At 67.9% G+C, this 439806-nt stretch carries 459 protein-coding genes, 4 pseudogenes and 1 riboswitch; of the genes and pseudogenes, 197 read left to right on the top strand and 266 right to left on the bottom strand.

Annotated elements, in window-relative coordinates:
• The first annotated feature begins 153 nt into the window (after positions 1–153).
• The 8 genes from ACSQ89_RS02315 to ACSQ89_RS02280 all read left to right on the top strand — a co-directional run bounded on the left by ACSQ89_RS02315 (position 154) and on the right by ACSQ89_RS02280 (position 9416).
• Positions 154–642 (top strand): type IV pilin protein, encoded by a 489-nt coding sequence (locus ACSQ89_RS02315; protein WP_436295033.1) that lies wholly within the window; start codon positions 154–156, stop codon positions 640–642.
• On the top strand, positions 633–1115 hold the full coding sequence (locus ACSQ89_RS02310) for a GspH/FimT family pseudopilin (RefSeq protein WP_436295032.1): 483 nt from the start codon (positions 633–635) through the stop codon (positions 1113–1115). The genes ACSQ89_RS02315 and ACSQ89_RS02310 overlap by 10 nt, the downstream gene beginning before the upstream one ends.
• Entirely contained in the window at positions 1116–1724 is a 609-nt protein-coding gene (gene pilV / locus ACSQ89_RS02305) for a type IV pilus modification protein PilV (protein ID WP_436295031.1), read from the top strand.
• A gap of 8 nt (positions 1725–1732) precedes the next feature.
• Positions 1733–2794, top strand: a complete 1062-nt coding sequence (locus ACSQ89_RS02300) for a PilW family protein (RefSeq protein WP_436295030.1) — start codon at positions 1733–1735, stop codon at positions 2792–2794.
• Positions 2791–3348 (top strand): pilus assembly PilX family protein, encoded by a 558-nt coding sequence (locus ACSQ89_RS02295; RefSeq protein WP_436295029.1) that lies wholly within the window; start codon positions 2791–2793, stop codon positions 3346–3348. Before ACSQ89_RS02300 ends, ACSQ89_RS02295 begins: the two co-directional genes overlap by 4 nt.
• Before the next feature lie 19 nt (positions 3349–3367).
• Positions 3368–6667 (top strand): pilus assembly protein, encoded by a 3300-nt coding sequence (locus tag ACSQ89_RS02290; RefSeq protein WP_436295028.1) that lies wholly within the window; start codon positions 3368–3370, stop codon positions 6665–6667.
• A 123-nt stretch (positions 6668–6790) separates the two neighbouring features.
• A complete protein-coding gene (locus ACSQ89_RS02285; RefSeq protein WP_436295074.1) occupies positions 6791–8317 on the top strand; it encodes an AMP-binding protein in 1527 nt (508 codons plus the stop codon).
• Positions 8295–9416 carry an SLC13 family permease gene (locus ACSQ89_RS02280; protein ID WP_436295027.1) on the top strand — a complete coding sequence of 374 codons (1122 nt, stop codon included), beginning with the start codon at positions 8295–8297 and terminating at the stop codon, positions 9414–9416. Before ACSQ89_RS02285 ends, ACSQ89_RS02280 begins: the two co-directional genes overlap by 23 nt.
• On the opposite strand, the gene ACSQ89_RS02275 is transcribed toward ACSQ89_RS02280, so the two are convergent.
• From ACSQ89_RS02275 to pcaB, 3 genes are read right to left on the bottom strand one after another with little or no spacing between them, the layout of a single operon-like run.
• The gene (locus ACSQ89_RS02275) at positions 9403–10818 is read right to left on the bottom strand and encodes a class II fumarate hydratase (RefSeq protein WP_436295026.1); all 1416 of its coding nucleotides are present in this window, start codon (positions 10816–10818) and stop codon (positions 9403–9405) included. The genes ACSQ89_RS02280 and ACSQ89_RS02275 overlap by 14 nt on opposite strands.
• 5 nt (positions 10819–10823) lie before the next feature.
• Entirely contained in the window at positions 10824–11801 is a 978-nt protein-coding gene (locus ACSQ89_RS02270) for a tripartite tricarboxylate transporter substrate binding protein BugD (protein WP_436295025.1), read from the bottom strand.
• 44 nt (positions 11802–11845) lie between these two features.
• Complete coding sequence (pcaB, locus tag ACSQ89_RS02265) at positions 11846–13222, bottom strand: 3-carboxy-cis,cis-muconate cycloisomerase (protein ID WP_093104828.1); 1377 nt, start codon at positions 13220–13222, stop codon at positions 11846–11848.
• Positions 13223–13316: 94 nt separating this feature from the next.
• Here pcaB and ACSQ89_RS02260 point away from each other — a divergent pair, with 94 nt between their 5' ends.
• From ACSQ89_RS02260 to ACSQ89_RS02250, 3 genes are all read left to right on the top strand, one after another.
• On the top strand, positions 13317–14048 hold the full coding sequence (locus tag ACSQ89_RS02260) for a GntR family transcriptional regulator (protein ID WP_093104825.1): 732 nt from the start codon (positions 13317–13319) through the stop codon (positions 14046–14048).
• A gap of 26 nt (positions 14049–14074) precedes the next feature.
• A complete protein-coding gene (locus ACSQ89_RS02255) occupies positions 14075–14773 on the top strand; it encodes a helix-turn-helix domain-containing protein (protein ID WP_436295024.1) in 699 nt (232 codons plus the stop codon).
• Between the two features lie 64 nt (positions 14774–14837).
• Positions 14838–15683, top strand: a complete 846-nt coding sequence (locus ACSQ89_RS02250; RefSeq protein WP_436295023.1) for a DMT family transporter — start codon at positions 14838–14840, stop codon at positions 15681–15683.
• Between the two features lie 88 nt (positions 15684–15771).
• Here ACSQ89_RS02250 and ACSQ89_RS02245 read toward each other — a convergent pair whose 3' ends face one another.
• Positions 15772–16815: an NADP-dependent oxidoreductase gene (locus ACSQ89_RS02245; RefSeq protein ID WP_436295022.1), complete on the bottom strand. Its 1044-nt coding sequence runs from the start codon at positions 16813–16815 to the stop codon at positions 15772–15774.
• A gap of 88 nt (positions 16816–16903) precedes the next feature.
• Positions 16904–17065 (bottom strand): annotated as a pseudogene (locus ACSQ89_RS02240) (aldehyde dehydrogenase family protein); the annotation flags it as partial.
• On the opposite strand from ACSQ89_RS02240, the gene ACSQ89_RS02235 reads away from it, so the two are divergent.
• Entirely contained in the window at positions 17060–17362 is a 303-nt protein-coding gene (locus ACSQ89_RS02235; RefSeq protein WP_436295021.1) for a helix-turn-helix transcriptional regulator, read from the top strand. The pseudogene ACSQ89_RS02240 and the gene ACSQ89_RS02235 overlap by 6 nt on opposite strands.
• Here the strand turns inward: ACSQ89_RS02235 and ACSQ89_RS02230 are convergent.
• The 10 genes from ACSQ89_RS02230 to ACSQ89_RS02185 form a co-directional block, all read right to left on the bottom strand.
• Positions 17337–18632, bottom strand: coding sequence for a HAMP domain-containing sensor histidine kinase (locus tag ACSQ89_RS02230; RefSeq protein ID WP_244503815.1), 1296 nt, complete (start codon positions 18630–18632; stop codon positions 17337–17339). The two genes, ACSQ89_RS02235 and ACSQ89_RS02230, sit on opposite strands and share 26 nt — an antisense overlap.
• A complete protein-coding gene (locus ACSQ89_RS02225; protein ID WP_093105423.1) occupies positions 18629–19315 on the bottom strand; it encodes a response regulator transcription factor in 687 nt (228 codons plus the stop codon). The genes ACSQ89_RS02230 and ACSQ89_RS02225 overlap by 4 nt, the downstream gene beginning before the upstream one ends.
• Positions 19316–19382: 67 nt before the next feature.
• Positions 19383–19853, bottom strand: a complete 471-nt coding sequence (locus ACSQ89_RS02220) for a DUF4260 domain-containing protein (RefSeq protein ID WP_436295020.1) — start codon at positions 19851–19853, stop codon at positions 19383–19385.
• The gene (locus tag ACSQ89_RS02215; RefSeq protein WP_093104796.1) at positions 19846–20307 is read right to left on the bottom strand and encodes a Spy/CpxP family protein refolding chaperone; all 462 of its coding nucleotides are present in this window, start codon (positions 20305–20307) and stop codon (positions 19846–19848) included. The genes ACSQ89_RS02220 and ACSQ89_RS02215 overlap by 8 nt, the downstream gene beginning before the upstream one ends.
• Positions 20308–20409: 102 nt before the next feature.
• Positions 20410–22218, bottom strand: coding sequence for a phosphoenolpyruvate--protein phosphotransferase (gene ptsP, locus ACSQ89_RS02210; protein ID WP_093104793.1), 1809 nt, complete (start codon positions 22216–22218; stop codon positions 20410–20412).
• On the bottom strand, positions 22215–22484 hold the full coding sequence (locus ACSQ89_RS02205) for an HPr family phosphocarrier protein (protein ID WP_093104790.1): 270 nt from the start codon (positions 22482–22484) through the stop codon (positions 22215–22217). The genes ptsP and ACSQ89_RS02205 overlap by 4 nt, the downstream gene beginning before the upstream one ends.
• Positions 22453–22908: a PTS sugar transporter subunit IIA gene (locus ACSQ89_RS02200; protein ID WP_093104787.1), complete on the bottom strand. Its 456-nt coding sequence runs from the start codon at positions 22906–22908 to the stop codon at positions 22453–22455. Before ACSQ89_RS02200 ends, ACSQ89_RS02205 begins: the two co-directional genes overlap by 32 nt.
• On the bottom strand, positions 22905–24164 hold the full coding sequence (locus ACSQ89_RS02195) for an MFS transporter (RefSeq protein ID WP_436295019.1): 1260 nt from the start codon (positions 24162–24164) through the stop codon (positions 22905–22907). The genes ACSQ89_RS02200 and ACSQ89_RS02195 overlap by 4 nt, the downstream gene beginning before the upstream one ends.
• Positions 24161–24691 (bottom strand): hypothetical protein, encoded by a 531-nt coding sequence (locus ACSQ89_RS02190; protein WP_436295018.1) that lies wholly within the window; start codon positions 24689–24691, stop codon positions 24161–24163. Before ACSQ89_RS02190 ends, ACSQ89_RS02195 begins: the two co-directional genes overlap by 4 nt.
• The gene (locus ACSQ89_RS02185; RefSeq protein WP_436295017.1) at positions 24691–25395 is read right to left on the bottom strand and encodes a DUF4197 domain-containing protein; all 705 of its coding nucleotides are present in this window, start codon (positions 25393–25395) and stop codon (positions 24691–24693) included. Before ACSQ89_RS02185 ends, ACSQ89_RS02190 begins: the two co-directional genes overlap by 1 nt.
• 13 nt (positions 25396–25408) lie before the next feature.
• Here ACSQ89_RS02185 and ACSQ89_RS02180 point away from each other — a divergent pair, with 13 nt between their 5' ends.
• Positions 25409–25906 carry a TlpA disulfide reductase family protein gene (locus ACSQ89_RS02180; RefSeq protein ID WP_093104779.1) on the top strand — a complete coding sequence of 166 codons (498 nt, stop codon included), beginning with the start codon at positions 25409–25411 and terminating at the stop codon, positions 25904–25906.
• Positions 25907–25933: 27 nt separating this feature from the next.
• Here the strand turns inward: ACSQ89_RS02180 and ACSQ89_RS02175 are convergent, their stop codons facing one another.
• Positions 25934–26374, bottom strand: coding sequence for a c-type cytochrome (locus tag ACSQ89_RS02175; RefSeq protein ID WP_093104777.1), 441 nt, complete (start codon positions 26372–26374; stop codon positions 25934–25936).
• A 152-nt stretch (positions 26375–26526) separates the two neighbouring features.
• On the opposite strand from ACSQ89_RS02175, the gene ACSQ89_RS02170 reads away from it, so the two are divergent.
• Positions 26527–27240, top strand: a complete 714-nt coding sequence (locus ACSQ89_RS02170; RefSeq protein WP_436295016.1) for a cytochrome b/b6 domain-containing protein — start codon at positions 26527–26529, stop codon at positions 27238–27240.
• The gene (locus ACSQ89_RS02165) at positions 27237–27818 is read left to right on the top strand and encodes a GNAT family N-acetyltransferase (RefSeq protein WP_093104771.1); all 582 of its coding nucleotides are present in this window, start codon (positions 27237–27239) and stop codon (positions 27816–27818) included. Before ACSQ89_RS02170 ends, ACSQ89_RS02165 begins: the two co-directional genes overlap by 4 nt.
• A 12-nt stretch (positions 27819–27830) precedes the next feature.
• Here ACSQ89_RS02165 and ACSQ89_RS02160 read toward each other — a convergent pair whose 3' ends face one another.
• The 23 genes from ACSQ89_RS02160 to ACSQ89_RS02050 form a co-directional block, all read right to left on the bottom strand.
• Positions 27831–28337, bottom strand: coding sequence for a peroxiredoxin (locus ACSQ89_RS02160; RefSeq protein WP_093104760.1), 507 nt, complete (start codon positions 28335–28337; stop codon positions 27831–27833).
• A 72-nt stretch (positions 28338–28409) separates the two neighbouring features.
• Entirely contained in the window at positions 28410–28679 is a 270-nt protein-coding gene (gene rpsQ, locus ACSQ89_RS02155; RefSeq protein WP_093104757.1) for a 30S ribosomal protein S17, read from the bottom strand.
• A 9-nt stretch (positions 28680–28688) separates the two neighbouring features.
• Complete coding sequence (gene rpmC / locus ACSQ89_RS02150) at positions 28689–28946, bottom strand: 50S ribosomal protein L29 (protein WP_436295015.1); 258 nt, start codon at positions 28944–28946, stop codon at positions 28689–28691.
• 15 nt (positions 28947–28961) lie between these two features.
• Entirely contained in the window at positions 28962–29378 is a 417-nt protein-coding gene (gene rplP, locus ACSQ89_RS02145) for a 50S ribosomal protein L16 (protein ID WP_028250943.1), read from the bottom strand.
• A gap of 28 nt (positions 29379–29406) precedes the next feature.
• Positions 29407–30333, bottom strand: coding sequence for a 30S ribosomal protein S3 (gene rpsC / locus ACSQ89_RS02140; protein ID WP_093104748.1), 927 nt, complete (start codon positions 30331–30333; stop codon positions 29407–29409).
• Positions 30334–30348: 15 nt separating this feature from the next.
• Positions 30349–30681 (bottom strand): 50S ribosomal protein L22, encoded by a 333-nt coding sequence (rplV, locus tag ACSQ89_RS02135; RefSeq protein WP_019657678.1) that lies wholly within the window; start codon positions 30679–30681, stop codon positions 30349–30351.
• Between the two features lie 9 nt (positions 30682–30690).
• On the bottom strand, positions 30691–30969 hold the full coding sequence (rpsS, locus tag ACSQ89_RS02130) for a 30S ribosomal protein S19 (protein ID WP_007838132.1): 279 nt from the start codon (positions 30967–30969) through the stop codon (positions 30691–30693).
• Between the two features lie 11 nt (positions 30970–30980).
• Positions 30981–31805 (bottom strand): 50S ribosomal protein L2, encoded by an 825-nt coding sequence (gene rplB, locus ACSQ89_RS02125; protein ID WP_093104747.1) that lies wholly within the window; start codon positions 31803–31805, stop codon positions 30981–30983.
• Positions 31806–31807: 2 nt separating this feature from the next.
• A complete protein-coding gene (gene rplW, locus ACSQ89_RS02120) occupies positions 31808–32134 on the bottom strand; it encodes a 50S ribosomal protein L23 (protein ID WP_170855568.1) in 327 nt (108 codons plus the stop codon).
• Between the two features lie 5 nt (positions 32135–32139).
• On the bottom strand, positions 32140–32760 hold the full coding sequence (gene rplD / locus ACSQ89_RS02115) for a 50S ribosomal protein L4 (RefSeq protein ID WP_436296070.1): 621 nt from the start codon (positions 32758–32760) through the stop codon (positions 32140–32142).
• Complete coding sequence (gene rplC / locus ACSQ89_RS02110) at positions 32761–33441, bottom strand: 50S ribosomal protein L3 (protein ID WP_436295014.1); 681 nt, start codon at positions 33439–33441, stop codon at positions 32761–32763.
• Positions 33442–33713: 272 nt separating this feature from the next.
• Positions 33714–34223, bottom strand: a complete 510-nt coding sequence (locus ACSQ89_RS02105) for a hypothetical protein (RefSeq protein ID WP_436295013.1) — start codon at positions 34221–34223, stop codon at positions 33714–33716.
• Between the two features lie 11 nt (positions 34224–34234).
• On the bottom strand, positions 34235–35812 hold the full coding sequence (locus ACSQ89_RS02100; protein WP_436295012.1) for a carboxypeptidase-like regulatory domain-containing protein: 1578 nt from the start codon (positions 35810–35812) through the stop codon (positions 34235–34237).
• Positions 35813–35962: 150 nt separating this feature from the next.
• Positions 35963–36277: a 30S ribosomal protein S10 gene (rpsJ, locus tag ACSQ89_RS02095; RefSeq protein WP_028250951.1), complete on the bottom strand. Its 315-nt coding sequence runs from the start codon at positions 36275–36277 to the stop codon at positions 35963–35965.
• A gap of 23 nt (positions 36278–36300) precedes the next feature.
• A complete protein-coding gene (tuf, locus tag ACSQ89_RS02090; RefSeq protein WP_436296069.1) occupies positions 36301–37494 on the bottom strand; it encodes an elongation factor Tu in 1194 nt (397 codons plus the stop codon).
• A 107-nt stretch (positions 37495–37601) separates the two neighbouring features.
• Entirely contained in the window at positions 37602–39701 is a 2100-nt protein-coding gene (gene fusA, locus ACSQ89_RS02085; protein ID WP_093104187.1) for an elongation factor G, read from the bottom strand.
• An 84-nt stretch (positions 39702–39785) separates the two neighbouring features.
• A complete protein-coding gene (gene rpsG / locus ACSQ89_RS02080; protein ID WP_093104188.1) occupies positions 39786–40259 on the bottom strand; it encodes a 30S ribosomal protein S7 in 474 nt (157 codons plus the stop codon).
• A gap of 144 nt (positions 40260–40403) precedes the next feature.
• Complete coding sequence (gene rpsL / locus ACSQ89_RS02075; protein WP_028249584.1) at positions 40404–40781, bottom strand: 30S ribosomal protein S12; 378 nt, start codon at positions 40779–40781, stop codon at positions 40404–40406.
• 175 nt (positions 40782–40956) lie between these two features.
• Complete coding sequence (locus ACSQ89_RS02070; RefSeq protein ID WP_093104190.1) at positions 40957–42126, bottom strand: D-alanyl-D-alanine carboxypeptidase family protein; 1170 nt, start codon at positions 42124–42126, stop codon at positions 40957–40959.
• Between the two features lie 22 nt (positions 42127–42148).
• Positions 42149–42781 (bottom strand): alpha/beta hydrolase, encoded by a 633-nt coding sequence (locus ACSQ89_RS02065; protein WP_093104192.1) that lies wholly within the window; start codon positions 42779–42781, stop codon positions 42149–42151.
• Entirely contained in the window at positions 42781–43134 is a 354-nt protein-coding gene (locus ACSQ89_RS02060; RefSeq protein ID WP_093104193.1) for a (2Fe-2S) ferredoxin domain-containing protein, read from the bottom strand. Before ACSQ89_RS02060 ends, ACSQ89_RS02065 begins: the two co-directional genes overlap by 1 nt.
• Before the next feature lie 51 nt (positions 43135–43185).
• Positions 43186–44298 (bottom strand): VanZ family protein, encoded by a 1113-nt coding sequence (locus ACSQ89_RS02055; RefSeq protein WP_436296068.1) that lies wholly within the window; start codon positions 44296–44298, stop codon positions 43186–43188.
• A gap of 5 nt (positions 44299–44303) precedes the next feature.
• The gene (locus ACSQ89_RS02050) at positions 44304–44732 is read right to left on the bottom strand and encodes a CopD family protein (RefSeq protein ID WP_093104196.1); all 429 of its coding nucleotides are present in this window, start codon (positions 44730–44732) and stop codon (positions 44304–44306) included.
• Between the two features lie 320 nt (positions 44733–45052).
• Between ACSQ89_RS02050 and hemB the strand changes: the two genes are divergently transcribed.
• Positions 45053–46057, top strand: a complete 1005-nt coding sequence (gene hemB, locus ACSQ89_RS02045; RefSeq protein WP_093104198.1) for a porphobilinogen synthase — start codon at positions 45053–45055, stop codon at positions 46055–46057.
• Positions 46058–46074: 17 nt separating this feature from the next.
• On the top strand, positions 46075–47211 hold the full coding sequence (locus ACSQ89_RS02040) for a magnesium transporter CorA family protein (protein ID WP_436292404.1): 1137 nt from the start codon (positions 46075–46077) through the stop codon (positions 47209–47211).
• 56 nt (positions 47212–47267) lie between these two features.
• Here the strand turns inward: ACSQ89_RS02040 and ACSQ89_RS02035 are convergent, their stop codons facing one another.
• The gene (locus tag ACSQ89_RS02035; protein WP_093104201.1) at positions 47268–47636 is read right to left on the bottom strand and encodes a DUF4148 domain-containing protein; all 369 of its coding nucleotides are present in this window, start codon (positions 47634–47636) and stop codon (positions 47268–47270) included.
• A gap of 199 nt (positions 47637–47835) precedes the next feature.
• A complete protein-coding gene (locus ACSQ89_RS02030) occupies positions 47836–48189 on the bottom strand; it encodes an alpha/beta hydrolase (RefSeq protein WP_436292403.1) in 354 nt (117 codons plus the stop codon).
• Between the two features lie 107 nt (positions 48190–48296).
• On the opposite strand from ACSQ89_RS02030, the gene ACSQ89_RS02025 reads away from it, so the two are divergent.
• Positions 48297–49256 carry a LysR family transcriptional regulator gene (locus ACSQ89_RS02025; protein WP_436292402.1) on the top strand — a complete coding sequence of 320 codons (960 nt, stop codon included), beginning with the start codon at positions 48297–48299 and terminating at the stop codon, positions 49254–49256.
• 9 nt (positions 49257–49265) lie between these two features.
• Here the strand turns inward: ACSQ89_RS02025 and ACSQ89_RS02020 are convergent, their stop codons facing one another.
• The 3 genes from ACSQ89_RS02020 to ACSQ89_RS02010 are packed head-to-tail and all read right to left on the bottom strand — an operon-like array spanning position 49266 to position 51470.
• Entirely contained in the window at positions 49266–50135 is an 870-nt protein-coding gene (locus ACSQ89_RS02020) for an amidohydrolase family protein (RefSeq protein ID WP_436292411.1), read from the bottom strand.
• Positions 50136–50163: 28 nt separating this feature from the next.
• Positions 50164–50847 (bottom strand): dienelactone hydrolase family protein, encoded by a 684-nt coding sequence (locus ACSQ89_RS02015; RefSeq protein ID WP_436292401.1) that lies wholly within the window; start codon positions 50845–50847, stop codon positions 50164–50166.
• A 2-nt stretch (positions 50848–50849) separates the two neighbouring features.
• On the bottom strand, positions 50850–51470 hold the full coding sequence (locus tag ACSQ89_RS02010; protein ID WP_436292400.1) for a 2-hydroxychromene-2-carboxylate isomerase: 621 nt from the start codon (positions 51468–51470) through the stop codon (positions 50850–50852).
• 71 nt (positions 51471–51541) lie between these two features.
• On the opposite strand from ACSQ89_RS02010, the gene ACSQ89_RS02005 reads away from it, so the two are divergent.
• Positions 51542–52288: an SDR family oxidoreductase gene (locus ACSQ89_RS02005; protein ID WP_093104211.1), complete on the top strand. Its 747-nt coding sequence runs from the start codon at positions 51542–51544 to the stop codon at positions 52286–52288.
• Positions 52288–52944, top strand: coding sequence for a MarC family protein (locus tag ACSQ89_RS02000; protein ID WP_093104212.1), 657 nt, complete (start codon positions 52288–52290; stop codon positions 52942–52944). The genes ACSQ89_RS02005 and ACSQ89_RS02000 overlap by 1 nt, the downstream gene beginning before the upstream one ends.
• Here ACSQ89_RS02000 and ACSQ89_RS01995 read toward each other — a convergent pair.
• From ACSQ89_RS01995 to ACSQ89_RS01975, 5 genes are read right to left on the bottom strand one after another with little or no spacing between them, the layout of a single operon-like run.
• A complete protein-coding gene (locus ACSQ89_RS01995) occupies positions 52941–53405 on the bottom strand; it encodes a metallophosphoesterase family protein (RefSeq protein ID WP_093104214.1) in 465 nt (154 codons plus the stop codon). The two genes, ACSQ89_RS02000 and ACSQ89_RS01995, sit on opposite strands and share 4 nt — an antisense overlap.
• A gap of 15 nt (positions 53406–53420) precedes the next feature.
• Positions 53421–54101, bottom strand: coding sequence for an ABC-type transport auxiliary lipoprotein family protein (locus ACSQ89_RS01990; RefSeq protein WP_244503790.1), 681 nt, complete (start codon positions 54099–54101; stop codon positions 53421–53423).
• A gap of 11 nt (positions 54102–54112) precedes the next feature.
• Positions 54113–55099 carry an MlaD family protein gene (locus ACSQ89_RS01985; protein WP_436292399.1) on the bottom strand — a complete coding sequence of 329 codons (987 nt, stop codon included), beginning with the start codon at positions 55097–55099 and terminating at the stop codon, positions 54113–54115.
• Positions 55100–55111: 12 nt separating this feature from the next.
• The gene (locus ACSQ89_RS01980) at positions 55112–55951 is read right to left on the bottom strand and encodes an ABC transporter ATP-binding protein (protein WP_436292398.1); all 840 of its coding nucleotides are present in this window, start codon (positions 55949–55951) and stop codon (positions 55112–55114) included.
• A 55-nt stretch (positions 55952–56006) separates the two neighbouring features.
• Positions 56007–57176, bottom strand: a complete 1170-nt coding sequence (locus ACSQ89_RS01975) for an MlaE family ABC transporter permease (protein ID WP_436292397.1) — start codon at positions 57174–57176, stop codon at positions 56007–56009.
• A 197-nt stretch (positions 57177–57373) separates the two neighbouring features.
• On the opposite strand from ACSQ89_RS01975, the gene ACSQ89_RS01970 reads away from it, so the two are divergent.
• The gene (locus tag ACSQ89_RS01970; RefSeq protein WP_436296067.1) at positions 57374–58999 is read left to right on the top strand and encodes a GMC family oxidoreductase; all 1626 of its coding nucleotides are present in this window, start codon (positions 57374–57376) and stop codon (positions 58997–58999) included.
• A gap of 128 nt (positions 59000–59127) precedes the next feature.
• On the opposite strand, the gene ACSQ89_RS01965 is transcribed toward ACSQ89_RS01970, so the two are convergent.
• From ACSQ89_RS01965 to ACSQ89_RS01935, 7 genes are read right to left on the bottom strand one after another with little or no spacing between them, the layout of a single operon-like run.
• Positions 59128–60195: an ABC transporter substrate-binding protein gene (locus tag ACSQ89_RS01965; protein WP_436296066.1), complete on the bottom strand. Its 1068-nt coding sequence runs from the start codon at positions 60193–60195 to the stop codon at positions 59128–59130.
• A 34-nt stretch (positions 60196–60229) separates the two neighbouring features.
• Positions 60230–61372, bottom strand: coding sequence for an NAD(P)/FAD-dependent oxidoreductase (locus ACSQ89_RS01960; RefSeq protein WP_436292395.1), 1143 nt, complete (start codon positions 61370–61372; stop codon positions 60230–60232).
• Positions 61369–62766, bottom strand: coding sequence for an FAD-dependent oxidoreductase (locus tag ACSQ89_RS01955; protein ID WP_436292394.1), 1398 nt, complete (start codon positions 62764–62766; stop codon positions 61369–61371). The genes ACSQ89_RS01960 and ACSQ89_RS01955 overlap by 4 nt, the downstream gene beginning before the upstream one ends.
• Positions 62763–63065 (bottom strand): (2Fe-2S)-binding protein, encoded by a 303-nt coding sequence (locus ACSQ89_RS01950; protein ID WP_093104224.1) that lies wholly within the window; start codon positions 63063–63065, stop codon positions 62763–62765. The genes ACSQ89_RS01955 and ACSQ89_RS01950 overlap by 4 nt, the downstream gene beginning before the upstream one ends.
• Positions 63062–63856, bottom strand: coding sequence for an ABC transporter permease (locus ACSQ89_RS01945; protein ID WP_093104226.1), 795 nt, complete (start codon positions 63854–63856; stop codon positions 63062–63064). The genes ACSQ89_RS01950 and ACSQ89_RS01945 overlap by 4 nt, the downstream gene beginning before the upstream one ends.
• 4 nt (positions 63857–63860) lie before the next feature.
• Positions 63861–64709: an ABC transporter permease gene (locus tag ACSQ89_RS01940; RefSeq protein ID WP_093104227.1), complete on the bottom strand. Its 849-nt coding sequence runs from the start codon at positions 64707–64709 to the stop codon at positions 63861–63863.
• On the bottom strand, positions 64706–65788 hold the full coding sequence (locus ACSQ89_RS01935) for an ABC transporter ATP-binding protein (RefSeq protein WP_436292393.1): 1083 nt from the start codon (positions 65786–65788) through the stop codon (positions 64706–64708). Before ACSQ89_RS01935 ends, ACSQ89_RS01940 begins: the two co-directional genes overlap by 4 nt.
• Before the next feature lie 193 nt (positions 65789–65981).
• Here ACSQ89_RS01935 and ACSQ89_RS01930 point away from each other — a divergent pair, with 193 nt between their 5' ends.
• Together ACSQ89_RS01930 and amaB are read left to right on the top strand one after the other, a co-directional pair.
• A complete protein-coding gene (locus tag ACSQ89_RS01930) occupies positions 65982–66830 on the top strand; it encodes an IclR family transcriptional regulator (protein ID WP_093104229.1) in 849 nt (282 codons plus the stop codon).
• A 135-nt stretch (positions 66831–66965) separates the two neighbouring features.
• Positions 66966–68504, top strand: coding sequence for an L-piperidine-6-carboxylate dehydrogenase (gene amaB / locus ACSQ89_RS01925; protein ID WP_436292392.1), 1539 nt, complete (start codon positions 66966–66968; stop codon positions 68502–68504).
• Between the two features lie 250 nt (positions 68505–68754).
• Here the strand turns inward: amaB and ACSQ89_RS01920 are convergent, their stop codons facing one another.
• From ACSQ89_RS01920 to ACSQ89_RS01900, 5 genes are all read right to left on the bottom strand, one after another.
• Positions 68755–69906: an ABC transporter substrate-binding protein gene (locus ACSQ89_RS01920; protein WP_436296065.1), complete on the bottom strand. Its 1152-nt coding sequence runs from the start codon at positions 69904–69906 to the stop codon at positions 68755–68757.
• Between the two features lie 123 nt (positions 69907–70029).
• Positions 70030–72003, bottom strand: a complete 1974-nt coding sequence (gene mrdA, locus ACSQ89_RS01915) for a penicillin-binding protein 2 (RefSeq protein ID WP_436292390.1) — start codon at positions 72001–72003, stop codon at positions 70030–70032.
• A gap of 56 nt (positions 72004–72059) precedes the next feature.
• On the bottom strand, positions 72060–72581 hold the full coding sequence (gene mreD, locus ACSQ89_RS01910; RefSeq protein ID WP_093104235.1) for a rod shape-determining protein MreD: 522 nt from the start codon (positions 72579–72581) through the stop codon (positions 72060–72062).
• The gene (gene mreC / locus ACSQ89_RS01905) at positions 72578–73540 is read right to left on the bottom strand and encodes a rod shape-determining protein MreC (protein WP_436292389.1); all 963 of its coding nucleotides are present in this window, start codon (positions 73538–73540) and stop codon (positions 72578–72580) included. Before mreC ends, mreD begins: the two co-directional genes overlap by 4 nt.
• Before the next feature lie 74 nt (positions 73541–73614).
• Positions 73615–74658, bottom strand: coding sequence for a rod shape-determining protein (locus tag ACSQ89_RS01900; RefSeq protein WP_028249609.1), 1044 nt, complete (start codon positions 74656–74658; stop codon positions 73615–73617).
• A gap of 204 nt (positions 74659–74862) precedes the next feature.
• On the opposite strand from ACSQ89_RS01900, the gene gatC reads away from it, so the two are divergent.
• From gatC to gatB, 3 genes are read left to right on the top strand one after another with little or no spacing between them, the layout of a single operon-like run.
• Complete coding sequence (gene gatC / locus ACSQ89_RS01895; RefSeq protein WP_093104238.1) at positions 74863–75162, top strand: Asp-tRNA(Asn)/Glu-tRNA(Gln) amidotransferase subunit GatC; 300 nt, start codon at positions 74863–74865, stop codon at positions 75160–75162.
• Positions 75159–76649 carry an Asp-tRNA(Asn)/Glu-tRNA(Gln) amidotransferase subunit GatA gene (gatA, locus tag ACSQ89_RS01890; RefSeq protein WP_436292388.1) on the top strand — a complete coding sequence of 497 codons (1491 nt, stop codon included), beginning with the start codon at positions 75159–75161 and terminating at the stop codon, positions 76647–76649. The genes gatC and gatA overlap by 4 nt, the downstream gene beginning before the upstream one ends.
• Before the next feature lies 1 nt (position 76650).
• Complete coding sequence (gatB, locus tag ACSQ89_RS01885; protein WP_436292387.1) at positions 76651–78129, top strand: Asp-tRNA(Asn)/Glu-tRNA(Gln) amidotransferase subunit GatB; 1479 nt, start codon at positions 76651–76653, stop codon at positions 78127–78129.
• Positions 78130–78176: 47 nt separating this feature from the next.
• Here the strand turns inward: gatB and ACSQ89_RS01880 are convergent, their stop codons facing one another.
• The 4 genes from ACSQ89_RS01880 to pyrE all read right to left on the bottom strand — a co-directional run bounded on the left by ACSQ89_RS01880 (position 78177) and on the right by pyrE (position 80414).
• Positions 78177–78377, bottom strand: a complete 201-nt coding sequence (locus ACSQ89_RS01880) for a hypothetical protein (RefSeq protein WP_093104243.1) — start codon at positions 78375–78377, stop codon at positions 78177–78179.
• The gene (locus ACSQ89_RS01875; RefSeq protein ID WP_436292386.1) at positions 78353–78973 is read right to left on the bottom strand and encodes a shikimate kinase; all 621 of its coding nucleotides are present in this window, start codon (positions 78971–78973) and stop codon (positions 78353–78355) included. The genes ACSQ89_RS01880 and ACSQ89_RS01875 overlap by 25 nt, the downstream gene beginning before the upstream one ends.
• Before the next feature lie 62 nt (positions 78974–79035).
• Positions 79036–79698: a DUF4124 domain-containing protein gene (locus ACSQ89_RS01870; RefSeq protein WP_436292385.1), complete on the bottom strand. Its 663-nt coding sequence runs from the start codon at positions 79696–79698 to the stop codon at positions 79036–79038.
• A gap of 23 nt (positions 79699–79721) precedes the next feature.
• Positions 79722–80414 (bottom strand): orotate phosphoribosyltransferase, encoded by a 693-nt coding sequence (pyrE, locus tag ACSQ89_RS01865; protein WP_093104248.1) that lies wholly within the window; start codon positions 80412–80414, stop codon positions 79722–79724.
• A gap of 13 nt (positions 80415–80427) precedes the next feature.
• On the opposite strand from pyrE, the gene ACSQ89_RS01860 reads away from it, so the two are divergent.
• Positions 80428–81231 (top strand): exodeoxyribonuclease III, encoded by an 804-nt coding sequence (locus ACSQ89_RS01860; protein WP_093104249.1) that lies wholly within the window; start codon positions 80428–80430, stop codon positions 81229–81231.
• A gap of 89 nt (positions 81232–81320) precedes the next feature.
• Here ACSQ89_RS01860 and ACSQ89_RS01855 read toward each other — a convergent pair whose 3' ends face one another.
• The 18 genes from ACSQ89_RS01855 to ACSQ89_RS01770 form a co-directional block, all read right to left on the bottom strand.
• Positions 81321–82055, bottom strand: a complete 735-nt coding sequence (locus ACSQ89_RS01855) for a GntR family transcriptional regulator (protein WP_093104251.1) — start codon at positions 82053–82055, stop codon at positions 81321–81323.
• Between the two features lie 9 nt (positions 82056–82064).
• Positions 82065–82730, bottom strand: a complete 666-nt coding sequence (locus ACSQ89_RS01850; protein ID WP_436292384.1) for a cysteine hydrolase family protein — start codon at positions 82728–82730, stop codon at positions 82065–82067.
• 345 nt (positions 82731–83075) lie between these two features.
• Positions 83076–84674 (bottom strand): ABC transporter ATP-binding protein, encoded by a 1599-nt coding sequence (locus ACSQ89_RS01845; RefSeq protein WP_436292383.1) that lies wholly within the window; start codon positions 84672–84674, stop codon positions 83076–83078.
• An 8-nt stretch (positions 84675–84682) separates the two neighbouring features.
• Positions 84683–85381, bottom strand: coding sequence for a biuret amidohydrolase (gene biuH / locus ACSQ89_RS01840; RefSeq protein WP_436292382.1), 699 nt, complete (start codon positions 85379–85381; stop codon positions 84683–84685).
• On the bottom strand, positions 85378–86382 hold the full coding sequence (locus ACSQ89_RS01835; RefSeq protein ID WP_436292381.1) for a formamidase: 1005 nt from the start codon (positions 86380–86382) through the stop codon (positions 85378–85380). Before ACSQ89_RS01835 ends, biuH begins: the two co-directional genes overlap by 4 nt.
• 15 nt (positions 86383–86397) lie before the next feature.
• A complete protein-coding gene (locus ACSQ89_RS01830) occupies positions 86398–87318 on the bottom strand; it encodes an ABC transporter permease (protein ID WP_436292380.1) in 921 nt (306 codons plus the stop codon).
• On the bottom strand, positions 87315–88394 hold the full coding sequence (locus ACSQ89_RS01825) for an ABC transporter permease (protein WP_436292379.1): 1080 nt from the start codon (positions 88392–88394) through the stop codon (positions 87315–87317). Before ACSQ89_RS01825 ends, ACSQ89_RS01830 begins: the two co-directional genes overlap by 4 nt.
• 25 nt (positions 88395–88419) lie before the next feature.
• Positions 88420–89535: a BMP family ABC transporter substrate-binding protein gene (locus tag ACSQ89_RS01820; protein ID WP_436292378.1), complete on the bottom strand. Its 1116-nt coding sequence runs from the start codon at positions 89533–89535 to the stop codon at positions 88420–88422.
• A 39-nt stretch (positions 89536–89574) separates the two neighbouring features.
• Positions 89575–89955: an oxalurate catabolism protein HpxZ gene (gene hpxZ / locus ACSQ89_RS01815; protein WP_093104659.1), complete on the bottom strand. Its 381-nt coding sequence runs from the start codon at positions 89953–89955 to the stop codon at positions 89575–89577.
• An 11-nt stretch (positions 89956–89966) separates the two neighbouring features.
• Positions 89967–91394: an AtzE family amidohydrolase gene (locus ACSQ89_RS01810; protein WP_436292377.1), complete on the bottom strand. Its 1428-nt coding sequence runs from the start codon at positions 91392–91394 to the stop codon at positions 89967–89969.
• A complete protein-coding gene (locus tag ACSQ89_RS01805) occupies positions 91391–91597 on the bottom strand; it encodes an AtzG-like protein (protein WP_436292376.1) in 207 nt (68 codons plus the stop codon). The genes ACSQ89_RS01810 and ACSQ89_RS01805 overlap by 4 nt, the downstream gene beginning before the upstream one ends.
• On the bottom strand, positions 91594–92427 hold the full coding sequence (locus tag ACSQ89_RS01800) for an ABC transporter ATP-binding protein (protein ID WP_093104266.1): 834 nt from the start codon (positions 92425–92427) through the stop codon (positions 91594–91596). The genes ACSQ89_RS01805 and ACSQ89_RS01800 overlap by 4 nt, the downstream gene beginning before the upstream one ends.
• On the bottom strand, positions 92424–93254 hold the full coding sequence (locus ACSQ89_RS01795) for an ABC transporter permease (RefSeq protein ID WP_093104268.1): 831 nt from the start codon (positions 93252–93254) through the stop codon (positions 92424–92426). Before ACSQ89_RS01795 ends, ACSQ89_RS01800 begins: the two co-directional genes overlap by 4 nt.
• A gap of 2 nt (positions 93255–93256) precedes the next feature.
• Complete coding sequence (locus ACSQ89_RS01790; protein WP_093104269.1) at positions 93257–94258, bottom strand: ABC transporter substrate-binding protein; 1002 nt, start codon at positions 94256–94258, stop codon at positions 93257–93259.
• Positions 94255–95988, bottom strand: a complete 1734-nt coding sequence (gene atzF, locus ACSQ89_RS01785) for an allophanate hydrolase (RefSeq protein WP_436292375.1) — start codon at positions 95986–95988, stop codon at positions 94255–94257. Before atzF ends, ACSQ89_RS01790 begins: the two co-directional genes overlap by 4 nt.
• Before the next feature lie 81 nt (positions 95989–96069).
• Positions 96070–96441, bottom strand: a complete 372-nt coding sequence (locus ACSQ89_RS01780) for an Atu4866 domain-containing protein (RefSeq protein ID WP_436292374.1) — start codon at positions 96439–96441, stop codon at positions 96070–96072.
• A gap of 14 nt (positions 96442–96455) precedes the next feature.
• On the bottom strand, positions 96456–97046 hold the full coding sequence (locus ACSQ89_RS01775; protein WP_436292373.1) for an SDR family oxidoreductase: 591 nt from the start codon (positions 97044–97046) through the stop codon (positions 96456–96458).
• Between the two features lie 107 nt (positions 97047–97153).
• The gene (locus tag ACSQ89_RS01770) at positions 97154–97597 is read right to left on the bottom strand and encodes a nuclear transport factor 2 family protein (protein ID WP_436292372.1); all 444 of its coding nucleotides are present in this window, start codon (positions 97595–97597) and stop codon (positions 97154–97156) included.
• 113 nt (positions 97598–97710) lie between these two features.
• On the opposite strand from ACSQ89_RS01770, the gene ACSQ89_RS01765 reads away from it, so the two are divergent.
• Positions 97711–98694: an NAD-dependent epimerase/dehydratase family protein gene (locus tag ACSQ89_RS01765; RefSeq protein ID WP_436292371.1), complete on the top strand. Its 984-nt coding sequence runs from the start codon at positions 97711–97713 to the stop codon at positions 98692–98694.
• Positions 98695–98706: 12 nt separating this feature from the next.
• Here the strand turns inward: ACSQ89_RS01765 and ACSQ89_RS01760 are convergent, their stop codons facing one another.
• The gene (locus ACSQ89_RS01760; protein WP_093104275.1) at positions 98707–99540 is read right to left on the bottom strand and encodes a M48 family metallopeptidase; all 834 of its coding nucleotides are present in this window, start codon (positions 99538–99540) and stop codon (positions 98707–98709) included.
• A 35-nt stretch (positions 99541–99575) separates the two neighbouring features.
• Here ACSQ89_RS01760 and ACSQ89_RS01755 point away from each other — a divergent pair, with 35 nt between their 5' ends.
• The 9 genes from ACSQ89_RS01755 (at position 99576) to ACSQ89_RS01715 (ending at position 108760) form a co-directional block, all read left to right on the top strand.
• Complete coding sequence (locus ACSQ89_RS01755; RefSeq protein WP_436292370.1) at positions 99576–100907, top strand: AmpG family muropeptide MFS transporter; 1332 nt, start codon at positions 99576–99578, stop codon at positions 100905–100907.
• 23 nt (positions 100908–100930) lie between these two features.
• On the top strand, positions 100931–101203 hold the full coding sequence (locus tag ACSQ89_RS01750; RefSeq protein WP_436292369.1) for a FitA-like ribbon-helix-helix domain-containing protein: 273 nt from the start codon (positions 100931–100933) through the stop codon (positions 101201–101203).
• A complete protein-coding gene (locus ACSQ89_RS01745; protein WP_436292368.1) occupies positions 101200–101643 on the top strand; it encodes a type II toxin-antitoxin system VapC family toxin in 444 nt (147 codons plus the stop codon). Before ACSQ89_RS01750 ends, ACSQ89_RS01745 begins: the two co-directional genes overlap by 4 nt.
• Positions 101644–101725: 82 nt before the next feature.
• Positions 101726–102919, top strand: a complete 1194-nt coding sequence (locus tag ACSQ89_RS01740) for a beta-ketoacyl-[acyl-carrier-protein] synthase family protein (protein WP_436292367.1) — start codon at positions 101726–101728, stop codon at positions 102917–102919.
• Complete coding sequence (locus tag ACSQ89_RS01735) at positions 102916–103719, top strand: beta-ketoacyl synthase chain length factor (RefSeq protein WP_093104281.1); 804 nt, start codon at positions 102916–102918, stop codon at positions 103717–103719. Before ACSQ89_RS01740 ends, ACSQ89_RS01735 begins: the two co-directional genes overlap by 4 nt.
• A 10-nt stretch (positions 103720–103729) precedes the next feature.
• A complete protein-coding gene (locus ACSQ89_RS01730) occupies positions 103730–105358 on the top strand; it encodes an NAD(P)/FAD-dependent oxidoreductase (protein WP_436292366.1) in 1629 nt (542 codons plus the stop codon).
• An 81-nt stretch (positions 105359–105439) separates the two neighbouring features.
• Positions 105440–106153: a response regulator gene (locus tag ACSQ89_RS01725; protein ID WP_093104284.1), complete on the top strand. Its 714-nt coding sequence runs from the start codon at positions 105440–105442 to the stop codon at positions 106151–106153.
• Between the two features lie 11 nt (positions 106154–106164).
• Positions 106165–107349, top strand: coding sequence for an ATP-binding protein (locus ACSQ89_RS01720; protein ID WP_436292365.1), 1185 nt, complete (start codon positions 106165–106167; stop codon positions 107347–107349).
• Between the two features lie 151 nt (positions 107350–107500).
• Positions 107501–108760, top strand: coding sequence for an O-antigen ligase family protein (locus ACSQ89_RS01715; RefSeq protein WP_436292364.1), 1260 nt, complete (start codon positions 107501–107503; stop codon positions 108758–108760).
• Here ACSQ89_RS01715 and ACSQ89_RS01710 read toward each other — a convergent pair.
• Complete coding sequence (locus ACSQ89_RS01710) at positions 108726–108932, bottom strand: zinc-finger domain-containing protein (RefSeq protein WP_093104289.1); 207 nt, start codon at positions 108930–108932, stop codon at positions 108726–108728. The genes ACSQ89_RS01715 and ACSQ89_RS01710 overlap by 35 nt on opposite strands.
• Before the next feature lie 5 nt (positions 108933–108937).
• Positions 108938–109873, bottom strand: a complete 936-nt coding sequence (locus tag ACSQ89_RS01705) for a branched-chain amino acid transaminase (RefSeq protein WP_436292363.1) — start codon at positions 109871–109873, stop codon at positions 108938–108940.
• Positions 109874–109996: 123 nt separating this feature from the next.
• On the opposite strand from ACSQ89_RS01705, the gene ACSQ89_RS01700 reads away from it, so the two are divergent.
• Positions 109997–110977, top strand: a complete 981-nt coding sequence (locus ACSQ89_RS01700) for a recombination-associated protein RdgC (protein WP_436292362.1) — start codon at positions 109997–109999, stop codon at positions 110975–110977.
• A gap of 16 nt (positions 110978–110993) precedes the next feature.
• Here ACSQ89_RS01700 and ACSQ89_RS01695 read toward each other — a convergent pair whose 3' ends face one another.
• Both ACSQ89_RS01695 and radA read right to left on the bottom strand, forming a co-directional pair.
• Positions 110994–111473: a glycerate kinase gene (locus ACSQ89_RS01695; RefSeq protein ID WP_093104293.1), complete on the bottom strand. Its 480-nt coding sequence runs from the start codon at positions 111471–111473 to the stop codon at positions 110994–110996.
• Between the two features lie 23 nt (positions 111474–111496).
• Complete coding sequence (radA, locus tag ACSQ89_RS01690) at positions 111497–112888, bottom strand: DNA repair protein RadA (RefSeq protein WP_436292361.1); 1392 nt, start codon at positions 112886–112888, stop codon at positions 111497–111499.
• Between the two features lie 106 nt (positions 112889–112994).
• Between radA and hpaR the strand changes: the two genes are divergently transcribed.
• The 12 genes from hpaR (at position 112995) to ACSQ89_RS01630 (ending at position 123084) form a co-directional block, all read left to right on the top strand.
• Entirely contained in the window at positions 112995–113426 is a 432-nt protein-coding gene (gene hpaR, locus ACSQ89_RS01685) for a homoprotocatechuate degradation operon regulator HpaR (RefSeq protein WP_093104296.1), read from the top strand.
• A complete protein-coding gene (locus tag ACSQ89_RS01680) occupies positions 113423–114046 on the top strand; it encodes a fumarylacetoacetate hydrolase family protein (RefSeq protein ID WP_436292360.1) in 624 nt (207 codons plus the stop codon). Before hpaR ends, ACSQ89_RS01680 begins: the two co-directional genes overlap by 4 nt.
• Positions 114043–114795 carry a fumarylacetoacetate hydrolase family protein gene (locus tag ACSQ89_RS01675; protein ID WP_436292359.1) on the top strand — a complete coding sequence of 251 codons (753 nt, stop codon included), beginning with the start codon at positions 114043–114045 and terminating at the stop codon, positions 114793–114795. The genes ACSQ89_RS01680 and ACSQ89_RS01675 overlap by 4 nt, the downstream gene beginning before the upstream one ends.
• A gap of 37 nt (positions 114796–114832) precedes the next feature.
• Positions 114833–115810: a Bug family tripartite tricarboxylate transporter substrate binding protein gene (locus ACSQ89_RS01670; RefSeq protein ID WP_436292358.1), complete on the top strand. Its 978-nt coding sequence runs from the start codon at positions 114833–114835 to the stop codon at positions 115808–115810.
• Between the two features lie 7 nt (positions 115811–115817).
• Positions 115818–117275, top strand: coding sequence for a 5-carboxymethyl-2-hydroxymuconate semialdehyde dehydrogenase (gene hpaE, locus ACSQ89_RS01665; RefSeq protein ID WP_436292357.1), 1458 nt, complete (start codon positions 115818–115820; stop codon positions 117273–117275).
• A 2-nt stretch (positions 117276–117277) separates the two neighbouring features.
• Positions 117278–118153, top strand: a complete 876-nt coding sequence (gene hpaD / locus ACSQ89_RS01660; RefSeq protein ID WP_170855536.1) for a 3,4-dihydroxyphenylacetate 2,3-dioxygenase — start codon at positions 117278–117280, stop codon at positions 118151–118153.
• 11 nt (positions 118154–118164) lie between these two features.
• Positions 118165–118569, top strand: coding sequence for a 5-carboxymethyl-2-hydroxymuconate Delta-isomerase (locus ACSQ89_RS01655; protein WP_093104304.1), 405 nt, complete (start codon positions 118165–118167; stop codon positions 118567–118569).
• 9 nt (positions 118570–118578) lie between these two features.
• Positions 118579–119382: a 2-oxo-hept-4-ene-1,7-dioate hydratase gene (gene hpaH / locus ACSQ89_RS01650; RefSeq protein WP_093104305.1), complete on the top strand. Its 804-nt coding sequence runs from the start codon at positions 118579–118581 to the stop codon at positions 119380–119382.
• Positions 119383–119391: 9 nt separating this feature from the next.
• Positions 119392–120201 (top strand): aldolase/citrate lyase family protein, encoded by an 810-nt coding sequence (locus tag ACSQ89_RS01645; RefSeq protein WP_436292356.1) that lies wholly within the window; start codon positions 119392–119394, stop codon positions 120199–120201.
• 104 nt (positions 120202–120305) lie between these two features.
• Positions 120306–121295: a Bug family tripartite tricarboxylate transporter substrate binding protein gene (locus tag ACSQ89_RS01640; protein WP_093104309.1), complete on the top strand. Its 990-nt coding sequence runs from the start codon at positions 120306–120308 to the stop codon at positions 121293–121295.
• Positions 121296–121314: 19 nt separating this feature from the next.
• The gene (locus ACSQ89_RS01635; RefSeq protein WP_436292355.1) at positions 121315–122103 is read left to right on the top strand and encodes a class II aldolase/adducin family protein; all 789 of its coding nucleotides are present in this window, start codon (positions 121315–121317) and stop codon (positions 122101–122103) included.
• Positions 122104–122106: 3 nt separating this feature from the next.
• Positions 122107–123084, top strand: coding sequence for a 2-dehydropantoate 2-reductase (locus ACSQ89_RS01630; RefSeq protein WP_436292354.1), 978 nt, complete (start codon positions 122107–122109; stop codon positions 123082–123084).
• A gap of 14 nt (positions 123085–123098) precedes the next feature.
• Here ACSQ89_RS01630 and ACSQ89_RS01625 read toward each other — a convergent pair whose 3' ends face one another.
• Both ACSQ89_RS01625 and alr read right to left on the bottom strand, forming a co-directional pair.
• On the bottom strand, positions 123099–123818 hold the full coding sequence (locus tag ACSQ89_RS01625) for a hypothetical protein (protein ID WP_436292353.1): 720 nt from the start codon (positions 123816–123818) through the stop codon (positions 123099–123101).
• A complete protein-coding gene (gene alr, locus ACSQ89_RS01620) occupies positions 123815–124903 on the bottom strand; it encodes an alanine racemase (RefSeq protein ID WP_093104666.1) in 1089 nt (362 codons plus the stop codon). Before alr ends, ACSQ89_RS01625 begins: the two co-directional genes overlap by 4 nt.
• A gap of 169 nt (positions 124904–125072) precedes the next feature.
• Here alr and lplT point away from each other — a divergent pair, with 169 nt between their 5' ends.
• From lplT to ACSQ89_RS01605, 3 genes are read left to right on the top strand one after another with little or no spacing between them, the layout of a single operon-like run.
• Entirely contained in the window at positions 125073–126377 is a 1305-nt protein-coding gene (lplT, locus tag ACSQ89_RS01615; protein ID WP_093104315.1) for a lysophospholipid transporter LplT, read from the top strand.
• A gap of 20 nt (positions 126378–126397) precedes the next feature.
• Positions 126398–127306 carry a DMT family transporter gene (locus tag ACSQ89_RS01610; protein WP_436292352.1) on the top strand — a complete coding sequence of 303 codons (909 nt, stop codon included), beginning with the start codon at positions 126398–126400 and terminating at the stop codon, positions 127304–127306.
• Entirely contained in the window at positions 127303–127788 is a 486-nt protein-coding gene (locus ACSQ89_RS01605; RefSeq protein WP_093104318.1) for a glutathione peroxidase, read from the top strand. The genes ACSQ89_RS01610 and ACSQ89_RS01605 overlap by 4 nt, the downstream gene beginning before the upstream one ends.
• A gap of 13 nt (positions 127789–127801) precedes the next feature.
• Here ACSQ89_RS01605 and ACSQ89_RS01600 read toward each other — a convergent pair whose 3' ends face one another.
• The 7 genes from ACSQ89_RS01600 to ACSQ89_RS01570 form a co-directional block, all read right to left on the bottom strand.
• Positions 127802–128230, bottom strand: a complete 429-nt coding sequence (locus ACSQ89_RS01600) for a carboxypeptidase regulatory-like domain-containing protein (protein WP_436292351.1) — start codon at positions 128228–128230, stop codon at positions 127802–127804.
• An 86-nt stretch (positions 128231–128316) separates the two neighbouring features.
• On the bottom strand, positions 128317–129546 hold the full coding sequence (glcF, locus tag ACSQ89_RS01595) for a glycolate oxidase subunit GlcF (RefSeq protein ID WP_093104321.1): 1230 nt from the start codon (positions 129544–129546) through the stop codon (positions 128317–128319).
• 11 nt (positions 129547–129557) lie between these two features.
• Positions 129558–130655 (bottom strand): glycolate oxidase subunit GlcE, encoded by a 1098-nt coding sequence (gene glcE / locus ACSQ89_RS01590; RefSeq protein ID WP_436292350.1) that lies wholly within the window; start codon positions 130653–130655, stop codon positions 129558–129560.
• 29 nt (positions 130656–130684) lie between these two features.
• Entirely contained in the window at positions 130685–131605 is a 921-nt protein-coding gene (locus tag ACSQ89_RS01585) for an SMP-30/gluconolactonase/LRE family protein (RefSeq protein ID WP_436292349.1), read from the bottom strand.
• A gap of 98 nt (positions 131606–131703) precedes the next feature.
• Complete coding sequence (locus ACSQ89_RS01580) at positions 131704–133242, bottom strand: ammonium transporter (RefSeq protein WP_170855537.1); 1539 nt, start codon at positions 133240–133242, stop codon at positions 131704–131706.
• A gap of 25 nt (positions 133243–133267) precedes the next feature.
• The gene (glnK, locus tag ACSQ89_RS01575; protein ID WP_093104326.1) at positions 133268–133606 is read right to left on the bottom strand and encodes a P-II family nitrogen regulator; all 339 of its coding nucleotides are present in this window, start codon (positions 133604–133606) and stop codon (positions 133268–133270) included.
• 44 nt (positions 133607–133650) lie between these two features.
• A complete protein-coding gene (locus ACSQ89_RS01570) occupies positions 133651–134457 on the bottom strand; it encodes a TorF family putative porin (protein ID WP_093104668.1) in 807 nt (268 codons plus the stop codon).
• Positions 134458–134821: 364 nt separating this feature from the next.
• Here ACSQ89_RS01570 and ACSQ89_RS01565 point away from each other — a divergent pair, with 364 nt between their 5' ends.
• Positions 134822–135445 carry a hypothetical protein gene (locus tag ACSQ89_RS01565; protein ID WP_093104327.1) on the top strand — a complete coding sequence of 208 codons (624 nt, stop codon included), beginning with the start codon at positions 134822–134824 and terminating at the stop codon, positions 135443–135445.
• Positions 135446–135518: 73 nt separating this feature from the next.
• On the top strand, positions 135519–136097 hold the full coding sequence (locus tag ACSQ89_RS01560; RefSeq protein WP_436292348.1) for an RES family NAD+ phosphorylase: 579 nt from the start codon (positions 135519–135521) through the stop codon (positions 136095–136097).
• A 314-nt stretch (positions 136098–136411) separates the two neighbouring features.
• Here the strand turns inward: ACSQ89_RS01560 and ACSQ89_RS01555 are convergent, their stop codons facing one another.
• The 13 genes from ACSQ89_RS01555 to ACSQ89_RS01495 all read right to left on the bottom strand — a co-directional run bounded on the left by ACSQ89_RS01555 (position 136412) and on the right by ACSQ89_RS01495 (position 152393).
• Entirely contained in the window at positions 136412–137596 is a 1185-nt protein-coding gene (locus tag ACSQ89_RS01555) for a fumarylacetoacetate hydrolase family protein (RefSeq protein ID WP_436292347.1), read from the bottom strand.
• A gap of 63 nt (positions 137597–137659) precedes the next feature.
• Positions 137660–141367: a molybdopterin cofactor-binding domain-containing protein gene (locus tag ACSQ89_RS01550; protein ID WP_093104670.1), complete on the bottom strand. Its 3708-nt coding sequence runs from the start codon at positions 141365–141367 to the stop codon at positions 137660–137662.
• Positions 141368–141441: 74 nt separating this feature from the next.
• Positions 141442–141942 (bottom strand): (2Fe-2S)-binding protein, encoded by a 501-nt coding sequence (locus tag ACSQ89_RS01545; protein WP_093104332.1) that lies wholly within the window; start codon positions 141940–141942, stop codon positions 141442–141444.
• Positions 141920–143074 (bottom strand): ABC transporter substrate-binding protein, encoded by a 1155-nt coding sequence (locus ACSQ89_RS01540; RefSeq protein WP_093104334.1) that lies wholly within the window; start codon positions 143072–143074, stop codon positions 141920–141922. The genes ACSQ89_RS01545 and ACSQ89_RS01540 overlap by 23 nt, the downstream gene beginning before the upstream one ends.
• A gap of 3 nt (positions 143075–143077) precedes the next feature.
• On the bottom strand, positions 143078–143803 hold the full coding sequence (gene pncA, locus ACSQ89_RS01535; RefSeq protein WP_093104336.1) for a bifunctional nicotinamidase/pyrazinamidase: 726 nt from the start codon (positions 143801–143803) through the stop codon (positions 143078–143080).
• Between the two features lie 34 nt (positions 143804–143837).
• A complete protein-coding gene (locus tag ACSQ89_RS01530; protein ID WP_436292346.1) occupies positions 143838–144572 on the bottom strand; it encodes an ABC transporter ATP-binding protein in 735 nt (244 codons plus the stop codon).
• A complete protein-coding gene (locus ACSQ89_RS01525) occupies positions 144569–145372 on the bottom strand; it encodes an ABC transporter ATP-binding protein (protein WP_436292345.1) in 804 nt (267 codons plus the stop codon). The genes ACSQ89_RS01530 and ACSQ89_RS01525 overlap by 4 nt, the downstream gene beginning before the upstream one ends.
• Positions 145369–147282 (bottom strand): ABC transporter permease, encoded by a 1914-nt coding sequence (locus ACSQ89_RS01520; RefSeq protein WP_436292344.1) that lies wholly within the window; start codon positions 147280–147282, stop codon positions 145369–145371. The genes ACSQ89_RS01525 and ACSQ89_RS01520 overlap by 4 nt, the downstream gene beginning before the upstream one ends.
• Before the next feature lie 15 nt (positions 147283–147297).
• Positions 147298–148503 (bottom strand): ABC transporter substrate-binding protein, encoded by a 1206-nt coding sequence (locus tag ACSQ89_RS01515; RefSeq protein WP_436292343.1) that lies wholly within the window; start codon positions 148501–148503, stop codon positions 147298–147300.
• A 55-nt stretch (positions 148504–148558) separates the two neighbouring features.
• A complete protein-coding gene (locus tag ACSQ89_RS01510) occupies positions 148559–149143 on the bottom strand; it encodes an amino acid synthesis family protein (RefSeq protein ID WP_093104344.1) in 585 nt (194 codons plus the stop codon).
• Positions 149144–149186: 43 nt separating this feature from the next.
• Positions 149187–149828: an amino acid synthesis family protein gene (locus tag ACSQ89_RS01505; protein ID WP_436292342.1), complete on the bottom strand. Its 642-nt coding sequence runs from the start codon at positions 149826–149828 to the stop codon at positions 149187–149189.
• Between the two features lie 21 nt (positions 149829–149849).
• Positions 149850–150770, bottom strand: a complete 921-nt coding sequence (locus ACSQ89_RS01500; RefSeq protein ID WP_436292341.1) for a UPF0280 family protein — start codon at positions 150768–150770, stop codon at positions 149850–149852.
• Between the two features lie 15 nt (positions 150771–150785).
• A complete protein-coding gene (locus ACSQ89_RS01495) occupies positions 150786–152393 on the bottom strand; it encodes a 6-hydroxynicotinate reductase (protein ID WP_093104349.1) in 1608 nt (535 codons plus the stop codon).
• A gap of 224 nt (positions 152394–152617) precedes the next feature.
• Here ACSQ89_RS01495 and ACSQ89_RS01490 point away from each other — a divergent pair, with 224 nt between their 5' ends.
• The 4 genes from ACSQ89_RS01490 (at position 152618) to ACSQ89_RS01475 (ending at position 155716) form a co-directional block, all read left to right on the top strand.
• On the top strand, positions 152618–153391 hold the full coding sequence (locus tag ACSQ89_RS01490) for a ferredoxin--NADP reductase (RefSeq protein ID WP_093104350.1): 774 nt from the start codon (positions 152618–152620) through the stop codon (positions 153389–153391).
• A complete protein-coding gene (locus ACSQ89_RS01485; protein WP_436292340.1) occupies positions 153392–154162 on the top strand; it encodes a TetR family transcriptional regulator in 771 nt (256 codons plus the stop codon).
• On the top strand, positions 154108–155307 hold the full coding sequence (locus ACSQ89_RS01480) for an amidohydrolase family protein (protein ID WP_436292339.1): 1200 nt from the start codon (positions 154108–154110) through the stop codon (positions 155305–155307). Before ACSQ89_RS01485 ends, ACSQ89_RS01480 begins: the two co-directional genes overlap by 55 nt.
• Positions 155308–155425: 118 nt before the next feature.
• Positions 155426–155716, top strand: a complete 291-nt coding sequence (locus ACSQ89_RS01475; protein ID WP_436292338.1) for a hypothetical protein — start codon at positions 155426–155428, stop codon at positions 155714–155716.
• Between the two features lie 169 nt (positions 155717–155885).
• On the opposite strand, the gene ACSQ89_RS01470 is transcribed toward ACSQ89_RS01475, so the two are convergent.
• From ACSQ89_RS01470 to ACSQ89_RS01445, 6 genes are all read right to left on the bottom strand, one after another.
• Positions 155886–156920: a L,D-transpeptidase family protein gene (locus ACSQ89_RS01470; RefSeq protein ID WP_436292337.1), complete on the bottom strand. Its 1035-nt coding sequence runs from the start codon at positions 156918–156920 to the stop codon at positions 155886–155888.
• Between the two features lie 233 nt (positions 156921–157153).
• Complete coding sequence (locus tag ACSQ89_RS01465; RefSeq protein WP_093104356.1) at positions 157154–157552, bottom strand: GtrA family protein; 399 nt, start codon at positions 157550–157552, stop codon at positions 157154–157156.
• Entirely contained in the window at positions 157549–158562 is a 1014-nt protein-coding gene (locus ACSQ89_RS01460) for a glycosyltransferase family 2 protein (RefSeq protein ID WP_436296064.1), read from the bottom strand. Before ACSQ89_RS01460 ends, ACSQ89_RS01465 begins: the two co-directional genes overlap by 4 nt.
• A complete protein-coding gene (locus ACSQ89_RS01455) occupies positions 158546–160333 on the bottom strand; it encodes an ArnT family glycosyltransferase (RefSeq protein WP_436292335.1) in 1788 nt (595 codons plus the stop codon). The genes ACSQ89_RS01460 and ACSQ89_RS01455 overlap by 17 nt, the downstream gene beginning before the upstream one ends.
• Entirely contained in the window at positions 160333–163092 is a 2760-nt protein-coding gene (metH, locus tag ACSQ89_RS01450; protein ID WP_093104359.1) for a methionine synthase, read from the bottom strand. Before metH ends, ACSQ89_RS01455 begins: the two co-directional genes overlap by 1 nt.
• Before the next feature lie 21 nt (positions 163093–163113).
• Positions 163114–163193, bottom strand: a riboswitch (S-adenosyl-L-homocysteine riboswitch).
• A 10-nt stretch (positions 163194–163203) separates the two neighbouring features.
• The gene (locus tag ACSQ89_RS01445; RefSeq protein WP_093104361.1) at positions 163204–163641 is read right to left on the bottom strand and encodes a PACE efflux transporter; all 438 of its coding nucleotides are present in this window, start codon (positions 163639–163641) and stop codon (positions 163204–163206) included.
• Between the two features lie 100 nt (positions 163642–163741).
• On the opposite strand from ACSQ89_RS01445, the gene ACSQ89_RS01440 reads away from it, so the two are divergent.
• Complete coding sequence (locus tag ACSQ89_RS01440; RefSeq protein ID WP_093104362.1) at positions 163742–164632, top strand: LysR family transcriptional regulator; 891 nt, start codon at positions 163742–163744, stop codon at positions 164630–164632.
• 4 nt (positions 164633–164636) lie between these two features.
• Here the strand turns inward: ACSQ89_RS01440 and ACSQ89_RS01435 are convergent, their stop codons facing one another.
• The 17 genes from ACSQ89_RS01435 to ACSQ89_RS01355 form a co-directional block, all read right to left on the bottom strand.
• Positions 164637–165506 (bottom strand): SH3 domain-containing protein, encoded by an 870-nt coding sequence (locus ACSQ89_RS01435; protein ID WP_436296063.1) that lies wholly within the window; start codon positions 165504–165506, stop codon positions 164637–164639.
• A gap of 116 nt (positions 165507–165622) precedes the next feature.
• On the bottom strand, positions 165623–166669 hold the full coding sequence (locus tag ACSQ89_RS01430) for a homocysteine S-methyltransferase family protein (protein WP_436292333.1): 1047 nt from the start codon (positions 166667–166669) through the stop codon (positions 165623–165625).
• A 53-nt stretch (positions 166670–166722) separates the two neighbouring features.
• Entirely contained in the window at positions 166723–167532 is an 810-nt protein-coding gene (hutG, locus tag ACSQ89_RS01425; RefSeq protein ID WP_436292332.1) for an N-formylglutamate deformylase, read from the bottom strand.
• On the bottom strand, positions 167529–168914 hold the full coding sequence (locus ACSQ89_RS01420) for a formimidoylglutamate deiminase (RefSeq protein WP_436292331.1): 1386 nt from the start codon (positions 168912–168914) through the stop codon (positions 167529–167531). The genes hutG and ACSQ89_RS01420 overlap by 4 nt, the downstream gene beginning before the upstream one ends.
• A gap of 12 nt (positions 168915–168926) precedes the next feature.
• Positions 168927–170156 carry an imidazolonepropionase gene (hutI, locus tag ACSQ89_RS01415; protein ID WP_436292330.1) on the bottom strand — a complete coding sequence of 410 codons (1230 nt, stop codon included), beginning with the start codon at positions 170154–170156 and terminating at the stop codon, positions 168927–168929.
• 3 nt (positions 170157–170159) lie between these two features.
• Complete coding sequence (locus ACSQ89_RS01410) at positions 170160–170774, bottom strand: HutD/Ves family protein (protein ID WP_093104371.1); 615 nt, start codon at positions 170772–170774, stop codon at positions 170160–170162.
• Complete coding sequence (locus tag ACSQ89_RS01405) at positions 170771–171439, bottom strand: amino acid ABC transporter permease (RefSeq protein ID WP_436292329.1); 669 nt, start codon at positions 171437–171439, stop codon at positions 170771–170773. The genes ACSQ89_RS01410 and ACSQ89_RS01405 overlap by 4 nt, the downstream gene beginning before the upstream one ends.
• A 12-nt stretch (positions 171440–171451) precedes the next feature.
• On the bottom strand, positions 171452–172204 hold the full coding sequence (locus ACSQ89_RS01400) for a transporter substrate-binding domain-containing protein (RefSeq protein ID WP_436292328.1): 753 nt from the start codon (positions 172202–172204) through the stop codon (positions 171452–171454).
• Between the two features lie 51 nt (positions 172205–172255).
• Positions 172256–173224 (bottom strand): tripartite tricarboxylate transporter substrate binding protein, encoded by a 969-nt coding sequence (locus ACSQ89_RS01395; RefSeq protein WP_436292327.1) that lies wholly within the window; start codon positions 173222–173224, stop codon positions 172256–172258.
• On the bottom strand, positions 173224–174030 hold the full coding sequence (locus ACSQ89_RS01390) for a phosphate/phosphite/phosphonate ABC transporter substrate-binding protein (RefSeq protein ID WP_093104377.1): 807 nt from the start codon (positions 174028–174030) through the stop codon (positions 173224–173226). The genes ACSQ89_RS01395 and ACSQ89_RS01390 overlap by 1 nt, the downstream gene beginning before the upstream one ends.
• Positions 174031–174035: 5 nt before the next feature.
• A complete protein-coding gene (locus ACSQ89_RS01385) occupies positions 174036–175040 on the bottom strand; it encodes an ornithine cyclodeaminase family protein (protein WP_436292326.1) in 1005 nt (334 codons plus the stop codon).
• Between the two features lie 4 nt (positions 175041–175044).
• Entirely contained in the window at positions 175045–176769 is a 1725-nt protein-coding gene (hutU, locus tag ACSQ89_RS01380; protein ID WP_093104380.1) for a urocanate hydratase, read from the bottom strand.
• Positions 176770–176805: 36 nt separating this feature from the next.
• Complete coding sequence (gene hutH, locus ACSQ89_RS01375) at positions 176806–178356, bottom strand: histidine ammonia-lyase (protein WP_436292325.1); 1551 nt, start codon at positions 178354–178356, stop codon at positions 176806–176808.
• A 55-nt stretch (positions 178357–178411) separates the two neighbouring features.
• Positions 178412–179164 (bottom strand): histidine utilization repressor, encoded by a 753-nt coding sequence (gene hutC / locus ACSQ89_RS01370; RefSeq protein WP_093104383.1) that lies wholly within the window; start codon positions 179162–179164, stop codon positions 178412–178414.
• A 1-nt stretch (position 179165) separates the two neighbouring features.
• On the bottom strand, positions 179166–179945 hold the full coding sequence (locus tag ACSQ89_RS01365) for an ABC transporter ATP-binding protein (RefSeq protein WP_093104676.1): 780 nt from the start codon (positions 179943–179945) through the stop codon (positions 179166–179168).
• Positions 179945–180808 carry an ABC transporter permease gene (locus tag ACSQ89_RS01360; protein ID WP_093104385.1) on the bottom strand — a complete coding sequence of 288 codons (864 nt, stop codon included), beginning with the start codon at positions 180806–180808 and terminating at the stop codon, positions 179945–179947. The genes ACSQ89_RS01365 and ACSQ89_RS01360 overlap by 1 nt, the downstream gene beginning before the upstream one ends.
• 15 nt (positions 180809–180823) lie before the next feature.
• Entirely contained in the window at positions 180824–181789 is a 966-nt protein-coding gene (locus tag ACSQ89_RS01355) for an ABC transporter substrate-binding protein (protein WP_093104386.1), read from the bottom strand.
• A gap of 378 nt (positions 181790–182167) precedes the next feature.
• Between ACSQ89_RS01355 and ACSQ89_RS01350 the strand changes: the two genes are divergently transcribed.
• Positions 182168–184135: a RecQ family ATP-dependent DNA helicase gene (locus tag ACSQ89_RS01350; RefSeq protein ID WP_436292324.1), complete on the top strand. Its 1968-nt coding sequence runs from the start codon at positions 182168–182170 to the stop codon at positions 184133–184135.
• Here the strand turns inward: ACSQ89_RS01350 and ACSQ89_RS01345 are convergent.
• Entirely contained in the window at positions 184132–185679 is a 1548-nt protein-coding gene (locus tag ACSQ89_RS01345; protein ID WP_436292323.1) for a S41 family peptidase, read from the bottom strand. The genes ACSQ89_RS01350 and ACSQ89_RS01345 overlap by 4 nt on opposite strands.
• Before the next feature lie 52 nt (positions 185680–185731).
• Complete coding sequence (locus tag ACSQ89_RS01340; protein WP_093104391.1) at positions 185732–188053, bottom strand: ATP-binding protein; 2322 nt, start codon at positions 188051–188053, stop codon at positions 185732–185734.
• A gap of 121 nt (positions 188054–188174) precedes the next feature.
• Between ACSQ89_RS01340 and ACSQ89_RS01335 the strand changes: the two genes are divergently transcribed.
• From ACSQ89_RS01335 to ACSQ89_RS01325, 3 genes are all read left to right on the top strand, one after another.
• Entirely contained in the window at positions 188175–189374 is a 1200-nt protein-coding gene (locus ACSQ89_RS01335; protein WP_170855539.1) for a threonine ammonia-lyase, read from the top strand.
• 80 nt (positions 189375–189454) lie between these two features.
• The gene (locus ACSQ89_RS01330; protein WP_170855540.1) at positions 189455–189607 is read left to right on the top strand and encodes a hypothetical protein; all 153 of its coding nucleotides are present in this window, start codon (positions 189455–189457) and stop codon (positions 189605–189607) included.
• Between the two features lie 181 nt (positions 189608–189788).
• Positions 189789–191639 (top strand): phosphoenolpyruvate carboxykinase (GTP), encoded by a 1851-nt coding sequence (locus ACSQ89_RS01325; RefSeq protein WP_436292322.1) that lies wholly within the window; start codon positions 189789–189791, stop codon positions 191637–191639.
• A gap of 62 nt (positions 191640–191701) precedes the next feature.
• Here ACSQ89_RS01325 and ACSQ89_RS01320 read toward each other — a convergent pair whose 3' ends face one another.
• On the bottom strand, positions 191702–192220 hold the full coding sequence (locus tag ACSQ89_RS01320; protein ID WP_093104395.1) for a hypothetical protein: 519 nt from the start codon (positions 192218–192220) through the stop codon (positions 191702–191704).
• A gap of 109 nt (positions 192221–192329) precedes the next feature.
• Here ACSQ89_RS01320 and ACSQ89_RS01315 point away from each other — a divergent pair, with 109 nt between their 5' ends.
• Positions 192330–193298, top strand: a complete 969-nt coding sequence (locus ACSQ89_RS01315; RefSeq protein ID WP_093104397.1) for a LysR family transcriptional regulator — start codon at positions 192330–192332, stop codon at positions 193296–193298.
• On the opposite strand, the gene ACSQ89_RS01310 is transcribed toward ACSQ89_RS01315, so the two are convergent.
• Positions 193281–193454, bottom strand: a complete 174-nt coding sequence (locus ACSQ89_RS01310; RefSeq protein WP_170855541.1) for a hypothetical protein — start codon at positions 193452–193454, stop codon at positions 193281–193283. The genes ACSQ89_RS01315 and ACSQ89_RS01310 overlap by 18 nt on opposite strands.
• Before the next feature lie 124 nt (positions 193455–193578).
• Between ACSQ89_RS01310 and ACSQ89_RS01305 the strand changes: the two genes are divergently transcribed.
• A complete protein-coding gene (locus ACSQ89_RS01305) occupies positions 193579–194391 on the top strand; it encodes a metallophosphoesterase (protein WP_436292409.1) in 813 nt (270 codons plus the stop codon).
• 6 nt (positions 194392–194397) lie between these two features.
• On the opposite strand, the gene ACSQ89_RS01300 is transcribed toward ACSQ89_RS01305, so the two are convergent.
• Positions 194398–195945, bottom strand: a complete 1548-nt coding sequence (locus ACSQ89_RS01300; protein WP_436292321.1) for an alkaline phosphatase D family protein — start codon at positions 195943–195945, stop codon at positions 194398–194400.
• 8 nt (positions 195946–195953) lie between these two features.
• Entirely contained in the window at positions 195954–197528 is a 1575-nt protein-coding gene (locus ACSQ89_RS01295) for a phospholipase D family protein (RefSeq protein ID WP_436292320.1), read from the bottom strand.
• A 61-nt stretch (positions 197529–197589) separates the two neighbouring features.
• Here ACSQ89_RS01295 and ACSQ89_RS01290 point away from each other — a divergent pair, with 61 nt between their 5' ends.
• On the top strand, positions 197590–198819 hold the full coding sequence (locus ACSQ89_RS01290) for a nucleoside recognition domain-containing protein (RefSeq protein WP_093104403.1): 1230 nt from the start codon (positions 197590–197592) through the stop codon (positions 198817–198819).
• Positions 198820–198948: 129 nt separating this feature from the next.
• Entirely contained in the window at positions 198949–199392 is a 444-nt protein-coding gene (locus ACSQ89_RS01285; RefSeq protein ID WP_436292408.1) for a flavin reductase family protein, read from the top strand.
• 12 nt (positions 199393–199404) lie between these two features.
• On the opposite strand, the gene ACSQ89_RS01280 is transcribed toward ACSQ89_RS01285, so the two are convergent.
• The gene (locus ACSQ89_RS01280) at positions 199405–200124 is read right to left on the bottom strand and encodes a GntR family transcriptional regulator (protein WP_093104406.1); all 720 of its coding nucleotides are present in this window, start codon (positions 200122–200124) and stop codon (positions 199405–199407) included.
• Between the two features lie 125 nt (positions 200125–200249).
• Here ACSQ89_RS01280 and ACSQ89_RS01275 point away from each other — a divergent pair, with 125 nt between their 5' ends.
• The 8 genes from ACSQ89_RS01275 to ACSQ89_RS01240 are packed head-to-tail and all read left to right on the top strand — an operon-like array spanning position 200250 to position 207530.
• Positions 200250–201233, top strand: coding sequence for a Bug family tripartite tricarboxylate transporter substrate binding protein (locus tag ACSQ89_RS01275; RefSeq protein ID WP_436292319.1), 984 nt, complete (start codon positions 200250–200252; stop codon positions 201231–201233).
• Positions 201234–201246: 13 nt separating this feature from the next.
• Complete coding sequence (locus ACSQ89_RS01270; protein ID WP_244503795.1) at positions 201247–201999, top strand: sulfite exporter TauE/SafE family protein; 753 nt, start codon at positions 201247–201249, stop codon at positions 201997–201999.
• Positions 202000–202018: 19 nt separating this feature from the next.
• On the top strand, positions 202019–203425 hold the full coding sequence (locus ACSQ89_RS01265) for an amidohydrolase family protein (protein ID WP_436292318.1): 1407 nt from the start codon (positions 202019–202021) through the stop codon (positions 203423–203425).
• Positions 203426–203456: 31 nt separating this feature from the next.
• Positions 203457–203984, top strand: coding sequence for a BON domain-containing protein (locus tag ACSQ89_RS01260; protein WP_436292317.1), 528 nt, complete (start codon positions 203457–203459; stop codon positions 203982–203984).
• Entirely contained in the window at positions 203981–204910 is a 930-nt protein-coding gene (locus tag ACSQ89_RS01255) for a DMT family transporter (RefSeq protein ID WP_436292316.1), read from the top strand. The genes ACSQ89_RS01260 and ACSQ89_RS01255 overlap by 4 nt, the downstream gene beginning before the upstream one ends.
• A gap of 42 nt (positions 204911–204952) precedes the next feature.
• Positions 204953–206113, top strand: a complete 1161-nt coding sequence (locus ACSQ89_RS01250) for an ATP-binding protein (protein WP_436292315.1) — start codon at positions 204953–204955, stop codon at positions 206111–206113.
• A gap of 19 nt (positions 206114–206132) precedes the next feature.
• Positions 206133–207047 (top strand): glutaminase, encoded by a 915-nt coding sequence (locus ACSQ89_RS01245; protein WP_436292314.1) that lies wholly within the window; start codon positions 206133–206135, stop codon positions 207045–207047.
• Positions 207048–207056: 9 nt separating this feature from the next.
• Entirely contained in the window at positions 207057–207530 is a 474-nt protein-coding gene (locus ACSQ89_RS01240; RefSeq protein ID WP_093104418.1) for a hypothetical protein, read from the top strand.
• Here the strand turns inward: ACSQ89_RS01240 and ACSQ89_RS01235 are convergent.
• Genes ACSQ89_RS01235 through ACSQ89_RS01220 form a run of 4 tightly spaced genes read right to left on the bottom strand, consistent with a single transcriptional unit; the run spans position 207515 to position 211322 of the window.
• Positions 207515–208861 carry an MFS transporter gene (locus ACSQ89_RS01235; protein ID WP_436292313.1) on the bottom strand — a complete coding sequence of 449 codons (1347 nt, stop codon included), beginning with the start codon at positions 208859–208861 and terminating at the stop codon, positions 207515–207517. The two genes, ACSQ89_RS01240 and ACSQ89_RS01235, sit on opposite strands and share 16 nt — an antisense overlap.
• A gap of 38 nt (positions 208862–208899) precedes the next feature.
• Positions 208900–209973 carry a hypothetical protein gene (locus ACSQ89_RS01230; RefSeq protein ID WP_436292312.1) on the bottom strand — a complete coding sequence of 358 codons (1074 nt, stop codon included), beginning with the start codon at positions 209971–209973 and terminating at the stop codon, positions 208900–208902.
• A 34-nt stretch (positions 209974–210007) separates the two neighbouring features.
• Complete coding sequence (locus ACSQ89_RS01225) at positions 210008–210808, bottom strand: SDR family NAD(P)-dependent oxidoreductase (protein WP_436292311.1); 801 nt, start codon at positions 210806–210808, stop codon at positions 210008–210010.
• A 7-nt stretch (positions 210809–210815) separates the two neighbouring features.
• Positions 210816–211322 (bottom strand): ester cyclase, encoded by a 507-nt coding sequence (locus tag ACSQ89_RS01220; RefSeq protein WP_436292310.1) that lies wholly within the window; start codon positions 211320–211322, stop codon positions 210816–210818.
• A gap of 73 nt (positions 211323–211395) precedes the next feature.
• On the opposite strand from ACSQ89_RS01220, the gene ACSQ89_RS01215 reads away from it, so the two are divergent.
• Positions 211396–212064 (top strand): Crp/Fnr family transcriptional regulator, encoded by a 669-nt coding sequence (locus ACSQ89_RS01215; protein ID WP_093104425.1) that lies wholly within the window; start codon positions 211396–211398, stop codon positions 212062–212064.
• Here ACSQ89_RS01215 and ACSQ89_RS01210 read toward each other — a convergent pair.
• Positions 212061–212951: a LysR family transcriptional regulator gene (locus tag ACSQ89_RS01210; protein WP_093104427.1), complete on the bottom strand. Its 891-nt coding sequence runs from the start codon at positions 212949–212951 to the stop codon at positions 212061–212063. The genes ACSQ89_RS01215 and ACSQ89_RS01210 overlap by 4 nt on opposite strands.
• A gap of 88 nt (positions 212952–213039) precedes the next feature.
• On the opposite strand from ACSQ89_RS01210, the gene ACSQ89_RS01205 reads away from it, so the two are divergent.
• A complete protein-coding gene (locus tag ACSQ89_RS01205; RefSeq protein ID WP_436292309.1) occupies positions 213040–213249 on the top strand; it encodes a DUF1127 domain-containing protein in 210 nt (69 codons plus the stop codon).
• Here the strand turns inward: ACSQ89_RS01205 and ACSQ89_RS01200 are convergent.
• The 8 genes from ACSQ89_RS01200 to ACSQ89_RS01165 all read right to left on the bottom strand — a co-directional run bounded on the left by ACSQ89_RS01200 (position 213246) and on the right by ACSQ89_RS01165 (position 223716).
• Positions 213246–216890, bottom strand: coding sequence for a hydantoinase B/oxoprolinase family protein (locus ACSQ89_RS01200; RefSeq protein WP_436292308.1), 3645 nt, complete (start codon positions 216888–216890; stop codon positions 213246–213248). The genes ACSQ89_RS01205 and ACSQ89_RS01200 overlap by 4 nt on opposite strands.
• The gene (locus ACSQ89_RS01195; protein ID WP_436292307.1) at positions 216887–217858 is read right to left on the bottom strand and encodes a TRAP transporter substrate-binding protein; all 972 of its coding nucleotides are present in this window, start codon (positions 217856–217858) and stop codon (positions 216887–216889) included. The genes ACSQ89_RS01200 and ACSQ89_RS01195 overlap by 4 nt, the downstream gene beginning before the upstream one ends.
• Positions 217855–219165, bottom strand: a complete 1311-nt coding sequence (locus ACSQ89_RS01190) for a TRAP transporter large permease (protein ID WP_436292306.1) — start codon at positions 219163–219165, stop codon at positions 217855–217857. Before ACSQ89_RS01190 ends, ACSQ89_RS01195 begins: the two co-directional genes overlap by 4 nt.
• Before the next feature lie 15 nt (positions 219166–219180).
• Positions 219181–219714, bottom strand: coding sequence for a TRAP transporter small permease (locus tag ACSQ89_RS01185; RefSeq protein ID WP_436292407.1), 534 nt, complete (start codon positions 219712–219714; stop codon positions 219181–219183).
• Positions 219715–219825: 111 nt separating this feature from the next.
• Positions 219826–220791, bottom strand: coding sequence for a TRAP transporter substrate-binding protein (locus ACSQ89_RS01180; protein ID WP_093104433.1), 966 nt, complete (start codon positions 220789–220791; stop codon positions 219826–219828).
• A gap of 23 nt (positions 220792–220814) precedes the next feature.
• The gene (locus ACSQ89_RS01175; RefSeq protein ID WP_436292305.1) at positions 220815–221642 is read right to left on the bottom strand and encodes a putative hydro-lyase; all 828 of its coding nucleotides are present in this window, start codon (positions 221640–221642) and stop codon (positions 220815–220817) included.
• A gap of 96 nt (positions 221643–221738) precedes the next feature.
• Positions 221739–222644: a LysR family transcriptional regulator gene (locus tag ACSQ89_RS01170; protein ID WP_093104436.1), complete on the bottom strand. Its 906-nt coding sequence runs from the start codon at positions 222642–222644 to the stop codon at positions 221739–221741.
• Between the two features lie 43 nt (positions 222645–222687).
• Entirely contained in the window at positions 222688–223716 is a 1029-nt protein-coding gene (locus ACSQ89_RS01165) for a LacI family DNA-binding transcriptional regulator (RefSeq protein ID WP_093104437.1), read from the bottom strand.
• A 136-nt stretch (positions 223717–223852) separates the two neighbouring features.
• On the opposite strand from ACSQ89_RS01165, the gene ACSQ89_RS01160 reads away from it, so the two are divergent.
• Genes ACSQ89_RS01160 through ACSQ89_RS01130 form a run of 7 tightly spaced genes read left to right on the top strand, consistent with a single transcriptional unit; the run spans position 223853 to position 230791 of the window.
• Positions 223853–224719, top strand: a complete 867-nt coding sequence (locus ACSQ89_RS01160) for a dioxygenase (RefSeq protein WP_436292304.1) — start codon at positions 223853–223855, stop codon at positions 224717–224719.
• A gap of 21 nt (positions 224720–224740) precedes the next feature.
• Positions 224741–225505: an SDR family NAD(P)-dependent oxidoreductase gene (locus ACSQ89_RS01155; RefSeq protein WP_093104439.1), complete on the top strand. Its 765-nt coding sequence runs from the start codon at positions 224741–224743 to the stop codon at positions 225503–225505.
• Complete coding sequence (locus ACSQ89_RS01150; protein WP_093104440.1) at positions 225502–226386, top strand: 3-keto-5-aminohexanoate cleavage protein; 885 nt, start codon at positions 225502–225504, stop codon at positions 226384–226386. The genes ACSQ89_RS01155 and ACSQ89_RS01150 overlap by 4 nt, the downstream gene beginning before the upstream one ends.
• A 3-nt stretch (positions 226387–226389) precedes the next feature.
• Positions 226390–227388 carry a quinone oxidoreductase family protein gene (locus ACSQ89_RS01145; RefSeq protein ID WP_436292303.1) on the top strand — a complete coding sequence of 333 codons (999 nt, stop codon included), beginning with the start codon at positions 226390–226392 and terminating at the stop codon, positions 227386–227388.
• A 12-nt stretch (positions 227389–227400) separates the two neighbouring features.
• Positions 227401–227760, top strand: a complete 360-nt coding sequence (locus tag ACSQ89_RS01140; RefSeq protein WP_093104443.1) for a cupin domain-containing protein — start codon at positions 227401–227403, stop codon at positions 227758–227760.
• A 44-nt stretch (positions 227761–227804) separates the two neighbouring features.
• Complete coding sequence (locus ACSQ89_RS01135) at positions 227805–228785, top strand: tripartite tricarboxylate transporter substrate binding protein (RefSeq protein ID WP_436292302.1); 981 nt, start codon at positions 227805–227807, stop codon at positions 228783–228785.
• 5 nt (positions 228786–228790) lie between these two features.
• Positions 228791–230791: an amidohydrolase gene (locus ACSQ89_RS01130; RefSeq protein WP_436292301.1), complete on the top strand. Its 2001-nt coding sequence runs from the start codon at positions 228791–228793 to the stop codon at positions 230789–230791.
• A 10-nt stretch (positions 230792–230801) separates the two neighbouring features.
• Here ACSQ89_RS01130 and ACSQ89_RS01125 read toward each other — a convergent pair whose 3' ends face one another.
• Both ACSQ89_RS01125 and ACSQ89_RS01120 read right to left on the bottom strand, forming a co-directional pair.
• On the bottom strand, positions 230802–231317 hold the full coding sequence (locus ACSQ89_RS01125) for a cupin domain-containing protein (RefSeq protein ID WP_436292300.1): 516 nt from the start codon (positions 231315–231317) through the stop codon (positions 230802–230804).
• Positions 231314–232063, bottom strand: coding sequence for an NAD-dependent epimerase/dehydratase family protein (locus tag ACSQ89_RS01120; RefSeq protein WP_093104448.1), 750 nt, complete (start codon positions 232061–232063; stop codon positions 231314–231316). Before ACSQ89_RS01120 ends, ACSQ89_RS01125 begins: the two co-directional genes overlap by 4 nt.
• A gap of 88 nt (positions 232064–232151) precedes the next feature.
• Between ACSQ89_RS01120 and ACSQ89_RS01115 the strand changes: the two genes are divergently transcribed.
• On the top strand, positions 232152–233579 hold the full coding sequence (locus tag ACSQ89_RS01115; protein WP_244503798.1) for a PLP-dependent aminotransferase family protein: 1428 nt from the start codon (positions 232152–232154) through the stop codon (positions 233577–233579).
• A gap of 20 nt (positions 233580–233599) precedes the next feature.
• Positions 233600–234064, top strand: a complete 465-nt coding sequence (locus ACSQ89_RS01110; protein WP_436292298.1) for a CopD family protein — start codon at positions 233600–233602, stop codon at positions 234062–234064.
• 8 nt (positions 234065–234072) lie between these two features.
• Here ACSQ89_RS01110 and ACSQ89_RS01105 read toward each other — a convergent pair.
• The 4 genes and pseudogenes from ACSQ89_RS01105 to ACSQ89_RS01090 all read right to left on the bottom strand — a co-directional run bounded on the left by ACSQ89_RS01105 (position 234073) and on the right by ACSQ89_RS01090 (position 239010).
• Positions 234073–235196: pseudogene (locus ACSQ89_RS01105) on the bottom strand (Fic family protein).
• A 111-nt stretch (positions 235197–235307) separates the two neighbouring features.
• Positions 235308–236564 carry an MgtC/SapB family protein gene (locus ACSQ89_RS01100; RefSeq protein WP_093104450.1) on the bottom strand — a complete coding sequence of 419 codons (1257 nt, stop codon included), beginning with the start codon at positions 236562–236564 and terminating at the stop codon, positions 235308–235310.
• Positions 236565–236579: 15 nt separating this feature from the next.
• Positions 236580–237812: a CaiB/BaiF CoA transferase family protein gene (locus ACSQ89_RS01095; RefSeq protein WP_093104451.1), complete on the bottom strand. Its 1233-nt coding sequence runs from the start codon at positions 237810–237812 to the stop codon at positions 236580–236582.
• 1 nt (position 237813) lies between these two features.
• Complete coding sequence (locus ACSQ89_RS01090) at positions 237814–239010, bottom strand: acyl-CoA dehydrogenase (protein WP_436292296.1); 1197 nt, start codon at positions 239008–239010, stop codon at positions 237814–237816.
• Between the two features lie 174 nt (positions 239011–239184).
• On the opposite strand from ACSQ89_RS01090, the gene ACSQ89_RS01085 reads away from it, so the two are divergent.
• A complete protein-coding gene (locus ACSQ89_RS01085; protein WP_436292295.1) occupies positions 239185–240156 on the top strand; it encodes a LysR family transcriptional regulator in 972 nt (323 codons plus the stop codon).
• On the opposite strand, the gene ACSQ89_RS01080 is transcribed toward ACSQ89_RS01085, so the two are convergent.
• Positions 240087–241670: an IclR family transcriptional regulator domain-containing protein gene (locus tag ACSQ89_RS01080; RefSeq protein ID WP_436292294.1), complete on the bottom strand. Its 1584-nt coding sequence runs from the start codon at positions 241668–241670 to the stop codon at positions 240087–240089. The genes ACSQ89_RS01085 and ACSQ89_RS01080 overlap by 70 nt on opposite strands.
• Before the next feature lie 148 nt (positions 241671–241818).
• Here ACSQ89_RS01080 and ACSQ89_RS01075 point away from each other — a divergent pair, with 148 nt between their 5' ends.
• The 5 genes from ACSQ89_RS01075 (at position 241819) to ACSQ89_RS01055 (ending at position 245103) form a co-directional block, all read left to right on the top strand.
• Positions 241819–242622 (top strand): ribonuclease activity regulator RraA, encoded by an 804-nt coding sequence (locus tag ACSQ89_RS01075; RefSeq protein WP_436292293.1) that lies wholly within the window; start codon positions 241819–241821, stop codon positions 242620–242622.
• Positions 242619–243068 (top strand): nuclear transport factor 2 family protein, encoded by a 450-nt coding sequence (locus ACSQ89_RS01070; RefSeq protein ID WP_436292292.1) that lies wholly within the window; start codon positions 242619–242621, stop codon positions 243066–243068. The genes ACSQ89_RS01075 and ACSQ89_RS01070 overlap by 4 nt, the downstream gene beginning before the upstream one ends.
• 62 nt (positions 243069–243130) lie before the next feature.
• Positions 243131–243295 (top strand): FmdB family zinc ribbon protein, encoded by a 165-nt coding sequence (locus ACSQ89_RS01065; protein WP_436292291.1) that lies wholly within the window; start codon positions 243131–243133, stop codon positions 243293–243295.
• Positions 243296–243388: 93 nt separating this feature from the next.
• On the top strand, positions 243389–244048 hold the full coding sequence (locus tag ACSQ89_RS01060; protein ID WP_093104462.1) for a peroxiredoxin: 660 nt from the start codon (positions 243389–243391) through the stop codon (positions 244046–244048).
• Positions 244049–244062: 14 nt separating this feature from the next.
• Entirely contained in the window at positions 244063–245103 is a 1041-nt protein-coding gene (locus ACSQ89_RS01055; RefSeq protein ID WP_436292290.1) for an MBL fold metallo-hydrolase, read from the top strand.
• A 14-nt stretch (positions 245104–245117) separates the two neighbouring features.
• Here ACSQ89_RS01055 and ACSQ89_RS01050 read toward each other — a convergent pair whose 3' ends face one another.
• Complete coding sequence (locus ACSQ89_RS01050; protein WP_436292406.1) at positions 245118–246644, bottom strand: phospholipase D family protein; 1527 nt, start codon at positions 246642–246644, stop codon at positions 245118–245120.
• On the opposite strand from ACSQ89_RS01050, the pseudogene ACSQ89_RS01045 reads away from it, so the two are divergent.
• Positions 246525–246851 (top strand): annotated as a pseudogene (locus tag ACSQ89_RS01045) (phytanoyl-CoA dioxygenase family protein); the annotation flags it as partial. The gene ACSQ89_RS01050 and the pseudogene ACSQ89_RS01045 sit on opposite strands and share 120 nt — an antisense overlap.
• A gap of 122 nt (positions 246852–246973) precedes the next feature.
• Here the strand turns inward: ACSQ89_RS01045 and ACSQ89_RS01040 are convergent.
• The gene (locus ACSQ89_RS01040; RefSeq protein WP_436292289.1) at positions 246974–247381 is read right to left on the bottom strand and encodes a sel1 repeat family protein; all 408 of its coding nucleotides are present in this window, start codon (positions 247379–247381) and stop codon (positions 246974–246976) included.
• Between the two features lie 119 nt (positions 247382–247500).
• Between ACSQ89_RS01040 and ACSQ89_RS01035 the strand changes: the two genes are divergently transcribed.
• Complete coding sequence (locus ACSQ89_RS01035) at positions 247501–248388, top strand: LysR family transcriptional regulator (protein ID WP_436292288.1); 888 nt, start codon at positions 247501–247503, stop codon at positions 248386–248388.
• Entirely contained in the window at positions 248385–248690 is a 306-nt protein-coding gene (locus ACSQ89_RS01030; protein ID WP_436292287.1) for a hypothetical protein, read from the top strand. The genes ACSQ89_RS01035 and ACSQ89_RS01030 overlap by 4 nt, the downstream gene beginning before the upstream one ends.
• Positions 248691–248696: 6 nt before the next feature.
• On the opposite strand, the gene ACSQ89_RS01025 is transcribed toward ACSQ89_RS01030, so the two are convergent.
• Positions 248697–249503 carry a hypothetical protein gene (locus ACSQ89_RS01025; RefSeq protein WP_436292286.1) on the bottom strand — a complete coding sequence of 269 codons (807 nt, stop codon included), beginning with the start codon at positions 249501–249503 and terminating at the stop codon, positions 248697–248699.
• Positions 249504–249840: 337 nt separating this feature from the next.
• Here ACSQ89_RS01025 and ACSQ89_RS01020 point away from each other — a divergent pair, with 337 nt between their 5' ends.
• A complete protein-coding gene (locus tag ACSQ89_RS01020; protein WP_093104471.1) occupies positions 249841–250428 on the top strand; it encodes a hypothetical protein in 588 nt (195 codons plus the stop codon).
• Between the two features lie 21 nt (positions 250429–250449).
• Here ACSQ89_RS01020 and ACSQ89_RS01015 read toward each other — a convergent pair whose 3' ends face one another.
• Positions 250450–251565: an L-talarate/galactarate dehydratase gene (locus tag ACSQ89_RS01015; protein WP_436292405.1), complete on the bottom strand. Its 1116-nt coding sequence runs from the start codon at positions 251563–251565 to the stop codon at positions 250450–250452.
• 115 nt (positions 251566–251680) lie between these two features.
• Positions 251681–252559 (bottom strand): Bug family tripartite tricarboxylate transporter substrate binding protein, encoded by an 879-nt coding sequence (locus ACSQ89_RS01010; RefSeq protein ID WP_436292285.1) that lies wholly within the window; start codon positions 252557–252559, stop codon positions 251681–251683.
• A gap of 255 nt (positions 252560–252814) precedes the next feature.
• On the opposite strand from ACSQ89_RS01010, the gene ACSQ89_RS01005 reads away from it, so the two are divergent.
• Entirely contained in the window at positions 252815–253216 is a 402-nt protein-coding gene (locus tag ACSQ89_RS01005) for a phage holin family protein (protein WP_093104696.1), read from the top strand.
• Between the two features lie 14 nt (positions 253217–253230).
• Here the strand turns inward: ACSQ89_RS01005 and ACSQ89_RS01000 are convergent, their stop codons facing one another.
• A complete protein-coding gene (locus tag ACSQ89_RS01000) occupies positions 253231–253656 on the bottom strand; it encodes a winged helix-turn-helix transcriptional regulator (protein WP_093104475.1) in 426 nt (141 codons plus the stop codon).
• 92 nt (positions 253657–253748) lie between these two features.
• On the opposite strand from ACSQ89_RS01000, the gene ACSQ89_RS00995 reads away from it, so the two are divergent.
• Positions 253749–254339: a dihydrofolate reductase family protein gene (locus tag ACSQ89_RS00995; RefSeq protein WP_436296062.1), complete on the top strand. Its 591-nt coding sequence runs from the start codon at positions 253749–253751 to the stop codon at positions 254337–254339.
• On the opposite strand, the gene ACSQ89_RS00990 is transcribed toward ACSQ89_RS00995, so the two are convergent.
• The 3 genes from ACSQ89_RS00990 to ACSQ89_RS00980 form a co-directional block, all read right to left on the bottom strand.
• Positions 254327–255487, bottom strand: a complete 1161-nt coding sequence (locus tag ACSQ89_RS00990) for a mannonate dehydratase (RefSeq protein WP_436292283.1) — start codon at positions 255485–255487, stop codon at positions 254327–254329. The genes ACSQ89_RS00995 and ACSQ89_RS00990 overlap by 13 nt on opposite strands.
• A gap of 109 nt (positions 255488–255596) precedes the next feature.
• Positions 255597–256811, bottom strand: coding sequence for an MFS transporter (locus ACSQ89_RS00985; RefSeq protein WP_093104479.1), 1215 nt, complete (start codon positions 256809–256811; stop codon positions 255597–255599).
• Between the two features lie 81 nt (positions 256812–256892).
• Entirely contained in the window at positions 256893–258917 is a 2025-nt protein-coding gene (locus tag ACSQ89_RS00980) for an acetoacetate--CoA ligase (protein WP_436292282.1), read from the bottom strand.
• A 99-nt stretch (positions 258918–259016) separates the two neighbouring features.
• On the opposite strand from ACSQ89_RS00980, the gene ACSQ89_RS00975 reads away from it, so the two are divergent.
• The 7 genes from ACSQ89_RS00975 to fahA are packed head-to-tail and all read left to right on the top strand — an operon-like array spanning position 259017 to position 265120.
• Entirely contained in the window at positions 259017–259709 is a 693-nt protein-coding gene (locus tag ACSQ89_RS00975; RefSeq protein WP_244503802.1) for a TetR/AcrR family transcriptional regulator, read from the top strand.
• A complete protein-coding gene (locus ACSQ89_RS00970; RefSeq protein ID WP_093104482.1) occupies positions 259706–260650 on the top strand; it encodes an ABC transporter substrate-binding protein in 945 nt (314 codons plus the stop codon). The genes ACSQ89_RS00975 and ACSQ89_RS00970 overlap by 4 nt, the downstream gene beginning before the upstream one ends.
• Positions 260647–261423: an ABC transporter ATP-binding protein gene (locus tag ACSQ89_RS00965; protein WP_093104483.1), complete on the top strand. Its 777-nt coding sequence runs from the start codon at positions 260647–260649 to the stop codon at positions 261421–261423. Before ACSQ89_RS00970 ends, ACSQ89_RS00965 begins: the two co-directional genes overlap by 4 nt.
• Positions 261416–262186, top strand: a complete 771-nt coding sequence (locus tag ACSQ89_RS00960; RefSeq protein WP_093104485.1) for an ABC transporter permease — start codon at positions 261416–261418, stop codon at positions 262184–262186. Before ACSQ89_RS00965 ends, ACSQ89_RS00960 begins: the two co-directional genes overlap by 8 nt.
• Positions 262183–262962, top strand: coding sequence for an ABC transporter permease (locus ACSQ89_RS00955; RefSeq protein WP_436292281.1), 780 nt, complete (start codon positions 262183–262185; stop codon positions 262960–262962). The genes ACSQ89_RS00960 and ACSQ89_RS00955 overlap by 4 nt, the downstream gene beginning before the upstream one ends.
• Before the next feature lie 17 nt (positions 262963–262979).
• A complete protein-coding gene (locus ACSQ89_RS00950; protein WP_093104488.1) occupies positions 262980–263789 on the top strand; it encodes a cyclase family protein in 810 nt (269 codons plus the stop codon).
• Between the two features lie 5 nt (positions 263790–263794).
• Entirely contained in the window at positions 263795–265120 is a 1326-nt protein-coding gene (gene fahA / locus ACSQ89_RS00945; protein ID WP_436292280.1) for a fumarylacetoacetase, read from the top strand.
• 5 nt (positions 265121–265125) lie between these two features.
• Here the strand turns inward: fahA and ACSQ89_RS00940 are convergent, their stop codons facing one another.
• Positions 265126–265584: a VOC family protein gene (locus ACSQ89_RS00940; RefSeq protein WP_093104490.1), complete on the bottom strand. Its 459-nt coding sequence runs from the start codon at positions 265582–265584 to the stop codon at positions 265126–265128.
• A gap of 129 nt (positions 265585–265713) precedes the next feature.
• On the opposite strand from ACSQ89_RS00940, the gene ACSQ89_RS00935 reads away from it, so the two are divergent.
• The 3 genes from ACSQ89_RS00935 to ACSQ89_RS00925 are packed head-to-tail and all read left to right on the top strand — an operon-like array spanning position 265714 to position 267896.
• Positions 265714–266418, top strand: coding sequence for a phosphatase PAP2 family protein (locus ACSQ89_RS00935; protein WP_093104491.1), 705 nt, complete (start codon positions 265714–265716; stop codon positions 266416–266418).
• A gap of 33 nt (positions 266419–266451) precedes the next feature.
• Entirely contained in the window at positions 266452–266694 is a 243-nt protein-coding gene (locus tag ACSQ89_RS00930) for an acyl carrier protein (protein WP_093104493.1), read from the top strand.
• A complete protein-coding gene (locus tag ACSQ89_RS00925; RefSeq protein ID WP_436292279.1) occupies positions 266691–267896 on the top strand; it encodes a beta-ketoacyl-[acyl-carrier-protein] synthase family protein in 1206 nt (401 codons plus the stop codon). The genes ACSQ89_RS00930 and ACSQ89_RS00925 overlap by 4 nt, the downstream gene beginning before the upstream one ends.
• A gap of 7 nt (positions 267897–267903) precedes the next feature.
• Here the strand turns inward: ACSQ89_RS00925 and ACSQ89_RS00920 are convergent, their stop codons facing one another.
• On the bottom strand, positions 267904–268242 hold the full coding sequence (locus tag ACSQ89_RS00920; protein ID WP_436292278.1) for a hypothetical protein: 339 nt from the start codon (positions 268240–268242) through the stop codon (positions 267904–267906).
• Between the two features lie 49 nt (positions 268243–268291).
• Positions 268292–269206 (bottom strand): LysR family transcriptional regulator, encoded by a 915-nt coding sequence (locus ACSQ89_RS00915; protein WP_436296061.1) that lies wholly within the window; start codon positions 269204–269206, stop codon positions 268292–268294.
• 146 nt (positions 269207–269352) lie between these two features.
• On the opposite strand from ACSQ89_RS00915, the gene ACSQ89_RS00910 reads away from it, so the two are divergent.
• Positions 269353–270588 carry an MFS transporter gene (locus ACSQ89_RS00910; RefSeq protein WP_093104499.1) on the top strand — a complete coding sequence of 412 codons (1236 nt, stop codon included), beginning with the start codon at positions 269353–269355 and terminating at the stop codon, positions 270586–270588.
• Here ACSQ89_RS00910 and ACSQ89_RS00905 read toward each other — a convergent pair.
• Complete coding sequence (locus ACSQ89_RS00905) at positions 270585–271418, bottom strand: phosphate/phosphite/phosphonate ABC transporter substrate-binding protein (RefSeq protein ID WP_436292277.1); 834 nt, start codon at positions 271416–271418, stop codon at positions 270585–270587. The two genes, ACSQ89_RS00910 and ACSQ89_RS00905, sit on opposite strands and share 4 nt — an antisense overlap.
• 215 nt (positions 271419–271633) lie before the next feature.
• Here ACSQ89_RS00905 and ACSQ89_RS00900 point away from each other — a divergent pair, with 215 nt between their 5' ends.
• Entirely contained in the window at positions 271634–271768 is a 135-nt protein-coding gene (locus ACSQ89_RS00900; RefSeq protein WP_280142623.1) for a hypothetical protein, read from the top strand.
• Here the strand turns inward: ACSQ89_RS00900 and ACSQ89_RS00895 are convergent.
• Together ACSQ89_RS00895 and ACSQ89_RS00890 are read right to left on the bottom strand one after the other, a co-directional pair.
• On the bottom strand, positions 271735–272097 hold the full coding sequence (locus ACSQ89_RS00895) for a nuclear transport factor 2 family protein (RefSeq protein WP_170855544.1): 363 nt from the start codon (positions 272095–272097) through the stop codon (positions 271735–271737). The two genes, ACSQ89_RS00900 and ACSQ89_RS00895, sit on opposite strands and share 34 nt — an antisense overlap.
• A gap of 82 nt (positions 272098–272179) precedes the next feature.
• A complete protein-coding gene (locus ACSQ89_RS00890; protein WP_093104502.1) occupies positions 272180–273058 on the bottom strand; it encodes a LysR family transcriptional regulator in 879 nt (292 codons plus the stop codon).
• Between the two features lie 71 nt (positions 273059–273129).
• Between ACSQ89_RS00890 and ACSQ89_RS00885 the strand changes: the two genes are divergently transcribed.
• Complete coding sequence (locus tag ACSQ89_RS00885; RefSeq protein ID WP_436292276.1) at positions 273130–274152, top strand: DMT family transporter; 1023 nt, start codon at positions 273130–273132, stop codon at positions 274150–274152.
• A 19-nt stretch (positions 274153–274171) separates the two neighbouring features.
• Here ACSQ89_RS00885 and ACSQ89_RS00880 read toward each other — a convergent pair whose 3' ends face one another.
• Together ACSQ89_RS00880 and ACSQ89_RS00875 are read right to left on the bottom strand one after the other, a co-directional pair.
• A complete protein-coding gene (locus ACSQ89_RS00880) occupies positions 274172–275317 on the bottom strand; it encodes a tetratricopeptide repeat protein (RefSeq protein WP_436292275.1) in 1146 nt (381 codons plus the stop codon).
• Positions 275318–275376: 59 nt separating this feature from the next.
• Positions 275377–277401, bottom strand: a complete 2025-nt coding sequence (locus ACSQ89_RS00875) for a bifunctional metallophosphatase/5'-nucleotidase (RefSeq protein WP_436292274.1) — start codon at positions 277399–277401, stop codon at positions 275377–275379.
• Between the two features lie 284 nt (positions 277402–277685).
• On the opposite strand from ACSQ89_RS00875, the gene ACSQ89_RS00870 reads away from it, so the two are divergent.
• On the top strand, positions 277686–278264 hold the full coding sequence (locus tag ACSQ89_RS00870; RefSeq protein WP_093104506.1) for a hypothetical protein: 579 nt from the start codon (positions 277686–277688) through the stop codon (positions 278262–278264).
• A 13-nt stretch (positions 278265–278277) separates the two neighbouring features.
• Here the strand turns inward: ACSQ89_RS00870 and ACSQ89_RS00865 are convergent, their stop codons facing one another.
• Positions 278278–278982 (bottom strand): hypothetical protein, encoded by a 705-nt coding sequence (locus ACSQ89_RS00865; RefSeq protein WP_436292273.1) that lies wholly within the window; start codon positions 278980–278982, stop codon positions 278278–278280.
• A 45-nt stretch (positions 278983–279027) separates the two neighbouring features.
• On the opposite strand from ACSQ89_RS00865, the gene ACSQ89_RS00860 reads away from it, so the two are divergent.
• A complete protein-coding gene (locus ACSQ89_RS00860; protein ID WP_436292272.1) occupies positions 279028–280410 on the top strand; it encodes a hypothetical protein in 1383 nt (460 codons plus the stop codon).
• Here the strand turns inward: ACSQ89_RS00860 and ACSQ89_RS00855 are convergent.
• A complete protein-coding gene (locus ACSQ89_RS00855; protein WP_436292271.1) occupies positions 280407–281894 on the bottom strand; it encodes an aromatic ring-hydroxylating oxygenase subunit alpha in 1488 nt (495 codons plus the stop codon). The genes ACSQ89_RS00860 and ACSQ89_RS00855 overlap by 4 nt on opposite strands.
• On the opposite strand from ACSQ89_RS00855, the gene ACSQ89_RS00850 reads away from it, so the two are divergent.
• The 5 genes from ACSQ89_RS00850 to ACSQ89_RS00830 all read left to right on the top strand — a co-directional run bounded on the left by ACSQ89_RS00850 (position 281878) and on the right by ACSQ89_RS00830 (position 284767).
• Entirely contained in the window at positions 281878–282471 is a 594-nt protein-coding gene (locus tag ACSQ89_RS00850) for a TetR/AcrR family transcriptional regulator (RefSeq protein WP_436292270.1), read from the top strand. The two genes, ACSQ89_RS00855 and ACSQ89_RS00850, sit on opposite strands and share 17 nt — an antisense overlap.
• A gap of 177 nt (positions 282472–282648) precedes the next feature.
• The gene (locus ACSQ89_RS00845) at positions 282649–282948 is read left to right on the top strand and encodes an MAPEG family protein (protein WP_436296060.1); all 300 of its coding nucleotides are present in this window, start codon (positions 282649–282651) and stop codon (positions 282946–282948) included.
• Positions 282949–283232: 284 nt separating this feature from the next.
• Positions 283233–283451 (top strand): hypothetical protein, encoded by a 219-nt coding sequence (locus ACSQ89_RS00840; RefSeq protein ID WP_436292268.1) that lies wholly within the window; start codon positions 283233–283235, stop codon positions 283449–283451.
• Between the two features lie 652 nt (positions 283452–284103).
• Complete coding sequence (locus tag ACSQ89_RS00835) at positions 284104–284295, top strand: hypothetical protein (protein WP_436292267.1); 192 nt, start codon at positions 284104–284106, stop codon at positions 284293–284295.
• A gap of 211 nt (positions 284296–284506) precedes the next feature.
• Positions 284507–284767 (top strand): hypothetical protein, encoded by a 261-nt coding sequence (locus ACSQ89_RS00830; RefSeq protein ID WP_436292266.1) that lies wholly within the window; start codon positions 284507–284509, stop codon positions 284765–284767.
• A gap of 306 nt (positions 284768–285073) precedes the next feature.
• Here the strand turns inward: ACSQ89_RS00830 and ACSQ89_RS00825 are convergent, their stop codons facing one another.
• From ACSQ89_RS00825 to ACSQ89_RS00790, 8 genes are all read right to left on the bottom strand, one after another.
• Positions 285074–285439, bottom strand: coding sequence for a hypothetical protein (locus ACSQ89_RS00825; RefSeq protein ID WP_436292265.1), 366 nt, complete (start codon positions 285437–285439; stop codon positions 285074–285076).
• 211 nt (positions 285440–285650) lie between these two features.
• On the bottom strand, positions 285651–286331 hold the full coding sequence (locus ACSQ89_RS00820; protein ID WP_436292264.1) for a hypothetical protein: 681 nt from the start codon (positions 286329–286331) through the stop codon (positions 285651–285653).
• A gap of 147 nt (positions 286332–286478) precedes the next feature.
• Positions 286479–286910 (bottom strand): universal stress protein, encoded by a 432-nt coding sequence (locus tag ACSQ89_RS00815; protein ID WP_093104525.1) that lies wholly within the window; start codon positions 286908–286910, stop codon positions 286479–286481.
• Positions 286911–286920: 10 nt separating this feature from the next.
• The gene (locus tag ACSQ89_RS00810; protein ID WP_093104527.1) at positions 286921–287637 is read right to left on the bottom strand and encodes a TerC family protein; all 717 of its coding nucleotides are present in this window, start codon (positions 287635–287637) and stop codon (positions 286921–286923) included.
• 144 nt (positions 287638–287781) lie between these two features.
• Complete coding sequence (locus ACSQ89_RS00805; protein ID WP_436292263.1) at positions 287782–289173, bottom strand: sensor histidine kinase; 1392 nt, start codon at positions 289171–289173, stop codon at positions 287782–287784.
• On the bottom strand, positions 289160–289834 hold the full coding sequence (locus ACSQ89_RS00800) for a response regulator transcription factor (RefSeq protein ID WP_093104530.1): 675 nt from the start codon (positions 289832–289834) through the stop codon (positions 289160–289162). Before ACSQ89_RS00800 ends, ACSQ89_RS00805 begins: the two co-directional genes overlap by 14 nt.
• 70 nt (positions 289835–289904) lie before the next feature.
• Entirely contained in the window at positions 289905–290288 is a 384-nt protein-coding gene (locus ACSQ89_RS00795) for a hypothetical protein (RefSeq protein ID WP_436292262.1), read from the bottom strand.
• 33 nt (positions 290289–290321) lie between these two features.
• Positions 290322–290489 (bottom strand): hypothetical protein, encoded by a 168-nt coding sequence (locus ACSQ89_RS00790; protein ID WP_436292261.1) that lies wholly within the window; start codon positions 290487–290489, stop codon positions 290322–290324.
• Positions 290490–290762: 273 nt separating this feature from the next.
• Here ACSQ89_RS00790 and ACSQ89_RS00785 point away from each other — a divergent pair, with 273 nt between their 5' ends.
• Complete coding sequence (locus ACSQ89_RS00785; RefSeq protein ID WP_093104533.1) at positions 290763–291251, top strand: adhesin; 489 nt, start codon at positions 290763–290765, stop codon at positions 291249–291251.
• A gap of 75 nt (positions 291252–291326) precedes the next feature.
• Positions 291327–291782 carry a GNAT family N-acetyltransferase gene (locus tag ACSQ89_RS00780; RefSeq protein WP_436292260.1) on the top strand — a complete coding sequence of 152 codons (456 nt, stop codon included), beginning with the start codon at positions 291327–291329 and terminating at the stop codon, positions 291780–291782.
• Here the strand turns inward: ACSQ89_RS00780 and ACSQ89_RS00775 are convergent.
• Positions 291763–293028: a nucleotide disphospho-sugar-binding domain-containing protein gene (locus ACSQ89_RS00775; RefSeq protein WP_436296059.1), complete on the bottom strand. Its 1266-nt coding sequence runs from the start codon at positions 293026–293028 to the stop codon at positions 291763–291765. The two genes, ACSQ89_RS00780 and ACSQ89_RS00775, sit on opposite strands and share 20 nt — an antisense overlap.
• Here ACSQ89_RS00775 and ACSQ89_RS00770 point away from each other — a divergent pair.
• On the top strand, positions 292969–293631 hold the full coding sequence (locus ACSQ89_RS00770) for a MarR family winged helix-turn-helix transcriptional regulator (RefSeq protein WP_436296058.1): 663 nt from the start codon (positions 292969–292971) through the stop codon (positions 293629–293631). The genes ACSQ89_RS00775 and ACSQ89_RS00770 overlap by 60 nt on opposite strands.
• A 27-nt stretch (positions 293632–293658) precedes the next feature.
• Here the strand turns inward: ACSQ89_RS00770 and ACSQ89_RS00765 are convergent, their stop codons facing one another.
• Both ACSQ89_RS00765 and ACSQ89_RS00760 read right to left on the bottom strand, forming a co-directional pair.
• Complete coding sequence (locus ACSQ89_RS00765; RefSeq protein WP_436292257.1) at positions 293659–294948, bottom strand: phospholipase D-like domain-containing protein; 1290 nt, start codon at positions 294946–294948, stop codon at positions 293659–293661.
• A gap of 70 nt (positions 294949–295018) precedes the next feature.
• Positions 295019–295951: a hypothetical protein gene (locus tag ACSQ89_RS00760; RefSeq protein WP_436292256.1), complete on the bottom strand. Its 933-nt coding sequence runs from the start codon at positions 295949–295951 to the stop codon at positions 295019–295021.
• Positions 295952–296121: 170 nt separating this feature from the next.
• On the opposite strand from ACSQ89_RS00760, the gene ACSQ89_RS00755 reads away from it, so the two are divergent.
• Both ACSQ89_RS00755 and ACSQ89_RS00750 read left to right on the top strand, forming a co-directional pair.
• Positions 296122–297252: a PepSY-associated TM helix domain-containing protein gene (locus tag ACSQ89_RS00755; RefSeq protein ID WP_436292255.1), complete on the top strand. Its 1131-nt coding sequence runs from the start codon at positions 296122–296124 to the stop codon at positions 297250–297252.
• Between the two features lie 45 nt (positions 297253–297297).
• On the top strand, positions 297298–299454 hold the full coding sequence (locus ACSQ89_RS00750) for a TonB-dependent receptor family protein (RefSeq protein ID WP_436296057.1): 2157 nt from the start codon (positions 297298–297300) through the stop codon (positions 299452–299454).
• A gap of 2 nt (positions 299455–299456) precedes the next feature.
• Here ACSQ89_RS00750 and ACSQ89_RS00745 read toward each other — a convergent pair whose 3' ends face one another.
• Positions 299457–300362 carry a DMT family transporter gene (locus ACSQ89_RS00745; protein WP_093104542.1) on the bottom strand — a complete coding sequence of 302 codons (906 nt, stop codon included), beginning with the start codon at positions 300360–300362 and terminating at the stop codon, positions 299457–299459.
• A 134-nt stretch (positions 300363–300496) separates the two neighbouring features.
• Between ACSQ89_RS00745 and ACSQ89_RS00740 the strand changes: the two genes are divergently transcribed.
• Complete coding sequence (locus ACSQ89_RS00740) at positions 300497–301522, top strand: alpha/beta hydrolase family protein (protein ID WP_093104543.1); 1026 nt, start codon at positions 300497–300499, stop codon at positions 301520–301522.
• Positions 301523–301580: 58 nt separating this feature from the next.
• The gene (locus ACSQ89_RS00735; protein ID WP_093104545.1) at positions 301581–301958 is read left to right on the top strand and encodes a hypothetical protein; all 378 of its coding nucleotides are present in this window, start codon (positions 301581–301583) and stop codon (positions 301956–301958) included.
• A gap of 18 nt (positions 301959–301976) precedes the next feature.
• On the opposite strand, the gene ACSQ89_RS00730 is transcribed toward ACSQ89_RS00735, so the two are convergent.
• From ACSQ89_RS00730 to ACSQ89_RS00715, 4 genes are read right to left on the bottom strand one after another with little or no spacing between them, the layout of a single operon-like run.
• Positions 301977–303143, bottom strand: a complete 1167-nt coding sequence (locus ACSQ89_RS00730; RefSeq protein ID WP_436292252.1) for a mandelate racemase/muconate lactonizing enzyme family protein — start codon at positions 303141–303143, stop codon at positions 301977–301979.
• An 18-nt stretch (positions 303144–303161) separates the two neighbouring features.
• Positions 303162–303857, bottom strand: coding sequence for an SDR family NAD(P)-dependent oxidoreductase (locus tag ACSQ89_RS00725; protein ID WP_436292251.1), 696 nt, complete (start codon positions 303855–303857; stop codon positions 303162–303164).
• A complete protein-coding gene (locus ACSQ89_RS00720) occupies positions 303847–304815 on the bottom strand; it encodes a Bug family tripartite tricarboxylate transporter substrate binding protein (protein WP_436292250.1) in 969 nt (322 codons plus the stop codon). The genes ACSQ89_RS00725 and ACSQ89_RS00720 overlap by 11 nt, the downstream gene beginning before the upstream one ends.
• A 29-nt stretch (positions 304816–304844) precedes the next feature.
• Complete coding sequence (locus ACSQ89_RS00715; protein WP_436292249.1) at positions 304845–305777, bottom strand: dihydrodipicolinate synthase family protein; 933 nt, start codon at positions 305775–305777, stop codon at positions 304845–304847.
• A 128-nt stretch (positions 305778–305905) separates the two neighbouring features.
• On the opposite strand from ACSQ89_RS00715, the gene ACSQ89_RS00710 reads away from it, so the two are divergent.
• The 5 genes from ACSQ89_RS00710 (at position 305906) to ACSQ89_RS00690 (ending at position 309585) form a co-directional block, all read left to right on the top strand.
• Entirely contained in the window at positions 305906–306817 is a 912-nt protein-coding gene (locus tag ACSQ89_RS00710; protein WP_436292248.1) for a LysR family transcriptional regulator, read from the top strand.
• Positions 306818–306911: 94 nt separating this feature from the next.
• Positions 306912–307448 (top strand): GrpB family protein, encoded by a 537-nt coding sequence (locus ACSQ89_RS00705; RefSeq protein WP_170855550.1) that lies wholly within the window; start codon positions 306912–306914, stop codon positions 307446–307448.
• Between the two features lie 106 nt (positions 307449–307554).
• Positions 307555–307890 carry a DUF1090 family protein gene (locus tag ACSQ89_RS00700; RefSeq protein WP_436292247.1) on the top strand — a complete coding sequence of 112 codons (336 nt, stop codon included), beginning with the start codon at positions 307555–307557 and terminating at the stop codon, positions 307888–307890.
• 123 nt (positions 307891–308013) lie between these two features.
• Positions 308014–308214 (top strand): hypothetical protein, encoded by a 201-nt coding sequence (locus tag ACSQ89_RS00695; RefSeq protein WP_436292246.1) that lies wholly within the window; start codon positions 308014–308016, stop codon positions 308212–308214.
• A gap of 81 nt (positions 308215–308295) precedes the next feature.
• On the top strand, positions 308296–309585 hold the full coding sequence (locus ACSQ89_RS00690; protein WP_436292245.1) for a cation:proton antiporter: 1290 nt from the start codon (positions 308296–308298) through the stop codon (positions 309583–309585).
• A gap of 72 nt (positions 309586–309657) precedes the next feature.
• Here the strand turns inward: ACSQ89_RS00690 and ACSQ89_RS00685 are convergent, their stop codons facing one another.
• Complete coding sequence (locus ACSQ89_RS00685) at positions 309658–310416, bottom strand: carbonic anhydrase (RefSeq protein ID WP_093104557.1); 759 nt, start codon at positions 310414–310416, stop codon at positions 309658–309660.
• 238 nt (positions 310417–310654) lie between these two features.
• On the opposite strand from ACSQ89_RS00685, the gene ACSQ89_RS00680 reads away from it, so the two are divergent.
• The 5 genes from ACSQ89_RS00680 to ACSQ89_RS00660 all read left to right on the top strand — a co-directional run bounded on the left by ACSQ89_RS00680 (position 310655) and on the right by ACSQ89_RS00660 (position 313285).
• On the top strand, positions 310655–311140 hold the full coding sequence (locus ACSQ89_RS00680) for a GNAT family N-acetyltransferase (RefSeq protein WP_093104558.1): 486 nt from the start codon (positions 310655–310657) through the stop codon (positions 311138–311140).
• 37 nt (positions 311141–311177) lie between these two features.
• A complete protein-coding gene (locus tag ACSQ89_RS00675; RefSeq protein ID WP_436292244.1) occupies positions 311178–311735 on the top strand; it encodes a class IV adenylate cyclase in 558 nt (185 codons plus the stop codon).
• Positions 311732–312154, top strand: coding sequence for a hypothetical protein (locus ACSQ89_RS00670; protein WP_436292243.1), 423 nt, complete (start codon positions 311732–311734; stop codon positions 312152–312154). The genes ACSQ89_RS00675 and ACSQ89_RS00670 overlap by 4 nt, the downstream gene beginning before the upstream one ends.
• Positions 312155–312211: 57 nt before the next feature.
• Entirely contained in the window at positions 312212–312544 is a 333-nt protein-coding gene (locus tag ACSQ89_RS00665; RefSeq protein ID WP_436292242.1) for a 1-deoxy-D-xylulose-5-phosphate synthase, read from the top strand.
• 90 nt (positions 312545–312634) lie between these two features.
• Entirely contained in the window at positions 312635–313285 is a 651-nt protein-coding gene (locus ACSQ89_RS00660) for an FMN-binding negative transcriptional regulator (protein ID WP_436292241.1), read from the top strand.
• A 286-nt stretch (positions 313286–313571) separates the two neighbouring features.
• Here the strand turns inward: ACSQ89_RS00660 and ACSQ89_RS00655 are convergent, their stop codons facing one another.
• A complete protein-coding gene (locus ACSQ89_RS00655) occupies positions 313572–314144 on the bottom strand; it encodes a hypothetical protein (protein WP_436296056.1) in 573 nt (190 codons plus the stop codon).
• A gap of 213 nt (positions 314145–314357) precedes the next feature.
• Here ACSQ89_RS00655 and ACSQ89_RS00650 point away from each other — a divergent pair, with 213 nt between their 5' ends.
• Positions 314358–314897 (top strand): cysteine hydrolase family protein, encoded by a 540-nt coding sequence (locus tag ACSQ89_RS00650; RefSeq protein ID WP_093104566.1) that lies wholly within the window; start codon positions 314358–314360, stop codon positions 314895–314897.
• 13 nt (positions 314898–314910) lie between these two features.
• On the opposite strand, the gene ACSQ89_RS00645 is transcribed toward ACSQ89_RS00650, so the two are convergent.
• The 4 genes from ACSQ89_RS00645 to ACSQ89_RS00630 form a co-directional block, all read right to left on the bottom strand.
• The gene (locus ACSQ89_RS00645) at positions 314911–315378 is read right to left on the bottom strand and encodes an ASCH domain-containing protein (protein WP_436292239.1); all 468 of its coding nucleotides are present in this window, start codon (positions 315376–315378) and stop codon (positions 314911–314913) included.
• Positions 315379–315654: 276 nt separating this feature from the next.
• The gene (locus tag ACSQ89_RS00640) at positions 315655–316887 is read right to left on the bottom strand and encodes a DUF4382 domain-containing protein (RefSeq protein ID WP_436292238.1); all 1233 of its coding nucleotides are present in this window, start codon (positions 316885–316887) and stop codon (positions 315655–315657) included.
• Positions 316888–317068: 181 nt separating this feature from the next.
• Positions 317069–317875, bottom strand: a complete 807-nt coding sequence (locus tag ACSQ89_RS00635; protein WP_436292237.1) for an alpha/beta fold hydrolase — start codon at positions 317873–317875, stop codon at positions 317069–317071.
• A gap of 84 nt (positions 317876–317959) precedes the next feature.
• A complete protein-coding gene (locus ACSQ89_RS00630) occupies positions 317960–318520 on the bottom strand; it encodes a GAF domain-containing protein (RefSeq protein WP_436292236.1) in 561 nt (186 codons plus the stop codon).
• A 185-nt stretch (positions 318521–318705) separates the two neighbouring features.
• Here ACSQ89_RS00630 and ACSQ89_RS00625 point away from each other — a divergent pair, with 185 nt between their 5' ends.
• Genes ACSQ89_RS00625 through ACSQ89_RS00615 form a run of 3 tightly spaced genes read left to right on the top strand, consistent with a single transcriptional unit; the run spans position 318706 to position 321000 of the window.
• A complete protein-coding gene (locus ACSQ89_RS00625) occupies positions 318706–319308 on the top strand; it encodes a DUF1326 domain-containing protein (protein WP_093104578.1) in 603 nt (200 codons plus the stop codon).
• Positions 319305–320135 (top strand): DUF2182 domain-containing protein, encoded by an 831-nt coding sequence (locus tag ACSQ89_RS00620; protein WP_436292235.1) that lies wholly within the window; start codon positions 319305–319307, stop codon positions 320133–320135. Before ACSQ89_RS00625 ends, ACSQ89_RS00620 begins: the two co-directional genes overlap by 4 nt.
• Entirely contained in the window at positions 320128–321000 is an 873-nt protein-coding gene (locus ACSQ89_RS00615; protein WP_436292234.1) for a DMT family transporter, read from the top strand. Before ACSQ89_RS00620 ends, ACSQ89_RS00615 begins: the two co-directional genes overlap by 8 nt.
• Here the strand turns inward: ACSQ89_RS00615 and ACSQ89_RS00610 are convergent.
• From ACSQ89_RS00610 to ACSQ89_RS00590, 5 genes are all read right to left on the bottom strand, one after another.
• Entirely contained in the window at positions 320984–321421 is a 438-nt protein-coding gene (locus ACSQ89_RS00610; protein ID WP_436292233.1) for a MaoC family dehydratase, read from the bottom strand. The genes ACSQ89_RS00615 and ACSQ89_RS00610 overlap by 17 nt on opposite strands.
• A gap of 9 nt (positions 321422–321430) precedes the next feature.
• Positions 321431–322711, bottom strand: a complete 1281-nt coding sequence (gene boxA / locus ACSQ89_RS00605) for a benzoyl-CoA 2,3-epoxidase subunit BoxA (protein WP_436292232.1) — start codon at positions 322709–322711, stop codon at positions 321431–321433.
• Positions 322712–322833: 122 nt separating this feature from the next.
• Positions 322834–324261, bottom strand: coding sequence for a benzoyl-CoA 2,3-epoxidase subunit BoxB (gene boxB / locus ACSQ89_RS00600; RefSeq protein WP_093104585.1), 1428 nt, complete (start codon positions 324259–324261; stop codon positions 322834–322836).
• A 103-nt stretch (positions 324262–324364) separates the two neighbouring features.
• Positions 324365–326035, bottom strand: a complete 1671-nt coding sequence (gene boxC, locus ACSQ89_RS00595; protein ID WP_436292231.1) for a 2,3-epoxybenzoyl-CoA dihydrolase — start codon at positions 326033–326035, stop codon at positions 324365–324367.
• A 137-nt stretch (positions 326036–326172) separates the two neighbouring features.
• A complete protein-coding gene (locus ACSQ89_RS00590; protein ID WP_093104591.1) occupies positions 326173–327102 on the bottom strand; it encodes a helix-turn-helix transcriptional regulator in 930 nt (309 codons plus the stop codon).
• Between the two features lie 159 nt (positions 327103–327261).
• Here ACSQ89_RS00590 and ACSQ89_RS00585 point away from each other — a divergent pair, with 159 nt between their 5' ends.
• The 9 genes from ACSQ89_RS00585 to ACSQ89_RS00545 all read left to right on the top strand — a co-directional run bounded on the left by ACSQ89_RS00585 (position 327262) and on the right by ACSQ89_RS00545 (position 336298).
• Positions 327262–327729 (top strand): 4-hydroxylaminobenzoate lyase, encoded by a 468-nt coding sequence (locus ACSQ89_RS00585; protein WP_093104736.1) that lies wholly within the window; start codon positions 327262–327264, stop codon positions 327727–327729.
• Between the two features lie 8 nt (positions 327730–327737).
• Positions 327738–329297, top strand: coding sequence for a 3,4-dehydroadipyl-CoA semialdehyde dehydrogenase (locus ACSQ89_RS00580; RefSeq protein ID WP_436292230.1), 1560 nt, complete (start codon positions 327738–327740; stop codon positions 329295–329297).
• Between the two features lie 39 nt (positions 329298–329336).
• Positions 329337–330887 carry a benzoate-CoA ligase family protein gene (locus ACSQ89_RS00575; RefSeq protein WP_436292229.1) on the top strand — a complete coding sequence of 517 codons (1551 nt, stop codon included), beginning with the start codon at positions 329337–329339 and terminating at the stop codon, positions 330885–330887.
• The gene (locus ACSQ89_RS00570; protein ID WP_436292228.1) at positions 330884–331702 is read left to right on the top strand and encodes an alpha/beta fold hydrolase; all 819 of its coding nucleotides are present in this window, start codon (positions 330884–330886) and stop codon (positions 331700–331702) included. Before ACSQ89_RS00575 ends, ACSQ89_RS00570 begins: the two co-directional genes overlap by 4 nt.
• A gap of 135 nt (positions 331703–331837) precedes the next feature.
• Positions 331838–333004, top strand: a complete 1167-nt coding sequence (locus tag ACSQ89_RS00565) for an ABC transporter substrate-binding protein (RefSeq protein ID WP_093104598.1) — start codon at positions 331838–331840, stop codon at positions 333002–333004.
• A 20-nt stretch (positions 333005–333024) separates the two neighbouring features.
• Positions 333025–333897, top strand: a complete 873-nt coding sequence (locus ACSQ89_RS00560) for a branched-chain amino acid ABC transporter permease (RefSeq protein WP_093104600.1) — start codon at positions 333025–333027, stop codon at positions 333895–333897.
• A gap of 1 nt (position 333898) precedes the next feature.
• On the top strand, positions 333899–334852 hold the full coding sequence (locus tag ACSQ89_RS00555) for a branched-chain amino acid ABC transporter permease (protein ID WP_436292227.1): 954 nt from the start codon (positions 333899–333901) through the stop codon (positions 334850–334852).
• Complete coding sequence (locus ACSQ89_RS00550) at positions 334849–335595, top strand: ABC transporter ATP-binding protein (RefSeq protein WP_093104603.1); 747 nt, start codon at positions 334849–334851, stop codon at positions 335593–335595. Before ACSQ89_RS00555 ends, ACSQ89_RS00550 begins: the two co-directional genes overlap by 4 nt.
• A 1-nt stretch (position 335596) precedes the next feature.
• Positions 335597–336298, top strand: coding sequence for an ABC transporter ATP-binding protein (locus tag ACSQ89_RS00545; protein WP_093104604.1), 702 nt, complete (start codon positions 335597–335599; stop codon positions 336296–336298).
• 111 nt (positions 336299–336409) lie between these two features.
• Here ACSQ89_RS00545 and ACSQ89_RS00540 read toward each other — a convergent pair whose 3' ends face one another.
• From ACSQ89_RS00540 to ACSQ89_RS00525, 4 genes are all read right to left on the bottom strand, one after another.
• The gene (locus ACSQ89_RS00540) at positions 336410–337318 is read right to left on the bottom strand and encodes a Fic family protein (protein WP_436296055.1); all 909 of its coding nucleotides are present in this window, start codon (positions 337316–337318) and stop codon (positions 336410–336412) included.
• Between the two features lie 187 nt (positions 337319–337505).
• Positions 337506–338339, bottom strand: a complete 834-nt coding sequence (locus ACSQ89_RS00535; RefSeq protein WP_093104738.1) for an alpha/beta hydrolase — start codon at positions 338337–338339, stop codon at positions 337506–337508.
• Between the two features lie 76 nt (positions 338340–338415).
• Positions 338416–338976 carry a hypothetical protein gene (locus tag ACSQ89_RS00530; RefSeq protein ID WP_436292223.1) on the bottom strand — a complete coding sequence of 187 codons (561 nt, stop codon included), beginning with the start codon at positions 338974–338976 and terminating at the stop codon, positions 338416–338418.
• Positions 338977–338997: 21 nt separating this feature from the next.
• On the bottom strand, positions 338998–340317 hold the full coding sequence (locus tag ACSQ89_RS00525; protein WP_436292222.1) for a tetratricopeptide repeat protein: 1320 nt from the start codon (positions 340315–340317) through the stop codon (positions 338998–339000).
• A gap of 168 nt (positions 340318–340485) precedes the next feature.
• Here ACSQ89_RS00525 and ACSQ89_RS00520 point away from each other — a divergent pair, with 168 nt between their 5' ends.
• Both ACSQ89_RS00520 and ACSQ89_RS00515 read left to right on the top strand, forming a co-directional pair.
• Entirely contained in the window at positions 340486–341523 is a 1038-nt protein-coding gene (locus ACSQ89_RS00520; protein WP_436292221.1) for a GlxA family transcriptional regulator, read from the top strand.
• 34 nt (positions 341524–341557) lie between these two features.
• Positions 341558–342871 (top strand): ArgE/DapE family deacylase, encoded by a 1314-nt coding sequence (locus ACSQ89_RS00515; protein ID WP_436292220.1) that lies wholly within the window; start codon positions 341558–341560, stop codon positions 342869–342871.
• Here the strand turns inward: ACSQ89_RS00515 and ACSQ89_RS00510 are convergent.
• The 13 genes from ACSQ89_RS00510 to ACSQ89_RS00450 form a co-directional block, all read right to left on the bottom strand.
• The gene (locus ACSQ89_RS00510; protein ID WP_436292219.1) at positions 342868–344142 is read right to left on the bottom strand and encodes an aspartate aminotransferase family protein; all 1275 of its coding nucleotides are present in this window, start codon (positions 344140–344142) and stop codon (positions 342868–342870) included. The two genes, ACSQ89_RS00515 and ACSQ89_RS00510, sit on opposite strands and share 4 nt — an antisense overlap.
• A 1-nt stretch (position 344143) precedes the next feature.
• Positions 344144–345196: a phosphotransferase gene (locus ACSQ89_RS00505; protein ID WP_436292218.1), complete on the bottom strand. Its 1053-nt coding sequence runs from the start codon at positions 345194–345196 to the stop codon at positions 344144–344146.
• On the bottom strand, positions 345193–346221 hold the full coding sequence (locus tag ACSQ89_RS00500) for a histone deacetylase family protein (protein ID WP_436292217.1): 1029 nt from the start codon (positions 346219–346221) through the stop codon (positions 345193–345195). The genes ACSQ89_RS00505 and ACSQ89_RS00500 overlap by 4 nt, the downstream gene beginning before the upstream one ends.
• 17 nt (positions 346222–346238) lie before the next feature.
• Positions 346239–346940, bottom strand: coding sequence for a GntR family transcriptional regulator (locus tag ACSQ89_RS00495; protein WP_093104628.1), 702 nt, complete (start codon positions 346938–346940; stop codon positions 346239–346241).
• 32 nt (positions 346941–346972) lie between these two features.
• A complete protein-coding gene (locus tag ACSQ89_RS00490) occupies positions 346973–347857 on the bottom strand; it encodes a DMT family transporter (RefSeq protein ID WP_436292216.1) in 885 nt (294 codons plus the stop codon).
• Complete coding sequence (locus ACSQ89_RS00485; protein WP_436296054.1) at positions 347854–348912, bottom strand: histone deacetylase family protein; 1059 nt, start codon at positions 348910–348912, stop codon at positions 347854–347856. Before ACSQ89_RS00485 ends, ACSQ89_RS00490 begins: the two co-directional genes overlap by 4 nt.
• Positions 348909–350279: an aspartate aminotransferase family protein gene (locus ACSQ89_RS00480; RefSeq protein WP_436292214.1), complete on the bottom strand. Its 1371-nt coding sequence runs from the start codon at positions 350277–350279 to the stop codon at positions 348909–348911. The genes ACSQ89_RS00485 and ACSQ89_RS00480 overlap by 4 nt, the downstream gene beginning before the upstream one ends.
• 1 nt (position 350280) lies before the next feature.
• On the bottom strand, positions 350281–351243 hold the full coding sequence (locus ACSQ89_RS00475) for a 2-hydroxyacid dehydrogenase (protein WP_093104642.1): 963 nt from the start codon (positions 351241–351243) through the stop codon (positions 350281–350283).
• A complete protein-coding gene (locus ACSQ89_RS00470; RefSeq protein WP_093104643.1) occupies positions 351243–352898 on the bottom strand; it encodes an ABC transporter ATP-binding protein in 1656 nt (551 codons plus the stop codon). The genes ACSQ89_RS00475 and ACSQ89_RS00470 overlap by 1 nt, the downstream gene beginning before the upstream one ends.
• A complete protein-coding gene (locus tag ACSQ89_RS00465) occupies positions 352895–353740 on the bottom strand; it encodes an ABC transporter permease (protein WP_093104645.1) in 846 nt (281 codons plus the stop codon). Before ACSQ89_RS00465 ends, ACSQ89_RS00470 begins: the two co-directional genes overlap by 4 nt.
• Positions 353737–354711: an ABC transporter permease gene (locus ACSQ89_RS00460; protein ID WP_093104646.1), complete on the bottom strand. Its 975-nt coding sequence runs from the start codon at positions 354709–354711 to the stop codon at positions 353737–353739. The genes ACSQ89_RS00465 and ACSQ89_RS00460 overlap by 4 nt, the downstream gene beginning before the upstream one ends.
• Before the next feature lie 7 nt (positions 354712–354718).
• Complete coding sequence (locus ACSQ89_RS00455) at positions 354719–356287, bottom strand: ABC transporter substrate-binding protein (RefSeq protein ID WP_436292213.1); 1569 nt, start codon at positions 356285–356287, stop codon at positions 354719–354721.
• Positions 356288–356362: 75 nt separating this feature from the next.
• Positions 356363–357154 (bottom strand): class II aldolase/adducin family protein, encoded by a 792-nt coding sequence (locus tag ACSQ89_RS00450; RefSeq protein ID WP_436292212.1) that lies wholly within the window; start codon positions 357152–357154, stop codon positions 356363–356365.
• Positions 357155–357368: 214 nt separating this feature from the next.
• On the opposite strand from ACSQ89_RS00450, the gene ACSQ89_RS00445 reads away from it, so the two are divergent.
• Positions 357369–357710, top strand: coding sequence for a hypothetical protein (locus ACSQ89_RS00445; protein ID WP_436292211.1), 342 nt, complete (start codon positions 357369–357371; stop codon positions 357708–357710).
• A gap of 125 nt (positions 357711–357835) precedes the next feature.
• Positions 357836–358060, top strand: coding sequence for an addiction module protein (locus tag ACSQ89_RS00440; RefSeq protein ID WP_436292210.1), 225 nt, complete (start codon positions 357836–357838; stop codon positions 358058–358060).
• A 328-nt stretch (positions 358061–358388) separates the two neighbouring features.
• On the opposite strand, the gene ACSQ89_RS00435 is transcribed toward ACSQ89_RS00440, so the two are convergent.
• Positions 358389–359099 (bottom strand): Crp/Fnr family transcriptional regulator, encoded by a 711-nt coding sequence (locus ACSQ89_RS00435; protein WP_093104652.1) that lies wholly within the window; start codon positions 359097–359099, stop codon positions 358389–358391.
• Between the two features lie 111 nt (positions 359100–359210).
• Here ACSQ89_RS00435 and ACSQ89_RS00430 point away from each other — a divergent pair, with 111 nt between their 5' ends.
• The 4 genes from ACSQ89_RS00430 to ACSQ89_RS00415 are packed head-to-tail and all read left to right on the top strand — an operon-like array spanning position 359211 to position 363948.
• Positions 359211–360128 (top strand): 3-keto-5-aminohexanoate cleavage protein, encoded by a 918-nt coding sequence (locus ACSQ89_RS00430; protein ID WP_436292209.1) that lies wholly within the window; start codon positions 359211–359213, stop codon positions 360126–360128.
• Between the two features lie 35 nt (positions 360129–360163).
• On the top strand, positions 360164–361156 hold the full coding sequence (locus tag ACSQ89_RS00425) for a Bug family tripartite tricarboxylate transporter substrate binding protein (protein ID WP_436296053.1): 993 nt from the start codon (positions 360164–360166) through the stop codon (positions 361154–361156).
• An 11-nt stretch (positions 361157–361167) separates the two neighbouring features.
• A complete protein-coding gene (locus ACSQ89_RS00420; protein WP_436296610.1) occupies positions 361168–362109 on the top strand; it encodes a 3-hydroxyacyl-CoA dehydrogenase NAD-binding domain-containing protein in 942 nt (313 codons plus the stop codon).
• A gap of 24 nt (positions 362110–362133) precedes the next feature.
• Entirely contained in the window at positions 362134–363948 is a 1815-nt protein-coding gene (locus ACSQ89_RS00415) for a feruloyl-CoA synthase (protein WP_436294774.1), read from the top strand.
• A 13-nt stretch (positions 363949–363961) separates the two neighbouring features.
• Here the strand turns inward: ACSQ89_RS00415 and ACSQ89_RS00410 are convergent, their stop codons facing one another.
• Complete coding sequence (locus ACSQ89_RS00410) at positions 363962–364102, bottom strand: hypothetical protein (RefSeq protein ID WP_436294775.1); 141 nt, start codon at positions 364100–364102, stop codon at positions 363962–363964.
• A 158-nt stretch (positions 364103–364260) separates the two neighbouring features.
• Between ACSQ89_RS00410 and ACSQ89_RS00405 the strand changes: the two genes are divergently transcribed.
• Entirely contained in the window at positions 364261–364653 is a 393-nt protein-coding gene (locus ACSQ89_RS00405) for a DUF1801 domain-containing protein (protein ID WP_436294776.1), read from the top strand.
• Between the two features lie 15 nt (positions 364654–364668).
• Here ACSQ89_RS00405 and ACSQ89_RS00400 read toward each other — a convergent pair whose 3' ends face one another.
• The 5 genes from ACSQ89_RS00400 to ACSQ89_RS00380 all read right to left on the bottom strand — a co-directional run bounded on the left by ACSQ89_RS00400 (position 364669) and on the right by ACSQ89_RS00380 (position 367974).
• The gene (locus tag ACSQ89_RS00400) at positions 364669–365271 is read right to left on the bottom strand and encodes a hypothetical protein (protein ID WP_436296052.1); all 603 of its coding nucleotides are present in this window, start codon (positions 365269–365271) and stop codon (positions 364669–364671) included.
• A 322-nt stretch (positions 365272–365593) separates the two neighbouring features.
• A complete protein-coding gene (locus tag ACSQ89_RS00395; protein ID WP_170855591.1) occupies positions 365594–366058 on the bottom strand; it encodes a DUF4259 domain-containing protein in 465 nt (154 codons plus the stop codon).
• Between the two features lie 44 nt (positions 366059–366102).
• Positions 366103–366855: a hypothetical protein gene (locus ACSQ89_RS00390; protein WP_436294780.1), complete on the bottom strand. Its 753-nt coding sequence runs from the start codon at positions 366853–366855 to the stop codon at positions 366103–366105.
• A gap of 124 nt (positions 366856–366979) precedes the next feature.
• A complete protein-coding gene (locus tag ACSQ89_RS00385; RefSeq protein WP_436294781.1) occupies positions 366980–367453 on the bottom strand; it encodes an RES family NAD+ phosphorylase in 474 nt (157 codons plus the stop codon).
• Positions 367450–367974 (bottom strand): antitoxin Xre/MbcA/ParS toxin-binding domain-containing protein, encoded by a 525-nt coding sequence (locus tag ACSQ89_RS00380; RefSeq protein WP_093106887.1) that lies wholly within the window; start codon positions 367972–367974, stop codon positions 367450–367452. The genes ACSQ89_RS00385 and ACSQ89_RS00380 overlap by 4 nt, the downstream gene beginning before the upstream one ends.
• Before the next feature lie 21 nt (positions 367975–367995).
• Here ACSQ89_RS00380 and ACSQ89_RS00375 point away from each other — a divergent pair, with 21 nt between their 5' ends.
• Genes ACSQ89_RS00375 through ACSQ89_RS00365 form a run of 3 tightly spaced genes read left to right on the top strand, consistent with a single transcriptional unit; the run spans position 367996 to position 371443 of the window.
• Complete coding sequence (locus tag ACSQ89_RS00375; RefSeq protein ID WP_436294782.1) at positions 367996–368598, top strand: helix-turn-helix transcriptional regulator; 603 nt, start codon at positions 367996–367998, stop codon at positions 368596–368598.
• 5 nt (positions 368599–368603) lie between these two features.
• Positions 368604–369014 carry a VOC family protein gene (locus ACSQ89_RS00370; RefSeq protein ID WP_436294783.1) on the top strand — a complete coding sequence of 137 codons (411 nt, stop codon included), beginning with the start codon at positions 368604–368606 and terminating at the stop codon, positions 369012–369014.
• A 41-nt stretch (positions 369015–369055) separates the two neighbouring features.
• A complete protein-coding gene (locus tag ACSQ89_RS00365) occupies positions 369056–371443 on the top strand; it encodes an ATP-binding cassette domain-containing protein (RefSeq protein ID WP_436294784.1) in 2388 nt (795 codons plus the stop codon).
• Between the two features lie 43 nt (positions 371444–371486).
• On the opposite strand, the gene ACSQ89_RS00360 is transcribed toward ACSQ89_RS00365, so the two are convergent.
• The gene (locus tag ACSQ89_RS00360; protein ID WP_436294785.1) at positions 371487–372062 is read right to left on the bottom strand and encodes a carboxymuconolactone decarboxylase family protein; all 576 of its coding nucleotides are present in this window, start codon (positions 372060–372062) and stop codon (positions 371487–371489) included.
• A 102-nt stretch (positions 372063–372164) separates the two neighbouring features.
• Here ACSQ89_RS00360 and ACSQ89_RS00355 point away from each other — a divergent pair, with 102 nt between their 5' ends.
• On the top strand, positions 372165–372485 hold the full coding sequence (locus ACSQ89_RS00355) for a winged helix-turn-helix transcriptional regulator (protein ID WP_093106897.1): 321 nt from the start codon (positions 372165–372167) through the stop codon (positions 372483–372485).
• A gap of 44 nt (positions 372486–372529) precedes the next feature.
• On the top strand, positions 372530–373501 hold the full coding sequence (locus ACSQ89_RS00350) for a threo-3-hydroxy-L-aspartate ammonia-lyase (protein WP_436294786.1): 972 nt from the start codon (positions 372530–372532) through the stop codon (positions 373499–373501).
• A 3-nt stretch (positions 373502–373504) separates the two neighbouring features.
• Here ACSQ89_RS00350 and ACSQ89_RS00345 read toward each other — a convergent pair whose 3' ends face one another.
• The 3 genes from ACSQ89_RS00345 to ACSQ89_RS00335 are packed head-to-tail and all read right to left on the bottom strand — an operon-like array spanning position 373505 to position 378198.
• Entirely contained in the window at positions 373505–375796 is a 2292-nt protein-coding gene (locus ACSQ89_RS00345) for a N,N-dimethylformamidase beta subunit family domain-containing protein (protein WP_436294787.1), read from the bottom strand.
• Positions 375793–376770, bottom strand: coding sequence for a Bug family tripartite tricarboxylate transporter substrate binding protein (locus tag ACSQ89_RS00340; protein WP_436294788.1), 978 nt, complete (start codon positions 376768–376770; stop codon positions 375793–375795). Before ACSQ89_RS00340 ends, ACSQ89_RS00345 begins: the two co-directional genes overlap by 4 nt.
• 27 nt (positions 376771–376797) lie before the next feature.
• Positions 376798–378198, bottom strand: coding sequence for an aminotransferase family protein (locus tag ACSQ89_RS00335; RefSeq protein ID WP_436294789.1), 1401 nt, complete (start codon positions 378196–378198; stop codon positions 376798–376800).
• Between the two features lie 131 nt (positions 378199–378329).
• Between ACSQ89_RS00335 and ACSQ89_RS00330 the strand changes: the two genes are divergently transcribed.
• Complete coding sequence (locus tag ACSQ89_RS00330) at positions 378330–379247, top strand: LysR substrate-binding domain-containing protein (RefSeq protein WP_436294790.1); 918 nt, start codon at positions 378330–378332, stop codon at positions 379245–379247.
• Between the two features lie 3 nt (positions 379248–379250).
• On the opposite strand, the gene ACSQ89_RS00325 is transcribed toward ACSQ89_RS00330, so the two are convergent.
• Positions 379251–380570 carry a hypothetical protein gene (locus tag ACSQ89_RS00325; RefSeq protein ID WP_436294791.1) on the bottom strand — a complete coding sequence of 440 codons (1320 nt, stop codon included), beginning with the start codon at positions 380568–380570 and terminating at the stop codon, positions 379251–379253.
• Positions 380571–380675: 105 nt separating this feature from the next.
• Between ACSQ89_RS00325 and ACSQ89_RS00320 the strand changes: the two genes are divergently transcribed.
• On the top strand, positions 380676–381098 hold the full coding sequence (locus tag ACSQ89_RS00320) for a hotdog fold thioesterase (protein ID WP_093106916.1): 423 nt from the start codon (positions 380676–380678) through the stop codon (positions 381096–381098).
• 49 nt (positions 381099–381147) lie between these two features.
• Positions 381148–382506 carry a solute carrier family 23 protein gene (locus ACSQ89_RS00315; RefSeq protein ID WP_436294792.1) on the top strand — a complete coding sequence of 453 codons (1359 nt, stop codon included), beginning with the start codon at positions 381148–381150 and terminating at the stop codon, positions 382504–382506.
• Here the strand turns inward: ACSQ89_RS00315 and ACSQ89_RS00310 are convergent.
• The gene (locus ACSQ89_RS00310; protein ID WP_093106920.1) at positions 382473–382805 is read right to left on the bottom strand and encodes a hypothetical protein; all 333 of its coding nucleotides are present in this window, start codon (positions 382803–382805) and stop codon (positions 382473–382475) included. The genes ACSQ89_RS00315 and ACSQ89_RS00310 overlap by 34 nt on opposite strands.
• 201 nt (positions 382806–383006) lie before the next feature.
• Between ACSQ89_RS00310 and minC the strand changes: the two genes are divergently transcribed.
• Genes minC through minE form a run of 3 tightly spaced genes read left to right on the top strand, consistent with a single transcriptional unit; the run spans position 383007 to position 384914 of the window.
• Complete coding sequence (gene minC, locus ACSQ89_RS00305) at positions 383007–383762, top strand: septum site-determining protein MinC (protein WP_436294793.1); 756 nt, start codon at positions 383007–383009, stop codon at positions 383760–383762.
• Between the two features lie 48 nt (positions 383763–383810).
• A complete protein-coding gene (gene minD, locus ACSQ89_RS00300; RefSeq protein WP_093106925.1) occupies positions 383811–384626 on the top strand; it encodes a septum site-determining protein MinD in 816 nt (271 codons plus the stop codon).
• Positions 384627–384629: 3 nt separating this feature from the next.
• The gene (gene minE / locus ACSQ89_RS00295; RefSeq protein WP_093106928.1) at positions 384630–384914 is read left to right on the top strand and encodes a cell division topological specificity factor MinE; all 285 of its coding nucleotides are present in this window, start codon (positions 384630–384632) and stop codon (positions 384912–384914) included.
• A 15-nt stretch (positions 384915–384929) separates the two neighbouring features.
• On the opposite strand, the gene ACSQ89_RS00290 is transcribed toward minE, so the two are convergent.
• Complete coding sequence (locus ACSQ89_RS00290) at positions 384930–385835, bottom strand: alpha/beta hydrolase (RefSeq protein WP_436294794.1); 906 nt, start codon at positions 385833–385835, stop codon at positions 384930–384932.
• Between the two features lie 189 nt (positions 385836–386024).
• Positions 386025–386627, bottom strand: coding sequence for a TetR/AcrR family transcriptional regulator (locus ACSQ89_RS00285; protein ID WP_436294795.1), 603 nt, complete (start codon positions 386625–386627; stop codon positions 386025–386027).
• 100 nt (positions 386628–386727) lie between these two features.
• On the opposite strand from ACSQ89_RS00285, the gene phaP reads away from it, so the two are divergent.
• Together phaP and ACSQ89_RS00275 are read left to right on the top strand one after the other, a co-directional pair.
• A complete protein-coding gene (gene phaP, locus ACSQ89_RS00280; RefSeq protein ID WP_093106936.1) occupies positions 386728–387219 on the top strand; it encodes a TIGR01841 family phasin in 492 nt (163 codons plus the stop codon).
• Between the two features lie 106 nt (positions 387220–387325).
• Complete coding sequence (locus ACSQ89_RS00275; RefSeq protein WP_093106939.1) at positions 387326–387574, top strand: hypothetical protein; 249 nt, start codon at positions 387326–387328, stop codon at positions 387572–387574.
• Positions 387575–387578: 4 nt separating this feature from the next.
• Here ACSQ89_RS00275 and ACSQ89_RS00270 read toward each other — a convergent pair whose 3' ends face one another.
• The 3 genes from ACSQ89_RS00270 to ACSQ89_RS00260 all read right to left on the bottom strand — a co-directional run bounded on the left by ACSQ89_RS00270 (position 387579) and on the right by ACSQ89_RS00260 (position 389031).
• Positions 387579–387983, bottom strand: coding sequence for an RcnB family protein (locus tag ACSQ89_RS00270; RefSeq protein WP_436294796.1), 405 nt, complete (start codon positions 387981–387983; stop codon positions 387579–387581).
• Positions 387984–388079: 96 nt separating this feature from the next.
• A complete protein-coding gene (locus ACSQ89_RS00265) occupies positions 388080–388433 on the bottom strand; it encodes a hypothetical protein (RefSeq protein ID WP_093106944.1) in 354 nt (117 codons plus the stop codon).
• Between the two features lie 25 nt (positions 388434–388458).
• Positions 388459–389031, bottom strand: a complete 573-nt coding sequence (locus tag ACSQ89_RS00260; RefSeq protein WP_436294797.1) for a cob(I)yrinic acid a,c-diamide adenosyltransferase — start codon at positions 389029–389031, stop codon at positions 388459–388461.
• A 58-nt stretch (positions 389032–389089) separates the two neighbouring features.
• On the opposite strand from ACSQ89_RS00260, the gene ACSQ89_RS00255 reads away from it, so the two are divergent.
• On the top strand, positions 389090–390514 hold the full coding sequence (locus ACSQ89_RS00255; RefSeq protein WP_436294798.1) for an FAD-binding oxidoreductase: 1425 nt from the start codon (positions 389090–389092) through the stop codon (positions 390512–390514).
• Positions 390515–390579: 65 nt separating this feature from the next.
• Here ACSQ89_RS00255 and ACSQ89_RS00250 read toward each other — a convergent pair whose 3' ends face one another.
• From ACSQ89_RS00250 to ACSQ89_RS00210, 9 genes are all read right to left on the bottom strand, one after another.
• Positions 390580–391476, bottom strand: a complete 897-nt coding sequence (locus tag ACSQ89_RS00250; RefSeq protein WP_093106952.1) for a CsgG/HfaB family protein — start codon at positions 391474–391476, stop codon at positions 390580–390582.
• A gap of 117 nt (positions 391477–391593) precedes the next feature.
• Positions 391594–392535, bottom strand: a complete 942-nt coding sequence (locus ACSQ89_RS00245; protein ID WP_093107344.1) for a ParB/RepB/Spo0J family partition protein — start codon at positions 392533–392535, stop codon at positions 391594–391596.
• Between the two features lie 5 nt (positions 392536–392540).
• Positions 392541–393083 (bottom strand): RBBP9/YdeN family alpha/beta hydrolase, encoded by a 543-nt coding sequence (locus ACSQ89_RS00240; RefSeq protein ID WP_436294799.1) that lies wholly within the window; start codon positions 393081–393083, stop codon positions 392541–392543.
• A 42-nt stretch (positions 393084–393125) separates the two neighbouring features.
• A complete protein-coding gene (locus ACSQ89_RS00235) occupies positions 393126–393980 on the bottom strand; it encodes a ParA family protein (protein WP_436294800.1) in 855 nt (284 codons plus the stop codon).
• 1 nt (position 393981) lies between these two features.
• On the bottom strand, positions 393982–394596 hold the full coding sequence (locus ACSQ89_RS00230) for a LysE family transporter (protein WP_436294801.1): 615 nt from the start codon (positions 394594–394596) through the stop codon (positions 393982–393984).
• 59 nt (positions 394597–394655) lie between these two features.
• A complete protein-coding gene (gene rsmG / locus ACSQ89_RS00225) occupies positions 394656–395294 on the bottom strand; it encodes a 16S rRNA (guanine(527)-N(7))-methyltransferase RsmG (RefSeq protein WP_093106964.1) in 639 nt (212 codons plus the stop codon).
• Entirely contained in the window at positions 395291–397240 is a 1950-nt protein-coding gene (mnmG, locus tag ACSQ89_RS00220; protein ID WP_093106967.1) for a tRNA uridine-5-carboxymethylaminomethyl(34) synthesis enzyme MnmG, read from the bottom strand. The genes rsmG and mnmG overlap by 4 nt, the downstream gene beginning before the upstream one ends.
• A gap of 99 nt (positions 397241–397339) precedes the next feature.
• Complete coding sequence (locus ACSQ89_RS00215) at positions 397340–398263, bottom strand: transglutaminase-like domain-containing protein (RefSeq protein ID WP_436294802.1); 924 nt, start codon at positions 398261–398263, stop codon at positions 397340–397342.
• Entirely contained in the window at positions 398260–398445 is a 186-nt protein-coding gene (locus tag ACSQ89_RS00210; protein ID WP_093106971.1) for a DUF1328 family protein, read from the bottom strand. The genes ACSQ89_RS00215 and ACSQ89_RS00210 overlap by 4 nt, the downstream gene beginning before the upstream one ends.
• Positions 398446–398631: 186 nt before the next feature.
• On the opposite strand from ACSQ89_RS00210, the gene gstA reads away from it, so the two are divergent.
• Positions 398632–399240, top strand: coding sequence for a glutathione transferase GstA (gene gstA, locus ACSQ89_RS00205; RefSeq protein ID WP_436294803.1), 609 nt, complete (start codon positions 398632–398634; stop codon positions 399238–399240).
• Here the strand turns inward: gstA and ACSQ89_RS00200 are convergent.
• Positions 399233–400454 (bottom strand): annotated as a pseudogene (locus ACSQ89_RS00200) (YbfB/YjiJ family MFS transporter). The gene gstA and the pseudogene ACSQ89_RS00200 sit on opposite strands and share 8 nt — an antisense overlap.
• 115 nt (positions 400455–400569) lie before the next feature.
• Here ACSQ89_RS00200 and ACSQ89_RS00195 point away from each other — a divergent pair.
• Complete coding sequence (locus tag ACSQ89_RS00195; protein ID WP_436294804.1) at positions 400570–401673, top strand: alkene reductase; 1104 nt, start codon at positions 400570–400572, stop codon at positions 401671–401673.
• Here ACSQ89_RS00195 and ACSQ89_RS00190 read toward each other — a convergent pair.
• Both ACSQ89_RS00190 and ACSQ89_RS00185 read right to left on the bottom strand, forming a co-directional pair.
• Entirely contained in the window at positions 401655–403058 is a 1404-nt protein-coding gene (locus tag ACSQ89_RS00190) for a sensor histidine kinase (protein WP_436294805.1), read from the bottom strand. The two genes, ACSQ89_RS00195 and ACSQ89_RS00190, sit on opposite strands and share 19 nt — an antisense overlap.
• Positions 403055–403744, bottom strand: coding sequence for a response regulator transcription factor (locus ACSQ89_RS00185; protein ID WP_436294806.1), 690 nt, complete (start codon positions 403742–403744; stop codon positions 403055–403057). The genes ACSQ89_RS00190 and ACSQ89_RS00185 overlap by 4 nt, the downstream gene beginning before the upstream one ends.
• Before the next feature lie 141 nt (positions 403745–403885).
• Here ACSQ89_RS00185 and ACSQ89_RS00180 point away from each other — a divergent pair, with 141 nt between their 5' ends.
• Entirely contained in the window at positions 403886–404080 is a 195-nt protein-coding gene (locus tag ACSQ89_RS00180) for a heavy-metal-associated domain-containing protein (protein ID WP_093106988.1), read from the top strand.
• Between the two features lie 115 nt (positions 404081–404195).
• Positions 404196–404963, top strand: coding sequence for a TIGR04325 family methyltransferase (locus tag ACSQ89_RS00175; RefSeq protein WP_093106990.1), 768 nt, complete (start codon positions 404196–404198; stop codon positions 404961–404963).
• 81 nt (positions 404964–405044) lie between these two features.
• Here the strand turns inward: ACSQ89_RS00175 and ACSQ89_RS00170 are convergent, their stop codons facing one another.
• The gene (locus ACSQ89_RS00170) at positions 405045–405980 is read right to left on the bottom strand and encodes a YcjF family protein (protein WP_436294807.1); all 936 of its coding nucleotides are present in this window, start codon (positions 405978–405980) and stop codon (positions 405045–405047) included.
• A gap of 77 nt (positions 405981–406057) precedes the next feature.
• On the opposite strand from ACSQ89_RS00170, the gene creB reads away from it, so the two are divergent.
• Positions 406058–406810, top strand: a complete 753-nt coding sequence (gene creB / locus ACSQ89_RS00165) for a two-component system response regulator CreB (protein ID WP_436294808.1) — start codon at positions 406058–406060, stop codon at positions 406808–406810.
• Between the two features lie 91 nt (positions 406811–406901).
• Positions 406902–408338 (top strand): two-component system sensor histidine kinase CreC, encoded by a 1437-nt coding sequence (gene creC, locus ACSQ89_RS00160; protein ID WP_436294809.1) that lies wholly within the window; start codon positions 406902–406904, stop codon positions 408336–408338.
• Positions 408339–408342: 4 nt separating this feature from the next.
• Here the strand turns inward: creC and ACSQ89_RS00155 are convergent, their stop codons facing one another.
• Both ACSQ89_RS00155 and creD read right to left on the bottom strand, forming a co-directional pair.
• Positions 408343–410685: a penicillin-binding protein 1A gene (locus ACSQ89_RS00155; protein ID WP_436294810.1), complete on the bottom strand. Its 2343-nt coding sequence runs from the start codon at positions 410683–410685 to the stop codon at positions 408343–408345.
• On the bottom strand, positions 410682–412085 hold the full coding sequence (gene creD / locus ACSQ89_RS00150) for a cell envelope integrity protein CreD (RefSeq protein ID WP_436294811.1): 1404 nt from the start codon (positions 412083–412085) through the stop codon (positions 410682–410684). The genes ACSQ89_RS00155 and creD overlap by 4 nt, the downstream gene beginning before the upstream one ends.
• A 195-nt stretch (positions 412086–412280) precedes the next feature.
• On the opposite strand from creD, the gene ACSQ89_RS00145 reads away from it, so the two are divergent.
• The 4 genes from ACSQ89_RS00145 to ACSQ89_RS00130 are packed head-to-tail and all read left to right on the top strand — an operon-like array spanning position 412281 to position 417146.
• Positions 412281–414365 carry a VIT and vWA domain-containing protein gene (locus ACSQ89_RS00145; protein WP_436294812.1) on the top strand — a complete coding sequence of 695 codons (2085 nt, stop codon included), beginning with the start codon at positions 412281–412283 and terminating at the stop codon, positions 414363–414365.
• A gap of 10 nt (positions 414366–414375) precedes the next feature.
• A complete protein-coding gene (gene xrtQ / locus ACSQ89_RS00140) occupies positions 414376–415311 on the top strand; it encodes an exosortase Q (protein WP_093107003.1) in 936 nt (311 codons plus the stop codon).
• Positions 415289–415864, top strand: coding sequence for a hypothetical protein (locus ACSQ89_RS00135; RefSeq protein WP_436294813.1), 576 nt, complete (start codon positions 415289–415291; stop codon positions 415862–415864). The genes xrtQ and ACSQ89_RS00135 overlap by 23 nt, the downstream gene beginning before the upstream one ends.
• 10 nt (positions 415865–415874) lie before the next feature.
• Positions 415875–417146 carry a biosynthetic peptidoglycan transglycosylase gene (locus ACSQ89_RS00130; RefSeq protein WP_436294814.1) on the top strand — a complete coding sequence of 424 codons (1272 nt, stop codon included), beginning with the start codon at positions 415875–415877 and terminating at the stop codon, positions 417144–417146.
• Positions 417147–417164: 18 nt separating this feature from the next.
• On the opposite strand, the gene ACSQ89_RS00125 is transcribed toward ACSQ89_RS00130, so the two are convergent.
• Both ACSQ89_RS00125 and ACSQ89_RS00120 read right to left on the bottom strand, forming a co-directional pair.
• Entirely contained in the window at positions 417165–417749 is a 585-nt protein-coding gene (locus tag ACSQ89_RS00125; protein ID WP_436294815.1) for a mobile mystery protein B, read from the bottom strand.
• A complete protein-coding gene (locus ACSQ89_RS00120; protein WP_436294816.1) occupies positions 417746–418078 on the bottom strand; it encodes a helix-turn-helix domain-containing protein in 333 nt (110 codons plus the stop codon). The genes ACSQ89_RS00125 and ACSQ89_RS00120 overlap by 4 nt, the downstream gene beginning before the upstream one ends.
• A 163-nt stretch (positions 418079–418241) precedes the next feature.
• On the opposite strand from ACSQ89_RS00120, the gene ACSQ89_RS00115 reads away from it, so the two are divergent.
• The 8 genes from ACSQ89_RS00115 (at position 418242) to ACSQ89_RS00080 (ending at position 426096) form a co-directional block, all read left to right on the top strand.
• Positions 418242–419351, top strand: a complete 1110-nt coding sequence (locus ACSQ89_RS00115) for an ABC transporter ATP-binding protein (RefSeq protein WP_436294817.1) — start codon at positions 418242–418244, stop codon at positions 419349–419351.
• A gap of 52 nt (positions 419352–419403) precedes the next feature.
• Entirely contained in the window at positions 419404–420678 is a 1275-nt protein-coding gene (locus tag ACSQ89_RS00110) for an ABC transporter substrate-binding protein (protein WP_093107017.1), read from the top strand.
• A gap of 106 nt (positions 420679–420784) precedes the next feature.
• Entirely contained in the window at positions 420785–421687 is a 903-nt protein-coding gene (locus tag ACSQ89_RS00105; protein WP_436294818.1) for an ABC transporter permease, read from the top strand.
• Between the two features lies 1 nt (position 421688).
• A complete protein-coding gene (locus tag ACSQ89_RS00100) occupies positions 421689–422579 on the top strand; it encodes an ABC transporter permease (RefSeq protein WP_436294819.1) in 891 nt (296 codons plus the stop codon).
• Positions 422579–423325: an aspartate/glutamate racemase family protein gene (locus tag ACSQ89_RS00095; protein ID WP_436294820.1), complete on the top strand. Its 747-nt coding sequence runs from the start codon at positions 422579–422581 to the stop codon at positions 423323–423325. The genes ACSQ89_RS00100 and ACSQ89_RS00095 overlap by 1 nt, the downstream gene beginning before the upstream one ends.
• A 32-nt stretch (positions 423326–423357) precedes the next feature.
• A complete protein-coding gene (locus tag ACSQ89_RS00090; protein WP_093107027.1) occupies positions 423358–424257 on the top strand; it encodes a pirin family protein in 900 nt (299 codons plus the stop codon).
• A 77-nt stretch (positions 424258–424334) separates the two neighbouring features.
• A complete protein-coding gene (locus ACSQ89_RS00085) occupies positions 424335–425405 on the top strand; it encodes a flavodoxin family protein (protein ID WP_436294821.1) in 1071 nt (356 codons plus the stop codon).
• 142 nt (positions 425406–425547) lie between these two features.
• On the top strand, positions 425548–426096 hold the full coding sequence (locus ACSQ89_RS00080; protein WP_436294822.1) for a Spy/CpxP family protein refolding chaperone: 549 nt from the start codon (positions 425548–425550) through the stop codon (positions 426094–426096).
• 63 nt (positions 426097–426159) lie between these two features.
• On the opposite strand, the gene ACSQ89_RS00075 is transcribed toward ACSQ89_RS00080, so the two are convergent.
• Entirely contained in the window at positions 426160–426516 is a 357-nt protein-coding gene (locus tag ACSQ89_RS00075; protein WP_436294823.1) for a serine/threonine protein kinase, read from the bottom strand.
• Between the two features lie 251 nt (positions 426517–426767).
• Between ACSQ89_RS00075 and ACSQ89_RS00070 the strand changes: the two genes are divergently transcribed.
• The 7 genes from ACSQ89_RS00070 (at position 426768) to ACSQ89_RS00040 (ending at position 431503) form a co-directional block, all read left to right on the top strand.
• On the top strand, positions 426768–427496 hold the full coding sequence (locus tag ACSQ89_RS00070) for an endonuclease/exonuclease/phosphatase family protein (protein WP_093107034.1): 729 nt from the start codon (positions 426768–426770) through the stop codon (positions 427494–427496).
• Between the two features lie 2 nt (positions 427497–427498).
• Entirely contained in the window at positions 427499–428728 is a 1230-nt protein-coding gene (gene clsB, locus ACSQ89_RS00065) for a cardiolipin synthase ClsB (RefSeq protein WP_436294824.1), read from the top strand.
• Positions 428725–429687 (top strand): lysylphosphatidylglycerol synthase domain-containing protein, encoded by a 963-nt coding sequence (locus ACSQ89_RS00060; RefSeq protein WP_436294825.1) that lies wholly within the window; start codon positions 428725–428727, stop codon positions 429685–429687. Before clsB ends, ACSQ89_RS00060 begins: the two co-directional genes overlap by 4 nt.
• Complete coding sequence (locus tag ACSQ89_RS00055) at positions 429684–429842, top strand: hypothetical protein (protein ID WP_436294826.1); 159 nt, start codon at positions 429684–429686, stop codon at positions 429840–429842. Before ACSQ89_RS00060 ends, ACSQ89_RS00055 begins: the two co-directional genes overlap by 4 nt.
• A gap of 247 nt (positions 429843–430089) precedes the next feature.
• A complete protein-coding gene (locus ACSQ89_RS00050) occupies positions 430090–430578 on the top strand; it encodes a polyhydroxyalkanoate granule-associated phasin (RefSeq protein WP_093107041.1) in 489 nt (162 codons plus the stop codon).
• A gap of 56 nt (positions 430579–430634) precedes the next feature.
• Positions 430635–431060 carry a MerR family transcriptional regulator gene (locus ACSQ89_RS00045; protein ID WP_436294827.1) on the top strand — a complete coding sequence of 142 codons (426 nt, stop codon included), beginning with the start codon at positions 430635–430637 and terminating at the stop codon, positions 431058–431060.
• Positions 431057–431503, top strand: a complete 447-nt coding sequence (locus tag ACSQ89_RS00040; RefSeq protein WP_436294828.1) for a PaaI family thioesterase — start codon at positions 431057–431059, stop codon at positions 431501–431503. The genes ACSQ89_RS00045 and ACSQ89_RS00040 overlap by 4 nt, the downstream gene beginning before the upstream one ends.
• On the opposite strand, the gene ACSQ89_RS00035 is transcribed toward ACSQ89_RS00040, so the two are convergent.
• The 7 genes from ACSQ89_RS00035 to dnaA form a co-directional block, all read right to left on the bottom strand.
• Positions 431472–432659, bottom strand: coding sequence for a metallophosphoesterase (locus ACSQ89_RS00035; RefSeq protein WP_436294855.1), 1188 nt, complete (start codon positions 432657–432659; stop codon positions 431472–431474). The two genes, ACSQ89_RS00040 and ACSQ89_RS00035, sit on opposite strands and share 32 nt — an antisense overlap.
• A 92-nt stretch (positions 432660–432751) precedes the next feature.
• Positions 432752–433063 (bottom strand): hypothetical protein, encoded by a 312-nt coding sequence (locus ACSQ89_RS00030; RefSeq protein ID WP_244503867.1) that lies wholly within the window; start codon positions 433061–433063, stop codon positions 432752–432754.
• Positions 433060–433524, bottom strand: coding sequence for a hypothetical protein (locus tag ACSQ89_RS00025; RefSeq protein ID WP_436294829.1), 465 nt, complete (start codon positions 433522–433524; stop codon positions 433060–433062). The genes ACSQ89_RS00030 and ACSQ89_RS00025 overlap by 4 nt, the downstream gene beginning before the upstream one ends.
• 108 nt (positions 433525–433632) lie before the next feature.
• Complete coding sequence (locus ACSQ89_RS00020; RefSeq protein WP_436294830.1) at positions 433633–434034, bottom strand: hypothetical protein; 402 nt, start codon at positions 434032–434034, stop codon at positions 433633–433635.
• A 258-nt stretch (positions 434035–434292) separates the two neighbouring features.
• Positions 434293–436917 (bottom strand): DNA topoisomerase (ATP-hydrolyzing) subunit B, encoded by a 2625-nt coding sequence (gyrB, locus tag ACSQ89_RS00015; protein WP_436294856.1) that lies wholly within the window; start codon positions 436915–436917, stop codon positions 434293–434295.
• Between the two features lie 133 nt (positions 436918–437050).
• Positions 437051–438157, bottom strand: coding sequence for a DNA polymerase III subunit beta (dnaN, locus tag ACSQ89_RS00010; protein WP_093107051.1), 1107 nt, complete (start codon positions 438155–438157; stop codon positions 437051–437053).
• 269 nt (positions 438158–438426) lie between these two features.
• A partial coding sequence (gene dnaA, locus ACSQ89_RS00005) for a chromosomal replication initiator protein DnaA (protein ID WP_093107053.1) occupies positions 438427–439806 on the bottom strand: 1380 nt, incomplete at its 5' end.

Raw genomic sequence — 439806 nt, 5'->3', positions numbered from 1 at the left:
CCGAAGGCTGCGCCTTCATCTGGCCCTGCCCAGGCGTGAACTTGTGCGCGAAAAGCCTTCTCACGCATGAGCGATCGTTGAATGTGAATTTTTCACATTGTTACCATATAGTCACGTTTTGAAATTTCTGGGCGCTCGAAGGGATTGGCCTCCATGCATCAGTTTCTGGAACTGCCGTCGACTGCATTCACGCTGCCAAGCCGGCGTGCCCGCTGCAATGGGCGACGGCAATCGCGTGGCTTCACCCTGATCGAGTTGATGGTGACGGTGGCGATCGTCGCCATCCTGGCAGCGATCGCCTATCCCTCGTACACCAACTACATCGTTCGTTCTAATCGATCGGCCGCCCAGGGCTACATGCTCGAGCTCAGCAACTTGGAGCAGCGCTACCTCTTGGACGCGCGGAGCTACGCCCCGAATCTGGATGCGTTGAACTATCCAATTCCGTCGAATGTGTCGCCCAACTACACCGTCACGGCGGTCCCCAAGGCCGGCACGACACCGCCGGGATTCACCATCACCGCCACGCCGAAGATCGGCAGTAGTCAGGCCGCGAGCGACACCGCCTGCGCAACGCTGAAGATCGACGAAGCGGGAAAGAAGGAAGCATTAGGCACAAGCGGGGCTGCGGGATGCTGGTAAGCCGTCGCCGCACGCGCCGCCACGTCCGCGGCTTCACCCTGATCGAACTGGTCACCGTGATCACGGTAATGGGCGTCCTCGCTGCGCTTGCGCTGCCCTCGTTCAGCACCTTCGTTGCGAACCAGCGCATCCGCAACGTTTCGTTCGACTTGATGGCGGAGCTCACGCTCGCTCGCAGCGAAGCCGTGACCCGCAATCGCAACGTCAATCTGGCGAAGACAGGCAGCGCCTGGGACGAAGGCTGGGAAGTGAAGGACAGCTCTAACGTCCTCCACAGCCAGGAAGCGTACAAGAACATCGCCATCAGCGACTCGAGCGACCTTGACGTCATCACCTATGGCAAGGACGGCCGCACCGTGACCACCAGCACCAAGTTCACCATCGCGCCGTCGGCCACCATGGCAGGCGTCAATTCGCGCTGCATCTCCATCGGGCTGAATGGCCTGCCGAGCAGCAGCATGGGGGCTTGCTAGATGGCACCGCGCATTCCGGCTCGCCCGCGCCGCACGGCCGCCCCCCAGCATGGCGTCGCACTGATCGAAGTCCTGATCACGCTCGTGATCCTGCTCTTCGGGCTGCTCGGCCTGGCAGGCGTGAGCAGCCGCGCCAACGTTGCCGAGATGGAGGCCTACCAGCGGATCAAAGCCCTGCAGCTCGTGCAGGACATGGCCGATCGTCTCAATGCGAACCGGAAGGTCGCGAGCTGCTATTCGAATGGTGCCACCGGCTTGCAGTTGAGCGCGGCCAGCGCCACCGTGCCGGCCTGCACCGCCGGCAACGTGCAGCAGCAAACCCAGGTTGCTGCCGATCTCATGGCCTGGAAAGACTTGATCAGTGGCCAAGCCGAAACCCAGTCGGGCGCCAAGCTCGGCGCCATGATCGGAGCCATCGGCTGCGTGACCGTCGACGACGCCGCCAACAACATCTATCTGATCGCCGTGTCGTGGCAAGGCCTGGCCAAGACGGCCGCGCCGACCCTGGCCGATGGCAGCACGGCATTTCCCTGCGGCAACGGAGCCTACGGCGACGAAAAATTGCACCGGGTTGTCACGACCAAGGTGCGGATCGGGGCGTTGTCGTGAGAGCGCGCATGCATTCCGGCTACCGGCGGCACAACCGCGGCTTCACGCTGGTCGAGCTGATGGTGGCCATCACGCTCGGCCTGTTCCTGATGATCGGCCTGATCAGCTTGCTGGTCTCGACCGTGGGCTCGCGCTCCGAGCTCGACAAGACCGGGCGCCAGATCGAAAACGGCCGCTACGCGCTCCAGGTGCTCAGTGAAGACATCCAGATGGCCGGTTTCGTCGGCGCTTCTTCGAGCACCGCTTTCGCGACCGTGGCGCCGGTGGCCTGCCCCACGAATGTCGCAGCCCTCGGCTACTTTGCAATGACGAGCCCGGGCACCTCCACAGTTCCGTTGCCGATCTACGGACTGAGCAGCACGCCGAGCTGCATCAGCAATGTCATGGCGGACACCACCATGTTGATCGTCACGCGCGTCAGCACCAAGGACCCCGAGAGTCTCGCATCGGCAGTCGCGGCCGAGGCCTACCTGCAGGTTTCCACCTGCTCGAACGACACGCTGCCCTTTGCGGCTGCAGCCGGCGCCTCTGCGGCCAGCTTCCCGCTGATGCAGAAGGACTGCCTGCCGAGCAACCTTGCGCCACTGCGCAAGATCGTGCAGCACGTGTACTTCGTGAGCACCTGCAATGTGTGCGGCACCGACACCATTCCCACGCTCAAGATGGCCGAGTACCTGAACGGCGAGATGAAGATCACCCCGCTGGTCGAAGGCATCGAGAACCTGCAGCTCGACTACGGAATCGACATGGACGCCAACGGCTCTCCAGACTGCTACACCAGCAATCCGGCCAGCCCGCCTGCGGCGGAAATTGCCGTCGCCGTATGCCCGCAAACCACGCCGGCCTACGACTGGACCGTGGCAATGGCCAACTGGGCCAACGTAATGGCCATTCGCATTCACGTGCTGGCGCGCAACACCGAGCCCAGCGGCGGCTGGACGGACGCCAGAACCTACAACATGGGCCTGGCCGTGCCGGTCGCGGGCCCCTTCAACGACCGCATCAAGCGCCACGTCTACAGCACGGTCGCGCGTCTGTACAACAGCTCGGGCCAGAGGGAAACACCATGAACCGCTCCAGGCGCAGCGCCTCGCCGCGCATGCAGGCAGGCGCCACCTTGCTGATCTCGATGATCTTTCTGATGGTGATCACGCTGATCGTCGTCTCGTCCATCAAGGCCGTGAACGTCAACACCAAGCTGGTCGGCAACATGCAGATCCAAAAGGAGGCCGCCGCGGCCGCGCAGCATGCGATCGAAAACACGATCAGCGCCGACTTCACTTCGCTGCCGGTGGAGAGGGTGTGGCGGATAGACATCAACAACAGCGGCCAGGCCCCCTACACCGTCAAAGTGGAGAAGCCGCTTTGTACCGCTGTCAAGCCGATCAAGCTGAGCGAGCTGGACGCCACCAACACGGACGACCAGCCCTGCTATGCCAGCGGCGCTTCGCAGAACACGGGCATCGTCGGCTCGGGCGCGAGCGGCAATTCGCTGTGCTCGAACTCGAACTGGGAAGTCAATGCCAACGCCAAGCCGCCGGGGCGCACGGAGGAGGAGGAGGAGTCGACTCCGACCGTGCACCAGGGCATCGCCGTGCGCGTGGCCGTTGGCGCCGCGTGCTGATCAATCAGGAGTAGGACCGATGCGCCCCTCACAATTTCCACAACTGGGCGCCTTGGCCCTGCTGACGCTGGCCAGCGCCGCGGTACAGGCCGAAGACATCGACATCTACCAGGGCACGTCCGGCGGCGGCATCCCGAACATGTTGATCATTCTCGACAACGCGGCGGCGGCCAGCGCGAGTTCGAGCTTCACATGCCCATCCCTGACGGTCAACGATCCAAACAAGAACCTCGGCTTCGAACAATGCGGCCTGCACGGCGCGGTCTCCAAGATCGGGAGCAACGCGGCACTCAACGGCAACATCAATCTGGGCTTGATGTACTTCCCGGGGGGCCCCACCGACGGGGGCACCTTCGTCATGCCCGCTCCTTCGCCGGCGCCCGGCTCGCTGCTTCTCATGGAGGGCACCAGCTCCGACAACAGCAAGAACGTCGGCAAGATGCTCCGGCGCATCGAGGCGCTGAGTCTCAACGATGACAAGGGCAACAACAACCAGATCGCACAGGCGATGCAGGAAGCCTGGGCCTTCTACCAGGGCAAGACCGGCCTCTCGGGCACCACCTACCCGGGCCTGGCGAACCAGCAAGCCTGCGGCAAGAACTTCGTTCTCTACATCACGCTCGCCACCAACAACCAGAAGCCGCAGGACGCCGGCACCCGGGGCGGCACGGCCTTGCAGGCCGCAGCAGGCTTGAGCGCACTTCCTGCGCAATTGGATCTGCCGGCCTGGACGTCGGCCTCCGGCAAGTACCGCAGCGACTATGCGGACGAATGGGCGAACTTCATGTACACGGGCAGCTCGCCCAATCTTGCGACGACCTACCCGGGGATCAGGACCTACACCATCATCCTCAGCGATGGCAGCAATCCTGACTACGAACAGCTCATGGTCAGCATGTCCTCCGAACATGGCGGCGGAAAGCATTTCCTGGTCGAGCTCGGAGATGTCCAGGGCCTGATCGATGCCATCGTCCAGATTTTCAACGAGGTGCAGGCCGTCAACAGCGTGTTCGCGGCGCCGGTGCTGCCGGTGAGCGCCAACACGCAAGGCACCTACCTCAACCAGATCTACATGGGCATGTTCCGCCCCGACGGCGACGTCAATCCGCGCTGGCAGGGCAACCTCAAGCAATACCAGTTCGGCGTCGACATCACCGACCCGACGGCGCCGCAGTTGTTCCTCGCCGACGCCTCCTGGGGCACGTACTCGATCGGCACCAACGCCAACCGGGCACTGAGCGCAGCGGGCACGGGCTTCATTTCGCCCTCGGCAGTGAGCTTCTGGACCTCCAAGGCCATCGCTTCCCTGCCCGACTCCAAGGGCGGCTTTTGGCTCAACGCCTTCAAGGAGCAGGGCGCCAAGGACGGGTACGACTGGGAGGATGGGCAGGTCGTCGAGAAGGGTGGCGTCGGGCAACAGATTCGGCTCAAGTACCTGACAGACACCTATTCGGCGACCGCGGCCGTCACGACGCCCACTACCGCGCGCAACGTATTTACCTGCATCGGCACCGGTTGCAACGCCAATGCGGCTTTGAGCACGATGCCCTTCAAGGCCGACAACACGAATCTCAGCTCGACGGCCCTGGGTATCACGGACAGCAAGGTGACCGCGGCCAACCTGATCAACTGGGCACGCGGCGAAGACACCAATGCGGCCGGCGACGCCGCAGCGGGCGGGGAGTCGAGCAGCCCGCCCGACGCCAGCATCAAGATCCGCGGCTCCGTCCACGGCGACGTCCTGCATTCCCGCCCCGCGGTGATCAACTACGGCGGCACGACCGGCGTGGTGGTGTTCTACGGCGCCAACGACGGCATGTTCCGCGCCATCAACGGCAACCAGCCGAACAACCCCACCGACAGCAGCAAGCCAAAGGGCAACTGCACGGTGTCGTCGACCTGCGCCCTCACCATGAAGGACGCGACCGGCGCCACTACCAGCATCCCGCCGGGCGGCGAGTTGTGGAGCTTCGTGCCCTCGGAGTTCTACCCGGGCCTGCAGCGGCTCTACGAAAACAGTCCGACCCTGAAGCTGGGCACCTTGACCACCGGCACCCCGAAGAATTACTTCTTCGACGGCGCACCCAGCGTCTACCAGAACAGCGCCACCGGGAAGGCCTACATCTTCCTGTCGGCGCGCCGCGGCGGCCGCCTGCTCTATGCGCTCGACGTGAGCGATCCCACGAACCCCAAGTTCATGTGGAAGCGCAGCAATGCCGACACAGACTTCGCGGAACTCGGGCAGACATGGTCGCAGCCGAAGGTGGCCATGATCAAGGGCCATGCCAACCCGGTGCTGATCTTCGGTGCGGGTTACGACATCAACGAAGATGTCGAGCCGCCGAACGCCGACACCATGGGCCGTGGGATCTTCATCGTCGACGCGGTGAACGGCAACGTGCTGTGGCGGGCGGGCCCGGGCGGCGCAGGCAGCAGCTGCACGGGTAACCCTTGCAAGCTGGCCGAGATGACTTACTCGATCCCCGCCGACGTCACGCTGGTGGATCGCGACTTCGATGGCCTCATCGACCGGCTCTATGCGGCCGATACCGGCGGCAACATCTGGCGCGTGGACCTGCAGCCCACCGGCAGCGGCGACATGAGCACCTGGCAGGCCACCCACTTCGCCGCTCTGGGCGGAAGCGCCGCCAGCGCCACCAAGCGCAAGTTCTTCTTCCCCCCGGACGTGGTGCTGACGAAGAACTACGACGTGGTGCTCGACATCACCGGTGACCGGGAGCACCCGCTGCAAACCCATAAGGCCACCGGCATCGTGAACCGCTTCTACATGATCAAGGACACCAAGGTCGGCATGAGCGCGAGCGGCTGGACGCCGGTGCGCGACGCCACCAGCAGCATCCTCGACGACGCGCCGGCGACGCTGTTCAAGGCCACCAACACGATTCCGTACGACGGCTCGCTGAACGGCTTCTACATCACCCTGGCCGGGGCTGGAGAAAAGGGCGTGAACGCGCCGACGACCGTCGGCGGCCTGGTCTACTTCGGCACCAACCAACCCATCGTTCCCAGCAGCACCACTTGCCAGGCCAATCTCGGCACGGCACGCAGCTATTCGGTGAACTTCCTCACCGGCGCTTCGAGCTTCAGTGTGCTCGACGGCGGCGGGCTGGCGCCGTCGCCCGTGTTCGGCATCGTCACGGTCAACGTCGGCGGCACGGACCGCCAGCTGCCCTTCCTGATCGGCGGCGGCGGTGGCTCTGGCGCCGACGGCAAGTCCGGCCTGGGGGCGCAAAAGCCGGTCATCCCGATCAAGAACATACGGAAACGGACCTACTGGTATCGAGAGACGGACCGCTGAGGCGGCGGATGCCGAAGCCGGCGTCCGATCACCTCCTGCCGTTGGCATCCTTGGCAGCCAGGACTTCGGTATCCTGTGCGTGCCACATCCTTCTCACCACGTATGACCGACTTCCAGGCGGCGATGAACCGCGACTTCGGCGTGATCGCCGAGCTGATCCGGATTCATGCGCATGAATCGCCCGAACGGGCCGCGCTGATCGACGGCACGCGCACGCTCAACTACGGCGCGCTCGACGCGCTGATGGACCGCGTTGCCGCCAGCCTTCAACGCGACGGCCTGCGCGCAGGCGATGCGATCGCGGTCTGTGCCGCGTCGAGCGTGAACTACGCGGCGGTGTTCCTGGGCGCCCTGCGCGCCGGCATCGCGGTCGCGCCGCTGGCGCCGGGCTCCACCCCCGCCAGCCTGGCGCGGATGATCGAGGACGCCGAGGCGCGCATCCTGTTCGTCGATGCGGCCGCTGCCGAGGTGATCGGCGATGCGGCAGCAGCAGGCGGCCCGCGCATCGCGCTCGACGGCTGCGCGGCCGGGTGCGCGCTCGAAGCCTGGCTCGCGCCGTCCGGTAAGCGGCCCGCGGCCGTCGAGCCGGAGCCCGCCTGGCCCTTCAACATCATCTATTCGTCGGGCACCACCGGCGAGCCCAAGGGCATCGTGCAGGGGCATGGCATGCGCTGGGCCCATGTGCGGCGCGGCGCGAAGTACGAATACGGGCGCGGCACGGTGACGCTGCTGTCGACGCCGCTCTACTCCAACACCACGCTGGTGGTGTTCTTTCCGACCATCGCGTACGGCGGCTGCGTGATCCTGATGCCGAAGTTCGACGCGGCCGGCTATCTGAAACTGGCCGAGCAGCATCGCGTGACGCACACGATGCTGGTGCCGGTGCAGTACCAGCGCCTCATGGCGCATCCGGCCTTCGATGCGCACGATCTCTCGAGCTTCCGCTTCAAGTTCAGCACCAGCGCGCCTTTCAACGCGGCGCTGAAGGCCGACGTGCTGAAGCGCTGGCCCGGCGGCCTGATCGAGTTCTACGGCATGACCGAGGGCGGCGGCACCTGCATCCTCGAGGCGCACCTGCACCCGGACAAGCTGCACACGGTCGGCCAGCCGGCCGAGGGCAGCGACATCCGGTTGATCGACGAAAGCGGCCGTGAAGTCGCACCCGGCGAGGCCGGCGAAGTGGTGGGCCATTCGGCCGGCATGATGGTCGGCTACCACCGCCAGCCGGAGAAGACGCGCGAAGCCGAATGGTTCGACCCCGCGGGCAAGCGATTCATCCGCACCGGCGATGTCGGGCGCTTCGACGACGAAGGCTTTCTCACGCTCTTCGATCGCAAGAAGGACATGATCATCAGCGGCGGCTTCAACATCTATCCGAGCGATCTCGAGGCGGTGTTGCGCGGCCATGCGGCGGTGGCCGATGTCGCGGTGATCGGCGTGCCCTCCGAGCAATGGGGTGAGACGCCGGTGGCCTTCGTGGTGCGGCGCGCGGGCGACGACACCGGCGCCGATGCGCTGCTGCAATGGGCCAATGCCCAGCTCGGCAAGACCCAGCGCCTCGCGCGCCTGCAGCTCATCGACGAGCTTCCGCGCAGCGCGATCGGCAAGGTGCTCAAGCGCGAGCTGCGTGAGCGCGACGCCGCGCGCTGAAGCCGCGCCCGTGCACGGCGGCAGCAACACGCTGCTGTGGGTGCTGGCGCTGGTCGCCTTCGGGTTCGCGATCGCACGGCCGCGTGCGCCGGCGGACTACCTGCTGCTGATCGACTGGCAGACCATCGGCGCACTGGCCGGCCTGCTGGTCATCACCCAGGGCGTGGAGAAGAGCGGAATGCTGCAGGCCGCCGCCGCGCGGCTGCTGTCGCGCACCGCCGAGCTGCGAAGCCTGGTCTTTCTGCTCACCGCGAGCGCGGCGCTGCTCTCGGCGCTGGTCACCAACGACGTGAGCCTGTTCCTGCTGGTGCCGCTCACGCGCGTGCTGGCGGCGCAGGCGCATCTGCCGCTGGCGCGGCTGGTGGTGCTGGAAGCGCTGGCCGTCAACGCGGGCTCCGCGCTCACGCCGATCGGCAATCCGCAGAACCTCTTTCTCTGGCATCGCTCGGGCGAGAGCTTCGTCGGCTTCATGGGCATGATGGCGCCGACCGTGGCGCTGATGCTGTTCTGGCTCTTCCTCGCCATCCGCTTCCTGGTGCCGCGCGCGCCGATCCTACTTAAGCCGGCCGGCGACGCGGCGCCCATGCAGCCGCGGCTGCTTGTGTTGTCTGCCCTGCTCTTCATCGGCTTCGTGATCGCGCTCGATCGCCATTGGCTCACGGCCGGGCTGGCTGTGGTGTTCGGTGCCTTCCTGCTGCTGCGCCCGCGCGTGCTGCTCGGCGTCGACTGGGCGCTGCTCGCGATCATCGCGCTGATGTTCGTCGACCTGCGCCAGCTGGCCGAGCTGCCCGCCGTCGCATCGCTGCTCGGCCAATGGACTATCGCCGAGGGCTGGCGTGCCTACCTCGCCGCGATCCTCGCCTCGCAGTTCATCAGCAACGTGCCGGCGGCCATCCTGCTGGAGCACTACGTGCACGACCTGCCGGCGCTGGCGGCCGGCGTCAGCGTCGGCGGCTTCGGCTGCGTGCTGGGGTCGCTGGCCAACCTGATCGCCTTGCGCCTGGCCAAGGTGCCGCACGGACTGCGCGAGTTCCATCGCATCAGCATCCCCTTCCTGCTGGTGTGCGCCGCTTCGGCACTGCTGCTCAGGCTCGGCTAGCCACCGGCTTGCCTGGAAGCCCGGCCATCGCCGACGGATCAACCAGCCGGTCGTAGTCCGCGGCGCTCAGGAAGCCCAGCGCGACGGCCGCATCCCGCGGGCTGATGTTCCGTTCGAGCGCGGTCTTCGTGATCTGCGCGACCCGGTCGTAACCCAGCACGGGATTGAGCGCGGTGACCAGCAGCAGCGCATGGTCGACATGGGCGGCAAGGCGCGGCCTGTCCACCTCGATGTCCTTCACCATACGCTCGGAGAACACGCGGGCGCTGTCGGCCAGCACGCGGATCGACTGCAGCAGGTTGTGGATCAGCACCGGCTTGGCAACGTTGAGCTCGAAGTTCCCCGACGCGCCAGCCATCGTGATGGTGACGTGGTTGCCCATCACCTGCAGGCTCGCTTGCACCACCACTTCAGCGATCGTCGGATTGCGCTTGCCCGGCATGATCGAACTGGTCAGCCCGTCGTCCGGAATCACGAGTTCGCCCAGCCCGCAGCGCGGCCCCGAGCCGAGCAGGCGGATGTCGTTGGCGATCTTGACCAGCGAAGCCGCGACGACGTTGAGCGCGCCCGAGACCTCGACCAGCGTGTCGTGCGCCGCCATGCCTTCGAACTTGCTGGGATTGGGCGCAAAGGCCATGCCGGTCAACGCGTTCAGCTCCTCGCAGAAGGCGGCATCGAAGCCCAGCGGTGCATTGAGCCCGGTGCCGGCCGCGGTGCCGCCCTGCGCCAGCAGGCACAGGCGCGGCAGCGTGGCGTCGATGCGGTCGATTCCGTGGCCGATCTGGCGGGCGAAGGCATCGAAGGCCTGCCCCATGGTCATCGGCACGGCATCCATCAGGTGCGTGCGCGCGATCTTCAGCACGTCGGCGAAGGCCGCTGCGCGCTCGTCCAGCCGTTGACGCAACAGCATCAACGCGGGCCCCAACCGATGCATGAGTTCCAGCAGCGCCACCAGGTGCATCACGGTCGGGAAGCTGTCGTTGGACGATTGCGATGCGTTGACGTGGTCGTTGGGATGCACCGGCGCGCGTGTGCCCAGCGGCTGGCCCAGCAACTCGTTGGCGCGGTTCGCGATCACCTCGTTCGCGTTCATGTTGGTTTGCGTGCCCGACCCTGTTTGCCAGACGGTGAGCGGGAAGTGATCGTCGAAGCGGCCGACGCGCAGCTCTTCGGCGGCGGCGACGATCTTCTGCGCCAACGCCGCGTCGAGCGCGCCGCAGCGCAGGTTGGCGCGCGCGGCGGCCATCTTCTGCAAGCCGAAGGCATGGATCAGGCAGGCGGGGAAGCGCTCCTCGCCGATCTCGAAGACGCCCAGTGCGCGCTGCGTTTGCGCGCCCCAGTAGCGGTCGGCCGGAATCTCGACCGGACCGAAGGCATCGTGCTCCACCCGCAGGGCCGACATGGGGTTCAGTCCAGCGAGATGTTGGTCTTGGCCGCGACCGCTTTCCAGCGCGCCACCTCCGCCTCGGTGTGCTTGCCCAGCGCGGCGCCGGTGTACTGCTCGGTCGGCAGCATCTGGATCGCCTGCGCGCTCATCTTGTCGGTGAAGGCCTTGTCCGTCATGACCTTCAGATAGGCCTGCTGGACCTTGTCGAGCGCGGCCTTGGGCGTTCCCTTGGGCGCGTAGATGCCGTACCAGGTCGACGCCTCGAAGCCGGGCAGCACGGTCTCGGCCAGCGTGGGCACGTCCTTCAACTGCGGCAGGCGCACCTTCGAGGTGACGGCGAGCGCACGCACCTTGGACTCGGTGATCTGCGGCAGCGCCGTGTTGGTCTGGTCGAAGATGCCGTCGACCTGGCCGCCGATCACATCCACCAATGCCGGGCCCGCGCCCTTGTATGGCACCAGCGTGACCTTGACGCCGGCCGCGCTCGCGACCAGCGCCGCGATCAGGTGCGAGCTGGAACCCACGCCGGCATTGCTGATGAAGAGCTTGTCAGGATTCTTCCTGCCAAAGTCGATCAGCCCCTTGATGTTCCTGGCCGGATGCTCCTTGCGCACCATCAGCACCAGCGGCGTATCGGGAAAGCGGAACACGGGCTCGAAGTCCTTCACCGGGTCGTAGTTCAACTTCTTGTAGAGCGCCGGCGCGGCGCCCATGTAGCCCATGTGGCCGACCAGCATGGTGTAGCCGTCGGGCGCGGCGCGCGCGGCCTTGGCTGCACCGATGGTGCCGCCTGCGCCGGGCGCGTTGTCGATCACGATCGGCTGGCCGACCTCGCGCGCCACGCGCTCGGCGATGCTGCGCGCCAGCGCGTCGGTCGGGCCGCCCGCGGCAAAGGGCACGATCCACGTGATCGGCTTGGCGGGGTAGGCCTGGGCGTGCGCGGCACCCACGGCGGCGGCGGCCGCGAGCGCGCACAGAAGAGTCTTGATGAAACGCATGCTCATGTCTCCTGGAATGGAATGAAGGGTGGGGTCGGGAGAATTCAGTGCTGCGCCTTCGCAGACAGCGCAAGCGCGCGGTCCACCATCTGCGGCGCGAGGCCGAGGTAGTTGGCGGGGTCGGTCAGGCGGTCGATCGCGGCGCGGTCGAGGTGCTTCGTGACTTCGGGCAGCGCGGCCAGCGCCTCGGCCAGCGTGCCGCCCTTCTCGTTCACCGTGCGGCAGGCGTCGTAGACGAGGTCATGCGCGTGCTGGCGGCCGGTGTGGGGCGCCAGGCCCATCATCACCGCCTCGGCCACGATCAGGCCGCGGCTGATGCCGAGGTTGTGCTTCATGCGTTCGGCATCGACGACCAGGCCGCCGAGCGCGAACTTGGCCTGGTGCAGCGCACCCGCCGTGAGGATGAAGCTCTCGGGAATCGCGATCCACTCGGCATGCCATGGGCCGGTGGCGCGCTCGAAGTCCTGCACCATCGCATCGACCATCAGCCCGGCGTGCTGCCGCACCGCTTTCGATGCGGCCAGCATCAGTTCGCTGGAGATCGGGTTGCGCTTCTGCGGCATCGTGCTGCTGGCGCCGCGTCCCTTGACGAAGGGCTCGTAGACCTCGGCGAACTCGGTCGAGGCCATGATCATGATGTCGAGCGCGATCTTGCCGAGCGAGCCGGTCACGAGCGCCAGCAGGTTCACCGCCTCGGCGAAGCCGTCGCGTGCCACATGCCAGGTGGTGGCCGGCACGCCCAGGCCGAGCTCTTCGGCCATCGCCTGCTGGACTTCGAAACCCTTGTCACCGAGCGAGGCCAGCGTGCCCGCGGCGCCGGCGAACTCGACCAGCGCGACGCGCGGGCGCAACTCGGCCAGGCGCTGCTGGTGGCGATCGAACATCGCGAGCCAGATCGCGACCTTGTAGCCGAAGGTCACAGGCAGGGCCTGCTGCAGGTGGGTGCGGCCGGCCATCGGCGTGTCGCGGTGCTTCTTCGCGAGCCCGGCCAGGATGGCGCGCAATTCGCGAATGTCGGCGTCGATGCTGTCGAGCGCATCGCGCACCTGCAGCGCCACCGCGGTGTCCATGATGTCCTGCGTGGTCGCGCCCCAGTGCACATAGCGGCCGGCCTCGCCGCACATTGCCACCAGTTGATGCACCAGCGGCAGGATCGGGTAGCCGACGATGTCGGTCTCCTCGCGCATGTGGTCGAAGTCGATGCGCTCGATGGTGGATTCGCGCGCGATCGTTTCGGCCGCCTCCTGCGGGATCACGCCGACGCGTGCCTCGGCCTTCGCGAGCGCGACCTCGGCATCGATGTAGCGCTGGATCAATGCGCGGTCGGAGAAGAGCGAGCGCATCTTCGCGGTGCCGAAGGCGTCGCGGAACAGGATCGAATCGACGACGGTGCTGGCCATCGGCATGGATGAAGAGGACATGTGGACCTTCATATGTTCGGACATATTTAACTTTAATATGTCCGAACATAATCACAACTCGGTGTTAACCCTGAGCCTCAGAATCACGCCCACGATGAACAAGCCCCGCTTCTCCGATATCGCGCGACACCTCAAGGAAGGCATCACTTCGGGCCACTACCCCGTAGGCACGCTGCTGCCGACCGAACTGGAGCTGCGCGACCACTACAAGACCAGCCGGCACACGGTGCGCGCCGCGTTGCAGGAACTGCAGCAACTGGGCCTGGTGTCGCGCCGCAAGAACGTCGGCACGCGCGTGGAGTCGGCAACGCCGCAGGTCGGCTTCCAGCAGTCGCTGGCCTCGGTCGAGGACGTGGTGCAGTTCGGAGCGACGCACGTGCGGGTGGTACGCGAGGTCGAGACGGTCGAGGCCAAGGGCGCCTTGGCGCGCCTGCTCGGCTGCGCGGAAGGAACGGCGTGGCTGCGCATCTCCAGCCTGCGGATGGACGAAGAGCAGCCCGAGCTGCCGATCTGCTGGACCGACCTGTACATGGACCCGGCCTACACCGACCTGGTGGAGCGGGTTCGCGATTCGCCGGAGACGCTGGTCAGCACCTTGATCGAGCAGCAGTACGGCCGGCGCGTGGTCGAGATCGTGCAGCAGCTGCAGGCGCTGGAAGTGCCCGCGGCGATGGCGCGGCAGTTGGGCGTGGAAACCGGCTCGGCGGCCCTGCAGATCGTGCGCCGCTACCTCGATGCCGGCGGCGAAACGATCGACGTCACGGTCACCGTCCACCCCGCGGATCGCTTCTCGCTCACCATGCGGCTGCAGCGCTCGGCCGGCTGAACGGGAGGACAATCGGCGCCCCGTCCATGCAGTTCAACAGCACGTCCTCGTCGCCTCCGCACGGTCTTTCGCTGCGGCGCTACGGCGCCTCGCGCGGCAGCCATGCGCACGAGCACTTCCAGGTGCTGGTGGGACTCGATGGCGTGCTGGACCTGGAGGTGGAGGGACGCGGCCGACGCATCGGCGCGGGCGAAGGCTGGGTGGTGACGCCGGGCGATCGCCACGACTTCGAGTCGCGCACGGGCAGCCGATGTCTCGTGCTCGACACCACGCAGGACCTGTGGGCGCAGTGCGCGGGACGCTCGCCGATGACACCGCAGCTGCTCTCCCTGGCGCGCTACCTGGCGCTGTGCGTGACGCAGGCTTCGCCGCCCGCGGCCGCGCTGCACCATGCGCCGGCGCTGCTGCTGGAGGCCTGGGGGCCCGTGGTGCCGAACGGCCGCAGGCGCGCCATCGACTGGCCGGCATTGGCCGCATGGGCGCAGGCGCGCTGGCATCGGCCTCTGAGCGTCGCCGATCTCGCGGCGGTCGCGTGCCTGAGCCCCAGCCAGTTCGCCCAGCGCTGCCGCGATGAGCAGGGCATGGCTGCGATGCAATGGCTGCGAAGCCAGCGACTGCTGCAGGCGCGGCAACTGCGCAGCGGCGGCATGAGCGTCGCGGAGACCGCGCGGCGCACGGGCTACCGCTCGCCTTCGGCGCTTACCGCCGCCCTGCGGAGGAACTGAAGACCGTTGTCCCTCGACGACGGACCGTCGTTGCGCGACGAGCCTGCCGCTTAAGCTCGGGCGCATGTCCGCCACGCTGTACGCACTCGCCGCCATCGCCCTCTGGGGCACGCTCGCCTCGCTGGGCACTTCGCTCTCGCACCTGCCGCCCTTCCTCCTGACCGGGCTCGCGCTGATGATCGGCAGCGTGATGAGCTGGCCCGCCGTGCTGCGCGACCGCCGGGCCTGGACAGTCCCGCCGCGCACGCTGGCGCTGGGCGTCTACGGGCTGTTCGGCTTCCACTTCCTGCTCTTCATCGCGCTGCGCTATGCGCCGCCGGTCGAGGCCAACCTGGTCAACTACCTGTGGCCGCTCTTCATGGTCGTGCTGGCGCCGGCGCTGCTGCCGGGCGTGTGGCTGCGGCCGCTGCATGTGGTCGCGGCCCTGCTGGGCTTCGCGGGCGCTGCCATCGCGATCCTCGGCACGCGCGGCGCTGGCGCGGCCTCGGCCAGCAGCGCCTACTGGGGCTTTGCGCCGGCCCTGGGCTCGGCCTTCATCTGGGCCAGCTATTCGCTGTGGACCCGGCGCGTGCCCACGTTCCCGACCGCGGCCATCGGGCTCTTCGGCCTGGTGTCGGGCGCGCTTTCGCTCTTGTGTCACGCCCTGCTGGAGCCGGCCGCGGCGCTCACTTCGCGCGACTGGCTGCTGGTCGCGCTGTGCGGCCTCGGCCCGCTGGGCGCAGCCTTCTTCCTCTGGGACATGGCGCTCAAGCGCGGCGACGTGCGCCAGATCGGCATCCTGAGCTACATCACGCCGCTGGCATCGACGGCGCTCCTGCTGATGGTCACGGCGCGGCCACTGAGCTGGACCATCGCGCTCGCGGCGGCCTTGATCATCTCCGCGGCGGTGATGGGGTCGCGCGCCCGCTGAGCTCAGCCCGGCGCCGGGCCGACCCAAGGCGGGCTGCGGCCCCCTCGGGGGGCAGCGAGTACACGCAGTGACAGAGCGTGGGGGCCATTTACTCTGCGACCTTGAGCACCAGCTTGCCGAAGTTCTGTCCGGTGAACAGGCGCGTCAGCGCCTCGGGGAAGGTGTCGATGCCTTCGACCACGTCCTCGCGGCTCTTCATGCGCCCGTCCTTCAGGTAGACCGCCATTTCGGCCACGGCCAGGTGGTAGCGGTCGGCATAGTCGAACACCACCATGCCCTGCATGCGCGCCCGGTTCACCAGCAGGCTCAGGTAGTTCTTCGGGCCCTGCGCGGGTGCGCTGTTGGCGTTGTTGTACTGGCTGATCGCGCCGCAGATGATGATGCGCGCGCCGCGCGCGAGCCGCGCCAGCGCGGCGTCGAGGATCTCGCCGCCGACGTTGTCGAAGTAGATATCGATGCCCTTGGGGCAATGGGCCTTCAGGCCGTCGCGCACGGCCGAGGGGCCGGCCTTGTAGTCGATGCAGGCATCGAAGCCGAGCTCCTTCACCACCCAGTCGCACTTCTCCTGGCCACCGGCGATGCCGACCGCGCGGCAGCCCTTGATCTTCGCGAGCTGGCCCACCGTCTGGCCGACCGCGCCAGCGGCGCCCGAGACGACGACCGTCTCGCCGGGCTTCGGTTGGCCGATGTCCATCAGGCCGAAGTAACCGGTCATGCCCGGCATGCCGAGCACGTTGAGCCACTGGGTGATCGAACCCGCACGCAGGTCGATCTTGGTGAGCCCGTTGCGCTTGATGTCCTCCTGCGGAATCAGGATGTATTCCTGCACGCCGAGCGTGCCGTAGACCGTATCGCCGACCGCGAAGGCCGGGTTGCGCGAGGCCGTCACGCGGCCGATGCCGCCGGCGCGCATGACGGCGCCGATCTCGACCGGCGGGATGTAGCTCTTGCCCTCGTTCATCCAGCCGCGCATGGCCGGGTCGAGCGAGAGCGACAGGGTCTTGACGAGGACGCCGCCTTCGGCCGGCTCGCCGACCGGCTCGGTCGTGAACTGCCAGTTGTCGCGCGTGGCCTGGCCTTCGGGGCGCTTGGCGAGGCGGACCTGGTGGTTGGTGAGGGTGCTGCTGCTCATGGGCGTGTCTCCTGCTGCTTGTCTGCGGGAGCGCATCGTAGCCCCGCCCCCCGCGCAAGCCGGTAGCGCAAGCGACACGACGCGTAGCCTAGAACGGGTAATGCCGCGGCGTGGTCTGCACCGTGAGCCAGCGCAGCTCGGTGAAAGCCTCCACGCCGGCCTTGCCGCCGAAGCGCCCGTAGCCCGAGGCCTTGACGCCGCCGAAGGGCATCTGCGCCTCGTCGTGCACCGTGGGGCCGTTTACATGGCGCAGCATCTGCGCGATCCTTCTTTGTCCATCGACGGCATTGCGCAGGCGCTGCGCTGCAGCAAGCGCCATCTGCACAACGCCTTTGCCGGCGACGAGGACACGCTGGCCGGCTACATCCTCCACCAGCGCCTGGCCTGCTGCATCCGCGACCTGGTGGATCCGGCGAATGCGGCACGGCCGATCACCGACATCGCACTGGCCTCGGGCTTTTCCAACCTCTCGCATTTCAGCCGCGTGTTCCGCGAACACACTGGCGGCAGCCCGAGCGAGTTCAGGCGCCAGGCAGCACGACGCTGACCGCGAGGCCCGGCTGCGCGTTGCGCACGCGGAGCGTGCCGCCATGCGCTTCGGCCACCAGCCGGCACAGGTACATGCCGAGGCCGACGCCGCCGGTCGCGCGCTGGCGTGCGCTGTCGGTGCGGTAGAAGGGCTCGGTCAGGCGCTCGAGCTGCGCGGGCTCGACGCCGGGCCCGAAATCGCGCACTTCCAGTTCGATGCCGCCCTGCCCCGCCGCGCGCAGCGCGATGTGCGGCGGCTCGGCGGCTTCGGCGCCGTAGCGCAGCGCGTTGTCGAGCAGGTTGCGCACCAGCAGACGGATGCGCAGGCGGTCCAGCGCCAGTGTCGGCAGCTTGGAGGCCAGGTCGAGCACGACGCGCTCGCCTTCCGGGTGTTCGCCCGCCACCTCGCGCACCAGCGCCGCCAAGTCCACCGGCTCGCGCTGCAGCGCCGCATGCGGGCTGGCCAGGCGCTCGCTTTCGAGCAGGTCGCTGATCAGGTCGCGCATCTCGGCCAGGTCGCGCAAGAGCGCGGCGCGTTCGGTCTCGCCTTCGGGCGTGGCCGGCAGCAGCTCGGCGTTGAGCCGGGCGCGCGTCAGCGGCGAGCGCAGCTCGTGGCTCAGCGCCAGCAGCAGCGCGCGCTTGGCATCGAGCATGGCCTGGATGTCGTGCGCCATGGTGTTGATGCGCTGCGCCAGGTCGCCCAGCTCGTCGCGCCGGCGCAGCGGGATCGGCTGGTCGAAGGCGCCGCGGCCGAAGCGCTCGGCGCCGGCGCGGATGTCGTCGAGCGGCCGCAGCAGCCGGCGCACATAGACGTAGGCGAGCACGATCAGGCCCAGCAGCAGCGCCAGCGTGATCCAGCCGATGCCGTGCGGCTCGCGCTGCCACGGCAGGGTGCCGAGGCCGAAGCTCACGCGGTGGCCGTCGGCGGTGCTGCGCGTGAGCCAGTCGCCGCTGCGCGGGCCGAAGCCGCGCCAGCGGCGCTGGGGATGCGAATCCCAGTTGACCTTGGGGCCTTCGATGCGGATCGAGATCGGCAGCCGCACGACCATCGCCTCGGCGCGCGCGACATCGGGCGGCGTGCCGAGCTCGGCCACCAGCCGGTCCATGTAGTCGGCGACCAGCGGCTGGGCCGCCTCGCGCCAGCCGCTGGAGAACGCACGCTGCATGCCGCTCAGGAACACGGCCGCCATCGCCATCGCGAGCAGCACGAACACCGTGATCAGCCGCAGCCGCAGCGAATGGCGCCACCGATGGCCCCACTGGCGCGGCGTGCCGTGCTTGCGCCTCACGGCGGGCCCTTGCCGACAGCGAGCGTGTAGCCCGCGTTGCGCAGGGTCTTGATGCAGTCCAGCGGCTCCAGCTTCTTGCGCAACCGGCTCACGACGATGTCGACCGCGCGCGTGTAGAGCTCGGCCTCGTGGCCGCGCAGGCGGTTGAGGATGTCGTCGCGGCTCCAGACCTTGCCGGGCTGGTCGGCCAGCAGCGCCAGCAGTTCGAACTCGGTGCCCGTCAGTTCCACGCGCTCGCCCTGGCGCAGCACCTCGCGCTTGTCGAGGTCGATGGACAAACCCTCGAACACGCGACGCTGCGTGGCCGCGGCCGGCGCCGGCGCGCGCTGGCGGCGCAGGATGGTCTGCACGCGCGCCACCAGCTCGCGCGGCTCGAAGGGCTTGGGCAGATAGTCGTCGGCGCCGAGCTCGAGGCCCACCACGCGGTCCATCACGTCGCCGCGCGCGGTCAGCATCACGATAGGGATGTCGCTCTCCTTGCGGATCTCGCGGCACAGCGCGAAGCCGTCCATCTCGGGCAGCATCACGTCGAGGATGGCGGCGTCGTAGTGGCCGGCGCGCAGCTTCGCGAGGCCTTCGCTCGGGCGCGTGACGCTCTCGAGCGCGCAGTCGAAGCGCGCGAAGTAACTGGCCAGCGGCGCGGCGAGGTGCTCGTCGTCGTCGATCAGCAGGATGCGGGGCATTCCGCGATTGTGCATACCGGCGAACACATAGCTCGGGATCAGGCCCGCCGGCATCGGATCGCCGTGCTCACCATGGGTCGGCGCGCCCGATGCGGCCAAGGTGCGTGGCACCGAACTCGTTGCCGTACTTGAGCCCATAACCGAGCGCATGGTCGAGGCCGATGTGTGCGCACCAGATCAGCCCGAGGGCCAGTGCGGCAGGCACGTCGCCGACGAAGCCCAGCACCAGCAGCGCGACCGGCCCGATGTACGAGTGCGCAGCGTTGTAGGCGATGGCGCCCACGCGCGGACCGCCGAGGTAGCCGAGGAAGGACAGATCGGGCAGCAGGAACAGCATCGCGAAGGCGCCCCAGCCCGCGCCCAGGTGCATGTAGGCGGCCACGGCTGCCGCGAGCACAACGAGGCCTTCGAGGCGCAGCACGATGCGCACGCCGCCCAGCGTGGCGCCGGACGACGAGCCTTCGATCGGGGCTTGCCGGGCCCAGGGCGCGCCCGACGCCCGCGGTGCGACGAAACGCGGCGCAGATGCTTCAGCCATGGCGCCCCCAGCGACCGCGGCGCTCCATGAACTCGCGCACCTTCTGCTGCTGTGCCGGGTTCAGGTTGTCGAAGAAGTCGGCCGCGGCCGCGATCACCTCGGGGCTGCCGACCTGGATGGCGGCGGTCTTGTCTTCCACCAGCTTCTTCGCTCGCTCCTGGTCGAGCTTGGCACCGGCGAACAGGGCGCGGAACTCGGCGCGCGGATCGCCGCCGCCGCGCAGCGCGGCACGCTGGGCCTGCAGCTTCTCGGTCAGCACCGTGAGCTTCTGCTTCTGCGCGGCATCGAGATCGAGCTTGCTGCCCACGCGCTCGACCATCCTGGCGCGGAACTCGGCGCGGTCCTGCTCGGAAGCGCCGCTCCAGCCATGGCGATGACCGCAGCCGACCAGGCTGCCCGCGACGAGTGCCGCACCGGCGAAACCGAAAAGTGAACGTTTGAACCAGGGTTTCATGAGAGTCTTCCTTGAGAACTGATCGGACGTCGATCAGGAAGACTCGATGGTGCGATTCAGGCGCCGCGAAGTCCTTTCGCGGCGGTTTCGCCGTGTTTCGTTTTATTGCGGCGCAGCGGCCGGCGTGAGCGCGGCGGCCGGCTCTTCGGCCTCGAGCACCTGCTGCGCCCAGGCTTCGAGCTTGCTCGTGTCGGCGCGCAGCACCTCCTGCTTGACGGCCAGGATCTGCGAGGGGTGCATCGAGAAGCTGCGCAACCCCATGCCCAGCAGGAGCCGCGTGAACATGACGTCGCCCGCCATTTCGCCGCACACGCTCACGCCCTTGCCCTGGCGCCGGCACTCGGCGATGGTCTCGGCCACCAGGCGCAGCACCGCGGGATGGGCCGGGTCGTAGAGGTGCGCCACCGACTCGTCGGCGCGGTCGATGGCCAGCGTGTACTGGATCAGGTCGTTGGTGCCGATCGACAGGAAGTCGAAGTACTTCAGGAAGGTCTTGAGCGTGAGCGCCGCGGCCGGGATCTCGATCATCGCGCCGAGCTTCACGTTGCCGTGCACCACGCCGCGGTTGTCCAACTCGGCACGCGCGAAGTCGATCAGCGAGAGCGTCTGGCGAATCTCGCTCGCATGCGCGAGCATGGGGATCAGCAGATGGATCTCGCCGTGGGCGGCGGCGCGCAGGATGGCGCGCAGCTGCGTGAGGAACATGGCCGGATCGGCCAGGCTCCAGCGGATCGCGCGCAGGCCCAGTGCCGGGTTCAGATGCCCGTCGTCGCGCACCGACTTGCCGTCGAGCGGCTTGTCGGCGCCGACGTCGATGGTGCGGATCGTGACCGGCATGCCTTGCATGCCCTCGACCGCGCGCTTGTAGGCCTGGTACTGCTCTTCCTCGTCGGGCAGGCGCGTGAGGCGTTGCGCTTCGCGGCCCATGAACAGGAACTCGCTGCGGAACAGGCCGACGCCGACCGCACCGGCCTTGACCGCGCCGATGGTGTCCTCGGGCATCTCGATGTTGGCCAGCAGGTCGACGCGCTGGCCGTCCAGCGTGACGGCCGGCTTGTGGCGCAGGCGCGAAAGCCGCCCGCGCTCGAGGTCGTTCTGGCGCTGCTTGAAGCCGTACTCGGCCAGGATGATCGGTGAGGGGTCGACGATCACCACGCCGCCGTCGCCATCGATGATGACCCAGTCGTCCTGCCGAACCAGCTGGCTCGCGCTGCGCGCGCCGACCACGGCCGGGATGTCCATGCTGCGCGCGACGATCGCGGTGTGCGAGGTGCGGCCGCCGACATCGGTTACGAAGCCGGCGAACACGCTCTTCTTGAACTGCAGCATGTCGGCCGGCGAGAGGTCGTGCGCGATCAGCACCAGCGGCGCGTCGATGGCGTCGTTGGCGGTCGGATCGGCGTCGTCGTCCTCGGCCCTGCGCTTGCGCCGCGGCGGGGTCGGGGCCAGCACGGCGGCCGTGCCTTTCATGCGGTGCAGCAGGCGTTCGACCACCTGCTCGAGGTCGGCCTTGCGCTCGCGCAGGTACTCGTCCTCCATTTCGTCGAACTGGCGCGCGATCACCTCGAGCTGCGTGGTGAGCGCCCATTCGGCGTTGTAGAGGCGCTCGACGATCCAGTGCTTGACGCCGCCGGTCAGCACCTCGTCCTGCAGCAGCATCTGGTGCACTTCGAGCAGCGCCGCGAGTTCGTGCGGCGCGTCGTTCGGCCCCATCAGCGCGACGCTGGCTTGCAGCTTCTGCAGTTCCTCGGCCACCGCGTTGCGCGCCGTGCGCACGCGGTCGATCTCGGTGTCGATCTGCTCGGGCTTGATGAAGTAGTGAGCCACATCGATGCGGCTCGAGACCACGAGCACGGCACGTCCGATCGCAATGCCACGGGCGACCGGCAGCCCATGGACGGCAAAGGTCATTCGCCTTCTCCGAATTTGTCGTTCATAAGGGCAACGATGGCGTCCAGCGCCTCCTGTTCCCGTTCCCCGTTGGTTTCGATATCGACCGTCACGCCGATGCCCGCGGCCAGCATCATCACGCCCATGATGCTCTTGGCATTGACGCGGCGGTCGCCGCGCGAGAGCCAGACCTCGCACGGATAGCTGCCGGCGAGCTTGGTGAGTTTGGCCGAGGCGCGCGCATGCAGCCCCAGCTTATTGCTGATGGTCACGGATGTCTTCGTCACTGTGCTTTCTTCTTGCCTGATTCTGGGGTGCCGCCACCGCCACCTGCATCACGCCCGCGGTGCCGCCGGTGAGCGCGCGCTGCACCAGGGTTTCGAGCGGCTCGTTGCGGTAGCTCACCGCGCGCAGCAGCATCGGCAGGTTGACGCCAGCCACGAGGCGCGAGCGTACGCCGTCGACCAGCTTCTGCGCCACGTTGCAGGGCGTGGCGCCGAACACGTCGGCCAGCACCAGCACCTGCGAGCGCGGCGTGCGCTGCAGCTGGGCCAGCGTGATGCGCGCCGCCGCCAGGGTTTCGTCCGGCGACACATTGGGCAGCACGTCGAGCGCGACGACCGAGGCCTCGCTGTCGGGGAACACATGCAGCGCGCACTGCCGCAGCGCCTGGGCGAGCGGCGAGTGGGCGATGATGAAGATGCTGTTCATGCGGGTCGGAGGGCAGTCCGTCGATTATGCGGGGGCGCCCACAGGAAGTAGAAATAAGACAACAGACAGCATCCCAGAAACAGGCCCAGCGCGCCACGGAAGGCGCCCACGGTGTCGAGGCCGGCGCGACCGAACAGGTCGACCAAGAGGCCGACGCCCCACTGAACCACGAAAACGCCGAGAAACACCACCAGGTTGTACGCCGAGAGGGCGCGCCCCGCCAGCGAGGCGGGCAGTGCCATCGCGACCGCGGGCTGGGCCAGCGCCACGACGGTCGAGCTGCAGAGGAAGATCGCCCAGGCCACGGTGCCCGCCGCGGGGCCGAGCACCAGAATGGCGGCCAGGGCCGCCATGGCGAGCGGCAGGCCCCAGCCGATCAGCCGGGCAGCGGCGATGCCGCGGCGCACCAGCCACGGGTTGGCGGCACCCCAGAGCCAGTAGGTGACGAGCATCGCGATGCTGATCCAGAACAGTGCATCCGCGGCCTGGGCCGACGCATAGCCGGCGACACGCGTGAGCCACGGGACGACCCAGAGCGTCAGCATGGCGACGAAGCCGCCGTAATTGAAGAAACCGATCGGCATGAGCTTGCGGAAAAAGGGATCGCGCCACACGGCGGCGTAGCCGGCGTCCTGGCGAGGCGTCGCAACTTCCTGAACGTTCGCGGCGTGGGCGGCGTTGTCCCAGGTCGGCGCCGCCCAGGCGATCACCAGCATCGAAACCAGCACGCCGGCCGCGAGCAGCCAGAAAAGCGGCCGCCAGCCCACCAGCGGCATCAGCCATTGCACCGGCAGCGTGGCGGCGACCAGGCCGAGCGAGCCGATCATGAGCATCCAGGAGTTGCTGCGCAGCTGCAGCGCCGGGTCGAACCAGCGGCGGTAGCCGGTCAACGGCGCCATGAGGCAGGCGCTGACGCCTACGCCGGTGAGCACGCGCGCCGCCAGCAGCAGCCAGAACTGCGTCGCCACCGAAAACAGCAGGCAGCCAGCGACCGCCACCGCCAGGAAGCAGAGGATCACGCGCTTGGGGCCGTGGCGATCGAGCCAGTTGCCCATCGGCAGTTGCGTGAACGCGAAGCCGAGGAAATAGCCCCCCGCGAGCAAGCCGAGGTCGCGCGAATGGAGCTCGAAGTCCGCCGTCAGCGTGGGCGACAGCGTGGCGGTGATGGCACGCACCAGCGCCGAGAGAAAGTAGGCGAAAGCAAAGGCCAGGAAGACCGCGGCGATCCGGCCGCGGCCTGCAAGAACGCCGCTCACGGAAGACGCAATCCCTCGAAAAAGATGGCGCGCGCCTCGGGCGAAGAAGGCTTGCCGAGCACGGTCGCCTGGTAGAGCGCCATCTTTCCGGCGCGCTGCTGGGCGAACCAGAGCACGTGGGTCGGCGCGCTGGCGCCGGCCTGGGTTTCGAGCCGCATGGGCCCGGGCGAGTCGGTGGCCCGGGGCAGCACGGCCGGCGCCTCGGCCATCGGGGCACCGGCCAGCTGCGTGCGCGTTGCCGCACGCCAGGCGTGCATCCAGGACTCGGCCTGCGCCGCATCGCTGGCCGCGGCATGCGCGACGGCGAATGTGGCGCCGCCGGCCTCGCAACCGGTCACGTCGACGCTGATCAGCTCGGCGCCGAGCGGCAGCATGCGCGTCGCGCGGTCGGCCTTGCAAGGCAGGAGCGCGATCAAGCCGTCGTCCCCGATCGGGACTTCGCGCCAATTGAAGACCGGGCTGCAGGCGCCGAGGGCGGCAGCGGCCAGGGCGAGCGCCGCGAATCGGGGACGGAACGAAAAGAGCATCAACGCAATGCGCCGAACACCTTCTGGAGAATGGCGCTGCCGCTGCCGACCGGGTCCTGGCGGATCTTGCGTTCTTCCTCGCCGATCATGAGGTAGAGCCCGTCGAGCGATTTGCCGGTCACGTAGCGCTGGATGTTGGCGTCTTCCTTTTTCACCAGGCCGTAGCCGGCCGCCTTGCCGGCGATGTGGTTGTATTTCTCGGCCAACTTGACCTTGACCGTGGCGTAGGTCACGACGGGCAGAAATTTCTCCGTGAGCGGCGCGCGGGTCTTGTTGGCGAAGAACTGGGTGACCGAGGTGTCGCCGCCGACCAGGATGCCCTTGGCGTCGGCCACGCTCATGGTGCGCACCGCATTCACCAGCAGGTCCTTGGCGGCCGGAACCGACTGCTCGGCAGCGCGGTTCATCGCGGTCACGAGTTCGTCGATGCGGCCGCCCTGGCCCACCACGCGCAGCATCTTGGCCGCGTCTTCGAGGTAGCCGGGCAGCGGAATGCGGACCTTGGGATTGCCCAGAAAGCCGTCCTGCCGCCCCAACAGACTGACCGCCGCGGTGGCGCCCTTCTCGAGCGCGGCCTTGAGCCCCTTCGAGGCGTCGCCGGCGCTGAGATCGTCGATCGTCAGCGCATGAGCGTGCCGCATGGCCAGCAATGCCAGGGCGGCGGGCGCGGCCAGGAAGGCGGAACTAAAATGTCGGCGGTCCATCCATCGTTCTCCCATGAAAAAAATCATCTACGCCGCCGCCATCGCGATCGCCCTGGCCATCGGCGTGGGCGTGTACCTGAGTACGGGAGTGTCGGCGGCGCCGGCATCGACCTTCGTGCTGCTCGACGGCAGCAAGAAGAGCACGGACGATCTTAAGGGCAAGGTCACGCTGGTCAATTTCTGGGCCACCAGCTGCGTCACCTGCGTGGCCGAGATGCCCAAGGTGATCGCCACCTACGACAAGTACAAGGGCCGGGGCTACGACACGCTGGCGGTGGCCATGAGCTACGACCCGCCGAGCTACGTGGTCAACTTCGTCGAAACCCGCAAGCTGCCGTTCAAGGTGGCGATCGACAACACCGGCGCGGTGGCGCAGGCCTGGGGCGACGTGAAGCTCACGCCGACCACCTACATCGTCAACAAGCGCGGCGAGATCGTGAAGCGCTACGTGGGCGAACCCGACTTTGCCGAGCTGCACAAGCTGATCGAGAAGCTGCTGGCCGAAGCCTGAGCGGCGTCCAGGAAGGCCCTCGGATGCTCAGTCCTTGCGGAAAGTGTCGTGGCACGACTTGCACGTGTCACCCACCGATGCCATCGCGGCCTTGAGCGTATCCAGGTTGCCGGCAGCGGCCGGGAGTTTGCTGGTCTCGGCCATCAGCTTCTCGTTGAACTCCTTGAATTTCGGCTGCTCTTTCCAGATTTCCGGCTTGGCCTTGCCACCCTCGGTCCCGGGGCCGAACCCGGCCCAGGGCAGCTTGGAAATCTCGGCCACCACCTGGGCATTGGCGATCGCCGCCGCCGCGTCATAGGGTGCGCGACCGCTGGCCATGGCGCCCAGACGGCCCACGTGCTGGTTTTGGATGAACATCGCACTCTGGCGATACTTGATGGCGTCTTCTTTCTTGGCAAACTGGGCGATCGCAGGCAGGCAGAGCGCGGCACCGGCCGCAGCCAGGGTAAAAGAGGCAAGGCGATTCATCGTGTTTCCTTGTTAGAAAGCGCCATGGGGCCGGCGCCGCGACAAGTGTCCCGGGGCTGGGCGAGCACCGTGCATAGAGACAACCCGAAGGCGCGACGGCCGCGACTTTGCTAATCTGCGTTTCCCGCAGCCTCGCGCACCCCATCCTCCCGATGTCCGACACCTTCGAGCCCAGCACGCGCCGCGCGAGCCTGGGTGACGCCAGCGCGACCCGTACGCGGGTCTGGGACCTGCCGACGCGCGTGTTTCACTGGGCGCTCACGGCGGCGGTGATCAGCCAGGTCGTGACCGGCTTTGCCGGCATCATGGAGTGGCACTTTCGCGGGGGCTACACGGTGCTTTCGCTCCTGCTGTTTCGCCTCGTCTGGGGCTTCATCGGCGGGCGCTGGTCGCGCTTCGCTGCCTTCATCTATTCGCCCGGCTCGGTCATGAACTACCTGCGCGGGCGTGCTCACCCGGACCACCTCATCGGCCATTCGCCGCTCGGCGCATTCTCGGTTTTCGCGCTGCTTGCGATCCTGGCGCTGCAGGTCGCGAGCGGCCTGGTGGCCGACGACGAAATCACCGCGTCCGGCCCGCTCACACGCTTCGTCTCCGGCGCGACGGTGAGCCTGGCCACAGGGTGGCACACCACGCAGGGCAAATGGATCGTGATTGCACTGGTCGGCCTGCATGTGCTGGCGGTGCTCTATTACGTGCTCATCAGGCGCCGCCGTCTGGTGCGGCCGATGATCTCGGGCGACAAGCTGGTGACGGACGGCAGCGCCGCACCAAGCCGCGACGATGCCGCCTCGCGGCTGCTGGCCCTGGTGGTGTTCGCGGTGTGCGCGGCCTTTGCGGCGTGGATCGCGTCGCTCAGAGCATGAGCTTCTCTGCTTCACGCCCCCTGCCCCTGGCGGACACGCCGGACATCGTGCTGATCACGCCCGACGAAAGGCAGGAAATCGAGGCGACGCGCGCGATCTTCAAGGACTACGCGGCCTCGCTGGGCATCGATCTGTGCTTCCAGAACTTCGACGAGGAGCTCGCCAATCTGCCCGGCGATTACGAGGAGCCGCGCGGCGCGCTGCTGCTGGCGCTGGTCGACATCAAGGACGCGGCCGCGATGGCCGATGTGCCTCTGATTCAACGGGCGCAGGGCGGCCTGGCCCATGTCGCCGGTTGCTGCGCGCTGCGCCCCCTGGACACGTCCGACTATCCGAACGCGGCCGAAATGAAGCGGCTCTACGTGCGGCCCGCCTTCCGCGGCCTGGGGCTCGGCCGCCAGTTGGCCGAAGCCATGCTGGACGCGGCACGCGGCGCTGGCTACGCCTGCGTGTTGCTGGACACGCTCGACGACATGGAATCGGCGCGGGCCCTCTACGAAGATCTGGGCTTCGAAGAGGTGCCGCCGTACTATCACAACCCCATCGCGGGGTCGCACTACCTCAAGGTGGATCTTTAAGCTCGCGAGCGCTCAGCCGCGTGCTTGTGCGAGCAGCGTGTCGGCGTCGCTGACCTCGAACTTGCCGGGCGCTTCGACGTTGAGCGTCGCCACCTTGCCGTCCTTCACCAGCATCGAATAACGGTTGCTGCGCACGCCCATGCCGCGCGCCGTCAGGTCCAGCGTCAGGCCAGTCGCATTCGCGAAGGCGGCGCTGCCGTCGGCCAGCATGCGCACCTTGGCGCCGGTCTTCTGGTCGCGCGCCCAGGCGCCCATGACGAAGGCGTCGTTGACGCTCACGCACCAGATCTCGTCGACGCCGGCAGCCTTGAAGTCCTCGAAGTGCTGCACGTAGCCCGGCACGTGCTTGGCCGAGCAGGTCGGCGTGAAGGCGCCGGGCAGCGCGAACAGCGCGATGGTCTTGCCTGCGGCCGCCTTGGCCACGTCGACCGGATTCGGCCCGATGCTGCAACCCTCGCCTTCGACTTCGGAATATTCCTGCAGGGTCGCGGGAGGAAGGGTGTCGCCGACTTTGATCATCTGAACTGCTCCTGAAAAAGAAAAACGGCCCACATTGTGGGCCGCTTTTGCTTTGGCTGTATCGCCGGGGGATCAGACCAGCACGGCCTTTTCGACCAGGCGGGTCACGACCCAGTTCTTCGACTTCGAGATCGGCCGGCTTTCGGTGATCTCGATGGTGTCGCCCATCTTGTACTCGCCCTTTTCGTCGTGGGCGTGGTACTTGCTCGTCTTGGCCACGATCTTGCCGTAGAGCTCGTGCTTCACACGACGCTCGACCAGCACGGTCACGGTCTTCTCGCGCTTGTCGCTGACCACCTTGCCGATCAAGGTGCGCTTGAGGGATTTTTTAGCTTCCGTCATGTTCACTCCTTACTTGGCGGCTTGAGTTTCTTGCTGCTGCTTCTGCGCAAGAATGGTCTTGGCACGAGCGATGTCGCGGCGTGTGACGCGCAGCGTCGACGTGTTCGACAGTTGTTGCGTAGCCTTCTGCATGCGCAGGCCGAAATGGGCCTTCTGCAGATCCTTGATTTCGGTCTGCAGGCCGGCGACGTCCTTGTCGCGCAGCGCTTGCGCCTTCGACACCTTGGCCGGCGTGGCCGCGGCGTCCTTCTTCTTACGTGTTGCCATCAGTGTTCTCCTCGATCAGGCGCCGAGCTGGCGCGCGACGAAGGTGGTGCGCAGCGGCAGCTTGGCGGCAGCCAGGCGGAACGCTTCGCGGGCGAGTTCTTCGGGCACGCCGACGATCTCGTAGATCACCTTGCCAGGCTGGATTTCGGCGACGTAGTACTCGGGGTTGCCCTTGCCGTTACCCATCCGCACTTCGGCGGGCTTGTGGGAGATCGGCTTGTCGGGGAACACGCGAATCCAGATGCGGCCACCGCGCTTGACGTGGCGCGAGATCGCGCGACGAGCGGCTTCGATCTGGCGCGCCGTCAGGCGGCCGCGGTCGATCGACTTCAGGCCGAAGTCACCGAAGGACACCGCGTTGCCGCGGGTCGCGATGCCGGTGTTGCGGCCCTTTTGTTCCTTGCGGAACTTTCTGCGTGCAGGTTGCAGCATGTTTGTTACTCCGTGGATCTAAGAACGATCACTCGTTCTTGGCACCGTCAGCTGCTGCAGCTGGCGCGGGCTTGCGCACGCGCTTAACGGCGGGTTTCGAGTCTGCACCCGGTGCTGCCGGGGCACCACCAGTGGCTTCTGCGGGCTTGTCGCTGCCGTCGGCCGGAGCGACGTTGCCGCCGATCGGACCACGGGCACCGGCGCGCGGGCCGGGGCCGCGGCGGTCGGAACCGGGACGGTCGCCACCGGGGCGGCCATCGCGGCGCGGGCCACGCGGGCGGCGCTCTTCTTCGGGACGCGGCGTTTCGACGGCCGGCAGGTCGTTACGACCCAGCGTATCGCCCTTGTAGACCCAGACCTTGACGCCGATGACGCCGTAGGTGGTCTTGGCTTCCGAGGTGCCGTAATCGATGTCGGCGCGCAGCGTGTGAAGCGGCACGCGGCCTTCGCGGTACCACTCGGTGCGGGCGATTTCGATGCCGTTCAGGCGGCCGGCCGACATGATCTTGATGCCCTGGGCACCCAGACGCATGGCGTTCTGCATGGCGCGCTTCATGGCGCGGCGGAACATGATCCGCTTCTCGAGCTGCTGCGTGATGCTGTCGGCGATCAGCTGCGCATCGATTTCGGGCTTGCGCACTTCTTCGATGTTCACTGCGACCGGCACGCCCAGCTGCTTGCCGAGTTCGCGCTTGAGGTTTTCGATGTCCTCGCCCTTCTTGCCGATCACGACGCCCGGACGTGCCGAGTAGATCGTGATGCGTGCGTTCTTGGCGGGACGCTCGATCAGCACGCGCGACACGGACGCGTTCTTGAGCTTCTTCTTCAGGTACTCGCGCACCTTGATGTCTTCGGCCAGCATGCCCGCGAAGTCGCGGTTGCTTGCGTACCAGCGGCTGGACCAGTTACGGCTGACCGCGAGGCGGAAGCCGGTGGGGTGGATTTTCTGTCCCATATTTCTTCCAGCCTCTTAGTTGCCGACCGTCACGTACACATGGCACGTCGGCTTGCTGATGCGATTGCCGCGACCCTTGGCGCGCGCGGTGAAGCGCTTGAGCGTGGCGCCCTGTTCGACGTAGATGGTCTTGACCTTCAGTTCGTCGATGTCGGCACCGTCGTTGTGCTCGGCGTTGGCGATGGCCGACTCGAGCACCTTCTTGACGATCACAGCGGCCTTCTTCTGCGTGAACTGCAGGATGTTGAGCGCTTGATCGACCTTCTTGCCGCGGATCAGGTCGGCGACCAGACGGCCCTTGTCGACCGAAAGGCGGACGCCGCGGAGGACTGCACGTGTTTCAGACATGGTCGTTCCTTACTTCTTCTGGACTTTCTTGTCCGCGGGGTGCCCCTTGAACGTGCGCGTGAGCGCAAATTCGCCGAGCTTGTGGCCGACCATCTGGTCGGTGATATAGACAGGCACGTGCTGCTTGCCGTTGTGCACGGCAATGGTCAGGCCGATGAACTCGGGCAAGACCATCGAGCGGCGCGACCAGGTCTTGATCGGCTTCTTGTCCTTGGTCGTCACGGCCTTGTCGGCCTTGGCCACCAGGTGGTGGTCGACGAACGGACCCTTTTTGAGAGAGCGAGTCATTGTGCTGTCCCTTACTTCTTGCGACGCGACACGATGAAGACCTGCGTGCGCTTGTTGTTGCGGGTGCGATAACCCTTGGTGAGATTGCCCCACGGATCGACAGGATGACGGCCTTCGCCGGTCTTGCCTTCGCCGCCGCCGTGCGGGTGGTCGACCGGGTTCATCACCACGCCGCGAACGGTCGGGCGGATACCCATCCAGCGCTTCACACCGGCCTTGCCGAGCTGGCGCAGGCTGTGTTCTTCGTTGGCGACTTCACCGATGGTCGCGCGGCACTCGACGTGCACGCGGCGAACTTCACCCGAGCGCATGCGGACCTGGGCGTAGACGCCTTCGCGGGCCAGCAGCGTGGCCGAGGTACCGGCCGAACGGGCGATCTGCGCGCCCTTGCCGGGCTGCAGTTCGATGCAGTGGATCGTCGAACCCACGGGAATGTTGCGGATCGGCAGCGTGTTGCCGGCGCGGATCGGGGCTTCCGCACCGCTCAACAGCGTTGCACCGGCTTCCAGGCCGCGCGGGGCGATGATGTAGCGGCGCTCGCCATCGGCGTAGCACACGAGCGCGATGTGGGCGGTGCGGTTCGGGTCGTACTCGATGCGTTCGACCTTGGCCGGGATGCCGTCCTTGTTGCGCACGAAGTCCACCACGCGGTAGTGGTGCTTGTGGCCACCACCCTTGTGACGGGTCGTGATGTGACCGTTGTTGTTGCGGCCGGCCTTCTGGAACTGGGGTTCCAGCAGGGCAGCGTGCGGCGCACCCTTGTAGAGGTGGTCCCGCGAGATCTTCACCGCGCCGCGCTGGCCCGGCGAAGTGGGTTTCATCTTGATGACGGCCATGATTAAGCGCCTTCCCCAACGAGATTGAGCTCTTGACCGGCCTTCAGCGTCACATAGGCCTTGCGAACGTTGTCGCGGCGGCCGACGGACTTGCCGAAGCGCTTGGTCTTGCCCTTGGTGTTGAGCACCGACACGCCCTGGACTTGGACCTTGAACATCAGTTCGACGGCGGCCTTGATCTCGGGCTTGGTGGCGTCCTGCAACACCTTGAAAGTGACTGCGTTCGACTTCTCGCCGACCATCGTGGCCTTTTCGGACACGATCGGGGCGACCAGAACGCTCATCAGACGACCTTCGTCGAACTGACGCTGCTGCGGAGTCGGGTTCATGCGGCTCATGCGAACATCTCCTTGAGCTTGTCGACGGCGCCCTTGGTGACCAGCACCTTCTTGTAGTGGACCAGCGACACCGGATCGGTGTAACGCGGCTCGACGACGAGCACGTTCACCAGGTTGCGCGAGGCCAGGTACAGGTTCTCGTCGACTTCCTCGGCGATCACGAGCACGGACTCGAGATTCATCGCCTTGAACTTGGCTGCCAGCGCCTTGGTCTTGGGCGAGTCGACCTTGATCGAATCGACCACGGCCAGACGGCCTTCGCGAGCGAGCTGCGAGAAGATGGAGGCCATGCCGGCGCGGTACATCTTCTTGTTGATCTTCTGCGAGAAGTTTTCGTCGGGCATGTTCGGGAAAATGCGGCCGCCCCCACGCCACAGCGGCGAGGAAGTCATACCGGCACGGGCACGGCCCGTTCCCTTTTGCTTGAAAGGCTTCTTGGTCGAGTGCTTGACCTGTTCGCGGTCCTTCTGGGCGCGCGTGCCTTGGCGTGCGTTGGCCTGGAATGCGACGACGATCTGGTGAACCAGGTCCTCGTTGTAGTCACGGCCGAACACGGTCTCGGGGGCGTCGTACTTCGACGCGGCCTGGCCTTGTTCGTTCAGGAGTTCGAGTTGCATTTACTTCGCTCCTTCAGCCGCTTGCGGCTTGGCCTTGACGGCCGGACGCACGGTGACGAAGCCACCCTTGGAGCCCGGGATCGCGCCCTTGATCAGAAGCAGCTGGCGTGCTTCGTCGATACGGATGACGTCGAGGTTCTGGGTCGTCACGGTGACGTCGCCCAGGTGGCCCGTCATGCGCTTGCCCGGAAACACGCGGCCGGGATCCTGCGCCATGCCGATGGAGCCGGGGACGTTGTGCGAACGGCTGTTGCCGTGCGACGCCCGCTGCGAGCTCATGTTGTGGCGCTTGATGGTGCCGGCGTAGCCCTTGCCGATCGAAGTGCCTTGCACGTCGACCTTCTGGCCCACCGCGAACACGCTGCTCACGGCGATCGCGCCGCCAGCCTTGTGCTGGGCGGCCGCATCGGGGGTGACGCGGAATTCCTGGATGATTTCGCCGGCTTCGACGCCAGCCTTGGCGAGATGACCGGCTTCGGGCTTGGTGACGCGCGATGCCTTGCGCGAGCCGAACGTCACTTGCAGTGCGACGTAGCCATCGGTCTCTTGGGTTTTGATCTGGGTCACGCGGTTGTTCGACACATCCACCACCGTGACGGGAACTGCATCCCCGTCATCGGTGAAGAGACGCATCATCCCCACCTTGCGGCCCAGCAACCCGAGGGAGTTGCTCAGACTCATTGGTTTTTCTCCAAAACTCCCGCCGCTGCCACTTCAATTGGCGACAGCGTTTGGTATGCGGAAGAAGGTTAATAAAGCTCTGCGCAACGAACACCCAAAAAGCGCAAGTTAGGCAGAGCCAAATATTATAGCCCGCGGACGGCCGCAAGAGCAAGCGGCCGGAAAGGAAGGGTGGGTGGTGTCCCCGTTCGAGCTGTAACAGCCCTAGTAGAGCTTAGGGCCCGGGCGGGTTAAGCCCGGTGTCCAAGACCAGACGGAAGCGCGCAGCGACCCTATTTCACCGGCATGGCGTGGATCTTGTCGCCATCCGGGGTCTGCTTGAGGGTGCCGCTGGCAGGCAGCGCGGAAGGCGTCTTGCCTACCTGGACGGGCACCGAGGTCGCGCTGGTCGCGCCGCGCTGGGTCGTGAACACATGGAGATAACCGATACCTTCGGCACCGGGCACGACCTGGACCGTCAAGGTCGTCGTCTCGCCCGCCGGCAGCGGCTGCGTTCCTCCAGCGCCGATCAGCGACAGGCCGCCCTCGGCCGTCAGGCGGACCGAAGCGCCGGCGGAATCGGTGATGCCGTCGAAGCTCAGCACGACGGAAACCGCGCTCCCGGCCTGCGGCGTACCGTCGACGCGGTACTGCACTGAAACGCCGGAGCCGTTCGACTTGGCCGCAGCAGCGGTCATCTTGGGTCCGCTGCGCTCCGGCTTGCTGTCGGCGCAGGCTTGCAAGGACACCCCCATCGCCAGCGACGCGACGACGATGGCTGCCAAGCTGCGATGTGCACGCATGGATGCGCTCCTCAATTGATGGTGACGTTGAAGCATGTGTTCGACGACGAGTTGTTGAAGTCGTTCAAGACCAGAACGCTCTCGCCGGCGGCAAGGGGGACAGAAGCAGCCTGGACGACAGTTGTTTCTGCCCTCGCGTCGACGACCTGGCGTCCCTGATAGACGACGAAGTCGGGATCCGAGCCGGCAGGTCCCGTGGCGCTGATGGCGTAGTTGCGCGCGGCAGGGGTGGTGAACCGCAGGTACGCATAGCTGCCCAACTTGTTGCCGGCGCGCGGCACCGGGTCCGCCTGGTTCGTCACGCAAGCCTGCAGGGGGACGCCCACGGTGGCCGTCGTGTACATCGGCAGGGCGAAGGTAGTGAGCCCGCCATGGTTTGTCTCGTTGGTTCCGAATGGATCATTCGGAACCGTGATGCCCTGGCCCGTGAGCAGCGCGTTCAGCGCAGATGCGCCACCCGGCGCCGTCGCATTGAAGGCCACGGCAAAAGGATGAATGGACGTCACCGCCACGCCACTCTTGAAAGAGGCAGCGGTGAGCGTGTCATGAATCGGCTTGAAGCCGACCTGGTTGTTCAGGTTCCACAGGATCGAGTGGATCGAGGCCTCGCGGTACCAGCCGGCGGGGGACGACGCACCCGCGCGCAGATCGAGGTTGCCCCCCTGCGCCTGGCCCGCATCGGTGGAATCGGTGTAGTTGCTGCGTCCCAGCGCGATGCCTGACCAGGCATTGCCCCAGCCTTCCGAAAACGCCAGCCGCCGGTCGAGAAGCCCGCTCAGGGAATGGCTGCCGCCCGGCGAATCGTCGCGGCTGAAGGCCGACTGGTAGTAGTGCCCCCACTCGTGCGCCACGACGGGGGCGTCGTATTCGTCGGTATCGACATTCTCCTTGCCCAGCACGTAGATGGCGCGGCCCGTGCTCCTGTTGGTGAAGAAGGTCGTTCCGATCTGCCCCAGCGCCAGATTGCCCGACGCCGGTACGTTGTTGACGCTCCAGAACACGCGCAGCAGCGGGAAGGCAGTGCCCGGCGCCACCGAGAGAACTTTGGCCTGAGTCGTATAGATCGTGTCGAGCAGCGCGAACGGCCCGCCGACGCGGGTCGAGGCATAGCTCGTGCCGTCCCAGCCGGAGGGTGCGTGGACGTCGCGCGTGAGCGTGGCCACCACGCCGGTGGGAAACGCGGGCGTTTCCATCGCGTAGATCGCGTCGGACTGGGTGTTGTCGCGGACTGTGACGTCCCAGCTCGCGCCCGAGCCGGTTTGCAGCATCTGGGCCTTGACCCGCACCACGACGGTTGTGTTGGAAGGCACGGAAACGGAATAGGCGCCGCTGGCGTCGGTGCTCGCCGTCGCCACTACCGCCGACGCGCCGTTGACGACTTCGACCACAGCGCCACGAACCGGCTTGATCGCGATGGCCGAATAGTTCAGCGTCCCTGTCGCATTCGGCACCGAATCGAAAGTAACGGTGCCGTTCAGCGTGACGGTCGTCGCGCCCGGCAGTCCCGCGATCGGAAAACCGCCGCCGCCCCCGCCTCCGCCGCCACATGCGCCAAGCACCACCGCGACAGCCACCGCAAAGGCCCGCAAGAGCCATGTTCTAGTCTTCATCTTCGCCCTCTGAGCGTTCACGTCCCGGCCAATCGCCGCCCCCCCCGGAGAATGCCACAGCCAAGTGTCAAAAAACAAAGCCCGCCGGCATTTCTGCGGGCGGGCTCTTGTGAAAGTAACCGAAGTTTCTTATTGAAGCTTGATCTCGACGTCCACGCCGGCCGGCAGGTCGAGCTTCATCAGCGCGTCCACGGTCTTGTCGGTCGGGTCGACGATGTCCATCAGGCGCTGGTGCGTGCGGATCTCGAACTGGTCGCGGCTCGTCTTGTTGACGTGCGGCGAACGCAGGATGTCGAAACGCTTCATGCGGGTCGGCAGGGGCACGGGGCCCTTGACGATCGCGCCGGTGCGCTTGGCGGTGTCCACGATCTCGGCGGCCGACTGGTCGATCAGCTTGTAGTCGAACGCCTTCAGGCGGATGCGGATTTTTTGCTTGGTGGCCATGGTGATTCCTTTGTGCGCTCGAATCAGATGTCGAGGATCTTCGCCACCACGCCCGAGCCCACGGTGCGGCCGCCTTCGCGGATCGCGAAGCGCAGGCCTTCTTCCATGGCGATCGGGTTGATCAGCTTCACGGTGATGCTGACGTTGTCGCCGGGCATGACCATTTCCTTGTCCTTGGGCAGCTCGATCGCGCCGGTCACGTCCGTCGTGCGGAAGTAGAACTGCGGGCGATAGTTGTTGAAGAACGGCGTGTGACGGCCGCCTTCGTCCTTGCTCAGCACATACACCTCGGCGGTGAAGTGCGTGTGCGGCTTGATCGAGCCGGGCTTGCACAGCACCTGGCCGCGCTCGACTTCTTCGCGCTTGGTGCCGCGCAGCAGCACGCCGACGTTGTCGCCGGCCTGTCCCTGGTCCAGCAGCTTGCGGAACATTTCCACGCCGGTGCAGGTGGTCTTCACCGTCGGGCGGATGCCCACGATCTCGATTTCCTCGCCGACCTTGATGACGCCGCGCTCCACAGCGCCGGTCACCACCGTGCCGCGACCGGAGATGGAGAACACGTCTTCCACGGGCATCAGGAAGGTGCCGTCGACCGCGCGCTCGGGCGTGGGGATGTAGGTGTCCAGCGCGTCAGCCAGCTTCATGATGGCTTCCTCGCCCAGCTTGCCCTTGTCGCCTTCCAGGGCGAGCTTGGCCGAGCCATGGATGATGGGGGTGTCGTCGCCGGGGAATTCGTACTTGTCCAGCAGCTCGCGCACTTCCATTTCGACGAGCTCCAGCAGCTCGGCGTCGTCCACCATGTCGCACTTGTTCAGGAAGACGATGATGTAGCCCACACCGACCTGGCGGGCCAGCAGGATGTGCTCGCGGGTCTGGGGCATGGGGCCGTCGGCGGCCGAGCACACGAGGATGGCGCCGTCCATCTGGGCGGCACCGGTGATCATGTTCTTGACGTAGTCGGCGTGGCCGGGGCAGTCGACGTGGGCGTAGTGGCGGTTGGCCGTTTCGTATTCGACGTGGGCGGTGTTGATGGTGATGCCGCGCGCTTTTTCTTCAGGCGCCGCGTCGATCTGGTCGTAGGCCTTGGCTTCGCCGCCGAACTTCGTCGACAGCACCGTCGCAATCGCCGCCGTCAGCGTGGTCTTGCCATGGTCCACGTGACCGATCGTGCCCACGTTCACGTGCGGCTTCGTGCGGGTGAATTTTCCTTTTGCCATTTTCTATCCTTGAAAGAGCAGTGCCCGTGTATGGTTTAACGTCTGCACCATGTTGCTGGTTCTCTCGCCACGGGCAACGAGAGGCACACGGTCGCAGACAGAACTTCTTACTTGGTGCGGGAAGCGACGATGGCTTCGGCCACGTTGCGCGGAGCTTCGGCGTAGTGCTTGAACTCCATCGTGTAGGTGGCGCGGCCTTGCGACATCGAACGCAGCGTGGTCGAGTAGCCGAACATTTCCGACAGCGGGACCTCGGCCTTGATGGCCTTGCCGCCGCCCATCATGTCTTCCATGCCCTGCACCATGCCGCGGCGTGAAGACAGGTCGCCCATCACGTTGCCGGCGTAGTCTTCAGGCGTCTCGACTTCCACGGCCATCATCGGCTCGAGAATGACCGGGCTGGCCTTGCGGCAGCCTTCCTTGAAGCCGAAGATCGCGGCCATCTTGAAGGCCATTTCGTTCGAGTCCACGTCGTGGTACGAACCGAAGTGCAGCGTGACCTTGACATCGACCACCGGATAACCGGCGAGCACGCCTTGGCCCAGCGCTTCGATCACGCCCTTTTCGACCGCCGGGATGTATTCGCGAGGAACCACGCCGCCCTTGATCGCGTCGACGAACTCGAAGCCCTTGCCGGCTTCCTGCGGCTCGATCTTGAGCACGACGTGGCCGTACTGGCCCTTGCCGCCCGACTGGCGCACGAACTTGCCTTCGGCCTCTTCGACCGTCTTGCGGATGGTTTCGCGATAAGCCACCTGCGGCTTGCCGACGTTGGCTTCCACGCCGAACTCGCGCTTCATGCGGTCCACGATGATTTCGAGGTGCAACTCGCCCATGCCGGCGATGATGGTCTGACCCGACTCCTCGTCGGTCTTGACGCGGAAAGACGGATCTTCCTGCGCAAGACGCTGCAGCGCGATGCCCATCTTTTCCTGGTCGACCTTGGTCTTCGGCTCGACGGCCTGCGAAATCACCGACTCCGGGAACACCATGCGCTCGAGCGTCAGGATGGCAGCGGGGTCGCACAGGGTTTCGCCCGTGGTCACTTCCTTCAGGCCAATGCACGCGGCAATGTCGCCGGCGCGGATTTCGCTGACTTCCACGCGGTTGTTGGCGTGCATCTGCACGATCCGGCCGATGCGCTCCTTCTTGCCGCGCACCGGGTTGTAGACGCTGTCGCCCTTGGTCAGCACGCCCGAGTAGACGCGCACGAAGGTCAATTGGCCCACGAACGGGTCGGTCATGAGCTTGAAGGCCAACGCCGAGAACTTTTCGCTGTCGTCGGCTTTGCGGGTCGTCGGCGCTTCGTCTTCGTCCATGCCTTTGACCGGCGGAATGTCGGTCGGCGCTGGCATGTATTCGACGACGGCGTCGAGCATCGCCTGCACGCCCTTGTTCTTGAACGCGGAGCCGCACAGCATCGGCTGGATTTCGCCGGCGATGGTGCGCTGGCGGATGCCGGCCTTGATTTCGGCCTCGGTCAGCGCGGTGCCTTCGAGGTACTTGTTCATGAGCTCTTCGCTCGATTCGGCGGCGGCCTCGACCAGCTTCTCGTGGTACTCGGCGCAGACGGCGGCCAGGTCGGCGGGGATCTCGCCATACTTGAAGGTCACGCCCTTCTCTTCGTCCCAGATGATCGACTTCATCTTGACGAGGTCGACGACGCCTTGGAAGCGGTCTTCGGCGCCGATCGGGATCTGGATCACGACGGGATTGGCCTTCAGGCGGTCCACCATCATCTGGCGCACGCGCAGGAAGTCGGCGCCGGTGCGGTCCATCTTGTTGACGAACGCGAGACGCGGCACCTTGTACTTGTTGGCCTGGCGCCAGACGGTTTCGGACTGGGGCTGCACGCCGCCGACGGCGTCGTACACCATCACGGCGCCGTCGAGCACGCGCATCGAGCGCTCGACTTCGATCGTGAAGTCCACGTGGCCCGGGGTGTCGATGATGTTGATGCGGTGTTCGTCGAAGTTGGCGCCCATGCCCTTCCAGAAGCAGGTGGTGGCAGCGGACGTGATCGTGATGCCGCGCTCCTGCTCCTGCTCCATCCAGTCCATCGTGGCGGCGCCATCGTGCACTTCGCCGATCTTGTGATTCACACCGGTGTAGAACAGGATGCGCTCGGTGGTGGTGGTCTTGCCGGCGTCGATGTGCGCAGAAATACCGATGTTGCGGTAGCGCTCGATGGGGGTCTTGCGGGACATGAAAATTACTCCGTTAACGGATGAAAGCCCGCCCACCGCATTCGGTGGGTCGGGCTTCCAGCCTGTCTGACTAGTGGGCTGTTGTTAGAAGCGGAAGTGACTGAAGGCCTTGTTGGCTTCGGCCATGCGGTGCACTTCATCGCGCTTCTTCATGGCACCGCCACGGCCTTCCGTGGCTTCCATGAGTTCGTTGGCCAGACGCAGGGCCATCGACTTTTCGCCGCGCTTGCGGGCGGCTTCCTTGATCCAGCGCATCGACAGCGCCAGGCGACGCACCGGGCGCACCTCGACGGGCACCTGATAGTTCGCACCGCCGACGCGGCGCGACTTCACTTCGACCATCGGCTTGACGTTGTTGATGGCCATGGTGAAGGCTTCGACCGGGTCCTTGCCCGGGTTCTTCTTCTCGATCTGGTCGAGCGCGCCATAGATGATGCGCTCGGCGATCGCCTTCTTGCCGCCTTCCATGATCACGTTCATGAATTTGGACAGCTCGACATTGCCGTACTTGGGATCCGGCAGGATTTCACGTTTGGGGACTTCGCGACGACGTGGCATTTTTCTAACCTCTTTGCTTCAGTTGGCACCGTTTCCGGCACCGCGAGAGCCAACAAGAACTCTCACTTACTCGACCCAACAGCGGGTCACTTCGTCCGATGCGCCTGCCAGGGCACGCCGAACACCGTTGAACGACAGAAAGCCTTAAGCCTTCTTGGGGCGCTTCGCGCCGTACTTGGAACGCGACTGCTTGCGATCCTTCACGCCTTGCAGGTCCAGCGAACCGCGCACGATGTGGTAGCGCACACCGGGCAAGTCCTTGACACGACCGCCGCGAACCAGCACGACGCTGTGTTCCTGCAGATTGTGGCCTTCGCCGCCGATGTAGGAAATGACTTCGAAGCCGTTGGTCAGACGCACCTTGGCGACTTTCCGCAGCGCCGAGTTCGGCTTTTTCGGGGTCGTGGTGTAGACCCGGGTGCAGACGCCGCGACGCTGCGGCGAGTTCTGCATGGCAGGGCTCTTCGACTTGATCTTTTCGACCTCGCGACCCTGACGCACCAGTTGATTGATGGTTGGCATGAATGAATAAGTCCCAAAACACCCCGGCAAGAATCCTTGTCGTGACACAAGGGGCCGGGAGATGACGAAAACGTGAATCCCTTCGGATTTTTCCGAAAAGCCCACGAGTATAGCAGTGCGGCCGTGACGCCGCAATCTCAGCTGCACCGGGGCGCCCGCCGGGCGGGCGCCGGCCTCACTTGATCCAGAGACGGACGGCGTCCCAGGCGCGGCCGAGGACGCCAGCTTGCTCGACCGGCTCCAGCGCCACGAGCGGCACTTCGGCGACCGGTTGGTCGGCCAGCGTGATCTTGAGCGAGCCGATCGGCTGGAAGCGGGAGAACGGCGCGACCAACGGGTCTGGCCGTGCCACTTGCGTCTTGATCTTGCTCGCCGAGCCGGCCGGGACCGCTACCACGATCGCCTCGGGACGGCCCAGCTTGACGGTGTTTTCCTTGCCCTTCCAGACCGCCGGCGTCGCCACCGCCTGGTTGGCGTCGAACAGGCGAACCGCGTCGTAAGCGGTGTAGCCCCAGTTCAGCAACTTCTGCGACTCGTTGGCGCGTGCGTTCTCGCTCGCCGCGCCCAGAACGATCGACAGCAGGCGCCGGCCGCCGCCGAGGTTCGGGAAATCGCGCTTCGAGGTCACGATCATGCAGTAGCCGGCCGCATCGGTGTGGCCGGTCTTGAGGCCGTCGACGGTCGGGTCGCGGAACAGCAGCAGATTGCGGTTGGTGTCGTTGGTCGAGGGGGTGCCGGGATAGCGGTACTTCTTGATGGCGTAGTAGTGCACATACTCCGGAAAGTCGCGCATCAGGCGCGTCGCCAGGATGCTGAGGTCGCGCGCCGTGGTGCTATGGCCCGGCGCCGTGAGGCCTTCGGGATTCTTGTAGCTGGTGTTCTTCATGCCGAGCGCCTTGGCCTGCTCGTTCATGAGTTCGACGAAATGCTCGACCGTGCCGCCCACGCCTTCGGCCAGCGCGACGGTGGCGTCGTTGCCCGACTGGACGATCAAGCCCTTGACCAGGTCTTCGACCGGCACCTGCATCTTGGGGTCGATGAACATGCGCGAGCCGGGCATCTTCCAGGCGCGCGGGCTGACCGGCAAGGTCTGCTGCAGGCTGATCTTCTTGGCCTTGAGCGCGTCGAACACCAGATAAGCCGACATCAGCTTGGTGAGCGAGGCCGGTTCGACCGGGCTGTCGATGTCCTTTTGCGCGAGCAGCTGGTTGGCCGTGATGTCGAGCAGCAGGTAGCTGCGCGCCGCGACTTCGGGCGGCGCCGGCACCTGGGCGTGGACGACCATGCAGAAGGATGCGGCAGCGGCCACCGCGAGCGCGCGCAGCGCGTCGAGAAAACGATTCATGGGGATGCGAAGAGACGAAAAACTAGCCCGCGCGCAGGTGGCGGACGACCAGACTTTTGAGCAGCGGCAATTGTCCGTGAAAGAAATGACCGCCTCCGGGAACGACTGTGACAGGAAGTGACTGCGGCCGCGCCCAGTCCATCACGGCAGCGAGCGGCACGGTGTCGTCGTGCTCGCCGTGCACGACCAGCGTGCGTTCGTGCGCCTCCGCCGGCAACGTAGCAACGGAAAAGCGCGAGGCGGCCGTGCCGACCAGCACCAGGTGCCGGATGTCCCTCGTCGCCCAGAGCTTCTCGGCCGTGCAGCTCGCCACGAAGGCGCCGAACGAGAAGCCGGCGATGGCCAGCGGCCCCTCGGGCGCCAACTGCTCGACGACGGCCAGCATGTCGTCGCGCTCGCCGCGTCCTTCGTCGTGCGCCCCTTCGCTGGCGCCGACACCGCGGAAGTTGAAGCGCACGGCGGTCCACCCGCACGAAACGAAGGCGCGCGCCAGCGTCTGCACCACCTTGTTGTCCATGGTGCCGCCGAAGAGCGGATGGGGATGGGCGATCACCGCCACGCCGAGCGCCGGCGAGCCCGCGGCCGCCGCGTCGCGCAGCACTTCGATGGCGCCCGCGGCGCCCTTCAGCTGGATTTTTTCGGTTCTGGAATTCATCACCGCCCCACCTCGGGCGGCAACAGCAGCCGCTCGACCACTTTGCCGTTCTTCAGATGCGATTCGACGATCTCGTCGATGTCGTCCTCGTCGACGAAGGTGTACCAGACGGCTTCCGGATAGACCACCGCCACCGGCCCGCCCGCGCAGCGGTCGAGACAGCCCGCCTTGTTGACGCGCACCTTGCCGGGCCCGGCCAGTCCGGCCTCCCTGATGCGGGCCTTGCAGCGATCGAAGCCCGCCTGGGCGTTGTGCTTCGAGCAGGAGTCCTCTTCGTTCTTGCGTTCGTTCAGGCAGAAGAAGATGTGCCGAGCGTAGTAGCCGCGCGGCGGCGGGATGCTGGAATTGGACATCGAACCATTCTATTGAGCGTGCGACGCGAACACTGGGCGCCGGGGTATGGACTACGCCGGCCGCGTCCGGCGCGACAGCGCGGCCAGCACGTAGGCCAGCGTGGCGAAGGGCCAAAGCCAGCCCAGCCACTGCGCGAGCCCGTGGAAACGGATGAAGCGCCCCTGCTCCCAGGTCGCCAAGGTTTGTGCGAAATAAGCGCTCTCGGGCGCCTGGTTGAGCAGGCTCAGGTGAACCACGAGCGCGATCAGCAGCAAGCCTGCACAGAACCGGCGCGGCGCGGGCAGCAGCAGCACGCCCAGAACCAGCGCCGCCACGATGCCGACCTGCACCGGCAGGCTCAGCCAGGCCCAGGCGTGCTCGGGGCCGTAGCTCAGCGCGGCCGACAAGGCAGTGGCCGCCATCCCGGCCACAAGCACCAGCGGCAGCAGGACGGCCCGGCGAGAGATCGAGCGCGTGACCAGGAAGGCCAGCAGGCAGGGCACCAGCGCTCCCAGCATGACGCACAGCAGTTCGACGCCGGGCACCAGCGGCTCGAGCTCGAACTGGCGCACCGGCATCCAGTCGATGAAAGGGGTGTCGAGGAGCCATTCCGAAATCGCCGCCTCGAGCCGTTCGTACACCTGGCCCAGCCCGAAAGTGACCGCTGCCGGAAATAGCAGTGCGAGCGGCCACAGCGCCAGCAGCACCAGCGCGCCGCGCGACTCCTCGACGAACCAGTTGGAGCGGGTCCGGTGCCAATGCGCCACGGCGCCGAAGCGCTCGAGCGCCGCCGCGAGCACGGCGCCCGCCAGCGCGCCCGCACTGTTCAGTCCGAGGTCGACATTGGAGGGAATGCGCGAGGGCAGGTAGCTTTGCAGGGTCTCCATGGCGAAAGCGATCGCGGCGCCGGCCGCCGTGGCGCGCAGCACCGCGCCCGCCACGCCGACGCCCGGCCGAGTTCGCAGTACTGCGATCGCCGCCAGGAAACCGAAGGGCATGTAGCCCGCGACGTTGACCCCGAAGTCGAAGCCGGTCCAGTACTTGGGCCACGGCGCCGCCAGATAGGCCCAGGGCGCGATGCCCTGGTCGCGCCAGTCGGCGAAGGGATAGAGGCTCGCGTAGACGATCAGCGCCGCATAGGCGAGCGCGAGGGGCAGTGCGGCGGACTTGTGCTGGGTTCCCACCGTGCTCAGAACGGCTTGACCACGACCAGCACCACGATCCCGAGCAGCAGCAGCACCGGCACTTCGTTGAACCAGCGGTACCAGCGCTCGCCGCGCCGGTCTGCGCCCGAGACGAACTTGCGCAGCAGCACCCCGCAGGCATGGTGATAGCCGATCGCGAGCAGCACCAGGGCCAGCTTGGCATGCATCCAGCCGTTGCCCGGACCGCGTCCGATGCCATAGCCGAGCCAGAGCCAGAGCCCGAAGCCGAGCGCCGGCACGGCCAGGAAAGTGGTGAACCGGAACAGCTTGCGCGCCATGAGAACCAGCCGCGCGCGTTCGGCCACGGATTCGGGCGCCACCATCGCCAGGTTCACGAAGATGCGCGGCAGATAGAACAGTCCCGCGAACCAGCTCGCAATGAACACGATGTGCAGTGATTTGACCCAGAGCATGGCGGCAGTTTAGTGGCGCGCCCCATTGGCGCAGGGCGATTGAAAGGGGCAAAAAAAAGCCCGGCGTCAAAACGCCGGGCTGGGAAGCCCTTTTGCTGTCACACATCAAGGCACCCGCTCAGGGAGGAAAAGCGGGGGGCGGCAAGCCGCCCAACGCGGAATTTAGCAAAGGCATTACAACCTATCAAGCGAGTTCTAATCTTTTTCCCCGAATTGGTAGAGCACATAGTTCCAACGTATTACTGCACCGAAGCCGCGGAAAGACCGCTCGAGGGGCTGTATCAGAGGGCAATCCCGGCACTTCAGGCACAATTTTCCGCATGACCCTCCACGCTCCTTTTCCTGCGGGCCGACCGCGCCGGCTGCGCCGCGACGCCTTCACACGCAATCTCGTACGTGAGCACACGCTCAGCGTTCACGACCTGATTTACCCGGTGTTCGTGCAGGAAGGCCAGAAGCGGCGCGACGCCGTGCCCTCGATGCCCGGCGTCGACCGGCTCAGCCTGGATCTGTTGCTGCCGGTCGCCGAACAGTGCGTGGCGGCAGGCATCCCGGTGATGGCGCTGTTTCCGGTGATCGATGCCGGCCTCAAGACGCCGGCCGGGGACGAGGCTTTCAACCCCGAGGGCCTGATCCCGCGCGTGGTGGCCGCCCTCAAGTCGCGCTTCCCGGAACTGGGCGTGATGACCGACGTGGCGCTGGACCCCTACACCAGCCATGGCCAGGACGGCCTGCTCGACGACACCGGCTACATCCTGAACGACCCGACCGTCGAGGTGCTGGTCAAGCAGGCGCTCGTGCAGTCGCAAGCCGGCGTGGACATCGTGGCGCCTAGCGACATGATGGACGGCCGCATCGGCGCGATCCGCAGCGCCCTCGAGTCGGCCGGCCAGATCCACACGCGGATCATGGCCTACAGCGCCAAGTACGCGAGCGCCTTCTACGGCCCCTTCCGCGACGCCGTCGGCTCGGCAGCCAACCTCGGCAAGAGCAACAAGAAGGTCTACCAGATGGACCCCGGCAACAGCGACGAGGCGCTGCGCGAGGTGGCGATCGACATCGCCGAGGGCGCCGACATGGTGATGGTGAAGCCCGGCATGCCCTACCTCGACATCGTGCGCAGGGTGAAGGACGCGTTCCAGGTCCCGACCTTCGCCTACCAGGTCAGCGGCGAGTACGCGATGCTCAAGGCCGCGGCGCAGAACGGCTGGCTCGACCACGATGCCGTGATGCTCGAAAGCCTGCTGGCCTTCAAGCGCGCCGGCGCCGACGGCGTGCTCACCTACTTCGCGCTCGATACCGCCCGGCTGCTGCAGCAACAGTAGCGGACCGGTCGGGCACCATGCGCGTCTTCGAAATCAGCGGCTCGCGAATTACCGAACACGAGGCGCTCGCGCCGATGGCCGTGCCCGGCGCCTGCGCCGGCGGCTATCTGTGGATCTCGCTCACGCGGGACGAATTCCGCAGCTCGCTCGCCGAGGTGCAGGGCATCCTGCAGTCGCTCTGCGGCACCCAGCTGGTCGACCTCCATGTGGCCGACCTGGTCAACGACCAGTTGCCCTCGCACTACGACTACACCTCGCAGTACGACGTGCTGGTCTTTCGCCGGCTCGCGGCTGCCAACGGCACGGCGCCGAAGAGCGCGGAGCCGACGCTGGCGCGCGGCGGCCCGCCGGTGCTGCGGCGCGTCGATACGCGGCCGGTCGGCTTTGCGGTCTTCGACCGCGTGCTGCTGTCCGTCCATCCGGAAGACGGCGCGGTGCGCGATGCCTTTGCCGCCCGCCTGCTGGCCGCTGCGGCCTCGGAGGGGCGCGGCGGTGCGGCTGCCCCGGCGCTCGACGTCCGCGCCGTTTCCACGCGCGTGCCGCCGAATCCTGCCGACCTGATGCTGCGCGTGGTGAACCTGATCGTCGACGCCTACCTCGACCTGCGGCGCGAGCTGACGCGGCAGCTGGACCACTGGCAGGCCGAGCTGATCGACCCCCGCAGCCGCTTCACGAACTGGAGCGCGCTGATGGATGCGCGCCAATCGCTGCACCACCTGGACGAGATTTGCGAAGACCAGCGCGCAGCCATCCAGGACTGGATCGATGCGCTCGAAACCCTGCCGCCGCCCGAAGGAGCGGCCGCGTTGCGCGAACGCGAACTGATCATGGTGCGCAGCCGCGACGTGCTCGAGCACATCCAGCGCGTGGTGCACCACGTGCGGCGGCTCGAACAGAACGCCGAGACCGCCGTGCAGATGCACTTCAGCGTGCAGAGCCACCGCGCCAACGACATCATGCGGGTGCTCACGGCGCTCACGGCGATCTTTCTTCCGCTCAACCTGATTGCCGGCATCTTCGGCATGAACTTCGAGTTCATCCCGCTCGTGCACAAGGCCGACGGCTTCTGGATCGCCATGGCCTCGATGGCCGTGATCGCGCTGCTGCTGGTGGTCGTGTTCTGGCGCAAGCGCTACCTGGCCCGAAGCAGATAAACAAAAAACCGGGCAGCGCACTAGCGCTGCCCGGTCCTTCTGTGGGGTCGGCGAATTTACTTGGCCGCGGGGGTGCCTTCCTTCTGCGCTTGCTGGAGCGTGGCGGCGCGGTTGGGCATGGTCGAGATCACGCGGCTGTTGACGCGCGAGCCGCTGGTCACGTTCTGGTCGGGCGCATTCGCCGTGGCGACGGCTTGGGCACGCACAGCCGCCGAATCAGCCACCGAGGTGAAGGGATCGGCGCCACGCGAACCGCGCGTCACGTTCTGGTTGGGGGCGGCAGCCGCACGGACGGCTTCGGCTTCGACGTCGGCGCGGTTCATGCCCGACACCGACTTTTGAACGCCTTCGTAGCTTTCGGCCTGGGCGCCGGCAGCGGCCAGAAGGGAGAGAGCGGCGGCGGCGATGATTTGCGAGGTCTTCATTTCAGGTCCTTTGGAATTCGTCGGAGTGGTTGCTGACCAGGCTCGCGGGATGGCTGGCCTGTGCGACGAAGTTTCCGGTGGAATGACCTCGGGAAATTACCTAGAAAAGAGACACCGCGTTTCCGGGATCGAAACAATAAAAAACCGGGCCCATGCTTTCGCATGGCCCGGCTTTGTCGCTCGTCGGCGAGCTGGCGAATTACAGCCCGGCTTGGCGCGTCGTCACGAAACGCGGGTTCGAGAACTGCGACGGAATCACGCTGCCGGCGAAGGATTCGCGGCGCACGTTCTGGTTCGGCCTATGGGCATGGGCCACGGCTTCGGCGCGAACCTCGGCAGGGTCACGAGCGCTCACCAGAACCGTCGCGGGGCCCGCGACGTAGCCTTCGGCATACGGGTTTGCGCTGCGGGCAGCGACGACCGCCTGGGCATCCACTTCGGCGCGGCTGTTGGCCGACACCAGCGAGTGCACGCCGTCATAGGTTTCGGCCTGTGCGCCGGCAGCGGCGAGAATCGAGAGAGCGGCGGTGGCGATGATCTTCGAGGTCTTCATTTCAATCTCCTTTGGTTGGTGTGGGATGAAGTTTGCGCCTGAATCTAGGTAAAAACCCTTGGCTTTCTGAACCACCGCATTCACGAAATTGAAACAATGGAAGCCCGATGGACGGCCTGGACCTGCTGAAAGCCTTTCGTGAAGTTGCCGAACGCGGCAGCTTCTCCCGCGCTGCCAAGGTGTTGGGCACCTCGAAGGCCACCGTCAGCAAATACGTCGCGCAGCTCGAAGAGCGCTTCGGGGTGCGCCTGCTCAACCGCTCCACGCGCTCGGTCAGCCTGACCGATGCCGGTCAACTGCTGCTCGAGCGCAGCAAGCCGCTGATGGAGATGGTCGAGCTCACGCAGAGCGAGCTGCAGGAACATGCGGGCCATCCGCGCGGGCGGCTTCGCATCACGGCGCCGCACGGGTTCGCCCAGAGCGCCTTTCCGGACATCCTGAGCGAGTTCATCAAGAACTATCCCGACGTTCATGTGAGCCTGCACCTGAGCAACCGCGTGATCGATCTGGTGGAGGAAGGCGTGGACATCGCGCTGCGCCTCGGGCGTATCCGCGACGAGAACCTGATCGTGCGGCGCCTGCGCCAGATGGACCTGGTGCTGTGCGCCGCGCCTTCCTACTGGGCCCGGCGCGGCCTGCCCAAGAAACCCGACGACATGCGCAGTCACGACGTGCTGACCTACTCGCTCGCCGAGGGCGCGCCGCACCTGCCCTTCGAGGTCGACGGCAAGCCCTACATCGTGCCGGTGCGAAGCCGCATGGATGCCAACGATGCCGCGCCGCTGATCGGCGCCGCGCTCGCCGGACTCGGCGCCGTCTGCGTGCCGGCGATGATGGCGCAGTCGCATGTCGAGCGCGGCGCGCTGGTGCCGGTGCTGAAGGAATACATGCCGCGCGACCTGTGGCTCTACGCGGCCTATTCGCAGCGCCGCCACAACAGCGCGGCGCTGCGCGCCCTGCTGGATTTCCTCGAGGACCGCGTGCGGAACTCGGCAGCGGCGCTGGCTCCTCCCGAGGCCGCCGCCGTCAAGCCTGCCAGGCGGGTGCGTCAGCCGGTGAGCGCCTGACGACAGGGTTCAGCGCAGACCGAACAGCGCCGCCGCGTTGCCCCACGCGATGCGCTGCGCCACCTCGGGCGGCACGTCGCCCAGCCATCGGCGATAGCCGCCCATGATCTCGTCGTAGGCGCTCCAGCGCTGGTTGACCCAGGTGTCGGAGCCGACCAGGAAACGCTCCGGATACTTGAGGATCAACGCGCGCCACTCGGGGCACAGCGTGCCGCCCTCGCAGGTGAGGCCCGGCCGGTAGGAGAGCTCGCCCATCAGCAGCGGATAGCGCTCCAGCAGCGCCTGCACGCGCGCCACCGGCGCGCCGCCGATGCCGGTGTGGGCCCAGATGAGCCGCAGCGCCTTTCCCTTGGATGGCGCGTGCGCCATCAGCAGATCGATCGCGACGTCGTCGACATGCGCCAGCACCGCGAGCTTCTTTTCTTCCGCCAGAACGATCAGCTTCCTGGCGACCGGCCCGTTGGCGTTGGCGCTGTCGTAGAGATGGAACTCCCCCAGCCCCCGGTAGGGCCCGCTCGCCGTGCCGCGCGCCAGTTCGGCCTGCACCATCTCGTAGATGCTCTCGTCGCGGAACCAGTTGCCGTAGTCGTCGCGATTCCGGTTGAGCCGCACGAAGGGCACCACGGTCACGCCGGCCTCGCGCGTCTCGCGCGCCGCGGCCAGCGTCTGCGTGCCGGCGTTGGGCCGCGAGTTGGCGATGATGGCTTTCACGCCGTTGCGCTGCATGCGCGCCAGTGCCTCGGCGGGCGGGTACGGGCCGGAGTCGCCGTCCCAGGCTTCCTGGTTGTAGTGCAGGTGGGTGTCGAACAGCGGGCCGCCGTAATCGGCCGCCTGTGCGCCGAACGCGGCAGCCGCCAGCAGGGCCGGCACCCAACGCATCAGATGCCGCGTCACGCCATACCCCCGCTCAGCCGACGTGCTTCGCAAAAAAGGCCAGCGTGCGCTCGCGCGCCAGCTTGGCGGCCTCGGCGTTGTACGAGCCCCGTTGGTCGCAATTGAAGCCGTGGCCGGATTCGTAGACATGCACCGCGACCTCCGGGTGGGCCTTCTTGAAGGCCTCGATGGTGTCGAGCGGAATCCAGTGGTCGTTGTTGCCGAAATGGGCGAGCACCGGCACCTTGGGTTGGATCGCGCTCTCCTCCGGCGCCGTCATTCCGCCGCCGTAGTAAGGCGCCGCCGCCGCGAGGCCGGAGACCTTCGCCGACGCGCGCCACGTGAGCAGGCCGCCCCAGCAGTAGCCGACGATGCCGACCTTGCCGGCACGGGCCGCGTATTCCACCGCCGCCTGGATGTCCTGCAGCACGCCCGGTGCCGGCAGCGCCTCGACGGCGGTCTTGAGCTCGAAGCCGGCCTTCATGTCCTCGTCGCTGTAGCCCAGTTCGACGCCCGGCTTGACGCGATGGAAGGTCGAGGGCGAGACCGCGAGATAGCCGTCGGCCGCATAGCCGTCGGCCACCGATCGGATGTGCGAGTTGACGCCGAAGATTTCCGGCACCACGACGATCGCGCCCTTCGGCTTGCCCGCGGGTTCCGCCACGTAGGCCGGAAAGCCAAAGCCGTCCTTGGCGGTGAGATCGATGAACTGGCCCATGGTCATGCTCCTGAGGTGGATGGTTGTTGAATCAATGCGCGTTCGACGAAATCCAGCCGGTCCTGGCCCCAGAAGATCTCGCCGTCGATCACGTAGCTCGGCGCACCGAACACCTTGGCGTGGATGGCCTGCTGCGTGTAGTCCTCGTAGCGCTCCTGGACCGTCTGGCTTTGCGACTGCTCGCATCGTTTGGCCGGCAAGGCGCATTCGCCGACCAGCACTTCGAGCACCTTGGGATCGGCGATGTTGCGCTCCTGCACCCAGACCGCGGCGAACACCGCGCCGCAGAGCTTCATCGCGGCCTCGGTGCCGTCGTGCAGGTCGACCGCGATGATGAGCTTCGCCGCGTCGTCGGCAGCGACCGGAAAGAACTTGGGCTTGGGGTTCAACGGAATGTCGAGGTGGCGCGAGAAGCGCGCCAGCTCCAGCAGTCGGTAGGCCTGGCGCTGCGGTGCGCGCTTGCCGAGCGGCAGGCCGCCCGAGACCGGATACACGGCGCCGAGATCGACCGGCCGCACCCGCACCGTGGCGCCGTTGGACTTGGCGAGCGCAGCGAAGCGCGCATGCCCCAGGTAGGCCCAGGGGCTCTGGGGCGTGAAGTAGTAGTCGATGGTGTGGGTCACAAGCCGCTCCCGATGATGTAATCGTGCGCACGGTTTTAACTGAGGCACGGCTTTCGTGCAGGAGGTGGGATTTGGACCAGGTGCTCTTGATCACCGGCGGCAGCCGCGGCATCGGTGCCGCGACGGCACTGCTGGCCGCGCAGCGCGGTTTCGCGGTGGCCGTCAACTATGCCAGCAACTCGCTGGCCGCCGACGAGGTGGTGCGCACGATCCGCGACGGCGGCGGCCGCGCGATCAGCGTGCAGGCCGACGTCGGCGACGAGGCGCAGGTGCTCGCGATGTTCGAGAAAGTCGATGCGAAGTTCGGCCGCCTCACGGCGCTGGTCAATAACGCCGGCGTGGTCGACGTGCAGGCGCGCGTCGACCAGATGAGCGTGGCGCGGCTCGACCGCATGCTGCGCATCAACGTGATCGGCAGCTTCCTCTGCGCACGCGAGGCGGTGCGGCGCATGAGCACGAAGCACGGCGGCAGCGGCGGCGCCATCGTCAATCTCTCCAGCGCCGCCGCGCGCCTGGGCTCGCCGGGCCAGTACGTCGACTACGCGGCCAGCAAGGGTGCCATCGACAGCTTCACGATCGGGCTGGCCAAGGAGGTCGCCGACGAAGGCATCCGCGTCAACGCGGTACGACCGGGCCTGATCGACACCGAGATCCATGCCTCGGGCGGCCTGCCCGACCGCGCCGCCCAGCTCGCCCCCACCGTGCCGATGAAGCGCACCGGCAGCGCCCAGGAGGTCGCCAACGGCATCGTGTGGCTGCTGTCGGAAGAAGCGAGCTACGTGACGGCCACCTTTCTCGACGTGACAGGCGGAAGGTGATGGCAACACCGACGATGGACCTTGTCAAGCCGATGATCACGCTGCTGGCCATCGTGAATCCGCTGGCGATCGTGCCTTTCTTCATCCACTACACGCAGGGCTATACCGAGGCCCAGCGCAAACGCACCGCGTGGGTGTCGGCCTTCAGCGCCTTCGTGGTCATCGCGGTCTGCGCGCTGCTCGGGCTTCAGTTGCTGTCCTTCTTCGGCATCTCGATCGCGAGCTTCCAGGTCGGCGGCGGCATGCTGCTCCTGATCAGCTCGCTCAGCATGCTCAACGCGCAGCCGGCCGAATCCAAGACCAACAAGGAGGAGATCCGGGCCACGGAAGTGAAGGCCTCGCTGGGCGCCTCGATCGCGGTGGTGCCGCTCGCCATTCCGCTCCTGACCGGGCCGGCCACCATGTCGACCGTGGTCATCTATGCCGAGAAGACGCAGCACCTCTGGGAGCTCGCGGTGCTGGTCGGCTACGGCATGGTGATCGGGCTGGCGACCGGCCTCACCTTCTCGCTGGCCGAGCCGATCGCACGCGTGCTCGGCAAGACCGGCATCAACGTGATGACGCGCTTGATGGGCCTGATCCTCGCGGCGCTGGCGGTCGAGGTGATGGCCGACGGGCTCGGCACGCTGTTTCCGGCGCTCGCGCGCGCGCCCTAGCCCTTCACCAGTTCGACGATGCGCGGCGTGACCACGCCGTCATCGATCTTCAGCTCCGCCGCCGAAATCGGCAGCCTGAAGCGGCGCGGGCCGGCGCTGCCGGGATTGACGTAGAGAACCCCATCGCGCTCTTCGGTCCGCGGCCGATGCGAGTGCCCGGACACCACCACCCGGACGCCCGCGGCGACCGGGTCGATGTCGAGCAGCGCGAGATCGTGGATCGCATAGAGACGCAGGCCGCCGAACTCGACCAGCGCCGTGTCGGGCACCGCCTCGGCCCACGCCCCCCGGTCGTTGTTGCCGCGCACCGCCGTCAGCGGCGCGATGGCGGCCAGCGCTTCGAGAATGTTCGCATCGCCGATATCGCCGCCATGCACGATGTGCTCGCAACCGCGCAGGAACGCGAGCGCCTCGGGCCGCAGCAGGCCATGCGTGTCGGAGATGAGACCGATGCGGTGCATGCGGCCGGCCTCTGCTCAGCGGGGCTGGTCCACCCATGTCACCAGTTCCGCCACCGCCGCATCGCTCGCCGCTGCCAGCCCCTTCACGCCGCCGGGCGCGTCGGCGCTCGGCGCGGGCCGCTGCACCATGAAGCTCTGCTGCGCGAGCACGCGGTCGCCGCCGGCATTGCTGCGGATCAGGGTCGCGCGCAGGCGCACCAGGCCAACGCTCCGGGTCGGCGATTCGAAGTAGTGGCTGAATTCCTCGAGCGACACCCTGAGCGTGTCGGGCACCTTGCCCTCGCTGCGCGCGATGGTGGCGCTCTCTTCCGGACCGAGCACGGTGCGGCGCGCGGCCAGCGCGTCGCGCAGGCGCTGGTGCAACAGCTGCGCCGGCGCCAGGCTCCAGCGCGATTGGCCATAGGGCCGCAGCTGGTTGGCATCGGCATAGCCCAGGCGGTAGAGCAGCTGCGTGCCCTCGAGCCGCGTGCCGGCCTCGATCTCGGCCAGCGCGATGAGCGGCAGCGCGTGCGGATTGACAGGTGCCGGCGCCGTGGATGCGGCGAGGTTGGGGCCGAAGTCGTACAGCGTGGCGCGAGCGGGCTTGTCGGGCAAGGCGCCGCAGCCCGCCGCCAACAGCACGGCGGCGATGCCTGCGACGGCCGAGAGGCGCGCCCGCGCTGCGCGAGCGGCCATGTTCTGGAGTACGTCGTTCATGGTCGTCACTTTCAAGGCCGCGCCGGCGCGGCGGCCGGCGCGGAAAATCCGGGCTCGCCCGGCCCGGCGACCACGCCGCCGCTGCCGAACAGCAGCGATTGCGGGTTGTCGTTGATGCCGTCGGCCGCGCGGCCAAGGCGGCGCACCGCGCGCGAGGTGTCCTCGGCGACGCGGTTCACGCGCGGCAGCGTGGCGCTGTTGAAGGAGTCGACCGCCTGCGCCAGGGACTTGGTGCCGTCGCCCAACCGGTCGATCGGGCCGTCCTTCGCATTCAGCCGGTTCACGGTGCCGTTGAAGTTGTTGGCCACGCGCGAGACGTCGCCGGCGGCCGTCTTGAGCGAAGCCATGGTATCCCTCGTGCGGTCCACCAGCGGCGGCAAGGTGGCCAGCGTCGGGTTGAGCCCGTTCTTCACCGTGTTGTCGAGCGAGCGCGTGAGCTGGTTGGCGCTGGCCGAAGCCTGCGCGATGTTTTCCAGCGCGTCGGCGATGCGTTTCTGGTTGTCGTCGCCCAGCAGCGTGTTGGCCTTCTTCGTCACCTCGTCGATCTGGTTGATGATGGCCTCACCGCGGTCCTGCAGCTGCGCCAGCACCGAGGGCTTGAGCGGGATGCGCGGTGGATCGTCGTTGTTCGGCGTGAGCGCCACCTGCGATTCGCCCTTGTCGTCGATCGCAATGAAGGCCAGGCCGGTCACGCCCTGGTAACTCAGCGTGGCATAGCTCGAGGTCGTGAGCGGCACGCGCTCGTCGACCGTGATGCGCACGCGCACATTGCCCTTCACCTTGGGATCGAAATCGATCGAGGCGACCTTGCCGACGGCGATGCCGCGGTAGCGCACCGTCGCCTGCGGCTGTAGCCCGCTCACCGGGTCGCGGGTCGAGAGTTCGTAGATGTTGCGCACCGTGTTGTCGCGCGTGAACCAGACCACCAGCGCGATGATCGCGGCGATCAGGCCGAGCACGAAGGCGCCGGCGGCGATGGCATGGGCCTTGTTTTCCATGGCAGCTACCTTTCAGTGAGTGGGGTCCCGGCCGGCGCCGGCAAGCCCCGAGACGGTCGAGGGCCGCACGCCTTCGTGGAGCGCCTCCATGGCGCGCTGGCCGCGGCCGCCGAGAAAGTATTCGTGGATGAAGGGATGCGGGTAGGCGATGACGTCGCGTGCCGTGCCGGCGACGATCACGCGCTGGTCGGCCAGCACCGCGATGCGGGTGCTGAGGTCGAACAGCGTGTCCAGGTCGTGCGTGACCATCACCACCGTGAGCCCCAGTTCGCGATGCAGCCCGCGCAACAGGTCGCAGAAGCCGTCGGCGCTTTCGGGGTCCAGGCCGGCCGTGGGCTCGTCGAGCAGGAGCAGCGGCGGATCCATGATCAGCGCGCGCGCCAGTGCCACCCGCTTGATCATGCCGCCCGACAAATCGGCCGGACTCTTGGTCGCCTGCTGCGGCTCGAGCCCGACCATCTGCAGCTTGACCAGTGCGGCATCGCGGATCAGGTCGTCGGGCAGGAGCTTGAGTTCGCGCAGCGGGAACGCGACGTTGTCGAGCACGCTGAAGGCCGAGAACAGCGCGCCGTGCTGGAACAGCATGCCGACGTTGGCGGCGCCGGTGGCGCTGAGCCGGCCCGGCGGATGACCGAGCACGGAGACCTCGCCCTTCGAAGGCCGCTCGAGTCCCAGGATCTGGCGCAGCAGCACGGTCTTGCCGGTGCCCGAGCCGCCCACCAGCGACAGCACCTCGCCTTTGCGGATCGTGAGGTCGAGGTCGCGGTGCACCACCTGGTCGCCCTCGGGCGACTCGAAGACGGTCCACAGCTTGCGGATTTCGACCATGTTGGTCTTCTGATCTTCGCTCATAAGGCAACCTCCGCGCTGCGCGCTGCGGTATTCGCCTTGGGAGCGGCCCGGCGGCTCATGCCCTGAACCCCACGCCCTTGAAGAGCACAGCGAAGAGCGCGTCGACCAGGATCACGACCGTGATCGAGGCCACCACCGAGGAGGTGGTGCCGCGCCCGAGGCTTTCGGTGTTGGGCTTCACCTTCATGCCGTAGTAGCAGCCGATCAGCGCGATCAGGACGCCGAACACGGCCGACTTGGACATCGCGAGCCAGATGTTGGTCATCGGCACCGCGCGCGGCAGCGCCGACAGGAAATAGGCCGGCGAGATGTCCAGCGTGAGATCGGCCGCGACCATGCCGCCTAACAGGGCCGCCGCCGAAGTCCACATGCTGATCAGCGGCATCGCGATCGCCAGCGCCAGCACGCGCGGCATCACGAGCCGGAAGCCATGCGGAATGCCCATCACGCGCATGGCATCGAGTTCCTCGGTCACGCGCATGACGCCGATCTGCGCGGTGATGGCCGAGCCCGAACGGCCCGCAATCAGCACCGCCGCGAGCACCGGGCCGAGTTCGCGGATCAGCGACAGGCCGAGGATGTTGACGATGAAGGCTTCGCCGCCGTACTGGCGCAATTGCTGCGAGGTCAGGTAGGCCAGCACCACGCCGATCAAGAGGCCCACCAGCGCGGTGATGGGCAGCGCGGTGGCGCCGAAATGGTAGAGATGGCCCGAGAAGTCGCGCCAGGGCGCACGGTGCGGCGCGCGCAGCAGCGTGCCGACGTCGAGCGTGAGCTGGCCGACGAGCGCCAGGAAATCGCGCGCCACCATCATGATGCGCGCGCCGTTGTGGGCGAAATCGTGGAAATGCTCGGCCAGCGTCTTGCCGGGCTCCGCCGGGGCGCTGCAGGTGTACTGCGCCACCTGGTCCAGCACGGCCTTGTGCTGCGAGTCCATTTCGAGCCGCGCCGGCCAGGCCTGGCGCCAGTGGTTCCAGAGCAGCTGGGCGCCGATGTGGTCGAGCTGCTCGACGGGGCGCAGGTCCCAGGCCCGGTCGTCCTGCGGCGGCACGGCATCGAGATTCTTCGCCAGGGCCTCCCAGGTGCGCCGCGACGACATCGAGAGCGCGGTCCAGCAGCCGCTGGCGACGGCCCATTTGCCGCCCTCCCCTTCGCGTTGCTCGACGCGCGGACGCAAGCGGTCTGCGTTTTGCGCGTCGGCGGTCGGCAACGATGCGATCGACATGGATGGAGCGGGCGGGCGGTCTGCGAGATGGAGGACGCAACATCGTAACCGTGTGCGTCTGCAGCAAACCGCCCGATCGGCGCCCGTTCGCGTAGGCCATCGGCGCAAGGCACGGGCGTTTGCCACAATCGACCGTTCGGTGCCGCATTGCAGCACCCCTTCACAAGAACGACCAGAGACAGACAAACAAGGCGCGAATGAGCGACACCACCTTCGACTACATCGTCATCGGCGCCGGCACCGCCGGCGCGCTGATGGCCAATCGCCTCTCAGCCGACAAGCAATGCCGCGTGCTCCTGATCGAGGCCGGCCGCAAGGACGACTACCACTGGATCCACATTCCGGTCGGCTACCTCTACTGCATCGGCAATCCGCGCACCGACTGGCTCTACAGCACCGAGCCCGACGCCGGCCTCAACGGCCGCACGCTGCGCTATCCGCGCGGCAAGACGCTGGGCGGATCGTCTTCCATCAACGGGATGATCTACATGCGCGGCCAGTCGCGCGACTACGAGCAGTGGGCCGCGCTCACCGGCGACGACACCTGGCGCTGGGACAACGTGCTGCCCGCCTTCAAGAAGCACGAGGACCACTACCTCGGCGCCGACGAGATGCACGGCGCCGGCGGCGAATGGCGGGTCGAGAAGCAGCGCCTGCGCTGGGACATTCTCGATGCCTTCGCCGAGGCCGCGGTGCAGGCCGGCGTGCCGCACAGCACCGACTTCAACCGCGGCAGCAACGAGGGCGTGGGCTATTTCCAGGTCAACCAGAAGAACGGCTGGCGCTGGAACACGGCCAAGGCCTTCCTGCGCCCGACCTGCTACGGCCGCCCCAACTTCGAGCTGTGGACCGGCGCCCAGGTCTCGCGCCTCGTCGTCGAAACCCGGCCCGACGGCAGCCGGCGCTGCACCGGCGCCCAGGTGTGGGACGGCCACGAGATGGTGCTGGCGCATGCGACACGCGAAGTGATCCTCTGCGCGGGCAGCATCGGCTCGCCGCAGATCCTGCAGCTCTCGGGCGTCGGGCCGGCCGAGCTGCTGCGCCAGCATGGCATCGACGTCGTGCTCGATGCGCCGGGCGTCGGCGCCAACCTGCAGGACCATCTGCAGATCCGCGCGGTCTACAAGATCAAGGACGCGCCCACGCTCAACGTGCTCGCCTCTTCCTATTACGGCAAGGCGAAGATCGGCCTCGAATACCTGTGGAAGCGCAGCGGCCCGATGAGCATGGCGCCCTCGCAGCTCGGCGCCTTCACGCGCAGCTCGCCCGAGCACGAATGGCCGAACCTCGAATACCACGTGCAGCCGCTCTCGCTCGATGCCTTCGGCGAGCCGCTGCACGCCTTTCCGGCCTTCACCGCCAGCGTGTGCAACCTGAACCCGACCAGCCGCGGCACGGTGCACATCAAGAGCCACCGCTTCCAGGACGCGCCCGCGATCGCGCCGCACTACCTGAGCACCGACGAAGACCGCAAGGTGGCGGCCGATTCGCTGCGCGTCACGCGCCGCATCGCGGCCCAGCCGGCACTCGCCAAGTACGCGCCAGAAGAATGGAAGCCGGGCCTTCAGTACCAGAGCGACGAGGAGCTCGCGCGCCTGGCCGGCGACATCGCGACCACCATCTTCCATCCGGTCGGCACCACGAAGATGGGCGCCGACGGCGACCCGATGGCGGTGCTCGATTCGAAGCTCCGCGTGCGCGGCATCGACGGCCTGCGCGTGGTCGATGCCGGCGCGATGCCGACCATCACGAGCGGTAACACCAACAGCCCGACCTTGATGATGGCGGAGAAGGTGGCCGGCTGGATTCGGGATCAGCCCTGAACACTGGAGATACGCGCAGCGCGGCCTGTTCGGGAAACACCGCGGAACCGGCTTTGCCGGGCCGCTGGTGTTGCCCCCGGTGAGGGGGTTGGCGAAGCGAACGAAGTGCGCGAAGCCTGGGGGAGCGCCTATTTCTCGATGGTCTTGTTCCAGCGCGCGTTCCAGGCGGGCCGGTTGGCGTTGATGCTGTCCCAGTCGATGGTCACGGCGTTCTTCATCCACTTGTTGATCTCGGCCACCTGCGCCGCGCCCTCGCCCACCGCCGGCGCCTTGGGGTTGGTCGGGATCTGGCTGCCAAACTGAAGCACGTTGGCCTGCGCCAGCGGGCTCAGCAGGAACTCGGCCAGCTTTTGCGCCAGCTCGGGTTCGCCGTTGTTGGCGATCACGCACTGCCCCACCATCAGTACCACCGAGCCCTCCTTGGGCTGCGCGTACTCCACCGGGATGCCCTTGGTCTTCAACGCGGCCACCGCGGTGGGCGTGAGCGGGAACAGCGCGGCCTCGCCGGTCTGCACCATCTCGGAAATCTTGGCCGAGCTGGGGATGTACTCGAGCACGTTGGGGCCGATGGTAGTGGGCCAGGCCTTGAAGCCGGGCTCGACGTTCTTGTCGTTGCCGCCCTGGATGCGGTTGAACATCAAAAAGCCGTGCAGGCCGAAGGACGAGGAGGACATCGACTGGAACACCACCTTGCCCTTGAACTTCGGGTCGGCCAGGTCCATCCACGAGGTGGGCGCGGCCCAGCCCTTCTCCGCGAACATCTTCTTGTTGTAGGCCAGCCCGGTCATGCCCAGGCTGACGCCGCTCGCCATGTCGTCCTTGAAACGGGCCGCCGGATAGATGTCGTTGAGCGCCGCGCTCGGGCGCTGCTTCTGGCACAAGCCCATGCCGATGGCGCGCACCATGATGCCGTCGTCGAGGAACATCACGTGCATCTGCGGCCGGTCCTTGTTGGCCTGCGCCTTGGCCAGAATGTCCGACGAGGTGCCGGGCACCACCACCACCTTCACGTTGTTCGCCTTCTCGAAGGCCGGGAACACGTACTGCGTGTACGCCTTCTCCATGGTGCCGCCGTTCATGCCGATGTACAGCGTCTTGGTCTGGGCGCTGGCCGCGCCGCCGCCGGCCAGCGCCGCGGCGGCAGCCACGGCGAGGAGTGCACGGCGGATCGATTGGGGTTGGCGAGAACGGGACATGGTGGGTTCCTTTGAGAGTGGGGTCAGGGAGACTTCAATGAGCCGTTGCGGGCACGGCGGCTTCGACGGAAAGAAAACGTTCGATGGCAAAGGCTTCGATGGGCGTGCTGCTGTGCCCGTCGCGCGCCAGTTCGGCCAGCACCTCGCCCACGGCCGGGCCGATCTGGAAGCCGGCGCCGGAAAAGCCGAAGCCGTGGATCAGACCCGGCGTCGTCGCGCTCAAGCCCAGCACCGGCTGGCGGTCGGGTAGATACCCTTCGGTGCCGCTCCAGGTGCGGATGAAGCTGGCGTGGCGCAGCACGGGCAGCAGCTCGATCGCCTGCACCGCCAGCGCGGCGATGGCATCGCGGCCGGCGCGCGCGCGGTCCGCATCCAGGGCCAAGCCGGCGCCGCCGCCCAGCACCAGGTTGCCGCGCTTCACCTGGCGGCAATAGACGCCGCCACCTTCCACGCCGAGGCTCCAGTCCATGAAGTAAGGCAGCGGCTCGGTCACCACCATCGTCGGATGGCCGGAACGCAGCGGCATCGTCTCGCCGAAGCGGCTGGCGACGGCACCCGCCCAGGCGCCGGCGCAGTTGAGCATCACGGGCGCGCGCACTTCCAGCGCGTTGCCCGAACGCAGCGTGAAGAGTTCGCCGTCGTGCACCGCTTCGTCGAGCGGGGTGCGCTCGAAGATCTGCGCGCCCGCGCGCTGCGCCGCACGTGCGAAGGCCGGTGACACCAGCCGGGGATTGGCCTGCCCGTCTTCCACGCACAGCGAGCCGCCGAGCGCCCTGTCGCCCAGCCACGGGCAGCGCTCGCGCATGCGCGCACCCGACAGCAGCTCGATGCCGAGGTCGAAATCGCGGCTCGCGTCGCGGTAATGCTCGAGCGCGGCCAGGTCGGCCTCGCTGCGGGCGATCTTGAAATGGCCGGAGCGCAGGTACTCGCCATCGGTGCCGATCAGTTCCGGCAGCCGGCCCCAGATGCGATGGGCCCGCTGCGCCAGCGGCAACTGGGAGAGCGGCCGGCCCTGGCGCCGCACGCCGCCATAGTTCACGCCGCTGGAACGCGAGCCGCAGAAGTCGCGCTCCAGCAGCGCCACCTGCAGCCCCATGCGCCGCAGCGCCAATGCGGCGGAAGCGCCGACGATGCCGCCGCCGACGATGGCCACGTCGGTCTTCAGCGTTTGCTTCATGCGGCCGCTCCTTCGGCCGGCGCGCTCGCCAGCTGGATCGGGATCGGCTTGATCGGCGCCTGTCCGCGCAGCCGGCCCACCTGCGCGAGCGGCCGGCCGCTCGCGTGCGCGAGGATTTCGGCCGCCGCCGCGCCGCACATGCGGCCCTGGCAGCGGCCCATGCCGACGCGGGACAAGGCCTTGAGGCGGTTCATCTCGTCGGCGCCGCAGGTCCGCACGGTATCGCGCAGCTCGCCGGCCGTGATGTTCTCGCAGCGGCACACCACCAGCGCGTCGGGCGCATGGGAGGCCCAGTCCTGCGGAAAGGGAAAGGCGCGTTCCAAACCGGCGCGGAAACTCTTGAGCTTGTCGAGCTTGCGCTCCAACACTTGCGCACGCGCGGCATCCACCTTCACACCGCGGTCGGCCAGGAGGGCCAGCGCAGCGCGCTCGCCGGCCCATTCGGCCGCATCGGCGCCCATGATGCCGGCGCCATCGCCGGCCAGGTAGACGCCGGCCACGCTGGAACGGCCGGCCGTATCGCGCTCGGGCAGATGCGCGCGCTGCATCGGCGCAAAGGCGAAGCGGCAGCCCAGCAGGTCGGCCAGCTGCGTTTCGGAGCGCAAGGCATAGCCGAAGCCGACGGCGTCGCATTCGAGCGTTTGTTCGCGCCTGCCGTCGTGCCAGGAGACGGCGCTCACGCGCGCATCGCCCAGCACCCGCAGCGGCCGGACGCCCCCATGCAGCGCCACGCCGCGGCCGCGCAACCAGGCGACGTAATAGAGGCCCTTGAGAAACACGGCCGGCTGCGAGAGCATCGCGGGCACGGCCGCGAACTGGTCGGCGAAGCGGGCGGTGTCGAGCACGGCCGCGACCTCGACGCCGGCCTTCGCGTATTGGTAGGCCACCAGGTAGAGCAGCGGGCCGGTGCCCATGAAGGCCACGCGCCGGCCGATCGCGCAGCCCTGGAACTTGAGCGCCACCTGCGCGCCGCCCAAGGTGTACACGCCGGGCAGCGTCCAGCCGGGCACGGGCAGCACGCGGTCGGTCGCGCCGGTCGCCACGATGAGCTGGCGGTAGGGCACGCTGCGCGTCGTGCGGCTCGGGCCGTGCAGCACGTCGAGCAGGCCGCCCTGGGCGTTCCACACCAGGCTGTCGGGCCGGTAGTCGATGCGGTCCTGCAGCCCGTCCAGCGCGGCGTGCACGGCGGTGGCGCGCGCTGCTTCGAAACCGTACAGGGTCTCGGGGGAACGCTGAAAGTTCGCCGGCGGCCGGCGGTAGATCTGGCCGCCGGCACGGCCGGCTTCGTCGATCAGCACCGGCCGCAGGCCGTGCGCGACCAGGGCCTGGGCCGCGCGCACGCCGGCCGGGCCGGCGCCGACGATCACGGGTTGCAGCAAGGCCTCTGCCGTCATGCAGGCTCCCCGCCGGTGAGCAATGCCATGCCGGCCTCGATGAAGGTAGAGCAGGCGCGCAGCCGACCGCCATCCGCCGTCAGGATCCAGCAGTCCTGGCAGGCGCCCATCATGCAGAAGCCGGCGCGCGGCGTGCCGCTGAACTCGTTGCGGCGCAGCTGGCCGCACTGGGTCAGCACCGCGGTGAGCACGGTGTCGCCGGCCAGGGCCCGGGCCGGCTGGCCGTCGAGCGTGAAGGCCACGGCAGCGCGGCCAGCCTCGGCCACGCGGTGCAGAAGTGCTTTGCTGGTGCTGCTCATCGGCGCCCCACCAGCACACGGTCCAGCCCGTAGACGCGGTCGAGCAACACCATGGCGCAGGCCGTCACCGCCACCATCAGCGCCGACACCGCGGCCATCAGCGGATCGATGGATTCGGTGGCGTACATGTACATGCGCACCGGCAGCGTCACGGTGCTGGGCGCGGTCACGAAGATCGACATCGTCACCTCGTCGAAGCTGTTGATGAAGGCCAGCATCCAGCCGCCGGTCACGCCCGGCAGGATCATCGGCAAGGTGATGCGCCGGAACATGGTGGCCTGGCTTGCGCCGAGCGACAACGCGGCCTGCTCGGCGCTGCGGTCAAAGCCTACCAGCGCGGCGATCACCAGGCGCAGCGTGTAGGGCGTGACGATCAGCGCATGCGCCAGCACCAGCCAGCCGAAGCTGCCGGTGCCGCCGACCAGCGCGAACAGCCGCAGCAGCGCCACGCCGAGCACCAGGTGCGGAATGATCAGCGGCGAGAGGAACAGGCCGTTCAGGAAGTCGCGCCCCGCGAAGTCGTAGCGCGTGATCGCCATGCCGGCCGGCACCGCCAGCAGCGTGGCCAGCGTCGCCGAGGCGAGCGCCAGCCACAGGCTGTTCCAGAACGACTGCATGAAGTCGGGATGCGCGAACACCGCCTCGAACCAGCGCAGCGAGAAGCGCGTGGTCGGGATGGTGAGCGTGTTCTCGGGCGTGAAGGCGACGATGCACACCACCAGCAGCGGCGCCAGCATGAAGGCGATGACGAGCGCGTTGAACGCGAGGGCGAGAGGGCCGTTCTTGCTCATGGCCCTACCCCAGCGCCTTCTTGTAGCGGCCTTCGACCAGCCGGTTGTAGCTCAGCATCACCACCAGGTTGGCCGCCAGCAGCGTCAGCGCGATCGCCGCGCCGAGCGGCCAGTTGAGCTCGTGCAGGTACTCGTCGTAGACCACCGTCGCCACCATCTTGAGGCGCCGCCCGCCGAGCAGGCCCGGAATGGCGAAGGAACTGGCCGAGAGGCCGAACACGATCAGGCTGCCCGACAACACGCCCGGCATCACCTGCGGCAGCACGACGCGGCGCAGCGTGGTGAAGTGCGAGGCCTTGAGCGAGAGCGCAGCGTTCTCGACGCCCGGGTCCAGCTTCTGCAGCGAGGTCCAGACCGGGATCACCATGAAGGGCAGCATCACGTGCACCAGCGCGATCACCACCGCGGTCTCGGTGTAGAGCATCTTCACCGGGCCGAGGCCGATCATTCGCAGCGTGCCGTTGACCAGCCCTTCCGGCCCGAGCAGCATGCTCCAGCCGAAGGCCCGTACCACCACCGATACCAAGAGCGGCGCCAGCACCACCAGCAGCAGCACCGAGCGCCACGGGTTGCGCATGCGGCTCAGCACATAGGCCTCGGGGGTGCCGACGAGCACGCAGATCAGTGCCACCAGGCCGGAGATCCAGAAGGTGCGCCAGAAGATGCCGTGGTAGTAGGCGTCGGTGAACACGTGGGTGTAGTGCTCCAGCGTGAACTCGCCGGCCCGGGGCCCGGTGGCCGGGTCGTAGACGTTGAAGGACAGCACCGCGGTCAGCACCAGCGGCACCAGCAGCAGCGCGGCGAACAGCAGCAGCGCCGGCCCGGACAGCCACCAGGGCGATGCCTTCTTCATGCGGCCACCCGTTCGGCAGCTGCGCCCTCTTCGGCGGGCAGCAGGCGCGTGCAGTGGTCGGGCCAGGCGATGCCGGCCGCGTGGCCTTCGTCCAGCGCGGGCCGGCCGTCGTTGGGCGACAGCACCATCAGTTCGCCGACCGGTGTCGTCATCGCGTAGAGCCACTGGCTGCCGAGGAAGAAGCGCTCGCGCACCGTGCCGTCGAAGCGGCCGCGGCCCGCGTCCACCAGTTGCAGCTTTTCCGGTCGCACGCTGAGCAGCACCTGTGCGCCGGCCTGGAAGCCGACGTCGTCCACGTCGACAGCGAGCGGCCCCAGGTCAACGCGGCTGCGGGTCCCGTTCGCCACCACGCGCCCGGCGAACAGGTTGGCCTTGCCCACGAAGGTGGAGATGAAGCGGGTGCGCGGATGTTCGTAGACCCGGTGCGGATGGTCGATCTGCGTCGCGCAGCCGCCTTCCATCACGACCACGCGGTCGCTGATCGACATGGCCTCGCTCTGGTCGTGCGTGACCATCACCGTGGTGGTGCCCACCTTGCGCTGGATCTGGCGCAGCTCGAACTGCATCTCCTCGCGCAGCTTGGCGTCGAGGTTGGACAGCGGCTCGTCCAAGAGCAGCACCGGCGGCTCGATCACCAGGGCGCGCGCCAATGCCACGCGCTGGCGCTGGCCGCCCGAAAGCTCGCGCGGGTAGCGGTTGGCATGTGCCTCCAGGTGCACCAGGGCCAGCGCCTGCGCCACGCGCTCGCGCCGCTCGGCCTTCGGCATCTTGCGCATTTCGAGGCCGAAGCTCACGTTGTCGGCCACTGTCATGTGCGGAAACAGCGCATAGGTCTGGAACACGATGCCCAGGCCGCGCGTGTTGGCCTTGACGTGCGTGATGTCGCGCCCGGCCAGCTCGATGCGGCCGCTGCTCACCGCCTCGAAGCCCGCCACCATCTGCAGGGTGGTGGTCTTGCCGCAGCCCGAAGGCCCCAGCAGCGAAACGAATTCGCCTTTCTCCACCGAGAGGCTCATGGCCGACACCGCGCAGGTGCCGCCGTAGAACTTGGTCAGTTCGGTGAGCTTGAGAAATGACATGAACAGGCCTTTCGTGGGGCGCACCCCGATGGGGCAGCAACTGAAGTCTTTCGTCGGAGTCGATTCACTCTATTGCAACGAACGCGCCAGACCACACAGGGTATTTCACTAATCAGAATCTTTTTCTTATTTATTCCGTTCAATGGAATTTATGGCGTAGACTGGCCGGACAGCATTCCACCCGGCACGCGGCATGAGCACCCCTTCCCCATCCACCAGCGGCGTGCCGCGCGTCTTCGCCGTGATCCGGGCCCTCGCCGCGGTGCAGGCCGAAGGCGGCCGCGTGACAGAGATTGCCCGCGCCGTGGGCTTGACCCAGGCCACCACGCACCGTTTGCTGCAGTCGCTGCTGGCCGAAGGCATGGTCGAACAGGACGCGCGCAGCAAGCTGTACCGCCTCGGCATCGACTTCTTTGCGCTGGCGGCGCACGCCGGCAACCCGGGAGACCTGCGCTCCCTGTGCCGCCCGGTGCTGCTGCGCCTGTGTGCCAGCCTGGGCGACAGCATTTTTCTGCTGGCGCGCAGCGGCTTCGATGCGGTGTGCCTCGACCGCAGCGAGGGGCCTTTTCCGATCCGCTCTTTCACCGGCGACGTCGGCGGGCGCATCGCGCTGGGCGTGGGCCAGGGCGCGCTCGCGATCCTGGCCTTCCTGCCAGAGGCCGAGCGCGAAGAGGTGATCCGCTTCAACCTGTCGCGCGTGCGCGAGTACGGCGTCTACGACGAGGTCTATCTGCGAACCGAGATCGAACGCGTGCGCCAGGCCGGCTATGCGGGCCGCAGCACCGGCCTGCTCGAAGGCATGGCCGGCGTGGCCGTGCCCATCTGCGACCGCGAGGGCCGCGCCGTGGCCGCGCTGAGCGTGGGCACCATCGCCGACCGGCTCAACGCCGACCGCATGCCCACGGTGGTGGAGCTGCTCAAGCGCGAAGCCGCGGCCATCGGCCCGAAGATCAATCCCTTCGACGCGACACTGCGCCGGCCTTTGCAAAGCCTGGCGAGCTCGCCCGCGGCGCAGCGGATCGGTCATGCACCGGAGGGATGACCTGACGCCCCCTGAACGCCATACCCTGGACCGCATGCCATTCCAGTTGCGCATCAAGTCTTTCCGTTTTTTTGCTATGCAACCGGCCCTGCGTGGCGGATATTGATGCCCCTCCTGTCTTCGAACCTGCAACCCATGCCGCAAGCCCCCGCCCCCTCCCCCGTCGCCACCGAAGTCGATCAGCTGCTGCAGCGCCTGGGTGTGCCGCGCAGCGCCTACACCGGCGGCGATCTGCCGGTGCGCTCCCCGATCACCGGCGAATCGATCGGCGCCGTGCCGCAGACCGCGCCGGCCGAAGCCACGCAGGCCATCGGTCGCGCGCATGAGGCCTATCTGGCCTGGCGCAGCGTGCCGGCGCCGCGCCGCGGCGAGCTGGTGCGCCTCCTGGGCGAGGAGCTGCGCGCGGCCAAGGCCGACCTGGGCCGGCTGGTCACGCTGGAGGCCGGCAAGATCCCGTCCGAAGGCGCGGGCGAGGTGCAGGAGATGATCGACATCTGCGACTTCGCGGTCGGCCTCTCGCGCCAGCTCTACGGCCTGACGCTGGCCACCGAGCGCGCCGAGCACCGCATGATGGAAAGCTGGCATCCGCTGGGCGTCTGCGGCGTGATCTCGGCCTTCAACTTTCCGGTGGCCGTGTGGTCCTGGAACGCCACGCTGGCCCTGGTCTGCGGCGATGCGGTGGTGTGGAAGCCGTCCGAGAAGACCCCGCTCACCGCGCTGGCCACGCATGCGATCGCCCAGCGCGCGCTGGCGCGCTTCGGCGACGCGCCCGAGGGCCTGCTGGAACTGCTGATCGGTCAGCGCGCCGTCGGCGAGGTGCTGGTGGACGACCACCGCGTGGCGGTGCTGTCGGCCACCGGATCCACCGCCATGGGGCGCCAGGTGGCGCCGCGGCTGGCGGCGCGTTTCGCGCGCGCGATCCTGGAGCTGGGCGGCAACAACGCCGCCATCGTCGCCCCCTCGGCCGACCTCGACCTGACGCTGCGCGCCATCGCCTTCGCCGCGATGGGCACGGCCGGACAGCGCTGCACCACGCTGCGCCGCCTTTTCGTGCACGCCAGCGTGTACGACGCGCTGGTGCCGCGGCTGGCCAAGGTCTACGCCGGCGTGCAGGTAGGCGACCCGCGCACGCCGGGCACGCTGGTGGGACCGCTGATCGACGGCGCCGCCTTCGAGGGCATGCAGAAGGCGCTGCATGAAAGCCGCGCCGCGGGCGCCACGGTGCACGGCGGCGGTCGCGTCGACGGGATCGCCGGCGACGGCGCCTTCTACGTGCGTCCGGCCCTGGTGGAACTGGCCGCGCACGCCGGCCCGGTGCTGCGCGAGACCTTCGCGCCCATCCTGTACGTGCTGCGTTACGAGGCGCTCGACCAAGCGATCCGCTGGCACAACGAAGTCGGCGCCGGCCTGTCGTCCTCCATCTTCACCCTGAACGTGCGCGAGGCCGAGCGCTTCATCTCGAGCGCGGGCTCGGACTGCGGCATCGCCAACGTCAACATCGGCCCGAGCGGCGCCGAGATCGGCGGCGCCTTCGGCGGCGAGAAGGAGACCGGCGGCGGGCGCGAGGCCGGCTCCGACAGCTGGAAGGCCTACATGCGCCGAGCGACCAACACCATCAACTACTCCACCACCCTGCCGCTGGCCCAGGGCGTGACCTTCGACATCGAAGGCTGAGCGCCTGGGCCCGGGCGTGATCGAATTCCGCGAATGTTTCCTTTTGTTTCAGGGTGACGGGTAATCCCCGATGCACTGGCACGGTGCGCACCCTAAAGTCTCGCCACTCGCAAACGGGCCTGCCCGCAGCGCGGGGGACCGAGGAGACATTTCGAAGAATCAAAACATGCTTGCTACACAAGGCATCCGTACGAGATGCCGTTTTTTTGAACAAGGCGCCGCTGGTCGGCGCCTTTTCTTTGGGCGCTCGTTACTGGACCAACTTGCCGCCGGTGCCGAACATCGCGAAATCCACGTAGCGCGATGCGCTCTGGCCTCTTGCACTGAAGTCGAGCGTATAGCCGCCGACGTCGATCGCCTTCGCTGAGGCCAGCGCGGCGCCCACACCGGCCGCGTTGAGGATGCTGGCGCTCTCCATCACCTTGACCAGCGCCTTGGCGGCGATGAAGCCTTCCATCGAGCGCGCCGAAATATCCGGATCCTTCGATGCCTGGCGCAGCTGCAGGTACTCGCGCACCACGGCTCGGTCGCCCTGCTGCGGCAGAACGACCGAGAAGGCGTAGCCGCGCGCACGCTGCGGCCCGAGCGCCTTGAGCAGCGCGTCGGTGTCGATGATCGACATGCCGTAGAGCATGCTGCCGGCGCCGCCGGCGGCCGCATACTGCTTGACGAACTCGATCCCTGCGGCCGTGGTCGCGCCTAGAAAGACGACCTGCACCTTGGCCTTGGCGATCTCGGCCACGGCCTTCTCCACGGCCACCGTGTTGCGCGGGTAGCCGGCGCGCACCACGAGCTGGATGCCGTGGGCCTTGGCAGCCGCCTCGGCGCCGGCCAGCACATCCTGACCCAAGCCGTCGTCCTGGTAGAGCAGACCCACGCGTTGCACGCCGACGGTGGCCAGCTGGCTGAACAGCCGCGCGACCTCGTCGTGGTAGCTGGCCTTGACCACATAAATGCCCGGCGCCTGCGCCACGCTGCTCGCGCCCGAGACGGCGCCGATCATCGCGACCCCCTTTTGCGCCAGCACGCCGTCCTTGGCGATGGCCTCGAGATTGGTCGTGCCCACCGTTCCCATCAAGGCCACCGGCGATTCGGCCGCGATGATCTCCCGGGTCAGGCGCACGCTTTCCTCCGCTTTTTGTGCGTCGTCGCGCGTCACGAGCTTGATCGGCCGGCCACGCACCCCGCCCTTGGCGTTGACGGCGTCGAAATACAGCTTGGCGCCGGCATGGATGGCTCGGCCGGTGACCGCCTGCGGACCGGTGAACGGCGCAACCTGGCCGACGACGATAGGCTCACCAGGGGCAGCAGCACTCCAGTGAGCGCTCGCCAACAAAAGTACGGCCGTGCAGGCATTGCGCCAACGCGCGAAACGGCGCCCGCCCTGATTCCCGATGCTCATGAGACCTTTCCGGCGTAGCCGCCGATACCGTTTAGTAACGATTGTTTACAAAGGCCTAGAGCGTACAGGAGGGGCGAATCACCCTCGAAAACCTAGGGTTAACCCTCAAATCGATCGGAGCCGTCAGGGGGCCGTTGCCGCGGCCGGACCAGAGACGATGGGCCAGGCCATCTCGCTCGCCACGCGCGGCTTGCCCATCGGTGGGCCGGCCTTGCCGGCCTGCACCGCGACCAGGTCCTGCTCGTTGGGATACTGGTCGGCCAGCCAGTAGTCGAACACGCGGCGCACGATCGGGGCCGCTGCCGCCGCACCAAAGCCGGCGTTCTCGACGATGATCGCGACCGCGATCCTGGGCGCGTCCGCCGGCGCGTAGGCAGCGAACAGCGAGTGGTCACGCTGGTGCTCCTCGAGCGCCTTGGCGTTGTACTTCACGTTCTGGCCCATGCTCACGGCCTGCGCCGTGCCGGTCTTGCCGGCCGAGCTGTAGGGCGCCCCGGCGAACACGCGCGTACCGGTGCCGCCCTTGTTCACCGCGACCAGCGCGTTGCGCACGATCTCCACGTTCTTCGGCGCGTAGCCCAGGTCCACGCCCGGCGGCTGCGGCATCGGGACGGTCTCGCCGCTCACCGTGTTCTTGATGCCGAGCACCAGGTGCGGCTGGTGCTTGATGCCGCCGTTGGCCAGCGTGGCTTCGGCCGCCGCGAGCTGCAGCATCGTGAAGTTGTTGTAGCCCTGGCCGATGCCGAGCGAGACGGTTTCGCCGGGGTACCACTTCTTCATCTCGGGACGCTTGTAGGCGTCGCGCTTCCAGGTCGTGCTGGGCAAGAGGCCGCGCACTTCGCCCTGGACGTCGATGCCGGTGATCTGGCCGAAGCCCAGCGGCTTCATGAAGTCGTGGATGGCGTCCACGCCCATGTCGACCGCGAGCGAATAGAAGTAGGTGTTGCTCGAGAACTGGATGGCGCGGTGCATGTCCATCCCGCCCAGGCCGCCCTCGTGGCTCTTGAACGTGTGGCCGCCGAAGGTGTAGAAGCCCGGGTCGTTGATCACCACGCTCGGCGCGCGCTTGCCGAGCTGCAGCGCGGCCATCGCCATGAAGGGCTTGTAGGTCGAGCCCGGCGGGTAGGTGCCGCGCAGCGCGCGGTTCAGAAGCGGCTTGTCCAGCGACTCGTTGAGCGCCTGCCAGCTTTCGTTGTCGATGCCCTCGACGAACAGGTTCGGATCGAAGGTGGGCTTGCTCACGAAGGCCAGCACCTCGCCGCTGTTGGGATCGATCGCCACCAGCGCGCCGCGGCGCTCGCCGAACATGTCTTCCACCAGCTTCTGCAGCTTGATGTCCAGCGAGAGCTTCACCGTGTTGCCGGGCGTCGCCGGGTGGCTCGAGAGCCGGCGCACCGCGCGGCCGCCGGCCGAGGTTTCCATCTGCTCGACGCCGGTGTGGCCGTGCAGCGTCTTCTCGTAGCTCTGCTCGATGCCCAGCTTGCCGATGTAGTCGGTGCCCTTGTAGTTGGCCTGGTCTTCCTCGCTCCAGTCCTCCATCGCGGTCTTCTCGCGCTGGTTGATGCGGCCGATGTAGCCCAGCACATGGGAGGCGAGTTCGCCGTTGGGGTAGTTGCGGAACAGCCGGGCCTTGATCTCGACACCCGGGAAGCGGTAGCGCTGCGCCGCGAAGCGCGCGACCTCCTCGTCGCTCAGGCGGGTGCGGATCGGGATCGAATCGAAGCTGCGCGAGTCCTCGCGCAGGCGCTTGAAGCGGCGGCGGTCGCGCTGCGAGACTTCCACCACCTCGCCGAGGCTGTCCATGGTGTCTTCCAGGCTGCCGACCTTCGAGGGCGTGATCTCGAGGGTGTAGGCCGAGTAGTTGGAGGCCAGCACGATGCCGTTGCGGTCGAGGATCAGGCCGCGGTTCGGCACCACCGGCACGACGGCCGTGCGGTTGCTCTCGGCCTGCTCCGCGAGATCGTCGTGGCGCACCACCTGCAGGAAGAACAGGCGCGTGCACAGGAGGCTGAAGGCGGTGAGCACCACGAGGCCGATCACGATCACCCGGCGCTTGAAGCGCGCGAGGTCGGCGGCGACGTTGCGGAGTTCGGTCATGGCGCGCGCGAGCCTACGCTCGCCGGAGCTGCAGGACAAGCCGGATCAGCATGTCTTCACAGGGGGCGGTTGGCATCGGGCTCGGGGGTGCGGCGCTGCGGCGCAAGGAGCGCCAGGCTCACTAGCGGCCACAGGGCGGTCTCGATGGCCGGCGAGATCAGGATCGTCCAGCCCGGGAAGATGCCGCCGCCGATCATCCGGATCGCGACTTCGATCAGGTGCGAGAGCGCGAACAGCGGCAGCACCTGCAAGGCCTGCGAGACCACCGGGTACCAGAGCAGGCGCCGGTGGATCATGATCGCGAAGAAACCGAGCGTGGTGTAGGACAGCGCATGCTGGCCCAGCATGGCCGTCTGATGCACGTCCATCAGGAGACCGAACATGAAGGCCGCGCCGATGCCGATGCGCGCGGGCTGGTGCACGCTCCAGAACACGATCACCAGCGCCAGCAGGTCGGGCGTCCAGGCGGCGCGACCGATCGGAATCATGTTGACGAGCAGGGCCGCAATGAGGCTCGCCCACATGAAGAGGGGACTGACGGGCAGCAGGAGCTGCTGCTGGCCGGGACGCATGATCATCGGGTTCGGCCCTCCTTCTTGTCAGGCTTGGCGGCGGACTTGTCGCCCTTCTTCTTGCCCGCCGCGGCATCCGCCGGTGCGGCCGGCACCGGCTTCGGCGCCTGCACGCCCGTGGGCGCCAGCACCAGCACGTAGCGCGCGGCCGTCACATGGGCCAGCGGCACGCAGTGGATGCGCGCGAAAGCGGTGTCGGCGCGGCGCTCGATGCGGTCGATCTTGGCGACCGGCAGGCCCGGCGGGTAGACGCCGTCGACGCCGCTGGTGGTGAGCAGGTCGCCTTCCTGCAGGTCGGCATTGGCCGCCATGAAGCGCAGCTCGAGCCCGCCGCCGTGGGCGCTGGCATCGCCGAAGGCCACGCTGCGCGCGCCGGTGCGCACGTTCTGCACGGGAATCGACAGGTCGCGGTCGATCACCAGCGTGATCTCGCTGCTGAAAGGCTGGACCTGCGTGACCTGCCCGACCACGCCGTGCTCGTCGATCACCGGCGAGCCGGCCGCGACGCCGTTGGTGAGCCCCTGGTCGATGACCAGCTTGCGGGTGTAGGGATCGGCGGCGTCGTAGAGCACCTCGGCCGCGCGGCCCGGCGTCTGCGTGGCCTGGCGCAGTTCGAGCAGAGCGCGCAGCCGCGCGTTCTCCTGCGCCAGGGTGTCGGCCTGGCTCGCGCGTTCGGACTGCAGCGCGAGCGCCTTGCGGGCCTCCGCCTCCTTGCTTTGCGCAGTCTGCAGGTCTTCCAGGTAGCGGCCGCCGCCCATCGCGAGCTGCACCGGCTTGAGCGCCAGCCACTGGATGGGATAGAGCACCGCGCCGATGCCCGCGCGCAGCGGCTGCACGATGTTGAAGCGCGCGTCGGCCACCATCAGGAACAGCGCGAGCGCGCTGAAGAAGATCAGCTTGCTGAGCGCCGAAGGCCCCTGGTTGAACAGGGGTGGCGCGGTGCGATCCAGCGTGCCCAGGGGCATGGTGTGAGCTGCGCGTTAGATGGAAAAAAGCCGGCCGATGCTGACACGGGCCGGCCAAATGTGCAAAGTGTGCATCACTCGCTGGTGAAGATGCTTCCCAACCTGTCCATGCGCTCCAGGGCGATGCCGCAGCCGCGCACCACGCAGGTCAGAGGGTCTTCGGCCACCAGCACCGGCAGGCCGGTTTCCTCGGCCAGCAGGCGGTCGAGGTCGCGCAGCAGCGCGCCGCCGCCGGTCAGCATCATGCCGCGCTCGGCGATGTCGGCGCCCAGCTCGGGCGGGGTCTGCTCCAGCGCGTTCTTGACCGCCGAAACGATGTTGTTGAGCGGATCGGTCAGCGCCTCCAGCACTTCGTTGCTGCTGATGGTGAAGCTGCGCGGCACGCCTTCGCTGAGGTTGCGGCCCTTGACTTCCATTTCCTTGACTTCGGAACCGGGGAAGGCCGAGCCGATGCTCTTCTTGATGACTTCGGCCGTCGGCTCGCCGATCAGCATGCCGTAGTTGCGGCGGATGTAGTTGATGATGGCCTCGTCGAAGCGGTCGCCGCCGACGCGCACGCTGCCCTTGTAGACCATGCCGCCGAGCGAGATCACGCCGACCTCGGTGGTGCCGCCGCCGATGTCGACCACCATCGAGCCGCTGGCTTCGGACACCGGCAGACCGGCGCCGATCGCGGCGGCCATGGGTTCCTCGATCAGGTAGACCGAGGTGGCGCCGGCGGCTTCGGCGGCGTCCTTGATGGCGCGGCGCTCGACCTGGGTCGAGCCGCAGGGCACGCAGATGATGATGCGCGGGCTGGGCGTGAGCAGCGAGCGCGGGTGCACCATCTTGATGAACTGCTTGATCATCTGCTCGGTGATCACGAAGTCGGCGATCACGCCGTCCTTCATCGGGCGGATGGCCTCGATGTTGCCGGGCACCTTGCCGAGCATGGCCTTGGCTTCGCGGCCCACGGCCTGGATCACCTTCTTGCCGTGCGGGCCGCCTTCGTGGCGGATGGCCACGACCGAGGGCTCATCGAGCACGATGCCCTTGTTGCGCGCAAAGATCAGGGTGTTCGCGGTGCCGAGGTCGATCGCGAGGTCGGTAGAAAAGTACCGACGAAAAGCTCCAAACATTGTGGAATCCTCTGGAGCACGGCATGCGCGTCGGCATGTCGTCGCCCTCTTGCTGGGTCGTTTTTTGACGGGGTGGTTGGATCGTTTTTGCAGCAAATGCCGTCGCGTTCGCGGGGGTTGCGGCAAAGGCGGGATAATACCCGAATCCCCTCTGTATCCCAGCGCTGGCGCACCCTTCCGACGTGTGGCGGCCTTCTTTTTTCGATGTCACTCACTTCCTCCGATATTGCGCGCATCGCATCGCTCGCCAGGCTGGAGCTTGCCCCCGACGAGAGCGAGCGCATGCTGGGCCAGATCAACGGCTTCTTCGAACTGGTGGAGCGGATGCGCGCGGTCGACACCGCCGGCCTGGAGCCGCTGGCCCACCCCGTGGCCGCCTTCGAGGATGTGACGCTCCGGCTGGCCGAGGACGTGGCGAGCGAACCGAACCGGCGCGAGGCCAACCAGCGCAGCGCGCCGGCGGTCGAGAACGGCCTGTTCCTGGTGCCGAAGGTGATCGAATGAGCGCCGCCGACCTGCACCAGATGGGGGTGGCCGAATTGGCCGCGGCCCTGCGCGAGCGCAAGGTGTCGGCGGTCGAGGCCGCCGAACACCACTTGGCGCGCATCAAGCAGCACCAGGATCTTGGCAGCTTCGTCGCCCTCGACGAGGACGTGACGCTGGCCCAGGCCCGCGCCGCCGACGCCCTGCTCGCCGCCGGCAAGCCCCCGGCCCTGGCCGGCGTGCCGATCGCGCACAAGGACATCTTCGTCACCGCCGATTTCCCGACCACCGCGGGCTCGCGCATCCTGGCCGGCTACCGCTCGCCCTTCGATGCCACCGTGGTGCGCAAGCTGGCCGAAGCCGGCGCCGTCACGCTCGGCAAGCTGAGCTGCGACGAATTCGCGATGGGTTCGGCCAACGAGAACGTCGCGGTGCCGGCCGTCGGCTTCGACCGCGCGGTGCCTGTGCGCAACCCGTGGGACACGACGCGCATTCCCGGCGGCTCCTCGGGCGGCAGCGCTGCCGCGGTGGCCGCGCGCCTGGCGCCGGCCGCGACCGGCACCGACACCGGCGGCTCAATCCGCCAGCCGGCCTCCTTCTGCGGCGTGACCGGCATCAAGCCGACCTACGGCCGCGCCTCGCGCTACGGCATGGTCGCCTTCGCCTCCAGCCTCGACCAGGCCGGGCCGCTGGCGCGCTCGGCCGAAGACTGCGCGCTGCTGCTGTCGGCCCTGTGCGGACCCGACCCCGAGCGCGATTCGACCTCACTGGACAAGCCAGCCGAGGATTTTTCGCGCACCCTCACCGATTCGCTCGACGGCCTGCGCATCGGCGTGCCGAAGGAGTTCCTGGGCGAAGGCGTCGCCCCCGGCGTGCGCGCGGCCATCGACGCCGCGCTGGCGGAATACGAAAAGCTCGGCGCCCGCCGCGTCGAGGTCACGCTGCCGCGCACCGAGCTGTCGATCCCGGTCTACTACATCATTGCGGCGGCCGAAGCGTCGAGCAACCTGAGCCGCTTCGACGGCGTCAAGTTCGGCCATCGCGCCAAGAACTACCGCGATCTGGCCGACATGTACGCCAAGACGCGCGAGGAAGGCTTCGGCGACGAGGTCAAGCGCCGCATCATGATCGGCACCTACGTGCTCTCGCACGGCTACTACGACGCCTACTACCTGCAGGCGCAGAAGGTGCGCCGCATGATCGCCGACGATTTCCAGCAGGCTTTCGCGCAGTGCGATGTGATCGCCGGCCCGGCCGCGCCCACGGTCGCCTGGAAGCTGGGCGAACACGGCGGCGACCCGGTGGCCGACTACCTGGCCGACATCTTCACGCTGCCGGGCTCGCTCGCCGGCCTGCCCGGCATGAGCCTGCCGGTGGGCTTCGACGGCGGCATGCCGGTCGGCCTGCAATTGATCGGCAACTATTTCGGCGAGGCGAAGCTGCTGAACGCGGCGCACCGTTTCCAGCAGGCGACCGACTGGCACCGCCGCACGCCGGAGGGCTTTTGACATGAACTCCTTCGAACAGATGCAGGAAGGCCGCCCGACCGGCCCGCTGGTGCAAGGCTACGAAGTCATCATCGGCTTCGAGACCCATGCCCAGCTCTCGACCGCGAGCAAGATCTTCAGCCGCGCCTCCACCGCCTTCGGCGCCGAGCCCAACACCCAGGCCTCGGCGGTCGACCTCGCGCTGCCCGGCACGCTGCCGGTGATGAACAAGGGCGCGGTCGAGCGCGCCATCAAGCTCGGGCTCGCGCTCGGCTCGCACATCGCACCGCGCAGCGTGTTCGCGCGCAAGAACTACTTCTATCCCGACCTGCCCAAGGGCTACCAGATCAGCCAGTACGAGATTCCGGTCGTGCAGGGCGGATCGGTGTCGTTTTTTCTCGGCGACGAGAAGAAAACCGTGCGCCTGGTGCGCGCCCATCTCGAAGAGGACGCCGGCAAGTCGCTGCACGAGGACTTCGTCGGCCAGTCGGGCATCGACCTGAACCGCGCCGGTACACCTCTGCTGGAGATCGTGACCGAGCCCGACATGCGCTCCACCGCCGAGGCCGTGGCCTATGCGCGCGAGCTGCACAAGATCGTGACCTGGATCGGCATCTGCGACGGCAACATGCAGGAAGGCAGCTTCCGCTGCGATGCCAATGTCTCGGTGCGCCGGCCCGGCCAGCCGCTGGGCACGCGGCGCGAGATCAAGAACCTGAACAGCTTCAAGTTCATGCAGCAGGCGATCGACTACGAGATCCGCTGGCAGATCGGCGAGATCGAGGACGGCCGCGCTATCCAGCAGGCCACGGTGCTGTTCGATCCCGACACCGGCGAGACACGCGCCATGCGCACCAAGGAAGACGCGGCCGATTACCGCTACTTCCCCGACCCGGACCTGCCGCCGCTGGCGATCGCGGCCGAATGGATCGAGCGCGTGCGCGCCGACATGCCCGAGCTGCCGCGCGCGATGGCCGAGCGCTACGTGCGCGAGCACGGCCTGTCGGACTACGACGCCACGCAGCTCACCCAGAGCCCCGCGCTGGCCCGCTACTTCCAGAGCGCGGTGGCCGCCGGCGCCAACGCCAAGCTGGCGAGCAACTGGATCACCGGCGAGATCGCGCGCCGCCTCAACCTGCAGGACATCGCGATCGGCGAAGCACCGGTGACGGCCGCGCAACTCGCGAAGCTGATCGAGCGCATCAGCGACGGCACGGTGTCGAACAACGCCGCGCGCCAGGTCTTCGATGCGCTCTGGACCGGCGAAGGCGATGACGCAGACCGGATCATCGAGGCCAAGGGCCTGAAGCAGATGAGCGACACCGGCGAGCTCGAGAAGATCATCGACGGCGTGCTGGCCACCAACCAGAAGAACATCGACGAATACCGCGCCGGCAAGGACAAGGCTTTCAACGCGCTGGTCGGCCAGGTCATGAAGGCCAGCCAGGGCAAGGCCAATCCGGCGCAGGTCAATGCGCTGTTGAAGGCGAAGCTGGGCTGAACCAGGAAGCCGATGCCGGGCGGGCTCGACGGTCGCCTGTGGCCCCGCTACTCATCGAGGAAGCCTGCTCGGTAGAAGCTCCATGCAGTACCGTCGTGCAGGTAGAAGTGGCCGTCCGTGCAGAAGTCTTTGCCCGGGAAGAACTCCCGGTATGCGCGCGGGACCAGGCGCTCCAGCTGCTCGTCGGACAGTTCTTCGAATTGTTCTGGCGTGATGGGCTGGCCTACTTTGAGTCTGGTGGGTTCCATGATTGTGAATTGCGCTCGAAGTAACTTGAGTGATGAGTGGCGTGCGACACGATCGGCCTGCGCGCCCTCACGAACCGTTCGATTTGCGACGCAGTATGGTCCGGCTCCGCATCACTGCGAAAACGCGTGCATTGCAACGCCATGAATCTTGGAAACCGCGCGCGGATGCGCGACTCTTCATTCGCCCTGTTGCCGGACAAATACGGCCTCGACAGCTGTCTCTTCACGATGAAGTCGACACACGTCTCCAAGTCGAACGCTGGTAGCGGAAGCGCGGTCAGCGCGTCGGATTCGATGGAACTGCGAAGCGCCGGGTATCGCGTATCGACATCCGCTGGATACGTCATGAAACCAGATGAAAGCGCACACACAGCGGGTGCTGCGAGGGCGCTCTTCGTCTGGAGGTAGGTAGATACGTTCCGCCTGGCATAGCCCGCGTAGCCGTGTGCCTCGATGCAGGCAGTGATGTCGCCTTCACATGCCATGAAGCGCTGGTCGAGGTCGACAAAGTGCCAGCCCAGCCGCCCTGCCAGGGAGATCCCAACGGACGTCTTCCCGGCGCCCCCGGGGCCAACGAGGTGAACAACAGGTATCACTGCTTGTGCGCGGTGACGAAGGTCAATGCGCAGTCATCGTGCCCGTTCGGTTGCGCGCCGGCTCAGCGCGCCGTGGTCGCAGGCGCATTGCCCGCCCACAGCGGCTTGAGGCGCCCGCGCTCCTCGTCGAAGCGCGCGTTGACGCGCCTCTTCTCGTCTTCCTGGTCGCCGATGAAGCGGTTCTGTACCGCGACGCTCTTGCCGTTGTCGTCGAGCTTGCGGCGCAGGGAATCCGGCGCCTTGCTGACATCCTTCTTGTAGAACTCCAACTCGTCGTCGATCTTCTTGCGCTCCTCGGCCAGCTCGCCCAGGCGCTTCTTGGCGGCGTTGATCACTGCATCGATCTGGACCAGCGCCTCGGCGCGTTCGCGGTCGTGCGCGGTGGCATTGGGATAGCGGATCAGGAGCGCGCGTTCGCGGCGGCGCTCTTCGATCAGACGCGCCGCCTGCAGCTGCGCCTGGCGCTCGCGGTCCTCGCGCTCGGCCAGCTCGCGTGCCGTGTAGGTGGGCTCGATCTTGCGCCGCACGGAGCCGCTCGGGCTCAGTTCGCGTTGTTCGCGATCGCTGCAGTCGGCGATCGGGCGGTCGGAGGTGAGGGTGCGCCCCCGGGCGTCGACGCAGCTGTAGATGCCGGAGCTCGCGGCCGGCGCCGGTTGCGCAGGGACCACACCGGCCCCCGCCAGCAAGAGGGCCAGAGAAGCGATGCGAGTGAGGATGCGCGCCAACGTCGGTCCTTCAAACAGTGGAATCAACCCGCGCCGTAGCGCGCCCTGTATGCCAGCACTCCCTCCCGGTGGGCGCGCAGCTCGTCGTCCGCGCGGCCCGAGAGGTAATGTAACAAGTCGTCAAGCGTCGCGATCGCTACCACCTGCAGCCCGAGCTGGTTGCGGACATATTGCACGGCGCTGTGCGCCACATCGATGCCGTTCTCGGTCGCCTTCTCCTGCCGGTCCAGCGCGATGGCCACCGCGTGCGGGGTGGCGCCGGCGCTCTGGATGGCGGCGATGGACTCGCGCACCGCAGTGCCGGCCGACATCACGTCGTCGACGATCAGCACGCGGCCCTTGAGCGGCGCGCCGACCAGCGTGCCGCCCTCGCCGTGGTCCTTGGCTTCCTTGCGGTTGTAGGCAAAGGGCACGTTGCGGCCGCGCCGGGCGAGTTCGGCGGCCACCGTGGCGCCGAGCGGGATGCCCTTGTAGGCCGGGCCGAAGATCATGTCGAAGTCCAGGCCGCTCGCGATCAGCCGGTCTGCATAGAATCCAGCGAGCCGCGCGAGCTTGGCGCCGTCGTCGAACAGGCCCGCGTTGAAGAAGTAGGGGCTCATGCGGCCGGCCTTGGTCTTGAACTGGCCGAAGCGCAGCACCCCCGATTCGAGCGCGAACTGCACGAAGGCCTGCGCCAGCGCACCGCCCTCTCCCACCTCTGTCACCTCTTCAGCCATCGGGAACGTCCTTGTGTTCAAACTGACCAGCCTCAACCTCAATGGCCTGCGCTCGGCCGCGACCAAAGGCGTCGCCGACTGGGTTGCCGAACTGGCGCCGGATTGTATTTGCATGCAGGAAATCCGCGTCCAGGCCAGCGATATCGAAGGCCGGTTCGAGGCCATGGCCGGTCTCAAGGGCCACTTCCATTTTGCGGAGAGGAAGGGCTACGCCGGCACTGCGGTTTACACCAAGCACGAGCCCAGCGAGGTCGTGGTGGGCTGGGGCGACAAGGAGTTCGATGCCGAAGGCCGCTACCTCGAACTGCGCTTCGATACGCCCAAGCGCAAGTTCTCGGTCATCAGCTGCTACTTTCCGAGCGGCTCCTCGGGGGAGGAGCGGCAGGCGGCGAAGTACCGTTTTCTCAAGGGCTTCTTCCCGCACCTGATCGCGCTCAAGGCCGAGCGCGAGTTCGTCCTCTGCGGCGACATCAACATCGCGCACAAGGAGATCGACCTCAAGAACTGGCGCGGCAACCAGAAGAACAGCGGCTTCCTGCCCGAGGAGCGCGCCTGGATGACGAAGCTGCTCGACGCCGGCGCGGAGGGCGCCGGCCTGGTCGACGTCTACCGGATGCTCAAGCCCGACACCACCGACGAGGCCTACACCTGGTGGAGCAACCGCGGCCAGGCCTATGCCAAGAACGTGGGCTGGCGGCTGGACTACCACCTGGCGACGCCGAAGACCGCCCAGCTCGCGCGCAGCGAGCAGATTTTCAAGACCATCAAGTTCAGCGACCACGCGCCGATCACGGTGGACTACGAGTTCACTCTGTAAAGGCTCTCCCCCAGGCCACCCCCCTCGCCGGGGGCGATACCAGCAGCCCGGCGAAGCCGGTTCCGCGGTATCCCTGGAATGAGGCATGCCTATCGGCGTCCGGCGTTCTTTGCCATATAGACCTGGTGCAGCGTAATCTTGCGCGCCTCGGCCTGGCTGGTCTCGATGTGGGCGCGCAGCAGCATCGCGGCCTGGTCGCCGCGGTTGGCGCGGATCGCCTTGAGAATTTTGCCGTGTTCCTCGTAAGTGGCGTCGATGCGCGGCTGCTTGGTGAAGTCGAGCCGGCGAATGATGCGGATGCGGTCGGTCACGTCGCGATGCACGCGCGCCATCTCCGCATTGCCCGCGGCCGCGACCAGCGCACAGTGAAAGGCCTCGTCCCATTGCGCGACCTGCACGCCGTCCGCGCTGCGCTGCGCCACCGGCACCAGCCAGATGTCGGCCAGCGCATCGAGCAGGCTGCGATCCACGCGCCGGTCGGTTTCGCAGAGCCGGTGCGCCGCGGTGGTCTCCAGCACCATGCGCAGGTCGTAGAGCTGTTCGAACTGGTCGAAGTCGAAGGGCAGCACGCGCCAGCCGCTCCTGAACAGCACCTCGACGAAGCCCTCCTGCTGCAGCCTGAAGAGCGCCTGGCGCACCGGCGTGCGCGAGACGCCGAGGCGCTCGCTGATCTCGTTCTCGGTGAAGCGGTCGCCCGGCACCAGGCTGAACTCGGCCACGTCGCGCTTGAGCTGCGCGTAGACCTCGTCGGCGCGGGTGCGGAACGCGGCCGTGCCCTCGGCTGCAGGCTGGGAAGGAAGGGAGCGGGATCGAACGGTGGACACGCAGGGATGTTAGTGGTTGCCGAGCGCACCGAGCAACGCGGTGCTCGGCGCGGTCCAGCCGACGATCGCACCCTGGGCGCGGATCATCTCGATGGCCGCCGTCTTGAAGGCGGGGAAGTAGCTCTCGGTGCAGTCTTCCAGCAGCAGGCAGTCGTAGCCGCGGTCGTTGGCCTCGCGCATGCTGGTCTGCACGCAGACTTCGGTGGTGACGCCCATGAAGATCAGTTTGCGGATGCTGCGCTGCTGCAGCATGGACTGCAGGCCGGTGGCATAGAAGGCGCCCTTGCCGGGCTTGTCGATCACGATCTCGCCATCGACGGGTGCGAGCGCATCGATGATCTGGTTACCAGGTTCGCCGGCGACCAGGATGCGGCCCATGGGGCCCGTGTCGCCGATGCGGAGCACCGGGTTACCGCGGTTGCGCTTGGCCGGCGGGCAGTCGGCGAGGTCGCGGCGGTGGGCTTCGCGCGTGTGAATGACGAGGCCGCCCTTTTTTCGCCACGCATGGAGGACCGACTGTGTCGCAGGGACGATGGCCTGGAGCAGCGAGACATCGTTGCCCAGGGTCTCGCCGAAGCCGCCGGGTTCGACGAAGTCGCGTTGCATGTCGATGATGACGAGGGCTGTCCTGTCCAGCTCGAACTCGTAGGCGAAGGGGTTGGCGTCTATCTGCATGGACTTGGCTTTACTCCCTCCCCCTCCGGGGGAGGGTTGGGGTGGGGGCGCTGGGCCCTTGTTTGAGCGTTGCGCTTGGTTGGGCACCAGAGCCTGAGGCATTCGCTTCGCTCGGCCGCCTGAAGCGAGCATCGCAGGTTGCCCCGGAGCGAAGCGCAGGGGACACGCACAGTGGGGTCGCCTTTTCTTTGCTTACTTTCTTTTGGCGAAGCAAAAGAAAGTGAGTCGCCCGCCGGGGCGAGACCCGGCTCCAGGCCCCAGCAAGGAACAGCGACGGTTCAAAGGCCCAAGGGCCCCCACCCCAACCCTCCCCCAAAGGGGGAGGGAGCAAAAGCAAGACCGCACTCATGCGTGATGCCCCCCACCCATATGCGCTCCCAACACATGCCGCTCCGCAGAAGCCGCGGAGGTTTCGAACACGATCCGTCCTTCGCTCATCACGACGATCCGGTCTGCCAGTTCCAGCAGCTCGTCGAGGTCTTCGCTGATGAGCAGCACGCCGCCGCCCTTCTGCCGCACCTGCACGATGCGGCCGTGGATCTCCCGCACGGCGGCGAAGTCCAGCCCGAACACGGGATTGGCGGCAATCAGCACGTTGATGTCGCCGGCCAGCTCGCGGGCCAGTACGGCGCGCTGCACATTGCCGCCCGAGAGACTGCGGATCGGCGCGCCCTCGCCCTGGGTCTTCACACCGTACTCGGCAATCCACTCGCGCGCCCGGCTGCGCCAGGCCGGAAAATTCAACACGCCGCCGCGCGCCAGCGGCGGCTGGTCGAAGTCGCGCAGCGCCATGTTCTCCGCCACGCTGAGATCGCCGACGCAGGCGTTGCGCAAGGGCTCCTCGGGCAGGCTGCGCAGCTTCAGGCGCCGGTTCTCCTCGCGCCGTGCAGCGTAGGGCTCGCCCATCACGGTCACGCGGCCTGCGAGCCGCGGGCGCTGTCCGACCAGCGCCTCGACCAGCTCGCGCTGGCCGTTGCCCGAGACGCCGGCCACGCCGAGGATCTCGCCCGCGCGCACGGCGAGGCTCAGGTCGTGCACGGCCAGCGTGCCGCGGTCGCCCTGCGCCTGCAGGCCCTCGACCTGCAAGGCGATGAGCGCGTCCGCCGCCGTCTCCTTCATCGCATGCAGCGCCCGGCCGACCGGCGCTGCGGTGTCGCTCTCGGGCGGCGGAGCCTCGCCTTCGCCCATCATCGCGGCGGCCAGCCGGCGGGGGTCGGTGTCGGCCACGCGGCAGTGATGCACGGCTTTCCCGCGCCGCAGCACCGTCACGCTGTCGGCATAGGCCATCACCTCGCGGAACTTGTGCGTGATGATGAGCACGGTGCACAGGCCGCTCTGCGCGAAATCGCGCACATGGCCCAGCACCTCGTCGGCCTCCTGCGGGGTCAGTACCGAGGTCGGCTCGTCGAGGATCAGGAGGCGCGGCTTCAGGTAGAGCTGCTTCAGGAGCTCCAGCTTCTGCTTCTCGCCGGCCGCGAGCTCGGAGGGCCGCCGGTCGAGGTGGAGACTGAAGGGCGTGGTGGCCAGAAAGGCCTCGAGCTCGGCGCGCTTGCGTTTCCAGTCGATCAAGGCCGGCGTCTTGCCGCCGGCCAGCAACAGGTTCTCGGCCACCGTCATGCCGGGCGCCAGCGTGAAGTGCTGGTAGACCATGCCGATGCCGAGCGCGCGCGCCACCACCGGGTTGGCGATCTCCTGCTCGCGCCCATCGATCAGGATGCTGCCCTCCTCTGCGCGCTGGTAGCCCGCCACGCACTTGACCAGCGTGCTCTTGCCGGCGCCGTTCTCGCCCAGCAGCGCATGCACCGTGCCGGGCTCGACCCGCATCGTGACGCTGTCCATCGCGGTGAAGCTGCCGAAGCGCTTGGTCAGCTGGTAGGTGTCGAGCGCGAGCGCGCCGGTGGCGGCCGGCAGCGCGCCGATGGGTTGAAGTGAGGCATCGGCCATGCTCTGCCTCACATCGAAGCCAACGCATCGAGCAGCGCGCCCGAATGCGCGTGCGCGCCGAACACGCCGCCCTGCATCGTGATCATTTTTAAGGCTGCGAGATGGTTGCCGTGGTCAGTCGCGGCCGTGCAGTCCGACAGCAGCAGGCATTCGAAGCCGCGGTCGTTGGCGTCGCGCATCGTCGTGTGCACGCACACGTCGGTCGTGATGCCGGCCAGGATCAGGTTCTCGATGCCGCGCGTGCGCAGCACCAGCTCGAGATCGGTGGCGTAGAAGGAGCCCTTGCCGGGCTTGTCGATCACCACCTCGCCCTCGATCGGCGCAAGCGCGGGAATGATCTCCCAGCCCGGCTCGCCGCGCACCAGGATGCGGCCGCAGGGGCCGTCGTCGCCGATGCCCACGCCGCCGGCGCCGATCTGGCGCGAGCGCCAGCGCTTGTTGGCCGGCAGGTCGGCCAGGTCGCGACGATGGCCCTCGCGCGTGTGGATGATGTGGAAGCCGAGTGGCCGCAGGCGCGCCAGCGTGCGCGCGATCGGCGCGATCGGCACCTGCACGAGCGACAGGTCGTAGCCCATCACGTCGACGTATCCGCCCTTGCCGCAGAAATCGGTCTGCATGTCGATCACGATCAGCGCGGTGTTGTCGGGCCGCAGTGCGCCGTTGTAGGGCCAGCGATAGGGCTCGGCCGCGACGTAGCGTTCGTTCATAGGGCCTCCGGTCCCTTGTAGCTGCGCTCCGGCGACTCGAAGCCGAAGCCGCTGCCGTCCTTCACTTTCACCTCATCGCTCCACGGCAGCTTGTAGCGGCCGGCCGCCATGTCCTGCATGTAGGTGTAGGGGCAGTCCTGTGCGCCGCCTTTCACCGCGACGTAGCCGCGGTGGTAGAGCTGGTAGATGTTGTTCTCCACGCCCCAGCCGGTGCGGGCCTCGCGCGCCAGGTCGGGCCGGAGCTCGGCGGTGATGATCTCGTCGGGCCGGCCGCCGCCCTCCACCAGCACGGTGCCGTCGAAGTTGCAGAACATGCCCTCGCCCATCGAGTCGAAGGTGCCGTCGCTGCCGCACATGCAGACGCTCGCGGTGTACGCGAGATTGCAAAAGGCGTTGGCCTGGTTGGTGATGCGCCAGGCATGGCGGATCGGCGCCGTGTAGCCCGCTGTGCGGACGATGATCTCGGCGCCCTTGTACGCGGCCTCGCGCGCCATCTCAGGCAGCATGCCGTCGTGGCAGATGATCAGGGCCAGCTTGCTGCCCTTGGGCCCGTCGCACACTGGCACGCCGATGTTGCCGGGCTCCCAGGGTTCGACCGGCACCCACGGATGCATCTTGCGGTAGTAGAGGCGCAGGGCGCCCTGGTCGTCGATGATCAGGCCGCTGTTGTAGGGATTGCCGCCGGGGTTGGCTTCCATGATCGAGAAGCAGCCCCAGATCCTGTTGTCGATGCAGGCCTTCTTGAAGGCCGCCACCTCGGGCCCGTCGAGCGAACACATGATCTCGGGCGCGGTGTCCATCGAAAGGCCGTGCAGCGCGTATTCCGGGAACACCACCAGGTCCATGGTCCCCTGGTTGCGCCGCGCCTTGGCCACCAGCTCGCAGATGCGCTGCGTCTGCGCCGCGAGATCGGCCTTGGTCTTGACGACCGGCAGCTGCAGCTGCACCAGCCCGAGCACGACGCCGTTCTCCGATTTGTTGAGACCACCCAGACCGCTCATCGCTTGGTTCCTTTCTCAGCGGGTCGACGACAGCTCGCCGGGACTGCCTGCCGCCACGCTGCCCGGCTTGCAGGTCAGCACCAGGATCACCAGCGTCAGCACATAGGGCACCGTGTTGAAGAGGTGGTAGCCCCAGCCCACGCCGATCGATTGCAGCGCCGGCCCGATGGCGCCGGCACCGCCGAAGAGCAGCGCCGCGCCGATGCAGCGCAGCGGACTCCAGCGAGCGAAGATGACCAGCGCCACTGCGATCAGCCCCTGCCCGCTCGAGATGCCCTCGTTCCAGCTGCCCGGATAGAAGAGCGTGAGCGAGGCTCCACCGAGCCCGGCGATAAAGCCGCCCGCCGTGGTGGCCGCGATGCGCAGCCCCGCGACCGAATAGCCGAGCGCACGCGTTGCATTGGCCGAGTCGCCCGCCATGCGCACCAGCAAGCCGATGCGCGTGCGCGCAAAAGCCCACCACAGCAGCAGCGCGAGCGCGATGCCGATCGGCACCAGAGCGTTGACCTGCAGCGCCGAGCGCACCACCGGGTTGTCGCTCCAGTCGCCGAGCGGAATCGCCGGCAGCTGCGGCGCCTGCGGCTGGATCAGCGGCTTGCCGAGGTAGAACGCGAGCCCGGTGCCGAGCAGCATCAGCGCAATGCCGGTCGCAACGTCGTTGACGCGGTCGAGCGAGCACAAGAGGCCATGCAGCAGCGCCAGCAGCGCACCGGCCACGGCGCCGATCAGCACGCCGAGCCAGGCCGAGCCGGTGAGCCAGGCGCCGCCGAAGGAGGCCATGGCCGACAGCACGAGCACGCCTTCGAGGCCGAGGTTGATGCGGCCCGATTTCTCGGTCAGGCATTCGCCGAGGCTCACGAAGAGAAAAGGTGCGCCGACGCGCAAGGCGCCGCCGACGATGCCGGCCACAAGTGCGATCCATTGGTCGGCGGTCATACCGGCTCCTTGCGCATCTGCGGCTCGGCGGGACGCGGCATGCGGTTCTTGAGCAGCGTCTTCCAGTCGACCATGCGCAGCCCCTCGCTCGCAAGAATCAGCACGAAGGCGATGCCCTGCAGCACCAGCACCGACGCATCGGGCAGGCCGAGCCGCCGCTGCAGCAGGCTGCCCGCGGCGCCGAAGCCGCCGAACAAGATCGCCACCGGAATCACGGCCACCGGGTTGTGGCGCGCAATGAAGGACACCAGGATGCCGGCATAGCCGTAGCCCGCGATCAGCGAGGCGTTGGCGTTGGTGTGAACCGCCGCGACTTCGACCGCGCCGGCCACGCCGGCACAGGCGCCGCCGAGGCCGCAAGCGGCGAGGATCAGCCGGTTCGCGGGCAGCCCGACCAGCTGCGCGGTGCGCGGATTGCCGCCCACCACCCGCACCGCAAAGCCCGAGGCCGTGGCGCGCAGCCACAGCCCCGAGGCCACGCAGGCCACGATGCCGATCGCGAGCCCCCAATGCACGTCCGAGCCGCCGACGCCGCCGATGGCCAGCCCCTCCGCGAGCGAGCGCGTGGCCGGCTTGTTGAGGCTGGCAGGATCGCGCAGCGCGCCCTCGACCCAATGCTTGAAAAGCCCGATGGCGACATAGGCCAAGAGCAGGCTGCTGATGGTTTCGTTGATGCCGCGGTACTGGCGCAACCAGCCGGCCAGCGCGATCCACAGCGCACCGGCCAGCGCGCCGGCGAGGCACAGGGCTACGGTGCCGATCGCATTGCCCGGCAGCGGCAGCGCATAAGGCAAGGCCGCGCAGGCCAGGCCGCCCAGCACCAGCGCGCCCTCGCCGCCGATCACGACCAGGCCGGCGCGCGCGGGGATCGCGACGCACAGCGCGGTGAGCATCAGCGGCGCGGCGCGCTGCAAGGTGTTCTGCCACGAGAACCAGTCGCCGAAGGCGCCCTTGAAGAGGATGACCCAGACCTCCAGCGGACTCACGCCGGCGAACCAGACGAAAACGCCGAACAGCAGCAGCGCCGCCGCGATGGCGAACACCGGGAGGGCGGATTCTTTCAATGCGTTGGGCATCGTCGGCTCGCGAGCAGCGGATGGATCAGCCGATCGAGCCGACGACGCCTTCCACGAGGTAGTTCATCTTCTCGAGCTCGAGGTCGGTCTGCTTGAGCGCCTTGCCGGCGGGAATGACGACCACGCCCTTGTTGTCCTTCAACCCGCCCTGGAAGATGTCGAAAGTCCCGGCGATCATCTTGGCCTTGATCTCGTCGGCGTTCTTCTTGGCCGCGTCGCTCACCATCGGTCCGTAGGTCGAGGTTTTCACGTAGCCCTCCTTCAAGCCGCCGCGCAGGAAGTTGGGATGCGGCTTGCCGGCCTGCGCCGCTTCGATGATGGTCTTGTAGGCCGTGAGCCAGTTCCACTCGGCGCCGGTGAGGTAGGCGTTGGGCGCCAGCTTGGCCTGGCTCGCGTGGTAGCCGCAGACCATCTTGGCGCGCTTGGCCGCGGTCTCGACCACCACCTTGGGGCCGTCGACGTGCATCGTGAAGACATCGCAGCCCTGGTCGGCCAGGCTGTTGGTGGCCTCGGCTTCCTTGACGGCCATCGACCAGTCGCCGGTGAAGATCACGCTGCAGGTGATGCCGGGCTTGACCGAGCGCGCGCCCATGGTGAAGGCATTGATGTTGCGCAGCACCTGCGGAATGGGCTTGGCCGCGACGAAGGCGATCTTGTTGCTCTTGGTCATGTGGCCGGCGATCACGCCGTTCAAGTACTGGCACTCGTCGATGTAGCCGAAGAAGCTGCCAGCGTTCTTCGGATGCTTGCCTTCGGACCAGAGGCCGCCGCAGTGCGAGAAGCGCACGTCGGGGTTCTTCGGTGCCACGGCCAGGATGTGCGGATCGAAGTAGCCGAAGGAGGTGGGGAACAGCAGCTTGGCGCCGTCCTGCGCGATCATGCCGGTCATGGTCTTCTGCACGGCCGCGGTCTCGGGCACGTTCTCTTCTTCCACCAGCTTGATGCCGGGCATCTTCTTGAGCTCGGCCGCGGCCTGCGCATGCGCCTGGTTGTAGCCGTAGTCGTCGCGCGGGCCGACGTAGATCACGCCCACGGTCAGCGGCTTCTGCGCGCTCGCCAGCGCGCTCCAGCCGCCGAGCGTGGTGGCGGAGGCAAGTGCGGCGAGGGACTTGAGGGAATCGCGGCGGTTGAACTGGCTCATGGTTGCTCCTGGAAGTAGGTGGGGACTGGGAGGGATTGATCAGGCAAGCAGGCTCACGTGCGCGGCCACCACGCGCCAGCCCTGGTCGGTGCGCATCCAGGTCTGGCTCTGGCGTCCCGTCTTCGCGCTGCCTTCGCGGCGGAACTCGATGTTGGCGGTGGCGAAGTCGCGGCCATAGGTGGTGATCGCGGTGCGCAGCACGTCGCGTGCCAGGCCCTGCGAGGGCCGCGCGGCGCGGAAGGCCTGGATTTCTTCGTAGCCGTAGAGGTTCTCGGTCGCGCCGTAGCGCAGCGTGTGCGGGCTGTTCCAGAACAGTTCGTCGAGCACCTCGACCTTGTTGTGGACCAGCGCGTCTTCGTAGCGCGCGAAGGCGGTCGTCACTTCGGCCAGCACGTCGGGGAGGTTGATCTCGGGCGTCATCGTGTCGTTCTTCACGAGAGGGTGGCGACGGGCGACTGAACCACGCCGGCCGATTCGAGCGCGGCGGCCACGCGCAGCACCAGGTCCTCGCGCCAGGGCGCGGCGATCACCTGCACGCCGATCGGCAGGCTCGCATGTGCGCCCCACACCGGCACGGCGCACACCGGCAGGCCGATGCACGAGATGGGCTGGGTCAGCACGCCCATGTTGGGCCGCACCTGCGCGCGCTGGCCGTTGAGCTCGAACCATTCGGCGCCGATGGGCGTGGCGGCGCAGGGCGTGGCCGCGGCGAGCAGGATGTCGAAGCGCTCGAAGACCCGCGCTGCCTGCTCGGCATAGAGGCGCCGCACGCGCTGCGCGCGCGCCACCCAGGCGGCCGGCAGCAGCGCGCCGGCCAGGAAACGGTCGCGCGAGAGCGGCTCGAAGTCCTGCGCGCGCGTGCGCAGATCGCTCAGGTGCAGCGCTGCGCCTTCCGAGTTGGTGATCAGGAAAGCGGCGGCGCGCCCGGCCTCGACCATCGGCAGCTCGACGGTGCGGCTCGCGCCCAGTGCCTGGGCCACGGCGTCGACCGCGGCGAGCGCCTCGGGCTGTGCGCGCTGCCGGAACCAGCCGCCGAGCACACCGACGCGCAGGCCCTGCACGCCGCGCGACAGCAGGTTGGCGACCGGCTCCACGGCGCGCTGGGCGCAGCCGGGGTCGCGCGGCGCCAGTCGTTCCGGTCCCTGCATGGCGTCGTAGGCCAGTGCCAGGTCGCGCACCGAACGTGCAAAGGGCCCGAGGTGGTCCAGGCTCGAGACGAAGGGATAGCTGCCGGTGCGCGGCAGCCGGCCGAATGTGGGCTTGAGCCCGAACACGCCGTTGAGCGAAGCGGGCACGCGGATCGAGCCGTTGGTGTCGGAGCCGAGCGCGAGCGCCACCTGGCCGGCGGCCACCGCGGCGCCGGAGCCGCCGGAGGAGCCGCCGGCGATGCGGTCGAGGTCATGCGGGTTGTGGGTCGCGCCGACATGGCTGTTCTCGGTCGTGAAGCCGTAGGCGTACTCGTCCATGTTGAGCGCGCCGACCAGCACCGCGCCGGCGCTTTCGAGGCGGCGCACCAGCGTCGCGTCGCTGCGAGCGGGCATGCGGTCGCGCTCGATCTTCGAGCCGGCCAGTGTCGGCAGGCCGGCGACGTCGAACAGGTTCTTGACCGCGAACGGCACGCCGAGCAGCGGCAGCTCGCGCGTGCGCACGCCGTGCGCGGAGGCCAGCGAGGCATCGACCTGGCCGGCGCGGCGCAGCGCGCGCTCGCGGACCACCTCGGTGAAGGCGTTGACGCGGCCATCGGTCGCGGCGATGCGGTCCAGGCTGGCCTGCGCCAGCGCGACCGCGCTCACCGCGCCCGAGCGCACCGCCTGCGCCATCGCGGCGGCATCCTGCAGCAGCAGGGCGGCGGGTGTCATGCGCCGGGCTCCGGGGGTACGACCGGCGAGAAGTGGACGGCCGGTTCTGCGTGCGGGTCCAGCGGCACGGCCTCCACCACCTCCGCGAATTCGGCCGCGAGCGCGAAGTAGCGCAGCACGCCGGCGCGATGGTCGGGCCGCAGCTTCAGATCGAGCGCGGCCGCCGCGGCATCGACGTAAGCCTCGATCTGCCTGGGTGTCATCGTCTCACCTCGCGTTGGAAGATCTCGAGGCTCAGCTTCTTGGTGCTGATGAAACTCGGCGCGCTCAGCGTCTCCAGCGTGCGCGGGCGCGCATCGGCGTAGTCGAGGATCTCGGCCACCCGGGTCGGCCGCTTGGTGAGCAGCAGCACCTGGTCGGCCAGGTACACCGCCTCTTCCAGGTCGTGCGAGACCAGCAGCATCGTGGTGCCGGTTTGCATGAAGACTTCCTGCAGTTTCTCGCGGATGAAGAGCGTCATCTCGAAGTCGAGCGCGGAGAAGGGCTCGTCGAGGAACAGCACCTCGGGATTCGGCGCCAGCGCGCGCATGATCGAGGCCGTCTGCTGCTGGCCGCCCGAGAGCTCGTACGGATAGCGGTGCAGATCGAACTTGACGTCGAAGGAAGCGACCAGTTCCGCCATGCGCCGGTCGACCTCGGCCTTGGAGCGGCCTTCGAGCTTGAGCGGGTAGGCGATGTTGTCGATGGTGCGCATCCACGGGAACATCGCTTCGCGGTAGTTCTGGAACACGTAGCCGATCTTGGTGTCTTTCAGCGACTTGCCGTCGAACAGGATCTCGCCCGAGTCGATCGGAATCAGCCCCGCGATCATGTTGATCAGGGTCGACTTGCCGCAGCCGTTGGGCCCGAAGACCGAGACGATCCGGTTCTTCGGAATGTCGAGGTCGAAGTTCTCGTACAGCGGCCAGCCTGCGAAGTACTTGGTGAGGCCGCGGATCGTGATGTGCGTGCCGGCCGGGCCGGGCGCGAAGACGGGCTTCGGGACATCGGCATACACCGGGCCGTTGATGACGGTGTCGGTGGCAGCTCTCATCTTCCGCTCCAGTGCACGATGCGGCGTTCTGCGAGCAGGAAGAGGATGTTGAGCGCATAGCCCAGCGCGCCCGCCGCGAGGATCGCCGCGTACATGCTCTTGACGTTGAGCACCTGCTGCGCATCGATGATGCGGTGGCCCAGGCCGTTGTCGGAACCGATGAACATCTCGGCCACGATCACGATCACCAATGCCATCGAGACTGCCGAGCGCAGGCCGACGAAAGAAGGCTGCAGGCTCTCCCACACCAGCACGTCCTTGAAGATCTGCCAGCGCGAGGCGCCCATCACGCGCGCTGCCATCACGCGCTGCTTGCGCGCGTTGATCACGCCGTAGGCGCTGTTGAACACCACGATCAGCAGCGCGCCGAAGGCCGCGATGGCCACCTTGTTGACGTCGGACACGCCGAAAATCAGGAGGAACAGCGGGATCAGCGCCGACGACGGCGTGGAGCGGAAGAAGTCGATCAGGAACTCGACGCTGCGATAGGCCTTCTCGTTGCTGCCGAGCAAGACGCCCAGCGGCACGCCGATGGCCGCCGCGATCAGGAAGGCCTGCAGCGTGCGCCAGACCGTGACCGCGAAATCCATCAGCAGCGGGCCGCCCGCCAGGCCGGTGACCAGCGCCGCGATGGTGTCGGCCGGCGTCGGCAGCAGGATCGGCTTGATGAAGCCGAGCCGCACCACCAGGTCCCAGAGGATGAACAGCACGATGGGGCCGATGGCGGGTAGCCACTTGCTCCATGACGACTTCTTCGGCGCGGCAGCGGCCGCGGCGCCGGCGGTCCATGGCGTGGCAGCCGCGGGGCTGGTGCTCGTGGTGGCCATGATCAGCCCTTGTAGAGCAAGCCGTCCACCGGCACCTTCTTCTCGAAGATGCCTTTCTCGGTGAACAGGTCGTAGAACTTCTGGAAGTAGGCGACGTCGCTGGGCTTGAACTCGTTGTAGAGCATGTACGAAGCCAGCGGCACCTCGGCCGTGAGCGCACCCTCGATCGCGGTGTAGCCCTTCATGTGTTGCCGCGCGTCCCCGGGCTTGGTGCGCACCAGCTCGACGCCGCGCGCGTAGGCGGCGATGAATTTCTTTGCTGCTTCGGGATTCTTCTTGATGAATTCGGTGGTCAGGCTGGCGGCGCCGCCATGCCACGGCGCCATCGGATCGCCGAGGATGTACTTGGCGACGACGCCGGCCTCGATCACGCGCGTGGTGCCGTTCATGCGGCCGACCGTGCCCGTGGGCTCCAGTGTGTAGCAGGCATCGACCTGGCCTGCGACCAGCGATGCGACGTGCTGGCCGATCGGCAGTTCGGAGACCATCGCGCCGGTGGCGCCGGCGCGCTCCAGCATCGTCTTGCACAAGGTCATGTTCTGGATGCCGGGACCGGAGGCGACCTTCTTGCCCTTGAGCTCGGCCATGGTCTTGATCGGGCTGTCCTTGGCGACGATGAACTCGTCGAGCACGAACTTGGCGTTGCTCGGGTTGGTGCAGAAGATCTTGAACAGGCCGGGCTGCGCGATCTCGCCGATGGCGAGGTTGGCCGAGCCGGTGCCGTTGGAGCTGCCGTCGGAGCGGCCGGAGAGCATCGCTTCCATCACCTGCTGCGCGCCGGCGAACTTGAGCGGCTCGACCTCGAGGCCGGCTTCCTTGAAGTAGCCGCGATCGATGGCCGCGAAGAAGGGCAGCCCCGCCGCCACCGGCCAATAGCCGATGCGGATCTTCGGCGCGGCCTGGGCCAGCACCAGCGAGGGTGCGGCGAGCGCGGCGATGCCCGCGGCGCCGGCTTGCAGCACACGTCGGCGCGACGCGGCGGGTATCGAGTTGACGATGCTCATGGAACACTCCTTGTCGTTGCCTTGCGGGACTCGATGTAGCGGCGCCAGCCGCCCAGATGCGTGATGTCTTCGGCGCCTTCGAGCGCCAGCCCTTCGCAGAGAAAGCCCTGCAAGCTGCTGCCGTCGGCCAGCGCCAGGGTGCCGATGCCGAGCGGCGCCGGAATCAGCGACACGAAGGAGCCGTAGTGCGCGAGCGGCATCTGCCACACCTCGACCGCGATCGCCGCACCTTTCGTGCCCGGCACGCGCACCAGTCCGGGCTTGGGCGGCACCGTGCCGGGCAAGGCGTAGAGGCGGTAGTGCGGCGCGGTCGCCGTCTGCGCCACGAGCGTGGCGCCGCGCTCCGTCAGCTGGCCGTTCAGCGGCATGCCCGACAGGTGTGCGCCGACCACCGCGAGCCTGACCATGGGCTCGGCCGCGATCAGCGGCAGCGCCTCGGGCGCGGGCAGCGGTGCACCGGTCGCGCCCAGCGGCACGCCGGTGGCGTGGTGGAAGCGCTGGCCCAGTTCGGCCAGCTGGAAGTCGCTGCCCGAGCGGCCGATCAGCGTGATGCCGAAGGGCAGGCCGTCCTCGCGCAGGCTGCTCGGCACCGAGATCGCCGCATAGTCGAGCAAGTTCACGAAGTTGGTGTATTCACCCAGGTTGCGGTTGAGCGCCACCGGCGCGGCCTGCATCGCGTCGGTCGTGTAGTGCGCGGGCGCGGTGGGCACCAGCAGCACGTCGATGTCGCGCCACATCGCGGCCGCGCGCTGGCCGAGTGCGTGCAGCTTCGCGCGCGCATCGACGAAGTCGGCCGCGCTGTATCGCCGGCCCGCGGCCAGGATGCCGCGCACCGGCTCGATCACTTCGCTTTCATGCGCGTCGAAGAAGCCGCGGACGGCGGCATAGCGCTCGGCGACCAGCGCGCTGTCATAGAGCAGCGCGGCGGCTTCGGCCAGCGGCGCGTAGTCGATCGCCACCGGCGTGCCGCCCAGGGCCTGCATCTGCGCGACGGCGCGTTCGAAGGCGACCGCCGACAGCGCATCGCCGAAGAAGCGCGGCGCCGAGGGCAGGCCGAAGCGGAAGCGCGCGGGCAAGGGTTCGGCGGCGAGCTTCAACTCGCGCGAATAGGGATCTTCGGCATCGAAGCCCATCGCCGCCTGCAGCACGCGCGCGGCCAGGCCCACGGTCCTTGCGAAGATCGACACGCAATCGACGCTCTGCGCCGCCGGTACCACACCGCGCGCGCTGATCAGGCCGCGCGAGGGCTTGATGCCGACGATGTTGTTGAGCCCGGCCGGCACCCGGCCCGAGCCCGCGGTGTCGGTGCCCAGGGCGAAGTCGACCTGGCCGGTGGCGACCACGTAGGCCGAGCCGGAGCTCGAGCCGCCCGACACGTAGCGCGCATCGAAGCTGTTGGGCACGGCGCCATAGGGCGAACGGGTGCCGTTCAGGCCGCAGGCGAACTGGTCGAGATTGGTCTTGCCGGCGAGGCTTGCACCGGCATCGAGCAGCCGCTGCACCACATGCGCGTGGGTGGCCGGCGTATAGGCGAAGGCAGGACAGGCCGCCGTGGTCGGCATGCCGGCAGCGTCGATGTTGTCCTTGGCGGCGAAGCTGAGGCCGGTGAGCGGCCCCTCGGCCGCGCCGGACAACGGCGGGTCGAGCCGCGCGATCCATGCCTGCGCGACCCCTCCGTTCACTTGGTCTGACACCTCGCCGCGAAGCGAGGCCTTTTCATGCACCATCATCAAGCATCCTGTCTTGTGTACAAGACGAGATGCAAGTGGCGTGCCAGCGGAATGCGGCGCAAGGCCGCTGTCCTGGTTGGGCTAGCGCTTGTGCTCGCGGTACAGCACCATGCCCGCGTGGTAGAGCACGCCGTCACGGAACTCGCCGTCGGCGGTGAAGCCGGTGTCGTCCACGTAGTCGATGTGATCGCCGGCGAGCACATAGCGGCCCTGATAGGCGCTCTTGCGATTGCCGCGCGCCTCGTCGTAGCGTCCGCCGGGCAGGAGCTCGTGGCGGATGTAGCCGTCCTTGGTCACCCACATGCCGGCGTAGGCGTTCTGGTCGTTCGATCGGTTGTTGGTGGTCGTCATTGCCTTGGGTCCTTGAATCGAGTCGGGGGCGCGTTGCGCGTCGGCGGGCGGCGCCGTCATGACGCCCATGGCGAGGCCGAGCAGAAGCAGATGGCTGTGCATGGTCGGGCTCCTTTTCAGTGGGGGCTCGCCGTCGGGCGCGCGATGATTTCGCTGGCGTCCACGTCCTCCGGCTGCTCGATCGCAAAGGCGATGGCGCGCGCGATGGCCGTGGGCGACTCGGTCACGCCCGGCGAGATCACGGTGACGCGGATGTCGCCGCCCGCCTCCTGGCGCAGCCGTTCGGAGATCGCGTGCACCGCGAACCTGGAGGCGCAATAGACGAACTGCCCGCAGCCCTGCGCGCGCATGCGCGGCAGGCCGGCGGCGATGCCGTGCAGCACACCGCGCACGTTGACGTCGAGCATGCGGTCCCACTCGTCGACCTTGAGTCCGGCGTTGTTGACGATCACGTCGACGCGGCCGAAAGCCTCGGTCGCCTCGTCGATGAAACACTGCATGCTGGCGCGCCGCGTGACGTCGAGCGCCTGGTAGCGCGCCGAACCGCCGGCTTCGACGATCTCATTGGCGAGCGCATTCAGCCGGCCGATGCGGCGGGCCCCGAGCAGCACGCGCGCGCCGCGCTGTGCCAGGAGCCTGGCGGTGGCTTCGCCGATGCCGCTGCTCGCGCCGGTGATGGCGACGACTTTTCCTTCGATTCCTGACATGTTGCGTTCCTTGGCTGCGGGGGAGTGGAACGAAGTCTAGGAACGAGGGAGCATGAGGCGGTAGCCGATTCGCCCGCGCTTCTTGCCTGATCCTGCAAGGCGCAGCTTCAGAGCACGGACAGCGACTCGAACGCAACGCCCTGGCCAGCGGCCTGCCTGATCGGCTCCGGGTCGACGCCGGAGCGCAACGCGCGCAGCAGCGCGGTGTCCATGTAGACGCGCTCCTCGGCGATCTTGCCGTCCCTCAGCCGAAACTTGTCGACACCGCGCCAGTCGAAGCGCTTGCCGCCGACCTGGCGCGTGCACTGCCATTCGATGATCACGATGTCGCCGCGCAAGCTCCAGTCCAGGAGCTGCCAGACGAGGTCGGGCGCGGCCTCCCGCTGCACGTCGTTCAGGCGCCCGAGCTCGTTGCCGGCAATGGGGCGATCGACCAGCGGCGTGCGCAGCACCCCGTCCGGATGCCAGAGCGCGAGAAAGGCCTCGCCATCCCTCGCGGCCCATGCGGCGGCGAATTGGGTGATGAAATCCTGGATCTCTGCGTCGGTCATGGATCGGCTCGCTTTCGTTGTAATGACGCAGCGATGATCGCGAAGTGCGGTGCACTTGCCCGGCCATATCCGGACATCATCATCCGAACGCAAGAATTCATGAAAGGTCTACCGTGAAGATTCTCGTGACCGGCAGTTCCGGCCACCTCGGCGAGGCGCTGATGCGCAGCCTGCAGGCCACGACGCACGAGGCAGTCGGCATCGACGCGCTGGCGTCGCCGTACACACGCCATGTCGGTTCGATCGCGGACCGCGCGCTCGTGGCCCGCTGCATGCGGGGCGTCGATGCCGTGCTCCACACCGCGACACTGCACAAGCCCCACGTGGCCACGCACAGCCGCCAGGACTTCGTCGACACCAACATCACGGGCACGCTGAACCTGCTGGAAGAAGCGACAGCCGCAGGCGTCGGCGCCTTCGTCTTCACCAGCACCACCAGCGCCTTCGGCCGTGCGCTGACGCCGCCGCCGGGCGCGCCGGCGGCCTGGGTCACCGAGGACGTGGCGCCGGTGCCGAAGAACATCTACGGCGCCACCAAGGTCGCGGCCGAGGACCTGTGCGAACTGTTCCAGCGCCAGCAGGGGCTGCCCTGCATCGTGCTGCGGACTTCGCGCTTCTTTCCCGAGGAGGATGACCAGCGGCATGTTCGCGAACGCTACGAGGACGCGAACGCGAAGGTCAACGAGTTCCTGCATCGCCGGGTCGACGTGGAGGACGTGGTCGAGGCGCACCTGCTCGCCATCGACCGCGCGGCCGGGATCGGCTTCGGCCGCTACATCATCAGCGCGAGCTCGCCCTTCACGCGCGAGGACTTGCCGACGCTGCGCATCGACCTGCCCGCGGTGGTGGCACGCCACGTGCCGCAGTTCGAGGCCGAGTACGCGCGGCGCGGGTGGCGCATGTTCCCGGAGATCGACCGCGTCTACGTCAACGATCGCGCACGCGCCGAGCTCGGCTGGCAACCGCGCCACGACTTCCAGGCGGTCATCGAACGCCTTCGCACCGGTGGCGACCATCGCAGCGCGCTGGCGCAGGCGATCGGCTCCAAGGGCTACCACGCGACCGTCTTCGCGGACGGCCCCTATCCGGTGGAATAGCTCGAAGACAGCTCAGCCGCGCTTCGCCGCGCGGTAGAGCCCTTCGACCTTGGGCACGTTGGCCTCGAGCTTGGCGATGCGGTCCGGCCCGCTCGGGTGTGTCGAGAGAAAGTTCAGCCCGCCCTGGTTCTTCGAGGCCTGCGCCATCTTGTTCCACAGCGAGATCGAAGCCTTCGGGTCGTAGCCGGCGCGCGCGGCGAGTTCGAGCCCGACCAGGTCGGCATCGGTCTCGTCGCTGCGGCTGAACTTGAGCGTGAGCAGTTGCGTGCCGGCCCGCGCCGCAAGGTCGCCGGCCTGCCCGAGGCCCAGCAGCTGGGCCGTGATCGACAGCGCGGCGCCCGTGCCCGCGCTCTTGGCCAGGCGGGCGCGCGCATGCTCGCGCAGCGCATGCGCCATCTCGTGGCCCATCACGATCGCGACCTCGTCGTCGCTGAGCTTGAGCTGGTCGAGGATGCCAGTGAAGAAGGCGATCTTGCCGCCCGGCATGCAGAAGGCGTTGATCTGCTTGCTGCCGATCAGATTGAGCTCCCACTTCCAGCGCGCGGCGCGCTCGTTCCATTGCGCTGCGAACGGGATGATGCGTGCCGAGATGGCGTGCAGGCGCTGCAGCTGAGCATTGCCCTCGCCGGCCAGCGCGCCCTTGGCCCTGGCCTGCGCCATCAGCTCGCCGTATTGCTGCACGCCGGCCTGCTCGACGTTCTCGGCCGGCACCAGGTTGCGCGCCACCGAGGACTTGCCGACCTCGACCTGCGCGAGCGCCGGTGTCACCGCGGCCGCGCCCGCAGCCAGCAGAAATGCGCGGCGGGCTTGCCAGGTTCCGGAGCGAGAAGTGCAGCGCAAACACATGCGGGAATAATAAGAGAGCCCAAAGACCCTCATTCATGTCCGCACCCCCGGCTGACGAAGCCTCTCCTGCCCTGCCTTGGCGCGACGCGCTCAAGGTTTATCTCGAACCGGCCACGCTGCGCATGCTCGCGCTGGGCTTCTCCGCGGGCCTGCCTCTGCTGCTGGTGCTGGGCACGCTGAGCTTCCGGCTGCGCGAGGCGGGCATCGACCGCACCACCATCGGCTACCTGAGCTGGGTCGGCCTGGCCTATGGCTTCAAGTGGGTGTGGGCGCCGCTGGTGGACCGGCTGCCGATCCCGCCGCTGACCACGCTGCTCGGGCGCCGCCGCGGCTGGCTGCTGCTGGCGCAGGCGATAGTGATCGCCGGCATCGTCGGCATGGCTTTCAACGACCCGCGCGCCGGGCTCGCGCCGCTCGTCTGGTGCGCGCTGCTGGTGGCTTTCGGCTCGGCCACGCAGGACATCGCGCTCGACGCCTTCCGCATCGAATCGGCCGCCACGCGCAAGCAGGCCGCGCTGGCGGCGGCCTACCAGACCGGCTACCGGCTGGCGATGATCTGGGCCGGCGCCGGCGTGCTGTGGATCGCGGCCTGGGCCGAGATCTCCGGCGCCGCGGGCTACCAGAACGGCGCCTGGAAGGCCGCCTACCTCGTGATGGCGGCTTCGATGGCGGTGGGCGTGATCACGGTGCTGCTGTCGCCCGAGCCGGTGCGCGTGGCGCTGCCGAAGGCGAAGAACGCGGCCGAGTGGCTGCAAAGCGTGCTGATCGAGCCCTTTGCCGACTTCATCCGCCGCTACAAGTGGCAGGCCGCGCTGATCCTCGCGCTGATCGCGGTCTACCGCATCAGCGACGTGGTGATGGGCATCATGGCCAACCCCTTCTACGTCGACATGGGTTTCACCAAGGACGAGGTGGCGACGGTCAGCAAGATCTACGGCGTGGTGATGACGCTGGCCGGCGCCTTCGTCGGCGGCGTGCTGTCGATGCGCTTCGGCGTGATGCGCGTGCTGATGCTGGGCGCGGTGCTGAGCGCCGCGAGCAACCTGCTGTTCGCCTGGCTAGGAACGCGCGGGCACGACCTCACCGGCCTGGTGCTGGTGGTCTCGGCCGACAACCTGGCCGGCGGCATTGCATCGGCCGCCTTCATTGCCTACCTGTCGAGCCTGACCAACATCAGCTACTCGGCCACGCAGTACGCGCTGTTCAGCTCCCTGATGCTGCTCTTGCCCAAGTTCATTGCCGGCTACTCGGGCGTCTTCGTCGACCACTACGGCTACAGCGCCTTCTTCATCGGCACCGCGGCGCTGGGTGCGCCGGTGCTGCTGCTGGTGGCGCTGGCCTCTCGAGCCTTCAAATCGGCGCCATAATGACTCCATTTCGGAGGCATTCGGTGGCCAATCTGTCGATCAAAGGCGTTCCTGACGATATCGCCGAGCGCCTGCGGCAACGCGCCGCACGCAACCACCGCTCGCTGCAAGGCGAGCTGATGGCCATCATCGAACAGGCCGCCGGGGAGCCGAAGCCCGTGCCCTCCCACGCCTTTCAGCGCGCGAGCAAGTCCATCGAACAGATCGCGGCCGAGCACCGCGCCCGCTTCCCGCAGCCCATCGCCCACGGCCCCGACGCGGTCGACATCATTCGCACCGAACGGGACGTCCGGTGAGGGCGCCGGCCCCCGCTCCCCGCGCCGCCGAACCGCCGGTGCCCTACCTGATCCGGCCGCCGATGGTGGTCGACTGCAGCGCGCTCAGCGCCGTGCTGTTCGACGAGCCGATGCGCGATGCCGCGCTGGCGCGCCTGGTCGGCCACAGCCTGCACGCGCCGAATCTGCTCGATCACGAGATCGCGAGCGTCGCGCTCAAGAAGCTGCGGCAGGACTGGCCTGCGGACTCCGTCGCGCTCGCGCTGGGCGACTACCACGCCGACGACATTCGGTTGCACCCGGTCGACATCGCCGGGCAATACGAGCTGGCGCAGCGCTACCAGATCTCGGTCTATGACGCCGCCTACCTGTGGCTCGCGGCCGAGCTCCGGGCGCCGCTCGCCACGTTCGACCCGAAGCTTGCCGCCGCTGCCCAGGCGCACCTCAACGGCGCGCCTTGAGCCGGGGGATTGACCGACATCGCGATCCGGCAACCAACTGGTAGTCTTGCGCCACGTCCATCCCACCCCTTTCCCCAGCACCGTGCCCTCCCGCATTTCTCCTCTTCAGATCAGCGCCTTCACCGCGACCTCGGCCGTCGGCATCGGCAAGGAAGCCCTCGTAGCCGCCCTCGAACAATCGAAGAGCGGCCTGCGCGCCAACGATTTCGGCGCCACGCCGCTTCCGACCTGGATCGGCCGCGTCGACGGGCTCGAATCGCTCCGGCTGCCCGAAGACCTGGCCGGCTGGGATTGCCGCAACAACCGCCTGGCCTGGCTCGGCTTGCAGGCCGACGGCTTTATCGAAGCGGTGGCGGCGGCGCGCGAGCGCTACGGCGCGGCGCGCATCGCGCTGGTGCTCGGCACCTCCACCTCGAGCATCGGCGAGACCGAACTGGCCTACACGCAGCTCGACGCCGACGGCGGCTTCCCGGCCGATCAACGGCGGCCCCTGGTCCACACGCCCCATTCGCTCGCGATGTTCGTGCAGCAGGCGCTCGGGCTCGAAGGCCCGGCCGAGACCATTTCGACCGCCTGTTCGTCGAGCGCCAAGGTCTTCGCTTCGGCCGAGCGGCTGATCCGCCTGGGCCTGGTCGACGCGGCCGTGGTCGGCGGCGTGGACACGCTGTGCGGCAGCGTGCTGTTCGGCTTCAATTCGCTCGAGCTGGTCTCGCCCGAGCCCTGCCGGCCCTTCGACGCCACTCGCAACGGCATCAGCCTGGGCGAGGCCGCGGGCTTCGCGCTGCTCGAGCGCGGCGCCGGCAGGCTCGAACTGCTGGGCTACGGCGAGGCGAGCGACGCCCACCACATGTCCACACCCCATCCCGAAGGCCTGGGCGCGGAGCGCGCGCTCGACGATGCGCTGGCGCGCGCCGGCCTCGCGCCCGACGCCATCGACTACATCAACATGCACGGCACGGCCAGCATGAAGAACGACGAGGTCGAGGGCGCGCTGGTGGCGCGCCGCTTTCCAGCAGGCACGCATGCGAGCTCGACCAAGGGCTTCACCGGCCACACGCTGGGCGCGGCCGGCATCGTCGAGGCGGTGATCAGCCTGCTGGCCATTGAACGCGGGCTGAAGCCGGGCACCGTCAACACCACCACGCTGGATGCCGAATGCGGCCCGCAGATCAGGCTGCAGCCCGCGCACGGCGAGGTGCGTTACGCGCTCTCCAATTCCTTCGGCTTCGGCGGCAACAACTGCTCGCTGGTGTTCGGCAAGGGGGCCCGCGCATGAAGACGCCGACCCTCTACATCGAAGGCCCGGCCTTCTGGGCGCCGACCCTGCCGGGCTGGGAGACCGCACGCGCCGTGTTCCGCGGCGAGGCGCAGCCGGCCGATCCGCTGGCCAAGCGGCCTTCGCCGCAGTTGCTGGCGCCGGCCGAGCGGCGGCGCGCGCCCGACACGGTGGCGCTCGCGCTAGAGGTTGCGGCGGCCGCGATCGCCGCCTCGGGCCGCGACGCCGCGCAGCTGCCCTGCGTGTTCGCCTCGGCGCACGGCGACCTCGGCATCAACGACTACATGTCCAGCACGCTCGCCAGCGACCCCAAGCTGCTGTCGCCGATCAAGTTCCACAACTCGGTGCACAACGCGGCGGTGGGCTACTGGACCATCGGCACCGGCTGCATGGCGGCGAGCAATTCGGTGTCGGCCTACGAAAGCAGCTTTGCGACCGCCCTGCTCGAGGCCGCGGCGCAGTGCGCGGCCGACCAGGAGGCGGTGCTTCTGGCCGGCTTCGACGTGCCCGCCGTGGGCGCGCTCGCCTCGGTGGTCACCAGCCGCGAGCTGCTGGCCGTGGCGCTGGTGCTCGCACCTGCGCGCACCGAACGCACGGTGGCCTCCTTCGAATGGTCGCTCGCGAGCGGCGCGCCGGCCGCGCCACGCCCGCCTTCCGATGCGGCGCGCGCCTTGAAGGCCAATGCGATGGCCGACGCGCTGCCCTTGTTCGAAACCCTGGCGCGCGGCAAGCCGGAGGCGCTCGCCCTGCCGCTGTCGGCCACGCTGTCGCTGCAACTGCGGCTCGAACCGCAGGGCTGAGGAAGCCGCCATGAACCCCATCCTTCGCCGGCACGATGTCGTGATCATGGGCGGGGGACTGGCGGGGCTCACGCTCGCGCTGCAGCTCAAGCGGCGCTTCGCCGACATCGACATCGTGGTGCTGGAGCGCCGCGCGCATCCGGTGCCGCATGCGGCGCACAAGGTGGGCGAATCCTCGGTCGAGATCGGCGCGCACTACTTCGACACGGTGCTGGGCCTCAAACCGCACATGCACGGCGCCCAGCTGCGCAAGTTCGGCTTCCGCTTCTTCTTCAGCGAGGGCCGGCGCGACATCGACCAGGTGACCGAGATCGGCGCCAGCCGCTACCTCGCGGTGCCGAGCTACCAGATCGACCGCGGCATCTTCGAGAACTACCTGGCCGAGGAAGCCACGCGCCGCGGCGTGCGCTTCGTCGACAGCGCACTGGTGCGCCGGATCGAGCTGGCCGACGACCCGCGCGAGCCGCACCGGCTCAACTGGACGCAGGACGGCGAAACCCACCTCGTCCACGCGCGCTGGCTCATCGACGCCTGCGGGCGCGCCGGCATGCTCAAGCGCAAGCTCGGGCTGGCCGAGCCCAATGCGCACGACTGCAATGCCGTGTGGTTCCGCATCGGCGAGCGCATCACCATCGACGACTGGTCCGACAACGCCGAGTGGCGAGCGCGCTGCGAGCCGCAGGCGCGGTGGCTCTCGACCAACCACCTGGTCGGCGCCGGCTACTGGGTCTGGCTGATTCCGCTGGCCTCGGGTTCGCACTCGGTCGGCATCGTGGCCGACCCGCGGCTGCATCCGATGGAAACCATCGACAGCTTCGACAAGGCGATGGAGTGGTTCCGGACCTGGCAGCCGCGCCTTTTCGACGAACTCGACGGCAAGCGCCATCTGCTGCAGGATTTCGCCTTCTTCCGCGACTTCTCGTACGGCTGCAAGCAGGTGTTCTCGGGCCGGCGCTGGGCGCTGACCGGCGAAGCGGGGCTCTTCCTCGACCCCTTCTATTCGCCGGGCAGCGATTTCATCGCGATGAGCAACACCTACATCACCGACCTGATCGCGCACGACCGCGCCGGGCGCTCGGTGGATGCGCGCGCCCAGCTCTACGACCAGATCTACCACTCCTTCTACGAAAGCACGCTCGCGCTCTACACCGACCAGTACTCGCTCTTCGGCGACCCGGAGGTGCTGCCGGTGAAGGTGATCTGGGACTACACCTACTACTGGGGCGTGCTTTCGCAGATCTTCTTCCAGCAGCGGCTGACCGACCTCGCGCTGCTGGGCAGCCTGCGCGACGAGCTCCAGCATTGCCAGCGGCTCAACTTCGCGGTGCAGGACTTCCTGCGCGCATGGTCGGCCGTGAGCGCGAAGCGCAATCCGGCCGTGATGCTGGACCAGGCCGCGCTGCCGTGGTTTGCCGAACTCAACCGCAGCCTCAACGACCGGCTCGACGACGAAGCCTTTCGGACACGCATGCGGGCCTCGGTCGAACAGCTGCGTGCGCTGGCCGGCGAGATCCTGCTGCGCGCCACCCGGGAGCACCCGGGCCTCGACGGCCTCGCCCTGCGCGCCGTGCTAGCCGAGAAAATGACGGCCGCCTCGCCTGGCCCGGCGCCCGCCTCCATGCTCTTCGCGCCGAACTGATCGATACCAGTCGCTTCGAGGTTTACGCCAACTTTACGGAGCGTTCAAGCCTGCTTGGCGCCACAGGGAGAACCTACAACCATGAGCACCCCCCAACTCCTGATGATCGAAGACGACGCCCGCCTGGCGCAGATGGTGGGCGAATACCTCACCCAGTCGGGCTTCGGCTTCAGCCACGCCGCGGATGGCGCCAGCGGGCTCGAGCTGCTGCAGCAGCGCTCGCCCGATCTCGTGATCCTCGACCTGATGCTGCCGGACACCGACGGCCTCGAGGTCTGCCGCCGGATCCGGGCCCTGCCCAACGGGCTGGCCAAGGTGTCGGTGCTGATGCTGACCGCCAAGGGCGACCCGATGGACCGCATCATCGGCCTGGAGATCGGCGCCGACGACTACCTGCCCAAGCCCTTCGAGCCGCGCGAGCTGCTGGCGCGCATCCGCGCCGTGCTGCGCCGCCGCAGCGAAAGCACGAGCGCGGCGGCGGCCGCCACCGTGATGCGCTTCGGCACGCTGGAGATCGACCGCAACGCGCGCACGGTCACGGTCGGCGGGGCGCCTGCGGACCTCACCTCCTACCAGTTCGACCTGCTGGTCGCGATGGCCGAGCGCGCCGGCCGCGTGCTCACGCGCGACCAGATCATGGAAGCCGTGCGCGGCCGCGAGCTCGAGGCCTTCGACCGCTCGATCGACGTGCACATGGGCCGCATCCGTGCGGCGATCGAAGTCGACGCCAAGAATCCGAAGCGCATCCTCACCGTGCGCGGCGTGGGCTACGTGTTCGCGAAGCAGCAGGACTAGGACAGCCCCTGATGTTGCGCAATCTCTACCGGCGCCACCTCTACGTCCGCATCTGGCTGGCGGTGGTGGCCGGCGTCGTCATCCTCACCCTCACCGCCAACTGGATCGTGCGCGAGGCGGCCGAGAACGAGCGCGAGCGGCTGTCGGCCGTGCCGCGCGAGGTTGTGGTGCTCAACAACCAGGACCGCGCCATCGGCACCGGCAGCGCCGTGCGCGTGCCCGGCCAGGGGCTCGAATTCGACGTCACGCTCGAGGACGGCCGCGCGCTCTCGCTGCGCGTGGCGCCGCGCCCGCGCCCGAGCGGCACCAGCGGGCTGACGGCCTGGCGCACGCCTTTCGGGCTGGGCTGGATGGTCGCACTGGTCGGCGTCGCCGTGGCGCTGGGCGTCTACCCGATCGTGCGCCGGCTCACCAAGCGCCTCGAGGCGTTGCAACGCGGCGTGCAGCGCTGGGGCGAAGGAGACTTGTCGGTGCGCGTCGCCGAAGAAGGGCAGGACGAAGTGGCCGATCTTTCCAATCGATTCAACGGGGCGGCGGCCCGCATCGAGCAACTGGTGCGCTCGCACAAGTCGCTGTTGGCCAATGCCTCGCACGAGCTGCGCTCGCCGCTCACGCGCATCCGCATGGGACTGGAACTGATGGGCGAGCGGCCGAGCGAGGCCGCGCGCGAGGAAATTGCGCGCAACATCGCCGAGCTCGACCAGCTGATCGACGAGATCCTGCTCGCGAGCCGGCTCGACGCCAAGGAAGCCGACATGGGCACGGTCGAAACGGTCGACCTCACCGGCCTGGCTGCCGAAGAGTGCGCGCGCGTCGATGCCGAGCTCGACGTGGCCGAAGACGCCAGCAGCGACGCGCTGACGGTGCGCGGCGTGCCCCGCCTGCTGCGGCGCGCGATCCGCAACCTGCTCGAGAACGCGCGGCGCTACGGGGCCGGCGAGATCAGCGTGCAGCTCGACAGCACCAGCAGCGCCGCCGAGATCCGCGTCAACGATCGCGGCCCCGGCGTGCCGGCCGCGCTGCGTGATCGCATCTTCGAACCCTTCTACCGGCTGCCGGGCGCCAGCGAGCGCAACGGCGGCGTGGGCCTCGGCCTGGCGCTGGTCAAATCGATCACCGAACGCCATGGCGGCAGCGTGCGCTGCGAAGACCGCCCCGGCGGCGGCGCCAGCTTCGTCATCGCACTCCCGAACTAAGGCCTCCCGGCTTTTCACTGCGCTTCGCTTCGTGTAACTCCACCCCCCGAGGGGGAGGCGCGCCCCGCCTTGGGGCGGCCCGGCGGCGGCCGCCGAAGCTGACCGTCCAGGTCAGGAAACGGTGCGGCGGCGGCACCTAAAATCCGCCCCCATGCAGAGATCGCAAATCGTCCGCCCCGCAGCCATGTTCTGGGGGCTGACGGTGTTCATGCCGGTCGGCGTCCCCTACCTCGCTTTCTTCCTGCTGCTCGTCGCGCTGCTGGCGGCCGGCGACTGGCGCGAACGCGCCGTCCGCCTGCGCAGCAACCCGATGTGGTGGCCGGTCATCGTCTACGTGGTGTGGACGCTGGTGGTGCTGGCGCTCGGGCCCTACTACCCGCAAACGCCGTCGAACCTGGTGCACGGGCTGCGCATCGCGGCCACGCTGCTGATGGCGCTCGCCCTCACGCGCGAGGAAGCCCTGTGGGCGCTGCGGGGCTTCTTGCTGATGGCGCTGGTGAACATCGCGATCATCGCGGCGCACCACGCGTTCGGCTTCCAGATCGTGGAAGCCTGGCGCGGCGTGGTGATGCCGGTTGGCAACAAGTCCATCAGCAACGCCCTGCTGTTCACCGTCGTGGGTGCGACGGCGGCCGTGTTCGGGCTCGCCGCACTGTCGGAACGCCATCGCTGGCAGGCCGTACCCGCATTCGCGATCACGCTGGCCGTGGTGATGATCATCTTTTTCAAGCTGGATTCCCGCACCTCGCTGCTGGCGATGCTGCTGGTCATTCCGGCCGCTTGCCTGCACCAGTGGCGGCGAAGGCTTGGCGTGCTCATGCTCGCGATGATCCTGGGCGGGGCCCTCGTGGCCGCAGGCCTGTGGAGTTCACCGGCGGTACAGCGCAAGTTCGAGCTCGGCGTGCACGAGATCGAAGCGGCGCAAGGCGGCGCGGTGTCCGAAGGCAGCTGGGTGGTGCGCTACTACATGTACCGCGACACGGGGCGCATGATCATCGACCGCCCGTTCGCGGGCTGGGGCATCGGCGGCTGGACCGAGCAGTGGCACCTGCGCGGCCCCAAGCTCCTGGCCGACTACAACATGCCGCACAACGACTTCCTGTGGATGGGTTCGCAGACCGGCATTCCGGGCGCGCTGAGCCTGCTCCTCATCATCCTGAGTGGCATCTGGCTGGCCTGGCGGCGCGACGACCTGATCGGGCGCTATGCCTTCGTCGCGCAGCTGATCCTCCTGATCGCCACCAACGCCAATTCGGCGCTGCGCGATGCGCAGATCGGACTCAGCCTGCTGTGGGTGGCGACGATCTACCTGCGGCTCGCGCAGGAGCCGGGGGATTCATGGCGCGGATTGATACCGCGCCGGAGCCCACCCGTCCTCAGTGGCGATGCGCCACAGCCTCGCCCGCTTTGAGCCGGTAGACCGTGCCGCAATAAGGGCACTTGGCCTCGCCGCTGCGCGCCACGTCGAGATACACCTTGGGGTGCGCGCTCCACAGCTTCATGTCGGCCTTGGGGTTCGGGCAGAACACGCCGCCCTGGTGGTTCAGGTCCGTGGCCAGCAGTTCGATCACAGCATTGGACATTGTCGTCAGACCTTCGTGAGCCAGTGGGCGTATTTGGGATTGCGGCCGTTCACGATGTCGAAGAAGACGCTCTGGATCTTCTCGGTGACGGGACCGCGCGAGCCGATGCCGATCTCGATGCGGTCGAGCTCGCGGATCGGCGTCACCTCGGCCGCGGTGCCGGTGAAGAAGGCTTCCTCGGCGATGTAGACCTCATCGCGCGTGATGCGCTTCTGCACCACCTCGATGCCGAGATCCTTGCAGATGTGCAGGATGGTGTTGCGCGTGATGCCGTTGAGCGCGCCGGCCGACAGGTCGGGCGTGTAGACCACGCCGCCCTTGACCACGAAGATGTTCTCGCCCGCGCCCTCGGAGACGAAGCCGCTCGCGTCGAGCAGCAGGGCCTCGTCGTAGCCGTCGTCCAGCGCCTCCATGTTGGCGAGGATCGAGTTGCTGTAGTTGCTGACCGCCTTGGCCTGCGTCATCGTGATGTTGACGTGGTGGCGCGTGTAGCTCGAGGTCTTGACGCGGATGCCGCGCTTCATGCCTTCGTCGCCGAGGTAGGCGCCCCAGGCCCAGGCCGCGACCATGGCGTGGATGCGGTTGCCCTTGGGGCTGACGCCGAGCTTCTCGGAGCCGATCCACACCAGCGGGCGCAGGTAGCAGCTCTCGAGCTTGTTCTCGCGCACCACCTGCTTTTGCGCCTCGTTCAGCTGCTCGGGCGAAAACGGGATCTTCATGCGCAGGATCTTGGCGCTGTTGAACAGGCGCTCGGTGTGCTCGGCCAGGCGAAAGATCGCGGTGCCGTTGACCGTCTTGTAGGCCCGCACCCCCTCGAAAGCGCCGCAGCCGTAGTGCAGCGTGTGGCTCAGCACGTGGATCTTGGCGTCGCGCCAGTCCACGAGATCACCGTCCATCCAGATCTTGCCGTCACGATCGTCCAGTGCGGGGAGCGCGCTCATGTTCTTTGTCCTTTGGGGAAGGGGTATGTCGCAAAAGCTTGCGATTTTACGGCGACGACCGACTTCGTCCCGCCGACAATGCACGGCTTTGCCAATCAGTCAGCCAGAAAAGGGTTCGTTTCAGTGTCCGTCTTCAAGAACGTCATCGTCTACCGCATCGAAGCATCGTGGTCGCAGTCGCACGGCCAGGTCGAGCAGGCCCTCGACCCGCTGCGTTTCGTCCCCTGCAGCCCCTCGCAGGAAAAATCCGCCGGCTGGGTCGAGCCCCGCGGCGAAGAGCACGGCCCGCTGGTCGAATCCATCGGCGGCCAGTGGCTGCTCGAATACATGATCGAAAGCAAGACGCTGCCGGCCTCGGTGGTGCGCCGCAAGGTCGAGGAGCGCGCCGCGCAGATCGAGGCCACCACCGGGCGCAAGCCGGGCAAGAAGGAAAAGAAGGAGCTCAAGGAAGACGTCACGCACGAGCTGCTGCCGCTGGCCTTCACACGCCACGCGCGCATCGCGGTGTGGATCGACCCGGCGGCCCGCCGGCTGGTGGTCAATGCGAGCAATGTCGCGCGCGCCGACGAGGTGGTGACCAGCCTGGTGAAGGCGCTGGAAGGCTTTGCCGTTGCGCAGATCAACACGCAGATCGAGCCGGCCGCCGCCATGTCGGACTGGCTCTCGACCCAGGAGCCGCCGGCCGGCTTCACCATCGACCGCGAGTGCGAGCTCAAGGCCAGCGACGAGTCGAAGGCCGTGGTGCGCTATGCCAAGCACCCGCTGGACATCGAGGAGGTGCGCCAGCATATCGCCGACGGCAAGCGCCCGACCCGGCTCGCGATGACCTGGGACGACCGCGTGTCCTTCGAGCTGACCGAGGGGCTGCAGCTGCGCAAGATCGTGTTCCTCGAAGGCACGCTCGACGATGCGCCGGCCTCGGGCAAGGAAGACAACTTCGATGCCGACGCCGCGATCGCGACCGGCGAGCTCGGCCAGCTGGTGCCGGAGCTGATCGAGGCGCTGGGCGGGGAGATGAAGCTGGGCGGGGCGGCGGCCGATGCGGTGCCTGCGCCGGCAGAGTCCAAGGCCGAAGAGCTCGCCGACGAATCGGCGCCGTTTTAGGGCCTGTTAACAGGCCCTAAAACGGCGGCCGCAGCGCGTCGGTCGCGCCAGGCTTGACGGCGTCGGCGCTCGGCGCGTCGGCCTGCTGCGACGCGTCTTCGTCCGGCACCTCGGGCCGCACCAGCTTCCACTCGCTCAGCTTGCCGTTCGCGAAGGTGGCATCGACCCAGGAGCCGCCGCCGTCGGTCCAGCGGAAAACTTCTGGCTGCGCGTCCTTGGGCGAACGCTGCTCGCCGAGCGCGCGCGTCATCGCGATCACGTGCAACAGTGTCGCCTTGGGCTTGAGCTTGGCGTTGAGCATCACCGCGCTGGCGACCGTGCCGATGGGCCGGTCGGCGGCGCGTTTCAGTACCTGCATGGTGCGGTTGAAATGCATCAGCAGGAACATGACGATGGCGCCGCCCGCGAGCGCGACGCCGGCCCATCCATAGGCGCGATAGGCGAGGCCGAGCAGCACGAGGCCGGCGAGCGGAACGAGGACTTTGCCGAAATTCATGAGCGGTATTGTCACGCCCCGGGCTAGTGCAGCTGCCGCACCACGTCCATGGCTTCCTCGATGCGGTCCACCGGGTGGATGGTCAGCCCCTCGATCTCCTTCGCGCCCTTGCGCGGCGCGTTGGCCTTGGGCACCACCGCTACGCTGAAGCCCAGCTTGGCGGCCTCGCGCAGGCGCTCCTGGCCGCGCGGCGCCGGCCGCACCTCGCCGGCGAGGCCGACTTCGCCGAAGGCGATGAAGCCCTTGGGCAAGGGCTTGCCGCGCAGGCTGGAGGTGATGGCGAGCATCACGGCAAGGTCGGCCGCCGGCTCGCTGATGCGCACGCCGCCGACCGCATTGACGAACACGTCCTGGTCCATGCAAGCCACGCCCGCATGGCGGTGCAGCACTGCGAGCAGCATTGCGAGCCGGTCGCGGTCGAGCCCGACCGACAGGCGCCGTGGACTCGGCCCGCCGTTGTCGACCAGCGCCTGGATCTCGACCAGCATCGGCCGCGTGCCTTCGAGCGTGACCAGCACCACGCTGCCGGGCACCGGTTCGGCGTGCTGGCTCAGGAAGATCGCGCTCGGGTTGGTCACGCCTTTCAGGCCGCGCTCGGTCATCGCGAACACGCCGATCTCGTTGACCGCGCCGAAGCGGTTCTTGATGGCGCGCACCAGCCGAAAGCTCGAGTGCGTGTCGCCTTCGAAGTAGAGCACCGTGTCGACCATGTGCTCCAGCACGCGCGGGCCGGCCAGCGCGCCCTCCTTGGTCACGTGGCCCACCAGCACCACCGCAGTGCCGCTGGCCTTGGCGAAGCGCGTGAGGTGCGCCGCGCACTCGCGCACCTGCGCCACCGAACCCGGCGCCGAGGTCAGCTGGTCGGAGTAGACGGTCTGGATCGAGTCGATCACCGCGATCGCGGGCCGCGTGGCGTCGAGCGTGGCGAGGATCTTCTCGAGCTGGATCTCGGCCAGCACCTGCACCTGCGATTGCGGGAGGCCCAACCGCCGCGAGCGCAGCGCCACCTGGGCGCCGCTCTCTTCGCCAGTGACGTAGATCGCGTTGCGGCCGGCGCGCTGCAGCGCGTCGACCGCCTGCAGCAAGAGCGTCGACTTGCCGATGCCCGGGTCACCGCCGATCAGTGTGACGCCGCCGTCGACGATGCCGCCGCCCAGCACGCGGTCGAGCTCGTCGAGCCCGGTAGGCGTGCGCTCGATGTCGGTGGCCTCGATTTCGGACAGCGTGGCCAGCTCGGCCGAGCCGGCGAGCGCCGCGAACTGCGCGCCGAAGCGGTTATTGGCGCTGCCGCCCGCGGGGCCGGCCACCTGTTCGATCAGCGTGTTCCAGGCACCGCAGCTGGGGCAGCGGCCGAGCCACTTGGGGCTGGTGCCGCCGCATTCGGAGCACACGAAGAGGGTTTTTTCCTTGGCCATTGCCCGAGTGTAGGGAGGGCGTCAGCCCGGCTCAGGGAAAACCCCGCCGAAGCCCGCCCGGAAGGCACTTGCAATTAATTTAACATGTTAAATAATCAAGACCTTCATGAGCACCCCCTTTGTCCACCGCAATCTGCCGCGCCTGCTGCTTCAGGCGCGCGAAGCCGTCATGGCGCACACGCGGCCCAGCCTGCGCGAGCATGGCCTGAGCGATCAGCAATGGCGCGTGCTGCGCGTGCTTGGCGAGCTCGGCGTGGTCGAGACCGGCCGCGTCGCACGCGAGGCCTTCATCCTCGGCCCCAGCCTGACCGGCGTGCTCTCGCGCATGGAGCGCGACGGCCTGATCCGTCGCGAGCGCGATCCGGCGGACCAGCGCCGCACCGTGGTCGAGGCCACGGCCAAGGGCACGCGCATGGTGAGCAAGCTCTCGCGCGCGATCGAGGCGCACTACGACTGGATGGAAAAGTCCCTGGGCAAGCAGAAGCTGTCGCAGCTCTACGTGCTGCTCGACGAAGTGATCGAACTGGAGCAGCCATGAGCTTCATGCCCACCGGCACGGTCTACGGCGTGCTGCTCAACTTCCGCGCCGAAGTCGAGGCGCTCGCGCCGCAGATGAGCCAGCCGCCCTACAAGGCGCCGCCGCAAGCGCCCGTGCTCTACGTGAAGACGGCCAACACCTGGAGTCCGCATGGCAGCGCCATCACCGTGCCGGCCAAGGTGCCCGAGGTCGAAGTCGGCGCCACCATCGGCATGGTCATCGGCGCCGACAGCGACGTCGAAGGCTTCGTGCTGATGAACGACCTGTCGATCCCGCATGCGAGCTTCTTCCGCCCGCCCGTCAAGTTCAAGTGCGTGGACGGCTTCCTCGGTATCGGGCCTGCCATGCGCGATGCGCAGGAGGTCGCCGACCCGGCGCAGTTCAGTCTCGAAGTGCGCATCAACGGCGAACTGCGCCAGTCGGTGGATTTCTCGCAGACGGTGCGCAGCGCGGCGCAACTGCTGTCCGAGGTCGGCGCCTTCATGACGCTCGCACACGGCGACGTGCTGATGCTCGGCTGCGATGCCGGCCGTCCGCTGGCGCGCCTCGGCGACCGCATCGAGATCAGCGCGCCGGGTTTCGAAACCTTGGTCAACACGCTGGTGGGAGAACAGCCATGAAGCACGCGCGCGTCACCTTCGAAGGCGCGGAGCACGAGGCGACCGAGCGCGACGGCCGCCTGCTGCTCGCCGACGGCCGCGCGGTCGGCTTCGACGAGGTGATGTGGCTGCCGCCCTTCGCACCGACGCCGCGGCCGCGCACCATCCTCGCGCTCGGCCTCAACTACGCCGACCATGCGAAGGAACTGGCGTTCAAGGCGCCCGAGGAGCCGCTGGTCTTCGTCAAGGGCGAGAGCACGCTCACGGGCCATCGCCAGGTCACCTACCGCCCGGCCGGCGTTTCGTTCATGCACTACGAATGCGAGCTGGTGATCGTGGTCGGCAAGACCGCGCGCAAGGTGCGGCAGGGCGACGCCTACGACTTCATCGGCGGCTACACGGTGGCCAACGACTATGCGATCCGCGACTACCTCGAGAACTGGTACCGCCCCAACCTGCGCGTGAAGAACCGCGACACCTGCACGCCGATCGGCCCCTGGCTCGTGGACGCGAAGGACGTGCCCGACCCGATGGCGCTCGCGCTCAAGACCACCGTCAACGGCAAGCTCACGCAGTCGGGCAACACGAAGGACATGATCTTCGACGCGCCCTTCCTCATCGAATATTTCTCGAGCTTCATGACGCTCTCGCCCGGCGACCTCATCCTCACGGGCACGCCCGACGGCGTGGTCGACTGTCAGCCCGGCGACGTGGTCGTGACCGAGATCGAGCGCATCGGCGCGCTCTCCAACACCATCGGTGCGGCCTGAGCCCGCATCGCCAAGAACACATCACGAAGGAGACGACATGGTCAAGAAGTCCTGGCTGGCGACGGCCCTGGTGGCATTGGGCGCTTCCGTCTTCGCCGCCGGCGCTGCAGCGCAGCCCTATCCGAACAAGCCCGTGCGCTGGGTGGTCGGCTACCCGGCCGGCGGAGGCACCGATTTCCTCGCGCGCACCGCCGGCGCCCAGTTGTCGCAGCAGCTCGGCCAGCCAGTACTGGTCGACAACCGCCCGGGCGCCGGCGCCATCATCGCGTCCGAGCACGTGGCCCGCGCACCGGCCGACGGCTACACCGTGTTCTCGGCCGACAACGGCGTGCTGGTCTACAACCCCGCGCTCTACAAGAAGCTGCCCTACGACCCCGAGAAGGACTTTGCGCTGCTCGCCATGATGGGCCGCTCGGCGCTGGTCATCACGGCCGGCCCCAATGCCGGCTTCGCCGACGCCAAGGCGCTGCTCGCCGAGCTCAAGCGCTCGCCGGGCAAGTACAGCATCGGAACGCCCGGCAACGGCAGCCCGCACCACCTCGCGCTCGAGCTGTTCCAGCGCGAGGCGGGCGTCTCCCTGCTCCACGTGCCCTACAAGGGCGGCGCGCCGGCCATGCAGGACCTGATGGCCGGGCAGGTGCCGCTGATCGTGCTCGACCTGCCCAGCGGCGTCAGCGCGGTCAAGGCCGGCAAGATCACGCCGCTGATCGCCCTGTCGGCCGAACGCATGCCGCAACTGCCCAACGTGCCGACGGCGAAAGAGCTCGGCTACGCGGGCGTCGAGGCCTATGCCTGGCAAGGCCTCGTCGCGCCGGCGGCCACGCCCAAGGACGTGCAGGCCCGGCTCGGCGCCGAGCTGCAGAAGGCGGTGAGCGACGCCGGCGTGCGGCAGAAGCTCTTCGACGCCGGATGGGATGCAACCCCCGCCGACGCCGCCGCGATGACCCGCTACACCGAGGCGGAGCGCAAGAAGTGGCACGCGCTGATCAAGGCACGCGACATCAAGCTGGACTAGGACCCTCATGAAGATCGACCACCTCATCGACGGCAAGCCGGTCGCCGGCCGCGACTACTTCCAGACCGTCAACCCGGCCACGCAGGAGGTGTTGGCCGAGGTCGCCGCGGGCGGCGAAGCCGAAGTGAACGCGGCCGTCGCGGCCGCCAAGGAAGCCTTTCCCAAATGGGCCGGCATGCCCGCGCCGCAGCGCGCCAAGCTGATCCGCAAGCTGGGCGACCTGATCGCCGCCCACGTGCCCGAGCTCGCGCGCACCGAGACCGACGACTGCGGCCAGGTCATCGCGCAGACCGGCAAGCAGCTGGTGCCGCGCGCGGCCGACAACTTCTACTACTTCGCCGAGATGTGCACGCGCGTGGACGGCCACACCTACCCGACCGAGACACACCTCAACTACACGCTGTTCCATCCGGTCGGCGTGTGCGCGCTGATATCGCCGTGGAACGTGCCCTTCATGACCGCCACCTGGAAGGTCGCACCCTGCCTGGCCTTCGGCAACACCGCGGTGTTGAAGATGAGCGAGCTCTCGCCGCTCACGGCCGCGCGGCTCGGCGAGCTGGCGCTCGAGGCCGGCATCCCGCCCGGTGTGCTGAACCTGGTGCACGGCTACGGCAAGGACGCGGGCGAGCCGCTGGTGGCGCATCCGGATGTGCGCGCCATCTCCTTCACCGGCTCCACGGCCACGGGCAACCGCATCGTCAAGAGTGCGGGCCTGAAGAAGTTCAGCATGGAGCTCGGCGGCAAGAGCCCCTTCGTGATCTTCGAGGACGCGAACCTCGAGCGCGCGCTCGACGCGGCCGTGTTCATGATCTTCAGCAACAACGGCGAGCGCTGCACGGCCGGCTCGCGCATCCTGGTGCAGCAGTCGATCTATGCCGACTTCGCCGCGAGGTTCGCCGAGCGCGCGAAGCGCATCGCGGTCGGCGATCCGCTTCATGAAGCGACCATCGTCGGCCCGATGATCTCGCAGGCCCACCTGGCCAAGGTGCGCAGCTACATCGAGCTCGGCCCGAAGGAAGGTGCGACGCTTTTGTGCGGCGGGCTCGAAGCGCCGCAACTGCCGGACCGCGTGAAGAAAGGCAACTATGTGATGCCCACCGTCTTCGCCGATGTCGACAACCGCATGAAGATCGCGCAGGACGAGATCTTCGGCCCCGTCGCCTGCCTCATTCCCTTCAAGGACGAGGCCGATGCGATCCGCCTGGCCAACGACATCCAATATGGATTGAGCAGCTACGTCTGGACCGAGAACATCGGCCGCGCGCACCGCGTCGCGGCCGCGGTCGAAGCCGGCATGTGCTTCGTCAACAGCCAGAACGTCAGAGACCTGCGCCAGCCCTTCGGCGGCACCAAGGCCTCGGGCACCGGGCGCGAAGGCGGCACGTGGAGCTACGAGGTTTTCTGCGAGCCGAAGAACGTCGCAGTCTCGCTGGGTTCGCATCACATCCCTCACTGGGGAGTCTGACCATGGGCACGCTCGCACTCGCAGCCAAGATCACGCATGTGCCGTCGATGTACCTGTCGGAATTCCCCGGCCCGAACTTCGGCTGCCGCGAGGCGGCGATCAACGGCCACAAGGAAATCGACCGCCGCTGCCGCGAACTGGGCGTGGACACCATCGTGGTCTTCGACGTGCACTGGCAGGTCAACAGCGAATACCACATCAACTGCGGCCCGCAGTTCGGCGGCACCTACACCAGCAACGAGCTGCCGCACTTCATCAAGAACATGCCCTATGCCTACCCGGGCAACCCGGCGCTGGGCCACCTGATCGCCGACGTGGCCAACGAGATGGGCGTGAAGAGCCGCGCCCACAGCGACACCACGCTCGAACTCGAATACGGCACGCTGGTGCCGATGCGCTACATGAACGCCGACCAGCACTACAAGGTGATCAGCATCAGCGGCTGGTGCGACTGGCACGACCTGCACGAATCCGGCCGCTTCGGCCTCGCGGTGCGGCGCGCCATCGAGGAACGCTACGAGGGCACGGTGGCGGTGTTCGCCAGCGGCTCGCTGTCGCATCATTTCGCCGACAACGGCCGCGCGCCCGAGTTCATGCACAAGGTCTACGATCCTTTCCTCGAGCAGGTCGACCGCCGCGTGGTCCAGCTCTGGGAAGCCGGTGAATGGAAGACCTTCGTCGGCATGCTGCCGATGTATGCCGACAAGTGCTGGGGCGAAGGCGACATGCACGACACGGCCATGCTGCTCGGCCTGCTGGGCTGGGACCGCTACACGGCGCCGGTGGAGATCGTCACGCCTTATTTCGGCAGCTCGGGGACGGGGCAGATCAATGCGATCTTTCCGGTCACGCCGCTGCCTGCACCGGCCACCGCCTGAGGAAAAGAAAGATGCCGCATCTGGTGATCCTCTACACCCCAAACATCGAGCGCGAGACCGACATGACGGCGCTGTGCCGCACGATGGCCGACGCCATGCTCGAACAGCGCGACGACGAGGGCCGGCAGGTCTATCCGACCGGCGGCACGCGCGTGCTGGCCTTTCCGGCAGCGCACCATGCGGTGGCCGACGGCAAGGGCGACTACGCCTTCGTCTACCTCAACGTGCGCATGGCGACGGGACGCAGCGAAGCAGTGAAGAAGCGCATCGGCGACGCCTTGCTGGAAAGGGTGAAGACGCATTTCGAGCCGCTGCTCGCGAAGCGGCACGTCGGCATCACGCTGCAGATCGACGAAGCGCCCGGCCAGGTCTACGACGGCAAGTGCGGCAACCTGCATCCTCTCTTCAACAAATAGCCGCCACGCATGCTCGACAAGAAGATCATCCAGCAGCTCGCCGCCGAGCTGCACGAAAGCGAGAAGTCGCGCGTGCAGCTGCAGCACTTCTCCCGGCGCTTTCCCGAGATGACGGTCGAGGACGGCTACGCGATCTCGCGCGAATGGGTGAAGACCAAGCTGGCCGAAGGACGCGTGGTCAAGGGCCACAAGATCGGCCTCACCTCGCGCGCGATGCAGCTGTCCAGCCAGATCACCGAGCCCGACTACGGCACGCTCTTGGACGACATGTTCTTCGAGCAGGGCGGCGACATCCCGTTCACGCGCTTCATCGCGCCGCGCATCGAGGTCGAGCTGGCCTTCGTGCTCGGCAGGCGGCTGCAGGGGCCGCACGTGAGCATCTTCGACGTGCTCGCGGCCACCGACTACGTGGTGCCAGCGATCGAGATCATCGATGCGCGCATCGAGCAGTTCGACCGCGAGACCAAGGCGCCACGCCGCGTCTTCGACACCATCGCCGACAACGCGGCCAACGCCGGCATCGTGACCGGCGGACGGCCGGTCAAGCCCGACGCGGTCGACCTGCGCTGGGTCAGCGCCCTGCTCTACAAGAACGGCGTGATCGAGGAATCGGGCGTGGCCGCCGCCGTGCTCAACCACCCGGCCACCGGCGTGGCCTGGCTCGCCAACAAGCTCGCGCCCTGGGGCGAATGCCTGGAGCCCGGCGAGGTGGTGCTCGGCGGCTCGTTCACGCGTCCGACCACCGGACTGCCCGGAGATACCTTCCATGCGGACTACGGCCCCTTGGGCTCGATCTCGTTCCGCTTCACCTGAAAGCCGACCATGCAAACCCCCACGAACCCCTTCAAGCAAGCCCTCGCCGAGAAGCGCGTGCAAATCGGCCTCTGGCTCGGCCTCGCCGATGCCTACTGCGCCGAGATCTGCGCCGGCGCCGGCTTCGACTGGCTCTTGATCGACGGCGAGCATTCGCCCAACGGCCTGCGCAGCGTGCTGCAGCAGGCGCAGGCGATCGCCGCCTACCCCGGCGCCAACGCGATCGCGCGCGTGCCGGTCGGCCATGGCGACGTCGGCACGGCGCTGATCAAGCAGTACCTGGACCTCGGCCTGCAAACCATCCTGGTGCCGATGGTCGACACGCCCGAGCAGGCGCAGGCGATCGCGCGCGCGATGCGCTATCCGCCGCACGGCATCCGCGGCATGGGCGGTGCGCGCGCTTCGCGCTGGGGCCGCTACCCGGCCTATGCCAAGGAAGCCAACGAGCAGGTCTGCCTGCTGGTGCAGGCCGAGACGCGCGAGGCGCTGGCCAACCTGGATGCCATCGCGGCCGTGGACGGCATCGACGGCGTCTTCATCGGCCCAGCGGACCTCTCGGCATCGCTGGGTCACGTCGGCAATCCGGACCACCCCGAGGTGCAGGCGGCGATCGAGGATGCGATCGCGCGCATCAACCGCGCCGGCAAGGCCGCCGGCATCCTGACGCCCGACGAGGCGCAGGCGCGCAAGTACCTCGAACTCGGCGCCCTCTTCGTCGCGGTCGGCCTCGACACCAATCTGCTGGCGCGCAGCACCAGTGCGCTCGCCTCGCGCTTCAAGGACAACGCGCAGGCGCTGCCGGCGAGCAAGACCTACTGATTGGAGGTAAACGCGGAGCTGCGGCGCGGCGGCTTGCTGGAAGAATACGCGCTCACCGTGCGCCCCAACCCCGAGGCGCCACTCACCTTGGAGACATCGCCACCATGAATTTCACCCGCCGCCACCTGCTGCAAACCACCGGCGCCTCGGCACTGCTCGCGAGCATCGGCCAGCAAGCCTTCGCGCAGCAGCAGATCGAGACCACCAAGCTCATCACCGGCTTTGCCGCCGGCGGCACTTCCGACACGCTGTGCCGCCGCGTCGCCACCAAGCTGGCGCCGGGCTACGCCAACGCGGCCGTGGTCGAGAACCGCACCGGCGCCGGCGGCCAGATCGCGGTGACCTACGTCAAGAGCCAGCCGGCCGACGGCGCGACCATCCTGCAGACGCCGACCTCGATCCTCACCATCTACCCGCACATCTACAAGAAGCTGCCGTACGAGCCGCTCGTCGACCTGACGCCGGTGACGGTCGCCTGCATCTTCGACTTCGGCTTCGCGGTCGGCCCGGCCGTGCCGGCCAGCGTGAAGACGGTGCCGGAGTTCCTCGTCTGGGCCAAGGCCAATCCGACCGGCGCCAACTACGGCTCGCCGGCCGCCGGCTCGACACCGCACTTCATCGGCGCGCTGCTGGGCAAGAGCGCCGGCGTGGAACTCAAGCATGCGGCCTACCGCGGCACCCAGCCGGCGATGCTCGACCTGCTGGGCGGCAACATCTCCGCCGTGTCGGGACCGATCGGCGACATCTCGCAGCACCTGCCGACGGGCAAGGTGCGCATCCTCGGCGTCTCGGGCAGCAAGCGCAGCCGCTTCGCGCCCGAGGTGCCGACCTTCGGCGAGCAGGGCATCAAGGACATGGCGCACAGCGAGTGGTTCGCGTTCTTTCTGCCCGCCAAGGCATCGCCCGAAGTGGTGGCACGCCTGAACGGCGCGATGAAGACGGCGCTGGCCACCAAGGAAGTGATCGACGGCCTGTCGACCTTCGGCCTCGAAGCCATGTCCTCGACGCCCGCAGAGCTGACCGAGCTGATCAAGAAAGACACCGCCAAGTGGGCGCCGATCGTCAAGCAGGTCGGCTTCACCGCTGAAGGCTAGACATGAAAAGGAACTGCTTATGAACTCCCATCTCGCTGCGCCGGCCACGCCGGCCCGCTCCGCCATCCATCCCGACGAACAGGAGGCGCGCCTGCAGCTCGCCGCCTGCTACCGCGTGTTCGCGATGCTGGGCTGGACCGAGATGATCTACAACCACATCACGGTGCGGCTGCCCGACAGCGTGACGGGTGGCCAGAAGCAGTTCCTGATCAATCCCTTCGGCCTGCACTACAGCGAGGTCACGGCCGGCAACCTGGTCAAGATCGATCTGCAGGGCAAGGTGCTCGACGGCTCGCCGCATCCGGTCAACCCGGCCGGCTTCACGGTGCATGCCGCGATCCACGACGGCCTGCCCGATGCCCACTGCGTGATGCACACGCACACCACAGCCGGCGTGGCCGTGGCCTGCCTGCAGGGCGGCCTCGCGCAGACCAACTTCTACACCGCGCAGTTGCACGACATGGTGGCATACCACGACTTCGAGGGCATCACGATCCATGCCGACGAAGGGCCGCGGCTCCTGAAGAGCATCGGCAACAAGCCGGCCGTGATCCTGCGCAACCACGGTCTGCTGGCCTGGGGCCAGACGCTGCCGCAGACGTTTGCGATTCTCTGGACCCTGCAGCGCGCCTGCGAGATCCAGATGGCGACCTTCTCCATGGGCGCGGCGATTCCGGTGCCGGAAGACATCGCGCGCAAGTGCACGCGCGACGCGCTGCAGTTCAATCCCAAGCACGGCGGCGGGCAGGACGTGTTCGACGCGCTGGTGCGCCAGGTCGACCGCATCGACGATTCCTACAAGTACTGAACCATGAAAGTCTGCATCTACGGCGCCGGCGCGATCGGCGGATGGATCGGCGCCGGCCTCGCGCAGGCGGGCAACCGGCTCAACGTGGTCGCGCGCGGCGCGACGCTCGAAGCGCTGCAGCGCGACGGGCTCTTCGTGATGCGCGGCGAGCAGCGCACGCGCGTGCCGGTGAATGCGGTGGCCGACCCCGCGACGCTGGGCGAGCAGGACCTGGTGGTGATTGCCGTCAAGGCGCCGGCGCTGCAGGCCGTGGCAGCGCAGATCGCGCCGCTGCTCGGCCCCGACACCATCGTGTTGACCGCGATGAACGGCGTGCCCTGGTGGTTCCTGCAGGGCGGCTTCGGCGGCAGCCTGGCCGGTACGCGATTGCAGGCCGTGGACCCGGGCGGAAAGATCGGCGAGGCGATTCCAGCGCAGCACGTGATCGGCTGCGTGGTACATGCGAGCTGTTCGCTCGATGCGCCCGGCGTGGTGCGGCATCACTTCGGCAACGGGCTGATCATCGGCGAGCCCTCGGGCGAGGCGACGCCACGCGCGACGCGGCTCGAGGCGCTGCTGAAGCAGGCGGGCTTCGAGGCCCGTCTCTCCGCGCAGATCCAGAAGGAAGTCTGGTACAAGCTCTGGGGCAACATGACGGTCAACCCGATCAGCGCGATCACGGGCGCCACCACCGACCTGATCCTCGGCGACGACCTGGTGCGCGGCTTCATCTCGACCATCATGCTCGAGGCCAAGGAGATCGGCGCGCGCATCGGCATCCCGATCGCCGAGAGCCCCGAAGACCGGCACGTGGTCACGCGCAAGCTGGGCGCCTTCAAGACCTCGATGCTGCAGGACGTCGAGGCCGGCCGTGCGGTCGAGCTCGATGCGCTGGTGTCGGTGGTGCGCGAGCTGGGGCAGCTCGCCAAGGTGGAAACGCCCTTCACCGACGCACTGCTGGGCCTGGCGCGCCTGCGCGCGCGGCAGCTCGGCCTCTATTGAGCTGAGGCGCTGCCTCAGCCTTTCTTCAGCACGCGCACCGCCTCGGGCAGCGAGTTCACCTGCGGCATGAAGCGGTCCAGCACCGCGCCCAGCACCACGGCGCAGAACAAGGCGCCGAGCAGCGGCTTCCAGGTCAGCCGCACCGCCGCCGTGAGCCAGCCCTCGCGGGCCACACGCACCGCGGCACGGGCCGACACATAGGAGAAGGCGACTTCGATCGCCACCGCGAGCAGCGCCTCCGAGCCGAAGTAGAGCAGCGCCAGCGCGCCGGCACCGAACACGATCGCCACCCCGATCAGGAAGATCGCGACCACCGGCACCACGATGACCGCGCCCTCGTCGGCCCCGGCCGCGGCCTCGAGCGCGCCGCCGGCCAAGTCGCCGACGCCGCCCGCATCGAGATCGGCCATCGCGCTCTGCCCCGAAGGCCAGTCGCCGATGCCGGGGTCCGGCACATCGAGGTTGAGCTGCTTGTTCTGCCGCACCAGCATCGCCGCCCACCAGCGCAGCACCAGCAGGTAGCCCAGGTAGCCGACGCCGAGCGTCACGAAATAGCGCAGCGCCAGCGAGTCGACACCGGCGTGCATCTGAAGGTACGAGACCAGCCACATCAGGAGCAGCGTGAAGCTGCCGATCAGGAGGCCGTGCGTGCGAAGGTGGTAGTTGCGATGCAGGTCGCGCTCGACCTGCGTTTCCCAGAGGCGTACCGAGCGCCAGTTGGAAAGGACCTTCAATCGACAGCCGTTGGCACCCGCGGCGCGACGGCGCACATGAGTTCGTAGCCGACCGTGCCGGCGGCCTGCGCGACCTCGTCGATGGGCAGCAGCGTGCCGTTCGAGGCGCGGCCCCAGAGCGTGACCTCGCTGCCGAGAGCGGCATCCGGCACCGGCGTGAGATCGACGGTGATCATGTCCATGCTGACGCGGCCCACCATGCGCGTGCGCACGCCGTTCACCAGCACCGGCGTGCCGGTGTCGCAGTGGCGCGGATAGCCGTCGGCATAGCCGACCGCGGCCACGCCGACGTTGAGCGGCCCGTCGGCCGTGAAGCGGGAGCCGTAGCCGATGGTGTCGCCGGCCTTCAAGGTCTGCACCGAGATCAGCCGCGTGGAAAGCGTCATCGCCGGCTGCAGCTGCCAGTGCGCCGCGTCGTGTTCGGGGAAGTCGGGCGCGCTGCCGTAGAGCAGGATGCCGGGGCGCACCCAGTCGGCCCGCGCGATTCTCGCGTGGCGCAGCGTGGCGGCGCTGTTGGCGATCGAGCGTTCGCCCGGCAGGTCTTGCGTGGTGTGCTCGAACACCTCGAGCTGGTGGTCGATGCCGCGACTGCCGTCGGCATCGCTGAAGTGCGTCATCAAGGAGATCTCGTCGACCTGCGGCAGCGCGTTCAGGCGCGTCCAGGCCGAGCGGAAGCGCTCGGGCGTGAAGCCCAGCCGGTTCATGCCCGAATTCATCTTCAGGAACACGCGCTGCGGCACCTGCGTCTTGTGGGCGGCCAGCATGTCGATCTGCGCGTCGCAGTGCACCGTGTGCCAGAGATCGAGCCGCGAGCAGAGTTCGAGGTCGCGCGGCTCGAACACGCCTTCGAGCAGCAGCACCGGCCCGCGCCAACCGAGCGCGCGCACGCGTTCGGCCTCGGCCAGGTCGAGCAGCGCGAAGCCGTCGGCGCCGCGAAAGGCGTCGAACACGCGCTCGATGCCGTGCCCGTAGGCATTGGCCTTGACGACGGCCCAGACGCGGGCTTCGAGCGCCGAGCGGCGGGCGCGATCGAGGTTGTGGCGCAAGGCCGCGGTATGGATGGTGGCGAGGATGGGACGAGGCACGATGAACCCGATGGCTGAGCTGAAAACATTCGCACGACCACGCCGCAAAAGCCGGCGTGTGGCGTCATTTTGACACTGCACCCCCATGCTATAACCGCGCATTCCGCCAGTACCGCGGCCTTTTTCCACTATCGCCAGCAGCCCCATTCTCTGGCCAGCCAGCCCATCGATGAAGCGCGGTTTCTACACCATCATGTCGGCCCAGTTCTTTTCGTCGCTGGCCGACAACGCGCTTTTCGTTGCAGCGGTGGAACTCATGCGGAGCAACGGCGCGCCCGAGTGGCAGCGCGCGGCGCTGGTGCCGATCTTCACCATCTTCTATGTCGCGCTGGCGCCGCTGGTCGGTGCCTTCGCCGATGCTTTGCCCAAGGGCCGGGTCATGTTCATCAGCAACGCGATCAAGGTGGTGGGCTGCCTGATGATGCTGTTCGGCACGCATCCGCTGCTGGCCTATGCAGTCGTCGGCTTGGGCGCCGCAGCCTATTCGCCGGCCAAGTACGGCATCCTGACCGAGCTGCTGCCGGCCTCCCAACTGGTCAAGGCCAACGGCTGGATCGAGGGCCTGACCATCGCCTCGATCATCCTGGGCATCGTGCTCGGCGGGCAGCTGGTGGGCCATGCGCTGTCGACCCAGCTGCTCGCGATCGACCTGCCCGTGGTGGACACCGGCATCGACACGGCACCCGAGGCCGCGATCGCGGCACTGATCTTCGTCTACATGCTGGCCGCCTGGTTCAACACCCGCATCCCCCACACCGGCGTCGAGATGCGGCCGCTGCGCGCCAATCCGCAGCACGGCTTCGTGCGCAATCTGGCCGCGCTCTTGCCCGATTTCTGGCACTGCAACTCGCGGCTCTGGCGCGACAAGCTCGGCCAGATCTCGCTGTCGACGACGACCTTGTTCTGGGGTGCGGGCGGCAATCTCAAGTACATCGTGCTGGCCTGGGCCTCGCTGGCGCTCGGCTACAACACGGCGCAAGCCTCCGCGTTGACCGGCGTGGTCGCGATCGGCACCGCGATCGGCGCGATCGTCGCTTCTCTTCGCATGCGGCTCGACATGGCGACCCGCGTGATCCCGCTGGGCATCAGCATGGGCCTGTTGCTGATCGGGATGAACGCCATTGGCAACCTCTGGGTGGCAGTGCCGTTCCTGATTCTGCTGGGCGGACTCGGGGGCTTCCTGGTGGTGCCCATGAATGCGCTGCTGCAGCACCGCGGCCATAACCTGATGGGCGCCGGCCGTTCGATCGCGGTGCAGAACTTCAACGAGAACGCCAGCATTCTGATCCTCGGCGCGTTCTATAGCGCCTGCACCGGCTTCGGCCTCTCGGCCTACTGGGCCATCACCGCCTTCGGGCTCGTGGTGGCCGGTTTCATGTGGCTCATCAAGCGCTGGCACAAGAACAACCTGCGCCAATACCCCGAGGAGGTCGAGCACCTCCTCGCCATCGCACGCAGCGACAAACACCATTGACCTGACCGGGCCTGACTGTTTTGCCGGCACTCGCGCTCGTCTTCAACGCCTTCGTGTGGGGCGTTTCCTGGTTCCCCTTCCGCCAGATCGAATCCCACGGCCTGCATCCGGTCTGGGCCACGGCACTGATCTATGCGCTGATCTTCGTGGCGATGGGGTGGCTGCGCCGGCATGCGTGGCAGGCTTTCTCCGTGCATCCGGCCCTGGTGCTGCTCGGGCTGGCAGCCGGCCTCACCAACCTGTGCTTCAACTGGGCGGTGACAGCGGGCGATGTGGTGCGCGTGGTGCTGCTTTTCTATCTGATGCCGCTGTGGAGCGTGCTGCTGGCCTGGATCTTTCTCGGCGAGCGCCCGACGCCCGCGGTGCTCGCGCGCGTGGCGCTGGCGCTGGTGGGCGTGGCGGTGGTGCTCAAGACGCCCGAGGTCGACTGGCCGGTGCCCGCAAGCCTCGCGGACTGGCTCGGCGTCACGGCAGGCTTCAGCTTCTCGGTGACCAATATCCTGCTGCGCCGGCTGCGCGCAGCAGCCGCCGAGTCGCGCGCGCTTGCCGTGTTCGGCGGCTGTGCGCTGGTGGCCGGCGCGACCGCGCTGGCCGGCACCGCGCTCGGCGCCATCGCGGCGCCGCCGCCGCTCGCGGCCGCGCCCGGCTGGCTGGGCTGGGCCGCTTTGCTGGGTGCGGGCTTCGTCTTCGCCAACTTCTGCCTGCAGTACGGCGCCGCGCGCCTCACGGCCAGCGCCACTGCGGTCATCATGCTGTCGGAAGTGCTGTTCGCGAGCGTCTCGTCGGTGGCGCTCGGCGCGGGCACGATGGACACCCGCATCTGGATCGGCGGTGGGTTGATCGTGCTGGCGGCGCTGTGGTCGTCGTTTGCGCGAACGCCCAACGGCGAGGATGATCGACGCACTTCCCTCCTGAAGGACATGCCATGACCAGCGTTTACGACTTCGAGGCCCGGCAGATCGACGGCAAGGCCGTGCCGCTCTCCAAGTACAAGGGCAAGGTGCTGCTGATCGTCAACACGGCCAGCAAGTGCGGCTTCACCCCGCAGTTCGAGGGGCTCGAAGCGCTGCACGAAAAGTACGCCGACAAGGGCCTCGCGGTGCTCGGTTTTCCCTCCAACCAGTTCGGCAACCAGGACCCGGGCAGCAACGAGGAGATCGGCGCCTTCTGCGTCCAGAACTACGGCGTGAGCTTTCCGATGATGGAGAAGATCGAGGTCAACGGTTCCGGTGCCACGCCACTCTACAAATGGCTCACCAAGGAAGCGCCGGGCCTCTTGGGCAGCACCGCGATCAAATGGAACTTCACCAAGTTCCTGGTCGGCAAGGACGGGCGGGTGATCAAGCGCTACGCGCCGCTCGACACGCCGGCCTCGATGACGCGCGACATCGAGTCGGCACTGACGGCCTGAGCGCCGGGCACCGTCAGAATCGGAAGTCCGCGGTCTTCGAACCGCGGCCGAGCGTTACGGTCTGGCTCTTCGTCATGCCTTCGGTGGCTGCCTCGACGGTGTAGCGGCCGGCGGGAAGGTCGATCAGGCACACCGGCCCCGACGCACGCATCGCGAGCGCCGTCGCGCCATTGGCATCCTTGATCGTCACCGCGATCTCGGCCAGGTAGGCACCGTCCGCGCGCGCGAACAGCAGCGACAGCGGATGGTCCTTCATCGCCGCGCGCATCGCCGTGGATTCGTCCGAGCCGATGCCGCCGCACGCGAAGCGCGCGCTGCCCTGCACCTTCATGGCCGGCATGGCCGTGGCGTCCACGGACTGGGCTTGCGCCATCCATGGCGCAGCGGCACACGCGCAGACGACGGCGCCGCGCAGAAGAAGGGATTGGAAGGAGGTATGCATCGACAAGCTCCCGAAATGAACGATGGGAGATGGTCGCGCCCAGCGGTGCGCCGGCGGGTCGGACCACAGCTCCTCGGCGTGTGCGATCAAGCCGCCGAAAGCGCCTCGTCGAGCAGTTCCACCCAGTGCCGCACCGGGATCTCGCTGCCGCTTTGCAGATGCGTGATGCAGCCGATGTTGGCCGAGACGATGGTCTCGGGATTCAACTGGTTCAGGTGGCCAAGCTTGCGGTCGCGCAGCGGGTAGGCCAATTCGGGCTGCAGTACCGAGTAGGTGCCGGCCGAGCCGCAGCACAGGTGCGATTCGTTCATCGCGATCTGCACGTCGAAGCCCAGTGCGCGCAGGTTCGCTTCGACGCCGCCGCGCAGCTTCTGTCCATGCTGGAGCGTGCAGGGCGGGTGGTAGGCGACGACGCCGGGCGGCGCGTTGACGCGCTCTTTCAACAGCGGCACGAGTTCGGGCAAGAGCTCGCTCAGGTCGCGCGTGAGCGCGCTGACGCGTTCGGCCTTCGCCGCATAGGCCGGGTCCTCGCGCAGGATGTGGCCGTACTCGCGCACGGTGACGCCGCAGCCCGAGGCGTTCATCACGATCGCCTCCACCACGCCGCCTTCGACGTAGGGCCACCAGGCATCGATATTGGCGCGCATCTGGGCCTTGCCGCCGTCGTGGTCGTTGAGATGGAACTTCACCGCACCGCAGCAGCCCGCGGTGGGCGCGATCACGGCCTCGATGCCGGCCGCGTCGAGCACGCGCGCCGTGGCGCTGTTGATGTTGGGCGCCATCGAGGGCTGCACGCAGCCGGCCAGCATCAGCATCTTGCGCGCATGCGTGCGCATGGGCCAAACGCCCGCCGGCTGAGGCGCCGGCACCTTGGCCCGGAGCTTGGCCGGCAGCAGGCCGCGCACCGACTGGCCCAGCTTCATCGCGGGGCCGAAGAGCGGCGAAGGCAGCGCCTCCTTCAAGGTCCAGCGCAGCGCGCTTTCCATGGCCGGACGCGGCACCTTCTCGTCGACGATCTTGCGGCCGATGTCGACCAAGTGGCCGTATTGCACGCCGCTCGGGCAGGTGCTTTCGCAGTTGCGGCAGGTGAGGCAGCGGTCCAGATGCAGCTGCGTGCTGCGCGTCGGCGCTTTGCCTTCGAGCACCTGCTTGATCAGGTAGATGCGTCCGCGCGGGCCGTCGAGCTCGTCGCCGAGCAGCTGGTAGGTCGGGCAGGTGGCGGTGCAGAAACCGCAGTGCACGCACTTGCGCAGGATCGCCTCGGCTTCGCGGCCGTCGGCGGTGCCCTGGAATTCGGGAGCGAGTTCGGTTTGCATGAGGCTACGCGTCAGTCCGCGGGGTAGAGCCGTGCGCGATCGAAGACGGCGTGGGGGTCGAACTCTCGCATCAGCGCACGGTGAATGCGCGCGAGCGGCGGGCTCAGCGCGTCGAAGCGGCCGAGTACGCGGTGGCCACGCTCGGCCGAGGGCATGAACAGCGTCGCATGCCCGCCGACCGCGCGGGCTGCCGCGCGCAGTTTCGGGCCCTCGTCGGGCGACGCCAGATACCAGCGCTGTGCGCCATGCCATTCGATCAGGGGCGAGCCCTCGAGCGCCAGGACCGATGCGGCCTGCGGCACCGACAGGCGCCACAGATCGCGCGCGGCGCGCGCGCCGAACCATCGCAGGCGTTGATCGCGCGCAGCCTGCCATTCGGCCTGGGCCTGCGCGGGGTCTTGCCGCTCTCCGCCGAGGTGGGCACAGGCGGCCGCCACCGCCGCCACCGCGCCGCGCAATCGCAGCCAGAGCCGGCCTGTATCGCCCTCTTCCAGCCAGCGGCTCGCGTTGAGCGGCAAGGGCTGGCCGCCCCAGCCGTTGAGCAGGCGCAGCGCATCGGCTTGGTTGCATTCGAATGCGAGGGTGGCTTCGGCGGGCGGAACGGGCAGCACCTTGAGGCTGACATCGGCGATGACGCCCAGCGTCCCCAGCGAGCCGGCCAGCACGCGCGAGACGTCGTAGCCGGCGACGTTCTTCATGACCTGGCCGCCGAAGCTGAGCAGTTCGCCGCGGCCGTTGATCAAGGTGGCGCCCAGCACATAGTCGCGCACCGCACCGACGCTGGCCCGCGCCGGGCCGCTCAGGCCCGCCGCGACCATGCCACCGACCGTTGCGCCTTCATCGAAATGCGGCGGCTCGAATGGCAGGCACTGGCCCTGTTCGGCCAGCAGGGCTTCGAGCTGCGCCAGCGGTGCGCCGGCGCGCACGGTGACGACCAGTTCGCTCGGCTCGTAGCTCGTGATGCCCGAGAGCGCGGCGGTGGAAAGCGGCTCGCCCTGCGGCGGTTCGCCATAGAAGTCCTTGGTGCCGCCGCCGCGGATGCGCAAAAGCGCGCCGTCGGCGGCTGCGGCGCGGATGCGCTCGACGATCTGGCGAAGGGCTGGATCCATGCGGCCGATCGTACAGCCCGCAATGCCCTTCAATCAGTGAAGAAATGGACGGGCAGTCCTGACACTTCCACACGCATCGAGAGCACCTGGCCGGACGCAGGACGCTGTTCGAGCTCGTCGGCCGGCCGGCCGCGCCGCGCGCTGGTGACGAACAGGGTCCGCAGATCGTCGCCGCCGAAGCAAGGCATGGTGGGGCACTGCACGGGTGTGGGAAGCGCATCCACCTGCTCGCCCGAAGGCGCGAAGCGCAGCAGTTGGCCGCCCTCGAACATTGCAATCCAATAGTGGCCCTCGGCGTCGATGGTGGCGCCGTCGGGCCGGCCTTCGTAGCGCAGCGGCGACTCGGGCGTCCAGCCCTCGGGTTTGGCATCGAACTGCCGGAACACGCGCGGGCGCGAGAGCGCATTGGCCTCCGCCGCCCAGTCCCAGGCGCGCACGCGGTGTGCCGCGGTGTCGGCCCAGTAGAGCGTCGTGGCATCGAGCGAGAAGGCCAGGCCGTTGCCGGTGGTGACCTCGTTCGCCATCTGCGTGAGCTGCGGCGCATCGCCGCTCTGCGCGTCGAGACAGTAGAGCGCAGCGTTCGGCCGGTCCTTGGCCTCGTTCAGCGTGCCGGCCCAGAAGCGGCCCCATGCGTCGCACTTGCCGTCGTTGAAGCGCATGGTGCGCACGTCATGGTCGACGTTCACGATGACCGAGAGCGGGCCGCCCCATTCGCGTGCCCGGTAGATGCCGTCGCGCAGCGCGATCACCAGGCCGCCGCTCACAGCCGGCGCCATGCAGCCGGGCTCGGCGGGCAGACGCCATCGCTCGACCGTGTGGCCACCGATCTCGCCGCGGGTTCGCAGCACGGCGCGGCCCGGAATGTCGAGCCAGTAGAGCGAGCGTTCGTGCGGATGCCAGAACGGGGATTCACCGAGCTGGCAGAGGCTGTCGTCGAGCGTGGTCCACATGGCGCCAGCTTAGGCGAAAAAAAGCCCGCTCGCGCCGAAGCGCTCGCGGGCCGAACATCCAAGGGAGACCTTGCTTGCTTGAAATGATCCGTTTCGTTTCAGCGGTTGTAGGCGGTTTCGCCGTGGGCCGAGATGTCGAGGCCTTCGCGCTCTTCTTCCTCGCTCACGCGCAGACCGATGGTGAGGTCGACGATCTTGTAGGCGATGAAGGACACCACGCCAGACCACACGATGGTCAGCAGCACGGCCTTGAGCTGGATCCAGACCTGGGCGCCAATGCCGTTGGACACCACGCTGGCCGTGACCCAGTCGCCCACCAGGCCGGGGCCGCCGAGCGCCTGGGTGTTGAACACGCCGGTGAGCAGCGCGCCGACGATGCCGCCCACGCCGTGGACTCCGAACACGTCGAGCGAGTCGTCCGCGCCGAGCATCTTCTTCAAGCCATTGACGCCCCAGAGGCAGGCGAAGCCGGCGACGAAGCCGATCACGATCGCGCCCATCAGGCCGACGTTGCCGGCGGCCGGCGTGATGGCCACCAGGCCGGCGACAGCACCCGAGGCGGCGCCCAGCATCGAGGCCTTGCCCCTCATCAACGCTTCACCGATGCACCATGCGAGCACGGCAGCGGAAGTGGCCGAGAAGGTGTTCATGAAGGCCAGCACGGCGCTGGTGCCCGCTTCGAGCGCGGAGCCGGCGTTGAAGCCGAACCAGCCGACCCACAGCAGCGAGGCGCCGACCATGGTGAGCGTGAGCGAATGCGGCGTGAAGGATTCCTTGCCGTAGCCAATGCGCTTGCCGATCAGGAAGGCGCCGACCAGGCCGGCGACGGCGGCGTTGATGTGCACCACGGTGCCGCCCGCGAAGTCGAGCGCGCCCCATTGCCAGAGGAGGCCGGCCTTGGCGTTCATGGCATCGACCACATCCTTGCTGGCATAGGCGTCCGGGCCCATCCAGAACCAGACCATGTGCGCGATCGGCGCGTAGCTGAAGGTGAACCACAGCGCCATGAAGAGCAGCACGGCCGAGAACTTGATGCGCTCGGCGAAGGCGCCCACGATCAGGCAGCAGGTGATGCCGGCGAAGGTGGCCTGGAAGGCGGCGAACAGCAGCTCGGGGATATAGACGCCCTTGCTGAAGGTCGCGCCCGGCGCGAAGGTGCCGGCGGCCGAATCGAAGACGCCCTTCATGAAGAGCCGGTCGAATCCACCGATGAAGGAGTTGCCCTCGGTGAAGGCGAGGCTGTAGCCGTAGATGAGCCACAGTACCACGATCATCGAGAAGGTGACCATGACCTGCATCAGCACCGACAGCATGTTCTTGCTGCGCACCAGGCCGCCGTAGAACAGCGCCAGGCCGGGGATGGTCATCATGATGACGAGCAGCGTGGACAGCAGCATCCAGCTGGTGTCGCCCTTGTTGAACGAGGGTGCCGGCGCGGCGGCCGGCGCAGCTGCGGCTTCGGCGGCGGGTGCGGCCGCGGCCGGTGCGGCAGCGGGGGCTGCAGCAGGCGCGGCGGCCGGCGCCGAGGCTGCGGGCGCTTCAGCCGCGGGCGCCGCCGGCGGCGTCTGGGCAAAGCCGGCGGTGCCGGCAGCGAGCACGCTCAGGCCGAGCGCGAGAGAGACGAGCAATTTTTTCATGTCGATTTTCTTTCGTGCCTTGAAGTCAAAGAGCTTCGCGGCCTGTTTCTCCGGTACGAATGCGAACGACCTGCTCCAGGTTGTAGACAAAAATCTTGCCGTCGCCGATCTTGCCGGTGCGTGCGGCGCTTTCGACGGCTTCGATCACGCGCTCGACGAGCTCGTCGGCCACGGCGGCCTCGATCTTGACCTTCGGCAGGAAATCGACCACGTACTCCGCGCCGCGGTAGAGCTCGGTGTGGCCCTTCTGGCGACCGAAGCCCTTGACCTCCGTCACGGTGATCCCTTGCACACCGATCGCCGAGAGCGCTTCGCGCACCTCGTCGAGCTTGAACGGTTTGATGATGGCTGTGACCAGCTTCATGATGTTTCTCCTTTGGATGGAACAGGTCTGCGCGGCTGTATGGATCAGAGCGTCTTGGTCAGCGTGACGATGAAGCGCGCCTTGTTGGGCGACCACGTGGGTGCGCCGAAGCCCAGGTCGGGGCCGGACACCAGCAGGTACGAGCTCTTCTTGTTGGCGCCCTGCACCGAGCCGGCCAGCGACAGGCCGTTGCCGAAGTCATAGGAAGCGCCCACGTTGTAGTCGACGTAGCTCTTGTAGCCCAGGCTGCGGATGTCGCTGCTCATGTGCGTGTAGCCCAGCGCGGCCTTCAGCGTGACCTTGGGCACGATCTCCTTGGTGTAGGCGAGATTGAAGTAGCCGGTGTTACGCCCCTTCAGGCCCGAGCCGTCGCGCTCGCCGGCGTAGTTGAAGTAGTCCTTCGAGACGGTGTGGGAGTACTTGAAGGTGAAGGCGCCGATGGCCTCGTTGGCATAGGTGGCCGCGCCGTACAGCTCGGTGGTGTTGCCGCGGGCGTTGCCCGGGTAGACGTAGGCGAGCGCGCCGAAGTCGAGGTCGAACACGCCGGCCTTGAACTTGTAGCCGCCATAGATGTCGCTCTCGATGTCGTTGCCGGCGAGCCAGTTGACGCTGGAGTTCCAGTTACCGACGTAGAAGCCGCTCTCGCCGAAAGCGTAGTCGAAGCCGCCCTGGATGGCGGGCTTGAAGCCCTTGGTCTTGGCGAAGCCGTTGCTACCGAGCACGTCCTGATCCTGACCGCGGAACTTGTAGTTGCTGGTGAGCGCAACATTGCCCGTGAGCTGGGCGCTCGCGATCAGGGGCATGGCAGCCAGCGAGACAACGGCCAGGGCAGAGGCGGTTTTACGGTGCATCATCGAGAGACTCCTCGGAGGTTTTGGAATGGAATGGAAGCCATCTCAAAGCAGGGAGCGTGCCAAACCGACCGTTCCGCACTGAGAAGGGCCTGGGACAGGTGCACATTGCAACAATGAGCAAAAGATGGGCGCACCATCTTGGGGAAATGGAGAAGAATGAGCTTGTCTTTGGTGCAAGGTCATGCCTTGCTGGGCCTGGAAGCCGCCAATGTCACGGTCGAGGTGCATCTGGCCAACGGGGCTGCCCAGCTTTACGCTGGTCGGCCTGGCCGATGACGGGAGCCATCGGCCCGGAGGCAGGGTTTCTTGCGCGCGAGAAACGTGAGGAGTAAAATCGTCTCACGAATCTCACGGAGCTGCCATGAACCAAACCTCCGCCAAAGAACCGCATGATGCCGTCCAGGCGCTCGTGGCGCGCATCGACAGCATGCGTGAAGCAAGCCGCCTCATCATCAGCGAGCTTTCCCGGACCCTCACCGGGCCCAGGGACAAGAAGCTGACCCTCCATGTGCGCGAGGCGATCAACGAGCTGGAGCGTCAATCGATCCAGGAGTTGGTGGATGAGGTTGAGCCCAGGCGCCCGGCGGCCACCCGCATCGATCTCGAGAAGCGCGCCATCGACGCCGTCCTGCAGGGCACCGAGTGGAACTCGGCCGCCGAAATTGGACAGCGGCTTGACGCGAAGGCAGCAAACCCGCACGCGGCCGTGAGCCGCTGGCAGCAGAGCGGGCGCATTTTCGGCATCGACCACCGCGGCAAGAAAATCTACCCGGCCTACATTTTCGATGCGACCTGGCAGCCCTTGCCGGCGGTCAAGAAGATCCTGGCGGTCCTGGACGACTATTCGCCCTTCCGGGTTGCGGCATGGTTCGAGTCCACCAATTCGTCCCTGGGCGGAAAGCGTCCGCGCGAGGTGATTGCGAGCGCCCCGGATGCCGTCGTGGCCGCCGCGGAAGACCACAAGGTGGGTGCGGTGCATGGCTAGCCCAGCACCTCTCCTGCCTCCTCCGCCAAAGTCGTTCCGCACCCTGCCGCATAAGGCTGGAGTCTGGTATCGCGTGCATCCGTACGACGCAACCACGGGGAAGGACGCGCCGGCCGCCTTCAACGCTTCGGGGCTCGGCAACGCTCGATTCAGCCCCCTTTTCAATCCGGTCTCGAAAAAGCCGATTCCGACGATCTATGCGGCCAAGAGTGAGCGCGGAGCCATTGCGGAGATCGTCCTGCACGACGTCCCCACCCCGTCGGCTGGCTACCTGCATGACCTTGAGCGCGACTACCGCGCCAACCTTCACCTGAGCCGCATTCGTGCGCAGGCGGTCCGGCTGGTCAACATGACGACCATGGGTCTCCAGGCCGCCGGCCTGAAGCCGATCGACCTCTTCGAGGGCGAGAAGGACGACTACCCCAGGACCCAGGAATGGGCGCTATGGATTTGGCAGAACATGCCGGACGCCCAAGGATTGCGGTGGATGTCCAAGCGGGACAACCAGTGCGAGGTGATCATGCTCTTCGGGGATCGGATGAACCCGTCGGACGTCGTCGACGATGGCAGTTCACAGCCGCTGCAGGCGCACGAGGACCTTGTCATCGAACTGCTGGATGAGATGGGTGCCGGGGCCTACCCCTCCATCTGACGAGGCCTGCCAGGCGCACCAGGCACGTCGGAACACCCATCACCGCGTTCGAACCCATCGACGGAAACAATCCACGCCGCGGCCGGCCGCCCTGCCCGATTGGCCAGCCACACGCCTGAGGCGCGCCTTCAGCCAAATGCCCCAGTGGCTCGCGTACGCGAGCCCACTCGATTCAATGCAGCTTCTTCATTTGGGCTGGCCCTACAACGCTCGCACCATTGAAATTCACCTCTTTAGCTGGTACGTCACGGCGTACACCCTCGTTTCGGTGCCCGTTGCAGACTGGCAGGTGGCCCCGATCACTGCAGCACTGTTCAGAGCAGCCCGCGCCCCGCCAGGTTGCGCATCAGCGCACCGATGCCGAAGGACCAGCGCGCTGCCTGGTCCGAATGCACGACGCGGTTCTCCAGCGCGCCGAGCTCGGGCGCCGAGATGGTCACGCGATCGCCGACCACATGGGTGAAGCCCTGGCCCGGACCGTGGCGGTCCTGCGTGGGCGCGAACATGGTTCCGAGGAAGAGCACCAGACCGTCGGGGTAGGCATGGTGCGGGCCGATCGCCTGCGACACGATGTCCAGCGGATCGCGGCTGATCAGCGAGAGCGAGCTTTCGCCTTCGAGCACGAAGCCTTCAGGGCCCGCGACGCGCAGCGCCACCGTGATGCGGCGCACCTCGTCGATGCCGAAGTGGGCATCGAAGAGGCGGATGAAGGGGCCGATCGCGCACGAAGCGTTGTTGTCCTTGGCCTTGCCGAGCAGCAGCGCGCTGCGGCCTTCGAAGTCGCGCAGGTTGACGTCGTTGCCCAAGGCGGCGCCCAGCGTCTGGCCGCGGCTGTTGATCGCAAGCACCACCTCGGGCTCGGGGTTGTTCCAGACCGAACCCGAATGGATGCCGATGTCGGCGCCGGTGCCCACCGAGGCCAGCACCGGCGCCTTGGTGAAGATCTCGGCATCGGGGCCGATGCCGACCTCGAGGTACTGCGACCAGGCGCCCTGCGCGATCAGCACCTCCTTGACCTGCGCCGCCTGCGGCGAGCCGGGCACGATGCCCGCGAGGTTGTCGCCGAGCACGCCGCCGAGCGCGGCGCGGATGGCTTCGGCCTTGGACGCATCGCCGCGCGACTGCTCCTCGATCACGCGCTCCAGCAGGCTGGCGACGAAGGTCACGCCGCTGGCCTTGACGGCCTGCAGATCGCAGGGCGCGAGCAGCCAGGGCTGGCCGGGATCGCGCCCGGCCTCGTCGCTGTTGGCCAGCACCGCGTCGAGCGCGGCGATGCGGGGCGTGATGTTGTCGCGCAGGCCCTGCTGCACGGCACCCACGGCATCGTCGAGCTCGAGCAAGTGGCTCGCGGTGGGCGCGATGCGCGTGAGGTCGTGCAGGCCGCCTTCGTGCACGGCCACCAGCGTCGGCCCGAGCCCGGGCTGCCAGAGGCGTCCGATCAGGGTGGCGCGCTCGGCATCGCGAGGCAGGCTGGTGGCGGGCGAGAGGATCGGGGGCATGCAAGGTCTCCAGAATGAACGGGCCGATGAGCCGGCCTCTGCATGGGCGATCGTACGGGACTGTCAGCGTGCCGTGTGGGCCTGCCCCGCCGCGCGCACGCGCGCGACGCTCTGCGGCAGGTCTTTCCAGGCTGTAGCCTGCGGCGCGAAGCGCGCGCGCATGTAGCCGGCCAGCTCGGCGATCTGCGCATCGTCGAGCGCTTCGCCGAAGGCCGGCATGAAGCCGATCTCACGCGAGGCCGGCTCGCGCACGCCGTCGAGGATGGTGCGCAGCAGGTTGTCCGGCCGCTCGCTCGTGAGATTGCTGTTGAGCGCGAGCGGCGTGTTCACGCCCAGCAGGGTCGGCCCGTTGCCGTCGTGGTGGCAGGCGGCGCAGGCGCCGTCGAACATGCGTTGGGCGGAGCCTAGCAACTGGCCCTGGCCGGCGGCCGCGGCGGCGACCGCGCGCTGCGCCTGCGCGCTCGCTTCGGCATCGCTGGCGGCCGGATTGAAGGAAGCGAGGTAAGTGGCCATCGCGCGGATGTCGTCATCAGGCACTGCCGCCAACTCGCGCACCACCTCGGCCATCGGGCCACCGGCCATGCCGTGCCGCGGGCTGTGGCCGTTGCGCAGGTAGCGATAGAGCGCCTCGGCGTTCCAGGGCACAGCCGCCTTCGAGAGGCTGGTGAGCGCCGGCGCTTCCCAGCCCTCGACCATCGCGCCCGAAAGAAAAGCGCTGCCGCCCTGCTCCGCGCCGAGCGCATTGCGCGGCGTGTGGCAGGCGCCGCAGTGGCCCAGGCCGTTGACGAGGTAGGCGCCGCGGTTCCATTCGGCGCTTTGCTGCGACGCCGGCTGCATTGGCGCCGGATCGTGGAAGAGCGCGTTCCAGCCTGCCATCAGCGGCCGCAGGCCGAAGGGGAACTTGAGCCCCGCCTCCGGCGTGGGCGCGCGCACCGCGGGCAGCGACATGAAGTAGGCATAGAGCGCCTGCAGGTCGTCGTCGCTGGTCTTCGCGAAGGCGGTGTAGGGGAAGGCCGGGTAGAGATGGTGGCCGTCGCGCGAGATGCCCTCGCGCATCGCGCGCTGGAAGGCGCTGAAGGACCAGCGGCCCAGGCCGGTCTCGGCATCAGGCGTGAGGTTGGTGGTGTAGATGGTGCCGAAGGGCGTCTCCATCGCACGGCCGCCGGCGTTGGGCGTTCCGCCCGGCGCGGTGTGGCAGACGGCGCAGTCGCCGATGGCGGCGAGCGTGCGGCCGCGTTCGATGGTGGATTGGCTGTAGACGGGGGCGCTGAGGGTGACGGGGGCGATCGTCGAGCGCCAGCCCATGAGGCCGGCGATGACGCCGAGGCCGCCGATGACGAGGGCGATCGCACTGGCTGCCTTGCTCCTTCCCCCTCTGGGGGAAGGCTGGGATGGGGGCACGACGACGCCACCATCGAACGCTGGGTTGCCCCCACCCCTACCCTCCCCCAAAGGGGGAGGGAGTGAAGACGGGTTCAGCGCAGCACGCACCACTTCCGGCGTGAACGGCGGCGCCCTGAACCGCACCCCCGTCGCATCGAAGATCGCATTTGCGATCGCCGCCGTGCCAGGCACCGAGGACGACTCGCCCGCTCCGAGCGGCGGCTCGCCGGGCCGCTGCATGTGCATGACCTCGATCACCGGCACGTCGCGGAAATTGACGATCGGGTAGCTGCCCCATTCGCGGCTCGCGACCACGCCCGGGTTGGGCGCGCTCTGCGGCACGAACTGCACGCGCTCCTTCAACGCGCGGCTCGTGGTCTGGATCACGTTGCCGTGGATCTGGTGTTCGACCCCGGCCGGATTGACCATCAGCCCCGCGTCGTGCCCCACCACCACGCGGCGCACGTGCACCTCGCCGGTCTTGCGGTTGACTTCGACATCGGCCACCCAGGCCGACCATGCCGCGCCGAAGCCCGGCCACTTGCTGTGCACGTAGCGCGCGTAGGCGAAGCCTTGCCCGAAGAGCACGTCACCACCGGGTCCGAGGCCGCCGTCGGCATCCTCCTGCGGCCCGGTGCGCATGCGCCAGCCGGCCTTCTGCGCGGTCTCGCGCACCAGCTCGGCCGCGCGCGGATCGTTCAGGTGGCGCAGGCGGAACGCGACCGGGTCGACGCCGGCCGCGGTGGCCAGTTCGTCGACGTAGGACTCGTGCGCGAAGGAGCTCGGCAGCGCCGACACGCCGCGCAGCCACGAGGCGCGCACGATCGGCGCCATGTCGTTGACCTTGACGCGCAGGTTGCCGTACGCATAGGGCGGGCGCGCGGTGCGGTCGCCCATCTCGAAGGCCTGGGCCGCAGGCTCGATGGTGCGGGTGAGCAAGAGCGCCAGCGTGGGCGCGCCGTTCGACGGGTACGAGGTCTCGAAGTCGTACGCCGCAACGCCGCCTTCGGCATCGAGCCCGCCCTTCACCTGCATCAGCTGCGCGGCACCCTTGGGCTCCCACGCATGCTCCTGCTCGCGCGTGAGCTGCACCCGCACCGGCACGCCGGCCGCGCGCGCGAGCAGCGCGGCATCGGCCGCGACGTCGTCGGCGCCGTTGCGCCCATAGCAGCCGGCCGCCTCCATGCGCACCACATCGACCGCGACATCGTCCACGCCCATGAGCTTGGCCAGATCCGCGCGCAGCACATGCGGGTTCTGCGAGCCGGCCCACACGCGCAGTTGCACATCGCCGCCTTCGCCTTCGGGTTGCCAATGTGCGAGCGCGCACGAGGGGCCGATCGATGCGTGCATCTGGTAGGGCCAGACGTAGGTGCGCGGCATCGACTCGGCCGCATGGGCGAGAGCGCCCTCGACATCACCTTCGTCGACCAGCAGGCGCTGCGTGGCGGGGTTGGCGCGGATCGCGCCTTCGAGATCGTCGAGCGAAGGCAGGCCGGGCCAGCGCTTCCAGATCACGCGCAGTTCGCGCAGCGCCTGCTCGGCATGCTCCTCGCGCTCGGCGACGATGCCGACGAAGTCGCGGATCACCACCACGGCGCGGATGCCGGGGATGTGGGCAATCGAGGATTGGTCCACCGATTCGAGCGTGTTGCCGATGTAGTCGCCGTGGTCCGCGCCCGCATAGGGCGGGCGCACGACGCGGCCGTGCAGCATGCCGGGCGCGCGCATGTCGTGCACGAACACCAACTCGCCCGCGAGCTTGGCCGGGATGTCGACGCGCGCCACCGGGCTGCCGACGATGCGGTAGTCCTTCGGATCCTTGAGGCGGGCGCCGCCGTCGAGCTGGAGCACGGTGCGCACGCCCGCCACCAGCTCCCCGAAGCCGACGCTGAACGCGGGGTCGTCGCCCGCATGGATGCGGCCCTCGCGCACCGCGAGCAGTGAGGGCTGCACGCCGAAGCGTTCCGAAGCCTGCGCGAGAAGCCAGGCGCGTGCCTGCGCCGCCGCGAGCCGCAAGGGCGCGGCATGGATCTGCAGCGAGGCGCTGGCGATGGTCGCGCCCTGGTTCGGCGCGCGGGCGGTGTCGCCGAGCACCATGCGGATCTGCGCCAGCGGCACATCGAGCTCTTCGGCGACGATCTGCGACAGCGCGGTCTGGATGCCGGTGCCGAGATCGACATGACCGTTGAGCGCGGTCACGCTGCCGTCGTCCCACAGCGCAAGCAGGATCTCGGGCCCTTCCGCGGGATTGCCCGACACCGTGGCCGGCTGGCCGTTGGCGACCGGCGGCGCGGGTGGCGTCTCGCGCACCACGACGAGCACGCCCTCGGCATGGAGGAAGTCGCTGCGGTTGCGCGGCAGCTCGGCGCGAAATGGTGCCCCCAGGCTCGGCACTCTCGTGTCCTCGCCGCCCCCCGAGGGGGCTACCGCGCCTTGGGGCGGCCCGGCGGCGCGGTTGCTCACGAGTCGGCGTCCTTTGCCACCATCAGCTGCGCCGCACGCTGCACCGCCGCCATGATCTCGACATGCGTGCCGCAACGGCACAGGTTGCCCGAGAGCTCGTTCCTGATCTGCGCATCGCTCGGATGCGGCTCGCGCGCGAGCAGCGCCGCCGCCTGCATCACCATGCCGTTCAAGCAGTAGCCGCATTGCGCGGCCTGCGCGTCCTCGAAACCTTGCTGGACCGGATGCCATTGCTCCCGCGAGCCCAGCCCTTCAAGCGTGGTGATGGCCCGTCCCGCAACCCCATGCGCCGGAATCACGCAGGCCCGCGCCGCCACGCCATCGACCCACACGGTGCAGGCGCCGCACTGGCCCAGGCCGCAGCCGTACTTGGGACCGTTCAAGCCCAGGTCGTTGCGCAGCACATGCAGGAGCGATGCCTCGCGCGGCACCGCGAGCGCGTGCGCGCGCCCGTTGACCTGCAGGGCGAAAGTCTCAGCGCTGGAGGCGTCCGTCACGTGTGTACATCTCCAGATCGACGAAGGTCGAGCCGTTGTGGTTCTTCGGCCCGTAGGCCACCGGGAACTCGCCGATGCGCGTGTCGCCCAGACTCTCGAGGGCCGTGACGAAGCTCTCGCGCGTGAGGTGGCGGCCGGCGCGCTTGAGCCCTTCGACGAACACGCGCGCGGCGATATAGCCCTCGAGCGCGGTGTAGCTGTCGATCTTCTCGCCGAACTCCGCGCGGTCGCGCCGGTAGTCGGCCACGATCGGCACGCGCACCAACTGCGGCGGCGGCACGATGCTGGCGGTGACCAGGCCTTCGAGCTTGCCGCCCAGGCGCTGTGCCGAACCGGCCGCGTCGGTGATGCCGACCGAGAGCGTGTAGAGCGGCGCAGCCGCACCACCGGCGCGGTAGTCGCGGATGAAGACCTCGCTCATGCGCCCGGCCATGATCATCACCACCGCGCCGGGCTTCGCCTTGGCCAGGCTCTCGCCGATGTCCTTGGCGTCGGTCGCCGCAATGGCCATCGGCAGCGCCTGCACCACCTTGACCTTGTATTCGGCCGCGAGCTGCTCGCAGGTCGCGAGGTTCGACTTGCCGAAGGCGCTGTCCTGGAACACCACGGCGATGTTGTGGATGCCGATGGTCGACAGGTGGCTGATGATCTTGCGCAGCTCCAGGTCGTAGCCCGCGCGCACATGGAACAGGTTGCGATTGAGCTTGGTGCGGAACGAGGTGGTGCCCACCAGCGGCGCGAACATCGGCACGCCGGCCTTGTCGGCCAGCGGCATGGCCGCCACCAGGTTGCCGGTGGCGACGAAGCCCATCAGCGCGAACACCTTGTCCTCGTCGATCAGCTTGGCCGTGTTGACTGCCGTGCGCTGGGGCTCGTAGGCATCGTCGTAAGAGAGCAGCTCGATCTTGCGGCCGTTGACGCCACCGCCCTTGTTCACGCGGTCGAAGTAGAGCTTGATGCCGGCACGGTAGTCGTTGCCGAAATCCTGCGCCACGCCGCTGAAGACGGCCGATTGGCCGATGCGGATGCTGGTGTCGGTGACGCCGTTTTCGGCGGCGTGCGCGAAGGTCGAGAAGAAGGCGAGCGCGGCAGCGCAGCACGCCGCCGCGGCGCGTTGGGAGATGCGGGCCATCGCTCAGGCCACCACTTCGATGTCGGTGGACTGGATGCGCTTGACGCCCTTGGCCGCCATCTGCTTCCAGGCCGCAGCCAGCGACCCGTTGAGGTCGATGGCGCGCGTCGCGTCCTCGATCACGTAGGCCTCGAAGCCGTGCTTGCGCGCGTCGAGCGCGGTCCAGGCGACGCAGAAGTCGGTGGCCAGGCCGCTCACGAACACCGTCTTGATGCCGCGCTGCTTGAGGTAGCCGGCCAGGCCGGTCGCGGTCTTGCGGTCGGCCTCCTCGAAGGCCGAGTAGCTGTCGACGCCCTTGTGGAAGCCCTTGCGGATGATCACCTGCGCGGTCGGCAGCTTGAGGTCCTTGTGCAGCGCCGCGTCGTCCGTGCCCTGCACGCAGTGGTCGGGCCACAGCACCTGGTTGCCGTAGGCCAGCTTGATGCTGCTGAAGGGTTTCTGGCCCGGATGCGCGCTCGCGAAGGAGGCGTGGCCCTGCGTGTGCCAGTCCTGCGTGACGACGATGTTCTCGAAGGCCGTGGAGAGCTTGTTGATCACCGGCACCACCTCGGCCCCGCCCTTGACCGGCAGCGTCCCGCCGTCGACGAAGCAGTTCTGCACATCGACCACGATCAGAGCCGCGTTGGCCGCCGGCTTGATCTTCGCCGCAGCGATGAGCGGCGCCGAAAGTCCCGCGAGCCCCAGGGCTGCGGCGGACTGAAGAAAGGTTCTGCGGTGCGTGTTGTGCATGGTGTGCGCTCCTCGGGTTGAAATAATCCTGTGATCAGACGCTCAGGTACGCCCTGCGCACCTCGTCGTTGGCGGCCAGTTCGGCCATCGACGCCTGGTAGCGGATTTGTCCCTTCTCGAGCACGTAGGCGCGGTCGGACACGAGTTCGGCGAAGTGCATGTTCTGCTCCGACAGCAGGATGCTCACGCCCTGCGCCTTGAGCTCGAGGATCATGTTGGCCATCTGTTCCACGATCACGGGCGCCACGCCTTCGGAGGGCTCATCGAGCAGCACCAGGTAGGGGTTGCCCATCAGCGTGCGCGCCACGGTCAGCATCTGCTGCTCGCCGCCGCTCATGCGGCCGCCCGGGCGGTTCGGCATCTCGCCGAGGTTGGGGAAGAGCTTGAACAGGCGTCCGGGCGTCCACAGCGGCGCGTCGCTGCCGTCGGCCCAGCGGCGCGCGGCCTGCTTGCCGACTTCGAGGTTCTCCATCACCGTGAGGTCGGTGAACACGCGCCGGTCCTCGGGCACGAAGCCCAGGCCCAGCTTGGCCGCGTGGTGCGGCTCGCTCTTCGAGATGTCGTGGCCCAGGAAGCGCACCGCGCCGCGGCGCTTGCTCAGCATGCCGATCAGCGCCTTGAGCGTGGTCGACTTGCCGGCGCCGTTGCGGCCCATGAGCGCGACCACTTCGCCGCGTCGCACTTCGAGGTCGACGTCATAGAGGATCTGCGCGGCGCCGTACCAGGCACACAGGGCGTTGGCTTCCAACAACTGCTCATGCGAACTCATGCCGCCTCTCCTATCGCCGCGTTCACCGCGGCCGCCTTTTCGGCGATCTTCTCGAAGGTCTTGCCGCTGCCGAAGTACACCTCCTGCACCTTCGGATGGTCGCGGATCTCGAGCGGCTTGCCCTGCGCGATGAGGCGCCCGCGCGCCAGCACGATCATGCGGTCGGCGTACGCGAACACCACGTCCATGCTGTGTTCGGTGAAGAGCACCGCCATGCCGCGGTCGATCACCAGTTGCTTGGTCAATGCCATCAGCGCGTTGCGCTCCTTGGGTGCCATGCCGGCGGTGGGCTCGTCCATCAGCAGCAGCTTGGGACTGTTGGCCATCGCGATCGCGAGCTCGACGCGCTTGACATCGCCGTAGGCGAGCACGCTGCAGGGCCGGTCGGCCTGCGCCTTCATGCCGACCTGGTCGAGCAACGCCAGCGCCTCGTCGCGCTTGTGATCGGCGGCGCGGCGCCAGGTGGAGAAAAGTTTGTGGTCGTGCGAGAGCAGCGCCATCTGCACGTTCTCGACCACCGTGAGCGAGGCGAAGGTCTCGGCGATCTGGAAGGTGCGGCCCACGCCCATGCGCCAGATCTCGCGCGGCTTGCGGCCCACGAGTTCCTGGCCGTCGAGCAGGATCGATCCGCGATCGGCCTTCAACTGGCCGTTGACCATGTTGAAGGTGGTGGACTTGCCGGCGCCGTTGGGGCCGATCAGCGCGAGCAGTTCGCCCGGCGCCAGGTCGAAGCTGATGCCGTCGACGGCCTTGACGCCGCCGAAGGATTTGCCGAGTTCCGAAACTTTGAGGAGGCTCATGCTTCGGCCTCCTTCAGCTTGCCGGCCGCGCCGCCGCGCCGCCGATCGAACAGCTGCTTGGTGAAGCCCGCGATCCCCTGCGGGAACAGCAGCACGAGCAGCAGGATGATCCCGCCCAGCATCGCGCGCCAGTAGTCGGTGTTGCGCGCCACCGTGTCGTGCAGCCAGGTGAAGGTGACGGCGCCCACCACCGGACCTGCCAGCGTCTGGATGCCGCCCAAAAGCACCATCACCAGCCCGTCGACCGACTTGCCCACGCTCAGCGATTCGGGCGAGATGCTGCCCTTGGAAAACGCATACAACGCACCGGCCAGGCCCGCGGCGGTACCCGCGATCACGAAGGCCACCCACTGCATGCGCTTGACGTCGATGCCGATCGCATCGGCCCGCAGCGTCGAGTCGCGCCCGGCGCGCAGCGCATAGCCGAAGGGCGAGAACAGCACGCGGCGCAGCCACAGCACGCCGATCGCCACCAGTGCGAGCGTGAGCCAGTAGTACACGCGTTTGTCCGAGAGCCACGCCGCCGGCCAGACACCGGTGAGGCCGTTGCTGCCGCCGGTGAAAGTGTCCCACTGGTAGGTGATGGCCCAGGTGATCTGCGCAAACGCGAGTGTGAGCATCGCGAGGTAGACGCCCGACAGGCGCACCGCGAACCAGCCATAGACGAAGGCGCCGGCCGCCGCCACCAGCGGCGCGACGACGAGCGCGAGCTCCATCGGCATGCCGCTCGCGCGCACCAGCAGCGCGGCGCCATAGGCCCCGAGCCCGAAGTAGGCCGCATGGCCGAAGGAATGCATGCCGGCCGGGCCCATGATGAAGTGCAGGCTGGTCGCGAACAGCGCAGCGATCATGAGGTCGATCATCAACACCGTCGTGTAGGGCGAGTCGGCCGTGATGAAGGGCATGGCTGCGAGCACGAGGCCGAACACGGCGGCCGCGATCAGGTAAGCCCTGCTCGGGCGGCGCAGCGGCTCCTCCTGCATGCCCACATAACGGCTCGGCGCCTGCGGCCGGCCGAACAGGCCCCAGGGGCGCCACACCAGCACCACCGCCATCACGAGAAAGTCGACCACCAGCGTGAGCTTGGAGAACGAGACGCTGATGCCGAAGACATCGACCACGCCGAGCCAGATGCAGATCGCCTTGATCTCGGCGATCAGCAGCGCGGCCGCGTAGGCGCCGGGAATCGAGCCCATGCCGCCCACGACGACGACGACAAAGGCCGCGCCGATGGTGTTGAGGTCCATTTCGAGCGTGGCCGGTTCGCGCGGCAGCTGCAGCGCGCCGCCCAGGCCCGCGAGCAACGCGCCGAGCGCGAACACGGCGGTGAACAGCCATGCCTGGTTGACGCCGAGCGCGCTGACCATCTCGCGGTCCTGCGTGGCGGCGCGCACCAGCGTGCCGAAGCGCGTGCGTGTGAGCAGCATCCAGACCAGGCCGAGCACCAGGGGGCCGACGACGATCAGGAACAGGTCATAGGAAGGAAACTGGCGTCCGAGGATCATCACCGAGCCCGAGAGGCCGGGCGCGCGCGGGCCCAGCAATTCGTCGGGCCCCCAGAACCACAGCACCGCGTCCTTGATCACCAGCACCAGCGCGAAGGTCGCGAGCAGCTGGAACAGCTCGGGCGCCTTGTAGATGCGGCGCAGCAGCACCACCTCGATCAGCGCGCCGAGCACGCCGACGGCGAGCGCGGCGATCACGAGCGCCGGCCAGAAGCCGAGTCCCGTGCCCAGCCGTTCGACCAGCGTATACGCCACGTAGATGCCCACCATGAAGAACGAGCCATGCGCGAAGTTCACGATCCGCGTGACGCCGAAGATCAGCGACAGGCCGGCCGCCACCAGAAACAGCGACGACGCACCGGCCAGGCCGTTGAGCAATTGAACAATGAACCCCGAGAAACTCATGGTGGACGTGCTCGATCAATCCGCGGTGCGCGATTTCTTCACGTCGGCGGCGGAAGGCTGGAACTTGGCGCCGTCGAAGTACTGGTAGTCGACCATCACGCCCTTGCCGTTGTCGTTCTTCGTCTTGCCGACGAAGGCGCCCATGGTCGATTGGTGGTCTTCGGGGCGGTAGAGGATCTTGCCGAAGGGCGTGTCCACCTGCAGGCCCTCGAAGGCGGCGACCAGCTTCGGCGTTTCGGTGCTCTTGGCCTTGGCGGCGCCGGCGGCGACCGACTTGATCATGGTGTAGCCCACCACCGAACCGAGGCGCGGATAGTCCTTGTACTTGTTGTGGTACGCGAGGAAGAAGGCCTTGTGCTCGGGCGTCTGGATGCCGTACCAGGGATAGCCGGTGACGATCCAGCCGTTCGGCGCCTCGTCCTTCAGCGGATCGAGGTACTCGGGTTCACCGGTCAGCACGCTCACCACTTCGCGGCCCTTGAACAGGCCGCGCGTGTTGCCTTCGCGCACGAACTTCGACAGGTCGGCGCCGAACAACACGTTGAAGATCGCATCGGGCTTGGCATCGGCCAGCGCCTGCACCACGCTGCCGGCATCGACCTTGCCGAGCGGCGGCGCCTGCTCGGCGACGAACTCCACATCGGGTTGCGCCGCCTTCAGCAGCTGCTTGAACGCGGCCACCGCCGACTGGCCGTACTCGTAGTTGGGGTAGACGATCGCCCAGCGCTTCTTCTTGAGCTTGACCGCTTCCGGCACCAGCATCGCGGCCTGCATGTAGGTGCCCGGGCGCAGGCGGAAGGTGTACTGGTTGCCGCCCTGCCAGGTCATCTTGTCGGTGAGCGGCTCGCCGGCCAGGAAGAAGAATTTTTTCTGCTTCGCGAAGTCGGCGACGGCCAGCCCGGTGTTGGACAGGAAGGTGCCGGTCAGCACGTCGATCTTCTCGCGCGAGATCAGCTCTTCGGCCACGCGCACCGCGTCGCCGGGGTTGGCGTTGTCGTCGCGCGTGATGAGCTCGATCTTCTTGCCGTTGACGCCGCCCTTGGCGTTGATCTCCTCGACCGCGAGCTCCATGCCCTTCTTGTAGGGCTCGAGGAAGGCGGGCTGGGCCTTGTAGCTGTTGACCTCGCCGATCTTGATCACGCCCTGCGCATGCGCGGGGACGAGTGCAGTGGCGAGCGTGGCGACGGCGGCCGCACTGAAGACATGACGCAGGGGGTTCATTGAAAGCTCCTTGGGGTCGAACGGAAGAGGAAATGCATGAAGTGGCAAGAGCGGCTCAGCGGAGGCCGTCTTCGCCCTTGATCTCGGAAACCTGCAGGCCGCCGATGCGCGGCAGCGGACGGCCGCTGTCGGTGACCGCCACCGCGACGACGATCTCGTTGGCGCGCGGCGCATCCGACACGCGGGCCTCGACGGCGTCGAAGTGGCTGCGCACGAAGGCCGCGTCCTTGTGGCCCAGCGGCACGTCGATGGCGGTGCCGAGCGTGCCGCGCTTCTTGGCCGAGGGCACCAGCGCCGCGCCCTTCTCGACCGCCACGCGCAGCGGCGCGCCGAGCTTGGGATGCAGGATGGCCGCGGCATGCTCGAGTTCGCCGGACTCGCCGACGATCGCAGCCTTGCCGTAGCTCTGCACGCGGCCGGGCTCGATGCCCAGCGCGGCGACGGCCTTCTGGCCGAGCAGCGCACCCAGCTCTTCGCCGATGGCGATCAGTTCGTCCAGCGATTCGCTGTAGCGGCCTGCATAGGGGTTCTCGATCACCGCGATGGCGACGGCGCGGCGCGTGGGCGGCTCGATGCTTTGGCCCATTTCCTTGCGGGTTTCGTCGACCTGCACGACGAGCTTGCGGATGTTGGCGCTCATGGTTCTCTTTCCTTGTCTTGTCTCTGGATCAGGGATAGTGCGCTCAGCGCAAGCCGTCCCACTTGGCGATGTTTTCTGCGCGCAGGCCGCCGACGCGCTCATGCACGCGGTAGCCGGTGCTCATCGCGAGGATGAAGACGATCTCGTCGGACAGCGGCGCACCGGGCACGCGCACTTCGATCGCGTCGAACTGCCCGCGCACGTAGCTGGCATTGATGTTGGTGAGCGGCACATCGAGCGCCGCGCCGGGCGGCCCCACCTTCTTGGTGGAGGGCACGATCGAGAGCGCATTGCCGGGCTGCCCGGTCTTCTCCTCGGCCTTGCCCTGGCGATAGGCGTCGCGGTCGCCCTTCCAGCCGAGCAGCTCGCGCATCGCATAGCCGCCTGGCACATGCCACAGCGCGCCGTGCTCCAGCTCGCCGGCGGCGCCGACGATCGCGCCCTTTCCGTAGGTGGCGATCTGCTCGAGCGGCACGTCCATCGCGGCATGCAGGCGGTGCGCCATGTCGACGCCGACCGGATCCAGCAGGCTCATCATCGGCAGGATGTCGGGCTCGTAGCGGCCCGCGAAGGGATTGGTCAGCACCGCGCCGATGGCGCCGCGCACCAGCGGCGTTGCGGCGCGTGGACCGAACTCGTGGTGGATGTGCTCGACATGGGTGAAAACGCGACGTATATCGATCATGAAAAGAAGCCCTGCTTTTCGTTAAGCAAATACTGAACCAACTGCAGCGGCACGGGGCGGCCCCGCAATGGCCGAGACACCGGACGCATGCGAGCTTAAGGGCTCGACCATCGCCCATTGCCCCTGACAAACCAGCACGGCCGACCACACCAGCCCCGCGCGCTGCAAGGCCGCGGCGCGGGCCGCGCCCGCATCCAGTGCGCGGCGCACCTGCGCTGGCGCCAGCGGCTCCACGTCGGTCGTCACCGGGATGTCGCCCAGATCGCTGTCGTCCTTGCAGGCGCTGGCCGGCAGGCGATGGATGCCGGGGTCAACGACATCGACCGCGTTGGCGATCACGGTGGCCGCGGCATCGGCTTCGGCCGCCGTGGCTGCGAGCACGGTCACGCTGTCGGCGATGCCGAGCGAGAAGCTGCGGCCGCGCCAGCCGCTGGTGGCGACGCCGCGCACCGGCATCTCGGCGCCGATCTCGAACTGGCCGTCGGTCGCGAGCGGGCCGCTGTCACGCAGATCGAAGCGCGCGAGATCGGCGAACAGGCCGACGCGCGCCGAATGACCGGGCGCCAGATGCAGCGCGATATCGCCGCCGTTGTTGATCCACGCGCGCTCGATGCCGGAGCGCTGGTAGCAGGCGATGAGTTCCTGCGCCACGGCACCGGCCACGGCGGCCATCGGCGTGATGAAGCCGGCACTGAACGGGGCACAGGCCTTCCACATGCGTTGCGCGATGGGGCCTTGCAGCGCGCATTCGGTGCCCACGGGCTGGCGCAGCAGCGGCAGCTCGGTCACCAGCTCTTCGAGCACGGCGCCGAAGCGCCGCCACGCGAGTTCGTGCGCGACGGCGACCTCGACCGCGTCACCGTGCGCCTCGGCCACGATGTCGATCGGGCCGTGGTTGAGATGCCAGCGGCCGCCGTCGAGCGCGGTGCGTTGGGCGGCCATGGGAATGAAGTCCGTTCAGCCCAGCATGGGCGGTTGACCGAGCGGCCAGGGATTCGCATCGTCCATGCGAAGCCATTGGCGCGCCAGCGGCGCACCGTCGTTCTGCCAGGCGCCGCGCGCCAGCGCCTGTTCGAGCGAGAACACATGCTCCATATGCCCACCCAGCGCCGCATAGTCCTCGCGCCGCATGCTGAACTCGATGGGCGCCACGATCGCGGGCGTGGGCACGGTGCCGAAGCTGTTGTCGGGCATGCGCAGCACGTCCACCATCACCGTGATGCCGCCGCCGGGCCACACATAGGCCGGCGCGCCGCCGCAGGTCACGTTGACCAGCGCGCGCTTGATGGCGCGCGTGAGCAGCACCGGGTTTTCGGTGACGCCGGCGCGCAAGGACCCGCCGGCGCCGCCGAGGAAGAGCACGCTGCACAGCGAGGGCTCGCAGTTCTCGCCGATGCGCTCGACGATGCGGCGCACTTCGGCGGGCATCTCCTGCTCGACCGGCTGCAGTTGATCGTCGAGTACGTACCACTGCGCATGTTCGCCGGTGGTGGAGGTCATCAGGAGACGCAGGCCCGGCTTGGCCACGCCCTCTTCCCAGCCCTCGATGATCGACAGCGGATCGTCGATGTCGGTGCCGCCCCAGCCGTTGCCGGGGTTCGCCACCTGGAAGTAGCGCCCGGGCGTGGACTTGCGCCCGCGCATCTGGATGCCCGAGGGCGGCATGTCGAGGCAACGCCCGGCCTGGTGCTCGGTGAGCACGCCGGTGATGTGGTCGTCGACCACCACCACCTCGTCGGCCTGGCTGAAGAGCTGGCGCGCGAAGATGCCGACGGCCGCCGAGCCGCAGCCCACGCGCATGCGCTTTTCCTCCACGCCGTTGACGATGGGGGCCTTGCCGGCCTGGATCACCATGCTGGCGCCGCCGTCGATCACGCATTCGACCGCCTTCTTGTTGCCCAGCAGCTGCATCAGCTCGGCCGTCATGCGGCCCTCCTTCTTGCTGCCGCCGGTGAGATGGTGCACGCCGCCGAGCGAGAGCATCTGCGAGCCGTACTCGGCCGTGGTGACGTGGCCTACCACCTCGCCGCGGTAGCGCACGTTGGCCTGCTCGGCGCCGAGGAAGCGGTCGGTGTCGATCTTCACCTTGAAGCTGCAGTAGCTGAAGATGCCCTCGGTCACGACCGTGACCATGTCGACGCCCTGGGCTTTGGAAGCCACGATGAAGGGTGCGGGCTTGTAGTCGGGGTAGGTGGTTGAGGAGCCCACGCCGGTGACAAAGACCTCGTCGGCATGCAGGAGATCGCCTTGCCAGTCCGGGTCCGCTTCCGCGGGCGCCTGTTCGGCCGCCGGCCGCGCAAAAGGCACCAGCGCGGGCGATTCGCTCGCGAGTTCGCGCCGCAGCAGCAGCACCGGATCGACGCGCACCAGCACGCCCTCGCGGTTGGCATAGCGGTCACAGGCGCCGGTGCGCCCCTCGGAGATCTGGCACAGCACCGGACAGGCGTTGCACTCGACCTTGCTGGTGCTCATGCGCTCGTTGCGCAGGGGCGAGCGGCCGCCGGCCTCGGGCAATACCGGCATGTCCATGCCGGGCAATCCGTCTGTCTTGGTGTGTTCGGTCATCGGGGGCTACTCTTGAAATCGGGGCCGATCGGATCTGCAACAACCGTGCCGGAAACCGGCTTGTATTGGACTCACGGTTTGTGTAGTATTCCCTACACTTTCATGTTGCAATCACTACATTGAAGGCCAATGTAGCAAACAGAATCGATGCTTGCAATGGTGTTTTCGCGGCGTCGCCGACAATCGGCAGGTTCCCTTTTCATTCATAACCATCCCTGATTCCTATGAGTGCATTCAGCGAAGAACGCGTGTTGAGCGTCCACCACTGGACCGACCGCCTGTTCACCTTCACCACCACGCGCGACCCGGCGCTGCGCTTTTCCAACGGCCACTTCACGATGATCGGCCTCAAGGTCAACAACAAGCCCTTGTTGCGCGCCTACAGCATCGTGAGCCCCAACTACGAGGAGCACCTGGAGTTCCTCAGCATCAAGGTCGAGGAAGGCCCGCTCACCTCCAGGCTGCAGCACGTCCAGGTGGGCGACACCATCATCGTGGGCCGCAAGCCCACCGGCACGCTCTTGATCGACTACACGCTGCCGGGCAAGCGCCTCTATCTGTTCGGCACCGGCACGGGTCTTGCACCGTTCATGAGCATCATCCGCGACCCGGACACCTACGAGAAGTTCGAGCAGATCATCCTGGTGCACGGCGTGCGCCAGATCGACGAGCTGGCCTACCACGACCTCGTGACCGACCACCTGCCCAAGCACGAGTTTTTGGGCGAGATGATCGAGAAGCAACTGCTCTACTACCCGACCGTGACGCGCGAGGAGTTCCGCAACATGGGCCGCATCACCGAGCTGATCGAGACCAACAAGCTGACCGACGACCTGGGTCTGCCGCCGCTCAATGCCGCGGAAGATCGCGTGATGCTCTGCGGCAGCCCGGGCCTCCTGGTGGACTTGAAGCACATCCTGGAAGCGCGCGGGTTCAAGGAAGGCAACACGTCGACCCCCGGCGATTTCGTCGTAGAACGCGCCTTCGCCGAGAAGTAAATGGCCAACGGCCGCAGCCTGCCCAAGCCGGCCACGCGCCGCACCGGCGTGCGCGAGGCCGCCGCGCAGGCCACGCGCGAGAGCATCCTGCGCGCGGCCACCAAGGTGTTCGCGAAGTACGGCTACGACGGCGGCAGCGTCGAGAAGATCTCGAAGGCCGCGAAGTCGTACGACCGCATGATCTACTACTACTTCGGCAGCAAGGAAGGCCTCTTCATCGCGGTGCTCGAGGGCATCTACCGGCGCATGGACGAGGCCGAGGCCGCGATCGACCTCGACGCATCGCGGCCGGTCGAGGCGCTGACGGCGGTGATCCGCTTCGTGCTCGGCTACTACCGCAAGAACCCCGAGTTCGTCACGCTGCTCAACACCGAGAACCTGCACAAGGGCCGGCACGTCGCGAAGTCGCTGCGCGCGCGCGAATACTCGTCGCGGGCGATCGCGATCATCCAGAAGCTGCTCGAAAGCGGCGTCGCGCAGGGGCTGTTCCGCGACGCCGTGGCGGCGCGCGATCTCTACCTGCTGATCGCCTCCACCGGCTACTTCTACACATCGAACCGCCACACGCTGACCGCCTTCCTCGGCGAGCCGCTGGAGACGCCGGAAGCCGTGGCGCACTGGGAAGACTTCGTGATCGAAACCGTGCTGCGCACGGTCGACGCGGGCGCTTCCGACGAAGAAACCACCTCAATCTCACCCCACGAAGAGGCAAAGAAATGGCAGAAGTCGCAACCGGCGCAAAGTCGGGCAAGGTCGTCATCCGGAACATAGGTCTGTTGCTCTCGGGCGACATCGACAAGCCCATCCTGGACGCCGACACCCTGGTCGTGAACGACGGGCTGATCGTCGCGGTCGGCAAGGAAAAGGACTGCGATCTTGAAGGCGCGCAGACCCTGATCGACGCCAAGAAGACCTGCGTCGCCCCCGGCCTGATCGACAGCCACGTGCACCCGGTGTTCGGCGACTGGACGCCGCGCCAGAGCCAGCTTGGCTGGATCGATTCGACGATGAACGGCGGCGTGACCACGATGATCTCGGCCGGCGAAGTGCACCTGCCGGGCCGGCCCAAGGACATCGTGGGCGTGAAGGCCCTGGCCATCACCGCGCAGCGCGCCTTCGACAACTTCCGCCCCGGCGGCGTCAAGGTGCTGGCGGGCGCGCCGGTGCTCGAGAAGGGCATGGTCGAGAGCGACTTCAAGGAAATGGCCGAGGCCGGCGTGGGCCTGCTCGGCGAAGTCGGCCTGGGCTCGGTGAAGGCCGGCTACGAGGCCAAGGAGATGGTGGCCTGGGCGCGCAAGTACGGCATCCAGAGCACCATCCACACCGGCGGCCCCTCGATCCCCGGCTCGGGCCTGATCGACAAGGACGTGGTGCTCGAAGCCGATGCCGACATCATCGGCCACATCAACGGCGGCCACACCTCGCTGCCCGAGGCGCATGTGTGCGAGCTGTGCGAGAAGTCTTCGCGCGCGATCGAGATCGTGCACAACGGCAACGAGCGCGTGGCCATCGCGGCTGCCAAGGCGGCGTTGGACCTGAAGTGCCCGCACCGCGTGATCCTCGGCACCGACGGGCCGGCCGGCTCGGGCGTGCAGCCGCTGGGCATCCTGCGCATGGTGGCGATGCTGTCCTCGATCGCGAACATCCCGGCCGAGCTGGTGTTCTGCTTCGCGACCGGCAACACGGCACGCATCCGCAAGCTCAATTGCGGGCTGATCGAGGTCGGCCGCGCGGCCGACTTCGTCTTCATGGACCGCGCGCAGCACACGGCCGGCAGGACGCTGCTCGAAAGCGTGCAGCTCGGCGACATCCCGGGCGTCGGCATGGTGATGATCGACGGCATCGTGCGCTGCGGCCGCAGCCGCAACACGCCGCCGGCGACCGAGATTCCGGTGGTGGTGTCGGGGGTGCACTGACTGAACGAAGCGCGCGCGGCGATCAAATGGATCTGGATCCGTTCGTATGCGTCGATGAAACACCGTTCTCGGCCTCAAGACAAGAGGTCGTGAAGATGCGAGGCAAGCCCGCGAGAACGTGCCGAACGGCGTCGGGCTCAATGAGCTCGACTACGACTCGGTGGTCTACCGTTTCCAGGACTGCGCTAGGTTGGAAGAGATCACCGCGCAAGCACCGGTCGTGACTATCGGCAATCTGTCAGTGCCGTTCACCGCAGTTGCATCTTTCGTTCGAGCTACAGATCCGTCTGCGTTTGAGAAGGCAGGCCTTCTCATCACTCCCAAGTTCGGGCTTGCCTTCGATCCGGATGATCCGTTCTGGGTCACCGCTCTTGCCGCTCACTGCCTCGATTCATGGCGCGACTTATGAAGCCGAGAACGGTCTGCTTGCGATTTGCCAGCAAGGCCGCCCCATCGGCCATGACCGGCGCTTGCGCTGCGGGCGCCTCCGATGGCGCGCCTCCTGCCTGCGCCGAGGCGCAGAGTGGCGAAACGAAGAGCGCGGCCGCCACGAGACTGCGCCGACCCACCCACGGCCACTATGGCTTTACCTCCACCGCAAACCCGGTCCTGGCCAGTGTCGACAATCGCGCCGCATCCCAGTTGGTCAAGTGAATGCAGCCATTGGTTTCCTGGTGACCGACGCGCGCGGGAGACGGCGTTCCGTGAATGCCCCAGTGCGGTTTCGAAAGTCCAATCCAGGTGCTGCCCACCGGATTGTTGGGGCCGGGCGGCACTTCGACCTTCTTCGCCTTCGCTGGCGCATTCTTGAGGAGCCCGGGATCGTAGGTGAAGGTCGGATTCTTCACTTCGTTGGTGATCTTCATCCTGCCGAGCTCCAAGGGATCAAGCCGCCCGCCGATACTGATCGGGAAGCCGGCCAGCGGCTTGCCGTCGCGGTCGAGCACGAAGAGCATGTGCTCGGACTTGTCGATCTCGATCGACGCCGCGGCTTTCACAACCGCTGGATCCGCAGCGCCGGCCACGTTGACAATCACGATCTCATCGCCGGCCCTGAAGCGCGCGCCCTTGTTCAGGTCCGCCAGCAGCTTCGGCGCCATGTGATGCTTCTCCGACAACGCTTCCTCGACGGATTCGTAGTCGAGCGATTTCAGCTTTGCCCTATCGGCCATGTCCTTTGGCGTCGCCGTGAAGGGCCCGGCAGCATCCCTCTCGGTGACGACGTATGCGGCGAACAAAGGCGCGGTGTCGTTTCTGAGGGCCGTCCAGGTGGCGGCGTCCACCTTGCCGGTGGGGGCGATGCCGCTCGCCGTTTGGTACGCGGCCACCACACGCCGCATGTTTGCACCAAAGCCGCCGTCGATCTCGCCGGGCGAGAACCATGCGCGGTCAAGCAGGATCTGGGCACGAACCACCGCGGCGCCTCTGGCGCCCTGGGAAAGCATCGGCATCTCAGTCGCCGCATTGAGCCGGTCCAATGCCCTGGGTTTCTGCGGGTCGGAGGGGGCGGTCTTGGCTGCGGCCGATGTCTTGGCAGCGCAGGCCGCCCACGATGCACCGGATGCAGCGAGCGCCCCAGCAATCAGCAGGAACTTGCGGCGGGGAAAGGTCATCGAGCGATGCCTGCGCGAGCGGATGGAAGTAGCAGCGTATCCGCACCGCAGGCAGTCACTGTCGGCGTGCACCCCGTAAGGGCGCAGTCCACAATCCAGGACGAAATATGGGAGGACGGCGTCTCCTGAAAACTCAGCGGCGATCCGGCCCAGCCCGGCAAGTCACGCGTGGCGCTACTCGGCCGCGCGATGCCGTGCTACTCGTTGTGACCGTGATCAGGCGACAGCATCCCTCACCGCTCGCGCCTCGACTTGAATATCAGGTGCCGCGCGGAAAGAAAGTTGAGCACCATCCCCGTCAGGCTGCCAAGCGCCACGCCGGCCGCCGGCGCCCATGGGCCGCTCAGCGTGTGCAGCACCAGCACATAGACGCCATAGTTGACGAAGGCACCGCCCAGCATGGTCAGCAGGTAGCCGAGGTATTCGCGCGCCAGCGATACCTCCGAATGCCGCGCGCCGAAGGCGTAGCGCCGGTTCAGCGCCCAGGTCGCCGTCGCGGCTGCGACGAAGGACAGCACCCGTGCCAGATACCAGCCGAGCACGGGGGCCGCGAGATACAGCACGCCGACATCGACGCCCAGGCCCGCCACGCCGGCGGCCGCGAAGAACAGGAACTCGCGGCCCGCCCTCATGGCCGGCCGCGATGGCGCACACCCGGGATGGAGAGATAGCGCAGCCGCTTGGCCTCCTGCCGCCCGATGGTCACGGTGTGCAGCACGATGCCGCAGACGAAGGCCAGCATCGCGGCCAGCATGGTGCCGGTCAGCAGCACGGCCGTCGGCAGGCGCGGTACCAGGCCCGTGTCGATGTAGGTAAGGGCCAGCGGCATGGCCGCCGCGAGCGAGGCCAGCGCCAGCACGGTCGCGATGCCCGAGAAGAAGAGCAGCGGCCGCTCGCTCACGAACAGCTTGCAGATGGTCTTGAGGATGCGCCAGCCGTCGCGGTAGGTCGAGAGCTTGCTGTGCGAGCCCTCCGGGCGCGAGCGGTAGCGCACCGGCAGTTCAGCGAAGGGCATGCGCAATTCCAGCGCATGGACCGTGAGCTCGGTCTCGATCTCGAAGCCCTCCGAGACGGCCGGGAAGGACTTGGCGTAGCGCCGCGAGAACACGCGCAGGCCCGAGAGCATGTCGGTGAGATGGCCGCCGAAGAGCCCCGCCACCGCGCCGGTCAGAAGGCGGTTGCCGAAGCGGTGCCCCGTTCGGTAGGTGTGGGCGTCGTGGCCATCGTCGACGCGCGAGCCGACCACCATGTCGAGGTTGCCTTCGACCAGCGTGTCGACCAGGCGGCGCAGCTCGCCGAGGTCGTAGGTTGCATCCCCGTCGACCATCACGTAGATGTCGGCCTCGACGTCGGCGAACATGCGCCGCGCCACATTGCCCTTGCCGCGCAGCGCCACGTGCGTCACGCGCGCACCGGCGGCGCGGGCGACGGCCGCGGTGTCGTCGGTCGAGGCGTTGTCGAACACATGGACTTCGGCCTCGGGCAGGGCCGCGCGGAACTCGTCCACCACCTGCGCGATGGCCAGTGCCTCGTTGAAGCACGGGATCACGGCGGCTATACGCAATGCGGGCAGTGCGGGCAGTGCGGGCAGTGCGGGCAGCGGGGGCAGCGGGGCTGGGCGCGGATCAGGGTGCTCGGTCATTCTTGTATTGCAGGATGCGATAGGCCTTGGCGCCGTCTTTCTCGTACATCAAGGCGAAATGATCGTCGAATCCAGGCTTGGTCGTGATCTGCGGCACCATCGTGTAGGGCATGACGATGGCCTCGAAGCCCAGTGCCGCGAGCTTGCGCGCCATCTCGGCCGGGGGAAGAGGAAGAAAGTCCGTGTAGCGCCACGGTCCCAGCGCGTCGCCCCAGATCGGGTTGGGCCCGTAGTAGATCGCCTCGCTCAGCGCGATCTGGTAGACGCGGCCGGTGGCGTGCTCGCGCAGGTAGTTCATGACGGCATAGCCGGGCACGTTGGCCCGCAGGAAGGCCTCCCGCGTCTCGGGCGTCGGCGACACCTTGGTGAGCGCGCGCGCGGTATGCCGGACCGACACCGCCGCGAGCGCTGCCAGAAAGACAACGACGAAGAGACTGCCCGCGCGCGCCGGCCAGCCCACGCGGCCGGCTACCGGCAGCAGCCAGCGCAGCCCCGCCACGATCCAGCCGAGCAGCACCTGCCAGCCCAGCACCGCGATCAGCGCGATCAGCGGGAACGAAGCCGTCAAGTAGCGCGGGTAGCGCGAGGTCAGCGCCCACACGAGCACCGAGTAGGCGCAGAAGATGATCGCGGCGTGCACGGCCGGCGAGCGTCGCCAGGCCTTGCTGAGAGGCGCGAGCACCACGGGCCAGATCAGGAGGCTGGGAAAGGCGGCATGGATGCGCACGTCGTCGAGCTGGTTCTTGTAGTCGGCCAGGTTCCAGTTGCTGAAGCCGAAGAGCTTGGCGCCGATGGGATTGAAGGGATCGCCCGTCATCACGGCATTGCGCGCATACCAGTAGATGCAGGGAACGAGAAAGCACAGCAGCGCGACGGCCCAGACGCCCGGGCGCCGTTCGCGGCGGATCACGAACCAGGCCACCAGCGGCAGGAAGGTCAGCGCCTGGTACTTGGAGCCCGCCGCGAGGCCGAGGAAGAAAGCCGCCAGCGCCAGCCAGCGCGGGCCCTGCTCCGGCGGCGATTCGCGCCACCACCACAGGGCCGTGCAGGCCGCCAGCACGAACAGCGCGACGCCCGTGTCGATCAAGGCGTTCGAATAGTCGCCCATGCCGAGCCAGATGGCGGCGCCCGCGCAGCCCAGCACGCGGTTCAGGTGCAGCACGCCCAGGCGGTAGACCATCCACACCGACAGCCAGCCGGCCAGCGCGTTCAGGAAATGCGCCAGCACGTCGTCGCCGATCAAGAGCGCGGCGGCATAGAGCAGGTTGTAGTTGTACGGAAACCAGGGATAGCGCAGCCACTCATGGATGCCGAGAGAGCCGCTTTGCGCCACCTCGCGCGCATACGGCAGGTGGTACATCAACTCGTCGAAGGCGGCCGGCGGCGCCAGCGGCGCCAGCAGCGTCGGCAGCGCGACCAGCGCCAGCGCGACCAGGCCCGCCTTGTCGACCCATGACAGGGGCAGCCCCGGGTCGAAGGCGCGCACCTCCCGCCTCCATGCCGGAAACTGCACGCACGCCACCGCAAAACCGATCGCGGCCAGCAGCAGCACGCCGGCGGTGTCGAACGCGCCCGCGATGCCGAGCAGCTGGAACGCGCAGATGAAGACCCCGACGCCGAGCGCGGTGGCCACCGCGGTCTCGAGCCAGACGTCGTGGCGCACCGGCGAACCCATGCGCGACTGCACCACCCGCCCGAAGCCCCAGCAGCCGGCAACGAAGATCGCCAGCGCCGCATAGTGCGCGGCAGCAAACATCAGTTTCTGAAGCATCAGAGATTGGGGGCCAGCAGCCGCTCGAGATCCGCTTCGCTCTGCTTGCGTCGCGCTGCCTGATCCTGCAACTGGTCGTGCCCGATCTTGCCGACGTTGAAGTAGGTCGCCTCAGGATGGCTCAGGTAGAAGCCGCTGACACTGGCGGCGGGCATCATGGCGAGGCTCTCCGTCAGGGTCATCCCAATGTCCGCGCAGTTCAGGAGGTCGAACATCGGCCGCTTCACGCTGTGGTCGGGGCATGCCGGATAGCCCGGCGCGGGGCGGATGCCGCGGTACTTCTCGCCGATCATGTCCTCGTTGCTCAAGCCCTCGTCGGGCGTATAGCCCCAGAGATCGGTGCGCACGCGGTGATGCAGCGCTTCGGCGAAGGCTTCGGCCAGCCGGTCGGCCAGCGCCTTGAGCATGATGGCCGAGTAGTCGTCGAGGTCGTCGACGAAGTACTTCTCCTTCTTCTCGACGCCGAGCCCGGCGGTGACGGCGAACATGCCGACGTAGTCCTTCAGGCCGCTCTCGCGCGGCGCGACGAAGTCGGCCAGGCAGCGGCTCGGGCGCATGACGCCTTCGATGGCCTGCTTCTCGGTCTGCTGGCGCAACCCGTACCAGGTGAGCGCGGCTTCGGTGCGCGATTCGTCGGTGTAGAGCACGATGTCATCGTCGTTCTCGGTGTTGGCGGGCCAGAAGCCGATCACGCCGCTGGCGCTGAGCCAGCGCCCTTCGATCAGCCGCTTGAGCATGCGCTGGCCGTCGGCATACACGCGCACGGCCTCGGTGCCGACCACCTCGTCCTTCAGGATCGCCGGGAACGGGCCCGCGAGGTCCCAGGTCTGGAAGAACGGCCCCCAGTCGATGTACTTCGCGAGCTCGGTCAGGTCGAAGTTCTTGAACACGCGCCGGCCGATGAACTTCGGCACCGGCGGCAGGTAATTCGACCAGGCTATCGGCGTCTTGTTGGCGCGCGCCTTCGCCAGCGGCCACAGCGGCGTCTGCTTCTTGTTGGCGTGCTGGTGGCGGACCTTGTCGTAGTCGGCGTTGATCTCGTCGATGTAGGCCGCCGCCTGGTCGGACAGCAGCGACTGCGCCACGCTCACGCTGCGCGAGGCGTCGGGCACGTAGACCACCGGCCCTTCGTAGTGCGGCGCGATCTTCACCGCCGTGTGCACGCGGCTGGTGGTGGCGCCGCCGATCAGGAGCGGGATCTTCTTGATGCGGAAATGCTCGTCCTTCTGCATCTCGCCGGCGACGTATTGCATCTCCTCGAGGCTGGGCGTGATCAGGCCCGACAGGCCCACGATGTCCGCGCCCTCGACCTTGGCGCGCGCCAGGATCTCGTGGCACGGGACCATCACGCCCATGTTCACCACCTCGAAGTTGTTGCACTGGAGCACGACGGTCACGATGTTCTTGCCGATGTCGTGCACGTCGCCCTTGACGGTGGCGATGATGATCTTGCCCTTGGTGCGCACGTCGCGGCCCGCGGCTTCGTCCTGGCGCTTCTCTTCCTCGATGTAGGGAATGAGGTGGGCCACGGCCGACTTCATCACGCGCGCCGACTTCACCACCTGCGGCAGGAACATCTTGCCCTGGCCGAACAGGTCGCCAACGATGTTCATGCCGTCCATCAGCGGGCCTTCGATCACATGCAGCGGCCGGCCGCCCTTGGCCAGGATCTGCTGGTAGGCCTCTTCGGTGTCCTCGACGATGAAGTCGGTGATGCCGTGCACCATCGCGTGCGAGAGCCGCTGGTTCACGTGCACCGGGTGCTCGGGCGTGCCGCGCCACTCGAGCTTCTTGCTCTCGTCCTTGGCGCCGCTCTTGGCGGTTTCGGCCACTTCGACCAGGCGCTCGCCGGCGTCGGGGCGGCGGTTCAGCACCACGTCTTCCACGCGCTCGCGCAGCTCGGGTTCGAGGTCGTCGTAGACGCCCACCATGCCGGCGTTGACGATGCCCATGTCCATGCCCGCCTTGATCGCGTGGTAGAGGAACACGGTGTGGATCGCTTCGCGCACCGGGTCGTTGCCGCGGAAGCTGAAGCTCACGTTCGAGACGCCGCCCGACACCTTGGCGCCCGGCAGGTTTTCCTTGATCCAGCGCGTGGCGTTGATGAAGTCGACCGCGTAGTTGTTGTGCTCCTCGATGCCGGTGGCGATCGCGAAGATGTTGGGGTCGAAGATGATGTCCTCGGGCGGGAAGCCGATCTCGTCGACCAGGATGCGGTAGGCGCGCTCGCAGATCTCGATCTTGCGTTCGTAGGTGTCTGCCTGACCCTGCTCGTCGAAGGCCATCACGACCGCGGCCGCGCCGTAGCGGCGCAGCAGCGTCGCGTGGTGCTTGAACTGGGCCTCGCCCTCCTTCATGCTGATCGAGTTGACGATGCCCTTGCCCTGGATGCAGCGCAGGCCGGCTTCGATCACCTCCCACTTGGAGCTGTCGATCATGATCGGCACGCGCGCGATGTCGGGCTCGCTGGCGATCAGGTTCAGGAAGCGCACCATCGCGGCCTTGCTGTCGAGCATGGCCTCGTCCATGTTGATGTCGATCACCTGCGCGCCGTTCTCGACCTGCTGGCGCGCGACCGCCAGCGCTTCCTCGAACTGGCCGTTCAGGATCATGCGGGCGAAAGCCTTGGAGCCGGTGACGTTGGTGCGCTCGCCGATGTTGACGAAGAGCGTGCCTCGGCCGATCTGCACCGGCTCGAGGCCGGACAGCTTCATCGGAGGAACCGGGAGAACAGGGACGGAAGACGGATCGGAGGACATGGGCTCACCTGCGGAACGTGGGTCAGGCGAGCGTCGTTGCAAGCCCAAGCCTGACGCGGACGCTTCGGACGGAAGGTACCGCGCTGCAACGCTCCTTGGGAGCCGCGGATTTTACGCCGGCTGGGCCACGCCGGCGGCCGATGCGGGCAGGCCGAACAGCAGGTCGAAGGCCCAGTTGAAGACGAAGGTGTAGACCAGGAAGAACACCACCAGGCCCAGGTCCATCACCAGCGCCTGCCACAGGCTCACCTCCATCCACCAGGCGAAGACCGGCACCAGGAAGGCGACCAGGCCGCCCTCGAAGCCGATCGCGTGGGCGACGCGGCGGCGCAAGCTGCGGCCGCGCACGGCCTGGCGCGACTCCCAGCGCTCGAACAGGGTGTTGAAAGCGAGGTTCCAGAGGATCGCGATGACCGAGGCGATGACGGCCAGCACGCCCGAGTGGCCCATGCCCTGCCCCGACATCAGCGCCAGTCCGGCGCTGGCCGCGACGATGGCGAGACCTTCGTAGAGCGTGATGTAGACGACGCGGCGCTTGAGCCCTTGCATGAAATCTTCCTGTTTGGATTGGCGGTTTGGCCCCTACTTTATGTGCGCTCATCTGATATAAAAAGTCATCTTCTTTCAGAATTATTGAAAGGCCGTTGCCATGAGTTTTTCCAGCGACAACGTGCACGTGTTTCTGGCCGTGCTCGACCACGGCTCCTTCTCGGCCGCCGCGCGGGCGCTCGGCCGCGTGCCCTCGGCGGTGAGCATGGCGATCGCGAACCTCGAGGCCGAGCTGGACCTGCCGCTCTTCGACCGCGGCGGCCGCGAGCCCCAGCCGACGGCCGCGGCGCGTTCGCTGGAGCCGCAGGCGCGGCTGCTCGCCGCGCAGCTCAAGCAGCTGCAGGTGCAGGCGCTGGCGCTGACGCAGGGCCTGGAGAACCGGCTCACGCTCGCGATCGCGCCCGAGCTGCTGGCCGCGCCGTGGAGCGCGCCGCTGGCCGCGCTGGCGCGGGAATACCCGCTGCTGGAAGTCGAGGTGCTGGCGGCGCCGCAAGCCGATGCGCTGGCGCTGCTGCACAGCGGCCGCGCGCAGTTGGCGCTGGTCTTCGAGCGGCCCAGCCTCGACGGCCGCGAGGGCTTTCAGGAAGTGGCCAGCGACACCATGGTGGCCGTGATGGCGCCCGACCATCCGGTGCTGGCCGCGGCCGGCGGCCGGCTGCGCGAGGAGCACCTGACGACCACGCGCCAGATCGTGGTGGCCGGGCGCGATCTCGCGACCAGCGACCCGCGCTTCGTCTTTGCGCGCCATGTCTGGCGCACCGACAACGCCTTGGCCGCGCTGAGCCTGATCACGGCCGGTCTCGGTTGGGGTTGGCTGCCGCGCAATTTCGCGCGGCCGCACGTGGCGGCCGGCGCGCTGGTGGAGATTCCGTTCGAGAACCTGTCGAACGGGCTCGACCTGTGGGTCGACGTGGTGTGGTCGCGCGAGCGCCCGCTGGGCCTGGGCGCGCAGCGCTTCGTCGCGCTGATCGCGCGCAAGAAGAAGCCCTAGAGCGCTACAGGCCGCCGCCTGGCCTGCTGTCCCCCGGCGTCGTGCCGGGCGGCGCGCGGTTGATCCGGTCCAGTTGCCTTTGCCGCGCCTCGGCGCCGGGCAGGGCAGCCGGCGGACGAACGCCCGGCTGGCCCGGATTCATGGCCGGCGGACGTCCCGGATGCACGTCCGGTGGACGACCCGGATGGACGTCCGGCGGTCGGCCCGGATGGACGTCCGGCGGTCGGCCCGGATGCACGTTCGGCGTGCCGGCGTGCTCCGGCGGTCGGAAACCGCGGTCGGGACGCGGCGGCCGGACACCGTGATCCGGCGGTGGATGCTGCCCTGGCGAAGGCCGCCAGCCCGGCTGCGGCTGCGGACGGAAGCCCGGTCCCGGATGCGCGTAGCCGGGGTCGCGCCACGGATTGGGCCGCCAGTCCGGCCGCGGCGCCGGCACCGGGCGCCAGCCGGCGACGGGCGGCGGCGGATGGTGGCCGCCCCACCAGCGCCGCTCGCCGTACCAGGGGCGGTCGCGGTAGTGGTTGCTCCAGTAGTTGCCGATCGTGAAGCCGACGATCGGCACGCCGATGATGGCGCCGTAGGTGGCCAAGGGCACGCGCCGGTCATCATCGTAGGCGTAGTCGATGTTGGCGGCATAGACCCAGCCGCGCAGCCCGTCGGGCAGCACCACGTCGCACCATGCATAGCCGCTGGTGCAGCCGAGCACCTCGAAGGGCTGGCCATGGCCGAGTCGCGCCACCAGCGGGTAGTCGCCCGAGGGGCCGGCACGCAGATTGACCGTGCCGCGGGCGAAGGCCTCCTGCGCCGCCGCGGCGACCGGCAGAACCAGGGCGATGGTGCCGATGCCGATCCATCGCTGGACGAGCTTGTTCATGGAATGTTCCTTTGCGCTCAGGCTACGCGCGCTCGACATGTTGTCAATCAGCCACGGCCTACCCTCAGCAACGGCCAGCCGCGCAAAGACGTGCACCGCCAGGGTGCTTCTTTACCTCAGGCCGCTTCGGGATACGCGGCCGCGCGATGCAGCGTGCGCCCCGCAAGCGGCGCCACCGAGCGCCCGATGGCGGCGATGTGGTCGGGCGTGGTGCCACAGCAGCCGCCGACGATGTTGACCAGCCCCTCGGCCGCAAACTCGTGCAGCAGGCGCGAGGTGACCTCGGGCGTTTCGTCGAAGCCGGTTTCGCTCATCGGATTGGGCAGGCCGGCATTGGGGTAGCAGCTGATGAAGGTGTCGTCGGCCACGCGCGCCAGTTCCTGGATGTAGGGCCGCATCAGCGCCGCGCCCAGCGCGCAGTTGAGGCCGATGGCCAGCGGCCGCGCATGGCGCACGCTGTGCCAGAAGGCGGTCACGGTCTGGCCGCTCAGGATGCGGCCGGAGGCATCGGTCACGGTGCCGCTGATGACGAGCGGCAGGCGCTCGCCGCTGGTCTCGAAGTACTCGTCGATCGCGAACAGCGCGGCCTTGGCGTTGAGGGTGTCGAAGATGGTCTCGACCAGCAGCACGTCGGCGCCGCCTTCGACCAGCGCCTCGACCTGCTCGTAATAGGACGCGCGCAGCTCCTCGAAGCTCACGTTGCGCGCGCCGGGGTCGTTCACGTCGGGGCTGATGCTGGCGGTCTTGGGCGTCGGGCCGAGGGCGCCGGCCACGAAGCGCGGTTTGTCGGGCGTGCTGAACTTGTCGCAGGCGGCGCGCGCGATGCGGGCCGATTCGAGGTTCATCTCGCGCGCCAGCTCGGCCATCTTGTAGTCCTCCTGCGCGATGCGGGTCGCGCCGAAGGTGTTGGTCTCGATCAGGTCGGCGCCGGCGGCCAGATAGCCTTCGTGAATGTCGCGGATCACGTCGGGGCGGGTCAGCGAGAGCAGCTCGTTGTTGCCCTTGACGTCGCGCGGAAAGTCCTTGAAGCGCTCGCCGCGGTACTGGGCCTCGCTGAGCTTGAAGCGCTGGATCATCGTGCCCATCGCACCGTCGAGGATGGCGATGCGTTCGGCCAGGATGCCGGGCAGTTGCTGGGCGCGGGTGTAGATGAGGGGCTTCATGCCCCGGATTGTAGAAAGCGCGCCATGGCCCGGCCCGTGGGCGGTTATCGGTTCTATTGCTCGACGAAATCGAGCACCGCCTCGATCATGCGCCGCACCTGCGGCTGCACGCCGGCCGCGACTTTGGGCAGGTAGTCGAAGGGCAGCTTCTCCTGCATGTAGCTGGCCTGCGTCATTTCGAGCTGTACCGCGTGCACGCCGGCGGCCGGGTTGCCGTACTGGCGCGTGATGTGGCCGCCCTTGAAGCGGCCGTTGAGCGCCGCGGTGTAGGCCGGGTTCGAGGTCGCGATGCCGAGCAGCGCGGCGGCCAGCGCCGGATCGCAGCTCGCGCCGTCGGCGCTGCCGAGATTCAGGTCGGTCAGCCGGCCCTCGAAGAAGCGCGGCAGCACCGAGCGGATCGAGTGCGCATCCCACAGCGCGATGGTGCCGTGGGCGGCTTTCAGGCGGTCGAGCTCGGCCTGCAGCTGCCGGTGGTAGGGGCGCCAGATCGCGTCGACGCGCGCTGCGATCTCGGCCTCGCCGGGCAGGTCGCCGGCGGCGTAGAGCGGGGTCTTGTCGAAGGTATCGACCGGGCACAGGCCGGTGGTGTCTTGACCGGGGTAGAGGTTCTGGTTGTCCGGCGGGCGGTTCAGGTCGACCACATAGCGCGAATGGGTGGCGACCAGCACCGAGGCGCCGAGCTCGTCGGCGAAGTCGTAGAGGCGCTCCAGATGCCAGTCGGTGTCCGGCACGTGGCGCGCCTCCTCGGTGAAGCGCGCCGCCAGCGCCGGCGGCACATGCGTGCCGACATGCGGCATCGAAATCAGCAGCGGGCGTGTGCCCTGCCGGAATCGGAAAGCGGGTTCGGTGGTTTCGAAGCTCATGGTGTTGTGAGAAGTTGCGTGCGCGCGGCGATGAACGCAGCCGCCGCTTGGGAATGAAGAGGATGGCGCCCGGCCGACACGCGCGGCCGGCCCGCGACCCAAACCGTGTCGACGGCACTGCTGCGATGGCTCGCGAACACATGGGCCGAGAGCATGTCGGCGGCGGACAGGCCGGCCAGCGACGGATGCGCAGCATCCAGCACCACGAAGTCGGCCTGCTGGCCGGGCGCGAGCCCGGCGACTGCGCGGCCCGATGCCTGCGCCCCGCCCTGCACGGCCGCCATCGTCATCGCGCTCGCCACCGAAGGCTCGCCCGCATCGGCCCCGACATTGCGCTGGCGGGTCGCCAGCCGCTGGCTGTATTCGAGCATCATCAATTCCTCGGCCGCGTTGACGCAGGCGTGGCTGTCCGAGCCCACGCCCCAGCGGCCGCCGGCCCCGCGCCAGGCGCCGAAATCGAAGATGCCGTCGCCGAGGTTAGCCTCGGTGGTCGGGCACAGGCCCGCGACTGCGCCGCTCGCGGCGGCGCGCCGGTACTCGGCCGCATCCATGTGCGTGGCATGCACCAGGCACCAACGCGCATCGACCTCGGCGTGGTCCAGCAGCCAGGCGACCGGGCGCTGGCCGCTCCAGGCCAGGCAGGCATCGACTTCGGCGGTCTGCTCGGCGATGTGGATGTGGACGGGCGCCGTGGCATCGATCGCATCCAGGCCCGCCAGCGCCTCGCGCAGGCCCTCGGGCGGCACGGCGCGCAGCGAGTGCGGCGCCAGGCCCAGCCGCGCGCCCTGCGCTTCGCACAGCGGGCGCAGGCGCTCGAGCAGGCGCAGCATCGAATCGGTAGCGCGGATGAAGCGGCGCTGGCCCTCGTTCGGCGGCAGCCCGCCGAAGCCGCTGGTCTGGTAGAGCACGGGCAGCAGCGTGAGGCCGATGCCGGTGCGCTCGGCCGCGCGCAGCAAAGCGAGCGCGAGTTCGGCGTCGTCGACATAGGGCGTGCCGTCGGGCGCGTGGTGCAGGTAGTGGAACTCGCAGACCGCGCTGTAGCCGGCTTCGAGCATCTCGATGTAGAGCCAGGTCGCGATCGCCTCGACCTGCGCGGGCGAGATCTGCGCGGCGAAGCGGTACATCAGCGTGCGCCAGCTCCAGAAGCTGTCCTGCGCCGCGCCGCGGAATTCGGTGAGCCCGCCGAAGGCGCGCTGGAAGGCATGCGAGTGCAGGTTGGGCATGCCGGGGATCAGGGGGCCTGCGGACACGGGCGCGTCCCGGGGCGCCACGGCATCGGGCTGCACCTGCGTGAGCCGGCCCGCATCGTCCCAACTCAGCAGCACGTTGCGGCGCCAGCCGGTGGGCAGCAGCGCATCTTTGGCGAAGAGGGTCTTGCTCATCGGGATTTACTTCTATGCAATGCGTCCTTGCCGCACGATGCGCCTCGCCGCACGCCGGCCGAACCAGTAGGCCAGTTCCGCCACGTCGCGGGCGTCCCACAGCACGAAGTTGGCCGGCGCGCCGACGGCGATCACGCCGTGCGTTTCCTGCAGGCCCAGCGCGCGCGCCGCATGCACGGTCACGCCGGCCAGCGCCTCGGGCACGGTGAGGCGGAACAGCGTGCAGGCCATGTTCATCATCAAGAGCAGGCTCAGCGCCGGCGAGGTGCCGGGGTTGTGGTCGGTGGAAACGGCCATCGGCACGCCGGCCGCGCGCAGCGCCTCGATCGGCGGCAGGTGGGTGTCGCGCAGCGTGTAGTAGGCGCCGGGCAGCAGCACGGCCACCGTGCCGGCCTCGCGCATCGCGGCGATGCCCTCGGCCGAGAGGTGCTCAATGTGGTCGCAGGACAGCGCACCGTAGCGCGCCGCGAGCGCCGCGCCCCCCATGTCGGAGAGCTGCTCGGCATGCAGCTTGACCGGCAGACCGAGCGCCTGCGCGGCCTGGAACACGCGCTCGGTCTCGGCGAGCGAGAAGGCGATGCGCTCGCAGAACACGTCGACCGCATCGACCAGCCCTTCGGCCGCCAGCGCCGGCATCATCTGGTTGCAGACGAGCTCGATGTAGTCGCCGCTGCGCCCCGCGTATTCGGACGGCAGCGCATGGGCGCCGAGGAAGGTGGTGCGCACCGTGACGCCGTAGGCCTCGCCCAGCCGCCGCGCCACGCGCAGCTGCTTGCGTTCGTGTTCGAGCGAGAGGCCATAGCCGGACTTGATCTCGATCGCGCACACGCCGTCGGCCAGCAATTGTTCGAGCCGCGGCGCGGCCTGTGCATAGAGCGTGTCTTCGTCGGCTTCGCGCGTGGCGCGCACCGACGAGACGATGCCGCCGCCGGCCTTCGCCACTTCTTCGTAGCTGGCACCCGCGAGCCGCATCGCGAACTCGTTGGCGCGCTGGCCGCCATAGACCAGGTGCGTGTGGCAGTCGACCAGGCCGGGCGTGACGAGTGCGCCGCCGCCCTCGTGCCGCGGCAATCCCGCGCACTCGGCCGGCAACGAGGCCGCGGCGCCGATCCATCGGATCACACCCTGCTCGACCACGATGGCAGCCTCAGTGTCCTCGGGCAGGTCTGCATAGCGCAAGGCGCCGGGCGCGAGAAGCAGGCCAGTCCACAGGCCGTCGGCGGAGGCAAGAGAAGATGGCATGGGTCAGGTCTCCGGGTTGTCCGCCTGTTCGTGGCATGGATCGAATCGAACGGCCAACAGCCGCGCATCGGCACCGTCGGGCCTGGCGTGCCAGGCATGCGGCGCATCGGCCCACCACAGGCCCTCGCCTTCGGCGCAGTCGATGATCGACATGCCGTCGAGCTCCCACTGTCCGCGCAGCGCCAGCAGCATGCCGTGGGTCGCGCTGCCCAGCAGCGCCGCGCTTTCCAGCACCTGGAGCTTCGCATGCCAGCGCCCGCGGCGCGTCATCACGTTGAAGTCGCTCGACGCGCCGCCCAGCAGCGTGCAGGCCAGCGGCAGGTCGCCGCTGAAGGCAAAGGGGTGGTGCAGGGTCGCGAGGCGGTGGTCGAGCGCGTGGCCGGCCGGGTCGGCCGAACGCAGCTGCACGCCATCGCCGGCCAGCAGCATGATCGTGCGGTCGATGCCCGGGAACACCGAGAACGGGCCGCTCGCGGCGATGGTGGCGATGGACAGGCGCCATTCGAAATCACCGAGCCCCGCGCCGGGCGGCCAGCAGGCGATCTCGCGCGTGCTGCCGCCGCCGTTCTTCCACGGCGTGACGGGCAAGGTGGCGGTATCGAAGCCGTGCAGGCTCATCGCACCAGCCCTCCCTGCCGCAGCCGCTGCTCGAAATGCCGCAGCACCAGCGTGACCGCGCCGGTCAGCGCGAAGTAGACGGCCGCGATGGCCAGGTAGAGCTCGAGCGAGCGGTACGACACGCTGATGATCTTCTGGCCTTCGTGCATCAGATCGTGGATCGTCAGCAGCGACACCAGCGCCGAGTTCTTGATGAGCGCAATGAACTCGTTGCCCAGCGGCGGGATCATGCGCACCACCGCCTGCGGCAGGATGATGTGGCGCATCGCCGCCGAAGGCCGCATGCCGAGCGACTGCGCCGCCATCGTCTGGCCGCGGTCGATCGACTGGATCGCGCCGCGCACGATCTCCGACACGTAGGCGCCCGAGTACACGCCGAGCCCGAGCACGCCGCACACGAAGGCCGGCAGCAAGAGGCCGAAATGCGGCAGCCCGAAGAACAGGATGAAGAGCTGCACCAAAAGCGGCGTGCCGCGGATCGCCGCCACGTAGGCGGTGCAGAGCGCGTAGAGCGTCTTGCGGCGCGGATCGAGCCGGCCGATGCCCCCCAGAAGCCCCAGCACGCAGCCCAGCAGCAAGGCGCAGGCCGTGATCTCCACGGTGACCAGCGCGCCGCGCAGCAGCGCGGGCCAGCCCTCGAAAACCGGCGCAAAGTCCAGATCCATGGCGGTGCCGGTCTACTTCGCGGTGTTGCTGAACCACTTCTTGACGATCTGCGCGTAGGTGCCATCGGCCTTGAGCTTCTCGATGGCGCCGTTCACGGCCTTGGTGAGTTCGGGCGTGTCCTTGCGGATCGCCATGCCGTACTCCTCGGTCGTGAGCTGCTCGTCGAGCACGCGCAGGCCGGGGCGCGTGCGCACGTACTGGTAGGCGGCGGGCTTGCCGGTCACGGCCGCGTCGCTGCGGCCGATGTCGACGAGGTTGAACATCTCCTGGTTCTTCTCGACCTCGACCAGCTGCACCTGCGGATACTTCTCCTTCACGTAGCCGACCGACTTGGTGCCGACCTGCACGCTGACCTTCTTGCCGTTGAGGTCGGCGGGCGTCTTGATGGCGGCATTGCCCTCCTTCACCATCGCGACCAGGCCGCCGGCGTAGTAGGGAATGGTGAAGTCGACCACCTTCTTGCGCTCGTCGGTGATGTAGATCGCCGACACGGCCATGTCGAAGCGCTTCGACACCAGGCCCGGCACCAAGCCCTTGAAGTCGATGTCGACCCACTCGATCTTGCGGCCCAGCGTCTTGCCGATGGCCTCGACCAGCTCGACGTCGAAGCCGGTGCGCTTGCCGTTTTCGACGAATTCCATCGGCGGGAAGGTGGCGTCGGTGGCGACCGTGAGCACGTTGTTCTGCGCCAGCGCAGAAGCCGTGAAGCCGAACGCGGCGAAGCCGGCAAGGCCTGCGATCAGGAGGTGGCGGCGAAATGGCATGAGAAATTCTTTCTTGGTGACGAGAGGGTGGATCGAAGGCTTGTTGCGTGCTCACTCGGGCTTGATGTTCTTCTTCTTGATCACATCGGCCCAGCGCGCGGTTTCCGTCTGGATCGTCGCAACGATCTGCTGCGGCGTGCCGCTGCCGGGCTCGAGGCCGAGCACGGCGAACTTCTCTTTCATCTCGGGCTTGGCCAGCACACGCGCGCTTTCGGCGTTGAGGCGATCGACGACGGCCTTGGGCGTCGCAGCAGGTGCCATCAGCGCGTACCACGACACGGCCTCGAAGCCAGGCAAGCCCTGCTCGGCGATGGTCGGCAGCTCGGGCATCGTGGCGGAGCGCTTGAGGCTGGCGACGCCGAGCGCGCGCAGCTTGCCGGACCTGACGTGCGGCAGCACCGCGGACATCGAACCGAACATCATCGTCACCTGCCCGCCCACCACGTCGTTCAGCGCCGGCCCGATGCCTTTGTAGGGAACGTGGATCAGCTGCAGATCGGCATCGAGCGCCATCAGCTCGCCGGCCAGATGGGCCTGGCTGCCCGCGCCGGGCGATGCGAAGCTCAAGCTGCCGGGCTTCTGCCTGGCGAGCGCCAGCAGCTCCTTCACCGACTTCGCCGGCACGGCGGCGTTCACCACCAGCACGTTCTCGACCGTCGCGAGCATCGCGACCGGCTGCAGCTCCGAGGCCTTGTACGGCAGCGCAGGAAAGAGGATCGGGTTCACCGCGATGTTGCCGACCGGCACGATGCCGAGCGTGTAGCCGTCGGGCGCGGCCTTGGCAATCAGGTCGACGCCGATGTTGCCGGCGGCACCGACCTTGTTCTCGACCACGAAGGGCTGGCCCAGGATCTCGGTGAACTCCTGCCCCAGCACGCGGGCCACCACATCGGCCGGACCGCCCGGCGCGAAGGGCACGATCACGTGGACCGGCTTGGCGGGATAGGCCTGCGCGTGCGCCGCCAACGGCAGGGCGAGCAGCAGGGGCAACAGAAAGGCGAGGCGGCGCTTGATCATCATCAGAGTTCCTCGAACGGTGGAATGGCACGCTGGGCGATCGCCGCGAGGACCTCGTAGTCTGCGGGATCGGGGACGGCGAAGCCTGCAAGCAACAAGCGTTCCGTCACGGCTTCGAGTTCCGGTGCATCCGCCGCCGCGCGCAAGGCATCGCGCAGGCGCGCGAGTTCGTCGGACGCGAGCGCCGCCGTCGCAACCAGCGGCGGGATCGGCATCGCCTCGGTGCTGGCGATGATGCGCACCCGCTGCGCCGACGCGGGCTCGTTGTGACGCAGCAGGTCATGGTAGTAGCTGTCGAGCGGGCCGACGTCGATGCGGCCTGCGGCCAGGGCTTCGATGACGCCGCGTGCGTGGATGAGATTGCCCACCGCTCGGGCATAGAGCCGCGGCCTGTGCGTGGCGCGGTACGGCGCGAGATGGTTGCGGAAGGCGACGCCGCCAGACATCGAGTCGGCCAGCGTGTAGCCCACCACGCCGCCGAAGGTATCTTCGAGGCGTTCGTACTTCGAATCGGCGCGCACCACGATGTCGGTGAAGTAGACCGGCCGGCCCTCGTAGCGCGCCGGCGACGGGATCGGCGCGGCGACCAGCGCGGGCCGCGGCGCGCGTTGCGAGAACGGCAGGCCGCACATCATCGCGAGGCCCAGGTCATCGCGCGCCCACAGCGCCGAGAGCGGAGCCGGGGCGTCGTAGTCGATCACGTCCCAATCAAGCCCGGCGCGCGCGAGCGCCCACGCGAACAGCGCTTTCCAGTCGGCGCGCGCCGAGGCGGTGGCCGAGTACATGCGCGCGTTGGCGACCGGCGTCATCGATCTCAGCGGAAGCGCAGCTGCTGTCCGAGGCCCATGGTCTTCGCCTTCGCGAGCATGGCGGAGCCGAGTGCGATGTCCGACAGCGAGAGGCCGCGGTGCCAGAAGAGATTGGTTTCTTCTTCGCTTTCGCGTCCGGGTTTGAGGCCGGCCACGATCTGGCCGAGCTCGGCATGCAGCGTCTTCTCGGACAACTTGCCGCTGTCCACGTGCGCGCGCAGCGCACCGAAGGGGCCGGCCTTGGCCTGGCCCCAGTCGTCCATCACCATCTTGTCCATGATGTCGGTCAGCGAGAGCTCGACCGCGCTCATGGTGCCGTAGGGAATCACGCAGGCGCCCTTCTTGATCCACTCGGTCTTGAGCATCGGCGCGGGCTTCTCGAGGCGCGAGGCCTCGACCACGATGTCGGCGCCGCGCACGCAGGATTCCCAGTCTTCGGTGACGGTGATCTTCATGCCGAGATCGCGTTCCAGGCGTGCGGCGAAGGCGTCGCGGCTCTCGGGCCGGCGCGAGTGCACGCGGATCTCGTCGAAGTGGAAGATCGAATGCAAGAGGCGCACATTCCAGTACGAGGTGCCGCGCGCGCCGATGTGGCCGAGGATCTTCGAATTCTTGCGCGCCAGATGCTTGGCGCCGATGGCGGTGATCGCGCCGGTGCGCATGTCGGTGATGTCGGAGGCATCGATGATCGCCACAGGGACGCCGGTCTTCGGGTCGAAGAGGTTGAGCAGCGCGAGCTCCGACGGCAGGCCCACTTCGTAGTTGCGATAGAAGTCGCCCACCACCTTCACGCCCGCCACGCCGAGCGGCCGGATGTAGCCGCGCAGCACGTTGAAGTGGCCCGGGTAATCCTTCTCGGGCACCAGGTGCATGCGCGGCTCGATGGTGGTCTGGCCACGACCCTGGGCCAGCAAGCCGTCCTCGACCGCAGCGACGATCTCGGCGTCGGTCATCGCCAGCGCCTGGACGTCGAGATGGTTCAGGTAGTGCAGGTAGATCTCGGACGACATCGCGTCAGCCCTGCTTGACCATCGGCAGGTTCAGCGCGTGCTTCTTCGCGGTGGCGACGGCCTGCTCGTAGCCCGCATCGGCATGGCGCATCACGCCGGTGGCCGGGTCGTTCCAGAGCACGCGCTCGATGCGCTTGGCCGCGGCGTCGCTGCCGTCGCAGACGATCACCACGCCCGAATGCTGCGAGTAGCCCATGCCGACGCCGCCGCCGTGGTGCAGGCTGACCCAGGTCGCGCCGCCGGCGGTGTTGAGCAGCGCGTTGAGCAGCGGCCAGTCGGAGACGGCGTCGCTGCCATCCTTCATTGCTTCGGTCTCGCGGTTGGGGCTTGCGACCGAGCCGGTGTCGAGGTGGTCGCGGCCGATCACGATCGGGCCCTTGAGTTCGCCCGACTTCACCATCTCGTTGAAGGCGAGGCCCGCCTTGTGGCGCTCGCCCAGGCCCAGCCAGCAGATGCGCGCCGGCAGGCCCTGGAACGCGATGCGCTCGCGCGCCATGTCGAGCCAGCGATGCGTGTGCGTGTTCTCGGGGAACAGTTCCTTGATCTTGGCGTCAGTCTTGTAGATGTCTTCCGGGTCGCCCGAAAGCGCCACCCAGCGGAACGGGCCCTTGCCTTCGCAGAACAGCGGCCGGATGTAGGCCGGAACGAAGCCGGGGAAGTCGAAGGCGTTCTTGACGCCCTCGTCGAAAGCGACCTGGCGGATGTTGTTGCCGTAGTCGACCGTGGGAATGCCCATGGCCTGGAAGTCGAGCATGGCCTGCACATGCACCGCGCAGGACTTGGCGGCTGCCTTGCGCAAGGTCGGATGCTGCGTCACGTCTGCCTTGGCGGCCTCCCATTGCGCAAGCGTCCAGCCGATCGGCAGGTAGCCGCTCGCGAGATCGTGCGCCGAGGTCTGGTCGGTCACGAGGTCGGGCTTGATGCCGCCGGCCTTGGCGCGCTTCACGAGTTCGGGCAGCACCTCGGCCGCGTTGCCCAAGAGGCCGATCGACACCGCTTCCTTGGCGGCCGTGTGCTGCTTGATCAGCGCGATCGCGTCGTCGATGTCCTTGGCCTGCTTGTCGAGGTAGCGCGTGCGCAGGCGGAAGTCGATGCTGGCCTGCTGGCATTCGATGTTGAGCGAGACCGCGCCGGCGAGCGTGGCCGCCAGCGGCTGCGCGCCGCCCATGCCGCCGAGGCCTGCGGTGAGGATCCACTTGCCCGAAAGATCGTCGTTGTAGTGCTGGCGGCCGGCCTCGACGAAAGTCTCGAAGGTGCCTTGCACGATGCCCTGGCTGCCGATGTAGATCCAGCTGCCAGCGGTCATTTGGCCGTACATCATCAGGCCCTTGCGATCGAGCTCGCTGAAGTGTTCCCAGGTGGCCCACTTGGGCACGAGGTTGGAGTTGGCGATCAGCACGCGCGGTGCGTTCTCGTGCGTCTTGAACACGCCGACCGGCTTGCCCGATTGCACCAGCAGCGTCTCGTCGTCGTTGAGCTCCTTCAGCGTCGCGAGGATCTGGTCGAAGGAGGCCCAGTCGCGCGCGGCGCGTCCGATGCCGCCGTAGACCACCAGGTCCTGCGGGCGCTCGGCGACCTCGGGATCGAGGTTGTTCTGCAGCATGCGAAACGGCGCCTCGGTGAGCCAGCTCTTGCAGCTGAGCGTGCTGCCGCGCGGGGCGCGGACCACGCGGCTCGCGTCATGGCGAGGATCGTTCTTCTGGGCGACGAACTTGTCGGGTGCATTCATGGCGTAGTGTCCTTTCGATGACGGAGGAGCGGTGTGTCAGGCCTGGCTGGGCAGGATGGCTTGCAGGGCTTCGGGCCAGCGGCCCCGGCGCGCCCACTGGCGCATGGATTCGATGTCGGGCGCGAGGAAGCGGTCCTGGTCGATGAAGGCGACGCGCTCGCGGATGTTGGTGAATTCGGCTTCGACGAGCGGTGAACTCTTGGGGCCACGCTTCAACTCGATGCCTTGCGCGGCGGCCATGGCTTCGATGCCGACGACGACCGCCGTGTTCTCCACCATCTCGGCCAGGCGCCGGCCCGCGAAGGTGGCCATCGACACATGATCTTCCTGGTTGGCCGAGGTCGGCAAGCTGTCGACGCTGGCCGGATGCGCGAGCGACTTGTTCTCGGAGGCAAGCGCCGCGGCCGTGACCTGCGCGATCATGAAGCCCGAGTTGACGCCGCCGTCGCGCACCAGGAAAGGCGGCAGGCCCGAGAGCCCGCTGTCGAGCAGCAGCGCCATGCGGCGCTCGGAAATGGCGCCGATTTCGCTCACGGCGAGCGCGATGATGTCGGCCGCGAAGGCGACCGGCTCGGCGTGGAAGTTGCCACCGGAGATCACATCGCCGTTGTCGAACACGAGCGGGTTGTCGGATGCGGCATTGGCTTCGATGCGCAGCACGCGTGCCGCATGCGCGAGGTTGTCGAGGCAGGCGCCCATCACCTGCGGCACGCAGCGGACCGAGTACGGGTCCTGCACGCGGCCGCAATCGGCATGCGAGGGAATGATCTCGCTGCCTTCGAGCAGCGTGCGCACCGCGGCCGCCACGGCGATCTGGCCCGGCTGGCCGCGCGCGGCATGGATGCGCGCATCGAAGGGCTTGATCGAGCCCTGGATCGCTTCGAGCGAGAGCGCGCCCGCCATCAGTCCGGCCGCGAACACGTCCTCGGCGCCGAACAGGCCGGCGAGCGCGAGCGCCGTCGACACCTGCGTGCCGTTGAGCAGCGCGAGGCCTTCCTTGGGGCCGAGCACGAAGGGCTTGAGCCCGATGCGCGACAGCGCCTCCGCGCCGCCGATCACCGCGCCGTCGGGCGCCGTGACCTCGCCCTCCCCGATCAGCACGCAGGCCAGGTGCGCCAGCGGCGCCAGATCGCCCGACGCGCCGACCGAGCCCTTGGACGGAATGCGCGGCAGCAGGCCGGCATTGCCGAGCGCGATCAGCGCATCGACGATCTCGGGCGCGATGCCCGAGTGGCCGCGCGCCAGGCTCACGGCCTTGGTTGCAAGCACCAGCCGCACCACGCCCTCGGGCAGGGGCGCACCGGTGCCGGCGCTGTGCGAGAGCACCAGGTTGCGCTGCAGCTCGGCCAGGCGCTCATGCGGAATGGTGGTCTGCGCGAGCTTGCCGAAGCCGGTGTTGATGCCGTAGACCGTCTCGCCGGCATCGACGATCCTGCGCACCGTCGCCTGGGACGCGAGCAGGCCGCTGCGCGCCGACGGATCCAGCGCGAGCTGCACGCCGCCGGCATGCACGCGGCGCAGCGTGGCGAGGTCGACTTCGCCGGGGGTGAGCACCAGCGGTGGGAGGGAAAGGGAGGCGTTGTCCATGCGGGGTCCTGTCTATACAAGTAGGTGCGTGCGAAGCCGGTTCTGGATTCGCCCGTCAGCCAAAGCTGGGATTGCCGTCGGCGCGGAAGCGGCTGCCCAGCCGATAGCGCGAAGCGGGATGCAGGCAGCGCACCATCGTCACCGGCACGCTGCGCGTCCAGGTGCGGCGCGTGAGCAGCAGGCAGGGATCGGTCACCGGCATCGCGAGGCGCTCGGCCTGCTCGGCCGTGGGCAGCACCGCATCGACGACGTGCTCGATCTGGTCGAAGGGCACGTTGCGAACCAGGTACTCGCTGGGCGAGACGGTGGAGAAGTCCTGCTCCAGGAAAGTCGGCACGGCGTGCGGATTGACGTGGCGGTCTTCGAGCTGCACCGGGATTTCGTTTTCCAGATGCAGGCACACGGTATGGAAGACCGACTCGCCGGGCCTGAGGTCCAGCCACACGGCGACGTCGGGTGAGGCCGCGATGCGCTCGGCCACCAGGAATTCGCAGCGGTAGTCGTGGCCGCGCACCCGGATCTCGCTCGCGATGTTGGCGATCTGCAAGAGCGTCGACTGCGGCTTGTTCTCGGCCACGAAGCTGCCCACGCCGGCCACGCGCACGATGCGCCCCTGCTCCACCAGCTCGCGCAACGCGCGGTTGACCGTCATGCGCGCGACGCCGAACTGCGCGACCAGTTCGCTCTCCGACGGCAGCCGATGGCCGGCCGGCCAGGAGCCGTCCTGGATCTTGTGCGTGATGAAGGCCTTGACCTGCTCGTACAGCGCGAGTGCGGGCTGCGGCGGCTGGGCCTTGCGTGGATTCATCTCAATGCTCCGCCGCCGCCATCGATTCGGCGCGGATCTCCTCGGTCAGCCGTGCCTTGATTTCCATGAACTCGGGCGAGGTCTTGATCGTGTAGTGGCGCGGATGCGGGAAGTCGACCGCGATCTCGCTCTTGATGCGGCCAGGCCGGGCGCTGAACACCGCAACGCGATTGGCCATGAAGATGGCTTCGTCGATGTCGTGAGTGACGAAGAGCACCGTCTTCTGCGCCGATTCCCAGATGCCGAGCAAGAGCTCCTGCATCAGCACGCGGGTCTGGTTGTCGAGCGCGCCGAAGGGCTCGTCGAGCAGGAGCATCTTCGGGTCGTTGGCGAGCGCCCGCGCGATCGCGGTGCGCTGCTGCATGCCGCCCGAGAGCTGCTTGGGAAAGTGGCTCTCGAAACCGCGCAGCCCCACCTTGGCGATGAAGTAGTCGCTGCGCTCCTTCTGCTCGGCCTCGCTCATGCCGCGCTCGCGCAGGCCGAAGCGGATGTTCTGCGCGATGGTGAGCCAGGGGAAGAGCGTGTAGCTCTGGAACACCACGCCGCGGTCGGCGCCCGGGCCTTCGATGGTCTGGCCGTCGAGCAGCACGCGGCCTTCGGTCGGATAGTCGAGGCCGGCGACGATGCGCAGCAAGGTCGACTTGCCGCAGCCCGAGGGGCCGAGGATGGTGACGAAGTCGTTTTCCTTGACCTCGAAGTCGATGGGCAACAGCGCCTGCGTGCTCTGGCCGCGCGTGCCGGTGAATGTGCGGGACACGCCGCGGATCGAAAGCTGGTTCATCAGATCGTGCTCCATGCGAACAGGCGGCGGTTCAAGGCCTTGAAGGCGAAATCCGAGATGAGGCCGATCACGCCGATGACGATGATCCCGAAGATGATCTGCCCGGTGTTGAGCAGCGCCTGGCTGTCGGTGATCATGTGGCCGATGCCCGAAGAGGAGCCGATCAGCTCGGCGACGATCACGTAGGTCCAGGCCCAGCCCAGCACCAGGCGCAGCGTTTCGGCGATGCCCGGTGCGGCGCCCGGGATCAGCACCCGCGCGACGATGCCGCGGCTGTTGGCGCCCAGCGTGTACGCAGCCTCGACCAGGTCGCGGCGCGCGCTGCCGACGGTGACGGCCACCATCAGCGTGATCTGGAACACCGAACCGATGAAGATGACCAGCAACTTCTGCGCCTCGCCGATGCCGGCCCACAGGATCAGCAGTGGGATGAAGGCCGAGGCCGGCAGGTAGCGGCAGAAGGAAACGAAGGGTTCGAAGAAGGCCTCGACGCTCTTCCAGGTGCCCATCGCGATACCCAGCGGCACGGCGACGATGGCGGCCAGCACGAAGCCGCCGAACACGCGCCACACCGTCATGCCGATGTCGTGGATGAAGTTGTACTCGGTGAAGAGCGAAACGCCTTCCTTGAGCATCGTGACCGGGCTGGCCAGGAAGGTGGGCGACACGAAGCCACCGAGCGTGAAGAAGGTCCAGACGACCACGAAGAGCACGAAGAAGCCCAGACCCAGCAGCCAGCGCGCACGCGCGCTGACGGGCTCGAGCGGCGCGAGGGCGCGGCGCCGCCGCGGCGCCGGCTCTGTGGCGGCCGGGCCGGCAGAGACTGCCGGCTTCGAAGCGTTGATGACGGGCGTCGCGTCCATGCTTGCTGCTCGCTCTTACTTGATGAAGCTGGTGTCGAAGGTGACCGAGAGATCCTCGGGCGCCTTGCGGATCACGCCGGCCTCCAGCAGGATGGCTTGGGCGTCCTTCATGAAGGGCGTGATCTCGCTGGCGAAGAACTTCTGGTTGGCCGCCTTGTCCGACCAGCGCAGATAGGCCGAGGACTTGGCGAACTGCTCGCCGGTCTGCTTGACGGCCGCGCCCATGATCTCGTTCGACTTGGCCGGGTCGGCCTTGATCATCTCGATGGCTTCGAAGTACGAGTTGGTCAGAGCCTGGGCTGCCTTGGCGTTGGCCTTGAGCCAGGTCGGCGCGCAGCCCACCGTGTCCATCACCATCGGGTAGTCGAGCGTGGTGGCGAGGATCTTGCCGGCCGCAGGGTTGGCGCGCACGGTTGAGAGGTAGGGCTCGTAGGTCATCGCGGCATCGTTCTGGCCGGCCACGAAGGCCTGCGCAGCGGGCTGCGGCTCGAGCGAGACCAGCTTGACGTCCTTCATCGTCATGCCGTTCTTGTTGAGCATCCAGGCCAGGCCGAAGTACGGCGCGGTGCCCGGCGCGCTGACGCCGACGGCCTTGCCCTTGAGGTCGGCGAAGCTCTTGACGTCGTTGCGCACGGCCAGGCCGTCAGCGCCATAGGACTTGTCCATCTGGAAGATCTGCACGATCGGCACGCCGTTGGCGTTCCAGGCCACATGGGTCTCGACCGTCGTGGCCGCGCACTGGATCGCGCCCGAGGCGAGCGCCAGATGGCGGTCCTTCTGCGGGATCATCTTGATCTCGACGTCCAGCCCGTTCTTCTTGAAGATGCCGGCCTTGTCAGCCAGCGTGAGCGGCGCGAAGCCGGTCCAGCCGGACATGCCGAGGGCGATCTTGGTTTCCTGCGCGTGGGCGTTCGCCGCCATGCCAGCGACACACACGCCCGCCGCCAGCAGCGAGGCGATTTTTCCGACCGTCTTGACCATCAAGGTTCTCCTGTTGCATTTGAAAAAAATTCGGCTCGCTGCAAGCGTCCGCAGGGACGGTTTGCTGGCAAGGGGCCGAGTTTCATTCGCTGCGATGCACCTGTATATACAGGTTAACCCGGGATTGCGGCCCCGATCAAGCCTGGCTTTGCCCGCTCCCAGTGCGCAGAATCGGTTTCATGCACCAAAAGCTGTCTAGACAGGATAGCGCAGCAGCGAATAGCGCCCTTGTTCGCAAGCGCCATGCCAGCCGGAAAGCCGCTCGCTGCCCGCCCTCGCTTCGTGGACAATCGCCATCGCGCGCACGGGAGGTGCGCGCGTCCGTTTCCCCGCATGCAGCCCCGGCCCTCGGGGCGCCCCTAGAAATACAGCAATCCCTTGTCCACCCTGGCTTCCGATTCACTTGACGCCGCGCCGGAGCAGATCCTCCACGAGGTCTTCGGCTACGCGCAGTTCCGCGGCCCGCAGCAGGCGATCGTCGACCACGCGGTGGCCGGCGGCGATGCGCTGGTGCTGATGCCCACGGGCGGCGGCAAGTCGCTGTGCTACCAGATCCCGGCCATTGCGCGGCAGCGCGCGGGCCGCGGCGTGACGGTGGTGGTGTCGCCGCTGATCGCGCTGATGCACGACCAGGTCGGTGCGCTGCACGAAGCCGGCGTCGACGCGGCCTTTCTCAACTCCACGCTCGACTGGGAGCAGACGCAGGACGTGGAGCGCCGCATGCTGCGCGGCGAGATCACGCTGCTCTACGCGGCGCCCGAGCGCGTGACGACGCCGCGCTTTCTCTCGCAGCTCGATTCGCTGCAGGAGCGCGGCAAGCTCTCGCTGTTCGCGATCGACGAGGCGCATTGCGTGAGCCAGTGGGGCCACGACTTCCGGCCCGAGTACCGCGCGCTGACGGTGCTGCACGAGCGCTATCCCGGCGTGCCGCGCATCGCGCTCACCGCCACGGCCGATGCGCTGACGCGCGCCGACATCGTCGAGCGGCTGCAGCTCGAAGAGGCGCGCCAGTTCGTCTCCAGCTTCGACCGGCCCAACATCCGCTACACCATCGTCGAGAAGAAGGACGCGACCACGCAGTTGCTGCGCTTCATCGAGCGCGAGCACGAAGGCGATGCAGGCGTGGTCTATTGCCAGTCGAGAAAGCGCGTGGAAGACGTGGCCCAGACGCTGCGCGATGCGGGCACCAACGCCCTGCCCTACCACGCGGGCCTGGATGCCGCCGTGCGCCAGAAGCACCAGGACCAGTTCCTTCGCGACGAAGGCATCGTGATGGTCGCGACCATCGCCTTCGGCATGGGCATCGACAAGCCCGACGTGCGTTTCGTCGCCCACCTCGACATGCCGAAGAACATCGAGGGCTACTACCAGGAGACCGGCCGCGCCGGCCGCGACGGCGCAGCAGCCGACGCCTGGATGGCCTACGGCCTGCAGGACGTGGTGAATCAGCGCCGCATGATCGACGAGAGTCCGGCCGGCGAGGAGTTCAAGCAGGTGATGCGCGGCAAGCTCGATGCGCTGCTCTCGCTGGCCGAGGCCAGCGATTGCCGGCGCGTGCGGCTGCTCGGCTATTTCGGGGAGAGCTACCAGCGCGCCTCGGCCGACGCCGGGCCGCCCCAAGGCGGCCGCGGCCCCCTCGGGGGGCCGCGAGGACACGAAGTGCCGAGCGTGGGGGCCACATGCGGGAATTGCGACAACTGCTTGAACCCGCCGCAGGTGTGGGACGGCACGGATGCGGCGCGCAAGCTGCTGTCCACCATCTACCGCGTGCAGCAGCAAAGCGGCATCAGCTTCGGCGCCGGCCACATCATGGACATCCTGCGCGGCAAGACGACCGAGAAGGTCACGCAGTTCGGCCATGGCTCGCTCAGCACCTTCGGCATCGGCAGCGAGTTCAGCGAGGCGCAGCTGCGCGGCGTGCTGCGCCAGCTGATCGCGACCGGCGCGCTGGCCGTCGATGCGCAGGCCTACAACACGCTGCAGCTCACCGAGGGCTCGCGCGCCGTGCTCAAGGGCGAGACGCAGGTGCTGCTGCGCGAGTCGGTGTCATCGCCGGCCGAGCGCAAGCCGCGGCGCGAGAAAACCGCGCGCGGCGCGCCCTCGCCGGCCGCGGCCACGCTCGATGCGACCGGCCAGGCACGCTTCGCAGCGCTCAAGGCCTGGCGCGCCGAGGTGGCGCGCGAGCACAACCTGCCGGCCTACGTGATCTTCCACGACGCCACGCTCGCCGCCATCGCCGAGCGCGCGCCGGCCACGCTCGAGGACCTGCAGGGCATCAGCGGGATCGGCAGCAAGAAGCTGGAAGCCTACGGGTCGGACGTGCTGCGGGTCTGCGCGGCGTTCTAGGGCCGCGCCAGCAGCCGGCTTTCACGCGCCGGCGAGCGCACCAGGTAGGGCTGGCCGGCCGCCTCGGCCTTGCGCAGCGCCATCTCTTCCTTGTTCGATGAAACCGGCGCAGGACAGGCGCCGCCGCTGCGCAGCGCCAGCGCGGCCGCGAGCCGCGCCTCCGCCGGATCGCCGAGCGCATGGCCGAAATCGTCGGCGACCACGCAGGCGGGCGCGAAGCCGTCGCTGTAGTCGCCGAAGCCCTGCTGGTTCACGCCCTGGAACTGGATCGCGAAGTAGGTGGTGCCGCAGTTGTCCTGCGGGAAGAAGCCGTAGGGCTTGCCGCAGGTGGTGCCGCCGACCAGGTTCACGGTGACGCCGATGCCTCGCAGGCTGTTGACCACCGATTCGCTGGCGGAGCAGGTGTCGGGGCCCGCCAGCACGGTGACGCGCGACAGGCCCAGCCGCGGCAAGGCCTGGCCCGCCGGCACCGAGAAGCCGCGCGAAGTCGCGTGGAAAGGCAGGGTGGCCTGCGAAGGCGCCAGGTTGAAGGGGTTCTTGTTGTTGAACTGCAGGCGCTCGAACACGGCGCCGGTGGTCGCTGCGCCCGAGCTGACCATAGAAGCCAGCTCGCTGGCGATGTCGAGCAAGCCGCCGCCGTTGTAGCGCATGTCGATCACCAGGTCGGCGATGCCGGCGCTCTTGAGCTGATTCACGGCCGCGACCAGCGGCGCTTCGGCCGTTGCGAGGTGGTCGTTGAAGAGCAGGTAGCCGACCGGGCCGCTCGCCGTGGCGATGGTCTTCACGTTCTGCACCGGTGTACGCGTGATGCGCGCCGCGGTCAGCGTCAACGTGCGCTCGCTGCCGTCGGGCGCCCGCAGCTTGAAGTTGTGCGCCTCGCCTTCGCGCGCCGGCGCGAGGCCGGCATTGAGCGTGGCGGTGTCGGTGCCGCTCACCAGATCGACGCCATCGATTTCGATGAGCCGCGTGCCGCGCACGATTGCGGCTTGCGCCGCGGGCGAACCGGGCTCGGTGTAGGCCACGCGCACGTCGCGCGGCGGCGAGGCGCTCAGAAAAGCCAGCTCGGCGCCATAGCCCACGCCGACGCCGTTCTGCGACAAGGCGCGGTAGGCGGCAGTGTCCTGCGTGAAATGGAAGCGGTCCTTGGCGCGGCCGGCCGCCGTGAGCTTGGGCGTCTTGAGCACGTTGAAGTAGGTAATCGGCGTGGCGTAGTCGCCGGCGACCAGCGTGGTCGGCACCTCGTCGAACCAGAGGTAGGTTTCGTCGATCCATCCGCGCACCCAGCGCTTCTCGGCGGCGAGGGTGCCGAGCTGATCCGGGAAGGCGGCGCCGGTGTCGGGGTCGACGCCGGTGCGCGGAGCCGCGCACTGGCCGGCGACGCTGGAGGACGCGACGATGGGCTCGTCGCCGGAAGCCGCAGGCGTCGGCGCCATGGCCAGCGGCAATCCACCGCCGCCCCCACCGCCGCCGCCTCCGCAGGCCGTGAGCGTGGCCGCGGCCACGAGCATGGCCAGCGCTGCGCGCATGGGCAGTACAACCCTCATGAAGCTCTCCCTCGCGCGCCGGTGCCCGGCGCCGCGATTGCGTTGGTCTTGCTTATTGGACGAAGCCGATGCCGCGCGATTCGCGCACTTCGGGCTTGATCCGGTGCTCGGCATCGAGCTGATCGAGAAACTCGGCGGCCGAAAACTCGACCGCAAGAATATCCGTCTGGCGTTTCACGGCCGCGAAATCGCCCGGACAAAGCTGCGGGAGGCGGGCCAGCCGCCGCGTGATCTCGCTCGTCATGCGGGTCGCGTCGCCGCCCAGCGCCTCGGTGACGAACATGCGCTCGCGCTGCTCGCCGGTCAGCGGCATGAACTTGATCTTGAAGGTGAAGCGGCGCAGCGCCGCCTGGTCGATGCGGTCGAGCAGGTTGGTGGTGCAGACGAAGATGCCGTCGAAGCGCTCCATGCCCTGCAGCATCTCGTTGACCTCGGTCACTTCGTAGGTGCGCTGCGCGCCGCGGCGGTCCTGCAGAAAACTGTCGGCCTCATCGAGCAACAGGATCGCCTTCTCGGCTTCGGCTTCCTTGAACATGGCCGCCATGTTCTGCTCGGTCTCGCCGACGTACTTGCTCATCAGGTCGCTCGCCTGCCGAATGATCAGCGGGCGGCCGATGGTCTTGGCGATGTGTTCGGCCAGCGCGGTCTTGCCGGTGCCGGGCGCGCCGTAGAAGCACAGCGTGCCGTGGCCGCGCGCCTTGAGCGCCTCGACGATGCGTGGGATCTCGAAGCGGGTCTCGACGTTGAGCATGCCGAGGTCGTAGGTGGTCACGCTGCGGCGCGCGCCGAGGGCGTCGGGCGTGCCCAGGGCGAGATCGGCATTGCGCAGCTGCCGCTCGATCAGGCTTTCGACTGACGCGCCTTCGGTCATGGCCAGGCCGGCGAAGCGCACCGCGGTGCGGATCTGCGCCGGCGTCAGGCCCTTGCGGCCGGCCAGCTTGGCGGTGAAGGCCTCGGACACCGAAACGCCTTCGAGCGTCTTGCGAACCAGCTGCTCGCGCGCGCCGGGCGGCGGCGACTTGAGCTCGAGGTGGTAGGCGAAGCGGCGCCGGAAGGCCGGATCGATCTGCTCGATGCGGTTGGTCACCCACAGCGTGGGCACCGCATTCGATTCCAGGATCTGGTTGACCCAGGCCTTGCCGCTCACGCTGCCGCTGGCCGGGGCGGGCACCTGCTCGGCGCGCGCCATGAGCTGGGCGGCCTCGGTGCTGATCGGCGGGAACACGTCTTCGACCTCGTCGAACAAGAGCGCCGCCTGCGCGCTGCCCTTGAGAAAGACCTGTGCGATCTGCAGCGAACGGTAGCGGTCGCGGCCCGACAGCGAGTTGCCGTCGCGATCGGCGTACTCGACCTCGAAAAGCTCGAGCCCCGCCGCCTGCGCGACCACCTTGGCGAGCTCGGTCTTGCCGGTGCCGGGCGGGCCGTAGAGCAGTACGTTGACGCCGGCCTCCTTGCGCGCCACCGCGGCGCACAGCAAGGTGACGAGCATCTGCGCGTCGTCCTGGACGAAGGCGAAGTCCTGCACCGACAGCGCGCTCTTCGCGGACGGTCGCGTGAACACGGCCATCAGCTCGTTGTGGTCGCGGTATTCGCGCATCAGCACCGGCGGCAGCTTCTCGCTGACCTTCATCAGGTCGGCCAGGTCGGTGATGTTGTGCTCGGAGATCAGGTTCTCGACCAGGCCAATGCGCTCGAGCCGCGAGCCCGCGCGCAGCGCTTCGCCCACATCGCTGGCATTGACGCCGGCCACCTCGGCGATCGCGGCGTAGGCCTCGGGCGCGTTGTTGACCTTGAACTCGACCAGCAGTGAGCGCAGGTCGCGCTGGTAGCGCGCCAGCGTGCCGTAGAGCAGCAGCGCGCGCTCGGCCTTGTTGAGCTGCAGCAGGCCGGCGAGCGCGTCGATGTTCTTCTCGACCAGGGTCGACTGCTTGCGCAGCGCATGCGTGAGCCAGTCGCGCGTGACCGAAAGCACCGAGAGCAGGTCCTTCGGCTGGTCCTTGGCGTATTCGTCGAGGTAGAAGAACAGCGTGCCTTCTTCATAAGGGCCGCGCCAGACACCGTGGCGCTCGAGCAGCGTGCGGCCGTCGAAGTTCTCGACGCCCTTCCAGATCTCATTGCCCGCGCAGCGGCGCCCCAGGAACTCGCGCAGGCGCAAGAGCACCGGCGCCGGCCACACCAGGTGCCGGCCGGTGAGCGAAAGAAGGCCGTTGAGGTCGCGCCGCACGTTGAAGCGCGGGCCCTGCTTGGCCGCCAGCGTGAGCACGAAATGCGAGCACATGAGCTCGAGCACGGGCGCTTCCTTGAGCCCGGGCGACGGCAATGCGTGCCCGCGCGAAGCAGCCGCTACCACGTCGACCCCGGAACGCTTGACCATCGAACAACCTCACGCTAGGAGAATGAGAACCTGAGCGCGACCATAGCGCAGAGTTTTGGCTTGGGGAAGACTCGGGAACGGTAAAAACCCTGATGTTGCGAATCCGGCCACAATGCCGCCCATGCTTGGAATCGAAGACATCGAACGCGCCGCCGTGCGCCTGCGCGGGCAAGTGCTCAATACGCCCTGCGTGGAATCGCGCACTCTTTCCGAAATCGTCGGCGCGCAGGTGTTCCTCAAATTCGAGAACCTGCAGTTCACGTCGTCGTTCAAGGAACGCGGCGCCTGCAACAAGCTGGTCGACCTGTCCCTGGCCGGCACCCATGGCGTGATCGCCATGTCGGCCGGCAACCACGCCCAGGGCGTGGCCTATCACGCGCAGCGCCTCGGCCTCCGGGCGCTGATCGTGATGCCGCGCTTCACGCCGGGCGTGAAGATCGAGCGCACGCGCGGCTTCGGCGCCGAGATCGAACTGCACGGCGACACCCTGGACGCGGCGCGCGCCCACGCGCTGGCGCTTGCGGAGCGCGAAGGCCTGGCCTTCGTCCATCCTTACGACGACGAAGCGATCATTGCCGGGCAAGGCACGGTGGCGCTCGAGATGCTCGATGCGGTGCCCGATCTCGACACGCTGGTGGTCTCGGTCGGCGGCGGCGGCCTGATCGCCGGCATGGCGCTGGCGGCGCGGGCGCGCAAGCCGGGGATCGAGATCGTCGGCGTCCAGACCCGGCGCTTTCCGGCGATGGTCAACGCCGTTCAGGGTACGCAGCACGTCCAGGGCACGAGCACCATCGCCGAGGGCATCGCCGTGGGCACGCCCGGCGTGCTGACGCGGGAGATCATCGCCTCCCAGGTCGACGACCTGCTGTTGGTCGACGAGGGCGACATCGAGCAGGCCGTGCTGATGCTGCTCGAAATCGAGAAGACGCTGGTCGAAGGCGCCGGTGCCGCCGGGCTGGCCGCGCTGATCCGGCATCCGGAGCGCTTCAAGGGCAAGCGGGTCGGGCTGGTGCTCTCGGGCGGCAACATCGACCCGCTGCTGCTGGCCGCGATCATTGAGCGCGGCATGGTCCGGGCCGGCCGGCTCGCGCGCGTGCGCGTCAGCGCGCGCGACGTGCCCGGCTCCCTGGCCCAGATCACGGCCACTGTGGCGGAAGCGGGCGCCAACGTCGATGAGGTGCATCACCAGCGCGCCTTCACCATGCTGGCGGCGCAGAACGTCGAGATCGAACTGGTGCTGCAGACCCGCGGGCGCCCCCACCTGTCGGCGGTGCTCGACGCGTTGCGGGATGCCGGTTTCGAAGCGGCCGAGCAGCGCTGAAAGCTCTGGCAAGCCCCTAGATGGCCATCCGCAGGCCAGTCGGTAAAATGGCCTCAGTTTTGCGAACCCAAGGAACAACGATGTCCAACCCAACGCCTGTCGAACCCGGCCAAGACGCCGTCGTCGAGAACGACGCCGTCGAATCAATCGTTCATCTGATGCCCCTTGTCCTACCGGTGGCCGGCGGCGTGCTGATGCTGCTTTTGGCATCCATCGCCGTCTATATGGCCTGACATCCGGCTGCGGCGCCGGCGGACACCGAGCGCCGCCCCGCCCACCGAGGATGCACGAGCCCACCCGGCCGCATCGATCCTCGCCTCCCGAGACGGGAAACGTTTTTTCCAACGGACCTCGCCTGTTCCAGGCACCGAGCCCCGTTCGGAAAGACGATTTTTCAACTTAGGAGACACATTGATGAACGCACCTCTCAAGGGTTTGACCGTACAGGCGCCCTCGTATGTCAGGAATGCGAAGCTGATCGCCTGGGTGGCCGACATGGCCGCGCTGTGCAAACCCGAGGCCATTCACTGGTGCGACGGCAGCACCGAAGAGTACGACCGGCTCTGCCAGCGCCTGGTCGACGCCGGCACCTTCAAGAAGCTCAACCCCGCCAAGCGCCCCAACTCCTTCCTCGCGAGTTCCGATCCGAGCGATGTCGCCCGTGTCGAAGACCGCACCTTCATCTGCTCCGAGAAGAAGGAAGACGCCGGCCCCACCAACAACTGGATGGCGCCGGCGGAAATGCGTGCCACCCTGCAACCGCTGTTCGACGGCTGCATGAAAGGCCGCACGATGTACGTCGTGCCCTTCAGCATGGGACCGCTGGGCTCGCCGATCGCGCACGTCGGCATTGAGCTGTCCGACAGCCCCTACGTGGTGGTCAACATGAAGATCATGACCCGCATGGGCCGTGCCGTGTACGACGTGCTCGGCGCCGATGGCGAATTCGTGCCCTGCGTGCACACGGTGGGCGCGCCGCTCGAGCCCGGTGAGAAGGACGTGGCCTGGCCTTGCAACAAGACCAAGTACATCGTCCACTACCCCGCCACGCGCGAGATCTGGAGCTATGGCTCGGGTTATGGCGGCAACGCGCTCCTGGGCAAGAAGTGCTTCGCGCTGCGCATCGCCTCGAACATGGGCCGCGACGAAGGCTGGCTCGCGGAGCACATGCTGATCCTCGGCGTGACCAACCCCGAGGGCAAGAAGTACCACGTGGCCGCTGCCTTCCCCAGCGCCTGCGGCAAGACCAACTTCGCGATGCTGATCCCGCCGGCCGGCTTCGAAGGCTGGAAGGTCACGACCATCGGCGACGACATCGCCTGGATCAAGCCGGGCGCCGACGGCAAGCTGCACGCGATCAACCCCGAGGCGGGCTATTTCGGCGTCGCGCCCGGCACCAACATCCAGACCAACCCGAACTGCATGGCCAGCCTGGACCGCGACGTGATCTTCACCAACGTGGCGCTGACCGACGACGGTGACGTCTGGTGGGAAGGCATGACCGAGGAAGCCCCGGCGCATGCCATCGACTGGCAGGGCAATGACTGGACGCCGGCCTTCGCGAAGGAGACCGGCGCCAAGGCTGCGCATCCGAACGCCCGCTTCACGGTCGCGGCAATCAACAACCCGGCGCTCGACGACGCCTGGGACGACCCGAAGGGCGTGGCGATCGACGCCTTCATCTTCGGCGGCCGGCGCTCCACCACCGTGCCGCTCGTGACCGAGGCCCGCAACTGGGTCGAAGGCGTCTACATGGCTGCCACGATGGGTTCGGAAACCACCGCCGCGGCCGGCGGCAAACAGGGCGTGGTGCGGCGCGATCCGTTCGCGATGCTGCCCTTCGCCGGCTACAACATGAGCGACTACTTCCAGCACTGGCTGGACCTCGGCAAGAAGCTCGAAGCCCTGGGCGCGCAGCTGCCGAAGATCTACACCACCAACTGGTTCCGCAAGGGCGAGGACGGCAAGTTCGTCTGGCCCGGCTACGGCGAGAACATGCGCGTCCTGAAGTGGATGATCGACCGCATCGAGCACAAGGCCGAGGGCACCGAGCATGTGTTCGGCGTCAGCCCGCGCTACGAGGATCTCAACTGGACCGGCCTGGACTTCAGCGCCGAGCAGTTCGACACCGTCACCCACATCGACAAGGCCGCCTGGCAGGCCGAGCTGAAGCTGCATGCCGAGCTGTTCCAGCAGCTGGCGCACCACCTGCCGAAGGAGCTGTCGGCTACCAAGGCCGCCATCGAGCAGCGCCTGGCAGCCTGATCGCTGCGCTCGCCCAAAAGAAAAAGCCGCCCGAGGGCGGCTTTTTCTCAGGTTAAAGAAGATCAGTAGTACTGGCCGAGGTTCACGCGGCGCATCGCCTGGTAGAGCGTCGGCGTCGCAGCATCGGCGGAGCGCTTGGCGAGCACCGGCTCTTCGACCGTGTCCGCTTCCTGGCGCGAAGCGATCGCCTGCAGGTCGCGAAGAATGCGCGGATCGAGCTTCGCATAGGCCATGAACTGCTCGTCGGCGCGGGCCGCGGCACGGCGGCGAGCTGCGGCGCGCATGGCAGACAGGGCACGGACGGCCAGGCTGCGTGCGGTACCGGCGAAGAACGCGATGGCGGCGAACGCCACGCCCCAGAGCACGAGCCAGGCGACGAGCAGGCCGCCGTCGTTCCAGGTCGACATGAGCTTGTCCGCCACCACGAGCAAGGACGCGACGATGGCGGCCAGCAGCAGCGCTGCCAGGCCGCGGGCACCGTCGAAGCTGCGGCGTGCGACGCGAATGTGGTCGATCACGGCCTCGGCGCGGGCGACGCCCGGGTGAGTGGCCGGTTGGTCTACGTGAACAAAGCTGGTCATGATGAAGTCCCTCCAAAAGGACGAAAGGCCGAAGCCGATGGGGCGATATTAGTAGTTTCCCTAATGTTCCACCACTTTATCTTCGTGATGCCTATCATTCACATGACTGATGGACGTCAACTTCCGTACGCTCGACCTCAACCTGCTCCGCGTCTTCGACGAGGTGATGGCGGAGCGCAACCTCACGCGCGCGGCGCGCAATCTCTCGATCACCCAGCCGGCCGTCAGCAATGCGCTGCGCCGCCTGCGCGAGACGCTCGGCGACGAGCTGGTGCGCCGTTCGGGCAGCGGCGTGGAGCCCACGCCGCGCGCGCTGGCGCTGTGGCCGACCGTGCGCGACGCCCTGCGGCAGCTGCAGCACACGCTGGCGCCGGGCGAATTCGATGCCGGCATTGCCGACACCACCTTCCTGCTGGCCATGGCCGACGCCACGGCCGCCGAACTGATCCCCGGCCTGGTGCAGATCGTCGAAAAGGAAGCGCCCGCCGTCTCGCTGCGCGTGCTGCCGCTGACCACCCGCGATCCCCGGCGCATGCTGGAGAACGAAGAGGTGGACATGGCGATCGGCTACTTCCCGGCCGTGATCGCCAGCCTGGCGGCACGCGGCCAGTCCGATGCCGCGGTGCCTTTCGAGACGCAGCGGCTCTACGTCGGCGAATATGTCTGCGTGATGCGGCGCGGCCATCCGCTGGCGCGGGCGCCCCTGACGCTCGACAGCTTCTGCGCCGCGCGCCACCTGCTGGTGAGCTTCTCCGGCCGACCCTACGGCTTCATTGACCAGACGCTGGGCGCGCTGGGACGGGAGCGGCGCATCGTGGTCACGGTCAACCAGTTCTTCACTGCCGGACGGGTGGTCGCCAACTCGAATCTGCTGACGGTCCTGCCGCGCCACTTCGTCAAGGTCACGGGCATCGACGAGCAGCTGGTCCTGCGCGAACTGCCCTTCCAGCAACCGCTGGTGCACGTCGATGCGATCTGGCACCGGCGGGCGCAGCACGGCCATGCGCACGAATGGCTGCGGCAGGCGCTGCTGCGCTCCGCCGAGGCGGCCTTTGCAGGCTCAGCGGACGACGCTTAGCCAGGCGCTGGCGGCGGCGCGCAGTTCCTGGGCGTGATGGGCGTCGACGCCGGCGCTATGGTCGGCGCTTTCCATCAGCGCGGCGGCCGGGCTGGCGGGGACTTCGATGGTGTCGAAACGGAAGAAACGTGCCACTTGGGCAACAAGGCTGAACATGATGGTGCACGGCCCGAGCCGGCGTTGGAGTGGTGATGGAACCAAGATTAAGGGTTTTCCCCAGTATTTCCAGCCCCTTCTCATGCGCGTTACGCATGAGGATATTCGCCTAGACTGGCGCGCCATGAAGCTTCAGCTGCTCTCGGACCTGCACCTGGAAGTGCATCCCCAGCTCCAGATTGCACCGGCGCCGGGCGCCGATCTGCTGGTTCTTGCGGGCGATATCGGCTCCTATCAGCCCGGATCACGCATCATCGAGCCCGATTTCGGGCTGACCCGCTTCTCGCCTCGCCATGGCTGGCCGATGCCGGTGCTCTACGTTCCGGGCAATCACGAATACGACAACGCCGATTTCGACACGGTTCATGCCCGCCTGCGCGAACTCTGCGAAGCGCTGGACATCCTGTGGCTGGAGCGCGAAAGCCGCGTCATCGAGGGCGTGCGCTTCATCGGCACCACGCTGTGGGCCGACTTCGATGCGCTGGTCGAACCGGCCGACACCATGACCGAGGCGCTCAGGAAACGCGGCAAGGCGATGCGCGCGGCGAACTTCTACCTCGAGAAAGCCGCCACCTTGCGCTCGGGCGAGATCTTCCTGGCAGACGCACTGAGAGAGCACTCACTGACGTGCCAAGCGTGGCTGCGCAACGCACTCGCCCAACCCTTCGACGGCCCCACCGTGGCGATCACGCACTTTGCACCCACGCTGGCGAGCGCCGATCCGCGCTACGGCCTGAGTCCGGGAACGGCAGGTTTCTGCAATTCGCTCGATGAGCTGCTGCCGAGCGCCGACTTCTGGCTGCACGGGCATCTTCACCATGCCTTTGACTACGTGAAGAACGGCTGCCGCGTGGTCGCGAACCCGCTGGGGTACATGGGCAAGGGCGAACAGGAGGGCTTCAGGCCCGATTTGCTGATCGAAGTGCCGCGTCGCTGAAAGAATCTAGGCCGGCAGCACCCCGGCCAGACCGGCCTCGACCGCAAAGCGCGCCTGCGTGTGGAAGCTCGCATCGGACGCCACCGGATACGCGGTCGCGCGGAATTCGCACTGCATCGCCTCGGGCGTGAGCTCCATCAGCGCATAGCCTCGCTCGTCGCCGCGGGCATGCACGACGTCCGGGTTGTCGCGCCGCATGCGCGCCATCGCAGCCTGGCTCGCGCCGCGCGAGCTGATCGAACCGCCCACGAATTCGCTCGCGACCACCGGCGAGCCGGGATCGTTCGGCTGCACGCGCAGATTGGCGGCGACGTAGCGGTGCACGTCGCCGCCCAGCGCCACCACATCCTTGACGCCCGCGTCGGCGACGCCCTGAAACAGGCGCCGGCGCGCTTCGGGATAGCCGTCCCAGCCGTCGGTCCAGGTCTGGCGGCCCTGCGGCGTCTCGAGGCCGGTGGGGCTCATCTGGGTGGATTGGCCGAACAGCTTCCACTGCCGCCTCGAACCGGCCAGGCCCTGCGCGAACCATTGCGACTGCTCGGCGCCGAGCATGGTGCGCGCGGGGTCCGCGAGCTCCGCGCAGCCGATCACCCCACGGCCGGAATCACGGGCCGGATCGGCGCAGGCATGGTGGCTGCGGTACTGGCGGCAGTCCAGCGTCCAGAGCTCGGCCAACCGGCCCCAGGCATAGCGGTCGAGGATGCGCATCGCCGCGCCCTGCGGCGGCAGCGCGAGCGGCATGTGCTCGAAATAGGCCCGGTAGGCCGCGGCGCGGCGGGCCAGGAAAAGTGCGGGCTCGGTATAGGCCGGGTCGCGATCGTCGGCATAGTCGTTGACCACCTCGTGGTCGTCCCAGGTCAGGATCCACGGATGCGCGGCATGCGCCGCCTGCAGGTCCGCATCGCGCTTGTAGAGCGCATGGCGCTCGCGGTAGGCCCCCAGCGTGTGCGGTATGGGCGCGCCGTGCCGGCGCATTTCGGGGGCCGTGCTGCTGCCCTCGTAGATGTAGTCGCCGACGAAGAGCACGAAGTCCAGCTCGCGCCCGGCGATCTCGCGGTGCGCGGCATAGAAGCCATGCTCGTAGTTCTGGCAGGAGGCGAGCGCGAAGCGCAGCCGCCGCACATCCGCATCCGGCGCCGGCGCGGTGCGCGTGCGGCCCACCGGACTTTGCGCGTCGCCGCAGCTGAAGCGATACCAGTAGTCGCGCTGCGGCGCCAGGCCCTGCGCGTGGACGTGCACGCTGAAGGCGCGCGAGGCATCGGTCACGACCTCGCCTTGCATGACCAGGCGTTGCAGCGCGGCGTCGCCGTAGATCTCGTAGCGCACGGTGCAGGCCGGCATGGCATTGCGGGCCGATTCATCTTCGGCATCCGGCATCAGCCGGGTCCAGAGCACGACGCTGTCCGGCCGCGGCTGGCCGCTCGCGACCCCGAGCGTGAAGGGGTTCGAGCGCCAGCGCGGCGCGGCCTGCGCGCAGGCGGCCAGCGGTGCAGCGCAGCCGGCGAGCGCAAGCCACAGGGCGGCACGATTGAGGTCTCGACGGCTGAGATTCATGGCACTCCTTACAACAGCTCTTCGCCCACCAGCGGCAACAACATCCAGTTCTGGAAGCGCAGCCAAAAGTAGCCGCCCGGCTCGTCATCATGGACGATGTCCTTGCCGGCCTCGTCGTACTCGAGCCACTGCACGTGCTGGCCGTCGGGTGCGAGTCGGAGCCGGTACGAGATGTTGGTCCGCGCGCCTGACAGGAGCCGCCTGAAGTCCGCGACCAGCTCGGCGCTGTTGACGACCAAGCCCGTCTCGGTATTGACCGAGGACGAACGGCGGTCCAGGTTCATGGAGCCGATGAAGAGGCGGTTGTCGTCGATCACCGCCAGCTTGGCATGCAGCCGGCTGATCGACTTGCCGAAATCGCCGAAGCGGCCGGACTTTCCGCTGAGCACCGGCCCGATCTCCCGAATGGTCACACCGATCCTGAGCATGTCGGCGCGGTAGCGCGCGTAGCCCGCGTAGACCAGCGGTTCGTCGGTGGCGCCCAGCGAGTTGGTGACGAGCTCGATGCGTCCGCCCCGCGCCATCGCCGTCTTCATCATCGCCATGCCACGCTCGCCGGGAATGAAGTACGGCGACACGATCATCACCCCTTTGCGTGCCGAATTCACCACGCCGAGCGCGCCTTCGTTCACGCTGCCGCGATAGGCTTCTTCGCTGCTCGCGCGCGTGATCTTGGCCGGATCGTCGGCGAACAGTTGCGCGCTGGCCCAGTAAAGGTCGAGCGCGCCCGCCTCGAGCTGCTGGCCGACGGCGCTGCGGTCCAGCACGTCGCGCGGGCGCAGGGGCACATCGGGCGCGGCCGCGCTTGCGAGCTCGTCGAAACGGCGCCGGGCAAGCTCGGGCGGCATCGCGCCCGGCACCACGTTGCCGATCGGCCGCACCTGCTCGCTGTTCCAGTAGCGGTCGAAGGCGTCGGACATCTCGCGCACGATCGGTCCGCAGGACAGCAGGTCCACGTCGATGAAATTCGCAGACGTGCTGCGCATGAAGTATTCGCTCGCGATGTTGCGGCCGCCCGAGACCGCGAAGCTGTTGTCGGCCACCAGCTGCTTGTTGTGCATGCGGTGGTTGATGCGGCCGAATTCATGCAGCGAGAACAGGACCCGCATGACCAGCGACCCACCGCGTGAAGGCAGTGGATTGAACAGCCGCACTTCGACGTTCGGGTGCGCGGCCAGCGCGAGGAGCAGCTCGTCCTGGCCGCCCGTGTAGAGGTCGTCCATCAAGAGGCGCACGCGCACACCGCGCGCGGCCGCGTCGCGCAGCTCGCGCAGGAAGAAGAGGCCCACTTCGTCGTTGTGGATCAGGTAGTACTGCACGTCCAGCGACTTCCGGGCATGGCGGGCCAGAGAGATGCGCGCATCGAAGGCGAAGGGCGCTTCAGGCAGCAGGCGAAAGCCCGAGGAGCCGGACTGCCCAGCCGGGGCAGCGTTTGCAGCGAGCTGCGCCAGGTGCGTATCTGCGACGTCGGTGATCGCGTGCGTCGGCACGCCCGGCACCGGTGCGGGCAGCGTGGCACAGCCGCCGAGCAGCAGGGGAGCGAGAAACATCAGCACGGCGCCGAATTTCGCGAGCTTCGACATGCGCCGCAATGTAACGCTGCACCGCCCCCTATGATCGGCGCGCATTCAACAAGGGATACGCGTGCTCAACGGCCTCTGGCTCGGTTTCTTTCTGACGGCAGCGCTGGCTGCGCTTGTGCGCTGGCTCGTCGGCGGCGACGCCGCGGTGTTCGCCGCCCTGGTCGAAAGCCTGTTCGCGATGGCCAAGCTGTCGGTCGAAGTGATGGTGCTGCTGTTCGGCACGCTCACGCTGTGGCTGGGCTTCCTGCGCATCGCCGAGGCAGCCGGGCTGGTGGCCGGGCTCGCGCGCATGCTGGGGCCGCTGTTCCGGCACCTCATGCCCGAGGTGCCCGCGGGCCACCCGGCGCTGGGCCTCATCACGATGAACTTCGCGGCCAATGCGTTGGGCCTGGACAACGCGGCCACGCCGATCGGCCTGAAGGCGATGCGCGAACTGCAGACGCTCAATCCGAGCGCGACCACCGCAAGCAACGCGCAGATCCTGTTCCTGGTGCTCAACGCCTCCTCGCTGACGCTCTTGCCCGTCACGATATTCATGTACCGCGCGCAGCAGGGCGCGGCCGATCCGACGCTGGTGTTCCTGCCGATCCTGATCGCGACCAGCGCTTCCACGCTGGTCGGGCTGCTCTCGGTGGCCTTCGTGCAGCGCCTCAGGCTGTGGGATCCGGTGGTGCTGGCCTACCTGCTGCCGGGCGCGCTGCTGCTCGGCGGCTTCATGGCGCTGCTGGCAACGCTTTCATCGGCTGCCCTGGCTTCGCTGTCCTCGCTGCTCGGCAACCTCACGCTGTTCGGAATCGTGCTCGCTTTCCTGCTGGCCGGCGCGCTGCGGCGCGTGAAGGTCTACGAGTGTTTCATCGAGGGCGCCAAGGAAGGCTTCGACGTCGCGAAGAACCTGCTGCCCTACCTGGTCGCGATGCTGTGCGCGGTCGGTGTGCTCAGGGCCTCGGGCGCGCTCGACATGGTGCTCGCCGGCATCCGCTGGCTGGTAGGGCTGACGGGCTGGGACGCACGCTTCGTCGATGCGCTGCCCACGGCGCTGGTCAAGCCCTTCTCCGGCAGCGCGGCGCGCGCGATGCTGATCGAGACCATGCAGAGCCAGGGCGTCGACAGCTTCGCGGCACGGGTCGCGGCCACCATCCAGGGCAGCACCGAGACCACCTTCTACGTGCTGGCCGTGTACTTCGGGGCCGTGGGCATCCAGCGCGCGCGGCATGCGGTGGGGTGTGCGCTGCTGGCGGAACTGGCCGGCGTGGTCGGCGCCATCGCCGTCGGCTACTGGTTCTTCGGCTGAAAGCTTGCGACAGCGCCATCCGAGGCGATCGGCCAGAATAGGCTTTCACTTCCCCGCTTCCCCGTGACCGCTCCCGCCCAGGCGCAACCGCCTTCCTTCACGTCCGACGAATTCCGCGAGGCGCTCGGCATGTTCGCGACCGGCGTGACCATCGTCACGGCGCGCGCCGCCGACGGCAGCCTCGTCGGCCTGACGGCCAACTCCTTCAACTCGGTGTCGCTGGCCCCGCCGCTGGTGCTGTGGAGCCTGGCGCGCGGCGCGGCCTCGATGGCGGCGCTCAGCACCGGCTCGCACTACGCGATCAACATCCTCGCCGCCAGCCAGAAGGAGCTGGCCGAACGTTTTGCGACCAAGGACGTCGACCGCTGGGCCGATGTCGCCTTCAGCGAGGGCGTGGGCGGTGCGCCGGTGCTGGTGGGCGCGGCTGCGAGCTTCGAGTGCTTCAACCGCAGCCGCTACGACGAAGGCGATCACGTGATCTTCGTCGGCGAGGTCGAACGCTGCACCCACAACCCGGGCGCCTCGCCGCTGCTGTTTCACGGCGGGCGCTTCTACACCGAGCATCCGCTGTAGCGCAGGCAGCGCTCAGCGCCGCAGGCTGAGCTTGTAGCGGAAGGTGTCGGCGCGGTAGACCGCGATCTCCACGTGCACCGGCCCGCCGCCGGCCGCGTGCACCAGCCGCTCGACCTGCAGCACCGGCGAGCCGGGCGCGAGCTGCAGCAGCTTCGCTTCTTGCGGCCGCGCCAGCCCGGCGCCGATCTCCAGCTGCGCCTCGCCGATCTCCAGGCCGCCTTCGTGCTCGAAGATCTCGATCAGGTCGCGCTGCGAGAAGTCCACGCGCGCCAGCCGCTCGCCCAGGAAGCGCGGCAGGTAGGAGTTGTTGACCGAGAGCGGCTCGCGGTCGAGGTAGCGCAGCGTCTGCAGGTGGTACACGGTCTCGCCGGCAGTGAGCTGCAGCTGGCGCGCCACGGCAGCCGGCGCCTTCACTTCGCGCCACGCGAGCCGCTTGCTGCTGACCGCGTGCTGCTCCAGCGCCAGCGCCTCGTTGAGGCCCTGCAGGCGGTTCAGGCTCTGCGCCGCCTTCGGGTGGGATACGAAGGCACCTTTTCCGTGCAGCTTGACGATCAGGCCCTCGGCCTGCAGCGCACCCAGGGCCTGCCGCACGGTGATGCGGCTCACGCCGTGCTCGGCGGTCAATTCCGATTCGGAAGGCAGCTTGGCCCCCGGCGCGAGCTGGCCGTCGAGGATGCGCGCACGCAGCGCGTCGCGAAGCTGCGCATGCAGCGATTGCGGAAGTTCAGACATTCGTCACCCTGGGATTTGATTTGGCATAGGGTTTGCATGGCTTGTTATGACATGTCATAACAAGTAGTATCTCGCACTGTCTGGGTGCTTTTTTTCCGTTCATTCCATCGACCGAGGAAACGACCATGTTTGCAACCCGCGCCTTCTTCCGTTCCGCCGCCGCGCTCGCGCTCGGCGCCAGCCTCGGCGCCGCCCAGGCCCAGGGCTACCCCGCCAAACCGATCTCGCTGATTGTGCCGTTCTCGGCCGGCGGCGGCGTCGACGCCACGGCGCGCCTCTTGACTGCCAAGCTCGGCGAGCTGCTCAAGCAGCCGGTGGTGATCGAGAACGTGGCCGGCGCGGCCGGCACCATCGGCACCCAGAAGGCCGCGCGCTCGCCGGCCGACGGCTACACGCTGCTGTTCGCGGTGGCCAGCCCGCTCAACGTCGCGCCGCTGGTCGCACCCTCGGCCGTGCGCTACGACACCTTCAAGGATTTCGTGCCGATCGCGACGGTCGGTACCTCGCCCTTCGTGCTGATCGGCAAGACGGCGCTGCCCGCGCGCACCGCGGGCGAACTCATCCAGCTCGCGAAGGCGCAGCCGGGCAAGCTCAACTTCGGCACCGACGGCGTCGGCACCTCGCTGCACGTCACGGCTGAGATGTTCAAGCTGCGCGCCGGCATCGACATCGTGCACGTGCCCTACAAGTCCGGGCCGCAGGTGCTGACCGACGTGGCTGGCGGCCAGGTCGATCTGGCGGTGCTGCCGCTCACGCTGGCGCAGCCTTTCATCAAGGACGGCAAGGTGAAGGCCTTCGGCGTCACCTCGCTGGCCCGCTCGCCCAGTGCGCCGGCGATCCCGGCGCTGGCCGAGACGCCGGAGCTCAAGGGCCTGGAGATGGATTCGTGGCTCGGCGTGCTGGCCCCGGCCGGCACCCCACCCGCTGTGATCGCGGCCTGGGTGAGCGCGCTCGACGCCACCCTCAAGGACCCGGAAATCGCGCGCAAGCTCGGCGACATTGCGGTCAAGCCGCAGCTGATCGCCGGGCCGGCCTTCGCCGACTACCTGGCCAAGGAACGCAAGACCATCGCCGGCGTGGTCCAGACCGCCGGCATCAAGGCCGAGTAACGAGAGTGTCCCGATGCTGATGACGATGACCAGCGCCTGGATCGTGCTGCCGGCCGTGCTCTTGGCCGGCGCGCTGATCGGCGCCAGCGGCATCGGGGGCGTGCTGCTGGTGCCGGTGCTGACCCAGCTGGGCGCGGTGCCGCTGCCGCAGGCGATCGCCGCGGCATCGCTGGGCTTCGCGCTGCCCGCACTGGTCGCGCTCGGCCCGTTGCGCCGGGAGCGCGCCCTGGCCGCGCGCTGCGTGCCGCTGCTCGCTGGCGCGCTCGCGGGTGCCGCCGCCGGGGCGCTGATGCTGCGCTGGCTGCCGGCCGGCCTCCTCATGTCCGGCGTGACGGCGTTGGTGCTTTTCGCGGGCTGGCGCGGCTTGATGGCGGCATCCAACCCGGCGCCCGCATCCGCGGCGCCTCTCGGCACCACGGCCCTGCTCGCGCTGGGTGCGCTGGTGGGGCTCGGCTCTGCACTCACCGGCACCGGCGGGCCGGTGCTGGTGATCCCGCTCCTGATGCTGCTGCGCCAGCCGCTCGCCTTCGCGGTGGTCGCGGCGCAGGCCATCCAGTTGCCCGTGGCGCTGGCGAGCAGCACGGTGCATGCGATCGAAGGCCGGCTCGATCTTTCACTTGCGCTGCTTTGCGGCGTGTTGATGCTGGCGGGCTCGATTGCGGGGCAGCGCGCCGCGGCCCTGCTCGACGTGCGGCAGATGCAGCGCATGGTGTCCCTGCTGCTGCTGGCCGTGGGGGCCTGGTTCGCCTGGCTGCTGCTGGCCTGAAACTTTCAACGGAGCGACCATGCTGTCTCCTGACCAACTCGATACACGCAAGGACTTGTTGCTGGCCCCCGAATGGCTGATGCTGCCCGAGGGCCCGCAGCAGGACATGGCCGTGCTGGTGCGCGACGGCCGCTTCGCGCAGGTGGGCCGGCTGGCTGAGGTGAGCGCGGCGCATCCGGGCCTGGCGCCGATCGCATTGCCCCAGCGGCTCCTGATGCCGGGCCTGGTCGACACCCACACGCACCTGACCCAGTCCTTCGGCAAGGCGCTCGCCTTCGGCGAACCCTCGGAGATCTTCCGGCGCATCTGGGTGCCGATGGAATCCATGCTCGGTGCCGAAGCGGCCTACCTCGCCGCCAAGCTCTCGGCGCTCGAGTCGCTGCGCGGCGGCTTCACGACGGTGGTCGATGCGGGCACCCGGTCGGAGGCCGGCCTGGATGCCGTGGCGAGCGCGGCACGCGACACCGGCATCCGCTGCGTGCTCGGCATGATCTGCAACGACGCGGGCCTCGAAGGCGACGAGGCCGGCACCCGGCGCATCCTCGACGCGGCCGCGACCTTCCTGGCCCGGCTCGAACACGACCCGCTGGTGCATCCCTCGCTCGCGATCTCGATCCCGGAGGCCGCGACCGATCGCATGCTGCACGACGTGGCGGCCCTCACGCAGGAAAGCGGGCGCCGCTTCCAGACCCATGTGAACGAACACCTGGCTGCCGTCGAACGCTCGCTGGTCGCGCGCGGCCAGCGTCCGCTCGAACTGCTGCATGCCTGCGGCGCGCTCAACGCCTCGGCCCTGCTCGCGCATGCCACGCTGCTGACGCCGCGCGAAATGGGCCTCTTGCGCGACAGCGGCGCCGCCGTCGCCTACAACCCGGTGGCCAGCCAATGGAAAGGCAACGCGGTGCTCGATGCCGGCCTGCTGGCCATGCTGGGCGTGCCCTTCGGCCTCGGCACCGACGGCACGCGCGCCGACGGCTTTCGGCTGATGGACGCGGCCGAGGCAACTCAGCGCCTGACGCACGGCCTGGCCAACGGCGACTCCTCCTGCGGTGGCGGCTGGCTCTGGCTCGATCACGCCACGCACCGCGGTGCCGAGGCCGCGGGCCTGGGCAGTGTCACCGGCCGCATCGCCTGCGGCCTGGCCGCCGATTTCCTGCTGCTGGACCTCGACGTGCCGGAGTTCGTGCCGAGCTGGGACCTGACATGGGAGCTGGTGCGCTTCGCGAACCGCGACCAGATCGAGGCGGTGTTCGTCAACGGCGCGCTGCGCCTGTGGCAGGGCTGGCCGCCAGCCTGGGATGCGCGCGCGCTGATGCGCGAAGTGGCCGCCATTGCGCGCCGCGATGTCCAGCGCGCGCCGATCCAGCGCGTGCATCCCACGGCCGACCTGCACCGCGCGCAGCAACGTCCCCCGGCTGCCGCCTGAAGGAATCGCGCAGGCGGGCTACGATCGGCGCATGCCTTTACGCCTGCGCCGCGCCGCGCCGGTGGCACTGCTCGCCATGGCCTGCGCAGCAGCCATCGCCAGCCCCGAGAAGAAAAACTGGTTCGACGATCCCTTCTTCCAGGTGTCGTCGGGTGCACGCGGCTGCCCCGTGCCCGAAGGCCCGCTCTACACCGCCGAAGAGCGCCGCAGCCAGATGCATGCGCGGCTGGAGCGCGGCACCAGCTGCTGGCTCGAAGGCAAGTGCAGCGACAGCAACGCCTACCGCTACGACAAGGTTCTGGCACCCAAGGTGCAGGCCGCGCTCGGCGCAGTGCCCGGCGTGAAGCGCGCGAGCGTCTGGGCCGTGGTGCAGCGGCGCTGGGTCTATCTGCAAGGCTGCGTGCCATCGCGCGCGCTGGCGCAGCGGCTGACGCAGGCGGCGCGCACCGTGCCCGATGTCGAGCTCGTCGTCGACGACCTGATGATCGGCACGCACGGCAAGCCCTCGTATGCGCTTGCCCCACCCAGAACAGAGACAAGTCCCAGAAGAAAAGAATGATTGAAAGAAAACACCACCTCGACACCCGTGCCACCACCCTGCTGCTCGCCTGCTGCGCTTTCTGGGGACTGCAGCAGATCCTGATCAAGACCACCGTGACCGAGGTGCCTCCTCTGTGGCAGGCATCGATCCGCATGGTGGGCGCGGTGGTGCTGCTGTGGCTGTGGTGCCTGTGGCGCCGCGTGCCGCTGTTCGAGCGCGACGGCACGCTCGCCGGCGGCCTGCTCGCGGGCTTGTTGTTCGCGGGTGAGTTCACCTGCATCTACATCGGGCTGCAGCACACCACCGCCTCGCGGCTCACGGTGTTTCTCTATACCTCGCCCTTCGTGGTGGCATTGCTGCTGCCGCGCTTCGTGCCGGCCGAGCGGCTGCGCGGCATGCAATGGATCGGGCTTGCGATCGCCTTCGCCGGCGTGGTGCTGGCCTTCAGCGAGAGCTTCGGCCACAGCAGCTCGGGCCAGTTGTTCGGCGATGCGCTCGCGCTCGCGGCCGGCGTGCTGTGGGGGCTGACGACGCTCGCGATCCGCACCACCCGGCTCGCCACCGCCAGCGCCGAGAAGACGCTCTTCTATCAGATCGCGGTCACCGCGGCGGTCTCGCCGCTGCTGTCGCTCGCGCTCGGCGAGCGGTGGGGCTTCTCATACTCCACCTACGCCTGGTTCTCGATCTTCCTGCAGACCGCGATCGGCGCCTTCGCGAGCTACCTGGCCTGGATGTGGATGCTCCGGCACTATCCGGCGACGCGCATCTCGTCCTTCACCTTTCTCACGCCCCTGTTCGCGCTGGTGTTCGGCGTGGTGCTGCTCAAGGAGCCGCTGACGTTGCAGCTGGTGCTGGCGCTGGCAGGCGTGGCCCTGGGTATCGTGCTGGTGAACCGACGCGCGGGCGTGAAGGAAAAGCCTGAATCAATGGGTCGTGCAAACTGAAGAAAATTTCTTCAATTTGCACGACCTGCCTAGAATCGGGGCATGATCCCGCGCGACATCGCCCCATTGGCCGCACGCCTGGCACAGCAGTACCCGGTGCTCACCCTCACGGGTCCACGGCAAAGCGGCAAGACCACGTTGTGCCGCGAGCTGTTCGCCGGCAAGCGCTATGTCACGCTGGAAGACCCTGACACCCGCCGCTTTGCGCACGAAGATCCGCGCGGCTTCCTGAAGGGCATCGAAGCCGGCGCCATCGTCGACGAGATCCAGCGCGCGCCGCAACTGCCGTCCTATCTGCAATCGCTGGTCGACGAGGATGCGTCGCCGGGCCGTTTCATCCTGACCGGCAGCCAGCAATTCGAACTGATGTCGCACGTAAGCCAGTCGCTGGCGGGCCGAACGGCCGTGCTGCGCCTGCTGCCGTTTTCGCTCGCGGAAGTCGCACAGATCCATCCCGTTCCCGAACTTCCACAGACCCTGCTTACGGGCTTCTATCCGCGCATCCACGACCGCGGCTTGGATCCTTCGCAGGCCCTCGGCGACTACTTTGCGACCTACGTGGAACGCGATCTGCGCCAGCTGGCTGCAGTGCACGACCTGCAACGCTTCGAGCGCTTCGTGCGCCTGTGCGCAGGTCGCATCGGCCAGCTCGTGAACCTGACGAGCCTGGGCAACGACGCCGGCGTCTCGCACGCGACTGCGCGAGCCTGGCTGGACCTGCTTCAGACCAGCTACATCGTGCACGTCCTGCCGCCCTGGTTCACCAACACATCGAAGCGTCTGGTCAAGAGTCCCAAGCTCTACTTCCACGACGTGGGGCTGGCGTGCTGGCTGCTCGGCCTGCGTACGCCGGAACAGGTCGCGCGCGATCCGCTGTTCGGCAGCCTGTTCGAGAACTTCGTGGTCATCGAGGCGTTGAAATCGCGTTTCAACCGCGGCGAGACGGCGGAGATGTATTTCTACCGCGACGCCACCGGCAACGAAGTCGATCTGCTGCTGCCATCCGGACGTCGATTCCGCGCGGTCGAGATCAGGGCCGGCGCCACGGTCAACTCCGACTACTTCAGGGGGCTGTCGGGGTTTTCTGCGCTATTTCCGGATGCGCTGGAAGGCGGCAGTGTTGTCTATGGCGGCGAGACGGCCCAGATGCGCAGCGACTGGCCGGTCATTCCGTGGAAGCGACTGCAGAATCCACCGAAATGAATGCGTCACGCCCACGCTCATGAACTTCCAACCCATCCTCGACGAGATCAACGCGCAGATCCGCCCCCTGCTGGGCGCCGGCGGCACGGTCGCCAGCTACATCCCCGCGCTCGCGCGCGTGCCGGCGCAGCAGTTCGGCATCGCGCTGCGAACCTGCCAGGGACAGGAGGCATCTGCCGGCGATGCTGCGACGCCCTTCTCGATCCAGAGCATCTCCAAGCTCTTCACGCTCACGCTCGCGATGCGGCGCATGGGCGACGCGCTGTGGGAGCGCATCGGCCGCGAGCCTTCGGGCAATCCATTCAACTCGCTGGTGCAGCTCGAGCATGAGCAGGGCAGACCGCGCAATCCCTTCATCAATGCCGGCGCCATCGCGGTGGCCGACCGGCTCGTGAGCCAGGGCGATGCCAAGGCCGACATCCTCGAACTCATGCGCAACCTGTGCGGCGAGCCCATCGGCTTCGATGCCGAGGTGGCAGCCTCCGAGGCCGCGACGGGCTACCGCAACTACGCGCTCGCGAATTTCATGAAGAGCTTCGGCAAGCTCGACAACGGCGTCGAGGCCGTGCTCGCCATGTACTTCCACCAGTGCGCGATCCGCATGAGCTGCGTGCAACTGGCGCGCGCCGCCGGCTTCCTGTGCCGCGACGGCGCCCACCCGCGCGACGGCGAGCCGGAGATCACGACCGAGCGCCATGCGCGGCGCATCAACGCACTGATGCTGACCTGCGGCACCTACGACGCCGCCGGCGACGTGGCCTTCTCGATCGGCCTGCCCTGCAAGAGCGGCGTCGGCGGCGGCATCGTCGCGGTGGTGCCCGACCAGCTCACGCTGTGCGTCTGGTCGCCCGCGCTCGATGCCACGGGCAATTCGCTGCTGGGCATGAAGGCGCTCGAACTCTTCGTTGCGCGCACCGGCCTTTCCATCTTCTGACCCACCCCCATGACAGAACAGACCACCCTCATTCAAGAAGCCACCCTCTGGAGCGACGAGCGCTGGACCGCCCGCGTGATCAAGAACGAGGACGACGACGGCTGGGCCGTTTCGATGACGCGCCACGGCGACCCCGAACCAGCGCTGGTCGGGCCCTGGACCATGGGCCGCGACAAGAAGAATCCCAAGCCGCTCGATGCGCCGGCCTTCCACACGCTGGTCAAGACGGCTGCCGAGGTGCTGCGCCGGCACGAGCAGCAGCTGCATGCGCAGCTCAACAAGAGCGTGAGCGTCGGCGCGGGGTCGGAGCGCATCCGCGTCTCGCTGCAGATCGTGCCGGACGAGGACAACCCGCATGCCGTGCTCCGCGCGCACGACGAACTCGGCGCGCAGCTGGGTGAGGTGCGCGTGGCCCCGGGCTTCAAGCTCAATGCCGACAGCGCGGCGGCGTGGATCGAAGGCGACTTTCAGAAACCGCGCTGAGCCTGCGGCAGCGCGCTCCTCGGCAGCGCCAGCAGCATCAACAGCGCCGACAGCACGAGCGCGCCGCTCAGGATGTAGAGGCTCAAGCCGAAGCCGCCGGTCGCGGTCTTGATCACACCGACCATCATCGGCGCCACCATGCCCGCGCTCCCGCCCACGGTGCTGATCAGCGCGATGCCGGTGGCGGCAGCGTTCTTCGACAGGAAGGATCCGGGCACCGCCCACAGGATGATGAAGGCGCTGCCGATGCCCGCCGCGGCCAGCGCCAGGCAGGCCACCGCGGCCGGCGGGTTGTGCATGAACAGCGTGGTGAGCGACAAGCCGAGCGCGCCGACGACTGCCGCCACCGCAAAGTGCCAGCGTCGCTCCCGCGTGCGGTCGGAATGGCGGCCGACCAGGATGCTTGCCGCGATGCCGACCACCGCAGGCACGATGGAATAGAAGCCGATCTGCAGCACGCTGAGGCCCATGGCCTTCATCATCGTCGGCTGCCAGAACGCCAGCGCGTAGCTGCCCAGGATGATCAGGAAGGACATGAAGCCCAGCAGCCACACGCGCGCGTCGCGCAGCGCGCTGCCGATGGTCTGGCGCCCGGCCGGGCCTTGCGCGGCCTGGTCTTCCTCCAGCGTGCGCAGCACGCGCAGCTTTTCGGCGCCGCTGAGCCAGGGCGCATCGGCGGGGCTGTTGGAAAGCCAGAGGAAGGCCGCGATGCCCAGCAGCACGCTCGGCAGGCCCTCCAGCAGGAACAGCCATTGCCAGCCCCTGAGCGAGAGAGCGCCGTCGAGATAGGTCATCGTGAGCCCGGCGATCGGCCCCGCGACGATGGGCGCGGCGCCATAGGCCATGAAGAACAGCGCCGTGACCTGTGCGCGGCGGCGCGAGGGGTACCAGAGCGTCAGGTAGAACAGCACGCCGGGCGCGAAGCCGGCCTCGAACACGCCGATCAGGAAGCGCAGCACGTAGAACTGCGTGGGCGTGCTGACGAACATCATCGCGGCCGAAGTCAGCCCCCACAGCGCCATGATGCGCAGCAGCGTCGCGCGCACGCCGATGCGCGCCAGCATCAGGTTGCTCGGGATCTCGAACAGCGCGTAGCCGACGAAGAAGATGCCGGCGCCGAGCCCGAAGATCGCATCGCTGAAGCCCAGCTGGTCCTTCATCTGCAACTGCGCGTAGCCGACGTTGGTGCGATCCAGGTAGTTGAGGACATAGCACGCGAACAACAGCGGGATCAGCCGCCAGGTGATCTTGCGAAAGAGCGCGTCGTCGGCGCGCGCCGCCATTTCGTGCGGGGCGCCGGTGGGGGAGCCGGCGAGGGTTGCGGTGTTCATCGGGTTTCTCCTTCGTTGTCGTGTTTCGTGCGCGCGTCTCAGGCCGCCACCGGCGTGCCGAAGGCGGTCTCGCCCCACAGGTGGCTCGCGGGCGCCCCCGGGAACAGCCAGTGCGGCGTGCACTCGCTCGACGGCACGACGTTGCTGAACTCGTGCGTGGCCGAGGCGCCGGCGATGGTCTTCTCGAGCACCATCGAGAGGTACTGGTCGTTGCTGCCTTCCTGCGTGTTGCCGTTGAGGATCGCTTCCGCGCCCGTGGCAAGAGCGTAGCGGCGAATGCCGTTGTGGCGCGAATGCTCGGGCGCCCAGCTGTCGGCCGACACGCCGTTCTCGCTGCTCACGCGGATGCCGTCGGGCGTGCGGTACACCAGCGAATGGTTGCCTTCGGTATGGCCGGGCGTATGCACCAGCGCCACGCCGCGGCCCAGTTGCACGCTGCCCTCGAAGCCGAGGATGCGTTCGGCCGGAATGCCGTCCAGCCCGTGCGGGCAGTACCAGTCGGCCTGCACGGGCAGCAAGCCCTGCACGCTCGCAAGCTCCTGCCGATGCACCAGCAGCTTCGCGTTGGGCATGAGGCCCGGCGTCGTGCCGGTGCCGAGCCAACGCCTCAGGTCCTGCGTGTGCAGGTGGTCATAGCTGATGTAGTCGATCTGCGCCGGCGCCACGCCCATGTTCGCCAGGGCCTGCGGCACGGTCGAATAGATCGGTGCGATGGTGCTGTGCAGGAATTTCGGCGTCTGCTCGCTCAGCCGCTTGAAATAGGGTGTCTCGCCGCCAGCCTCGAAGTCGGCCGGCGTGAAGAGCAGCGTGCGAAGCTGGCCTTCGAAGTCCTCGAACTGGATCAACACGGTGCGCGACAGCAGGTGGACCATGTGCGGCTTCAGCAGCTGCTGCGCATACACGCCGCTGAAGGCGTACCAGGCCGGATACGGGATGCGCAGCAGGTCGACGCTGCGCGCGCAACGCACCGGCGCTTCGTCGAGAAAGCGCTCGCGGAACTGTGCGCCGCGATGGCGCAGCGCACGCAGCCGGTCCTGCGGCATCGGCGCGCTGCGGGCGCCGTCGAAGTCGGTGATCGGCAGCAGGCCGATCCGATGGGGATCGCGGATCATGGCTTGTCTCCTCTTTTCTTGATCCGGGTGCCGCTCAGTAGACCGAGCGCCCGCCCGAAATGTCGAACACGGCGCCGGTGCTGAAGGAGCAGTCGGCCGAAGCGAGCCAGCAGGCCATGGCGGCGACCTCGTCGACTTCGACGAAGCGTGCCATCGGTACACGCGCCAGCAGTACGCGGCGCATCTCTTCGCGGTGCTCGGGCGGAACGCCGGCAAAGATCGCGGTGTCGGCCGAGGCCGGCGTGATGCAGTTGACCAGCACGCCGTCGCCGGCGAGCTCCTTGGCCAGCGATTTGGTGAAGGCGATCAGCCCGGCCTTGGATGCCGAGTAGGCGGCATTGAAGGCATTGCCCTCCTTGCCGGCCACCGAGGCGATGTTGATCACGCGCTGCCTCGCCGGTGCGCCCGGCTCCCGCTTTGGCTCGCGGCTGCGCGCGGCCCGCATGGGGGGCACCAGCGCACGGCAACAGAGGTACGCGCCCGTGAGATTGATGTCCAGCACCTCGCGCCATTGCGCCGGCGTGTAGTCCCAGCTCGGCGCCACCGGGCCGAGCACGCCCGCGTTGTTGACCAGGATGTGCACGTCGCCGAAGGCCTCGTGCGCCTCTTGCGCGGCCTGTTCGATCTGCGCCTCCTGCCGCACGTCGACCACCGCAGTGTGCACCCGCCCGAGCGGCGCCAGCAGCTCACGGGCCTCGGCGAGTGCGCCGGCTTCGAGGTCCCACAGCGCGACGCTCGCGCCGGCCTCCAGGTAACGACGTGCAATGGCCAGCCCGATGCCGCGCGCGCCGCCGGTGACGACGGCATGGCGCTCCTTGAGATCGATTGCGTTCATGGCGCGATCAGGCCAGCGCCGCCCCAGTCGCCGCCTCGGCCCGGGGCTGGCCGAGCAGCGCTCCTATCAAACCCGGCAGCGCCGCACTCGGCATGCCGACCAGCAGCTGCCGGAGCATGCTGAGCGTGTCGTAGTAGACGCGCTCGCACACCAGCCGCTCGCCCTCGAAGATGAAGAACGCGACCATCCGGCAGCGGAAGGCATTGCCCGTCGGCGGCAGGCCCTTGAGCGGCCCGCGATGGGTGCCCAGCAGCCAGAACTCGACGACCACCGAATCGTCGGCGTGGCGCAGCCGGATGATCTCGTGGCGCTGATCCGGAAAGGCCTTGCGCGTCTCGGCGTAGTACGCACGCACCTTGTCGATGCCGTCGTGCACCTCGCCGCTGGCGATGAGCTCGTAGTGCGGATGCGGGAAGGTGCCGAGCACGGCATCGAAGTCCTGCCGGGTTTCGTCGGCGAAATGGTCGAGCACGAGTCGCTCGCGCAGCGCTTGGAGTGGTGCGGGGTTTTTCATCGTGGGTACTATCGGCAGGCGTCTGCGCGCAGACTGTCCTTTGTTGGCAGTTGCTTCTCCGGAGAAACCCGCAATGCCAGACTCGACGCCCCCGCCCGGCCAAGGCGCAGACGACATGCGTCTGCCCGAAGACATTCAGCAAACCCTGCTCGCCGTGGCCCATCGCCGGACGCTGGCACGCGGCGATTCGCTTTTCCACAAGGGCTCCTCGCCCGATGCCTTGTTCGGCGTGGTGAGCGGTTCGCTGCGCGTGAGCGTGGTCGCCTCCGGCGGGCGCGAGGCAGTGATCTCGATGCTCGAGCCCGGCCACTGGTTCGGCGAAGTATCGCTCCTGGTCGGACGCGAGCGCGTGTACGACACCTGCGCTGTCGACGCCACCGAGATGGCGGTGGTGGCCGCGAGCGACTTCCACCACCTGATCGCGACGCGTCCGGACGTGCACATGGCGTTCACGCGGCTGGTGTGCCTGCGCCTGCGACAGGCCCTGGCCTGGATCGACGACGCAATCCTGATGCCGCTGCCGGTCCGGCTCGCGCATCGGCTGTTGACGCTGGATGCGCGCGCCGGCAGTACCCTGCTCGCCGTGTCGCAGGAAGACCTCGCCTTCATGCTCGGTGTTTCGCGCCAGAGCGTGAACCGGCAACTGAAGCTGTGGGAAGAGGACGGGACGCTGCGCGTGGGCTACCGCAGCATCGAGCTGCTGGACCGCGCCCGGCTGGAGCACCACGCCGCCACGGCCTAGGCCTGCCCGAAGCGCGCGAGGATTTCAAGCACGCTCTCGGTGGCGCCGTCGAGCGTGGCGCGCGGCCGGTGCGCGATGCCGAGCCGGCGCACCAGGCGCGGGGAAAGCGGCAGGACCTGCATGCGCTCGTTGAGCGGCGCATCCGTGGTCTGCTGCAGCGGCAGCAGCGCGGCGCCGTAGCCGGCGGCCACCAGGCTTCGGATCGCCGCGTCGTAGTTGAGCTCGATGCGGGCGCGCGGCGAGTGGCCGGCGGCGGCGAACCATTCCATCGTGAGCCGGTACATGTGGGTGGTGGCGTCGTTGAAGATCAAGGGCTGCGCGGCCAGCCACTGCGGCGTGGCCCGTTTCGGCGCCTTCCAGCGCTGCGGCACGAAAGCCATCATGGCCTGGCTGCGCCAGTGCGTGACCACCAGGTCGCGCAGCGGCGGCTGCGGCATCGCGACCAGGCCGATGTCGAGCGTGCCGGCCGCCAGCCGCGACATCGCCTCGTTCGAACCGAGGATGCTGACCTCGACGTCGATGCCCGCGTGATGCTCCTCCAGCGCTTCGAGCACCTGCGGCAGCAGGTCGACCACCACGCCGGTCGAGGTGCCCAGGCGCACGCGGCCCACGCGCCCTTCGGCCTGGCGCCGCACCGCATCGACCGCCTCGTCGGCATCGCGCAACAGGCGTCGCGCCCGCTCCACCAGCGCCGCGCCGGCCGCGGTGGGCGTCACGCGCCGGCTGCCGCGCACCACCAGCGGCGCGCCGAGCCGCGATTCGAGCTCGCTGATGTGCAGGCTCACCGTCGGCTGCGCGAGGTGCAGCGCCTGCGCGGCGGCGGAGAAGGTGCCCAGGTCGGCGATCGATACCAGGGTGCGGAGTTGGTCCAGGTTCAGCTGTCGCATCAGGAATCCTGATTGGTGGCTTCAGAAATCTCAACTTCCACAATAGCACGCGGCGTCGCACCATCGCTGCATCTCAAGGAGAGACGCGATGGAACTCAGGATGAATCTGCCCGCAAAGGAATCGCTGCAAGCCTTTATCGACTGGTTCGCGCGTGCGCTGGCCAAGCGCCGCGAGCGCCACCAGGCGCTGCAGCTCGCAGCCATGAGCGAGCACGAGCTGCTCGACCTCGGCATCGGACGCAGCGAAGTGCCGGCGCTGCTGAACGGCCACACCGGCGCGCGCCGCGAACCCGTCTAGGCCGTGCCATAGCCGCCGCCTGCCGGCGTTTCGATCACGAACACGTCGTTCACCGCCATCTCGACCTGCGCGCTGTGGCCCAGCGCTTCGATGCGCCCGTCGGCGCGCTCGATCCGGTTGATGCCGACGGCACCCGGCTGGCCGCCGGCCATGCCGAAGGCGCCGTGGTCGCGGCCGTTGCTGAGTATCGATGCGGTCATCGGCTCCAGGAAGCGGATCCTGCGCACGCCGCCGTCGCCGCCGCGCCAGCGGCCGGCGCCGCCCGAGCGCGCGCGGATCTCGTAACTGTCGAGCCGCACCGGGTAGCGGAATTCCAGCACCTCGGGATCGGTCAGGCGCGAGTTGGTCATGTGGGTCTGCACGACGCTGGTGCCGTCGAAGCCCGAGCCGGCGCCCGAACCGCCCGAGATGGTTTCGTAGTACTGGTGCTGCGCGTTGCCGAAGGTGAAGTTGTTCATCGTGCACTGGCTGGCCGCCATCACGCCCAGCGCGCCGTACAGCGCGTTGGTCACGCAGCTCGAGGTCTCCACGTTGCCGGCCACCACGGCGGCCGGCGGCGTCGGGTTGAGCATGCAGCCTTCGGGCACCACCACGTGGATCGGCTTCAGGCAGCCGGCGTTGAGCGGAATGTCGTCATCCACCAGCGTGCGAAACACGTAGAGCACGGCAGCCATGGTGATCGACCTGGGCGCGTTGAAGTTGTTGGAGAGCTGCGCGCTGGTGCCGCTGAAGTCGACCGTCGCGCTGCGCGCGGTGGTGTTCACGCGCACGCGCACCCGGATCTGCGCGCCGTTGTCCAGCGGCAGCGTGAACTCGCCGTCGGACAGCGCGGTGATCACTCGGCGCACCGACTCCTCGGCGTTGTCCTGCACATGCTGCATGTAGGCGGCCACCGTGGCGCGGCCGTACTGCGCGACCATCGCCCCGAGTTCCTGCACGCCTTTTTCGTTGGCGGCGATCTGGGCCCGCAGGTCGGCCAGGTTCTGCTCGATGTTGCGCGAGGGATGGGCGCCGCCGGCCAGCAGCGCGCGCAGTTCTTCCTCGCGCAGCAGGCCCTGGTCGACCAGCTTGAAGTTGTCGATCAGCACGCCTTCGTCGGCGATGGTGGTCGAGAACGGCGGCATCGAGCCGGGCGTGATGCCGCCGATGTCGGCATGGTGCCCGCGCGAGGCGACAAAGAAGGACGGCCTGGCGTCTTGCTGCTCCAGATACACCGGCGTGACGATCGTGATGTCGGGCAAATGCGTGCCGCCGTGGTAGGGATCGTTGAGCACATACACGTCGCCCGCACGCATGCCGGGGTTGCCGTCGATCACGGTCTTGATCGATTCGCTCATTGAGCCCAGGTGCACCGGCATGTGCGGCGCATTGGCGATCAGGTTGCCGGTGGCGTCGAACAGCGCGCACGAGAAGTCGAGCCGCTCCTTGATGTTGACCGAGTAGGCCGTGTTCGACAGCCGGAGACCCATCTGCTCGGCGATGTTCATGAACAGGTTGTTGAACACCTCCAGCATCACCGGGTCGGCCTCGGTGCCTACGGCGTGGGCCGATACGCGCGGCTTGATGCGCTTCAGCTCGACGCCAAGCGCGGTGACGCGCGCCTGCCAGCCCGGTTCGACCACGGTGGTGGCGTTCTTGCTGGCCAGGATCGCGGGGCCGTCGATGCGTGCGCCGGGGGCCAGCGACTCGCCCACATGGAGGGCCGCCTGGCGCCAGCCGGCCGGCTGCTCGTCGGCCTGGCAGTACATCGAGACGTGGCTGGCCGGCTCGGGCCGATGGCCCTCGGCCGGATCGGCCTGCGGCGCCGATACGCTGCGTTCGCCGGCGCCCACGGCCTCGACCGAGACGGCTTCGATCACCAGCGCCCGATCCGGCATCAGGAAGGCGAAGCGCTGGCGGTAGGCCTGCGCGAACTCGTCGCTGATCGCGGCGACCGCTTCGTCGGGTGTCATGCTCAACGGCAGCGTGCAAGGCAGCGCGGTGTCGGTGCCCTCGTAGCGCACCTGCACGCGATGGAAGCTTTCGATGCCGGCGCGGCCGACGCCCTGCGCTGCCAGCTCGTCTTCGGCCGCGGCACGCAGGCGCCCGGCGGCCTCGGCCGCCGCTGCGAGACCCGCGGCGTCGAGCTGGCGCTCCACCGCCGCCTCGCGCATCGCGATCTGGTCGGCCAGGCCCATGCCGTAGGCCGACAGCACGCCGGCGAACGGATGCGCGTACACGGTGCGCATGCCCAGCACGTCGGCCACCAGGCAGGCATGCTGGCCGCCGGCTCCGCCGAAGCACTGCAGCGTGTAATGCGTGACGTCGTAGCCGCGCGCCACCGAGATGCGCTTGATCGCGTTGGCCATGCTCGCCACCGCGATCTGCAAGGCGCCGCTGGCCACGTCCTCGGCGCTCACGCTGCGGCCGGTGGCGTCGCTCATCTCTTGTGCCATGGCTTCGAAGCGCTGCCTCGCCGCCTCGCGATCCAGCGCCTCGTCGGCCGCGGGGCCGAACACCTTGGGGAACCAGGCCGGCTGGATCTTGCCGAGCAGCACGTTGGCATCGGTGGTGGCGAGCGGCCCGCCGCGCCGGTAGCTCGCGGGGCCGGGGTTGGCGCCGGCCGATTCGGGGCCGACACGCAGGCGCGCGCCGTCGAAGCGGATCACCGAGCCGCCGCCGGCCGCCACGGTGTGGATGCTCATCATCGGCGCGCGCATGCGCACGCCGGCCACCCGGGTTTCGAAGGCGCGTTCGAACTCGCCCGCGTAGTGAGACACATCGGTCGAGGTGCCGCCCATGTCGAAGCCGATCACCTTCTCGTGTCCGGCCTGCACAGCCGTGCGCACCATGCCGACGATGCCGCCGGCCGGGCCGGAAAGAATGGCGTCCTTGCCCTGGAAGCGCTGCGCCTGCGTGAGGCCGCCCGAGCTCTGCATGAAGAACAGGCGCACGCCCGGCATCTGCGCCGCCACCTGGTCGACATAGCGGCGCAGGATGGGCGAGAGGTAGGCATCGACCACCGTGGTGTCGCCGCGCGGCACCAGCTTCATCAACGGGCTGGTCTTGTGCGATGCCGAGACCTGGGTGAAGCCGATGGCGCGTGCGATCCGCTCGGCCGCGAGCTCGTGCGCGGTGTAGCGCCAGCCATGCATGAAGACGATGGCGCAGGCGCGGATGCCGGCGTCGAAGGCGGCCTGCAGCGAGGCGCGCAGGGCCGCTTCGTCGAGCGCCTGGACCACGTCGCCCTGGGCGCCGATGCGCTCCTTCGCCTCGATCACGCGCTCGTACAGCAGCTCGGGCAGCACGATGTGGCGGTCGAACAGGCGCGGGCGCGCCTGGGTGGCGATGCGCAGCGCATCGCGAAAGCCGCGCGTGGTGACCAGCACCGTGCGGTCGCCCTTGCGCTCCAGCAGCGCGTTGGTGGCGACCGTGGTGCCCATCTTCACGCACTCGACGCGCTCGGGGGTGATCAGCTCGCCGGCTTTCAGGCCGAGCAGGCGGCGGATGCCTTCGACGGCCGCATCGCGGTAGTGCTCGGGGTTTTCCGAGAGCATCTTGAGGGTGTGCAGCGTGCCGTCGGGCGCGCGGCCCACCAGGTCGGTGAAGGTGCCGCCGCGGTCGATCCAGAACTGCCAGAGGGAGTGTGCTTGCTTGTTCATTGCTGGGTGAAGTAGGGAACGAAGATGTAGTTGGCGTCGGCGCCGACCTCGCGCACCCATTCGAGCGAGAAGCGCTCGCCCAGGCGCTTGACGTCGGTGAGCAGATCCGGCGGGGTGGGCTCGACCTTCATGCCGCGCCGGCGAAGTTCATCGACCGAGGTGGCGGCGGCCCTTTCGCTGGCAGCCCAGCCGCGTGCTTCGGCGGCCTCGGCGGCGTTCATCAGGCTGCGCTGCGCGGGTGCCGGCAGCGCCTTGAAGGCAGTCTCGCCGGCGAACACGATGTTCTTGGGGAACCAGGCATTGATCTCGTAGTAGTGCCTGACGTGGTCCCAGACCCGGTTCTCCACGCCAGTCACGGCCGAGGTGATCATGCTGTCGATGCGGCCGTCGGCGAGCGCCTTGCCGACCTCGACCATGGGGACGTCGACGGCACTGGCGCCCATCAGCTCGGCGATGCGCTCGGTGGTGCGGTTGTAGGTGCGCATCCTGCCGCCGCGCAGGTCGGCCGCGCGGGCGATTGGCTTCTGCGTATAGAGCCCCTGCGGCGGCCAGGGCACCGCGTAGAGGACCTTGAGCCCCGCTGCCGCGAACCTGGCCTCGATCACCGGCCGCTGGTGGCGCCACATGCGGCGGGCATCGGCATAGCTGCGCACGATGAAGGGCACCGCATCGGCGCCGGCGACAGGCATGTCCTTGACCAGGCTCGCCATGATGGTCTCGCCGGCTTCCAGCTTGCCCGCGCGCACGGCCGGCGCGATTTCATTCAGTTTGAACAGGCTGTTGTTCGGGTGCAGTTCGATCCTCAGCCCGCCCGGGCCAGCCGCCGCGTCGGCGGCAAACTGCTGCAGGTTCTCGCCATGGAAGGACTCGGCCCGATAGCCGGTGGCCAGTTTCCAGACGGTCTGCGCGCGGGCCGCCGGCAGCAGGCTCGCGCAGGCCATGCCGCAAAGGGTTCTGCGATCGATCACTTCGCCACGCCCATCACGTAGTCGGGCAGCCAGGTGACAATGCCCGGGAACAGCGTGATGAGCGCGATGCACACCACCAGGCAGAAGAAGAAGGGAATCGCGGCCTTGGCGATCACGTTGCTGTCCTTGCCGGTCATGTTCTGCAGCACGAACAGGTTGAAGCCCACCGGCGGCGTGACCTCGGCGATCTCGACCAGAAGCACCACGAAGATGCCGAACCAGACGAGGTCGAAGCCGGCCTTCTGCACCATGGGCAGCACCACGGCGGCCGTGAGCACGATCATGCTGATGCCGTCGAGCGCGGTGCCCAGCACCAGGTACACCACCACCAGCGCCGCGATCAGCGCCGTGGGCGACAGGTGCATGGCTTCGACCCACAGCGCCAGCTCGCGCGGGATGCCGGTGAAGGCCATGGTCTTGGTCAGGAAGGCGGCGCCGGCCAGGATGAACATGATCATGCAGCTGGTGCGGGCCGCGCCCATCAGGCCTTCGCCGAAGTTGCGCCAGGTGAGCGACCGGCTCCACAGGGCCAGCGCCAGCGCGCCGACCACGCCATAGGCCGCGCATTCGGTGGCCGTCGCCCAGCCGGCCACCAGCGCCCAGCAGATGAAGACGATCAGCGCGCCGCAGGGAATCAGGTTGCGCGAGCGGCGCAGCTTCTCGATGAAGCCGATGGCGGGCTCGGCCGGCGGCATGCGCTTCGGGTTGCGCAGCGCCCACCACATGATGTAGCCCGAGAACAGCGCCATCAGCACGAAGCCGGGCAGGAAGCCCGCGAGGAAGACGCGGATGATCGAGGCGTCGGCCGCCACCGCGTAGACCACCATGGTGATCGAGGGCGGGATCAGGATGCCCAGCGTGCCGGCCGTGGCCAGCGAGCCCAGCGCCATCTTCTCGTCGTAGCCGCGCTTCTTGAGCTCGGGCAGCGCCACCTTGGCGATGGTCGCGCAGGTCGCGGCCGAGGAGCCCGAGACCGAGCCGAAGATGCCGCAGCCCAGAATGGTGGTGTGCATCAGCCGGCCCGGCACGCGGCCGAGCCAGGGCGCCAGGCCCTCGAACATCTCCTCGCTGAGCTTGGTGCGAAACAGGATCTCGCCCATCCAGATGAAGAGCGGCAGCGCGGCGAGCTCCCAGCTCGCGTTGCTTTCCCAGAAGGCCGAGAACAGGTTCAGGCCCGGCTGGGTCGAGGTGAAGAAGGCCTGCCCGACCCAGCCGCAGATGGCCAACGTCATCGCAATCCACACGCCGCCCGAGAGCAGCGTCAGCATCAACAGCAGCAGAACGCCGCCGACCATCAGGATGTCCATGATTCGGGCCTCAGGTCAAAGGTCGGAAGAGAAGTCGCCCTGCGCATGGCGTTCCTCGACCAGTCGCACAAAGGTCGGGACGCCGCCGCGCAGCACGATGACGAATTCGTCGACGACTGCGAGCACCAGCAGCAGCGCGCCCAGCGCAAAGCTCAGCTGCGGAATCCAGATCGGCAGCGGCAGCAGGCCTTGCGCCACTTCGTTGAAGGCCCAGCTCTCGTAGGTGAACCTGCAGGCCCACCAGGCCAGGTAGGCGGTGGCGAGCGTCGCGATGCCCAGCGAGAGCAGCTCCAGCACGCGGCGTGCACCGGGTCCGAGCTTTTCCAGCAGCAGCGTCACGCGCACGAAGTCGCCGTGCTTGAAGGCATGCGCCATGGTCAGGAAGGCGGCTGCTGCGCACAGCCAGGCCACCACGTCGGTGATGGCGCCGGTGGCGACGTCGAACTGGCGCCCCAGGCTCTGCACCACCATCAGCAGGCAGATCAGCGCCACGCAGCCGGCGCCGAGGATGCCGGCACCGAAGAAGAGGCCGTCGAGCAGGCGGCGCAGCGCGGTGGCGCTGGCCGCAGGGAAGGTGCCGATGTCGGAAGGCAGGCGCGCCGCTCCCTCCACCGTGGCACTCGGTGCCGGTGTTTGCATGGATGTCTCCGGTGGGGGGATTTACTTCTTGTAGGCGTCCACGATGGCCTTGCCATCGGCGCCGGCGACGCGCAGCCAGTCCTCGGTCATGCGCGTGCCGACGAGCTTGAGTTCCTGCTTGAGGACTTCGCTGGTGGCGTCGATCTTCATGCCCTTGGCGGCCAGCTGCTTGATGTACTCGCCGTCCTTTTCCTCGCTGATGCGCCAGCCGCGCTGCTCGGCGGCGGCGGCCTGCTTGAGCACGGCGTCCTGCGTGGCCTTGTCGAGCGTGTCGAAGGCCTTCTGGTTCACCACCACCGCGTTGCGCGGCAGCCAGGCGTTGACGTCGTAGAAGTACTTGGCCTGCTCGTAGAGCTTGCTGTCCACGCCGCTGGCACTCGAAGTCAGGAAGTTGTCGACGCCGCCGGTGGCCAGCGCCGCGCTGAGCTCGGCCAGCTGGATCGTGACCGGCTGCGCGCCGACCGACTGCGCGATGGCCGAAGTGGCCGGGTTGTAGGCGCGCATCTTGGTGCCCTTCAAGTCCTTGGTCGAGGCCACCGGCTTGATGGAGTACAGGCCCTGCGGCGGCCACGGCACGGCGTACAGCAGCTTCAGGCCTTGCGCCGCGAGCGTCTTGGTCAGGTAGGGCTGCGACACCTCGTGCAGGCGCCTGGCTTCGGCATAGCTGGTGGCCAGGAAGGGGACCGAATCGAGCCCGAACACCGGCGCTTCGTTGGCGGCGCTGGAGAGGATGAATTCGCCGATCGGGGTTTGCGCCGACTGCACGGCGCGCTTGATTTCGTTGGCCTTGAACAGCGAGGCGTTGGGGTGCACCGCGATCTTGAGCTTGCCGGCGGTGGCCTTGTCCACGTCGTCGGCGAACTGCTGCAGGTTCTGCACCTGGTAGGTGTTGGCGCCGTAGCCGGACGGCAGGTCCCATTTGGTCTGGGCCGTGGCGGCGGTGGCGGCCAGCGCAGCCACGAGGGCGGCAGAGAAGCGAATCTTCATGGGGAGTCTCCTTGGGATGGGGATCAGCAGCGGCCCAGCTGCCGGTTGAGAAGGTCGGTCACCAGCATGGCGCCCGGTGCGTGGGTGATGCAGAACGCCGGCTTGGCCTGGGCGATGGCCGCTTGCGGGGTCACGCCGCAGGCCCAGAACACGGGGATCTCGCCGGCGCGGATTTCAATCGCGTCGCCGTAGTCGGGGTGGGCCAGGTCGGCGATGCCGATGGCGGCCGGGTCGCCCAGATGCACCGGGGCGCCATGGACCTCGGGCATGCGAGAGGTGATCTGTACCGCGCGGATCGCATCGGCGGCCTTGAGCGGCCGCATCGACACCACCATCGGCCCGTGGAAAGCGCCGGCGCGCGCGGTCTGGATATGGGTGCGGTACATCGCGACGTTGCGGCCCTGGTCGACGTGGCGCAGCCGGATGCCGTCGGCCAAGAGCGCATGCTCGAAGGAAAAGGAGCAGCCGATCACGAAGCTCACGAGGTCGTCGCGCCACAGCGTGCGGATGTCGGTGGGCTGCTCGACCAGTTCGCCCTCGCGCCAGACGCGGTAGGCCGGCACGTCCGTGCGGATGTCGAGTTCCGCGCCCAGGCCGGGCAGCATCGGATCGCCGGGCTCGGACACCGCCAGCAGCGGGCAGGGCTTGGGGTTGCGCTGGCAGTAGCGCAGGAAATCGCCGGCCAGCGCCTCGGGCAGGATCACCACGTTGCCCTGCACGTACTCGCGCGCCAGGCCGCTGGTATGCGTGGCCAGCGCGCCGCTGCGCGCCGCGCGGCGGACGCTCAGCGCATCGGAAGCGGCATCAAGGGTCGGACTGGCATTCGTGTTGGCGGTAGGTTCTGCGGGCATCGTGCATCCTCGTAAAAGGCTTTCGTGTGTGAAAGCTCTGTGACGGGACGCATTGTGGAAATTAACGCGCGCCAACTCCAACGCAAAATTTCTTGCTCAGCTCATCGATTTTTTGTGTGACCCAGTTTTGGGCGACGCGAACTGCAAGGCCGAGGCCAGCGCCGCCTCGGTCAGGTGCGAGGTCGGGTCTTCGCGGTAGCTCGCGTGGATCGGCAGCGGCGCCGGCGCGGTGTCGCACTTCAGCACGCGCAGCGGCAAGCGCAGCGCCAGATGTTCGGCCGCAGCCCGGGGCAAGGTGGCGATGCCGAAGCCGGCCTCGACCAGCTGCGCCATCGCAGAGATCGACGAGATCGCATGCACGCGCGGCGTCTCCAGGCCGGCACGCCTGAACAGATCCAGCAGCGCCACATGCGGCTGCGAGCCGCGCTGGAAGGTCAGCAGGTCGAAGCCGAACAGGTCCTGCAGCTTGTAGAGCCGCCGCGGATGCAGCACCTGGTGCCCGACGAAGCTCATTTCCATGGTGGGCAGTGCATGCGTGCTCACGCCCTCGCCGCTGGCCGGCAGTGCGGCGAACACCAGGTCCTGCTTGCCGCGCTGCAGCTGGTCGACCAGCACCGGCGTGGTTTCCACCGTGAGCTCCAGCTCGAAGTCCGGATGCGTGGCCTGCATGTGCTTGAGCCAGTCGGTCAGCCAGGTGTGGACCACTGACTCGATCGCACCGATGCGCAGCACCTGCGCGCGCACCGTGCCCGATCCCATCTCGGACTTGATCTGCTGCTGCATTTCCAGCAGCCGCTGCGCCAGGCGGTGGAAGCGCTGGCCGGCCACCGTGAGGCGGAACTGCTTGTCGCGCCGGTCGAGCAGCAGCACGCCGAGCTCGCGCTCCAGTGCGGCGATGCGGCTGGACAGCGCGGACTGCGTGAGGTGCAGCTTCTCGGCCGCGCGCGTCACGCTCTTGAGCGCCACGGCCCAGTGGAAAGCTTCGACGAAGCGCAGATTCATGGGGCCATTCTCCCCCGTGCCCCGTGCCCGCTCGGCCCAGGCCTCAGCGCGGCACCAGTTGGCGCGTCGACGCGCGCACCACCAACTCGGGCCGCAGCACGACGGTGGAGGCCGACAGCGCCTTGCCCTCGATCTCGTCGAACAGCATCTCGGCTGCGCGCCAGCCGAGCTCGCGATGCGGCAGGCGGATGGTGGTGAGCGGCGGATCGACCATGTCGACCAGCGGCATGTCGTTGTGGCCGGTGATCGAGATGTCCTGCGGCACACGCAGGCCTTGCGCGCGCAGCAGGTCGTAGGCGCCCAGCGCCACCAGATCGTTGCAGCAGACCACGGCTTCGGGCCGATCGTTCTGCGCGAGCAGTTGCGCCATGGCCTTGCGGCCGGCCTCGCGGCTGTAGCTTTCGCATTCCGCCACGCAAGCCAGCTCGAGCCCGCGATCGCGCAGCGCCTGCTCCACGCCCTGCCGGCGCGCGACGCCGGTCGGCACGTTCTGCGGCCCGGCCAGGTGTGCGATGCGGCGGTGCCCCAGGGACACCAGGTGGTCGACCGCCAGCTTCATCGCCAGCCGGTCGTCGCTGACCACCGCCGGCAGGCGCCCGCTTTCGTCGGCGCGGTTCACGAGCACGGTGTGCATGCCGGCCTTCTTGAGGTAGTCGACCAGCGGATCGTCGCGCGTGGCGATGGCCATCACCAGCCCGTCGACCTGCTGCGCCAGCATGCGCTCGACCACCGGCCGCGCGAGTGCATGGTCCATCACGTTGGTCACGAACACGAAGTAGCCGCGTGCCGCGGCGCTGGCCTCGATGCCCTGCAGGATGGGCGGGAACACCGGGTTGGTGATGTCCGGCACCAGCACGCCGATGGTGTGGGTGCGGCCGGTGCGCAGCGCCGAGGCCGCGCGGTTGGGCCGGTAGCCCAGGCGCTGCGCTGCCTCTTCCACCACGCGCAGCACCTCCTCGCTGATCAGCGCGCGCTTGTCCGGATTGAGCGCGCGCGACACGGTCGAGACATGCACGCCGGCGGCCTGCGCGACGTCGCGGATGGTGACCGGGGAAGACGGTGATGGGCTCATTTACTGCAAACGATTGATCTTGGCGAGAACACAGAGTATCGCCTTGATTTCATTGGGGGCTCTCGCAAACCCCTTTCTTGCGTGGAAATTAATCATCGCCATAATATGCAAACGTTTGCAAAGAAAAGGCAGCCCCATGAACATCGTGACCACCCCCGATTCCGTGCTCCAGATCGCGACCGCCGCGATGGCCCGCACGCCCGACGAACGCCTGCGCACCGTGATGGCCGCGCTCACCCGCCACCTGCACGCCTTCGTCCAGGAAGTGCACCTGAGCGAAGAGGAGTTCGAGCAGGCGCTCGAATTCATCGTCGGCATCGGCCAGGCCACCGGCGAGAAGAAGAACGAGGTGGTGCTGGCCGCCGACTTGCTGGGCGTCTCGACGCTGGTGGCGCTGCTCAACAACCAGGACCCGCAGGGCGAATCGCCGGCCGCGCTGCTGGGCCCCTTCTGGCGCGCCAATGCGCCGTTGTGCCAGGCCGGCGAGTCGATCGCGCGCTCGAGCACACCGGGCGTTCCGCTCGAGGTGCGCGGCGTGGTGCGTGACACGCAAGGCCGGCCGCTCGCCGGCGCCATCGTCGATGCCTGGCAGGCCTCTCCGGTCGGCCTGTATGAGAACCAGGACCCGGAGCAGGACGACATGAACCTGCGCGGCCGCTTCGAGACCGATGCCGAGGGCCGCTACCACTTCCGCACGGTGCGCCCGGCCGGCTACCCGGTGCCGACCGACGGGCCCTGCGGCGTCTTGCTGCGCGCGCAGCAGCGCCATCCCAACCGCCCGGCGCACCTGCACTTCATGGTCAGCAAGCCCGGCCACAAGGTGCTGATCAGCCAGGTCTTCGCCGACGACGACGAGAACCTCGAGAGCGACCCGGTGTTCGGCGTCACGCGCAGGCTGATCGGCTGCTTCGAGCCCCAGCGCGGCGGCGAGCAGGCCACGCTCCAGTACGACTTCGTGCTCGAACCCGGGGAGATGAAGTTTCCCCGTCCTCCCATTCCCTGAACTTCCACGGACTTCACTCGCATGAGCTTCGATCCCACACCTCGACTCGACGGCAAGGTGGCCGTCATCACCGGCGGCCTCGGCGCCATCGGCTGGGCAACGGCCCAGCGCCTCGCGGCGCTTGGCGCCAGCTGCGTGCTGCTGCATCGCAAGGGCGACGACGCGGCCGAACGCGCGACCGCACTCCCAACTGCACAAGGCCAGCGCCATGCCGCGCTGCGCGCCGACATCGTCGACACGCCCAGCCTGCAGAAGGCCGCGGCCGACGTGCAAGAGGGCTACGGCCGCTGCGACATCCTGGTCAACAGCGCCGGCCACACGCAGCCCATCGCAGCCGGCGACCTCGACGCGCTGAGCGATGAACTCATCGACGAGTTGCTTGCCGCCAACTTCCGCGGCGTCTTCGCCACCATCCGCGCCTTCGCGCCGCTGCTCAAGGCGAGCGGCGACGGCTTGATCGTCAACATCTCGTCGATCGCCGGCTTCACCGGCGTCGGCAGCAACCTGGCCTACGTCGCGGCCAAGGCCGGCCTCGACGTGGTCGGCGACGCGCTGGCCAAGGCGCTGGCGCCCGCGGTGCGCGTGGTCTCGGTGTCGCCGGGCGCGGTCGAATCGGCCTTCGTGCCGGGCCGCGGCGAAGAGTTCAAGGCCAAGATGGCCAGCACCACGCCGCTCGGCCGCATCGGCAAGCCCGAGGACGTGGCCGCGACCGTGGAAGCGCTGGCCACCACGCTGCGCTTCGTGACCGGGACGCGCATCGTGGTCGATGGGGGGAGACACCTGTGAACAGCAAAACTCTGATCACCTGCGCGGTCACCGGCAACCTGGTGAAGCCCGAACAGACGCCGCACCTGCCGATCACGCCGGCACAGATCGCCGACGAATGCCTGGCCGCGGCCGAGGCCGGCGCCGGCCAGGTGCATATCCACGTGCGCGATCCCGAAAGCGGCAAGCCCTCGATGCAGGTCGAGCTCTACCGCGATGTGGTGAACCGCATCCGCCGGCAGAACCGCGAAGTCGTCATAAACCTCACGACCGGGCCGGGTGGCCGCTTCGTTCCGAGCGAGGACGACCCCAAGATCTACGCGCCCGGCACCAGCCTCTTGCCGCCGGAAAAGCGCGTCGAGCACATCGCGCTGATCAAGCCCGACGTCTGCTCGCTCGACCTCAACACCATGAACTCGGGCCCGGACGTGGTCATCAACACGCCGAAGAACGTGCGCCGCATGGCGCGCGTGATCCGCGAAGCGGGCGTCAAGCCCGAGCTCGAGATCTTCGACTCCGGCGACATCCACATGGCGCTGGACCTGATCGCCGACGGCACGCTCGAAGGGCCTGCGATGTGGACCCTGGTGCTGGGCGTGAAGTACGGCTTCATGCCGACGCCCGAGGCCGTGATGTACGCGCGCAGCATGCTGCCGCCCGGCGCCTTCTGGAGCGCCTTCGGCATCGGCCGCATGGAGTTCCCGATCGTGGCGCAGGCCTGGCTGCTGGGCGGCCATGTGCGCGTCGGCATGGAAGACAACATCTATCTCGAGAAGGGCGTGCTCGCGAAGAGCAACGCGGAGCTGGTGACCAAGGCGCGCGACATCATCCGGAGCCTCGGCGGCGACGTGGCGAGTGCGCGCGAGGCGCGCACGATGCTCGGCTTGGCGGGAGGACGCTGAGCAATGAACGCCGTGCTCAACACGACGGTCGCACGCGCCGTGCGCGTCCGCGAAAAGGCCGCGAACCTCGACGCATTGAAGCTCGACTTCGCGGACCAGCCCGAGCCCGTCGCCAAGCCCGGCTTCGCGGTGGTGCGCGTCGGCGCGGCCGCCGTGAACCCGAGCGATGTGAAGGCCAGCCTGGGCCTGATGCCGCAAGCCGTGTGGCCGCGCACGCCGGGACGCGACTTCGCGGGCGTGGTGGTCGCGGGCCCGACCGAATGGGTGGGCCGCGAGGTCTACGGCTCGGGCGGCGATATCGGCATCACGCGCGACGGCTCGCACGCGCGCTTCCTGCTGCTGCCGGTGGAGGCCTTGCGCGATCGGCCGCGCAGCATCTCGATGGACGAGGCCGGCGCCGTCGGCGTGCCCTTCGCCACCGCCTATGAAGGCTTTCGCCGCAGCGGCATGCCGCAGGCCGGCCAGACGGTGCTGGTGCTGGGCGCGAACGGCAAGGTCGGGCAAGCAGCCGTGCAACTCGCTGCGCAAGGCGGCGCACGCGCGATCGCGGTCCAGCGGCGCGCCGGCCCCTTCGAAGGTTTCGCGAGCGGCCCGGTCGACGTGATCGATGCCGGCGCCGGCGACATCGCCGCCCAGGTGCGCGAACTCACGAACGGCCGCGGCGCCGACATCGTCTACAACACCGTCGGCAGCGCCTACTTCGAGGCCGCGAACAAGGCCATGGCCAAGGGCGCGACGCAGATCTTCATCGCCACGCACGACCGTGCCGTGCCCTTCGACATCTTCGCCTTCTACCGCGGCATGCACACCTACGTGGGCATCGACTCGCTGGCGCTGGATTGCGTGGCCGCAACCGGGCAGCTCGATGCGATGCGCGAGGGCTTCGAGCGCGGCACGCTGAAGCCCTTCCCCGTGGCGCGCGCCTACGCGCTCGAAGACGCGGCCGAGGCCTACCGCCTGGTGCTCTCGGGCAGCACCGACCGCGTCGTGCTGCGCCCCTGAGGAAACAACGCCATGCACGTCACCCGTTTCGAACAGGCGCCGACTTATGAGGCGCCCAACCACATCGACATGCGCTGCCTGCGCCTGCAGGGCAAGGAGGCCGGGCCTTCGCTGCAGATGTGGATGGGCATGAGCCAGATCCTGCCCGGCGGCCACACCGGCCTCGACGGCTCGCCGATCGAGAAGCTCTACCTCGTGCTCGAAGGCCAGCTGCACGTGGTGGCCGAGTTCGAGGGCCGGCGCGACGAGCAGGTGCTGGGCCCCTACGACTCCTGCCGCTTCGCGCCGGGCGAGAAGCGGCAGCTCGTGAACCGCAGCAACCGGCCCGTGCTGGTCGCGCTGGTGATGGCGAACGCGCCGCCCGCCGGCTGAGCCCTTCTTCTCTTTCCCCCAACGATTCCAACGGAGACAAAGCCATGACGACATTCCTACCCGGCCGCCGCCAACTGATCGCAGCGGCGCTCGCCGCCTGCGCCTTCACCGGCGCGCATGCGCAAGGCGACTGGCCGCGCGGCCAGACCGTCAAGCTGATCGTGCCCTTCACCGCCGGCAGCGGCACCGACATCGTGGCGCGGCTGGTGGCGGAACGGCTCGGCCCGGCGCTGGGCACCAGCGTGATCATCGACAACAAGCCGGGCGCCGGCGGCACGCTGGGCGCCGCGCAGGTGGCAAAGGCGCCGGCCGACGGCTACACGCTGCTGGTCCACTCGGCGGGGCACCTGGTCAATCCTTCCATCTATCCCAACCTCTCCTACGACACGCTGAAGGACTTCGCGGGCGTGACGCCGATGGCGAGCCTGCCCAACATGCTGGTGGTGGCGCCCAACCGCTTTGCCGACGTGAAGGACCTGGTCGCGCAGGTCAAGGCCAAGCCCGGCGGCTTCAACTACGGCTCGGCCGGCAACGGTTCGGCCACCCACATGAACGCCGAGGTGTTCCGCCTGGCCGCCGGCGTGCAGGCGCAGCACGTGCCCTTCCGCGGCACGCCCGAGGCGATGACCGAGGTGATGGGCGGGCGCATCGACTGGTTCTTCGCGCCGATGGTGTCGGCGCTGCCGCTGGTCAAGGACGGCAAGCTCAAGGCGCTGGCGGTCGGCACCGGCAAGCGCTCGGGCGTGATGCCGCAGCTGCCCACCACGGTCGAGGCCGGCGTGCCCGGCTCGGAGTACCTGTTCTGGGTCGGCCTGTTCGCGCCGGCCAAGACGCCGAAGCCGGTGGTCGACCGGCTGCAGGCCGAGGTGGCGAAGATCATGGCGGCGCCAGATCTCAAGGAGCGCCTGGACAAGCTCGGCGCCGAGCCCTTCACCATGCCCTCAGCCCAGTTCGACAAGTTCATCGTCGACGAAACCGCGAAGGCGCAGCAGGTCGTGAAGGCGGCCGGCATCAAGGTCGATTGAAGGCCATGAGCTTGTTCGGTGGCGCGTCGTCACGCGCCTGGCAGCACTGGTGCGACGCGGAATGCGCGCACGCCGAAGACGCCGCCGTTGCGGCACCGGAGCGCCGGCAATTCCTGCGCACCTCGCTCGGTGTCGCCGCCGGCGGCCTTTCGGGCCTCTGGGTTTCCGGCTGCGCCACCGCATCGCCCGCGGCACCGGCCGACACGGTGGTGCTGAACGCCCGCGTCGCGACCATGGACGCGAAGACACCGCGTGCCCAGGCCTTCGCCATCGCGGGAGATCAGTTCACAGCCGTCGGCAGCGACCGCGAGATCTCGCGCTGGGTCGGCCCGCGCACGCGTGTCATCGATGCAGAGGGCCGCTGCATCACGCCGGGCCTCATCGACTCGCATGCGCACTTCATCCGCGGCGGGCTCACCTACACGCAGGAGCTGCGCTGGGACGGCGTGCCAACGCTCGCCGATGCGCTGCGCATGTTGCGCGAGCAGGCGCTGCGCACCCAGCCGCCGCACTGGGTGCAGGTGGTGGGTGGCTTCTCGCCCTACCAGTTCCGCGAGAAGCGGCTGCCGACCCTGGACGAGATCAACGCCGCCACCGGCGAGGTGCCCTGCTTCGTCATGAACCTCTACGACCGCGCGTTCTTGAATCGCGCGGCCTTGCGCGTGCTCGGCTGGAACCGCGACACGCCGAATCCCTTCGGCAGCACCCTCGAAAAAGACGCCACCGGCAACCCGACCGGCCTGGTGGTCAACACCACCAGCCTGGGCGGGCTGGTCGCGCTGTTCGCGCGCGTGCCCAAGCTGTCGGATGCGGACCAGGCGCTGTCGACCGAGCTCTACATGCGCGAGATGAACCGGCTGGGCCTCACCAGCGTGGTCGATGCGGGCGGCGGCGGGCAGAACTACCCGGAGCACTACGGCGGCATCCAGCGGCTCGCGAGCGAACGCCGGATGACGCTGCGCATCTCCTACAACCTGTTCGCGCAGCGCCCGGGCCAGGAGATCGACGACTACAAGCTGTGGTCGCAGAAAGTCTCGCCCGGCCAGGGAAACGACCATCTGCGCATGGTGGGCGCCGGCGAATACATCCTGTGGGCCGCGACCGATCCGGCCAACTTCGGCAAGAGCGTCGCGCAGGCGCCCGCCATCATGGAATCGAAGCTGACCGAGGTGGCGACCTACCTCGCCGGCAAGGGCTGGCCGATCCGCATGCATGCGAGCTACGACGGCACGGCCGCGCGCATCCTCGACGTGCTCGAGAAGGTGAACCGCGAGGTGCCGCTCAAGAACCTGCGCTGGGCGCTCGACCATTGCGAAGGCCTGTCGCCGCGCTCGATGGAGCGCGTGGCTGCGATGGGCGGCCGCATCGCGATCCAGAACCGCATGTCGCTCGACGGCGAGGTGTACGCGCAGACCTGGGGCCGCGAGGCCGCGGCCGATGCGCCGCCGATCGGCCGCATGCGCGCCATGGGCCTGCCGGTGGCCTGCGGCACCGACTCGAGCCGCGTGACCAGCTACAACCCCTGGGTCTCGCTGCATTGGCTGGTGACCGGCAAGACATTGGGCGACACGCGGCTCAACGCCGAGCGCAACCTGGTGAGCCGCGAGGTCGCGCTTCGGATGTGGACGCTCGAGGGTGCGGCACTGACCGGCGAGGACGCCCGCAAGGGCTCGATCGCGCCCGGCAAGCTGGCGGATTTCGCGGTGCTGTCCGACGACTTCTTCGCGATCAAGGAGGACGCCATCAAGGACATCACGGCCGTACTCTCCATGGTCGGCGGCGAGGTGGTGCACGCGAGCGGGCCCTTCGCGGCACAGGCACCGGCCATCGTCAAGCCGATGCCCGACTGGCTGCCGGTCAATGTCTACGGCGGCTACCAGCACCGCCGCGCCGGCAGCACCGCGTCGTCGCATGGCACGGGCTGCTGCGGAAGCGCTGCAACGGCTCCGATCATCATCGGCGACCGGGGTGCCTGGCGCTACCGGTGCGGCTGCGCGGCGATCTGAGGCGCCGCGCTCACTCGGGAATCAGGAGAGGCCCGCAGTTCTCGTCCGTGATGAAGAAGGCGAGCAACTTCGCGCTGCGCACGGGGTCGGGGTTCTCCGCGAACACGTGCAGCGTGCCCGGCGGCTCGAAGAAAGTCTGGCCGGCCCGGTAGTCCTGCGCGGGAGTGCCTCCAAGCTGCGAGCGCACAGTCCCCTCGATCACGACGGCGGTCACCGAGCCCGGATGCCGGTGTGCCGGCGAGTAGGCGAGCGGCGGGAACTCGACGCTGACGGTCGTCACGTTCTTGCCCGGCACGTTCGGCAAGGGCTCGCAAGACAGCGGCTTGACGATGGTCGCGGGCCGCGCGCCGGCACCCGCCGTCGTTGCGGCCGACGCGAACATCGGCCGGCCGAGCGAGGTGCAGAGATCCCCGAACCATTGCACCGCGGAGCGCGGCGCCGCGGGTGCCAGCAGCATCCAGCTGGCGGCCAGGAGCAGCGCGGCGAGCCCGGCGCCGCGACGGCCGTGAAGGGAGAACGCGTTCATTGCATCGCTCCTTGCGGCAGGCGAAGCCCGGCATGCCATCCCAGTTCGCGCTTGGCCATTTCGCTGCTGACTTCCGGGCCATCCTCGGCGATGTTGAAGATGCTGCCGCCCGGCGAGCGCTGAAGCGCCTTCAGGGCGGCCCAGGCCGCGGCCTCGACGTGAACCGGGCTCGTGCCTTCGGGCGCCGTCCTCCAAGTGCCCGGTCCATAGAGCTGCCCGTATCTCAGCACGGTGCCCTTCAAAGCGGCCGAGCCCAGCACCGATTGCTCCAGCGCGGCCACGCCGCGCACGCTGATACTGAGGCTGCCTTGCGCATCGAGGTCGAGCGGCTGCTCCTCGCGGCAGGGCTTAGGACCCGGCGCATAGGCCCAGGCGATGCTCTGCGCGATCATGCGGCCGCAGCCGGCCGCGAGCGCCGCCGCCACCAGGTTGCGCGTGCCCTCGGTGCGAATGCGCGCATTGCGGACCACCGCCTCGGCCATCGCCTTCGGGTCCAGGCTGCCCGGCAGGTCGGTGAGCTGGTGGATCACGGCCGCCGGCGCGATGCGCTTCAGGGCCGCGGCCAGTGCCGGCGCATCGAAGACATCGATCACCACCGGCTGCACGCCCTGCGCCTCGAGCGCCTTCGCCCTTTCCACCCGCCGGGTGCTGCCATGCACCGTGTAGCCCGCGCCGGTCAGCAACGGCACGAGGGCCCTGCCGATGGCGCCCGTGGCGCCGGCCAGAAATACCGTTTTCTCGCTCATTGCATGTTCTCTTTCAAGTTCACGGCGTCCAGCTTAGGTCTACGATGCCCCAGGCAAAAGAGCCAAGAATCGACAGAATGACCAGGCCATGATGAAGCGCCCTTTCCCTACCGGCATGCTGGAGCTCGACAGGACGCGGCAGGCGCCGCTGTACCGGCAGATCTACGAGCGGTTTCGCGCCGCCATCGAACAAGGCATGCTCCGGCCGGGCGATCGATTGGCCTCGGCGCGCAGCCTCGCCGGCGAGCTCGGCGTGGCGCGCGCAACGGTCGAGGCCGCCTACGGCCAGCTGGCGGGCGAGGGCTACTTCGTTGCGCGCGGGCAGGCGGGCACCGTGGTTTCGCCGCATCTGGCACAGCGCAGGCCGGTGCGCGCCGGCCGCGCCTCGGCCAAGGCACCGGCCGGTGCGCCGCCGGGCGCGGCCGAGGTGCCGCTGCCCTTCCAGCTGGGCATTCCTGCGCTCGATGCCTTTCCACGCAAGCTCTGGTCGCGGCTGGCGGCGCGCAGGATGCGCTCGATGAGCGCAGCTGACATGTTCTATGGCGACCCCTCGGGCTACGGGCCGTTGCGCGAAGCCATCGCCGCCTACCTGCTGGTCTCGCGCGGCGTCGCGTGCCGGCCGGCGCAGGTCTTCGTCACGGCCGGCTACCGCGCCTCGCTGGCGCTGGTCTCGCATGCGCTGCTCCGGCGCGGCGACACGGTCTGGATCGAGGACCCGGGCTTTCCGCCGACGCGCGAAGTGCTCCGCAGCGCTGGCCATCGCAGCGTGCCGGTGCCGGTGGACGAGGAAGGCATCGTGGTCGCGCAAGGCACACGCCGGGCGGCGAAGGCGAGGATGGCCATCGTCACGCCCTCGCACCAAGCACCGCTCGGCTTTTCGATGAGCATGGCGCGCCGCCTCCAGCTGCTCGACTGGGCGTCGAAGGCGAAGGCCTGGATCGTCGAGGACGACTACGACGGCGAGTACCGCTATGCCGGCCATCCCCTGCCAGCCCTCAAGAGCCTGGACACGCACGAGCGTGTGCTCTACGCCGGCAGCTTCTCCAAGGTTCTCTATCCGGGCCTGGCCCTGGGCTACGTGGTCGTGCCCGAGCCATTGGTGGAGCGCTGCGCGGAAACCGCGCGAATCGGGTCCAACGGATGTCCGCAGCTCATGCAGGCCATCGTCTCCGACTTCCTGAAGGAAGGCCATTTCTCGCGCCACATCAAGAAGATGAGGCTGCTCTACGCGCGCCGCCGGGCGATGCTGGCGGCCGAGCTGCTGCGGGTCTTCGGCGAGCACGTACGCATCGACCTTCGCCGCGGCGGCATGCACCTGATCGCGCGCCTCGACGGTCTCGGCAACGACGACATGCTGGCAGGCCGCGCGCAACAGGCCGGCTTGAACTGCCAGGCGCTGTCGTTGCGCAGCATCGGCGCCGGCGGCGCGCAAGGGCTGCTGATGGGCTTCACGAACATCGCCTCGGCCGCCGAGGCGCGCCGGCTGGTGGCCAGGCTGCGCGCAGCACTCGGGTGAGTTCTGGTCTACCCTTCGCCATGCCCGTTCTTCCCGCCATCCTGCTGTTCCTGCATCTGCTCGCTGCCGCCTTCTGGGTCGGCGGCATGGCCGCGATGCACTTCGCCGTTCGGCCGGCCGCCGTTGCCAAGCTCGAGCCGCCACTCAGGTTGCCCTTCATGGCGGACACGCTGTCGCGCTTTTTCGTCGGCGTGGCTATCGCCATCGGCGTCCTGCTTGCGAGCGGGCTCTGGATGCTGATGCTTGCGGGCGGCTTCGCGCGCGTGCACTGGAGCGTGCATGCCATGCTTGCCGTTGGGTTGGTGATGATGGCCTTGTTCCTGCACGTCCGCTTCGCGCCCTACCCGCGCTTGCAGCGCGCGGTCGCGGTGCGCGATTGGCCGGCGGCGGCGGCGAATCTCGGCACCATCCGCAAGCTGGTGGCGACCAACCTGGCGCTCGGCGTGGCGGTGTTCGCGCTGGCGCTCGTCGGGCGCGTGCTCTGAGGGCCGCGCTAGGAGCCTAGTTCGTAACTGGTGCTCCGTCCGCCGGCGTCGGATTTCCTCAGAACGCTGAGTGCAACCAATTCGTTGATGTCGCGCAGCGCGGTATGGGGCGAACACTTCGCCATCGAGGCCCATTTGCTGCTCGTCAGCTTGCCCTCGAAGCCATCGAGCAGCCGGTTGACGAGCTTGATCTGACGCTCGTTCAGCGGCGTCTCGGCCCAGCGCTGCCAGAAGCGTGACTTGCCCAGCACGGCCGACAGCGAGGTCTCCGCGCCCTCGATCGCGCGCAACAGGCAGCCCAGGAACCAGGCCAGCCATGGCGTGACGTCCATCGTGCCCTTTTGCGTCCGCTCCAGCATCTCGTAGTAGTCCTTGCGCTCGCGCTGGATCTGCGCCGAGATGCTGTAGAAGCGCTGGCTCGACCCTTCTGCGCGGGCCAGCGCCATGTCGCCCACGGCGCGCGCTATGCGTCCGTTGCCGTCGTCGAAGGAATGGAGCGTGTCGAACCACAGATGGGCCAGGCCCGCGTGGACGAGCGGATCACCGCCGGTCGACAGCTCGAACCATTCAAGGAAGCGGTCCATCTCCGCCTCGAGCCGCTGCGCAGGCGGTGCCTCGAAGTGCACCTTGCGCCGTCCGACGGGGCCCGACACCACCTGCATCGGCCCTGCCGCATCGTCGCGCCACTCGCCGGTGCGGATCGGCGAGAGACCGCTGTACCCCGTCGGGAAAAGCGCGGCATGCCAACCGAACAGGCGCTCGCGCGTCAGGGGTTGTCCAGCGGCGCCGGTGGCGTCGAGCACCATCTCCACCACGCCGTCGACGTGCCGGTCGGCCGGCGCCAGCGCGCCGATGTCCAGGCCCGGCGGCGTGCGATGGACGAACGCACGGTCTCCGGGTTGAGCTGCTCGCCTTCGATCTCGCTCGTCTTGAGCACGTCGTCGGTCAGCACCCGCAGGGTGGCCGCATCCCGCTGCGGCATGCCCATGGCCGTCATCCGCCCGAGCAGATGGCCTTGGGCGCCGTGGACTGCAGCGAGCAGCCCGGCGAGGCGGGACAGGTCGTAGCGCAGGCGCGGCCAGCTGGGGTGCTGCCAGATATAGACGCCTGCTTCACTATCTCCGCTTTTCATGCGGAGATAGTGCGCCCTATTCTCCGCAAACGCCGCAAGATTTACCGCGAAATATGCGGAGAATAGGCTCCGTAATCTCCGCAAACAGACGCGGACGCGTACCCCGAAACCTCAGCGAACCACTGTCCACCAGGCTGCGGCCCAGGCCAGCGCGAGGCTGGCGATGAGCGCGGCCGAGACGCGCAGCGCATAGCTGGCACCGCCGGAGATGGCGGCCACCGTGCAGCGCGTCAGCGTGTTGGCACTGACCGCCAGGCAGACGCCGAGCACGAAACGCTCGGCCTGCAAGGCGCCGGCCGCATGCAGCGAGGCCAAGGACGCCACGGGCGCATGCGCGTCCGCCAAGGCGGCGAGCGCGACGCTGGTGCCGAGCCCGGCATCGCCGAAGCGGCGCTGTGCGCTGCCCACCAGCACTGCGACCACCGCCAGCATCGCGGCGACGGCGAGCGCTTCGCGCGGACGCAGCGCGCTGCCCTTTCTCTCCGGCTGCTCGGCGTCACCCGCCGATCGCTGCGACCAGACCGGCAGCAGGCCGACGGCCGCCGCGCCGAGCGCACCGGCGAGTGCGGCGGGCAGCAGCGCGGCGGCGGCGACGGGCGACAAGGCGACGCTCATCAGCAGGGCCTGCACCCAGGTCGCCACCGCCGACAGCGCGGCGCCCGATGCCAGCACCGGCGTCTGCGCGGGCTGCGCGCGGGCCCGGCCGCCGAACGAGGCCACGGTCGCGGTGCTCGAGACGAATCCCGACAGCAGGCCGGACACCAACAGGCCGGCGCGCACGCCGAGCCAGCGCAGCGCCAGCTGCCCGAAGGCCTGGATTCCCATGATCAGCAGCACCAGTGCCGCGAGCGGCCGCGGCTCGATGCCGCCGAGCGCGGCGATCGGCTGCGACGGAATCAGCGGCAGCGCGATCAGCGCGAGCGCGGCCAGCAGGATCGCGTCATGGACTTCCTGCTGGCTCAGCCATTGCGTCGCTAAACGGTGCAGCCGCGTGCGTGCAACCAGCAGCAGCGCGATGCCGGCCCCGCAGGCGGCGCCCAGCGCCGGCGAGAGCACCGATTGCACGCCGACCAGATAGGTGGCGAAGAGCGCCACCTCGGTCGTCAGCCCCGGATCGCGCGAGCGGCTCTTCCAGTACGAGAGCGCGCCGAGCAGCCCGATCACCGCCGCGCCCACGACGACCAGACCCGACACCGGCAGCAGTTGCGCGAGCGCGCCTGCCACCGACGCCAGCGCGAAGGTACGCAGGCCCGCGGCCGCCCGGTCCGCACCGCGGCCCTTGCGGCGCTCGCGTTCGATGCCGATCAGAAGGCCCGCGCCCAACGCAACGGCCAAGCCGACGATCGCGTCCTGCGTTGGGCCGTTCACGCTGTTTCCGCGCCGCTAGACCACGCCCGCGTCGCGCAGCGCGGCGCGCTGCTTTTCGTCGATGCCCAGTTCGGCCAGCACCTCGTCGGTGTGCTGCCCGAGTGCCGGCGGCGCATGGCGCTGCACCGGCGGCGTGCCTTGCAGGCGCAGCGGACTCGCCACGCCGACGATATGGTCGATGCCGTCGCCGGCCTGGCGCGGCATCGACACCGCGAGGCCGCGCGCCTTGACCTGCTCGTCCTCGAAGGCCTGCGCGATGTCGTTGATCGGGCCGCAGGGCACCGCCTTGTCCTCGAGCAGCGCGATCCACTCGGCGGTGGTGCGCGTGCGCGTGACGGCCTCCATCTGCGGGATCAGCACCTCGCGATGGCGCACGCGCAGCGTGTTGGTCGCAAAGCGTGGGTCGCTGGCCCAGTCGGCATGGCCGGCCGCCTCGCAGAAGCGCGCGAACTGGCCGTTGTTGCCAATGGCCAGCAGCATTGCGCCGTCCTTCGTATGGAAGTCCTGGTAGGGCGCCAGGCTCGGGTGGCTGTTGCCTTGCCGCTGCGGCGCGACGCCGGTGTTGAGGAATGCGCTGGCCTGGTTGGCGAGGATGGCCATGCCGACGTCGAGCAGCGCCATGTCGATGTGCTGGCCTTCGCCCGTGCGATGCCGCACCTCGAGCGCGGCCAGGATGGCGCTCGACGCGTAGACGCCGGTGAACAGGTCGGTGAGCGCCACGCCCACGCGCAGCGGGCCGCCGCCGGGCACCTCGTCGGGCCGGCCGGTAATGCTCATCATGCCGCTGGTGGCCTGGATCATCAGGTCGTAGCCGGCGCGCGAGGCATGCGGGCCGTCGTGGCCGAAGCCGGTCACGCTGCAGTAGATGAGCCGCGGATTGGCCGCGCGCAGGCTTTCGTGATCGAGACCGTACTGCTTGAGGCCGCCGGTCTTGAAGTTCTCCACCACGATGTCGCTCTGCGCGGCCATCTTCTTCAAGAGCGCCTGGCCCTCGAGCGAGGCCATGTCGATGGTGACCGAGCGCTTGTTGCGATTGCAGGCGGTGAAGTAGGTGGCCTGGTCGGTGTCGCGGCCGTGCGCGTCCTTCAGGAAGGGCGGGCCCCAGGTACGCGTGTCGTCGCCGACGCCGGGGCGTTCGATCTTGACGACGTCGGCCCCCAGGTCGGCGAGGATCTGGGTGCACCACGGACCCGCGAGCACGCGGGAGAGGTCGAGAACCTTGATGCCGTCGAGTGCTGCGGCAGCCATGTCAATTGGCGAAAGCGGCGATGCCGGTTTGGGCACGTCCCAGGATCAGCGCATGGATGTCGTGCGTGCCTTCGTAGGTGTTGACCACCTCGAGATTGACCAGGTGCCGCGCCACGCCGAACTCGTCGCTGATGCCGTTGCCGCCCATCATGTCGCGCGCCAGGCGGGCAATGTCGAGCGCCTTGCCGCAGGAGTTGCGCTTGAGCAGCGAGGTGACCTCGACCGAGGCCGTGCCCTCGTCCTTCATGCGGCCCAGGCGCAGGCAGCCCTGCAGGCCCAGCGTGATCTCGGTCTGCATGTCGGCCAGCTTCTTCTGGATCAGCTGGTTGGCCGCGAGCGGGCGGCCGAACTGCTTGCGGTCCAGCGTGTACTGGCGCGCGCGGTGCCAGCAGTCCTCGGCGGCGCCGAGCGCGCCCCAGGAGATGCCGTAGCGCGCACTGTTGAGGCAGGTGAACGGGCCCTTCAGGCCCTGCACTTCGGGGAACGCGTTCTCTTCGGGACAGAACACGTTGTCCATCACGATCTCGCCGGTGATGCTGGCGCGCAGGCCAACCTTGCCGTGGATCGTCGGGGCGGAGAGGCCCTTGGCGCCCTTCTCGAGCACGAAGCCACGGATCGGGCCGACCGTGCCGCTCTCGCTCACTTCCTTGGCCCAGACCACGAACACGTCGGCGATCGGGCTGTTGCTGATCCACATCTTGGCGCCGGTGAGCGAGTAGCCGCCGGCCACCTTCTTGGCGCGCGTGACCATGCTGCCGGGGTCGGAGCCGTGGTCGGGTTCGGTCAGGCCGAAGCAGCCGATCCATTCGCCGGTGGCGAGCTTGGGCAGGTATTTCTGCTTCTGCGCCTCGGTGCCGAACTCGTTGATCGGCACCATCACCAGCGAGCTCTGCACGCTGGCCATCGAGCGGTAGCCCGAATCGACGCGCTCGACTTCGCGCGCGATCAGGCCGTAGCAGACGTAGTTGAGGCCGGGGCCGCCGTACTGCTCGGGGATCGTCGGGCCCAGGAGGCCGAGCGCACCCATTTCGCGAAAGATCGCGGGGTCGGTCTCGCCGCTGCGAAAGGCGTCGAGCACGCGCGGCGCCAGGCGTTCCTGGCAGTAGGCATTGGCAGCGTCGCGCACCATGCGTTCGTCGGCGGTGAGCTGCTGGTCGAGCAGAAGAGGATCTTCCCAGTGAAAGGCGGCGTGGGCCATGGCGGTCTCCGGTATAGGGGGCTTGAGGTTCGTCCGCGATCGTAAGCGCGCGGCATGGCGAGCGCAAACGAGGATTCCACACCCAGTTATGCATTCTGCTCACTTCAGAGCACAATGCCGGAGCGTCTTTCCATTGGAAGCGCCGTTGCTTCAACTATGTAGCACTCGCATACCATGCGTCGAAAAATCCCGTCCACCCAGGCCCTGATCTGCTTCGAAGCGGCCGCACGCCACGAGAGCTACACGCGCGCGGCGCAGGAACTCGCGCTCACGCAGAGCGCGGTGTCGCGCCAGATCACGGCGCTGGAGGACTTCCTCGGCATGGCGCTGTTCCGCCGCACGCGCCACGGCGTGGCCCTGACGCCGGGCGGCGCCGACTACGCACGCCAGATCGCGCGCCAGCTCGACACCATGGAGCGCGACACGCTCGACGCGATGGCGCGCCAGGGCCTGGGCGGCTCGTTGCAGCTCGCGGCGGTGCCGACCTTTGCCACGCGCTGGCTGATCCCGCGGCTGCCCGGCTTTGCCGCCCTGCATCCCGACATCACGGTGCACATCGAAACGCGCACCCGTCCCTTTCTCTTCAACGACACCCCCTTCGATGCCGCGCTCTACGCGGGCACGATCGCGCAGACGGCCAACTGGGCCGGCACGCAGTCGACCCTTCTGCTGCATGAAGACGTGGTGCCGGTGTGCAGCCCGGCGCTGATGGCGCCGCGCAAGCAGCTCTCGCCGGCCGCGGTGGCACGGCTGCCGCTCCTGCAGCAAAGCACCCGGCCCGACGGCTGGCACCAGTGGTTCGACGCCCAGGGGGTGGACGCGCCGCGCGCGCGCAGCGGCCCGCGCTACGAGCTGTTCTCGATGCTGGCGATCGCGGCCGCGCACGGGCTCGGCATGGCGCTGATGCCGCACATGCTGATCGAGCCCGAGCTTGCGCGCGGCGAGCTGGTCGTGGCCTGCAATCGGCCGCTGCGCGCGGAGCGCGGCTACTTCCTGGTGACGCCCGCGACGCACGACGAGCGCCCGGCGCTCGTGTTCTTTCGCCAGTGGCTGGTCGAGCAGTGCGCGGCCGCCGATCAGACCGGCAAGGCCAGCAGGCGCCCCGACAGGGGCGCGCTCGCCAGCGTGTCCAGTGCCAGGCTCTGACGCGCGGTCGTGATGTAGAGCTGCTGGCCATCCGGCCCGCCGAAGACCAGATCGGTCGCGCACGGCACCGGCAGCCCCACCACGCGATCGAGCTGGCCGTCGGCGCTGAAGCGCACCACCGACCAGCCGTCGCACAGTGCGGTCCAGATGCCGCCCGCCGCATCGAAGGCCAGGCCGCTGATCCGCCCCGAGCCCCTGGGCACGGTGGCCAGCCGGCGCACGGCGGGCGCGCCGGCCTGCATCAGCAGGATGGCCCCCGAGCCCGGCGCCGCCGCATAGAGCGTGCGGTCGTCGCCGCGCCAGCGCAGGCACTGCACCGGCTCGCCGATGCGCCACTTCACATCCAGGCCGCCGTCCTCGCGCACCAGGCCGATCGCGGTGCCCGCTTCGGGCAGCGCGACGGCGGCCCAGATCGCATCGTCCTTGCCGTTGCACACCGCGAGGACCGCGCCCTTCAGCCAGGACGCCAGCGGAGTCGTCGAACCATCGGCCGCGACCACGAAGGCGCCGTGCTCGTGCACCGCCACCAGTGCTTCGCCGCGCCGCAGCAGGCCGACCACCGGGGCTTCGAGCGTGGCGAGTTCGCGATCCTGTTCGCCGTCCCGCACGCGCACCGAGGGCGCGAGCACGTCGGCCCACCAGAGGCGCTGGCCGTCCGCCGACCACAAGGGGTGCGCACCATGGAAGGCCCACGGGCCCGGCAGCGCCGAGACCGAGGCTTCGCTCTGCGCCGCGGTCTCGGCGCCCTGCGGCTGCAGCTGCGCGCCGACGCGCCGTGCGGCCTCCGCCACTTCGGGACCCAGCAGTTCGAGCCGAGCGCGCGTGAGGCGCCAGGCCGGGCCGGCCACGCTGATCGCGCCGCGCACCTGCCCCGCCGCATCGACCACCGGCGCGCCGACGCAGCGCACGCCGAGCGCGATCTCCTCGTCGTCGATCGCATAGCCGCGCGAGCGCGTGATGCGCAACTCGGCCTGCAGCCGGCGCCGGTCGGTGATGGTGAGCGGCGTGAGTGGCTTCAGCACCGCATCGCGCACGATCGCATCGCGCGCCGCGTCGGGCATGGCCGACAGGATGGCCTTGCCCTGGCTGGTGCAGTGCACCGGCTTGCGCTGGCCCAGCACCGCGGCCGAGCGCTGGCTGTGAGCGCCGTCGCAGCGCTCCAGCGAGATCACCTCGCGGCCGTCGAGCGCGGCGAGGTAGGTGGTTTCGCCGGTCAGGTCGCGCAGCGCGCGCAGCTCGAAGGCGGCGGCGGCCACCAGGCCGGGCATTGCATAGGCCTGGCGCGCCATCTCGAAACAGCGGAATCCCAGGCAATAGACCTTGCGCAGCGGATCGCGCCGCACCAGCCCGCGCGCGACCAGGGTCGCCAGCAGCCGGTAGACGGTGGTGCGCGGCAGCGCGAGGCGCTCGGCCAGCTCGCTCTGGCCCAGGCCCTCGGGCGCGGAACCGATCGCGTCGAGCACGTCGAGCGCCTTTTCGAGGGCGCCGGTGCCTTCGCCGGAGGATGTGGCCATAGTTTGTCTCAGATGCTGGTACTGGCCCGCCGATCAGGCCTGCGCAGGCAGTGGCGTCGATTCTATTTTTGACCACCTCTCACTACGATGCCTGTTCCCCCGCGCCGGGTGCCGGCCCACCTTTCGGTTCCACATGTTGAGACAGACCATGACCGCCCACGCTCCCTTGCCGCCTGCCGCGATTCCGCAGCGCCCGCCGGCGCCCCATGTGCCCGACGCGGTGCTCGACCGCCTGGCCCGCGCCAGCAGCGGCTCGCTGACCACGCAGCTCTACATCAAGGGCTTTCGCCAGCCGGTGCTGCATGGCCTGACGCCGCTCAACCGGAGGATCAAGCCTTTCGCGGGCCGCGCCTACACGATGCGCTTCATCCCGGCGCGCGAGGACGTCGACGTCTACGGCAACCTCAAGACCGAACCGAGCGCCGACAACCTGCAGTGGGTGGGCGTCGAGCAGCTCGAGCCGGGCCACGTGCTGGTGATCGACAGCAACAAGGACGGCCGCGCCGCCTCGATGGGCAACATGCTCATCACGCGGATGATGATGCGCGGCGCCCGCGGCGTGGTCACCGACGGCAGCTTCCGCGACGGCACCGAGCTCAGGGAGATGAACTTTCCGATCTGGTGCACCGGCGTGACCGCGACCACCCGGCTGGCCTTCCACCACGTGGCGGACCTGCAGGTGCCGATCGGCTGCGCGGGCGTGGCCATCTACCCGGGCGACGTGATCCACGGCGACGGCGACAACATCACCGTGATCCCGGCGCACCTGGCCGAGGAGATGGCCGATCTGTGCGAGCAGCGCGACGACATCGAGGCCTATCTCGCGCTGCGCGTGCGCGCCGGCGAGGCGCTGTGGGGCCTCTATCCGCCGAGCGAGGCGACGCGCCAGCAGCACCGCGAATGGGTCGCCGCCGGCCGCCCGCCTCTCGTTACCAACCAGAGACCGCTATGACCGCCTTCACCCCCGCTTATTACGAAGCCCTCATCCGCCGCTATTTCGACGCCTGCAACGCCGCCGACTACCAGGCGCTGGTCGACTGCTTCACGCCCGACGCGGTGCACTACTTCCCCGCCGGCCTGCCCGAGATTCCCTGGCGCACGGCCGACACCATCGCGAAGAAATGGCAATGGTGCGTCGAGACCCTGGGCTCGCAGTGGACCATCGAGCGCATCATCGTGAGCCACGACAAGCCCGAGGCCATGATCGAGTGGACCCACTGGAAGAACAGGAGCGGCACCGCCCTGCGCGGCGCCGAGTGGTACGAGTTCGATCCCGAAAGCGGCCGGATCGCCGAGATCCGCGCCTACTACGCCTCGCCGGCGGACAAGAGCGTGGCGATCAACGAGCTGGTCGATTTCGACTATGCGGGTCGCGGCTATCACCTGAAGAGCGAATAAGGAAGAGAATCGCGTCCCGGGTCCCCGAGTCCCCGAGTCCCGGTCAAGGATGGAGACGCGCGATGCCTACCTACCAGTACCGTTGCCAGAAATGCGGCGAGATCTTCGAGCACGCCGAACATGTTGCCGAGCATGCCACCGTCCATTTGCGCTGCCCCAAATGCGGCAGCGAGACGGTCCAGCCGGTGCCGACACAATTCTTTGCCAGGACATCCAAGAAGAGCTAGGCATCCGGCCCGGCGCTCTTCTATGCTTTGAGGCTTGCCGCATCGTCGGCAGCACGCGTTTGTTGTAGGTCAAACCTTTTTCGAGGAGCGAACATGTCACTGCGCATCAACGACGAAGCCCCCAACTTCACGGCCAAGACGACCAAGGGGGATATCAACTTCCACGAATGGATCGGCGACCAATGGGCGATCCTGTTCTCGCACCCCAAGGACTTCACGCCGGTGTGCACCACCGAGTTGGGCTACATGGCGAAGATCGAGCCCGAGTTCACCAAGCGCAACGCCAAGCTGATCGGCCTGAGCATCGATCCGGTGGATGCCCATGACCGCTGGTCCAAGGACATCGAGGAAACGCAGGGCTACCTGCCGACCTACCCAATGATCGGCGACACCGACCTCGCCGTGGCCAAGCGCTACAACATGCTGCCGGCCGAGGAACCCGGCACCTCCGAGGGCCGCACCGCCGCCACCAACGCAACCGTGCGCTCGGTCTTCATCATCGGCCCGGACAAGAAGATCAAGCTGATGCTGACCTACCCGATGACCACCGGGCGCAACTTCGACGAAATCCTGCGCGTGCTCGACTCGATGCAGCTGACCGCCAAGCACAAGGTCGCCACGCCGGTGAACTGGAAGCAGGGCGAGGACGTGATCATCGCCGGCTCGGTGTCGGACGACGACGCGAAGAAGCTGTTCCCGGGCGGCTGGGACGCGCCCAAGCCCTACCTGCGGGTGGTCAAGCAACCGGGCTGAACCGGGAGCGCGGCATGCTCTTCGAACAGGTCGCGACCGGGGGCTGCCAGTCCTACCTCGTCGGTTGCGACCAGAGCTGCGTCGCCGCGCTGATCGATCCGGAACTGAGCCAGATCGACCACTACATCGCGCTCGCCGCCCGCGACGGCGTGCGCATCCGCTACCTGATCGACACCCACACGCATGCCGACCACTTCTCGGCCACGCACGAACTCGCGCGCCAGCTCAAGGTGCCGGTGGTGATGCACCGCAAGAGCCCGGCTCCCTTCGTCGACATGCGGCTGGGCGACGGCGAGATGATCGTGTTGGGCAAGCTCAGGCTGCAAGTGCTGCACACGCCGGGCCACACCGCCGACTCGATGTGCCTGCAGGTGGAAGACCGGCTGTTCACCGGCGACACGCTGCTCATCGGCGCCACCGGCCGCACCGACCTGCCCAGCGGCGACCCGGAAGCGCTCTACGACAGCCTGTTCAACCGCGTGCTGCGCCTGGACCCGGCGCTCAAAGTCTGTCCGGCGCATGACTACAAAGGACGCACGCATTCGACCATCGGCGAGGAGCTGGCATCGAACCCGCGCCTGCAGAAGCGCGAGCGCGCCGAGTTCGTCGAAATGATGAACAGCCTCAATCTCACGATGCCCACACATGTGACCGAGGCGCTGCGCACCAACATGAGCGGCGGCAAGACGGTGGCGCGCCTCCTGGCCGAAGCGGGCGCGACGGTGCCCTTCATGTCGCTGGCCGAGCTCAAGACGCGCGTGGAGGCCGGCGAGGACGATCTCATCGTGCTCGACGTGCGCGAGCGCGAGGCCTACGAGGGCGGCCACATTCCCGGCGCGCGCCTGCTGCCGCGCGGCCAGCTGGAGCTGCGCGTCAACCAGGACCTGCCCGATCCCACGCGGCGCATCCTGAGCTGCTGCGAGCTGGGCTACATCTCGACGCTGGCGGCCGCAACCTTGCGCGACATGGGCTTCCTGCACGCGGTCGCGCTCGATGGCGGCATGAAGGCCTGGCGCGAGGCGGGTTATCCGCTGAAAGCCGGGCGCGAGCCCTGAGCTCGCGGCCGTCGCTAAAGCTGCTCCTCCGGCACGAACAGCGATATCAGGCGCAGCTTGAGCCGCAGCAGCCAGGTCGATTCCGGCTCCTCGTCGAGCCGTTCCGGTTCGCCCTCCGGATCGAGGCCGATCCATTCGAGGCTCTGTCCATCGGGCTTGAGGCGGACTTCGTAGACGCCGACGTTGGTGTCGACGCGGTAGAAGTCCAGCAGCTGCGCAACGAGCCCGGGGCTGCGCACCAGCAAGCCCAGCTCGGTATTGATCAACGCCGAGCGGCCGTCCAGGTTCAGGGAGCCGGCCAGCAGGATCTTCCGGTCGACGAAGCCGAGCTTGGCATGCAGCCGGCCGGTCGAGCTGCCGAGCACGCTGCGCAGGCCGGCGTCGCGCTTGAGGCGCCCCGAGGTGACCTCGAACACCCGCACCCCCAGGCGCAGCATCTCGAGGCGGTAGGGCTCGTAGCCGGCGCCGACCAGCGGCTCGTCGCTGACGCCGGTGGCGTTGGTGAAGATGCGCACGTCGACACCGCGCGCACGCAGCTGCCGCAGATGCGCCATGCCGACGCGTCCGGGCACGAAGTAGGGCGAGACCAGGATAACTTCCGACTTCGCTTCGGTGGCCAGCAGACGGATCAGCCGGCCGGTGACCGAGTCCGCGCCCGGCTCGTAGCTGTCGTTGCGCAGCTTGACCGGCGCGTCCGCAAAGGCACCCGCCGGAGCGATGAAGAAGCCGAACGGGCCCTCGTCGCTCGGGTCCGGACGCGGCCGCAGCGCGTTGCCGGCGGCCACCTCCGAGAGCCCCGGCACCGAGCCCCTGGTATCGCCCGCGGTCCGCTGCTCGAAGCGCGCCCGGCGCTGCGCCGCATTGAGGCGGTTGCCCGCCACCGCCTGCAGCGGGTAGACGCGTTCGCTGTTCCAGTAGGCATCGAAGGAGCGCGAGAGCTCGGGCACGAGCGCGCCGGCCGCGAGCAGATCGAAGTCGATGAAGTTGGACCGCGCGCTGCGCAGGAAGTAGTCGTCGACCAGGTTGCGCCCGCCGGCGATGGCGAAGACGCCGTCGGCGACGAAGAGCTTGTTGTGCATGCGGTGGTTGAGGCGGCCGAAGTCGGTGAGGAACTGCCACAGCCGCACCGGCGACGCGTCGCGGCCGTAGGCGAAGGGATTGAACAGGCGCACCTCCGCCCCGGGGTGGGCGGCCAGGCCGAGCAGCAGCTCGTCCAGGCCTTCGGTATGGAAATCGTCGACGAGCAGGCGCACGCGCACGCCGCGCTCGGCCGCATCGCGCAGCGCGCGCAGCAACAGCCGGCCGGTGGCGTCGTCGGCGATGTGGTAGGTCTGCAGGTCGAGCGAGCTTTGCGCGCGGGCGATCAGTTCGAGCCGGGCCGCGAGCGCGTGATGCGGCATCGGGATCGAGCGCAGCGCCGACTGGCCCGGCGGGATGGCCAGCTCGCGCGCGAGCGCCGGCAGAGGCGCATCGGCCGGGGCCGCGATGCTGGTCGATACCGGCCGTTCGACGACGCTCGGCAGGCTGGCACAGCCGCACATCAGCAGCGACAGCACAAGGGCACTCAGCGCAGCCACGGCTCGGGTCGGCATGTGGACCTCACTCTTCGCGCCAGCGTGCCACAGCCGGCAGGCAGCATCAAGCCGGCCGCCGGGGGTTACGAAACGCCCTGGCACCAGGACGGCCACTACTGGCCGATCCGGCCGCTGGCCAATTGCACGTGGGTGGCGCTCGAGGAATCGACTGTAGAGAATTGCTGCCTGCGCGTGATCCCGCGTTCGCACCGGGTCGGCGTGCTGCATCCGCACCTGCACGAGGACCGGACCGACCTCACGCTCAATCAGCGCATGGCAGCCGGCCGGCTGAGCTTTCAGCGGCAGCGCCGGCCCAGCGGCTGCCGGTTCAGCAGGTTGCGATGCGCCCGGCCGATCTCGCTGCCCTGGTCGGCGGCGCGAATGAACCAGTCCAGCGCTTCGCAGGGCTGGCGCTGCACCGCGTTGCCGAACAGCGCCGGTCCGCCCAGCAGGGCCATGCCCAGCATCTCCTGCGCAGGGCGAAAGCCGGCTTCCGCCGATGTGCGCAGCCAGCGCAGCATGGCGCGGTAGTCCTTCTCGGTCTGCGCTTCCAGCGCCAGCGCAAAGCGCTGTTCGGGCGTCAGCGGCACTGCGGCCGTGCCAGCGGCGCCGCTCGGCATCGATGCGAGGGCGATCGCTACCGTCGCGGCGACCCGCGCGCAGCGCCAGCCGATCCGCAGGCTTGCATGCCATTCGCTGTTCATCGATCTCTCCTTGGAAGCATGGGGCGCCCAGTCTGTCGTGCCAGCGCCTCCTCTGAAAATGCGGAAGTTGCGAAGGCCGCCTCAGGCAGCGGCTGAGGGCTGCGTGATACGGTGATGCCATGCGCTTCGACCTCACCGACTTGCGGCTTTTCCAGAACGTCGTCCAGGCCGGCACGATCACCGGCGGCGCGGAGCGCACGCACATGACGCTGGCCTCGGCCAGCGAGCGCGTGCGCGGCATGGAGGCCGAACTCGGCGTCGCGCTGCTGGTGCGCGACCCGCGCGGCGTGGAGCCGACGGAGGCCGGTCGGACCTTGCTGCACCATGCGCGCGCCGTGCTGCTGCAGATGGAGCGAATGCACGGCGAACTGGGCGAATACGGGGCGGGGCTCAAGGGCCATGTGCGGCTGCTGTGCAATACCTCGGCCCTCACGGAGCATCTGCACGAGGCGTTGAGCAGCTTCCTGGCGCTCCATCCGCGCATCTCGGTCGACCTGGAAGAGCGCGCCAGCCACGACATCGTCGAGGCGCTGCGCAGCGAGCTCGGCGACATCGGCATCGTGTCGGACGCGGTGGACCTGGCCGGCCTGGAGAGCTTCGTCTTCAGGGAGGACCACCTGGTGCTGGTGGTGCCGCGCGGCGACGCGCTGGCGAAGCGGCGCCGGGCGGCGCTGCGCGACATGGTGGACCGCGAGTTCGTCGGCCTGACCGGCAGCAGCCCGCTGCAGGAACTCGTCTCGCACCACGCGAAGCGCCTGGGCCGGCGGCTTGCCTACCGCGTGCGCGTGCGCCACCTCGAAGCGGTCTGCCGCATGGTCGAACAAGGGATCGGCGTCGGCATCGTGCCGCAGACGGTGGCCGCGCGCTGCGCCAGGTCGATGAAGATCGCGCGCATCGCGCTCACCGACGACTGGGCCGTGCGCAACCTGATGGTCTGCGTGCGCCGCCGCGAAGACCTGCCTTCCAATGCGCAGCTCATGCTGCGCCACCTGCTGGAGGCGCCATGACGCTGAACTACCTGGATTTCGAGTACAGCGAGGACACACAGGGCATCGGTGCCTTCGACGCGATGGCCTCCACGGCGCCGGATCAGGCGGCAGCCGTGGATGCGGAGATCGCCCTGGTGCTCGATTGGGCGAGCGCCAGCTTTCCGGATCGCCGCGGCCCGGTGGGCGACGGCGGCGACTGGGACTACGACCTGCAGGACACGCAGGAAGCCGGCTGGCGCACGGTCACGCTGTCGATCAGCGGGACGCGGGAATTCTGCGCGGCCTTCAGCCTGCGCTTCGCGCTGGAGAGTGGGCCCTGACTTCTCTCAGACCAGCAGGCCGGCCATGGTACTGACGGGCACCTCTTCGCTGGTGCGTTGCGGGACGGCGGCGATCACTTCCTCGGCCGACGCCTTGTCGTGTTCGTGCAGCCAGGGGATGACCTCGCCCTCGCGAAGCATGGCCAGCTCGCGCTCGTAAAAGCTCATCAGCTCGGTACCGGTGCTGTACGACAGGAAGAGCTTCATGTCGTGGTCCGCGATGGCCAGGTAGCCGCCGAGCACCTGCTCGACGTGCAGGTGATGCAGGCCGCTGGCCCGCAGGTTCATGCCGGAGCGGAACAGCGCCTCCGCAGTCATCGCCGTCGACATCGACAGCGTTCCCCGGGTCCGCATCAGCGCTTCGGACTGCGCGATGCGGGCGATGAAGCCGGCGAGATTGTGGCCGCGGAAGCGGGGATGCACCCAGCCGGCGCCGATGTAGCCGTACAACGCGTGCGGCCTGAGCTCGGGGCCGCTGTCCGGAAACCAGCCTTCGGGCTTCTTGGGGCGGTAGAGCGCGCCCCGGCTGTAGGCCTCTCCGACACGCCGGGTCTCGCCGCTGTTCTGCATGGTCCGGAAGCCGGTCAGCGCCACGGGTGCGTTGCCGTCGTCGAAGCAGACCCAGAAGTTGTAGGGATTGAAGTCTTTCGGATCTTCCAGAACGAAAGGAAGCTGGACGTAGCCGGTGCCCGTGGCGACTTCATAGGTCTTCAGCAGCACCGCCAGATCGTCGCCGAAGCTCACGTTCAGGCCGGACGCTTCCAGGTGCAGCACGAGTTGGTCCTGATATTCCTTGAGTTCGGAGAGTTGCATGACTGTGTCCTTGAAGTGATGGGGAGCCGGCAAGCGTCGCGAAATCTCGCCGGCCTGCGCATTACTCCACTTGCTCAGTTACGACGCAAGTTGTATCTGCCTCTCGAACCCCAAGAGTGGGGTCTAGAGTACAAACCGTTACACAAAGTAAGCAAAAGGTAGACATGCTACCGCCGGTATGCGCAAGCGCGACCCGGCGCCATAGGCCGTATGGCGGAAGACGAGGCCCCCGGTGCCCTCCATGATCGCCAAATAGTCACAAAATTGCCGAAATCGGCGACAAAGAGAGCCCGCGAAGAGGCACTCGCGTCTAAAGTCGAAGGCACGCAAGGGAATCATGAGCACAGCGAAACTGCGAATCACGGGGCCCGAATCGAGCCCCTACGTGCTCGGCGCTCCCATGCACCTGTTCGACGGCTCGACACATATCGGCATCCTGGATCCGGTTCCCGTGAACCGCGAAGGCACCGAGGTCCACATCGAGCACTTCACGCCATCGATCCTCGTCAGCCAGCAGAAGCTGGAAATCAGCAAGCTCGCGCTGGTCGAGATGGTGATGTTCGTCGCCGAGAACTTCACCTCCGTGCAGGCGATCAGCCTTTCGCTGAGCCGCCAGATCGAGGGCTACGGCGACGGCATGCGGCTCGCCGGCGCGCGCTCCGCGTTTCTGCAGAGCATCGGCGCCGGCCACATCATGATCACGCCCAAGCCCGACGCCGAGCACATGGGCCACTTCGTGGTCGCCGGGCTGTGGGAATACAACCCGACGAATCTCGCGGCCCTCGCTTCGGTGCTCCAGGCCGAGCGCGAGGCCTACTACAACGGGCGGGAAGCCGCTGCCGCCAAGGCGAAGCTTTCGCGCTCGGAGTCGTGGGTGCGGCGCCTTTTCTCGCGCCCGGCGCCGTCCGCCGACGCGAACGAGTAGCGCCGGGGCGAACGCAAGCGCTCAGGGCCGCTTGCCAAACTCCGCGCTGTCCGCCGTCCAGGCCAGCGCCTGCTCGCTGAGGCTGAAGCCCAGGCCCGGCCGGTCCGGCACCCACATGCGGCCGTCCCTCAGCTGCAGGCGTTCGTTGAACATCGGCTCCAGCCATTCGAAGTGTTCCAGCCAGGGCTCCTGCGGATAGGCCGCGGCCAGGTGCAGGTGGATCTCCATCGCGAAATGCGGCGCGAGCTTGCGGCCCTTGAAGTCGGCGAGCTGCATGATCTGCAGGAAGGGCGTGATGCCGCCCACGCGCGGCGCATCGGGCTGCACGAAGTCGCTCGCGTTGCCCATGATCAGCTGCGCATGCTCGCCGAAGCTGGTGAGCATCTCGCCGGTGGCGATCGGCGTGTCGAGCGAGGCGGCGAGCGCGGCATGGCCTTCGATGTCGTAGGCATCCAGCGGCTCTTCGATCCAGGTGAGGTTGTGTTCTTCGAGGCGGCGGCACACGCGCTGGGCCGTGGTGCGGTCCCATTGCTGGTTGGCGTCGACCATCAGGTGGAAGTCGGGGCCCAGCAGTTCGCGCACGGCCGCGACGCGCTTCAGGTCGGTCGCGATGTCGGGCTGGCCGACCTTGATCTTGATGCCGCCGATGCCGCTCTCGCGCGAGATCCCGACGTTCTTGAGTACCTGTTCGAGCGGTGTGTGCAGGTAGCCGCCCGAGGTGTTGTAGCACTGGACCGAGTTGCGCTGCGCGCCCAGCAGCTTGGCCAGCGGCAGCCCGGCGCGCTTGGCCTTCAGGTCCCACAGCGCGATGTCGAAGGGCGCGATGGCCTGCGTGGTCAGGCCGCTGCGGCCCATCGAGGCGCCAGCCCACAGCAGATGGGTGAAGAGCCTGGCGATGTCGTTCGGGTCCTCGCCCAGCAGGTTGGGCGCCAGCTCCTTCGCATGGGCATACATGCCGGGGCCGCCGGCGCGCTTGGAGTAGCCGAAGCCGATGCCTTCATGGCCGTCGCGCGTGCGGAGCTCGGCGAAGATGAAGGCGATCTCGGTCAGCGGCTTCTGCCGGCCGGTGAGCACCTTGGCATCGCTGACCGGCACGGCCAGCGGCAGGTAGATCAGCGACAGCTTGACCCAGTCAATGCGGTCGGCCGCATCGGCGGCGGTGCGCTCGCCGACGGCCTGGCGGGCATAGGAAACGCTTTGTTCGGTGCTCACTTGAAACTCCTGTCTGTCTGCGGAATGACCTTGCTGCAATTCAGTCGGCCTTGATGCCGGCGGTGTGAATCACCTTGGACCAGCGCTCGATTTCCTTCTTCACGAACTCGCTGTAGTCGCTCGACTTCGAAGCCACCACCACGAAGCCATTGCCTTCGAGCTTGGCGCGCACGGCGGGCTGCGAGAAGGCCGTGACCATCGCGGCCTCGAGCTTGTCGACCACCGCCTGGGGCGTGCCCTTGGTCGCCGACAGGCCGGTCCACGACACGGCCGTGAAGCCCGGGTAGCCCGATTCGGCCACGGTGGGCACATCGGGGTAGAGCGGGTTGCGCTCGGCGCCGGTGACGACCAATGCGCGCAGCTTTCCGGCCTTGACGTGCTGCAGCACCGCGTCCTGGTTGGTGAACATGCCGGGGATCTGATTGGCCAGCACGTCGTTGAGCGCCGGCGCACCGCCCTTATAGGGGATGCCGACCATGTCGAGCCCCGCGGTCTGCTTCAGGTACTCGGTCGTGAGATGCCCCGAGGACGAATTGACCTGCCCGTAGCTGAACTTGCCCGGGTTGGCCTTGACCCAGGCGATGAACTCCTTGAAGGTCTTGGCCGGAAAACTCGGATGCACCACCAGCACGTTCGGCCCCGCGGCGAGCTGCGAGATCTGGATGAAATCGCGCGAGGAGTCGTAGCTCGGCTTGGGCGTGAAGCCGTGCGCGATCGCGTTGCTGCCGATGCCCGAGAGCAGCAGCGTGTAGCCATCGGGCGCCGCGCGCGCCGCCTCGGCCGTGCCGATGGTGCCGCCGGCGCCGCCCTTGTTGTCGACCACGAAGGGCTGCTTGAGCTGCTTGCCGAGTTCCTCGGCGATCAGGCGGCCCATGATGTCGCTGGTCCCGCCGGCCGGGAACGGGACGAGCACCCGCACCGGCCTGCTCGGAGTCGTCCTGCGCCTGCGCCGCGAAGGGCAGCGCGAGCAGGCCGGCCAACGCGCCGGCGATGAAAAAGGATCGCTTGCTGAGCATGTCTCTGTCTCCTTGGGTGCGCGGAATCACCGTTTTCGAATGTATTTTCATTCTCGTGATCCATGCCCTCGTCGCAAGGCCGGCCGGCGCTGCACCGGCGCGCTCGTCCCGGCATGTGGGACCCGCTCGCGGATGGGGGCGCCGATATGATCCGCAAGATGCTGAACAACCTGGCCCCCTTTCTCCTCCACTGGGCCATCACCGCCTTCTCCCTCTGGGTGGCGAGCCACATCTTCCGCGGCATCACGTTCGAAAGCACCTCGGCGCTGGTGGTCTCCGCGCTGCTGCTGGGCTTTGCCAACGCGATCGTCAAGCCGCTCCTGATCGTGCTCACGCTGCCGCTGACCTTGCTCACCTTCGGCCTGTTCCTGCTGGTGATCAACGCACTGGTGCTGCTGCTGGTGGCGGCGCTGGTGAAGGGCTTCAAGGTCTCCGGCTTCTGGACCGCGCTGTTCGCGAGCATCTTCGTCTCGCTGCTGAGCATCCTCTTCGATGCGCTCTTCAGTGGCGGCGATCCGGCCACCACCATCCAGATGCCGCAAGGCGGGAACTGGCTGTGAGTTCCCCGGCCGCGCTAGGCGCCGTGGCCCGAATGCGTGCGGCGCAGTTCTGAGCGCATCTGCTTCCAGAGGGCGGGCCCGCCCTTCTCGAGCGCGGCCGCGTTCGCGCCGCTCTCCTTGGTGACCGGAAGGTACTTGCGCCCCCAGATGCCGATGTTCGCGAGCACCGGCAGCAGATCGACGCCCATCGGCGTCAGGCTGTAGATCGCCTTCTGCTTGTGGCTCGGGTCCTCCTCCTTCGTGAGGATGCCGGCCTCCACCAGCTTGCCCAGGCGCTCGGCCAGGATGTTCGAAGAGATGCCCTCTTCCGACTGCAGCAGCTCCCGGTAGTGCCGCTTGCCGGCGAACATCAGGTCGCGAACGATCAGGAGGCTCCACTTGTCGCCGAAGATTTCGAGCGCGAGATTGATCGGACAAAGCGAGCGCTGCTGGATGGCCATTGCTTTCTTTCAAAGACTGCTTGCATTTTCGTATCAATCTTTCGATACTGCAACTGCTTGCATTTCGCAATCAATAATTCAAGGAGACCGGCATGAGAAAACTCATCCTGCAGATGCAGATGTCGCTGGACGGCTATGTCGCCGCCGCCAGTCCGGCGCTCGACTGGCAGGTCTGGAACTGGGGCGAGGACTGGAACTGGGACGACGAGCTCAAGCGCGACTTCAACGCCGTCTTCGAATCGATCGACTGCATCCTGCTCGGCCGCAAGATGGTCGAGGAAGGCTATCTCGACCAATGGGGCCGCGTGGCGCAGAACCATCCTGCGGATCCGCACTACGCCTTCGCACGAAAGATCGTCGAGACGAACAAGGTCGTTCTCACGAGCAAGCTCAAGGCATCGAAGTGGGATCGCACCGAGATCGTCCGCGGCAGCATGGTCGCCGAGGTGAATGCGCTGAAGCGCCGGCCCGGCCGCAACATCATCGCCTTCGGCGGCGTCGGCTTCGCGTCTTCGCTCGTTGCCGCGGGCCTGGTGGACGAGTTCCAGTTCTTCGTGAATCCGACGGCCGTCGGCAGCGGGCGTTCGATCTTCGAGGATGCACACACCGAAGGCCCGCAGCTCCAGCTGACCGGGTCGGCCTCCTACGACTGCGGCATCGTCGTCAACCGCTACGCGCCCTGACCGACTCCCGCTGCCTGCAGCAGTCCGCGCGCGTAGCCCAGCGCGAAGGCCATGAAGCGCTCGCGGTTCTCGTCGAGATCGGACACCGGCACATGGTCGGGGCACAGCGGCCCCTTGTAGCCGCCGCGCTGGTAGGCCTTGACGGCCTCGAACATGTCGACGTCGCCCTCGTCCGGAAACACCTCCTGGAAATCGAGGTACCCGCCGCGGATGTTGCGGAAATGGACCATGAAGATGCGGCCGGTGGAGGCGAACTCCTCGATCACCGGGATCATGTGCTTGCCCGGCTCCCTGAACATCTCGGCCACCGTGCCCTGGCAGAAGTTGAGGCCGTGGTTCGGGCTCGGGCTCAGCGCAAGAAACTTGCGAATGCCGTCGGCCGAGCCGAGCACGTGCTCGATGCCGTTCAAGCCGCCCACCGGATAGGCCGGGTCGTGCGGATGGCAGGCCAGCCGCACGCCGGCTTCGTCGGCCGCAGGCACCAGGCCCTCGACCAGGAACTCGATCGCATCCCAGCCGGCCTTCTCGCTGACCGGCGGCACCTCGCGCGCCAGCTTCTGCCCGCAGAGCATCGCAGCCTCGGCATCGCCTTCGTCCCGCGCCGGCGCCGGGCCGCCCCAAGGCGGCGCGCCCCCCTCGGGGGGCGTCGTCGGTATGTTCGACGCCTGGGGGCTGACTTGACTTGTGGGATAGCCCACGCCCCAGTACGAATGCTTGCGGTCGTCCTCCGCCGAGTACTCGGCGTGGACGAAGCCGGAGTTCTGCGCGCCGCCGCGTCCCGGCTTGAGGCCGGTGCGCGTGATGCCCACCATCTGGACGTTGTACTTGAGGCAGCCGATGCCGGCATCGGCCGCCTTGCGGATGTTCGCAGCCAGCGTGGCGCGCTGCTTCTTCGCGCCTTCGAGGTCGACCAGCGAATCGAGCAGGATGGAGCCGACATCGAGCGCAAACACGTCGAGCTCGAGGCCGAAACCCTCGACCCATTGGCGGTAGTCGGCCAGCTTCCTCGCGTCCCATTCGCTCACGCCGCCGCGGGCCGAGACCAGCTCGGTGCCGCGGTTGTCGAGCACCACGTGCTCGACGCCAAGCTGGGTCGACAAACGCAGGCGGCGCTCGTCGGGGTTGAGCAGTTGTTCGCTGATGTACATGCTTGTCTCCGTGCGTGCACATTCTGGAACGCGCCCTGCCCACGGGCCAAGACGCAGACGGAAGTTCAGCGAGACGGGCAACCGCCGCGTCCCACTCCGCGGGACGGAATCAGCGGCCCGCGCTCGCAGCGACCGCGCGCAAGCTGCCGCGCTCGCTCGCCAGCGACCAGGCGAACACGCCAAGCCCCGCCAGCGCGAGCAAGGCGCCCACCCAGCCGGTCGAGGTCCAGCCCAGGCCGGCCGTGATGGCGGCGCCGCCGAGCCAGGCGCCCAGGGCATTCGCCGTGTTGAAAGCCGAATGATTGAGCGCGGCGGCCAGCGTCTGCGCATCGCCGGCCACGTCCATGAGCCGGATCTGCAGCGCCGGGCCGATGGCAACGATGGTGCCGATCAGGAACACGTTGAGCGCCGCGGTCGCCACGTGATGCGCGGCGAAGCTGAAGGTGGTCAGCACCAGCGCCGCCCAGACCAGCAGGCCGCCGATGGTGGGCATCAGCGCCTTGTCGGCGAGCCGGGAGCCGACCAGGTTGCCGCCCACCATGCCGAAGCCGAACAGCGCGAGCACCAGCGGCACGCCGGCCACGGGCAGACCCGCCACTTCGGTGAGCGTGGGCTTGATGTAGCTGAACACCGAGAACATGCCGCCGAAGCCGATCGCGCCGATGCCCAAGGTGAGCCAGACCTGCTTGCGCTTGAGCGCCCCCAGTTCGCGCAGCGGGCTGGCGCCCGAGGGCGCGGCCAGGTCCGGCAGGTCGCGGCGCAGCATCACCATCGCGAGCACGGCGATCAGGCCGACGAAGACGAAGGCGGCGCGCCAGCCGAAGAGCTGGCCCAGCCAGGCCGCGATGGGCACGCCGACCAGCGTGGCGCCCGTGAGTCCCAGCATCACCAGGCCGACGGCGCGTGCGCGGCGGTCCGGCGGCGCCAGCGCGGCCGCCACCAGCGCTGCGACGCCGAAGTAGGTGCCATGCGGCAGGCCGCTCGCGAAGCGCAGCAGATTGAGCGACAGGTACCCGGGCGCGAGGGCGCTGGCGAAATTGCCGAGCGCGAACACCGCCATCAAGGCGATGAGCAGCGCGCGCCGGCGCCAGCCGGCGGCCAGCACCGCGAGCACCGGCGCCCCGATCACCACGCCCAGCGCATAGGCGCTGATCACGTGGCCGGCCTGCGGAATGCTCGTGCCGATGTCGCGCGCCACCTCGGGCAGGAGGCCCATGATGACGAATTCGCCGGTCCCGATGGCGAAGCCGCCGACGCCGAGCGCGAGCATCGCGCGCACGAAGCCGGGCGCAGAGGCGGAAGAAGGCAGGGAGGGTGCGGACATGGCGGCGCGGTCGCGAATTAGGGGTTAACCCTAGGTCACGCGACCTTAGCACGCCCGGCTGTTATTTGCTGCGCTGCGGCATCAATGTCCTATTTCGGCATTCCGCGCCTGCGCATGCCGCACGGCGAAGGCCACGTACCACTCGAGGCTGCCCGGATTGGCCATGGCCTCGCGGTTCACCACCTTCTCGATCGGCTGGCCCAGCAGCAGCTTCTTGATCGGCAGCTCCTGCTTCTTGCCCGAGAGGGTGCGCGGAATCTCGGCCACCTGGAAGATGTCGTTGGGCAGGAAGCGCGGCGAGAGCTGCGTCTTGATCGCGTGGTTGATCTTCGCGCGCATCGCATCGTCGAGCGCGACGCCGGGCCGCAGCACGACGAAGAGCGGCATGTAGCTTTCGCGGCCGAGGTACTCGAGATCGACCACCATCGAGTCGAGCACTTCGGGCAAGCCTTCGACCGCGCTGTAGATTTCGCTGGTGCCCATGCGCAAGCCTTGGCGGTTGATGGTCGCATCGCTGCGGCCGTAGATGATGCAGCCGCCGTCTTCGCCGATCTTGATCCAGTCGCCGTGGCGCCAGACACCCGGGTAGGTATCGAAGTAGCTGGAGAGGTAGCGCGCATTGCCCTCGTCGCCCCAGAAATAGAGCGGCATCGAGGGAATGGGCTGGGTGCAGACCAGTTCGCCGACCTCGCCGATCACCGGCTGGCTCTGCTCGTTCCAGGCCTCGACCGAAGCGCCGAGAAAGCGGCACTGCATCTGGCCCGGCACCTCGGGCAGTTCGCGGTTGCCGCCGACGAAGGCGCCGCAGAAATCGGTGCCGCCCGAAATGTTGTACCACCAGACGGCGGGCGAGCCGGCCGCGAGCACCTGCGCCGTGCCCCAGCGCTGCACCTCCTCGGACAAGGGCGAGCCGGTGCTGCCCAGCGCACGCACGCGCGAGAGATCGCCGCAGTCTTTGGCTTCGACGCCGGCCTTCATGCAGCTCGCGAAATAGGCCGCGCCGGCGCCGAAGAATGTGACCCGGTGCCGCGCGACGAAGCGCCAGAGTACGCCCCAGTCGGGCTTTTCCTTGCTGCCGGCCGGATTGCCGTCGTAGATGCAGATGGTCGCGCCGAAGGCCAGGCCCGAGAGCTGCGAGTTCCACATCACCCAGCCGGTGGAGCTGTACCAGTGGTAGCGCTCGCCGAAGTTGTTGGCGCTGTAGCTCGGGCCCAGGTCGTGATGCAGGCCGCAGGCGTACATGTTGACGAGGATGCCGCCCTGCCCGTGCACGATGGGCTTGGGCAGGCCGGTGGTGCCGCTCGAATAGACGATCCAGATCGGATGTTCGAACGGCAGCCACTCGGGTTCGAAGGCCGCAGTCTGCGCATCGTCGCGCGCGACCGCGGCGGCCCAGTCGCGCTCGGCCGCGATCTGCTTCGCAGCGAAGGGCGTTCGCAGCAGCAGCAGCTTCTGGACGCTGGGCAATGCCGCACGCAGTTCCTCGATCACCGCGCTGCGGTCCAGCGCCTTGCCACCGTAGTACACGCCGTCGGCCGCGATCAGCACCTTGGGCTCGATCTGGCGAAAGCGGTCGACCACCGCGGCCGTTCCCATGTCGGGCGCGCACACGCTCCACACTGCGCCGATGCTCGAGCACGCGAGGAAGGCGATCATGGTCTCGGGCACGTTGGGCATGTAGGCCGCCACGCGATCACCGTGTGCCACGCCGAGTTCGCGCAAGCTCAGCGCGCAGGCGGCGATCTGCCGGCGCAGCTCGGGCCAGGACATCTCGCGCACTTCGCCCAGCTCGTTCTCGCTGACGATCGCCGGCATGCCGGCCGCATGCGCCGCATCGGCATGGCGCAGCACCTCGCGCGCGTAGTTGACCTGGGCGCCGGGAAACCAGCGCGCGCCGGGCATGCGCGCGTCGGCCAGCACGGCGCTTGCGGGCGTGGGCGACTGCATGTCGCTGAAATCCCAGATGCTCTGCCAGAAGGCTTCGAGATCGCTGACCGACCAGCGCCACAGCGCGTCGTACGAATCGAAGTTCAGACCGCGCTTCTCGCGCAGCCAGTTTTGATAAAGACGAATCTGGGGAATGAAGGGGGCGGATGTTTGAGTCACCTCCGCAGCCTAACGCGCCGGTGGACCCGGCTTCAATGCGGGAAAGCACAGGGTTTGTACGAGTGTTCAACAAGTTTGTACGCTTGTTCAATACCCGCCATGGTTCAACGTGTGCAGCGCGCTACTTCCGTTCGGCCTGACCGCCGGCAGGCGATTCTTCTCGCGGCCGAGAAGCTATTCGCGCAGCACGGCTACCACGCGGTGACGATCCGCCAGATCGCCGACGAGGCCAGCGTGCCGCTCGCGCTGGTGGGCTACTACTACGGGCCGAAGCACGAGCTTTTTCACGCGATCTTCGAGCACTGGAGCCACACCATCGAGGAGCGGCTGGCCGGCCTGCGCGCGGTGCACAACGACCCTCATGACCCGCAGACGCTGCCGCGCATCGTCGAAGCCTTCACCGGCCCGGTGCTGGCGCTGCGCGCGAGCGCCGAAGGCGAGTACTACGCGCTGCTGGTGGCGCGCGAGCTCTACCACGCGACCGAGGAAGCCGACCGCGTGCTGCGCGGCTACTTCGATCCGCTGGCCGAGGCCTACATCGACGCGCTGCATATTGCGCTGCCGCATGCGACGCGCGGCCAGGCCGCATGGGCCTACCAGTTCGCGCTCGGCACGCTGCTGCATCACCTGAACGACAACCGCATCGAGCGGCTCTCGCGCGGCGAGAACCGGCGCAGCGATCCGGCCGTGGCGCCGATGCTCGTGAACTTCATCGTCGGCGGCCTGCGCGCCGCGCTGCCGCGACCCAAGGCCTCGCAGAAGAAACCCACCCCCAGGAGACAAAAGACATGATGAAACGACGCACCCTGTTGTCGGCGCTCGCCGCCGCCTCCGCGACCGCGGCACTGCCTGCGCGCGCGCAGGCCAACACCAAGATCGTGTTCGGCTACACGGCCGTGACCGACTTCGCCTCGGTCTTCGTGGCGGCCGAAGAGGGCTACTTCAAGAAGCGCAACCTCGACGTCGAGCTCAAGTTCATTCCGCTCAACTCCACCATCCCGGCTGCGCTGCAGTCCGATTCGCTGCAGATCGGCGGGCCCACGCCTTCGGTGTTCCTGCAGGCGGTCGACGGCGGGATGGACCTGGTGCTGGTCGCCGGCGGCGGCCTCACTTCGAAGACCATCACCGGCTTCGGCCTGGTGGCGCGTGCGGGCTCGGGCATCAAGAGCGCGCAGGACTGCGTGGGCAAGAAGATCGGCGTGCCGGGCCTCGGCGCCTTCCTGCACGTGACCTTCCGCGCCTACCTGAAGGACCAGGGCGTGGACTACCGCAAGGTCAACTTCGTCGAGGCCTCGTTCCCGCAGCATGCCGACCTGCTGCGCGGCGGCTCGGTCGATGCGGTGGTCTCGGCCGATCCTTTCATGAGCCGCATCACAGACAGCGGCGCGGGCTACGTGGCCTCCTACTACTCGACCTTCCTGCCCGAGGGCAACCAGACCATCGTGCATGCGGCCAAGCGCGAATGGGTGGCGAAGAACCCGGCCGCGGCACGCGGCTTCCGCGAGGCGGTGCAGGAAGGCGGCGCCTTCATGCAGCAGCCGAAGAACGATGCCAGGGTGCGCGCGAGCATCGGCAAGTACATCAAGCTGCCGCCCGAGGTGCTGGCCAAGGTGCAGATCTCGCCGCCCGGCCCGGTGGTGACCGACAAGCAGCTCGCCTACTGGGTCGGCCTCATGAAGGAGCAGGAGATGCTCAAGACCCCGATCGACGTTGCCAGGCTGGTCGCGAAGTGAGGCCGGATTTCCTCGCCATCGACGGCGTGCGCATTTGCTATGGCGCGCGCGAGGTGCTGTCGCCTACCTCTTTCGAGGTAGCGCGCGGCGAGTTCGTCTGCATCGTGGGCCCGAGCGGCTGCGGCAAGACCACGCTGCTGCGCGCGGCCAGCGGCCTCGTGCGCGCCAGCGCCGGCGAGGTGCGGCGCAAGGGCAAGCCGATGAACGAGCCTTCGCGCGAAGTGGCCTTCGTGTTCCAGGACTACGGCCGCGCGCTTCTGCCCTGGCGCACGGTCGAGGGCAACGTGAGCCTCGCGCTCGAAGCGGCCGGCGTGCCGGCGAGCGAACGCGCGCCGCGCATCGCCGAAGTGCTGGCCAAGGTCGGCCTCGCGGCGCATGCGCAGAAGTTTCCGGTGCAGCTCTCGGGCGGCATGCAGCAGCGCGCGCAGATCGCGCGCTGCCTCGCGCAGAAGCCCGAGCTGATGATGATGGACGAGCCCTTCGGCGCGCTGGATGCGCTGACGCGCCAGGGCCTGCAGGACGAACTCGCGCGCCTGGTGCGCGAAGACGGGTTGACGGTGCTCTTCGTCACGCACGACCTCGAGGAAGCCATCTACCTCGGCGACCGCGTGATCGCGCTGCAGGCCGATCCCGCGCCGGGGCGGCCGAGCCTGGCGCGCATGATCGATGTGAAGATCCCGCGGCCGCGCGACCAGCTCACGACCAAGGAGCATCCGGAGTTCCTGCATTTGCGGCGCGAACTGTTTGCCTTCATCGAGCAAGGCCATGACTGAACGCCGTGCGTTGTCACTGCTGCGGCCCTGGGTCTTCCCTGCCCTGCTGCTCGCCCTCTTCGAGTGGTATGCGCGCCGCGCCGCCGCACAGGGCAGCGATGCGCTCGCGCCGCCGAGCGCCGCGCTCAAGGCCTTTGCCGGCGCGGCCGTCGACGGCTCTCTGTGGCAGGCCACCGGCTTCACGCTCGGCACCGCGGCCCTCGGCCTGCTGCTCGGCGCCGTGCTCGGTATTGCGCTGGGCATCGTGCTGGGCTTGTCGCGGCGCACCGCGCAGTTCGGCCTGCTGTCTATCGAGGTGCTGCGTCCCATCCCCTCCGTCGCGCTGATTCCGCTTTCGATGCTGATGTTCGGCTTCGGCGTGCGCATGGAGCTGGCCATCGTCGCCTTCGCCGCCTTCTGGCCGATGCTGATCCTCGTCCAGTCGGCCGTGCAGCAGGTCGAGCCGCGCCTCTTGGAGGTGAGCCGCGTGCTCGGGCTCACGGCGCGCGAGCGGGCCTGGAAGATCGTGCTGCCCGCGATCGTGCCGCGGCTCTTCGTCGCGCTGCGGCTCGGCGTGGCGGTGGCGCTGGTGGTGGCCGTCACGGTCGAGATCGCGGCCAATCCCAACGGCATGGGCTACGCGATGATGATCGCGCAGCAGAGCTTCGACCCGCCGCTGATGCTGGCCTGGCTGGGCTGGATCGGCGTGGTGGGTTTTGTCATCAACGCGGCGATGCAGCGGCTCCAGCGCTGGGTGGCGCGGCGCATGGGAGTCGTGCAATGAGCCATCGCTTCACCGGATGGCTCGGCTCGGCCGCGGTGCTCGCGGCGCTCGTCGCGCTGTGGTGGACCGCAAGCAACGCGGGCTGGGTCAGCCGCGTGTTCCTGCCGACGCCCGAAGCGACGCTCGCGAGCCTGGCCGAAGGCCTCAACCTGCGCGGCAGCGGCAGCGGCAGCGGAGAGCTGCTGGTCTTCACCATTGCCACCGTGCGCCGCATGCTCGAAGGCTGGCTGTTGGCCTCGCTCTTCGGCGTGCTGCTGGGCGCCGCCATCGGCGTCTCGCCCGCGGTGCGCGCCTGGGTGCAGCCGACGCTGGAATTCATCCGCCCGCTGCCGGCCTCCGCGCTGCTGCCGCTCGCAATCTCGATCTTCGGCCTCAACCCGGGCATGGTGCTCTTCGTCGTCGCCTTCGGCGCGATGTGGCCGGTGCTGCTGGCCACCGTGCACGGCTTCGCGGCCATCGAGCCGCGGCTCGCCGAAGTGGCGCGCTGCCTGCAGATGCCGCGCGCGGCCTACGTCTGGAAGATAGGCCTGCCCAACGCGATGCCCGACATCCTGGCCGGCATGCGCTTGTCGATGACCATTTCGCTCATCGTCGCCGTGGTCGGCGAAATGATCGCCTCGCAGAGCGGCCTGGGCCAGGCCATCCTGCTCGCGGCGCGTGCCTTTCGCGCGAGCGAGCTCTTCGCCGGCATCGTGCTCCTGGGCCTGATCGGCTTCGCGAGCAATGCCCTCCTGGCCCTTGCCGAAAAGAAACTGCTGCGCTGGCAGCACCCCTGAAGAAAAGGAACCCCGCCATGACCCGCAAATTCGTCGACCTCTCGATCTTTCTCGAAAACGACGTGCTCTCCGATCCGCCCGCCTTCGCGCCCAAGATCCAGTACTTCACGCACGAGCAGACCTACGAGCAGATCGAGCCTTTCTTCCCCGGCTTGAAGCGGGAAGACCTGCCCGACGGCGAAGGTTGGGCCGTGGAGTTCGTGCAGCTCTCCACGCACAACGGCACGCATCTCGATGCGCCCTACCACTTCCACTCGACCATGGACAAGGCGCTCGGCGAGAAGAAGCCCGCGATCGCGATCCACGACGTGCCGCTCGAATGGTGCTTCCAGCCCGGCGTGAAGCTGGACTTCCGGCATTTCGAGGACGGCTATGTCGTGACGGCCGACGACGTCGACGCCGAGCTCAAGCGCATCGGCCACACGCTGAAGCCGCTGGAGATCGTGGTGGTCAACACACGTGCCGGCTCGCGCTACGGCCACGGCGACTACGTCTCGGCCGGCGCGGGCATGGGCTACGAAGCGACCATGTACCTGCTGGAGCGCGGCGTGCGCCTCACCGGCACCGACGCCTGGAGCTGGGATGCGCCCTTCGTCCACACGGCCAAGAAGTACGGCGAATCGAAAGACGCCTCGCTGATCTGGGAAGGCCACAAGGCCGGCCGCGACATCGGCTACTGCCACCTCGAAAAGCTGCACAACCTCGAGGCGCTGCCGGCGGATGGCTTCTTCATCAGCTGCTTTCCGCACAAGATCCGCGGCGCCTCGGCCGGCTGGACGCGCGCGGTCGCGATCTTCGACGACGCGCTGATGGCCACCGTGGGATGAACATCATGACGACGACGCTCAACCACACGCACGATGCCAGCGCCCGCAGCTGGCTGGCCTCGGCCAACGCCGAAGGCAGCGACTTCCCGATCCAGAACCTGCCCTTCGCGGTGTTCCACCGTACCGGAAGCCGCGAGCCCTACCGCGGCGGCGTCGCCATCGGCGACCAGGTGTTGGACCTCGCGGCACTGGCCGCGGGCCGGCAATTGGACGGCGCGGCGCTCGATGGCGCACGCGCCTGCGCGCAATCGGCGCTCAACGACTTCTTCGCGCTCGGCCCCAGCGTGTGGCGCGCGCTGCGCCATGACTTGTTCGCGCTGCTCAAGGACGATGCGCCGAAGGAAGCGGCCGAGGCCGTGCGCGCCTGCCTGATCCCGCAGGCCGAGGCCGCGTTCGCATTGCCCGCGCGCATCGGCGACTACACCGACTTCTACACCTCGATCGACCATGCGCTCAACATCGGGCGGCTGCTCAAGCCCGACGATCCGATCACGCCCAACTTCCAGTGGATCCCGATCGCCTACCACGGCCGCGTCTCGACCATCGGCGTGAGCGGCCAGCAGTTCCACCGGCCGATGGGACAGACCATGGCGCCCGGCGCGCAAGCGCCGACCTACGGCCCTTGCGCGCGGCTGGACTATGAGCTCGAGCTCGGCATCTACATCGGCCAGGGCAATGCGGCCGGCGCGCCGATTCCGCTCGAGCGCGCGGAGAACCACATCTTCGGCATCTGCCTGCTCAACGACTGGTCGGCGCGCGACATCCAGTTCTGGGAGATGGCGCCGCTCGGCCCTTTTCTGGCCAAGAACTTCGCGACCACCGTCTCGCCATGGATCGTGACGCTGGAAGCGCTGGCGCCCTATCGCCAGGCCTGGGTGCGGCCGGCCGATCATCCGCAGCCGCTGGCCTACCTGGAGAGCGAAGCCAATCGCGCAAGCGGCGCGCTCGACATCCGGCTCGAGGTCTGGCTCGAAAGCACCAAAGCCCGCGCCGAGGGCAGCAGCCCCTCGCGCCTGTCGGCCACCAGCTTCAAACACCAGTACTGGAGCATTGCGCAGATGGTCGCGCACCACACGGTGGGCGGCTGCAGCCTGAACGCCGGCGACCTGTTCGGCAGCGGCACCATCTCGGGCCCGGGGCCTGGCGAGGCCGGCGCGATGATCGAACTCACGCGCGCCGGCCAGGCACCGATCGCGCTGGCCGACGGCGAACAACGCGGCTTTCTCGAGGACGGCGATGCGGTGCTGCTGCGCGGCTGGTGCGAGAAGCCGGGCCATGCGCGCATCGGCTTCGGCGAGAGCCGCGGGACGGTGCTGCCGGCGCGGGGCTGAAGGGCTCAGCCGCCGTCGTAGGCCTTCTTCAGCGCCGCGATGTCCAGCTTGGACATCTTCATCATGGCTTCCATGGTGCGCTGCGCCTTGGCCGGGTCCTTGTCCTGCAGCATGGTGCCCAGCGCATTGGGTATCACCTGCCACGAGAGGCCGAATTTGTCCTTGAGCCAGCCGCAGGGCTGCGGCTCGCCGCCGCCCTCGGTGAGCCGGGTCCAGTAGTTGTCGATCTCTTCCTGCGTCTCGCACTTGATGAAGAAGGAGACGGCCGGCGTGAACTGGAACATCGGCCCGCCGTTCAGGCCCATGAACTCCTGTCCTTCGAGCTCGAAGCTCACGCCCATCACCGTGCCGCCGGGTCCGGGGATCACATTGGTGATTCGCGAATTCTTGAAGATGGCGGTGTAGAACTTCGCGGCCTCTTCGGCCTTGCCGTCGAACCACAGGAAGGGAGAGATCTTCTGCATGGGATTCCTTTCGAAAGGGCCATAACTGAACTTGAAGGTTCAGTATCTGATTTGGGCCGGGCTCTTGTCAAGCGCTCCCTCAGGCATGATCGACCCGGTCGAAACATCAACGCCCCGATCGACCCTTACATGGCGCCCTCCCCTCCACAGACCTGGACCGCCGACATCGGCCTGCGGATTCGCCGCCACCTGGCACTGAAGATCGTCGGCGTCACGGTGTTCACCTGGCTCTTCTTCATCGGCTACTTCCACATGCTGCGCCACCCGGACTTCGCGGTCACGGTGATGCCGCTGACCGCGCTCGACCACCTGATCCCGTTCCAGCCGCAGGCGCTGGTCGCCTACTTTTCGCTCTGGCTGTATGTGGGCGTCGCGCCCGGGCTGCAGCTGAGCTTTCGCGAGCTGGTGGTCTATGGCCTCTGGGTCGGCGCGCTGTGCCTGACCGGGCTGGGCCTGTTCCATTACTGGCCGACGCAGGTGCCACTCGCGGCGCCGGCCTCGGACTTCCCGGGCTTCGCGCTGCTGCAGGGCGTGGACGCGCCAGGCAATGCCTGCCCCTCGATGCATGTTGCGGTCGCGATGTTCACCGTCATCCGCATCGACGACGTGCTGCGCCGGGCGCGCACACCGGTCTTCGTGCGCCTCTTGAATTGGCTGTGGTTCGCCGCCATTGCCTGGTCGACGCTGGCGATCAAGCAGCACGTGGTGCTCGATGCGCTGGCCGGCGCGCTGCTCGGCATCGCCTTCGTGCTGCCCTCGCTGCGCTGGCGGCCCGGCCCGCAGCGCGTGGCCCGCGCCATTTTCGGTCGAGCGGATATCATTCCCCATCGATGAGGCCAGGGCCGGCGTGAGGACGGACATCGCACAATGAGCTCGCTGAAAGTATTACAGGATCTGATCCACGAGAAGTACGGCATCGAGGCGGCGGCGCTCGACCCTCACGCGTCCATGCGCGACAAGGGATTCGATTCACTGACGCTGGTCGAATTCGTGTTCGCGATCGAAGACCACTTCTCCATCTCCATCACCGACGACGACGCGAACAGCGTCGACACGCTGGCCGGCCTCGCGGCCATGGTCGACAAGGTCAGGATGGCGCAGGCCAAGTGACAACCGAGGTCGCCGTCACCGGTCTGGGCCTCGTCGCGCCGCATGGCGACGACCCGGGCACGGTCTTCGAAGCGTTGATGCGCGGCGAATCGGCGCTCGGACCCGTCCTCCCCGAGCTGCCCAAGCCGGCCGCCGCCGCCACGGTGGCCTTCGACGAATCCCGCTGGTTCACCAAGCTGCAGCTCGCCGGCGTCGACCGCGTGAGCCAGCTGGCCGTGGCCGCGGCCGACCTGGCGGTGCGCGATGCAGGCGCACTCGGCAACGTGGACTCCGAACGCATAGGCGTCTACGCCGGCTGCGGCATGGGCGGCGCGGGCGCGCTCGAGGCGGCCTACCGCGGCGCCGGGCGCATGCCGCCGCTCACCATTCCGGCCTTCATGCCCAACGCGCCGGCCTCGCAGGTGGCGATGCGGCAGCGCGTCCACGGCCCGGTGCTCACCTATTCCGTGGCCTGCGCCTCGTCGGCCGTGGCCATTGCCGAGGCAGCCAAGGCGGTGCAGCGCGGAGAGGTCGACATCGCCATCGCCGGCGGCAGCGAAGCGCTGATCGTGCCGGGCGTGTTGCTGGCCTGGCAGGCGATGCAGACCCTGGCCGGCTTCGCGCCCGGCGAAGCGGCCAGCGCGATCCGGCCCTTTGCCAGCGACCGCGGCGGTTTCGCGCTCGGTGAGGGCGCGGCCTTCCTCGTCCTCGAATCGGCCGAGCGCGCACGCCTGCGCGGCGCGCGCAGCCATGCCACGCTGGCCGGCTGGGGCATCGGCTGCGACGCCACCCACCTGACCAAGCCCGACGCCTCGGGCCAGGCCCGCGCCCTGCGCGCCGCGTTGCGGCAGGCCGGCCTGCAGCCGCGCGACGTGGGCTACTGCAACGCGCACGGCACGGCCACGCGCATCGGCGACGTGGTCGAGCGCAACGCGCTGGCCGAGGTGTGGGGCGAGGCGCTCGACGATCTGCGCGTGAGCTCGACCAAGGCCTTGCACGGCCACCTGCTCGGCGCCGCCGGCGCGCTCGAGGCGGTGATCACCGTGCTGGCGCTGGCGCGGCGTCAATTGCCGCCCAACGCGCATTGCCAGACCATCGACCCGGAGTGCAGCCTGAACCTGGTGCGCGAGGCCGGTGAAGCCGCGCCGCAGCTCGAAGCCGCGATCAGCAGTTCCTTCGCCTTCGGCGGTACGAACGCGGTGCTGCTGTTTCGCCGCGCGTGAACGTCGGCTAGTACTTGATCGTCACGCCGGCCTTGATGCCCGCGTTGCTCTTGCCGTCCGAATGGGCGCCCGCCGAAAAAGAGGTGCTGCCGCCCGTGCTTGCACCGAGCGAATAGTTGGGCCGGGACCCGGAGGTGTCGACGCCGCCGTACGCGCCGCTTCCGTCGAGTCGTTGCGTGCCGATCGTTGCGCCATTCGTGCGGGCCGAGGTCTCGGTGGGCGACACGTTGGGCGCGACGTAGAGGGTGCCCTGGTCGCTGCTTTCCACGGGAAGCTTGAGCGGCTGCGCGAGAGCGCCGGCGCAGCATGCGGCCAAGGCCAGGGATGCGAGGATGGATTTGCTCATACGGATTGGATGGTCAGGTCGACGGGTGGCGGGAGCCATGGGCCCGTGATCAAGGCCTGCGTAGGATAGCTTCTTCGCGCTGGCGCATCCCCACCACCGCCGGCATGGCCTCCCGCATCGCCTCGACGAAGCGGCGCAGCCTGGCCGGATAGAAGCGGGCGTGGGGATACACCACGTAGACAGGCAGTGGCGCGGCGCACCATTGCGGCGCGAGCTGGATCAGCCGGCCCTGGGCCAGGTCCTCGGTCAGCAGCCAGGCCGACCCCACGCCCGCGCCCAGCCCCAGCACCGCGGCGTGGCGCAGGGCCAGCAGGCTGTCGGTGCTCATGCGCGGCCGGATCGCGAAGCGATGGGTTTCGCCGCTCGCCGCATGCGTGAGCGTCACCTCGTTGCGGTAGTAGGTGCGCAGCGCCAGCCAGGGCAAGCCCGCCAGCTCGGATGGGTGCGCCGGCACCGGCGCGCCGGCCAGCACCGAGGGCGCGGCGACCACGATGCGCGGCACCTCGGCCAGCTTGATCGCGACCAGCGCGGGGTCGCTGACTTCTCCGATCTGGATGGCGCAGTCGATGCCGTTGGCGATGAAGTCCTGCGTATCGTCGTGCAGCAGCCACTCGACCGTCACGCGCGGGTAGCGCCGCAGGAAGCGGGCCAGCGGTTCGACGAGCTGCGACTGGCCGAAGGCATGCGGCGCGATCACGCGCAAGCTGCCTTCGGGCTCGTCGCCGGTGCCGCGCAGGTCGGCTTCGAAGGCCTCCCAGTTCGCGAGCAGTTCCTTGGCGCGCTCGAAGCAGCGTTCGCCGTCTTCGGTGAGCTTCATCGCATGCGTGGAACGCTGCAGCAGCCGCACACCGAGCGATCGTTCCAGGACCTGCAGGCGGCGGCTCACGGTGGGTTGCGTCGATCCCATCTGCGCCGCGGCCGCCGACAGGCTGCCGGCTTCCACGATGCGGACGAAGGTCTGCATCAGCGCGATGCGGTCGGCGGAGGCCGAGGGGTGAGCCGGGTTCTTTCATGCGAGCAGCGTATATCAATTGTGCGCGGCTTGCGGCTACCACTGAGAGCACTCAAACCTCACACTCCGTCCCTCAAGAGTTTCTAAGGGTTAACACCATGTCTGGTATTCACTGCTCGCATGCCACAGCGGGCGTCGTGCCGGCCCCGGAGCCGGCCCGCGCGGCCCAGGGCCTGCCGGCGTCGCTGGTTCTTCTGCTCGCGACCGCGGCCGGCCTCGCCGTCGCTTCGATCTATTACAGCCAGCCCATGCTCGGCGTGCTGGGTGCGGACATCGGCGCCTCCGACCGGGCCGTCGGCTTCATCCCGACGCTGACGCAGCTCGGCTACGCGCTCGGCATCCTGCTCTTGGCGCCGCTGGGCGACCGCTACGACCGGCGCCGCATCATCCTGCTCAAGGCGGCCGTGCTCGGCGCCGCGCTGCTGCTGGCCGGCGTTGCTCCCTCCATCGGCGCGCTGCTGGTCGTCAGCCTGGTCGTCGGCCTGGCTGCGACGATGGCCCAGGACATCGTGCCGGCCGCCGCCACGCTCGCGCCCGACGCCCATCGCGGCAAGGTGGTCGGCACGGTGATGACGGGGCTGCTGCTGGGCATCCTGCTCTCGCGCGTGGCGAGCGGTTTCGTGGCGGAGCACTTCGGCTGGCGCGCGGTGTTCGTTGCGGCCGCGGCGAGCATCGCGCTGATCGGCGCCGCCGCATGGCATCGGCTGCCGCGCTTCCAGCCCACTACGCAACTGGCGTACGGCGCATTGCTCGGTTCGCTGGCCCAGCTGTGGCAGCGCCATGCCGCACTGCGCCGCGCGGCGCTGGCGCAGGGCCTGCTCTCGGTCGGCTTCAGCGCCTTCTGGTCCACCCTGGCCGTGATGTTGCACGGCGCGCCATTCCGCCTCGGCAGCGCCGCGGCCGGCGCCTTCGGGCTGGCGGGCGCCGCCGGGGCGCTGGCCGCGCCCATCGCCGGCCGCATCGCCGATCGCCGCGGGCCGGAACTGGTGACGCGTTTGGGCGCGGGGCTGGTCGTGCTCTCCTTCGCGGCCATGGCGCTGGCGCCGCTGATGCAGCCGCACGCTCGGCTGGCGCTGCTGGTGGCCTGCGCCATCGGCTTCGACCTCGGCATCCAGGCCGCGCTGATCGCGCACCAGACCATCGTCTACGGCATCGAGCCCGGCGCGCGCAGCCGCCTCAATGCCGTGCTCTTCGTCGGCATGTTCATCGGCATGGCCATCGGTGCGGCGCTGGGCAGCCTGCTGTTCGCCGAATGGGGCTGGATGGCGGTCACGGCGCTCGCCACCGCGACGGCCGGCGCGGCGCTCGCAGTGCGGCTTTGGTCGAGGGCCTAGATCCCGAGCCAGTACATCAGGCTCTTCTCGACTTCCGCTGAAGGCGCGACGAAGCCGGTATAGGTCGAAGTGGCCAGCGCACGCTTGCCACCTTCCGACTGGCCGAGCCCCAGCAAGGTGTCGCGCACCGTGGCGACCGCGCTCGCATCGAGCTTGCTCGATGACAGCCATTGCTTGATGGGGACGGCGCGCGATTCGGCGCACGTTTTGCCGCCGGTGGACTTCCAGGCCTTGACCACGCCGGCGGAGGCCGTGGCGCCGTAGGCGGCGAAGCCATTCTGCACGTAGAAGGGCACCGCGTCCTGGTAGCGCGTGTTGGTGGTCTTGACCGCGCCGTCCTGCAGGCCCTGCTCGCGCAGCATCGCGCGCGTGATCACCGAGGTGATGGAATCCGGGTCGGGCATGACCAGGCTCTTGCCGGCGATCTCCTTCCAGTTGGAGATCGTCTGCAGGTCCTTGCACAGGAACGAGACCTTGTATTCGGTGAAGCCCGCGGTCCAGGCGAGCGTCTTGTAGTTGCCGCCCTTGGTCGCTTCGAAGGCGATGTGGGCCGGATGCATGAAGGCCAGATCGACCTGGTTCTGCCTCAATGCTTCGCGCGCATTGGCGTACGAACTCAAGACCTTGAGGGTCACGGGCTGCTTGAGCGCCTTGCTCAGTGCCTCGGCGATCGGCTCGAACTTGGCTTCTATCTGGCTGTCGCTGGCCTTGTAGGTCACGCCCTCGGTCACGCCGAGCACCAGCGCTTGGGCCGGAGCGACAGCGGCCAGCAGAAAAGCCGCGGCCCAAGGGGCGAAGCTTGCGTTGCGATCGACGCGGTGTTTCATCATGGATGTCTCGAGTAGTTGCGAGCCCGCAGAATAGGTCGGGGCCCCGCGCTGCGGTCAACGCGCGCCAACGCCAGGTAGAACTTTCGAGTCAAATTGCGCAACTTCGCGTATTGATCCGGAATGCGCCGCGCGCTGTAGGTCATGCGCCGACATCCAGCCGCACCGTGCGGCGGCAGAATCGTGACGAAGTGCCCATGCGCTCCAAGGAGACGACCATGACCTATCGAAAGCTCACTCTTGCGCTGGCATGCATCGCCCTGGCAACGCTCGCCGCCTGCGATCCGAAGCCGCAGCCGCCGAAGGCGGCGGCAGCCGATCAGCTGCTGAGCTTGCAGTCGGCCGGCGTTTGATGGTGCGCCACCAGTTGCCAGCGGCCGCCGGTGCGAACATAGACCGAACTGCATTGCGCGCGATAGGCGCTGCCGGTGCTGCCGCGATCGGCGGCAGCGGCGTAGACCAGCACCGCCGTGCCCTCGGCCGGAGCGAGCAGATGCTGGTTCGCGAACTCGACCCGGCGCCAGCGCTTGTCCGGCTCGATCGAGGCCAGGATCTGCGCGCGTCCCATCATGCCCACGGGCTGCGGAAAGACCATGCGCGCATCGACTGCCAGGTGCTGCTCGTAGAAGAGCGCGTCACCGAGCCAGAACCGCTCTTCCAACGCCCACAGGTCTTCTTCCATGCGCCGCAAACTCACCCGGGACGGTGGCGGCCGGCGTAGGAAACGAGGCTTTGTCTTCCACGGACAAAGCCGACGGGAAGCTTTAGGCCCAGGCCTCCAGCACCGCGCTGCGCACCGCATCGACCGCCGTCGTGCGGCTGCTCCCGGCCGCTTCGACCCAGCACAGCCAGGTGTGCGAGCGCCAGCCCTGCCAGATCTTCAGCTCGCCGTTGCGCTCGGCCTGCTCGGCCTGGTCGACGCGCAGAAGCCCGGCGCCCAGGCCGACCGCGACCATGCTGCGGATCGCGCTCTCGCTGTCGGCCGTCCGCGCGGGGCGGTATTCGCGGCCGACGCTTGCGAACAGGCCGTCGAGGTGCGCGCGCAGGATGCATGAAGGCGGCGTGCCGACCCAGGGCAGCTGGGTCAGGGCCTCGAGATCCAGCGCGGGGTGGGCCTCGGCGAGCGGCAGCGGCAGCGTCACCGCCAGGTCGACGACACCGAGGCGTTGCAGCACGAGGCCGTCGAGCTTTTCGCTGTCGCTGAGCGCATAGGCGCAGTCCAGCTCGCCGCGCCGCACGCCTTCCAGCGTCCGGTGCGACAGGCCCTGCTGCAGTTGCAGCGAGACCTGCGGATGGCGCTCGGCCAGCTTCACCAGCACTTCGCCGAGCCGCAGCGCAACCGGATCGACCACGGTGCCGAAGCGCACCACGCCCTGCGCCGCGCCGCGGATCTGCTCGGCCGCCGAGCGCATGCGCGTCGCCGAGGCCAGGGTGCGCTCCGCTTCCTCCAGCAGGGTGTGGCCGGCTTCGGTCGGCGTCATGCCGCGCGGCGTGCGCTCGAAAAGCTTGACGCCGAGTTCGTCTTCCAGCGCCTTGAGCTGCGCACTCACGGCCGGCGCGCTGGTGAACACGCGCTCGGCCGCCCGCGTGAGGCTGCCCTCGCGCGCGATGGCCACGAAGGTCTTGAGTTGGTAGAGCTCCATGTCGCAAATTGTGAGCGCGCCGGCCGGATTCGTCTGTTCGCAAATCCTGAGACCCCGGTCCAAAGAAACGAATGGTCAATGCGGACCCCGATGCCGATATTCGGCTCATGTTCAAGACCATCCACCCACGCGCGCTCGGCATCGCCGCGCTGCTCGCCGCCACCTCCACCTGGGGCGGCATGTTCCTCGTCAGCAAGAGCGTTCTCCACCACGTCGATCCATTCTGGTTCACGCTGATCCGCTACAGCCTCTCCGCGCTGGTGTTCGTCGCCCTGCTCGCCCCGCGCGGCGCGGCGCCCTGGCGTAAGCTGCGCGCCCACGCCGGCCCGCTGGCCCTGCGCGGCATCGCGGGCTTCGGCGTGTTCAGCGTGCTGCTGCTCACGGGCCTCGCCCATTCGCTGCCTTCGCACGGCGCGGTCATCATGGCCACCACGCCGATGACCGCACAGCTGCTGCGCTGGGTGCTCGACGGCGTGCGGCCCACGCGCGCGACGCTCTCGACCAGCGCGCTGGCGCTGGCCGGCGTGGTCGTCGTCTCGGGCGTGCTCTTCCCGCACGGCGCAGAGGCCGGCGCATCGACCGCCTACGGCGACGCGATCGCCCTCCTCGGCACGCTGGGCTGGGTCTGGTACACGCGCGGCGCCACACAGTTCGCCGACCGGCTCGACGTCGTCGAATACACCGCGCTGACCGTGCTGACCGCCTGGCCCGTGCTGCTGCTGGGCGCGTTGCTGGCCACCGCCTTCGGCCTGGCCGCGGTACCGAGCGCGGAAGGCATGGCGCTCTCGTGGCACGTGCTGGTCTTCGTCGGCCTGGTGCCCTCGGCCATGGCCGTGCTGGCCTTCAATCACGGCGTGCGCACCCTGGGCGCGGTGACGGGCACGGCCTTCCTGAACTTCATCCCGGTGTCGGCGCTCCTGATGAGCGTGGCGCTGGGCAAGCTGCCCTCGGGCAACGAGCTGCTGGGGATGGCGATGGTGGTCGGCGCCCTGTTGATCCATACCGCGCGCAGCCGGACGGGTGCTGCGACGCCGGTTCGCGGCGCCGCACTGGCGAAGCGCAGCGGCAGCGGTGAGTGCGGCGCGACCTCGTGAGGCAACGAAAAACGGGCCCTCAGGGCAACGCAATCAGCTGCAGCGCGAGTCGCAGCCCGCTTTCATAGGCCTCGTCGAGCGGAATCGCTCTCGAAGGCCGCGCCGATGCAGCGGGGTCGACGGCACTCGGCGACGGCGTGGCCGGCGCGATCTCCAGCAAGGACTGCCACCGCGACGCAGGCAGCATCACGGCCTCGCGGTCGGAGCCCTGCAAGGCCATGCCCGCAAGGCGCCCGTTGGCGTCGAGCACCGGCCCGCCGTGCGGCCCGTCGGCGACCTCGATGCCCAATCGCCGAAGGCCGGCGTTGCCCTGAAACGAACCGAGGAAGCCCTGCCGCAGCCACGGCCATGCGGCGACGGCGGCGCCCGGCGCGGCGTATTCCAGCGCGAAGCCCGGGCTTCCCGCGAAGGGATCGCGCGCCGCCACGGCCTGCGTTCCCGTCGCGTCCAATGCGGCCTCAAGGCGCAGCACCGTGACGCCGAGCGCCTCGAGCGCTTGCGCACTGGCGTCGCCGTCGATCCGCGCGCGCGTGGTCTGCCCGAGGCCGTTGCGCACCCACAGCGTGCCGGAGGCCGCCGAGCGCGCGGCCGAGCTCGGCACGAGTGCGAGCGTGCCGTCGTTGATCAGCACACCGCTCGAGACGATCCGTGCCGCCTCCGGAATCTCTGCCTGCCCGCGCGCCATCACGCCCTGGGGTGCCATCCGGTGCGGCGTTTGCAGCAGCGGCCCCACCGCCACCGGCAAGGGCTTCGCAAGAGCGCTGCGCGCCTCGATCAGCACGGGATCCTGCGGCAAGCGTGCGAGCGTCTCGTTCAGCACGCGCTCGGCGAACGCGGCCTGGCCGCCGGCGCGCAGCAGCCACGCGTACAGCGCGCCGGCCGGGGCCGATTCGAGGTGCGCGCCGGCGGTGTGCGCGCAAAAGGCGAGTGCGCGCCGGTACTGCCCTACCTGCATGTAGGTGCGCACCAGTCCCATCTCGGTGTCGGGCGCGTGCAGCATCAGGGCGGCACGGTCGAAGGCGTCGGTGGCCGCCGCGATGTCGCCGCGCACGAGCTCCGACTCGGCGCGGCCGAGCAGCGCCGAGCGGGCTTCCATCCGCGTCGTGTCCAGCACGCGCATGTCCGTGATCGCTGCCGGCGAACGCGGCTGCGCATCGGCGCGCATGCCCGGCAGGCCGAGCGCGATGCAGGCGATCGCGACGACGGACGCGGCCCGGTTGCTGGTCAGGGCAGCACCGTGATGCGCGGGATCGCCAGCGCCGGCAGCGTCGGGTCGTAGGGGGGCTTCGGCGACTTGTAGCCGGCGTTCAGGTAGGCAGTGAGCGCATCGATGTCCTGCGCGCCGCCGAGCACGTTGGTGCCACCCAGGAGCACCGTGAAGCCGTCGCCGCCGGTGGCCATGAAGTTGTTGACGGTGACCCGGTAGGTCTTGGTCGGGTTCTGCACCACGCCGTTGGCCACGATGGTCTCCGGCGCGCCGGTCGCGACCGGCGGCGTGACGGTGACGTCGGTCGGCGTGAGCACCACGTCGACGATCTTCGAGCAGGGTGCGGCGGCGGCACTCCACGAATACTTCAGGCCGTTCGACGCCTGCATGATGCGCTGCTGGATCTGGCCCTGGCAGCCGACGAACTGCTGTTCGAGCAGGTTCTTCAGTTGCAGCGCGGTCAGCGTCATCGTCACCAGGCTGTTGCCGAAGGGTTGCACCGTGAACGCATTGCCGTAAGTCACGTTGTACGGGTAGCTGGCACCGGCGATCGCGAAGCCGGGGTTGCGCACGCCGCCCGCGTTCATGAACGCCATCACCGCGCCCCCGAGCGCGGCCGGCTGCGTGGCCTGCAGCTGCGCGTCGGCGATCAGGCTGCCCGCCGGCATTTCGCCGGTGCTGTTCGCGGCATTGGGCAGCGGCGCGGCGATGGTGCCGATCACCGCGTTGGCCAGCGGCGACACCAGCGCGTTGTAGCCGTCGACGATGTTCTTCACGGTCGGATCGGTGGCGATCGCGTTGTTGATCGTCACGTCCGTGCGGTCGACCAGCCGGTTGGTCGCCGACACCGCCAGCACCTTGTGCGAACGGGGGTGGACGCTCAGGTCGATGTCGGTCAGCACCCGGCCGAAGGCGCTCGCGCTCGTGACCGGGACCAGGCGCCCCTCGCTGTTCGGCAGGCCGGTCGGGCGCGGCGTGCTGACCGCCACCCCGTTGACGTTCTTCACGTCGACCGTGTTGGCGGAGCAGTTGTAGGCCGTGTGGGTGTGGCCGCTGATCACCAGGTCGACGCCGTTGCGCAGGCGCTTGACGATGTTGGCGATCTCGGAGTCGGTGCCGTCGGCGTTCTTCAGGTTGCCGTCGCAGCCGTTGATGTCGCCGACGTTCGGGCTGGTCTGGAAGCCGCCCTGGTGGACGAGCACGACGACCGCGTCGACGCCCTGCGCGCGCAGGCGCGGGATCAATGCGTTGACCGTCTCGGCCTCGTCACGGAACTCGAGACCGGCGACGCCTGTGGGCGTGACGATGCTGGGCGTGCCCTTCAGCGTCATGCCGATGAAGGCCACCTTCACGCCACGGAAGTTCTTGATGCCGTAGGCCGGCAGCAGGGTGCGGCCGGTGGCGGTCTCGAACACGTTGGCCGACAGCCACTTGAACTTCGCACCGTCGAAGGTGCCCAGTGCGTTGGAGCCCACGCCCTTGCAGCTGTTCGGGTCGGGGACGCTGTTGGTGAGCTTGCAGCCGCCGTTCTGCAGCCGCTTCAGTTCGGCCGAGCCCTTGTCGAACTCGTGGTTGCCGACGGCATTGAACTCAAGCCCGATCTTGTTCAGCGTCTCGACCGCCGGCTCGTCGAAGAACAGGGCCGAGATCAGCGGCGAGGCACCGATGAAATCGCCGGCGCCGACGACCACGTTCAGCATGTTCTGCGCCTTCAGCCGCGCCACGTAGGCCGCCAGGTACTCGGCACCGCCCACGGCCGGACGCTGCGCCGCGGGGACCACGGTGTTGATGCCGAAGGTGCCGGGCGACTGCAGGTTGCCGTGGTAGTCGTTGAAGCCGACGATCTTGATCTTGATGGGCTCGCGCGGGCGACCGTGGTGGTTGTGGTCATGGTCGCGATCGCGGTCATCGTCGTGGTCGTTAAAGGCGATGGTCTTGATCGGCTGGGCCGAACGGGCCTGAACAGGGGCAGAGACCAAGCCGATGCCTGTGACGGCAACGGCAGTCAATGCGCAGCTCAGCGCGAAGTGGCGGATCGTCATGGCAGGGTCCCTCCTGGTCCATCGAATTGCGGCAGCGCTGTTCTTTGGTGCATGTGCCGATCGCACGCGGGAACCGGTGCAGATGGCGCGACTATCGATGCGCCCGGTGACGGTGCTGTGACGCGCCGAATCGGGCTTGACCGTCTTCCGCGATTTCGGCGCTCGCAAAGGCATTGAAGGTTCGTGCAGTTGTGCGCAATTCGCGGCGCGGCGCACGATGTAACCCGTTTGCCTTCATTCGACCGCGTTTGACAATGGCACGACACAATTTCGAGCCTCAAGTCATGAACGCATCTCGCCTTCTCGAACCGCTCTTTCGAATCCCGCGCGGCCTTTGGGCCGTCTTGGCGGCGCCCGTGCCGATGCGGCCGGCCGTGCGGGCCAAGCCTCGAAGCGAGGCCCCGGCCAGGCGCGAGTTCCGTCCGACGAGCTTCGAAGCGGCACGGCCCGAGGTCGAGCCGGTTGCCGTTCAACCGGCTGCTCCCACGCCAGTCATGAAAGCGCCCACGATCGTCGTGGAAGCCCCTGAGGCCGAAGCCCCCGTCGGCGCGAAGACGATGCGCTCGCTCGAAGAGGTGAGGGCCGACCTGGCGCGGCTGCGCCAGACGGCCAGGGAGCGGCATGCGCTGGCACAGCAGCCAGCGCGCCATGTCGATACCAGCTTTGCGCGGACCGACTTCATGGAGATCCCCGAACCCTTGCCCATGTCCTCGCCGCGCAAGAAGGACGATTCGGAGTTCGAGGCCACGGCCTTCGTGGGCATCTCCGAACCCCTGCCCATGCCGCGCAAGAAGGACGACTCGGAATTCGAGGCCACGGCCTTCGTGGACTTCGCTTACCCGATACCGCTGCTGGCCAGATAAGACCCTCCGTCGGCTAGCGGGCCGGCGCGGGCAACTTGAACCGGACGAGATTCCATCGCGTCACTTTCTCCTCCCACTCGTCGCCCTCTGCGGGCGTGAGCGGCAAGGCAAGGTTCGAGACGATCATCCAGTCGCCTTGCGCGACAGTGCTCGCCGGAAACAGCAGTCCCCGCGGCGCCCCGTCGCTGCCGATGCCATCGAACTCGCCCGCGCGAACCACGGTGCGGCCCTTCTCGTCGAGCCCCAGCACCACGTCAGCCTGGTTCGATGCGATCCACATCAGGCCGCGGTGGAACATCAGGCCGTCGGCGCCATGCACGCTCTCGGCGACGATGCCGAGCGGCCCCGCCGGCATCGGCATGCGCAGCAGGCGTCCGTCGCCGGCGTTGTTGACATAGAGAAGGCTTTCGTCGGCATTGAACGCGAGCCCGTTGGCGCCGAAGGGCAAGGTGCCGGCCGTCGCGAGCAGTGGGTCGCGCGATATCGACACCACGGCACACGATGGCGCGCAGCTCGTCGCCCGCTCGATGCGATAGATGGCGCCCTGGAACGAGTCGGACACGTACAGGTTTCTTGCCTTGTCGAACACCATGCCGTTGGGCGCCGGGAATCCGCTGGACCCGAAGGTGATGATGTCCTTGCTGCCTTCCGGATTCGCGACCGGCCTCGGCAACGGCGTGGGCGGCACCAGGGCCGTGAACACAGCGACGTCTTCCACCGGCGTGGCGGAGGTGAAGGCGCTGCTGACGCGCGCCGAGCTCGAATGGGAGGGCGCCCCACCGTCGAATGGATCGCGGTCTACGGACGCCATCTCGAAGACCTGCGCGCAGCCATCAACTGGAGCTTTTCGCCGGAGGGCTCGCCCGCCCTCGGCGTCGCCTTGACCACCCGCGCGGTGCCGCTCTGGCTGCACCTCGCGCTGCTAGAGGAATGCCTGGCCCGGGTGGACGAGGCGATCACGCATCTGAACCGCGAACGCATCGTCGACGATCGCTCGCACATGAGGCTGTACGCCGCCAAGGGCGCGTCGCTGCTGTACCAGGGCGTCGGCCTGGAAACGGGCGCGGCCTTCCAGCGCGCGCTCGAATTCGCCGAGCGCCTGGGCGAGGCCGAGTACCAGTTGCGCGCGATCTGGGGCTTGTGGTGCGTCAGCTACCTGACGGGCAGGTACGAGGCATCGCTTTCGCTGGCCCGGCGCTTCTCGGAACTGTCGGCCCCCTTGCCCCACCAGGCCGACCGCCTGATCGGCGAGCGCATGGCCGGCATGTCGCTGCTCTGCCTCGGGCGACTGGCCGATGCCCGCGACGGGCTCGAACGCATGGTCGGGCGGTATGCCGCGCCGGTCTATCGATCGCACCTGATCCGCTTCATCTACGAGCAGAAGATGATTGCGCAGAACTCGCTCGCGCACACCCTCTGGCTCCAGGGCTTTGCGGACCAGGCGATGCGGGTCGTGCAGCAGGCGACGGAGGGTGCGCGCGCCATCGACCATCCGCCCTCGGTGTGCTACGTGCTGACCGAAGGCGCGTGCGCCATCGCGCTGCTCACGCACGGCGTCGCCGCGCTGGCGGAGCCCGCGGCATCGGCGATAGACGCGACGCGGCGGCACGGCGTATCGACCTGGAAGGCGCGCGGCCGCATGTGGCGCGGCTTGCTGCTGCTGAGCCAAGGCGACACGGAGGCGTATGCGCGCGAACTCCGCCCGGCCTTCGACGAGATCGGGGAAGCGCTCTTCGTCCTGCACTACACGGGCTACGTTTCCGCCGCCTGCATGGAACTCGGCCTGCAGGGATGCGTGGCCGAAGCCTTCGAACTGATCGAGGCCGCCATCGGGCGCGCACGGCGGGTCGGCGATCGGTGCTCGGTGGCCGAGCTGTTGCGCGTGAAGGGCGAGCTGCTGGATCACGAGCCCGCTTCGAAGGATTTGGCCGAAGCGCAGTTCATCGAGGCCGTCAAAGCGTCGCGACAACAGGAATCCCTGGCCTGGAAGCTGCGATGCGCGACGAGCCTTGCGCGGGCTTGGCTGCAACAGGGGCGTCGCGTGGAAGCATGCGAACTGCTGGCGCCCGTGTACGCACAGTTCACGGAGGGTTTCGACACGGCCGACCTGCAGCAGGCTCGCGCCCTGCTGGGATCGATGCGCTAGCCCTCGCCCGCGGGCACGAGCGTCCCGCCGATCGCCGCGTCGATGCCGCGATGAAAGCGCAGCACCCCGTGTTCGAGCCGACCTGCCTGCAAGCCCGCGTTGGCGCCGCTGTGCAGGCCGCGCTGGATCGCCACCGCCGTCGCGATGTCTTCCTTCTGAAAGACCGTCTCCTCGATCAGCCGGAAGGTCTTTTCCCAGTGCGGAATCCAGTCGTCGCCGGTGCGATCGGGAGGAATCAACATCGTGTGCATCCACCGCACTTCGCCGGCGGCCGGCGAGAACATGCCGATGAGGCTGACATAGTCCGGGTGCCAGATCAGGAAGGTGTTCGGGAACAGAAACTGCGTCGGCGTCGCAAGCTTGCACAGCGCATCGCGGTCGCGCGGCGTCTCGAATGCCTCGAAGGCTCTGCGCCGGGCGACCAGCGAGTCCTGATGCGGGCCGGCATCCAGGTTGACCGTGTACGCATCGGCGAAGAACGGATAGATGGTGTCACGATGCAGGACGCGGATGTGATATCCCTCGAGAAACGCGTCGACGGTGAGCTTCCAATTCGCGGCATACACCCGATCGATCTTGCGGAACACCTTCATGTCCGCCAGCCCCAGCCATTGCAGGTGCTCTTCGAGCCCTTGCAGAAAGCCGGCGGCCGAGAACGCCGGGCCAGGCGTGCGCTTCACGAATATCAGCCCGCCGGCTTCGGCGCAGGGCAGTTCGACCAGATGGAGCGTGGCCGGGTCGATCCCGTCGAAAGTCTCCGCATGCAAGCGATGACGCAAGTGCCCGTCGAGCCCGTAGGTCCAGCCGTGATACGGACAAACCAGTGTCTTGCAGCTTTTGGCCTTTGCGGGCTCCGGCCCTTCGGCTTGAACCAGCGCCATTCCGCGGTGCCTGCAGACATTGAAGAACGCGCGGACGCGACCGTCGCCGGATCGGGTCACCACCATGGGCACGCCGAGCACATCGAATGGCAGCGCCGATCCTGCAGGCACTTCCGAGCTGTGCGCCGCGACGATCGGCCACTGCGCGAAAAGAATGTCCTGCTCCTGCTGCCAATGGTGATGGTCGGTGTAATGGCCGACGGGCACCGTGCCCGTCTCGGTTCCCATCTCGCGCTCGCCGGTTGAACGGGCGTGATCGAGCCGGTGAATCAGATCGGCCAGCGTCGCAGGCGGCGGAGCAGAGGTCTGCTGTGTCATGGCGGGCGATCCCCAGTTTCGAGTTCGAAGGCGCCCTGAAAGCTTATGTGAGATGTACGCTCGGCGTGTTCGGTTTTCCCGCTCATGCGCGCGCGTCGCAACGGCACGTGCTTCCCCCTCGTGGCGCCCGCCCGGACGAGCGGCGTTGCGGCTCCACGGAAAGCAAGTGTTCAGCTTTGGAAGATGACGTCTTCGGTGCCACCCCAGCAGACAGCACATGATCTTGACTGTTAAGCCTCGCCGCAAGCCTTCGCAGGCGCGGGCGTGGATGACCTCGCGCGCCATTCAAGATGCCTTCGTCCTTCTTCTGCTCGAGTGCGGGTACGAGAAGGTGTCGATGCGCCATATCGCGGCGGTCGCGGGCGTCGGCCTTGGCACCCTCTATCAGTACTTTCCGGGCAAGGATTCCATCGCCGCCGTCACCGTTCGCAGCCGGCTGCGCGGATTGGCCGCGCGCGTGGAAGAGGCCGGCGTCGCTTCGAGCCCGCGTACGCTGGAGCAGACGGTTCATGCCCTGGCGCAAGCGCTTGTCGGAACCTTGCTGGGCCAAGCTGCGGAATGGCGAGCCCTCTTTGTTCTGGAGCGGCGCATCTCCTCTTCCGAAACCTATCGCGAGCTCTACAGGCAGTTTGTTCATCTGTTTCGCGATGCCTTTGCGTCGGCATCGGACTGGCCTGCGGAGTTCGATCGCGAGCGCGTCGCCTTGAATGCGTTCTCCATCGTCGATGCCATGGCCAAGCACGCATTGCTCGTGCAAGAGTCCTGCCCCGACGCGGGCCAGGTCGTGGAAGACGTGGAATGTGCGGTCAACGGCTACTTCCTGCTGGAGAGAAGAAAGTGCGGAGCCGCGCGGACGCGCTAGCGTTGGCTTCGCCGCAGACGCCCATGGTTATCTCGACCCTGACATCCTTGAGGCCACGCAAACTGCCGGTGATGAACCACACCTGCGGTGCAGCGGCCTTTTTCGAGCAGAGACCGCATCCTTTTGCGGACCGAAACGTCTTCCGAGTACCTGCGTATCCACGCCGGGGAGGCAACCATGAGGACCGAACTTTTCTATCTGCTGCTGACCGCCATCCTGACCGGCGTTCTCTGGATTCCCGTCGTCATCGGGTATGTGAGGTCGCGCGGGCCGCTGACGCCGGCCGCCTACAAGACGCCGCCGACGACACCGCTGCCCGACTGGGTCACCCGCGCCAACCGGACGCACCAGAACGCGGTCGAGAACCTGGCGCCCTTCGCGGCCGTGGTGCTGATCGCGCACGCCGCTGGCATATCCAGCGGGGTGACCGAGGGTGCGCCGCGGTCTACTTCTATGCGCGCCTGGCGCATGCGGTGATCCACATCAGCGGCTTCGGGCGGCTCTTCGCGCGCACCGTGTTGTTCACGGTCGCCTGGTTGGCGTTCATCACCTTCGCAGTGGTGGTGCTGATGCGCGCGCTGTGAGGAGCGCATCCGCATGATGGCCTGTCCTGCTCCCTCCCCCTGGGAGAGGGCGGGTTGAGGGCACGCAGCGCCTCCGCCCATGATCAGCTCGCTCCGCAGCAAGAGCCCCTCCCGCCGGCATCGGAAAACCGTCGCGGACATTTCGCAAGAATACTGGATGAATGTACAGTGTCATCCATGGACCGCGAAATCTGGATTGCCGTCTGTGCGCACCGGCTGCAACGACAGTGGCGCACCGTAGACCCCGAGCAGCTCGACGAGCTGGCGGCGGATTTGTGGAAGGACGAGAGGCTGCGCGCCCTCGCGCCCGACGATGCGGCCACGCTGTGGCTCGAGCCGCTGGCATCCGCGGATGGGCAGCATCCTGGTCGGAGCCGCCTCGGGGGCTGGGGTTGATTGGGCTGGCCGTCGGAGTCGGCGCCTCATCCGTGCGATATCTCACACATCGAGCGAAGCAAGACAAATGAATCCTTTGGTACTCATCTTGGCGCACTCAGAATCAGGTCCCATCTCTTACGAAGGCTTTGACGGCCATGGAGACTTCTCCCTCTTTCCGACGACTGCTGAGCCTTCTGGCGCAGATTGGCAGACGAGTCGTCGCGCGTTCAGCGAAATCTGCGTCAGGTCAGACGCTCGGTGTGCGTTCCGCCTCCCGAGTACCGCCCGGGTCAGCTCCCATGAGGTCGGAGGCTCCGGCACGATCCTTGGGTTCGTCGAAGCCTCGGGCGTCGGTGCCGCCGGCACCCGCGGTCGCCACAGGCGTACGCGATCGGGCCAAGACGATGCACTCGTTGGATGAGATGAGAGCCGATCTGGCGCGCCTTCGCGCGAGTTCCAGGGAGCGCCACGCGCCTGTTCCGATCAAGCGTCAAACCACTTTCGACGCCACCGTTTTCGCCAACTTCACCGAAGCTGCAACCACGGGGAACACGGATCCCCCTCAGGACTACTCCCAGACGGTGTGTTTGCCTCGCAGTGCTTCCAAGTCGCCGTCGAGAAAGTAGATCGGTGGGGCGCACGAGCTTCCAGCCGCTAAACCTCTAGAGCCATGTCAAGACGATTCAACACCCACAACCGCTTCGCTGCCGAACTCGACAGCGCCCCTTCCCGGCTGGAGGACCTGACCCTCCACCATCGGCTCGAGGAACGTGAGCGGCGCGCTTCCGGCTGGCGGCGCAACGTGGGCGTCGCCGCGCTTGTGGTTGTTGCGGTGCTCGTCGCGATGTTCATCGCGTGGTGAGGGGAAACGCTGCTGGTGCGAGACCGCACGCAGGAGCCTCCGCACCCCTTCATCAGCTTGGTGCTTAGCCACCTCCAGCAAGACCGCGAGCTCCTGCGCATTGGCCGACGACGGCCAAAGGCGGAAACCTACAAGAGGAGCGCACGTAGACGAAGCCCCTGCCTGCACCAGTGGCTCCAGTATCCAGCCTGGCCAACCAGATGGACCTGACATGAGAGCTGATGCACTACCAAGCGCAACGAACGTCGAGACTGCGCGCCACAACGGCGTGGTTTGGACTGCGTTCATTGACGAATATGAACTCGCCTTGCGCTCGGTCGAGTGCGACTACCCCGTGCTCGATCCCGATTCCACCGAGTTCAAGGAGGACGTGATGCTCGGGGTCTACGAGGCCATGAAGGCTCTTGTGAAGCAAGGCACCCCGCCCGCTCTGGCAGTCAGGCTGGCTGCGGTCCAGCGCTTCGGCAATTGACGGATGCACTGGCGCTCGGCATAGCCACCCAAGCCGAATGCGAGTACCTTCCGGTCATGAGCACGAGGGCCGCACGTCGCGAGTACTTGGAGGCTGTCGCTGAATTTCAGCGAGCGCTTCAAGAGTTCTCTGTCGGCATGGGCCGCCTCGATCCGTCCCTGCCCAATCGCTCGCCGCAGGACGGCGCGCAACCGGCGGTCATCGCGCAGCTGCTTGGGCCCCGCAAGCCTGCTCAGCGCGCGCCGCGTGCTCAGCGGCTGATAGACGGCGCAAGGAAGGCGTGATCTCCCTCGATGGCGGGCGCTCTCAGGTGTAAAACGCGTCCTCCAGTTCGTCGAGCGCCTTGCGGGCAAGCCGAATGGCGTCGTCGATCTGTTCCAGCGTCAGCGGAGGACGCGCAGGTGCGGACTGAAGAGCGTCGTTCAACTGCTCGCACGCCGCTTCCCAGACGAGCAACCCGCGCCGGCGGGCAAGATCCGTTTTAGTCACTGCGTTTCTCCTGCGGCGAACCGCGAAGGCGAAGTGTGCGCCATGGAGAGCGAATGGACGCACGGAACTGTTCGCGCTGTCGATGCCCAGAACAGCGATAGGACGTGCGCCGCCCTCCGGAGCGGCGACACGGTCATGATCGGCGACTGCCAGGCGCGATTTATCGCCGATGAGGACTTTCACGAGATCGTGGCCGAAACGCGCCCGTCTCTCCCGGGACTCCGGGTGCTCCTGGTCGATTCAATGGCGAGCGAGCTTACCCCCTGACCAGGGGAATCCTTGGGCCCAGTCCTCGCGCTTGCCAGTCCTCGGGTCCGTCTTGCGGGAATACAGGCGGTATTCGCCTGAGGCGAGTTTGCGAGACGCCGACCACCACAGGTTGACGCAAGCCAAGTCAACCGCAGCGCGTCGCCTTGCTCTCCGCCTTGTTGATAAGCCATGTCAGCAAGGTACCGGGCACGAGAAAGCCGAGGGTGACCAAGATGCCGTGCAGCAGATGAGCCAAAGGTTCGTTCAGCCCTGCGACGTGCTTCATAGGCGAAAGCCAGGGTGACAGATTCAGGAACAGGACGAAGAGCACTATCGAAGGCCAGAGCAGACTCACCCCGCGACGAGCGCTTGTGACCCATGCGTACGCGACCAAAGCCGCAGCAAACACACCCTCTAGAACCCAGGATGCAGTGCCCAGCTTGCCCCACAGCCCATAGCCCCAATGGGTCTCGGCGTGTGGGTACAGCGCCATATCGTTGTTGTGCACGGGCAAGTCCGCGAGGAAATGCGAAAGGGCCGCGACGAACGCCAAGGTCGCGACCCGCCTGTCTCGCAGGAAAAGCGCGCCCCACATCGCTGACCAGAACAACGCGGCCAGCAATGAGTGGTCCCAATCTATGAACGTGAGGTCGAAGAAGAGGTACGGGCCGGCGAGCGGATTCGGCGTCACGCGATCCCAGCCCAGAACGATGAAGGTGCCATCAAGAATGTCCAGGAAACCCGCGCCGAGCATGATTGGCAAGGCGGGTACTTTTGGATAGCGTGCTTTCAGCGCCATGCCGATGGCGAAATGACCGACGTACATGAGAGGATGTTAGAGCTTGAAACGGCTGTTCGCCGTTGAACGCGGGTGACCGACGCCGGCATCAGGGCACTGACACGCAACGGCACCGGTTCAGCTCTGGCGACGGTCGCCACGGACGTGGCGCTCATCTCGACCAGCTCTTCCCATTCAGGAGCTGATGACCTGGGGGTCGCCGCTCGCACCCAGGTGCTGGCGCACCTGCTGCGCCATCGAGCCGAAGATCTTTCCTGCCAGACCGGGTTCATCGCTGCCGAAGACGATACGGCTGCAGCCGTAGTCGCGAGCGGCCATGGCAATCGTCTCGGCACTGCGCCCCACCAGCACGATGCTTGTGTAGCGGACCCCAGCCAGGTTGAGCAGGCTCTGTGCGTACTGCAGATCCTCGGCGCCTGCGTCCAGCTGCAGGTCGAGCAGCTCGCGTGTGCCGAAGAGCATCGCAACATGACCCGAGACCTTGGGCTGCACCCGCAGCAAGCGAACGGTCACCCGCTCGGTTCGGCTCATGCGCACGACCTGCTCGATGGCCGAGCGCGTACGAGCCGGTTCATTCGGGTCGATAGGTACCAGAATGCGCGTCATGCGGGCACCTTCAGACGGCGGGTTGCTTCTTGGTCGCTTGTAGTTGTTGTTCGCGGCGCTGTCCGCGGCGGGTGCTCAGCCACTTGCCGATCGCCACCACGAACATGGCACCGAGCGCCGGGACCACCGTGTGCAGCGCGTGTTGATTGGCGGCCAAGCCGACGATGGACGGATCTGTCATCGCCATTTCGCCGGCCACCCAACCGAGCAGGGCGGCGCCGAGCACGATGATGATCGGGAATCGATCCATCAGTTTCAGGATCAAGGTGCTGCCGAAAATGATCAGGGGAATGCTGATCACGAGACCGAACACAAGCAGTGGAACATTGCCCTTCGCTGCAGCAGCGACGCCGACGACGTTGTCCAGGCTCATGACCAGGTCGGCAACCACGATGGTCTTGATGGCCGCAGCCAGACCGGCGTGGCCTTCCATGCTCTTCCCCTCGTCCTCTTCTTGAAGCAAGCCAATGCCGATCCAGAGCAGCAGCGCTGCGCCGACCAGCTTGAGGTACGGCAGGGTCAGCAGATAGACGGCAAAGAAGGTCAGGACCACGCGCAACACGATGGCGCCGACGCTGCCGAACAGGATTGCCTTCTTTTGCTGGGCGGGCGGTAGCGAGCGGGAGGCCATCGCTATGACGACGGCGTTGTCCCCGCTCAGGACGATGTTGATCAGGATGATCTGCGACAGGGCGATCCAGAATTCGGCACTCGACAAAAGCGACACGGTGTCTCCTCGGTAAATGGTTCGGAACCACAGCGGTTCCGCCCTTTTCGAGCGTAGAGACCTGTCCTGTCACCTTTCTGCCGGCGCGCTGACAGCCGGTTGTCTGCGAGCTGTCAGTAAGCTTACAGAGCGCTGCTGCGCCGATCAGGCAGCGCGCAATGGGAAGAAGACGCTGAAGGTGTTGCCCACGCCGTCGGCGTCTTCCTCCAGCGTGATGCGCGCGCCGTGCAGCGTGGCGATCTCGCTGACGATGGCGAGACCGAGACCGCTGCCATCCTCCTGCGTGCCGAGGAGGCGGTGAAAGCGTTCGAAGATGCGGGCGCGCTCCTCGACAGGGATTCGGAGGCCATCGTCGCTGATGGCCAGGCGGCATTGGTCGTTTCCGATCTGGCGGGCCTGCACGGTCACCCGGCCGCCCGACTGGCTGTAGCGGATCGCGTTGTCGATCAGGTTATTGACCAGCTCACGCAAGCGGTCCCGGTCGGCGTCGATCATCAGCGGATGATCGGCACCTTCGAAGCCGAGGTCGATGTTTCGCTTGATCGCCTGCGGCACCCACTCCATGCTCACCTCCAGGGCGTGAGCATTCAGGTCCAGCGGCTGCAATTGCATGGAGTCGAGCGCACCGGGCTCGTTGCGGGCCAGCGAAAGCAGCTGGCGCACCAGCCTCGACAGCCGGTCTGCGCTGATATAGAGCTGCGCGAGCGAATGGCGCACCCGCTGCGGATCGTTCTCCCGCAGCGCCAGCTCGATCTGGGCCTTCAGGCCGCTGACCGGTGTCTTCAGCTGGTGAGCGGCGTCCGCCACGAAGCGGTTCTGGAAATCGAAGGTGCGCCCAAGGCGTGCCATCAACTCGTTGACGTCATCCACCAGCGGCCGCACCTCTCCCGGAACGTCGTGGGTGTCGACCGGGCTCAGGTCGAGGTGCGAGCGGTCTGATACGGCACGCCGCAGCCGCTGCAGCGGCTCGAGCCCACGCGAAACCCCGAACCAGACCACCGCTGTCGCCATGACGATCAGGAGCAGCTGCGGCAGCACCACATTGGCGACCATCTCCCAGGTGAAGCGCGCTCGCTTGTTGAGCGTTTCGGCCACCTGCACCAGAACCAGCGGAGGCCCGGCGTCCGGACCGATGGGCATCCACGCCACCATCATTCTCACCGGCTCCCCGCGCACCACATCGCCGTAGAAGTCCGGCTTGGCGGTCTTTTCAACGCGCGGTGGAGGCAATTGCGCATCGCCGCCCAAATTGGCTCCGTCCTCGCCGACAACGCGGTAGAAGAGCTGGTCTTCCTGATCCAGCAACAGGATGTTGGCCGCGACCTCCGAGAGCTCGAGCCGGGGACGTGTTCCGTCGAGCTTCACATGCAGCGCGATCTCGCGTCCGATCTCGTGCAGCGCGCGGTCGTAGGCGAGGTTGGAGAACCGCAGCGAGTTCCAGTAGGCGGCGGCGGTATCGAGCACCAGCAGTACGGCGAGCGGCCCGAGCAGCCAAGCCAGCAGCTTGCGCTGCAGCCGAGGCTCAGGCCTCCACATCGCTGCTGTCGATCAGGTAGCCCATGCCGCGCACGGTGCGGATCTCGCAACCGAGCGGCTCCAGCTTCTTGCGCAGCCTGTAGACGTTGACCTCGATCGCGTTGTCGCCGACCTCTTCGCCCCAGCCATAGAGATGGTTGACCATGTGCTCCTTGCTCACGACACGCCCCGCGCGCATCAGCAGCAGTTCTAGCAAGGCGAGTTCGCGCGGCGACAGATCCAACGGCCGCTTTTCGTGGAACACGCGGCGGCCCACGGTATCGAAGCGCAGCCGACCATGTTCGAGGTAGGGTGTGGACCGGGTACTGCGGCGCAGCAGCGCCCGCACGCGCGCTTCCAGCTCCGGCAGGTCGAACGGCTTGGCCAGGTAATCGTCGGCGCCCAGATCGAGCCCGCGGACACGGTCTGCGAGGGTGTCGAAGGCGGTGAGCATCAGCACGGGCGTCGTGGACTTGCGCCCCCGGAGGCGCTTCAGCACATCCAGTCCGCTCAGCCCCGGCAAGCCGATGTCCAGGATTGCCAGGTCATAGATGCCCAGGGCGAGGGCATGGTCGGCCTCCTCGCCGGTGGAGACGACGTCGACGGCATGGGCGGACTGCACCAGCGCGCGCGAAAGCGCATCCGCCAGCACCCGATCATCCTCGACGAGCAATATCCGCATTGATTTCCTGACTGCGTGTCTCCTGGCGATGCTAACCGCAAGCCTCTTGCGCGCCAGGCCGTTTCCGGTTTCACAGAGCGCGCCATGCGTCGAGGCAGTGAGCGGCAAGTGCGGTGATCCAGAAGGGCTCATCCGGATCGAAGGCAAGTCCGAACCTGGGAGAGACGATAAAGCCTGCCCTCTCGAACGCAGACGAATCCGCGGTGCGAATGAAGGATGCAAGCACGGTGAATGGCACCGACAGATTGCCGATGTTCACCACCGGCGCTTGCATGGTGATCTCTTCCAACCTGCCGCTGTCCTGAAATCGGTAGATGACCGATTCGTAGTCGAGCTCATGGAGTCCGACGCCGTTTCGGCTCGTTCTCGTGGGCTTGCCTCGCATCTTCACCACCGCTTCTCTTGAAGACGAGAACGGTGTTTGATCGACGCTGATGAACGGGTCGAGGTTCATTCGATCACCTGCGCGGCTGCAGCGTCAGCCCGGTCAGCCGCGAGACACGAGCAGCACCAAGAGCCCGAACACGGCCAGTGCGTGGGCTCCCGCGCGAGTCGACTCGACAAAGGGATAGACGAGGATGCCAGCCAGCTGCACCAGCAGCAGGACTGCCGAGGGATGACGCCGGGTCTGAGCAAGCGCTCGAAGGTAGTTCATGGGTGGTCCGTGGGCTGTTCAGAGCAGGGGCGCGAGCATCGGGCAATTTTCTACACTTGCCCAGCCGCTGGGCGAGGCATGTGACTTGCACAACTCGTTACGACGCGCGCGGGCCCAACGTATCAGCCCTTCATCTCGCCGACAGCCACTTCCCACACCCATGAGCGGCACATCCGCACATGGCGACATGCGACGCCTCGCCTACGGTTCACCCCGAACTGGCCGCAAGCCGGTTCGTTGTCAGTGACCATTCAATGAAAGGGACCGTCACACATGAAGATGCATAACCAACACCGTATCGCGCTCGGCGCATTGCTCGCGGGTCTTCTCGCCATGAGCGGATTCGCCCAGGCACAGTCCGTCGGCGTGGGCGTAGGCGTGGGTGCCGACGTCAACACATCGGGCAAAGCCAATGCAGCGCCCAAGCAAGGCACTACGGGTGCAGGCGCCAAGGCCGGCGCGCGCACCGATGCGGGCGCGCAGACCAGGGCTGGTAGCGCAGGCGCCGGAACGGCGACCGAAGCGGTCGGCAACGCGACGAGCGGCGCCGGCGGAACCATCGGCGGCGTGGTCGGGGGCGCCACGGGTGCGGTGGGTGGCGCGACCAATGCGGTCGGCGGCGCCACGAATGCCGTGGGCAGCACGGTCGATGGCGCGGCCGGAGCCGCGGGCTCGGCCGGCGATGCACTGAAGCCCAGTGGCGCCGGCGCCAAGGCCGGCGGCAAGGCTCAAGGGTCGGGCTCGCTCGGCGTCAGCAAGTAAGCAAGAGGTCGGTCGCAAAAGCCCGCAGCGCTCGCGCGTTGCGGGCTTTTTTTTGATTGAGAATCGCGCGAACATATGAAGATCGAAATCGACGACCTCTCGCGCCCCGAAATCCATGCACTGCTCGATGAGCACCTGCAGAACATGTATGCGGTGTCGCCGCCCGAGAGCGTTCACGCGCTCGATCTGGCCAAGCTTCGCCAGCCCGGGATCACCTTCTGGTCTGCTTGGAACGACTCGCTCCTGCTGGGTTGCGGCGCCCTCAAAGAACTGGATCTGGAGCATGGCGAAATCAAGTCGATGCGCACGCCCAGCGCACTTCGCCGCCAAGGCGCCGGACGCGCGATCCTCGCCCACATCATCGAGGTCGCAAGGTCTCGCGGCTATCGGCGCCTGAGCCTCGAGACGGGCCCGCAGGAGGCCTTCGAGCCTGCCCACAGACTCTACGAGAGTTTTGGGTTCGCGCGCAGCGGGCCCTTCGGTGGCTATGCCGAAGACCCGTACAGCGTGTTCATGACGATGCGGCTGTAGCCATCGTCACGTCGCCACGCGCGCGTTCGCGAAGGTGCTCGATCACGGCCTCGGCAGCGCGACCGGCGCCATCGACATCGATGTAGTGCTGCCGCGTGCGCGCGGCGGCCGCCGCGTATGCCGGCTGGGTGACGATCTCGCGCACCGCCCGCGCAACCTTCGCTTCGTCCGCGCGTCGCGGGCCGATCGCGATGGCCATGCCCTGGCGCACGGCCAGGGCCACGTTGAGCTCCTGCTCAGGCTGCAGGGGAAAGCCGACAAAGGGAGTGCCGCCGGCCATTGCCGTCTGCACGCTGCCCTGGCCGCCCATGATCAGCGCCACCGCGACGCGCGGCATGATGCGATGGCTTGGCAGGATGCCTTCCACCAGGACGTCGGAGTTCTCCAGGTCGCGCAGTTCATGGATTGTTGCGCCAACGAGCACCCGCAGGCCCGCATCACGGACGCCGGACACGACACGTCGTATGTACGCCGGCGTGCTGGACGACAGGCAGACGTAGGCCGTGGATCGCGCATCGCCGAGGAAGGCTTCCACGCGCGCGGAAATGGGCAGGTCGAGCCGGGCATAGAGCGGGCCGACGTAGCGCAGCCTCGTGTCTACCCGGTAGGCCCCGTGACCATTCGGCCTCCATGCCGACATGTCGGCGTCGGAGATGCCGAGCACCTCGGGAACGTCGGTGACCAAGGTCAGATCGCCGAGCATCAGCGCGGCCAGGCTGGGCACAGGTTCGACGCCGAGTTCCGCCGCGATCTCGTTCAGGAATGCGACCGGCCCACGCATGCGCGGCGGCCCGAGATTGGCCATCAGCTTCTGCATCGGAGCCGGCAGCCAATCGAGCCGGGGAACCGGCGACTGCGATGGTGCGGGTGCAAGGCCCTGCTCGAACACCGGTGGAACATAGGACCCGCCATGCGAAGCGGCGAGCGGGATGCCGACCACCCGCGCCGAAAGGTAAGCCGTCAGCGTGAACCCGATCACGACCATGCTGGCCGCGTGCGCACGCAGGAACTCGACCTCGCTGCGCACGCCGGCGCGCACTTCGTCCGCCGGCTGGAGCCGGGCGCCGGGCTTGCCGAGCGTGACGATGCCGGCCAAGTATTCCTCGCAGCGCCGGTCGTCCATTGCCGGTGCCAGCAGCGTGTAGGGCATGCCTGCCTCGTCGAGCACGCGCGTGTAGGGGCCGCCATGCGTGGCGACGACGACCTGTTCGCCGCGCTGCACAAGCGCGCGCGCAATGGCCAGCATGCGCGAGGTCTCGGAGAGAAAGCCGCAGTGGGGGAACAGCGCGATCATGATGCCACCTCACTTCAGGAGTCGTCAGGCCGATCGAATATAGGTAATATATTCCCTATGGAGTTGCGCCGTCAAATTCTTAGCCTCGGACTCGAGGCCGATCGCGATGCCGAGCAGGCCGAGCGCGTCCTGCTGTTCCGGCTTCTGCTCGCCAACGGCATGGAGCTGCGCACGCGCATGGATCGGCAGCTTTCGGACAGCGGCCTCACGACCCAGCAGGCGATGGTGCTGCAGGTGTTGCAAGGTCAGGCCGAGGCGCCGACGCTCAAGCAACTGGCCTCAACGCTGGCAATGAGCCACCAGAACCTCAAGCAGATCGCCAACGTGCTCGAGCGCAAAGGCTTCCTCGAGATCACCACGGACGAGCAGGACGGCCGCGTGCGCCGCCTGCACCTCACGAAGCAGCACCATCGCTTCTGGAAGCGCCGGAACACGGACGACCACGCGGAGGTCGGGCAGTGGACAGCGGCGCTGTCGCTCGCCGAAGTTCGCGCCCTCGTGCGAGGGCTGGACAAGCTGCATCGCGCATTGATGCAATCGAGGGGTGAGCGATAGCCGGCGGCATCACCCGAGGCGTCCATCTCACAGCAGCTCGTTGAACACGTAGAGCACGTTGTCCTTGCAGCGGTGCCACAGCCCGCGGCGCGCCCACGCGTCGGCCTGCAGCTCGATGCAGTCGCGCGTGTCGCGCTCGAAGATCTCCTCCAGCTGCGCGGCCAGCGCCTCGTCGCGCAGGCCGAGCGTGATCTCGTCGTTGGTCTCGAAGGAGCGATCGTCGAAGTTGCTCGAACCGATGGCGCACCAGGCGCCGTCGATGGTCATCACCTTCTGGTGCAGCAGGCACTTCTGGTATTCGAAGATGCGCACGCCGCCGGCCAGCAGCAAATGAAAGTTGCGGTGTGCGGCGTGCTGCACCATGGGCATGTCGGAGGCCTCGGTGGAGGGCACCATCACGCGCACGTCGACCCCGCGCTGCGCCGCCTCGCACAGCGCGTCGATGGCCTCGCGGTCCGGCAGGAAGTAAGGGTTCTGGATGCGGATGCGCTTGCGCGCGACGCACACCACCAGGTGGTGCAGGATCTTCACCGCCGGCGGCGAGCCTTCGGGCTTGAGGCTCGCGACATGCACCGCCACCTCGCCCACGCGCTCGAGCGGCGGGAACACCGCGTCGCCGACGAACAGCTCGCCGGTGTCTTCCACCCAGTTCTCGCTGAAGGCGGCCTGCACCGCATGCACGATGGGCCCGCGCAGGCGCACGCCGAGGTCGCGCACGTGCTCACGGTCTTGCCCGTCGCCGAGCCAGCCGTCGACGATGCAATGGCCGCCGACCAGCGCCACCTTGCCGTCGACCACCACCAGCTTGCGATGGTCGCGGTCGTTGAAGACGCCGATGTTGCGCACGTGGCGCGGGTGGTGCATCGCGAGCCGGCAGCCGGCCTCGCGCAGGCGGCGCGAGGCGCCCTCGCCCATCTTCTTTCCGCCATCGGCGTCGACCAGCACGCGCACCGGCACGCCGGCGCGGCGGCGTTCGACGAGCGCATCGACCAGGCGCGTGCCGAGAACGCCTTCTTTCCACAGGAAGGTCTCGAAGTGCACCGAGCAGGTGGCGGCGCGGATCTCTTCGAACATCGCGTCAAAGAAGGCGCCGTTCGCCAGCAGCTCGACCGCGTTGCCTTCGTAGATCGTGCCTTGCGTCAGACCGGACAGCGACGGCATCAGTTCGGTGATCGGCGCATCGCAGTCGATTACGAGGCGTGGATCGCGGTGCCGGCGGATCGACCAGATGACGAGCCCGAGCAGGACGACCAGGAGCGCCAGCACGAAGGCGAGTGCCGAGGGCCACGAGAGCGTTGCCAGGAAACCATCGCTCATGTAGCCCTTTCGCAGAATGCCGGTGCGCGGGATCGTAAGCGCTGGACCGGCACCAGGCCCAGGTCTTCGATCAGCGGTAGCCGGCCTCGTTGGCGTTGTGGATGATCCAGATCAGGTGGCCGCTGGAGAAATCGCCCATTCCGCCGCCGGCGAAGATGAGGCGGCCCTGGCCCTTGTAGGTCATCTCGAAGCGATGCCGGTCGGCGCCGAAGTAGAAGGGGATCCAGGCCTTGCCCGTGATGTAGGCGCCCTGGTCGGTGGGCGGGCCCGCGAGGTCGGTCACCTGGCGCGCCGGCATGCCGATCTGCAACTTGCTGAACTTGCTGTTGGGCGCGGGGTTGCCGGTGATCTCGCCCTCGTAGTCGTTCAGGCCTTTCACGGTGCGGCCGCTGCCGGCCTCGACCTTGGATGAATCGACCACGTTGCCTTGCGCGTCCATGCCGGCCTTGGCGACGCCGCCGCTCGAACGGGCGGGTGCTGCCGGTTGCGGTGCGGGTGCCGCGGCAGGTGCCGGCGCTGCGGCCGGTGCCGCGGCAGTCCTGACGGGCTCTGGCGGTGCGCAGCGTTCGAGGTCGACGATCTTCTGCTTGGCCTTGGTCACGAAGCGATAGCCGCTGACCTTGGTGCTGATCTCGCCGCCTGCGAAGCCGGGGGCGGCGGTCCTGCAGCGGAAGTAGATCGCATCCGTGTCATCGACCTCGTAGTGCCCGGCTGGCACCCCGCGGCCCTTGGCCTTGGCAAGGTTCAGCGCCACGGTCTTGCCGACCAGCTCCTGCCTGACGCGCTTCTCGTTGCCGGTGCCCAGCACGCCGGTGAGCTCGTCGTAGCTCATGCCCTCGGGCACCGGCGGTGCCGGAGGCGCGGCCGGTGCCGGTGCCGCCTGGGTTGCCGGCGCCGGAGCGGCGGCTTGAGAAGAGGTGCGGGACTGCGTCGAGCAGCCCGCGGCCAGCACCACGATCGCGGCCGTCATGGCCAGGGTGGAAAAAGGGATCCTCAAGGTCACGGTCGAAACTCCATTGTTGATATTGATGGCCGCGTTCGAGCGGCTCGGCATTCTGGCCGACGATGGGAAATGCGTTAGCATCTTTTTCCCACCCCCCCTTCCCAGCCAACGCACCGCCAGCGGTGCGCAGCCAACAACCATCATGATGGGACTCCCCGTCCCTGTTGTTCATGCTGCGCGCCCCGCTGAGACGTCTCTGGCTCAGGATTCACCGCTGGATCGGCCTCTCGCTCGGTCCGCTGCTCGCCCTCACCGCCTTGCTCGGCGCGATGCTGGTGGTGGCGCTGCCGCTCGACCGCTACGCCCATCCCGCCTTCTTCGTCGCACGCACGGCCGGTGACGCGGCGACAGCGGCGCTGCCGCTCGAGTCGCTGCGCCAGCGCCTCCTGGCCGAGTTCGGCCCGGACACCAACCTCACGCTGCGCCCGCCGCGCAAGCCCGGCGAAACGCTCTGGGTGATGGTGCGCGGCAAGTGGGAGGGCACGCTCTACCTCGACCCCGCGACCGGCGCAGAACAAGGACGGCGCGGCACGCACGAAGGTGCGTACAACCTGCTCTTCGAGCTGCACAGCAGCCTGCTCCTGGACGACGCCGGCAAGGGCATCCTGGCCTGCGCTGCGCTGGCCTATCTGTTCCTTCTGATCACCGGCCTGGTGCTCTGGTGGCCGACGCGCTGGCCGCCCTCGTTGCGCATCACGCTCCATCGCGGCCTGCTGCGCGGGCTGTTCGACCTGCACCGCACCGGCGGCGCGGTGCTCGGGCTGCTGATCGCCGTCTCGGTAGCGACAGGCGCCTACATGGCCTGGCGGCCGCTGGGCAACTTCATCTCCACCGCGATCGGGCAGCAGCCCGTCAAGCCGCCCGTGGTGCCCAAGGGGACGCCAGCCGGGTCGCGGTTTTCGCTCGACGAACTCGTGGCCCGTGCGCAGCAAGAGTTTCCGGGCCAGCCGATCGGCTACATGCACGTACCCGCCAAGGCCGACCGTCCGTTGCGCGTGCGCTTCCGGCTTGCCGACGATCCGCATCCGAACGGCATCAGCTCGGTCTGGCTGCATCCGCGAACGGGCGAGGTGCTGGCGGTGCGCCGATGGCAGGAGCTCGACGCCGGCAACGGCGCGGCGGCGGTGATCTATCCGCTGCACACCGGCGTGCTCGGCGGGCCGGTGCACGAAGCCGTCACTGCCCTGCTCGGCCTCGCGCTCGGCGGCGTCGGCCTGAGCGGCGTCTGGCTCTGGTGGCGCCGGCGCGCCGTGGCCGGCGCCGCCCGCAGCAACGCACTTTCCAGCCGCACGACGTCCTGAGCCAGGCCGTCCTGCTCGCCTGATTTCTTATTCGAAGGAGAAGCCTTGTCCCCCCAAAAAACCCGTGTGGCCATCGCCATCGCGCTGCTTCAGATCAGCCTGCAAGCCCTTGCTGCCGAAGCCAATGCGTCGCCCGGCGCGCAGCTGGAAACGGTCACCGTCACCGGCGACTGGCTCGGCAGCCCCAGCGAAACCAAGGTGCTCGAACATCCCGGCGCACGCACCATCATCGAACGCAAGCAGATCGAGGAAAGCGGCTCCACCAGCGTGCGCGACGTGCTGCGCCAGATCCCCGGTGTGCAGGTGCAGGAGAGCAACGGCACCGGCGGCAGCGACATCTCGCTCAATGTCGGGGTGCGCGGGCTGACGTCCCGGCTGTCGCCGCGTTCCACCATCCTGCTGGACGGCGTGCCGCTGGCGTATGCGCCGTACGGCCAGCCGCAGCTGTCGCTGGCACCGCTGTCGCTCGGCAGCCTCGAGGCGGTCGACGTGGTGCGGGGCGCGGGCTCGGTGCGCTATGGCCCGCAGAACGTCGGCGGGATCATCAACTTCGTGACGCGTTCGATTCCCCGGCAGTTCACTGCCGACGCGAGCATCGGCGTCGAGAGCGCGAGCCACGGCGGCGGCGTCAAGACGACGCCGAGCCTGTTCGTCGGCGGCACCAACGAGCAGGGGCTCGGCCTGGCGCTCCTGTATTCCGGAACGCACGGTGACGGTTATCGCAGCAGCAACGACAGCACCAGGATCGACGACGTGATGCTGAAGGGTGCCTACCGTTTCTCCAAATACGACGACATCGCGCTGTCGCTGCATCACTTCGAGGGCAGCGGGCGCATGCCGGGCGGGTTGACCACGGCGCAGTACGCCGCGAACCCCTTCCAGTCCGACCGCCCCTTCGACGAATTCACCGGGCGCCGGACCGACGGCTCGATCAAGTACACGCACAACGACGGCATCAACAAGTTCGAGCTGCTCAGCTACTACACCGACTCCTTTCGCGGCAGCCACATCGAGCAGGACGGCACCGGCGCCAGCGCCGGCCTGCGCCGCCTCACCGCGGCCCCGCGCAACTACAACACCTTCGCGGTCGAGCCCCGCTACTCGCGGCTCTTCGATTCCGGCAGCGTGGTCCAGGAAGTCAGCGTCGGCTACCGCTACCTGAAGGAGTCGAGTTCGGAAGTGGCGACGCGCAGCGCGTTCTACCGGCCGCGTCCGGGTTTCGATGCCTACACGCTGGCCTCGCCGACTTACCAGACCAGCGCGGGCGGCACGACCGCGCATGCGTTCTACATCGACGACCGGATCGACTTCAGCAACTGGACCGTCACGCCCGGCGTGCGCTACGAAGCCATCCGCACGCACAACGACGTGGTGAACCTCACCGGCAGCAGGATCACCAGCACCCTGTTTCCGAAGATCGACTCCAACGAGGTGCTGCCCACGCTGTCGGTCATGTACCGCATGAGCGATCGCTGGTCGCTGTTCGCGAACGCGGGCGTTTCCTTCGGGCCGCAGCAGTACGCGCAGCTCGCTCAGGCCACGGAGGGCCTGCACCCCGAAAAAGCCAACACCTACGAGATCGGCACCCACTACAAGGGCGAAGCCTGGAGCTCCGAGCTGACGCTGTTCAACATCGACTTCGACAAGGAACTGCAGCTGGCCCGCTCGATCGTGGGCGAAGGCACGTGGACCGACCTGGGCGCGACACGGCATCGCGGCCTGGAAGCGGCGATGCGCTACGAGCTCGGGGCGCTGAACGCCGCGCTCAAGGGCTTCTCGGTCTATGCGACCTACACCTACACGCAGGCCATTTCCAAGGCCGGCGTCTTCGCCGGGCGCGACCTGCCCTTCTACTCGCGCCAGGTGGCATCGCTCGGCGCGCGCTACCAGCGCGGTCCCTGGACCTTGAATGCGGACGTGTTCGCGCAGTCCAAACAGCGCTCGCCCGGATCGCCCGACGCGGGCGCCCAGTACGTCACGCTGGAAGATGCGAGCGGGCGGCTCGGTGACATTCCCGGCTACGCGACCGTGAACCTGCGCGCGGGCTACGACTTCGGTCCGCAGCGGAGCAACCTGAAGCTGGCCGTCGGCGTGAAGAACCTGTTCGACCGCCGCTACTACACGCGCTCGGTCGACAACAACGGCGGCAAGTACGTCGGCCAGCCGCGCACGCTGTACGTCCAGGCCTCAGTGGCGTTCTGAGCTCAATCGAGCGCCCGGGATCCTTCGACGCAGGCCTTCGCCCGCCCGAAGGACCAGCCGAGGTTGATGCCCGCGGCCGCCAGCAGGATGGCGGCCACGCCGAACATCTGCACCGGATGCAGCAGATTGTCGAAGGCCACGAAGTCGACGACGATCGCGACGATGGGGTAGACGAAGGACAGTGCGCCCGTCACGTGCGTCGGCAGTTTCTGTATCGCGCCGTAGAGCAGCACAAACACGAGGCCGGTGTACACGGCACCCATGATGAGGAAGTTGCCCCACGCCTGGCTGTCGGTGGGGAGCTGCGACCAGTGGGCGAAGGGCGCCAGCATGAGGATGCCGACGCAGACCTGGATGAGCGCGATCAGGTGCGGCGGCGTGCCGGTGAGCTTCTTGGTGATGATGGCGGCCAGCGCATAGAAGAAGGCCGCGCCGAGCGCCAACAGAATGCCGGTGAGATAGCCGGCGCCAGCGTAGTCCGCATCGGACTTGGCCTGCACGATGAGCAGCACGCCGATGAAGGCCAGGCCGAGCCACATGAACTTGTTCGCGGTCAGCCGCTCGGAGAACAGCAACGCGCCCAGCAGGACCAGCATGAAAGGCTGGGTGTTGTAGACCGCCGTGGCGATGGAGATGGAGGCGCGCGAGAACGAGGCGAAGATCAGCACCCAGTTGAGCACGATGGCCGCACCGCCGAGCGCGGCCCAGCCGATGAGCCGAAGCGGGAGCTTGCCGCGCAGCATGCCCATGGCCGCGCAGACGATCAGGAGCGTCGCGGCGCCGAAGACGCAGCGCCAGAACAGCAGGTCGATGATCGGCAAACCCGATTGCACGACGAACCATCCGATGGTTCCGGAAATCACCATGGCGGCGGTCATCTCGACCGTGCCGCGCGTCCTGTTTTTCATGCCAGCCCGTTCAAACTCAAGCGGCCGAGAATGCCACGAGATGCCGGCCTTGTGCGGATGAAGTTCTCTATCCCGCAGCCTGCGCAGGCAAAACGAATACTTCCATTTTCAAGTTTTGATGAGGAGCTGATTCGATGCGTTCATTCCGTTGGCCGGCCCTGGTGCTGGCGCTGCTGTCCGGCCTGGCGCAGGCCTCCGTCGGCCTGGGCGAAATCCCCGCCACGGCCGACGACGGCCCGGTCACGCTGTACTACCCGTCGGGCGACGAGGCCCGGCCGGTCAAGCGCGGGCGCTTCACGCTGACGCTGGCGCCGCAGGGTATGCCGGCGCGCGGGAATGGCCGGCTGGTGGTGATCTCGCATGGCTCGGGCGGCTCGCCCTGGGTGCATGCGGACCTGGCGCGCAGCCTGGTGGAAGCCGGCTTCGTCGTCGCCATGCCCGAGCACCGGGCCGACAACTACAGGGACGACAGCGACCCCGGCCCCGACAGCTGGACGATGCGGCCGGCCGAGGTGTCGCGGGCCATCGACGCGGTCGGGCGCGACGCGCGCTTCGCGCCGCTGCTGAAGCTGGACAAGGTCGGCGTCTACGGCATGTCGGCCGGCGGCCACACGGCCTTGAGCATGGCCGGCGGACGCTGGTCGCCGGCGGGCTTCAAGCAGCATTGCGAGGCGCACCTGGTGGAGGACTTCCAGTCCTGCGCCGGCCTGATCACCCGGCTGACCGGCGGCATCTTCGACGGCGTGAAAAAGTGGGCCGCCCTGGCCGTGATCCGCCATCGCTTCGACGATGCCGCGCCGCGTTCCCACACCGATGCGCGCGTGGCCGCCGTGGTGGCCGGCGTGCCCTCCTCCGCCGACTTCGACATGGCATCGCTGGCCGTGCCGCGCGTGCCGCTGGGGCTGATCACCGCGCAGCAAGACCGCTGGCTGGTGCCGCGCTTCCACAGCGACCGGGTGCTTGAGGCCTGCATGCCGCGCTGCGAACACATCGCCGACCTGCCCACCGGCGGCCACGGCGCGCTGCTGTCGCCGCCGCCGCCGGGGCTCACCGGCCTTGTCGGCGAGATGCTCAACGACCCGCCGGGCTTCGATCGCAGCGCGATGCCGGAGGTGGACCGCAAGACCACCGCCTTCTTCAGCCGGCACCTGCTGCCTTGATCCGCACCGTCCAGCACACAATGCGCCAATGCTCAAAAGGTCACTTCTGCCCGCGCATATGTGGGTGCTCGTCGCGGTGTACTTCGTCGCCAGCCTGGCGCACTTCGCCCACAACGCCGAGTTCATCGCCTTCTATCCCAACATGCCGAGCTGGCTCACCCGGGAGCAGGTGTATCTCGCCTGGCTGGCCGTCAACAGCCTTGGCATCGCCGGTCTGCTCGTCGCTCGGCTGGGGCTTCGTGCGCTCGGCGTGCTTCTTGTCGGCGCGTACGGTGCCCTCGGGCTCGGCGGCCTCGGCCACTACACCCTTGCGCTCTGCTCCGAACACACGCTCGCGACCAACACGACCATATGGTCCGAAGCTGCCAGCGGGTTCATGCTGATGCTCGCTTCGGCACTGCTGCTTGCGCGTCGCATCGCCGAGTTTCGTACTTGACGCTTTCTCCGCGGCGCATCAGGAAGCCAGCCTCTTCATCTCCGCATAAAGGTCCGTCTTGCCCTCGAAGCCGATGCCCGGAAGCTCCGGCAGCACGACGTAGCTGTTGTCGACCTTGACGCCATCGGGAAAGCCACCGTAAGGCTGGAACAGGTCGGGGTAGGACTCATTGCCTCCCAGACCCAGGCCGGCTGCGATCGCCAGGGACATCTGGTGGCCGCCATGCGGGACGCAGCGCGACGCAGACCAGCCGTTTTCCTTCAGCATCTCCAAGGTCCGCAGGTACTCCACCAGGCCGTAGCTGAGTGCGCAGTCGAACTGCAGATAGTCGCGGTCGGGCCGCATGCCGCCGTAGCGGATCAGGTTGCGTGCGTCCTGCATCGAGAACAGGTTCTCGCCGGTGGCCATGGGGCTGCGATAGTGCTGGGCGAGCTCGGCCTGCAGCGCATAGTCCAGCGGATCGCCGGCTTCCTCGTACCAGAACAGGTCGTACTCCGACAGCGCCTTCGCGTACTCGATGGCGGTCTTCAGGTCGAAGCGGCCGTTGGCGTCCACCGCCAGCTTCTGGCCCGGCCCGAGCAGCCTGAGCACCGCCTCGATGCGCTTGCGGTCCTCGGCCAGCGAAGCGCCGCCGATCTTCTTCTTGACGACGGAATAGCCGCGGTCCAGGTAGCTGCGCATCTCGCGCTCCAGGCCCTCGATGCCCTGGCCCGGCCAGTAGTAGCCGCCGGCCGCGTAGACGAAGACCTTGCGCTCGGCGCGGCCGGAGCCGTAGCGCTCGGCGAGCAACTGGTACAGGGGCTTCTGTTCGATCTTGGCGACCGCATCCCACACGGCCATGTCAATGGTGCCGACCGCGACCGAGCGCTCGCCATGCCCGCCGGGCTTCTCGTTCGTCATCATGGCGGCCCAGATCTTGTGGGGATCGAGGTTGTCGTGCTTGTCGTCGATCAGCGAGGCGGGGTCGGCCTCCAGGATGCGGGGGCGGAATCGCTCGCGGATGAGCGAGCCCTGGCCGTAGCGGCCGTTCGAATTGAAGCCGTAGCCCACCACCGGCTTGCCGTCGCGAATCACGTCGGTGACCACGGCCACGAGGCTCAGGGTCATCTTCGAGAAGTCGATGTAGGCGTTGCGGATGTTGGACTTGATGGGCTTGGTCTCTTCTTTGATGTCGATGATCTTCATGGTCGAACTCGATCAGGGTTAGCGCGGCAGCGAGGAGCCGCCGCAGATCTGGATGTCCTGGCCGGTGATGGCGCCGGCTTGCGCAGACAGGAGAAAGCCGACGAGTGCGGCAATCTCGTCTGGCCTGATCAGGCGCCCGATCGGCGGCAGCACGGGCGCTTCCGCGGCGCGCGAAGGGTCGGAGGTCATCGCGGTCTGCGTGGCCGCCGGCGACACCACGTTCACCGTGACGCCGCGCGCGGCCACTTCCGCCGCCCAGCTGCGCGCCAGCGCGACCAGCGCTGCCTTGGACGCGGCGTACTGGCTCCGGCCGGCCTTGCCCTGCGCGACGCGGCTGCCGACGAGGACGACGCGGCCGTGGCCTGCCGCTGCCATGGCCGGCACCAGCACGTCGGCGATGCGCGTGGCGGCGTCGACGTGCAAGCGCCACATCAGCTCGCCGTCGGACGGGTTCAGGCTTCCGATGGCGCCGACGCGCAGCACGCCCGCCGCATGGACGAAGGCCGTGACGCCGGCCGCCTGCCGCGCCGCGTCGTCGGTCGCGGCTGCGTCCGAGAGGTCGACCTCGACGGCCGTGAACGCGGCGTGCGCGATGGCCGGCGCAGATCGATCGAAACCGGTGACTTGCCACCCAGCCGCCAGCAAGGCCTGCGCGATGGCGAGGCCGATGCCGGAACTGCTGCCGGTCACGAGGGCATGCGGGCTATTCGGCACGGATGTTCGCCTCGGAAATGATCTTGGCCGAACGTGCCATGTCTTCCTTCTGGAAGGTGGCGAAGTCGGCGATGCTGCCCGGCGTCAGCAGCAGGCCCTGGACGGTGAGCTTGTCCTTGATGTCGGGCGCTTCCAGCGCCTTGTTGATCTCGGCATTCAGCCGCTGCGCGATCTCCTGCGGCATCTTTGCCGGCGCCCACATGCCGTACCAGCTGTAGAACTCGTAGCCGGGCACGGTCTCCGCGACCGTCGGCGTGTTGGGCATGCTCGCGATGCGCGTCTTCGAGGTCACGGCCAGCACCTTCAGCATGCCGCTCTTCGCGTACTGCGCCGACCCGAGCACCGGATCGACGAAGCCGTCGATCTGGCCGCCGATCAGGTCCTGGTAGGCCGGGCCGGAGCCCTTGTACGGCACGACCAGGTAGTCGATGCCGCTCGCGCGCTTGAGCAGCTCGGTCGACAGATGGCCTGCCGAGGCCGGCGAGCCGATGGCGAAGCTCAGCTTGCCGGGGTGGGACTTCGCATGCGCGATCAAGCCCTTGAGATCGTTCACCGGCAGGTTCTTGTTGACCGCAACGGAGAGCGGCGCCTTCGCGACCAGCGCGACGGGCTGGAAGTCCTTGTTGACGTCGTAGGGCGTCGTCTTCACCACCATCGGCGTGGTGGTGAAGGTCGACGGGCTGAAGAGGACCGTGTAGCCGTCGGGCGCCGCGCGGGCGACGGCCGCCGAGCCGATGGCGCCGCCGGCGCCGGCGCGGTTGTCGACGACCACGCTCTGGCCCAGCTGCTCGCCGAGCTTCTGCGCCAGCATGCGGCCCACCGTGTCGAGCGTGCCGCCGGGCGGGAACGGAATGATCATCGTGATGGGCTTGCTCGGCCAGGCCTGGGCGCCGGCGGCGCCTGCCAGACCGAGCAGCATGGCGGACAGTGCGCAATGCGCGAATTTTCTGCGTTGCATGGCAGTCATCCTTGGGTCTCGCCGCGCGCTCAGCGCTTCAGCAGACCCGCGTTGTCGAGCGCGGCGCGCAGCGCCTGCATCTCGGCCTCGCTCGGCGCTTCGGTCGGCGGGCGGGCGGTCGGGTCCTTGATGACGCCGGCGAGATACATACCGGCCTTCATGCGTGCATGCGCCTCGCCCGTGGGCTCGCCGCCGCCATACACCGCGTCCTTCAGCGGCGTGATCAGGGCCTGGACCTTCATGGCCTTCTTCAGGTCGCCGGCCTTGACCGCTTCCCAGAGATCGTTGATGAGGCCGGGAATGAAGGTCGCGAAGCCGACCAGTGCACCGTCGACGCCCTGCACCATCGACGCCAGCAGGTATTCGTCATGGCAGGTGAGGATGGACTTGGAGGCATCGGCCTCGCGAATCGCCTTGATGTCGCTTGCGTACTTGTTCATGTCGCGCTGGCCGACCTTGAAGGCCTGCACGTACGGCAGCTTCGCCAGTTCTGCCAGCGTGGCGGACGAATAGGCGGCCCGCGTCCAGGCGGGATACACGTGGGCCACCAGGTCCAGGCCGGCCTCCGAGATCGCCTCGAAGTAGTCGGCGACGTGCCCGGCGCGGAAGCCGAAGCGCAGCCAGTGGTGCGGCGGCATCACGTCAAGTGCGCGGGCGCCCGCGTCGCGCGCCATGCGCGCATGCTCCTTGGCTTCCAGCAGGCCTTCGCAGACGATCGAGGAGATCACCGGGAGCCTGCCCTCGAGCTCGCTGGCCACGATGCGCGTGACCTCCGCGCGCTCCTTCGCCGTCAGCGAGAACACCTCGCCGGTGTGGCCGTTGGTCATGACCGCGACCACGCCGGGCTGCTCGGCCAGCCAGGACGCATGGCGTCGCAGCTCGGGCTCGTCGATGCGGAAGTCGCGCGTGAAGGGGCAGGCGATGGCAGGAATGATCCCGCGGTAATTCTGGATGGTCGGCATGATGTCTCCTGGGTTAAAAACTCCTGGAACGGCGAGCAAGTCGCGTCCGAGTGGCCCCATGGTCGCCCTGCAGCGCGCCAAAGGCCAATGCCCGTTTTCTCTTCTTGTATGCCGCCAAAGCACCGCCGATGAATTTCTTGTGGCTCGAAGACTTCCTCGCCCTGGCCGCTACGGGCAACTTCTCCCGAGCCGCCGAGGAGCGGCACATGACCCAGCCGGCTTTCAGCCGGCGCATCCGCGCGCTGGAGGAGTGGCTCGGCGTGGTGCTGGTCGACCGCACCAGCCATCCGGCAACGCTGACCGAAGCCGGCGAGTGGTTCCGCTCATCGGCGCAGGAGCTGCTGGCGCGCGTGGCCCGCATGCCGGACGAGGCGCGCGCCGTCGCCGACGCGAGTTCGGCCACGCTGCGGATCGCCTCCACGCACGCCTTGTCGCTGACCTTCATGCCGGCATGGCTGCGCGGACTGGAATCCGGTGCGTCCGCCGGCCCGATGCAACTGGTGTCGGACGTGATGCAGCAATGCGAAGCACTGATGCTGCAAGGCCGCACGCAATTCCTGCTGTGCCATGGGCATGCGCAGGTTCCCGGGCGGCTGGAGGCAGGCGGCTTTCCCTCGTGCGTGGTCGGTGCCGACGCGCTGATCCCGGTCTGCGCCCCCGGTAAACGCAACACGCCGGTCCATGCGCTGCGCGGCACGGATTCGGCGCGCGTTCCCATGCTCGCCTACAGCACCGAGTCCGGCCTGGGCCGCATCATGCGCGCCGTCCTCGGGGCCAGGCTCGAGCAGCTGGCGACGAACGTGGTCCTCACCGCGCACCTTGCGACGGTCTTGAAGACGATGGCGCTCGAGGCGCGCGGTATCGCCTGGCTGCCTGTCAGCCTCATTCAAACCGAGCTGGCGGAAGGAACGCTCTTGCCGGTCGGAGACGGCAAATGGAATGTGGAGCTCGAGATCCGGTTGTTCCGCACGCCGGGACAGCTGCCGAGGGCGGCAGAAATGTTCTGGAGGGCGGCTATGCAATCGGCGCGACGCGTCTGAGCTATACGGTCCGGTCTTTGACAGCCCTGACCGCTCGGCGAAAGGACACTTCGCAACCAGGGACGATCTCGTCGCTGCATCGCATGGAGGCGCCATGAAGGTCGACACGTTTGACGAGGGCTTGGAGCACCGCAACATCCTGCCCTACGATCCCGCGTACTCCGATGTGTTCGCGCAAGTACGGCGATACGTCCAAGAGAATCTGGAGGGCGTGGAGCTCGTTCACATTGGGAGCACAGCCATCCGCGGTTTGCGGGGCAAACCCATGGTGGATATCGCCGCCATCACGAGCCGAGAGGATCTACGCGCTGCGCAAGAGGAGTTTGAGAGGCTTGGATTTCACCGGCGTGCCGTGTGGGTGGACAAAGATGAGAAGCCGTACGTCTGCGGGTGCATTCAACACGACGGACGCAGGTTCAACATCAACATACACATCTGCCATCGGGGTGATCCGGTTCACAAGGACTCCTTGGCATTCATGGACATCCTCCATCGACGTCCAGACCTGCGTAGGAAGTACGAGGAAGCCAAGGACCATGCTCACATGATCGATCCGGTCAATCCAGAGGTCTACAACCGGGAAAAAGAGGCTGTGATCAAAGAGATACACGCGCAGATCGGGCTGGCGTAGAGGCGGGCCGGTCAGCGTGTTGCGAGACCGGCGGAGCAACCGGTAGCGGCCGACCGTGGGAAGTTGCTGGCAAACTCGACTTCTCCTTGCTCTCACTGGTACCGGTATGCGCGTGAAACCTTCCTTCTTGGCCATCGCGCTGGCTCTGGCAATTCCCGCCATCGCACAGCCCGTAGACCAGGCGGACAACACCGATTGCAAAGCTAAGGAAGCTGCGCTCGAGCGGGACATCGACATCGCCCGCTCCAAAGGCCAAATGCTGCGCCGAAGGCAGCTCGCCGAGGCGTTGGCCGCACTGCAAACTCGTTGCAAGGCGGTCGCCGCCCCGGAGCAGAGTCGCGCAGCGCGCATCGAGAGGCTGGAGCAAGAAATCCGGGACCTGCGGCTGGAACTCAACCGTGCAGAGGAGCAATTGCGCGAGTTGAAGCACGGAGGGCCGTAACGGCTCGCCGCGCATCCGTTGGGGAGAGCCCAGTTACGAGCGGACGGCGGCCCCTGCTTTTTCTCCGGTGATTCGTCGATTCCATCACGCAACGCGTTGCGCTGGTTGGGGCAAACTGACCGCATGTTCAGAGCGCTGCTTCTTCTCCTTGTTGCCCTAGGCCCGCTCTGGCTCGTCTACACGTTCGGCTTCTGGCTGCTCATCGCGTTCGTCGCGCTCACCGCCGCAACCTTTGTGTTTTCAACTGGGCAGGCGCGAGCATCCGAAGCGACTCAGGGTGGTCGGCTAACCGGCTATCACACCACCGAGTCTGCGGACTTCTAGGCAGGGCAAAGGCGCACATGACCCGCATCATTCCAGCGCTGGTCCTGGGGACGGCTTAGAGCCCGATAGCGTCGGTGCGCGGTGTGGCAGGATGCGGGCCTTCGACAAACCGGCACCGGCCACATGTCCCTGACACTCCTCTTCCTGCAGCTCACCGTCATCCTGGTCACCGCTCGGACCTGCGGCCTCGTGCTTCGGGCATTCGGCCAACCGATGGTCATTGGCGAGATGGCGGCGGGGATCCTGCTCGGGCCGGTCGTGTTCGGCGCGCTGTTCCCGCAGTGGCATCAACAGCTTTTTCCCCCAGCATCGCTTCCAGGGCTGTCCTCGCTCGCGACCGTGGGGGTCGTGCTCTTCATGTTCATCGTCGGCGCTGAGCTACGCGCGCCCAGCGGCATGGGGGCGCAGTTCAGGGCTGCGGGCTGGGTCGGCGTATCGAGCATGGTGCTCCCGATGGTCCTGGGCCTGGCGATCGCGCCGGTCCTTCATCCTGCGCTCGCACCGCAGGGTGTGGAATTCTGGCCATTCGCGCTGTTCCTCGGCGTGGCACTGTCGATCACCGCGTTCCCGGTGCTGGCCCGCATCCTCAAGGACCGCAACATGACGCGCACGCGCGTCGGCCAGCTGTCGCTCGGCGCCGCCGGCGTGGTGGATGCGCTGGCGTGGATTCTGCTGGCGCTGGTTGTCGCGCTGGCGAGTGCTGGCGCCGGACTGCAGGGTTTCATGCACATCGCGATCGGCCTGGTTGTGCTGGTGACCGTGGTATTCCTCGCTGTGAAGCCGATGCTGGCCTGGTTGCTGCGCACCCACGCGCCGGACGGCGTGCCTTCGCCGATGATGCTGGCAGTGCTGCTGATCGGCATGTTCGTCTGCGCCATGCTCACTGAATGGCTGCATCTGCACGCAGTCTTCGGCGCGTTCCTCTTCGGTGTTGCTCTTCCGCGCGACGACCGGCTTCTGCACGCGCTGGCCGAGCGGATAGAGCCACTGTCGATCGTCGTGCTGATGCCGATCTTCTTTGCGCTGGCTGGGCTGGGAACCAGTGCCGGCGCGTTCGCGAACAGCGGCCTGGGCATGCTTGCACTGATTCTGCTGGTGGCCAGCGTCGGCAAGATCGTTGGCGGCGCGGTCGGTGCGCGGATGTGCGGCTACGGCTGGCGGGAGAGCCTGGCGACGGGATCGCTGATGAATTCACGTGGCCTGATGGAACTCATCGTGATCAAGGTCGGGCTTGACGCTGGACTGATCGGGGCCGAGTTGTTCACGATGCTGCTGGTGATGGCTCTGGTCACGACGGCCGCGACAGGCCCGCTACTTTCGCTGATCGCCCGGAAGAGCCCGAAGCCGATCGATCGGCCGACGAGCGCCTAGACCGCGCCCGGAGGCGCGGTGACGGACTTGTCATCGCGGTCGCATGCGGCGTGCATGAGGCCGGAAGCCAGTTCAATTCGAGTTGGCCGTCAACACCTTGCGGCCATTCAACGGTTGCACAGGCCGTGCATTCATCTTGTAGAGCTTCCTGAACGCGGCAAGCTGCGAGGCGGAGAGCTCGACTGGCGTCTTCAGCACCTGCCAACGCACCTCTTCGCTGCAAGGCGGCGTCGTCAGCGATCCCATGAAGGCGTAGTAGGCACGATCGGCAGGTAGCAGATCGGCCGGGTTGATGGCGACGTCCAGCTTCAGGGTTTCGCCTTCCTTGGCCGGCAGGTGGTCGAACACGGGCTTCAGCGCCGCGTTCTCCTTTCCGGCCTTGAACAGCACCGCAATGACGGCGAGCTGTCCCTCTGCGTTCTTATGCACGAGATGCGCAACCAAGGGGTACGCCTTGCCGTCGATCTTCTCTTCGCTCGGCGTGTGGAAATGGAACTGCAGCAGCTTGTACTCGACCCCATCGAGGGTGACCGAGCCGGCCGCGGGCAGATTCACCTGGATCGTGTGGCCGTTGTTGACCACTTCGCCGGTCTCGGCCGCGTAGGCAAAGCCGAGGGGCTTCGCGCCATGCGATTTCTCGACCACCCGGGTGTCGACGTTGATCGGCGATTGGTGCTTGCCTAGCTTGCACAGCTTGAAGCTTTCATCCAACTCAGCCCAGTGGGCGGCGCTGCCGTGGCCCTGGTAGCTCCAATGGGGATGGCCTTGGGCAAAGGCCAGGGGTGCGACGCTCAGTGCACATGCCGCAGCAAGCAACAGTTTTGATTTCATGGATCCTCGTTGGGTGAACGCCGGCGATTGTAGGTACGAGCCCTGAACACAGTCTTAATCGCCAAGACAGTTGCAGCACTCCGCCGACATGCAGGCGCAAATGCGCGAAGCTTCGTCGCTGCGATGAAGTTTCAGCGCGTCACGGTCGAGCCGTGACGGGCAGAATGCGGGCCAATAGCGGTCGTCCGCTGGACATACCTGCCGCCATCCATTCCTGTCATTCCCAAGGATTCCTTGAATGCGCCGACTTGCCAAGCCTGAAGACATTGAGGCCGTGTTCTCAATCTACGCGCACGAGAAGGTAGTACCGTTCCTCACCTACGAACCCATGTTGCTCGACGAGTTCGAAGGTATCTACGATGAGCTCATCAGAAGCAGTTGTTTCTACCTGTGGGAAGTCGATGGCTCGCTCGCCGGCTTCTACAAGGCGACTCGCTACCCAGGTCGGGTGCGGCATGTCGCCCTGCTTGGAACCCTGGCGGTAGACCCGCGACGCCACGGGCAAGGCATAGGGCATGCCATGCTTGCTGATGCGATAGAGCGGCTCAAGGCCGAGGGTGTCCGACGCATCGAGCTGTACGCCGAGAGCGACAACACGCAAGCACTGCGCTTCTATGGAAAGCTGGGTTTTCTACACGAGGGCACTTTGCGCGAGTTCTACAAACGGGCCAACGAGCCACATTACGTAGACGAGTACGTGCTGGGGCTGCTTGTGAAGGCGTGAACGCAACGCGGCGATAACTACCTAGGCAGATGTGAACATGGCTCGAAACGTAGAAATCAAAGCACGCGTGCAGGACCTTGCACGGCTAGCTGCCGTGACGGCCAGTTTTGCCGACACGGGGCCAGCCGACATCTTCCAGGATGACACCTTCTTTGCATGCCCAAGCGGTCGGCTGAAGCTGCGGGCATTCAGCGATGGGACTGGAGAGTTGATTTTCTACCGGCGCCCCGACCAGGCCGGGCCGAAAGAGGTTTTCCATGTTCGCACGCCGACCTCTGAACCGGACGGGCTCCGCGAAGCGCTGAACCTTGCCTATGGCACGGTCGGGCGAGTTGTGAAGCATCGGGTTCTGTATATCGCCGGTCGTACGCGCATCCATCTTGACGAGGTTCGTGGGCTGGGTGCCTTCCTCGAACTTGAAGTGGTACTGCGGGACGACGAGGGACGCGACGACGGAACCCGCGAAGCGGCACAACTCATGGAGCGTCTCGCGATTGATGCTGCCCAGTTGGTGGAGGTCGCGTACGTAGACCTCCTCAAGCAGCGTTCCGAGTTGCGGTCCGCCGAGCAGTGCAGCCTTTCCCGTCAAATATGAAAACACCCGCAATCATCAACGAACGGTTTGCTGAAAAGATGGAGCTACGCCCTTGGGCAAGCGTGCACGAAGGGCGCATCGTTTCTCAAGAGTGGCGTCGGCAGCTTGGTGGAAGGAACATGAGCGCGGCTCTGACCGCCGCCATCAAACCTGCCGCAACTTTTTCCTTTTCGGTCAGCGCGGACGGCATCGATGACGAGTACGTCGCAGCGGCGAAGAACGGAGTCCTCACGACGCTGCTCGCGCAGAGCTACGTTTCAGTCTTGGCGTGCAACGTCGAGCTCTCGGGCTTTCGCGATGGCGGCCAGGACGCTTCGTACGCTGCGTTCTTCATGGTCGCCAAGGAGGCCACTGAACGACTCCTGGGAGTTTTCCCAGGTTTCAAACACAACATCGACTGGGGCGGCGGGCAGCTGTAAACGGCTACGACCGGACACTCCCACCAGCCTCCTACTTCTCACAAGAGCACGAACCTGATGAAGAGCCGCATCATGTACATCGAAGCGAAGTCGGGCGGTCTGACAGGACCAGCTCGCATCGGCCGAGTCACCTGCTCCAAGTCCGGGGCAACGCTGTACTACGGAGGCAAGGCTTTTCGTAGCCTTAAAGGGAGCGGATTCAAGTCGAACTATTTCGACGTTGAGACAGGCGAGCACTGCTGGATTTCAGGACCCCGCCGGGACGGCAAGGACGCTCTGTACGCCACGCACGTCCGGCCCGTCATTGACGACGACGTTCAGGACGAGTACTGGTCGAAGGTTCGCGGGGTTGCCTCCTCACCGCTCGAGGGCGAGAAACAGGTCGCTTGAAGATTGGCGCCCAGTGCAAAGGCAGAATGCGGCCAGAAGCGGCCCCTTCGGCACAGGTGTGCATGGTTCAACTGAATCTTCGGAGTTTTCGTGTACGTATCAAAGCACCACGCACAGTCCGACTTTGTCGAAGCCCAGGCATTGATAGAGGCCTACCCGCTGGGCGCGTGGGTCGCGCCAAGCGGCGAAGGGCTGGTCGCAAACCATGTTCCCTTTCTGCTGGACAGGTCGCGCGGCAAGCTCGGAACACTTCTTGGCCACGTCTCGCGCGCCAATCCCGTGTGGACGCAGCTCCTCGCATCGAAGCATTCAGTGGTCATGTTCCAAGGCCCTCAGTCGTACATCACGCCTGGCTGGTACCCGAGTAAGCAAGAGCACGGGAAGGTCGTCCCAACCTGGAACTACGCGGTCGCACACGCACACGGCGTGGCCCGAGCCATCAACGACGAAACCTGGCTGCGTGACATGCTGGTTCGCTTGACGGCTGTTCATGAGTCCTCACAGCAACTGCCTTGGAAGGTGACGGACGCGCCAGCGGACTTCATCGACAAGCTCTTGCGTGCGGTGGTGGGCATAGAGATTCCAATCGAGCGCTTGGTCGGAAAGCTCAAGGCGAGTCAAGATGAAGCATTGCAAGACAGGCTAGGCACCGTCGCCGGGCTTGCCGCCGAAGGGACTGAGAACGCTGCGGCAATGGCTTCCGTTGTCGAGCGCGCTATGTCTGGGCGTGAAGACGTCTGACCCAGCGACGGGGACTCCAACTCAACGTCGGCTTCAGAGAAAATCGTAGGACCGCAGTGGGGCCCATTGCGGAAGTTCGAGAGACCAACTTCGACACCGCAAAGGACCGCTCAACGTTTGAGCTCAGCCGCGCGCGAAGGCCGCAGGCCCGCTGCGGCTGGAGCGATCAGTCAGCACTGCTCGCATTTCGCGCCGCCCCCGCCAGCCCGTTCGACGATGTCCCTGGCGGCCGCGTGAATCCGCCCGATCGATTGAGCTGCCGGCCATAGTCCAGCGCCCAGCCACGTCAGAACTCCCCGAGCGTCGCACCGTTGGTCGGCTTCTGCAGCCAGTTCGCGATGTCGCCGCCCAACGCATAGGTCACCACGCCCACCATGCTGCAGGTGCTGCGCGGCACGCCGAAGTAAATGAACATCTGTCGCTGCGCCGTGAAGCCGGCGGACGGCTCTCCGCTGCGTTCCAAGGTGCCGCGCAATTGCACGATCTTGGGTCCGCCATAGAGGCCGCCGGCGTTCGCAAGAATGTCGGTGATCTCGATCTTCAGCACAGGCGCCCCGTCGGTGCCAGGAGAGCGGGCCGGAAGCAGGTATTCGTAGGGCGCGATCAACTGGTCTTGCACGGCCTGCTGCAACGAGGCCGGCACATCGCACGGATCGTCTTTCTTCGATAGCTGAAGGCCCTTGGCGGTCGTGCCATATGCGATGGCAGGCATCACCACCGTATTGCGCGCGCTGGCGGCGGCCGGCTCTGCCTGCGGCGCTGCCGGCTGACGCGAGCCGAAGGCAGTCAACAGCACGATGGTGTTCAGGACGACGAAAAGCCGTGTGACTGCGCGCCCCGCAAATGACGGTTGGGTCATGAAGGTCTCTTGAAGGAAGGGTGAGGTGCCTGACGGCAGGAGTGCACCTGCAGCCTCCCATGCATATCGGCAGAGCGCTGCAATTGTTTAGCCGGTCGATCGCGTGTTCATGGCCGCGCGCCGGTGCCTACAATCGCCGGCGTCGACCAAATGGCCGCAAGGTGTTGGCGATCAACTCGAATTGAGCCGGCTTCCGGCCTGACACACCCAAGCATGAATACCGCGCTCCTTGTTATCGATGTCCAGCAGGGCCTTTGCGAAGGCGAGCATGATGCCTTCGAGTCGCAGCAAGTCATCCGTCGAATCAATCAGGTGGCGGACAGGGCTCGGGCCGCTGGTGCATTGGTGGTCTTCATCCAGCATGAATCGAATGCCGGCTACCTCGAGTTCGGAACGGATTCGTGGCAGCTGGCCCGTGGCCTCGAAGTGAAGGCGACGGACCTGCGCATCCGAAAGACTTCCCCGGACTCGTTCCATCGCACGGAGCTCGAGGAAGTGCTCAAGGACAATGGCGTCACGGACCTTGTCGTTTGCGGAATGCACACGGAGTTCTGCGTGGACACGACAACACGAAGGGCTCTGGCGCTGGGCTACCCGGTGGTCCTGGTCGAGGACGCGCACACGACGGAGGGGAATCAGTACCTGTCGGCGCCTCAGGTGGTCCAGCACCACAACACAACCCTCAGCAACATCAGCAGTTTTGGCCCTCGCGTTCGCCTGGTCTCGACTGCAGACTTTCGAATCGGCGCGTGAAGGTTGCGGTCTATCAAGACATGTAGATGACGCTGAAGCGCTCACAGACTACGGGCATGACTTGGCTTGGCGCTCGCCCGATGCGAGCGCACTCGCGGCCGAAGTAGGCCCAATGGACGTGGCGCCAGTACGCCAATGACCCGTCGCCTTCGCCCTCGCTGGCGGCGAACTCGGCTGTGACCTGCTCGAAGGGCACCACCTCGATCTCCAGAGTCTCGATGACGCACGCGGGCTTGCCGTCCCAGTAAGTGACGACGCTGAGGGCGCCTGGCTTGGGTGGCGAGACGCCTGCGCTCTCGTACGTCCAGACAAGACCGGCAGTGGCACGCTTGACGCCCGCGAGCACGAGCTGCGCCAGTTCGTTGGCGCCGGCTTCGTTGTCGTGGAAGTGGAAGGCCTCGAAGAACCGGGCGGAGCGATCTTCTCCCATCTCCGTGCAGAAGTCCTGCCAGAACGCGGCGATGCTTGGTGGGATGTTCATGCGTTTCCTGCGGGTTGACTTCGCTTCATGGCCAGCGCAATCAGTTTGCGCTGGGCGGTCCGCATCTTGATGCAAGATGCCCCGCTTGGAGCGCACTGGCGTACGAAGGGGCCGACATGGCGATCATCGGAAGCGGCAGCGCCCCATGGCGCTGCGCGGCCGGGACCCGGCCCATATCAAGGCCTTCCATCCCACGCTGGTGAGGGTCACGCGGCGCTTCGAACGCCGCTGGTGGGGCTGAAGTTGCGGCTGCGCGTGCGAAGGTAGTCCGATCGATCAGAACTGGAAATTCTGATCGACAAGGTCGCTCGCAGTGATGTCGACCTGCCGCGTGCTGACAGCGCCCGCGTCACTGGTTGCCTGGATGCTGTATTTGCCCGCGGCGGCGGTGTCTGCCGTCAGCGGAATGGGAAGCGTCGTCTGATAGGTGCCCACCATGGGCGCGGCCGCCGGCAGCGCCGGCTGCGCATCGAAAAGGCCGTAGGCTCCCGTATCGAGGTTGCTCGCCGTGGCGGCGATCTCGAATGTGCGCGCGCCGCTCAGCTGCAGGGCCCGGATCGTTGCTTGCGCGCTGGCCGGGCTGACAGCCCCGGAAACCTTGCGAAATGCCGAGCTCGGCAGTGTGATGGGGGCGCCCGCGGTGGCAAGGGCCGTGCTGCCGCCGGCGGTGACCGGAACGTCCCGAATGATGCCGGTGCCGCGAGCGTTGGTCGAGGTGGGCACGATCACCACGTCCACGGTGCCCACGCTGCTGCTCTGCTCGATCGGCGACAACGTGAAGTTGCCGTTCGCGTCCGCCACCGAAGCCTTGACCACCGTACCGTTGCGTTCGGCATAGACCCTGGCACCCGGCGCACTGGCCAACACGCCGGTCACCGAGCCGCTGACCGCGCTCGGAAGCGCCGTCACTACCGGCTTGAGGCCGTAGGTGCCGTTGCCGCGCGTCACAATCGACTTGCAGGCATCGAAGTCCAGGATCAGGTCGGTCAGCGTGTCGGCCGCCACGGTGAAGGGACGGATGATCTTGATGCCGGACTGCACCGCGCTGGGGGTGTCGAGCGGCTGCTCGACACCGCCGGTAGGCACCACCGAGTTGGCGACCTTGCCGGCCCCGTTGGCCGCGAGCACCAGGCGAATCTGCTGGTACGTGCCGGCTGCGAGCGGCGTCTGGCCAAGCGTCGTGAGCACGCCGTTGGTCAACGACAAAAGATCGATGCGTCGTGCCGGATCGACCACGATGTCAACCCATCCGGATCCGCCTGCGTCGACGCCGGCATCGCCGTGGACCCGCACTTTCTCGACGGTGACGAAGACATTGTCGAAGCCGCAGGCGGGCGCATCTGTCATCGATACGCGCAGCGTGCCTGAAGAATTGGCAGCCGTCGTCCCGGTCCCGGCCGAGAACCCGCCGCCTCCGCCGCCCCCACCTCCGCAGGCCGAGAGCACGAGGGCACTGCTCAGGGTCAGCATGCGAAGTGAGTACGCCAAGGGGTTCTTGATTTTCAGCATGTCCGGCTCTGTTGTTTCGAGGTTCAGAAGCAAATGTGAAAAAGTCACATTCGACGCCTGAATCCTACAAGGCAGGGGTGCACGCTGCAAGACAACGATGGTGTTATCACCAGGCGATGTGGTCGTTGGTCAGGCTCCCGGCTCGTCCCTGCAACCGACAGGCTGGCCTTCGGCCGAATCCTCAATGGCATGCGAGAAAGCCCGCCACGACGTCGTTGACCAGCTCCGGATGCGTGACCGGCCCCATGTGCCCGAGCCCGGCGAACTCGATGACGGTGACCTTGGCCAGCGTGCCGGTCAAAAGCCTGGCCACCCCGCGCGACGAAGCGGGAGACTGCCCGCCCATCATGTACAGCACCGGGAGATCGAGCGCGCGAAAGGCCCGCAGGGGCGTGGGCTCGGAGAAGAGCGCCCGGGCCCAGCCCGCGACGTTGACCATGGATGCGGCGACGGGCGCCTGGCGCGCCTCGGGCATGCCGCTCCAGCTTCCCGGGCCCATCCAGTAGTCGATGAAGCGCTGGGCGGCGGCAGCCTGGTCGCCGGCATCGATGGCCGCGGCGGCATCGGCCACGGCAAAGCGGATGCCGTTCGCCGCCTCCTGGCCTGGCGCTTCTTCTTCGAGCAGCGCGAACAGGGTCGGCTCGTACAACGCGATGGCGCGAATCCGCTCGGGGCGGGCGAGCGCCGCCATCAGGGCCACCGCGGCGCCGTAGGAGTGCCCGACCAGGAAGAAAGGTTCGCCGGCCGCCGCGAACACAGGCTCCAGGAACGCGACCTCGTCGCCCAGCGCGACGACACGGTCAGCCGGCCAGGCAGGACTCCTGCCGGCGCCGAAGGAGTCGGGAGCGAAGACGCGGTAGCTCGGTGACAGGCGCTCCATCAGCGCACGCCACTGCGCGGAAGCGCTCGCATTGGCGTGGATGCAGACGACGCCGGGGCCGGCGCCGGCGCCGGCTTCGCGGAAATAAGGCGATTGCTGTTGTGGCATGGGCACCGACTGTCGTGCCGATGCGCGGCGGCGTCCTGCCCGCGCGTCGGGCAGGCTTGCCCGATCGTCCGCATGTCGCTGCCGTCAACGCGTGTGGGACAGCCTCACCTCGTGCCCTTCGGCCTGCGCCAGGAGCTGGGCAATCGCGTCGGCCGCCATTTCCAGGCGCTTCACGTCGCGCTCTTCGAGATCGGCGCCCGGCTCGAAGCTGAAACCGCACAGCACGCCGTAGAGGGTGCCGTCGGTGAACCGCACCGGCACGCCGATGTGGGCGCCCATGCCGTCGTAGTAGTCGGGCAAACCATTCGCGATCCGCACGCGCGTGATGTCGGGCACCAGGCAATCCATCCGGCCGTCGATGATCCGCTGGCAGATGGTTTCGTCCAGCGGGTGGAACTGCCCCGGCTGAACGATGGCCGGCGCGGTCTTCGAATCGATGTGGCGGAACACGCGATTGGCGTTCACGAACTCGCCGACGAACAGCACCTCGAGATTGAGCTGTTCGCGCACGACGCGCAGAAGACTGCCGATGCAACGCTCGATGAGGCCGGCGTCCGCATTCGCGACTGCGTCCGCTGTGATGGCGGCGATGCGCATCTCCCAGCCCTCCGGGTTCTCCGATTCACTGTCGAAGATCGTTCTCATGTATATCCACTTTCATGAATCGATCCTAAGCGGACCCCGGCGATTTCGCGCGTGAAGAATAGCCTTGAAAGGCACAGAAACTCCGATATGGACTTGGCCCGGCACGCGGCGTAGCATCGATTCCCCCCTTGCCGCCAACGTTGCGGCGACAAGTCCATGTCCCAGTGGCTTCAATGGAGGTGCGTATGAGCTATCACCTGGAAGGTCGCCTGCTCGAGGTTTGCAACTGCAATGTGCTGTGCCCCTGCTGGATCGGCGAGGATCCTGACAACGGCACCTGCGACACCATCGTCGCGTGGCGCATCGACAAGGGAACGGTGGACGGCCTTGACGTGGGCGGCAACACCATCGCAGCCGTGGCCCATGTGCCCGGCAACATCCTGGAAGGCAACTGGACCGCCGCGATCTTCGTCGACGACAACGCCTCCAAGGCGCAAGAGGAAGCGCTGCTCAAGGTCTACACCGGCCAGGCCGGCGGGCCGATTGCCGACCTCGCCAAGCTGATCGGCACGGTGGTGTCGGTGGAGCGGGCGCCGATCCGCTTTACCGTGGACGAGGGCAAGGGCGAACTCGCGATCGGCAAGAACTACTACGCCGAACTCGAGCCCTATCGCGGCGCGATGGGCGGCCTGACCACCCTCTCCGACACCGTGTTCTCGACGGTACCGGGCGCGCCGGTGTTCGTCGGCAAGGCGCCGACTTATCGTTCCAAGAACCCGGCCCTCGGCATCGATCTCGACATCAAGAACCACAACGCCCTGCAAAGCACCTTCGTCTTCGACGCATGAGCGCCGCCGCAGGCGCCGGGCGAGCGGGTCGGCTGCCCGCCGGCGCCTCCCGTCACCGCCGCGTGTTCCTGCCGCTGCTGGCCGCGCTGATTGCGCTCGCGTGGCTGGCGCTGTGGGCCTGGGCGCGCAGCCCCTACGGACGCTATCTCGAGCACGGCGACTGGACGGCATCGGGACCGGCGGCGTTCCTGTGCCGCGTCGTTCCGGCGGGCGACGTGCTCGTGCCCGCGCTGCTCTACGGCCTCGCGTGGATCCTCATGACGGCGGCCATGATGCTGCCGACCACGCTGCCGCTCTTCAACGCCTTCGACCGATTGACGGCCGAGCGCCCGGACCATGGGCGCCTGCTGGCGCTGCTCGCCCTGGGCTACATGGCGGTGTGGGGCGCCTTCGGCCTGCTGGCGCATGCGCTGCACGGCACCCTGCTGGCGCTGCTTTCCAGCGCGCCCACGCTGGCCTGGCATGGCTGGCTGATCGGCGCCGCGACCATCGCGCTGGCCGGGGCCTTCCAGTTCAGCAAGCTCAAGCACCGCTGCCTGGAGAAGTGCCGCACGCCCTTGAGCTTCGTCATCGAGCACTGGCGCGGGCAGGCGCAGGCGCGCCAAGCCTTCGCGCTGGGCATGCACCACGGCCTGTTCTGCGTCGGTTGCTGCTGGGCGCTGATGCTGTTGATGTTCGCGCTCGGCACCGGCAGCCTGGGCTGGATGCTGCTGCTGGCCGCCGTGATGGCGATCGAGAAGAACTTTCGCTGGGGCCATCGCCTCAGCACGCCGCTCGGCGTCGCGCTGCTGGCATGGGCCATGGTCCTGGTGGCCGTTCATGCCTGAAGCGCGCGACGGCCCGCCCGGCCTGCAGACCCTCGCGCTCACCGTGGCCGCCATGCTGGCCTTCGCGGCCAACTCGCTGCTGTGCCGGCTGGCGCTGCAGCAAGAGGCCATCGACGCGGCCAGCTTCGGCAGCATCCGGCTGGTGTCGGGCGCGCTCGCGCTCACGCTCATCGTGCGGCTGCGCGCGAAGCCGCCGGCCGCGGGCCGCGCCGACTGGCTGGCTGCGGCCATGCTGTTCGCCTACGTCGCCTTCTTCTCCTTCGCCTACCTCAGCCTGTCGGCGGGCACGGGGGCGCTGATCCTGTTCGGCGCGGTGCAGCTGACGATGCTGGGCGTCGGGCTGCGTTCGGGCGAGATGTTCGGGCCGGTCGCCTGGTCCGGCTTCGTGCTGGCGGTCGCGGGCCTGGTCTACCTGGTCTCGCCGGGCGTGACGGCGCCGCCGCCGCTCGGGGCCGCACTGATGGCCATCGCCGGCATCGCATGGGGCGTGTACTCGCTGCGCGGCCGTGGCGTGGCCGACCCGCTGGCTGCCACCGCGCGCAACTTCTTGCGCGCGGCGCCGCTCGCGCTGCTGCTGAGCTTGGCGCTGGCGTCCCGAGCCCACGCGAACGCGGCCGGGATCGCGCTGGCCGTGGCCTCCGGCGCGGTCACCTCCGGCATCGGCTATGTCATCTGGTATGCGGCGCTGCCGGGGCTCTCGGCCATGCGCGCGGCGACGGTGCAGCTGTCGGTGCCGCTGATCGCCGCCTTCGGCGGCGTGTTGTTCCTGTCGGAAGCGATCACGCCGCGGCTGGCCTTCGCCTCGGTCGCGATCCTCGGAGGCATCGCGCTGGTGCTGATGGCCAAGGCTAAGCGCCGAGCTTGAACAGACTGGTCGCCTCGAGGTCGAGCACGAGCAGCTCGCGCTGGTTGAACAGGCGCCAGCGCCAGCGCAGGATGCCCAGCGTGGGGCGCTTCTCCGAACGGCGCACCTCGATCACGTCGGCCACGAGTCGCAGCGAATCGCCGGGCCGCACGGGGTTCGGCCATTTCACGTGGCCGAGGCCCGGCGATGCGAAGGATTCAGAATCCGCCAGCGCTGCGTCGGTGACCAGCCGCATCGCGATCGCGCCGGTATGCCAGCCGCTTGCGATCAATCCGCCGAAGGGACCTTCGGCCGCCGCCTCCGGATCGGTGTGGAACCACTGCGGGTCGTAGGCCTTCGCGAACTGCAGCAGCTCCGCCTCGGTCACGAGATAGGGGCCGGCCTCGATGACCTGGCCGGCGTGGAACTCGGCGAACTTCATCGGCCGAGCTTAGTAGGTTTCGAGGTGCAGGCGGCCTTCGCGCTTCAGGCTGGCACCGACCGTGTCCCAGTCGAGTCCGGCTTCCACCGCTACGTCGCGCAGCGCGAGCACCACGCCCTCTTCCATGCTCTTCAGGCCGCACACGTAGAAGTGGCTCTGGCTGTCCTTGAGCAGCGCGGCCAGGTCGGCGGCGCGTTCGCGCATCGCGTCCTGCACATAGCGCTTGGGTTGGCCGGGCGTGCGCGAGAACGCGAAGTTGATGTCGATGAAGTCCTTGGGCAGGGTCTGCAGCGGGCCGAAGTACGGCAGCTCCTGCTGCGTGCGTGCGCCGAAGAAGAGCATCAACTTGCCGCCCTCGAACTTGCCGCTCTTGCGCAGGCGCCGGCGCCATTCGGTCATCGCGCGCATCGGCGCGCTGCCGGTGCCGGTGCAGATCATCACGATGTGCGACTTCGGATGGTTCGGCATCAGGAAGGAGGCGCCGAAGGGGCCGACCACCTGCACCTTGTCGCCGACCTTGAGGTCGCACACGTAGTTGCTGGCGACGCCACGCACCGGCTTGCCCTGGTGGTCCTGCAGCACGCGCTTCACCGTGAGCGACACGTTGTTGTAGCCGGGCCGCTCGCCGTTGCGCGGACTGGCGACGGAGTACTGGCGCGCGAAGTGCGGCTTGCCGTTGGCATCGGTGCCCGGCGGGATGATGGCGATCGACTGGCCCTCCAGCACCGGGAAGGGCATGCTGCCGAAGTCCAGCACGATGTGGTGCGTCTGGTTCTCGTAGCCGGCCTCGGTGCAGTTGAAGTTGCCCACCACGGTGGCGGTGGTCGGGCTCTTCGGCGGGAACAGGTTGGTGTAGGCGTGCGCAGCCGACCAGGGCGGCGTGATGGCGCCGTACTGTGCGGAGTTGAAGGGCACTTCGCCCGGCTCGGCCGGCGGCTGCGGCGGTGCGGCCGGCGCAGGCGCCAGCGTTTCGGCAGGCGATGCGACGCCTTCGGCTTCGAGCTGCTCGGGCGTGAGTTCGGCCGGCAGTTCGTCCCAGGTGAGCTGCTCCTCGATCGAATAGGCGCGCGCCACGGGCATGATGCGCCAGTTGTCGATCGAACCGGTCGGGCACGGCGAGATGCAGGCCATGCAGCCGTTGCAGACATCGGCGCGCACCACGTAGTTGCGGTCGTCGTGCGTGATCGCGTTGACCGGGCAGGTGGCTTCGCAGGTGTTGCAGCGGATGCAGATTTCAGGGTCGATCAGGTGCTGCCTGATGACGCCGATGTCGATGGTGGCCGTTTCCATTAGTCTCTCCTAAAGCCCTCCCCCTCTGGGGGAGGGTTGGGTGGGGGCACGCGGCGCTTGTCGTGGGTACGCTACTTGCCCCTATCCCTGCCTTCCCCCAGAGGGGGAAGGAGTCACACCGATCAGCCGAATCTCACGTACTCGAAATCCACCGGCTGCCGGTTGATGCCCATCACCGGCGGCGCGATCCAGCCGGCGAACTTGCCCGGGTCGACCACGCGGCCCATCAACGATGCCACGAATGCGAAGTCCTCGCCCGTGGGCAGCCACTCGTCCTTCTTGGCGGCCCATTCGGCCTCGTTCACCACGCGGCCTTCGGGCGACATCTTGATGCCGGCCAGGGCGCCGATCTGGCGGTTGAAGGCCTTGTGCGGCACCACCAGGCGGGTCGGGATGCCGGCCTTCTCCAGCACCTTGTTCCAGCGGCTCACGCCGGCCACCGAGTCCTTGATGAAGTCGTCGCGCAGCACTTCGTTGAGCGCATTCAGCATCGGCACGTCCTTCTCGACGAGCTGGCCGTTCTGCACCTCGAGCACCTTGTAGGTCTGGCCCTTGAGCACGTGGTCGTCGCCTCGCTTGCCTTCCTCGTAGCGGCCCTTCAGGCCCGAGCTGTAGAAGGTGGCGGCGTTGCTCGACTGGTCGGCGCCGAACAGGTCGATGGTCACGCTGTAGTGGAAGTTGAGGTAGCGCTGGATCGTGCCGAGGTCGATGGCGCCGGCCGCGCGCACCTTCTGCGGGTCGTCGGTCTTCAGCTCGTTCATCACCTGCGCGGTGCGCTGCAGCACGCGCGAGACGCCGCTCTCGCCCACGAACATGTGGTGCGCTTCCTCGGTCAGCATGAACTTGGTGGTGCGTGCCAGCGGATCGAAGGCGCTCTCGGCCAGGGCCGACAGCTGGAACTTGCCGTCGCGGTCGGTGAAGTAGGTGAACATGAAGAAGGCCAGCCAGTCGGGCGTCTTCTCGTTGAAGGCGCCGAGGATGCGCGGGTTGTTCTCGTCGCCCGAGGTGCGCTGCAGCAGCGCCTCGGCCTCTTCGCGGCCGTCGCGGCCGAAGTGCTTGTGCAGCAGGTAGACCATGGCCCACAGGTGGCGGCCCTCTTCCACGTTGATCTGGAACAGGTTGCGCAGGTCGTACATGCTGGGCGCGGTGAGGCCCAGGTGGCGCTGCTGCTCGACCGAGGCCGGCTCGGTGTCGCCCTGCGTGACGATGATGCGGCGCAGGTTGGCGCGGTGCTCGCCGGGCACGTCCTGCCAGGCCTTCTCGCCCTTGTGGTCGCCGAAATGGATCTCGCGGTTGGCGTCGCCCGGGTTCAGGAAGATGCCCCAGCGGTAGTCGCGCATCTTCACGTGGCCGAACTGGGCCCAGCCCTGCGGGTCGACGCTGACGGCGGTGCGCAGGTAGACCTCGTAGTTGGTCGAGCCGTCGGGGCCGACGTCGTCCCACCAGTTGATGAAGTTCGGCTGCCAGCCTTCGAGCGCGCGCTGCAGCGTGCGGTCTTCGCCGAGGTTGACGTTGTTGGGGATCTTCTCGCTGTAGTTGATCGTGCTCATGGGGGCTCCTGCTTGGATGGAAATCCGAAAATCCGTTCGGCCTGAGCTTGTCGAAGGCTCGCGGGGGGCTTCGACAAGCTCAGCCCGAACGGTCGGGGTGGACTCAGACGCGGTTGAGATCGAAGCCGGCTTTTTCGCCGGTGCCGTAAACCTTGAGGGCACCCTTCTCGCCGACGGCGTTCGGGCGGTTGAAGATCCAGTTCTGCCAGGCGGTCAGCCGGCCGAAGATGCGCGTGGCCATGTTCTCCTGGCTGGCGAAGCGCAGGTTGGCTTCGAGGCCGGTGAGCGCGTCGGGCGACATGGCGGCGCGCTCCTCGATGGCGATGCGGATCTCGTCCTCCCAGTCGATGTCGTCGGGCGCGGCGGTGACCAGGCCGAGCTTGAGCGCCTCGTCGGCGTCCAGCGCGCGGCCGACCGCGCCGCGCGCGGCTTCCATCGGCGCGGCCTCTTCGTAGAAGCGGCGCTGCAGGCGGCTCTGGTCGTTGACCATCGGGAAGAAGCCGAAGTTGAACTCGTCCAGCGCGATCTTCGGTGCGCGCTCGGCATCGTCGGGCAGCGCGAGCATGTAGGCGCGGTCGGCCGCGAAGGCGATCTCGGCCAGCGTGCCGGCGAAGCAGGAGCCGGACTCGACGAGCGCGAACAGGCTGCGCGAGGAGACGTCGAGCCGCGCCAGCGTGCGGCGCAGCGCGCCGATGGTTTCGCGCACCAGCCAGTGGTCCTTGTGGGCGAGCATGGTCTTGTCGCTCGCGAGCACGGCTTGCGCATCGCCCTCGGTCTTGAGCAGCCAGGTGCCGATGTCGAGCTCGTTGGTGCGCAGGTTGAGGATCGCGTCGTCGAGCTGGCGCGCCATCGCGAGCGGCCACCAGGCGGCGCCGGCGGCTTCGATCGCGGCGATGTCGGCCGGCTGCGCGCCCTTCGGCGCCTTGACGGTGAAGGTGGCGGTGCGGCGTGCGCGGTCGATCTCGACCGTGACGTGTTCGTAGCGCAGGCTGTCGGCGCCGTCCTCGCGCTCGAGGCGCGTGAGGCTCACGCCCTTGCCATCGGCGGGGCGGTCGCTGCCCTCGCCCAGCTTGGCGGCGCGCTCCTGCACCGCGGCGCCGAACTGCGCCGGCTTGGCGATCGCATCGACCAAGCGCCACTCGACCGCGCGCTGGCCGCGCACGCCTTCGACGCTGGTGCAGAAGATGTCGGCCAGGTCATGGCGCACGTGGCGCTTGTCGGTGACGCGGGTCAGGCCGCCGGTGCCGGGCAGCACGCCGAGCAGCGGCACCTCCGGCAGCGAGACGGAGGAGGAGCGGTCGTCCACCAACAGGATCTCGTCGCAGGCCAGGGCCAGCTCGTAGCCGCCGCCGGCGCAGGCGCCGTTCACGGCCGCGATGAACTTGAGGCCCGAGTGCTTCGACGAATCCTCGATGCCGTTGCGCGTCTCGTTGGTGAACTTGCAGAAGTTCACCTTCCAGGCGTGGCTGGAGACGCCGAGCATGAAGATGTTGGCGCCCGAGCAGAAGATGCGGTCCTTGCCGCTGGTGACGATCACCGAGCGCACCTGCGGATGCTCGAAGCGCACGCGGTTCAGCGCGTCGTTGAGCTCGATGTCCACGCCCAGGTCGTAGCTGTTGAGCTTGAGCTTGTAGCCGGGACGGATGCCGCCGTCTTCGGCGATGTCCAGCGACAGGCGGGCCACCGGGCCCTCCACGCTGAGCTTCCAGTGGCGGTATTGCGTGGGGTCGGTGCGGTAGTCGACGCGGGCGGGATGGGCGGCGGTGTCGGTCATGTCGAGGTCTCCTGGGTGCCGTGGGGGGTCTAGGAACAATAATGCATTTGTCTGGCGACAGTGCATGCATCATGCTGCATGTTCCAGGGCGCGTCAACCCTGCGAGGGATTTTTTACGTTCTTCTTTTTGGCGCCCTTCAGGCGGCCCGGCTCATCGCCTCGCGCACCGTCGTCCTGAGCGCCCGGAAGCTCTGCGCCAGGCCCTGTCCGCTGGTGTCGACGCTGAGGTCGGCCTTGGAATAGAAGGCGGCGCGGCCGGCGAGGATGCGGCGCAGGTCGTCCATGGCTTCCTTGCTGGCGGCCATTGGGCGGGTGTCGCCCTGGGCGGCGACGCGGCCCATGTGCTCCTCGGGCGCGGCCTGCAGCCAGACGGTGGTGCAGTGGGCCAGCAGCTGGTTGAAGGTGGCGGGGTCGGACACGATGCCGCCCGGGGTGGCGATCACCACCTCGCTGTAGATCTGCACCGTCTCCTCGAGCGCGCGGCGCTCGTAGCGGCGGTAGGCGTTGGTGCCGTACAGGTCGTGGATCTCGCGCACGCTGCAGCCGGCCAGCTTTTCGATCTCGCGGCTCAGCTCGATGAAGGGCACCTCGAGATCGTCCGCCAGCATCTGGCCCAGCGTCGACTTGCCCGCGCCGCGCAGGCCCACCAGCGCGATGCGGCGGTTGCGCGCCGGGTCGCCGGCGGCGGTGCCGAGCAGCTCGCCGAGCGCGATGCGGGCGCGCCGCAGGTCGGCCTCGTCGCGGCGCTCCAGCAGCTCGCGGATCAGGAGCCATTCGGGCGAACTGGTCGTGACGTCGCCCACCAGCTCGGCCAGCGAGCATTGCAGCGCGGTCGCCACCTGCTGCAGGACCAGGATCGACGCATTGCCGATGCCGTATTCGAGATTGGCCAGGTGGCGCTCCGAGACCTCCGCCGCCTGCGCCACGGCCTTGCGCGTGAGCCCGCGGCGCGCGCGCAGGTTGCGCACGCGCTCGCCCAGCGCCACCAGCAGGGGGTTCTTCGCTTCTTCGGCCGGCAGGGCCGGGTCCGCGGGTGCGGTCAGCACCGCGTCGGCTCGCTCGTTCATGTCGCTCCTTCGTCTCCCGTTCACCCCTATCCGGGTAAACACCATATATGCACTATATTGCTTGACACCTTTTGTGTCGATGCTTATGGTTCGTGCACAGGCAAGATACTGCACGCGGCCAATTGCCGCAAGTTCCACCCACGCATGAGCACCACCACGATGTCCAAGGAAGCCTTCCACCAGATCGTTGCCGACGTGACAGCGCAGCTCGCCGGCAGAGCGCTCGATGACGAACTCGACCGCTGGCTCAACACCGTCCACGGCGCCGGCAGCCCCGCCTTCGAGCGCCTCAAGCAGGCCTGCATCGACGGCGTGGCGGAAGGCTGGCTGTGCGATCGCGAGGGCGGCGGCATCAAGTACGGCCGGGTCTTCAAGGCCGAGGACGCGCTGCACCGCTTCTCGGTCGACGTGGTCGACATGAAGGACATCGCCGGCCCGCACCACACGCATCCGTACGGCGAGATCGATTTGATCATGCCGCTGGAGGGCGATGCCACCTTCGACGGGCGGCCGGCGGGCTGGTGCGTCTATCCGCCGGGAACGGCTCATCACCCCACCGTCGCCCAAGGGCGCGCGCTGGTCCTCTACCTGCTGCCCGAAGGCCAGATCCAGTTCACCAAGACTTGAGACGCTCCATGACCGAACTTCTTTCCAACTACGTCGCCGGCCGCTGGCAGGCCGGCAGCGGCGCCGGCACGGCGCTTGTCGATCCGGTGCTCGGCACCGAGCTGGCCCGGGTCGATGCGACCGGGCTGGACCTGGCCGCGGCCTTCGGCTTCGCGCGCGAGACCGGCGGCGCTGCCCTGCGCGCCCTCACTTATAAGGAGCGCGCCGCGCTGCTGGGCGCGGTCGTGAAGGTGCTGCAGGCGAACCGCGACGCCTATTACGAGATCGCCACCGCCAACTCGGGCACGGTGAAGAACGACTCGGCCGTCGACATCGACGGTGCGATCTTCACGCTCGGCCAGTACGCCAAGTGGGGCGATGCGCTGGGCGATGTGCGCGCGCTGCGCGACGGCGATGCGGCCAAGCTCGGCAAGGAGCCGGTATTCCAGTCGCTGCACCTGCAAGTGCCGACGCGCGGCGTGGCGCTCTTCATCAATGCCTTCAACTTCCCGTCCTGGGGCCTGTGGGAGAAGGCCGCGCCCGCCCTGCTCTCGGGCGTGCCGGTGATCGTGAAGCCCGCCACCTCCACCGCCTGGCTCACGCAGCGCATGGTGCGCGACGTGGCCGAGGCAGGCGTGCTGCCGGCCGGCGCGCTGTCGGTGATCTGCGGCAGCTCGAACGGTCTGATGGACCAGCTGCAGGGCTTCGACGTGGTGTCCTTCACCGGCTCGGCCGATACCGGCGCCGTGATCCGCTCGCACCCCGCGGTGGCCCAGCGCTCGGTGCGCGTCAACATCGAGGCCGACAGCCTGAATTCCGCCCTGCTCTTGCCCGATGCGGCGCCGGGCAGCGACGCCTTCAATTTGCTGGTGCGCGAGGTGGTGCGCGAGATGACGGTCAAGTCGGGCCAGAAGTGCACCGCGATCCGCCGCATCCTCGTGCCGGCTGCCGTCTACGACGCGGCGGCCGAAGCGATCGGCGCCAAGTTGGCCGGCATCACGGTTGGCAATCCGCGCAACGAGAGCGTGCGCATGGGCTCGCTGGTGAGCCGTGCGCAATTGAATGCGGTGCGCGAAGGGCTGGAAGAACTCAAGGCGCAGGCGAGCGTGCTGCATGACGGCAGCAAGGCCCCGCTGGTCGATGCCGACCCCGCCGTCGCCGCCTGCATCGGCCCGGTGTTGCTGGGCGCGCGCGATGCCGATGCTGCACAGCGCGTGCACGACGTCGAGGTGTTCGGACCGGTCGCCACCCTGCTGCCCTATCGCGACGTCGAGCATGCGATCGCGCTCGCACACCGCGGCCAGGGCTCGCTCGTGACTTCGCTCTACGGTGCCGACGAGGCGGCGCTCGGCCAAGCAGCGTTGCAGCTCGCCGCGAGCCACGGCCGCGTGCACGTGATCACGCCGGACGTGGCGCAGGCCCACACGGGCCATGGCAACGTGATGCCCCAGTCGCTGCACGGCGGCCCCGGCCGCGCGGGCGGCGGCGCCGAACTGGGCGGCCTGCGGGCACTGGACTTCTATCACCGCAAGAGCGCGGTGCAGGCCAGTCCGGCGGTGCTCGCGCATCTCGGCCTCTCGGCCGGCTGAAGACCGTCCGAAGAGAAAAATGCGACCCGAGGAGACACGATGAGCCTGCCAGCATCCTTCAATTTCGCCGAACACCTGTTCGCCCTCAACCGCGGCCGCGCGCAGAAGATCGCCTATGTCGACGACCGCGGCACCCTCACCTACGGCCAGCTCGAAGACCGCGCGCGGCGGCTCGCCGCGGCGCTGCGCGCATCAGGCGTGAAGCGCGAAGAGCGCGTGCTGCTGCTGATGCTCGACAGCAGCGACTGGCCGGTGAGCTTTCTCGGCTGCCTCTATGCCGGCATCGTGCCGGTGGCAGTCAACACGCTGCTGACGACCGACGACTACGCCTACATGCTCGAACACAGCGGCGCCAAGGCGGCGCTGGTGTCGGGCGCGCTGCTGCCGGTGCTGCAGGACGCGCGGGTCAAAGGGTCGAACGAGCTCAAGACCTTGATCGTCTCGCAACCCACCGGCGCCCTGCCCGACGGCGCGCAGGATTTCGAGGCGGTGATCGCCGCGCACCAGCCGCTGGCCGAACCCGCCGCCACCACGCCGCAGGATCACGCCTTCTGGCTCTACTCCTCCGGCTCCACCGGCAAGCCCAAGGGCACGGTGCACACGCACGGCAACCCGTGGTGGACGGCCGAGCTCTACGGCAAGCCGGTGCTGGGGCTGACCGAGAACGACGTCTGCTTCTCGGCCGCCAAGCTCTACTTCGCCTACGGCCTGGGCAATGCGCTGACCTTCCCGCTTTCGGTCGGCGCGACGGTGCTGCTGATGGCCGAGCGGCCGACGCCCGACGCGGTCTTCAAGCGCTGGACCGGCACGCACAAACCCACGGTGTTCTTCGGCGCCCCGACCGGCTTCGCCGGCATGCTCGCCTCGCCCGCGCTGCCACCGCGCGAGGCGGTGTCGCTGCGCATGTGCTCCTCGGCCGGCGAAGCCTTGCCGGGTGAACTCGCGCAGCGCTTCAAGCAGCACTTCGGCTGCGAGATCATCGACGGCATCGGTTCCACCGAGATGCTGCACATCTTCATCTCCAACCGGCCCGGCGACATCCGCTACGGCACCACCGGCCGGCCAGTCGAGGGCTATGCGATCGAGCTGCGCGGCGAGGACGGCAAGCCCGTGCCCGTGGGCGAAGTCGGCGACCTCTATATCAAGGGGCCGAGCACGGCGGTGATGTACTGGGGCAACCCCGAGAAGAGCGCCGACACCTTTCGCGAGGGCTGGACCAAGAGTGGCGACAAGTACTCGCGCGACGCCGACGGCTACTACACCTACGCCGGCCGCAGCGACGACATGCTCAAGGTGAGCGGCATCTACGTCTCGCCCTTCGAGGTCGAGGCCACGCTGATGCAGCACCCGGCGGTGCTCGAGGCCGCGGTGATCGGCAAGGAAGACGCCGACGGGCTGACCAAGACCAAGGCCTACGTCGTGCTCAAGTCCGGCCAGTCGGTGACGGACGAGGAACTCAAGGCCTTCGTCAAGGAGCGCCTCGCCCCCTACAAGTACCCGCGCTTCATCGAGTTCGTCGACGAGCTGCCGAAGACGGCCACAGGAAAAATCCAGCGCTTCCGTTTGCGCGAGCGGGAGCGCGAAGCGTGAGCACGGAATCCGAATTCACCGCCATCCACTGGCGGGGAAAAGACGTGCGCATCGAATATGTGCGCATCGCACCCGAACGGACGGATGCGCCGCTGGTTGTGTTCCTGCATGAAGGTCTTGGCTCGGTCGCGATGTGGAAGGACTTCCCCGAGAAGCTCTGCGAGCGCGGCGGCTTTCGCGGCCTGGTGTTCTCGCGCCCCGGCTACGGCCGCTCGACGCCGCGCGAGCCCGACGAGTTCTGGGACGTCGACTACATGCACCGCCAGGCGCACGAGGTGCTGCCGGCCTTCTTCGAGGCCATTGGCCTCAAGGAGAAGCCCTGGCTCTTCGGCCACAGCGACGGCGGCTCGATCTCGCTGCTCTACGCGTCGCGTTTTCCGGAGCGCGTGGCCGGGCTGGTGCTGCTCGCGCCGCACATCTTCGTGGAAGACCTGACGGTGGCGAGCATCGACCAGGCGCGCCAGGCCTGGCTCGCGACCGACCTTCCGAAGAAGCTGGCCCGCTACCACGATGACGCCGAAGCCACCTTCTGGGGCTGGAACCGCATCTGGCTGCACCCGCCCTTCAAGCAATGGAACATTGAGGCCGGGCTCGACGCCATCCGTTGCCCGGTTCTTGCTATCCAGGGGATCGACGACGAGTACGGCACACTCCGCCAGGTTCGCGGCATCACCGAGCGGGTGCCCGGAACCCGGCTGCTCGAGCTGCGCGACTGCGGGCATTCCCCGCATCGGGACCAGCCGGAACAGGTCATAGTGGCGGCCGTTTCGTTTGTCGAAGCAGCGGATCGGCGGGCAGGGAAAACTCGTGTTTGAGAGATGAATGATTTACCCTTAAAGTATCTGCGTCCCACGGTTCACCATGGAGAAGCCCGTCCCGACCCGCCCCTGCCGATCTGTCGCCAGGCCGTTCCCGTCCTTTTCACTCATCATCAACGCCAGGAGATACCCATGACCACTCGCATCGCACGCACCACGCTAACCGCTCTTGCGCTGGCCTGCATCGCGACCGTCGGCCACGCCCAGCAGGGCAAGCTCAAGGTCGGCCTGATGCTGCCCTTCAGCGGCACCTATGCGGCGCTCGGCGTGGCCATCGAGAACGGCTTCAAGCTGCGCGTCGAGGAACAGGGCGGCAAGCTCGGCGGCCGCGAGATCGAATACATCAAGGTCGACGACGAATCGGACCCGGCCAAGGCCACCGACAACGTCAACAAGCTGATCAAGCGCGACAACGTCGACGTGATCGTCGGCACCGTGCACTCCGGCGTCGCGATGGCGATGGCCAAGGCCGCCAAGGAAAGCGGCACCGTGCTGATCGTGCCCAATGCCGGGGCCGACGCGGTGACCGGCCCGATGTGCGCGCAGAACATCTTCCGCAGCTCGTTCTCGAACTGGCAGCCGGCCTACGCGATGGGCGAGGTCGCGGCCAAGCAGGGCAAGAAGACCGCGATGACGCTCACCTGGAAGTACGCGGCCGGCGACGAGTCGGTCAACGGCTTCAAGGAAGGCTTCGAGAAGGGCGGCGGCAAGGTTGTGAAGCAGCTCACCGTGCCCTTCCCGAACGTGGAGTTCCAGGCGCTCCTGACCGAGATCGCGGCGGCCAAGCCCGATGCGGTGTATTCCTTCTTCGCGGGCGGCGGCGCGGTCAAGTTCGTTAAGGACTACGCGGCGGCCGGCCTCAACAAGAACATCCCACTCTACGGCCCCGGCTTCCTGACCGACGGCACGCTGGACGCGCAGGGCGAATCGGCCCAGGGCATGCTGACCACGCTGCACTATGCCGACGGCCTCAACACGCCGCGCGACATCAGCTTCCGCACCGCCTACGCCAAGATGTTCAAGCTGCAGCCCGACGTGTACGCGGTGCAGGGCTACGACGCGGCGCAGATGCTCGCGATCGGCCTGGCGGCGACCAAGGGCGACATCAGCAAGAAGGCCGAGTTCGCAGGCGCCATCGAGAAGGCCAAGATCGACAGCCCGCGCGGCGCTTTCACGATCGGCAAGTCGCACAACCCGGTGCAGGACATCTACCTGCGCAAGGTGGAGGGCAAGGAAAACAAGATGGTCAACGTGGCCATCAAGGGCCTCGCCGACCCGGCCCGCGGCTGCAAACTCTGAGCGGAAAGTGACGACCTGTCGTGGACCTCGGTACCTTTCTAGTCCAATGCCTGAATTCGGTGCAGTACGGGCTTCTGTTGTTTTTGGTGGCCTCCGGACTGACGCTGATCTTCGGCATCATGGGCGTGATCAACCTGGCCCACGGCAGCTTCTACATGATCGGCGCCTACATGGCGTTCGCGCTCTCGCCGCTCTTCGGTGACCAGTTCATCGTGATGCTGCTGGCGGGCGTGGTGCTCAGCGCGCTCTTCGGCTATGCGCTGGAGTGGGCCTTCTTCAGCTACCTCTACCAGCGCGACCATCTGCAGCAGGTGCTGATGACTTACGGCCTGATCCTCGTGTTCGAGGAGCTGCGTTCACTGCTCGTCGGCAACGACGTGCACGGCGTCAGGGTGCCGCCCTGGCTGGACGGCAGCTTCGCGCTCGGCGATCTCATGAGCTACCCGTGGTATCGGCTCTTCGCTTCGGCGGCCTGCGTGGTGCTCGCAGTCGGGCTCTACTACGTGGTCAACCGCACGCGCCTGGGCATGATGATCCGCGCCGGCGCCAGCAACCGCGACATGGTGCGCGGCCTGGGCATCGACATCCGCCGGCTCTACCGCATCGTGTTCGCGGCCGGCGTGGCGCTGGCCGCGCTGGCCGGCATGATCGCGGCGCCGATGTCCTCGGTCTATCCGAACATGGGCGCGAGCGTGCTGATCATCTGCTTCGTGGTGGTGGTGATCGGCGGCATCGGCTCGATCACGGGTGCGCTGATCGCTTCGCTCCTGGTCGGCTTCGTCGACACCTTCGGCAAGGTGTTCTTCGCCGAGCTGAGCGGCATGGGGGTGTATGTGCTGATGGCCATCGTGCTGATCTGGCGTCCTGAAGGCTTGATGGGGCGCAAGACCTGACATGAAGCGCTTTTCGTACTTTCTTCCGCTGCTGTGCGCCATCGCGCTCGCAGTCCTCGGCCCGATGCTGAGCCCCTATCTCAGCGACCTCGTGGTCAAGGTGATGATCCTCTCGATCTTCGCGTTGAGCCTCGAGCTGCTGGTCGGCATGACCGGCCTGGTGAGCCTCGGCCATGCGGCTTTCTACGGTATCGGCGCCTATGCCACGGTGCTGGGCTCCGGCAAGGATGGCGGCTCCATCGCCGTGCTGCTGCCGCTGGCCATGGGCTGCGCCGCCGGCTACGCGCTGGTGACGGGCGCGCTCAGCCTGCGCACGCGCGGCGTCTACTTCATCATGGTCACGCTGGCCTTCGCGCAGATGGCCTTCTTCGTGTTCCACGACACCGCGCTCGGCGGCGGCAGCGACGGCATCTACATGTACGTGCGGCCGGCCATTGGCGCGCTCGACATGGAGAACCGCAGCGTGCAGTTCTACTTCGTGCTCGCGGCACTGGTCTTCACCTACGGCTTCCTGGCGCTGATCCGCCGCTCGCGCTTCGGCGCGGCGCTGGCCGGCATCCGCGTCAACGAGCAGCGCATGCGCGCGGCCGGTTTTCCGGTCTACGGCTACAAGCTCGCGGCCTTCGTGATCGCGGGTGCGCTGGCCGGGCTGGCGGGCTTCCTCGTCGCCTCGCGCGACGGCGTGGTGAATCCCGAGCTCCTGGCCTGGCACAACTCAGGCGAGGTGCTGCTGATGATCATCCTTGGCGGCCTCGGCCATTTGCGCGGCGCGGTGATCGGCGCCGTGGCCTTCACGCTGCTGAAGGAACTGCTCTCCACCCATGCGCTGGTGGGGCCGCTCGCGGACCATTGGCAGCTCACGCTGGGTCTGGCCATCATCGCCTTCGTCGCACTGCTGCCCAAGGGCATCATCGGCATCGCATCGCGGCTCTCGCCGAAGGGGGCGGCCGCATGAGTACCCTGCTTTCGGTCGAAACGCTGACGCGCCGCTTCGGCGGCCTGGTCGCCGTCAATGCGGTGAGCCTGGACCTGCGGCGCGGCGAAGTCCATGCGGTGATCGGCACCAACGGCGCCGGCAAGTCCACCTTGATCAACATGCTCTCGGGCGAGATCGACGCCTCCGACGGCCGCATCACGCTCGACGGCACCGACGTCACCAAGCGCGCGCAGTTCCGCCGCGCACTCGCCGGCGTCGGCCGCAGCTACCAGCGCACCACGATCTTTCCGGAGTTCACGGTGCTCGAGAACTGCCGCCTCGCCGCGCAGGCCGCGACGCCGCGGCCGTGGGCGATCTGGCAGGCCTCGACGCAGTGCGCGACGAGCAATGCCGCGGCGCGCGAAGCGCTGGAGGCCGCGGGGCTCACTGCGGTGGCCGAGCGCGTCGCCGGCACGCTGAGCCATGGCGCCAAGCGCCAGCTCGAAGTCGCGATGTGCCTGGCCACCAACCCGCGCGTGCTGCTGCTCGACGAGCCGCTGGCCGGCATGGGCGCCGAGGAGACCGAGCGCATGCTGGGCCTGCTCGCCAGCCTCAAGGCCTCGCACGCGATCCTGCTGGTGGAGCACGACATGGACGCGGTGTTCCGCATCGCCGACCGCATCACGGTGATGGTCAACGGCACCGTCATCGCGACCGGCGACCCGGCTTCTATCCGTCAGAACCCCGAAGTGCGCACTGCTTACCTGGGCGAGGACCACTGAGATGCTGCAGATCGAAGGCCTCAACACCTACTACGGCGACAGCCACATCCTGCGCGGCATCGACGTCGCGATGCCGGCGGCCACCTCGGTCGGCCTGCTGGGTCGCAACGGCATGGGCAAGACCACGCTGATCCGCTCGCTGATGGGCTACGTGCGTCCGGCCTCGGGCCGCGTGAAGCTCGACGGCGACGACGTCACCGGCTGGGCGCCCGAGAAGATGGCGCGCCGCGGCATCGGCTACGTGCCCGAAGGCCGCGGCATCTTCCCCAACCTCTCGGTGCGCGAGAACCTCGTGATGAGCGCACGCTCCGGCATCGACGGAAAGCGCGCCTGGACTTTCGATCGCGTGATGGCCACCTTCCCGCGCCTCACGGAGCGGCTCTCGCACGGCGGGCAGCAGTTGTCGGGCGGCGAGCAGCAAATGCTCTCGATCGGCCGCGCGCTGATGACCAACCCGCGCTTGCTGATCCTCGACGAGGCGACCGAAGGCCTGGCGCCGCTGATCGTGGCCGAGATCTGGCGCGTGATCGCGGACATCCGCACCACCGGCATCGCGACGCTGATCGTCGACCGCGACTGGCGCAAGGTGCTGGCACACACGGATCAGGCGGTGGTGATGGAGAAGGGCAAGATCGTGCGGCACGGGCCTTCGGCGGAGTTGCTGGCGGCGCCGGAGGTGTTGGAGGAGTTGCTGGGGGTGTGAAACGGGCGGGACACACCGAGATCCTCTGCGCAGATCCCAACGATCATGCGCTCGTCGTGAGCCCGAGATGGGAGAAGTTGCTCGGTGGGCGATTGCCGACCATAGGTATCCCTACTTCAACTCGTACCACACACCACGGCCAGCACCATGCTGGGCCAAGCGGGCTTGTTCGACCAGGGCTCTGAAATGCTGCTTGAGCGTATTGCGATTGCCGCCGGTCAGCCGAATCGCATCCCCCATCGTGATGCGCCCATGCTCCCGCGCAAATTCGACGATCTGCAGTGATAGCTCGGGCAGCGCGGCCAGCACCAGCTTCTCGCGCTCCACCTTGCGAGCAAGACGACGAACCTGCTCAGCCAGCGCGCGCAGGAAGAAGACGAGCCAGGGCTGCCAGTTCGGGGACTCGGTGCGAATCGTTCCCTGCGTCTGGCGCAGCGCAAGATCGTAGGCTTCCGTGCTCAGTTCGATCACGCTCTCGAGTGAGCTGTACGGGACATAGGCGTAGCCGGCTTGCAGCAGCAACAAGGTGGTCAGCACCCGACTCAAGCGGCCGTTGCCGTCCTGAAATGGGTGGATTTCCAGGAAGACCACGACCCAGATACCGACGAGCAACAGTGGATGGAGACACGCGGCGTCGCGTTCGCCGTTGAACCAGACCACCAGTTCGGCCATCAGGCGTGGCGTGTCGAACGGCGTCGCGGTTTCGAAGATCACGCCCAGCTGCTTGCCGTTTTCGTCAAACGCGACGACGCTGTTCGTGGAGGTCTTGTACTTGCCCCGGTGCCACGCGTCCTTTTCGCTGTATGTGAGCAAGTCGCGATGCAACTGCTTGATGTGGTTCTCGGTCAGGGTGATGTCCTGCCAGGACGAGAACACCAGCTCCATGACCTCGGCGTAACCGGCCACCTCTTGCTCGTCGCGCGTCGTGAAGGTCTTGATCTGCAGGTTGGACAGCAGACGCTCGACCTCCCGGTCCGACAGCTTGCTGCCTTCGATGCGGGTGGATGAGCCGAACAGCACAAGAAGAGCTGGTCCGGTTTTCTGGACACGGACGACTCATGGCTGGAGGGCTACGTGGAGGATCGTCAGGGCGCGTTGATGCGCTACTTCGCGCGCGGCCGCCGGGCGTAGTCCCGGGCAGGCCGATTTCCATCTGCGCGCCGGCGTCTGAGAGCAGGCCGGCGGAGGCCCGGGCTCGTGTAGCGGCTCATGCGGCCTTCGGCTCAGGGAGGACCGCTGTCAATGCGAAGTCGACGAGATGGAGCCAGGTCGCTTCGAGGCCCATGATGCTGCGGTGGTCGGAGCCGGTGATGGTCTGCACGCTGATGGGTGTTGGCCAGGCGGCGATGAGCTTCTGTGAACGCTCCGGCAGCACGACATCGTCCCACTCGGCCAGCAGGACCTGGGTTTTCGCTGCGACCTCCTTGCAGTGCGTCAGGGAGTTGAACTGGTGCCGCAGCAACAGGGAAAGTGGAACGAGCGGGAAGCGCTTCTTCGCCACCTGCAGCATCGAGTCGTATGGCGTGACCAGCTGCAGGCTGGAGAAGTCTTGTCGCGCCACAAGCTGAATGGCCACGCCCGTCCCCAGACTTCGACCGACGACGTGCAGGCGCGCGTGCGGGAAGGCCCGGCGCAAGTGATTGGCGAACTCTCTCGCGTCCTCGACGGAGGCGACCTCGGAGGGGTGCCCCTGCGAGTCGGCCACCCCCCGATAGTTGACCGCGGCGAATCCGAAGCCTTCCGGAAGCCAGTGCAGCGCCTTTGCAGTGGCGCGGACATCCTCGCCTCGGCCCGCGAAATAGATGAACAGGTCCTGCAGCGCCTCCTCGCCCTGGGGGTGATAGACATAGCCGCGGACCATCCCGCCCGGCACGGTATGAGAGTAAGTGGAAAAGTCGTCGGACAAGTGAACGACGGGGTGCTTGCGAGCGTCGAAAAGGATGTGTCCCTGGCGTGTCGCAAGGAGGGCCCAGTAGGCTGCGATGCCTCCAAGAGCAGCTGCCGAAGCCGATAGTGCAACGCGAAAGACTTTGGATGACAAGGTTTGCTCCGGGGGAAGGGCCAGGGTGTGTACCCCCGTAGTTTCACCTCGTTCCTTTGGACGCACCTGCCTGGGCTCAAAACCCGGGCGGCACCAAACGCTCCGGGTCGGCCAGGATCAAGGCCGCGCGGTACGCCGATCGCCCCGCTTCCTTGGTGAGCTCGCTCAGGTCGTTCCAATCCTGCAGGCGTTCGCTCGGAGACGGAGTCGCTGAACGGTTCAGAAGCAATTGCGTCACGCCCAGCAAGGCACTCGCGGACAGCAGGCAGAACTGCGCGGCCGATCGTTCGGGCTCTGCGGCGTATGCGTTTTTCTCAAGTCGGGCCTTGTGCGCCTGCTCGTCGATCGAAAGTGGAACGAGGTCCGTGTGTCGGAAGTGGGGGACGGCGCCTGTCGAAGCCTCGACTTCGGTAAGCAGCTGTTCGATCGCTGCCAGCGCGCGCTGAATGGACGGATTCTCGACAGGTTTCGGGCTCATGTTTTCGGGTGTGGCACACCGTTGCCAACGACTATCGCCTGCAACTTGGGAGAAATCGTGTGCGTGCCCCGTGACCTGTCCGCGCAGCGCGAAGATGCGGACCGGGTCATCACCGTCGACGACTTCCCTGAAGGTCTTGATGCGCTGCAGGCGGTCCATGGCAGTCGATGTGCAGCCTGTTCAGGCGTACACGGGATCTTCGGTCCGCGCGGATCGGGCCGTCGCCGCCTTGCGCGCCGCCCGCTCGTCGGCCATGGCGCGCACGAGCGCGCGGTCGCCGGCGCGGGACGCGGCCTCGATGACCGTGAGATGCAGCAGATCGCGCTGGGCATGGCTGCCGCCGAGCGGACTGCTGGCCGCGAGCACGGGCAGCAGCAGTTCGACACAGCGCGCATACCGGCCGGCCGCGAAGGCTTGCAGGCCGCGGGCGGCAGGCAGTGCCACCGTAGCGGCAGCCTGTGCGCCGGGGCGCCACGCCGCATCGGCAATCGCGGCGATGCCCGCGTTCGACGCGCCTTCGTCGCCGGCCGCGGCCAGCGCCATCACGGCATGCACGTCGTTGAAGGCGTGGGAGCCCCACGCGGCCTGCAGGCGCCAGCGTGCAGCGAGCGCCTGCCAGTGCTGCGACACGTCGACGCCGCGCAGGCCGAAGCGCCACAGCAGCGCGCTGGCATCGTCGAGGTTCAGGGCGATGGCTTCGGGCGCGGGGGCGACCGTGGCGTCGTAGAGCGCGAGCGCCGCGTCCATGTCGCCGTGCGGCATGTGCATCAGCGCGAGATGCCAGTGGTTGTGGACGGCCATGCCGGAGTCGGTCGCCCAATGGCGCTGCGTGGCCTTCAGCCAGTGGATGCCGTCGGCCGTGCGCCCCTGCATCTCGCAGACGTGCGCCACCGCGTGCACGGCCCAGCTGTCGTGCGGCTGCAGTTCCCAGGCGCGGCGGCCGACCGACTCGGCGCGCGCGTACTCGTTGCACTCCTCGAGGCCGAAGGCGTGCATGCCGAGCAGGTAGCCGTAGCCCTTGTCCTCGGCGCTCCACTGCGTCAGCGAGCGCGCGACGCGGTCGCGCAGCATGAAGGAGTGGCCGAGGAAAAGATCGCCCAGGTGCGCGAGCTGCAGCGCGAACAGGTCGCGCGGATGGTCGATCAGGTGGCGGCCGAGCAGCTGGTTGGCGCGCAGCACATCGCCACCGTTCCAGGCGCCGAGCGCGGCCAGCAGCGACTGCTCGCGTTCATTGGCCTTCTGCGGGCTGGCGGCCGCAGCGTCGACGCAGGCCTTCGCCATGCCGTGCAGCTGCCCGTCGAAGCTGCCGAGCAGCATGCCGGCCATCAGCAGCTGGCCCGAGACGAAGCCCGGATCGCGTTCGAGCACCGGGGCCAGCACGGCCACCGGATCCGTCCGGAAGCTGTGGAACAGATCGAGCGCGTGCTCGTAGGCGGCGAGCGATGCGCGATCGGTGGTGGAGAGCGCTTGACCGTGGGCATCGCGGAGGGTGGCAGTCATGAGGTCCTGGTGAATGGTTGAGCGGATTGCGCATCGAGCGTAAATTCGCCCCTCCTTCCCGCACGAAGCCATTCCGGCAACAAGACTGACGAATAAGCCATGAGCGCAGCGCCGGGCCGCCCCAAGCAAGCTCGCACCGCAGTGCGAAGCACGGAGGTATTTCGATCAATGAGCGCAGCCCGGCTCCCGCAGATCGCCATCGTCGCCACGCCGCTCAGTTCCGCGTCGGTGGTCTACGGCATGTACGAGATGTTCAAGTGCGCGGGCCGCGACTGGTCGTGGGTGCTGAACGGGTGCTACGGCGAGTCGGTGCTCGACCCGGTCATCGTCGCCTCGCGCGCCGGCGAGGTGACCGGCTGCAACGGCTTGCCGATACGCATCGACATGCCGATGTCGGAGTGCCCCGCGCCGGACGTGGTCTGCGTGCCGGAATCGCTGCTCGCGCCCGACCACAGGCAGGTCGGCATGTTCGAGGTCGAGGCCGCCTGGCTGCGCCGCTGCCATGCCAACGGATCGCTGATGACGGCGGCCTGCTCCGGCGCCACGCTGCTGGCCGAGGCCGGCCTGCTCGACGGCCACGAGGCCACCACGCACTGGGCCTATGGCGAGACGATGCAGCGCCGCCATCCGTCGGTGCGGGTGCAGGCCCAGCGCGCACTGGTGGCCACCGGCGAGGGCCACCGGCTGGTGATGGCCGGCGGCGGCAGCTCGTGGATGGACCTGGCGCTCTACATCATCGCGCGCTGCGTCAGCGTCGAGGCCGCCATGCAGGTGGCGCGGCTGATCCTGATCGTCTGGCACCACGTCGGCCAGCAGCCCTTCGCGCGCGTGGCGCGCTCGACGCAGGTCGAAGACGCGTTGATCGGCCGCTGCCAGGCCTGGATCGCCGACCACTACGCCGACCCGGCGCCGGTGGCCGCGATGGTCCAGCAGAGCGGCCTGCCGCAGCGTTCCTTCCAGCGCCGCTTCAAGCTGGCCACCGGCATGGCGCCGCTCGAGTACGTGCACACGATGCGCATCGAAGAAGCCAAGCACCTGCTCGAGACCAGCGAGCTGCCCGTCGCGGCCGTGGCGGAGGAAGTCGGCTACGACGACGCCGCCTTCTTCGGCCGCCTGTTCCGGCGCCAAGTGAACCTGACGCCGCCGCAGTACCGCCGGCGCTTCGGCGGTTTGCGCGCGGTCCTGTCGGTGCACGGCAACGCCTGAGCGCAGCGGGCACAGAGCTTGCGGGGGCCAGCGCATGAAGAATCCTTCCCCCGCGGTCGATCGCACCCGCCTGCTCGCAACGATCGAGCGGCTCTCGCCGCGCATGACGGAGATCCTGAGCGAATTCGTCGCGGCGCCCAGCCTGTCGGGTGCGGAGCAGCCGGCCGCCGAATTCTTCGAAGGCGCGCTGACCGAGCTGGGATTGGAGTCCGAGCGCATCGTGCTCGACAGCAGCCTGATCGAAGGCATGCCGCTGTTCTCCTGCCCGTGCGACCCCGACAACGGCCGCTACAACCTGCTGGCGCGCCACCTGCCGCGCATGGGCGGCGGGCGCTCCGTGCTGTTCAACGGGCACATCGACGTGGTGCCCACCGGACCCGAGGCGCTGTGGACCCGGCCGCCCTACGTGCCCTGGGTGAAGGACGGCTGGCTGCACGGCCGCGGCGCGGGCGACATGAAGGGCGGCCTGGTCTGCGCGCTGATCGCCTACCAGGCCTTGCGCGAGATGGGCCTGCAGCCGGCCGGCACCGTCGGCTTCAACGCCGTGCTCGACGAGGAGAACACCGGCAACGGCACGCTCGCCACCGTGCACGCGTTGCAGAACGCGCTGGGCAAGGCGAAGCTCAGCGACTTCGATGCGGTGCTGATCCCCGAGCCCTTCGGCGAAACGCTGATGCGCGCGCAGGTTGGCGTGTGCTGGCTCTTCATCGACATCACCGGCCGGCCAGCGCATGTCGCCTACATGAGCAAGGGCGTCAACCCGATCGAGGCCGGCATCGCCATCATGGCCGACCTGAAGGCGCTGGAGGCCGAATGGAATGCGCCCGAGCGCCGGCATCCGCTGTTTCGCGACGTGGAGCATCCGCTCAACTTCAACCTGGGGCGCATCGAGGGCGGCGAGTGGAACTCGTCGGTGCCTTGCACCTGCAGGCTCGGCATCCGCTTCGGCTTCTTCCCCGGCACGACGGCCGAGGAGGCCACGCTGCAAGTGACGCAACGCATCCGCGCCACCGCGGCCCGGCTCGATGCGGATCTCACGGTGGAGATCAACGCACGCGGACATTTCTCGCCGGGCTGCGAATACGAGCTCGACGCGCCGCCGCTGCGCATGCTGGCCGAGGCGCACGAGAAGATCACCGGCGCCGCGCCCAAGCCGCTCGCCTGCACCGCCACCACCGACGGCCGGCACTTCGCGCTGATGACCGACATCCCGGTGACTGTCTACGGCCCGCTGGCGCGCAACATCCACGGCATCGACGAAGCGGTCTCGCTGGACAGTATGAAGCGCGTGGCCGCCACCATGGCGCAGTTCATGGCGGACTGGTGCGGCGTCGAGCCGCTCGACTAGAGCGTCGTCAGCACGCTATCGAGCGTGTCGACCAGCAGGTCCGCATGGGCTTCGCTAAACACCAGCGGCGGACGGATCTTCAGCGTGCTGGCGTCCTCGCCGGTCGAGCTCAGCAGCACCTGCCGGTCGCGCAGCGCGTTGACGATGCGCGCCGTCTCGGCCGTGGCCGGTGCGCGCGTGGCGCGGTCGCTCACGAGGTCCACGCCGACGAACAGGCCGGCGCCGCGCACCTCACCGACGAGCGCATGGCGCGCGGTGAGCGCCGTCAAACGCGCGCGCAGGTACTTGCCGACGCGCTGTGCGTTCGCCATCAGGCCTTCGCGCTCGATCACGTCGAGCACCGCCATGCCGGCGGCCATCGAAACCGGGTTGCCGCCGAAGGTGTTGAAGTAGCGGCATTCGCGCGCGAAGGCGGCGAGCACCTCGGGCCGCACCGCGAGCCCGGCCAGCGGATGGCCGGCACCGAGCGGCTTGCCCATGGTGACGATGTCGGGCACCACGCCGTGGCGCTGGAAGCCCCAGAAGGCATCGCCGGTGCGGCCCAGCCCGGGCTGCACTTCGTCGGCGATGAAGATGCCGCCGGCGGCGCGCACGGCCTCCACCGCCTCGGCCAGGAAGCCCGGCGGGTCGGTGAAGATGCCGTCGCTGGAGAACACGGTGTCGACCATCAGCGCGGCGGGCCGCATGCCATGCGCCTGCAGATCGGCGATGGCGGCGCGCACGCCGTCGGCGAAGGCCGCGCCGCCGCTGTCGGGCGCCGGCACGGTGCGCACGGCGTCGCCGAGCTGCACGAACTTGCCGAGCGAGGGCGAGGCTTCGGCGATCGATGCGGTCACGCCGTGGTAGGCGAAGCGCGTGACGATCAGGCCACAAGCCTTGGTGTGCGAGTGCGCAATGCGCATCGCCAGGTCGTTGGCCTCGCTGCCGGTGCAGGTGAACATCGCGTGCGCGAGCTCGGCGGGCATCGTGGCGAGCAGGCGCTCCGCATAGTCGAGCACGCCTTCGTGCAGGTAGCGCGTGTGCGTGTTGAGCACGCCGGCCTGGCGCGCGATGGCTTCCACCACATGCGGATGGCAATGGCCGACCGAGGCGACGTTGTTGTACGCGTCCAGGTAGCGCCTGCCGTCGGCATCGTGCAGCCAGACGCCCTCGCCGCGGACCGGGTGCAGCGGCGTCTCGTAGAAGAGGCGGTAGGCCGGGCCCAGGACCCGCGCGCGGCGGTCCATGAGCGAGCGGGTCGCAGGAGGGATCGCAGAAGTTGAGGTCGGCATGTCAGGCTTCCATGTGCAGGCCGCAGGCGCGGCGGAAGACGGCGGTCGCGGCTTCGGCGCCGACGCGCTCGCAGGCCGCGAGGCGCGCCCATGAGAGCGGGTTGTTGCGCAGCAGGTAGGCCGCGTTCTCGGGATGGCGCGCCGCGCGCCAGCCGCTGATGGCCACCACCATCACCAGCCGCGCCGTGATCAGCGTGAACAGCAGCTCGACTTCGGCCGCGAGCAGCGGCCGCACGCCGTGGTAGGCGGCAACGAAGGGCGCGATGTCGGCCAGCGGATCGCCGCCGGTGCCGACCTGGTAGGCGGCCGCGACGGCCAGATCGTCGATCGCCGGCGCGCGCACCATGTCGCCGAAGTCAAGGATGCCGGCGATGCGGTCGGTGTCGGCCGGATCGACCAGCACGTTGTAGATGTTGAAGTCGTTGTGGATCGGCTGCGCGGGCAGCGCGGCGAGCCGTGGCTTGGCGTCGCGCTCGAAGCGGTCGAGTGCGCCCTCCGCCAGCGCGCGGCGCTCCGGGTCGGCGATGTGCGCGAGCAGGCCGCGCACGCCGTCGGCGCGCTGGATGTCCCAGGGCAGCGCGAGCTCGCCGGCGGGATGGTCGAAATCGCGCAGCGCAAGGTCGAGCCGCGCCAGCATGCGCGCGAGGTTCTGTTGCTGCCGCGGCGTGCGCGGCGCCTCGGGCAGCGGCAGGCCGGGCAGGTAGCTGAAGAGGCGCGCCACGCGCGGCAGGCCGTCTCCGGGATCGCAGAGGAAGGAAGGCTCGCCGCTCGATGCCGGCACGATGCGCTGCACCGGCAGCTGCGGGTCGGCAGCCGCGAGGTGCAGCAGCGCCTGGGTCTGGAAGTCGGCGACCAGCGCCGACTCGGCCGGATGCGAGATCTTCAGCATGAAGCGCGCGCCGTCGCCGGGCGGCGCCAGCAGGTAGTTGCGGTCGCGCTCGCCCGTCAGCGCGCGCAGCTCGCCCTCGATGCCCCAGCGCTCGCGCGCCAGCGCGCGCACCCAGGCATCGTCGAGTTCGGGCGAGCCCTCGCTCAGGACCTGCGCGTCGGTCATGCCGCGCCGGCGAAGCCGCGCAGCGCGCTCGCGATGTTGGGGCCGAGGTCGTCGGAGAGGTAGCCGCCCTCCTGCACCAGCACGGTCGGCAAGCCGAGGCGCGCGATCTCGGCCAGCAGAACCGCAAAGCCCGGCGTCGTGATCTTCATGCCCTTGTACGGGTCGCGCTCGTGCGTGTCGAGGCCCAGCGCCACCGCCAGCGCGCCGGGCGCAAAGGCGCGGATGCTGTCGCAGGCCTCGCGCAGCGCCGGCAGGTAGCCGTCGAGATCGGTGCCGAGCGCCAGCGGCTTGTTGATGTTGTAGCCCAGGCCCTCGCCCTCGCCGCGCTCGTGCGCATGGCCGGTGAAGAAGGGCGTGAAGTTGCGCGGGTCGCCGTGCAGCGAAATGGACAGCACGTCGGCACGGCGGTAGAAGATGCCCTGCGTGCCGTTGCCGTGGTGCACGTCGATGTCGAGGATGGCCACGCGCGCGTGCCTGCTGCGCAGATGCTGCGCGGCGATGGCCACGTTGTTCAGGTAGCAGAAGCCGTTGGCGCGATCGACGTAGGCGTGATGGCCCGGCGGGCGGCACAGCGCATAGGCGGCGCGCTCGCCGTCGAGCACCAGCTGCGCGGCGTGCGTCGCCATGTGGGCCGACGCAACGGCCGCCTCCCAGGTGCGGGGGCCGATCGAGCAGGCGTTGTCGCCCATGTGAAAGCCCGCTTGTCCGACCACGCTCTCGGGATAGCTGCAGGGCTGGCCTGGAAAGGGGTGGATGTTCGGCATCACCTCTTCCGAAGGGTCGTCCAGCAGCTGCCAGCGCGCATGGGCCGTCTCGAGGAAGCGCAGGTAGTCGGGCGTGTGGATGGCCGCGCGCGGGCCGGCGCCGAAGTCCTCGCAGGGGACGATCTCGTGGCCATCCTTGCGCACAGCGTCGAGCAGCCGGAAGGCGCGCTCGGGCTGCTCGTTGCTGCGCTTGAGCTTGCCGCGCACCATGAACAGCTGCGGGTCGTGCCCTTGGTGCGTGTCGGTGTAGACGACCTTCATCGAGGGGGTCCTTGAATTCAGGGGGTGGGGACGCCGTGCTGGCGGACGAACAGGGCGCGCACGTCGCGCCATGCGGATTCGATGTGCGTGCGCATCGCGGCCTTGGCGGCTTCGATGTCGCGGCGCACCAGCGCGTCGGCGATCAGCAGGTGGTTGCTGGCCACGGTCTCGGAATCGTCGACCACGGTGATGAGGGCGATGATCATGCGCAGCTCGGTCTGCGTGTTCAGGAAGATGCGGTGCAGGTGCGCATTGCCCGAGAGTTCGCTGATCAGCGTGTGCAGCGCGAGGTCGGTATCGATGCGCTCGTCCTGCGCCCGCGTGCGTGCCAGGCGCACCATGTCGTCGACCATCGCGCGCACGCGCGCGAGGTCGGCATCGCTGGCCTTGCGGCAGGCCAGCTCGATCGAAGTCAGCTCCAGGCTCAGGCGCACTTCGTACAGGTCGTCGATCTCCTGCACGCTGATGGTTCGCACCGCGAAGCCGTGGCGCGGCCGCGCGACCAGCACGCCCTGGCGCTCGAGCCGGCGCGCCGCTTCGCGCACCGGCGCACGGCTCACGCCCATGCGGCGCGCGATGTCGGCTTCGACGATGCGGCTGCCGGGCGCGAGGCGGCCTTCGACGATGGCGCGGGTGAGCTGGGCTTCGACCAGGCCGACCAAGTCGGTCGCCTCGACGGATTCGAAAAGAACGGTGTCGGAAGAGGAATTGAAAGCCATGTGGTTGTCTCGTCTTGTTGGAGCACCCGGGCTCATTCTTTCATCGGCTGCCGCGCCAGGTAGACGCCGGCCGCGATGATCAGCGCAATGCCCGACATCGCCAGGCCGTCGGGCGGCTTGTGGAACCAGAAGGTGCTGAAGGCCACCGCGAGCAGCAGCTGGAAATAGTTGAGCGGCGCCAGCGTCGAGGCCTCGACCCGCTCGAAGGCCGCCAGCAGCAGCCACTGCGCCGCGCCGCTGCAGGCGCCGCCGGCCAGGAGCAGCAGCACGGCGCCGGCCTCGGGGCGCTCGGCCGGCAGGAAAAGCGGCGCCGGCAGCGCGGTCGCGATCAGGCAGACCAGCGCGGTGTAGGCGTACTGCACGGGGCTCGCGACCCTGCCCGCGAGCCGGCGCGTGAGCAGCTGGAAGACGGCGTAGCAGACGGCGGCGATCGCCATCAGCACGGTGCCGAGCCACGGCAGGTCGCTGCCGGGCCGCACGATCAGCAGCATGCCGGCAAAGCCGACGACCACGGCCACCCAGCGGCTGCGCTGCACCTGCTCGCCCACCAGCCAGGGCGACAGCGCGACCATCAGCAGCGGCGCGGTGAAGTAGATGGCCGTGGCCTCGGCCAGCGGCATCCAGATCAGCGCCGTCATGAAGCAGGTGGCCACGGTCGCCAGCATCGCGCCGCGCAGCAGCAGCAACTTCTTCTGCGGCGCGCGCCAGATGCGCAGGTCGCCGTGGTGCAGCAGCATGGCGAGAGCGATGCAGATCACCGACAGGTAGCGCATCAGGTTGACGAAGGGCGCCGGGTAGAACTGCAGCATCTTCTTGCAGAAGGCGTCGTAGGAGGCGAAGGCCACCAGCGCGCAGAAGAAGAGCGCGATGCCGGCGCTCCTCGACCCCGGGGCTCGCAGTGCGGCGGTGGTCATCACCGAAGCGCCTCGAAGCCGCGCAGAAAGTGGTCCAGCGCCGAGCCGATGGCTTCCACCATGTAGCCGCCTTCCTGGACGATCACCGTGGGCAGGCCCAGCGCGCCGATCTTCTCGCCGATGCGGCGGTAGGCGTCCAGGTCGAGCCGCAGCACGCTGATGGGGTCGTCCTTGTAGCTGTCGAAGCCCAGCGCGAGCACGAGGGCCTTGGGCGCGAAGCCGCGCAGCGCCGCCAGTCCCTGGTCCACCGCTTGCAGGAAGAGCTCGTTGCCGGCGCCGTGGGGCAACGGCAGGTTCAGGTTGCAGCCCTCGCCCGCACCGCTGCCGCGCTCGTGCGCATAGCCGGTGTAGAACGGGTAGTAGCCGCTCGGATCGGCATGCGTCGACACGGTCAGCACGTCATCGCGCGCATAAAAGATGTTCTGCGTGCCGTCGCCGTGATGGGCATCGAGGTCGAGCACGGCCACGCGGCCATGGCGCTCCCGGAGGCGCTGCGCGGCCGCCGCACTGTTGTTCACGTAGCAGAAGCCGCCCGCGCGGTCGCGGTGCGCGTGGTGGCCCGAAGGCCGGCACAGGGCATAGGCGGCATCGCCGCTGTCGAGCACCGCGTCGGCCGCCGCCACCGCGGTGTGCGCCGAACGCAGGACCGAGCGCCAGGTGTGGGGGCCGATCGGGCACGAGAGGTCGCTGATGTAGTAGCCCGTGCGCGCCACGATCGACGGCGAGGGGCAAGGCGCGCGCAGCACGCCCGGCGTGCCGCCGTGGTACGGCGAAAGATTGGGCAGCACCTCGATGCCCGGCTCGACGCCCGGCAGCTTCAGCGCGCGCCACAGCGCGTAGGCCGTTTCGAGGTAGTCCAGATAGTCGGCGCTGTGCACGCCTTCGAGCGGCGCGCGGCCGTAGTCCGGCGGCTGCACGAGTTCGATGTCGCGCGCGGCCAGCGCGTCGCGCAAGGCGTGCGCGCGGGTCGGCAGATCGGCCGGCTTGCTGATGCGGCCCAGGCGCATGAACTGCTGCGGGTCGTGCAGCAGCTGCTCGTCGGTGAAGAAGGCCTTCATGCCATCGACGCTTCGAAGCCGGCCAGGGCCCGATCGAAGCGCTCGAACATCTCGTCGATCTGCGCTGCGCTGATGATGAGCGGCGGGCAGAAGGCGACGGCGTCGCCCATGGCGCGCACGATCAGGCCCTGTTCCAGCGCGAGTTCGGCCACGCGCGCGCCGGCCTTCTGCGCCGGATCGAAGGGCGTGCGCCGGGCCGGGTCGGCGGCGAGTTCGATCGCACCGATCAGGCCCACGCCGCGCACCTCGCCGACATGCGGGCGCGCTGCGTAGCGCTGCAGGCCCTGCTGGAAGCGCGGCGCCAGCGCCTTCACGTGCGCGAGGATGTTCTCGTCTTCGTAGGCCTGCAGCGTTTCGAGCGCGATCGCGCAGGCCACCGGATGGCCCGAGTAGGTGAAGCCGTGACCGAAGGTGCCGATCTTTCCGCTGTTGGCGGCCACCGCCGCATGCACCTTCTCCGACACCATCACGGCCGAGATCGGCACGTAGCCCGAGGACAGCGCCTTGGCCGCGGTCAGGATATCGGGCCGCAAGCCGAAGGTGGTGGAGCCGAACATCTCGCCGGTGCGGCAGAAGCCGCAGATCACCTCGTCGGCGATCAGCAGCACCTCGTACTTCGCGAGCACCGCTTGCACCTTCTCGAAGTAGGTGGCTGGCGGCACCAGCACGCCGCCCGCGCCCATCACGGGCTCGGCGATGAAGGCGCCGACGGTCTCGGGGCCCTCTTCGAGGATGCGCTTTTCCAGCGCATCGGCCAGGCGCGTGGCAAAGGCTTCCTCGCTTTCGCCGGCCTCGGCGTAGCGGTAGTGGTGCGGGCAGTCGACGTGCAGGATGCGAGCGATCGGCAGGTCGAAGTCGCGGTGATTGGGCACCAGGCCGCTCAAGCTGGCCGCTGCCACGGTGACGCCGTGATACGCATTGCGGCGCGCGATGATCTTCTTCTTGTCCGGCTTGCCGATGGCGTTGTGGTAGTACCAGACCAGCTTGACCGCGCTGTCGTTGGCCTCCGACCCGGAGTTGGCGAAGAACACCTTCGACATCGGCACCGGCGCGAGCGTGAGCAGCTTCTCGGCCAGCGCGATGGCCGCCTCGTTCGAGCGGTGGTTGAAGGTGTGATAGTAGGGAAGCGAGCGCAGCGCCTCGCTGCCGGCCTTGGCCAGGCGCTCGTTGCTGAAGCCCAGCGAGGCGCACCACAGGCCCGACATCGCCTCCAGGTAGCGGCGTCCCTGGTCGTCCTCCACGAAGATGCCGTCGCCGCGCCGGATCACCAGCGGCCCGACCTGGGGATGGGTGGCGAGGTTGGTGAAGGGATGAAGGTGCGCCGCGATGTCGTGGGCGGCGTTGTCGGCGTGGGTGGATGGGTTCATGTCAGTAGCCGCGTTCGAGGTCGACCAAGTGGGAAGGACGCTCGCCTTTTTTCAGCAGCGCGAGGTTGGCAAGGGTCTGCTGCGCGATCACCAGGCGGTCGGTGCGCGTCGCGATGTGCGGCGTGATCAGGATGCGCGGATCGCCCCAGAAGGGATGGTCCGGCAGCAGCGGCTCCTGCGAGAAGGCATCGAGTGTCGCGGCCGCGAGCTGGCCGCTTTCGAGCGCAGCCAGCAGGTCGGCTTCGACCAGGTGATCGCCGCGGCCGACGTTGATCAGGTGCGCGCCGCGCGGCAGTTTCGCGAACAGCGCGGCATCGAGAAAGCCCTGCGTCTGCGGCGTCAAGGGCAGCAGGCACACCAGCGTGTCGCAGCCCGACAGGAACGCGTCGAGCTGTCCGGCGCCGTGGAAGGCGACGACGCCCGGCGGCAACGCTTCCTTGGCGCTGCGGCTCCAGCCGCGGACCTGGTAGCCGATGCCCGCGAGCGCCTCGGCGCAGGCCATGCCCAGCGTGCCGAGGCCGGCGATGCCGACGCGATGGCGGCGCGGCGAGACCACGTCCTGCTCCTCCCATCGGCCGGCCGCAGAGCTCGCAACGTAGGCGTTCATGCCGCGATGGTGCTGCACCACCGCCCAGCTCACATAGGCTTTCATGCCGGCGGCCATGCCGGTGTCGACGATGCGGCACAAGGGGCGCTCGCGTGGCAGCTGCGGGTCGGCCACGATGTGGTCGATGCCCGCGGCCAGCGACTGCACGAGCTTCAGCTTCGGCAGCCGCGCCAGCTGACCGTGCGGCGGGTACCAGCAGACCGCCGCCTCGATGTCTTCCAGCGGCCCGAGCTCGGCGCCGAGCCGCAGGTCGATGCCGGGGCAGGCCTCGCGGAAAGCGGGTGCGAGGTACTGCATGTCCAGCACCTCGCTGAGCAGCGCCACGCAGGGTGTCGTGCTGTCGCCGTTGCGCTGCATCACGCGACCCGCGCCGCAGCTTCGTCGGGCGAAGCCAGCCGCGGCACCGCATCGATCAGCTTGCGCGTGTACGCATGCTGCGGGTCGTTCAGCACCGCATGCGTCTCGCCGTACTCCACCACCTCGCCGCGCTGCATCACCGCGATGTGGTCGCACATCTGGCCGGCGACGCGCAGGTCGTGGGTGATGAACACCATCGCCAGCTGGAACTGCTCGCGCACCTGGGCGAAGAGTTCCAGCACCTGGGCCTGCACGGAGACGTCGAGCGCCGACACCGGCTCGTCGGCGACCAGCAGTTCGGGCTGCATCGCCAGCGCGCGCGCGATGCCGATGCGCTGGCGCTGGCCGCCGGAGAACTCGTGGGGGTAGCGTTGCGCCGCGTCGGCCCCGAGCCCGACCAGTTTCAGCAGCTCCATCGCGCGCGCCATGGCCTCCGCCTTGGCTACGCCCTGGGCGATGGGACCGCCGGCGATCGCCGCACCGATGCGATGCCGCGGATTCAGCGACGCATACGGATCCTGGAACACCATCTGGATCTTGCCGCCGGCAGAGCGGCGGAAGTTCCCGTCCTGCGCCAGGTTGTGCCCCTTGAAGAGGATGCGGCCGCTGTCGAAGGGCGCCAGGCCGACCAGGCAGCGTCCCACGCTCGACTTGCCCGAGCCCGACTCGCCGACCAGGCCCAGCGTCTCGCCGCGGCGCAGCTCGAAGTTGATGTTCTTCGCGGCCTGCACCGAGCGGCCACGTTTGAACAGGCCCGCGCCGGACTTGTAGGTCTTGCACAGGTCCTGCACCTGCAGCAAGCGCAGCGCATCGTCGGTCGGCGTGGCGCGCTGCGCGTGGCCATGGGGAATGGCGGCGATCAGCTTGCGCGTGTAGGGATGCCGCGGCGCGCCGAGCACGCCGGCGGCGGCCCCGGACTCGACGATCTTGCCGGTCTGCATCACCACCACGTGATCGGCGATCTCCGAGACCACGCCGAAGTCGTGCGTGATGAAGAGCACCGCGGTGCCGCGGCGCTGCTGCAGTTCGCGCACCAGCTTGAGGATCTGCGCCTGCGTCGTCACGTCGAGCGCGGTGGTCGGCTCGTCCGCGATCAGCAGCACGGGCTCGAGCACGAGCGCGCAGGCGATCATCACGCGCTGGCGCTGGCCGCCGGAGAGGCGGAACGGATAGCTGTCGATCAGCAGCTCGGGATCGGGCAGGCCGACGTCGGCCAGCGCCGCGAGGATGCGGCGCCGCTTCTCGGCCGCGGGCACCGTGCCGTGCGCATCGAACACCTCGCCAATCTGCTCGCCGATGCGCATGACCGGATTCAGCGCCGTCATCGGCTCCTGGAACACCATGCCGATGCGCCGGCCGCGCAGCTCGCGCATCTGCGGCTCGGTCAGCGCCAGCAGGTCGGTGCCTTCGAACAGGATCTTGCCGGCCACCGGCGCCACCTGCGGGCGCGGCAACAGGCCCATCACCGCGTTGGCGATCATCGATTTGCCCGAGCCGGATTCGCCGACGACGCACAGCGTCTGGCCCGGCAGCACCGAGAGCGTCGCGCCCTCGACCGCGAGCGCGCGGTCGGCACCCTTGGGCAGCGAGATGCTCAGGTCGACGACCTCGAGCACGGCTTGCGCCGGCTTCAGGCGTGTCACGCCGGCGTTCATCGGCCCCTCCCGTCCAGCCGCGTGTTGAGGCCGTCGTTGAGGCCTTCACCCACCAGGTTGAGCGCGAGCACGGTCAGCACGATGGCCAGCCCCGGGAACAGCGCCATCCACCAGGCCTGGCGCAGCACGGTGCGGGCCGAGCCAACCATGTAGCCCCAGCTCATCTGGTTGGGGTCGCCCAGGCCGAGGAAGCTCAGGCTCGATTCGAGCAGGATCGCCGTCGCCACCATGAGCGAGGCCATCACGATGATGGGCGACATGGCGTTCGGCAGGATCTGCGTGAGGATGATGCGCGGCGTCGACTGGCCGGCCAGCAAGGCGGCCTGCACGAAGTCGCGCTGGCGCAGCGTGAGGAACTCGCTGCGCACCAGGCGCGCCACCGGCGGCCAGGAGACGATGGCGATGGCCGCCACGATGGAACCGACCGAGGGCTGGAAGATCGCGACCAGCACGATGGCCAGCGCAAAGCTCGGCACCGCCTGGAAGATCTCGGTGAAGCGCATCAGCCCGGCATCGATCCAGCCGCCGAAGTAGCCGGCGACGGCACCGAGCGTGACGCCGATCAGGAGCGCGACGACGGTCGAGACCACGCCGATCAGGAGCGAGATGCGCGCACCGTGGATCACGCCCGAGAGGATGTCGCGCCCGAGGGTGTCGGTGCCCATCGCGAAGCCGGGCTCGGTCCAGGGCCGCAGGAAGGGCTGCTGCACCATGCCCCAGGGGTCGTTGGCGGCCATCCAGGGGCCGAACAAAGCGACGACGGCGACGACCGCCAGCACCACCATGCCGGCCACCGCGCCCTTGTTGCGGACGAAGCGCCGCCAGAAAGGACTTTGGGTCATGTCAGTTCGATGCGTGGGTCGACCAGCGTGTAGACGAGGTCGGTGATCAGGTTGAACAGCACGGCCATCGCCGCCGTCACGAGGAAGGTGCCTAGCAGCAGGCTGTAGTCGCGCTGCAGCAGCGCGTCGAACATCAGGCGGCCGAGGCCGGGCCATGCGAACACGGTTTCGGTGAGCACCGCGCCGCCGATCAGGCTGCCGGCCTGGATGCCCGCGAGCGTGACCACCGGCAACAGCGCGTTGCGCAGCACGTGCGCGCGCAGGATGCGGCCGGGCTTCACGCCCTTGGCGCGTGCCGTCTTCACGAAGTCCATCTGCGCGACGTCGAGCATGGCGGCGCGCGTCATGCGGGCGTAGACGGCCATGTAGAACAGCGCCAGCGTCAGCACCGGAAGCACCAGGTGCTGCGCAACGTCCCACGCCAGTGCCAGCCCGGTCGCGCCCGAGCCGACGGTGCTGAAGCCGAAGCCCGGAAGCCAGTCGAGCTGCACCGTGAACACCAGCACGGCCATGAGGGCGAGCCAGTACAGGGGCGTGGCATAGAACACCAGCGCCACCGTGGTGATCGCGCTGTCCACCCACGTCCCGGCCCGCCGCGCCGAGAGCGCGCCGAGCGTGACGCCGAACAAGAGCGACAGCGCGAAGGCGCTGCCGGTGAGCAGCAGCGTCGCGGGCAGCCGGTCCAGGATCAGCTTCAGCACCGGCTGCTGCTGGCGGTAGGAGAAGCCGAGGTCGAGCTGCACCACCTTGCCGAGGTAGGTGCCGAGCTGGGTCGTGATCGGCTGGTCGAGCCCGAACTGCGCGCGCAGCTGGGCGACGAACTGCGGGTCCGAAGCACCGGCCTCGCCGGCCAGCACCGAGACCGGATCGCCCGGCGCGGCGCGCACCAGCATGAAGTTGACGGTCGCGATCAGCAGGATCGCGACCAGACCCTGCAGCACGCGGGCCAGCATGAATTGCGTGCGCTTCATGCGCGGCTCAGGCCACCGAGGCGCCGCTCAGGCTGTCGTTCAGGCCGATGCCCGAACTGATGATGTTGCTGAGCTTGGTGCGGTAGAGCGTCGGGAAGTTGATCTCGTACAGCCAGGCCACCGGCACGTCGTTCAGCAGCAGCTTCTGCGCCTCCAGGTAGATCGCCTTGCGCTTCTCGGGATCGGCCTCCTTGGCGCCGGCATCGAACAGCTCGTCGATCTTCGGGTTGGAGTAGCCCTCGACGTTGTTGAAGGGTGAGCCCTTGGCGATATTGGCCGTGGTGTAGTTGCGCGCCACGCCCAGGGCCGGGTCGCCGTACTGGTAGACGTAGGTGAAGGCGAGGTCGTAGTCCCACTCGTTGAGCTTCTGGTTCCAGCCGGCCACGTCGGTGGCGACCATCTCGAGCTTGACGCCGGCCTGCGCCAGGTTCTGGCGCAGGATCTCGGCCGAGCGCGTCCAGGTCTCGCCGTAGGGCAGCGGCAGCAGGCGCAGCGTCTCGCCCTTGTAGCCGGCCTCGGCCAGCAGCTTCTTGGCGGTGTCGACGCTGCGCGGGTACTTGGGGACGTCGGTGCTGTGGAACTTGATGTTGCTGTTGAAGGGGCCGGTCGCCGGCTTGGCGAAGCCCTGCCAGGCCACCTTGCAGATGGCCTCGCGGTCGATCGCGTGCATCAGGGCCTGGCGGAACTTGACCTGGTCCATCGGCGCCTTGCGGTTGTTGATCCACAGCCAGGCGTGCGGCGCGAAGAACTCCCAGCCCTTGGTCGTGACCGCGGCGCCCGGCAGCTTCGACAGCCGCAGCACGTCGAAGTACTCGACCGCGCCGCCCGGCACCAGGTCGACCTTGCCCGATTCGAAGGCCGCGGCGCGCGAGGCCGCGTCGGGAATGACGTGGAAGTACACGCTCTCGACCAGCGGCACGTCCTTGACGTGGTACTTGTCGTTGGCCACCAGCTGGATGTAGGAGCCCTTGACCCATTCCTTGAACTTGAACGGGCCGGTGCCGATCGGCGTGGCGTTGGCCGGGTTGGCGGCGAAGTCCGTGCCTTCGTAGATGTGCTTGGGGATCATCGGCATGCTGCCGACCTCGAAGATGCCGAGGAAGGGCCCGAAGGGGTACTTGAGCTTGAACTCGACCGTCAGCGGATCGACCGCCCGGATGCTCTCCACCGCGGCGAGGTTGGCGCGCAGCCGTGCATGCGTCTTGCGCAGGAACACGTCGGCGGAGAACACCACGTCGGCCGAGGTGAAGGGCTTGCCGTCGTGCCACAGCACGCCGGGCTTGAGCTTGAAGGTGAAGAGCGTGCCTTCCTTGTTCGAGGTCCAGGAGGTGGCCAGCGAAGGCAGCGGGGTGATCTTCTCGTCGTAGCGCAAGAGGCCTTCGTAGATGTTGCCGGCAATCATCTGCGTGGGACCGTTCTGCGTGATGCCCAGCATCAGGCCCGGCGGCTCGGGCTGGACCACCGCGTTGATCACGCCGCCCTTCTTGCCTGCCGCCAGCACATGCAGGGGAACGCCCGCGAGCGTCAGACCGGCCGCCGTGGCGGCACCCATTTGAATGAGATTGCGACGTTTCATGAGAACTCCTTGTGGCTCGATCGGGGATGGTGGGAAGGAAGGAAGGAAGGAAGGAAGGAAGGAAGGGAACGAAGCTCAGTCGCGGAAGGACGTGGCGGGCACGGGCTCGATGCGCTGCAGCAGCGCGCGCCATTCGCGTGCATTCGGGTCGGGCTGGCCGGGCATGCGCACGGTGTCGCCGCTCTCGTACTGGCGCGCGGTCTTTTCGCAGACCTCGGGCGGAACCGGATAGACCGGCTGGCCGCTGGACTGGATCGCGACCTGCACGCGGCAGGCGCGCTCCAGGTTGAGCATGAGGATGAAGGCCTCCGACACCGTGCGGCCCAGCGTGACCAGGCCGTGGTTGCGCAGGATGAGCGCACGCGCCGTCGGCCCGAGGTCGGCGACCAGCCGTTCGCGCTCCTCGAAGTCGAGCGCGATGCCCTCGAAGTCGTGATAGACCACGCGCTCGTGGAACTGCAGCGCCCACTGGTTGCAGGGCTGCAGCCCGCCGGCGAGCGAGGACACCGCCACGCCCGCCACCGTGTGCGTGTGCAGCACGCAGGCGGCGTCGTGGCGCGCCGCATGCACGGCGCTGTGGATGGTGAAGCCGGCCGGGTTCACGTCGTAGGGCGAGTCGTCGAGGATGCGGCCCTCGAGGTCGATCTTCACCAGCGAGGAAGCCGTGACGTCCTTGAACAGCATCCCGAAGGGGTTGATCAGGAACTGGTCTTCGGTGCCGGGCACGCGCGCGGAGATGTGCGTGTAGATGCTGTCGTCCATCCCGTAGTGCGCCACCAGCCGGTAGGCGGCGGCCAGGTCCTGGCGCACGGCGCGCTCGGCATCGGAGATCGGGAGGGCCGCGCGGCCCACTGCGTGCAATGGCATGGATCTTTTCCTTGGGTCGGTTCCGACGGGCAACTGTCGACAGTCGGCATTTCACAGCATACAGCAATATACGGGCCCATTCTCCGATGTGTGCATCCACTCTCCTGGCATGCCTTTACAAACAAGGTGATTCATCCCAATGAAGAGGGCGTACAGTGTTGATCTGATTCAGGGCCTTCGGGCGCGCCGCACACTATCGGGGCAGCCAGGCACCATGGCGCGCCACACCAGGCAAACTGCGCCAGACTGCAGACTGTTCGAAAAGGAGCCGAGCATGAAACTGCTGGAAATGCCCGAGGCGCAACGCGCCGAGCTGTCCGCCCGCAGCGCCCTGGCCATCGACGCCAAGGGCCGAGAAGTGCTGCATGGCTTGAGCGCCGACGAGTCGCAGTTCTTCGTCGATTGCATGCGCGAGTCGCCGTCCCGGCCGGCCGAACGCGAGCGCTGCGTGGAACTGAGTGTCAAGCACGAGGCCGCCCGCCTGAAGATCGCCTCGGTGGACGACGAAAGCACCGGCGAAGAAAACAGGCCTCCGCGCCTCGCGCCAAAATTCTGAAGGCCGCAACGGGCAGCGCTGGATCGGCGGCGCTGAGCCGGCTCTGAGGGATCGGGAGCTTGGCGGCGCCCGGCTCCAGCAGTGCTGTGGCATGCTTGCCATTCGCACTGGTTTACGGAGGCGTCATGTCCATTACCGTTCAAGATCTTGAGGCTCAGGTCCTCGGTTTGCCGCCCGAGGACCGCGCTCGACTTCTGGAGCGACTGATCGCCAGCTTCGAGCCCAGATCAAAGGCACAGGAAGCGTGGATGCAGCTGGCGCTGCGCCGCCAGGAGGATGTCCGTTCGGGCAAAGCCGCAATGGTCCCGGGCGATGAGGCCCCTGCGCGCGTGCGGGCAAGGATCAGGTGAGTCACTGGATTCATCCCGAAGCCGAAGCTGAGCTCGGTGATGCGGCGTCTACTATGCGACCCACGCAAGTCGACTGATCGCAGAGGCTTTCCTTGCCGAGTACGAGCGAGTTCTTGGGCTCCTCCTCGAGAATCAGCAGCGTGGTCCTGATGGCGGGCACGGCATGCGCATCTATCACTTCGATCGATTTCCCTGCACCGTGATCTACGCGGAAGACGCAAGCCTCGGGCCTCAGATCTTTGCCATCGCGCATCAGAGCCGCGAGCCCGCGTGCTGGTCTTCCAGACTCTGACTGCCCAGACGCGCTGCAGGCGAGTTCTCCGACGCACTATTCGACAAAGCGCCGCAGCCCTTCCAGATCGACCACGGTGATGCCGCCGTACTCGATGCGCAGCAGGCCCGCTTCGCGCAGCCGGTTGAGCGCCGCGTTGCAGCGCTGTCGCGAGAGGCCGGAGAGGTTGGCGATCTCTTCCTGCGAAGTCTGCAGATACACGTCGCTGCCCGGATGCAGCCACGGATGGAACAGGCCGGCCAGCGCGCGCGCCACCTGGCTGTCGGCATCGAGCAGCCGGTGCGCCGCATAGTTACCCATGAACCAGTGCAGGCGCTCGTTGATCTGGTTCAGCAGGAAGTGGTTGAAGCTCATCTGCGTGCGGTGCAGCCACTCGAAGGTGTCGAGCGGCAGCACCGCGACACGGCTGTCGCGCAGCGCGATGATGTCGGCCGAGCGCGGCATCGCGCGCAACAGCGTGCCTTCGCCGAACCAGCTGCCGACCGACAGGCCGCCGAAGGTGACGGAGCGGCCGTCGCTCGATGTCATCGACCACTTGAGCAGGCCTTCGAGCGTGCCGTACCAGTGCAGCGGCGTGTCGCCGCGGCGGCACAGCGCGGCGCCGGCGGCCACCGACTCCTCGCGCATGTCATCGAGCACGCGCGCCTGCGCCGCAGCGTCCAGCCCGGGGAACCAGACCGATCGCTGCAGCAGCTCGGGAATCGACAAGGACGCCGGAGGTCTCTGGCTCGGCCTGGTGTGCGGCATCGACGCTCCTGCTGGCTGCGGCTCGTAAACCCTGATCTCAAATGTCATCGCAATGACTGCCGGGACGACGGCAGCCAAAAATAATAGCGCGCCGTCCACAGGAGAAAGCCCATGTCCAAGCGCAAAGTGATCGTGACCATCGCCCCCACGGGCGGCATGGCGCACAAGTCGCAGAACCCGCATCTTCCCACCCAGCCCGAGGAGATCGCGGCGGATGTGGTGGCTTGCTGGAAGGCCGGCGCCAGCGTGGCCGCGATCCACGCGCGCCGGCCCGACGACGGCGCCACCTGCGACGCCGAGGTCTACCGCGACATCAACCGCCGCATCCGCGCCGCCGGCTGCGACATCGTGCTCAACAACTCCACCGGCGGCGGCGTGCACGGCGACATGATCAAGCCGCTGCCTGGGGGGCGCTGGGAGATCGCCTTCGACGAGCGCGTGAAGGGCATGGACGCCGGCGCCGAGATGTGCACGCTGGACGCGACCACGCTCAACCTCTCCTTCGAAGGCCGCGAGATCCTGATGGACACGCCGCTCTCCAAGGGCCGCGAGCTCGCGGCCGGCATGAAGGCGCGCGGCATCAAGCCCGAGTGGGAGGTGTTCAGCCCCACCCACATCCTGCAGGACACGACCACGCTGATCGAGGAGGGGCTGGACGAGGCGCCCTACTTCATCAACCTGGTGATGAACGTGCACCGCAACTTCCAGAACGCGATGCCCTTCTCGCCGCGGCATCTGCAGATGATGGTGGACACGCTGCCCAAGGGCGCGATCTTCTGCGTGAGCGGCATCGGCCCCTCGCAGCTCGAGGCCAACATCAGCGCGCTGCTGCTCGGCGGCCATGCGCGCGTCGGCCTGGAGGACAACCTCTATTACCGTCACGGCGAGCTGGCCACCAACCTGCAGCTCACCGAGCGCATCGTGCGCCTCATCCGCGAGATGGACATGGAGCCCGCGACGCCGGCCGAGGCGCGCGACATGATGGGGCTGCCGCGCGTGGGCCTGCCGCGCCCCGAGTTCGCAGCCTGACCAACGATTCCGAGAGAACAGCAAGGAGACACACCATGACCGATCGCCGCCACTTCCTCCACACCCTCGGCGGTGCAGCGGCACTCGCTGCCCTGCACCCACTGGCCGCGCTGGCCCAGACCATCGAGCAGGTCAAGATCCTCTACGGCTTCCCGGCCGGCAGCGCCGGCGACAGCGTGGCGCGCCGCGTCGGCGAAAAGCTGGCCGGCTCTTCCTACACCCGCAACGCGGCCGTGGTCGAGAACAAGCCCGGCGCGGGCGGACGCATCGCGCTGGAGCTGCTCAAGACGGCACCGGCCGACGGCAGCGTGCTGGCGCTCACGCCCTTCTCCTGCACCTCGATCTACCCGCACATCTACAAGAAGCTGAGCTACGACCCGGTCAAGGACCTTGCGCCGGTGTCGATCGCCGCGGTGATGCACCACGGCCTGGCGGTCGGACCGCTGGTGCCGGCCAGCGTCAAGACGGTGAAGGATTTCCTGGCCTGGGCCAAGGCCAACCCCAACGACGCGAGCTACGGGTCGCCGGCGGCCGGCTCGACGCCGCACTTCATCGGCGCGCTCTTGGGCATCAACAACGGCGTCGAGCTCAAGCACGTGCCCTACCGCGGCTCCATCCCCGGCGTGACCGACGTGGTGGGCGGCCAGATCGCCTCGATGATCACGCCCAGCGGCGACTTCATCGCCAACCACAAGGCCGGCAAGCTGCGCCTGATCGCCACCTCCGGCAAGGCGCGCTCGCCGTTCTCGCCCGAGGTCCCGACCCTGGCCGAACAGGGCTTTCCGGAACTGACCACCGAAGAGTGGTTCGGCTTCTACGCGCCGGCCAAGACGCCGGCCTCGGTGATCGCCGCCGCCAACGCGTCCATCAACGCCGCGATCAAGGACAAGTCCGTCATCGACAGCCTGGCGGTGGTCGGCCTGATCGCCCAGGGCTCCACCGTCGAGGAGATGGCGCGCTCGCAAAGCGCCGAGTTCGAGCGCTGGGGTCCGCTGGTCAAGAAGGTCGGCTTCACGGCCGAATCCTGACGATGGCGCACATGGACACGGCCATCACACGCGTCGCGGTCGTCGGCACCGGTGTGATCGGCGCCAGCTGGACGGCCTACTTCCTCGCCCACGGGCTCGACGTCGATGCCACCGATCCTTCGCCGGGCGCCGAGGCGCGCCTATTCGAAGCCGTGGCGCAGCACTGGCCGACCTTGCAGCGCTTCGGGCTGGCCGAAGGTGCGTCGATGGAGCGGCTGCGCTTCCATGCAACGCTGGAAGACGCGGTGCGCGACGCCGACTTCGTGCAGGAGAACGGCCCCGAGCGCCTGGACTTCAAGATCGATCTGTTCCGCCGCATGGACGTGGCCGCGCAGCCGCACGCGATCCTCGCTTCGAGCTCTTCGGGGCTCGCGATCAGCGGCATGCAATCCGGCTGCGCGCATCCCGCGCGCGTGGTACTGGGCCACCCCTTCAATCCGCCGCACCTGATTCCGCTGGTCGAGGTGATCGGCGGCACGGCCACATCGCCCGCGACCATCGAACGCACGATGGCCTTCTATGCCGCGATCGGCAAGCGCCCGATCCACGTGAAGCGCGAGGTCAAGGGCCATATCGCGAACCGGCTGCAGGCCGCGCTGTGGCGCGAGGCCTTTCACCTAGTCGACCAGGGCGTGGCCTCGGTGGCCGACATCGATGCGGCCATCGCGCACGGGCCCGGTTTGCGCTGGGCCGTGATGGGCCCGTTCATGAACCTGCATCTCTCCGGTGGCGCCGGCGGCATCGCGCATGTGCTCGCGCACCTGGGTGGGCCGATCGAGGACTGGTGGAAGGATCTGGGTGCACCCACGATGACACCCGAGCTCAAGCAGCAGGTGGCCGAAGGCGTGGCCGCGGAGCTGGGCCAACGCCACACCAGTGAGCTCGAAGCCGCGCGCGACATCCTGCTGTTGAACCTGATTCGCGCAAAAGCGGCGTCCGGCACACTCGAATAACCAAGCGCCTCCAGGAGACAAGCGATGACCGCCCCCGGCTTCTTCGACGACGAGCGCCACCTCGCCCCGCCGCGCACCCTGCGCATCGACTTCGACGACGGCTCCTTCGCGCTGCGCTCGCCGGTGGCGCTCAGGCCCTATGCGCGCTGCATCGGCGAGTGGCTGGAGCGCTGGGCGCGCGAGACGCCCGATGCGCTGGCGCTGGCCGAGCGCGACGAAAGCGGCGAAGGCTGGCGCCGGCTCGACTACCGTGCGCTGCGCCGCGCCGTCGGCGCCGTGGCGCAAGGCCTGCTGGACCTGGGCGTGCCCGCAGACAAGCCGGTGGTGATCCTCTCCGACAACGCGATCGACCATGCGGTGCTGATGCTCGCCGCCATGCACATCGGCCGCACCGCCTGCTCGCTCTCCAGCGCCTATTCGCGCATGGCGAAGGACCCGACGCGGCTGCACAGCATGCTGCGCGCGCTCGAGCCGGCGCTGATCTATGCCTCGGATGCCAAGGTCTACGGCAGCGCACTGGCGGGCTCGCGCATCGATGCGCCGGCGGTGTTCAGCCGCAACGCCGACGCCCACCCGGGCGCGCTCAGCTTCGCGCAGCTGCTCGAAACCGAGGAAACGCCGGCCGTCATGCAGGCCTTCGAGGCCATCCTGCCCGACACCCACGCCAAGTACCTGCTGACCTCGGGCTCGACCGGCCGGCCCAAGGTGGTAATCAACACGCACCGCATGCTGTGCGCCAACCAGCAGATGATTGCGCAGACCTGGCGCTTCCTCGACCAGGAGCCGCCGGTGCTGGTGGACTGGCTGCCCTGGAGCCACACTTTCGGCGCCAACCACAACTTCAACATCGTCCTCAGCCACGGCGGCGCGCTCTACATCGACGAGGGCCGGCCGGCGCCGGGGCTGATCGAGAAGACGGTGCGCAACCTGCGCGAGGTGCGGCCCACGCTGCTCTTCAACGTGCCGCGCGGCTACGACATGCTGCTGCCCTTCCTCGAGGCGGACGACACGCTCGCGGCCGAGGCCTTCTCGCGCCTGCGCCTGTGCTTCTATGCCGCCGCGGCGCTCGCGCCCTCGACCTGGCAGCGGCTCGAAGCGGTGGCGCGGCGCGCACGGCCCGCGCAGCCGCTGTGGCTCACCACTTCCTGGGGCGCGACCGAGACCTCGCCCGCGATCACCTCGGCGCACTGGAAGCTCGACGGCGCAGGCTGCATCGGCGCGCCGCTGCCGGGGCTGGAGCTGAAGTTCGTCCCCAACGGCGACAAGCTGGAGATGCGGGTCAAGGGCGTTTCGGTGTTTCCCGGCTATCGCGGTGCGCCGCGCGAGACCGCGCAGGCCTTCGACGAGGAGGGCTACTACCGCATCGGCGACGCGGGCTACCTGGTCGATAAAGCACGGCCCGAGTGCGGCGTGATGTTCAACGGCCGCGTGGCCGAGGACTTCAAGCTCACCAGCGCCACCTGGGTGTCGGTGGGCACGCTGCGCGTGGAGCTGGTCTCGCGGCTTGCGCCGCTGGTGCAGGACGTCGTGATCACCGGCCACGACCGCGAGGCGGTTGGCATGCTGGTGTTCGCCAGCCCGCAGGGCGCCGCGCTGCCGCGCGAGGAGCTGGCGGCCGCGCTGCGCCGCACGATGGCAGCCATGCGCGACGCCGGTGCAGGCTCCTCGCAACGCCCGGTGCGCGCACTGGTGCTCGCTACCCCGCCCGACATCGATGCCGGCGAGATCACCGACAAGGGCTACATCAACCAGCGCGCGGTGCTGACGCGGCGCGCGGCCGAGGTCGAGCGGCTGCATGGCAGCGCAGCCTACCCGGAAGTGGTGCGCCTGGACGATTGAGCTCGAGAAGCGGCTACGGAGCGTTCATGTAGCGCTCGACCTCGCAGGCCTGCCCTGCGGGATCGGCGCCGCAGGCCGTCGGAGGCGGTGCATGGGCCGCGCCCGCGCAGCCTGCCAGGTTGAGAACACCAGCGATCGCGAAGATGGCTCGCATTGCGTCTCCTTGGTAGACAGCCTCGCGACCATGACCAGCCTGCGAGGCCCACCCACGATACCGCAGGCACTCCGACTCCGCAGCGATCGCCGAAGCTTGTCGAATGACGGCTTGGCGCCCCGGTCCCGTTTAAGCTTCGCCGATCAAGCCTGTCCAGAATGCAAAAGACGACGCCTGCTTCTAGTCCCGACGCCTATGTGGCCGCCCTCGATGGCTGGCGTCGGGCGTGCGTCGGGGAATTGCGTGCGGCGGTTCGCGCCGCGTCGGCGATGGAGGAGGTCGTGAAATGGCGCCACCTCGTCTATCTCGCGAACGGGCCCGTGCTCCTCATTCGCGCGGAGGAAGCCCGGGTACTGTTCGGCTTCTGGCGAGGGCAGCAGCTGCGCGCCATCGAACCCGGGCTCAAGCCTGGAGGGAAGTACGAAATGGCCACGCTGGAACTGCGAGAGGGAATGACCGTCGACCCCGCCACAGTGCGCCTCCTGACGCGAAAGGCGGTCGCCCTCAATCGAACGCTTGGTGATCCGACTCTCGCAGCGAAGCGCAGCTGAACGACTGATGCAGGCTCAGCCCAGCAGCAGCGGATTGCGACGCGCTTCGTCGAGCCGGCGCTGGCGTAGGGGTTCGACGCACTGCAGGCTGCGGCGGGCGGATGGCTGCGCGCACGCGTAGTTCATGCAGACCGCGCGGAACACGAAACTCAAGCCCGTGCACTTGGCCGACGGACCCCGGGCGCCGGCGCGGGCCAGCAGCGGTGCTGCACTGGCGTGGGCCGATGAAGACCTGCGCGGGGTTTTGCCTGGCGCCGCACGGGAGCGCTCCGCAACGACGGCAAGGGGTTCGGTGTCCGCCTTCGGCGCTTGCGCCAGCGCGACGGCCGGCGCATCCGGCGATGCATGCATCGGCATTTTTTCGCTTGCCGAAGAGAAGGACCCGTCGCGAGGGCCGAAGGCCGCGACGACGATGAGCGGGATCGCCACGGTCCACATGGCCAGCAAGGCAACGGCGCGCAATGGCCGCGCCACCACGACGGGCGACGGCGTCTTCGGTTCGTTGTCGGCCGGCCGCGCCACCACGACGGGCGACGGCGTCTTCGGTTCGTTGTCGGCCGGCCGCGCCGCCAGGCGGTCGGCGAGCCGGCGGCGCCGTCGCGCTTCGTCGGCCGCCAATCTCGCGAACTGCCTGAGCTGCTCTTCCGTAGGACCCGGGCCGCCCCGGATGAAGCTTCCGAACGAGCGAACGATGGCGGCCTGCGCCTCTTCTCTTGCGCTCGCCGCGTTGCGGGTGGCGTCCAACTGGGCGCCGATCGACACCTCCGTCGTCCGCGCAGACCTTGAATTGAAACCCTCTGACATCAGTTCCTTCCAGCACCAAAAGCCATGAGACGGCATCACATCCGAGCTTGCGCATTTTTCTGTCGGACATCGCCTGATGTGCTTGTCCCGGTGGTAACCGGGCGTTAAGACGCCCAGGGCCTGCTAACAGGCCCTTCTAGCGCTGCAGACGCGCCGCAAGCCGTGTCAGGTTGGAAGCCCACCGGTTCGGCTTTTCTTCTTCCCATTGTTGGGCGAGCTCGGAGACATTGCGGTCCGCGACGCGGGCCAGGGCCAGCCTGGCGCGCGTCGCGAGCGCATGCAGTTCTTCTGTTCGTCTGCCGGCCAGGCACTCCACCGCTCGCGTTTTCGATGCCGCGGCGCCCTTGCCGATGGCGCCGGCGATCAGTTCGGCGGCAGCGACCGCGGCGGCCCCGTCGTCCGCATCGATGTGGCTTGCCATCTGCGCCATGTCGAGAGCCTGGGACACAAAGGCCGGATCCGCCCTGCGCTCGCATTCGGCCAGCCAGTCCTGCGCGGCGTCGTTGTCGAAAGCGCCGTCGCCCCACGCCCCGGCGTGCGCCGCCAGGTTCATCGAAAGTGCGAGTGCAGCAACAATCAAAAGATGCTTCGGCCGGCTCACCGTGGCCCACCTCATCGCAGCCGCCATGGCTGCCGGCGACAAGGCTACATCAACCAGTGCGCGCTGCCGGCGCGGCGCGCGGCGGGACTCGAAAAGCTGTCCGGCAACGCCAGCGATGCGGTGGTCATCCGGCTGGACTGAAGCACGGCCAGGTCGGTCTCGACTTCGAGGAAGCAGGCCAGCATCGCATTGACGCCCGGCGCGCGGCCGGTGCCGTCGCGCCAGTGCGGCAGCTCGTGGTCCATCTGGACGCAGAGATCGTTCCAGGCCTCGGCCAGCGCGGCCCAGGGCACGACCGCAGGTTCGCTGACGCGGCCCGCCAGCAGCAGGAGCGTGCGCCGCAGCGAGGGGGTCTGCTCCACCAGCAGGCGGCAGCGGCGGAACTCGCTCGCGCTGCGCGGCAGGTCGAGCGCGGCGCCGCCGTAGTGCGGCGGGCGAACGCCGGTCAAGAGCGTGAAGAGCGCCAGGCTCGAAAGCCCCTGTTCACCGGCCGCGAGCCAGCGCACGGCATCCGGCTCGAGCCGGCGCGCAGCACGGCCCAGCTGCGCGCGCACGCGTCCCATGGCGGCGGGCGCTTCCTGCTCGCGGATGCGCGCCAGCCCTTGCGGCGGCCCGAGGACGGCAGTGGCGCCCAGCATGCGCGCGACGTCGGCATGCAGCACGTCGATGTCGCTCGCCTCCTTCAAGAGAAGCAGCCAGTCGCGCAGCGGCATGTGGCCGTACACGATCCTGCAGCCTTCGCGCTGCTGGATCTTGTAGTTCGGCTCGCCCGCGGCCGGCGTCTTCGATGGGGTCATGCCGGTATATCGGCAGACCGGGGGCCGGCGAACAGGGCGACGCCAAGAAAAAATGCGAGCGGGGTGTGCGGGTAGCGTTCACTCCAGCTTCATGCCCGAATCCGCCAAGCGAATCGCGCCAAGCTCATGACCTGAAGAGCCGGTCGTATTCGAACAGGCGAACGATTCGCGGCGCGATCCGCTTCGACTGCGGATGGAGAGGATTGATCAGGGCCGCTCGTTCCTCTGGAACCACCACCGAAGGCACCAGCAGAATCGGCGTTCGCAGCGAGGCAAGCCACGCGGAGCCGATCCTCACGCTGGCATGACCCGCGGGGATCGCCGACCAGGTCGCAGGCAGGGACGCCACGTCGAGTTCTTCGCGCGACTCCCACGTGTCATCCGGTACATCCAGCTCGAGCAGATATCGGTTCAGCGGAAGGCCGGTGTTGTCGATGTGCGCAGCGGTCTCGAGCACCGCGATGGAGACGGACGGCGCCGCGTAGACGACCGGCTCGCCAGTGTCGTTCCATCGGCCGGGATGCTTGGCCGCGCCGCCGCCGCTGAGATCATCGGCGCGGTACTTTCGAGTATCGGCCGCGATTCGCCACAGCTTCACTGGTAGGCGCCGCTCTCGATGGAGCCCAGCAGACGGGCGACGACCTCCACGCCCGTCGGCGTGTCGATCAGATCCGCGGGTTTGCGGCCGCCGAGAGAGGGCTGGGGCCGCTCGATCCATTGGCCGAGCCATTTCGCGGCATCGAAGCCCTTCGCCTCGGGCGCCTTGCTGTTCTCGACGATGTCCTGTGCGATTCCGAGGAGCTTGATCATGCCGATCGCGGCTTGGCCGCCGCTGCCGGAGACCAGCTCGCCCGCAGCAGCCTTCTTCTCGGCCGTGGCCTTCGGCACGCCGAGGATGGCGAAGAAGCGCGAAGTCGCAAGGTCCATCCTCTTGGACAGATCCTTGATGAAGATTCCCTGCACACCCTGGCGTTCGATCGCCACGATTTCCATCGGCGTGGCGCCGGACACCGCGCGCACGTAGGCGTCGACACCTTTGTTCCGCTGATAGACGATGACGGCCTGGGTGCCGCGACGCGGCTTGGGGGCGGAACCGGTTCTGGTCTGTGACGACAACATGGCTGGCCTCGGTATGTCTATATGAAGACGAATTTTAGTCTCATTCTAGACGACACAGGCAACCCCCTCACCTTCCGCGACCTCGTCGCCCACCTCGGATACACCACGTCAACGGGCTTGAGCACGCCGGTGCGGCGTGACACGATCGCGCAGATGACCAGCAGACCCGCCGCAGCGCAGCACCTGCGCGACCTCGCGAGGCTACGCCGCGTTCGCGACCGGATCGACCGGGAGTACGCGCAGCCGCTGGACGTCGAGGCGCTCGCCCGTGGCGTGAACATGTCGGCCGGACACCTCAGCCGCCAGTTCCGGCTCGCCTACGGCGAGCCGCCGTACGCCTATCTGATGACGCGGCGCATCGAGCGCGCGATGGCGCTGCTGCGTCGTGGCGATCTCAGCGTCACAGAGGTCTGTTTCGAGGTCGGCTGCTCGTCGCTGGGCACCTTCAGCACTCGCTTCACCGAGCTGGTCGGCATGCCGCCCAGCACGTATCGGCGCCAGGGAGCGCGCGCGACCGCGGGGATCCCGTCGTGCGTGGCGAAACAAGTCACCAGACCGATCAGGAATCGAGAAGCGCCGATCACCGAGCCGCAACTAGACTGGCCGCCACCGCAACCAGACTGACCGCCATGGACATCACCATTCACTCGAGCTTCCTCCCGCACAACGACCCGGACGCCTCCCTGGCCTTCTTCCGCGACATCCTCGGCTTCGAGGTCCGCAACGACGTCGGATACAACGGGATGCGCTGGATCACGGTCGGCCCCGCCGACCAGCCTGGCACGTCCATCGTCCTGCACCCGCCGGCCGCCACCCCCGGCGTCACCGACGACGAGCGCCGCACCATCGCCGAGATGATGGCCAAGGGAACCTACGCCATCATCATCCTGGCCACCGCCGACCTCGACGGCACCTTCGCTCGCCTGCAGGCGAGCGGCGCCGAGCTCATCCAGGAGCCCACCGAGCAGCCGTACGGCGTGCGCGACTGTGCCTTCCGCGATCCCGCAGGCAACCACATCCGGATCAACGAAGTGCGCTGAGCGGTCCGGCAATGCGGCCCCGCCCAACAGATGGAGACACGATGAGCAAGGCGACGAGGAAGGACACGCAGTCGCCTGCGCTGCACGTTGCCGACCGCCACGGTCTGATCCGCGTGCAGGGCGCGCGCGTGAACAACCTCAAGGACATCAGCGTCGAGCTCCCTAAGCGCCGGCTGACGGTGTTCACCGGCGTCTCCGGCTCCGGCAAGAGTTCGCTGGTGTTCGGCACGATCGCCGCGGAATCGCAGCGGCTGATCAACGAGACCTACAGCGCCTTCGTGCAGGGTTTCATGCCGACGATGGCGCGGCCTGAGGTCGACGTACTCGACGGCCTGACGACCGCGATCATCGTCGACCAGGAGCGGATGGGCGCCAACGCCCGCTCTACCGTCGGCACCGCCACCGACGCCAACGCGATGCTGCGCATCCTCTTCAGCCGGCTCGGCAAGCCGCACATCGGCTCACCCAACGCGTTCTCCTTCAACGTCGCCTCGGTCCGGGCGACCGGTGTGATCACCGTCGAGCGCGGTGCCAGCAAGACGGTGAAACAGAGCTTCAGCCGCACGGGCGGTATGTGCCCGCGCTGCGAGGGCATGGGCAAGGTCTCCGATATCGACCTCACCCAGCTGTACGACGAGGCCAAGTCGATCAACGCGGGCGCGATCACGATTCCCGGCTACAGCATGGACGGCTGGTATGGCCGCATCTTCAACGGCTGCGGCTTCTTCGACCCGGACAAGCCGATCCGCAAGTTCACCAAGAAGGAGCTGCAGGATCTCCTTTACAAGGAGCCGACCAAGATCAAGGTCGATGGCATCAACCTGACGTACGCGGGGCTGATCCCGCAGATCCAGAAATCGTTCCTGTCCAAGGACCTCGACGCGCTGCAGCCGCATATCCGCGCCTTCGTGGATCGGGCGATGACGTTCGACACCTGCCCCGACTGCGGCGGCACCCGGCTCAGCGAGGCCGCCCGGTCCTCCAGGATCAGGAAGATCAACATCGCCGACGCCTGCGCGATGCAGATCAGCGACCTGGCCGATTTTGTCCGTGGCCTCGAAGAGCCGTCGGTCGCGCCGTTGCTCGCCAAGCTGCTGCATACCCTCGACTCGTTCGTGGAGATCGGGCTGGGCTACCTCTCGCTCGACCGGCCGTCGGGCACGCTGTCGGGCGGCGAGGCACAGCGCACCAAGATGATCCGCCACCTCGGCTCCTCGCTCACCGACGTCACCTACGTCTTCGACGAGCCCACCATCGGCCTGCACCCCCACGACATCCAGCGGATGAACGAGCTGTTGCTGCAGCTGCGGGACAAGGGCAACACGGTGCTCGTCGTCGAGCACAAGCCGGAGGCGATCGCGATCGCCGACCACGTCGTCGACCTGGGCCCGGGCGCCGGTACGGCGGGCGGCACCGTCTGCTACGAGGGAACCGTCGAGGGGCTGCGGGCCAGCGGCACCCTCACCGGGCGCCACTTCGACGACCGGGCCGCCCTCAAGGAGACGGTACGAACGCCGACGGGCCAGCTTCCGATCCGCGGCGCGAGCACTCACAACCTGAAGGACGTCGACGTCGACATCCCGCTCGGCGTGCTTTGCGTGATCACCGGCGTGGCGGGCTCCGGCAAGAGCTCGCTCGTGCACGGATCGATCCGCGCCGGCGAGGGTGTGGTGTCGGTCGACCAGGGCGCGATCCGCGGCTCGCGACGGAGCAACCCGGCGACCTACACCGATCTGCTCGAGCCGATCCGCAAGGCGTTCGCAAAGGCCAACGGCGTGAAGCCGGCGCTGTTCAGCGCCAACTCCGAGGGCGCCTGCCCCACTTGCAACGGCGCCGGCGTCATCTACACCGACCTGGCGACGATGGCCGGCGTCGCCACGACCTGCGAGGACTGCGAGGGCAAGCGATTCCAGGCGTCGGTCCTGGAGTACCGCTTCGGCGGCCGCGACATCAGCGAGGTGCTCGCGATGTCGGTGTCCGAGGCCGGGGAGTTCTTCGGCGCCGGCAAGGCGCACACGCCGGCCGCGCACGCCATCCTCGAGCGGCTCGCCGATGTGGGCTTGAGCTACCTCAGCCTCGGCCAGCCGCTCACCACGCTGTCCGGCGGCGAGCGGCAGCGGCTCAAGCTGGCCACCCACATGGCCGAGAAGGGCGGCGTCTACGTCCTCGACGAGCCGACCAGCGGCCTCCATCTCGCCGACGTCGAGCAGCTGCTCGGCCTGCTCGACCGGCTCGTCGACGCCGGCAAGTCGGTCATCGTCATCGAGCACCACCAGGCGGTCATGGCGCACGCCGACTGGATCGTCGACCTCGGCCCCGGCGCCGGCCACGACGGCGGCCGGATCGTCTTCGAGGGCACACCCGCCGACCTCGTCGCCGCCCGCTCCACCCTCACCGGCGAGCACCTCGCGGCCTACGTCGGCACCTGACCCCCTGCTGCGCAAGCGTTGGGGTCACCTCAGATGCACCGCGTCAACGGGCTTGACCCCACCGCGCCGCCCATGTCTCCAGCGGCACCCGCGCCGCGTTGCAGACATAGCTGATCGCGTGGTACCAGCCGGCGAGCATCAGCAGCTCGATCAGCTGCGGCGGCGTCCAGTGCGCCGACAACGATTGCCAGAGCGCGTCGTCGACATCGGCCTTGTCGTGCAGCGCGTCCACCATCTGCAACAGCAGCCGATCACGCAGTGCAAGCACTTCGAGGTCGGCGACGGCCGAGACGATGGCCTCGCGCTCACGTTCGCCCAGTCCCGCAGCCTGGGCGAACGCCGCCCAATGCACGCCCCACTCGTACTCCGCGCCGCAGCGCGCACACACGCGCAGGATGACGATCTCCCGATCGCGCAGCGGAAGGCTTGCCTTGCGGCCCAGCAGGTAGCCGCCCCATGGCATCGATCGATCGGCCAGCGCCGGATTGATCGCCAGTACCCGGAAGAGCGCCAGGATCTTTGGCGCATCGGGCGGCGTCATCTTTTTCAGCAGCGCACCGAGCTCTTCCGGATAGGGCGGCGCAAGCGGTGCGATGCGTGGTTCGGACGGGGTCGTCATCGGCAATTCCTCTGGCTAGAATGGCTGCATTTCGCTACGGAATTCGTAGCAGCAAAATGCAGTCTATCGCTACGGATTCCGTAGCGCAATCACCTTTGCAGCATGAACGCCAAGACTTCCGATGCCCTCCCCGTCACGGCCCGGCGACCGATCATGGCCCTGCTCGAGCAGCTCGGCCGCAAGGGCACATTGCGCATCCTGTGGGAGCTGCGCGACGGCGCGCCGCAGAGCTTCAGGCTGCTGCAGACGAATGCGGGCGAGATGTCGCCCTCGGTCCTCAACGACCGCATCAAGGAACTGCGCGCGCTGAACATCGTCGAGTTGGCCGAGCTCGGCTATGCGCTCACCGAATCGGGCGTCGAACTCGTGAAGCGCCTGAAGCCGCTCAACCAGTGGGCGGACCGCTGGTTCGAGGAGCTTTGATAATTTGTCCAGATATAGATAATCTGTCCATGCCGAGGAACGCCATGCCTGAGACCCTGCAACTGCCCACCTTCGAAGACGTCGCCGCCGCTGCCGCGCGCATCGAAGGCCATGCCCATCGCACGCCTGTCCTGCGCTCGCGCACGGCCGACGAAGAGCTGGGCGCCGAGGTTTTCTTCAAGTGCGAGAACCTGCAGCGCATGGGCGCCTTCAAGTTCCGTGGCGCCTTCAATGCCTTGTCGAAGTTCGACGAGCGCCAGCGCCGCGCCGGCGTGGTGGCCTTCTCTTCGGGCAACCATGCGCAGGCCATCGCGCTCGCGGCACGCATCCTCGGCATGCCCGCCACCATCGTGATGCCGCACGATGCGCCGGCGGCCAAGGTGGCGGCCACCAAGGGCTACGGCGGCCAGGTCGTGATCTACGACCGCTACAGGGACGACCGCGAACAGATCGGCCGCGAGCTCGCCGAGAAGCACGGCCTGACGCTGATCCCGCCCTACGACCATCCGGACGTGATCGCGGGCCAGGGCACGGCGGCGAAAGAACTGTTCGAGGAGGTGGGGCCGCTCGATGCCTTCTTCGCTCCCATGGGCGGCGGCGGCCTGATCTCGGGCTCGGCGCTCTCGACGCGCGCGCTTTCGCCGCAGTGCAAGGTCTACGGCGTGGAGCCGGAAGCGGGCAACGACGGGCAGCAGTCGTTTCGCAGCGGCGAGATCGTCCACATCGACACGCCCAAGACCATCGCGGACGGCGCGCAGACGCAGCACCTTGGCCAACACACCTTCCCCATCATCCGCCGCGATGTCGACGACGTGCTCACCGCGAGCGACGCGCAGCTGGTCGAGGCCATGCGTTTTTTCGCCTCGCGCATGAAGCTGGTGGTGGAGCCCACCGGCTGCCTGGGCTTTGCGGCCGCACGCGAGATGAAGGCGCAGCTGCGCGGCAAACGCATCGGCGTGCTGGTGAGCGGCGGCAATGTCGACGTGGAACGCTTCGGCGCCCTGCTCGCAGGCTGAGCCTCAGGCCCGCGGCTGCACGCCGAAGCGGTACAGCACGTTCTTGAGCAGCTTGCCGAAGTTCGGGTCGCTGCCGATCACCCAGGCCGCGCCGACCGCGCCGGCGTGAAACACGCGCCCGCCTTGCGGCCGTTCCCAGTAGATCATCTCGGCCGAGAGTCCGCCGATCGACTCGGTGAGATTCGAGTGGTAGTCGAGGTAGGCGTCGAGCTTGCCGGGCACGCGCCGGATGCCGTTGGCGATGACCTCGATGCCTTCCTGCGGCGCCGGCAGCGCAGCACCCGGCGGCGTGTGCTTCGTCATGCGTGCGAGCGTGGCGATCGTCAGGTCCCACTCATGGCCGATCGCGCGCGGCAAGCCACCGCCCGGCGCATGGCCGAAGGTCTGGCCTTTCGCCAAGCCCAGCGGATGCGGCTCGTTGAACAACGCGTGCGCCGGCTGTTCCACGTGGTAGACGCCGAAGTCCTCGCCGTCGGCAAAGGCCCAGCCCGCGGTCTCCAGGCCGATGATGTCGGCCGCCGGCCGGCCCGAGGCCTTGAGGCGGCCGCCACGCGCCCAGTCCTGGCTGTGGTACTGCTCGCCGAAGGGCCCGGCGGGCGGGCCCACCGGCGGCACGGTTTCGTCGTGATGGGGGCCGTTGACCTTGCGTTGCTCCATCACGCTGAAGTCCTCGTCGTAACTCACGCGCAAGTACATGGTGTTGCCCGACAGCACGATCGCGCTGCCGCCGCGGCGGAGGTAGTCGTCGAGACCCTCGACGCCGGGCAGCGACCAGTATTCGCTGTGGCCGTTGACGAACACGGTCTGGTAGCGCGAGAGGATCGCGGGATCGCGATGCAGGTCGATGTCGCCGATCACGTCGAAGTCGTAGCCCTCGCGCGCGAGCCAGACGTGCAGGCGGCGCTCCAGCCGCGTCCACTGGCTGAAGCCGCTGCCGGCCGGATCGTAGAGCGCACTGGGGCTGGCGTTGGGCCAGGGCATGCGCAGGCCGACCTGGTAGCAGGGCTGGCCGGCGCGGTGGTAGGTGTAGCTGCTGTAGGCCGGCGCTTCCGGATGGCAGTTCTCCAGGCCGGCCGCACGGCGCGGCCACACAGGATCGTCGACCACGTTCTTCGCGAAGGGCGTGCTCGCATAGGCCAGCCAGCTGTTGACGGCGCACAGCACGAGGATCGGCGCCGGCGCTGCATGCGCCGGCTTCCGGACGATGAAAGTGATGTCGTAGTCGGCTTCGCGGCCGCCCTGCTCGAAGCGGATGCGGCCGACGTAGACGCCGGACTTCGCATCTTCGGGGATGCGGAACTCGTGCGTCGCCTCCCATCGGCAGTCGTAGAGATCGTCGCTCGCGAAGCGCAGGCCGTGGCCGCGCGTCGGATCGGCGAAGGGGTCGTAGCCTGATTCGGCGTCTTCGCTGGGTGCGACCTTCGCAGGCTCGAAGGCGGGGCCGACGATCATCCAGGTGCCGTGGTTGACGATGCGGCCGGTGCGCTGATGGCCGCTTGCGTCGGCCACCTGCGCGCCGCGCTCCTCGCGCAGCGGCCAGCAGGCGAGCACCGAGCGGCCGGAGGCGATCGCGAGGCCGCGCTGCGCGTGGCGCTCGGCAATCTCTTCAGGTACCAGCGCGCGACCGTAGAGGACCGGCATGACGAGATCGGCCTCGAGAAAGACGTCGGCCAGACCGTCGACGCCGCTCGCGCCCATTCGCAGCGGCGCGGGACCGGGCCGGACTTCCTGCCCCGCATCCCATTGCCCGACCTGTTGACCATCGATCCACAGCGCCGCGACGCGGCCGTTCCACGTGGCGGCCACATGCTGCCAGCGCCGCTCGACGAGCCGGCCGTGCGCCCGCTGCGCCTCGGCGCGGAAGCCCCGGCCATCGCCGAGGTAGAAGGCGAGCGCCCCACCCTCCTCGATGAACAGGCCCCAGCCGCAGTGGGCGGGAAAGTCGTATTGGCCGATAAGGGTCTGGCGCGTGGCGATGCTCCAGGGCTTGACCCAGCATTCCAGCGTCAGGCCGTGGAGCGGCAGCGCCGCATCCAGCCCCTTCTCGACGAAGACATAGGAGCCCGGGTGGATGGCCTGCACGCGCGCGGGCGACGGCGCGAAGGCGTGCAGCACGACATCGTCGCTGCGCCCTTCCACATCGCTGCCGAGCTGGCAGACCGAGAGCTGGTAGCCGCGGTCGCTGCTGACGTGAAAGCGCACGCATTCGCCGGCGGCCACGCTCTTGCGGTCGGCGTAGCCGTGAACACCGGGAAGATTCAGGGACTTGTGCGGAGGGATCGGTGGCGTCGTCATTCGGACGTGAAACCGGAAGCCTTGACCACTGGCCCCCAACGCTTGAGATCGTCGGCAATGAGCTTGGTCAATTCCTCGGGCGTGCTCGGACTCGGATCGCTGCTGAGCTTCTGCAAGCGCTCCTGCACTTCCTTGTTGGCGAGCGCCTTGCCGAGCGCCGCGTGCAGCTGCTCGACGATGGGCCGCGGCGTGCCGGCGGGCACGAAGAGACCGGTCCATTCGAGGTTGTCGAAGTGCGGCTGGCCCAGTTCCTTGAGCGTCGGCACATCGGGCAGGAGCGCCGCGCGCTTCGCGCCGTTGACGGCCAGCACCTTGAGCTTGCCGCTTTGCTGGTGCGCGACCAGGTCGGCGATCGGGATGATGCCGGCCGCGATCTGGTTGCCCAGCAGGTCCTGCACCAGCGGCGCCGCGCCGCGGTAGGGCGCGGCCACCAGGTTGGCCTTGGCCTCGCTGCCGAGGCGGAAGCCCATGAACTGCGCGACGCTGCCGGGCGCGGGAACGCCGTAGCTCGCCTTCGACGGATCGGCGCGCGCGAGGTCCAGCCACTGCTGCACGTTCTGCGCCGGCAGCGCGGCGGGCACGGCAATGCCTTCGTAGAAGCTCACGATGCGGCCCACGGCCTGAAAGTCCTTCACCGGGTCGTAGCGCACCGACTTCGAGGTCAGCGGCAGCATCACCATCATGTGCATGTTGGCCAGCAGCACCGTGAGGCCGTCGGGCGGCGCGGCGCGCACATAGTCGGCCGCGATCTGTCCGCCGGCGCCGGTGCGGTTGTCGACGACCACCGTGGTGCCGAGCTCGGCCGCGAGCTTGTCGGCCAGCGTGCGTGCCTGCACGTCGGCCGAGCCGCCGGCCGGGTAACCGACGATGAGTTTCACGGGGCCCTTGCCGGCGGCGATCTGCGCCGAAGCGGCAGCGGCGAATGCGAGGGTCGCGCAGGCGAGCGCGGTCTTCAGGAGAACGGGGAGCTTCATCGGGGACCTTTCAGAAATGAATAGGGTTCACGCGGCCAGGCCCTTGCGCGCGATCTCGTCGGCGAGATCGCGCAGGGACTTCTCGAGCAGGTCGGCGAGCTCGTCGATCTCCGGCTCGGTGATCGTGAGCGGCGGCGTGATCATCTGGAAGTCGCCGAAGGCGCCGAGGTTGGCGCGGCGGTTGTACAGCGCGATGCCGTGCTTCAAGCCGTGCTCGGTGAGCCGGGCGGGCGCGTTGAAGGCCACCGGCAGCTGGCGGCGTGTGGCCTTGTCGGCCACGATCTCGATCGCGGTCAGCAAACCCTTGCCGCGCACGTCGCCGACGATGGGCGAACGCGCGGCGACTTCGGTGAGGCGCGCCATCAGGTACGCGCCCCTGTCGCGGGCGCGCGCGACAAGGCCCTGCCGGACCACCTCGTCGACCACCGCATGCGCGACCGCGCAGGAAAGCGGATTGGTGAAGTAGGTATGGCCGTGCACGAAGCCGCCGCTGGCAGCCACGGCATCGACGATGCGGTCGGGCGCGAGCAGGCAGCCCAGCGGCGTGTAGCCGGCGGCCAAGCCCTTGGCCAAGGTCACGAGATCGGGGCGCGCGGCCGGCCAGTGGTGCGCGGCGAGGAAGGCGCCGGTGCGGCCGGCGCCGCTCATGATCTCGTCGTAGATGACCAGCACGCCATGGCGGTCGCAGATGCTGCGCACGCGCTCGAAGTAGGCCGCCGAGGACACCACCGCGCCGGTCGAGAGCCCGCCGATCGGTTCGACGATGAAGGCCAGCACGGTCTCCGGGCCTTCGCGCAGGATGGCCTGTTCGAGTTCGTCGGCGCACGCCAGCGCATGGGACTCGACGGTGTGCCCTTCCGGCACGCGGTAGGACAGCGGCGCCGGCACCTTCGGCATCGCGCGGATCATCGGCCCGTAGAGATTGAGCGTGTTGGCATCGCCCGTGACCGCCAGCGCACCCAGCGTGGAACCGTGGTAGCTCGGGTTGCGCGAGATCACCTTGGCGCGGCTCGCCTGGCCCCTGACCACCGCGTACTGTCGAGCGAGCTTGATCGCCGATTCGTTGGCTTCCGAGCCGCCCGAGACGAAGAAGGCGCGATCGAAGCCCTCGCCCGCGAGCGCGCAGACGCGGTCGGCCAGCGCGATGTTGTGCTCGCTCTCGAAGAAGCGCGGGTAGGCGAAGCTGACCTTGGCCGCCTGCTCGGTCATCGCGGCCAGCACGCGCGGATTGCCGTGGCCGATGTTGGCGACCACCGCGCCGGCGGTGGCGTCGAGATAGCGCTTGCCGTCGGCGTCCCACAGGAAGATGCCCTCGCCGCGCGCAATGCGGGGCGGGCGCGGCGCGCCCTTGGGCGCATAGAAGCCGAGGACGGTGCCGCCCTGCGGCGTGTCGCCCACGAAGCGTGCAGTGGGGATCTGGGTGCTCATTAAGTAACCTCTGCGCTGCGCGCTCCGGTATTCGCCTTGGTAACGGCTCTGCGGCTCATGCCGCCGAAGATACGAAGAGACCGGCGCCAGCGGTAGACGTATGGGACGATGAAGTGCTATACGTGCTGCGCATGAAGACCACGCACGACCGCCTGGACCTGCTCGACACTTTTCTGCGCATCGGCGACACCGGCTCGCTCAGCAAGGCGGCCCGCCTGCTCGGCACCACGCAGCCGACGGTGAGCCGCAGGCTGCTGGAGCTCGAACGCCTGCTCGGCTGCAAGCTCGCGATACGCACCACCGCGAGCTTCTCGCTGACCGACGAAGGCCGCTCGCTGCTGGCCGAGGCGCACGACCTGACCGATCGCTGGTCGGGCCTGTCGAGCCGGCTCTCGGGCGGGCAGAGCCGGCCCGAGGGCACGCTGCGCGTGATCGGTCCCTCCGGCTACGGCACCGGCTTCCTGACCGATGCAGTGACCGATCTGCGCGCCGCCCATCCCGGCCTGCGCATCGAGCTGACGCTGACCGATCGCGTGGTCGACCTCGCCGCCTCGGGCGCGGAGTGCTGGGTCTGCGTCGGCGAGGTGCGCGACCCGGGGCTGGTCTGCCGCCAGCTCGGCTCGATGGAGCGCGTGCTGCTCGCCACACCGGCGCTGCTCAAGCGCCTGGGGCCGGTGACCCTGGCGCGGCTGCCCTCGCTGCCCTGCGTCGGGCTGGTGCCCTACGTGATGGGCAGCGTGCGCCTGCTCGACAAGGCCGGCCGCTCGCGCATCGTGGCGCTGGACACGCCGATCCGCACCGACAGCCTGCTGTCGAGCTACCGCGCCATCCTCAACGGCGCGGGCATCGGGGCGGCGGCGCCGTGGATGTGCCAGGACGACCTGCAGGCCGGCCGGCTCAAGCGGGTGCTGCCTCAATGGTGGCTGGAGCCCGTCGGGATCCACGTCGCGTTGCCGCCAGGGATCTATAGACCCGCGCGTGTGACCGCCTTCATCGAAGCGCTCAAGCGGCGCATGCATGCGCTGCCCGGTTTCCGCCCGGCGCCCTGAGCCTCAGCGCGGCTTCTGCGGCGGCTTCTGCGGCGGCTTCTTTTCCTTCTCTTCGTCCTCGCCGCCGAACAGCTTTTCCACCTGCTGCCCGATGCGCGCGCCGATGGCGGTGCCGACACCCGGCAGCACGGCCGTGCCCACTGCGGCGCCGGCGAGCGCGCCGCCGGTCAGCGAAAGCTGCGGCTCGTCGAGCGTGCCGGCGAGCTTGAAGGGCACGCCGACCACGCCGTCGACCAGGTCGATTGCTGCCTCGCCGTTCAGGCGCCGGTTGAGCACCGTGGCGCTGCCGCTCGCGGTGAGCAAGCCGGAGCGCGCCTGCAGGCCGGTGTAGCGAAGCACGATGCCGTCGTCGCCGGACTGGGTGTCGAGGGTGCCCGTGAGGTCGTCGAACACGGTCTGGCCGCTGCGGTCCGCGCCGGCGGTGCTGACTGCCTTCGCGAGATCGAAGCCCTTCAAGGTCGCGGGCTTGACCGTGAATCGGGTGCGCGTGTGCAGCCGGAGCACCATCTCGCCCAGGTTGTCGCCCTCGGTTTCGAGCTCGGTCTGGCCGTCGATCCTGCCTTCGACCGCGTTGCGCCGCGCAAAGGCGCCGACCAGCCCGGCGATGTCCACGCCCTTCGGCGACAGCTGGGCCGTGAGGCGCATCCGGCCCTGGTCGAGCACCCGCAGCGCCGCATCGCCGTTCCACGAGCCGCCGCCCACATCGATCTTCACCCGCCAGCGGTCCTGCTCGCCTTCGCGTTCGGCGCGCATCCTCGCGGCGGGCGATGCGCCGCGCCGCGACACTTCGGCCTCGCGCGGGCGCCAGCCGCGGTCGAAGCGCAGGTCGGCGTCGTAGGCCAATCCGATGTCGCGGCGGTCGATCCAGGTCACATCGCGCAGCCGCAGGTGTTCGAGCGCAACCTCCGCCGGGCTCCACGCGCCGGCCAACGCCGTGGCCGCATCGCTCCACTGCCAACGCCCGCGGAAGGCGCGCACCGAGGTGCGCGGCAGCACGGCACCCTCGATTTCGACGGCATCGATCGCGATCCTGCGATTCCACAGCGCGGCGAGCTGCGGCCGCACGACCACGCGCCGCACGGCGATTGGGCGCTCCTGCACGGTCGCGAGATCGCTCAGCACCACCACCGGGATCGGCCTCAGCGACCAGTGCGCCCCGCCGATGCGAAGGCCGATGCCGGAGGCCTTCTCGAAGCGCTGGCCGATCTCGGCCGCGAGCGCTTCGTCGCTCGGCAACAGCCGCCAGGCCAACAGGGCCAGGCCGCCCAGCAAGAGCAGCACCGCGACGGCGGTGCCGGTGATCCATCGTCGTGCGCGGGTCATGATGAAAGCTTATGCCGTACAAGGCCGGCGGCAGTGTCGGCGGGAGGCCCGTCGTATCAGGGCCAGTCGCTATAGTTTTGGCCACATCGAACAGGAGAATGCCGCATGCCCATCTGGAAAAAAGAAATCTCGATCGAAGAACTGACTCGCAGCCACATCGACACCGCGGTCCAGACGCTGGGCGTCGAGTTCCTCGAGATCGGTGACGATTTCATTCGCGCCCGCGTGCCGGTGAACGAGCGCACGCGCCAGCCCTTCGGCATCCTGCACGGCGGCGTGTCGGTGGTGCTGGCCGAGACGCTGGGCTCCTGCGGCGCCCACTACTCGGCGCCCGAAGGCGAGCGCTGCGTGGGACTGGACATCAATGCCAATCACATCAAGGCCACGACCTCCGGCTGGGTCACCGGCACCGCGCGGCCGGTGCACCGCGGCCGCAGCACGCAGGTGTGGCAGATCGACATGACCAACGACGCGGGCGAACTCACTTGCGTCTCCCGCATCACCATGGCGGTGCTGAAGGCGCGCTGACCGGCTGAGCCCGGGATCCCGACAAAGACAACAACCGAGGAGAAGAACAATGAGCGATTCCTACCTTCCCCGCTGGCGCGAAGTCGCAGCCGGCAGCACCGCCGTGGTGGCGCCCGACGAGCGGCTGCCCTGGCCGCAAACGGCCGCGATGGGCGTGCAGCACGTGATCGCGATGTTCGGCGCCACGGTGCTGGCGCCGATCCTCATGGGCTTCAATCCCAACATCGCGATCCTGATGAGCGGCGTCGGCACGCTGATCTTCTTCGTCGTCACCGGCGGCCGGGTGCCCAGCTACCTGGGCTCGAGCTTCGCCTTCATCGGCGTGGTGATCGCGGCCACGGGCTATGCCGGCCAGGGGCCGAACGCCAACCTGGGCGTGGCGCTGGGCGGCATCATCGCCTGCGGCCTGGTCTACACATTGATCGGCATCCTGGTGGCCGTCACCAACGAGCGCCATCACAAGACGGCGCCCCTGCGCGGCGTGGAGGTCGAGGAGATCGAGCAGGACGTTGCGGTGCACTGGATCGAACGGCTGATGCCGCCGGTGGTCACCGGCGCGGTGGTCGCGGTGATCGGGCTCAACCTGGCGAGCGTGCCGATCAAGAACATGGCGCCGACCGGCTTCGACACCTGGATCCAGGCGCTGACCTTTCTTTGCGTCGGCCTGATCGCGGTCTACACGCGCGGCATGGTGCAGCGCTTGCTGATCCTGATGGGGCTGATCGCCGCGAGCGTGATCTACGCAGTGCTGACCAACGGCCTCGGGCTGGGCAAGCCGATCGACTTCACGGCCCTCGGCACCGCGCCATGGTTCGGCCTGCCGCGGTTCGCGGTGCCGGTGTTCGATGTCAACGCCATGCTGCTGATCGCGCCGGTGGCGGTGATCCTCGTGGCCGAGAACCTGGGCCACATCAAGGCCGTGAGCGCGATGACGGGGCGCGACCTCAACCCCTATCTCGGCCGCGCCTTCATCGGCGACGGCATCGCGACCATGGTGAGCGGCGCGGCCGGCGGCACCGGCGTCACGACCTATGCGGAAAACATCGGCGTGATGGCGGCCACCAAGATCTATTCCACGGCGATGTTCGTGGTCGCCGCGCTGATCGCGCTGCTGCTGGGCTTCAGCCCCAAGTTCGGCGCGCTGATCCAGGCCATCCCGCTGCCGGTGATGGGCGGCGTCAGCATCGTGGTCTTCGGCCTGATCGCGGTCGCGGGCGCCAAGATCTGGGTCGACAACAAGGTCGACTTCTCGCAGAACAAGAACCTGATCGTGGCTGCGATCACGCTGATCATCGGCACCGGCGATTTCACGCTGAAGTTCGGCCAGTTCGCGCTCGGCGGCATCGGCACGGCGACCTTCGGCGCGATCCTGCTCTACGCGCTGCTGAGCCGCTCGCGCCAGGCCTGAATGCGCCGGCGCGGGAGGGTGCGCGATCGGTAGACGATTTCGATGCGCGCCATGAGTTCGCGAAACAGTCCCATCGGATCCTCGACCATGCGCGTCACCGGATAGCTGCCGAGCGCAAAGCCGGCAAAGCAGATCTGGACGCGGTCGAAGTACAGGAAGAGGCCCTGGCCCGCGTCCTGCAGGCAGCGCTCGGCTGTTTCGAAGAAATCGTCGCGCGGAAGCACGGCCTGCGCCGCCGCACCGAGGCTGTAGGTGTAGAGGTCGGGCTGGACGGTCCGGATATCGAGGATGGGTTGCATGGCAGGAAATGCGCCTTTTTGAAGCGGGCCAGTCTGCGAAGAGATTTCCGGGGCCCGTGTAGGAATCGGGCGCTCCTTCATGACCGCAAAAAATGCAACCTGGTGCAAGAGATGTTGTGCCGCGTGTTCTTTCACCAGCCTGTCAGCGGCGTGCGGCCTGCTCCCCGTTAGACTCCAACGCTTTTCGCACCAACGTTTTCCATGGCCGATGCTTCCGCCGCGCGCACCAAGGCGGTATTCGAATTCAAGAGCGCGACGCTGCCGCTGATCGCCGTGATCCTCAAGACGGCCGAGCTCGGCGTTCTCGCCGAGGCGCTGGACGTCCAGTTGGCCGATTCGCCTGACTTCTTCGATCAGGAGCCGGTGGTCATCGACCTCTCGCAGCTGCAGGAGAACGAAGCGGTCGCCAATATCGACTTTGCCGCGCTGCGCGCGTTGCTGGCGCGCCACCAGACGCAGCCGATCGCCGTGCGCGGCGGCAACGATGCGCAGAATGCCGCGGCCCGTGCCGCCGGCCTGTCGCTGGCCGCGATGCCGGTGACGCCGAGCCCCCGCGCGCCTGCGCCGCCGGCCGAGGCGCCCAGCGAGGCGCCGCAAATCGTGCGCGAAGTGCCGGTGCCGGCGAATGGCACGCTGGTGATCGACAAGCCCTTGCGCTCGGGCCAGCAGGTGTATGCGCGGGGCGGCGACGTGGTCGTGACCGCCGTGGTCAGCTTCGGCGCCGAGGTGATCGCCGACGGCAACGTCCACGTCTATGCACCGCTGCGCGGCAAGGCGATCGCCGGTGCGCGCGGCAATGCCGAGGCGCGCATCTTCACGACCTGCATGGAAGCGCAGCTGGTGGCGATCGCGGGCATCTACCGCACCTCGGAAGTCGCTTTGCCGGCAGACATCGCAGGCAAGCCGGCACAGATCTCGCTCGACGGCAAGAAAATCGTGATGAGCGCGATTCAATGAAGCGGCGCGCCTCGCACACCTGACAACCGAAATATACGAAGGAATGGAATGGCCAAAATTGTGGTGGTGACCTCGGGCAAGGGCGGTGTCGGCAAGACGACCACGAGCGCGAGCTTTGCGTCGGGGCTCGCGCTTGCCGGCAAGAAGACGGCCGTGATCGATTTCGACGTCGGCCTGCGCAACCTCGACCTGATCATGGGCTGCGAACGGCGCGTGGTGTACGACCTGATCAACGTGATCCAGGGCGAGGCCAACCTGAATCAGGCCCTCATCAAGGACAAGCAGTGCGACAACCTGTTCGTGCTGGCCGCTTCGCAGACGCGCGACAAAGACGCGCTCACGCAGGACGGCGTCGAGAAGGTTCTGACGGACCTCGGCGGAATGGACTTCGACTACATCGTCTGCGACTCCCCGGCCGGCATCGAGACCGGTGCGCTGATGGCGATGCACTTCGCCGACGAGGCCCTGGTCGTGACCAATCCGGAAGTTTCGTCGGTGCGCGATTCCGACCGCATCCTCGGCATGCTCGGCAGCAAGACGAAGCGCGCGAAGAACGGCGGCGACCCGATCAAGGAGCACCTGCTGATCACGCGCTACAACCCGAACCGCGTGGCCGGCGGCCAGATGCTCTCGCTGGAGGACATCAAGGACATCCTGCGCATCAAGCTGATCGGCGTGATCCCCGAATCCGAAAGCGTGCTCCAGGCTTCCAACCAGGGCGTGCCCGCGATCCACGACAAGGAAAGCGACGTGGCCGAGGCCTATAGCGACGTGGTGGCGCGCTTCCTCGGCGAAGACAAGCCGATGCGCTTCATCGATGCCGAGAAGCCGGGCTTCTTCAGGCGCATGTTCGGAGGGAGATAAGCCATGTCCCTCCTCTCGTTCCTCTTGGGCGAAAAGAAGAAGACTGCGAGCGTCGCCAAGGAGCGGCTGCAGATCATCCTCGCGCACGAGCGCAGCAGCTTGAGCGGCAAGAAGCGGCCCGACTACCTGCCGGAACTGCAGCGCGAGCTGATCGCGGTGATCTCCAAGTACGTGTCGATCAAGGCCGAGGACATCAAGGTCAACCTGGAGAAGCAGGACGACCTCGAGGTGCTCGAGGTCAAGATCGAGCTGCCCGACGCGGCAGCGGCCGCGCTCGCGGCGCGCTGAAGCTTCTTCCGGCGCTCAGGGCCGGACGATGAACGCGACCACTTCCTGCAGCACCGAGGGCTCCTTGAGGATGCGCCGGTGGCCCAGGCCTTCGGTCGCGATCAGCCGCGCGCCCGCGATCGCATCGCGGTAGGCTACGCCGTCCGCGAAGCGATTGACACGGTCGTCGCGATCGTGCACGACCAGCGTGGGCTGGCCGATGCGCGGGCCGACGGCGGCCGGCTCCAGGAGCGGCATCAGGATGCCCTCACGCGCCTCGATCCGCCGCTGCATCGCGGCGCGCGTGCGCTCGCTGAGGCCGAACACGTGCGCGAAATAGCGCGTGAACGCGTGCGGCGACGCGGGCGGCGCCAGCAGCACCAGGCTTTGCGCGGGCAGGCCGCGGCCCGCGGCGTAGGCCAGCGCGTTGGCACCCAGCGAGTGCGCGACCACGGCCTGCAGAATGGCGCCCTGCTGCACCAGCCGCGCTGCCACATAGTCGATGGCACGTGCGAACTGCGGCAAGTTGCTGACGGTGCCCGCGCTGCGGCCATGGGCCGGCATCTCGAGCAGCACCGGCGTGAAACCCTCGGCCGCCACGGCCTGCGCGAGCGCCAGCATCTGGCCCGCATGACCGCCCCAGCCGTGCACCAGCAGGACCTTCGGCGTGTCGGCGGCCATCACGGCGGGCGTGTAGAGGCCCATGCTCGCGTCCTCGAAGGGCCAGGCTTCGCGCCGCCAGCCCGCGCCCGGGCCGTGGCGCCGGTTGATCCATTTGAGCGGCAGCGGCGTGCCGAAGAGCCGATAGGCGGCGCGGACCCCAAGAGCCGGCCAGGCGCGTTGCGCCGTGCCCAGCGCGAAGCGCAGTGCGCGCATCGCGAGGCTGGCGCCGTAGTAGTTGGAAGCGGCGGCGCTGGCGCCAGTGCTGATGGTGGATTCCATGCTCAGTACCAGACCCAGTCTTCGTTGCTGCGCGGGAGGCTGCGCACGGTATCAACGACGGAACGGATGCCCAGCCCCACCAGGCAGGCTCCAAGAAAGAGAAAAGCGATCAACATGAGGTTTCTCCTTTTATCGCACAGTTGTGCGAAATTCAGACAAGGGAACGGGCAAGGCAGAGAGACATGGGGTTCAGGCCCGGTAGCTGGCGACCAGCCGTTGCCAAGTCAGCGCGGCGCGCTCAGCGGCACGCGGGTCGCGCAGGAAGCGCGCGTCGTGCAGCAGGGCCATCACCAGGCCGTTGATTTCGCTGACGAGCTGCGCGGGGTCGGTCTCGGCCTTGAGCTCGCCGGTCTCGATGGCCTGCAGCACGGTACGCCGGAGCGCGGCGCGCCAGCGCGTGACTTCTTCCAGCAGCAGGTCCCGCAGCTCGCCTTCGCGGTCGTCGAGCTCGAAGGCTCCGGCGGTGTAGATGCAGCCGGTTTCGATCTCCACGTCGCGCGTGCGCACGATCCAGCGAGACACGATCTCGTCGAGGCGCGCGAGGCCCTTGGGCTTTTGCATCGCAGGCACGAAGACATCGGCCAGGAAGCGGCGGCCGAATTCCTCGATCACCGCCTTCTGCAAGGCCTCGCGCGACCCCACGCGCGAGAACACCCCGCTCTTGGACAAGCCCAGCCGCGTGGCCACCGCTTGCAGCGTGATGGCCTCCAGGCCTTCGGCCGAGGCGAGATCCATCGCCGCACCGACGATGGCGGTGCGGGTCATCTCGCTCTTCTGGGTCTTGGCGTCCATGCGAGCCAATTTAGCACATACGTGCGAAATTGCAAGCCACTTCCATGAAGCCCTGGTGTGGGCGTATCGTGGCAGCCCCAACCACAGAACGGAGAAAAGCATGGCAACAAGCAGCAAATCGAGCGGCGCCACCGCCGCCAAGAAAGCGCGCCCCACGGCCGCGGAGGATGTCCAGGACGCCTTCATCAAGCCCCTCAAGGGCATGGCCGAACGCCTGCAGAACCTTCCGCTGGCGGGCGCCGCAGGCGCCATCGTCGAGAGCGGGCGCAAGGACCTGCAGGCGCTGGTGCAGGCCAACGAGAAGTCCTACCAGGGGTTGCAGGCGGTGGTGCAGCGCCAGACCGAGATGCTCAAGGCATCGATCGTCGAATGGCAGGGCACGGTGAAGGGGATGTCGCCCGCCGACCCGCGGGAGAATCTCGCCAAGCTCGATGCCATGGGCAAGGCCGCCTTCAAGCAGGCACTCGACGACATCCGCGAGCTGTCGGAACTGGCGGCCAAGTCGCAGGCCGAGGCTTTTGACATCGTGAGCGAACGCATCCGGTCCAACGTGGACGAGGTCAGCAAGCTGCTGCAGCCGAAGCGCAAATGATGCCTCGCCGATGTCTTATGGCCTGATCCGAGAAAAAGGTCCGTGACGCTTCACACAGGAAGCGTACATTGGTCCCCATTCCTCAGCGATCGGAAAAGAACCAGCCATGGCATCGACTTCCACTTCCACGCGCACTTCCCCGACGGCGGCCGATGAAGCCGCGGCCCGGGAGCGGCTGCGGCAGGCGCTGCCTGCCACGGTCGATCTGCTGACCCAGCGCCAGGCCGACCGGATCGACGACAAGGACATCGACGCCTACGTGAAACTGAACTGGCTCGAATGGCATGGCGGCGGGCTGCGCCTGACCATCACCGGGCGCAACGTGTGCGCCCAGATGGCGCCGACCGCCGTCTGAAGCCTTACTGGCCCGCGATGATCTGCGCGATCAGGCCGGTGGCGATGGCGGCCAGCACATAGTCGCCTCCGACGCCGACCCACTGGTAGCCACGCGGGGGCGCATGCAGCCGGTGGCCACGCCAGTCGCTGACCACGTAGTTGCGGCCGCGGTATTCGCGCGGCACGTAGCCGCCGCGGCGCCATTCGGCACGCGGATGCGAATAGCCGTGGCGGTCGAAATGGCGGCCCTCCCGAAAGTCCTGGTGAGCACCGTGGCGTTCGAAATGACGCTGCCGCTGCTGCTGCTGGTAGTGCTGCGGGCCCCGGCGATCGTCGTGGTCGAACCGGCGGTCCTGCGCAAAGGCACTGCCCGCCATGCACATCGCGAGCGCCGCTGCGGCCACGGCCATGCTCTTGGACTTGATCATCTTGGAACTCCTTCGCGTTGATGAGGAGTTCAGTGTCGAAGGCCCGTGTGTCGCTCGCGCGCCATGCATGTACGCGCGAGGTGAAGCAAGGTAAAGCTAGGGCGCGCCGCCCTGCGGCCCGACCGGCGGCGGCGCGGCATGGCCGCCGCCGAGCTTGCGCCCGAAGGCCTCGCCCACCCTGCGCACCGGCCGGCTCGCGCGCTCCGACACGTTGTTGACGCCACGCTCGGTGGCGCTGCCCGCGCGGTCGATGCCGCGGCCGGCGGCATCGGAACCGCGCTCGATGCCGCCGAGGACCTTGTTGTCGCGCGGCGGGGTTTTCAGGGTGTTGGCACGCTGCGCCTTCGGTGGGTTGTCGGCGCTCTGGGCCGACGCGGCAACCGGCAGCGCGAGCATGGCCGCGAATGCGAGCGCGGCGATCAATGCGGGAGAACGGGGTTCGATGGGCATGGTTCGGGTTCCTGGGTTCAAGTCGTCATTCTTCACTGGCAGCGGCACGCGCCATGCGCTCGCTCTTCCAGTACACGTCGTCGCCGCCGTCGACGCGGTTGAGCACGCGCGCCAGCACGAACAGCAGATCGCTCAGGCGGTTGAGGTACTGGCGCGGCGCATCGTTGAGTTCGGCCTCGGCGCCGAGCGCGACGACCGCACGCTCGGCGCGCCGCGCGACCGTACGGCACACGTGCGCCTGCGAGGCGGCGCGGGTGCCGGCCGGCAGGATGAACTCGGCCAGGCGCGGCAGCGCCGCATTGTGCTCGGCCAGCGCGGTGTCGAGCTGCAGCAGCGCATCGGCCTTGAGCAGCGCGTAGCCCGGCATCGAGAGCTCGCCGCCGAGGTTGAAGAGCTGGTGCTGCACGTCGACCAGCAGCTCGCGCACGGGCGCCGGCATCGGCTCGCACAGCAGCACGCCAATGTGCGAGTTGAGTTCGTCCACGTCGCCCATCGCGTGCACGCGCAGGTGGTCCTTGGGCACGCGCGTGTTGTCGCCGAGGCCGGTGGTGCCGTCGTCGCCGGTGCGCGTGGCGATCTGAGTGAGTCGATTGCCCATGTCGGGGCCCTTTTCGAATGCGGTTCGTAGAATGGTAGACCCTTCAGGAGACCCGCCGATGAACGCCCCCGCCGCCCTTTCCCATCTCACGCCCGAGATCGCGCTGCGCGAGGTGCCCGATGCGCTGATCGCGGCCTTGAAGGCGCGCTTTGCCGAGCGCTGCTCGACCGCGATGGCGGTGCGCACGCAGCACGGGCGCGACGAGTCCTCCTTCGATGCACCGCCGCCCTCGGCCGTGGTCTTCGCCGAGAGCACGCAGGACGTGGCCGATGCGGTCAAGCTTGCGAGCGACTGCAGCGTGCCGGTGATCCCCTTTGGCGTCGGCTCCTCGCTCGAAGGGCATCTGCTCGCGGTGCAGGGCGGCATCAGCATCGACGTGAGCCGCATGAACCGCGTGCTCTCGACCAACGCCGACGACCTCACGGTCACGGTGCAGCCCGGCGTCACGCGCAAGCAGCTCAACGACGAGATCAAGAGCACCGGCCTCTTCTTCCCGATCGACCCCGGCGCCGACGCTTCGATCGGCGGCATGACCGCCACCCGCGCGAGCGGCACGAACGCGGTGCGCTACGGCACCATGCGCGAGAACGTGCTGGCGCTCGAGGTGGTCACCGCGAGCGGCGAAGTGATCCGCACCGGCACGCGCGCGAAGAAGTCATCGGCCGGCTACGACCTCACGCGCCTGATGGTTGGCAGCGAGGGCACGCTGGGCGTGGTGACCGAGATCACGCTGCGCCTCTATCCGCTGCCCGAGGCGGTGTCGGCCGCGATCTGCTCCTTCCCGAGCATCGAGGCGGCCGTGCGCACCACCATCGAGATCATCCAGCTGGGCGTGCCGATCGCGCGTGTGGAGCTGATCGACGTCAACACCGTGCGCATGGTGAACGCCTACGCCAAGCTCGGCCTGCGCGAGGAACCGATGCTCCTGATGGAGTTCCACGGCTCGCCGGCCGGCGTCAAAGAACAGGCCGAGACCGTGCAGGAACTGGCCAGCGGCCATGGCGGCAAGGCCTTCGAATGGGCCAGCACGCCGGAAGAGCGCACGCGCCTGTGGACCGCGCGGCACAACAGTTATTTCGCGGCCGTGCAGTCGCGCCCCGGCTGCCGCGTGATCTCGACCGACACTTGCGTGCCGATCTCGCGGCTGGCCGACTGCCTGCTCGAATCGGTGGCCGAGGCCGATGCCAGCGGCATCCCCTACTTCCTGGTCGGCCACGTGGGCGACGGCAACTTCCACTTCGGCTATCTGCTGGATCCGAATGCGCCCGAGGAGCGCGTGACGGCCGAGAAGCTCAACCACGCGCTGGTGTCGCGCGCGCTGGCGCTCGAAGGCACCTGCACCGGCGAGCACGGCGTGGGCCTGCACAAGATGGATTTCCTGGTCGCCGAAGCCGGCACCGGCGCGATCGACATGATGCGCACGATCAAGCGCGCGCTCGATCCGAAGAACATCATGAACCCCGGCAAGATCTTCAGCCTCTGAAGAAGAATGCAAAAAGCCCGGGGCTCGAAGAGCCGCGCCGGGCTTTGCATCCTGAGCGTCGGGTCTTATTTGCTGTTGCGCCGAGTTGGCGCACGCTCGGCCGGCGCTGAGGTCTGCGACGGCGCCACGCCGCCATCGACACCCAGCCGGCCGCCGCCGCCCAGGCCCTGCCCTTGCACCGTCTGCGCCTTGTAGTTGCGCAGCGAAACGACCATCTGGTTGAAGGCGTCCATGAAGGCGGCGCTGATCACCTTGCCCTGCGCCGTGTTGGTGTAGCCACCGAGAGCGCCGGCACCGCCGCCGCCGAAGACGGAGCCGAAGGCGCCGAAGTCGGTCTTGGAGGCGCTGCCTTCCGAAGCCGCAACCTGCACGCCCGAGCGGTTGTCGATCAGCGTCAAGAGTGCGCTGGCTTCCTTGGTCTGCAGGTTGCCGCCGACCGCTGCCAGCACGCCGCTGTAACGGCCGCCGACCAGGCCGCCCAAGGAGCCGCCGACTCCGCCGGCATTGCTGTTGCTGAACACGATCTCGGGCGACATGCCGTAGTCGGACGCCACCATCTGGCCGCGGCCGAAGTTGCTGCCCTGGCGCATTTCGCCCGACTGCATGAGATCGCGCTCGCGCGACATGGCGTTCATGCCGGCCGCGCCGCGCTCGACCACGACGAAGCAGTTGGATTGCTGGATCAGCAGACGCAGCAGGTTGGCCGTCGGGGGCAGCTTGTATTCGTTGCGCAGGATTGTGTACCAGCCCGCCGACTGGTTCTCGATCAGCGACACGGTGCCCAGTGGCGAGGCGCAGCGCTCGAGCGAGCTGCTGGTATTGGCCGATGCACTGCCGGCTGCGCTGCCGGTCGCCACGGTCTTCGCGCTCTGGCTGCCCATCTGCATGTCCGTGGTCTGGCAACCGGTCAAAAGAAGCGCCCCCACGGCGACGGCGGCAAGCGGAAGTCGAGCGATATGCATGGTGGAATCCCCTCCGAGAACTTTCGGGCTAAAGTTAAAAAAAGTAACTCCTGAGCATATGCGCAAAGAAGCCGGCGAATCAATCGCCCGGAAGGAAGGGATCCGAGATGTCGTGAGTTATGCCGTTTGGCGGATGCGGTCGATCAGACCGTTGAGCGCTTCGAGCGAGCCGAAGTGGATCGCGAGTTCGCCGCTCTCCTCCACCTTCCCGTTGCGCTTGCTGCGCTTCTTGATGCGCACTTCGACTTCGGCCGCCAGCAGATCGGCCAGCTCTTCCTCCACGCGCTGGAGGTCGCGCGACTTCTCGGCGGCGCCGCGCCGCGGCGACGGCGTGAGGCTGAACTCGGCGGCCAGCTTCTTGACCAGCGCCTCGGCCTCGCGCACCGAGAGCTTCTTGGCGGCGATCTGGTTGGCCGCGGTGATCTGGGTGCCCTTGTCGAGCGAAAGCAGCGCGCGCGCATGGCCCATGTCGATGTCACCCGCCATCAGCATCGCCTGAGCCGGTTCGGCCAGGTTCAGAAGACGCAGCAGATTGCTGGCGGCGCTGCGCGAACGGCCCACCGCCTGGGCCGCAGATTCGTGAGTGAGCCCAAACTCGGCGACCAGGCGTTGCAGGCCTTGGGCCTCTTCCAGCGGGTTGAGGTCTTCGCGCTGGATATTCTCGATCAGCGACATGGCCGCGGCGGCTTCGTTCGGCACGTCGCGCACGAGCACGGGCACGCTGTCGAGCCCGGCCAGCTTGGCCGCGCGGAAGCGGCGCTCGCCCGCGATGATCTCGAACTCGGCGTTCTTGGTGCGCGCCGCATCTCCGTCGAGGCGGCGAACCAGGATCGGCTGCATGATCCCCTGCGCCTTGATGCTCTCGGCCAGCTCGTAGAGCGCGCCCTCGTCCATGCGCGTGCGCGGCTGGTAGACGCCGGGCACCATCTGGTCGAGGTTCAGCGCGGTCGGGTTGGGCGGCGCGGCATCGTCGTTGGCGGAGCTGTCCGGACCGTTGAAGGTCGGGCCCAGCAGGGCTTCGAGTCCGCGGCCGAGGCCCTTGGGTTTCTTGGTGGCCATCGAGGTCATTCTTCTTTCAATAGATCGTTCAGCAATTGCCGGCCATGGGGCCAGTCGCCCAGGCCGGATTCGCCGTTGAGGTGGCCGCCTCGACCTGCGTCGATGTAGCGGGCTCCCCAGTCGCCGGCCATTGCGCGCGAGCGCTCGGCAGCACAGTAGGGGTCGTCGTTGGCCGCGATCATGAGAGCGCGGAATGGCAAGGGTTGGCGCACGATCGGCGCCCAGCCCGGGATCAGCTCGCGCAGGTCCTCGCGCTCCAGATCGCCCGGCGCGACCAGCAGCGCGGCCGCCACCTTGTGCGTGTTGCGCGAATGCGCGGCCCAGGCGGCGACGAGGATGCAGCCCAGGCTGTGCGCCACGAGCGCGACCTGCCCCGGCGCAGCCAGGATCTCTTCTTCGAGGCGGGCCGACCAGTCACCACGCAAGGGGCGCATCCAGTCATGCTGCTCGACTCGATGATCGCCATGAACCGCCTCCCAGCGACTCTGCCAATGCGGCGGGTCGCTGTCTTGCCAGCCGGGCAACAACAGGATTTTCGGGGCAGTCATCTGCTGCGAAATTGATAGCAAAAGAGATCGATCCGGCGGGCCTCAGAGGCCGTTCGGATCCTGGATCGCAACCGGCGGCGCATCCATCGGCTCCGGTGCGGGCACGGGCGAGGCGCCGGCCAGCGCGCTGGCCGGCGGCATCTTCTCGACCAGCTCCTGCGCAAAAGCAATGTAAGCCTGGCTGCCCCGGGCCGCCAGATCGAAGACCACGCCCGGCAGACCGTAGCTCGGCGCCTCGGCCAGCCGCACATTGCGCGGGATCACGGTGTCGAACACCTTCTCGCCGAAGTGGGACTTGAGCTGTTCGCTGACCTGCTGCTGCAGCGTGATGCGCGGATCGAACATCACGCGCAGCAGGCCGATGATCTGCAAATTCTTGTTGAGGTTGGCATGTACCTGCTTGATGGTGTTGACCAGGTCGGTCAGCCCTTCGAGCGCGAAATACTCGCACTGCATCGGCACGATCACGCCGTGCGCTGTGCACAGACCGTTGAGCGTGAGCAGGCTCAGGCTGGGCGGGCAGTCGATCAGGATGAAGTCGTACTCGGCGCCGACGGCGGCCAGTGCGGTACGCAGGCGCTTTTCGCGTCGGTCGAGCGCGACCATTTCCACCTCGGCGCCGGCCAGCTCGCGGTTCGCGCCCAGCACGTCATAGCCGCATTTTTCGGACTTCACCCGTGCTTCGGCCACGGAAGCGGACTCGAGCAGCACGTCGTACACCGTCGTTTCCAGCTGCCGCTTGTCGATGCCTGAGCCCATGGTGGCGTTGCCCTGGGGATCCAGATCGATCATCAGGACCCGTTGACCCACCTTGGCCAGTCCGGCGGCCAGGTTGACGGTGGTCGTGGTCTTGCCGACGCCGCCCTTCTGGTTCGCGATGCAGAAGATCTTCGCCATGCTATCTGGACACCGCCAGCTTGAGGCCGAAGGCGATCAGGAAGACGCCGGCGAGCTTTTCGAGCGTGGCCGAGATGCGGGGATTGGCGCGCAGGCGCTCCGCGAGGAAATGCGTGAGCAGCGTCGCGATCAGGCAATAGATGAAGGTCAGCACGGCGATGGTCAGTGCCATCACCGCGAAGGTCGTGAGCCCCTGGTGGCGAGCCGGGTCGACGAAGAGCGGGAAGAAGGCCATATAGAAGACGATCGCCTTCGGATTCAGCAGCGTGATCATCAAGGCCTGCCGGAAGTACTGCTGCGGACGGATGTTCAGGACTGGCGCGGCGCCCGGCTTGGCCGTCAGCATCTTGAATCCCAACCAGGCGAGGTAGGCCGCACCCAGCCATTGGACGGCCTTGAACGCGGGCGGATAGGCGCCCAGCAAGGCGGCGACACCGGCCACGGCAGCCCACATCAGCATCTGGTCTCCGGCGATCAAGCCCAGGGCGGCGGCCAGTCCGCCACGGATTCCGCCCTTGCCGGTGGAGGTGATGATCGCCAGGTTCCCGGGTCCGGGAATCGCGAGAAATATGATGATGGCGACGACGAACGCGCCGTAGTCAGCGATGCCGAACATGAAATTGCCTTGGATGGGAGAGCGTCGAGTCTAAGCGAGGTCGACGCGTCGGGCGCCTGTCAGGAGGCAGCTTTTCGTGCCCAGACGATGCAGCGTTCGGCATCGAGGCCCGGAACGCTCAATTGTTCCACGTGAAACACATCGATTCCCGGCGGCAGCTCTGCCAATTCGTCGCTGGGCACCTTGCCCTTCATGGCCAACCAAAGCCCGCCGGGCGCCAGCAGGCGTATCGAGCCGGTGAAGAAATCAGGGAGCGAAGCAAAGGCACGTGAACTGATGAGTTCGTAATTTCCGGCCAGCGATTCGACACGCGCGTGCACGCCTCGCAGATTGGGCAGCCCCAGCTCGGCCGCGACCTGTTGAACAAAGGCCGCCTTCTTGGCCACGGCATCGAGGCAGCTGACATCGATGTCTTCGCGCAGGATCGCAATCACCACGCCCGGAAGACCAGCGCCGGCGCCGACGTCGAGCAGCTTCGCCCTCCCCGGCCACTCGCGGTTCAGCGGCCCGATCACCGACAGGCTGTCGAGCAGATGATGCGTCAGCACCGTCGTCGGATCGCGCAGCGCAGTCAGGTTGTAGACCTTGTTCCACTTGAGGATCAGCGCACCGTAGGCCAGTAGCCGTTCGCACTGGCGATCGCTCAGCGCGAGGCCGAGTTTGGCTGCGCCCTCGCGCAGCACCAGATCCTGGCTCATTCGTCGATCTGCTGCGGCTCGGCCGCTGCGTCTCGAGCGAAGGCGCGATGACCGCCTTTGCGCAGGTGAATCATCAAGAGCGAGATGGCCGCCGGCGTCACACCGGAGATGCGCGAAGCCAGCCCCAGGGTTTCTGGACGATGCTTGCTCAGCTTCTGCCGCACCTCGAAACTCAGCGCCGCGACCTGGCTGTAGTCGAGGTCGGCCGGCAGCTTGAGATTCTCGAAGTGCGCCGCGCGCTCGACCTCGTCATGCTGCCGGTCGATGTAGCCGGCGTACTTGGCCGCGATCTCGATCTGCTCGATCTCCGATTCGCCCAGGGGCTGGTCCGAGCCGTACTTCCCGCCGTCCAGCGACATCAGCGAGGCGTAACTTACATTGGGCCGGCGCAGCAGGTCGCCCAGGTTGTACTCACGCTCGATCGCCTTGCCGAGCACGCGTTCGGACTCGGCAGCCGGCAGGTTCCTCGGATTCACCCAAATAGAACGCAGCCTCTCTGTTTCACGTGAAACAAGATCGCGCTTGCGCGAGAAGGCGTCCCAGCGCGCATCGTCTACCAAGCCCAGCTTGCGCCCGATCTCGGTGAGCCGCATGTCGGCGTTGTCTTCGCGCAGCTGCAACCGGAACTCGGCCCGGCTGGTGAACATGCGATAGGGCTCGGTCACGCCCTTGGTGATCAGGTCGTCGACCAGCACACCCAGGTAGGCTTCGTCGCGGCGGGGCATCCAGGCGGCCCCCTCTCTGCATTGCAGCGCCGCATTGATGCCGGCAAACAAGCCTTGCGCCGCCGCCTCTTCGTAGCCGGTGGTGCCGTTGATCTGCCCCGCAAAGAAGAGCCCCTGGATCGCGCGCGTCTCGAAGTTGCTCTTGAGTTCGCGCGGATCGAAGTAGTCGTACTCGATCGCGTAGCCCGGGCGCAGGATGTGGGCGTTCTCCAGACCCGCCATCGAACGCACCAACTGGTACTGGATGTCGAAAGGCAGGCTGGTCGAGATCCCGTTCGGGTAGTACTCGTTGGTCGTCAGGCCTTCGGGCTCCAGGAAGATCTGGTGGCTTTCCTTGTCCGCGAAGCGGTTGATCTTGTCTTCCACGCTCGGGCAGTAGCGCGGCCCGATGCCGTCGATCTTGCCGGTGAACATCGGGCTGCGGTCGAAGCCGGAACGGATGATTTCGTGCGTGCGCGCGTTGGTGTTCGTGATCCAGCACGGCATCTGCCGCGGGTGCATGTCGGCCCGGCCCATGAAGCTGAAGACCGGCATCGGCCCGGCACCGCCCGGCATGCCGTCGCCCGGTTGTTCGACGCACTTCGAGAAGTCGATGCTCCGCCCGTCCAGCCGCGGCGGGGTGCCGGTCTTGAGCCGGCCTTGCGGCAACTTCAGTTCCTTGAGGCGCGCCGACAGGCTGACCGCCGGTGGATCGCCGGCGCGGCCGGCCTGGTAGTTGTCGAGCCCGACATGGATCCGGCCGTCGAGAAAGGTGCCTGCCGTCAGCACCACCGCGCGCGCGCGGAACGCGATGCCGACCTGCGTGATCGCGCCGACCACGCGGTCACCCTCGATCATCAAATCATCGACTGCCTGCTGGAACAGCGACAGGTTCGGCTGATTCTCGAGCCGGCGCCGGATCGCGGCCTTGTAGAGCACGCGGTCGGCCTGCGCGCGCGTCGCCCGCACCGCCGGCCCCTTGCTCGAATTGAGGATGCGGAACTGAATACCGCCCTCGTCCGTCGCGATCGCCATCGCACCGCCCAGCGCATCGACCTCCTTCACCAGGTGCCCCTTGCCGATGCCGCCGATCGAGGGATTGCAGCTCATCTGCCCCAGCGTCTCGATGTTGTGGGTGAGCAGCAGCGTGCGCGCGCCCATGCGCGCGGAGGCCAGCGCGGCTTCGGTGCCGGCATGGCCGCCACCGACGACGATCACATCGAATTCTTCGGGGTACAGCATGGAGAGTGGGGCGCACATGTGCGTGCGCTCGCGGAAAGGGGCGCTAATTTTAATCGCGCGCCGTGCTCCGTGCGGTGTGGAGGGGCAAGCCGGACCCGGCTATTTGCCTGGCCCGATTGCTATCATTTTGATAGCAATCAAGGATTCGCCGGCGGTGGCCACCGGCGCCGGCTTCTCGATCCCGACCAGCTGCCCGCTGGGCTCGGGCTCGGCCGGCGGCGTCAGGCTTTCGTCCTGCAGTTCGCGCACGACCAGCGACTTGCCCGTCATGCGCACCGGCCCGAAGATGGTGCAGAAGGCGACGTCCTTCGCATCACGCCCCGTGCCCACGCGCACCAGGCGATCGACCGGCGCCATGCGCGTGGCATCGAACAAGACCCACCGCCCGCCCAGCCAGGCCTCGAACAGCGCATGAAAATCCTGCGGCGGCTCGTCGAACCACACATAGCCCACCACCAGCCGCGCCGGGATGTTGAGCGCGCGGCAGAAAGTGATGCCCAGGTGCGCGAAATCGCGGCACACGCCGGCGCGCTCGACGAAGACCTCGCGCGCGGTGGTGGTCGAGTCGCTGCTGCCCGGTTCGTAGGTGATGCTGTCGTGAATCCAGTCGGCGATGGCCTGCACGCGTCCGATGCCCGGCGGCAGGTCGCCGAAGAGCTGCTGCGCGCAGCGCGACATCAGGTCCGACTCGCAGTAGCGCGTCGGCATCATGTAGTGGAGGATCTCGTTGGGCACCTGGTTCACCGGCACTTCGGCCAGATCGGGCGGCACTTCCACGTGCGCGCGCTGGACGCTGGCGCGGTAGCGGATCTTCAGCGGCCCCTGCGGCGCATCGAAACGAATGAAGCGGTTGCCGCTGCCCTCGTCGCAGAAAGCCTGCATTTCCACCGCCGGTTCGATCGCCAGATCCTCGCTGATCACAGTCTGTGCGCCGCTGCGCGCGGCCTCGATGTTGAGCAGCAAATGCGACGGCGCCTCGACCTCGTAGTCGAGCACCGTCTCCACGTTCGAGTAGTGCGTCAATCCAGCGCTTTCTTCACCGCGCCCACCCCGAGCGCCGCAAGAACGAGGAACACGACCGCCAGGATCAGGAACAGCCCGAACAGCACCTTCGCGATGCCGGCCGCGCCGGCCGCCACGCCGCCGAAGCCGAGGGCGCCGGCGATCAGCGAGATCACCGCAAAAATGATGGCGTACTTCAACATGCGCGAGCTCCTTGCGTGCGGTCATCCGCCCGCGGTGCCGGGAGCATAGAAAGGCGCGCCGGCCGGCCCGATAGTCGCCGCGCCCAAGGCCCCGTAGGACAAACGCGCTCGCGGCGAACCCGCTAGCATCGGCCTCGCGTCTGCAAGAAAGAACGTTTCCCGAACATCCATTGGAGAGTTTTTCGCATGAAGCTGTATTACTCGCCGGGCGCCTGCTCGCTCTCGCCCCATATCGCGCTGCGCGAAGCCGGCCTCGCCTTCGAACCCGTGCTCGCCAGCACCAAGAGCCACAAGCTGCAGGATGGCACCGACTACTACGGCATCAACCCGCTCGGCTACGTGCCGATGCTCGAGCTCGACGACGGCACGCGCCTGCGCGAAGGTCCGGCCATCGTGCAGTACATCGCCGACCTCGCGCCGAACAAGAACCTCGCCCCCGCCAGCGGCACGCTCTCGCGCTACCGGCTGCAGGAGTGGCTCACCTTCATCGGCACCGAAATGCACAAGACCTACTCGCCGATGTTCAACCCCAACATGCCCGAAGAAGCCAAGGCCATCTTCAGGACCAAGCTCCAGTCGCGCTACGAGTGGCTCAACGGCGAGCTCGAAGGCAAGGACTACCTGATGGGCGAGCACTTCACGGTGGCCGACGGCTACCTGTTCACCGTCACCAACTGGGCCAAGCCGACCGGCGTCGACATCTCGCCCTACGCGAATGTGCAGGCCTGGCATGCACGCGTCGGCGCCCGCCCGGCCGTGCAGGAAGCCATGAAGACCGAAGGCCTGCTCAAGTAAGCAGCAGCGGCCGCTGCCGCGAGGCGAGCGCAGCCCCGGCCCACAGCGTGATCGCCGAGGCCACCAGGCCGCGCGCCAGGCCGCCCGGCCCGTCGGAGATCCAGCCGGTCACGGTGGGCCCCACGATCTGCCCCAGCGCGAAGATGATCGTGAAGGCGCTGATGCCGGTGGACCATTGTTCGGCCGGCAGGTTGTGGCGCACCAGCGCGGTGGTGGAGGCCACCACCGACAGGAACACCGCGCCGAACAGCAGCCCCGAGACCAGCGTCACCGGCCACGCGGCGCTCAGCACCGGCAGCAGGGTTGCCATGCCCAGCAACGCATTGAGCACCGCCTGCGGCTGGCCGCCATGAAAGCGATCCAGCAAGCCGGCCCAGAGCCGCGCCGAAGCCACGCAGGCGACGCCAAGCAGCGCATAGAACATCGTGATGTTCGCCGGGCTCGCGCCTTGCTCGCGCAGCAGCGATCACGAAGGTCATGTAGCCGATGTAGCCGGTGCCGAAGAGCGCATAGCCCGCGAGCGCCCAGCCGAAGCGACGTACTGCGCGCGCGGGCTGCGCGGCCGCCTCGTGCGCTGACGCCGGCGCAGCGGGTGCACGCGCCTCGCTCGGCATCGCATGCGCCGCGTACCCCAGCACGGCCGTCCCCGCGAAGCTCGCCAGCGCCAGCGCCCACCAGGCCCAGGCCCAGCCATGCGCTTCGCCCGCGGCAGCGTGCAGCACCGGCGGTACCAGCAGCGCCGACAAGGTGATGCCGAAGCCCGTGCCGCCGTAGTACAGGCCCAGCAGAAAACCTGCGCGCGACGGCTGCAGCGTCCCGAGCCGCGCCGCCAGCAGGCCGCCCGCGACGAACACCCAGGCGCTCGCCAGCCCGGCCAGAAAGCGCTGCAACAGCAGCGCCGAGGCCGAGGTGAAGAAGCCGCTGGCCGCCATGAACAGGCTGGCCCACACCGCACCCCAGACCAGCAGACGCAGCGGCCCGAGGCGCCGCATCAAGGCCGGCGTCATCAATGCGCCCAGCAAATAGCCGGCCGCATTCGCGGTGTTCATCGCGCCGGCCAGCGTGTAGCTCCAGCCCAAATCCGCGCGCATCGGCGGCAGCAGCAAGCCATAAGAAAAGCGCGTGATGCCGAGCGAGACCGCGGCACCCATCGACAACGCAAGCGCGAGGCGCAGGGCCTGCGCGGGCGTGAGCGTGGCGGAATGCATCGTCATGGAGTGCGGGCATTCTGCTGCATCCCCTAGCAGCAAACCGACAACCCCGTGGCAGCGCGGTTGGGCGCGCCGGTTTACCGTTCGCGCTGTTCATCCACCCCAACAAGCAGAACCGATGTCCTCCCTCTTCGACCCCATCCAGGCCGGCGACCTGAAGCTGGCCAACCGCATCGTCATGGCGCCGCTCACGCGCAATCGCTCGCCCAACGCCGTGCCGCGCGATATCGCGGCCACTTACTACGCGCAGCGCGCCAGCGCCGGACTGCTGATCACCGAAGCCACCGCGATCAGCCAGCAGGGCCAGGGCTATGCCGACGTGCCCGGCCTCTACGGCAGCGAGCAGCTCGAAGCCTGGAAGCGCGTGACCGATGCGGTGCACGCCAAGGGCGGCAAGATCGTGGTCCAGCTCTGGCACGTGGGCCGGGTCTCGCACAACGAGCTGCAGCCCGATGGCGGCCAGCCGGTCGCGCCCTCGGCCATCACGGCCAAGACCAAGACCGTGCTGATCAAGGACGGCGTTCCCACTTACGTCGAAACCTCCGAGCCGCGCGCCCTCGACGCGGGCGAGCTGCCGGGCATCGTCCACGGCTACGCCGCCGCCGCGCGCAACGCCGTCGAGACCGCCGGCTTCGACGGCGTCGAGGTGCATGCCGCCAACGGCTACCTGCTCGACCAGTTCCTCAAGACCGGCAGCAACAAGCGCAGCGACGACTACGGCGGCAGCATCGGGAACCGCGCCCGCCTGCTGCTCGAAGCGACGCGTGCCGTGGTCGACGCGGTCGGCGGCGGCCGCACCGGCATCCGCATCTCGCCCGTGACGCCGGCCAACGACGTGCACGACGAGAATCCGCAGCCGCTCTTCGAGTACGTCGTGAAACAGCTCGCCACGCTCAAGCTGGCCTACATCCACGTCGTCGAGGGCGCCACCGGCGGCCCGCGCGAGCTGGAAGACCGCCCCTTCGACTATGAAGCCCTCAAGGCCGCCTACCGCCAGGCCGGCGGCAAGGGCGCCTGGATGGTGAACAACGGCTACGACAAGCCGCTGGCCGAAGAGGCATTGAAGGAAGGCGACGACCTCGTGGCCTTCGGCAAGCCCTTCATCTCCAATCCCGACCTGGTGCGCCGCCTGCGCGAGGGCGCGCCGCTCAATCCCTGGGACAAGAACACCTTCTACGGCGGCGGCGCGAAGGGCTACATCGACTATCCGGCGCTGGGCTGATCGTCCCCGGGCGGGCTCGGCGCGAAGGCCACGCTGACCCGCAGCCCGCCCGCTTCGGACGCCTTGTCGAAGCGCAGCTCGGCGCCCAGCAGCGCGGCATGGCGCGCCACGATCGCGAGCCCGAGGCCGGCGCCCTGCCCCAGCTTCTGCCCGGCCGGTCCTTGCGACCAGCGCTGCATCAGGTCGCGCTGCACCTCGGGCGCAATGCCGGGGCCGTCGTCGACCACGCCGAGCGTGCGGCCCGCCAGCTCGACCGTGATGGTGCGGCCGCCGTAGCGCAGCGCGTTGTCGATCAGGTTGTCGAGGATGCCTTCGACGAGCGCCGCATTGGCCTGCACTGTCACCGGCTGGTCGAGACCCAGCGCGCCCAGATCCACGCCCTCTGCATCGGCGCGCGCGAGATGGCGCAGCACCGCCTGCTCCACCAGCTCGTCGAGCCGAAGCGGCGCGCGCTGCAGGCCGGTGCGGGCCTCGTCGGCCAGCGCCAGCGCGAGCAGCTGGTCGACCAGGTGGCTGGCGCGCGCCTGGCTGGCGGCGATGTGCTGCAGCTGTTCGCGCCACACGGCCGGGGCCTGCTGCGCGAGACCGTAGTCGGCCAGCGCGCGGATGCCGGCCAGCGGCGTGCGCAACTCGTGCGCCACGTTGCCCGCGAACTCGCGCTGCGCACGCACGCTGTGGCCCAAGCGCTCGAACAGGGCGTTGAGCGTCTCGCCCAGGCGTTCGAGCTCGCGCGAGCTGCGTGCCACCGGCACCGGTGCCAGGTCGTGGGCATCGCGTTGGTCCAGCGTCCGGCGCAGTTCGCCGAGTGGACGCAGCTCGCCTTCGATGCCGCGCCACAGCCACACGGCCAGAAGCGCCAGCAGCACACCTTGCGGCGCCAGCGAATAGAGCAGCAGCCGTTCGACCAGCGCGGCGCGGGCGCGCGTGGTCTGCGCGATCACGACGCGGAAGGCTTTGGGCGCGTCATGGTTCAACACCACGGCGCGCAGCGCTTGCCCCTCGTAGTTCACATCGGAAAAGCGATAGCGCGCGCCCTCCTTTGGCGCCGGTGCCTGCAGGCCCGCGTGGCCGGCGAGCCGCGAGCCGTCGGGCCGCAGCACCGCGAAGTAGACCTGCTCCGACTGGTCGAACAGCACGCTCGTGACCTCGCGCGGCGACAGCTGCAGCTGGATGTCGCGCTCGCCGGCCTCCACGTTGGCCGACACCGAATAGGCATCGTCGAGCAAGGCGCGGTCGAAGGCCTGCTCGGTGAAGTGGCCGGCCACCGCCACCGCGACCGCGGTGCCCACCAGCCAGGTCAGGGCCAGCGGCAGCAGCACGCGCCGCAGCACGCGCGAAGTGAGCGAAGGCGCGCGCGCCGACGCCCGGCGCGGCGCCGGCTTCACTCGGCCGCTTCCAGCAGATAGCCGATGCCGCGCAGCGTGCGGATCGCCGCGCCGCTGCCCGCGAGCTTCTTGCGCAGGCGCGAGATGAAGGCCTCCAGCGCGTTGTCGCCCAGCGCTTCGTCGAAGCTCGACAGCTTGTCGGACATGGCCCGCTTGCTGACCGTGCGGCCCGGCGGACTCATCAGCTCCCACAAGACCTCGAACTCGCGCGCCGGCAGGTCCATCGGCGCGCCGGCCACCGAGAAACGGCGCGCCTTGCGGTCGAGCCGCAGCCGGCCCAGCGTGGCGATGTCCTCGGTCCCCTGTGCGCGCCGCACCAGCGCCCGCAGGCGGGCCTCGACCTCGGCCAGGTCGAAGGGCTTGCCGAGGTAGTCGTCGGCGCCCGCATCGAGGCCGGCGATGCGCTCTTCGGTGCGATCGCGCGCGGTCAGTACCAGCACCGGCGTGCGGTCGCCGCGCGCGCGTGCGTGGCGCAGCACGGTGAGGCCGCTCGCGAGGCCGCTGGTCGGGCTGGCCGTTGCCGGCAGGCTGAGATCGAGCAGCACCGCATCGAACAGCTGCACGCGCCACAGGTGGTCGGCGTCCTCGGTATTCGCCGCCACGTCGACGCGGTGTCCGGCATCGCCCAGGCTGCGCAGCATCACGCCGCGCAGCACCGCATCGTCTTCGACCAGCAGGATTCGCATGGAAAGGGAAAAGAGAGTTCGTTACCGGGGCTTACCGCGGGCCGCAGGCGAGGATACGGCAAGGGACGAGCGCCCCTGTACTGGACATTGACAACGTGAGAAGGTTGACACTTGCGCATCATCCCCATGAAAGGAGCAACGATGAGCCAGAAATTCCAGGTCTTGGGCATGAGCTGCGCCCATTGCGCGAGCGCCGTGCAGAACGCGGTGCAGACGGTGGACCCCGAGGCGCAGGTCACGGTCGATCTCGAAACCGGCCATGTCGACGTGTTGAGCCATCAGCCGCGGCAGGACATCATCGTGGCGATCGAGAACGCCGGCTACCAGGCGCAGTGAACCCCGGCCCGGCCCGGATGCCGACCGGCGACACCGAGAACGCACGAAACAGTTGAATACTTTTGTTTCAAAGTGCAAAATATGCGCTGCATCCACCGTGAGCAAAGAGGCTTCCATGTTGTCGAATCTGCTGCCCTCATCGGTCCGCGAAGCTGCCTACCGGCGCAAGTTCCTGGACAACCGCGAAGAGAACCTGTTCATGGGTTCCTTCGAGAGCTTCGCCGCTGCCGAAGCCGGCGCGCCGCCCTCCAAGGCCATCGGATACGACAACGCCCCGGCGGACGCCTTCTACAGTCACCAGGTCGCTTTCTACGACTACCCCGGCCTGTTCTGGCTCGGCCGCGCGCTCGACGACGGCATGCGCAGCATCTTCGACCTGGGCGGCCATGTCGGCATCAAGTACTACGCCTTCCGCCGCATGCTCAACTACCCTGCCGACCTGCGTTGGACCGTCTGCGACGTGCCTAACGTGGTGGCGAGCGGCCGGGAGCTCGCGGTGCAGCGCGAGGCCAGCGCGCAGCTCGGCTTCACCACCGATTGGCGCGACGCGAGCGGCTGCGACGTGCTCTACGCCTCGGGCAGCCTGCAGTACCTGCCGACGCGCATGTCCGAGATCATTGCCGCGCTGCCCGTGAAGCCACGGCGCATCGTGCTCAACACGACGGCAGTGCATCCCGAGCGCACGCTCTACACGCTCAACAGCATCGGCTTTGCCGTCTGTCCCTACCGGATCCAGCACCACGACGAGCTCCTCGCCGAGCTCGCCGAATCTGGCTACAAGCGGCGCGACGCCTGGCGCAACGAGGGCAAGCCGATCGAGGTGCCCTTCGTCGACGGCGGCGACAAGCCCTACTACGCGGGTTGTTGCTTCGATTTGCACTAGGCCGGCGCCGGGCCGCCCCAAGGCGGCCTGCACCCCCTCGGGGGGCAGCGAGTACACGAAGTGACGGAGCGTGGGGGCCAGCTAGGCGCTGCGCACCATCGACAAGATCTTGCCGGCATCGAGCGTGCGCGCCTTCTCCTGCATCGCAGGCAGGTAGCGCGTCTGCAGGCCTTGCGCTTCCTGCGTGACACTCGCATACGCTTCCTTCAGCATCTGCGTCGACAGCGTGCGGCCGCCTGCGTAGTAGCGCTTGGCGACATGGCCCAGCGCATAGGTGGTCGCGAAGCTCATGCCCGAGCTCACCGCCTGCTTGCCGAGGCCGCGCAGCATTCCGCTGCCGACCTTGCCGAGCAGGCCGCCCAGCAGCTTGCGGCCGGCCTGTTCGAGGTACTGCGAAGTCAGGCCGACGCCCACCGTGGCGAGGAAGTCCTTCACATGGCCGCCGTCGAGCTCGTAGCCGTGCGCGCGGCCGATGCGATAGACCAGCTTCATCTGCAGCGGGATGATGGCCATGGTCGAGAGCGTCTCGGGCAGCAGCTCGAGCGCGCCGTTCAGGATCGCGGCGTTGAGGATCGCCTGGTCGAGCTCGGCGTTGTCGACCGTGGCGGACGGTGCAGCAGCGGCAACGGCCGTCGACAGCGGCACCGCCGCGATCTCCTCGGCCTCCTTCGCGAACTGCTTGGCCACCGGCGCATCAAGCCCGAGCGAAGTGCGCACGTCGGCGAGGAACATGCGCTCGGCCTCCGACTGCGTGCCGTCGGCATCGCAGACGCAGACCGCCATCTCGTAGGCGAGCTGCTTCGATTCGGAACTCTTCAATTCAGCAGCCACCGCAGGCAGCGAAACGCGCTTCATCAGCACGTCCTGGTAGAGCATCGGCAGCTGCACGCCGTCGGCCTCAGAGAGTCCTTCGGCAATGCGCTTGATCTCGGCGCGTTCGCGCTCGTGCTTCTCGCCGTCGACAAAGGCTGCCAGCAGGCTGAGGGTGACGATGGCCCGGGTTTCGGATGGGGTCACGGTGCGGTTCTCCAGAATGCAAGACCCTGTTCGTTCGAGCTGCGGCGCAAAGGTTCCGGCCGGCTACCATCCGGCCCATGCCCTTCAACCCCCGGATCCTGATCGCCGAAGACGAGTCGGGCATCGCCGACACCCTGCAGTACGTGCTCAAGACCGACGGCTTCGTGCCCGTCTGGTGCGCCACGGCCGAGGAGGCCATCGCGCAGTTCGCGGCCGATCCGCCCGCGCTCGCGATCCTGGACGTGGGCCTGCCCGACATGAACGGCTTCGAGCTCTTCAAGCGCCTGCAGGCCTTGAACCGCGAAGCCGGCGGCGCCGAGGTGCCGATGCTCTTCCTCACGGCGCGCAGCGACGAGATCGACCGCGTGGTCGGCCTCGAGCTCGGCGCCGACGACTACATCGCCAAGCCCTTCTCGCCGCGCGAACTGGTGGCGCGCGTGCGCACGATCCTGCGGCGCAGCGGGCGCGGCAATGGCGCCCCGATGCAGGCAACGCCCGTTGCACCGGCGGCCACTCCACCCGCCACGCCCTTCGCGCTCGACGCCGAGCGCATGCAGATCCGCTACTACGGCCGCCTGCTCGAACTCTCGCGCTACGAGTACGGGCTGCTGCGCCTGCTGATCCAGCGCCCGGGCCGCGTGTTCACACGCGACGAGTTGCTGCGACTGGTCTGGGACGATGCCAGCGACAGCTTCGACCGCACGGTCGACGCGCACGTCAAGACCCTGCGCGCCAAGCTGCGCGCCATCGCGCCGGAGGTCGAGCCGATCCGAACCTTGCGCGGCACAGGCTATGCGCTCAACGAAGAGCTGCCGGCGAATCGGAGATGAGCATCAGGCCGGCGCCGGGCCGCCCCAAGGCGGCCTACGGCCCCCTCGGGGGGCAGCGAGGACACGCAGTGCCGAGCGTGGGGGCCATCCCTTGAGTCGCAGAACCCGCATCTTCATTGGCATCCTGCTGATCTACACGGCGGGCATCGCCTTCCTGCTCTACCGCGTGGTGTCCGACATCGACCCGCGCTACCGCGAGTCGGCCGAGGAGTCGCTGGTCGAGACCTCGCAGCTGATGGCCAGCCTGATCGAGCAGGACGTGATCGCCGGCGCGATCAACACCGCGCGGCTGGAGCCGGTGTTCCGCTCGGCCTACGCGCGCCAGTTCTCGGCCCAGATCTACAACCTGCACAAGAGCCGCGTCGAGCTGCGCATCTACGTCACCGACCGCAGCGGCCGCGTGCTCTTCGATTCGCTCGGCCGCAGCGTCGGCGCCGACTTCTCGAAGTGGAGCGACGTGAGCCGCACCCTGGCCGGCGTCTACGGCGCGCGCACTTCGCGCGACATCGAAGGCGACCCGATGACCTCCGTGATGTACGCGGCTGCCCCGATACGCTGGAACAACGAGATCGTCGGCGTGGTCAGCGCCGGCAAGCCGGTGCAAAGCTTCGGCCAGTTCGTCGAGGACGCACGCGCCCGCACGCTGTGGGTCGGCGTCGGCTCGGCCTTCGCGCTTCTGCTGCTGGCGCTCATCATGTCGGTCTGGCTGGTGCGGCCCTTCGGCCTGATCTCCGACTACCTGAGCTGGCTGCGCAGCCAGCGCAGCTGGAGCCTCGCGCGCATGGTGCGCCGCGCGGTCGATACGCTGCGCAGCGGCTTCGGCGAGATGCGCGACGCGCTGACCGGCCGCAGCTATGTGGCCGACTACGTGCAGACCTTCACGCACGAGATCAAGAGCCCGCTGTCGGCGATTCGCGGCGCGGCCGAGCTGTTGCAGGAACCCTCGATGCCCCAGGCCGAGCGCGAACGCTTCCTCGCCAACATCGCAAGCGAGACCGAGCGCATCCAGGAGATCGTCGACCGCATGATGGAGCTGACGGCGCTCGAAACCCAGCGCGCGCTGGAGCGCAGCGAGCCGGTCGCGCTGGCGCCGCTGCTGCGGGAAGTGGCGGCGAGCGCCCAGGGCGCAGCGGCGGCGCGTGAGATCCGCCTGCATGTCGCGATCGACACCGAGGTCCGCGTCGAGGGCGATCCCTTCCTCTTGCGCCGCGCGGTCAGCAACCTGCTCGACAACGCGATCGACTTCTCGCCGCCGGGCGCCGAGGTCGCGCTCGCGCTGCACGCCGGCGCGCGCGAGGCCCGCATCACCGTGCGCGACCACGGCCGCGGCATTCCCGACTACGCGAAAGACAAGGTGTTCGAGAAGTTCTATTCGCTTGCGCGCCCGCACAGCCAGAAGAAGAGCACCGGCCTCGGCCTGGCCTTCGTGAAAGAGATCGCGGCGCTGCACCGCGGCCGCATCGAGCTTGCGAACGCGCCGCGCGGCGGCGCGCTCGCGACGCTCACGCTGCCGCTGGCGTCGCACTAAGGCTCTATCTGAAAAAGTCGAGGATCCGGTTGCGTTCCTCCGGCGGCGGCATCGCGCTGACCGGCACCGCGGCGAGCGCCTCGGCCGGCGGTGTAGGGCCGGTCTCGATGCCCAGGCTGGTGATGCCGCGGCCCGGCGCGTAGTCGTCGTAGTACCACTCGCCGTCCACCTTCACCACGCCGTCGGGCGCCGGCAGCTCGGCCACCGGCACGCCCTGCAGCGCCGCCTGCATGTAGCCGGTCCAGATCGGCAGGCTCAGGCTGCCACCGGTCTCGCCGCGAACGCCCAGCTGGCGCGGCGTGTCGTAGCCGATCCAGGCAATGCCGACGCGGCTCGGCTGGAAGCCGGCGAACCAGGTGTCGATCGAATCATTGGTGGTGCCGGTCTTGCCGTAGAGGTCGCGGCGCTGGAGCGCCTGATAGGCCTTGAAGCCGGTGCCGTTCGTGACCACGCTTTGCAGCAGCGAACTCATGACGAAGGCGTTGCGCTTCGGGATGGCGCGTGCGCTTTCGTCGCGCGCCGGCGGCTCGGCCTCGACCAGCACCTGGCCCTTGGGGTCGGTGATGCGCGTCACGAGCCAGGGGCTGACGCGATAGCCCCCGTTCGCAAAGACACCGTACGCGGCCGCCATCTGCATTGGCGTGACCGAGCCCGCGCCGAGCGCCATCGGCAGGTAGGCCGGATGCTTGGCACGCTCGAATCCGAAGTTGCCGATCCAGTCCTGCGCGTAGCGCGGGCCGATCGATTCGAGCACCCGGATCGTGACCATGTTCTTCGATTGTTCGAGCGCATGGCGCAGCGACATCGGCCCTCCGAAAGTGCCGTCGTAGTTCTTCGGCTCCCACGGTTGGCTTCCGGTCGCGCCGGCGTCGAAGAACAGCGGCGCATCGTTGACGATGGTGCCCGGCGTGAAGCCTTTCTCGAGCGCGGCCGAATAGATGAAGGGCTTGAAGCTCGAGCCCGGCTGGCGCCAGGCCTGCGTCACGTGGTTGAACTTGCTCTTGCCAAAATCGAAGCCGCCCACCAGCGCCTTGATCGCACCGTCGCGCGGGTCGAGCGCAACGAAGGCGCCTTCGACTTCCGGCATCTGGACGATCTCCCACGTGCCCTTGGGCGTCTTCGCGACGCGGATCACCGCGCCGCGCCGCACGCGCACGTTCGGGGCCGCGCGCTGCGACAGGCCGGCCTGCGCGAGGCGCAGGCCCTCGCCCGCGATCCGCAGCTCGTCGCCGTTGGCGCGCACCGCGCTGACCTCCTTCGCGTCGGCCTGCAGCACCACGGCGGAGAGAACGTCGTCGTTGTCGGGATGCTCGGCCAGGGCCTCATCGACGGCATCGTCGAGCTCGGCGGGATCGTCGGGCAGATCGACGAAGCGCTCGGGACCGCGGTAAGGCTGGCGCCGTTCGTAGTCCAAGATGCCGCGGCGCAGCGCCTTGTACGCCGCCGCCTGGTCGGCCGCGACGAGCGAGGTCGTGACCTTGAGGCCGCGCGTGTAGATGCTGCTGCCGTACTGCGCGTACATCAACTGGCGCACCGTCTCGGCCACGTATTCCGCATGCAGGCGCTTCGGCTCGGAAGGGTCGCGCAGATGCAGCACCTCCTTCTTCGCCTCCACCGCCTGCGCGGCGGTGATCGCACCGACTTCCTGCATGCGGTCGAGCACGTACAACTGGCGGGCCCGCGCGCGACGCGGGTTCTTCAGCGGGTTGTTGGCATCGGGCGCCTTCGGCACACCCGCCAGCATGGCGGCCTCCGCGAGCGTGATGTCCTTCAAGGGCTTGCCGAAATAAACCTCCGAAGCCGCGGCGAAGCCATAGGCGCGGTGGCCGAGGAAGATCTGGTTCAGGTAGATCTCGAGGATCTGGTCCTTGCTGAGCCGCTCTTCGAGCCGGAACGCGAGCAGCGCCTCGTAGATCTTGCGCGTCAGCGTGCGCTCCGAGCTCAGGTAGACGTTGCGCGCCACCTGCTGGGTGATGGTGGACGCGCCCTGGCGCGTGCCATGCCGCAGGTTCGCGAGCACCGCGCGCAGCAGGCCCTTGGCATCGACGCCGCCATGCTCGTAGAAGCGCGCATCCTCGACCGCGACCACCGCGTCCTTCAGCGACCGGGGCATGTCGGCGATCGGGATGAGCTGGCGCCGCTCTTCGCCGAACTCGCCGATCAGCACGCCGTCGGAAGTGAAGACCCGAAGCGGCAGCTTGGGCCGGTAGTCGGAAAGCTCCGAGACATCCGGCAGCTTCGGATAGATCACCGCCACGGCGATGCCGGCAGCGCACAGCAGCGCGACCGCGCCGCCCGCCGCCACGGTCGCGCTCCAGAACAGAAGGCGTCGCAAGCCGGGCTTCATGACTGCGCTCCGGCAGCGGCGACAGTCTTGCCGCCTCCGGTCGACAAGGCATACCAGTCGACCTTGCGCGTCGCCAGCATCAGCACGGCGAGCATGCCGAAGATCAGCAAGGCGCCGAGCAGCAGCGCGTTGCTCTCCGACGCAAGCAGCCCGTAGAGCGCGCCGTAGAGCAGCGCCACATAGGCGCCGAAGGAGGCGCCACGCCGCCAGCCGCCCAGCACCGCGCTGAAATACACCGCAAGCAGCAGCACGCTGGCACCCGCCGCGCCGGCATAGGCCAGCCAGAACGCCACCTTTTCGGACAGCGCCAGGAGGAGCAGGAAGAACAGCGCGATCGAGAGACCGACGAGCCCGTACTGCACCGGATGCAGACGCAGCTTGCGGAACAGCTCGAACATGAAGGCCGCCATCAGCACCAGGCCGATGAACAGGAGGCCGTACTTCACCGCCCGCGTGGACATCGAATAGACGTTGAGCGGCTGCGCGAGCGAGACGTCGAAGCTCTGCAGCGCTGCAGGCGCCTTGGCGCTCTTCATGCCGCCGCGCACTTCCTCGCGCGCCGAAGTCACGAGCGAGGAGACGCGCCAGCGCGCATCGAAGCCCTGATCGGTCACGGTGCGCTCCGAAGCCAGGAAGCGGCCCCCGAAGCTCGGATGCGCCCAGGGCGATGTCAGATGCGCCGTGGTCTCCTCGCCGATCGGCACCATCGACAGCTTCTCCTGACCGACCAGCCCGAGCTTGAGCTGGAAGGGCAGCGGCTGCTTCGCCTGCCATGCCGCCAGCGCGCTGCCTGCGAGCGGCGCATGAATGCCGCTCGCAAGCCAGGCCTCGTCGGCCAGGCCCGGCAGGCGCTGCTGGAAGCGCAGCGTCTCGGCGCCGACCTGCAGCGCGGGCGAACCGTCGAGCCCGCGCAGGTCGCTGACGTTGAAGGCCACGTACGGCGGCCTGAACTCGATCGTCGAACCCTTCTCGCTCGACGGCACCACGGCCGCATCGAAGGCCGCGAAGGCGCCGGCCAGCGACGCGTTCAGCGTGTAGAAGGGAATCCTGAAGATCCCGCGATAGCGCTCCTGGGGCGCCAGGCTGCCCTCGATGTGCAGCTTGTCCGGAAAGAGCAGGTGCGCCAGCTCCTTGCTGCGCCCTTCCTGGCCGACGATTCGGCCCTGCGCGTCGCGCAGCGGTTCCATCCAGCGCTCCACGTAGGGCACGACCAGCAAGGGCCCGATCACGGTTTGTGCGCCCGCATAGGTGGCGGCGAGCTCCTGCGCTGCCTCCTGCTGGCTGTGGCCGCGCTCGCGGTTGAGCGATTCGATCTGGCCGAGCGGGATGCACAGCAGCACGGTCAGGGCCAGGAGGCCGAAGACCTTGAGCAGCACGGAATTTCGAAGTGTCTGAAGCATGAGGGTTTTCTCCTCGTCGATGACGATGCGGCGATGCTCGCGCCGCGATCCGAAGCGCATATGAAGTGCGGCCTCCCGCGCACTTCACACGGACTTCACACGGCGCTTTTCGCTTCAAACAGGCTTCCAACTGTCTTCGAGTCCGCGCTCGACAGTGGCTGCCGTGCACCGTTGCACGACCACCGGATCACCAACATGGAAGCCACCACAACCCGTCCCGGCCGCTGGCTCTGGCTCGCGACACTGGGTCTCGCAAGCACTTGCTTCTTGCTGCTCGTCGCCCGGCCGCTGCATGCGCAGGAAGCGACCGGCCCGCGCCTGAAGACCGAGAGCCCCTACTTCTTCGTCAAGAGCGACGACCCTTCGATCGACCGCCTGCCGCTCAAGAGCACCGAGGTCGACGTCAAGATCTCGGGCGTGATCGCCGACGTCCGCGTCACGCAGACCTACCGCAACGAGGGTTCGCGCGCGATCGAGGCGAAGTACGTGTTCCCGGGTTCGACCAAGGCCGCGGTCGGCGGCCTCAACGTGCGGCTCGCCGACCGTCTGATCACCGCGCAGATCCGCGAGAAGCAGCAGGCGCGCATCGACTACGACAACGCGAAGAAGGAAGGCAAGACCGCCGCGCTGCTGGAGCAGCACCTGCCCAACGTGTTCCAGATGAACGTCGCGAACATCCTGCCGGGCGACGACGTCAAGGTGGAGCTGCGCTACACCGAACTGCTTGTGCCGCAGGCGGGCAACTACCAGTTCGTGTTTCCGACGGTGGTGGGGCCGCGCTACAACAGCCCGCAGTCGCAGAACAGGGATGCGAAGTGGGTGGCGCAGCCGACGCTGCGCGAAGGCGTGGCGCCGAACACCGCGTTCAAACTGAAGGTCGCGCTCGACACGCCGCTCGGCATCAAGGAAATCCGCTCGGCCACGCACGCGATCGACATCCGCAAGAACAACGACGACCAGCACGCCGACGTCGCACTTGCGCAGAGCGGCGAGCCCGCCAACAACCGCGACTTCGTGCTCGACTACCGGCTCGCCGGCGAGAAGATCGAGTCGGGCCTCATGCTCTATAGGGGCCAAGGCGGCAATGACGGGAATGGCGCGGAGAACTTCTTCCTCGCAATGGTCGAGCCGCCCAAGTCGGTCGCGGCCAATGCGATCTCGCCGCGCGACTACATCTTCGTGGTCGACATCTCGGGCTCGATGCACGGCTTCCCGCTCGACACGGCCAAGGTCGTCCTCGAAAGACTGATCGGCGGGCTGCGTCCCAGCGACACCTTCAACGTGCTGCTGTTCTCGGGCAGCAACAGGATGCTCTCGCCGCAATCGGTGCCCGCGACGCGTGCCAACATCGAGCAGGCGTTGTCCACCATCAAGAACTACAACGGCAGCGGCAGCACCGAGCTGATCCCGGCGCTGAAGCGCGTCTATGCCGAGCCCAAGGCCGAGAACGTGTCGCGCACCGTGGTGATCGTGACCGACGGCTACGTGACGGTCGAGCGCGAAGCCTTCGAACTGGTGCGCAAGAACCTCGGCCGTGCCAACGTCTTCGCCTTCGGCATCGGCAGCTCGGTCAACCGCCACTTGATGGAAGGCCTGGCCCGCGCCGGCATGGGCGAGCCCTTCATCATCACCGACCCGATCCAGGCACCGGAGCAGGCGGCGCGCTTCCGCCGCATGGTCGAGTCGCCGGTGCTCACCAATGTGAAAGCCACCTTCGGCGGCCTCGACGTGTACGACGTGGAGCCGCAGGCGCTGCCCGACGTGCTCGGCGAACGCCCGGTGATCGTGTTCGGCAAGTGGCGCGGCGAAGCCAAGGGCCGCGTCATCATCGAAGGCCTGAGCGCCGACGGCCCTTACCGTCAGGAAGTGCGCATCGACGACGCGACGCGCCAGGATGCCGCCGCGCTGCGCAGCCTCTGGGCCCGCCACCGCATCGCGAGCCTGAGCGACCAGGAAGCGCTGGAAGGCGGCGACGCCTTCAAGCAGCGCATCACCGATCTCGGCCTGCGCTACGGCCTGCTCACGCAGTACACCAGCTTCATCGCGGTCGACAAGGTGGTGCGCAACATGGCGCCGCAAGACGCCACGAGCGTCGACCAGCCGCAGCCGTTGCCCAAGGGCGTGAGCGAACTGGCGCTGGGCCAGGGCCAGAGCCTGGGCGCCGCAGTGCCGAGCACGCCCGAACCCGAAACCCTGGGCGCGATCGCGGTTGTGCTCTCCATGCTGGCCATGCTGCGCCGCCGCGCACGCCGCCACGACGCACGCCGGTACACAGCTTGAGGACCGCGCGATGACCCTCGCTCAGCTCGCCCAAACCCATCCCCGCGTCTTCGACTGGGGCATCCAACTCGACCGCGCACCGGCCGCCGCCTGGCTGGCGCTGCAGGCCGCCGCGCTGACGCCGACCTGGCTCTGGATGGCCCGGCGCCTGCGCGACGGTTCCGACGATCCGCTGGGCCTGCTCTCGCTCGCGGCGCTGGCCGTGCTGGCCTGGAGGCTTCGGCATTCGCTGCGCGCCGCGCCCCGGCTCGGCTGGCTCGCGCTGGCCAGCGCCGGCACGCTGGCCGCGACCTTGCTGCGCACCGGGCCCGGCGTGATGCCGGCGCTGCCGCCGCTCGCCGCCGGCCTGATCGCCGTGCTGGCGCTGGCCGCAGGCCTGCTGGCCTTCTTGCCCAAGCGCGTCGCAGCCCTGCCGGTCGTCGGCCTGGCGGTGCTCGCACTGCCGCTGCTCTCATCGCTGCAGTTCTATGCCGGCTACCCGCTGCGCGTGATCACGGCCGAAGCCAGCCGCTGGCTGCTGGCGCCGGGTTTCAGCATGGCGCGCGAGGGCACCAGCCTTCTCGTCGACGGCCGGCTGGTGATCGTCGACGCACCCTGCTCCGGCGTGCAGATGGTCTGGCTCGGCTACTTCACGGCCTGCGCGGTGGCCCTCTGGGCGCGCCGCGGCGACTGCGGCTTCCTGGCCCGGCTGCCGGCCGTGGGGCTGTTGGTGATGGGCGGCAACATCCTGCGCAACAGCGTGCTGGTCGGCTTCGAAGGTGCGGGGCTCGCGCTCGCGCCCTGGCTGCACGAGGCGCTCGGCCTGTCCGTGCTCGCGCTGGTGTGCGGCGGCATCGCGTGGGTGATGGCACCGGCGCGCCGGCCGCAGGAGCGCTTCGTCCCCGCCGCCATCCCCGGTCTGATCACTTCCGCAGGAGGTCGCCGTGTCGACACCGCTCTTTCTTGAACGCTGCTTCGCCAACCGTTTCGTCAACCGCATCGCGCACAAGGCGGTCTTCGCCTTCGTCATGGGCCTGTGCCTCCTCTGGTCGGCCGCCTTCGCGCTGCGTCCGCAGGCCGCGCCGGCCATGGCCGCGGCCTTTCACGAGTGGCCCAGCCAATGGGACGGCGCCGCACTGCGCCCGCTGGCCCTGAGCGAGGTCGAGCAGCGCTTTGCCGAGCGCTTTCCCGGCGCCATCGCACGCCTGACCGACGGCCGACAGACGCTGGTGCTGCGCGAGGTCAACGCGCCCACCCGCATGCTGCACCCGGCCGCCGACTGCTACCGCGCGCTCGGCTATCGCATCGAGCAGACGCTCCTTTCGCGCGATGCCCAGGCCCGACTGTGGCGTTGTTTCGTCACCGAGGGCCCCGGCGCGCAAAAGTTGCGCGTTTGCGAGCGCATCGTGGACGCCGAAGGCACGGCTTTCACCGACACTTCAGCCTGGTACTGGGCCGCAGTAAGCGGCCGATCCCACGGACCCTGGCAGGCTGTGACCCTGGCAAGACCGATCGAGTGAGAGACATTTCTTGAAGAAAGCGCTGTTCTACCTGTTTTTTGCGTTTCTGGCGCTGGTGCTGACGGCCGCGGTGGCCATCTACTTGGTCGTGAAACTGGCGCTGGCGCCCGGCCCCGACGAGTGGCCGACCCGCGTCAAGACGGGCCCCTTCAGCCTCAACGTCGGCGTTCCCACGGCGATCCGCCTCGCCACCTCCTCGTGGTTCGCGCCCTGGCTCGACGGCCGTTCGCTCGACACGCGCCATGGCGTCATCCGCTTCGGCTGGAACGAGCCCACCACCACGCTCGAACTGCGCTGCGAGCCCTGCAGCGCCTCGGTGCCGGCGCTCGGCAGCGCGCCGATCCGGCTCGACAGCCTGCGCATCACGGCGCGGCGCGATGCCGGTTCGCTCAACGGCATGCTCGAAGCGGCGCCGGCCGCGACCACGGTGTCCACCGTCGCAGGCGACAACGTGCTGCGCGCTCGCTGGGACGGCCGGCTCACGCAGAAGACCCTGCAGCTCCACATCGATGCGCCCGAGGCGCCGATCGCGCGCTGGTACACGGTGCTGGCGCCCGGCCTGCCCGAGCTGCAGCGCGCCCGCATCGGCGGCACGCTGGGCCTGCGCGCGCAGGTCGACCTGCCGGCCGGCAGCTTCTCGCTGCATCCGCGCATCGAGCAGTTCACGGTCGAGGGCCTGGGCACCGAGGCCATGCTCAACGCCCGCAGCAGCTGCGGCGCGCCCGCGCGGCTGGCCAACGACAGCTGGCTCGCGCGCGCCGTGATCGCGGCGGAGGACCAGCGCTTCTTCACCCACCCCGGCTACGACCTGGCCGAGCTCACCGCCTCGATCGAAGCCAACCAGAAGGCCGGCCAGGTGGAGCGCGGCGGCAGCACGCTCACGCAGCAGCTCGCGCGACTGGTCGCGACCGGCGGCGAGCGCAGCGCCGACCGCAAGCTGCGCGAACTGCTCTATGCGGTCGAGATGGAGCAGACCCTGGGCAAGGCGCGCATCCTGCAGCTCTACCTCGACAACGCGCCCTGGGGCCCCAATCTCTGCGGCGCCGAGGCCGCCGCGCGCCGCTACTTCAAGCGCAGCGCGCGCAACCTCGAGCCGGCCCAGGCGGTCTGGCTGGCCGCGATGCTGAACAACCCGGGCCTGGCGGTCGAGAAGTGGCAGCGCGACGGCAGGATCGACGGCGAACGCGCCAAGTCGGTGGCCGAGGGCTTGCGCGGCATCACGCGGCTCCAGCGCGAGGCGCTGATTCGGAACGTGACCAACGCGCGCTTTGCACCACCCTGAAGCGACCCGCTGTAACGCTCAGCTTCGCGCGAACCGGAGCAAGGGCGCCACCTCGCCCGCATCGGCGGCCCGCAGCGCGTCGAGGTAACGGGTGCGCGGGTCGCCGCTTCCAACCAGCGAGTTGCTGCCCCAGGTGAAGCGCGGACGGGCAAGCCGCAGCACCAGCTCATCGGCCGTCAGGCGCGCGTGGCGTCCGTTGCCGTTGGGGAAGGCATGGATCGATACCAGCCGGTGGTGGAAGCTCACGGCCATTTCATCCGGCGCCGTGCTTCGGTGTTCGACCTGGTAGCGCGTGTTGTCGAGCAGGTCGCGCAAGCGCATCGAAACCTGCGTCCAATCGACGCCGATGTTCTTGTTGCTCGAGCGCAGAGTGCCCGCCCACGCCCAAGTCAGGTCGAACATCTTGCGATGCAGATCGCGAACGAAGCCTTCGTCGAGCAGTTCGCGTTTTCGCTGGCGTGCCGCCCAGCGCACACCCTGCAGGATGTTGGCTTCTTCCCATGCGTTGAGGTCGGCCTGGGTGGCGATGTGTGCGGGAATGAGGCCTCGTGCTTCGTCCGGATCCAGGGGTGTCGCCCCCTCCGCGTCCACGAACGCCGTCACCACAGCTCCCGCCGCGAACCCTGAAGCAGTTCCCTGGCCGGAAGTTCGCCTTGAACGTCGCTCATCGCTTCCCCTACTTTCTGGTCTTCCAGGGACATCGAGTGCGAGACCGGGTACATGCGCTCACGCGCGACCTCGAGTGCACGGTCCTGCAGCTGCTGCGAAAGGGATGTCCGGGGGACCAGCGCGTACTTGAGCTCGCAGTCGAGTGCCTGCGCGAGCTTGCGCAGGCTCGCCAATGTGATAGTGCCTCGCGCTTCGGCCTGTTCGAGCTTGCGCACACCCGCAGGGGTCAGGCCAAGCCGGCGCGCGAGCGCAGCCCCGCTCATGCCCAAGGCTTCGCGAATCGCCTTCGCCCAGCCGGCGGGCGGCGAGGGAGGAAGAGCCGCTTCTCTCCACGAAATGGCCGCGATGACCGGCGCACCAAGTCGGCGCACGGGCGTTCTGCGAAGACCTGGGGCCGCTGGCACATGTCTTGCGAAGTCGGCATCAATGGATGCTGTCACCGCCCTCCCGCCCGCAGCCGTTGAAATCGTCGCGCTCTCCAAGCGCTATGTCTCCGGCGCACCGCCGGCGGTGGACCAGATCGATCTGCGCATCGCCAGCGGCAGCTACTGCTGCCTGCTGGGCCCCTCGGGCTGCGGCAAGAGCACCACGCTGCGCATGGTCGCGGGGCACGAGTCGGTGTCCGGCGGCGACATCCTGCTGGACAACCGCAACATCACCAACCTGCCCGCCGCGGCGCGCGGCACCGCGATGATGTTCCAGAGCTTCGCGCTGTTTCCGCACCTCTCGGCGCTCGACAACGTGGCCTTCAGCCTCAAGATGAAGGGCGTCTCCAAGACCGAGCGCCACAAGCGGGCGGCGAACCTGCTCGAGCGCGTCGCCATGGGGCACCTGGCCGAGCGCAAGCCGGGCGAGCTCTCGGGCGGCCAGCAGCAGCGCGTGGCGCTGGCGCGGGCGCTCATCACCGAGCCGCGCGTGCTGCTGCTCGACGAGCCGCTGTCGGCACTCGACCCTTTTCTTCGCATCCAGATGCGCGCCGAACTCCGGCGCTGGCAGAAGGAGCTGGGCCTCACCTTCATCCATGTCACGCACTCGCAGGAGGAGGCGATGGCGCTGGCCGACACCATGGTGGTGATGAACCACGGGCTGATCGAGCAGGTCGGCTCGCCGCACCAGGTCTACAACCATCCGGCCAGCGAATTCGTCGCGCGCTTCATGGGGGGTCACAACGTGCTGGACACCCCCGAGGGACTGATCGCGGTGCGCAACGACCACATGCAGATCGCGCCCGCCGGCGCCAACGGCGAAGCCGGCCTCGCAGCCCACGTGACGGACGTCGAATACCAGGGCACCTACGTGCTGATGGGCCTCAGGCTCACGGGCGTGGCGCCGGAGCGCAGCGGCGTCTCGGTGCTGTTGTCGGAGAAGGCCTTCGGCATGCATCCCTATGCGGTCGGCGACGGCGTGTGCCTTTCTTGGTCGCCGGCCGATGCGCGTCCCCTGGGCCCCGGCGCCGTCCGCCCCAAGGGCGAACCGCCCGCCGGGCCGGTGTCGCGGCCTGCGCCCCTGTCCGCACTCGCGGCGATGGCGGCCTGATCGCCGCCGCTCATTTGTCCAGATTCATCACCGCACCATCAGGAGCCAAACCATGTCCGAACCGATCGATTCATCCACCAACAAGGGCGTACAGCGCCGCACCCTGCTCCAGGGCACCGCGGGCATCCTGGCGGCCGGCGTGTTCCCCGCCATCCACGCGCAGGAGAAGATCGTGCTGCGCTACCTCGGCACCGCCGTCAACCAGGACAAGGCGATCGCCGAGAAGTTCAAGGCAGACACCGGCATCGAGATCCAGTACGTGGCCGTCACCACCGACGACGTCACCAAGCGCGCCGTCACTGCGCCCAACAGCTTCGACCTGATCGACACCGAGTACTTCTCGCTCAAGAAGATCGTGCCCACCGGCAACCTGAAGGGCATCGACACCAGGAAGATCAAGAACGCCGACAAGATCACCTCGCTCTTCACCAAGGGCGAAGTGGCCGGCAAGAAAGTGGGCGACCAGGGCACCGCGCCCAAGAAGGTGATCTTTCTCGAGGGCGAGAAGAGCAAGGTGTTCGCGAAGTCGCCGACCCAGTTCATGTCGCTGATCCCGACCGTCTACAACGCCGACACGCTGGGCATCCGCCCCGACCTGATCAAGCGCCCGATCGAATCCTGGGCCGAGCTGCTGAACCCCGAGTTCAAGGGCAAGGCCGCGATCCTGAACATCCCCTCCATCGGCATCATGGACGCGGCGATGGTGGTGGAGTCCAAGGGCATCCACAAATACGCCGACAAGGGCAACATGACCAAGGCGGAGATCGACCTGACGATCAAGACCTTGATCGAAGCCAAGAAGGCCGGGCAGTTCCGGGCACTGTGGAAGGACTTCAACGAGTCGGTCAACCTGATGGCCTCGGGCGAGGTCGTGATCCAGTCGATGTGGTCGCCCGCCGTGACGGCCGTGCGCACCAAGGGCATCGCCTGCAACTTCCAGCCGCTCAAGGAGGGCTACCGCGCCTGGGCCGCCGGCTTCGGCCTGCCGGCCACGCTCTCGGGCAAGAAGCTCGATGGCGCCTACGAGTTCATCAACTGGTTCCTCGACGGCTGGGCCGGCGCGTATCTCAACCGCCAGGGCTACTACAGCGCCGTGCTCGAGACCGCCAAGGCCAAGATGGAGTCCTACGAGTGGGCCTACTGGATGGAAGGCAAGCCCGCCACGCAGGACATCAAGAGCCCCAACGGCGACCTGCTGGCCAAGACCGGCTCGGTGCGCGACGGCGGCAGCTACGAGCAGCGCATGGGCGGCATCGCGTGCTGGAACGCAGTGATGGACGAGAACGAGTACATGGTGAGGAAATGGAACGAGTTCGTTGCAGCGTGAGGGGTTTGACTCCCTCTCCCTCTGGGAGAGGGCGGGGGTGAGGGCAAGCAGCGCCCATCACCTGCCCTCACCCTAGCCCTCTCCCAGAGGGAGAGGGAACAAAACCATGAACCCATCGGCAACTGCAACGAGCATTCAGGCCATCAAGCCTTGGTGGCAGGCTGCGCCCTTCGCGCTGGTCTTCCTGCTCTTCTTCCTGATCCCGCTGGCGCTGATCGCGATGGTCAGCCTCTGGAACTTCAACGAGTACGAGCTGATTCCTGCAATCACGCTGCGCAACTACGCGAGCATCTTCGAAGGCTGCTCGCACCTCACGGACAACGGCGACTTCTGCGTCACGCTCTCCACCTACCTGAGCACGCTCAAGTTCTGTCTCCTGGTCTGGGGCATCACGCTTGTCATCGGCTTCGCGGTCGCCTACTTCCTGGCCTTCCACGTGCGCTCGCCGGGCATGCAGACCCTGCTCTTCGTGCTGTGCACCGTGCCCTTCTGGACCTCGAACGTGATCCGCATGATCTCGTGGGTGCCGCTGCTCGGGCGCAACGGGCTCGTCAACCAGGGCCTGGTGGGGCTGGGCCTGGTCGACGCGCCCGTCGAGTGGCTGCTGTTCTCGAACTTCTCGGTGGTGCTGGCCTTCGTGCATCTCTACACGATGTTCATGATCGTGCCGATCTTCAACTCGATGATGCGCATCGACCGCTCGCTGCTCGAGGCCGCGAGCGACGCCGGCGCCTCCGGCTGGCAGACGCTTTGGAACGTGATCGTGCCGCTCTCGCGAACCGGCATCCTGATCGGCTCGATCTTCGTCATCACCATCGTGATGGGCGACTTCGTGACCATCGGCGTGATGGGCGGCCAGCAGATCGCCTCCGTCGGCAAGATCATCCAGGTGCAGACCTCCTACCTGCAGTTCCCGCTCGCGGCGGCCAACGCGATGATCCTGTTGGCGGCGGTGCTGATGATCATCTGGGGCCTGACGCGCCTGGTCGATATCCGCAAGGAGCTCTGACGTGAGCGCAAGGATCGGCGAGCAGCGCAGCGCAGGCTTCTGGCCGCTGGCCATCGTCTTCGCGCTCTTCGTGCTCTTTCTCTACGGCCCGATGATCACGATCTTCGTGCTGAGCTTCCAGGGCCCCGAAGGCGGCCTGACCTTTCCGCTGCGCGGCGTCTCGCTGCACTGGTTCTACAAGCTCGCCGAGGGCCTGGGCACGGTCGACATCGGCGCGGCCTTCCGGCGCTCGCTGATGCTGGGCGCGGTGGTGATGCTGTTCACCGTCGTGCTCTCGGTGCTCGCGGGCCTCGCCTTCCGCAAGAAGCTCGCGGGCGGCAACGCGCTGTTCTTCGTCACGGTCGCGAGCCTGATCATGCCCTCGATCATCGTGTCGCTGGGCATCGGGCTGCAGTTCCGGCTGCTCGACAGCGGCATCAAGGGTGCGCTCGCGGCCGCGGGGGCCGACGGCATGCTCGAGAACTACGGCACCGCACTGGGCCTGCTCAGCTCGGCGCTCGGCGCGCACCTGACGTGGACGCTGCCCTTCGGCCTGCTGATCATGTTCGCGGTCTTCAACCGCTTCAACCCGGCTTTCGAGGAAGCTGCGCGCGACCTCGGCGCCACCCCCTGGCAAAGCTTCTGCCATGTGGTGCTGCCATTGATCGGACCGTCCGTGGTCGGCATCGGCATGTTCGGCTTCACGCTTTCGTGGGACGAGATCGCGCGCACCTCGCAGGCCATTGGCGACGTCAACACGCTGCCGCTCGAACTCCAGGGCCTGACCTCGACCGTCACCACGCCATCGATCTACGCGCTCGGCACGGTCACCACCGTGGTCTCCTTCATGGTGATGGCGCTTGCGCTCGGTTCCGCCGCCTGGCTGCGCCGGCGCGCTACACGGCGGCGCTGATGCCCCGCCTGCTCGTCATCAATCCCAACACCTCGGCGACGGTGAGCGCGCTGCTGCAGCGCCACGTGCAGAACGAAGTGAGCCCGGCCTTGAAGGTGCACACCGTCACCGCCCGCTTCGGCGCGCCCTACATCGCCAGCGAGGCCAGCTACGCGGTGGCGCAGCACGCGGTGCTCGATGCCTGGGCCGCAGCGCTGGCGCGCGGCGAGCGGCCCGACGCGGTGCTGATCGGCTGCTTCGGCGATCCGGGCCTGTTCGCCCTGCGCGAGGCCTGCAGCGTCCCGGTTGGCAGCCTCGCGGAAGCGGCCTTCGCGGCCGCGGCCCGGCACGGGCGCTTCGCCGTCGTGACGGGCGGCGAGCGCTGGCGGCCGATGCTCGAGCGCCTGGCCCTGGCGCTCGGTCACGCGCCCTCGCTCGCCGGCATCCACACGGTGGCTGCGAGCGGCGCCGAGCTCGCCGCCGACCCGGCAGGCGCCCACGCGCTGCTCGCCGAAGCCTGCCGCGAGGCGGCAGCGCGTTTCGACGCGCAGGCCGTGATCCTGGGCGGTGCCGGGCTGGCCGGCATGGCCGCCGCCATCGCGCCCGAGCTTGCAGTGCCTTTGATCGACAGCGTGAGCGCAGGCGCGCGCTGGGCGATCGGGGCCGGGCGCGCAGCAGCCGGGCCGCGGGCGGCCGGCCCCGAGGTGGCTTGGCAGGGCGTGTCCTGGGAGCTCGAGGCGCTGAACGGGCGGCAGCCCCACCCCTGACGCGGTCTCCGCTCCGTGCCACCATGGGTTGCATGAGCACCTCCAAGACCACCACCCATGCCGTCGAACCTGCCGCGCTGGCCAGCCCGCGCGGCATCGACCAGATCGTCGCCGGCGTCTCCACCAGCGATGGCGACGGCGTCAAGCTCACGCGCGTGCTGAACCAGACGCTGCAGCAGCGGCTCGATCCCTACCTGATGCTCGACGCCTTCGGCAGCGACAACCCGGGCGACTACATCGGCGGCTTTCCGAGCCACCCGCACCGCGGCTTCGAAACAGTGACTTACATGATCGCGGGCCGCATGCGACACCGCGACAGCGAGGGCCATGAAGGCCTGCTGGAAAACGGCGGCGTGCAGTGGATGACGGCCGGCCGCGGCCTGGTGCACAGCGAGCTGCCCGAACAGGAAGAAGGGCTGATGGAAGGCTTCCAGCTCTGGCTCAACCTGCCGTCCAAGGACAAGATGCGCAAGCCCTGGTACCGCGACATTCAGAGCGACGAGATTCCCGCGTTCACCACACCCGCGGGCGTGCACGTGCGCGTGATCGCGGGCGAAAGCCATGGCATCCAGGGCGCGGTGCAGCGCGAGCACACCGAGCCGCTCTACCTCGATCTCACGCTGCCGCCCGGCACCGAGTTCGCCCAGCCGCTGGCGCCTGACCGCAATGCGTTGCTCCACGTGTTTCGCGAATCGCTCTTTATCGGGAGCAGCGAGATCCCTACCAAGCGCATGGCGATCCTCGCCAACGACCCCGAAAGCGACGGCGTGCTGCTGCGTGCGCCCGCCTCCAACCACAGCCCGGCGCGCGCGCTGCTGATCGCGGGCAAGCCCTTGCACGAGCCGATCGCGCAGTACGGCCCCTTCGTCATGAACACGCGCGAACAGGTGATGCAGGCCGTGCACGATTTCCAGAACGGCAAGCTGAGCTGAACTGTAGTCGCGCGCCTACGGTATTTCGGCCGTGGCGGCGCGGGACCGATGCGCGGCGGCTGCCTACATTCGGCCGCATGACCGAAGTCCGCAAGGGCCAGGCGCCGCCCATGCTCGAACGCGCCGAATTCCACGAACGCTTCATGCAGTCGTACCGGGACCCGGCCTTCCAGGCCGAGGCCGAAGCGCTCGGCCGCATCGAAGTCATCGCCTGGGAGGCCTACCAGCAAGGCCGCAAGGCGCCAGTGACGCGCAAGGCCGGGCTCGGCTATGCGGACCCCGACTACGAGCTCTCGGTCGACTGGCTCGAGGCCAAGGCGCGCATCGAGCGCGCACAGGCTGCATGGGGCAGGCCGGAGACGAAGTCGCGTGTGTTGCTCGTCAATGGCTCGCCGCGCAACGACGGCACCTGCCCCGGCGAGATCTCGAAGACGCATCGCCTGCTGCAGCTCGCCAAGCCGGTGCTCGAGGGCGAGCAGATCGAATGCGATGTGCTCGACCTGAGCCTGCTCGCTTCCGAGTACGGGCGCCAGATCCATCCCTGCAAAGGCTGCGTCTCGACCGCCATGCCGCTGTGCCACTGGCCCTGCAGCTGCTACCCCAATCATTCGCTGCGGCAGACCGGCGACTGGATGAACGAGATCTACGAACGCTGGATGGCCGCGCACGGCGTGATCCTCTTCACGCCGACGCACTGGTACCAGGCGAGCAGCCCGCTCAAGCTCATGGCCGATCGCCTGGTCTGCGCCGACGGCGGCAATCCCGACCCCACCTCCACCCACGGCAAGAAGCCGGACGAGGCCAAGGCGATCGAACTCAAGGGCTGGGACTATCCCAAGCACCTGGCGGGTCGCACCTACGGCCTCGTGGTGCACGGCGACGTCGCCGGCGTCGAGAGCCTGCGCCGCAATCTCAGCGACTGGCTCGACTGGATGGGCCTCGTCGATGCCGGGGCCCAGGCGCGGCTGGACCGCTACATCGGCTACTACACGCCCTACGCGACCAGCCACGACGCGCTCGACGAGGACACCTGCGTGCAGGAAGAAGTGCGCAACGTCGCGCGGGCCGTCGCCCGCGCGGTGGCCCAGTTGCGCGCGGGCCGGCTCGATCCGCCCGATGCCGGCCTCGAGCGCGCGCGGCCGAAATAGTGCGCCGCTGGCATCGGTACGCGCCGAAATCTTTCTTTACGCAGGCACAACGCTGAGCTCACGGCCGGGATACAGAGCGCGTCGACACTCCCTCTCACCTGCTGCCCATCGGCGGCGGGCTTCTTCGAAAGGAAGCACTCTCATGATTTCGTCTCGCCAAAGCCTTCTCCTGGCCGGCCTGCTTGCCTCGGCCACTTTCGCCTCCTCCGCCGCTTTCGCCCAGGCGCCCCTCGCGGCGCCGGCGCCGCCGGCTGCTGAGGCACAGGTGGGCGCCTCCAAGGCCCCGGCGCAAGCCAAGCGCATGGACCGGGCCCAGCGCTTCGAGCGCATGCAAGCCCATCGCGCCGAGCGCCTGGCCGCGCTGAAGCAGAAGCTCCAGCTCACCCCGGCGCAGGAAGGCGCCTGGAGCAGCTTCGCGACGGCGCAACAGCCGCCGGCCCGCAAGGCAGGACAAGCCCGTCCCGATCGCGCCGAGCTGGCCAAGATGACGACGCCGCAGCGCCTGGATCTGATGCAGACGCGCCACGCCGAACGCAGCGCGATGTTCGCCAAGCGCATCGATGCCACGCGCAGCTTCTATGCGGCGCTTACGCCCGAGCAGCAAAAGACCTTCGATGCGGAAGGCATGCGCTTCGGCCATCGCGGACACGGCCATCACCACCATGGCCATGGCGAAGCCGCCAAGAGCTGAGCCCGACACCGGCCCATAAAAAAGCCCGCAGCGATGCGGGCTTTTTCCTGGTCGACTCGCACCTTACTGCGGCGTGCCGGTCTTGTCGGTCGGGTTGGTCGGAACTTCAGGCCGCTCACCCCTCTCCCCAAAGCGCGGCTTGACCTTGCGCGCCTGCTGACTCACGTCCATGCGCGTTTGCTCGCCGGTCGGCTGCGGCATCGCGTTGGGCTGGCTGTTCACGGTGGTGGTCGCCTCGCCCTTGGGCACCGGGTTGTTGGCGTTGTTGCGGTTGTGGGCGCGCGCCTCGGCCCTCACGGCGTCGCGCGAAGCCGGTTCGCTTCCGTCGGGCCGCTGGGTCGCGGTGCTCTGCGCGACGGCGACGCCGGCCAAGCCCATCAGGCCGGCGAGAAGCGTGGTGGCGATGAAACTTTGCTTCATGATGACTCCTTGTCTCTCGAGTTCAACGAATGTGAGCCCCTTCTTCATCAAGACTCCGGATCCAGCGTAGGAGCACCCAAGGCAGCCCCGTGTGGGGATGCGGCAGGCCTGCCTGTAGGAGTTGACCCGCGCCGGGCGCAGGCCGGCGCAAGTTCCTACAGCCGCCATGCGTACCTCGGCTTACAACTGCACATGTGAAGCCCTCTTCCCCTTCGGCCGGCGTGACGGCATCGCCCACCTCCCTCAAAGTCATGACCGTGAACACCCACAAAGGCTTCACGGCGCTCAACCGCAAGTTCATCCTGCCGGAGCTGCGCGAGGCGGTGCGCACGGTGGGTGCCGACGTGGTATTCCTGCAGGAGGTGCTGGGGACCCATTCGCGCCATTCCCGCAAGGTCGACAACTGGCCGGAGGCACCGCACTACGAATTCCTGGCCGACACCATGTGGCCGCAGTTCGCCTACGGCCGCAACGCGGTCTATCCCAAGGGGCATCACGGCAATGCCGTGCTGTCGAAGTTTCCGATCATCCATTTCAAGAACCACGACGTGTCGATCGTGGGCCCCGAGAAGCGCGGGCTCCTGCATTGCGTGCTGCGCCTGCCCGGCCGGCCGGTCGACGTGCACGTGATCTGCGCCCACCTGGGCCTGGCCGAAGGCCACCGGCTGCAGCAACTGGAGCTGCTGTGCCATATGGTGCGCGACGAGGTGCCGGCCGATGCGCCGCTGATCGTGGCCGGCGACTTCAACGACTGGCGCGGCCGCGCGCACGAGATCCTCGAACAGGGCGCGTCGCTGCGGGAGGTGTTCGTGCAGGCCAACGGCAGCGCGGCGAAGACCTTCCCCGCGCGCTTTCCGCTGCTCCCGCTGGACCGTATCTACGTGCGCAATGCCGGCGTGCACGCACCGGTGGTGCTGCCGCGCAAGCCCTGGTCGCACCTGTCGGACCACGCGCCGCTGGTGGCAGAGATCGAGCTGTGACCATGGGCAATCGCTGGGTCGGGGGCAATCGCGTCGAGCTGCTCGAGAACGGCGAGCAGTTCTTCCCACGCGTGTTCGACGCCATCCGCCACGCGCAGCGCGAAGTGATCATCGAGACCTTCATCCTGTTCGAGGACAAAGTCGGCAAGGAGCTCCATGGCGCCTTGCGGGCGGCGGCGCAACGCGGCGTGAAGGTCGACCTGATGGTCGACGGTTTCGGCTCGCCCGATCTTTCCGACGAATTCATCGAGGGGCTGACCTCGGCGGGCGTCAAGATGCGCGTCTTCGATCCGGGCCAGCGCTTCCTCGGCCAGCGGCTCAATGTCTTCCGGCGCATGCATCGCAAGATCATGGTGGTCGACGGCACGCGCGCCTTCGTCGGCGGCATCAACTTCTCCGCCGACCACGTGATGGACTTCGGCCCGAAGGCGAAGCAGGACTATGCGGTCGAACTCGCGGGCCCGATCGTCACCGAGATTCACCGCTTCGTGCTGCGCGCGATCGCGATCGGAGGCAAGGGGCGTGGCTGGTTCAGGCGCCGCCTGCGCGCCGCCGCGCCGCACGATAACGCGCCGGCCGGCGATGCCGAGGTGCAGTTCGTCACCCGCGACAACCGCCGCCACACCAACGACATCGAGCGCCACTACCGCGCCGCCATCCGCAGCGCCCGGCAGCGCATCGTGATCGCCAATGCCTATTTCTTCCCGGGCTACCGGCTGATCAAGGAGATGCGGCGCGCGGCGCGGCGCGGCGTCGACGTGCGGCTGATTCTGCAAGGCGAGCCCGACATGCCGATCGTCAAGACGGCAGCCAGCATGCTGTATCACCACCTGCTGCACGCCGGCGTGCGCATCTACGAATACTGCGAGCGCCCGCTGCACGGCAAGGTCGCGCTGGCGGACGAACAGTGGAGCACGGTCGGATCCAGCAATCTGGACCCGCTGAGCCTGTCGCTGAACCTGGAAGCGAACGTGGTCGTGCGCGACCGGGCTTTCAACCAGCTCATGTCGGAGCGGCTCGATCGCCTGATGCGCGACCACTGCCAGCAGATCCAGACCTCGGATCTCACCGAATGGAGCGGCTGGCGCCTGGTGCGCAGCTTCTTCCTCTTCCACCTGCTGCGCTGGTATCCATCCTGGGTCGGCTGGCTGCCGCGCCACGCGCCGCGACTCCATCCCCTCGAAGCGCCCGCGCCACGCGGCGGCGGCGCGACGCAGACGGACACCGCGTGAACCCCTCGCGACGCCACGCCTGGTGGGTCTGGGCGAAGCGGATCGGCAGCTGGGTCTTCCTCGGCCTGGTCGCCTGGCTGCTGCTGCGGCAGGCGCGCGCCATCGACTGGGACGAGGTCTTCGAATCGGTCGGCCAGATCCCGCTGCCGATGCTGCTCGCCGCGGCCGCCCTCGCCGCCTGCAGCTTCACGCTCTACAGCAGCTACGACCTGCTGGGACGCCACATGACGGGCCACACGCTGGGCACCGGCTCGGTGATGGGCGTCACCTTCATCAGCTATGCCTTCAACCTCAACCTCGGCGCGCTGATCGGCGGCGTGGCCTTCCGCTACCGCCTCTATTCGCGCCTGGGCCTGGGCGGCATCACCATCACGCGGGTACTCGGGTTCAGCATGCTGACCAACTGGCTCGGCTACCTGATGGTCGCGGGCGCTGCCTTCTGTTTCTGGCCGATGACGCTGCCGCCCGACTGGAAGATCGGAGAGGGCGGCCTGCGCATCCTCGGCGCCACCCTGCTGCTGCTGGCCGCGGCCTACCTGGCGCTGTGCGCGATCGCGCGCGAGCATGTCTGGAACATCCACGGCCACGAGCTGGAGACGCCGGCGCTGGGCATGGCGCTGCTGCAGCTCGTGATGTCCTGCATCAACTGGTCGCTGATCGGCGGCGTGATCTGGTTCCTGCTGCAGCGGCAACTGCCCTACCCGCACGTGCTCGGCGTGCTGCTGGTCGGCGCCGTGGCGGGCGTCATCACCCACGTGCCGGCCGGCCTGGGCGTGCTCGAAGCCGTCTTCGTCGCGCTGCTCGCGCACCAGTTTCCGCAGAGCCGGCTGCTCGGCGCGCTGCTCGCCTATCGCGCCATCTACTATCTGCTGCCGCTCGCCATCGCCACCGTGGCCTATGCAGTCACCGAGCTGCACGCCAAGCGCCTGCGGGCGTCGCGCCCAAGAGGGCCTGCATGAGCGAACGCGGCCGCTGGCACACCGGCCTGCGCGAGCTTCCGGTGCTGGTCACGCTGCATCCGTCGGCACTGCTGCGCGGCGATCCAGCCGAACGCGAATCGGCCTACGCGCAATGGCTGGCCGATCTTGAGCGAGCCGGCGAATACTTCGCCTGAGACAGGGCTCAGAAGCGGTACAGATAGCGCACCCGCGCGAAGTTCTCGCCCGGGTTCGGCTTCCTGATGGCGGCATTGCGATCTTCGAAGGCGGAAGCGGCAAGGGAGAGCGACCTCCGCGCTCTGCAGCGGACAGGAGAAGCTCGCCGTGACAAAAGGTAGGAAATATTCGCTCAACGGTTGCTGCAGTGCAGCACGCAGCAGTCGATAGGCCTATAGTCGGTGGACCTTTCCACGCAGAACGTCCATGTCGCCCAGCTTCTCTTCTTCCCGCTTCTTCAATCCACTCATGCTGTGGGTCGACGTCGCCTTCAAGACCCAGGATATGCTGCTGTCTTCCGGCTCGGTAATCCAGCTGCGCACCGAACGCATCGCCCGCGCCGGGCTCTCGCCCAGTGCCGAGGACCTGGCGGAAATGCAGCTCATGGGCCACGAGAAACTCGCGGCAGCGAGCGAATCGGGCGCGGCCATGGCGAACCAGCTGCACAGCACCCAGTTCGCGCTCGTCAACCGCGCTGTCAAGCACTGGCTGGGCGGCGCCGTTGCGCTCTTTTCGCTCAGCACCAGCACCACGCCGACGCAGATCGAGACGCACGGCCGGGCGCTCGCCGGCGCCGCTGCACGCTCCGCCGCCACGCTGACCCAGCTGTCGAGCGCCGGCGCGCGCATCGCACAACGCGGGCTCAAGCCCATCCACGCCAAGGCCACCTCGAACGCGCGACGGCTCGCCGGCTGAAAAAAATCGGCCCGCTCCAAGCTTCGTGCAACGCGAGGCTTGCTAGCCTTGGGCCGATGCGGATCTCGGAACTCGCCCAACGCGCCGGCGTCACGGTGCACGCGCTGCGCCACTACGAGCGGCTCGGCCTGCTGCTGCCGGCACGCACCGATTCGGGCTATCGCGATTACCCTGAATCGATGCGACGCGAAGTGGTGTTCATCGCGATGGCGCGCCGCATCGGCTTCTCGCTTCCGGCGATCGCCGAGCTGCTGCCGGCCTATCGTGCGGGCCGCCTCAGCATCACGCGGATGACCGATGCGCTGGAGGAACGCGTGGCCGCGCTGGACGCGCAGATCGCCGAGCTGCAGGCCCTGCGCGCGCAGGTGATCGAACACGCCGCCTGGCTGCGCGCGCAACGGCGCAAGCCGCCGGCAGCGGCGAAGAAGAAAGCACCCTGGCCCAAGACCTCTACCACATCCTCCTCGAAGGACAAGAGATGACCCGCACCCCTCAGCTTCAACGGATCGAACAGGCCGTGCTCGCGATGCCGATGGCGCGCACATTGGGCCTGCGCTTCACGCAACTCGCACTGGGACAGGTCGAAGTCGACCTGCCCATCACCGAGCCGCTCACCTTCAGGCCGGGCCAGCTTCAGGCGACGTCGGTCTTCGCGGTCGCCGATTTCGCCGCGGTGTCCGCCGCCGCTTCCGTGCTGCCTGACGGCTGGAGCAACGCGACCGTCGACGCCACGCTGAAGCTCGTCGCACCCGCTGTGGGCCGCGCGGTGCGCGCACGCGGCCGCGTGGTGAGCGCCGGCCAGCTGCTCACCGTGTGCGCGGCCGAGGTCTACGCCATTGGCGAGAACGGGGAGGAACGCCTCTGTGCCACGCTCCTGGGCACGGCGCGCAACATCAAGCCGCCGGTACCAGCCGCAGCAGAGTGATTTCGGAAGGCGCGCCGAAGCGCTTGGGCGGTCCCCAGTAGCCGGTGCCGCGGCTGGTGTAGACCCACATCTCGCGCAGCCGGTGCAGGCCGGCCGTGAAAGGCTGCTGCAGCGGCACGAACAGGTTCCACGGAAAGAACTGGCCGCCGTGCGTGTGGCCCGAAAGCTGCAGCTGGTAGCCGGCTTCGGCCGCGGCCGGCGCACTGCGCGGCTGGTGCGCGAGCAGTAGGCGTGTGCGCACCAGCGGCGGCGCATCGTGCAGCGCGCGCTGCGGATCGCTCGCATGCGCAGCATCGAAATGCGCGGCGGTGTAGTCGGTCACGCCGGCCACCACCAGCGCGCTGTCGAGCACCTCCTCGTCGGTCTGTGCGCCCCGCACATTGCGCGTCTGCAGCACCACGTGCTCGTTGAGCAGCACGCGCAGGCCCAGGCGGCGCAGCTCGTCGATCCATGCCTGTGCGCCCGCGTAGTACTCGTGGTTGCCGGTCACCACGAAGGTGCCGAGCCGCGCGCGCAGGCCGGCGAGTGGCGCGACATGCTCGCGCAGCTCGGCCACCGTGCCGTCGACCAGGTCGCCCGTGATCGCGATCATGTCCGCGCCCAGCGCATTGACCGCATCGACGATGCGCTGGATGTAGCCGCGCCGGATGGTCGGCCCGACATGGATGTCGCTGAGCTGGGCGATCGTGAAGCCGTTCAGCCCGGAGGGCAGGTCGCGGATCGGCACATCGACCCGCACCACGCCGGCGGTGCGCCGCGCGTTGAAGAAGCCGATCAGCGAGATCAGCGTCGCCAGCAGCGGCACCGCCGCCGCGCTCCAGGCCTGCCCGCGCGGCCAATCGATGGCCCAGCCGCCGAGGGCGGTGGCGAGCCAAGTCAGCAGCAGGCCGGCGTCACGCGCCATCGTGAGCACGAACATCGACGAAAACCATCCCATGCAGAGGAGGCCCAGCCATTTCCACCCATCGGCCAGTGGCGCCCGGCCTGCGGAGCGTGCACCGACAAAGGGCAGTGGCATGGTCGCGGCCGAGAGCACCAGCGCCGCCAGCAGCAGCACCGGCCAGGCGCCGGTGAGCAAGGCGAGCGCCGGCAGCAGCCGCAGGCCGATATAGGCGTGCAGCAGCGTGGTGAGAAGAATCAGGGGCGGCAGCGGCATCGAGGCCTTGAAGAGTGTGCACAGTGCGGACACCGCATGTGGGCGCCGCCGCCTTCACATTCAAGGCGCGTGCCAGCAAAGAAAATGGCGCCTCAGTCGATGGCAAAGGCGATCGCGACCGCGCCCAGTGCCAGGATCGCGAGGCCGGCCAGAAACAGCAGTTCCGCACGGCGCTCATGGCGCGGTCCTTCGCGCCGGGAACGCATCGACACGAAGGACAGCACCGCGCTCGCCAGGAAGATCAGCGCGTCGAAGGCCAGCAGCTTGTCGATCAGCACGCGCGAGTGGCCGTCGGGACGCAGGTGGCCGATCGACAGCACCGTCATGCACACGCCAATCATCGTGGCCGAGGTCGGCAGGATGTGCGCCGAAAGGCCCCGGCTCTCGAGGATCCGCGGAATCACGAATGCGCGCTCACGTCCGTGCCTGCGGGCCACAGGAAGAGGGTGCGGGTCGGGCTGCCGGCGCGGATCTCGACCGCCTGCTTCAGCGTCCGGCCGGCCAGCGTGGCTTCCACCTCATAGCGGCCGGGCTCGAGGCGCGCCACCATGAACGGGCCTTCGGCCGTCACATGCGCCAGCACGTCGCGGCCGGCGGCATCGCGCACCGACACGGAGACGTCGGCCGCGAAATCCGCGCGCGTGCCGTCCTTGATCGCGAATTCGAAGGTCGCCGGCCATCGCGGCGCGACGCTTTGCATCAGCGCCGCCTCGTCGCTGCTGATGCCGCCGCTCATGTACTCGATGCCGTTCGTCATGCGGATCGGCGGGTTGTAGGCCGCCTGCGCCGCCAGTGCACCGAAAAGCGACACGCCACCGATTGCCAGGGCGGCCACGGGCCACCAGATCCGGGTTGTGTTCTTCATTGCCGTGTCCTTGCTCGGGTTGATGAGATCGGTGGAGGTCAGGCATCTGCACTCCACGCCCGGACTATGGGCGGCAAGACTTAGGCGAAGCTGAATCAGCGAGAGCGCTCAGTCGCTGGTGCGGGCCGCGGCTTGTTGTTCCGGCATGAGCTGCCCGGTCGCGGCGGCGAAATCGACGTTGGATGGCCAGACGAAGGCAGCGCGGGACGCCATTCCGTTGAACACGATCAGCGGCTGCTGCAGCGTGATCCCGGCCAGCGTGGCCTCGACCTCGTAGGCGCCGGGGTCGAGCCGCGCCAGCATGAAGGGAGCGCCCGAAACGGCCTCCATCACCGGCCGGCCCGAATAGCGTTCGCGCACCACCACCTTCACGTCGGCCGGTACTTCGCCCGTTTTGGCACGGTTGACCGAGAACTCCAGCGTCGCCGCCCAGCGCGGCGAGACCATGCGCATGAACGCCGCCTCCGCGCTGCTTTTTCCGCCGCACATGTATTCGATGCCCTGCGCCATGCGGATGGGCGGGTTCGTCGTCAGTGCGTGCGCCGAAGTCCATGCACCAAAGAAAGCCAGAGCCACCGTGGGCCACCAAAACCGGGTTGCTTTCATCGCTTGCTGTCCTCGCTCCAAAAAACGGCGTCAATCCGCCGGAATTTTGCTTAGCAAGAGTCGGGCTAGGTATAGCGTTTACGAGGATTGGCGCGGCGCAGCGGCCTCGGCGGGCGGCTCGGCATGCGGTATTTCACGAACCGGCTTGAGCCGGGTTCGCAATTACACGTCGATGTTCGACGCCCGCAGCGCGTTCTGCTCGATGAACTCGCGGCGCGGCTCGACCTCGTCGCCCATCAGCATCGTGAACACGCGGTCGGCTTCGATCGCGTCGTCGATCTGCACGCGCAGCAGCCGGCGCACGGCCGGGTCCATGGTGGTTTCCCACAGCTGCTGGGGATTCATCTCGCCCAGGCCCTTGTAGCGCTGGCGCGCGGTGGCGTTTTCGGCCTGGCCGATCAGCCAGCGCACGGCCTCGCGGAAGTCGTTGACCTTTTCTTCCTTGGCCCGGTCGCCCTCGCCGCGCTTGACCACGGCCCCTTCGCCCAGCAGGCCGCGGAATGTCTGGGCGGCAGCGGCCAGCGCCGCGTAATCGGCGCCGTGCACGAAATCCTGCGTGATCACGCTGCTCTTGATGTTGCCGTGATGGCGGCGGCTGATGCGCAGGAGCGGCTTGTCGGTGCGCACGTCGAACTCGCTGGCCACCTCGGCGGGGACGCCCGTGGCGTCGAGTTCGCGCAGCTTGTTCTGCAGCGCCACGGCTGAAGCCTCGGCGCTGGCCGTGGTATCGAGATCCAGCGACACGCCATCGGCGATGGCACGCAGGGCCGCCGCATCGAGGAACACGCCCAGGCGTGCAATGACCGCTTCGGCCAACTGGTGCTTGCGTGCCAGCTCGGCCAGCGTGTCGCCGCTCAGAGTGGTCGGCTTCTCGCCACCGGTTTCGACGCTGGCATCCTTGAGCGCGACCTTGAGCAGGAAGGCATCGAGCGCCGGCCCGTCCTTCAGGTACTGCTCTTCCTTGCCGACCTTCACTTTGTAGAGCGGCGGCTGCGCGATGTAGATGTGGCCGCGCTCGACCAGCTCCGGCATCTGCCGGTAGAAGAAGGTCAACAGCAGCGTGCGGATGTGGGCGCCATCGACGTCGGCGTCGGTCATGATGATGATGCGGTGGTAGCGCAGCTTCGCGACGTTGAAGTCGTCGGCGCCGCCGCCCGCACTCGTCGCGCCGGCCCGGCCGATGCCGGTGCCGAGCGCGGTGATCATGGTCAGGATTTCGTTGCTGGTCAGCAGCTTCTCGTAGCGCGCCTTCTCGACGTTCAGGATCTTGCCGCGCAAGGGCAGGATGGCCTGGAACTTCCGGTCGCGGCCCTGCTTGGCGGAGCCGCCGGCGGAGTCGCCCTCCACCAGGTACACCTCGCACAGCGCCGGGTCCTTTTCCTGGCAGTCGGCCAGCTTGCCGGGCAGGCCCATGCCGTCGAGCACGCCCTTGCGCCGCGTCATCTCGCGCGCCTTGCGGGCCGCTTCGCGCGCCCGCGCGGCGTCGACGATCTTGCCGCAGATGATCTTGGCGTCGTTCGGGCGCTCCTGCAGGTAGTCGGTGAGGAGCCGCCCGACGATGTCTTCCACCGGCGCGCGCACCTCGCTCGACACCAGCTTGTCCTTGGTCTGGCTCGAGAACTTGGGTTCGGGCACCTTCACGCTGAGCACGCAGCACAGGCCTTCGCGCATGTCGTCGCCGGTGACTTCGACCTTGGCCTTCTTGGCGAACTCGTTCTCTTCGATGTACTTGTTGATGACGCGCGTCATCGCGGCGCGCAGGCCGGTCAGGTGGGTGCCGCCGTCACGTTGCGGAATGTTGTTGGTGAAGCACAGCACCTGCTCGTTGTAGCCGCTGTTCCACTGCATCGCGACCTCGACGCCGATGTGCGTACCCGGAATGCCGCCATAGGTGTCGGCCGGCTTCTCGCCCATCGCGTAGAACACGTTGGGATGCAGGACCGTCTTGCCCTTGTTGATGAATTCGACGAAGCCCTTGACGCCACCGGCACCGGAGAAATCGTCTTCCTTGCCGGTGCGCTCGTCGAGCAGGCGGATGCGCACGCCGTTATTCAGGAAGCTCAGTTCGCGCAGGCGCTTGCTGAGGATCTCGTAGTGGAAGTCGGCGTTTTCCTTGAAGATTTCGTCGTCGGGCAGGAAGTGCACCTCGGTGCCGCGCTTCTCGGTATCGCCCGTGATCTTCATCGGCGACACCTCGACGCCGTTCACCGTCCCGACGATGCGGTTTTGCACGAAGCCTTTGCTGAACTCCAGCGTGTGCACCTTGCCCTCGCGCCGCACCGTGAGGCGCAGCATCTTGCTGAGCGCGTTCACGCAGCTCACGCCGACGCCGTGCAGGCCGCCCGAGACCTTGTAGCTGTTCTGGTTGAACTTGCCGCCGGCGTGCAGCTCGGTGAGCGCGATCTCCGCCGCCGAGCGCTTGGGCTCGTGCTTGTCGTCCATCTTCACGCCGGTCGGGATGCCGCGGCCGTTGTCGACCACCGAGATCGAGTTGTCGGTATGGATGGTCACGACGATGTCGTCGCAGTACCCCGCCAGCGCTTCGTCGATCGAGTTGTCGACCACTTCGAACACGAGGTGGTGCAGGCCGGTGCCGTCGGAGGTATCGCCGATGTACATGCCGGGGCGCTTGCGCACGGCTTCCAAGCCTTCGAGGATCGTGATGGAGCCTTCGCCGTAGGAGTTGTCCGCGGTCGGTGTCACTTCGATCGGGATCGCGCTGTCGATCTCGGGGGTGTAAACCGGCTCGGTGTGCGGCACTTCCGGCTTGTTTTCTTCGCTCATCAGGATCCTTCTGTCTATCTCTCGGCGTTTGTTGCGCCATTCCAGGAATACCGCGGAACCGGCTTTGCCGGGCCGCTGGTATTGCCCCCTGCAAGGGGGTTGGAGGCCACACGAAGTGGGCAAGCCTGGGGGTGTGCTAAATCCTCATCGGCATCACGACGTACTTGAACGACGCGTTGTCGGGAATCGTCATCAGCACCGAACTGTTGGAATCGGCGAGGTCCAGCTTCACCATGTCCTGGCCCATGTTGGCCAGCGCATCGATCAGGTAGGTCACGTTGAAGCCGATTTCGATGGCGTCGCCGCCGTAGTCGATGTCGAGCTCGTCCTGCGCTTCTTCCTGCTCGGCGTTGTTCGACGCGATGCGCAGGGTGCCGGGCTCGATGTTGAGCCGCACGCCCTTGAACTTCTCGCTGGTCAGGATCGCAGTGCGCTGCAGGCTGGCCAGGAGCGGCGCGCGGCCCAGAGTCACGGTGTTCTTGTGGGTCTTGGGGATCACGCGGTTGTAGTCGGGGAACTTGCCTTCGACCAGCTTGGTGACGAACTCCATGCCGCCGAAGCTGAACTTGGCCTGGTTGTTCGCGAACTGCATCTCGATCGCGCCTTCGGCGTCCGACAGCAGGCGCTGCATCTCGAGCACGGTCTTGCGCGGCAGGATGACTTCCTGGCGCGGCACCTCGACGTCGAGCATGGCCGATGCGAAGGCCAGGCGGTGGCCGTCGGTGGCCACCAGGCTCAGCTGCTTGCCCTCGGCCACGAACAGGATGCCGTTGAGGTAATAGCGGATGTCATGCACCGCCATCGCAAACGAAACCTGGCTCAGCAGGTCTTTCAGCGTCTTCTGCGGCACGCTGAACACCGGGCCGAAGTTGGCCGATTCCTGCACCAGCGGGAAGTCTTCGGCCGGCAGCGATTGCAGCGTGAAGCGGCTCTTGCCGCCCTTGAGCACCAGCTTGCTCGCGCTCGACTCGAGACTCACTGTCTGGTCGGCCGGCATGGTGCGCAGGATGTCGATCAGCTTGCGTGCGCCGATGGTCGTGGTGAAGTTGCCTTCGTCCCCGCCGAGCTCGGCATGGGTGCGGATCTGGATCTCGAGGTCGCTGGTGGTCAGCTGCAGGTCGCCGCCGGTCTTGCGGATCAGCACATTGGCCAGGATCGGCAGCGTGTGGCGTCGCTCCACGATGCCTGCCACCGATTGCAGCGCGGCGAGGACTTTGTCTTGTGTTGCCTTCAATACGATCATGTGTCTTACCTCTTCCTTATTTCTTTAATTCAACTTAGTAGTAGTAGATAAGGGATGCCCTCAGCTGTGGACAGGGCGATTTTCCGCTTTTGCGACAGCCACTTGCGTGAGCCGGCTGGCTGTGTGCAGCCGCGCTTCGCTGCTGTCGCGCAAAGGCGGACAACTTCGTGGTGCGCACCGCGGCTGTGGACAAGCACCCGCTTGTGCCGAAACTGTCCCCAGAGTTGTCCTTTGACAGGCTTTCGTGAATCTGCGATGACGCTCATTCCTCAGCCCTTGAGGGTTTGCTCCAGCACGTGCAGCTGCTGATTGAGTTCGGTGAGCTGCTGGCGCTCGCCCGAGATCTTCCGCACCGCGTGCAGCACCGTCGTGTGGTCGCGACCGCCGAACAGCTCGCCGATCTCCGGCAGGCTCTTCTGGGTCAGTTCCTTGGCCAGGTACATGGCGATCTGGCGCGGCCGGGCGATCGATGCCGGGCGCTTCTTCGAATACATGTCGGCGACCTTGATCTTGTAGTAGTCGGCCACCGTCTTCTGGATGTTCTCGACCGAGATCTGCCGATTCTGGATCGAGAGCAAGTCACGCAATGCTTCGCGCGCGAGCGCGATCGAAATTTCTTTCTGGTTGAAGCGCGAGTAGGCGAGGATCTTGCGCAGCGCGCCTTCGAGCTCGCGCACGTTGGAGCGGACGTTCTTGGCGACGAAGAAGGCCACTTCCTCGGGCATCTCGGCGCTTTCGGCGCGCGCCTTGTTGATCAGGATCGCCACGCGCATCTCGAGCTCGGGCGGCTCGATCGCGACCGTGAGGCCGGAATCGAAACGCGAGACCAGCCGCTCATGGATGTCCGCCAGGCCCTTGGGATAGGTGTCGCTCGTCATGACGATGTGCGACTTCTTGGCGAGCAGGGCTTCGAAGGCGTTGAAGAATTCCTCCTGCGTCCGGTCCTTGTTGGCGAAGAACTGGACGTCGTCGATCAAGAGCAGGTCGAGCGAGTGATAGCGCTCCTTGAACTCGTCGAAAGTCTTGCGCTGATAGGCTTTGACCACATCCGAAACGAATTGCTCCGCATGGATGTAGAGAACTTTGGCGTCCGGCCGGTCGGACAGGAGCCGGTTGCCCACCGCATGCATCAGGTGGGTCTTGCCCAGGCCGACCCCGCCGTAGATGAAAAGCGGGTTGTAAAGATGGCCGGGCATGCCGGCGACGTGCATCGCCGCTGCGCGCGCCATCCGGTTGGCTGTGCCTTCGACCAGCGTGTCGAAGGTGAGGCCGGAGTTCAGCCTGTTCTTGAATGCGGTGCCGCTCAGGTCCTCACCCGGGCCCGCCACGTCGCGCGGCACATCCGTTTCGGAGACGATGGCCATCGATACAGGCCTGGCAACGATTTCTCGAGGAGCGAGCGCTAACTCAATGATCACCGGCTGGCCATAGAGCTTCTCGGCCATGGAGGCGATCTTGCCGGCGTACTGGGCCCGGATCCAGTCGAGCTTGAAGCGGTTGGCGACGAAGACCGTGACCCGTGAAAGATCGTCCGCGACCCTCGCGGTCAGCGGCTTGATCCAGGTATTGAACTGCTGTTCGGACAGCTCCTGCGCGAGCTGGTCGACGCAGGCCTGCCAGAGGCTGTCACCGACGCCGTCACTCGGCAT

It is taken from the genome of Variovorax sp. LjRoot175 (assembly GCF_964253805.1).
Taxonomy (GTDB): Bacteria; Pseudomonadota; Gammaproteobacteria; order Burkholderiales; family Burkholderiaceae_C; genus Variovorax.
This window is presented reverse-complemented; position numbering and strand designations above follow the sequence as displayed.

Coding starts and splice junctions, on each gene's coding strand:
- ACSQ89_RS02315 (WP_436295033.1), top strand. CDS start 154: ATGCATCAGTTTCTGGAACTGCCGTCGACTGCATTCACGCTGCCAAGC.
- ACSQ89_RS02310 (WP_436295032.1), top strand. CDS start 633: ATGCTGGTAAGCCGTCGCCGCACGCGCCGCCACGTCCGCGGCTTCACC.
- pilV (WP_436295031.1), top strand. CDS start 1,116: ATGGCACCGCGCATTCCGGCTCGCCCGCGCCGCACGGCCGCCCCCCAG.
- ACSQ89_RS02300 (WP_436295030.1), top strand. CDS start 1,733: ATGCATTCCGGCTACCGGCGGCACAACCGCGGCTTCACGCTGGTCGAG.
- ACSQ89_RS02295 (WP_436295029.1), top strand. CDS start 2,791: ATGAACCGCTCCAGGCGCAGCGCCTCGCCGCGCATGCAGGCAGGCGCC.
- ACSQ89_RS02290 (WP_436295028.1), top strand. CDS start 3,368: ATGCGCCCCTCACAATTTCCACAACTGGGCGCCTTGGCCCTGCTGACG.
- ACSQ89_RS02285 (WP_436295074.1), top strand. CDS start 6,791: ATGAACCGCGACTTCGGCGTGATCGCCGAGCTGATCCGGATTCATGCG.
- ACSQ89_RS02275 (WP_436295026.1), bottom strand. CDS start 10,818: ATGTCGGCCCTGCGGGTGGAGCACGATGCCTTCGGTCCGGTCGAGATT.
- ACSQ89_RS02270 (WP_436295025.1), bottom strand. CDS start 11,801: ATGCGTTTCATCAAGACTCTTCTGTGCGCGCTCGCGGCCGCCGCCGCC.
- pcaB (WP_093104828.1), bottom strand. CDS start 13,222: ATGTCCTCTTCATCCATGCCGATGGCCAGCACCGTCGTCGATTCGATC.
- ACSQ89_RS02260 (WP_093104825.1), top strand. CDS start 13,317: ATGAACAAGCCCCGCTTCTCCGATATCGCGCGACACCTCAAGGAAGGC.
- ACSQ89_RS02255 (WP_436295024.1), top strand. CDS start 14,075: ATGCAGTTCAACAGCACGTCCTCGTCGCCTCCGCACGGTCTTTCGCTG.
- ACSQ89_RS02250 (WP_436295023.1), top strand. CDS start 14,838: ATGTCCGCCACGCTGTACGCACTCGCCGCCATCGCCCTCTGGGGCACG.
- ACSQ89_RS02245 (WP_436295022.1), bottom strand. CDS start 16,815: ATGAGCAGCAGCACCCTCACCAACCACCAGGTCCGCCTCGCCAAGCGC.
- ACSQ89_RS02235 (WP_436295021.1), top strand. CDS start 17,060: ATGGCGCAGCATCTGCGCGATCCTTCTTTGTCCATCGACGGCATTGCG.
- ACSQ89_RS02225 (WP_093105423.1), bottom strand. CDS start 19,315: ATGCCCCGCATCCTGCTGATCGACGACGACGAGCACCTCGCCGCGCCG.
- ACSQ89_RS02220 (WP_436295020.1), bottom strand. CDS start 19,853: ATGGCTGAAGCATCTGCGCCGCGTTTCGTCGCACCGCGGGCGTCGGGC.
- ACSQ89_RS02215 (WP_093104796.1), bottom strand. CDS start 20,307: ATGAAACCCTGGTTCAAACGTTCACTTTTCGGTTTCGCCGGTGCGGCA.
- ptsP (WP_093104793.1), bottom strand. CDS start 22,218: ATGACCTTTGCCGTCCATGGGCTGCCGGTCGCCCGTGGCATTGCGATC.
- ACSQ89_RS02200 (WP_093104787.1), bottom strand. CDS start 22,908: ATGAACAGCATCTTCATCATCGCCCACTCGCCGCTCGCCCAGGCGCTG.
- ACSQ89_RS02190 (WP_436295018.1), bottom strand. CDS start 24,691: ATGCTCTTTTCGTTCCGTCCCCGATTCGCGGCGCTCGCCCTGGCCGCT.
- ACSQ89_RS02185 (WP_436295017.1), bottom strand. CDS start 25,395: ATGGACCGCCGACATTTTAGTTCCGCCTTCCTGGCCGCGCCCGCCGCC.
- ACSQ89_RS02180 (WP_093104779.1), top strand. CDS start 25,409: ATGAAAAAAATCATCTACGCCGCCGCCATCGCGATCGCCCTGGCCATC.
- ACSQ89_RS02175 (WP_093104777.1), bottom strand. CDS start 26,374: ATGAATCGCCTTGCCTCTTTTACCCTGGCTGCGGCCGGTGCCGCGCTC.
- ACSQ89_RS02170 (WP_436295016.1), top strand. CDS start 26,527: ATGTCCGACACCTTCGAGCCCAGCACGCGCCGCGCGAGCCTGGGTGAC.
- ACSQ89_RS02165 (WP_093104771.1), top strand. CDS start 27,237: ATGAGCTTCTCTGCTTCACGCCCCCTGCCCCTGGCGGACACGCCGGAC.
- ACSQ89_RS02160 (WP_093104760.1), bottom strand. CDS start 28,337: ATGATCAAAGTCGGCGACACCCTTCCTCCCGCGACCCTGCAGGAATAT.
- rpsQ (WP_093104757.1), bottom strand. CDS start 28,679: ATGACGGAAGCTAAAAAATCCCTCAAGCGCACCTTGATCGGCAAGGTG.
- rpmC (WP_436295015.1), bottom strand. CDS start 28,946: ATGGCAACACGTAAGAAGAAGGACGCCGCGGCCACGCCGGCCAAGGTG.
- rplP (WP_028250943.1), bottom strand. CDS start 29,378: ATGCTGCAACCTGCACGCAGAAAGTTCCGCAAGGAACAAAAGGGCCGC.
- rpsC (WP_093104748.1), bottom strand. CDS start 30,333: ATGGGACAGAAAATCCACCCCACCGGCTTCCGCCTCGCGGTCAGCCGT.
- rplV (WP_019657678.1), bottom strand. CDS start 30,681: ATGTCTGAAACACGTGCAGTCCTCCGCGGCGTCCGCCTTTCGGTCGAC.
- rpsS (WP_007838132.1), bottom strand. CDS start 30,969: ATGACTCGCTCTCTCAAAAAGGGTCCGTTCGTCGACCACCACCTGGTG.
- rplB (WP_093104747.1), bottom strand. CDS start 31,805: ATGGCCGTCATCAAGATGAAACCCACTTCGCCGGGCCAGCGCGGCGCG.
- rplW (WP_170855568.1), bottom strand. CDS start 32,134: ATGAACCCGACTCCGCAGCAGCGTCAGTTCGACGAAGGTCGTCTGATG.
- rplD (WP_436296070.1), bottom strand. CDS start 32,760: ATGCAACTCGAACTCCTGAACGAACAAGGCCAGGCCGCGTCGAAGTAC.
- rplC (WP_436295014.1), bottom strand. CDS start 33,441: ATGAGTCTGAGCAACTCCCTCGGGTTGCTGGGCCGCAAGGTGGGGATG.
- ACSQ89_RS02105 (WP_436295013.1), bottom strand. CDS start 34,223: ATGCGTGCACATCGCAGCTTGGCAGCCATCGTCGTCGCGTCGCTGGCG.
- rpsJ (WP_028250951.1), bottom strand. CDS start 36,277: ATGGCCACCAAGCAAAAAATCCGCATCCGCCTGAAGGCGTTCGACTAC.
- tuf (WP_436296069.1), bottom strand. CDS start 37,494: ATGGCAAAAGGAAAATTCACCCGCACGAAGCCGCACGTGAACGTGGGC.
- fusA (WP_093104187.1), bottom strand. CDS start 39,701: ATGTCCCGCAAGACCCCCATCGAGCGCTACCGCAACATCGGTATTTCT.
- rpsG (WP_093104188.1), bottom strand. CDS start 40,259: ATGCCACGTCGTCGCGAAGTCCCCAAACGTGAAATCCTGCCGGATCCC.
- rpsL (WP_028249584.1), bottom strand. CDS start 40,781: ATGCCAACCATCAATCAACTGGTGCGTCAGGGTCGCGAGGTCGAAAAG.
- ACSQ89_RS02070 (WP_093104190.1), bottom strand. CDS start 42,126: ATGAATCGTTTTCTCGACGCGCTGCGCGCGCTCGCGGTGGCCGCTGCC.
- ACSQ89_RS02065 (WP_093104192.1), bottom strand. CDS start 42,781: ATGAATTCCAGAACCGAAAAAATCCAGCTGAAGGGCGCCGCGGGCGCC.
- ACSQ89_RS02060 (WP_093104193.1), bottom strand. CDS start 43,134: ATGTCCAATTCCAGCATCCCGCCGCCGCGCGGCTACTACGCTCGGCAC.
- ACSQ89_RS02050 (WP_093104196.1), bottom strand. CDS start 44,732: ATGCTCTGGGTCAAATCACTGCACATCGTGTTCATTGCGAGCTGGTTC.
- hemB (WP_093104198.1), top strand. CDS start 45,053: ATGACCCTCCACGCTCCTTTTCCTGCGGGCCGACCGCGCCGGCTGCGC.
- ACSQ89_RS02040 (WP_436292404.1), top strand. CDS start 46,075: ATGCGCGTCTTCGAAATCAGCGGCTCGCGAATTACCGAACACGAGGCG.
- ACSQ89_RS02035 (WP_093104201.1), bottom strand. CDS start 47,636: ATGAAGACCTCGCAAATCATCGCCGCCGCCGCTCTCTCCCTTCTGGCC.
- ACSQ89_RS02030 (WP_436292403.1), bottom strand. CDS start 48,189: ATGAAGACCTCGAAGATCATCGCCACCGCCGCTCTCTCGATTCTCGCC.
- ACSQ89_RS02025 (WP_436292402.1), top strand. CDS start 48,297: ATGGACGGCCTGGACCTGCTGAAAGCCTTTCGTGAAGTTGCCGAACGC.
- ACSQ89_RS02020 (WP_436292411.1), bottom strand. CDS start 50,135: ATGCGTTGGGTGCCGGCCCTGCTGGCGGCTGCCGCGTTCGGCGCACAG.
- ACSQ89_RS02015 (WP_436292401.1), bottom strand. CDS start 50,847: ATGGGCCAGTTCATCGATCTCACCGCCAAGGACGGCTTTGGCTTTCCG.
- ACSQ89_RS02000 (WP_093104212.1), top strand. CDS start 52,288: ATGGCAACACCGACGATGGACCTTGTCAAGCCGATGATCACGCTGCTG.
- ACSQ89_RS01995 (WP_093104214.1), bottom strand. CDS start 53,405: ATGCACCGCATCGGTCTCATCTCCGACACGCATGGCCTGCTGCGGCCC.
- ACSQ89_RS01990 (WP_244503790.1), bottom strand. CDS start 54,101: ATGAACGACGTACTCCAGAACATGGCCGCTCGCGCAGCGCGGGCGCGC.
- ACSQ89_RS01985 (WP_436292399.1), bottom strand. CDS start 55,099: ATGGAAAACAAGGCCCATGCCATCGCCGCCGGCGCCTTCGTGCTCGGC.
- ACSQ89_RS01980 (WP_436292398.1), bottom strand. CDS start 55,951: ATGAGCGAAGATCAGAAGACCAACATGGTCGAAATCCGCAAGCTGTGG.
- ACSQ89_RS01975 (WP_436292397.1), bottom strand. CDS start 57,176: ATGTCGATCGCATCGTTGCCGACCGCCGACGCGCAAAACGCAGACCGC.
- ACSQ89_RS01970 (WP_436296067.1), top strand. CDS start 57,374: ATGAGCGACACCACCTTCGACTACATCGTCATCGGCGCCGGCACCGCC.
- ACSQ89_RS01965 (WP_436296066.1), bottom strand. CDS start 60,195: ATGTCCCGTTCTCGCCAACCCCAATCGATCCGCCGTGCACTCCTCGCC.
- ACSQ89_RS01960 (WP_436292395.1), bottom strand. CDS start 61,372: ATGAAGCAAACGCTGAAGACCGACGTGGCCATCGTCGGCGGCGGCATC.
- ACSQ89_RS01955 (WP_436292394.1), bottom strand. CDS start 62,766: ATGACGGCAGAGGCCTTGCTGCAACCCGTGATCGTCGGCGCCGGCCCG.
- ACSQ89_RS01950 (WP_093104224.1), bottom strand. CDS start 63,065: ATGAGCAGCACCAGCAAAGCACTTCTGCACCGCGTGGCCGAGGCTGGC.
- ACSQ89_RS01945 (WP_093104226.1), bottom strand. CDS start 63,856: ATGAGCAAGAACGGCCCTCTCGCCCTCGCGTTCAACGCGCTCGTCATC.
- ACSQ89_RS01940 (WP_093104227.1), bottom strand. CDS start 64,709: ATGAAGAAGGCATCGCCCTGGTGGCTGTCCGGGCCGGCGCTGCTGCTG.
- ACSQ89_RS01935 (WP_436292393.1), bottom strand. CDS start 65,788: ATGTCATTTCTCAAGCTCACCGAACTGACCAAGTTCTACGGCGGCACC.
- ACSQ89_RS01930 (WP_093104229.1), top strand. CDS start 65,982: ATGAGCACCCCTTCCCCATCCACCAGCGGCGTGCCGCGCGTCTTCGCC.
- amaB (WP_436292392.1), top strand. CDS start 66,966: ATGCCGCAAGCCCCCGCCCCCTCCCCCGTCGCCACCGAAGTCGATCAG.
- ACSQ89_RS01920 (WP_436296065.1), bottom strand. CDS start 69,906: ATGAGCATCGGGAATCAGGGCGGGCGCCGTTTCGCGCGTTGGCGCAAT.
- mrdA (WP_436292390.1), bottom strand. CDS start 72,003: ATGACCGAACTCCGCAACGTCGCCGCCGACCTCGCGCGCTTCAAGCGC.
- mreD (WP_093104235.1), bottom strand. CDS start 72,581: ATGATCATGCGTCCCGGCCAGCAGCAGCTCCTGCTGCCCGTCAGTCCC.
- mreC (WP_436292389.1), bottom strand. CDS start 73,540: ATGCCCCTGGGCACGCTGGATCGCACCGCGCCACCCCTGTTCAACCAG.
- ACSQ89_RS01900 (WP_028249609.1), bottom strand. CDS start 74,658: ATGTTTGGAGCTTTTCGTCGGTACTTTTCTACCGACCTCGCGATCGAC.
- gatC (WP_093104238.1), top strand. CDS start 74,863: ATGTCACTCACTTCCTCCGATATTGCGCGCATCGCATCGCTCGCCAGG.
- gatA (WP_436292388.1), top strand. CDS start 75,159: ATGAGCGCCGCCGACCTGCACCAGATGGGGGTGGCCGAATTGGCCGCG.
- gatB (WP_436292387.1), top strand. CDS start 76,651: ATGAACTCCTTCGAACAGATGCAGGAAGGCCGCCCGACCGGCCCGCTG.
- ACSQ89_RS01880 (WP_093104243.1), bottom strand. CDS start 78,377: ATGGAACCCACCAGACTCAAAGTAGGCCAGCCCATCACGCCAGAACAA.
- pyrE (WP_093104248.1), bottom strand. CDS start 80,414: ATGGCTGAAGAGGTGACAGAGGTGGGAGAGGGCGGTGCGCTGGCGCAG.
- ACSQ89_RS01850 (WP_436292384.1), bottom strand. CDS start 82,730: ATGCAGATAGACGCCAACCCCTTCGCCTACGAGTTCGAGCTGGACAGG.
- ACSQ89_RS01845 (WP_436292383.1), bottom strand. CDS start 84,674: ATGGCCGATGCCTCACTTCAACCCATCGGCGCGCTGCCGGCCGCCACC.
- biuH (WP_436292382.1), bottom strand. CDS start 85,381: ATGAACGAACGCTACGTCGCGGCCGAGCCCTATCGCTGGCCCTACAAC.
- ACSQ89_RS01835 (WP_436292381.1), bottom strand. CDS start 86,382: ATGAGCGGTCTGGGTGGTCTCAACAAATCGGAGAACGGCGTCGTGCTC.
- ACSQ89_RS01830 (WP_436292380.1), bottom strand. CDS start 87,318: ATGACCGCCGACCAATGGATCGCACTTGTGGCCGGCATCGTCGGCGGC.
- ACSQ89_RS01825 (WP_436292379.1), bottom strand. CDS start 88,394: ATGCCCAACGCATTGAAAGAATCCGCCCTCCCGGTGTTCGCCATCGCG.
- ACSQ89_RS01820 (WP_436292378.1), bottom strand. CDS start 89,535: ATGAGCCAGTTCAACCGCCGCGATTCCCTCAAGTCCCTCGCCGCACTT.
- hpxZ (WP_093104659.1), bottom strand. CDS start 89,955: ATGACGCCCGAGATCAACCTCCCCGACGTGCTGGCCGAAGTGACGACC.
- ACSQ89_RS01810 (WP_436292377.1), bottom strand. CDS start 91,394: ATGACACCCGCCGCCCTGCTGCTGCAGGATGCCGCCGCGATGGCGCAG.
- ACSQ89_RS01805 (WP_436292376.1), bottom strand. CDS start 91,597: ATGACACCCAGGCAGATCGAGGCTTACGTCGATGCCGCGGCGGCCGCG.
- ACSQ89_RS01800 (WP_093104266.1), bottom strand. CDS start 92,427: ATGAGAGCTGCCACCGACACCGTCATCAACGGCCCGGTGTATGCCGAT.
- ACSQ89_RS01795 (WP_093104268.1), bottom strand. CDS start 93,254: ATGGCCACCACGAGCACCAGCCCCGCGGCTGCCACGCCATGGACCGCC.
- ACSQ89_RS01790 (WP_093104269.1), bottom strand. CDS start 94,258: ATGAGCATCGTCAACTCGATACCCGCCGCGTCGCGCCGACGTGTGCTG.
- atzF (WP_436292375.1), bottom strand. CDS start 95,988: ATGATGGTGCATGAAAAGGCCTCGCTTCGCGGCGAGGTGTCAGACCAA.
- ACSQ89_RS01780 (WP_436292374.1), bottom strand. CDS start 96,441: ATGCACAGCCATCTGCTTCTGCTCGGCCTCGCCATGGGCGTCATGACG.
- ACSQ89_RS01775 (WP_436292373.1), bottom strand. CDS start 97,046: ATGTCAGGAATCGAAGGAAAAGTCGTCGCCATCACCGGCGCGAGCAGC.
- ACSQ89_RS01770 (WP_436292372.1), bottom strand. CDS start 97,597: ATGACCGACGCAGAGATCCAGGATTTCATCACCCAATTCGCCGCCGCA.
- ACSQ89_RS01760 (WP_093104275.1), bottom strand. CDS start 99,540: ATGTGTTTGCGCTGCACTTCTCGCTCCGGAACCTGGCAAGCCCGCCGC.
- ACSQ89_RS01755 (WP_436292370.1), top strand. CDS start 99,576: ATGTCCGCACCCCCGGCTGACGAAGCCTCTCCTGCCCTGCCTTGGCGC.
- ACSQ89_RS01735 (WP_093104281.1), top strand. CDS start 102,916: ATGAAGACGCCGACCCTCTACATCGAAGGCCCGGCCTTCTGGGCGCCG.
- ACSQ89_RS01730 (WP_436292366.1), top strand. CDS start 103,730: ATGAACCCCATCCTTCGCCGGCACGATGTCGTGATCATGGGCGGGGGA.
- ACSQ89_RS01725 (WP_093104284.1), top strand. CDS start 105,440: ATGAGCACCCCCCAACTCCTGATGATCGAAGACGACGCCCGCCTGGCG.
- ACSQ89_RS01720 (WP_436292365.1), top strand. CDS start 106,165: ATGTTGCGCAATCTCTACCGGCGCCACCTCTACGTCCGCATCTGGCTG.
- ACSQ89_RS01715 (WP_436292364.1), top strand. CDS start 107,501: ATGCAGAGATCGCAAATCGTCCGCCCCGCAGCCATGTTCTGGGGGCTG.
- ACSQ89_RS01710 (WP_093104289.1), bottom strand. CDS start 108,932: ATGTCCAATGCTGTGATCGAACTGCTGGCCACGGACCTGAACCACCAG.
- ACSQ89_RS01705 (WP_436292363.1), bottom strand. CDS start 109,873: ATGAGCGCGCTCCCCGCACTGGACGATCGTGACGGCAAGATCTGGATG.
- ACSQ89_RS01695 (WP_093104293.1), bottom strand. CDS start 111,473: ATGAATTTCGGCAAAGTCCTCGTTCCGCTCGCCGGCCTCGTGCTGCTC.
- radA (WP_436292361.1), bottom strand. CDS start 112,888: ATGGCCAAGGAAAAAACCCTCTTCGTGTGCTCCGAATGCGGCGGCACC.
- hpaR (WP_093104296.1), top strand. CDS start 112,995: ATGAGCACCCCCTTTGTCCACCGCAATCTGCCGCGCCTGCTGCTTCAG.
- ACSQ89_RS01680 (WP_436292360.1), top strand. CDS start 113,423: ATGAGCTTCATGCCCACCGGCACGGTCTACGGCGTGCTGCTCAACTTC.
- ACSQ89_RS01675 (WP_436292359.1), top strand. CDS start 114,043: ATGAAGCACGCGCGCGTCACCTTCGAAGGCGCGGAGCACGAGGCGACC.
- ACSQ89_RS01670 (WP_436292358.1), top strand. CDS start 114,833: ATGGTCAAGAAGTCCTGGCTGGCGACGGCCCTGGTGGCATTGGGCGCT.
- hpaE (WP_436292357.1), top strand. CDS start 115,818: ATGAAGATCGACCACCTCATCGACGGCAAGCCGGTCGCCGGCCGCGAC.
- hpaD (WP_170855536.1), top strand. CDS start 117,278: ATGGGCACGCTCGCACTCGCAGCCAAGATCACGCATGTGCCGTCGATG.
- ACSQ89_RS01655 (WP_093104304.1), top strand. CDS start 118,165: ATGCCGCATCTGGTGATCCTCTACACCCCAAACATCGAGCGCGAGACC.
- hpaH (WP_093104305.1), top strand. CDS start 118,579: ATGCTCGACAAGAAGATCATCCAGCAGCTCGCCGCCGAGCTGCACGAA.
- ACSQ89_RS01645 (WP_436292356.1), top strand. CDS start 119,392: ATGCAAACCCCCACGAACCCCTTCAAGCAAGCCCTCGCCGAGAAGCGC.
- ACSQ89_RS01640 (WP_093104309.1), top strand. CDS start 120,306: ATGAATTTCACCCGCCGCCACCTGCTGCAAACCACCGGCGCCTCGGCA.
- ACSQ89_RS01635 (WP_436292355.1), top strand. CDS start 121,315: ATGAACTCCCATCTCGCTGCGCCGGCCACGCCGGCCCGCTCCGCCATC.
- ACSQ89_RS01630 (WP_436292354.1), top strand. CDS start 122,107: ATGAAAGTCTGCATCTACGGCGCCGGCGCGATCGGCGGATGGATCGGC.
- lplT (WP_093104315.1), top strand. CDS start 125,073: ATGAAGCGCGGTTTCTACACCATCATGTCGGCCCAGTTCTTTTCGTCG.
- ACSQ89_RS01605 (WP_093104318.1), top strand. CDS start 127,303: ATGACCAGCGTTTACGACTTCGAGGCCCGGCAGATCGACGGCAAGGCC.
- ACSQ89_RS01600 (WP_436292351.1), bottom strand. CDS start 128,230: ATGCATACCTCCTTCCAATCCCTTCTTCTGCGCGGCGCCGTCGTCTGC.
- glcF (WP_093104321.1), bottom strand. CDS start 129,546: ATGCAAACCGAACTCGCTCCCGAATTCCAGGGCACCGCCGACGGCCGC.
- glcE (WP_436292350.1), bottom strand. CDS start 130,655: ATGGATCCAGCCCTTCGCCAGATCGTCGAGCGCATCCGCGCCGCAGCC.
- ACSQ89_RS01585 (WP_436292349.1), bottom strand. CDS start 131,605: ATGTGGACCACGCTCGACGACAGCCTCTGCCAGCTCGGTGAATCCCCG.
- ACSQ89_RS01580 (WP_170855537.1), bottom strand. CDS start 133,242: ATGAAAAAATTGCTCGTCTCTCTCGCGCTCGGCCTGAGCGTGCTCGCT.
- glnK (WP_093104326.1), bottom strand. CDS start 133,606: ATGAAGCTGGTCACAGCCATCATCAAACCGTTCAAGCTCGACGAGGTG.
- ACSQ89_RS01570 (WP_093104668.1), bottom strand. CDS start 134,457: ATGCACCGTAAAACCGCCTCTGCCCTGGCCGTTGTCTCGCTGGCTGCC.
- ACSQ89_RS01565 (WP_093104327.1), top strand. CDS start 134,822: ATGAACCAAACCTCCGCCAAAGAACCGCATGATGCCGTCCAGGCGCTC.
- ACSQ89_RS01555 (WP_436292347.1), bottom strand. CDS start 137,596: ATGCCCCCGATCCTCTCGCCCGCCACCAGCCTGCCTCGCGATGCCGAG.
- ACSQ89_RS01540 (WP_093104334.1), bottom strand. CDS start 143,074: ATGGCCCGCATCTCCCAACGCGCCGCGGCGGCGTGCTGCGCTGCCGCG.
- pncA (WP_093104336.1), bottom strand. CDS start 143,803: ATGCACAACACGCACCGCAGAACCTTTCTTCAGTCCGCCGCAGCCCTG.
- ACSQ89_RS01530 (WP_436292346.1), bottom strand. CDS start 144,572: ATGAGTTCGCATGAGCAGTTGTTGGAAGCCAACGCCCTGTGTGCCTGG.
- ACSQ89_RS01525 (WP_436292345.1), bottom strand. CDS start 145,372: ATGAGCCTCCTCAAAGTTTCGGAACTCGGCAAATCCTTCGGCGGCGTC.
- ACSQ89_RS01520 (WP_436292344.1), bottom strand. CDS start 147,282: ATGAGTTTCTCGGGGTTCATTGTTCAATTGCTCAACGGCCTGGCCGGT.
- ACSQ89_RS01515 (WP_436292343.1), bottom strand. CDS start 148,503: ATGAACCCCCTGCGTCATGTCTTCAGTGCGGCCGCCGTCGCCACGCTC.
- ACSQ89_RS01510 (WP_093104344.1), bottom strand. CDS start 149,143: ATGAGCGCCAACATCCGCAAGCTCGTCGTGCAGGTCGACGAAACCCGC.
- ACSQ89_RS01505 (WP_436292342.1), bottom strand. CDS start 149,828: ATGATCGATATACGTCGCGTTTTCACCCATGTCGAGCACATCCACCAC.
- ACSQ89_RS01500 (WP_436292341.1), bottom strand. CDS start 150,770: ATGGCCGCCCAACGCACCGCGCTCGACGGCGGCCGCTGGCATCTCAAC.
- ACSQ89_RS01495 (WP_093104349.1), bottom strand. CDS start 152,393: ATGACCGAACACACCAAGACAGACGGATTGCCCGGCATGGACATGCCG.
- ACSQ89_RS01490 (WP_093104350.1), top strand. CDS start 152,618: ATGAGTGCATTCAGCGAAGAACGCGTGTTGAGCGTCCACCACTGGACC.
- ACSQ89_RS01485 (WP_436292340.1), top strand. CDS start 153,392: ATGGCCAACGGCCGCAGCCTGCCCAAGCCGGCCACGCGCCGCACCGGC.
- ACSQ89_RS01480 (WP_436292339.1), top strand. CDS start 154,108: ATGGCAGAAGTCGCAACCGGCGCAAAGTCGGGCAAGGTCGTCATCCGG.
- ACSQ89_RS01470 (WP_436292337.1), bottom strand. CDS start 156,920: ATGACCTTTCCCCGCCGCAAGTTCCTGCTGATTGCTGGGGCGCTCGCT.
- ACSQ89_RS01465 (WP_093104356.1), bottom strand. CDS start 157,552: ATGAGGGCGGGCCGCGAGTTCCTGTTCTTCGCGGCCGCCGGCGTGGCG.
- ACSQ89_RS01460 (WP_436296064.1), bottom strand. CDS start 158,562: ATGACCGAGCACCCTGATCCGCGCCCAGCCCCGCTGCCCCCGCTGCCC.
- ACSQ89_RS01455 (WP_436292335.1), bottom strand. CDS start 160,333: ATGCTTCAGAAACTGATGTTTGCTGCCGCGCACTATGCGGCGCTGGCG.
- metH (WP_093104359.1), bottom strand. CDS start 163,092: ATGTCCTCCGATCCGTCTTCCGTCCCTGTTCTCCCGGTTCCTCCGATG.
- ACSQ89_RS01445 (WP_093104361.1), bottom strand. CDS start 163,641: ATGCAAGGGCTCAAGCGCCGCGTCGTCTACATCACGCTCTACGAAGGT.
- ACSQ89_RS01440 (WP_093104362.1), top strand. CDS start 163,742: ATGAGTTTTTCCAGCGACAACGTGCACGTGTTTCTGGCCGTGCTCGAC.
- ACSQ89_RS01435 (WP_436296063.1), bottom strand. CDS start 165,506: ATGAACAAGCTCGTCCAGCGATGGATCGGCATCGGCACCATCGCCCTG.
- ACSQ89_RS01430 (WP_436292333.1), bottom strand. CDS start 166,669: ATGAAGCCCCTCATCTACACCCGCGCCCAGCAACTGCCCGGCATCCTG.
- hutG (WP_436292332.1), bottom strand. CDS start 167,532: ATGAGCTTCGAAACCACCGAACCCGCTTTCCGATTCCGGCAGGGCACA.
- ACSQ89_RS01420 (WP_436292331.1), bottom strand. CDS start 168,914: ATGAGCAAGACCCTCTTCGCCAAAGATGCGCTGCTGCCCACCGGCTGG.
- hutI (WP_436292330.1), bottom strand. CDS start 170,156: ATGCCATCTTCTCTTGCCTCCGCCGACGGCCTGTGGACTGGCCTGCTT.
- ACSQ89_RS01410 (WP_093104371.1), bottom strand. CDS start 170,774: ATGAGCCTGCACGGCTTCGATACCGCCACCTTGCCCGTCACGCCGTGG.
- ACSQ89_RS01405 (WP_436292329.1), bottom strand. CDS start 171,439: ATGGATCTGGACTTTGCGCCGGTTTTCGAGGGCTGGCCCGCGCTGCTG.
- ACSQ89_RS01400 (WP_436292328.1), bottom strand. CDS start 172,204: ATGCCATTTCGCCGCCACCTCCTGATCGCAGGCCTTGCCGGCTTCGCC.
- ACSQ89_RS01395 (WP_436292327.1), bottom strand. CDS start 173,224: ATGATGATCAAGCGCCGCCTCGCCTTTCTGTTGCCCCTGCTGCTCGCC.
- ACSQ89_RS01390 (WP_093104377.1), bottom strand. CDS start 174,030: ATGACGCCGGTCGCCAACGCGCGCATGTACTCGGCCACCGCCTCGGCG.
- ACSQ89_RS01385 (WP_436292326.1), bottom strand. CDS start 175,040: ATGTCGTCCGAGATCTACCTGCACTACCTGAACCATCTCGACGTCCAG.
- hutU (WP_093104380.1), bottom strand. CDS start 176,769: ATGAATGCACCCGACAAGTTCGTCGCCCAGAAGAACGATCCTCGCCAT.
- hutH (WP_436292325.1), bottom strand. CDS start 178,356: ATGGACAACGCCTCCCTTTCCCTCCCACCGCTGGTGCTCACCCCCGGC.
- hutC (WP_093104383.1), bottom strand. CDS start 179,164: ATGAATCCACGCAAGGCCCAGCCGCCGCAGCCCGCACTCGCGCTGTAC.
- ACSQ89_RS01365 (WP_093104676.1), bottom strand. CDS start 179,945: ATGAACCAGCTTTCGATCCGCGGCGTGTCCCGCACATTCACCGGCACG.
- ACSQ89_RS01360 (WP_093104385.1), bottom strand. CDS start 180,808: ATGGACGCGACGCCCGTCATCAACGCTTCGAAGCCGGCAGTCTCTGCC.
- ACSQ89_RS01355 (WP_093104386.1), bottom strand. CDS start 181,789: ATGGTCAAGACGGTCGGAAAAATCGCCTCGCTGCTGGCGGCGGGCGTG.
- ACSQ89_RS01345 (WP_436292323.1), bottom strand. CDS start 185,679: ATGAGGGTTGTACTGCCCATGCGCGCAGCGCTGGCCATGCTCGTGGCC.
- ACSQ89_RS01340 (WP_093104391.1), bottom strand. CDS start 188,053: ATGGTCAAGCGTTCCGGGGTCGACGTGGTAGCGGCTGCTTCGCGCGGG.
- ACSQ89_RS01335 (WP_170855539.1), top strand. CDS start 188,175: ATGCTTGGAATCGAAGACATCGAACGCGCCGCCGTGCGCCTGCGCGGG.
- ACSQ89_RS01330 (WP_170855540.1), top strand. CDS start 189,455: ATGTCCAACCCAACGCCTGTCGAACCCGGCCAAGACGCCGTCGTCGAG.
- ACSQ89_RS01325 (WP_436292322.1), top strand. CDS start 189,789: ATGAACGCACCTCTCAAGGGTTTGACCGTACAGGCGCCCTCGTATGTC.
- ACSQ89_RS01320 (WP_093104395.1), bottom strand. CDS start 192,220: ATGACCAGCTTTGTTCACGTAGACCAACCGGCCACTCACCCGGGCGTC.
- ACSQ89_RS01315 (WP_093104397.1), top strand. CDS start 192,330: ATGGACGTCAACTTCCGTACGCTCGACCTCAACCTGCTCCGCGTCTTC.
- ACSQ89_RS01310 (WP_170855541.1), bottom strand. CDS start 193,454: ATGTTCAGCCTTGTTGCCCAAGTGGCACGTTTCTTCCGTTTCGACACC.
- ACSQ89_RS01305 (WP_436292409.1), top strand. CDS start 193,579: ATGAAGCTTCAGCTGCTCTCGGACCTGCACCTGGAAGTGCATCCCCAG.
- ACSQ89_RS01300 (WP_436292321.1), bottom strand. CDS start 195,945: ATGAATCTCAGCCGTCGAGACCTCAATCGTGCCGCCCTGTGGCTTGCG.
- ACSQ89_RS01295 (WP_436292320.1), bottom strand. CDS start 197,528: ATGTCGAAGCTCGCGAAATTCGGCGCCGTGCTGATGTTTCTCGCTCCC.
- ACSQ89_RS01285 (WP_436292408.1), top strand. CDS start 198,949: ATGTTCGCGACCGGCGTGACCATCGTCACGGCGCGCGCCGCCGACGGC.
- ACSQ89_RS01280 (WP_093104406.1), bottom strand. CDS start 200,124: ATGTCTGAACTTCCGCAATCGCTGCATGCGCAGCTTCGCGACGCGCTG.
- ACSQ89_RS01275 (WP_436292319.1), top strand. CDS start 200,250: ATGTTTGCAACCCGCGCCTTCTTCCGTTCCGCCGCCGCGCTCGCGCTC.
- ACSQ89_RS01270 (WP_244503795.1), top strand. CDS start 201,247: ATGCTGATGACGATGACCAGCGCCTGGATCGTGCTGCCGGCCGTGCTC.
- ACSQ89_RS01265 (WP_436292318.1), top strand. CDS start 202,019: ATGCTGTCTCCTGACCAACTCGATACACGCAAGGACTTGTTGCTGGCC.
- ACSQ89_RS01260 (WP_436292317.1), top strand. CDS start 203,457: ATGCCTTTACGCCTGCGCCGCGCCGCGCCGGTGGCACTGCTCGCCATG.
- ACSQ89_RS01255 (WP_436292316.1), top strand. CDS start 203,981: ATGATTGAAAGAAAACACCACCTCGACACCCGTGCCACCACCCTGCTG.
- ACSQ89_RS01250 (WP_436292315.1), top strand. CDS start 204,953: ATGATCCCGCGCGACATCGCCCCATTGGCCGCACGCCTGGCACAGCAG.
- ACSQ89_RS01245 (WP_436292314.1), top strand. CDS start 206,133: ATGAACTTCCAACCCATCCTCGACGAGATCAACGCGCAGATCCGCCCC.
- ACSQ89_RS01240 (WP_093104418.1), top strand. CDS start 207,057: ATGACAGAACAGACCACCCTCATTCAAGAAGCCACCCTCTGGAGCGAC.
- ACSQ89_RS01235 (WP_436292313.1), bottom strand. CDS start 208,861: ATGAACACCGCAACCCTCGCCGGCTCCCCCACCGGCGCCCCGCACGAA.
- ACSQ89_RS01230 (WP_436292312.1), bottom strand. CDS start 209,973: ATGATCCGCGATCCCCATCGGATCGGCCTGCTGCCGATCACCGACTTC.
- ACSQ89_RS01225 (WP_436292311.1), bottom strand. CDS start 210,808: ATGAACGCAATCGATCTCAAGGAGCGCCATGCCGTCGTCACCGGCGGC.
- ACSQ89_RS01220 (WP_436292310.1), bottom strand. CDS start 211,322: ATGAAAAACCCCGCACCACTCCAAGCGCTGCGCGAGCGACTCGTGCTC.
- ACSQ89_RS01215 (WP_093104425.1), top strand. CDS start 211,396: ATGCCAGACTCGACGCCCCCGCCCGGCCAAGGCGCAGACGACATGCGT.
- ACSQ89_RS01210 (WP_093104427.1), bottom strand. CDS start 212,951: ATGCGACAGCTGAACCTGGACCAACTCCGCACCCTGGTATCGATCGCC.
- ACSQ89_RS01205 (WP_436292309.1), top strand. CDS start 213,040: ATGGAACTCAGGATGAATCTGCCCGCAAAGGAATCGCTGCAAGCCTTT.
- ACSQ89_RS01200 (WP_436292308.1), bottom strand. CDS start 216,890: ATGAACAAGCAAGCACACTCCCTCTGGCAGTTCTGGATCGACCGCGGC.
- ACSQ89_RS01190 (WP_436292306.1), bottom strand. CDS start 219,165: ATGGACATCCTGATGGTCGGCGGCGTTCTGCTGCTGTTGATGCTGACG.
- ACSQ89_RS01180 (WP_093104433.1), bottom strand. CDS start 220,791: ATGAAGATTCGCTTCTCTGCCGCCCTCGTGGCTGCGCTGGCCGCCACC.
- ACSQ89_RS01175 (WP_436292305.1), bottom strand. CDS start 221,642: ATGCCCGCAGAACCTACCGCCAACACGAATGCCAGTCCGACCCTTGAT.
- ACSQ89_RS01170 (WP_093104436.1), bottom strand. CDS start 222,644: ATGAATCTGCGCTTCGTCGAAGCTTTCCACTGGGCCGTGGCGCTCAAG.
- ACSQ89_RS01165 (WP_093104437.1), bottom strand. CDS start 223,716: ATGAGCCCATCACCGTCTTCCCCGGTCACCATCCGCGACGTCGCGCAG.
- ACSQ89_RS01160 (WP_436292304.1), top strand. CDS start 223,853: ATGAACATCGTGACCACCCCCGATTCCGTGCTCCAGATCGCGACCGCC.
- ACSQ89_RS01155 (WP_093104439.1), top strand. CDS start 224,741: ATGAGCTTCGATCCCACACCTCGACTCGACGGCAAGGTGGCCGTCATC.
- ACSQ89_RS01145 (WP_436292303.1), top strand. CDS start 226,390: ATGAACGCCGTGCTCAACACGACGGTCGCACGCGCCGTGCGCGTCCGC.
- ACSQ89_RS01140 (WP_093104443.1), top strand. CDS start 227,401: ATGCACGTCACCCGTTTCGAACAGGCGCCGACTTATGAGGCGCCCAAC.
- ACSQ89_RS01135 (WP_436292302.1), top strand. CDS start 227,805: ATGACGACATTCCTACCCGGCCGCCGCCAACTGATCGCAGCGGCGCTC.
- ACSQ89_RS01130 (WP_436292301.1), top strand. CDS start 228,791: ATGAGCTTGTTCGGTGGCGCGTCGTCACGCGCCTGGCAGCACTGGTGC.
- ACSQ89_RS01125 (WP_436292300.1), bottom strand. CDS start 231,317: ATGAACGCGTTCTCCCTTCACGGCCGTCGCGGCGCCGGGCTCGCCGCG.
- ACSQ89_RS01120 (WP_093104448.1), bottom strand. CDS start 232,063: ATGAGCGAGAAAACGGTATTTCTGGCCGGCGCCACGGGCGCCATCGGC.
- ACSQ89_RS01115 (WP_244503798.1), top strand. CDS start 232,152: ATGATGAAGCGCCCTTTCCCTACCGGCATGCTGGAGCTCGACAGGACG.
- ACSQ89_RS01110 (WP_436292298.1), top strand. CDS start 233,600: ATGCCCGTTCTTCCCGCCATCCTGCTGTTCCTGCATCTGCTCGCTGCC.
- ACSQ89_RS01095 (WP_093104451.1), bottom strand. CDS start 237,812: ATGGCTGCCGCAGCACTCGACGGCATCAAGGTTCTCGACCTCTCCCGC.
- ACSQ89_RS01090 (WP_436292296.1), bottom strand. CDS start 239,010: ATGGCCCACGCCGCCTTTCACTGGGAAGATCCTCTTCTGCTCGACCAG.
- ACSQ89_RS01085 (WP_436292295.1), top strand. CDS start 239,185: ATGCGTCGAAAAATCCCGTCCACCCAGGCCCTGATCTGCTTCGAAGCG.
- ACSQ89_RS01080 (WP_436292294.1), bottom strand. CDS start 241,670: ATGGCCACATCCTCCGGCGAAGGCACCGGCGCCCTCGAAAAGGCGCTC.
- ACSQ89_RS01075 (WP_436292293.1), top strand. CDS start 241,819: ATGACCGCCCACGCTCCCTTGCCGCCTGCCGCGATTCCGCAGCGCCCG.
- ACSQ89_RS01070 (WP_436292292.1), top strand. CDS start 242,619: ATGACCGCCTTCACCCCCGCTTATTACGAAGCCCTCATCCGCCGCTAT.
- ACSQ89_RS01065 (WP_436292291.1), top strand. CDS start 243,131: ATGCCTACCTACCAGTACCGTTGCCAGAAATGCGGCGAGATCTTCGAG.
- ACSQ89_RS01060 (WP_093104462.1), top strand. CDS start 243,389: ATGTCACTGCGCATCAACGACGAAGCCCCCAACTTCACGGCCAAGACG.
- ACSQ89_RS01055 (WP_436292290.1), top strand. CDS start 244,063: ATGCTCTTCGAACAGGTCGCGACCGGGGGCTGCCAGTCCTACCTCGTC.
- ACSQ89_RS01050 (WP_436292406.1), bottom strand. CDS start 246,644: ATGTGCGGCTGTGCCAGCCTGCCGAGCGTCGTCGAACGGCCGGTATCG.
- ACSQ89_RS01040 (WP_436292289.1), bottom strand. CDS start 247,381: ATGAACAGCGAATGGCATGCAAGCCTGCGGATCGGCTGGCGCTGCGCG.
- ACSQ89_RS01035 (WP_436292288.1), top strand. CDS start 247,501: ATGCGCTTCGACCTCACCGACTTGCGGCTTTTCCAGAACGTCGTCCAG.
- ACSQ89_RS01030 (WP_436292287.1), top strand. CDS start 248,385: ATGACGCTGAACTACCTGGATTTCGAGTACAGCGAGGACACACAGGGC.
- ACSQ89_RS01025 (WP_436292286.1), bottom strand. CDS start 249,503: ATGCAACTCTCCGAACTCAAGGAATATCAGGACCAACTCGTGCTGCAC.
- ACSQ89_RS01020 (WP_093104471.1), top strand. CDS start 249,841: ATGAGCACAGCGAAACTGCGAATCACGGGGCCCGAATCGAGCCCCTAC.
- ACSQ89_RS01005 (WP_093104696.1), top strand. CDS start 252,815: ATGCTGAACAACCTGGCCCCCTTTCTCCTCCACTGGGCCATCACCGCC.
- ACSQ89_RS01000 (WP_093104475.1), bottom strand. CDS start 253,656: ATGGCCATCCAGCAGCGCTCGCTTTGTCCGATCAATCTCGCGCTCGAA.
- ACSQ89_RS00995 (WP_436296062.1), top strand. CDS start 253,749: ATGAGAAAACTCATCCTGCAGATGCAGATGTCGCTGGACGGCTATGTC.
- ACSQ89_RS00990 (WP_436292283.1), bottom strand. CDS start 255,487: ATGTACATCAGCGAACAACTGCTCAACCCCGACGAGCGCCGCCTGCGT.
- ACSQ89_RS00985 (WP_093104479.1), bottom strand. CDS start 256,811: ATGTCCGCACCCTCCCTGCCTTCTTCCGCCTCTGCGCCCGGCTTCGTG.
- ACSQ89_RS00975 (WP_244503802.1), top strand. CDS start 259,017: ATGGTTCAACGTGTGCAGCGCGCTACTTCCGTTCGGCCTGACCGCCGG.
- ACSQ89_RS00970 (WP_093104482.1), top strand. CDS start 259,706: ATGATGAAACGACGCACCCTGTTGTCGGCGCTCGCCGCCGCCTCCGCG.
- ACSQ89_RS00960 (WP_093104485.1), top strand. CDS start 261,416: ATGACTGAACGCCGTGCGTTGTCACTGCTGCGGCCCTGGGTCTTCCCT.
- ACSQ89_RS00955 (WP_436292281.1), top strand. CDS start 262,183: ATGAGCCATCGCTTCACCGGATGGCTCGGCTCGGCCGCGGTGCTCGCG.
- ACSQ89_RS00950 (WP_093104488.1), top strand. CDS start 262,980: ATGACCCGCAAATTCGTCGACCTCTCGATCTTTCTCGAAAACGACGTG.
- fahA (WP_436292280.1), top strand. CDS start 263,795: ATGACGACGACGCTCAACCACACGCACGATGCCAGCGCCCGCAGCTGG.
- ACSQ89_RS00940 (WP_093104490.1), bottom strand. CDS start 265,584: ATGCAGAAGATCTCTCCCTTCCTGTGGTTCGACGGCAAGGCCGAAGAG.
- ACSQ89_RS00935 (WP_093104491.1), top strand. CDS start 265,714: ATGGCGCCCTCCCCTCCACAGACCTGGACCGCCGACATCGGCCTGCGG.
- ACSQ89_RS00930 (WP_093104493.1), top strand. CDS start 266,452: ATGAGCTCGCTGAAAGTATTACAGGATCTGATCCACGAGAAGTACGGC.
- ACSQ89_RS00920 (WP_436292278.1), bottom strand. CDS start 268,242: ATGAGCAAATCCATCCTCGCATCCCTGGCCTTGGCCGCATGCTGCGCC.
- ACSQ89_RS00915 (WP_436296061.1), bottom strand. CDS start 269,206: ATGCAGACCTTCGTCCGCATCGTGGAAGCCGGCAGCCTGTCGGCGGCC.
- ACSQ89_RS00910 (WP_093104499.1), top strand. CDS start 269,353: ATGTCTGGTATTCACTGCTCGCATGCCACAGCGGGCGTCGTGCCGGCC.
- ACSQ89_RS00905 (WP_436292277.1), bottom strand. CDS start 271,418: ATGATGAAACACCGCGTCGATCGCAACGCAAGCTTCGCCCCTTGGGCC.
- ACSQ89_RS00900 (WP_280142623.1), top strand. CDS start 271,634: ATGACCTATCGAAAGCTCACTCTTGCGCTGGCATGCATCGCCCTGGCA.
- ACSQ89_RS00895 (WP_170855544.1), bottom strand. CDS start 272,097: ATGGAAGAAGACCTGTGGGCGTTGGAAGAGCGGTTCTGGCTCGGTGAC.
- ACSQ89_RS00890 (WP_093104502.1), bottom strand. CDS start 273,058: ATGGAGCTCTACCAACTCAAGACCTTCGTGGCCATCGCGCGCGAGGGC.
- ACSQ89_RS00885 (WP_436292276.1), top strand. CDS start 273,130: ATGGTCAATGCGGACCCCGATGCCGATATTCGGCTCATGTTCAAGACC.
- ACSQ89_RS00880 (WP_436292275.1), bottom strand. CDS start 275,317: ATGCGCGCCGATGCGCAGCCGCGTTCGCCGGCAGCGATCACGGACATG.
- ACSQ89_RS00875 (WP_436292274.1), bottom strand. CDS start 277,401: ATGACGATCCGCCACTTCGCGCTGAGCTGCGCATTGACTGCCGTTGCC.
- ACSQ89_RS00870 (WP_093104506.1), top strand. CDS start 277,686: ATGAACGCATCTCGCCTTCTCGAACCGCTCTTTCGAATCCCGCGCGGC.
- ACSQ89_RS00860 (WP_436292272.1), top strand. CDS start 279,028: ATGGGAGGGCGCCCCACCGTCGAATGGATCGCGGTCTACGGACGCCAT.
- ACSQ89_RS00850 (WP_436292270.1), top strand. CDS start 281,878: ATGACCTCGCGCGCCATTCAAGATGCCTTCGTCCTTCTTCTGCTCGAG.
- ACSQ89_RS00855 (WP_436292271.1), bottom strand. CDS start 281,894: ATGGCGCGCGAGGTCATCCACGCCCGCGCCTGCGAAGGCTTGCGGCGA.
- ACSQ89_RS00845 (WP_436296060.1), top strand. CDS start 282,649: ATGAGGACCGAACTTTTCTATCTGCTGCTGACCGCCATCCTGACCGGC.
- ACSQ89_RS00840 (WP_436292268.1), top strand. CDS start 283,233: ATGGACCGCGAAATCTGGATTGCCGTCTGTGCGCACCGGCTGCAACGA.
- ACSQ89_RS00835 (WP_436292267.1), top strand. CDS start 284,104: ATGTCAAGACGATTCAACACCCACAACCGCTTCGCTGCCGAACTCGAC.
- ACSQ89_RS00830 (WP_436292266.1), top strand. CDS start 284,507: ATGAGAGCTGATGCACTACCAAGCGCAACGAACGTCGAGACTGCGCGC.
- ACSQ89_RS00820 (WP_436292264.1), bottom strand. CDS start 286,331: ATGTACGTCGGTCATTTCGCCATCGGCATGGCGCTGAAAGCACGCTAT.
- ACSQ89_RS00815 (WP_093104525.1), bottom strand. CDS start 286,910: ATGACGCGCATTCTGGTACCTATCGACCCGAATGAACCGGCTCGTACG.
- ACSQ89_RS00805 (WP_436292263.1), bottom strand. CDS start 289,173: ATGTGGAGGCCTGAGCCTCGGCTGCAGCGCAAGCTGCTGGCTTGGCTG.
- ACSQ89_RS00800 (WP_093104530.1), bottom strand. CDS start 289,834: ATGCGGATATTGCTCGTCGAGGATGATCGGGTGCTGGCGGATGCGCTT.
- ACSQ89_RS00795 (WP_436292262.1), bottom strand. CDS start 290,288: ATGAACCTCGACCCGTTCATCAGCGTCGATCAAACACCGTTCTCGTCT.
- ACSQ89_RS00790 (WP_436292261.1), bottom strand. CDS start 290,489: ATGAACTACCTTCGAGCGCTTGCTCAGACCCGGCGTCATCCCTCGGCA.
- ACSQ89_RS00785 (WP_093104533.1), top strand. CDS start 290,763: ATGAAGATGCATAACCAACACCGTATCGCGCTCGGCGCATTGCTCGCG.
- ACSQ89_RS00780 (WP_436292260.1), top strand. CDS start 291,327: ATGAAGATCGAAATCGACGACCTCTCGCGCCCCGAAATCCATGCACTG.
- ACSQ89_RS00770 (WP_436296058.1), top strand. CDS start 292,969: ATGCGTGGCGACGACGACCTGTTCGCCGCGCTGCACAAGCGCGCGCGC.
- ACSQ89_RS00775 (WP_436296059.1), bottom strand. CDS start 293,028: ATGCTGGCCATTGCGCGCGCGCTTGTGCAGCGCGGCGAACAGGTCGTC.
- ACSQ89_RS00765 (WP_436292257.1), bottom strand. CDS start 294,948: ATGAGCGATGGTTTCCTGGCAACGCTCTCGTGGCCCTCGGCACTCGCC.
- ACSQ89_RS00755 (WP_436292255.1), top strand. CDS start 296,122: ATGCTGCGCGCCCCGCTGAGACGTCTCTGGCTCAGGATTCACCGCTGG.
- ACSQ89_RS00745 (WP_093104542.1), bottom strand. CDS start 300,362: ATGAAAAACAGGACGCGCGGCACGGTCGAGATGACCGCCGCCATGGTG.
- ACSQ89_RS00740 (WP_093104543.1), top strand. CDS start 300,497: ATGCGTTCATTCCGTTGGCCGGCCCTGGTGCTGGCGCTGCTGTCCGGC.
- ACSQ89_RS00735 (WP_093104545.1), top strand. CDS start 301,581: ATGTGGGTGCTCGTCGCGGTGTACTTCGTCGCCAGCCTGGCGCACTTC.
- ACSQ89_RS00730 (WP_436292252.1), bottom strand. CDS start 303,143: ATGAAGATCATCGACATCAAAGAAGAGACCAAGCCCATCAAGTCCAAC.
- ACSQ89_RS00720 (WP_436292250.1), bottom strand. CDS start 304,815: ATGCAACGCAGAAAATTCGCGCATTGCGCACTGTCCGCCATGCTGCTC.
- ACSQ89_RS00715 (WP_436292249.1), bottom strand. CDS start 305,777: ATGCCGACCATCCAGAATTACCGCGGGATCATTCCTGCCATCGCCTGC.
- ACSQ89_RS00710 (WP_436292248.1), top strand. CDS start 305,906: ATGAATTTCTTGTGGCTCGAAGACTTCCTCGCCCTGGCCGCTACGGGC.
- ACSQ89_RS00705 (WP_170855550.1), top strand. CDS start 306,912: ATGAAGGTCGACACGTTTGACGAGGGCTTGGAGCACCGCAACATCCTG.
- ACSQ89_RS00700 (WP_436292247.1), top strand. CDS start 307,555: ATGCGCGTGAAACCTTCCTTCTTGGCCATCGCGCTGGCTCTGGCAATT.
- ACSQ89_RS00695 (WP_436292246.1), top strand. CDS start 308,014: ATGTTCAGAGCGCTGCTTCTTCTCCTTGTTGCCCTAGGCCCGCTCTGG.
- ACSQ89_RS00685 (WP_093104557.1), bottom strand. CDS start 310,416: ATGAAATCAAAACTGTTGCTTGCTGCGGCATGTGCACTGAGCGTCGCA.
- ACSQ89_RS00680 (WP_093104558.1), top strand. CDS start 310,655: ATGCGCCGACTTGCCAAGCCTGAAGACATTGAGGCCGTGTTCTCAATC.
- ACSQ89_RS00675 (WP_436292244.1), top strand. CDS start 311,178: ATGGCTCGAAACGTAGAAATCAAAGCACGCGTGCAGGACCTTGCACGG.
- ACSQ89_RS00670 (WP_436292243.1), top strand. CDS start 311,732: ATGAAAACACCCGCAATCATCAACGAACGGTTTGCTGAAAAGATGGAG.
- ACSQ89_RS00665 (WP_436292242.1), top strand. CDS start 312,212: ATGAAGAGCCGCATCATGTACATCGAAGCGAAGTCGGGCGGTCTGACA.
- ACSQ89_RS00655 (WP_436296056.1), bottom strand. CDS start 314,144: ATGACCCAACCGTCATTTGCGGGGCGCGCAGTCACACGGCTTTTCGTC.
- ACSQ89_RS00650 (WP_093104566.1), top strand. CDS start 314,358: ATGAATACCGCGCTCCTTGTTATCGATGTCCAGCAGGGCCTTTGCGAA.
- ACSQ89_RS00645 (WP_436292239.1), bottom strand. CDS start 315,378: ATGAACATCCCACCAAGCATCGCCGCGTTCTGGCAGGACTTCTGCACG.
- ACSQ89_RS00640 (WP_436292238.1), bottom strand. CDS start 316,887: ATGCTGAAAATCAAGAACCCCTTGGCGTACTCACTTCGCATGCTGACC.
- ACSQ89_RS00635 (WP_436292237.1), bottom strand. CDS start 317,875: ATGCCACAACAGCAATCGCCTTATTTCCGCGAAGCCGGCGCCGGCGCC.
- ACSQ89_RS00630 (WP_436292236.1), bottom strand. CDS start 318,520: ATGAGAACGATCTTCGACAGTGAATCGGAGAACCCGGAGGGCTGGGAG.
- ACSQ89_RS00625 (WP_093104578.1), top strand. CDS start 318,706: ATGAGCTATCACCTGGAAGGTCGCCTGCTCGAGGTTTGCAACTGCAAT.
- ACSQ89_RS00620 (WP_436292235.1), top strand. CDS start 319,305: ATGAGCGCCGCCGCAGGCGCCGGGCGAGCGGGTCGGCTGCCCGCCGGC.
- ACSQ89_RS00615 (WP_436292234.1), top strand. CDS start 320,128: ATGCCTGAAGCGCGCGACGGCCCGCCCGGCCTGCAGACCCTCGCGCTC.
- ACSQ89_RS00610 (WP_436292233.1), bottom strand. CDS start 321,421: ATGAAGTTCGCCGAGTTCCACGCCGGCCAGGTCATCGAGGCCGGCCCC.
- boxA (WP_436292232.1), bottom strand. CDS start 322,711: ATGGAAACGGCCACCATCGACATCGGCGTCATCAGGCAGCACCTGATC.
- boxB (WP_093104585.1), bottom strand. CDS start 324,261: ATGAGCACGATCAACTACAGCGAGAAGATCCCCAACAACGTCAACCTC.
- boxC (WP_436292231.1), bottom strand. CDS start 326,035: ATGACCGACACCGCCGCCCATCCCGCCCGCGTCGACTACCGCACCGAC.
- ACSQ89_RS00590 (WP_093104591.1), bottom strand. CDS start 327,102: ATGAACGAGCGAGCCGACGCGGTGCTGACCGCACCCGCGGACCCGGCC.
- ACSQ89_RS00585 (WP_093104736.1), top strand. CDS start 327,262: ATGTCCAAGGAAGCCTTCCACCAGATCGTTGCCGACGTGACAGCGCAG.
- ACSQ89_RS00580 (WP_436292230.1), top strand. CDS start 327,738: ATGACCGAACTTCTTTCCAACTACGTCGCCGGCCGCTGGCAGGCCGGC.
- ACSQ89_RS00575 (WP_436292229.1), top strand. CDS start 329,337: ATGAGCCTGCCAGCATCCTTCAATTTCGCCGAACACCTGTTCGCCCTC.
- ACSQ89_RS00565 (WP_093104598.1), top strand. CDS start 331,838: ATGACCACTCGCATCGCACGCACCACGCTAACCGCTCTTGCGCTGGCC.
- ACSQ89_RS00555 (WP_436292227.1), top strand. CDS start 333,899: ATGAAGCGCTTTTCGTACTTTCTTCCGCTGCTGTGCGCCATCGCGCTC.
- ACSQ89_RS00550 (WP_093104603.1), top strand. CDS start 334,849: ATGAGTACCCTGCTTTCGGTCGAAACGCTGACGCGCCGCTTCGGCGGC.
- ACSQ89_RS00545 (WP_093104604.1), top strand. CDS start 335,597: ATGCTGCAGATCGAAGGCCTCAACACCTACTACGGCGACAGCCACATC.
- ACSQ89_RS00530 (WP_436292223.1), bottom strand. CDS start 338,976: ATGGACCGCCTGCAGCGCATCAAGACCTTCAGGGAAGTCGTCGACGGT.
- ACSQ89_RS00525 (WP_436292222.1), bottom strand. CDS start 340,317: ATGACTGCCACCCTCCGCGATGCCCACGGTCAAGCGCTCTCCACCACC.
- ACSQ89_RS00520 (WP_436292221.1), top strand. CDS start 340,486: ATGAGCGCAGCCCGGCTCCCGCAGATCGCCATCGTCGCCACGCCGCTC.
- ACSQ89_RS00515 (WP_436292220.1), top strand. CDS start 341,558: ATGAAGAATCCTTCCCCCGCGGTCGATCGCACCCGCCTGCTCGCAACG.
- ACSQ89_RS00510 (WP_436292219.1), bottom strand. CDS start 344,142: ATGCCGACCTCAACTTCTGCGATCCCTCCTGCGACCCGCTCGCTCATG.
- ACSQ89_RS00505 (WP_436292218.1), bottom strand. CDS start 345,196: ATGACCGACGCGCAGGTCCTGAGCGAGGGCTCGCCCGAACTCGACGAT.
- ACSQ89_RS00500 (WP_436292217.1), bottom strand. CDS start 346,221: ATGAAGGTCGTCTACACCGACACGCACCAAGGGCACGACCCGCAGCTG.
- ACSQ89_RS00495 (WP_093104628.1), bottom strand. CDS start 346,940: ATGGCTTTCAATTCCTCTTCCGACACCGTTCTTTTCGAATCCGTCGAG.
- ACSQ89_RS00485 (WP_436296054.1), bottom strand. CDS start 348,912: ATGAAGGCCTTCTTCACCGACGAGCAGCTGCTGCACGACCCGCAGCAG.
- ACSQ89_RS00480 (WP_436292214.1), bottom strand. CDS start 350,279: ATGAACCCATCCACCCACGCCGACAACGCCGCCCACGACATCGCGGCG.
- ACSQ89_RS00475 (WP_093104642.1), bottom strand. CDS start 351,243: ATGCAGCGCAACGGCGACAGCACGACACCCTGCGTGGCGCTGCTCAGC.
- ACSQ89_RS00470 (WP_093104643.1), bottom strand. CDS start 352,898: ATGAACGCCGGCGTGACACGCCTGAAGCCGGCGCAAGCCGTGCTCGAG.
- ACSQ89_RS00465 (WP_093104645.1), bottom strand. CDS start 353,740: ATGACCCAAAGTCCTTTCTGGCGGCGCTTCGTCCGCAACAAGGGCGCG.
- ACSQ89_RS00460 (WP_093104646.1), bottom strand. CDS start 354,711: ATGAAGCGCACGCAATTCATGCTGGCCCGCGTGCTGCAGGGTCTGGTC.
- ACSQ89_RS00455 (WP_436292213.1), bottom strand. CDS start 356,287: ATGAAACGTCGCAATCTCATTCAAATGGGTGCCGCCACGGCGGCCGGT.
- ACSQ89_RS00450 (WP_436292212.1), bottom strand. CDS start 357,154: ATGCCATTGCACGCAGTGGGCCGCGCGGCCCTCCCGATCTCCGATGCC.
- ACSQ89_RS00445 (WP_436292211.1), top strand. CDS start 357,369: ATGGCGCGCCACACCAGGCAAACTGCGCCAGACTGCAGACTGTTCGAA.
- ACSQ89_RS00440 (WP_436292210.1), top strand. CDS start 357,836: ATGTCCATTACCGTTCAAGATCTTGAGGCTCAGGTCCTCGGTTTGCCG.
- ACSQ89_RS00435 (WP_093104652.1), bottom strand. CDS start 359,099: ATGCCGCACACCAGGCCGAGCCAGAGACCTCCGGCGTCCTTGTCGATT.
- ACSQ89_RS00430 (WP_436292209.1), top strand. CDS start 359,211: ATGTCCAAGCGCAAAGTGATCGTGACCATCGCCCCCACGGGCGGCATG.
- ACSQ89_RS00425 (WP_436296053.1), top strand. CDS start 360,164: ATGACCGATCGCCGCCACTTCCTCCACACCCTCGGCGGTGCAGCGGCA.
- ACSQ89_RS00420 (WP_436296610.1), top strand. CDS start 361,168: ATGGACACGGCCATCACACGCGTCGCGGTCGTCGGCACCGGTGTGATC.
- ACSQ89_RS00415 (WP_436294774.1), top strand. CDS start 362,134: ATGACCGCCCCCGGCTTCTTCGACGACGAGCGCCACCTCGCCCCGCCG.
- ACSQ89_RS00410 (WP_436294775.1), bottom strand. CDS start 364,102: ATGCGAGCCATCTTCGCGATCGCTGGTGTTCTCAACCTGGCAGGCTGC.
- ACSQ89_RS00405 (WP_436294776.1), top strand. CDS start 364,261: ATGCAAAAGACGACGCCTGCTTCTAGTCCCGACGCCTATGTGGCCGCC.
- ACSQ89_RS00390 (WP_436294780.1), bottom strand. CDS start 366,855: ATGACCCCATCGAAGACGCCGGCCGCGGGCGAGCCGAACTACAAGATC.
- ACSQ89_RS00380 (WP_093106887.1), bottom strand. CDS start 367,974: ATGTTGTCGTCACAGACCAGAACCGGTTCCGCCCCCAAGCCGCGTCGC.
- ACSQ89_RS00375 (WP_436294782.1), top strand. CDS start 367,996: ATGAAGACGAATTTTAGTCTCATTCTAGACGACACAGGCAACCCCCTC.
- ACSQ89_RS00370 (WP_436294783.1), top strand. CDS start 368,604: ATGGACATCACCATTCACTCGAGCTTCCTCCCGCACAACGACCCGGAC.
- ACSQ89_RS00365 (WP_436294784.1), top strand. CDS start 369,056: ATGAGCAAGGCGACGAGGAAGGACACGCAGTCGCCTGCGCTGCACGTT.
- ACSQ89_RS00360 (WP_436294785.1), bottom strand. CDS start 372,062: ATGACGACCCCGTCCGAACCACGCATCGCACCGCTTGCGCCGCCCTAT.
- ACSQ89_RS00355 (WP_093106897.1), top strand. CDS start 372,165: ATGAACGCCAAGACTTCCGATGCCCTCCCCGTCACGGCCCGGCGACCG.
- ACSQ89_RS00350 (WP_436294786.1), top strand. CDS start 372,530: ATGCCTGAGACCCTGCAACTGCCCACCTTCGAAGACGTCGCCGCCGCT.
- ACSQ89_RS00345 (WP_436294787.1), bottom strand. CDS start 375,796: ATGACGACGCCACCGATCCCTCCGCACAAGTCCCTGAATCTTCCCGGT.
- ACSQ89_RS00340 (WP_436294788.1), bottom strand. CDS start 376,770: ATGAAGCTCCCCGTTCTCCTGAAGACCGCGCTCGCCTGCGCGACCCTC.
- ACSQ89_RS00335 (WP_436294789.1), bottom strand. CDS start 378,198: ATGAGCACCCAGATCCCCACTGCACGCTTCGTGGGCGACACGCCGCAG.
- ACSQ89_RS00330 (WP_436294790.1), top strand. CDS start 378,330: ATGAAGACCACGCACGACCGCCTGGACCTGCTCGACACTTTTCTGCGC.
- ACSQ89_RS00325 (WP_436294791.1), bottom strand. CDS start 380,570: ATGACCCGCGCACGACGATGGATCACCGGCACCGCCGTCGCGGTGCTG.
- ACSQ89_RS00320 (WP_093106916.1), top strand. CDS start 380,676: ATGCCCATCTGGAAAAAAGAAATCTCGATCGAAGAACTGACTCGCAGC.
- ACSQ89_RS00315 (WP_436294792.1), top strand. CDS start 381,148: ATGAGCGATTCCTACCTTCCCCGCTGGCGCGAAGTCGCAGCCGGCAGC.
- ACSQ89_RS00310 (WP_093106920.1), bottom strand. CDS start 382,805: ATGCAACCCATCCTCGATATCCGGACCGTCCAGCCCGACCTCTACACC.
- minC (WP_436294793.1), top strand. CDS start 383,007: ATGGCCGATGCTTCCGCCGCGCGCACCAAGGCGGTATTCGAATTCAAG.
- minD (WP_093106925.1), top strand. CDS start 383,811: ATGGCCAAAATTGTGGTGGTGACCTCGGGCAAGGGCGGTGTCGGCAAG.
- minE (WP_093106928.1), top strand. CDS start 384,630: ATGTCCCTCCTCTCGTTCCTCTTGGGCGAAAAGAAGAAGACTGCGAGC.
- ACSQ89_RS00290 (WP_436294794.1), bottom strand. CDS start 385,835: ATGGAATCCACCATCAGCACTGGCGCCAGCGCCGCCGCTTCCAACTAC.
- ACSQ89_RS00285 (WP_436294795.1), bottom strand. CDS start 386,627: ATGGACGCCAAGACCCAGAAGAGCGAGATGACCCGCACCGCCATCGTC.
- phaP (WP_093106936.1), top strand. CDS start 386,728: ATGGCAACAAGCAGCAAATCGAGCGGCGCCACCGCCGCCAAGAAAGCG.
- ACSQ89_RS00275 (WP_093106939.1), top strand. CDS start 387,326: ATGGCATCGACTTCCACTTCCACGCGCACTTCCCCGACGGCGGCCGAT.
- ACSQ89_RS00270 (WP_436294796.1), bottom strand. CDS start 387,983: ATGATCAAGTCCAAGAGCATGGCCGTGGCCGCAGCGGCGCTCGCGATG.
- ACSQ89_RS00265 (WP_093106944.1), bottom strand. CDS start 388,433: ATGCCCATCGAACCCCGTTCTCCCGCATTGATCGCCGCGCTCGCATTC.
- ACSQ89_RS00260 (WP_436294797.1), bottom strand. CDS start 389,031: ATGGGCAATCGACTCACTCAGATCGCCACGCGCACCGGCGACGACGGC.
- ACSQ89_RS00255 (WP_436294798.1), top strand. CDS start 389,090: ATGAACGCCCCCGCCGCCCTTTCCCATCTCACGCCCGAGATCGCGCTG.
- ACSQ89_RS00250 (WP_093106952.1), bottom strand. CDS start 391,476: ATGCATATCGCTCGACTTCCGCTTGCCGCCGTCGCCGTGGGGGCGCTT.
- ACSQ89_RS00245 (WP_093107344.1), bottom strand. CDS start 392,535: ATGGCCACCAAGAAACCCAAGGGCCTCGGCCGCGGACTCGAAGCCCTG.
- ACSQ89_RS00240 (WP_436294799.1), bottom strand. CDS start 393,083: ATGACTGCCCCGAAAATCCTGTTGTTGCCCGGCTGGCAAGACAGCGAC.
- ACSQ89_RS00235 (WP_436294800.1), bottom strand. CDS start 393,980: ATGGCGAAGATCTTCTGCATCGCGAACCAGAAGGGCGGCGTCGGCAAG.
- ACSQ89_RS00230 (WP_436294801.1), bottom strand. CDS start 394,596: ATGTTCGGCATCGCTGACTACGGCGCGTTCGTCGTCGCCATCATCATA.
- rsmG (WP_093106964.1), bottom strand. CDS start 395,294: ATGAGCCAGGATCTGGTGCTGCGCGAGGGCGCAGCCAAACTCGGCCTC.
- mnmG (WP_093106967.1), bottom strand. CDS start 397,240: ATGCTGTACCCCGAAGAATTCGATGTGATCGTCGTCGGTGGCGGCCAT.
- ACSQ89_RS00210 (WP_093106971.1), bottom strand. CDS start 398,445: ATGTTGAAGTACGCCATCATTTTTGCGGTGATCTCGCTGATCGCCGGC.
- gstA (WP_436294803.1), top strand. CDS start 398,632: ATGAAGCTGTATTACTCGCCGGGCGCCTGCTCGCTCTCGCCCCATATC.
- ACSQ89_RS00195 (WP_436294804.1), top strand. CDS start 400,570: ATGTCCTCCCTCTTCGACCCCATCCAGGCCGGCGACCTGAAGCTGGCC.
- ACSQ89_RS00185 (WP_436294806.1), bottom strand. CDS start 403,744: ATGCGAATCCTGCTGGTCGAAGACGATGCGGTGCTGCGCGGCGTGATG.
- ACSQ89_RS00180 (WP_093106988.1), top strand. CDS start 403,886: ATGAGCCAGAAATTCCAGGTCTTGGGCATGAGCTGCGCCCATTGCGCG.
- ACSQ89_RS00175 (WP_093106990.1), top strand. CDS start 404,196: ATGTTGTCGAATCTGCTGCCCTCATCGGTCCGCGAAGCTGCCTACCGG.
- creB (WP_436294808.1), top strand. CDS start 406,058: ATGCCCTTCAACCCCCGGATCCTGATCGCCGAAGACGAGTCGGGCATC.
- ACSQ89_RS00155 (WP_436294810.1), bottom strand. CDS start 410,685: ATGAAGCCCGGCTTGCGACGCCTTCTGTTCTGGAGCGCGACCGTGGCG.
- creD (WP_436294811.1), bottom strand. CDS start 412,085: ATGCTTCAGACACTTCGAAATTCCGTGCTGCTCAAGGTCTTCGGCCTC.
- ACSQ89_RS00145 (WP_436294812.1), top strand. CDS start 412,281: ATGGAAGCCACCACAACCCGTCCCGGCCGCTGGCTCTGGCTCGCGACA.
- xrtQ (WP_093107003.1), top strand. CDS start 414,376: ATGACCCTCGCTCAGCTCGCCCAAACCCATCCCCGCGTCTTCGACTGG.
- ACSQ89_RS00120 (WP_436294816.1), bottom strand. CDS start 418,078: ATGAGCGGGGCTGCGCTCGCGCGCCGGCTTGGCCTGACCCCTGCGGGT.
- ACSQ89_RS00115 (WP_436294817.1), top strand. CDS start 418,242: ATGGATGCTGTCACCGCCCTCCCGCCCGCAGCCGTTGAAATCGTCGCG.
- ACSQ89_RS00110 (WP_093107017.1), top strand. CDS start 419,404: ATGTCCGAACCGATCGATTCATCCACCAACAAGGGCGTACAGCGCCGC.
- ACSQ89_RS00105 (WP_436294818.1), top strand. CDS start 420,785: ATGAACCCATCGGCAACTGCAACGAGCATTCAGGCCATCAAGCCTTGG.
- ACSQ89_RS00095 (WP_436294820.1), top strand. CDS start 422,579: ATGCCCCGCCTGCTCGTCATCAATCCCAACACCTCGGCGACGGTGAGC.
- ACSQ89_RS00090 (WP_093107027.1), top strand. CDS start 423,358: ATGAGCACCTCCAAGACCACCACCCATGCCGTCGAACCTGCCGCGCTG.
- ACSQ89_RS00085 (WP_436294821.1), top strand. CDS start 424,335: ATGACCGAAGTCCGCAAGGGCCAGGCGCCGCCCATGCTCGAACGCGCC.
- ACSQ89_RS00080 (WP_436294822.1), top strand. CDS start 425,548: ATGATTTCGTCTCGCCAAAGCCTTCTCCTGGCCGGCCTGCTTGCCTCG.
- ACSQ89_RS00075 (WP_436294823.1), bottom strand. CDS start 426,516: ATGAAGCAAAGTTTCATCGCCACCACGCTTCTCGCCGGCCTGATGGGC.
- ACSQ89_RS00070 (WP_093107034.1), top strand. CDS start 426,768: ATGACCGTGAACACCCACAAAGGCTTCACGGCGCTCAACCGCAAGTTC.
- clsB (WP_436294824.1), top strand. CDS start 427,499: ATGGGCAATCGCTGGGTCGGGGGCAATCGCGTCGAGCTGCTCGAGAAC.
- ACSQ89_RS00055 (WP_436294826.1), top strand. CDS start 429,684: ATGAGCGAACGCGGCCGCTGGCACACCGGCCTGCGCGAGCTTCCGGTG.
- ACSQ89_RS00050 (WP_093107041.1), top strand. CDS start 430,090: ATGTCGCCCAGCTTCTCTTCTTCCCGCTTCTTCAATCCACTCATGCTG.
- ACSQ89_RS00045 (WP_436294827.1), top strand. CDS start 430,635: ATGCGGATCTCGGAACTCGCCCAACGCGCCGGCGTCACGGTGCACGCG.
- ACSQ89_RS00040 (WP_436294828.1), top strand. CDS start 431,057: ATGACCCGCACCCCTCAGCTTCAACGGATCGAACAGGCCGTGCTCGCG.
- ACSQ89_RS00035 (WP_436294855.1), bottom strand. CDS start 432,659: ATGCCGCTGCCGCCCCTGATTCTTCTCACCACGCTGCTGCACGCCTAT.
- ACSQ89_RS00025 (WP_436294829.1), bottom strand. CDS start 433,524: ATGAAGAACACAACCCGGATCTGGTGGCCCGTGGCCGCCCTGGCAATC.
- ACSQ89_RS00020 (WP_436294830.1), bottom strand. CDS start 434,034: ATGGCGCAGGGCATCGAATACATGTGCGGCGGAAAAAGCAGCGCGGAG.
- dnaN (WP_093107051.1), bottom strand. CDS start 438,157: ATGATCGTATTGAAGGCAACACAAGACAAAGTCCTCGCCGCGCTGCAA.